This window comes from Klebsiella sp. DY2415 (assembly GCF_026314315.1).
Lineage (GTDB): Bacteria > Pseudomonadota > Gammaproteobacteria > Enterobacterales > Enterobacteriaceae > Klebsiella > Klebsiella ornithinolytica.
In genome coordinates this window covers 2,009,368-2,470,740 of record NZ_CP111115.1, presented here as the reverse complement: position 1 = coordinate 2,470,740, position 461,373 = coordinate 2,009,368, and the positions used below count along the sequence as shown (strand labels likewise).

Genomic DNA, 461,373 nt, shown 5'->3' with positions numbered 1-461,373 from the left:
GCGCCGTTGAAGGTCAGGTTCACTACTGGTGGGTAGGACTGGGCAACGTCATTGGTTCGACGATTCTGGCCTATTTCTGGGATGATTTATCCCCAGCGCTGGCCACCAGCTGGGATAAAGTCAATCTGCTGGCCACCTTCGGGCCTTTTGGCGGCCTGCTGGTGACCTATCTGCTACTATTTATCGCGCTGATGCTGGTCATTGCCTGGGAGAAACGCTTTTTCCGCCAGAAATCCGCCGCCATGGCCAATGTTAAGGAAACCGCATGAAAGCTATCGTTCCCGATTATCGTCTCGACATGGTAGGCGAACCCTGCCCCTATCCGGCCGTTGCCACTCTGGAAGCGATGCCTTCGCTTAAAAAAGGGGAGATTCTGGAAGTGGTCAGCGATTGCCCGCAGTCGATTAATAACATTCCGCAGGATGCCCGCAACTACGGTTATACGGTGCTGGACATTCAACAAGACGGGCCAACCATCCGCTATTTAATCCAGAAGTAATCCCTCCCGTCCAGGCCGGTGACGCGCTCCCGCCGCCGGCCTGATGCCATACAGATTACCAGCCTTTTACCGCGTCGCCTTTGTACAGCTCCGCTGCCGCAGCGGCGACTTCATCACTTTGATACGCTTTCACCAGGTTTTTCACCTTTGCACTGTCTTTGTTATCAATCCGGCTGGCGAAAATATTGACGTAGGGTGAATTTTTATCTTCGATGAAAAGCCCGTTACGGGTTGGCGAGAGCCCAACCTGACTGGAAAATGTCGTATTAATCACGGCAAGCGCAATTTGCCGATCGTCAAGCGCGCGAGTTAGCTGCGGCGCCTCAATCTCGACGATTTTCAGTTTCTTCGGGTTGTGCACAATATCTAACGACGTTGGCAGCAGACCCACCCCATCTTTAAGGGTAATCAGGCCCTGCTTCTGCAGCAAAAGCAGCGAACGTCCGAGGTTGGTCGGATCGTTTGGCACGGCTACCTGAGCACCTTCAGGTAGCTCATCAATGGCGTGTATTTTCTTCGAGTAGGCGGCGATCGGATAGACGAATGTTGTGCCTACCTCAACCAGCTTGTAGCCGCGCTCCTGGATCTGTTTATCCAGGTACGGTTTGTGCTGGAAAGCGTTGATATCCAGATCGCCGTTATTCAGCGCTTCATTGGGCAAAACGAAATCGTTAAAGGTGACGACTTCGACATCAAGGTTATATTTCTCTTTCGCCACCTTCTGCGCCACCGCCCATACCTGCTGATCGATCCCCGCGCTGATACCCACTTTGATATGATTCGGGTCCTGCCCGGCGGGGCCACAGGCGGCAAGCAGCGTGGTGCTGGCGACAAGCAGCGAAACAGCAAACTTCTTCAGCGTAAAAATCATAATCCCAGAGTCCTTTTTAAAATAGCCTGCCGCTTATAGCAGGAAAAGTAGCGCCTGAGACTATAGGAAATATCATTGGCGATATTAAAGACTGATTCACTATGATTTATAGCGATTGGCTATGAGCCTGTCTCATGGCTGAGTTTTCCTCGCGGAGCTGTCACGGAGGCGACGAAATTATAGTTTAACTCACTGGAAAAATTGGCTAATGAAGATTAAAATTTCAATCAGCTAACGGATGAAAGGGATTTTTCATGGCTGATGAGGTCAGTGAACCATGGCTGAACGCAAGCGTATTCGATGAGTCCGCCTGTTCCAGCATATTACTTGATGATTTTATTGCCAGCCGGAGGGCACGCATGAAAAATAAACACCGCTGGCAGAAATATACCCATCCCTTTGTCGTTGCTGTTCTCATTTATTGATGAAAACGTTGACGTTCGGGGACGTTACATTACCAGTGCTCCAGCGCCATCGGACCTGGGTTATCACCGCTTCAGGCACACAGGTCATTGAGTATGGACACCAAAATCTTTTCCGTTAATTTCCGGTATATCAATACGCTGATCGTGATTCTGACCACCTCAATTTTCATCGGTCTCATCACGCGTGAATACCGCGATCTGGAAAGATATATGGGCTACGTGGCGGAAAATGGACGATCCGCGCTCTCCCATGCGGAATATATCAACCAGAATATGGCGTTCCAGCTTTCCCGGGCTTTTTCAGTTTTGCCTGCCTCGCCAGGTGTGCAAAAGAATAAGCGTGACAAGGTGTGCGAACATCTTGAATCGGCCAACGGTGTTCAGGGGTTAAACCTTAGCAACCAGACATATCGTGGTTTAAACGGGACATTGCAAACCCGGAATGCGGACTGCCAGGTCTGGGCCGAGGATGTTCCTGCGCTTTCTGTTATTCAAAATGATCATCGGATATCGGTGTCAAAATATACCTTCTCCAGCTATCGCGGCTACATTTTCAATAATATCCGCTATTATATCGATCTGATCAATAATTATATTTATATTAATAAAATCATTGACGTTAATAAATACCAGTTTGATAACTGGTTAGTCCGTGATGATAACGTGATCGATATCACTCGCAGCGCCCATACTATCAGCATCGATCGTCGCGCATTGAACGATTTACTCCATGGTGAGAGCATCACTTCCCATATTTACCGGGACGGCTACACCAAGAAAAATATAATTAGTATGCTCACGCCAGTTTTTCAGAACGGTTTAATCAAAGGCATCATTGTCACCGATGTTAATATTGATGATTTGACCACTGCGTTTTACACTGCGGACCGCCCGGTACTCTGGCGCTTCCTGTCACTGTATGTCACGGATGAGTCAACCGCTGGTGATATTTATTTCCATCGTTCGATACTCAAATCTATTAACATCATTAAATACCAGGCGAACTTAACACCGTTATATAAGCTGAATGTTAAACTTGACCTTATCTATTTTATTATCAATAACTTATGGCTGGCATTCATCTATGCCCTCAGCACCTGGCTGCTTTGTCGCTACACGAAAAAGCAAATGGCACGTCATGCTGAACTGTCCAAAGATAATATTACGGATACCATGACCGGCCTTTATAACCGAAAAGTGTTGAACGACGCGCTAAGTCATAAAATAGACGCGGCATTGGCAAAGCATATTCCTGTTACGCTGGTGTCTATCGACAGCGATGGTCTGAAGAAAATCAATGACACCCTCGGACACCATATGGGCGATAAAGTCATTCAGTCATTAGGCCGCGCCATCGAGCTGTCGATTCGTAAAAGTGACTATGGCATCCGTGCTGGCGGCGATGAATTTCTATTAATTCTCTTCGATACCGACTACGCGAAAAGCTTAGACGTCATCGCCCGCATCAAAGAAAACCTGCGCCATACCGATAAAGACAAGCGGGTCTCCTTTTCGCATGGCAACTATCCATTAGAAGCTGGCGATTCTCTTGAAAGCGCGATCAACAAATCCGATCAGCTGTTGTACGTTCACAAAAGAAATAAACATGCCGTACCCGGTAAATAACCTGTGCCGTCTCTCAGGGATGTCGGTAACCGATGTCCGGGTTCTGGAGGTGAACAAAATCACAGCGCGCCCAGTTGTAGTTCACTTTGACGAGCTTGAGTTCTCCTGAAACCGTACCAAAGCGCCGCGCCTGATTCTGCTGGAAGTATCGTCGCAATTGTGCGGGCAGAAAACGGGCTTGGTAGCGCAATAGCGTACTGTGCCAGAAAGGCGCCGGAAGCGGCGTAGCAGCGTGCCGGGCAAGCAGTTCTTGTTTCCAGGGTGATGCCAGAACTTTCTGACAAAATGCGTGGCGCATCGCAACCGCCGCCTCATCCGGAATCCCGGCAAGCAATAGCTGGCCAGGCAGGGCAACCAAACGCAATTCTCTGACCGTTATACGTCGGGCCTGATAGTCAGCCCACATTTCACCTAATTGCGAAATCTTTTCGGGAAGGACCTCGTTTTCAGCGTATAGCGGGAGAGTCAACGGTAAAAAGGTAAAATGAAAACACGCTTCCGGCAACCTGTCCGCCAGTACGTCGTCGCGCACCAGATCGTTTAGTTTATTGAAAAGCTGCTGTATTTGAGCAGGCATTGTGGGCCGTATGCCCGTTGCAAGCGCCAGCTTTGTTGGGTCATAGTCCGGCGTCTCGCGAATGCTACCGATACCCTCGTTTTCCAGCCAGGTCGCCTGGGTCTTCTCGTTCGTTGATTGATAATCACTATCCAGGTGAATCACTTTCATCTTAAATTGTCATCATGCATAGGATGAAGCATTGGCGTACGCCGTTGCCGTGAATGAAAAAATCTGCTTTAACCGGGTTAACCCGGTTTACTTTATTTTATCTGAGTTGAAACAACGCCCCTCTGGCTCACAGTTTATCGACCTTCGCAACGGCTATCTGCCACGTTTGCCCACGCGATGCGAGAGTCTGCTGCTGGAATCGAATAGCTTTCTTTGCATCTCTATCGTGAACGCCCCGGATTCCTTAAACGCCCTCTCCCTCACGCAACGTCCCGCATCCTATGCCGGCCTGCTGGCTAAGTTTAGTCGACAGGATAATCGCCCGCCGCCCGGCCCACCGCCCGCAAGTTTGCCGGGGATCCTGTTCGGGCCAGGAGACTCTCGTGACGGACGTTCAAAACCGATCGCGGCTCTTACAGATGATTGTATCCACTGGATTTTTTCAATGCTTTTAAAGAGTTAAAGAATTGCTGTATAATGACGTGCACTTTAACTAAAAAATGAGTGCGACCATGATTGATTTAACTTTGCCATTAACCGACATTCACCGCCACCTTGACGGCAATATTCGTGCCCAAACCATTCTCGATCTTGGCCGCCAGTTCAATATCACCCTTCCGGCAACCTCACTCGACACGCTGATCCCCCATGTACAGGTCACCAGTAATGAACCCGATCTGGTCAGCTTCCTCGCCAAACTGGACTGGGGGGTAAAAGTTCTGGCCTCGCTGGAAGCCTGTCGTCGCGTGGCTTATGAAAACGTCGAGGATGCGGCACGCAATGGTCTCCACTACGTTGAGCTGCGTTTTTCCCCGCGCTATATGGCCATGACCCACCAGCTGCCGGTCGACGGCGTGGTTGAAGCCGTGATTGCCGGCGTACGCGAAGGCAGCCGCGATTTTAATGTCGAAACCCGTCTGATTGGTATTCTGAGCCGGACATTCGGTGAAGCGGCCTGCCAGCAAGAGCTGGACGCGCTGCTTGCCCACCGCGACGCGATCACCGCCCTGGATCTGGCGGGGGATGAGCTCGGTTTCCCGGGCAATCTGTTTATGGAACACTTTACCCTCGCTCGCGATGCCGGCTGGCGTATTACCGTGCACGCCGGCGAAGCGGCCGGTCCGGAAAGCATCTGGCAGGCTATACGAGAACTAGGAGCAGAGCGTATCGGACATGGCGTAAAAGCGGTCCAGGATCCGGCTCTGATGGATTATCTTGCGCAGCAGCGTATCGGTATTGAGTCCTGCCTGACCTCCAATATCCAGACCAGCACCGTGGCATCACTGGCAGAGCATCCGCTCAAAACGTTCCTTGAACACGGCGTTCTGGCATCCATTAATACCGACGACCCGGCGGTACAAGGTATCGACATCATTCACGAATACACCGTGGCCGCGCCGGCAGCCGGCCTGAGTCGCGATCAGATTCGCCAGGCGCAAATTAATGGTCTGGAACTGGCGTTTCTCAGCAACCAGGAAAAAGCGGCGCTGATTCAGCGCGTTCAGCAGGCCTGACCCTCAGCCCGGCGGCCTCGCTGCCGGGCAAAGACTCTAGATCAGACTCAGGGTGGCGCGATGTTTCGCCGACTCCAGACCGAGCTCAATCAACTCCATAATCTGAATCGCCTGGCTGGCTGGCACCGGATTTTCGCCGCTGCCATTCAGGGTGTCGCGAATGGCGGCATAGTAAGCCGGGTAGTTGCCCGGCAGAGTGAGCCAGTTTTCCGTCGTGCGAGCGTCCCCTTCAACCCGCGTCAGCACCCCGTCACGCATATCGTATCCCCAGTCTTCCTGCGGCAACCGCTCGCCATTTTTCAGCCGCTCCTCCTGCGGATCCAGCCCATATTTGACATAGCTTGCCCGGGATCCGTGAACGATATATCGCGCGGTTTCTGCTGCCGCCAGCAGCGTACCGTGCAACACGACCCGGCGCTGGGGATAAGCCAACACGGCGTGGAAATAGTCGGTAGCCTGGGCGCCCGGACGCAGCTGCGCCAAATCAACGGTCATACTGACCGGCAGGCCAAATAAATTGACGACCTGATCAAGAAGGTGCGGCCCCAGATCGTACCAGATTCCGCTTCCCGGGCCGCCCTGTTCGCGCCAGCGGTTACGCACCTCTGGACGATAGCGATCGAAGTGCGATTCGACGTAACCTACCTCGCCGAGCAGCCCTTCATGAATCAGCGATTTCAGCGTCAGAAAATCGCTATCCCAGCGGCGGTTATGAAAAACGGACAGCAGTCTGCCGCAGCGTCTGGCCACGGCCTCCAGCTCTCTCGCCTGTGACAGTGTCACGGTAAAAGGTTTATCCACGACCACATGCTTACCCGCTTCCAGCGCCGCTTTCGCCAGCGGGAAATGGGTATCGTTTGGCGTAGCGATGACGATCAAATCAATATCGGGGTTGCTCAGTAAGCCTGCGGGTTCAGCCACCACGTTCACCAGAGGCCAGTCGGCCTGGACTTTCTTTTCATCGCTACTGGACACCGCGGCCAGCGTCATTCCCGGCGTACCGCTGATTAACGGCGCATGGAAAGTTTTACTCGCATATCCGTAGCCAATCATCCCCACCCGGATAGTGTCACTCATCTTGCTGCCCTCTCATTCAAGGATTTTTGCCCTCTGATAACTATAAGCTTCAATTGATTTATTAGCTTTGCTTATGCTTCTCAAGCGTTCACCTTTACAGCAATGGTGATAATACTCTTCCGCCAGCCCTTGCGTTACTCTCCCCATTTAGTAACATTTACTCCTGTTTTAACTTTTAATTTCAGGATTATGGCAAACGTTTTTAACCGAATTGTAGAACTTATTGGTTGGGTTGTATTTGGCGTCTCAGCCCTGCTTTTGGTTATCGCTCACCACATTGATAACTACCAATCCCCGCCTCCAGCTAATGTTGTGCAAACGACCTCGCTGCCCCATTAGCCTGTCAGCCTCTGCTGACGCTAAACAGTGACCCACTTCGCAAGTGTGCAACCGGTTTCAGAAACCGGTTGCACAGCGATAAACGCATTCACTACACTCTCTTTATCATTCGATAAGGAGTTTTTCATGGCCGCATTTCCGCAACATTTTCTTTGGGGCGCCGCCACCGCAGCCTATCAGGTTGAAGGCGGTCACGATGCCGACGGTAAAGGCCCGTCAATCTGGGACATATACGCCCATCAGCCCGGCGCGACATTCGAGAACACCAATGGTGACGTCGCCGTCGATCACTATCATCGTTTTCGCGAAGACGTTGCCCTGATGGCCGAAATGGGCCTGCAAAGCTACCGTTTCTCTATCTCCTGGCCTCGCCTGCTGCCTCTCGGCCGTGGCGAAGTTAACGAAGCGGGCGTCCGGTTTTATAGCGATTTGATCGATGAGCTGCTGGCTCACAATATCGAGCCGATGATTACGCTCTATCATTGGGATCTGCCGCAGGCGCTGCAGGATGAAGGGGGCTGGGAAGCACGAAGCACCGCCGAAGCGTTCGCCGAGTATGCCCGCCTGTGTTACGCGCGCTACGGTTCCCGGGTGAAGCTGTGGGCAACCTTCAACGAAACCATTGTGTTCATCGGTCACGGCTATATTAACGGCTGTCATCCGCCGGCGGTACGCGATCCGGCGCGCGCTATCCAGGCCTGTCATCACGTTTTTATTGCTCACGCGCTGGCGGTTAAACAGTTTCGCCAAAGCGGTATCAAGGGCGAGATTGGGTTCGTTAATGTCCTGCAGCCGCATACGCCGCTCACCGACAGCGCAGAAGATCGCCAGGCCAGCGACATGGCGGACGCAATACATACGCACTGGCTATACGATCCGGTGTTAAAAGGCCATTACCCCGAGTCGCTTTTGCAGCAGACCCAGACCCTGTGGGGTGTTCCGCAGTTTGCTCCCGGCGATGACGCGCTGCTGCGTGACAACCGCTGCGATTTTATTGGACTCAACTATTATCGCCGTGAAACCGTCTCAGCCCGACCTCAGGAGGGACCCTGCGGCGGTGAACCGGGCGTCGAAGGTCTGTTTTACTTCGTGCGTAACCCGCAGAGCACCTATACCGAATGGGGCTGGGAGATTTGGCCGCAGGGGTTAACCGACGGCATAATGATGATCAAAGCACGCTATGGCGATATTCCCATTTACATCACCGAAAATGGTTTAGGCGCGAAAGATCCGATTATTGATGGCGAAGTCGTTGACGATCCGCGCATCGACTATCTTAGCAGCCATATTAATGCGCTGGAAAAAGCCCTTGAGGCGGGGGCCGATGTCCGCGGTTATTATCCGTGGTCGTTTATTGATCTGCTGAGCTGGCTGAACGGTTACCAAAAACAATACGGTTTTGTGTATGTCGATCATCAGCAAGGGCTCGCCCGTAAACGGAAAAAGAGCTTTTTTTGGTATCAAAACGTTATTGCCAGCCGGGGCAAACAGCGTTAATCTTCTCTCCCAGGCGCCGCCCGGCTCCTGATTTAGCACTAGAATATTCTTAAATTTCTTTTGACTACCCCAGGAATGAAATCATTTCTTGTCTTTAGTATTTACAACCTAAATAATTTCATCCGGCCCGTTAAGAAGGCACCGTTTGTTGAAAGTTGGTTTACCGACAGTTGTTAATATTCGACTTGTTTATTCCGATTATAAAATGGAACCGCAAATGACCGTTCAGGACTACTTATTAAAATTCCGTAAAATCAGTTCCCTTGAAAGCCTTGAAAAACTTTTTGACCATCTTAACTATTCCCTGACCGACACCACGGAAATCGTCAACATGTATCGCGCAGCCGATCACCGCCGGGCAGAGCTGGTTTCTGGCGGTAAATTGTTCGATGTCGGGCAGGTTCCGAAATCCGTCTGGCGTTACGTGCAATAAAAACTGTTCTCAGCCATGCCAGTTGCTTATACTCCCGCTCTTTATTTTGATTGAATCCGGGAGAAATCATGTCTTCTCACTCTGCAGAACGTATCGGCGGGTGGCTGCTGGCACCGCTCGCATGGCTACTGGTTGCTCTGCTTAGCACTTCGCTGTCGCTGTTGATCTTTGCTAATGCGTTGATGAGCTCCCGGACCTACGCCCTGCTGGCGGAAATGAGCGCCGGGCACCTCCTGCTTTGGGTGGGGTCGCTGCTGTTCGCCCTCGCCATGTGGTACTATACCCTGTGGCTGACCATTGCGTTTTTCAAACGGCGAAGCATCGTACCAAAGCACTATATTATCTGGCTGCTCATCTCTCTGCTGCTGGCGATAAAGGCCTTTGCTTTTTCACCCATTTCAGACGCGATGGCCTTACGCCAGCTGCTGTTTCCGCTTCTTGCCGCGGCGCTGTTGGTCCCCTATTTCAAACGTTCCGCACGGGTTAAGCGAACCTTCGTGAATTCGTAATAACCCCACAGTTAACCTGTTGTCGCCGGTATCGATTTATTCGATAATAGGCGGCTTTTTCTGTTTTCAGGTCGAGTTGATGGCTGATTATTTACTGCTCTTTATTGGTACTGTCCTTGTGAACAACTTCGTGCTGGTGAAGTTTCTTGGACTGTGCCCGTTTATGGGGGTTTCCAAAAAACTGGAAACCGCAATGGGGATGGGGCTGGCCACCACCTTTGTGATGACGCTGGCCTCAATTTGCGCCTGGCTGATTGATACCTGGATTCTTATCCCGCTTAACCTGATCTACCTGCGGACCCTGGCTTTTATCCTGGTTATCGCGGTAGTGGTGCAGTTCACCGAGATGGTGGTGCGTAAAACCAGCCCTGCCCTGTATCGACTGCTGGGTATTTTCTTACCGCTGATCACCACCAACTGTGCGGTGCTCGGCGTCGCGCTGCTGAATATTAACCTCGGGCATAACTTCTTGCAGTCCGCGCTCTACGGTTTTGCCGCCGCGGTCGGTTTCTCGCTGGTGATGGTGCTGTTCGCCGCTATTCGCGAACGGCTGGTGGTTGCAGATGTGCCTGCGCCGTTTCGTGGTAATGCCATTGCCCTGGTTACTGCGGGTTTAATGTCGCTGGCATTTATGGGCTTTAGTGGTTTGGTGAAGTTGTAATATGAGTGCAGTCTGGATAGCCGTGATCGCCATTAGCCTGTTGGGGCTCATTTTTGGCGTGATTCTGGGATACGCCTCCCGTCGGTTCGAAGTAGAAGATGATCCCGTTGTTGAAAAAGTCGATGAGCTTCTTCCGCAGAGTCAGTGTGGACAATGCGGCTACCCCGGCTGTCGTCCTTATGCCGAGGCCGTCGGCACTCAGGGTGAGAAAATCAACCGCTGCGCCCCTGGCGGCGAAGCGGTGATGCTAAAAATTGCCGCTCTGCTGAACGTCGACCCGCAGCCCATCGATGGCGATGAACAACAACTCGAGCCTGCACGCATGCTCGCGGTCATTGACGAAAATAACTGTATCGGCTGCACAAAGTGTATCCAGGCCTGCCCGGTTGATGCGATTGTCGGCGCAACTCGCGCAATGCACACCGTGATGAGCGATCTTTGTACCGGCTGTAATCTTTGCGTCGCGCCCTGCCCGACGCAATGTATTGAAATGGTTCCTGTCGCGACGACCACTGAAAACTGGAAGTGGGACCTGCACACTATTCCAGTACGCAATATTCCTGTGGAACAACATGTTTAAGCTATTTTCCGCGTTCAGAAAAGATAAAGTCTGGGACTTCAACGGCGGTATTCACCCGCCTGAAATGAAAAGCCAGTCTAACGGCACGCCGCTGCGCCAGATTTCCCTGCCGCAGCAGTTTGTGATCCCGTTAAAACAGCATATCGGCGCTGAGGGTGAGCTCTGCGTGCGGCCTGGCGATCGCGTACTGCGTGGTCAGCCGCTGACCCGCGGCTGGGGACGAATGTTGCCGGTTCATGCCCCGACCTCCGGTACCGTCAGCGCCATCGCGCCGCACTCGACCGCTCACCCTTCCGCCCTCGCCGAGATGAGCGTCATTATCGATGCCGACGGTGAAGACCGGTGGATTGAGCGCGACGGCTGGAGTGATTACGCAAACAAAACCCGTGAAGAGCTCATCGAGCGTATTCACCAGTTCGGCGTGGCCGGGCTGGGCGGCGCGGGATTCCCGACCGGCAGCAAATTACGCGGCGGCGGCGACAAAATTGAAACCCTGATTATTAACGCCGCTGAATGCGAACCCTATATTACCGCCGACGATCGCCTGATGCAGGATTGCGCAGCGCAAATTATCGCCGGCATCCGCATCCTGGCCCATATTTTACAGCCGCGCCAGGTGCTGATCGGTATTGAGGATAATAAACCGCAGGCCATCTCGATGATGCGGGCAGTCCTTGCCGATGCTCACGGTATCGAACTGCGGGTGATTCCCACCAAATACCCGTCCGGCGGCGCGAAGCAGCTGACGCAGATCCTCACCGGCAAACAGGTTCCCCACGGCGGGCGCTCGTCGGACATCGGCGTGCTGATGCAAAACGTCGGTACCGCCTATGCGGTTAAACGTGCGGTGATCGACGGTGAGCCGCTGACCGAGCGCGTTGTCACCCTCACCGGCGAGGCGGTTACCCGTCCTGGCAACGTGTGGGCGCGACTGGGAACGCCGGTTCGCCATCTGCTGGAAGATGCCGGCTTCTGCCCGAGCGCCGAACAGATGGTCATTATGGGCGGCCCGCTGATGGGGTTCACCCTGCCGTGGCTTGACGTTCCGGTGGTCAAAATCACCAACTGCCTGCTGGCGCCATCGGCAAGCGAAATGGGCGACCCCGAGGAAGAGAAAGGGTGTATTCGCTGCAGCGCCTGTGCGGACGCCTGTCCGGCCGATCTGCTGCCGCAGCAGCTGTACTGGTTCAGCAAAGGCCAGCAGCACGATAAAGCCACCGCCCATAACCTGGCCGACTGCATCGAATGCGGCGCCTGCGCCTGGGTCTGTCCGAGTAATATTCCGCTGGTACAATATTTCCGTCAGGAAAAGGCCGAGATTACGGCTATCCGTCAGGAAGAAAAGCGTGCAGCGGAGGCCAAAGCCCGCTTTGAGGCCCGCCAGGCTCGCCTGGAACGGGACAAAGCCGCACGCCTGGAGCGCCACAAACAGTCTGCTGTTCAACCGGCCGCGAAAGATCATGCGGCGATTAACGCGGCGCTGGCCCGGGTTCGCGAAAAACAACGCGATGCCGCCCAGCCGATCGTAGTCCAGGCCGGCGCGAAACCGGATAACAGTGAAGCGATCGCCGCCCGCGAAGCTCGTAAAGCCGAAGCCCGTGCCCGCAAACTGGCGCTGCAGGATCAGGATACGGGGCAACTTGCGACCGAGGCTCACGTTCAGCCCGCCGCCGAAGCCGTTGACCCGCGTAAAGCGGCCGTTGAAGCGGCTATCGCCCGCGCGAAGGCCCGCAAGGCTGAGCAGCAGGCCGCCGCACCGGCTGACCTTCAGCCCGCCGCCGAAGTCGTCGACCCGCGTAAAGCGGCCGTTGAAGCGGCTATCGCCCGCGCGAAGGCCCGCAAGGCTGAGCAGCAGGCCGCCGCACCGGCTGACCTTCAGCCCGCCGCCGAAGTCGTCGACCCGCGTAAAGCGGCCGTTGAAGCGGCTATCGCCCGCGCGAAGGCCCGCAAGGCTGAGCAGCAGGCCGCCGCACCGGCTGACGTTCAGCCTGCAACCGAAGCCGTCGACCCGCGCAAAGCCGCCGTTGAAGCGGCTATCGCCCGCGCGAAGGCCCGCAAGGCTGAGCAGCAGGCCGCCGCACCGGCTGACGTTCAGCCGGCAACCGAAGCCATCGACCCGCGCAAAGCGGCCGTTGAAGCGGCTATCGCCCGCGCGAAGGCCCGCAAGGCTGAGCAGCAGGCCGCCGCACCGGCTGACGTTCAGCCCGCCGCCGAAGCCGTCGACCCGCGGAAAGCGGCCGTTGAAGCGGCTATCGCCCGCGCGAAGGCCCGCAAAGCCGGGCAGCAAGAGATGACCCAGTCAGCCGCCAACGACGATCCGCGCAAAGCCGCGGTCGCCGAAGCAATCGCCCGCGTTCAGGCCAGGAAAGCATCCCGGCAGGCAGTTAACGAGGAATAAATGGTTTTCAGAATCGCAAGCTCTCCTTATACCCACAACCAGCGTCAGACCTCACGGATTATGCTGCTGGTTCTGCTCGCAGCCGTACCCGGTATCGCGGTTCAGACCTGGTTTTTTGGCTGGGGAACCGTGGTGCAGCTCGTCCTCGCCTCCCTCACGGCCTGGGCGACAGAAGCCGCCATCCTCAGGTTGCGGAAACAGAATATTGCCGCCACGCTTGCCGATAACTCCGCGCTGCTGACCGGTCTGCTGCTGGCCATTAGTATTCCGCCGCTGGCTCCCTGGTGGCTGGTCGTTTTGGGTACCGCCTTTGCCGTTATTATTGCCAAGCAGCTGTACGGGGGGCTGGGCCACAACCCGTTTAACCCGGCGATGATTGGCTATGTTGTGCTGCTGATCTCATTCCCGGTGCAGATGACTTCCTGGCTGCCGCCGCATGAAATTGCGGCCACCGTTCCGGGCTTCACCGAAGCCCTGCAGGTTATTTTTAGCGGTCACACCGCCAGCGGCAACGATATGAACGCCCTGCGGCTGGGGATCGATGGCATCAGCCAGGCTACGCCGCTGGATACGTTTAAAACGTCACTGCATGCCGGTCATGCGGTGAAGGAGATCCTGCAGTACCCGATCTACGGCGGCACGCTGGCCGGTCTTGGCTGGCAGTGGGTCAATATCGCCTATCTGGTCGGCGGTCTGTTTTTACTCTGGCAGAAGACTATTCGCTGGCATATCCCGCTGAGCTTCCTGCTTAGCCTGACCCTCTGCGCCACCCTGGGCTGGCTGTTTTCACCGCAGAGCTTCGCGGCCCCGCAGATTCATCTGCTTTCCGGCGCGACCATGCTCGGCGCATTCTTTATTTTAACGGATCCGGTTACCGCCTCCACCACCAACCGCGGCCGCCTGATATTCGGCGCCCTCGCGGGTCTGCTGGTGTGGCTCATCCGCAGCTTTGGCGGTTATCCTGACGGAGTGGCTTTTGCCGTGCTGCTGGCGAACATTACCGTTCCGTTAATCGACTACTACACGCGCCCGCGCGTCTATGGCCACCGCTGAGGACCGATGATGTTAAAAAGCATGCGCAAACACGGCATTACGCTGGCGCTCTTTGCCGCCGGCTCTACCGGGTTAACCGCGGCCATCAATGAGCTGACAAAATCGACGATTGCTGAACAGGCGGCGACCCAACAAAAAGCGCTGTTCAATCAGGTTTTGCCTGCGGACCGCTATAATAACGATTTGCTGCAGAGCTGCTATCTGGTCACCGCGCCACCGCTCGGTAAAGGTCAGCATAAGATCTGGATTGCCAAAAATAACGATGCTCCGGTCGGAGTGGTGATGGAAGCGACCGCCCCCGATGGTTACTCCGGTGCGATTCAGCTGCTGGTTGCCGCCGACTTCAAAGGCACCGTTCTTGGCACCCGCGTAACGGAGCATCATGAGACGCCCGGCCTTGGCGACAAAATTGAACTCCGTCTGTCGGACTGGATAACCCACTTTGCGGGCAAAGTCATTCACGGTTCCGGCGACAGCCACTTTGCCGTGAAAAAAGACGGCGGTGATTTCGATCAGTTCACCGGCGCCACTATTACCCCACGCGCGGTAGTCAACGCCGTTAAGCGTGCCGGCCTGTACGCGCAAACGCTGCCCGCACAGATTCCCGAACTCACGTCCTGTGGAGAGTAAGCCATGAGCGAAGTCAAAGACGTTATTGTTCAGGGGTTGTGGAAAAACAACTCCGCGCTGGTCCAACTGTTAGGCATGTGCCCCCTGCTCGCCGTGACCTCTACCGCCACCAATGCGTTAGGGCTGGGACTGGCGACAACCCTGGTGCTGACGCTGACCAACCTGACAATCTCCAGCCTGCGCCGCTGGACACCGGCTGAAATTCGTATACCGATTTATGTCATGATCATCGCTTCGGTCGTGAGCGTCGTACAGATGCTGATTAACGCCTATGCATTTGGTCTGTATCAGTCTCTGGGAATTTTTATTCCGCTGATTGTAACCAACTGCATCGTGGTCGGTCGTGCCGAAGCGTTCGCTGCCAAAAAAGGGCCGGCACTGTCGGCGCTGGATGGTTTCTCCATTGGTATGGGGGCGACCTGCGCGATGTTTGTGCTCGGTTCGCTGCGAGAAATCCTCGGCAACGGGACGCTGTTTGATGGGGCCGATAGCCTGCTGGGTAGCTGGGCGAAAGTGCTGCGTATCGAAGTATTCCACACCGATACGCCGTTCCTGCTGGCGATGCTGCCGCCGGGCGCCTTTATCGGTTTAGGGATGATGCTGGCGGTGAAATACCTGATTGACGAACGAACTAAGCAACGTAAAGCGAAAGCAGCTGAAGCGAATCAAGCCACGCCAGTTGATGCGCACAGGGAAAGTCTGGGATGAATAAGAGCAAACGTCTGGAAATACTGACCCGACTGCGGGATAACGACCCGCACCCCACAACGGAACTGAATTTCAGCTCCCCGTTCGAATTACTGATAGCCGTACTACTCTCGGCGCAGGCGACCGACGTCAGCGTGAATAAAGCCACGGCAAAGCTCTATCCGGTGGCCAATACGCCGGCAGCCATGCTGGCGCTGGGTGTTGATGGCGTCAAAGCGTATATCAAAACTATCGGGTTATTTAACAGCAAAGCTGAAAATGTGATTAAAACCTGCCGGATTCTGCTTGAGCAGCACAATGGCGAGGTTCCCGAGGACAGGGCGGCGCTGGAAGCCCTTCCCGGCGTGGGACGTAAAACCGCCAACGTGGTACTGAATACCGCGTTCGGCTGGCCGACGATTGCCGTGGATACGCATATTTTTCGCGTTTGCAATCGGACACAATTTGCCCCAGGGAAGAACGTTGAACAGGTGGAGGAAAAGCTGCTAAAGGTCGTTCCCGCCGAATTTAAAGTCGACTGCCACCACTGGCTTATTCTCCACGGCCGCTATACCTGTATTGCGCGCAAACCTCGCTGCGGCTCCTGCCTGATTGAAGATCTGTGCGAGTTTAAAGAAAAAGTCTACGCATAACATTCTGGCAGAACCATTACCCTGCTTGTGGTAATGGTTCTGTTCTTCCCGCCATTCCCTTAGCTTTAACGCCACTATTTCTGCGCTCTACAGGACAATTAACCGTCTATATAACGTTCATCCAGGTTAATCATTTTTTGTGGTGAAAAAATTTCTATACATTTGTGATCCAGATCATCCACGCAACTTAATGTTAAATTATTGTTGTCGCAATGATAAAGAAAGCCAGTATTTCCAATACCAGAGCACCACTTACCAGGACAATACCCCATCATTTTTTAGGATTATGGGCTATATCACTATGTTCAAGGCTTATCAGCAGAATATATCGCCATTATCCGATTCTCTTCCGGTCTCGACAGATAAAAATATCACCAATGTGTAAAAGGTGAAATTTAACTCTGTATAACATTTGAATGACTGGCGTATTATAACGCTTAAGATATATGTAACAGAGTATTACAAAACGCTTGCCTGAACGGCCAGGATAGTGAACATTACTTCCCGTTTTCCCTCCAGAATAACTATAAAGGCGGCGGTCTTATCAGATTGCGCCCCGAACACCCCCCGTTAATATGGGATGTAAAAAAAGAGGTATATGTGTCAACTGCAAACAATAAACCAGCAGAAAGCGTGAGTCTGAACGCTTTCAAACAACCGAAATCGTTCTATCTGATCTTCTCGATCGAATTATGGGAGCGTTTTGGTTATTACGGCCTGCAAGGGATCATGGCCGTTTACCTGGTCAAACAGCTGGGTATGTCAGAAGCGGATTCTATTACTCTCTTCTCCTCCTTCAGCGCGCTGGTTTATGGCCTCGTGGCTATCGGCGGCTGGCTGGGCGATAAAGTGCTCGGTACTAAGCGCGTGATTATGCTGGGGACTATCGTCCTCGCTATCGGCTACGCCCTGGTGGCGTATTCCGGACATGACGCGGCTATCGTTTATATGGGTATGGCGACCATCGCCGTCGGTAACGGCCTGTTTAAGGCTAACCCGTCTTCCCTGCTCTCGACCTGCTATGAGAAAGATGACCCGCGTCTTGATGGCGCATTTACGATGTACTACATGTCCATCAACATCGGTTCCTTCTTCTCGATGCTGGCTACCCCGTGGCTGGCGGCGAAATTCGGCTGGAGCATCGCCTTCTCTCTGAGCTTCGTCGGGATGCTGATTACCCTGGTGAACTTCATGTTCTGCAAAAAATGGGTAAAAAACTACGGTTCGAAGCCTGACTTTGCCCCGGTACACTTCGGTAAACTGCTGGCGACCATCGTCGGCGTGGTCGTGCTGGTGGTGATTGCGACCTGGCTGCTGCACAACCAGGGCATTGCCCGCATGGTGCTGGGCGTGGTGGCTCTGGGCATCGTGATTATTTTTGCTAAAGAAGCGATTGCGATGAAAGGTGCTGCGCGTCGTAAGATGATTGTGGCCTTCATTCTGATGGTTCAGGCGATCGTCTTCTTCGTCCTCTACAGCCAGATGCCGACGTCACTGAACTTCTTTGCTATCCGCAACGTTGAGCACGCCATTCTGGGCATTAGCTTCCAGCCTGAACAGTTCCAGGCGCTGAACCCGTTCTGGATTATGATCGGCAGCCCGATTCTGGCCGCTATCTATAACAAGATGGGCGACCGTCTGCCGATGCCGCACAAATTTGCGATTGGCATGGTGCTCTGCTCGCTGGCCTTCCTCGTCCTGCCGCTGGGCGCCAAATTTGCAACCGACGCCGGTATCGTCTCCGTTAACTGGCTGATTCTGAGCTACGCGCTGCAGAGTATCGGTGAGCTGATGATTTCCGGTCTGGGTCTGGCGATGGTGGCACAGCTGGTACCACAGCGCCTGATGGGCTTTATCATGGGCAGCTGGTTCCTGACTACCGCAGGTGCCGCTATCATCGCCGGTAAAGTCGCCAACCTGATGGCGGTACCGGAGAACGTGACCGACCCGCTGCAGTCTCTTGCCGTCTATGGCCATGTCTTCCTGCAGATTGGTATTGCTACCGCAGTTATCGCCGTGCTGATGTTTGCTATCGCGCCGAAACTGAACCGCATGACCCAGGATGACGACTCAGTGAGCAAAGCTCGCGATACGGCAACCGCTTAAGCGCTTCGGGAAAACCAATAAATTTAGGCCGCTAACGTTTTGTTAGCGGCTTTTTTTTTACCCCTGGGCTAACATACAGAAAACTGCAGCCACGAGGAGTTACTGATGAAACTGTTCTACAAACCCGGCGCCTGTTCCCTTGCATCACATATCGCCCTGCGCGAAAGCGGACTGGACTTCACCTTACAAGGCGTCGACCTGCAGAAGAAGCGCCTGGAAAACGGGGAGGATTATCTGCGGATCAACCCGAAGGGACAGGTTCCGGCGCTGCTACTTGACGACGAGATCCTGCTTACAGAAGGCGTCGCCATCATGCAATACATTGCCGATCGGGTGCCGGATCGCCAGCTGCTGGCGCCGGTGGGCACCATTGCGCGCTACCAGACACTGGAGTGGCTAAACTACGTCGCGACGGAGCTGCATAAAGGCTTTACGCCGCTATTCCGCCCGGACACGCCGGAAGATTACAAACCGATCGCGCGCGCTCAGCTGGAGAAGAAGCTGCATTACATTGATGAGTCACTGAAGGAGAAGCAGTGGCTGAGCGGGCATCGTTTCACCATCGCTGATGGCTACCTGTTTACCGTACTGCGCTGGGCGTGGGCCGTGAAGCTGGATATGACCGGTTACAGCAATATCGCGGCCTGGATGAAACACGTGGCCGCTCGTCCATCGGTGGCCGCGGCGCTGGCGGCGGAAGGAGTTTAATCCCCTGACATCCTCTGCCCGGCTGCGAGGCCGGGCAGTTCTTCGGTTACAGCTGCGTGGCGCTGAAGTAGTGCTCCGGCTGGGCAATACGATCCTGGGCGGCCACCACCTGCAGCTCGTACTCCTGCATATTTTTCGTGGCCAGCATAATTTCATACACTGCGGCGGTCACATGTTCCAGCGCATCGCGAAGCCGGGCCCCCTGCAGCAGTTTAACCAGCAGCAGTCCGCTGGTAACATCGCCGACGCCAACCGGCTGACGCAGACCAAAGTCCACCAGCGGGCGACTGATATGCCAGGCTTCATCAGCCGTCACCAGCAGCATTTCGAACCGGTCCATACTCAGCCCGGCGCGGGCAAGATGCTTAACCAGCACAATCTGCGGGCCCTGCGCAATCAGCTCGCGCGCGGCTAAGACGGCTTGCGCAACGTTCGCCACCGGATGACCGCAGAGGATTTCCAGCTCAATCAGGTTGGGGGCAATGATGTCGCTCGCCGGCAGCGCATGGCGGACGTGAAACTCCGCCACGCCGGGTGCGACGATGCAGCCTTTTTCAGGGTGTCCCATCACCGGGTCGCAGAAATATTTCGCCGCCGGATTGGCCGCTTTGACCTGACGCACGATACCGAGAATATGCTCTCCCTGTTCGGCGGAGCCCAGATAGCCACTCAGTACCGCATCACAGCGCTGCAGCTGATTAATATCAGCAATCCCCTGAACGATCTCGGTCAGATGCGCAGGCGGCATCACGCAACCGGTCCATTTCCCGTACTGCGTATGGTTGGAGAACTGAACGGTGTTAAGGGGCCAGACGTTTGCGCCAAGGCGGCGCATCGGAAACTCTGCGGCACTGTTGCCGGCGTGACCAAATACAACGTGGGACTGGATGGCGAGGATGTTCTTCATCTTGGATACCTGACAGCAAAAAATAAGGGGCGTGGTTTCCCACGCCCCTGCCTTTACGCAATTACTTCCAGCAGACCAGACAGTAATTTTTCTTACCGCGACGCAGTAAGGTGTAGCGACCAAACAGACGATCGCCGTCATTAAATACATATTCCGGGTCAGACTGTTTTTCACCGTTGATGGTGACGGCGTTGGAGGCGATTGTCTTACGCGCCTGGCCACGCGATGGCTGCAGCTCAGAATCCACCAGCGCCTGCATCAGGTCGGCGTCTTTTTCCAGTTCAATCATCGGCACGCCATCCTGCGCCAGCTGTTCGAAGTCGGCTTCGCTCAGGTCGCTCAGATTGCCGTTAAACAGGCTTTCGGTAATGCGTTTTGCCGCCACCAGCCCTTCTTCACCATGTACCAGACGAGTGACCTGTTCGGCCAGCACGTACTGCGCGCGCGGGGCCTTACCGCTGTTTTTATCTTCCTCTTCCAGCGCATTGATCTCGGCAATGTCCATAAAGGTGAAGAACTTCAGGAAGCGATAAACGTCAGCATCCGCGGTGTTGATCCAGAACTGGTAGAATTTGTACGGGCTGGTCTTTTTCGGATCCAGCCATACCGCGCCGCCTTCGGTCTTACCAAATTTGGTGCCATCGGCTTTGGTGATCAGCGGAACGGTCAGACCAAACACCTGGTTCTGGTGCAGACGACGGGTCAGGTCGATGCCGGAGGTGATATTGCCCCACTGATCGGAACCGCCAATCTGCAGCGCCACGCCATGCAGCTTGTTCAGACACGCGAAGTCGTAACCCTGCAGCAGGTTATAGGAGAACTCGGTAAATGAGATGCCCTGATCGTCGCGGTTCAGACGCTGCTTAACCGCTTCTTTGTTGATCATCTGGTTTACGGAGAAGTGCTTGCCGATATCACGCAGGAAGGTCAGCACGTTCATGCTGCCAAACCAGTCGTAGTTATTCGCGGCAATGGCCGAGTTGTCACCGCAATCAAAGTCGAGGAACGGCGCGACCTGTTTGCGAATTTTATCGACCCACTCCTGCACGGTATCTTCGGTGTTCAGTTTACGCTCGGCGGCTTTAAAGCTCGGGTCACCAATCAGACCGGTTGCTCCCCCCACCAGCGCCACAGGCTTATGGCCTGCCTGCTGAAAGCGTTTCAGGCATAACAATGGAACAAGATGCCCCAAATGCAAGCTGTCAGCGGTTGGATCGAAGCCGCAATAGAGCGCGATCGGGCCTTGCGCCAGTCGCTCTGCTAACGCTTCCTCGTCCGTCACCTGGGCTACCAGCCCCCGCTCTTGCAATTGTTTAATCAAGTTACTGCTTGCCATCAAATTCTCCATGTATAAACGACTGCACCTTTGCCGGTACACGACTTTTCGCCAGACGCGAAAAAAAACATCTATGCAAAATCATTCAAGCTGCCTCAAGGCGGCAAGTACGGAGACTTACGCAAGCAAACGACCGGAATAAGCCGGCACAGCCAACAAAGACGCAGCTTGAAAAATGAAGTCTATAGAATAAAGCGCCAGCCCATCCAGCACCAGCGCTTAACACAACAAATTTCAGGGATTACGGGGCCAGACGATCGATTTTCCATGCGCTGTTGTCGCGCTGGTATAAAAAACGATCGTGCAGACGGTGTTCACCGCCCTGCCAGAACTCCATCTGCTCAATATTCACGCGGAATCCGCCCCAGAAGCTCGGCAGCGGTACTTCGCCTTGCTGGAATTTCTGTTTCAGCTCCAGGAACTTACTTTCCAGGATGCCGCGGGCTGAGATGCGGGTTGACTGTTGCGAGACCCACGCGCCGATCTGGCTGTCGCGCGGGCGGCTGTGGAAATACTTCACCACTTCCAGCGTTGACAGGCGCTCCGCCTTGCCAGTCACCATCACCTGACGCTCCAGCATGTGCCACGGAAAAAGCAGACTCACGCGAGGATTGTTTTCGATCTGGTGGGCTTTGCGGCTTCCGAGGTTGGTATAAAACACCAGCCCTTTTTCGTCATAGTGCTTGAGCAGAACAATTCGCTGGTAAGGCTGACCGTTTTCGTCAACGGTCGCGACGACCATTGCCGTCGGGTCGGCCAGCCGGGCGTCGCAGGCTTGTCTGAGCCAACGCTCAAATAAAGTCAGCGGTTCAGCGGGAAGATCGCGGCGGCGAAGGCCGCCACGGGTATACTCTCGGCGCAGATGCGCGATTTGCTGCAATTCGTCGTTATCAGACATGGCAATTGAGAAAATAGTCATCGGGTGGCGTCATTGTGCGCCCCGGGGCGGAAATCTCAACGTTTGGGCGTCTGCAGCTGACAGTTTTCCAGCACAACGCGATCGCGCTTGTAAACGGTGGCGCTGTCGCCTTTCGACCAGAAGACATACACGCCGTCGGTGTAGCGCGCCCCTGATGCCGAAAGCCCCTGCGCCAGATTCAACTGCTGGTTGTCATAGATAAAGCTGGCAATCTGACGGGTATTGTTGATGTGCACGGTCAGCGGTTTCTGATCGCACTGATACTCCAGGGTATCCGTCTGCATCCGCTCCACAAACTGGTTATAGTAGCTACAGCCTGCGAGCATAAAGGGTACTACCGCGATAAGGATTTTTTTCATTCGTTTGCCTTCGACTTTCCCGGTCCAGGAGGGCAAATCGCCCCCCGTTAACTTCATCCAGTTTACCGGTTAATAAAAAATAGGTGTTTCAGTTAACTCTGATTCTGCGGTCGGTTTGCGGGGAAGATGGCCCCGAGCACAGTGGCTTCACAAGCGCCGGTGACCGACGGGAGATTACCGGGGAGGCCGGACATCGTCCGCCATGCCAGCCAGGCAAACGCCAGCGCTTCCATATCATCGCCGCTGATGCCAGCCGCATCGGTTGTGGAGACCTCCGTTCCCGGCAGCAGCGCTGCCAGCCGCGCCATCAGCAGCGGATTACACGCGCCGCCGCCGCACACCAGCAGACGTTCACAGCCGCCGCTCAGCAGCACCTGTTCCGCGATGGTCACCGCCGTCAGTTCTGCCAGCGTCGCCTGCACATCCTGCGGACGCAGCCCCTGGAAACGAGCCAGATGGCGCTCCAGCCAGCCGTAGTTGAAATATTCACGTCCGGTGCTTTTCGGCGCCGGGAGCGCAAACCACGGGTCGCTGAGCATATTTTGTAGCAGAGGTAGCAGCACCTTGCCTTCGCTGGCCCACTGCGCGTCTTTATCGTAGGGTTTACCACACTGACGCCAGATCCACGCATCCATCAGCATATTACCCGGCCCGGTATCATAGCCGCGGACCGGCACGCCCGGTGCCAACAGCGACAGGTTGGCAATCCCGCCGATATTGAGCACCATCCGCCGTTCTACGGGATGCGCCAACAGCGCATGGTGGAAAGCAGGAACCAGCGGTGCACCCTGACCGCCTAGCGCCATATCACGACGCCGAAAATCCCCTACCACCGTCACGCCGGTATGGGCCGCTATCTGGTTGTTATCCCCGATTTGCAGCGTATTCGGCGCTTCGCCAGTGGGTTCATGCCATACCGTTTGCCCATGACAACCGATAGCGACAATATCCGTCGGCTGCACATTCTCCTGGCGCATAAGGGCCAGCACGGCATCGGCAAATAAGCGCCCCAGACGCGTATCCAGCTGACCGAGCTGGGATAACGTCAGCGTTTGTCCCTGGCAGATAGCCAGAATATCCTCTTTTATTGCCACCGGAATGGGGTACGACAGACTGGCCTGCTGCGCCACTACGCTTTCGTTGATTGCCGCCAGAACCACATCAATGCCATCAAGGCTGGTTCCGGACATTACGCCGATAAAGTGACCTGATTTCATACGTCTTCCTTCATTCCATGACTCTCGTATACCTCACACTCCATCATAAAGAAGAGGGCAATGCTACGGCGCACTAACGTTTATTAACACTAAAGCGCGAAAGATTGCGCATTACGTAAAGAACTTATGTTTATGTTAAGTTGAAGAGGAACGGATTATTATTTTTTGTATAGTCCATGCCGGAGGTATGCCAGCCGACGATGAAATGCCATATAATTGAACGCATGGACGTTCAACAGAACACTATTCGGTGAAGGAGATTCATAAATGATTTTACGTGTTTTGGCTGTCTCGATGATTGGTTTATCGCTTGCAGGTTGCGTGAGCAGCAGCGGCCTCTCCGGAGACGTTTACTCCGCATCGGAAGCCAAACAGGTGCAAAGCGTCACCTACGGGACCATTGTTCATACCCGTGCAGTTCAGATCCAGAGCGGTGATGACAGCAATGCTATCGGTGCTATCGGTGGTGCGGTACTGGGGGGGTTCCTCGGTAATACCATCGGCGGCGGTACTGGCCGCTCTCTGGCAACCGCAGCAGGCGCAGTCGCCGGCGGCGTAGCCGGCCAGGGCGTACAGGGCGCAATGAACAAAACTCAGGGCGTTGAGCTGGAAATCCGTAAGGATGACGGCAATACCATCCTGGTCGTGCAGAAACAGGGTACCACGCCGTTCTCTGTCGGTCAGCGCGTGGCGATTGCCGGCAGCGGCAGCCAGGTTACCGTTTCCCCACGTTAAGTTTGAACCTCTCAGTGCGGTCTTTATGGCCGCCCTGCTTTTCCCTGTTGTTAATATAGCTACTCTCACCTGATAGTATGGTGCCCGGCATCGTTTTTAGAATCATCCAGTCATTTTCTAATAACCATTCAACATTTGCTTTCGCTCAACATTTATTATTTACCATATTGTATTATCGGTATGTCGCCCTGCCACAGCACCGCAGAATGGAAAAATATTTTTTGCAAGGATGTAATGCATGCTTATTAATAGAAAACGCTTAGTACTGCGAGTTTTTATCTATCTGAGTATCTGCGCTCTTATGATGGGGGCCATACATTTATTCTCCGCCTCAGCAATTAATCGTATACCTGCGTTTAATCCCTTACTCTTCCCCGTATTAACTATTTTATTATTAATACTCCACATCACAATTGCATGTTTTATGGTAATGAAATACTGGTGTGACAGAAAACGCTTGTACCTGATCGCTATCGCCTGCGCCTTCGCCGGTTCCTCTTCGTTGATGTTTGGGACACTCAGTAGCTATCCGGGCTGGTTCCTGTGTGACTCGGGACTTTATGCCAATGCAAACGATGCGCTGATCTTCTATACTTTCCGCAATATGATGATGATGGTACTGTTTATCACCGCGACCATTTTGTACGCCTTTCGTCATAGCGAGAAGCTCACCCGAAAAGCACATGTGCTTATTCTGACATTTTGCATTGGTTTCACAATAATTGTTATTACTCTGTCATGGTTGTATTCAAGTCATCATTCATTACTGACGGCAGCTTTAATTGACAATGACACGCTTATTCATTCCGAACTATGGCGAAATATCGTCGGCTGCCTGTTAGCCATTGGATGGTTAATAACACTGGTATTACTAATTTTCATCACTCAGCTGCGCAATATATTTTGGTTCAGCGGTTCCTTTTTTTGCAGTGCATATATCTTTACATTGCTTTTTCTGCTGCTTGCAAACGGCAGTTCAGAAAATGCGTGGTATCACGCTCGTTTCTTTGAAGTACTCAGTACGTTATTTATGTTCTTTATATTGTTGTACGATGTGTTTAGCCTTTATCGGGAATCCGAGGATAAATACGTGAACTCTTATCAAAACTCGATCCGTGATTCGCTGACCCGGTTGTACAATCGCAGCCACTTTTACGATACCCTCACCGCCCTGCTGCCGACGGTATCAGTCAGACAGCCGCTTTCCGTGGTCGTCTGCGACCTCGACTTTTTTAAACGCATTAACGATAACTACGGGCATATACAGGGTGATAGAGTCATCCAGTTTGCGGCGAATGTTTTACAGCAAAATATTCGTACGCAGGATACGGCTGCCCGAATCGGCGGCGAAGAGTTCGCTCTGCTGTTGGTCAATACGGGGCAGCAAGAGGCCCTGACAATAGCAGAACGTATCCGTCTTGCGATAAATGAACAGCAAGATGATCTTCCGGAAAGAATGACCATCAGCGCCGGGGTATTCACCACCACCGACGGAACGCTCAGTGCCGAGGAGTATGTGAAGCGAGCCGATGCCGCCATGTATGATGCCAAGAACAGTGGGCGCAATCAGGTGGTTGTCTGGCAGGAGTGAATAAATGGACAATCAAAAGCAATAAAAAAGGGCCTTGAATGCTCAGGGCCCTGAATAAATTAATCTTTTGCCTGAAGATCGAGGATATTTTGTTCCAGTTTACGGATTAAATTGAGCAGCGTAGCGACCTCTTCTGCCGACACACCAGACAGAATCTCATCTCGCGTCTTGCCGATCACTTCTTCCATTTCGTTGATCAGCGGCTCGGCTTTTTCCGTTAACCTGATTCGTTTCGCGCGCCGGTCGTTTGCACAAGTCTGGCGAGAAATAAGCCCTTTCTCTTCCAGCTGATCCAGCGTACGCACCAGTGAGGGTTGCTCGATACCAATAGCTTTCGCCAGTTGAATCTGCGACTGCTCAGGAGGCAGCTGATGAATATTGTGCAACGTGACCCAATGGGTCTGCGTTAACTCCAGAGGTTTCAGGCGATGGTCGATCAGCGCGCGCCAGACGCGCACTAAACGTGCCAGATCAGAACCCAGTGGCGATTCCAATTTCATCTCCTTATAATTAGCTTGCTAAGTTATTATACTGATTTTAGAATAGTGTGCAGCATTTGAATAATCAAAACAAATGAATTACCTGATACACCAAATTCAAAACAATGATTTACAATGTGTAATAGTAGCATGCTCTGAACATTCTCCCTGCAATGGCAAAGGATTTTTGCTTGTGAAACTGAGTCTTAACACTTCCGGATTGGCGCTCCAGGACCTGGTATTCGGTGCGTCAATTTACTTTCCCCCCTTGTTTAAAGCCGTATTGCTGGGATTTTTTATCTGGCTGGTTATTCACCGCCAGCTGCGAGACTGGATGTATGCCGGCGATATCTGGCATCCCTTGCTGATGGATCTGTCCCTGTTTGCACTTTCTGTGTGTCTGGCTCTGGTTTTACTGACTGCCTGGTAATGTTCACGACATGAAAAAACTCAAATACCTCTCGACCTTGTTGGTCGCCGCACTCGCTATCATTGCCGCCTGGCTGGTCTGGAACTATTACACGCAATCGCCGTGGACCCGGGATGGCAAAGTCCGCGCCGAACAGGTCAGCATTACGCCGCAGGTCTCTGGCAGCATCCTCCTGCTGAACGTACGCGATAACCAGCTGGTCAAAGCCGGCGACGTTCTGTTCAGGATCGATGACACCCCCTATCGTATTGCCGCTCTCAACGCCGAAGCGCAGCTCGCGAAAGCGCAAGCGGAAATGGCTAAAGCCAAAGCGGAGCAAACGAAAGCGGCCAGTGATGCCCGTCGTCGTCGTCATCTTTCGCAAGAGGCCATCTCCGCCGAAGATCTGGAAAGCGCCAATACCGCGCTGGACACCGCCACCACCAACCTTGAGGCCGCCAAAGCGGTGGTCGGCGTGGCGCAGGCCAGTCTGGAGCACGCGCAATGGCAGCTTGGCCAGACGGCCGTGAAATCGCCGGTAGATGGCTGGGTGACAAACTTAACGACCCGCGTGGGCGACTACGCCTCGGCAGGCCACCCGGTTTTCGCCCTTGTCGATAGCAATTCGTTTTATGTCATTGGTTATTTTGAAGAAACTAAGCTGCGCCATATTCGCGCTGGCGATAATGCGCAGATAGTGTTGTACAGCAGCAAACAAACGTTACAGGGTCACGTATCCAGTATCGGTCGCGCCATCGTCGACCAAAGCGTCGAAGGCGGGAACAACCTGGTTGCCAATATTAAACCGAATATCCCGTGGGTTCGTCTGGCCCAGCGCGTACCGGTGCGCATCGAACTCAACAGTTTGCCTGCGGATACGACGCTGGTTTCCGGGACCACCTGCACCGTCTCAATTGGCGAACCCTGATGAAACTGCAGGTCCCGTCATGGCGTGCTCTTCCCTGGGTTAAAGCCAGCCGTCCGCAATGGCGCTATGCCCTGCGTAACGGCATTGCGATGTGTCTCGCGCTGAGTATTGCCTACTGGCTGGATCTTGATGAGCCTTACTGGGCGATGACCTCTGCCGCCGTCGTCAGCTTCCCGACGGTGGGTGGCGTGATCAGTAAGAGCTTCGGGCGTATTGCCGGAAGCCTGCTCGGCGCCTGCGCCGCGCTACTGCTCGCCGGGCATACGCTAAACGACCCCTGGCTATTTTTATTCAGCATTTCGGCGTGGATTGCACTCTGCACCTGGGCCTGCGCGATGTATACCAACAACGTAGCCTACGCCTTCCAGCTCGCCGGCTATACCTGCGCCATTATCGCCTTTCCGGTTATCAACATTACCGACGCCAACGAGCTGTGGACTATCGCGCAGTCGCGAGTGTGCGAGGTTATCGTCGGTATCCTGTGCGGCGGGCTGATGATGATGATCATGCCCAGTACCTCGGATGGCACTGCGCTGCTGACGGCATTGAAAAATATGCATGCTCGTCTGCTTGAGCACGCCAGTCTGCTGTGGGTGCCGGAAACCACCGATGCCATTCGTACCGCCCACGAAAGCGTGATCGGGCAAATCCTGACCATGAACCTGCTGCGAATTCAGGCCTTCTGGAGTCATTACCGTTTTCGCCGTCAGAATCCGCTGCTGAACTATTTACTCCACCAGCAGCTGCGGCTGACCAGCGTAATCTCCAGCCTGCGCCGGATGTTAGTGAACTGGCCGGCCGCGCCGGCGCAGACCCGCGAAGTGCTGGAAACGCTGCTTACCGCGCTGGCTAATCCACGGGCCGATTTTTACGCTGTCGCACGGATAATCGCCCCGCTGGCGCCTCCCGCCGATGCCGACTATCGCCATCTCGCGTTCTGGAAGCGCCTGCGCTATTTCTGCCGCCTGTATCTGGACAGCAGTCGCTGGCTCCGCCGCGTGGAAAACGCCTCGGTAATCGCCGAATTTAATGTTCCTTCCGCCCCGGCGTTAGCGCGTCATACCGATCAGGCCGAAGCGTTGTGGAACGGTATCAGAACCTTCTGTGCGCTGGTTGCGGTGGGTGCCTGGGGTATCAGCACCCAATGGCAGTCCTGCGCCGCCGCGCTCACCCTGGCGGCGATTTGCTGCGTGCTTTATTCAGTCTCGCCTTCGCCGTTCAAATCGCTGAGCCTGCTGATGCGTACGCTGATATTGCTGTCGCTATTCAGCTTCGGGGTGAAGTTCGGTCTGATGGTGCAGATAACCGACCTGTGGCAGTTCCTGCTGTTCCTTTTCCCGCTGCTCACCACCATGCAACTGCTCAAACTGCAGATGCCAAAGCTGGCGGGTCTCTGGGGACAATTGATTGTGTTCATGGGGTCGTTTATTTCGGTGACCAACCCGCCGGTCTACGACTTTGCCTCGTTTCTCAACGACAATCTTGGAAAAATCATTGGCGTTGGCTTTGCCTGGCTTGCTTTTGCGGTGATCAGTCCCGGTTCCGATGCGCGCAAGAGCCGCCGGCACATAAAAGCGTTACGCCGTCACTTTGTCGACCAGCTGAGCCGCCGCCCTCAGCATAGCGAGCACGAGTTTGAATCGCTGGTCTACCATCACATCAGTCAGTTAAGTAACAGCCAGGATGCTCTCGCGCGCCGCTGGCTGCTGCGCTGGGGCGTGGTGCTGCTTAACTGTTCGCACGTGGTCTGGCAGCTTCGCGAGTGGGAAACCCGCTCTGACCCGCTCTCGCAGGTGCGGGATTTATGCATCAGTCTGCTCCGGGATGTCATGAGCGAGCGCGGCGTCCAGCAGCGTCCTCTGGCCTCAACCTTGCAGGAGCTACAGCGAATTTGCGATACCCTGAACCACCATCACCAGCCGGCGGCAAAAGAGCTGGCCGCCGTGATCTGGCGGCTGTATTGCGCCCTGTCTCAACTTGAGCAGGCACCTGAGGTCGGGACGATAACCGAAAGAGCTACTTAATCACCCCGCAGGCAAAACGTTCGCCGCCTCCGCCAAGGGGCTGCGGACTGTCGGACATATTGTCGCCACCCATGTGGACCATCAGGGCTTTTCCCCGTACCTCATCCAGCGTTTTAAGCCGCGGCGCCACCACCGGCCGGGTGGCTTTCCCGTCGCTGTTGACTACCAGTACCGGCAGGTCGCCCAGATGCCCGCGCCCCTCGGGCCCCTCATGTTTCCCGGTCTGTTGCGGGTCGTAATGTCCGCCGGCGGCACCGGCAGCGACGGCCTTACCCTCTTTTATCGCCGGCTGGCAGCTACCGTTAGCATGAATGTGAAAACCATGTCGACCCGGCGGTAGCGCTTTGAGATCTGGGGTAAATTCCAGCCCCTTTGCGGTCTCGCTGATTTTAACGCTGCCAATGGCCTGGCCCACGCTTTGGCGGGTAACAAGATTGAGATCCACGTTTTCGCTGGCCGCCTGCGCGCCCGCTGAGATCGCTAAAGTCAATATGGCGAGGATACATCGTTGCATAACACCTCCAGAATGGCTCTGTCCCTGATAAGTGTAAACCAGAGACGGCCATTGCGGAGGCGGTGGGAGGATTATGGTACGTCGTAGCCCAACGCGGCTTTGCGGATGCGGAACCACTGCTGACGAGACATATTCAGTTTTTCGGCCACCACGGCAGAGCGCACACGCTCAATTTTACCGGAGCCGATAATCGGCAACGGCTGCGACGGCAGACGCAGGATCCACGCATAAACCACCTGCTCAATGCTCTCAGCATTCAGCTCCTGAGCCACTTGCGCCAGCTCATCACGCAGCGGCTGGAAGCTTTCATCATTAAACAAGCGCCCGCCGCCGAGACAAGACCAGGCCATTGGCCGGATACGCAGCTGCTGCAGCTGATCCAGCGTACCATCCAGCAGCAGCGGCTGGTGTACCGGGGAGATTTCAACCTGGTTGGTGGCCAGCGTAAACGGCAGACGCGATTGCAGCAGCGTAAACTGCGCCGGCGTAAAGTTGGAGACGCCAAAGTGGCGAACTTTGCCGCTGTGATGCAGTGCGAGGAAGGCCTCCGCCACCTCATCCGCATTCATTAACGGATCCGGGCGGTGAATCAGCAGCAAATCAAGATGGTCGGTCGCCAGATTGCGCAAGGACTGCTCGGCACTTAAGACGATATGATCGCGGTCGGTGATATAGTGGCCGATGGTGTTTTCGGCGCGGGCTTTAGTGGCAATCCCACACTTGCTGACGATTTCCATGCGGCTACGCAGATGCGGAGCCTGCTTCAGCGCCTCGCCAAAGGCCGCTTCGCACTGATAATCACCGTAAATATCTGCGTGATCAACCGTAGTCACGCCCAGATCCAGGTGCTGCTCAATAAAGCTGACCCGCTCGTTCACGGACATATTCCAGTCCATCAAACGCCAGTAGCCCATCACAAAACGCGAGAATTCCGGCCCCTGTGGGGCCATAGCAATACGCTGAACCATAACAACGTCCTCAACAAAAAAGTGTGTTGAGTATACGCAATTTTGCCATTAAAACAGTGAAGGCTGCTGTGGTTCTTCCTCGGCCTGCGGTTTATTCGCGCGTAATTTGCGCAACAGACGCTGCCGGCACAGGCGCAGCACGTCTTGCTTCTGGACATCACTCATTGTTTGCCAGTGAAAACGCTCTTCGCGACTACGAAAGCAACCGCGACAAAATCCACGTTCGTCCGACTGACAAATTCCCCGGCATGGACTCTGTACCGGGAAAAACTCCAGCTGCTCTGCCACTCCACGCCTCCGGCGACTTCTCTGTGTCTTTTATTGAAGACGTTTCAACTCTGCTTCGCAACTTTTGTTGTTCAGCCTCTGCCCCAGGCGACTTTTTTTTGCTTGCATTAGACCAATCGGTCTATTACAGTGAGCGCCATGAACAAACATTGTGAATACGATACCCGCGAACATATTCTGCTGACCGGTGAACAGCTGTGCATGCACCGCGGTTTTACCGGAATGGGCCTGAGCGAGCTGCTGAAAATAGCGGAAGTGCCGAAAGGCTCTTTCTACCACTATTTTCGCTCTAAAGAAGCTTACGGCGTCGCGCTGCTTGAATATCACTATGCTGGCTATATCCGCCGCCTGGTTGACCATTTTGCTCACGGCGAAGGAACCTATCGCGACCGCCTGCTGGCTTATTACCAGCACACCCTGACGCAGTTTTGCCAGCAGGGTATTATCAGCGGTTGCCTGACGGTCAAGCTCTCCGCTGAAGTGTGCGATTTGTCTGAATCCATGCGTGAAGAGATGAACAAAGGCGCCAGCCAGATTATTACTTTACTGGGCGAAGCGCTGGAAAAGGGTCGCCAGGAAGGGAGCCTGACATTTGACGGCGATGCCTTTACCCTCTCCCAGGTGCTTTACTCCCTGTGGCTGGGAGCCAATTTGCAGGCCAAGATTACCCGCAGCGCAATGCCGCTGGAAAGCGCCCTTGCCCATGCCAAACAGATTATTGCAGCGCCTGGCGTTTAACAGGCGTTTTTATTTAACGAATTACAAGACGACCGGTCTACTCAGGAGTCATTATGTCCGAATCAAAACTGTTTTCTCCACTGAAAGTCGGTGCAATAACTGTACCTAACCGCGTATTTATGGCTCCGCTGACGCGTCTGCGCAGTATCGAACCCGGCGATATCCCGACGCCGTTAATGGCAGAGTACTATCGTCAACGTGCCAGCTCCGGACTGATCATCTCCGAAGCCACGCAGATTTCCGCCCAGGCGAAAGGCTACGCCGGCGCGCCTGGTCTGCACAGCCCGGAACAGATCGCGGCATGGCAGAAAATTACCGCCGGGGTTCACGCTGAACATGGCCGTATCGCCGTGCAGCTGTGGCATACCGGTCGTATTTCCCACAACTCCCTGCAGCCCGGCGGCGAAGCGCCGGTTGCGCCTTCTGCTATCAGCGCGGGCACCCGAACCTCCCTGCGCGATGAGCATGGCCACGCTATTCGCGTCGACACCTCCATGCCGCGTGCGCTGGAGCTCGATGAAATCCCGGGGATCGTCGATGATTTCCGTCAGGCGGTCGGCAATGCCCGCGATGCCGGCTTTGACCTTGTAGAGCTGCACTCTGCGCATGGCTACCTGCTGCATCAGTTCCTGTCTCCTTCTTCCAACCACCGTACCGATCAATACGGCGGCAGCGTTGAAAACCGCGCGCGTCTGGTACTGGAAGTTGTCGATGCCGTCAGCAAAGAGTGGAGCGCCGATCGTATCGGGATCCGCGTGTCGCCAATCGGCAGTTTCCAGAATGTCGATAATGGCCCGAACGAAGAAGCCGATGCGCTGTATCTGATTGAGGAACTCGCCAAACGCGGCATTGCCTATCTGCACATGTCCGAGCCGGACTGGGCCGGCGGCCAGCCGTACAGCGACGCATTCCGCCAAAAAGTACGCGATCGCTTCCCGGGTGCGATTATCGGCGCCGGCGCCTATACGGTAGAAAAAGCCAACGATCTGATCGGCAAAGGCTTAATTGATGCGGTCGCCTTCGGTCGTGACTATATCGCCAACCCCGATCTGGTCGCACGTCTGCAGCACAAGGCCGCGCTGAACCCGCAGCGCCCTGAAAGCTTCTACGGCGGCGGTGCGGAAGGCTATACCGACTACCCGACGTTATAATCCGGCCGGGTATGGCGACGTTTAGCCGCTATACTCGTATTCTGTCGCATCTGACTGCACGTCCTGGACGCACTCACGCCGTCGCGGATGCGATAAGAAAGATCGGCGTAAGGGCCGCCTGAAATGGCGGCCTTTTTACGATATAGTGCTCAGGGGTATGAAACGCCTTGTCCGTTTTGTTACGCTATTCAGACAATTGCACATACGGTCTCTGCTAAGGGGCTGTAAACAAGGAGTATAAAAACTATGCGCTTACTTCACACCATGCTGCGCGTTGGCGACCTGCAACGTTCTATCGAGTTTTACACCAACGTGCTGGGCATGAAGCTGCTGCGCACCAGCGAAAATACCGAGTACAAATACTCGCTGGCCTTCGTCGGCTACGGCGAGGAGAGCGATACGGCGGTTATCGAGCTGACTTACAACTGGGGCGTTGACAAATACGACCTCGGCAGCGCTTACGGTCATATCGCGCTGAGCGTGGATAACGCCGCCGAAGCCTGCGAGCGTATTCGCCAGAACGGCGGCAACGTCACCCGCGAAGCCGGTCCGGTGAAAGGCGGCACCACGGTGATCGCTTTCGTTGAAGATCCGGACGGTTACAAAATCGAGCTGATTGAAGAGAAAGATGCCGGCAAAGGTCTTGGCAACTAACCTGCTCCGGGCGCTTATCGGCGCCCGCGTTTTTCCCCTTCCTGCTGCAAGGCGCGGCAAAATTTGCCATAATGCGCGCTACTTTTTTCCAGTTAAGAGAATCAGATGTCCGAGAACGTTCAACTTAATGGTCTGTGCGACCGTTTTCGTGGTTTCTACCCCGTGGTAATTGATGTAGAAACCGCCGGGTTTAATGCTAAAACCGACGCCCTGCTTGAGATCGCCGCCATTACGTTGAAAATGGATGAGCAAGGCTGGTTAATGCCGGACGAGACATTGCATTTTCATGTTGAACCTTTCGAAGGCGCCAATCTGCAGCCTGAAGCGCTGGCCTTTAACGGCATCAATCCGAACGACCCCGAGCGCGGCGCGGTGCGCGAATACGACGCCCTGCACGCCATTTTTAAAATGGTCCGCAAGGGCATTAAGGAGCACGATTGTAATCGTGCCATCATGGTGGCGCACAACGCGACCTTCGATCTCACCTTTACGATGGCCGCCGCCGAACGCGCCGGACTCAAACGTAATCCGTTTCACCCGTTCGTGACGTTTGATACCGCGGCGCTGAGTGGACTGGCCCTCGGTCAGACGGTGCTGTCCAAAGCCTGCCTGGCCGCCGGTATGGCGTTTGATGGCACCAAGGCGCACTCTGCGCTGTACGATACCGAGCAGACGGCGCAGCTGTTTTGCGAAATCGTCAACCGCTGGAAACGTCTTGGCGGCTGGCCGTTACCGCTTGCCGGACAAGAGTAAGAGACAAAAAAAAGCGACTTCACAGGAAGTCGCTTTTTTACTGGCAGCAGACTTATTCAGCTTTCGGCTCGTCGGTCTTGTACTTTGCCGCCGTTTCTTTGATCAGCTGCTGCAGTTCGCCGCGCTGATACATTTCAATCACGATGTCGCAACCGCCAACCAGCTCGCCATCAACCCACAGCTGCGGGAAGGTCGGCCAGTTCGCATATTTCGGCAGTTCCGCGCGGATATCCGGGTTCTGCAGGATGTCAACGTAGGCAAAACGCTCGCCGCATGCAGACAGCGCCTGCACAGCCTGAGCGGAAAAACCGCAGCTTGGCAGTTTCGGAGACCCTTTCATGTACAGCAGGATCGGGTTTTCAGCGATTTGACGTTGGATTTTTTCTACAGTCGTGCTCATTGTCATGCTTCCTTAACTTCTATACGGCAGTAATTTGTCATTGTAGCGTCCTGAACGCAGGACAGATAATAACATTTTTTTCACTCATTATATTTTATCTTCTGTGGTCAGAAGTTGCCTTAAAAATATTACTTCACCAGCCAGCGCACCGTCCTGCTGCGCACTTTCCGTACAAGGCGGTCGATAACTGGCCTATTTTTTGCAATTGTTAATCAAACGACACTTTAGATAGAAAGTTGATTAAAAAACACACTGCAATTCACAACGTTACATCACAAATCCAGTTACTATTTATCTTTATCAATCATTTAAGACCATTTTGTGACCTGCCCACAGGCCCCTCTCCATGCCGTACCTCCTGGTTACGCCTATAATCCACCATCATCAAACAGGAGTGTCGTCCCGATACAGAGCGTTAACGGAAAAATTCACCACGTGAACGTCTCGCTTCCATCCCTCCCGCTCCTCGTTCCGGTTCGTTAAGGTTATGCGCCGGGATGGTGCTCCCTTCCCAATATCGATGCCAGGTTAAATCAGAGATCCGGACCTTTTTGCAGACTCCGGATAAATTCCTCCGTTGTCTGGTTATTCAGGGATTCATGAGGCTGTTCGCTGTTGGATTCCGTCAGCCAGCGCTCTGTGATTTCCCATCCGCATCTTCAGTGGATAGCCGCGGTTTGCCACGCTCCTGTCCAGGACCTTTATTTAGATAAAAAATAAACCTTAAGCACATAACTCCTGCTAATCGTATGAAAAATAACCTTGTCCAAAAATTAATCTTGTTATAGCTTTTGGTAAATTTAACCATAATTTTAAAAGGGATACAGATATGGCCTGGACTGGTTTTGGTGGAAGTTGGTCGAATGGCGTCCACAGTGGTGGAGATGACTCGGGTAGTATTGGTGGCAGTAGCGGAGGTATGCGTGCACCTTCACCGGCAGACATTGCTTCTCAATTCAATAGCTACGGTGGAACACAAATTACAGCTTCGCAGGTTTCTAATATACAAAGTGATGGTTCCGGGGGTTATACCGCCAGTATTCAGGGTGAAAATAACACCGTATCATCTGGAACTGGTAGTCGAACATCGAACACTGTTGGCGGATTCTCAGGTGTTTTAACTTCATCAGCAAAAGGAAACAATAGCAGTAGTTCAACCAGTCCTAATGATTCCATTGCCCCCCAAGGATGGAGTATTAAGCCAGGAGAGTGGAGCAAATTGCCTGATGTATTCGATACAACAATTGATCAATTCAAATATAAAGTGAATCTTGATCAATTTGGTAAAACAGTTGCGGTCACACAAACAGCCCCCCGCCCCTACACTAAAGCTGAAAACTTAAAAGTCGCAGTTGCGAAATCACAGAATAAAAAACCAGGTGATTTATATCCAGAGCTTGATTTTTCAAAAGGAGAGCCAGAGCGGCAGGCCAGGGCAAAAAAGAAGCTGAAACATCCTGGAAAACCCTGCCGCCAAATATTAGGCTCTTCGATATTAATGTTGAGGGCTTTAGATATGCGGTAAAATTAAACGAGCCAGGAACGGTAACCTCAATCACTAAAACATCTGATCGTCCCTACACCAAAGCTGAAAATCTTAAGGTCGCGGTAGCAAAAGCAAATAATAAGACACCAGGCGAAATGTTCCCTGAGCTTAATTTTTCAAAAACAGATCCACAGAGAAAGCAAATAGCCTCACGAAGCGCACAAGATTTGTTCAGCTCTTTTCCAACGAATGCTATAAGCATAGCTTCTGATTTTTATAAAGCATTAACGGAAAAATTTGGTGATAAATTATTAAATGAGGCTAAGGTATTAGAATCAGCAGCAAAGGGTAAAAAATTACGTAATGCATCAGAAGCGATGGCTGCATTCGAAAAGTATAAAGATAACCTTAACAAGAAGTTTAACAAAGTTGACAGAATCGCTATAGCAAAAGCACTTGAGTCTATCGATAAAGCTGCTATGGCTGCACAGTTGCAGAAATTCAGTAAAATGTTTGGTGTTGTTGGCGAAGCAATAGCATGGGGGGCATTTATTAACGGAGTAGTGAAAGGTTTTCGTACGGGATCCTGGAACGACGCTATCATTGGTGGTGAAAAAATAGCCGCCACCAAATTGGCATCTCTCTTAGTTGTTACTGCATATGCTGCCATAGCCACAACACCAATCGGTATTATTGGCTTTTCTGCAATTCTGGCTATAACAGCTGCATTAATTACAGATAAAGCGCTTCAAGATTTAAATAAATTCATCCTTAGCATTTAATTCAACAAGCAAGAGGCTAACTATCTCTTGCTTGTTTTATAAATAAACAAAATAATCCCCAATGGCAGCGACAGAATTAAACACAGTGTGAGAACTCCATTATTCCAATATTTGAGAGGGATATCCCCTTTCTTAATTTCACGAAAGAAATTCGCAACAAATGGAAAAAACACGCTACTTATTATGCAATATAGAGCTAAGAGTATAGCTTCATTTGTATTGAGTTCTGAACGAGAGAAGACAATTGCACAAACAAGCGTGTAGAAGCATAGGCATAAAAACAAATCAGAGAAGTACTTGCTCATCATTATCCTCCGTTAATAACAGCATTACATGTTATACCCCGAAAATATTAACATATGTACTTTACTTGTAGCCAGACTTATCAAAAGTTGCTTGTTCAAGAAATTCTGCCTTGCCATCGGTTTCACAAAAAGCTGTAAAACTCCGACAAGGCAGAGTTTCTATTTTTCATTTCGTGTCGACGCAAAATTGCATAATGCAAAGCATCAGGACGATGTTATGCAAAGTCAGCAACACAGCCCCAAAAGGTATCTCTGATTATTCCGATCATATCGCTAAGTCGTTGCCTTCCCGAATACTGTAGACGCATGCTGTTCACCTTTGGACAGCGTATCCACCAACGGTCCAGGAGCGGGCATGTTATACCGTAGCAGACGATACAGTAGAGATGCCACTGCCAGAGCAACGTTCACATGTTTTGAAAACTGCGGCGCCGCGGTCTTTGGTTGCTTTACGCCCCGGCCTTCGCCTTTACTGCCGCAGCGGCATCTTGCACTTGTCATTCCCTTACTTTCGCAAGCTGCACAGACTGCCGGCGCAATCTCTGTTACTTCTGTCCACTTCTCGCGGTCAGACGGGCGAACAGTGCGGGTGGTACGGTAATGTCCGCCATCCATCGTGCCTCCGGGCTTTTGCTTTGGCAGCCATGCAGGCTTGCCAGAATCAGGCAACCGGACGTACCGGTTAAATCAGCCGATTGTATGGCGTTCGTCATGCAGGCGATGCAATGGGTATGAATCCTTATGCAGGGGCGCAGTGTACGTATCTGGTAAACGGTGTGCTGGGGAACGATGCGCCAGGACGCAGAGAATCACCGAGAAAAAAGCGGAAAAAATGGTAAATACACCAAAACTGAACGCGTCCACGGTAGGCATGAGTCAGGTATCATGACAGCAAAATATCGTGATGACAGGGGCGGGAGTGGAACAGGATTGAGGTCGGGTAATGAATTTGGTTTGAATGATTTTGAATTGACCTTTATAATGCATTGATTAAAAAAGGAAAATTTTCATATACACTTTAGATACAAAAGAGTATTAACTTTCCGGGTTTTTATGCTTTAGAATCGTTGGGTTTTGTCATTCACCGTCAGGTATGGGTACATATCTGTCATTAATCAGGGGATTGCTCAGTGGCGCGGCTAAACAAAATCGCGATTTCGCTCTGTGCATTACTGTTTACATCTATCTCATTTACACCACTGGCGCATGCTTCAGGGCATACGCACACCTCCGCCACGCCAAAAGCGCACGCGGCGAAAGGCACAACAGAACGTAAGAAAAAAGCCACCGCTCAGAAAACGAAGTCCACAACCAAAACCGCCAGCAAGAAAGCCTCAACGGCCACCCGCACCAGACACCCCACTCGCACCACCGCATCCAGCCAGACGGCGCTGAACCGTCAGGCCGCCGGCAGCAAAAAATGTGTTTTGCGTAAAGGGTATAAAAAGCAGTGTGCGAAAACGATCGCGCCGGCCGCCGAACCGGCTCCGGTCATGGCCAGCGTGCAGAGCAAATGCGTCGTCCGCAAAGGCTATAAAAAACGTTGTAAAACAATCGCGGAAGAACCGCCGCTGACGCTGGCGGATGCGCACAAAGCCCGCGTGCAGAGAGCGCAAAGCACCGCGATGTCGAAGTTAATGGATCAGATTGGCAAACCGTATCGCTGGGGCGGAACCTCGCCGCGTACCGGTTTTGACTGCAGTGGGCTGGTCTACTACGCCTATAAGGATCTGGTAAAAATCCGCATTCCGCGCACCGCCAATGAGATGTATCACCTGCGCGATGCCCGTCCGGTCGATCGCGGCGAGCTGCAGAGCGGCGATCTGGTCTTCTTCCGCACCCGTGGGCGCGGCACCGCCGATCACGTCGGCGTTTACGTTGGCAACGGCAAGTTTATTCAGTCGCCGCGTACCGGCCGCGATATTCAGATCACCTCATTAAGCGAAGATTACTGGATTCGCCACTATGTCGGCGCACGCCGGGTGATGACCCCCAAAACCATTCGCTGAACCTGACCTGCCGCACCTGCGGCAGGTCAATTCCCCGGCTATAACGCCATGCTCATCTCATGCCAGGACATCCCGCCATGATCCGAGGCCGAAGGCCGCTCGTAGCGAAAGCCAAACCGCTCATACAGGGCCACGTGTCGGTCTTTGCACATCAGGTGAATGGCGCTCTTCTGCGCCTGTGCCATCTGCCGGATAAATCGCTCCATCAGGGCGGTCGAATACCCTTTTCCCTGGTGTTCAGGCGCAATGACTACAGACATAATCACTACATTCGGCGCGCGGGGATCGTGCCCGACCAGCTCCTTGAAGGCTTCATCCGACATAACGACTTCCCACGCGCACCCTGAGTTAATAAAGCCAATAACCTCTCCTTGCCGTTCCATGCAAAGAAATCCTTCCGGGTACTGCTGGATTCGGGTGGCAATCTTTTCACGGGTAGCCGCCTCATCCCCTTCATACGCGCTCGTTTCAATTTCAAAACAGCGTTCGACGTCGGCCAGGGTCGCCTGGCGATAGACTATGTTAGACAAAACAGACCTCTGCAAAATGGATTTTTCAGTAATCACTTTATATTTCAACAGCAACAGCGATCAACCGGCTCTGCTGAAATGCGCTGCCTTGCGCTCCGGCGAAGGCTTAACCAGGTACATTTGTTAAATATACCCTTTATCATTGCAAGGCTTTTAACTCCCTTCTGCAAGTGTTAGCATTCCGATCACAATAAAAACCTGTTGCACTCGCCCCGGCGAGGGACAGTACATGCTGTTGTGGATGGTCAAACATCCTTTGAATGTGAGCTAGAAAACAAGAAGTTATAAGGAGAGTAACAATGTCGTTTGAATTACCTGCATTACCGTATGCAAAAGACGCCCTGGCGCCGCACATTTCCGCAGAAACCCTGGAATACCACTACGGCAAACATCACCAGGCCTATGTCACCAACCTCAACAACCTGATCAAAGGCACCGCGTTTGAAGGTCAATCTTTAGAAGCGATCGTCCGCTCTTCTGAAGGCGGCATCTTTAACAATGCGGCCCAGGTCTGGAACCATACTTTCTACTGGAACTGCCTCGCACCGAATGCGGGCGGCGAGCCGGAAGGTGAGCTGGCAGCCGCCATCAATCAATCCTTCGGCAGCTTCGCAGAGTTCAAAGCGAAGTTTACCGACGCGGCAGCGAAGAACTTTGGTGCAGGCTGGACATGGCTGGTTAAAAATAGCGATGGCAGCCTGAGCATTGTCTCCACCAGCAACGCTGGCACGCCGCTGACCGGCGACGCCAAACCGCTGCTGACCGTGGATGTCTGGGAACATGCCTATTACATCGACTACCGCAACGCCCGTCCTGACTATCTGGCGCACTTCTGGGCGCTGGTAAACTGGAAGTTTGTGGCGGCCAACCTGGCGGCCTAAAACGCTAACGCAGAAGGGGAAACCCTTCTGCGAATACACCGACTACTGTCCGACCAACGCCTCTTCCGGCTGCGAACGCCCGCCGAACAGCACCAGCAGCAGCGCCACACCGGCAATTATCGCCCCCATCACCGGCACAAAGGCATAGCCCAGTCCGCCGGAAATCACCACGCCACCGGCTGCCGCCCCCAGCGCATTGCCGAGGTTAAAGGCCCCGATATTGACCGACGAAGAGAGCCCCGGCGCTTCATGAGCCACCCGCATCACCCGCATTTGCAGCGGTGGAACCACGGCGAAGGTCGCCGCCCCCCAGACCACCATACTGATTGCAGCCCCCAGCTGCGTCTGCGCCAGCAGCGGAATCGCCAGCATGATGACCATCAGCAGCAGCAGAAACCCTTTCAGCGTCCCGGAGACGGAACGGTCGGCGAATTTACCGCCGAGGTAGTTACCCAGCGAAAAGCCGACGCCAATCAACACCAGCATGGCGGTGACGAACAGCGGCGAGGCGTGCGTAATGGTGTGCAGCACCGGTGAAATATAGGTATAGAGGGTAAACATCGCGCCGGCCCCCAGCACGGTGGTCAGCAATGCGGAGAGCACCTGCGGACGAACCAGCACGGAGAGCTCCTGCTTTACGTTCGGACGCTCGCCAGCGCTGCCTTTGGGCAACGAAAACCACAGGCTGACCATCGCCACCAGCCCCAGACCTGCCGTCGCGAGGAACGACATACGCCAGCCGATGGTCTCGCCAAGCCATGTCGCCGCCGGAACGCCGCCAATGTTAGCGATGGTTAACCCCATGAACATGGTCGCCACCGCACTGGCCTGTTTGTGTTTTGGCACCACGCTCGCCGCCACCACCGAACCGAGGCCGAAGAAAGCGCCGTGGTTAAGGCTGGTGATAATGCGCGAAATCAGCAGCGTGGTGTAATCCGGCGCCATTGAGGAGAGGACGTTACCCAGCGTAAAGATCGCCATCAGAAAAATCAGCGCATTTCTGCGCGCGCGATGAGAGAGCAGCAAAGTCATCAGCGGCGCCCCGACCATCACGCCGATCGCATAAGCGCTGATCAGCATTCCCGCCGCCGGAATTGACACGTCGACGCCTTTGGCAATTACCGGCAGCAGCCCCATCGGGGAAAACTCCGTGGTGCCAATACCAAACGCGCCTATCGCCAGCGCTAACAAGGGAAAGTTGATTTTCATTCAATGACTCCAGCAGACCGTCATCGGCGACGGTATCTCATCAGAAGTCAAAAGCATGACATCAATCACAAAAAAACAAAAGTAAACGAAATGGCAAAAGATTTTTGCGAAATTGATAATAATGGCGGGATGTCGGGGGAGAGAGGCCTCTCCCCCGGATAAATCAGTGCAGCACCGCTGTCAGGCCGGCGGCCACGATGAGACCCAGGACAATAATCGTTGTCGTCAGCGAAAACTTTAAATCTGTATCCATCAATTTTTCCCCCCAGTTATCCCCACATGAAAAGTGAGCTTGCTCATTTTTGCACAATATAGCGCAAAAATCTTCCATGTTTTAGGGTGATGCACATTTTTGCTCTTCCCCTTTGCCGCAAGATCGGACAAAATCCCACGCTAATTTGAAAGCGTATCGGCCATTGACCCCTTCCTGTCGTTCTGTGTCGTTTTCCCGACGTGATGCAATGTTGAAAATTGTATTCAGGGTGTGTATAGGCAAACGTTTACGTATCGATAATCAGACGATCAGGTCAAGGTCTGGAGTGAGAAGTAATGGCAACAATTAAAGATGTAGCGAAGCGCGCAAACGTTTCCACTACAACAGTGTCACATGTAATTAACAAAACCCGTTTCGTGGCGGAAGAAACCCGCAACGCCGTGTGGGCGGCGATCAAAGAGCTGCACTACTCCCCCAGTGCCGTTGCTCGCAGCCTGAAGGTTAATCACACCAAATCGATTGGCCTGCTGGCCACCAGCAGCGAAGCGGCCTATTTCGCTGAGATTATTGAAGCCGTAGAAAAGAGCTGTTTCCAGAAAGGCTATACCCTGATTCTGGGCAATGCGTGGAACGATCTCGAAAAACAGCAGGCCTACCTGTCGATGATGGCGCAAAAGCGCGTCGACGGCCTGCTGGTTATGTGTTCTGAATATCCGGAATCGGTGCTCAGCATGCTGGAAGAGTACCGCCATATTCCGATGGTGGTAATGGACTGGGGTGAATCCAAAGCCGACTTCACCGATTCGGTCATCGATAACGCCTTCGAAGGCGGCTATATGGCCGGTCGCTATCTGGTGGAACGCGGCCACCGTGAAATCGGCGTGATCCCGGGTCCGCTGGAGCGTAATACCGGCGCCGGCCGCCTGGCGGGCTTTATGAAAGCCATGGAAGAAGCGCAGATCGCCGTTCCGGAAAGCTGGATTGTTCAGGGCGACTTCGAGCCTGAATCCGGCTACCGCGCCATGCAGCAGATCCTCAGCCAGCAGCATCGCCCGACAGCGGTCTTCTGCGGCGGCGACATCATGGCGATGGGCGCAATCTGTGCTGCGGATGAGATGGGACTGCGCGTGCCGCAGGACATTTCGCTGATCGGGTATGATAACGTGCGTAACGCCCGCTATTTTAGCCCGGCGCTGACCACCATCCACCAGCCGAAAGATTCGCTGGGGGAAGCGGCCTTCAATATGCTGATGGATCGTATCGTCAACAAGCGTGAAGAGTCGCAATCTATTGAGGTTCACCCGCGGCTGGTAGAGCGTCGCTCCGTCGTAGACGGCCCGTTCGTCGATTATCGTCGCTGATCGCCCGTGCGGCGCCGGTTACTCCGGCGCCCGCAGCCACTCCCGGTTCAACGTTTCGCTGTCCCCCAGATAATCCAGCAGCCACGACAGCGCCGGTGACGTGTCGCTCTGCTGCCAGGTCAGGCAGCACGCGGCGTCCGGGAACGGGTTTTCCAGCGCCAGCGCGGTCCATTCACCGCGGTCAATCCAGGGGCGGGCAAAATGGCTCGGCACCATCCCTACGCACAATCCCGCCGAGAGGCAGGTAGCTGATGATTCCCAGTCCGGCACCACTACCCTTTTCTGGTTGTCCAGTAACCAGGTCGTGCGTTTCGGTAACGAACGGGAAGTGTCCTCCCGGACCAGCGACGGCCAGTTGCGCAACACATCATCGCTCAGTGGCCCGTTCATCTGCGCCAGCGGGTGATGGCTGGCCACTACGCAATGCCAGCTCAGCATCCCCATATCGCGAAAGGCGTAGCGCCCCCCGACCGGAATCGAACGCGTTGCCCCGATAGCCAGTTCCACGCGCCCGTCGGCCAGCGCGTCCCAGACGCCGTTGAAGACCTCCTGAAAAACAATCAGCTCGACATCGGGAAAGTGACGATAAAAATCGACAATCATCTGACGCATACGGGCCGGTTTAACAATGTCGTCTACGGCTATCGACAGCTGGCCGCGCCAGCCGTTGGCTATCTGCTGACACTGCTGGCGAGTGATCTGCATTTTTTTGATAACAGATCGTCCTTCCTGTAAAAACCAGAGCCCGGCGGGGGTCAATTCGACATCGCGATGGCGGCGTTCAAAAAGCGGTACTGCCAGCCACTCCTCCAGCTGACGTACGGTATAACTGACCGCCGAAGGTACGCGGTGCAGCTCCTGAGCCGCTGCGCTAAAGCTGCCGTTGCGGGCGACAGCATCAACAACTTCGAGTGAGTATTCGGACCACATATTCTGCCTGCAAAAATTTTGAATGCATGTAGCAAATATTAGCGTTTCACAAGCCAGAATGCACTCCCTACACTCTGCGGCATCATACCTGCACCTATAAGAGAATGTTATGCAACAACCCGGGAAAGGATTTTTAGTGTGGCTGGCGGGACTCAGCGTGCTGGGTTTCCTCGCCACCGACATGTATCTGCCGGCCTTTTCGGCCATCCAGCAAGATCTCAATACGTCTGCGGCGTCGGTCAGCGCCAGTCTGAGCCTGTTCCTCGCCGGCTTCGCCATCGGACAGCTGTTCTGGGGCCCGCTCTCGGACCGCTACGGACGTAAACCGATTCTGCTGACCGGGCTGGCGATCTTCGCTATCAGCTGTCTGGGAATGCTGTGGGTGCGGGATGCCACCCTGATGCTGGTGCTGCGCTTTATTCAGGCGATCGGCGTCTGCGCGGCGGCGGTGACCTGGCAGGCGATGGTCACGGATTATTATCCAGCCCAGCGCACTAACCGTATTTTCGCCACCATCATGCCGCTGGTGGGTCTATCGCCGGCTCTGGCGCCGTTGCTCGGCAGCTGGCTGCTTGCCCATCTGGAATGGCAGGCCATTTTTGCCACCCTGTTTGCCATCGCCCTGCTGCTGATGGTGCCCGCCCTACGCCTGAAGCCGGTCGTCAGGCCGCAGGGTGATGTCCGCGAGAAGTTGACCTTTATGACGCTGCTGCGTTCGCGCGAATACAGCGGCAACGTGCTGATTTACGCCGCCTGCTCCGCCAGCTTTTTTGCCTGGTTGACCGGGTCGCCGTTTATTCTCCATGAGATGGGCTACAGCCCGACCGCTATCGGTCTTAGCTATGTTCCGCAGACAATCGCCTTTTTAGTCGGTGGCTATGGATGCCGCGCGGCGCTGCAGAAATGGCAGGGCCAACAGCTGCTGCCCTGGCTGCTGGTGATTTTCGCCGTCAGCGTGGCTGCAACCTGGATGGTTGGTCGGGTTGAAGATGTCTCAATCATTGCGGTGATGATTCCCTTCTGCGTGATGGCCGTTGTCAATGGCGGGATTTACCCGATTGTTGTCGCCCAGGCGCTGAAGCCGTTCCCGCAGGCGACCGGCCGTGCCGCCGCGCTGCAGAATACGCTGCAGCTTGGTCTGTGCTTCCTGACCAGTCTGCTGGTCTCCGCGCTGATTGCCACACCGCTGCTCACCACCACCAGCGTGATGCTGGTCTCGATCGTGCTGGCCGGGCTGGGTTATTTTATGCAGCGTCACAGCGCCTGCCTGACTACCGAATCGTCGCATGCATAAACGCGTTTCGGCGATGTTAAGGCTCAGTAATTAGCCTGCTAATATATTTTTATTGAAAGCCGGATTTCAGCGGCCTATACTGAACCGGCTTCACATAAATAAAATATTTTTTACGATTAACGGCAGCAGGATGCGTCCCGTTTCACCATGGAAGGCCTTTCGGCAAGGGTTATCGCCCTTCCTCTGTTCTACGTCGGATAGCAGCTTCACGGATATTCCGTGAGATTTCTCACAAAGCCAAAAAAGCGTCTACGCTGTTTTAAGGTTCTGATCACTTGGGCGTGATGGAGAAGCTATGAGTTCATCGTGTATAGAAGAAGTAAGCGTACCAAACGACGACTGGTACCGAATTGCAACCGAATTGCTCGGTCGCGCGGGCATTGAGGTCAATGGCCCCGCCCCCTCCGATCTGCGGATTAACAATCCGCTCTTTTTTAAACGCGTTTTACAGGAAGGCTCGCTGGGGTTAGGCGAAAGCTATATGGACGGCTGGTGGGATTGTGAACGGCTGGATATATTCTTCCATAAAGTACTGCGCGCCGGGCTGGAAAATCAGCTCCCGCATCATCTCAAAGATACGTTGCGCATCGCAGGTGCTCGCCTGTTTAATCTACAAAGTAAAAAGCGCTCCTGGATTGTCGGAAAAGAACATTACGACCTCGGCAACGATCTTTTCAGCCGTATGCTCGACCCCTATATGCAATATTCCTGCGCCTACTGGAAAGAGGCGCAATCGCTGGAAGAGGCGCAGGTGGCAAAATTAGATCTTATTTGTCGCAAGCTGCAGCTGGAACCGGGGATGCGGGTGCTGGACATTGGCTGCGGCTGGGGTGGTCTGGCTTACTATATGGCCAAAAATTATCACGTTAGCGTAGTCGGCGTGACCATTTCTGCCGAGCAGCAAAAAATGGCCCAGCAAAGATGCGAAGGGTTAGACGTCACCATTTTGCTGCAGGACTATCGCGATCTGCATGACCACTTTGATCGCATTGTTTCCGTCGGGATGTTTGAACACGTGGGACCTAAAAATTACGCCACCTATTTTGAAGTGGTGGATCGTAATTTGAAACCTGACGGCCGTTTTTTATTGCACACCATTGGCTCCAAAAAAACGGACCACAGCGTCGATCCGTGGATCAATAAATATATTTTCCCCAACGGTTGTCTGCCTTCGGTTCGTCATATCGCGCAAGCCAGCGAATCCCATTTTGTGATGGAAGACTGGCATAATATCGGCGCCGATTACGATACTACGCTGATGGCCTGGTACGAACGTTTCCTGGCCAGCTGGCCCGATATCGCCGATAACTATTCGGAACGGTTTAAACGTATGTTTAGTTATTATCTGAACGCCTGCGCGGGGGCTTTTCGCGCGCGCGATATTCAGCTCTGGCAGGTGGTCTTTTCTCGCGGTGTTGAAAACGGCCTTCGCGTCGCCCGCTAAAAATATCCCCCGTTAAAACGGGGGATATTCTTTTCTTTTATGCTTCATCCGGCGGCGGCGCCCGATCATTCATCGCTCAGGTGTTGTGCCGCTTCTTTGGCCGCCAGCACACGTTCCACGGTATCCACTACCGCCTGCGTTTGCGGGTCGATCTCAATATTCACCCGATCGCCGAGTTTTTTAATGCCAAGCGTGGTGCGCTGCAGCGTTTCCGGGATCAAATGCACGCAAAAACGCGTCGGGGTCACTTCTCCGACCGTCAGGCTGATCCCGTCAACGCCGATGAATCCTTTATAGAGGATATATTTCATCAGCGTCGGGTCCTGAACCTTAAACCAGATCTGGCGGTTATTTTCCGAGGTCAGGATCTTGACGATTTCCGCCGTGGTCATAATATGACCGGACATCAGATGACCGCCGATCTCATCGCTGAATTTTGCCGCTCGTTCCACGTTCACCACGTCCCCCACCTCTACCGCGCCGAGGTTGGTAATACGCAGCGTCTCTTTCATCAGGTCAAAACTGATACGCGGACCGTCAATTTCGGTGACTGTAAGGCAGCAACCATTGTGCGCCACCGATGCCCCGGTCTCGATGCCGGCAAGCATATGCTCAGGCAGCTCCACCACATGGGTGCGAAAATTGGGTTTTTCATCGATGGACACCACTTTAGCGGTCCCCTGCACAATGCCAGTAAACATGCTTTACTCCTGTAGACTTTCGTGACGGTATCATTACCGTTATACCTGTCGGGAACAATACCAGTTGGCAAAACAGGTTGCCAGCGCGCATCGTGCCCTACCATTTTTTCACTGGCTTAATGGCGCATCATCGCTACAATAGACTGGAAAACCCCTCAGCTCTTTCTTCTTGCTGCCAATTACGGCGGCTTTTTTAGTCTCAAAATAACAACAATATAAAGGTGTTCACGTGCAGAAGTATTTTATTGAAGCGCGTCAGTTATTAGCCCTGGCCATTCCTGTGATCCTGGCACAGGTCGCCCAGACCTCTATGGGCTTTGTCGATACCGTGATGGCGGGTGGCTATAGCGCCACCGATATGGCTGCCGTCGCGATTGGGACCTCTATCTGGCTCCCCGCAATTCTCTTTGGCCACGGTCTGCTGCTGGCGCTGACGCCGGTTATCGCCCAGCTAAACGGCTCCGGCCGCCGCGACCGCATTGCCCATCAGGTTCGTCAGGGGTTCTGGCTGGCGGGATTCGTTTCGCTGCTGGTTATGGTCGTGCTGTGGAACGCCGGGTACATCATCAGCTCGATGCACAATATCGACCCGGCCCTCGCTGAAAAAGCGGTAGGCTACCTGCGCGCGCTGCTGTGGGGCGCCCCCGGCTACCTCTTCTTCCAGGTCGCTCGTAACCAGTGCGAAGGCCTGGCGAAAACCAAACCGGGGATGGTGATGGGATTTATCGGCCTGCTGGTCAATATTCCCGTTAACTATATCTTTATCTACGGCCACTTTGGCATGCCTGAGCTGGGCGGCATCGGCTGCGGCGTGGCGACGGCATCCGTTTACTGGGTGATGTTCTTCTGCATGATCTCCTGGGTACGTCGCGCCCGTTCTATGCGCGATATCCGTAGCGATGAAGGCTTCAGCGGACCGGACTTGAACGTGCTTAAACGCCTGGTGCAGCTGGGACTGCCGATTGCGCTGGCGCTGTTTTTCGAAGTCACTCTGTTTGCGGTCGTTGCGCTGCTGGTTTCTCCATTGGGCATTGTGGACGTCGCGGGCCATCAGATAGCCCTGAACTTCAGTTCGCTGATGTTCGTTTTACCCCTTTCGCTGGCGGCAGCGGTCACCATCCGCGTCGGCTTCCGTCTTGGGCAGGGTTCCACCCTCGATGCGCAGGTTTCTGCCAGAACCGGGGTTGGCGTTGGCGTCTGCATGGCCGTGATCACGGCGATTTTCACCATCCTGATGCGTAAGCAGATTGCGCTGCTGTATAACGACAATCCGGAGGTGGTCCTGCTGGCTTCCCAGCTGATGCTGCTGGCCGCGATATATCAGATCTCCGACTCCGTCCAGGTGATTGGTAGCGGGATTCTGCGCGGCTATAAAGATACGCGTTCGATCTTCTTTATTACGTTTACCGCGTACTGGGTGCTGGGACTGCCGAGCGGCTACCTGCTGGCCTTAACAGATACGCTGGTTCCGCGTATGGGTCCCGCGGGTTTCTGGTGCGGATTTATTATCGGGCTCACCTCGGCAGCGGTGATGATGATGCTGCGGATGCGTTTCCTGCAGCGTCAGCCGTCCAGCGTGATTTTGCAACGCGCGGCGCGCTAACGCCCAGCGGCATCCTGTTCCCGGGGTGCCGCTTCTCACCGTCGTACGGATTCAGCGCGGGCCCAGCGCAGCTCTTAATGCGTCAACAAAGCATTTAATTTTCGTCGTCCGCCGACGTCCGGCCGGTACCAGAATATGCATGGGCCGCGCCGGTCCTGAGAATCCGGCTAAAACCTGTACCAGGCTCCCCCGCTCCACTTCGGTTTTCAACACATCTTCCGGCCCGAGGGTAATACCGTGCCCGGCGATAGCCGCATTCATCAGCGCCTTCCAGTCATTCGCGCGAAACCGCCCGGAGGGTTTGACCTCGAACATCTCCCCCTGTTTCTCAAATCGCCACCGGCAGGCGCTGCCCGCCGACCAATGTCCATAAACCAGACACGCATGATGTTGAAGATCGGTCGGCGTCTGCGGTTCGCCGTGACGCAAAATATAGTCCGGTGACGCGCAGGCAATCAGCCGGTATGGCAGCAGAGGCCACGCCACCATCGAGCTGTCGGCCAGCTCACCGATGCGCACGATCACCTCAAACTCCTCTTCAATCGGGTCGACAATGCGGTCGCTCAACGTCAGTTCAACCTGAACGTCAGGATAGCGGGCAAGATAGTCGGTAATAAAGGCCGCGAGCGCATGCGATCCAAACGTGACCGGCGCATTCACCCGGATGATGCCTGAAGGTGTCGCTTTCATCTCCTGTGCCACCGCGTCCGCCTCAGCGATCTCCGCCAGTACCACGCGGCAGCGTTCATAATAGCTACGCCCGATATCGGTGAGCGTCTGTCGCCGCGTGGTGCGGGCGATTAATGAAGTGCCGAGGTGTGCTTCAAGCGCCGCCACGTGTCGGGCGACCATCTGCGGCGAAAGTCGCAGCTGTCCGGCAGCGGCGGCAAACGACCCCGTTTCAGCCGCCTTCACGAAAACCCTGATACTGGTGAGCTGGTCCATGATTCACTCATTTGAGTTGTTTATCATTCCACTATCTTACGATTTATCTTCTGCGGGGATGGAATTAAATTTATCAACACTCTCAGATCATTCGTAAGGAGTTGAAAATGAAGATTGGCATTATCGGCGCCGGATTCGTTGGCCGGTCTGTCGCGAAGCTGGCGCTTGCCGCCGGTCACGACGTTATGTTGAGTAACTCACGAGGGCCCCAGACGCTTTTCAGCCTGGGGCCGATGATTGGCTGTCAGGTCGGCAGCGCAGAGGAAGCTGCCGAATTTGGCGAGGTGGTGGTCATTGCCGTGCCGCTCAGCGCCATCCATTCGCTGCCGGTCAGCGGAATTCAGGATAAACATGTCATTGATGCAGTGAATTACTATCCCGAGCGTGACGGCCCGATCGAGGCGCTGGAGTCAGGAGAAACCACCACCAGCGAATTGCTCGCCCAAATCCTGCCTGCCGCTACCGTCACCAAAGCGTTTAACGCGATTCCCATGACCCAGCTGGAAAGCGATGGACTGCCCGCGGGCGCGGAAAATCGTCGGGCGCTGCCGTTGGCAGGCGATAGTGAAAAAGGAAAAGCGATCGCCGCCGCGCTGTACGAGGCATTTGGCTTTGACACCGTAGACGCCGGACCACTGTCCGAGGGATGGCGTTTTGAACGCGGCCAGCCTGCCTATTGCGTACGAATGACCCGCCCGACGCTGCTCACGACGCTGTCCGATACACTGCGTCGCTAACCCCCCCCTCCGCTGACGCTGAATCCGTTAGCGGAGCATCCTGCTTTTCGCCCGCTCTATGCGTTGTACATTCCGTTACTCGCCGATACCAAACACTCACTGAAGCCAGAAAAAGAAAAACTTATAGTGATTTCAACAGCCCCGCAGTGGGGTTCACTGAAGAAATAATTTCGAGGATATCAGAATGAAAAAAGTATTAGCTCTGGTCGTTGCCGCTGCTATGGGTCTGTCTTCTGCTGCTTTCGCTGCTGATGCAGTAAGCACCACTCAGGCTCCGGCTGCTGCAACTCACAGCACCACTGCCAAAACCACTCATCATAAAAAACATCACAAAGCCGCTGCCAAACCGGCCGCTGAGCAGAAAGCCCAGGCCGCGAAAAAACATCACAAAGCCGCCGCCAAACCGGCCGCTGAACAGAAAGCCCAGGCCGCGAAAAAACACCACAAAGCTGCCGCCAAACCGGCCGCTGAGCAGAAAGCCCAGGCCGCTAAAAAACACCACAAAGCGGCAACCAAACCAGTAGCCCAGAAAGCCCAGGCCGCTAAAAAACACCACAAAGCGGCGGCTAAACCGGTAGCCCAGAAAGCTCAGGCGGCAAAAAAACATCACAAAACCACTAAGCATCAGGCCGCTAAACCGGCTGCCCAACCGGCTGCTTAATTTTTCCGCTAAGTTGAGTTAATCATAAACCGGCGCTGTTTCAGCGCCGGTTTTATTTCAGGAGGCCACTATGCTGCAGCGCTATCGTTTTGAGCTTATTCTGATCCTGTTAGTCCTCTGCGCACTTTTTACCCTTCGCCTTATTTTCAGGTAACCTCTCTTTTCCGGCCCCCGCGTCTGCGACGCCTCTTGCACCATTCGCCTGACGAATCACTCATTCTCTCCCGACAGCGTCGCCAGGCCTTACTTCGCGCCGCGTCAGGCACGACGCCGCAGCGAGACCAGGGCAACTGGATAAGAAATATCCTTTAGCATCAGTAAAATATGAGCAATATGCGCAAAACTTCCGCAATCGCGTGAGATCTGAAAGAAAAGTGACGTTTGCCTCTTGCCACAACCCCATCCGATCGCTAATATGCGTCCCCGTTGTCACCACAACATTGCGTTCATAGCTCAGTTGGTTAGAGCACCACCTTGACATGGTGGGGGTCGTTGGTTCGAGTCCAATTGAACGCACCATAATGCGTTTATAGCTCAGTTGGTTAGAGCACCACCTTGACATGGTGGGGGTCGTTGGTTCGAGTCCAATTAAACGCACCATAATGCGTCCGTAGCTCAGTTGGTTAGAGCACCACCTTGACATGGTGGGGGTCGGTGGTTCGAGTCCACTCGGACGCACCATTCTTTATTCCGCAGACATCAGCAACCGTCTGTAGGTTATCGAACGGTGTGAATTTCGCACATTTCTCGCTGTAACACGCTCATCTCTCCCTTGCGGTTATTCAGGCCATTCCTGAAACAGGACTGGGGCCAGTTTATCCTCTCAGCAGCCCCCCTTGACGAATATTCCCGCACGCACGCCGTCTCTGCGGCGTTATTGCACAGAGAAGCAATGAAGAGCCGGCTTTTACCGGGTCTCTTGCGTTGACTTATGCGGCAACCCAGGGCGCAAGCGGGTCGGAGTAGTGACGCCATTCGCCCGGCCCCTCCGCCATTTCTTCGTCCGTAAGCAGAGCCGAACCCAGCCTGGCGCGTAGTGCTGATTCATCCATATTCATTCCGATAAACACCAGTTCCTGCCGGGCATCGCCCACACCATCCATCCAGTTTGCCCGGATAAATTTCAGCGACTCATCATCCTGAGGCCAGCGTTCTCTGGGGACACTTGCCCACCACATTCCCCCCAGTTCCTGACGCGCCACGCCACCGGCCTGGGACCAGGCGCCGGCAAATTCCGGACGACTGGCCAACCAAAAATATCCTTTCGATCTAACCACTCCAGCCAGCTCATGTGCCATCACCTGGCAGAAACGGGCCGGATGGAAAGGCCGGCGGGCGCGAAAAACAAAGCTGCTAATCCCATACTCTTCTGTTTCCGGGGTATGTTCGCCGCGTAGTTCCTTCAGCCAGCCTGGCGCCTGTGCGGCATTATCAAAATCAAACAGCCGGGTATTCAGGACCTTATCCAGTGCTACCTGACCAAACTGCGAAACAACTATTTTTGCCCGTGGATTCAGAGAGCGCAAAATAGCCGTTAACTTTTCTTGTTGCCCGTCATCGATCAGATCGACTTTGTTCAGGACCAGCACATCGCAGAATTCAATCTGCTCAATGAGCAGGTCGACCACGCTGCGCTCATCGCCTTCGCCCAGTGATTCTCCGCGTGAGCGGAGGCTATCTGCAGAGTCATAATCACGCAAAAAATTGAAGGCATCCACGACGGTCACCATGGTATCAAGACGCGCCACGGTTGAAAGACTTTGCCCGTCATCGCCGGCAAAGGTAAAAGTTTCAGCAACCGGAAGCGGTTCAGAAATACCGGTAGACTCGATAACCAGCTGATCAAAGCGCCCTTCTTTCGCCAGGCGATTCACTTCCAGCAGGAGATCTTCCCGCAGCGTGCAGCAGATACAGCCGTTACTCATTTCAACCAGTTTTTCATCGGTACGTGAAAGTTCGGCGCCCCCTTCCCTGACCAGAGCGGCATCAATATTGACCTCCGACATATCATTGACGATAACCGCAACGCGCCTGCCCTCTCTGTTGTTCAGAATATGGTTGAGCAGGGTCGTTTTCCCGGCGCCCAGAAAACCGGACAGAACGGTCACCGGCAGACGCATGTCGCCCTGTCTTTCTACGCTGATGTCAGACATTGCCTTTTATCTCCTCGTACTTCATTTGTCATTGGTCCGCTGATTTCGGGCCACTCAGCGTGACCACAGCATTTTAATTGTTATGTTATAACATAACAATTAAAATGCCAACATCGACCTTTATAGCCACGTAGAGGAGAAATGTGCAGCAGCGATACGCAATGTTGGCTTAGCTGCAGGTGGGGAGCGTCGCCATTTATCGGGAGTGTTCCGCAGCGTTATTGGACAAATTGTCATGGCCCAGTCCGCCAATAAATGGCAGACGGATACGTAGCGGCGTGAAATCCAGGCCGACGTTCAGCCCCAGCAGATTGAGTTCAAATCCCTCTTCAGCTCCCAGCGTTACGCCGGCGATACCCAGCACCGACACCTGCAGCCCGCGCCCGGATGGCGGTAGGCCAATGGGATTCAGCAGCGAGCGAAAATCTTTCCCCACCGCGTTGGCCGGCATATCCAGTTTGAGCGCGGGCACCTCGCGGCCAATATGGGCCAGAAAGGTGTTACTGTTAGGGCCCGGCCAGGCGTGGTAGGTATCCGGCCAGGGGTAGGAGGCAATTGCCGCGACAATCTGCGGGATCATGGCCTCGGCCTCTGCTCCCCGATGCTCCACCAGTAAACGAGGTTTCGCGCCGAACCAGTAGCCATCCGGCGGGTTGCTATTACGGCGCACCTTCTCCCCGCCTCCCCAGCTAATCACTTCATAGCGGTTATATTCCGTTTCCCCGGCGCGTTTATAGATAATCCAGGGATGCACCGCCACCACGCCTTTCTAGCCCCAGGTGGGCGCAGCGTAGACCTGCACAATGGCCAGGCGGGCGTTTTGCTGGGGATCAGGCGCCAGGCCAGCTGAGTCACGACGGGCGGACCACCAGCCCTCCTGCGGACGTAGCTCCCGCTGATACATCGTCTGGGCCAGGCTGGCGCCAAGGGAGAGCAGGATGATGCAAAGCAGACTCAGACAAACGATTTTTATGATCATGGCGGCCTGTATTCAGTGAGGAGACATCTCTATGGGCGATTATTGTCCTGACGGGACCGGGCAGCAATATAAAACGCGCAGATCATCGTCAATCTGCACACACCGATGAGAAATTACATTAATGCATTACAAGAACGCGATATGGCGTACGATTTCACGCCCTTACAGTTTCGGGATTGGCCAGACGCTTCAGTAGTTCCTTGCCCGGCTCCCTGCCGCAGGTCGGCAATCATTTATCGTCTACCAAAGTCACTCAGGCCGAGAGCTGCGCGCGCTCCAAAAGCAGAGCACAGGCGAAACACCGCGGTATCAGTACACACAACGCCACTTGCGGTTCGCATTCCCTTCGCCCCTGGACTATACCTTAGGCATCTTTATTCCCTGAGGAACAACCCTTATGAGCAAAAAAATTCTGATGCTGGTTGGTGATTATGCCGAAGATTACGAAACCATGGTGCCGTTTCAGGCATTGCAGATGATTGGCCATCAGGTTGACGCGGTTTGCCCGGATAAGAGCAAAGGCGACTATATCATGACGGCGATCCATGATTTTGACGGTGCCCAGACCTATAGCGAGAAACCCGGGCACCGCTTTGTCCTCAACGCCGACTTTGCTGCCGTAAAAGAACAGGATTATGACGCCCTGCTGATCCCCGGTGGACGAGCGCCGGAGTATCTGCGCTTGAATGACGAGGTGCTCAAACTGGTTCAGGCGTTTGACGCGGCGCACAAACCCATTGCCGCCGTTTGCCACGGCCCGCAGCTTCTGGCCGCCGCCGGAATACTGAAAGGCCGCACCTGTAGCGCCTACCCGGCCTGCGCGCCGGAAGTACGGCTCAGCGGCGGGCATTATGCTGAGATCGGTATCGATCAGGCGCATGTTGACGGCAACCTGGTCACCGCCCCTGCCTGGCCCGCCCATCCGCAATGGCTGGCGAAATTTGCTGAAGTGTTGCAGCAGTAAACGTTGAATCCGCGACGAATAAAACGACCCCGGAGGACCGTCCAGCTGACGGTCCTTACTGCGGACTGTTTTCGGGGCCGCCAGCCACAAAACCGCAATCAACTCATGACCTGCCCGGCGATTATATTTTCAACAACCCGACAAATGACTATAATAAAGCATGACAAATGTCCTTATTCAGGAGGGAAGATGAAAACCTGGGTTCCTGCAGAGCAACCTGCCGATAATGCGCTGTGGCGCTATGCCGGGCTACCGGCGAATCGGGGTATGCAGTTGATTGAGCTGCTGAGTATGGGATTACCGGTCAGCGTTCTGGATAATATTCATGAGTGGACGGAAATGTCGAAAACCGACATTCTGCGCATCACCGGGATTAATGAGCGCAACGTTGCCCGGCGCAAGAGCGCGGGCGGCACGTTGACGCCAGGCGAAAGCGAACGTGTGGCGCGTTTTGTCAGGGTCCTGGATACCGCCGTCGACTATTTTGGCAGCAAGCAGGATGCCTACGACTGGCTGCAGTCGCCGGTCAGAGGACTGGGCAATGTCGCCCCCATCGATCTGATTGCTACCGAGAGCGGCGCGCTAGAAGTAACAGACCTGATTGGTCGCCTGGAACACGGCGTCTTTGCATGATTTTCTATCGTCTGGTTACCGGCCGTTACGCCAGCGAAGCCTGGACGGGAAGCGGGGCCAACCAGTACGGCGGGCGCTGGAATCACCAGGGACACCCGGCGGTCTATGTGTCCACTTCCATTGCCCTGGCGTCACTGGAGATCCTGGTTCACGTCAAAAATGAGGCAATCCTCAACCAGTATCAGCTGTATAGTATCGAGATACCGAACAGCGAAGTGGAATCCCTCGATAAACAGTGGTTACCGGATAACTGGCAAGAAAATCCGATGCCCGTTTCCACAATGGATCTGGGCACCGGCTGGCTACAGTCGGGCAGCGGTCTGGCGCTGATGCTTCCCTCCTGCATTATTCCCTATGAAAACAACGCCATTTTAAACCCGCTTCATCCCGCGTTCAGCGAGGCCCTGGCCTCCGTGCGTCAGTATCCCTTTACCTTTGATCCCCGCCTCGCACGCTCCACGCCCCTCTGAAGCCCTGGCAGCAATACCTTGCCATCAAGACTGAGTGAGGAGAAAACCTTTCGCCGCGCCTTGCCAGTCCGTGGTGATGGTTAAACCGTCGGTACGGTTCCACCATCAATGAGGTATTCTGCCCCGGTTATCGATGCCGCCCGGTCGGAGGCTAAAAACGCAATCAGATTGGCCACCTCTTCGGGTTGCGCCGGACGACCGAGTGGAATTCCGCCTAATGAGTCCATGATGATTTGTTTCCCTCGCGCATACTCAACCCCCTGCTGCTGCGCGAGCCGCTGCGCAAATCTGACCGCCGCCTCGGTTTCAATCCAGCCGGGGGCCACGCTCAGAACACGAACGCCCCTGGGGGAAACCTCTTTCGACAGGCTTTTACTGTAGGTGGAGAGCGCGGCTTTTGCCGCGGCGTAGGCCGTGGTTGACTCCGGCAGCGGCATCCTTCTTTGGATTGAAGAGACGTGGATAATCACCCCCTTCCCGCTGTTGAGCATGAGGGGAAGCAGTAAACGATCCAGCCTGAGGGCAGGGAAAAGGTTGAGATCCAGCTCCTGCTGCCACAGCTCATCGCTCAGCGCGGCAAACCCGCCTGCCGGGGAGGAAGAACCGCCCAGCATATGAACGATAATATCAACGCCGCCCAGCTGCTCCTGTACCTCCGCGGCCAGCAGAGCGCACCCGCTCGCCGTGGCGAGATCCGCCGTCACAAAGAGCGCATCAACAGGAGCGTCCGGCGGATGGCGAGCGCAGGTTAACACTCGCGCCCCCAGCTGGCGAAACAGCGCCACGGTTGCCGCCCCGGCCCCTTTGGTACCCGAGGTAATCAGAACGCGCTTTCCTTCCAGCGCCAGAAAATCACTCATCACCGATCTCCAGCTCATCGATCTGCCCTGCCGTCAGGCGAAATACATAGCTAAGGATGACCGGGCTGCCGGGGAAATTTCCGCTGACGTTGGCGCGCACCTTTACCCTGGCGCCCTGCGTTATCGTCTCAATAGGTTCGGCGACATACCGGTATTTTTGTCTGGCGGCAACCCGCCACTCGCGGATGGCCTGCCGTCCGCGATAGGTATTCCCTTCATCTTTCACCACCGCATCCGGGGTGAAGGCGCTGACAACGCGCTCCAGATCTTCAGCGGCAAAAAAGGCCTGTACTGCTGATGGCGTATCCATAGTGAATCTCCCGTGATTAAACGCTACGGCTTAACTTTAAGAATCCTTTATAATTTAAACAATCAGGACAAACCGGGATGCCATGATGAAGGAAATGGGATAATGTCGCGAATCACGCTGACGGATTTAGATGCCGTTCTGGCCATCGCCCGACGAGGGACCTTTCGCGCGGCGGCGATCGAGCTGGGGGTATCAACCACCGCATTGAGCCATATCATCGCCAGATTTGAAGCCGAAATGGGCGTACGTCTATTTAACCGGACCACCCGCAGCGTGGGGCTCACCGACGCCGGTCGCCTGTTTATCGATAACATCGGTCCGTCGCTGCAGGGCGTTCATCAGGCCCTTGAGGTTGTCCGCTCCCGCAGCGAAACCCCTTCTGGCGTCCTGCGCATCAATACGCCTCCGTTTGCCGCCCGGACGCTTCTCTCCCGGGTCGTGCTGGAGTTTTTGCGCCGCTATCCGCAAATGCAGGTGGATATCGTCACCGATGGCCGGCTGATCGACATCGTTGCGGAAGGCTTCGATATGGGAGTACGGGTCGCCAGCCTGATACCGGAGGATATGATCGCACTTTCCCTCGGCAAACCTCAGCGCTATGCCGTGGTGGCTTCTGCGCAGTATCTTTCGCACCATAAGCGGCCTGAAACCCCCGCAGATCTGCTCAATCATCCCTGCATCCGGGTGCGTCTGCCCGATGGTTCCCTCTATCGCTGGCATCTTGAGAAGCAAGGAGAAACGGTACAGGTCGATGTCCGCGGGCAGCTGACGCTGGATGAGGCGTCGCTGGCGCGGATTGCGGTGCTGGAAGATGCGGGAATAGGTTTCTTTCTTGAACAGGATGTCATCGAGGATATTGAGGCCGGCCGGCTCATTCGTTTACTGGACGACTGGACGCCCCCTTTTCCCGGCCTGTGTCTGTATTATCCCGGCAGACGTCACCCCTCCGCCGGGCTGGCCGCCTTTCTGGCGCTGGTGCGGGAATTTGCCCGATCCGCCGGCCGTTGAGCCCCCTGGCAAGCGCCGGAACCATGCTATCGCGGCGCCGGCAAATCTTCCCGCTGGCGCCAGGCCGCAAGTTCTTCATTCAGCCAGGCGATGAACAACGAGACTTCCGTTTTCTTTTCACTTTGCTGCGGGGTGACCAGCCAGTACGGCCAGGGATAAGGCGCAGAACAGGCGGTGACCTGGACCAGCTCTCCTCGATCGATCGCGCCCTGCACCAGGGAGCGCCGCTCCAGCGCAATGCCATTGCCGAGTCGCACGGCTTCCAGAACCAGATTCGAGTCGTTGATACAGAGTCCGCCGGCGACGATCTCACGCTCCAGCCCGGCCTTGAGGCACCAGGTTTTCCAGGATTCCATCGAAAATAGAATCTTACTCGCCGCCACCTCTTGCGGCGTTGCCGGCATCGCGCCGCCGTTGTAATGCGGCGCGGCCACCACAATCAGCTCATCGGCAAACATATAGCGGCTTTCCAGCCCTTCCCAGTCGCCTTTCCCCATGCGAATGGCGATATCCACCGCCTCCTGCTGCATGTTGGTGACCGTCAGACTGGCCAGCAGCCGCAACGTGATATGGGGATAGCTGGTGCGAAAGCGATCCAGGCGCGGCAATAGCCAGTGGCAGGCAAAAGACGGTACCGTGGCCAGGGTTAACGTCGTCGTCCGCGGCTTAACGTGGACCAGACGAGTGGCATCCGCGATATGTTCCAGCGCCTCGCGGACATGCATCGCATACAGTCGCCCCTCTTCGTTAATCTGCACTCCGCGTCCGTGACGCGTAAACAATCTCACGCCGAGCATCTCTTCCAGCACTTTAATTTGCTGACTGATTGCCGAATGGGTGACATGCAGCTCTTTCGCCGCCTGCGTCACGCTCCCAAGTCGGGCAACGGCCTCAAAGCTCCGTAAACTGGCGATCGGTGGGTAATCCGACATGAAGCAGCTCCTTATATTCCGGCTCCTGGAGGTCAACGTTACCCTGGTCCAGGAGGGTAAACCTCGGGCGACAGTACCGGTCAGTCATTCTGACATCTCAGGTAAGAAATGCGTAATATTCGTTATCGCCAATCTGGCGTAATGTCTCTCTGCAGCCAGGGGCAATGCGCACGGTGATATCCTTCCTGGCGCACCTTGATTGACCCGGCATTCTCCTTTCAGAGACAGGAAAACAGGAATCATGATGAAACTCATTGGCATGTTGGACTCCCCTTACGTGAGGCGCATCGCGGTATCTCTGGCGCTGTACGGTGTCGAATTTGAACACCTGCCGCTGTCGGTGTTTAGTGCCGTTGAACCCTTCGCAAAATTCAATCCGGTGGTCAAGGCGCCTACGCTGATTCTGGATAACGCCGTTCGGCTGATGGACTCCACGCTGATCCTTCATTACTTCGAATCTCAGGCAGATTTGCAGCGTAAATTGCTCCCCGCCGCCGGCCCTGCGCTGGCCGAAGATCTTCAGACGCTGGGATGGATTCTGGCTGCCAGCGAAAAAGCCGTACAACAGGTTTACGAACACCGCTTACGGCCGCCAGAGAAACAGTATCAACCGTGGATTGAACGCATCACCTGGCAGTTACTGTCTGCCTGCCGGGAATGGAACGCCGCGCTGGAACGCCGGGCGCTCAACACGCCGCTCGATCAGGTCTCGGTAACCAGCGCCGTGGTATGGACCTTTATTCAGGCGATGATCCCCGAGGTGGTGAAGGCCGATGACTTCCACTCAATTCGTGCCCACAGCGAAATAGCAGAAGCCCATCCGGCCTTGAAACAGTTTCCTTTTCCCTGAGCGATATAACAGCGGAAAACTTTTGCGGGGCACAGAGGCCCCTTTTTTATTGCCCGCCAGCTGACAGCCGGGAGCGACGTACAGACCGCATGCATCCAGCTGGCTGGCGCCGGGGTTTTCGACCACACTTAAACCCGACTCCCGCTGCTGAACCTAAGGCGCCGATCGCTTTTCCCGGTTGACCGTCCGGCAGGCGGGAAACGGCAATGGAAGAACGTTTATCACGGGTGATGATGCATGAAGAAAATTGCGATTATCGGCGCAGGCCCCACCGGGATTTATACTCTTTTTTCCCTGTTAAAATATCCGGAGCCGCTGGCGGTGACGGTCTATGAGCAGGCGAGTCAGGCCGGCGTCGGCATGCCATACAGCGACGAAGAAAACTCGCGCATGATGCTGGCCAATATCGCCAGTATTGAAATCCCACCGATCCTCTGTCCCTATATCGACTGGCTGAAACAGCAAAGCGAGGAGCACCTTGCCCGCTATGGCGTCAGCTATGATTCGCTGCATGTTCGCCAGTTTCTTCCGCGTATCCTGCTTGGCGAATATTTTCGCGACCAGTTTATCGGCCTGACAGCCAGAGCCAGACAACAGGGTTTCTCGCTGACGGTGCATGAATCCTGTGAGGTCACCGACCTGCAGGCCACGGCAGAAGGCGTCAGATTATGGGCACAAGGTGAGTCGGCGGCGGAACGTTTCGATCTTGCGGTCATCGCCACGGGCCACGTCTGGCCCGCTGACGAGGAGTCCACCCGTACCTTTTTCCCCAGTCCGTGGTCCGGCCTGATGGATGCCGAGATCCCGGCATGCAGGGTCGGTATCATGGGTACCTCGTTGAGCGGTATTGATGCCGCGATGGCCGTGGTGGTTCAGCACGGCGAGTTTGTCGAATCCGCCGCGCGATCGCTGCAGTTCAGGCTCAATCCGGCCAGCAAAGCGCTGAATATTGTCCTGATGTCGCGCTCCGGCATATTGCCGGAAGCGGATTTTTACTGCCCGATTCCCTATGAACCGCTTTCGGTGGTGACGCCTGACGCGCTGGAAAAGGCGATTGCCGCCGGTTCAGAGGGTTTACTTGACCGCGTTTTCCGGTTGATGGCAGAGGAGATCGAGCGCGCCGATCCGCAATGGAGTGCCGGTATCGCCCTCCCGACGCTGAACGCCGATAGCTTCAGCGACGCGTGGTTTCGTGAACGACACCAACATGACCCGTTTCACTGGGCGCAGGCCAATCTTATGGAAGTCGAGCGCAACAAGCGCGAGAAATACACCGTTCCGTGGCGCTATGTCATCCTCCGGCTGCATGAGGCCGTGCAGGAAATGGTCCCGCATCTGGATGCGCGGGATAGTCAGCGCTTTAGCGACGGGCTCGCCCGGGTGTTCATCGATAATTACGCCGCTATTCCGTCAGAGTCGATCCGCCGCCTGCTGGCGCTTCGCGAAGCCGGAGCGCTCCGCATTCTCGCCCTCGGCGAGGATTACCAGATGGCGATCGAAGAGGACAAAACGGTGATTGCCACGCGGGAAAGCCGGGCCACCTATGATGTCTTTATTGATGCACGCGGGCAAAGAGCGCTAAAAACAAAAGATCTGCCCTTCCCGACGTTACGGGAGCAGCTGCAGGCCACCGGCGATGAGATCCCGGACGTAGGGGACGACTACACGTTACAGGAGCCTGCGGAGGTACGAGGCCGCGTGGCGTTCGCGGCGCTGCCGTGGTTAATGCATGATCGGCCTTTTGTGCAGGGTATTACCGCCTGTGCCGAGATGGCTGAAGCCATGGCAGGCGCCATTTCCCGTCCGGCGTCCCGTCGCCGCAGGCGTTTGCCGCAGACCGATCTGTGACGATCAATCTTAGCGCTGCCCGGGATCCGGGTGAAAAGGATCTTTCTTATGGTCCTCGCTATCATCGCGTTTACGCGGTATTTCCCCCTGTTCGCGCGGGTCGTCTTTTGCCGGGCGACTCCCGCGCTTTGCGCCGTCATTTGCCATCAATCGTCTCATGTATACCTCCGGTCGCGACGTGGATGATTGCGGTGGCTGATAAGCCGGCGCAGGAAAAAGTCCTGTGCAGGTTCCTCAACCGGCCTTATAAAGCCTGGTTGCCAGGACAAGTTTTCACCAGTGAAAAGATTTGCGCCTGCTCCTTCGCTTCAGGCCAGGTCTGGTGTTCGGATGGCGGCGACGGGGTGTGGTAGCGGCCCTTTTCGGCAATGGGCGGCGATGAGCGGCCTGTGCAAAAGGGCCTCTCATCGCGATTAACAGGCGTCATCCACGCAGGCAGGCGAGATATTTTTGTGCGGAACGCTGTACCCTTTCATGCGCGTTGTTCAGCATATTTTGCCCGGCGAAGGCTCCGTACAGTCTGGCAAACCGCACGCCGGCCAGGCGCTGCATGATGTTTTCAATGACCGACGCGGGCAGCGGCAGCATATTCGGGTAGCTCCACATAAAAGAGACCGCATCCGCACCGGGAGTCACCTGCAGGATGTCGCCCACCAGCAGCGTGCCATCGCCCTCGCGCCAGTGTAGAACGGTTCCCCCGGCGAAGTGGCCGCCCAGTCGCAACAGCTGCACCGAGGGCCATAGCTCAAACGCATCGCCTTGCCACAGACGAATCGCCGGGCTATCGCGCACGATCCACTCACTGTCGCTGGCATGCAGATAGACTGGCGCGTCAAAGGCGGCCGCCCAATCCTGCATGGTGGTGTAGTAATGAGGATGGGAAATCGCGATGGCATCAATACCGCCAAGCGCAGCTATCAACGCCATCGTGGCGGCATCGAGATTGGCAATGCAATCCCACAGAATATTGCCCTGCGGCGTTCTGAGCAGAAACGCGCGTTGGTTGATAGCGAACCGGGGAACGGTTTTAAGGCTAAACAAGGTGTTGTCATGCTGTTGCCAGGCGTTGGTATGATGGCTGATGAGATCCTCGAAGGCTACCCACGCCTGTCCGCTGACCGGGACATACTGGCGTTCATCGTCACAAATCTTGCAGCGTAAGATGGGTGTACTTCTTTCGTCATACGACGTGCCGCACGTTTTACACAGCTTAATCATTATTCCCCTCCTGCACGATGGTAAAGCAGTCATGAGTATGGCAGATGCGCGGCGACGGCCGGTGATTCCAAAGATGACAGGAAAGCCACAGAGGGGAGAACAGGAATAAGAACGGGAGGACGAGTCAAAAACGGTACACTGAGATACAGGGCTTCCCTGCCCTGAAGAGAGAAATTACTCGAAGTAGACAGCCGGGTTCTCCGACAGCGATACAAAGGTTTTGGTGTTCTTATCCAGCGCGCCAATCGCCCCGCTTTCGATATCGTAAACCCAGCCGTGCAGGCGCAGCGCCTTATCACGCAGACCGACGGCAACCGACGGGTGAGTTTTGATGTTGTTCAGCTGTGCGATAACGTTTTCCCGCACCATCGCATTCACTTTATCGATTTCACTGTTCCAGGTGCCTTTTTCGACCACCGCTTTTGCGGCATCGGCATAGCGCAGCCAATGCGCCACTGCCGGCATCGGATCCAGACACTGGCAGGTCGCAACCGCAGTCATCGCGCCGCAGTTGGAATGGCCACAGATGACAATATCGGTGACGCCCAGGGCAACAACGGCATATTCAATAGTCGCGGACACGCCGCCCGGCTCTGGTCCGAATGAGGGCACGATATTCCCCGCGTTACGAATGACAAAGAGCTGTCCAGGTTCCTGCTGGGTCACCAGTTCCGGTACCAGGCGGCTGTCAGAACAGGAGATAAACAGCGCTTTGGGATTCTGGCTGGAGGCCAGGCTACGGAAGAGCTCTTTACGCTGCGGGAAGATCTCTTTCTGGAAGTTGAGGAAACCCTCAATGATATGTTGCATAGCAGTGTCTCTTTTCTCGGTATGAATTACGGTATGACAAAGATCACAGTTTGTCAGTGTATCACCGCAGCAGAGAATAGGAATCGTTATTCAAATGGAATCTATATGTTGCAGCCCCGATCGTTTCTGCGGGGCTGTGACAAAATACAAGGGATCTCACGCCTCAGACAGCGCAACGGTTGCGTTCAGTCGGTACGTGCACTACCTCCTGCTAGATGAAGAATTTTATTGCCTGTTGCATCGTCGTGCCTATTCCCCACAGCAGCGGTAGCCCCACAGCAAACCAGCTTAACGTTAGCAGCACAACGGAGGGACGGGCCTCCCATGTCAATTGCGCGTTGGCATTAATGGTATACATGCCCTTAGCCTGCTGCTGCTGTTCGGCGGTCATGGCATATTTTTCCGCAATCGGGCGCACAAGCTGGTTGCAGATGAAACCCATAACCAGTAATACCGTCAAGACCAGCAGCGTAATATCATAGATCCGTGCCGGGGCGATGCCCTGCGCCAGCTGATATTCTCGCAGGTAATTCACCAGCACCGGGCCGCTAATGCCGGCAGCGGACCAGGCGGTCAACAGACGACCGTGAATCGCTCCGACCATCTGAGAACCAAATACATCGGCCAGATAAGCCGGAATGGTGGCAAAGCCGCCGCCATACATCGAAATAATGATGCACAGCGCGCAGACGAAAAGCGCCACATAGCCACCGTGATTGGTCAGCGGCAACGTCCCGTAGAACAACGCCCCTAGCAAAAAAATTAAGGCAAAGGTGGTCTTTCTGCCGCACAGATCCGACACCGAAGCCCAGAAGAAACGCCCCAGAATATTAAACAAACTGAGCAGGCCGGTGAATCCGGCGGCCATCGTCGCAATCCGCTTCAGCTGTTCGCCACTTAATTCATTCCAGCTCAGGTCCTGCGAGAGTAGCTTTCCGGCAAAAATCTCCTGCAGCATGGGCGATGCCATACCCAAAATGCCGATACCGGCGGTGACATTCAACCACAACACCAGCCACAGCAGCCAGAACTGGGGCGTTCGCCACGCCACGCTGACATGCACCTGTATGGTGGAATGATTACGCATCACCTTTTGCGCTTTCTCCCCCGAGGGATGCCAGCCCATCGGCGGCAAACGGTAGCCAAACGTACCGCACAACATAAACAGCGAGTAGATCCCCGCCAGCGCCAGGATACTCTGCCAGACGCCGTTTCCTTGCGGGCCGGCAAAAAAGTTCATCAGCCAGTTTGCTAACGGCGCGCCGACCAGTGCCCCGCCGCCGAAGCCCATGATCGCCATGCCAGCAGCCATCCCGCGCTTGTCCGGGAACCAGCGCAGTAACGTAGAAACCGGCGATATGTAGCCCAGTCCCAGGCCAATACCACCAATCACTCCGGCTCCCAGCCAGAGTAGCCACAGTTGATGACTGTAAATGGCGAGAGCGGAGAGCAGCAACCCGCCGCACCAGCACAGCGTCGCGACGAGACTCACCAGTCGCGGACCGACTTTTTCCAGCCAGCTTCCCCAGAGTGCCGCGGCGCAGCCAAGGAAAACAAAAAACAAGGTATAGGTCCAACCCAGCAGCGAAATTTTCCAGTCACATTCTCGGGTAAATAGCTGCTGCCAGAATGACATCTCAGCCGGACACTGCAGGGGGTGTGTACCGCCAATTAACTGCGACATTGGCAACCAGAAGACGGAAAAACCGTAAGCCATGCCGATGCATAAATGCACGGCTAACGCCGCCGGTGGCACCAGCCAACGGTTAAATCCGGGGCGAGCAATGATGCGAGACTTAGCAAAAAATGGTGTTATCGGTGATACGGCTAAGGGAGGTGTATTCTCATTTAGTTGCGCCATAATCCTGTCCTTATCATGTTTGCTAACCGGCTACCTCAGCAGCCGAAGACAGGGTTACAAAGCAATAATGACGCCACCTGGTTAAAAAATAGACAAAAATGCAGACTGAAGCGAGCAAGCACTGCCTGCTGTTGGTCTCATAGCCAGAAGCGATAGCTTTACCGGCAGCAGTGAATGCGTCAAACCTCAAGCCTGAGTCAGGAAGAGATGATTTTGATAATTACCGCTCTCAGAGTGATAACCCGCCGCCGCTCCGCCATACGTTTAGCATAAGGGCTATCCTTGTCCGTTCAAGAATCAGATGCCAATCAGCTCGTACTTTTTAATTTTGCGATACAGCGTGGCAATGCCAATTCCCAGCTCATCCGCCGCCTGTTTCTTATTGCTGTAGCGAGTCAAAGCGTCGCGAATCATCTGTTTTTCCATCGCTTCCAGCGCCGTGCTCCCTTCTTCCTCTTTAACCTCCGCCATCTCGCCAGGCAGGCTGGCATCCCGCCCGGTGGTTTTACCGCTGCAGATTAAGTTTGGCGGAAGCAATGACGCATCAATCACCTCACCCGATGGCACAACGTTGACCAGGTACTCCATCAAATTGCTCAGCTCGCGGATATTGCCAGGCCAATGATAGCGCTTAAGCAAACCGATGACCTCGGGAGAGACGCCGGGATAGACCAGCTCAAGACGGCGGGTATGCAGCTGCAGGAAATGGTGAATGAGCAGCTCGATGTCATCCTGCCGCTCGCGTAGCGGCGGTAACCTTAACGGAATCACGTTAAGCCGGTAATAGAGGTCCTCACGAAATTTACCCTCGGCGATAAACTGCGCCAGGTTTTGGTTGGTGGCGGAAATAATGCGGATATCGACCGGAACCGGGTGACTGGCCCCTACCGGCTGGATCTCACGCGACTCAATTGCTCTCAGCAGCTTTGCCTGCAGCGTAAGGGGCATATCGCCAATCTCATCGAGAAACAGCGTACCGTGATTCGCCGCCTGTATCAGCCCGGGTTTACCGTTGGCCGACGCGCCGGTAAATGCCCCTTTTACGTAACCGAACAGCTCGCTCTCCAGCAGCTGTTCGGGGATAGCCGCACAGTTGATGGCAATAAACGGCTTTGCCTGTCGGTCGCTCAGCTTATGAATGGCGCGGGCGACAACCTCTTTTCCGGTCCCGCTTTCGCCAGCAACCATCACGCTGGACGGACCACGCGCTATGCGGCTTATCAGTTTTTTCAACTGACGCATCGGGCGACATTCGCCAATCAGCTGCTCAATCTGCGGCTCGTCCTGCGCCGCACTGAAATCCGTCGTGGCGTGCGATTGATGAAAAGCCATTAAGAATAGCCACTGATCCTGAACAGCATGCAGCTGCCCGATAATAAGTTCTTTCTTGTCATCAAAGGAGATCACATGCTGCATATGGCCGCGCACAAAATTATGCTCAAAGGTTAACGGACGAAAATTAATCGTTTTGCCGACCATATTTCCCTGATTTACACCAAGAATCTTTAATGCCGTCTGGTTGGCAAATTTTATCTTTTGATCGAGGCTGACCACCAGCACCCCCTGATCCATATTCTCAATCATGGTCAAAAATATTTTTTGAATATTATCGCTACTGCCCTGCCCCTCCAGCAGCCGCGAAACGAATATTGATGAGACATGGCGAACGTAATCGGAGAATTCGTGAAGATTATCTTTAATTCGCTCCTGCTGCTCGCGGGTTAACGCAATAAGGCTAATAACGCCCACACACTGTCCCTGATAAATAACAGGAGTGCCAAGAAACGCTTTTTCTTTGCAACTTTCCTTACTGGCACATCCTTTACAAAGAGGATCAAAACGAGAATGGGTAACAACTTTGTCTTTTTTTGTTTCTATTATGTAACGCAAAAGTCGCGAATCTTCATTCAACTTTTTTCCCAGCAATCTCCCGTACGCGCCTGTTCCGGCGACGCGACAGAGTGTGTTATCGACAATCTCGACCTCAAGCTGAAGCACGCTGGAGAGCATACGAGCAAACCGTTGAATTGTAGGTTGAATTTGCATCAATACGGATAAGGTGTTAGAGGAAATCATAATGAACCCTTACTCTCACTAACCGAAAACTATTTTTATTCTTTCCCGATGATACTACTCCAGGGTTGAACGGAATTGATGCAGATAAAATCCCCTTTTCACTCTTTGACGGAAATATGGAGGCGATATCACATTTTCATATCAATATGAGAATTCGCAGCGGTTTTTTATCAATTTGACGATGAAGCTGTCTTTTCTTCCCCGTTCTGCGGCCGCTGAATAAAAGAAACCGAATTGCAGCCGGCATAACGAAAATGAATCTTATTTACCTCACCCCCTCGCGCACCGATGTTTACGTGATCGTCATCGCATAATCACAGCCATTTATCTCTACGTCAGACTCTTTATCAGGAACTGGCACAGTTATTGTTAGTGAATATACAGCGCTGGCCGTCGCCACTTCACGCTCGCCGCTCCCGACCGCACAGCAATCATTAAGCTCGTCATTCACTACCAGGACCTAAAAATGAAAACTGTTAACGAACTGATTAAGGATATCAACCACCTCAACTCCAACCTTCACGATAAAGACTTCCTGCTGACGTGGGAACAGTCTCCGGATGAGCTGAAACAGGTGCTGGATGTTGCCGAAGCCTTAAAGACGCTGCGTGCAGAGAATATTGCCACCCAGGCCTTTAATAGCGGGCTGGGAATTTCCGTTTTTCGCGATAACTCAACCCGCACTCGTTTCTCCTATGCCTCAGCGCTGAATTTGTTAGGTCTCGCGCAGCAGGACCTTGATGAAGGCAAATCACAAATTGCCCACGGCGAAACCGTTCGCGAAACCGCCAACATGATCTCATTTTGTGCCGACGTTATCGGTATTCGCGACGACATGTATCTTGGCGCCGGCAATGCCTACATGCGCGAAGTCGGCGACGCGCTGGACGACGGATTCCAACAGGGCGTACTGCCGCAGCGCCCGGCCCTCATTAACCTGCAGTGCGATATCGACCACCCGACGCAGGCAATGGCCGATCTTGCCTGGCTGCGCGAACATTTTGGATCGCTGGAAAACCTGAAAGGTAAAAAAATCGCCATGACCTGGGCCTACTCGCCAAGTTACGGCAAACCTCTCTCGGTGCCTCAGGGAATTATCGGTCTGATGACCCGCTTTGGTATGGACGTCACTCTGGCACACCCGGAAGGCTACGATCTGATTCCGGACGTCATCGACGTGGCGAAAAACAACGCCGAAGCTTCTGGCGGCCGCTTCCGTCAGGTCACCGATATGGCAGAAGCGTTTAAGGATGCGGACATTGTATATCCGAAGTCCTGGGCACCTTATAAGGTGATGGAAAAACGCACCGAACTGCTGCGCGCTAACGATCATGATGGGTTAAAAGCGCTGGAGCAGGCCTGCCTGGCGCAAAACGCCAACCATAAAGACTGGCACTGTACTGAAGAGATGATGGCGCAGACTAAAAACGGCGAGGCGCTATATATGCACTGTCTGCCTGCCGACATCACCGGCGTCTCCTGCGACGAGGGGGAAGTCACCGAAGCGGTCTTCGAAAAATACCGTATCGCCACCTACAAAGAAGCCAGCTGGAAGCCATACATCATCGCCGCCATGATTTTGTGCCGCAAATACGCCAGACCTGGCCAGCTGCTGGAGCAATTGCTCAACGAAGCACAAAAACGCGTCAAGTAACCTATCAGGCTGGCCTGCAGGCCAGCATCACACTCTCCGCATGATGGATAAGGACAGAGTATGTCTGCTTTCTCACTGAAAATGGATATTGCCGAAAACCGTTTTTTTACCGGCGAAACATCCCCGCTGTTTTCGCGCCAGCAGGCGCAACAGGCACGACATTTTCATCAAAAAATCGTCGGATATAAACCGACGCCGCTGTATGCCCTCAAATCGCTGGCTGCTCTGTTCGGCGTAAGTACGATTCTGGTCAAAGACGAGTCGCAGCGTTTCGGTCTGAACGCATTCAAAATGCTGGGCGGCGCCTACGCTATCGCACAGCTGCTGTGCGAAAAATATCACCTGGATATCAACGCATTTTCCTTCGCAACCTTCAAATCCAGCATCAAAGAAAAGATGACCTTTGCCACCACCACCGACGGTAACCACGGACGCGGCGTGGCGTGGGCGGCACAGCAGCTGGGACAGAATGCCGTCATCTATATGCCCAAAGGTTCTGCCCAGGAGCGCGTTGATGCCATCCTGCGGCTTGGCGCCAGGTGTATCGTCACCGAGATGAACTATGACGATACCGTACGCTTCACGATGCAAACCGCCCGGCAAAACGGCTGGGAAGTGGTACAAGACACCGCCTGGGAAGGTTATACCAAAATCCCGACCTGGATTATGCAAGGTTACGCCACCCTCGCCGATGAAGCGGTAGAGCAGATGGCGGCAATGGGCATTGCTCGTCCGACCCACGTTTTCCTGCAGGCTGGCGTCGGCGCGATGGCCGGCGGCGTGCTCGGTTATCTGGTGGACGTCTTCGGCGCACGCGATCTGCATTCGGTTATCGTTGAGCCAGAGCTGGCGGATTGTCTCTACCGTTCAGGCGTCAAAGGTCAAATCGTCAACGTTGGCGGCAGCATGGCCACGATTATGGCAGGCCTGGCCTGCGGCGAACCCAATCCGCTGGGCTGGGACATTCTGCGCAACTGCGCCACCCAGTTTATCTCCTGTCAGGATGCCGTAGCCGCGCTCGGGATGCGCGTACTGGGTAATCCTCTCGGTACCGATCCGCGGGTGATTTCCGGAGAGTCTGGCGCTGTCGGTCTGGGCATTCTCTCCGCCGTACATTTCCATCCACAGCGCGAAGCGCTGATGAATAAGCTCGGACTGGATAGCCGCTCCGTGGTGCTGGTTATCAGTACTGAAGGCGATACCGATGTGGAGCACTACCGGGAAGTCGTCTGGGAAGGTAAATATCCGGCAGCCCAATAATTCCTCAGAACACTGACAAATTCATCCCGCTGAGCGGGAAACAAAAACTGGAGAACTGATTCATGGCCAAGCACATTCCCTTCAAACTTATTCTTGAAAAAGCAAACCACTACCAGCAGGACATGACCCGTTTTCTACGGGACATGGTGGCAATACCTAGCGAAAGCTGTGATGAAAAACGCGTTGTCCATCGCATTAAAGAAGAGATGGAAAAGGTCGGCTTCGACAAAGTGGTCATCGACCCGATGGGCAACGTTCTTGGTTATATCGGCCATGGCCCGCGCCTCGTCGCGATGGACGCACATATCGATACCGTCGGCATCGGCAACATCAAGAACTGGAATTTCGATCCCTATGAAGGCATGGAGACCGATGAGTTAATCGGCGGTCGTGGAACGTCTGACCAGGAGGGGGGAATGGCCTCCATGGTCTACGCCGGTAAAATTATCAAAGACCTCGGACTGGAAGATGAGTACACCCTGCTGGTCACCGGCACCGTTCAGGAAGAAGATTGCGATGGGCTGTGCTGGCAGTACATCATCGAGCAGTCAGGTATTCGCCCGGAGTTTGTTGTCAGCACCGAACCAACGGATTGTCAGATCTACCGCGGTCAGCGCGGGCGTATGGAAATTCGCGTTGATGTCCAGGGCATCAGTTGCCACGGTTCCGCGCCGGAACGCGGCGATAACGCGATTTTCAAAATGGGACCAATCCTCAATGAACTGCAGGAGCTCTCGCACAAACTGGGCAATGATGAGTTCCTGGGCAAAGGCACCCTGACCGTTTCCGAAATTTTCTTCACCTCGCCAAGCCGCTGCGCCGTTGCCGACAGCTGCGCCGTCTCCATCGACCGGCGCCTGACCTGGGGGGAAACCTGGGAAGGCGCTCTGGCTGAAATTCGCGCCCTGTCCGCCGTACAAAATGCCGGCGCGGTGGTGTCGATGTATAACTATGACCGTCCGTCCTGGACCGGGCTGGTCTACCCGACCGAGTGCTATTTCCCGACCTGGAAAGTGGAAGAAAACCACTTCACCGTCCGTGCGCTAAGCAATGCCTATGAAGGGCTGTTTGGTAAAGCGCCGGTCGTTGATAAATGGACCTTCTCGACCAACGGCGTCTCCATCATGGGCCGTCACGGCATTCCGGTCATCGGTTTTGGGCCAGGTAAAGAACCGGAAGCCCATGCGCCTAATGAGAAGACCTGGAAATCCCATCTGGTGACCTGTGCCGCGATGTATGCCGCCATTCCGCTTAGCTGGCTGGCCACTGAATAATCATTGACTGCAACCCCTCCCGTCGCTTCGCGACGGGAGTCTGGAGTGTTTATGCGCGTACTGATTAAAAATGGCATCGTCGTCAATGCCGACGGCCGGGCTAAACAGGATCTGCTCATTGAAAACGGTCTGGTCAGCCGCCTGGCCCCCCAGATAACGCCTGACCAACCTTGCGACACTATTGATGCCGAAGGTTGCTACGTGATGCCCGGCGGCATCGATGTTCATACCCACTTTAATATTGATACCGGACTCGCCCGCAGCTGTGATGATTTTTTTACCGGTACCCGCGCCGCCGCGTGTGGCGGTACAACAACCATCATCGATCATATGGGCTTTGGCCCTGCCGGCTGTCGGTTACGCCACCAGCTGGAGGCCTACCACGGATATGCCGCTTATAAAGCGGTGATTGACTACAGTTTTCATGGCGTTATCCAGCATATAAATCACGCGATTCTTGATGAGATCCCGATGATGGTCGAGGCGGGGATCAGTAGCTTTAAGCTCTACCTGACCTACCAGTACAAACTCAATGATGACGAGGTGCTGCAGGCGATGCGTCATCTACAGCGTGCCGGGGCATTAACGACCGTACATCCGGAAAATGATGCCGCTATAGCGCAAAAGCGCGCTGAGTTTCTTGCCGCCGGTAAGACCGCCCCGCGCTATCACGCTTTAAGTCGCCCGTTTGAGTGCGAAGCCGAAGCCATCGCGCGGATGATCAATCTGGCACAGCTTGCCGGCAACGCACCGCTATACATTGTGCATCTCTCCAATAGTCTGGGTCTGGACTATCTACGTCTCGCCCAGGCCCGCCATCAGCCGGTATGGGTAGAAACCTGCCCACAGTATCTGCTGCTCGACGAACGCTGCTATGAGCGTGAAGATGCCCTGCAGTTTCTGCTCAGTCCACCTCTGCGTAATGCCCGGCATAACGATGCCCTGTGGTGCGGCATCAGCGATGGCGCGATTGATGTTGTCGCCACCGATCACTGTGCTTTCTCCATGGCCCAACGCCAGCAGCTTTCCGGTGGCGATTTCAGCCGCTGTCCAAACGGTCTGCCGGGAGTCGAAAATCGTTTGCTGCTCCTGTTCTCCCACGGGGTGATGACCGGACGCATTTCGGCGGAACGTTTCGTGGCTCTCACCAGCGCGACGCCGGCAAAACTGTTCGGTCTGTGGCCGAAAAAAGGGCTGCTGGCACCCGGCGCCGATGGCGATGTGGCGATCATCGATCCGCGTCGGACTACCACCATTCGTCATGAAATGCTGCATGACAACGCTGACTATTCCCCGTGGGAGGGGTTTATCTGTCAGGGCGCTATTCGCCAGACCTTGTCTCACGGCAGAGTGATCTTCGATAACGGTCACTTTACCGGCACCGCAGGCCAGGGGCGTTTCCTGCGCCGCCATCCCTTTTCAATCGCTAACGCTCCCGTAAGCGGAAATGCACCCTAAAGTGAGGAATGAATGAGTAAGAAAATTGTTCTCGCCCTTGGCGGAAATGCCTTAGGGGACGACCTGGCCGGGCAAATGCAGGCCGTTAAACAAACCGCGCAGGCCATCGTTGACCTGATTGCGCAGGGACACCAGGTGGTGGTGACTCACGGAAATGGTCCGCAGGTGGGGATGATTAACCTCGCTTTTGAAGCCGCCGCTAAAACGGAAGCGCACACGCCCATGCTGCCAATGTCGGTCTGCGTCGCCCTGAGCCAGGGCTACATTGGCTACGACTTACAAAACGCACTCCGTGAAGCACTCCTTTCCCGAGGAATGACCGTGCCCGTGGCAACGCTGATTACCCAGGTCGAAGTGGACGCCAACGACCCCGCATTTAAACATCCAACCAAACCTATCGGCTCCTTTTTTAGCGAAGAAGACGCCAGGCAGCTGACCCGCCAGGGGTACACCATGAAAGAGGATGCCGGCCGCGGCTACCGCCGCGTTGTCGCATCGCCACAACCGGTGGATATCATCGAAAAAGAGACGGTGAAAGCGATGATGGAAGCGGGTCATGTGGTGATTACCGTAGGCGGCGGCGGTATCCCCGTCATTCGTGAAGGCCACCACCTGCGGGGTGCCAGCGCGGTGATTGATAAAGACTGGGCCAGCGCGAAACTGGCAGCGATGATTGACGCCGATATGCTGATTATCCTGACGGCGGTGGAGAAAGTCGCCATCAACTTCGGCAAAGCGGATGAGCAGTGGCTGGACAGGCTCACGCTCAGCGATGCCGAACGCTATATTCGCGAAGGCCATTTCGCGAAAGGTTCGATGTTACCGAAAGTCGAGGCTGCTGCCTCGTTCGCGCGTTCCCGTCCCGGACGTCAAGCACTGATTACGGTTCTGAGCAAGGCTCAAGAAGGAATTGAAGGCAAAACCGGAACCGTGATAGCGGGTTAAACAAGGTCTGAGAAAACCAGTAACCCTCGATACGCCCGGTGATGTTCCGGGCGATTTTTACAGGACCAGCCCACGGGATATCAGGCTCAGGCGACCGTTAACACCGCTTCTTTCGCCTTAACGCCTCGATGCATTAGCGTCATTAGCGCTTCAAGCACGCCACCGCCAATCGCCCTGGCCTTATCCGATACGCTGGTATAATCGGCGTCTGCGCCGCGCGGATCGATATCACCGATTTTGAAACCGCTGTTAACCACCAGGCCATCGTTTAATAACCCACGCACCATCCCGCCCAGCGGGGCCAGAATCTCCCGGTCACCGATGGTGGCGATCGTCTCCCCTTCGTTGACAATATCTCCCAGCCGCACCCGCCCCTGTAGCACGCCGGCCACCGGAGCGCGGATTACCCTCAGCGACGTGTGGCCCTGAATATTGCCCGGGATCCCGGTATTTGCCTGAGCGCAGCCGTGGTAAATCACCTGACCTAACCAGTGGCCCCGATGGGTTTCAATTACCGCGTGGCAATCTTTTCCGGCACAGAAACCGGGGCCAAGCGCGATCACCGCCGGTGCCAGCCCGCAATGAGTACCGAAGTTTTCCTTCGCCAGAATCGCATCCACCACGCAGGCGGGCCTCAGGTCGTGTAGGGAGTGGCACACTGGATCGACCAGAAGCGGGATGGCCCCATTTTCGACGATACGAATAGCCTCATGTACCGACGCTGCGCGCCGGGCGACAACGCCCTCTACCGTCACCTCACCGTCGAATATCGCCTGGGCAAAGGCCACGCTGCGGCGGATCGCCGTCGGTTTTTCAACCTCGAGCATGATCACCTTAAATCCGGCATGCCAGAGCCGCAGCGCCACCCCGGTAGCAATATCTCCGGCACCGCGAATCACGACCCGCAGATGCTGTGAGGGATGATCCACCGCCATCATCAGGCCACCAGCGGCCTGATTTTTCACCTGCAGGATCTCCGCCAGGACGCTGATAGCAATCTCGTTTGGCGTCTCTGCGCCAATGTTATAGCCCACCGGCGCATGCAGACGCGCAATGTGTTCTTCCGCAACCCCGTTTTCACGCAGTTGACGTAAAAAAACCTGAACCTTACGGCGGCTGGCCAACAGACCAAGCCAGGCCACTGGCTGGGTAATCAGCCGATCCAGCGCTTCGCGATCTTTATTGTTGGTGGCGATGAGAACAAAGTTGTCCGGGCGAATGTCCAGCTTTTCTAACGCGGAACCAAAGGTTTCGGCATGCAGCAGCTGGGTCGACGGAGGGAAAAAATCAGGATTGAGGCTCTCCCGATAGATATCGGCAACGGCGATTTCGAACCCCACCAGCGCCGCAATTTGCGCAATTGCGCGGTTGACGTGTCCGCCGCCAATCAGCACCAGGCGCGGCCGCAGGCCATGCACGCTGATATAAACCGACATCGCGCCTCCGCAGTCAGAGCCAACGGCATCGGCCCCGTTGCGCGCCATCCTGCCGTGAAACATTCGCGACGCCTTCTCACCCAGCGCCACCAGTGCCTCATCAATCACTTTTCGCTCCACCATCCCGCCGCCTATAGTTCCCGCAATGGTCCCGTCAGCGCGGATCAACATCTGCGCCGAGTGCCTGGGCGTTGAGCCTCTGCTGTCAACAATCTGCGCCAGCGCAAACGGGCGATTCTGTTCTTCGAGTCTTGCAGCTTCTGAGAAAATATTCATAACAACCTCGATGGCTATCCCTTTTCACCCCAGAGTGGATCTCACTCTCTCACTCGTCTGCGCGTGATTGCCGGACGCGCCTGAACGGATCCCGCCCAGATGGCATCAACATCGCCATCGGTCAGCAGGTCGGCTGTCAGCAAATTATCATTTTGAGAAAGCTGATTAAGTAACCAGATGCGCCGGACACCCGTCGGCGTATCTTTAAAGGCCCCTTCAGGATGCTGAATGAAACGATGCAGCATCGGCCAGCTCAGCCTGTCACCCGGTACGGCGGCGGTTATTCGGGAAAAAAAGGGCCAGCGATGAACCGTCCCAGGACCAATACATTGCCCAATCAACCCGCCTCCCGTCACGGCAATGACGCAGCGACTTGAATCAGGGATGCAAGGTTCATGCTCGTTTGGCGCTTTGAGTGCAAAACCGTGAGCGCCGTCGGCTTCTACCAGCACCACGTCGACGTCAGCCTGCGCCACCAGTCCATCGAGTTGCTCGCCGGTAAAACCCTTTACTTTTCCAGCCTGCGGCAGCCATGCGGAAAAACAGGCCAGCAGCGGCTGTTGCCAGACGACTGGCGACAGCCGCCGCGGATCGCGACAGATAACAACCGGCATCTGCGCCGGTAGATACATATGCGTGGTGGTGGTCAACAGGACCCGTCGTCCGGCCCGGACAAATAATTCAGCCAGCCACAACAACGTACTGGTTTTGCCGCCAGCGCCGACGGTGGAAATAAGTAACGGGCTGGCAGACGCACCCAAATCACAAAACAAGGCGTCATCTTGCGGTATATTTTCCATTAATCAGGTTCATTTCCATTATTTAAAGAGAGCTATGAAGCCGATCGACTGCATTATTACCGCCGCCGGGTTGTCCTCCCGAATGGGGCAATGGAAAATGATGTTACCCTGGCAAGAGGGAACAATACTTGATGCAAGTATTAAAAATGCCCTGCAATTTTGCTCACGTATTATTCTGGTGACGGGTTTTCACGCGCAGGAACTGCAGACACGGTATAGCAACAATCCCAGGATAACGCTGGCCCATAATGCGGATTATCAACATGGGTTGTTCTCATCCGTGATTTGCGGGGCCCGTGCCGTGACAAGCGAATACTGCTTTATCACCCACGGCGATCTGCCTTGTATCACGGCTGATGTGTTCCGCACCATGTGGCCGTTGCGCTATAACGGTTCGCTCCTTCCGCATTATCAAGGAATACCGGGCCATCCCATCCTCGTTGCCAGCCGCTATTTGCAACAGCGGCTGAACCGATCTGACGGTTCATCTGTCCGCAAAGCTCTGCTCAGCGGTCGGCATCAACGACTGGAACTGGAATATCCGGAAATTATTTTTGATATTGATACCCCTGCCGATTTTATTCGCCTGCAGAATAGCCCGCGTTTCTCGTCGCGATGCCATCGCACCTCATGAGGCGCGCTTATCGCGATAACGTAAATTATCATTGTGATAGATAAGCGTTGATTTTGAGAAATAAACACAGTTCATTTTGGTGAGTGATTTTAATTCGCATTAGCATAACGTGATGTATTTCATAAAGCGTCGTTAACTTTAGATCTCTCTCACAGATTCGCACCCGCTTAGCTTAATGGCTAAATAACTGGTGTGATTGTTGCTCCACCTCTCCCAATTCGTCGGAAAGATCGCTTTCCCGATAATATTCGTTCACCGATTAATCTAAGGAGAGGGTTATGGGAGATATCATGCGTCCCGTCCCGTTTGAGGCATTATTGACGCGTATCTTTGATGAATACCAAAACCATCGCTCGATATTTGGTATTCCTGAACAGCAATTTTACTCGCCGGCAAACCCAAATCGACTCACCGTGTTCGGCGAGAGTTGTGCAACCCCGGTTGGACCTGCCGCCGGACCGCATACCCAGCTGGCGCAAAATATTATCACCTCCTGGTTAACCGGCGGTCGGTTTATCGAACTGAAAACCGTGCAGATCCTCGATCGGCTTGAGCTGGAAAAACCGTGTATCGACGCCGAAGATGAATGTTTTAATACTGAATGGTCGACCGAATTTACCTTGAAAAAGGCTGCTGATGAGTACCTGAAAGCCTGGTTTATTCTGCACCTGCTGGAAGAGATTTTCCCGCTCACGCCGATGAAGGGCGGCAAATCATTTATTTTCAATATGAGCGTGGGTTATAACCTGGACGGTATCAAGCAGCCGCCGATGCAGCAGTTCATCAGCTGCATGATGAACGCCAGCAAGCAACCCGAATTTTCCCGCTATCGCGATATTCTCGACCGCTGGCTGCATGACGACAAGTTCCTTCTCCGCTTTCGGTTCGATGATATCCGTCCACGGCTCGACACGCTGGCACACCGGATCCCCGCCACCCTGGTACACGGCGTGACGCTGTCGACGATGCATGGCTGTCCGCCGGACGAAATTGAAGCCATTTGTCGCTATATGCTGGAAGAGAAAAACCTCAATACCTTCGTCAAACTCAACCCGACGCTTCTCGGCTATTCGCGGGTACGCGAAATTCTTGATACCTGCGGCTTCGGCTATATCGCCCTCAATGAAGAGTCCTTTGACCACGATCTGAAAATCGATCGGGCATTAGAAATGCTGGAACGCCTGATGCAACTGGCAAAAGAGAGACATCTCGGCTTCGGTGTGAAGCTCACCAATACCCTCGGCACCGTCAACAACAAAGGTGCGCTGCCGGGAGATGAGATGTATATGTCCGGTCGCGCGCTGTTCCCGCTGTCCATCAATGTTGCCGCTCTTCTTTCCCGCGCTTTTGACGGCAAGCTGCCAATCTCCTATTCCGGAGGCGCCAGCCAGCTCAATATTCGCGAAATTTTTGCAACAGGAATACATCCAATCACCATGGCGACGGACCTACTGAAACCGGGAGGCTACCTGCGGCTTAGCGAATGTATGCGCGAACTTGAGCAGTCTGACGGCTGGAAGATGACCCGGGTGGACGTCGCAAGATTGAATGCGCTGGCAGAAAAAGCCGTCAGCATGGCGTACACCCAGAAACACTGGAAACCCGATGACCGTATTGATGTCGGCGAGAAACTGCCCCTCACCGACTGCTACGTCGCCCCCTGCGTTACCGCCTGCGCCATTAAGCAGGATATCCCGGAATATATTCGTCTGATGGGCGAACAGCGTTATGCCGACGCGCTGGAGCTGATTTACCAGCGCAATGCCCTACCGGCCATTACCGGTCATATCTGCGATCATCAGTGTCAGTACAACTGTACTCGCCTGGACTACGACAGCGCGCTTAACATTCGTGAATTGAAAAAAATCGCCCTTGAGAAAGGCTGGGATGAATACCAGCAGCGCTGGCATAAACCCGCAGGTTCCGGCACCAGACATCCGGTAGCCGTGATTGGCGCAGGTCCGGCAGGACTGGCCGCCGGGTATTTTCTCGCCCGCGCCGGGCATCCGGTGACGCTTTTTGAGCGCGAAGCCAACGCTGGTGGCGTGGTACGCAATATCATCCCACAATTCCGTATTCCCGCAGAGCTGATCGAACATGATATTGATTTCGTGACCCGGCATGGGGTGAATCTGGTTTACGGCTGCGATCCGCATCTGAGCGTTGAAAAGCTGCAGCAGGAAGGATTTCACTACGTTCTGGTGGGAACCGGTACCGATAAGAACAGCGGCGTCCCGCTACGCGGTGATAACCTTAACGTACTAAAATCACTACAGTTTTTGCGGGAGTATAACCGCGGCGACAACCTGAAGCTGGGGAAACATGTGGCTATTATTGGTGCAGGCAATACCGCAATGGACTGCGCCCGCGCGGCCCTGCGCGTCCCCGGCGTGGAGAAGGCCACCATCGTTTATCGCCGTTCACAACAGGAGATGCCGGCGTGGCGTGAGGAGTATGAAGAAGCCGTTGCTGATGGCGTTCAGTTCCGTTTTCTGAACAACCCGGAAGAGTTTAACGCCGATGGCACCTTGACGCTGCGCGTTATGACTCTCGGCGAAGCCGATGAAAAGGGCCGCCGCCGCCCGGTACAAACCGCCGAGACCTGCACGCTGCAGGTCGATACCCTGATAACCGCCATCGGCGAGCAGCAGGATCACGATGCCCTCGCGGCGATGGGTATTCCGCTCAATGAACATGACTGGCCGGTTGTCGATCTCAATGGGGAAACCGGTAAGGCCAACGTCTTCCTGATCGGCGATGTGCAGCGCGGCCCCTCTTCCATTGTTTCCGCAATCGGCAATGCCCGCCGGGCCACGGATACGATTCTGGCCCGCGAGAATATCCTCAGTCACCATGGTGATAAACGCTGGAATAACGTCAATCCGGCGGAAGTCTACCGCCGTAAAGGAACCATTGCCGTGGCAAGGGTAAACAAAGACGATCGCGATGCATTCGTGGCCCAGGAGGCCTCCCGTTGCCTTGAGTGCAACTACATCTGCAGCAAGTGCGTGGATGTCTGTCCAAACCGCGCCAACGTCTCAATCGCCGTACCCGGGTTCCAGAATCGCTACCAGACCTTGCACCTTGACGCCTTCTGCAACGAATGCGGTAACTGCGCCCAGTTCTGCCCGTGGCAGGGCAAACCATACAAAGACAAAATCACCATCTTTAGCCTGGCCGAGGATTTCGGCAACAGCACCAACCCGGGTTTTCTTGTCGAAGCGAACCAGGTTCACGTACGACAAAACGATCGGATCTGGCTGCTGAATATCGACGAACGCGGTCAGCTTAACGACGTACCGCCACCTCTTACCGACATGTGCCGCATTATCAGCCATGTTCATCTCCACCATCGCTATCTGCTGGGAGGCGTCGAAGTATGAGTATCCTGATTCTAAAAAATGCGACTGTCGTGCAACTTTACCCGGCAAAAGTCGTGGAAAATGTCGATATCGTTATCGAAAATGAGACGATTATCGATGTTGGTGCGGACCAGTGTCGGCGCTATCCGCAGGCCAGCATCAAAGAGATGCGGGGCCGCCTGGTCATGCCTGGCAACGTATGTTCCCACAACCATTTCTATTCCGGCTTATCACGCGGTATCCAGGCCAACATCGCCCCCTGTCCGGACTTTATCTCGACGCTGAAAAACCTGTGGTGGCGGCTCGACCGGGCGCTGGATGAAGAGTCGCTGTACTACAGCGGACTCATCTGCTCGCTGGAGGCCATTCGCTGCGGCTGTACCGCGGTTATCGACCACCACGCCTCTCCGGATTATATTGCCGGGTCGCTTAGTCAACTGCGTCAGGCCTTTCTGAAGGTGGGGCTACGCGGAATGACCTGCTTCGAAACCACGGATCGCAACGGTGGCGTCAGAGAGTTACGGGCTGGCGTTGAGGAAAACATTCGCTTTGCTCGCGAAATAGATAGCGCAAAGGAAAAAGGCGATACCCCGTATCTGGTGGAGGCCCATATCGGCGCTCACGCGCCGTTCACTGTCCCGGATGAGGGCCTGAGTATGCTCTCCGAGGCCCTGAAGACAACCGGCCGCGGGCTGCATATTCACGCCGCGGAAGACCGCTACGATGTCTCCCATAGCCACCATCATTATGCAAAAGACCTGCTGGTCAGGCTGGCTGATTTCGATCTGCTCGACAGCAAAACGCTGATCGCCCACGGGCTGTATCTTTCGGTCAGGGATATTGAGCTGCTGAATGCGCATGACGGGTTCCTGGTACATAATGCCCGTTCTAACATGAACAATCATGTGGGCTATAACCAGCGTCTGGCGGCGTTCCGTAACCTGGCGCTCGGAACCGACGGTATAGGTTCTGATATGTTTGAGGAGCTTAAGTTTGCCTTCTTCAAGCACCGTGATGCCGGCGGGCCGCTGTGGCCGGATAGCTTTGCCCGTGCATTGAGCAATGGTAACGAACTGCTCAGTCGTAACTTTAATGCACAGTTTGGTCGTGTTGAAGCCGGTTACAAGGCCGACCTGACCATCAGCGATTACGCCTCGCCCACACCGTTTATCGCTGAAAATATTGCCGGCCACATTGCCTTCGGGATGGGGAGCAGCAACGTGCATAGCGTCATGGTCAACGGGGTCATGGTTTACGAGGACCGTCAGTTTACCTTTGACTGCGAACCGGTGTTTGCCGAAGCCAGAAAGGTTGCAGCGAAGATGTGGAAGCGAATGGATGCCCTGGCCTGACGCCTCTGGCAGGAAAAAGAACCCGGTCTCTGCACCGGGTTCTTTTTTTGCAGCAAATCTACAGCGTCAGCAGACTGGCGGTGGCGACGTTACGCTGTTTTTGCAACGCCGCCAGCGCCTCAGCGCTCATCACCCTGAGCGCAGCCGTCGGGCAAACATCAACGCAGGCGGGCCCCTGTTCACGCGCCACGCACAGATCGCACTTCACCACCACCGGCGGATGTGCCGCCGTGGCCACAATCGTTATTGCCCCAAAAGGACAGGCTACCACGCACCCCTGGCAGCCGATACAACGTGCGGCATCGGCTTCAACCCGCTCGGTTCCCATCGTTAACGCGCCAACCGGACAGGCAGACACGCAGGGCGCGTTTTCACATTGATGACACATCACCGGTACGCTGAGATTAGCGAGACGCATCACCTTCAGGCGCGGATGAAACTCCGCCCCTTCAGCTACATGCGACAGGGCGCAGGCGACTTCACAGGTCCGGCAGCCAATGCAGGCCTGTGGACTGGCGACGATAAAGCTGGTCATATCCCCTCCTTGTTCCTGAACAGATCCAGCATCTCGTGAGCCGCCTGGCGCCCGGCCACCATCGCTGTAACCACCAAATCGGCGCCATGCACCGCATCCCCGCCGGCAAAAATTTTGTCATTGTCGGTTTGCGTCGTGCCGCGACCTTTACCACCGGTACGAATCTGCCCCCAGCGATCAAGTTGGATCCCGTGCCCGCGTAACCAGGGCATATCATGTGCCTGGAAGCCAAACGCCATGATCAGCACATCGGCCGGGAGCTCAAACTCTGAGCCGACAAGCGGCTGCGGACGACGACGCCCGTCCGCGCCGGGTTCACCCATTTCGGTGCGGATCATCCCAACCGCGCTGACCTGGCCTTTGCGGTTACGCAGAATATACTGCGGCTGAACGTTGAACTGAAACGCCACCCCTTCTTCACGAGCGTTCACCACCTCTTTTTTCGAACCCGGCATGCTCAGTTCATCCCGCCGGTAGGCGCAGGTTACGCTGGCTGCGCCGCGACGGACCGCCGTACGCAGGCAGTCCATCGCCGTATCGCCGCCCCCGAGCACCACTACACGTTTACCTTTAATCTCGGTCAGCGGATATTCCGGACTCTCCTCAAGCCCCATCACTTCACGCGTGCTGGCAATCAAAAACGGCAGCGCCTGAATCACGCCCGCTGCGTCTTCCCCTTCCAGTCCCGCCGCCATCAGGCCGTAGGTACCCACGCCAAGAAAAACGGCGTCATAACCGGCAACCAGGTCGTTGAACGCCACATCGCGCCCCACTTCATGATTAAGGTGAAAAGTAATCCCCATCTCACTGAAGATCTCCCTTCTGACCCGCAGGATGCTTTTATCGAGCTTGAAGGGCGGTATACCAAAGGTGAGTAGGCCGCCGATTTCAGGATGCCTGTCGAACACTTCCACCTGTACCCCCGCGCGTGCCAGAATATCAGCGCAGCCCAGGCCTGCCGGACCGGCGCCAATGACCGCCACCCGCTCCTTACGCGGCACGACATGCCCCACGCTCGGTCGCCAGCCCATCGCCAGCGCACTGTCGGTGATATAACGCTCAAGGTTGCCAATGGTGACCGAGCCGCCTTCATTTTTCAGTGTGCAGGCCCCCTCGCATAGACGATCCTGCGGACAAACCCGGCCGCAAATTTCCGGCAAAGAGCTGCTTTGATGACACAGCTCCGCCGCTTCGATGACATTGCCCTTATTGACAAGGCGAATAAAATCCGGAATGTGGTTATGCAGCGGACAGGTCCAGTTGCACCAGGCTTTCTGGGCGCAATAGAGGCAGCGTTCACTTTCGTATTCCGCATCGCAGGCCGCAAGCCCGTGGTAGATTTCGGCAAAATGGGTCTTTCGCGTTTCGGCAGCGATCTTCTTCGCCCCGACGCGCGGTAATTTATCGAGGAACGCTTCGCGTCGCGTCCTCTGACGAGGCTGCACCGCCAGCCCCTGGGCCGCACGAATCTGTCGTTCGCGGCGCAGCCGGTTGATACCGGCCTCATCCATCAGCGTCAACGCCTGGGTCGGGCAGGCTGCCACGCAGGCCTGCTGACCCGAGGCATGTTCGCTGCACAAATCGCACTTCTGCGCCAGCTGCGGCGCATCCGCTGCCGCCGAGGTCATTTCGATGGCGCCAAACGGGCAGGCTATCACACAGTTTTTACAGCCGATGCACTGCGCCTGTTGGAGCTGAATACTGTCATTAGCCAAATAGAGCGCCTGCGTCGGGCATGAGGTTACGCAGGGCGCATCGTTACAGTGATGACAGGTAGCGGCACGACTCTCATTACGGTGGAAGACAATGTGGATGCGTGGAAGAAAATGACGACGCTGCTGCGGCCAGACATCCTGATGATGCGCAGTCACGCAGGCTATCTCACAGGCATGGCAGCCAATGCAGCTGGCGGCATCGGCAACGATAAATCTATTCATTTGCGTCCCTTTTATTATTATGAAAATGACAAGGGTCACGATGCAATAATCAGGCGCTTTTTATGTTCTGCCGCGTAGCAGGTTCATTTTTGAGAAGCGCCTCAAAGAAACACCCTTCCCAGCGCCGACCGGGGACCTCCAGTGAAATGCCGCGCAGAATCATGTGGCGATTCATAATGATTTCATTCCTATCATTATGAGAACCTTCTCTTCCTCATCCGTTGTTTAATCCTGACCTGTCGCGGCGTAAAAGGCGCGTTCTGTGACAGTCGACTCATTTCGACAACTTTCTGCCTCAAATTCAAAAAACTGGCACTCCCTAAGCATATTCCCCTCAGGTGTATTCAATCGTTACTCATCCTTCTCCCCAGTCGCGCCTTTCAGGAAGCACTGGCGGAAAATGTCGGATAATAAGGAGAACAAAGTTATGAGCGCCATTGATTCTCAGCCACCATCGGTCTCTGGCAGCCCCCATACAACAGATGAGGTGGATCGCGTCTTGTCGCCGGGGAAGCTGGTCGTTTTGGGTTTGCAACACGTTCTGGTTATGTATGCAGGTGCCGTCGCCGTGCCTTTAATGATAGGGGACCGGCTAGGATTAAGTAAGGATACGGTGGCGCTACTGATCAGCTCCGATCTGTTTTGCTGCGGCGTCGTGACGCTACTGCAATGTATCGGTATCGGTCGTTTTATGGGGATTCGTCTCCCGGTCATTATGTCAGTGACCTTTGCCGCCGTCACGCCGATGCTGGCCATTGGTATACACCCTGACATCGGACTGCTGGGGATTTTCGGTGCGACGATCGGCGCCGGAATCATCACCACCCTGCTCGCCCCTCTCATCGGACGGCTGATGCCACTATTTCCACCGCTGGTCACCGGCGTGGTGATCACCTCTATCGGTTTGAGCATTATGCAGGTCGGGATCGACTGGGCGGCCGGCGGGAAAGGCAATCCTGACTATGGTAATCCGGTTTATCTGTGCATCTCCTTCGCCGTACTTCTGTTTATCCTGCTGGTCACACGCTTCGCCAAAGGTTTTATGTCTAATGTCGCCGTCCTGTTAGGCATCGTCTTTGGCTTTGGCCTTTCCATGATGATGAATGAAGTCAACCTCAACGGCCTGTACGACGCCAAATGGTTCGCAATTGTCACTCCGATGGCGTTAGGGACGCCGGTCTTCGATCCGGTGTCGATTATCACGATGACCGCCGTGGTCATCATCGTTTTTATTGAGTCGATGGGGATGTTCCTGGCGCTGGGTGAAATTGTGGGCCGCAAGCTGACGCCGCAGGATATCGTTCGTGGTTTGCGCGTTGACGGTATCGGCACGGTGTTTGGCGGCGTTTTCAACAGCTTCCCCCACACTTCTTTTTCGCAAAACGTCGGGCTGGTCAGCGTCACAGGCGTTCACAGCCGCTGGGTCTGCGTGGCTTCCGGCGCTATTCTGATCATATTCGGGATGGTGCCGAAAATGGCGGTGCTGGTCGCCTCAATCCCGCAGTTTGTGCTGGGCGGCGCAGGGCTGGTCATGTTCGGCATGGTACTGGCGACGGGAATTCGCATTCTGGCGCGTATTAACTACTCCTCTAATCGTTACAACCTTTATATCGTCGCCATCAGCCTTGGCGTGGGTCTGACGCCAACGCTGTCGCATGATTTTTTCTCAAAATTCCCGACAGTACTGCAGCCGCTACTGCATAGCGGGATCATGCTGGCCACGTTCAGCGCCGTCACCCTCAATCTGTTCTTTAACGGTTACAACAAACACACGGGGCTGATTCCCGAGAACCCGGCGGTTAAGCGCCAGCCACGTACGATGCGCATGTGGTTACTGATGCGCAAAGTTAAACAGCAGCAACACGATGAATAACGAGAAAGACTACGGCGTCAATGCATAACTCTGACGCCGTCATCCCGCTACCGGGAGCATTCATTCCGCGAACTCAGGAGCACTTATCATGTTATTACGCCTGGTTTTCGCCACCGCGGTTCTCTGTTTGCTGAGCCTGCCAGCGGTGCAATATGCCATTAATTTGAGTTTCCATAGCCGCTTCGACTTTTGGTTATTCTTTTAATCGCGCTGTCTCCGCTTCGTTCTGACGAGGAAAATTATCATAATGAAAAAGGTGATTACCGTATGCCCGTATTGCGCAGCTGGCTGTAAGATCAGGCTGGTCGTTGAGGAGGAAAAAATCCTTCGTGCCGAAGCGGCAATGGGAAAAAACAACCAGGGAACCCTGTGCCTGAAAGGCTATTATGGCTGGGATTTCATTAACGATACCCAGATCCTCACCCCGCGCCTGAAAACCCCTATGATCCGCCGTCAGCGTGGCGGAAAACTGGAATCCGTCTCCTGGGAGGAGGCGCTCGACTACGTCGCGACCCGTCTCAGCGCCATTAAGGCGAAGTACGGTCCGGACGCCATTCAGACCACCGGTTCGTCCCGCGGGACGGGGAACGAAACTAACTATGTGATGCAAAAGTTCGCGCGCGCCGTTATTGGTACCAATAACGTCGACTGCTGCGCTCGCGTCTGACACGGCCCTTCGGTTGCAGGTCTGCACCAGTCGGTCGGTAATGGCGCCATGAGTAATGCCATCACGGAGATTGATAACACCGATCTCATCTTTATCTTCGGCTACAATCCGGCCGACTCACACCCTATTGTGGCGAATCACGTCATCAACGCCAAACGCAACGGGGCGAAGATTATCGTCTGCGATCCGCGCAAGATTGAAACCGCGCGCATTGCCGATATGCATATTGCCTTGAAAAACGGCTCCAACATCGCGCTGCTCAACGCCATCGGCCACGTCATTATCGAAGAGGATCTCTACGATAAATCCTTCGTCGCCAGCCGTTCTGAGGGCTTCGAGGAGTATCGTAAAATCGTCGAAGGCTATACGCCGGAGTCGGTGGAAGCCATCACCGGCGTCAGCGCGCAGGCGATCCGCGCCTGTGCCCGGATGTATGCCGGCGCGAAATCCGCCGCCATCCTGTGGGGCATGGGCGTGACCCAGTTCTATCAGGGCGTGGAGACCGTGCGCTCGCTGACCAGCCTGGCGATCCTCACCGGCAACCTCGGCAAGCCGAGCGTCGGCGTCAACCCGGTGCGCGGCCAGAACAACGTGCAGGGCGCCTGCGATATGGGGGCGCTGCCGGACACCTATCCAGGCTATCAATACGTGAAATTCCCGGAGAACCGCGAGAAGTTCGCCAGAGCCTGGGGCGTCGGGAGCCTGCCGGCGCATACCGGCTATCGCATCAGCGAGCTGCCGCACCGCGCGGCGCACGGTGAAGTACGGGCAGCGTACATTATGGGCGAAGATCCGCTGCAGACCGACGCCGAGCTCTCTGCCGTGCGTAAAGCGTTTGAAGAGCTGGAGCTGGTGATTGTCCAGGATATTTTCATGACCAAAACCGCCGCGGCGGCCGACGTTATCCTGCCGTCCACCTCGTGGGGCGAGCACGAAGGCGTCTATACCGCAGCGGACCGCGGCTTCCAGCGCTTCTTTAAGGCGGTAGAGCCGAAGTGGGACCTGAAAACCGACTGGCAGATCATCAGCGAAATCGCCACCCGAATGGGCTATCCGATGCACTATAACAACACCCAGGAGATCTGGGACGAGTTGCGGCATCTGTGCCCGAACTTTTACGGCGCCACCTACGAGAAAATGGGCGAGCTGGGCTACGTGATATGGCCGTGCCGCGATGAGTCCGACGCCGACCAGGGGACCTCTTATCTGTTTAAAGAGAAGTTCGCTACCCCGAACGGGCTGGCGCAGTTCTTCACCTGCGACTGGGTTGCGCCGATCGATAAGCTCACCGACGAGTATCCGATGGTGCTCTCCACCGTGCGGGAAGTAGGCCACTATTCGTGCCGCTCCATGACCGGCAACTGCGCGGCGCTGGTCACGCTGGCGGATGAGCCGGGCTATGCGCAAATCAATACCGCCGATGCCGCGCGACTGGGTATTGAGGATGAGGCGCTGGTGTGGGTGAACTCACGTAAAGGCCGCATTATCACCCGCGCGCAGGTCAGCGACCGGCCGAATAAAGGGGCGGTCTATATGACCTATCAGTGGTGGATTGGCGCCTGTAATGAGCTGGTAGCGGAGAACTTAAGCCCGATAACCAAAACGCCGGAGTACAAGTACTGTGCCGTGAACGTTGAGCGCATCGCCGACCAGCGCGCCGCCGAGCAGTATGTGATTGATGAGTACACCAGGCTGAAAGCCCGCCTGCGCGAAAGCGCAATGGGTTAACACTGTTCCCCGCTTGCGCTACGTTTATCGGGGAAAAGATCCGGCCGCTCTCGGGAGTCGTCAGGAGCGATTAGATCAGCGGGTCAGGTTATCAGACAGAAAAGAGAGCAACCCGGGCCAGGTGTCTACACCTTAGCCCGGGTTGTACGATCTATGACTTTAAAGCATGGTGAATAGAATCAAGAATCGGTTGATAGCCGGTACAGCGACAGATATTCCCCTCCAGCACATCTTTCAACTGTTCATCCGTCGGCTGCGGCACTTTAGTCAGCAGCGCCGTGGTACTCACCAGTACGCCAGGAGTACAAAAACCGCACTGCACGCCGCCTTTCTCGACAAATGCCTGCTGCAGTTTTTGCGTCAGCGGGTTATCGTTCAATCCTTCAAGCGTGGTGATTTCCGCCTCATCGCACTGCCCGGCCAGAACCAGACATGAACAGACGGCATGACCATCCATTAATACCGTACAGGCGCCGCACTCCCCGATGGAACAGCCCTCTTTAGTGGCACTCAGGTGCAAAGTGTCGCGCACCAGATCCAACAACCGCATATGACCTTCCACTTTCGCTTCCACCAGCTTGCCATTGACCTTCACTTTGATTGTGCTCATTGCGCTATCCTGTGCGGGGCGATATCACGCCCCGTTAATTAATGGTTATTTATCAAATTCTTGCTTCGCCTGCGCCATCATGTCGCGGAACATACTGATAAACACAGGCTGCTTATAGGCCGCGGACCAGCGTTTGCCTATGGCGGCATCGATCAGCTTTTCCAGAACCGCACAAGCGCTGTCAATCGATGCATGCTCTAACCGCTGGCCAATCAGGCAACGCTCGACATCAGGCAGGCGCTGCGGTTTGCTAAACAGCGCGCCATCCACCAGCCGGCAGTAGTCGACGCAGCCGTTGGTATCCAGCGCCAGCAGCGCGCTCAGACTTTGCCGGGTAATATTCAGCGCATTACGTCGCCCCAGTTGATGATAGAAACCTCTGGCCTCCGGTCTGGCCGGCGGCGGCAGGATCACCTGAGTCAGCAGCTCATCCGGCTGACGCTGGGTTTTATAGCCAGATAGCAGAAACTCACCCAGCGACATCCGCCGCGTGCCGCGCAGAGAATGCAGCACAATACTCGCATCGTAGAGTATCGCCGGTGGAATGGAGTCGCCACAGGGTGCGGCGTTAACGATATTGCCGCCAATGGTGGCGCGGTTACGAATCTGATGTGAGCCTACGGTGTGACAGGCCTGAACCAGTAGCGGATAACGCTCGCGCAGCAGCGGATGCTCGCTGATACGGTTAAAGGTCATCGCCGCGCCAATGACCATCTCATGACTATGGGGATCTTCTGTAATCCCGGTCAGTTCCTGAAGACGGGAAATATCCACCAGCTTCATTGCCCGGGTTTGCATGCGCCCTTGCACAATGACATCCGTCCCTCCCGCTATTGCGCTCACGCCTTCCTGAGCCAGCAGCGTCAGCGCCTGTTCCAGATTCTGTGGACGGGTTATCGTCACGTCGGTCAGCCGCAGCACCTGCTTTTTATTTTCAGGCTCAATCATCAACTCGCTCTGCCGGGCGGGCTTTTTCAGATTGAAACCGAGGATCACCTGCTCAAGGGTCAGCGGCAACTTATTAAAGCGTTTCCCCAGCGCGAAGCTGACCGCATTATTGATAGCTGCCGCCGCCAGTTCAGTCGCCGGCTCGCCGATTCCTTTCGCACCGTACGGTCCGGCAAGATCGGGATTCTCTACGCCGATAACCGTCATTCGTGGAATATCTTTAATGGTCGGCAGGAGGTAGCTGTCAAAGTTTTCTGACTTCACCTGGCCGTGCTCAATATTGAAATCTTCCAGCAGCGCATAGCCAAACCCCTGGGCGACGCCGCCGCAGACCTGGCCTTCAAACCCCACCGGATTGAGTATTCGCCCAACATCGTGCGCGGCGGTCACATGCAGGAGTTCAGTTTTCCCTGTACTGGTGTTCACCCGAACTTCAGCCACCTGGCAGCCATACACCCAGGTAAAGTACGGACTGCCGCAGCCTTTTTCCTCATCCCAGTGAATCGGCGGTGGGACGAACCAGCCATACTCGGTGAGACTGACGCTAGCCCATTTGGTTTTATTGACGGCGCTTTTAAAATCAATACGCCGGCTTTCGTCATGGCGATTGATTATCAACCCACCTGACCAGAGGGTATCGGCAAGCTCGCAGGTGCCAAGCGTGTCGCCGACGACGCTGAGAATGCGTCGTTTAATCTTCTCTGCCGCATCGAGAATCGCCCCGCCGCCCACCATCGTTCCGCGCGTGGCCGCCGTGGATCCGCCATCGCCAATTACCGAGGTTGGCGGTTCGCTAAAATGAATGTCTTCAAGCCCAATACCAAACGCTTCGGCGGCAATGAGCGACATGGTGGTCTGTAACCCCTGACCATTTTCTGATACTGATGTCGAAAGGTTAACGCTGCCGTCTTCGTTGACCTGAATCAGCGCCGTTGAGGTATCAACCCCTTCCGCACCGATAGAACAGCCGCGATAGCTCAGCGCCAGGCCAATACCGTAGCGCCAGACGCCTCCCTGTTGATTCAACACACGATAATGCTGGCGTTTCGCCATGAATTCTGCCGACGTGCTGGCCTTATTCAACACTTCAATTGCCGAAACGGTGTGGTTATCAAACACCTGGCCGGTAATCGAAGTATCGCCTTGTCGTAGCGCGTTTTTTTCACGCAGCTTCAGCGGTGGAATATCCAGGTATTCCGCAATCTCATCCATCAATGATTCATGGGCGTAGACGACCTGCGGCGAGCCAAAGCCACGCATCGCCGAGGTATAGCTGTTGTTGGTGTAGACCGCTTTCACATCAATATGGACATTAGGAATACGATAAGGACCCGCGGCCTGTACCGAAGACCGCCAGGTCACGAAGGGCGAAGAAGCGGCATAGCCGCCGCTGTCCGCGAGAATATCGACCTTCATCGCGACAATATGCCCGACCTCATCGAGCCCCACTTTATACTTCATTTTATAGGGGTGACGTTTGCAGCTCTCGATAATCGACTGTTCGCGGGTATAGGCGAATTTCACCGGGCGACCGGTTAAGTGGGTCAGTAAGGCCGAACGGCAGGCCAGATGGTCGATCACATCATCTTTACCGCCAAACGATCCCCCCATCACCGCCCGCTTAATATTAATTAAGCTCTGCGGACAGCCCATAAATTTGGCCACGAATCCGCGAACACGATGCGGATTCTGAATCGAACCGGAAATGATCAGGCTGCCGTCGGTGGGATCCAGCCAGCTGAGCACCACTTCCGGCTCGATATACGCATGCTCCTGAAAGCCCACTTCATACTCGCGCTCCAGCACATGGCGAGCCTCGGCGAACCCCTTATTAACATCGCCTTTAATCGTATGATGATGCGCGGCAATGTTGTCGCTGCGTTGCGGATGGATCAGCCGGGCACCGGGTGCCAGCGCCTGCTCAACATCGGTGAGCGGCGCATAGGGCGTATAGCGGACGTGTATTTTGTCAGCGGCCTCGCAGGCGGCCTCATAGGTGGTCGCCGCGATCACGGCAATCACGTCGCCGTGAAAGACCACCTCATCTTTGACGATCGGCAGGTAATCTTTCACGATAACCCCCACCGCTGGCGTACCAGGAATATCCTGCCAGGTGGCAATTTTCACCACGCCGTCGACCGCCAGCGCATCGCTCAAATCAAGGTGTTCAATTTTGCCCGCCGGGATATCCGCATAGCGGCAGACACCAAATAGCATACCTGGCAGGGTGATATCATCACCATAAATGGCCGTTCCTTTGACTTTCGCCAGGCCATCCACTCGTCCCGGCGACGCTGAACGTAAAGCGCACATAATATTCCCCTTATTATTGTCCGTTGATGGCAAACCAGACTTAGCCATTGCATGCAGTATCCGTTCACCCACGGGAAAAACCCGTCCGGGACAACAAATCCAATATCTGTGCCATAAGTCCGCCGGGATGTGGTGCAGGTTATTATTTGTGACTGGAAACGCAAAAAGAGGCACCGACGGGGAAAAATCAGCGCAGCAGAGGATGCGGAGAGCGTATCACCGCCCGAACGACGGTGATTTTATCAAAGTGAGAAGACGTAATTTATCAAATTAATAATTGCCAGCCGTCGCCCGGATGGCGCGGCTCAGCAGGAGGTCTGTCGCCGATGCGGCGGCGTTTAGCGGGGGTCAGACGGTATAAATGCGGATATCGTGCTCGCGGAACGTGTCGCGATACTCGCGACTGATGTTCTCCTCCACCACCAGCACATCGATATCGCCGCTTTGGGCGACGACAAAACGGGCCACCGCCGGAATTTTATCCGAAGTCAGGCCGACGATAATTTCACTGCACTGTTTAATCACCGCTTTTTTAAATTCGCAATCGGCATAGTCGAATCCGGTCAGACCGGATTCCGGCGCCATCGCGCAGCCGCCGATAAACCCCTGATCAAACAGCACGCCCTGCAGCTGAGCCACCGCCGAAGCGCCAACGCAGCCGCCCGACGCTCGCTGAACCTGCCCGCCAAGCATCACCACGTCATACAGCGGCTTTTTGAGTAGTTCTGCGGCTATCTCCGGCGAATTGGTCACCACCGTTAACGCCAGTTCGGCTGGTAGCGCCTCCGCCATCGCCAGATTGGTGGTACCGGTATCGATAAAGATGCAGCCGCCGGGCTTCACCAGCCTTGCGCATTTCTGCGCGATTCTGAGTTTTGTTGCTGCATTTTTGTCTTTCCGCTCGCTGTAATCCCCGGCTTCCGGCAGGTTCATTACCGCGCCGCCGTAGACCTTTTTACAGAACCCGTCTTTGCTAAGTTCATGCAGATCGCGGCGAATTGTATGCTCGGAGACGTTTAAGCGGCTGGCCAGCTCGCTACAGACCACCCGACCGTTTTCCTGGAGGATCTGACAAATCAGCGCTTGTCGTTGCTGAGGGAAAGCTGCATAATCGAGCACATTAACTCCTGAAGTTATCTTAACCGAGCACTAAGGAGCATGATCATGCATCCGCCCGGTTCTGTCAACCTACCCTGTAAAGAGGTAAAAATGAAAATTGCCCATATCGCGCTCTGGACCCGCCAGCTTGAACAACAGGCCCGTTTCTGGACCAGCTTCTTTAACGGCCAGATTAACGAAAAATATTGCAGCCGGACCAATCCCGGCTTTGAGTCTTATTTTGTGAAAATTGGCGAAGATATTGCCATTGAGCTGATGTGCAAACCGGGGCTGCAGGCGGTCACGCCGGACAATAACCACACTGGATGGGTTCATCTGGCTATCTCCGTCGGCGGCGCGCAGCAGGTCGATGCGCTGGCGAAGCGGGCAGAAACACAGGGGATTTTAGTCTCCCCGCCGCGCACGACCGGCGACGGCTATTATGAAGCGGTGATCAAAGACCCGGATGGCAATCTGATTGAAATCGTTGCATAGTCATCTCTGCAACCCATTCTGAGCAGGAACGCGCCGTGTCTACCTACCATGTCATCGATAAAGAGAGCTGGCATCGTCGAGATCATTTCGAGTTTTATCGCACTTTTGCCAACCCCAGCTTTAACCTCTGCGTGCCGGTAGAAGCACAGCGCTTGTATGAGTGCGCGAAGGATCGCCAGGTCTCCTTTTTCCAGCTGGCGCTCTACGCGCTGCTGCGGGCAGCCAACGCGGTACCTCAGCTCAAGCAGCGGATGCGAGGCGACGATATTATTGAATATGATGATATTGCGGTGATGACGCCCGTCATGACCGCCCAGGAAGGGTTTCGTCAGGTGTGGTGCAACAATGCCGCCGACTTCGCCGCCTTTAGCCGCGCGGCGACGCCGAATATTGAGGCGGCAAAAACCACCGATCCGGCGCCGCTGATTGTCGAGGGCGAGCACTTTTTCTGCGCCAGCTGTCTACCGTGGCTCCATTTTAGCGCCATCACCCAGGCCGAGTATTATACGGGCGCGGCGGTTCCGGCGCTCACCTGGGGCAAACTGAAAAACGGCGTCATTCCGGTCGCGGGTAAATTCAACCACGCTTTTGTCGATGGGCTGCACGCCAGCCGTTTTTTCGCCCAGGTTGAAGCGGGGTTTACCGAGCCGGATACCTTATGGCTGCCGCTGGTCTGAAGCCGCCACGACCCATTCCCCGTCCTCCTTACGAAACGGCTGTTTCTGCGCCTGGGTAAGGATCTCCAGCACCACTTCCGACGGACGACAAAGGCGTGTGCCCAACGGGGTGACCACGATGGGCCGGTTAATCAGGATCGGCTGCTGCAACATGCTCTCGATCAGTCGTTCGTCGCTAAGGGTTTCATCATCGAGCCCCAGCTGCGCGTAGGGTTCGACGTTTTTACGCAGCAGCGCGCGCACCGTTATCCCCATCGCCGCAATCAGACCCACTAACTCTTCCCGCGACGGCGGTGTGTCGAGATAGTAGATAATCGTCGGCTCAATACCGCTGTTGCGGATCATGGCCAGCGTATTGCGCGACGTGCCGCAATCCGGGTTGTGATAAATGATGGTGTTGCTCATATCAGGTTCTCACGACAGAGAAAAAGAGAGACGCAAAGCGAGTGCGGCCAGCGTCACCAGCAGTACCGGTAGGGTCATGATGATCCCGGTACGGAAATAGTAGCCCCAGGAGATGGCTCTGTTCTTTTGCGCCAGAACATGCAGCCAGAGCAGCGTCGCAAGGCTGCCGATGGGGGTGATTTTTGGCCCCAGATCGCAGCCAATGACGTTGGCGTAGATCATCGCCTCTTTAATCACCCCTGTTGCCGTGCTGCCATCAATGGATAGCGCTCCGACCAGCACCGTCGGCATATTATTCATGAGCGACGAGAGCACCGCCGTCAGCACCCCGGTGCCGAGCGTGGCCACCCACAGCCCGTTTTCCGCCAGCACATTCAGCACGCCGGAGAGCGCGTCGGTTAACCCGGCATTGCGCAGACCGTAAACAACCAGATACATCCCCAGCGAAAAGATGACGATTTGCCACGGCGCGCCGCGCAGCACGTTGCCCGTATGAATGACTCGCCCCTTTTTCGCCACCGCCAGCAGCACCGCCGCGCCGGCAGCGGCAATAGCGCTGACCGGGATCCCCAGCGGTTCCAGGATGAAAAAGCCGGCCAGCAGCGCCACCAGCACCACCCAACCGGTCAGGAACGTCGGGCGATCTTTAATCGCGCTGGCCGGTTCAGGCAACAGGGCCAGATCGTAGACCGCTGGAATATCGCGACGAAAGACCAGATGCAGCATCGCCAGGGTCGCGAGGATCGCCGCGATATCGACCGGAACCATAACAGCCGCATAACTGCTGAAGCCAAGATGGAAAAAGTCGGCCGAAACAATATTGACCAGATTCGACACCACCAGCGGCAGGCTGGCGGTATCGGCAACAAAACCGGCAGCCATCACAAAGGCCAGCGTCGCGCGCTGGCTGAAACCCAGCGCCGACAGCATCGCGATAACAATGGGGGTCAGAATCAGCGCCGCGCCATCGTTAGCAAACAGCGCAGCCACGACGGCGCCCAGCAGAATTATCCAGCTAAACAGTCTCCGCCCGCGCCCGTTCCCCCAGCGGGCAACGTGCAGTGCCGCCCAGGAGAAAAAGCCCGACTCGTCCAGCAGCAGACTGATAACAATCACCGCAATAAACGCCGCCGTGGCATTCCAGACAATATTCCAGACCACCGGAATATCGCTCAGATGAATAACGCCGAACGCCAGCGCCAGCGCCGCCCCCAGGCTCGCGCTCCAGCCGATACTGAGTCCCTTCGGCTGCCAGATAACCAGCAGCAACGTCAATAAAAAAATGGTCCCTGCGAGCAGCATTCCTCACCCCATCAAATATGTAATAACAGATATATTAAGCCGCCATCAGCAGGAAGACGGCGAAGCGTCAGCGACCCGGGCACGCACCTCATCACGCAGGCATCGCCATGCGCTGTCGATGATCTCTGCCGCCCAGGCCGGCATATGCGGCGACAAACGGTAGTGCACCCATTTCCCTTCCCGACGGTCAAGAACCAGCCCTCCCTCGCGAAGAATCGCCATATGACGGGAGATTTTGGGTTGTGATTCCGCTGTCAGCGCGCAAATATCGCAGACGCACAGTTCACCTTGCTCCCTGAGCAACATCACGATCGTCAGGCGCGTGGCGTCAGACAATATTTTAAAAACCTCTAGCGGATGCGGCATTTTCGATTCCTTAGCGTGACATTTACATATATGCTAAATCATATATATTAATTTTGAAACAACCGCTCTCAAAAAAAGGTGTTCCCCCATGGCTGATTTTCCTGCCCTGCAACATGAATTTTTTGATTTTGAACTTGCCAACAAGCTCCCGGATCGGGCGCCACCGCGCATCCTCATTCTCTACGGCTCGCTTCGCGAGCGCTCTTTCAGCCGCTTCGCCGCGGAAGAGGCCGGGCGACTGCTGACGGCCATGGGCGCCAGCGTCCAGACCTTCAATCCTTCCGGACTGCCGCTGCCCGATGATGCGCCGGAATCGCACCCTAAAGTGGTTGAGCTGCGTGAACGGGTGCGCTGGTGCGACGGGATGATCTGGAGTTCACCGGAGCGACATGGCGCGATGAGCGCGGTGATGAAAGCCCAGATTGACTGGATCCCCCTGAGCGAAGGTGCTGTCCGCCCTTCTCAGGGCAAAACGCTGGCGGTGATGCAGGTGTGCGGCGGTTCCCAGTCGTTCAACGCCGTCAATCAGATGCGGATCCTCGGGCGCTGGATGCGGATGTTTACTATCCCGAATCAATCGTCTGTCCCCAAAGCCTGGCAGGAGTTTGATGAACAGGGTCGCATGAAACCCTCGCCGTGGTACGACAGAATCGTCGACGTCAGCGAAGAGCTGTTCAAGATAACCCAGCTGCTGAAAGGCCATACCCCGCTGCTCGCCGGGCGATACAGCGAACGTAAAGAGAGCCATCAGGCCCTCTCAACGCGAGTCAATCAGGCCAAAATCTGACGGGCAATGAGCGAGGATGCCTCCCGGCGCTGACAGGATTTCAAATCCCAATCGGTTGATAGCCTTGCCACTCGGGTTTTGCCGCCTCGCCCGCAGCGTTGGGCGTCAGGTGTAGATACCAGTCGCCCACCTTGTCCAGCAGCAGACAATCATCGACGGCCTGCAGGTTGTCCTTATGCTGCTGCCAGGCGCCGCGCAGCAGCGTCTGCAGCGCTTTCGCCTTCGCCTCCCGCGCATCACTCGCCGCAAACAGTCCGAATTCATGTAGCTCCGCGAGGGTGTCGGATCGATAGCCGCCGGCGTTAACAAAGAACAGCTTCACCCCGTCGTGAGCAGGCGTTCTGGCCAAAGTCACCTCATAACCATCGGCCCAGCGGATCCTGCTATAGCCGTCAATATGGATTTTATCCGCATCGCCAAACCAGGCCTCGCGCAGCGCAGGCCACGCCTCTTCCGGGGTTCGCGCCACCACAAACTGAATGTCATGGACTTCAATATTCGATTTACCCGCATTGCCACCGACGTAGAACATAAACAGATGCATTGCCGATCCTCTGATGATCATTTTTCGATATATATCAAACTACATAACGCTTGTTGCAGCAAGTTTCCCCGACGCAGGCTGTCGGAAATGCAACAGCCTGCTATCACCGCAGCTGCATTTGCAGCAGCCCCTCCGGCAAATAGAAACGTAATCAATTGATTTTACTCATCTAAAAATTCTCCGCGAACTGGCACAGCCTTTGCTATTCACATATAACACATTGGAATTATAGGTTATTTAGTTATCTATTTTTTGCATATAGCCATTTAGTTAACCACGAGAAATCCGTATGTCAGAAAGTAAATCGCCTGTCAGCTACACCCGTCATTCGCCGAATGCCCATGTCATCAGCAGCGATGAAGAAGCCATCGCCATCGCCCACGAGATTGCCCAGCGGCTACAACCCGGAGCCGCAGAACGCGACCGTCACGGGACGGTGGCGCCCGAGATTGTCGATACCTTCTCCAACAGCGGCCTGTGGGGCATCACGGTGCCGCGCCAATGGGGCGGTGCCGAGGTCTCCGCCGCCGATCCGTCGCTCGGACAAATTCCGCAAAACCACTACTGCCTGCTCGAGGACATTCGTTTGCAGGGCAGCGCAGAGCAGCAGGCCTTCTTTTTTGGTCTGGTGTTACAGGGGTATCGTTTTGCCAACGCGCTCTCCGAGACCGGCGGCAAAACGGTGCTCGATATCCGCACCCGCCTGGAAACCCGCGGTGAAACGCTGTACATCAACGGACGTAAGGGCTATTGCACCGGATCGCTCTACGCCCACTGGATAGGCATTCTGGCGCTGGACGCCGACGATCGCGCGCAGCTGGCCTTCGTACCGCGCGACAGCGCTGGCTTGACGGTGCTCGATGACTGGGACTGCCTTGGACAGCGGAATACCGCCAGCGGCACGGTGCTGGCGGAGAATCTGGCGGTCGCGCCGTTCCATCTTTTCCCGACGTGGAAATCTTATGCCACGCCGACGCTCGCCGGCCCCTTCGCGCAGCTCACCACCGCCGCGATTGATGCCGGGATCGCCCGCGCGGCCCTCAACGACACGGTCACCTTTGTTCGCCAGTTCGCCCGACCGTGGATTGATGCCGGCGTCGAACGGGCCAGCGACGATCCGCTCACCATCTACCATATCGGACAGATTGATAGCCGACTGGCCGCCGCTGAGGCGCTGCTGGAGCAGGCAGGCAAGGTTCTCGACCGGTTTAAACATGATCTCAGCGAAGAGCATGTGGCGCAGGCTTCCATCGCCGTTGCCCGCGCCAAAGTGTTCACCACCGAGGTCGCCCTTGACGCCGCCAGCCGCCTGTTTGAACTCAGCGGTACCCGGGCGACCGGCAACTTTCACAACTTCGATCGCCACTGGCGCAATGCGCGCGTTCACACCCTGCACGACCCGGTACGCTGGAAATATCAGCTGCTCGGCAACTGGGTATTAAACGGCATTCGCCCACAGCGTCACGACTGGAACTAAGGTGGCCCCCGTGCTGGAGTTTTTTGCCGATATCGACTGGAGCGATGTGACCCAGGCGGGCATCGACACGTTAATCATGCTGGGCTGGTCGCTGGGCTTTACCGTACTGTTCGGCCTGCCGTTGGGGATTGTCCTCTACCTCACCGGCCAGCCGCAGCTGCTGCACGCCCCGCGGCTGTATCGCCTGCTGTCGCTTTGCGTCAACGTCCTGCGTTCGCTGCCGTTCATTATTTTGCTGATCGTCATGATCCCGGTCACCACCTTAATTACCGGCACCTCCCTGGGCGTACAGGGCACCATTCCGCCGCTGGTGGCGGGCTGCGCGCCTTTCTTCGCCCGGCTGGTGGAAAGCGCTTTGCGCGAGGTGGATCACGGTCTGGTGGAGGCCAGCTGGTCAATGGGCGGCAATACCGCGCAGCTGATCTGGCACACCCTGCTGCCCGAATCACGCGGCGGACTGCTTGCCGCCGTCACCGTTACCGCGATTTTGCTGGTGGATTACACCTCTATGGCCGGGGTTATCGGCGGCGGCGGGCTCGGCGATCTGGCGATTCGTTTTGGCTACCAGCGCTTTCAGACCGACGTGATGGTGGTCACCGTCCTGCTGCTGATTGCCCTGGTGCAGATTTTACAGATGAGCGGCGACCGCCTCGTGCGGTACATGAGCCGTAAATAACACATTCACGCTACTTTTCCAGGAAAAAACCATGAACAACATCGTGAAAAAAACCCTTATCGCTGCCGGGCTGCTGACCCTCTTCTCCGCCTCTGTCGCCGCCAATGAGACGCTGACCGTCGGCGCCACGCCGGTACCGCACGCGGAAATCCTTGAGTTTGTAAAGCCGGAGCTGGCCAAACAGGGCGTTGATTTGAAAATCAAAGTCTTTAACGACTTTATTCAGCCCAACCAACAGCTGGCGGAGAAAAACCTCGACGCCAACTACTATCAGTACCGTCCGTTCCTCGAGAACTACAACCAGACGCGACATACCCATCTGGTGCCGGTGGTAGGCGTCCATATTGAACCGTTTGGCGCCTACTCCAGCAAATACCACGACATCAAAGCGCTCCCGGATGGCGCAACCATCGCGGTGCCGAATGATCCGGTCAACACCGGGCGGGCGCTGGTCATGTTAAGCGATGCCGGCCTGCTGACCCTGAAAAATCCGAAGGATCCGCAATCGGCGACCCGGGATATTGTCGCCAACCCGCACCATTTTAAAATTCGCGAGCTGGAAGGCGCCATGCTGGCACGGGCGGTGAATCAGGTCGATCTGGCGTTTATTTTCGCCAACTATGCGCTGGAAGCAGGGATCGACACCGATAAAGCCCTGCTGGTGGAAAAAGGCAGCGATCTGTACGTCGAGTATCTGGTGGCCCGTCCCGATAACCTCAACGATCCGGGGATCCAGAAGCTGGCGAAAGCGCTGCACTCCGACGCGGTGCGCAATTTTATCCTGACCCGTTACAAAGGCAAAATCGTCCCGGGCTTCTGATCGCCGGAGCGTATCCGGCAGCGCTGATGCTGCCGGTTTTTCAAGGTTGATGGAGCAAACTACCGTGACTCACAATCCTCATGCCGTACCGCATATCCAGTTAAGCGGAATAAGCAAAGCCTACCCTAACGGCGTTCAGGCGCTGCAGAATATTGACCTGACGCTCTATCAGGGCGAGATTTTTGGCATTATCGGCCGCAGCGGCGCCGGGAAATCGACGCTGCTGCGCCTGTTTAATCGCCTGGAAAACGCCGACAGCGGCGAAATCACCATTCACGGTGAACAGACATTGCGCTATTCACGCAGTCAGATGCGCGACCTGCGCCGCCGGGTGGCGATGATCTTTCAACACTTCAACCTGATGTCGACCAAAACGGTGGCGCAAAACGTCGAGCTGCCGCTCAAGATGGCCGGCGTCCCGCGGGCCGAAAGACAGCGTCGGGTCGATGAGATGCTGGAACTGGTCGGCCTCGGCGCCCTGCGCGATAGCTGGCCGGCAAAGCTCTCCGGCGGGCAAAAGCAGCGCACCGGGATCGCTCGTGCGCTGGTGACCCAGCCGGAAATTCTGCTTTGCGACGAGGCAACCTCGGCGCTCGATCCGGAAAACACCCTCTCTGTGCTTAAGCTGTTGAAAGAGATTAACCAGCGCCTGGGTCTGACGATTATCCTCATTACCCATGAAATGGAGGTTATCCGCACGCTCTGCGATCGGGTGGCGGTGCTGGAGCGCGGGCACATTATCGAACAGGGCGAGGTGTGGCGAGTGTTTGGCAACCCGCAACACGAGGTGACGCGCAGCATGACCAGTACGCTGCATCACGGTCGTCCCGGCGAGAACCTGTCGTCGGTGGACGGCTCGCAGCTGGTGACCCTGCACTTCGACGGCAGCAGCGGCGGTGAACCGGATTTACACCACATCGCCGCTTTGCTCGGCGACGGGGCACGCCTGCTGTACGGCAACTGCGAGCAGATTCAGGGGCGGGTCATCGGGCAACTGCGCATCCGGCTGCCCCGGCCGCTGGATGAGCGCGCGCTGGGTCAGCACGGCTGGGTCGCGGACCGTCTGACTCTCGCTACGGACCTGTCGGTGGAAAATTCTACGTCTTAATCAAAATCTGGCATTTTATTGCCAGATTATTGCTAATGCTGATTCGCTATAAATCATATTTTTTCGTTGTTAGACAGGCCGTGGTGCGCCTCTTATCTTTCGTCATGAATTGTAAATTTCAACGCAATCATTTGATGAGGGAGCACTTTTGTCCACATTACTGCACGGATTAAAAACTAAACGGACGCGATTTTCACACGCTCTTGGAATCGCGTTAATCGGCGGCACGCTGGCATTTTCTTCTGTGGCCAGCGCGGACGATATTTTGCAGGAAGGCATCACGCCGGCCACCGATGCCAGCCAGATCCCGGCGGCAGCCAAACTGCGTAAAGACACCGTCGTCGCCGGGATTTCCGAGCCGCAGGGGATCTTTAACCCCTACTTCTTCGTTAACGGCTGGGACGAAAACGTCACCAACGTCATCTTTTCACGCCTGATTGACTGGGACAGCCACGGCAACCTGGTCCCTGGCCTGGCCGAAAGCTGGCAAGTGAGCGCCGACAACAAAGTGTATACCATCAAGCTGCGGCCGAATCTGACCTTCAGCGACGGCTCGCCGCTCACCGCGGAAGATGTCGCCTTTACTCTGACCGTGCTGCTGGATCCAAAGTATGACGGCGATACCGATATTACCCTCGCCAACATTGCCGGCGGCGCCGAGTATAAAGCCGGGAAAGCCGACAGCGTCAGCGGCCTGAAGGTCATCGACCCGCTGACCCTGCAGGTCACGACGACGCAGCCCGGGGCCACCACCCTTTCGCGGATCGGAGGGCCGGTGCTGTCGAAAGCCTGGTACGGCAAAGAGTATCAGCGCGGCAACCTCGACTATCTCCGCACCCTGCACGGAAAACCGCTGGGCAACGGTCCTTACGTCTATGACAAATATATTCCGGGCCAGGAGATTCGTTTCCACGCTAACAGCCACTTCTACCGCGGCACACCGCCGACGCCGCGCTTTATCTACCGCGTCACCAATCCGTCGACCAACTTCCAGCTGTTCCAGACCGGCGAAACCGACTACGACGCCTTTACCTCGCGCCCGGACGATATCGAACAGCTGAGAATGCTCGGCTTCGCCAATATCAACCTCTACGGCTCCAGCGATTACAGCCAGGTGGAGTTTAACGTCCGTCGTCCGGCGCTGAAGGATGTCAAAGTTCGTCAGGCGCTGATTTACGGCCTCGACCGCCAGAAGCTGATCGATGTGGTGTACCAGGGCTATGGCAAGGTGGCCGTTGAACCGATCGCCCCTATCTCCTGGGCCTACAATCCGCAGGGGGTTAACCCGTATCACTACGATCCGGCGCAGGCGAAAAAACTGCTCGATGAAGCGGGCTGGAAACCGGGTCCGGACGGCATCCGCGTGAAAGACGGCCAGCGTCTGGAGCTGACGCTGCTGGTCAGTAAGAAGGTGCTCAACGATGCGCTGATCCCGATTGCCAAAGAGAACTGGCAGCAGATCGGCGTCGTGCTCAAGCCGCAGGTGGTCGACTTCAACGCCCTGATGGCCCAGCGTAAAGCGGGCAACTATGACCTGGCCTCCTTCAGCACCAGCACGCTCAACGATCCGCACGATGGCGTATGGGATTTCTACAGCACTGAAGCCAAAGAGTCAGGCTATAACAATCCACAGGTCGATAAGCTGATTAACGCAGGCAACGCCGTGCTCGACGTCGAAAAACGTAAGCCGATTTACCACCAGCTGTATCAGGTGCTGGCGGAAGACCCGCCGGTCATTCTTCTCGGCTACCGCCAGATTCTCTCGGCCAGCAGCGCCAGGGTATCCGGTTTTAAACCGGATATTTATAACGGCCTGACCGGCAGCCTGCCGGATGTGAAAATCGCCAGGTAACCATCACAGCCGCCGGAATAACCCGGCGGCTGATGTGAGAATGTTATGAGAAATTTTATCCTGAGACGGCTGCTGCAAACGCTGCCGATGCTGCTACTGGCCTCATTGATTATTTTTATGCTGTTTGCCAAAACGCCCGGTGACTTTATCGACGGTAATATTACCCTCACTGCCGCTCGCGCCGCCGAACTCAAAGCCATCTATGGCCTCGACCAACCGCTGTTGACCCGCTATATGCACTGGCTCGGCCAGCTGCTGCGAGGCGATCTCGGTTTCTCGCTGCAGTACCAGATTCCGGTCAGCCAGCTGCTAAACCAGTACATCTGGAACTCGTTCCTGCTGGCAAGCATTGCGCTGGTTTTTTACTGGGGCATCGGCCTGACGGTGGGTATCGTCTCCGCCATGAAGCCAAACTCGCTGTTTGACCACCTGGTGAGCGTGGCGGTCTTTGCCGCGATGTCCTTTCCAACCTTTTTCCTCTGTCTGCTGCTGATTAAGTGGTTCGCCGTGGATCTGCACTGGCTGCCGGTTGGCGGAATGACCAACACCGGCAGCGATGACCGCGGCTGGGGCTATATCCTGCAGGTGGCCGCGCACCTGGTGCTGCCGGTTCTGGCGCTGGTGATGCTGCAGGCCGGCAGCCTGACGCGCTACTTCCGCGCCAGTATGCTTGACGTGGTCAGAATGGATTTTATTCGTACCGCCCGCGCCAAAGGGCTGCATGAACGGACGGTGATCTTCAAACACGCGCTGCGCAATGCGCTGCTGCCCATTATCACGCTGCTCGGCTTCGAGTTACCGGGACTGTTTTCCGGCGCCATCATCACGGAAAAGGTCTTTAACTGGCCTGGGGCCGGGCATATTCATATCGACTCGCTGGCCGCCCGCGATTATCCGGTACTGATGGGATTTACCCTGTTTCTGGCGGTGCTCACCATTCTGGGCAACCTGATAGCCGATGTTCTCTACGCGTGGGCCGACCCGCGAATTCGGCTGAGGTCATAATCATGTTTAGCACTCTGTTTTCAACGCCACGTCGCCTGCGCAAGGCGGAGATTCCGGCGCTCGCTATGATCACCCCGTCACCGTGGCGCCAGGCCTGGCGGTCGCTTAAACGCAACCGGCTGGCCATGTTTTGCCTGCTGCTGCTGGCGGTGATGGCCGCCTGGTGCGTGCTGGGGCCGCTGTGGTCGCCGTGGAAAGATGATGCCACCGATGTCCTGATGATTAACAAGCCGCCCGGCGCTGAGCACTGGCTGGGCACCGACTTTCTCGGCCGCGATGTCTACACCCGCCTGCTGATGGCCGGACGTATTTCGTTGATTATTGGCCTGCTCACCATGCTGCTGTCGGTGGCGCTGGGCTACCTGCTCGGCGCCGTCTCCGGCTATGCCGGCGGCCTGACCGATAAGCTGATCATGCGTCTGGCGGACCTGGTCATGACGATTCCCGGCCTGCCGCTGCTGATCGTCGCTGGCGCGATGTTATCCGAACTCGATTTTTCCCCGGATGCCCGGATCTATATGGTCGTGGTGATGCTCAGCCTGCTGGAGTGGCCAAAGCTGGCGCGGCTGGTGCGGGGTCAATGCCTGTCGCTGCGCGAACGTGATTTCATGCTGGCAACCCGGGTGCTGGGCCTCTCCGCGCGCCGTCGCCTGTTTGGCCATCTGCTGCCCAATACCATTCCGATTCTGGTGGTTATGGCCACCATGGCGGTGGCAAATGCCATTCTGAGCGAATCGGCGCTCAGCTACCTTGGACTGGGGGTGGTTCCCCCCACGCCCTCCTGGGGCAATATGATGGACGCCGCCAACAGCCTGATCGATTTCCAGCGTCGTCCGTGGCTATGGATGCCGCCGGGTATCGCCATTTTTATCACCGTCATTGCCATTAACGTGCTGGGCGACGGCCTGCGCGATGCGATGGATCCGAAAATGAAACAGAGGCTGAAATGAGCGCCCCGTTAATCACTTTCCGACAACTCTCGGTCTCCTTCGCCGCTGAAAAACAGCGTGTGCGGGCGGTACAGGAGGTGTCGTTCGCTATTCATGCCGGCCAGACCGTTGGGATCGTCGGCGAATCCGGCTGTGGAAAAAGCGTCACCGCCATGGCCTTAATGGGCCTACTGCCGCCCCAGGCCGCGCGTATTGATAGCGGCGAAATCCTCTTTGACGGGCAGGACCTGCTGCGTCTGAAAGCCAACCCTATGGCCGACCTGCGCGGCAACCAGCTGGCGATGATCTTTCAGGAACCGATGACCGCGCTGAACCCGGTGCTGACCATCGGCGAGCAGCTGTGCGAGCCGCTCATTCGCCACCGTGGCGAAACGCCCAAAGCCGCCTGGCTCCACGCCACCCGTTTGATAAGCGAAGTGGGGCTGGCGCGCGCGGATAGCCTGATGAACAGCTACCCGCACCAGCTTTCCGGCGGGATGCTACAGCGCGTGATGATTGCCATGGCGCTGAGCTGCCAACCGAAGCTGCTGATCGCCGATGAACCCACCACCGCGCTGGATGTCACCGTTCAGGCGCAAATCCTGCGCCTGCTGCGCGATCGGGCGCAGTCCAGGCGGATGGCGATGCTGCTGATCACCCACGATTTGGGCGTGATTGCGCAAATGGCGGAACAGGTGGTGGTGATGTACGCCGGCCGGGTGGTCGAGTCTGGCCCGACGGCCGAGATCTTACGCCACCCGCAGCATCCCTATACTCAGGGGCTGATCGCCTCGCGTCCGGTGCCCGGCGAACGACGCCGTCGCCTGTACTCAATTCCCGGCCAGGTGCCGGATCTGGCCGCCCTGCCGGCCGGCTGCGCCTTTGCCGACCGCTGCCAGCGGGCCAGCGCACTCTGCCGCCAGAGTCTCCCTCCGTTATTGGGAACAACGCGGCAGGCCGCCTGCTTTCACACCCTATCCGCGGGGCCGGTTGCATGAACACTGAAAGCCATGAATATGTCATTGAAGTCGAAGGATTAAAAAAGCACTTTCCGCTGCGCGAGGGGCTGTTTGGCCAGCAAACCGGGCAGCTACGGGCGGTGGACGGCGTCAGCTTTCGCATCCGCCAGGGGACCATTTTCGGCCTGGTGGGCGAATCCGGCAGCGGGAAAACGACCGTGGGGCGCACGCTACTGGGGCTATACGAGAAGAGCGCCGGTAGCGTGAAATACCGGGGCCGGGAGCTCTCCGCCCTCTCCTCGCAGGAGATGCAGGCGCTACGCCCTAAAATCCAGCTGGTGTTTCAGGATCCCTACAGTTCACTGAACCCGCGGATTCGCGTTGGCGAGGCGATTGGCGAAGCCATGCTGCAGCATAAACTGTGCAGCCGGGCGGAACTCTATGACAAGGTGATTGCGGTCATGCAGATCTGCGGCCTCGCGCCCCACCACTACAATCGCTTTCCACATGAGTTCTCGGGCGGTCAGCGCCAGCGTATCGGGATTGCCCGGGCGCTGATTCTCAACCCGGACTTTATCATTGCCGACGAGCCGATCTCGGCGCTGGATGTCTCTATCCAGGCGCAGATCATCAACCTGTTTTCCGATCTGCGCGACGATTTCGGCGTTACCTTTCTGTTTATCTCCCATGACCTTGGCGTGGTTGAGCATCTCTGCGATGACGTGGCGGTGATGTATCTCGGACAATTGGTGGAGACCGCCAGTCGCGATGCGCTGTTTGCCCAACCGCGCCACCCTTACACCCAGGCGCTGCTGGCGGCGGTACCGACGCTCGAGCCGCACGCCGAACCCGTCGCGGTTGTACAAGGCGAGATCCCCGATCCCGCGAATCCGCCGCCCGGCTGTCGTTTTTCTTCACGCTGCCCGAGCGCTAACGACCGCTGTCGCCGCGAAATCCCCGCGCTGCGTGAGATAGCCGCCGGCCACTTTGTGGCCTGCCATGAGGTGGTCGCCTCCTGCTAAAGCGCGAGGCCCTGCGACTGTCGGTCAACGTGGCCGGCACCTGAGCTGAGGCAAAAAAAAACCAGTCAGCAATGACGCTGGCTGGTTTTAACCTGGCGGAGCGGCGAACTCAATACGCCGCCTTCAGGGCGCTACTCTTCCAGCGCATAGGCAATAATATCATCGCCCACATCCGGGGAGTGGCTGGCGCCGCCGGCGGAGATCACCACATACTCCTTGCCCGTTTTCGGCGATTTGTAGATCAGCGGCGCGGCCACTGCGCCTACCGGCAGACGCGCGCGCCACAGCTCTTTACCGGTTGCGGAATCCAGCGCCCGCAGGTAGTTATCCTGGGTCCCGGCAAAGAAGATCAGCCCGGAAGCGGTCGAGGTCGGGCCGCCCAGCGTCGGCATACCCAGCGGGATATGCATGTGGGTTTTCAGACCCAGCGGACCGGTATCCTCGACGGAGCCCATCGGAACCTGCCACATCAGCTGACGAGTATTGAGATCGATGGCGCTCATCGTGCCGAACGGCGGCGTATTACACGGAATCCCCAGCGCGGATTGCAGAATATCGATCCGCACGCCGCCATATGGCCCGGCGATCTGCGGACGGACGGTGCCCATAAAGCCCGGGACTTCGTCGGTGGAGACCTTGTATTTCGCCATATCTTCCTGACGCACCAGAGACATTCTCAGCGGCATACGCATGTCGTTAACAAACAGCGTCCCGGTGCGTTCATCGATGGTGATGCCGCCCCAGTTCATGCCGCCCAACAGGCTCGGCCATTCGATATACGGCTTCTCTGACGGCGGCGTATACATCCCAAGGTAGGTGGACTCCTTGAAGTCAATGCGGCACATCAGCTGGTCAAACGGCGTCACGCCCCACATGGATTTCTCGGTTAACGGCTCAACGCCGAGCTGCGGCATCCCGGTCGAGAACGGCTGCGTGGTAGAAAGACGTTCGCCTTCTGCGCCTGCGTGCGCTACCGGCCGTTCCTCAACGCGCGTCACCGGTTTGCCCGTGCGACGATCGAGAACATAGATCTGACCGGTTTTGGTGGTCTGAATCAGGACCGGAACCTCTTCGCCCTGGTCATTTTTCATATGGAACAGCACCGGCTGAGACGGCAAATCATAGTCCCAGACATCATGGTGAACGGTCTGGAAGACCCATTTTGTTTCACCGGTGCTGGCATCCACCGCCACCACCGAAGAGCCGTACTTCTCTTTGGCCTCATTACGATCGCCGCCCCAGTAATCCGGCGGACCGTTGCCGGTCGGCAGATAAACCAGGTTCAGCTCTTTATCAAAGCCCGGAACCGTCCACACGTTCGGCGTTTCGAGTGTGTACACCCGCCCTTTTTGCGGATCGGTCACATTTTCCGGTTGCCCCACATCCCAGGCCCAAACCACGTTGCCGCTGCGCACATCGAAGGCGCGGACCACGCCGGAAGGTTCGCCGTGAATAATATCGCGAACCCAGCCGCCCAGTATCGCAATATGCCCCATGATCACCGGCGTCGAAGTCGGATGGTAGCGCTTGCTGTTTTCGGTGTTGTCCATCCCCTGCTTGAGATCGACGCTACCGTGGCGGCCGAAGTTATCGCACAGCTCGCCGGTTTTGGCGTTCAGCGCCAGCAGGCGCGCATCGACGGTAGAGACCAGAATCCGCTGCGGACACTGCTGCAGGTCCGGGCTGGCTTTCTCCTGCGCCGTCAGCGTCGTATCGTTTTGCACATCATAGTAGCCGACGCCGCGGCAGGTAACGTGCTCTGCGGTCTGCGCGTGTGGGTCAAAGCGCCAGCGCGCTTTCCCGGTATCCGCATCCAGGGCGGTGACCACGTTCAGCGGCGTACAGGAGTAGAGCGTATCGCCAATTTGCAGCGGCGTATTCTCATCCACCCCGATCCCCGGGCCGCTTACCCGGCGGCCGGTGTGGTAGGTCCACGCCACCTTCAGGTTTTTCACGTTCTCCGGGGTAATGTCATCGTATGGGGCAAAACGGGTACCTGAGGCATCGCGGGCGAAAAACTCCCAGTTGTCGCTTTGGGAAGCGAGGGTTGGCTTACTATCGGCGGCGGCTTTCACCACGCCATGATGAATGCCACCGTGGGGAGAAAACGCCGAGACCAGCGTCGCCAGCAGCGCGATGAAAATCGCCGAGGCGCTCCAGTTCGCATAGCGGACCGCGGTGCGTTTGACCGGCAGCGTTGTGGCCAGCCACAGGCCTAGCATCAGCAGCAGAGCCGGAACCACCAGACGAGGAATCAGTCCCCAGTAGCTGAGCTGCACTTCATAAAGCGCCCAGACAAGGGTCAGTAAGAAGGTCACTATGGTGAAAGGGAGGACGTATTGACTGCGGATAAGGTATCCGATGGCGATAAGCAGATAGGCCACTCCAGCCAACAGGTACCAGGCGCTACCGCCCAGAGTCAGGAGCTTACCGCCCCAGAAAGTGAAAAAGAGTCCAGTACAAAAACTGAGTAATACAAATATAACCCGGTAGACGGTGAAGAAGATCCTCCTGCCGCTACCTCGTTGTTCGTCCATATCTCATCCCATACGACTTTAGTCGTTATAACCAATATATTTATTTTTAACAGCATCCGATCCAAACAAATCGGATACAGACCGCATAACATCCTGGTTGGACGCTCATGAGCCGAGCGAAGAACGTAATAAAGTATATGGATTTGTAAAAGTTATGTAAAACAAACCAGCATTAAATGTTTAAAATTTTTTAATATATAAACGGAAGTTGCATCAGAAACGGTGATAAAGCGCGTGATAAATCACCAGAGGAGGATAAACGGGCGGGAGATGGCTGGCCAACAGCCCCCTGTGGGCCAGCACACCGGTAGGTGCAAATTAGTTTACGGGCCGGGACCCACTGATTTGCCGCAGAGCAGCCTTCATTTCCAGCTGCGCCAGCTCCTTCAAACCTTCGCGTTTGATAAACTGACTGCGATGTTTGCTTTTGACCTCTTCTATACTTTTTTTGATCTCCTGCGGCGGTAATTTATACCAGCCGCGACGATGTTTTTCGCCCCCGACTTCCAGCCACAGCGCAGCATAACTGGTTTGTACTTTCTCGCTTTTGACGTGAAAATCGGAGTCGATGGCATAGATCTCTTTAATATCGCTATGCTGTAAAAAACCATATAGCAGAGAGATAATTAAATTTTTCGGTCGGGTGCCGTGCAGCTCTTTAGTCAGCACTTTAATTTCATCATTGGCAATATCCTTCCCTCCCTGAATGCCGCCGATATAAGCCCGGCCATCCTCGGTGCAGGAAAAACAGATGCTGTAAATGCGTTTTCCATCCTGAAGCATTAATAGCATCAGTTCGCCCTCTTCCTGAAAAGGCGAAGCCAGCAATTTCACCGCAATGTGGCTACCGTTTTTCAGCGGAATTTCCGCCACGGTCAGCCCATACTCCACCACGTTATACAGCTGTGGCAGCGCGGCTGCGCTAAAGGTTTTCTCGATAAAAATCAAGGAGCCATAGGCAATATCCAGCTTGGCTCTTCTTGACATTTTTTTATTTAAATAGGCTTTGAACGGCTTATCCTGAAAACTGACCAGCCCCTGCGTTGCACCGGTTAATCTGGCGCAAACATATTTATCACAAAGCGCTTGATATTCCTTATACTTTCCCCCTGCGAGAGGTATTTCTCTGCATTTTCGTAAGACCTTTTTATATTTGAGTTTAATTTGACAAATCAATTTATTATTTTTTCGCCATTCTTTGATGGCAACTGTTGCTGTTTGAGCCATTGATCAAGATCCATAGAATCAACCATAATCGCGGCCATAATATCATAAATAGTTCAAGTCAACGCTTGATTAGTGAGTCGTTGTCCTTTCATTTAATAAATAGGTAGATAATCATTCTCACGCCTATAATTAAAGGCCGGGGGATGTCAACTCTTATTATTGGCAGTCTCTTCTGGCGTCAGATGAAAATATCACGCGGCGCCACGCTATTACCGCTCTGTGCGGTAACGGGGCGCCGAGGGTTCATCCTGGCATGGTTTTGCTCTATAATCTGACCCCAGTCAAAAGTGAACTAAAGTGGGTAACTCATGGAAATTGATCTCAACAATCTGGTCTTCAGCGGTCTGGAAGAAGCGCAAGAGCGCAATGCCGAACGCCTTGAAGACGCTGACAAAAAAGCCGAAGCGATCGTTGCCGATGATGATTGTGGCGACGCCTGCAAAATCTGATTCCTGAACCGGCTAACCACGCCGGTTTTTTTTATCCTCGCCCGTCAGTCAAGCCGTAAATGCCCCCTTCAGCGTGCCCAGCAACGCCTGCGCCGCCTTCGACAGCTGCAGATGACCGGCATGGATCACCCCGACACACTTCTCAATCGGCGGGTTATCCAGCGGCAGACATACGGCGCCCAGCGCCTGCATCTGTGACTGGCAGAGCGCCGGGACGGCGCTGCCGCCGAGGCCGCTGGCCACCATTCTGCCGACCGTCACCAGCTGGTGACTCTCCAGCGCAACATCCAGTTGACGACCGCTGCGCGCCAGCTCCTCTTCAAGCATCAGGCGGACCGCCGAAGGCCGCTGCAGCGTAATAAAATCCAGCGTCAACAGCTCGCGCCAGGAGAGACGATGTTTACCGGCCAGGGGCGATGATTTCGGCACAATCGCGATAAAACGGTCAACGCCCAGCGGCGTAAACAGCAGATTATTGGTTGGCGCCGGCTCAAAGGCGATCCCCATCTCCACCCGCCCTTCACGAACCATTTCTATCACCTGCTCGTTAATCACATCGTGAACGGTCACGTTAATTCCGGCATAGCGATCGCGAAAGGCTTTCAACACCTCGGGCAGGACGTTTGCCGCAAACGAGGGCATGGCCGCGATCGAGATTTTGCCACGCTGCAGGGTAAAGCTCTGGCGCATCGCCTCTTCGGCGTTATCCCAGTCGGCCAGCAGCTGACGAGCCATCGGTAAAAAGATCTCCCCCTCCTGAGTCAGCGTCACCCGGCGGGTGCTGCGTTGCAGCAATGCGCCGCCGAGCCCCTCCTCCAGTCCTTTGATGGTCAGACTGAGGGCCGGCTGCGAAATATTCAGCCGTTCGCTGGCGTGGGCAAAATTCAGAGTGTGAGCTACCGCTAAAAACGCGCGTAACTGTTTGACACTCATTCTCATTTTTCATCCCGTTAACTAATTGAAAAAATTTAGTTAACAACAAATTAATAAGAAAACCCAATGAGTAGGTCACAAATTCAAAATTAACAAATCAGTCTGCGCCGCCAATGATAGCCCCATCGCAAGCCAGCAGAGGTGAAACATGGCAGGACTGGATAAGCGCGTCGCCAGCTACGAAGCGGCGCTGGAAGGGTTAACGGATGGTATGACCGTGCTGGCCGGCGGTTTTGGCCTGTGCGGCATTCCCGAAAATTTGATTGCCGAAGTCAAACGCCGGAACGTACAGGGGCTGACGGTGGTATCAAATAACTGCGGCGTCGACGGTTTCGGTCTTGGCATCCTGCTGGAGACGCGCCAGGTACGCAAAGTGGTGGCCTCATATGTCGGCGAAAACGCCCTCTTTGCGCAGCAGGCGCTCAGCGGCGAACTGCAGGTGGAGCTGACCCCACAAGGCACGCTGGCGGAAAAAGTTCGCGCCGGCGGCGCAGGCATCCCCGGTTTTTACACCGCCACCGGCTACGGTACGCCGGTGGCGGAAGGAAAAGAGGTGCGCCAGTTTGCCGGTAAGCACTACATCCTCGAAGAGGCCATCACCGGCGACTTCGCTCTCATCAAAGGCTGGAAGGCGGACTGGTACGGCAACGTTATCTATCGCCATACGGCGCAAAACTTTAATCCGCTGATGGCCGCCGCCGGGCGCATTACGGTGGTCGAGGTTGAAGAGATCGTCCCGCCGGGGGAACTTCCGCCCTCTTCAATCCACACCCCCGGCATCTACGTCGACCGGCTGATCGTCGGCCAGTTCGAGAAACGCATTGAACAGCGCACGCTGCGCGCAGGGAGCCTCTGATTATGCTGACTCGCGAACAAATGGCTATCCGCGTCGCCCGGGAGCTGCGCGATGGCGACTACGTCAATCTCGGGATCGGCATCCCGACGCTGGTGGCCAACTACATCCCGGCAGGCGTTGACGTCATGCTGCAATCCGAAAACGGCCTGCTCGGTATGGGCGGTTTTCCGCACGAGGCGGAGCTCGACGCCGACATGATCAACGCCGGGAAACAGACGGTCACCGCCCGGACCGGCGCGGCGATCTTCGACTCCGCGCAGTCCTTCGCCATGATCCGCGGCGGTCATGTCGATCTGACCGTTCTCGGCGCCTTTGAAGTTGACGTTGAGGGCAATATCGCCTCGTGGATGATCCCGGGAAAAATGGTGAAAGGCATGGGCGGCGCAATGGATCTGGTGGCCGGGGCACAAAACATCATCGTGGTGATGACCCACGCCTCGAAAAGCGGCGAATCCAAACTCCTGCCACGCTGTACCTTGCCGCTGACCGGCGTCGGCTGTATTCGGCGGGTACTGACCGACCTCGCCCTGCTGGAGATACGCGACGGGGCCTTCGTCCTGCGCGAACACGCGCCGGGCGTCACCCTCGACGACATCAGGCGCAAAACCGCCGGACGCCTGATTGTCCCGGACGACGTCTGTGAAATGCGTTTCAACTGAGGAGGCAACATGAAAGAAGTGGTGATTGTCAGTGCGGTCAGAACGCCCATCGGCAGCTTTCGTGGCGTATTCTCAGCGCTTTCCGCCGTTGACCTCGGCGCCGAAGTCGTGCGCAGCCTGCTGGCCCGCTGCTCGCTGTCGGTAACGGAAGTCGACGAGCTTATTTTCGGCCAGGTTTTAACCGCCGGCTGCGGGCAGAATCCGGCGCGCCAGACGGCCTTACGCGCCGGTCTGCCGATCGACTGTCCGGCAGTGACGGTGAATCTGGTTTGCGGTTCCGGGCTGAAAGCCGTGCAGCAAGCGGTGCAGGCGATCCGCAGCGGCGACGCCCAGGTGGTCATCGCCGGGGGGCAGGAGAGCATGAGCAATGCCCCCTATCTGATTGACGGCGCCCGTGCCGGGCTACGCATCGGCCATAGCAGCATGCGGGACAGCATGATTCAGGACGGCCTGTGGGATGCTTTCAACGACTATCACATGGGCGTAACGGCAGAAAATCTCGCCGACCGCTATGCCATCGATCGCCAACAGCAGGACGCCTTTGCCGCCGGTTCACAGCAGAAAGCGGCGGCGGCGATCGACGCGGGCCGCTTTGAACAAGAGATCGTGCCGGTCGTCGTCAGACAGGGGAAGCAACCGCCGCAGACCATTACCCGCGACGAGCAGCCCCGCCCGGCCACCACTCCAGAGCAGCTGGCGCAGCTGCGCCCTGCGTTCCGCGTGGAAAACGGCACCGTCACCGCCGGGAACGCCTCTTCGCTTAACGACGGCGCGGCGGCGGTACTCCTGATGAGCGCTGACAAAGCCCGGGAGCGGGGACTGCCGGTACTGGGACGCATTGTCAGCAGCGCCGTGGCAGGCGTCGATCCGGCGATCATGGGCATTGGTCCCGTCAGCGCCTGCGAGATGGCGCTGGCCCGGGCCGGATGGCAGCTGGATGAGGTGGATTTAATTGAGGCTAACGAGGCGTTTGCCGTTCAGGCGCTGGCGGTTGGCCAGTCCCTGGGCTGGGAGAGCAGCAAGGTCAACGTCAACGGCGGCGCCATTGCCCTCGGCCACCCTATCGGCGCCTCCGGCTGCCGGATCCTCGTCACCCTGCTGCATGAAATGCAGCGCCGGAGCGTCAGTAAAGGGCTTGCCACCCTCTGCGTGGGCGGCGGACAGGGTATCGCCATGACGATCGCACGTTAACAGGAGTCACTATGTATAAACCAACGCTGGCGGTGCTCGGCGCCGGACTGATGGGTATCGGTATCGCCTGCCACTTTGCTCGCCACGGCCACCGGGTACGGCTTTACGACACCGACCCGACGCGTCTGGCGGAAGTCCCTGCCGTTGCCGCCGCTATTTTGCATGAACTGCAGGAGAGCGGACAATTTGACGCCGCCCACCAGCAGGCGGTTCTGGCGCGCTTAACCGGGACCACCAGCCTCAGCGATCTGGCGGAATCGACGCTGCTGATTGAGGCGATTCCCGAACGTTTGCCGCTCAAACATGCGCTGTACGCTCAGCTGGAAACGCTGATTGCCCACGATGCGATCATTGCCAGCAACACCAGCGGCCTGCCGCCGGATAGCCTCGCGGCGGGTATGATCCACCCGCAGCGGCTGTTAATCGCCCACTTCTGGCACCCGCCGCACTTTATTCCGCTTGTGGAAGTGGTGCCCGGCAGCGCCACGCGCCCGGATCTCCCCGCGCTGGTGAGCGACTTTTTCGCCACCGCGGCGCTGGAAGCGGTGGTGCTTCAACGTGCGGCGCCGGGGTTCGTCGGCAATCGCCTGCAGTTCGCTTTGCTGCGCGAGGCGCTGCATATCGTCCACAGCGGTATCGCCTCGCCGGAAGTGGTAGATCGGGTCATGCGCGCCTCCCTCGGCCGCCGCTACGCGATGGTCGGTCCGCTGGAGGCGGCCGATATGACCGGGCTGGCGACGGTGCAGGATATTTGTCAGCACCTGCTGCCGGAGCTGGCCGGCGGCGCACAAATGATGGAACTGGTGGCGGAAAAGGTCGCCAGGGGCGAGACCGGTGCGCGCAGCGGGCAAGGATTTTATCGCTGGGATAATGCCCGAATGGCGCGTATCCAGTCGCGTCGGGAGCACCTCCTGCGCTATGCCCTGAAACCGTAGCGTCTCGAACTGTAGCACACAATAACAATGAGAGTGAGGTGTCGTGATGAGTGTTTTGATTGCCCTGGCCGCGCTGGCATTACTGATGCTGGCGGCCTATCGAGGATATAGCGTTATCCTCTTTGCCCCTATCGCCGCCCTCGGCGCAGTACTGCTCACCGACCCTGGCGCAGTAGGACCGACCTTTACCGGTCTGTTTATGGAAAAAATGGTCGGGTTTGTAAAACTCTACTTCCCGGTGTTTCTGCTGGGCGCGGTGTTCGGCAAGCTTATTGAGCTGTCGGGCTTCTCGCGCGCCATCGTCGCCGCCGCCATTCAGATCCTCGGCCGACGTCACGCCATCCCGGTCATCGTCCTGGTTTGCGCCCTGCTAACCTATGGCGGCGTCTCGCTGTTTGTGGTGGCCTTCGCGGTCTACCCGTTTGCCGCCGAGCTGTTCCGCCAGAGCGCTATCCCCAAACGGCTGATTCCGGCCACCGTTGCGCTGGGGGCGTTTTCATTCACCATGGATGCCCTGCCCGGGACGCCGCAGATCCAGAACATTATTCCCACCAGTTTCTTTGGCACCAACGCCTGGGCAGCCCCCTGGCTTGGAACGATCGGATCGCTGTTTATCATCACCTTCGGTCTGCTCTGGCTGGAACGTCAACGCCGTAAAGCCCAGCACGCGGGAGAAGGTTACGGCACGGATTTACAAAACGAGCCGGACACGCCGGACAACATCAACCTTCCCCATCCGCTGATAGCCATTGCCCCGCTGCTGCTGGTTGGGATCCTGAACCTGCTGTTTACCCGCTGGATCCCGCGGTGGTACGGTACCACTCACGAGCTGGTTTTGCCGGGACTGGCGAAGCCGATCGTCACCGAAGTGGGCAAAATCACCGCGATCTGGGCCGTTGAAGCAGCGCTGCTGGCTGGCATTGTCGTGGTGCTGGTGTTCGGCTTTCGCAATATCCGCGGGCGTCTGGCGGAAGGCAGCCGCACCGCCGTTAGCGGCGCTATTCTCGCGGCGATGAATACGGCTTCGGAATATGGCTTTGGCGCCGTCATTGCCGCGCTGCCCGGTTTCCTGGTTTTGTCAAAAGCGCTGACGGCCATTCCCAACCCGCTGCTGAATGAAGCCATCAGCGTGACGGTGCTGGCGGGGATTACCGGTTCCGCATCGGGCGGGATGAGTATCGCCCTGGCGGCGATGTCGGAGACCTTTATCGCTGCCGCCCACGCCGCCGATATTCCGCTGGAGGTGCTGCATCGCGTGGCCTCGATGGCCAGCGGCGGTATGGATACGCTGCCGCATAATGGCGCGGTAATCACCCTGCTGGCGATTACCGGCCTCAGCCATCGTCAGGCCTACGGCGGCATTTTTGCCATTACCCTGATTAAAAGTCTGGCGGTTCTGTTTGTCATTGCCGTCTTCTATTTAACCGGCATTGTCTGATGCGACAATATTTCACCGGCATCATGAAGGAAAATAGCATGAATCTGAACGGAAAGGTGGCGCTGGTCACCGGCTCAACAAGCGGTATCGGTTTAGGGATCGCGAAGGTACTGGCAAAATCCGGCGCGCAGCTGATCCTTAACGGCTTTGGCGATAGCGCATCCGCGCGCGCGGAAGTGGCGCAAATCGGCAAAACCCCGGGCTATCACGATGCCGACCTGCGCGATGTGCAGCAAATTGAGGCGATGATGGCCTACGCCGAGGCACAATTTGGCGGCGTGGATATTGTGATTAATAACGCCGGGATCCAGCACGTGGCGCCGGTGGAGCATTTTGCCGTAGAGAAGTGGAACGATATTATAGCTATCAACCTCTCCAGCGTTTTTCACACCAGTCGTCTGGCGCTCCCCGGGATGCGGGTGCGTAACTGGGGGCGCATTATCAATATTGCCTCGGTTCACGGCCTGGTGGCCTCGAAGGATAAGTCGGCCTACGTCGCGGCCAAACACGGCGTGATCGGTCTGAGCAAAACGCTGGCGCTGGAGACCGCCAGAACCGGCGTGACCTGCAATGCGATTTGTCCCGGCTGGGTGTTAACCCCGCTGGTACAGCAGCAGATCGATAAACGCATCGCTGAAGGTAGCGATCCTGAGCAGGCCCGCGAACAGCTGCTGGCGGAAAAGCAGCCCTCCGGCGAGTTTGTCACCCCGGAACAGCTGGGTGAACTGGCGCTGTTTCTCTGTAGCGACGGCGCCGCCCAGGTGCGCGGCGCGGCATGGAACATGGACGGCGGCTGGGTCGCGCAATAACCGACAACCTGCTCAGGAGGCGCCCGTTCCTGCTGAGCAGGCGCCTCATTTTTCCGGCGGGATATTTTCCTGTCGTCGGTTTATTTTCGGCAAAAGACAATGAGTTCGGGCTATTTATTTAATAATGATGTATGGTTTCAGGCCATTAAATCAGGAAGGAAATCATATGTCAGATCGAAAAGATGCCAAAAGCCGCCGTAATTATCTTGTAAAATGCACCTGCCCTAATTGCTCCCAGGATTCAGAACACAGCTTCAGCCGAGTACAAAAAGGCGCCCAGCTCATTTGCCCCTACTGCCACAAACTCTTCCAGACAACAGCAAAAAATGCTGCTTAATCTCTAGATGCCAGACGCTGATTGTTCCACGAAATCCAACACTGATTAGATTATTCTTATCACCTTGAATGAATGGCACAATCGGTTGTTATTTTTTTGGCAAATAGAAAACCCGCACTCTGGCGGGTTTTAAATAAATCTATTCTGTCTGTTCCACGGGTAAATCTGTCTACTCAGGCTGCTGCCGTCTTCGTTATCGCAGACCCGCCCATGTTCAGCATACTTAGCCTACGATGGAAACGTTTGTCGCCGCCGGGCCTTTCGCGCCGCTGCCGACCACAAACTCAACCTTCTGCCCTTCAAACAGGGTGCGGAAGTCTTCGCTTTGAATCGCAGAAAAGTGGACGAAGATGTCCTTGCTGCCGTCGGCCGGCGTAATGAAGCCGAAGCCTTTATCTGCGTTAAACCATTTGACTAAACCAGTCATTTTATTCGACATTCGATATTCCTTTTTATGAGCCCTTAATCGGCAAACTGGTTTGCGCTACAGAATCAACTTAACACTTAATGGAGGGACTCAAGGAAGGAGGTATCAGCGATAACGCCTGGAAATGAGGACTGCTTTAGTGAACTGCTTTCTGTCTTACAAACCGACCTGGCTATTAAGGCACAGGGTATATTTATTAGCAAGGTTTATTTTAGCCGTCCGGAAGCCTGCTCCGGTAAAAAATTAAATCGATAGCTTTATTGTTCGATTAATGTATAGTTCGCCGGTACTTATTTTTACAAGGATTTTATTTGTTCCAAAAAATGACAGGCATTGTCAAAGCGTTTGATAATAAAACCGGCAAAGGCCTTATAATTCCCTCCGATGGTCGTAAAGACGTTCAGGTCCATATTTCTGCATTATCCCCTGGTGAATCAGAAACCATAATTCCAGGTATTCGCGTTGAATTTCGCCGGGTCAACGGCCTGCGCGGTCCGACGGCGGCTAACGTCTACCTCTCATAGCCACAACCCGACCGCTGATACGGCTCCGATAGCCCACCAGGGCGGCTAAAACATCTCCAGAAAACGTTTTACCGTTCGCGATCGTTCGAATCGCCGCCACGCAATCGCAACATCGGTCGTCACCGGCGTCCCCGATAACGGGCGATAGATGACGTCGGGATGGTGGATACAGGTCATCGACTGTGGCACCAGCGCGAAACCAAATCCGGCAGCCACCATGCTTAAGGAGGAGGAGAGTTGCGAAGATTGACTCGCCTGCTGCATATCGATACCGGCGCGCAAACAGCTATTAAAGACCTGCTCATACAGTCCCGGGGCCACCTCACGCGGAAACAGAATCGGCGCGGTCTCCTGCAGTTGTACCAGCGATAGCGCGTCCTCACCGGCAAGCGGGTGGTCACGGTGCAGGGCGATAACCATCGGCTCCACATCGATAATGCGCAGGTTAAACGCTTTGCTGCTTTCGCACGGCAGGCGCACAAAGGCGATATCCAGCTCCCCTTCCCCCAGCGCGCTCATCAGCGCCGCCATATTGCCTTCGACCTGGCGCAGGGCGACCGCCGGATAGCGGCGCTGAAACTGGCGCAGCAGCGCGAAAATCTGCGGATGAAAAGCATTAGAACTGGTGATACCTAACGCCAGCCTGCCGTTCATCCCGCGGGCGATACCTTTGGTCTTTTCCAGCGCCGCGTCGCTCAGAGCAAGGATCTGGCAGGCATCTTCATAAAACGATTCTCCCGCTTCCGTCAGCTCAATTCCCCGCGTCAGACGGCGCAGCAATGGCGTACCAATCTCCCTCTCAAGCCGCTGAATTTGCTGACTTAATGGCGGTTGAGAGATGCCAAGCTCCCTGGCGGCGCGGGTGAAATTTCGCGCCTCGGCCACGGCGACAAAATAGCGTAGATAACGAAGTTCCATATCAAAAACGTCTCAAACCAGCATGCTTTGTATATTGGAACTGAGAGCTGAATCGGGTCAACAATTATTTAATCTTTCTTATATTTGTTGAACGAGGAAGTCTCTGATGACCCATTCTTCTGCATGCACCTGCCAGCAAAGCCTGTGCGAAACCGTACGCGGTTTTTCTGCCCAGCAGCCTGATAACGTGCTCTATCAGACCTCTTTGATGAGCGCGCTCCTGAGCGGCGTCTATGAGGGCAATACCACCATCGCCGACCTGCTCACCCACGGCGATTTCGGTCTCGGAACCTTTAACGAACTCGATGGCGAACTGATCGCCTTCAGCAGCGAGGTCTACCAGCTGCGCGCCGACGGCAGCGCGCGCAAAGCCCGCGGGGACCAAAAAACACCGTTCGCGGTGATGACCTGGTTTCGACCGCAGCACCGCGTCAGCTTCGACCACCCGGTAAACCGCCAGCAGTTGCATGAGATCATCGACCGACAGATCCCCTCCGACAATCTGTTCTGCGCCCTGCATATCGACGGCCATTTTCGCCACGCCCATACCCGGACCGTACCCCGCCAGACTCCCCCCTACCGGGCGATGACCGATGTTCTGGACGACCAGCCGGTGTTCCGCTTCAACCAGCGCAAAGGGATACTGGTCGGTTTTCGCACCCCGCAGCATATGCAGGGGATTAACGTCGCCGGGTATCACGAACACTTCATCACCGACGATCGTCAGGGCGGCGGCCATCTTCTGGATTACCAGCTCGATAGCGGCGTGCTGACTTTCGGCGAGATCCACAAACTGCTGATTGACCTCCCGGCCGACAGCGCTTTTCTCCAGGCCGATTTGCATCCTGACAATCTCGACGCCGCCATTCGCGCGGTAGAAAACTAAGGAGCTTCATATGGACAATCAACGTCACGAACGCCAGTGGGCGCACGGCGCGGATATGATAGTCAGTCAGCTTGAGGCCCAGGGCGTCCGCCAGGTCTTCGGCATCCCCGGCGCGAAAATAGATAAAGTCTTCGATTCGCTGCTGGACTCCACCATCCGGATTATTCCCGTGCGCCACGAAGCTAATGCCGCCTTTATGGCCGCGGCAGTCGGTCGCCTGACCGGTAAAGCGGGCGTCGCGCTGGTCACCTCCGGCCCAGGCTGTTCGAATCTGATTACCGGGATGGCTACCGCGAACAGCGAGGGCGATCCGGTGGTGGCGCTGGGTGGCGCGGTTAAGCGGGCGGATAAGGCAAAACTGGTCCATCAAAGCATGGATACCGTGGCGATGTTCAGTCCGGTGACCAAATATGCCGTTGAAGTGACCGCCGCCGACGCGCTGGCGGAAGTTGTCTCCAACGCTTTCCGCGCCGCTGAGCAGGGGCGCCCCGGCAGCGCCTTTATCAGCCTGCCGCAGGATGTTGTCGATCAACCCACCCACGGCGCGATTCTCCCGGTCGGCAACGCCCCGCAAATGGGCGCGGCCCCTGACGAGGCGATCGAGAAGGTCGCGCAGATGATCGCCGCCGCCAGGAACCCGGTTTTCCTGCTCGGGCTGATGGCCAGCCAGCCGGAAAACAGCCGCGCCCTGCACCAGCTGCTGGAACAGAGTCATATTCCGGTCACCAGCACCTACCAGGCCGCCGGGGCGGTCAATCAGCAGCACTTTGCGCGCTTCGCCGGCCGGGTCGGACTGTTTAACAACCAGGCCGGCGACCGCCTGCTCCACCTCGCCGACCTGATCATCTGCATCGGCTACAGCCCGGTCGAGTATGAACCGGCGATGTGGAACCGCGGTAACGCGACGCTGGTACATATCGACGTGCTGCCGGCTTATGAAGAGCGTAACTACACCCCCGATATGGAGCTGGTGGGTGATATCGCCGCGACGCTGAACAAACTGACCCGACGCATCAGCCATAAGCTGGTGTTAACCCCGCAGGCGGCGGAGATCCTCACCGATCGCCAGCATCAGCGCGAGCTGCTCGACCGCCGCGGCGCGCAGCTGAATCAATTTGCCCTTCATCCGCTGCGCATCGTGCGGGCGATGCAGGATATCGTCAACAGCGATGTCACCCTCACCGTCGACATGGGCAGCTTCCATATCTGGATCGCCCGCTATCTGTACAGCTTCCGCGCCCGCCAGGTGATGATTTCCAACGGTCAGCAGACGATGGGCGTCGCGCTGCCGTGGGCAATCGGCGCCTGGCTGGTCAATCCGCAGCGCAAAGTGGTCTCGGTCTCCGGCGACGGCGGGTTCCTGCAATCCAGCATGGAGCTGGAGACCGCCGTCCGGCTGCAGGCCAATATCCTGCATATCATCTGGGTCGACAACGGTTACAACATGGTGGCGATTCAGGAACAGAAAAAATACCAGCGCCTCTCCGGCGTAGAGTTCGGTCCGGTTGATTTCAAAGCCTACGCCGAATCTTTCGGGGCCAAAGGCTTTTCGGTGGAGAGCGCCGACGCGCTGGAGCCGACATTACGTGCCGCCATGGACGTCGATGGCCCGGCGGTGGTCGCTATTCCGGTCGACTACCGCGATAACCCTCTGCTGATGGGGCAACTCCATCTCAGCCAAATACTGTGAGTCACTACAAAAAGGAAAGAAATATGCAAAAAGTCGCCCTTGTCACCGGCGCCGCTCAGGGCATCGGTAAAGCTATCGCGCTGCGCCTGGTTAAAGACGGATTTGCCGTGGCCATTGCCGATTACAACGATACCGCGGCGAAAGCCGTGGCCGCCGAGATCAACCAGCACGGCGGCCGGGCGCTGGCGCTTAAGGTAGACGTCGCGCGCCGTGAACAGGTTTTCGCCGCCGTCGAACAGGCGCGTACAGCGCTGGGCGGTTTCGACGTTATCGTCAACAATGCCGGCATCGCCCCGTCGGCGCCGATCGAAGCGATCGTCGAGGAGACCGTCGATAAGGTCTATAACATCAACGTCAAAGGCGTCATCTGGGGCATTCAGGCGGCCGTCGACGCCTTTAAAAAAGAGGGCCACGGCGGGAAAATCATCAACGCCTGTTCCCAGGCCGGGCACGTCGGCAATCCGGAGCTGGCGGTCTACAGTTCGAGTAAATTCGCCGTGCGCGGCCTGACCCAGACCGCCGCCCGCGACCTGGCGCCGCTGGGGATCACCGTTAACGGCTACTGTCCGGGGATCGTCAAAACCCCAATGTGGGCAGAGATCGATCGTCAGGTTTCGGAAGCGGCGGGTAAACCGCTGGGCTACGGTACGGCCGAGTTCGCGAAACGCATCACCCTGGGACGTTTATCCGAACCGGAAGACGTCGCGGCCTGCGTGTCGTATCTGGCGAGCCCGGACTCCGACTATATGACCGGCCAGTCGCTACTGATCGACGGCGGTATGGTTTTTAACTAATTCCATGATGCTCTGACATGGTTTGCCCCTGCCGCGAAACAGGGGCTTTTTTTATGTGCTGGTCGCTCGGGCGATAAACGCCCCCCGCGGCCCGGCGGGCAATGATTATCCCGGCCGATTAACGCGCGCTCGCCTGCGCCTGCGCCAGCTGGCGTTCAATGGCCTGACGTCGCGCATCGTTCGCCGGCAATATATCCAGCAGTTGTTGCAATGCCGCAACCGCCTGCGGGTAATCTTCGCTACGCAGCGCGCTCAGCGCCAGCAGTTCCAGTACCGGCAGATTGTGCGGCTGCCGCTGATGCAGTTCGCGCAGCAGCAGTTCTGCCATCCGCAGCTGGCCGCTATCGCCGGCCCGCACCAGTACGCTGGCGTAATCGAATGCGGCCAGCGGATCGCCCGCCGCCAGCTGATGGGCGCGGGCAAAGGCGCCGATCGCCGTCTCGCCATCGTTGAGCAACAGGGCAATACGTCCCAGCAGCTGCCAGCCAGCAAGATCGTCAGGCCGATCCTGTAACTGGCTGCGCAGCCCGAGCCTGAGTTGAGCCAGCTGATCCATCCGCAGCGGCGCCGCCGTTGGGTCTTGCACCTGCCGGAGCAGCGCAGGAGTCTGACGTTCCGCCTGCTGCCAGAGCAACACCTGGCCAATATCGCTGGTTTTAAGGAAGATCCCGCTACTCAACAGTACCAGCGCCGCCGCGCCGGGCAGCAGCACCCAACGGCTGAGCGGGCGGACTTTAGCCGGCGTGACGTCGGGAATATCGGCCAGCAGCGTACGCTGCAGTTCAACCACCATCGCTTCCCGGTCGGCAACGTTGTCCTCCTGCGCCAGCTCGTCGAGCCGCGTCTGGTACAGCGTCCGGTTCAGACTATCGCGATCCGCCGCCGCCTTCCCCTGCCACGGAAAATAGAGCAGCGCCAGCGCCCCGGCCAACATCAGGAGCGCCGGCAATAAAAACAGGGTCATCAATCCTCTCCTTTGTTCAGTAACGCCGCCAGCCGCTGACGCTCTTGTTCACTCAGCGCAGCGCTTGCGCCACCGCGACGTCGGGTTCGCGCCACCAGCAGCGCGACACCGGCGATAACAAACAGCCCCGGAACCAGCCACAACAGTAAGGTCCCGGCGGTCAACGGCGGTTCATAGCTGACGAAATGGCCGTAGCGCGCCACCATATAGGCGATGATTTGATCTTTGCTTTGTCCCTGCTGCATCAGCTCATAAACCTTCAGCCGCATATCGGCGGCGATCATCGCATTCGAGTCCGCAATACTGTTGTTCTGGCACTTCGGGCAGCGCAGCTGCGAAGTGATCTCGCGAAACGCCTGCTCCTGCGCTTCGTTTTTGAACTGCCAGGTATCGATGGCGGCCAGCGCCTGGCCGGCGAGCAGCAGCGCCATCAGCGCCAGTATCCAGCGCCTCATGCTGCCGGCTCCTGGGTATATTTCAGCCATAGCGGCTGGAGCTGTTCGCGCCACACCCGGGCGTTCAGATCGCCGGCGTGACGCCAGCGAATAATGCCCTGCCCATCAATCAGAAAGGTTTCCGGCGCGCCATATACGCCCAGATCAAGCCCCAGCATGCCGCTGCCGTCGAACAGACTCAGCGCATAGGGGTTGCCGAGACTGTCGAGCCAGTTCACCGCCTTCTGCCGGTCATCTTTGTAGTTCAGCCCGACGACGCGAACCCCCTGCCCGGACAGCGCATTCAGGAACTGATGTTCGGCGCGACAGGTCGGGCACCAGGTGGCCCAGACATTCAGCAGCAGCGGTTTCCCGTCGATCAGCGCCGCACGGCTGTAGGTTTTTCCCGGCGCCGTCAACGCCTCAAGGCGAAACTCAGGCAGCGGTTTGCCGATCAGCGCAGATTCGAGCATCGTCGGATCGTCGCCCTCGGCGTTACGCATCAATTGCCAGAACAGCGCCATCGCCAGCAGCAGAAACAGCGCCAGCGGAATAAAAAGCAGCCTGCGCTTCATTGTGCCTCCTGCCGTTGTTTACGCATCCGGTAGCGCGGGTCGAGCATGCAGCACAGGCCGCCAAGGGCCATCAGGCCGCCGCCGAACCAAATCCAGCGCACGAACGGTTTGTAGTACAGACGCACCGCCCAGCTGCCATCGTCCAGCTCTTCCCCCAACGCGGCATACAGATCGCGCGTCAAACCGCCGCCGATCGCCGCTTCGGTCATCATCATACGGCTGGCGCTGTAGTAACGTTTTTCCGCGTACAGCGTTGCCTCCGGGCGACCGTTGCGCGTCACCGTAATCACTCCTTCACCGCCGGTCCAGTTCGGGCCGACGATGTTGCGCACCCCGTCGAACACGAAATGGTAGCGATGAATATCGATGCTATCGCCGGTTTTCATCCGTACGTCGCGCTCAATACTGTAGTTCTGGCTGAAGGTAATCCCGATAACGGTGACCGCCACGCCAACGTGACCCAGCACCATTCCCCACTGGCTGCGCGAAATCACCCGCAGGCCGCGCCAGAAACCGTGCCGGTGGGTCGCCCGTTCATGGATTTCAATCAGGGCAAAGAGCAGTACCCAAATCGCCATCATCAGACCCAGAACCGCCATGGCGACAATCCGGTCCTGCAACAGCCACGGCAGCAGCAGAGAAAGTGACAATGTCACCAGCAGCGCAATCGCCAGCCGCTTAAGCTGCTTGCCCGGCTGGTCGCGTCGCCAGCGGATCAACGGTCCCAGACCCAGCAGCAGCGCAAACGGCGCCATCAGCGCGGTGAACAGCAGATTAAAAAAGGGTTCGCCGATCGAGATACTGCCAAGCCCCAGCTCTTTGTGCACCAGCGGTAGCAGCGTGCCGAGCAGAACCACCAGCATGGCGGCGATCAGCAAAATATTGTTCCCCAGCAGAAACGACTCTCGCGACCACAGCGCATGTTCGACTCGCGCCCGTACCTGCCCCCCCTTCAGGGCATACAGCAGCAGCGAACCGCCGATAGCCACCACCAGCAGCGCCAGAATAAACAGCCCGCGCGTCGGATCCGAGGCGAACGAATGGACCGACACCAGCACCCCGGAGCGCACCAGGAAGGTTCCCAGCAGGCACAGTGAAAAGGCGGCAATCGCCAGCAGCACGGTCCAGGCCCGGAAGCTCCCGCGTTGCTCGGTGACCGCCAGGGAGTGCAGCAGCGCCGTCCCCACCAGCCATGGCATAAACGAGGCGTTCTCCACCGGATCCCAGAACCACCAGCCACCCCATCCCAGCTCGTAGTAGGCCCAGGCAGAGCCCAGCACGATACCCAGAGTCAGGAATACCCATGCCGCCTGGGTCCACGGACGCGACCAGCGCGCCCAGGCGGTATCCAGCCGTCCGGCGAGCAGCGACGCAATCGCAAAGGCGAACGCCACCGAGAAGCCCACGTAGCCCATATACAGGATCGGCGGATGGAAAATCATGCCGATATCCTGCAGCAGCGGATTAAGGTCGCGACCATCAACCGGATAGAGCGGCAGCGTGCGGGCAAACGGATTCGAGGTGAACAGAATAAACAGCAGAAAGCCGAAGGCGATGGTCCCCATCACTGCCAGCACCCGCGCCACGGCGTCCTGCGGCATCCGCCGACTGAACAGCGCCACCGCGAAAGTCCAGACGCTCAGCAGGAGCACCCACAGCAGCAATGAGCCTTCATGGGCGCCCCAGGTCGCCGCGACCCGGTACCACATCGGCAGCGCGCTGTTCGAGTTATCCGCGACATAGCGCACGGTGAAATCATTGACCACGAAGGCATGGACCAGCACGAGAAAAGCGCCCGCGACGCAGAAAAAGAGCGCGCAGGCCAGAGGCCGCGCCAGCGCCATTAGCCGCGGGTCCTGCCGCGCCGCGCCCCATTGCGGATAAATGCCCAGCAGTAGCGCGAGGCCTGTCGCCAGGCACAGCAGATAGTGCCCCAGTTCCGGCATCATGGTTGTTCTCCTTTCTTCTCCGGCTGCAGCGCCTCTTTCACTTCCGGCGGCGTATAGTTCTCATCGTGCTTTGCCAGCACCTGCCGGGCGGTAATGTGCCGATCGCCATCGAGCACCCCCTGGGCTACCACTCCCTGCCCCTCGCGGAACAGATCCGGCAGAATGCCCCGATAGCTGACCTCCACCACACCGCGAGCGTCGTACAGTCGGAAACTGACGTCCAGGGTCTGCGGATCACGCTTGACGCTGCCGGGCTGTACATAGCCGCCGATCCGCAGACGCTGGCCGTGATGTGGCCGCTGATGAGTTTCCGTTTTGCCATACAGGATCTCCCCCGGCGTGTAGAAGAGATCGATATTGGCGCTGAGGGCATACAGCGTCAGGCCAATGGTCAACCCGAGGCCAACCAGCACCGCCAGCGCGATCCCGAGCCGGGTTTTACGACGCGTTTGCATCGGCGCCCTCCGCTTCTGCACGGCGGCGAGCGGCGGCGATACGCCGCTCCCGGGCCTGCTGACGACTCAGCTCGCGGAACAGCGTCCGTCGCTGCCACCAGGTATGCAGCGTCAGAACCCCGAAGATCAGCAGCGTCGCCGCCACCGCCAGCCAGACATAAAATGCGTAGCCGCCCATCGCCAGAAAGGCGGCGACAGATGAAAAGGCGGGGGTCATTTCTCCGCTCCTTTTGGGGCCGTGACCAGCGCCTGGACCCAGGGCCGGCGCCGCTCCTGTAACAGAATCAAATTGCGCAGGCGCATCAGGGTCAGCGTGGCCACCAGGCTCAGGAAGGCCAGAATACAGATTCGCAACGGCAGACGCATACTGGGGTCAATCGACTGTTGCATGTTGGTCGACCCTTGATGCAGCGTGTTCCACCAGATGACCGAATAGTGAATGACAGGCAGATTCACCACCCCCACCAGCACCAGAATACCGACCGCCCTGCCCGCCAGACGGCGATCGTCGAAGGCGTGCCAGAGGGCGATAATCCCGGCATAGAGAAACAGCAAAACCAGCTCCGACGTCAGGCGCGCGTCCCAGATCCACCACGTTCCCCACATCGGTTTCCCCCATGCCGCCCCGCTGACCAACGCGATGGCCGTGCAGGCGGCGCCCACCGGCGCCAGCGCCGCCACCGTCAGATCGGCCATTTTCATCTGCCAGACCAGCCCCACAAAGGCGGCGACGGCCATCGCCAGATAGACGCCCATCGACCACATGGCCGCCGGGACATGCAGATACATAATCCGATAGCTTTGCCCCTGCTGATAATCCGCCGGCGCGTAGACAAATCCCCACACCAGCCCCACCGCCAGCAGCAGTGCGCTCAAGGCCGTCAGCCAGGGAATACAGCGGCCGCACAGGCCGTACAGCCGTTCGGGTATCGCCAGTTGATGTAATGCTTTCCACATAACGTTTGCTCACACTACTGTTTTTATGACTGCGGCAGCGTCACCGCAGCGAATTATTGCACCGTCAGCCGTAATGCGGCGGCGGTGGCGAACGGACACAACGTGGCGCTGGCGGCTAAAAACGCCGCCAGAATCGCCAGATAGCCATCCACCGGCAGCCCCGCGGCGCCAGCCTGAATGGCGCCGCAGGCAAAAATAAGCAGCGGAACCGACAGCGGCAGCACCAGCAGACTCAGCAGAACCCCGCCGCGCCGCAGCCCTACCGTCAGGCCGACGCCAACCGCACCGAGAAAACTCAGGGTCGGCGTCCCCAGCAGCAGGGTCAGCGCCAGTACGCCGGCATCGTGGGGGGCCATCCCCAGCAGCAGCGCCGCCAGCGGGGATACCACCAGCAGCGGCAGACCGGTCATCGCCCAATGGGCGAGCACCTTGACCACAACCACCGCCACCAGCGGTGTCGGCAGCAGCAGCAGTTGCTCAAGCGAACCGTCCTGCCAGTCGTCGCGAAACAGGCGGTCCATCACCAGCAGCGCCGCCAGCAGCGCGGCAACCCAGACAATGCCGGGCGAGATCTGTACCAGCAGCTGCGGGTCGGCGCCGACGCCAAACGGAAACAGGGTGATCACCACCAGGAAAAACCACAGCGGATTGAGAATCTCTGCCCCGTTGCGCCATGCCAGGCGCATTTCGCGGGCAAACAGCGTCCACATCATGCGTTTTCCTCCCCCCCGGCGCCGAGCCTTAACGTGCGCAGAGCGCAGGCCAGCGGACGCAGGGGCTGATGAGTCGTAAGGATCGCGCTGCCACCCGCCAGAACATGCTGCTCCAGCCGACGACTTAAGGTCGCAATAGCCGACGCGTCGAGCGCGGTAAACGGCTCGTCAAGGATCCACAGCGTCGCCGACGTCAACCACAGACGGGTCAACGCCACCCGCCGCTGCTGTCCGGCGGAGAGCTGACTCAGCGGGACATCTTCATAACCCGCCAGCCCCATTTCGGCCAGCGCCGCTTCTCGCGTCTGCTGCCGGGTTTGCGGGAAGAAGAAATGCAAATTTTCGTCCGCGGTCAGCGCCGTTTTGACGCCGGGCTTATGCCCGAGCCACAGCAGCTGACGATGAAACGCTTCACGCACGCTCGCCAGCGGTTCGCCCTGCCAGCTCACCGTACCGCTTTCCGGACGCGTCAGGCCGCACAGCATCCGCAGCAGCGAGGTTTTCCCGGCGCCGTTATCGCCGGCCACCTGCAGGAGTTCGCCTGGCCCGACCGTCAGAGTCAGCGCCTGGAACAGCACCCGGTCATCAAAGATGCCGCTCAGTCCTTCGGCATGCAGCATGAATGTACTCTCCTTGGTTCAGACCGCCGTTAGCGTCGACAATCCGTTCGGGATGCGCCATCCGGGCGGCGCATCCACGACGGTTACTGACCGGAAACCGGCAGTTTCGAGATGTCGACATTACCTGTCGCCTTCTCATCGCGAACGATCGACTTGTCCTTACGCACTTTTGCCACATCGCTGGCGCTCACCGGCGAGGCGTGGTTCCCCCAGCTGGTGCGGATAAAGTTGACCACATCCGCCACCTGCTGGTCATCCAGACGCCAGCCGAACGAGGGCATGGTCAGATTAGACACCGCATTTTTCACCGCCGGCGTGGTGCTGCCGGTGAGGATGATGTGGATGAGCGACGTCGCATCTTCGGTCTGCACTACCGGGTTGCCCTTCAGCGACGGGAAGGCGCGCTTGTAACCCACGCCATCGGTACGGTGGCAGGCCGCGCAGTTATCCACGTACAGCGCCGCGCCGGGCTTGCTGTCATCGCCCTTCCACAGATCCTTCGCTACGCTGTCTTCAACCGGCGCCGGGGTCTGTTTTCCACCGCGCGGCGGCAGCGATTTCAGATAGCGGGCAATCGCGGTGATATCGTCGTCAGAGAGATACTGCAGGCTGTGTTCCACTACATCGCTCATTCCCCCGAAGACCACGGACTTATCGTTACGCCCGGTTTTCAGGAACTCCGCCAGTTCGGCTTCGCTCCAGGTGCCCAGACCGTCGCGATTTTCGCCGCGCAGGCTGGAAGCCACCCAGCCGTCAATCGGCGCATTGCTGCCTGCCAGATAGTCGTCACCCTCGCTTTCGCTAAGCGCTTTTTCCTGCATCGTCAGGCTACGCGGAGTGTGGCAGGCCCCGCAGTGACCGAGTCCCTCCACCAGATAGCGCCCGCGCTCCAGCACCGGGTCGACCTGCGGATTCGCGACAAAATCGGCCGGCGTCGGAGCGAAGATCCCGCGCCAGAACGCCAGCGGCCAGCGCATTGACAGCGGCCACGGAATATCGGTATCGTGATTCGCCTCGGCAACCGGCGCCACGCCATGCATAAAGTAGGCGTACATCGCCCGCATATCCGCTTCGCTCACCCGGGCGAATGACGGGTACGGCATCGCCGGATAGAGGGTTGAGCCATCCTTGCGAACCCCTTTGCGCACCGCGTCGTCGAACTCCTCGAAGGTATAGCCGCCGATGCCGTGGGCGCTGTCCGGGGTAATGTTGGTGGAGTAAATCGTGCCAATAGGCGTCTCCATCGCCAGGCCGCCGGCAAAAGGTTTCCCCTCTTTACCGTTGGTGTGACAGGCCACGCAGTCCCCGGCCCGCGCCAGATACTCGCCCTGCTGAATCAAATTGCTGTCCGCGGGAGCCTCTTCGGCAAACGCCGCACAGCTTAACGCACCGAGCACCAGTGCCGATAACCATTGCATTTTCATCATTTGCCTTCCTTTATGCCTGCACCAGTGGACCCGGGTTTTTCAGGTACCGTTCACGGATCGCTTTTGCTGACCAGTAGGCCAGCGCGGCCACCGTCCCCGTCGGGTTATATCCCAGGCCCTGCGGGAAGGCCGAAGCGCCGATAACGAAGACGTTATGCACGTCCCAGCTTTGCAGATAGCGGTTCACCGCGCTGGTTTTCGGATCTTCGCCCATTACCGCGCCGCCGTTCATATGGGTGGTCTGGTAGCTGGTGGTGTCAAAGTGGCTGTTGGCATTTTTCGGGCTGCCGAGCAGATATTTCGGCTTCATCGCTTTGGCGATCGGCGCCATCTTATCGAACATGAACTGCGCCATCTTGATGTCGTTTTCCTGCCAGTCAAAGGTCATTCGCAGCAGCGGCTGGCCGAAGACGTTTTTGTAGTTCGGGTCGAGATCGAGATAGTTCTGGCGGTAGGACTGGTGCGCGCCGTGGGCGTCCATCGACAGATGATGGGTGTAGGTATCGGCAACCGCCGATTTCCACTTGCTGCCCCATGCCGGCGTCCCCGGAGGAACCGGAAGTCCGGAGATGGGTTTGGTCCCGGCCTGGTTGACCCAGAACGGCGAGCCGCCGACAAAGCCGGCCTCGGCATGGTCGAAGTTATCGGCGTTAAAGTCATCCACCCCGACACCGTTACCACCGGCGCCGATAAACGGATTGGTAAAGGTATTCTTATCAAAAATAGCCTTGATGGTGGTCATATTCTGATAGGCGAAGTTGCGACCCACCACCCCTTCCCCGGTTTGCGGATCGTAGGGTTTGCCGATGCCGGAAAGCAGCATCAGGTGAACGTTGTGGAACTGGAAGGCGCCGATAATCACCAGATCTGCCGGCTGCTCCATTTCGCGCCCCTGTCCGTCGACGTAAGTCACGCCGGTGGCGCGCTGCTTATCGGCGGTCAGATTGACCTTCAGAACATTAGCGTTGGTGCGCAGCTCAAAGCGTTTTTCCTGGCGCAGCGCGGGCAGGATGTTGACGTTCGGCGAGGCTTTGGAATACATGTAGCAGGCGTAGCCGCTGCAGTAGCCGCAGAAGTTGCACGGCCCCATCTGCGCGCCGTAAGGGTTGGTGTAGGAGTCCGAGGTGTTCGCCGACGGCAGATTGTAGGGGTGGTAACCCACTTCCCGCGCCGCTTTCTCAAACAGCTGCGCCGACCAGGTGTTTTTCTGCGCCGGCAGCGGGAAGTCGTCCGAACGGTCCGGCGCAAAGGCGTTGCCGCCGCGCCCTTTGCCGACTACCTGTCCCTTCACCGACCAGGCGGTACCGGAGGTGCCAAAGACTTTCTCAGCCTTATCGAAGAAGGGCTCCAGCTCGTCGTAGGTGACGCCAAAATCCTGAATAATCATATCCTGCGGGATAAAGCTTTTGCCGTAGCGCTCTTCATAGTGGCTGCGCATGCGCAGTTCTATCGGATCCACGCGGAAATGGACCCCGGACCAGTGAAGTCCGGCGCCACCGACGCCGGTCCCCGGCAAAAAGGCCGCCAGCTGGCGATACGGTACCGCCTGCTGGCTGGTGTTATGACGAATAGTGACGGTGCTTTTCGACAGATCCTGGAATAACTTACGGCGAATATTGTAAGTCAGCTCGTCAACCACCTGCGGATAAGCACCGTCAGGCCAGGTATCGCGCATCGGGCCGCGCTCCAGGGCGACAACATTTAATCCGGCTTCGGTCAGCTCTTTGGCCATAATGGCGCCAACCCAGCCAAAGCCCACAATCGCGACGTCGGTTTTTTTCAGTACGGTGGTCATCGTTATGCCCTCTCCCCATTAATTGATACCGGCGGGAGGGGATAGCGTTCACCCCGTTCAACCCAGTCCATAAAGTCGGCGCGTGCGCCGGGGAAATTAATCAGCGTCCAGCCAACCATGCCTTTGTTGCCGCCATGAATCGGATCGCTGAAGAAACCTTCGCGGGTGTTTTGCAACAGATAAGAGAAGAACAGCGAAGACGGCAGCTGTTTAAAGGCGGCGCTGCCGGCTTCAAACTGACTTAAAGCGGCATCCTGTTGTTCCGGGGTCAGCCCGGCGAACGGCTGGTGATACTGGCCCTGGCACCATTCATCGGCGTCGGCAATCCCGAGGTTGTAGATCTGTTTGGGGACCAACGGCAGCTGATAACCCATCTCTTTTGGCACATCGGGGTTAAACGGCCCCTGCATATACCAGATGGAACCGGTGGCATACGGAGTATTCATCTGCCGATCGATAAACTCCGGTACGCCGGCTTCGCGTGCGCCAGGCCCCAGCTCATCGGCCGGAATGAGGCGCGCTACCGCGGCGTTGATGAATGCCCACTCGCGTTCGTTAAAAAACTGCGGTTTCCAGTCGCCGGTGGTCGCGGAAGCGGATCCGCCGGCAGTGGCACGCTCCGCCGCCTGCGCGGTGCTGGCGGCGGCAACCGCGCCGACGCTGCCGCTACCGATCACGACCGTGGGTATCAAAGCCATTGATTTTACTAAAAAATCACGCCTCGAATTATTGGTTTTTTCGCTCGACATTCTCACATTCCTGTCAATTAAATTACTGATTTTGTTGTTACAAGCCCAGCAAACGCTGCTTTGGAACCGATTCCAGAAAGGTACCGCTTTAGCGGACCTGCTGGCACGACGCCATTAAGTCGTACAAAAAATAAATCGCCGCTGGCGATGATGTTTATAGAGTTATCGTTTGGATATTAGTCGATTCTCATACACCGTCATGAAAAAAAGGAAAATATCCCTTTTCATTTGATAATCAGAACGCGTATGCAATATCCAGAGGGCAGAAATGGGGGTGGAATCAGCGCCGAAGTAGGTCTGACCATTTTCCCAAAAAAGAGTGATACGTATCACAAATGTTGCTTTTTTGTTTATGGTACATGGCTGTCTGGCAGCGTGCAAACGTAAGATTCCGTAAAAAGTAAACAATTTGAGCGGTTAAATTGCTTAATAACGGATATTAACTGTATTTCGCGCAATGCTTATTCGCTGAGAGACAATGCACAATGCCGCCGGCGATGAATTATTCGCCGCGACGGTGAATAGAGACAGAATATAGAATTACCGCAGTGAAATTGTTTCTTAACGGTATATTTTCATGACGCCAGTATTACGCTATTTATTTCGCGGACGGCGCTCACGCTATCGCCGTCCGCCAGAGACGTTCAGGCCTACGTTCGCGGGAAAATCCACAGATCATTGGCCGGGAAGGTCAGGTGACAATGCCCGTCGTCGCGCAGCGCTGGACCATAGGCGCGAATAGCGAAATCATCTCCCCGGGTACGGAACAGATACTCCCAGCGGTCGCCGAGATACATACTGGTTAACAGCGGTAGCTCCAGCATATTATCCTGGGGCGTCGCCCCAAGGCACAGACGCTCAACGCGGATCACCGCCGTCGCCTCCTGCCCGACGCTGACCCGTCCGTCCGCCATTCCCCACAGCGCCCAGCTCGCCCCTTCAATCCGCGCCCGACCGTCCATCACATCGGTAATCTTACCGTGCAGGCGGTTATTGCTGCCCATGAACTCGGCGGCAAACAGAGTCGCCGGATTGCCATACATCTCCTGCGGCGTCCCCTGCTGTTCAATCACGCCATTGTTGAGCAGCAGGATACGATCGGAAATCGCCATCGCTTCGTTCTGATCGTGCGTGACCATCAGCGCCGACAGCCCCAGCTTGATAATCAGCTCGCGCAGAAAAACCCGCGCCTCTTCGCGTAATTTGGCGTCAAGGTTCGACAGCGGTTCATCAAGCAGGATAACCGGCGGGTTGTAGACCAGCGCCCGACCAATCGCCACGCGCTGCTGCTGCCCTCCCGATAGCTGATGCGGATGGCGGTTTCCGAGGTGCCCCAGCCCCAGCTGATCGAGCACCGCCTGCACCCGCTGTTTCATTTCGCCAGAGGCGACTTTCCGCAGCCTGAGCGGGTAGGCAACGTTCTCGAATACCGTTTTGTGCGGCCACAGAGCGTAGGACTGAAACACCAGCCCAAGATTGCGCGCCTCGGCCGGAATTTCGCTGCGCGGATTGCCGTCATAGACCGTCTGCTTGCCGATAGCGATCCGCCCGCCGGTGGGCTTCTCCAGCCCGGCAACCGCACGCAGTAAGGTGGTTTTTCCGCTGCCAGAGGGTCCCAGCAGCGACACCACTTCTCCCCGCTTCAAGGTCATCGACACCCCTTTCAGCACCGGGTTGTCACCGTAGGTCAGATGCAGATTTTCTACTGATAATTCAATCATGTAATTTCACTCCAAAGCGCAGGGCGATACCTAACCCGACCACCACCAGCAGGATATTGATAAACGAAAGCGCGGCGACAATATCGATGGCTCCCGCCGCCCACAGCGAGACCAGCATCGAACCAATGGTCTCCGTTCCCGGCGAGAGCAGATAGACGCCGGTGGAATACTCACGCTCAAAGATCAGAAACATCAGCAGCCAGGAACCAATCAGGCCGTAGCGCGACAGCGGCACCGTAACGTGGCACGTGACCTGGCCCCGCGAGGCGCCGTTGCTCCGGGCGGCTTCCTCCAGCTCCGGCGCCACCTGGAGCAGGGTTGAGGAGATCAACCGCAGCCCGTAGGCCATCCACACAACGGTGTAGGCCAGCCAGACGCTGAAAATGGTATTGCGCAGCGCCCGCAACTGCACAATCAGATGTTCGCGTAGCCAGTCGGCCACCGGCAGCGCCGAGAGCCAGCCGTTTTTCAGCGACTGATCCAGCCACATCGGCAGGAATAAAAACACCCACAGGAACGCCAGTCCGGCCAGCAGGCCCGGCACCGCACGCGGAACCAGCACGCTGTAGTCGAGAAAGCGCGTGACATTATCCGCTTTGCGATGCATCGCAATCCCGACAAACAGGTAGCAGATCACCGCCAGCGCGCCGCCGAAAATACCGATGGCCATGGAGTTGACGATGGCCCGCAGCAGGTTCGGCTGCTGCCAGATATTACGGAAGGTCGCCAGCGAGAGTTCATCCCAGAGAGAAACCCCCACCCCCCAGTTGGAGATAAACGCCCGCAAGGCTACGCCAATCAGCGGCACGCCGATAGTCACGGTCAGCCAGAAGACCACCACCCCGCCGGCAACCCAGCGCCACTTGCCGAGCGGTAGCGCTCGCGCCTGCGACGCTTTGCCCTTCATGGTCACAAACCGATTGGCCGTGCGCATCAGGCGACGCTGCAGCATGACCAGCGGAATGGTGATGCAGATAAGGACGACCGCCACCGCCGCCATCAGATGATAGGAGGGCGTACCGAGTTTATTGGTGAGCTTATACAGGTAGGTGGCCAGCACCATGTTGCCTTCCGGGTCTCCCAGTACCAGCATCAGACCAAACACTTCAAGGCCGAGGAAAAACAGCAGCACGCAGGCATAGAGAATCGACGGACGTACCATCGGCAGGCTGACCGAGGTCATCACCTGCAGCGGAGATGCCCCTACCGTCCGCGCCGCCTCTTCGACATCCGAACCGACGCTACGCAGCGCGGAGGAGATATAGAGATAGGCATGCGGGACGTGAGTCAGCCCGGCAATCACCACAATGCTGAACATGGAATAGATATTCCACGGCACAACCCCCAGCAGCTGCTCTGCCCATTGCGAGAAAAACCCGACCGGTCCGGCGGCGACCACATAACCAAAAGCCAGTACCATCGGAGAAACAAAAATCGGCACCAGAATCAGCGGTTCAATAAACCGTCGCCCGGGCAAATCAGTACGCACCATTAAGAATGCGAGGATCCCGCCCAGCGGTATCGCAATCAGCACCAGCCCCACCGCCAGAATAAAACCGGACTTCAGCGCGAGATAAAAGTCGGGGTCGGTAAAAATAAATTCAAAGGCCCCGAGGCTGAATTCTTTGCTGCGGGCGAAAAACGGGGCGGAAAGAAAGCTCTGCACCACGATAAATAACAGCGGGATATAAATCACTAATGCCGTTATCACTACCACGATGCCACGCGGTAGCCCCTGCCACTTTCTGCGTATTACATTCATAGCTTATCCCTTTGGTCAGGCGCGGAGTACAAACCAGACGGGTGTTGAAAACCGGGAATACCCGGCGCGAAAAGGCGGCGCATCCGATGATGCGCCTCCGGCAGGTATTATTTTGCGGCGGCGGTACGCCATTGTTTGATAAATTCCAGACGTTTTTTCGGTTCCAGATATTCCAGTAACGTTTCATCGACCGGAATCGGCTTCAGGGCATTGCCCAACATTTTGGTCATGCCGTCGATATCGTTTTTACCTTCAATATCATTACGAATAGAAGGAATATCCGCCTGGTTGGCCAGAATACTCTGCCCCTTTTCCGACAGAACATAATCGAACCACAGTCTGGCGGCATTCGGGTGTTCGGATTCCTGAGTAATAAACGAGACCCGCGACAATACCAGCACATAATCTTTTGGATAGGAAATGCCTAATGAGGGATCGGTTTTCGCCCGCGCCTCGGCGTAGGAGCCGAGAATGTTATAGCCCAGCAGGTTTTCACCCGAGGAGACCCTCTCCATCATGGTGCCGGTTGAAGACTGCACGGTCAGACCGCCTTTTGCCATCCCGGCCAGATCGGCGAAATAGTTGGCGTCGGCTTTGCTGTCCTGTACCGCCAGCATGAAGCCCAGCCCCGATTTCTCGATATCGTAGGTGGTCACTTTGCCTTTGAATTTATCCGCCTGCGCGGTGACCAGTTTGGCCAGCGCGGTGTGCGAATCCGGGACATCACCCTGCGGAATCAAACGTTTGTTATAGATAAAGACCACCGGTTCGTAGGTGGTTCCATAGGCTTTTTGCTGCCAGACCGCCCATTTCGGCAGCTTGCTCAGTTCCGGAGAGGCGTACTTTTCGGCATAATCCGTCGCCAGTTTTAGCGCCGTATCCATCGATGAACTCCAGACCACATCGCCGCTCCCGCCGCCCGCCGCCTGCTCGCTGATATAGCGATTATAGAGTTCGGTACTGTTCATATCGTTATATTCAACTTTTATCCCGGGGTATTGCGCCTCAAACCCTTTAATTAACGGGCCTGCGGCTTTGGTATCCGTCGTCGAATAGATCACGACCTTGCCCTCTTTCACCCCGGCATCAACCACTTTTTGATAATCAGCCGGGTAACCCTGAGGTAATTCTGCCAGAACAGAACAGGAGAAGACTGTCGTCAGTGAAACCACTAAACCACCAATTTTCCTATGCATAAAACCAACCCTTAATTATCATTTATTAAACACAAATTTAACATATAGCGAGACATCAGGACGTTGCAATGACGGGGGGTGTTTTTTTCCGGCTTTTGTGACGCTGGCTTAATTTAAATAAACTGGCGCCCGCGGCGGTCAAAAAATCGGGGAATAAGGCGAAGAATATTTACCCCGCCCGCCACCGAATATTAAGAAACCTTAAGAATCAGCGGCGCTGTTGATTAAACGGGCGCCGTGCCTTTCCTGCAATAGAATGGCTGCAGGCCACAACTGACCTGCAGGAGGGCAATTTACCGCCACTGAATTGCGTTGCGGAAAATAATATGGGCGATAGGGCTAACAGGGGAAAATGGTGGCCGGGCAAATTCAGGCCGCGAGGAGACGGCCCGGTGATAATTCAACATGACTCTCGCGGCCAGACCCGGGGAAACAGCGGCGAGACCAGCGCCTCGCCATCTTTCAGCGTCAGCTCCGGGAACGGCGGCGAGGTGACTCCGCCGCGATCGGCGAAGGTGGCGTCATCCCCGACCCAGCGAGCGGAGAAAACCCGCCGCGCGCGCGCGGTCGCATTGCCCCGCGCGCCGTGCAGCGTCCGGTAATGAAAGGCGACGGCATCTCCCGGCTCCAGCGCCCAGCTAACAATATCGTAATCGTCCTGATGCGCATCAATATCCGGCAGCTCTTTAAAACGGCTGTGTGCGTAAAGCTTTGAGCCGTTAAAACGGGTTGGGCTGAACTCGTCGCCCCAGCGGTGGGAACCGCGGATGCAGCGCAGCGAGATCGCTTCCGCCACCGGGTCCAGCGGGATCCAGAAGCTGACGTTTTGCTGCCCTTCGACGCAATAATAGGGCTGATCGTGATGCCAGGGCGTCACCGTGCTGCCGCCGGGCGGCTTCACCAGCGTATGTTCATGGAAAAACGTAGCCGTCTTCGATTGCATCAGCGCTGCGGCGATTTCCGCCGCCGGCGAATGCAGGACAAAGCGTTCAAAGTCAGGGATCCGCGACCAGTTGCAATAATCCTGAAAGAACGGGGCGGAGCCATCTTTCGGCACAACCGTGCGGGCGTGGCCATACTCGCTGGGGTTGGCCATCAGCTCCGAGACGCCGGCGGCCAGGCTTTCAATCCACGGCCTGAACACCCCCTTCAGCAACACGACGCCATCCTGCTGATAGCTGTTGATGGTCTGCGAATCAATATGTGGGTCACGCTGATTTTGCATAGCTAACCTTCCTGTGTGGAGAGATGAGGCGGCTGAAGGTGCCCCTGGCAGGCCAGCGGTTTAGCCACCGCGAATGGAACCCACACAGATTATTTAATCCGCCATCGCGGGTAAATTATTATAAAACGAGTCGCTGAATAGAAAATTACGAGCCTTAACGGCAGCGTGAAATAAATAAGCCTGCAGTGACCGCAGGCTTATTTATTCAAAAATGTGCGGGGGTTAATTCAATACTGCGGCAATAGTCCATAAACAGTTGCGTGGGTCGGGTTGGTTCATTATTGGCAAGATGCGCCATAATTAATGTCGAAGCGGGCATCTCATCTTCAATATCTAACTGCACCAGTTTCTCGCCGTCATAGGTCATATCGCACAACGGCCGGGTGACTAATACCGAAAACCCCAGTCCCTGTCCCACCATACAGCGAACCATTTCGATCGAGGGTGAACTGTACGCCACTTCAGGGTGATAGCCCTTCTCTTTAAATATGGTGATGAAATAATTCTTGCTGGGCACCGCATCGAGCAAAATCATCGGTTCATGGCTGAGTTCCTGCAAGGTGACGCTATTTTTCTGCGCCAATGGATGGCTGGCCGGCAGCAGCGCATAGGGTTTATGCGGCGCATTCAGCATCTCTTTATTGACCGAATGACCTAATTCCAGATCGTAGACCAGCGCCAGATCGAAACGCCCGCGATGCAGGCCGTGCATTAACTCATGCTGTTCACCGTCATACAGCTGGAGGGTAATGTCGGGGTACATTTTTTTAAACCCGGCGACCAGCTTTGGCATGTACAGCGGCGCGACGGACTCAAAGCAGCCGACGGAAATCGTCCCGGAAACCAGCTCTTTATCGGCGCGGGAGTTTTGTTCAAACTCATAGGAGAGCCGCAGCAGCTCTTTTGCTTTCTCATAAAAACGCCTTCCGCAGGAGGTCAGCGAGACGCCCTGGGCATGATGGCGAATAAACAGCTGCTGCTCAAAAGTGCTTTCAAGGTTTTTAATGGCAATCGAGATCGACGGCTGGGCAATATGGAGCTGCCGGGAGGCTTCAGCGATACTCTCGGTCTCTACAACGGTGACGAAGTATTTAAGTTGTTTGAGCGTGAATCGCGTCATAGCCTCACCCTTTACGGAATATTGTCACAAGCGGAAACGGTATAGTTTCCTGATATGCAATCTGCAAGCATCGTGCCATTTCACCGGGATTCGCTTATTTCCTCGCTGAGCAAATGATTTATTTAGCGTCCCGGCGAAGTCAACATTATACCGACACCGCCGCATCCGCTTAATTGCACCAACCTGAATCAGGCTGCACCAAATTAATTCCTCGCGCGCCCCAATATGGCACAACTCGCGATTTAAACGCCCGTTCCGTTATCCCTTCCGCGCAATTGTTTTTTTAATGTTTAGTTCTTGTTTCGTACTCATTGCTTTAAATTTATTGGAATTAATCTACCTGTATAGTTTTTTTAAACTTAAAGGCCAAAAATTTACTAATTGCCTCGCAGCGAAAACTGCCAGCATAGTGTTATTGCAAGATAAACCCTGGCGATGCCCCATTTTTGATCATCGGTATCGCATTCATGTCCATTCATTATGGCGAGTGAAATAGCCCATGACGTTTAACTGGAACTACATGTTAAGTCTGCTCAGCGATGCAGATTTTTGGCAGGCCACCTGGACCGTCATTAAATTAAGTCTGCTGACCTGGGGTTGCAGTATTGTGCTGGGATTTGTTCTCGCCCTGGCCAAGCAGTCGCCGCGCAAACTGTTTAATCTTCCGGCGCGGCTCTATATCTGGCTGTTCCGCAGCCTGCCGCTGCTGGTACTGCTGATATTCGTCTATAACCTGCCCCAGGCGGTGCCGTCGTCAGCGCCAGTGCTCAACGATCCGTTCTGGGCCGGCCTGCTGGCGATGGTGCTGAGTGAGGCCGCCTACGTCGCCGAAATCCACCGGGGCGGCCTGCTTTCAATACCTAAAGGCCAGAGCGAAGCCGCCCGGGCGCTGGGACTGCGCTATGCCGGCACCCAATGGCGGGTGATTATTCCTCAGGCGCTGCGCGTCGCCCTCCCGGCGTTGGCCAACGAATATATTGCCGTCGTGAAACTCAGTTCGCTGGTGTCGGTCATCTCCCTGACCGAGATTTTAATGGTCGGCCAGCGTCTGTATTCGCAAAATTTCCTGGTGATGGAAACCATGGCGGCAGTGGCGTTCTACTACGTGCTGATCGTGACCGTTTTCGACTTCCTGCTCAAACGGCTGGAGAGCTATCTCGATGTCACCCGGCGGAAAGTCACCCGCCCCATCGACAGCGAGATGCAGCGGCTGGCGACGCAAACACGCCCGGTAATCGTGCGCAGCGCGGTCGATAATCCGCAGCCGGCGCTGCAGGCGTCAAAACTGCACAAAGCCTATAACAATGTGGAAGTGCTCGGGGCCGTCAGCCTGCAAATTCAGCCAGGTGAGGTGGTTTCAGTGATTGGCCCTTCCGGCTCCGGGAAAACCACGCTGATCCGCCTGCTCAACGGACTTGAGCAGATCGACAACGGCGAAATTCGGATCAACGGCCAGCCGTTTATTCACCTCGATCGCCAGGGCGTGCAGAAACCGCGTTTTATGGAGAATGCGCAGTACCGCCTCAACATCGGCATGGTCTTCCAGAGTTTTAACCTGTTCCCCCATCTGACGGTTCTCGGCAACCTGCTGCTGGCGCCGCGCTACCATCGGCTGGCCCCGGACGCCGAGTTGAAGCAGCAGGCCTGCGAATTACTGCATAAGGTCGGCATGCTGGAGCACGCGTGGAAATATCCGCACCAGCTCTCTGGCGGCCAGCAACAGCGCGTCGCCATTGCCCGGGCCCTGATGATGCGACCGCAAATCATGCTGTTCGATGAACCCACCTCGGCGCTTGACCCGGAAAAGGTCAATGAAGTGCTCCAGGTTATCGAATCGCTGGCCCATGAAGGCATCACCATGGTCATCGTGACCCACGAAATGAATTTTGCCTTCAAAGTCTCTGACCGGATTGTCTTTATGGAAAAAGGGCGCGTGGTGTGCGACGACACGCCGCAGGCGATGCGCGACGGTAACCACCCGCGCGTTGACGCCTTCCTGAAAGATGTCTCCCTGGCTTAACTCTCCGTTTGTGAAAGGAAAAATTATGATCGCGCAGTGGCAAATCGAACAGTTTCATCAGCAGGGTTTTCTGGTGGTCGAAGGGGTGCTATCGCCTGACGAAATCGCCGCCTTGCAGCAGGATTTTGACGGTTGGGTCGAAGAGAGCCGCCGCCACACCGAGGTGTGGGGCGAGACGCTCGACGGTCGCCCGCGTTTCGACCTTGAAGGGGATCACCGCGCCGATCACCCCTCGCTGCGCCGGGTCAGTTCGCCGACGGAGATTTCCGTCGCCTTCGAACATGCCGCCCTGCAATCGCGTATGGCGACCATCGCCGCCCAGCTGATCGGCGGTAGCGGCACCCGTTTTCATCACAGTAAAATCAACTCCAAGCTGCCGTTTACCGCGACGCAGGTGAAATGGCATCAGGATTTTCTGTTCACGCCGCACAGCAATGACGACATCATCACGGCCCTGCTGATGATCAGCGACGTCACGCCGGAAAACGGCCCGCTGAACGTGGTGCCGGGGAGCCATAAGGGGCCGCTGTGGTCCCACTGGCAGGAGGAGCGTTTTACCGGTTCGGTTGACGACGAGGTGGTATCCGCGCAGTGCCAGCAGCCCGCCGCCTGCTTTGGCCCCTCAGGCTCGGTGTGCTTTATGCATACCCGTCTGCTCCACGCCTCGAGCCCTAATGAGACCGAACTGCCGCGGACGCTGTTTATCAGCGTTTACGCCGCCGAGGACGCCCTGCCCTTTGGCGAAAACCCCTTACCAAGCCTGCACGCGGGCCAGCTGGTAGCCGGCGTGGAGAGCGGCCTGGTACGCAGCGCCGCCAACCAATTACGTTTGCCGCAGAAGCCGCGCGGTGCCTCATTCTTCGTTCAGCAGGCCGGCCACGATCTTGCCAGCATGTAATGTCATCCCTGGAGGTTTTTTATGAAACGATTTAATGCTCTGCTTCTTTGCACCGCCGGCGCCCTGACCTCGTTCAGCACTTTTGCGGCGTTCCTGCAGCCGGGGAAAATTACCGCCGGTTCGGATATGACCTTTTATCCTTATGAATATATGCAAAACAACCAACCGGCCGGTTTTGATATTGAGTTTCTCGCCGGTGTGGCTAAAACCATTGGCCGCGAGGCGGTGAATACCGATACCCGTTTTCCTAATCTGATCCCCGGTCTGCAGGGCGGGCGGTTCGATATTACCAACTCCTCGATGTATATCACCGCCGAACGCCTGAAGGTGATTGACATGGTGCCATACCTGAAAAGCGGCGAATCGATCCTGGCGCTTAAAGGCGCCAGCTATCAGCCTAAAACTCCGGAAGCGTTCTGCGGCCATAAAATCGGCTCGATGGGAGCCACCTCCTGGCTGGCGCAGCTGCAAAAACTGTCGGCGGACTACTGCGTGAAGAAAGGCCTGCCGCCCATTGCGCTGAGCGAGTACAGCACCGATCCGCAAACCACCCAGGCGCTGCTGTCGCGGGCGGTGGAGGCGCAGATTACCGATGCGGCGGTGGCGCGTGGCGTCGTTGAGAAACTGGGCGACCGGATCGTTATCTCTTCCGATACCTTAATTTACCCGGTGCTGAACGGCTTTGGCGTCAAAAAAGGCAACAGCGAAGTGAAAAGCGCCCTTGAGGAGGGGCTGAAGAAATTCAGCGCCACGCCGGAATACGCGGCGCTGCTGAAAAAATATCACTTCCAGCCGCCGACGGAAGACGACCTGAAAACCCTGATGCCGAAAGCGGAGTAAGGCGATGGCTTACTCTTTCGAAGAACAAACGCGGATCGATCTGGCGGCGACCTTTCGCATCATCGCGCATCTCGGCATGCACGAGGCCGTCGCCAACCACTTTAGCGCGGCCCTGTCGCCGGACGGCAAAAAGTTTCTGCTGAATCCGAAGTGGAAACACTTTTCGCGGATCCGCGCCAGCGACCTGCTGCTGCTGGATGCCGATGATGAAGCGACCGCGCAGCGACCGGACGTGGACGCCACCGCGTGGGCAATCCACGGCCAGATCCATCAGCGGCTGCCGCAGGCGCGGGCGGTGCTGCATCTGCACCCGATCTACACCACCAGCGTCGCCTGCCTGGCGAATCCGCAGATCCTGCCGGTCGATCAGAATAGCGCGCGCTATTTTAATCGCGTGGCGGTGGATACGCTGTATGGCGGGATGGCGGATACCGTCGCCGAAGGGGCGAGGCTGGCCGGGCTGCTGGCGGATAAACGCCGCCTGCTGATGGGCAACCACGGGGTACTGGTTACCGCCGCGACCATCGGCGAGGCGTTTGACGATATCTGGACGCTGGAGCGGGCCTGCCAGATTCTGGTCACCGCGTGGTCAACCGGCCAGCCGCTGAAGGTGTTGTCGGCTGAGGTGGCGGAGAAAACTGCCCAGGACTGGGAGAATATCGCCGATTTTTCCCGCCAGCACTTCGCCGAAATGAAGCAGCTGATGATTGATGCCGATCCTTCGCTGCTGGACTGAGCGATAACCCCTCTGTCCCGGGCCAGCGCCCGGGATGCCGCTATTCAGATTGGGCCAGGCGGGTAAAAACCGCCTGGAGCTCTTCGGGTTTTCGCCACCCCTGATGCAGGTCGCGCACCCGCCCGCGTGCGTCAATCACTATCGATGTCGGCGTCCCGATCACCTGATAACGATCCTGAGTAATATGAAGCTGATCGCGCAGCACCGGGTAGCTGATGCCATGCTTCGCCAGCAGCGGAGCGATATCCACCTGCTCCGGGTCGGTATTCACCCCCACCACCACCAGTTTATCCGGCCAGCGTTGGCTGAGCGCCTGCAGCGTATCCATTTCCGCGAGACAACCTCCGCAGCTGGCCGACCAGAAGTTGAGATACACCGCCTTCCCTTCCCAACGTTCCAGGCTGGCAGGTTTCCCTTGCAAATCAAAAGCCGCCAGCGCAGGTGCCGTCTCACCACGTGCCAGCTTCTCTTCTTTACAGCCGGCCAGGAGCAGAACCAGCAGCATCGCTATCATCACTTCAGGCATGCGCATGGGGATTCATCTCCTCACCGAGATATTTGCCGTGCTGGAGCCGAACGATACGGTCGGCGAATTTTCCCAGCGCCGGGTTGTGGGTCACCATCACGATAGTGCGCCCCTGACGATGCAGGTCGGTCAGCAGGTCCAGCACCCGCTGTTCATTCTCTTCATCCAGGTTACCGGTGGGCTCATCGGCAAAAATCACCGGGGGTTCATTCACCAGCGCCCGGGCAATACAGACTCGCTGCTGCTCCCCGCCGGAGAGCTGGCTGGGTAAATGGGTCATGCGATGTTCAAGGCCAACCTGCGCCAGCACAGCCCTGGCCGCCGCCTCATCGACGACGCTGTGGTAATGCTGCGCCAGCATGATGTTTTCCAGCGCCGTCAGAAAGGGAATCAGATGAAACTGCTGAAACACCAGGCCTATCTTCTGCGCGCGAACGCGCCGTCGCCCTTCTTCATCCAGCGCCGCGGCATCGGTTCCGTCGAGGATAACCTGCCCCTCGCTGGCGGTGTCCAGACAGGTCAGAATATTCATCAGCGTCGTTTTCCCGGAGCCTGAAGCCCCCATAATGGCGACGAATTCACCGCGGGCGATGCACAAATTAATGTCATCCAGCGCGGTAACCTCTCCGAAGCGCTTAGATAAATGACGGGTTTCAATCGCCATCTGACGTAAAGGCGTGACGGTCATGGCGTTATTCTCCTTTCAACACTTTTGCCGGTTCAACGCTCACCGCGCGGCGAACCGGAACAATGGCCGCCAGCAAGGCGACCAGTAAAGACAGCGCCAGGGTAATCGGCAGCACCGGCAGGCGCAGCGAAATAGTGGCATTAAACACGGTCAGCCCCAGCAGTTGGGCGAGCAGATAGCCGAGCAGCCAGCCGCAGACCACCGCTGCCAGAGTGATAATGCTGGTTTCGAGCAGCATCTGGCGGATAATATCGCCATTGCTGGCGCCCAGCGCTTTTTGCAGCGCAAACTCACGGGCGCGCTCGCCTACAATTGCCATCAGGGTGGTATTCACGCACAGCGACGACAGCGCCAGAATCACCAGAGAAACCAGCCCCATCAGCCCTTTGATTTTATCCAGTACCTGACCTTCGGTTGCCGAGACCTTACGGATCGGGCGGATCTCAAGAGCGGGATAGCGCTGCTGCAGCTGCCCGGCATAGTTTTCCACCTGGCCGAGATCGTTACTGACGCTCAGCAGGCCGTGGCTGATAATACCGGGCTTTTGCAGCCACGCCTGCGCCACGTTCAGGCTGACAATCAGCATGTTATCGGTCGCGTCACCGGCCTCGACGATCCCCTTGACCAGCAGTTTTTTGCGCCGCTGATGATCCACCAGCGTGACGCTATCGCCCACGTTTAGCGCCAGCCGCTGAGCCAGCTTAACGCCCACCATCGCATGGCGATCGTCAAAGCTGACGCCGATCCAGTTGCCGCTGACCTGCCAGTACGGCACCAGCTTTTGCAGCGACTCAAACCACACGCCGACGATCGCCACTTTTTCCAGCTCGGTACGCGCCGTGCCGTATAGCCAGGGGCTGGCGCCATGAATCAGTCCCTTCGGCGCATCGTCAAGAATCGCCTGCAGGGTCGGCTCCGGCATACGGGTGCCGTGCCCTGGGCCGATATAAAAATTTGCGCCGAAGGTCCGCAGCTCCTCGCTCATTTTGCTGTTGATGTCAAACCACACGGCGGAAAGCGCCGTCACGATGGTCGCACCAACCGCCAGCGCGGTGAACACGACGCTGACGCGCTGCAGACGCAGACGCAGCGCCCGCCAGACCAATAGCCACAGCATGTCGCGCTTAGCGGCCATACAGCACCTCCACGGGATAAAGTCGGGCGATACGACGCGCCGGGAACCAGGTGCCGATAAGCGCAATCAGCACTGCGATCACCAGCACACAGGGCACCACCACCCAGGCAAAGTCGAGCGGCGTGGCAAAGAGCATCAGGCCAATCATCTTCGCCAGCCCCCAGCCAGCGATGCAGCCCAGCCCCCCACCTGCCAGCCCACCCAGCGCTGCTTCGAGATAAAACAGCAGCAGAATTTGCCACTGTCGGGCGCCAAGCGCTTTCATCAGGCCGATCTCCCGGGCTCGCTCCATAATGGTACTGGTCATCAGCGAGGCAATACCCATTGCCGCAGCGGCCAATGCCGCCAGGGTAACGACCGCCATCAGCAGCTGAATTTTATCGATAACTACGCCCTCCGAGGCCGCAACCTGCCAGACCGGGCGCACTTCCGCACCGGAAATGGCCTCCTCCAGCTGGTGAGCGATAGAAGAGACGTATGCCGTGCAATACCACAGGTCATACTCTTCGGCGTTGAGAGCCTCGAGATTCTCACGCGCCCGGCGCGACAGCTCATTTTCGGGTACCGTCAGCGCCGATACGCGAATTGCCTGTACTTTTCCCGTCAGACCCAGCAGCTGCTGTACGATGCTAAGCGGCATCACCAGTTGGTTGTCTTCATCCCCCCCGCTGGAGAGAACGCCGCTGACCACCACATCCACGGTCTCGTTCGCCACCTGGAGCCTGAGATGGTCACCGGGTTGCCAGCCGTAATTACGCGCCAGCGCATGGCCGACTAATGTTTGCGGCGTCTTGCCTACAGGTTCCTGCGGCCAGTTGCCGGTAACCTGCCAGAACGGACTGACCGTGCGCTGCCCGGTCTCATAGCCCTCTTCATCCGGTATCGCGACCGGCTGACTGAAGAAGGTCCCGAGTATGCGGATATCGTGCCCGTCAACGGTCGCCTCGCCGCTGAGCATGGGAGCAAACCCAACGATATTATTTCGCCAGAAAATATCCTTAATATTCGCCAGCTCGGATTCATCAAGGAAATCATCGCTGGCCAGCGGGTTGCTTTGTTCGCTGAATAACGCAGGTAGCGCTGCCTGCCCTGCCGGTTCAATTAAGATATTGGCGCCGTAGGATTTCAGTTCCCGGGACATTTTGTCACCGATGTCGATAGAAATAGCCAGCAGCGCCGAGATCAGACTCGTGGCCAGGAAAACGGTTAACACCGCCAGCGCTTTGCGGCGCAGATTACGCCCCCATGACTGATAGATCATTCGCCACAGCATGGTTACTCCTCCTGCACCGTGCCGGGAACAAACGCCTCTGGCGCGTTGCGGAAACGGTTGTAGTTTGCTTCAGAGGCAAAAAACCAGGTTCTGCCTGCGTAGCTGTATTTATACTCTGCGGTCGTGTTGGTCAGGACCGTCCCGTCCACCGGGTCGGTCACGTTGATAGTCAGCACGGTAGAGAAATAATTGCCTCCGACGGCCAGCGCCGTACCGGGTATCGTCAGCTCACGTTCGTCGTTATGCCAGCCATCGATCGGTACCGGATTACAGCCGCCGGGTTTACCAATCGAAGGAATGAATATGTGTACCCCGCAGGCGACACAAATCACCTGATTACCTTCCATGACATATCCCTGATCGCCGCACAGCAGGCAGGCATCAAATACCACGCCAAAGCGTAATTTGTCGGGATAGCGGTTGATGACAAAGAAGCGAACCGCCTTTCCGTCGTCTGCCACCCAAACGAAACGGTGCAGTTTTCCGTCGCGAACCTGGGTAAGCGGAATATGGACCAGACCATCAGCGGCAAGGCTGACCGGCTGAGCTTCCGAGAGCCTCGGCGGTTGCGAGGCCACCAGATCCCACCACAGCTGGCCACCTGAAATCACCAGCGCACAGCAGATCGTCGTTAACCAGAGGCGGACAGCGCTGCGCCGCTCGGCCAACGCCAGTCGACGGGCAACCGGCGCCGTCGCCGCCTTCACCGCCCGGGCATAGCTACGGATAGCCGGGGTCCAGCACAGGCACAGCAGCAGGAGCACGGCGGCGGCAAGCCAGCTATACCAGGCGGCATTGTTGGTCACCCTGGCCACAAAACTCAGCAGCGGCTTCAGTAAGGGGATGATTTGCAGCTTCATCAACAGCAGCAGCAGATTGCCGAACAGCGGCAGCCACAGCAGGATCATCAGGAGAATTGTCAGCGGCCAGTACGGCCAGCTCATCCGCCGCAGCAGCAGAGCGCACAGCACCGCGGCCAGACACAGCAGCGCAACGGCCAGCGCCAGCGCGGTCAGGTTCAGCAGCAGGTCGGTATTCAGCACGTGGGTGGAGGTTAATCCGCCAAGATTGGGATCCAGAGCCCAGTGACGGGCGGCGCCAAATACGAGGATCCATTGCCACACGTAGCGCAAACGCGGCGTGGCCCACCAGAAGCTCAGTAAAAACAGCAGGGAAAGGAGGATTTCTCCGCTCACCAGCATCAGCTGTAGCGTCTGGCTCCCGCGAATAAACAGTCCGGCCAGTAGCCCACTGGCCAGCGCCGTGAGCAGCGTCCACGTGAGGGGGCGCAGTGAAGGAGGCTCGCCGCGGCCCCAGAGAACCGAGGAGAGCAGCGTTATGCAGAAAAAAACCTGCAGCGTGGTGACGAAAAAATAACTCATAACTTCGACCCGGTTCGGCGGATAATGTGCAATCCGCATGCGGTAATACACCGCAGGACGGCATGCTGGCCATCCTGCGCGACGAACGTTAGTTCAGGCCGACGTATTTGAATTCATAGCTGACATCAAACGGTTTCCACCAGCGGCCAACCCCGGTTTCGCTGTCGGTATGACGGTGCATCCCAGCTTTTGATGGCGGTTCAATGTGATACGTCACTTTATAATTGCCGACGCCCATCATTTTAATATTGGCGCCATAGTGTGGACCGTCGCTCGCGACCATCGGCATAAAAGTCCCTTCCTGCTTTTCACCGGTATCGCTATTGACCAGGGTATAGGCAATCGTCAGATAGGGAATCCATTCCCCGGCGCCAAAACCATTCTTTCCCCCTTCAACCGCATGAATATCGGCCTCCAGATGGATATCTGATTTCGCGGCCGGCAGACCCATTCCGCGCGGTTCCATATCAATCGGCTGAAGATAGACGGCGGCGATCTCCATCTCATTCATGGTGACCGGTTCACCGGCCGGATACTCTTTAAAAGCCAGCGCCGCGGGCGCGGTAAAAATAGCGGCCACGGTGGCAGCGATAATCAGGCTCTTTTTGATGGTCATTTGACAAATCCTCTCGTCTTAATTTGTTGAAGTATTATTTTTTATCTGTGCTGTGGGTAGGTGATTGCGACGGAGCGTAATCCACAGGGCGACCAGGGCAGCAATCAGTAAAATCACCTGTGGCGTCAGGGTTTCCAGATAGGGATAAATGCCCAGCCAGCTGATTTCGGGCACGCCGCCAACCAGCGTAGGCTGAAACAGTTTGCCTTCTATCAGTTCAAGGACACCTTTACCGGCAAAAACAAATGCCATCAGGTACATAAAACCGCCGGTGAAGATGAAGAAGGGTTTGAGCGGCAGACGCACCACCGAGTAGCGCATGATGAGCCACGCGGCCAGCAGCAGCACGCAGCCAATAACAAACCCGGCGCCGATGGCAAGATGCCCGGAAACACTCTGCGCGTCGCCCACCAGGGCGTAATAAAACAGGACCGTTTCGGCACCTTCCCGATAGACGGCAAGAAAGCTGGTCAGCCATAGCCCCACCAGCGAGCCGCGAGAGAGCGAATGCGTCAGCTTACCCTCCAGCCAGGCTTTCCAGCGGCGGGATTCAACCTTCGACAGCAGCCAATAGCTCATAAAGAACAGCATCACCACGGCGATCAGCATGGTAATCCCTTCCAGCAGCTCCCGACTGGCGCCGGAGCGGGTAAACACCAGTTGGAAAACGACCGCCGTCGCCACGCTGGCAACCAGCGCTACGACCACCGACTGACGAATCAGCGGCAGCTTGTCGTGATGGTCATTTTTCACCAGCCAGGCCACGATGGCCGCCACAATCAGCAGCGCCTCCAGCCCTTCACGGACAATAATCATCAGGCTGTATAGCAGCAGGCTCCACTGCGTCTCTTCCCCCTCGCCCAGCATCGCCACCGCCTGATGCAGATCGGCTCGTAGCGCAGCGGCTTCAGCCACCAGTTTGTCCTGCGGCTGCCCGGCCTTCATCAGGCTGACCAGACGGGTGAAGTGGGCCTCAAGACGGGTTTTAAATGCGGCATCGCGGGAGCCGATTTTGTTCTCCATCCCGCTGGCTTCAAAGCGATCGAAGTAGGTGTCCTGAATATCCAGAATGGCATCGGACGCCTCGCCGTGCTGGTAGCGCGTCAGCGCCGCCTCGATACTCTGGTTGATCCCCGTTGCAACGTTGGCCCAGTCAGCGGCCGGCGCGCCAGCGGCGAGCGGAGTGCTCCCTTCGTCTGCTGTCGGGGCATTCACCGGCTGGTCATCGCGGGTCGTCGGCAGCCCGGGCAATATGTCTTCGAGTTCCTGCAACAGCGTCGTCACCTGATAAGCCACGTCGTTCAGACGATCCGGCTGGGACGTCAGCGCAATCAGGGCGGTAAACTGCTGGTTAATGGCCGCCGCCTCTTTTGCCGAGCGGTTTTGCCGCACCGACATTTCCATCTCTGAGTTTTTAAACCCCTGATAGTGCGCCTGCTGCACCTGCTGACTGGCGAGGGGGTAATTTCCCGTCTGATAGGCGCTCACCGCCTGCGCCAGCAGATCGTCGATGGTGCGGAAGCTGTTCTGCCAGTGCAATGCGATATCGCCCCGGGTCAAAGCGGTATGCTGCTCTTCCGCCACCAGCCGATGACCGCCATCCAGCACAGGCTCAACGTCGCGCAGCGCTTTCTTAAGTCCGTCCACCCGAGCCTGAACCTCTTGCAGCGGCTTGCCGTCTGCAATCATGCGACGGATGTCACCGAAAGTGCTCTCCATTTCGTAGCTTTTGCGCGCCGAAAAATTGATGCGGATAGGGCCTTCGAGGTTTTCAAACACTTCGAAATAGGCGGCCTGCACTTCCCGACGCGCCTCGTTGTTTTTTTGCTGCTGGTAGAGCTCGATCGTTTTATCCAGCCGGTGCTCAATATCCTCGATCAGCGGCGCGTAGCGGGTTTGCGCCGTCGCGCAGGCGCAGAACAGGACGCTGAGCAAAGTGAGCAGCAGAAAAGAGCGAGGAGCTGACATGACGGGTTCCATTAACGGCAATGATAATAGTTATCATTGTCATTTTTCCTTGCAGTCCACATGACCCAGATCATGAAAATGTCAAATGGTGACAATTTATGTAAAAAGCTGCAAAGAACAACACGTTTTGTGTCGGCTGCGCGCGTCCGTTTTTGATGTCATCCCCGCCCGCAAGATAAAAAACGACGCCGGAAGTGGCGTCGCGGCGGGGAGGCAAACGGCTGAAGGTTACTGGGTTAATATCGCGGGATTATCCTGCAGATGGCGGAGAAAATTGGCGTAACCTTGCTCCCCCATCCAGAAATTGATGCTTTTCTCCACGCCGGTTGAGGTCAGGGTCGCGCCGCTGATGCCGTCAACGGTATAGGCGTCATGCTGGCCGGTATTGTCCTGAACAACCTGCAACGCGGGCCGCCCATGTTCATCGCGGATTTTTTTCCCTGCCCACTGCCTGCGCCACTGCGGGTCTTCCACCCTCGCCCCCAGCAGCGGCGTCTCATTCTGCTGGTAATAGATCAGGTCATTTACCGTACGGCCATCCGTGCGGAGAGCAACCAGCGCATACATCATTGATTTGGCGCCCTTACCGTAGACCGGCAGAATAATTTGCTGAATACGCTGGTCGGTATCACGGACCAGGTAAATATCCACCAGCGCGCAGCGACGCCGGATCTGCGCCGGGTCGCGGTTCGGTGGCAGGTCTGCACAGCGCTGGTGTTCTTCGCCAGTCTGCCCGGCAGGTACCAGCTCGCCGCGATCGAGATTCAGCTGGCGAGTCACGATGCGTGCCTCGAACAGCGCTCTCAACGTTTGCTCGTCGCGATGCCCGTTGTTCGCTAATCCGGCGACGTTGAGGACCGCAGCTTCCGTCTCTTCATTGACCGGCTCCGCAGCGTCATCCTTGAGCAATAAAAAATAAACAGCAACAATTGCAAAACATAAAACACAAACAACCATCAAAGATAGAACAATTATTTTACTCTTGCGCATACGCGTATTTTCCCCGTTGCGAAATGAATGTCTCTTTTTAGATTGCGATGATTTCCATCCTGCTGTCCACTCTCTTTTTTTGCTGTCGCGCGAGCCCGAGGAAGATGAAAAATAACAAAGACGGGGTTGGTTTATTTTATTAAAATGTCAAAATAACAACTCAAAGCGCCCACTTAAAATACAAAAAAAGAAATTAAAATTAATTAATCATATATTTCAACGCTGCGAAAATGTTAACCGCAAATAGATTTCCGCTGGTTGATGCGGCCAGCCTGTCACCGCGATGTGCTACGGATTGATTGCTTTCCACGCAATACTGCACAATCTCCCCTCAGTCCAATGTAAAAAACCGGCCGCCCGCTGGCTTTCATGAAGATTAATATTATAATCAGAGGGATAAAACAGAGCTACCTGCCAACGTCAACCCGGGATAAGAGACAAGCATGTCCAGACCTTCGACGCTGTACGTTCCACATGTTTTAAGCGCGGCGGATATCGCGCCGGAAGAGCGCTATCAGCAAATAGCACAAAACCTCAGCTGCTATGGGATCAAAGTGGTGAACAACCGCCATCCGGCAGACATTATTGCTAATCACAAAACCATCTCCGGGGTTTCTGGCGACTATTGTAGTGCGATGGGCTCAAGGAATGAGACGTTCTTCGATCCTCATCAGGTTGCAGAGTCCTCTGTTTATATCTCATTATTAGTCCACGGCCACCAGTTAATTAACGGCAGAAAAAAATCTGCCGCCGCGCAGGTGAATCCGGGAATGTTGATTGTTCACCAGCGTAATGATTATTACCATTATCAATGTGACGATGTTAAACAGCTGTATATCATTCCGCATAATGAGAAAGTCAAACCATTATTCAGCGGGAAACTCACTAGTCCCATTACTTCACTGGAAAACCATCCTTTAGCGCTATTTTTAAAATCGCATATGCAGCTCCTCGATCAACGGTCAGACCGTTTATCACCGCAAGAAACCGCCGCTATCGTCGATAGTTTGCATCAAATTTCACTGCTGGTGCTGACCGATGTGGCCAAGGAAAAAGGACTGCGTTCATGCGGAAAATTAAGCCATATCGTCAATAGCGCAAGAGCGTTTATTACGCTCAACTATCATCAACACCAGCTCTCTCCCGACCAGCTTTGTCGGACGCTGCGCTGCTCGCGAGCCAGCCTTGACCGGGCCTTCAACGAACAGGGAACCTCGGTAATGGCGGTGATCAAAGAGATCCGCCTGGAGGCCGCCCGACAGCTGTTGGAAAGCAATCCCCATCTGCCCGTCGAGCGCGTCTCCTGGCTATGCGGCTTCATCAGCCACCCGTTATTCAGCAAACACTTTCGCGAAAAATATCATCTCTCGCCGAAAGCCTGGCGCGATAACTATCCATATTAAAACCGCGTATTGACGTTAACGATGGCGGAATGATTTAAAATGTGTCGCCCTACGCTCTTTAATATAGCTGAGTAAACAATAGACGGATATTCCCAGCAGGGCGATGGCGACGATAATTAACAAGAGCGTGCTGATATTCATTCTGGTTTTCTCTTTCACATTGATTATCATTTTTATCATAGTGATTATCGCCGCCGCGAACAGCACCTGCGGCCTCAATCCTGTTCTCTGCCCCTCAATTCTCTCCTCGGCGCAAAGTATTGATCTTCTTCGCCCAGGAGCGCAGCATGGAAGCGCAAACTTAACAAAACAACAACACAATCAAATAGGTCACAGGAGCGTATCAGTGCAAACCGGATATCGTTTTCAGGCGACGGATCTGCATCAGTTCGTCAACACTCTCTTCATTCAGCTTGGCAGTTCTCCCACCGAAGCCTCCCTTGTCGCCGACCATCTGGTGGCCGCTAATCTCGCCGGCCACGACTCACACGGCGTGGGGATGATCCCGAGCTACGTGCGTTCTCATGCGCAGGGGCATCTGCAGCTTAACCGCCATGCCAGCGTGATGAAGGACGCCGGCGCGGTGGTGACGCTCGACGGCAACGCAGGCTTTGGTCAGGTGGTAGCCCATGAAGCGATGCAAAAAGGGATTGAGAAAGCCCGGCAACACGGTATGGCGGCTATCGCCCTGCGCAACGCGCATCATATCGGACGCATCGGCTACTGGGCCGAGCAGTGCGCGGCGGCAGGTTTTATTTCGATCCACTTCGTCAGCGTCGTAGGCGACCCGATGGTTGCCCCGTTTCGCGGCAAAGACAGCCGCTTTGGCACCAATCCGCTGTGCGTTATCTTCCCGCGAGAAGGTCAGCCTCCGCTGCTGCTCGACTACGCCACCAGCGCGATTGCCTTTGGCAAAACGCGCGTCGCCTGGCATAAAGGCGAAGCCGTTCCGCCCGGTTCACTGATTGACGCCCGAGGCGAACCGACCACCGACCCGGCGGTCATGCAGACGTCGCCGCTGGGTGCCCTGCTCACCTTTGCCCAACATAAAGGCTACGCCCTCGCCACGCTGTGCGAAATCCTCGGCGGCGCCGTTTCCGGCGGCCAGACCACCCACCAGCAGAGCCTACAGACCTGCGTTGATGCCATCTTCAACTGCATGACCACCATTATTCTCGACCCGAAAGCCTTCGACGCACCGGATATGCAGCGCGAGACGGAAGCCTTCATCGACTGGTGTAAACAGTCGCCTCACGATGCGCAGACGCCGATTCTGGTGCCGGGCGAATGGGAAGAAGCCAATCGTCAGGCGCGCCTGGCGCAGGGCATTCCACTGGATGCCGGAAGCTGGCAGGCCATCTGCGAAGCGGCGCTGGAAGCCGGATTCCCGGCGCAGGAACTGGCGCAGTTTCAGCCCAAAATGCGCTAGCCCCTGACAGAACGCCCTCCCCGGGCGTTCTGTTACGTCATCGTCATTAGTGACGACATCACGACGACACCTCCGCAGCACGAATTAATCCCCTTATATATCAACGCATTAATTTTGGCACAACTTCTGCATACCGCTCCTGCCTTCCGCTTGCATCGCGGCGAAAGGATTCCATGACGATGGCGGGCCGGGCCCGGCCTGACCATCGATCTTCATTCACTGTTAACAGGTCTGTTACTGATGAAAAAAATCACAAGCGTTTGCCCTTATTGCGGGGCGGGTTGCAAACTCAAGCTGGTTGTCGATAACAATAAAATTATCCGTGCGGAAGCCGCCGATGGGGTGACCAATCAGAATCAGCTGTGCCTCAAAGGGTATTACGGATGGGATTTTCTTAATGATACTCAGCTGCTTACCCCACGCCTGAAGCAGCCGATGATTCGCTACCAGAAAGGGGGGAAACTCACCCCGGTCAGCTGGGACGAGGCGATTCGCTATACGGCTAAAAAACTCCGGGAGATTAAAGAACAGTATGGCCCGCGCGCGATTATGACGACCGGTTCGTCTCGCGGTACCGGGAATGAAACCAACTATGTGATGCAGAAATTTGCCCGGGCGGTGTTAAACACCAACAACGTCGACTGCTGCGCCCGCGTGTGTCACGGTCCGTCGGTAGCGGGTCTGCAGGTGGCGCTGGGTAACGGCGCGATGAGCAACTCCATCAGCGATATTGAACACTCAAAATGTCTGCTGGTCTTTGGCTACAACTGCGCCGATTCCCACCCTATCGTCGCCCGTCGGGTGATTAAAGCGCGCGAAAACGGCGCGAAAATCATCGTCTGCGATCCGCGACGAATTGAAACCGCCCGCATTGCCGATCGCCACCTGCAGCTCAACAACGGCAGCAATATGGCGCTGGTCAACGCCTTCGGCCACGTTCTGCTGGAAGAAGATCTCTATAACCATGATTACGTCGAACGCTTTACCGAAGGGCTGGACGCCTACCGTGAGGCGGTGAAAGCCTACTCGCCTGAAGCGGTGGAAGCGGTCACCGGCGTCCCGGCGCAAGAGGTACGTCAGGCGGTGAGAATGTTTGCCGCCGCGCCGTCGGCCACGATTATGTGGGGCATGGGCGTTACGCAGTTCGGCCAGGCGGTCGACGTGGTGAAAGGCCTCGCCAGCCTGGCTCTGCTGACCGGTAATCTCGGCCGGGAACATGTCGGCGTCGGCCCGGTGCGCGGGCAGAATAACGTCCAGGGGGCCTGCGACATGGGCGTGCTGCCGAATCTGTTCCCCGGCTATCAGGAGGTGACCGATCCCAACGTCCGCGCCAAATTTGCCGAGGCCTGGGGGATCGACCCGGCCATAATGGATGACAAAGTCGGCACCCGTATTACCGAAGTTCCGCATAAAGCGCTGAGCGGGGAGATCAAAGCCTACTACATCATGGGGGAAGACCCGCTGCAGACCGAAGCCGATCTGGGGCTGGTGCGTAAGGGCATCGAGGCGCTGGATTTTGTCGTGGTGCAGGATATTTTCATGACCAAAACCGCCGAAATAGCCGACGTGCTGCTGCCTGCCACCTCCTGGGGCGAACACGGCGGCGTCTTCACCTGCGCCGATCGCGGTTTTCAGCGCTTCGAAAAAGCCATCCCGGCCCCGGGCAACGTAAAACGCGACTGGGAGATCATCAGCCTGCTGGCCAGCGAAATGGGCTACCCGATGCATTACGACGACAACCAGCAAATCTGGGACGAAATGCGCGAACTGTGCCCGCTGTTCTACGGCGTCACCTATGAAAAAATGGGCGATATGAACCACGTGCAGTGGCCGTGTCCGACGCTCGAACATCCCGGCACGCCTTGGCTGTATAAAGGAAACCGCTTTGATACCCCGTCGGGGAAAGGTCAGCTGTTTGCCGCGCCGTGGCGTGCGCCGGCGGAGACCCCGGATGCCGACTATCCGCTGGTGCTCTGTACCGTGCGCGAAGTCGGCCACTATTCGTGCCGCTCGATGACCGGCAACTGCGCGGCGTTGCAATCCCTTGCCGATGAGCCCGGTCGCGTGCAGATAAGCCGCGCCGACGCCGACCGGCTGGGGATCGCCGATCGGCAGCTGGTGTGGGTGAGCTCGCGTCGCGGAAAAGTGATTACCCGCGCGGATATCAGCGATCGTATTAACCACGGCGCCGTCTATATGACCTACCAGTGGTGGGTCGGTGCCTGCAATGAGCTGACTCAGGACAACCTCGACCCGGTCTCGAAAACGCCGGAAACCAAATATTGCGCGGTGAAGATAGAAGCCATCAAGGACCAGCTCTGGGCAGAGCAGTTTGCCTGGCGCGCCTACAGTGACATGAAAGCGCGCCTGAAGGCGGCAGTAAACGCCTGATTGTCGGGGGAGAGGTATCGCCTCTCCCTTTCACGGCGATCGCAACAGGTTCCGCCGTGGCGTCAGCCCGCCGGCAGCAGTTTTTCCACCAGCGCCGTCCACAGCGTCACGCCGTGTTCAATCAGATCGTCGTTAAAATCATAGCTGGCATTATGCAGCGGTTTCGACGGCGTTTCGCCATCGGTACCGATCCAGAAATAGGCGCCAGGGCAGGCCTCCAGCATGCAGGCAAAATCCTCCGACGCCATCGACGGCGCGATCTGCCCGCTCACCGCCGCCTCGCCCAGTACCGCCACCGCCGCCTCGCGCACCTTTAGCGCCTCCGCGCGATGGTTTTTGGTCACCGGATAGCCGGGATACCAGGCAATGCTCCCCTGCACGTCGGAGACCTGCGGCTGCGTACTGACATAGTGCGCAATCAGCCCTTTCACTCGTTCACGCACCCGGTTGCTCAGGCAGCGGAAGGTGCCGCGCAGCACCACTTTGTCCGGTAAAACGTTAATCGCTTCACCGCCGTTAATCTGGGTAATGCTGACGACCGCCGACTCTTGCGGCGACAGGCGACGCGAGGGGATCGTCTGCAGGGCCATAATCAGCTGCGCGGCGGCGACAATCGGATCGGCGCCGCTTTCCGGCATCGCCGCATGGCAGCTTTTGCCGGTCAGGGTGATTTCAAACGCATCCAGCGAGGCCATCATCGGCCCTTCGTTAACCGCCACGTGCCCCAGCGGCAGCCCGGGCCAGTTATGCAGCGCGTAGATACCGTCCATCGGGAAACGTTCAAATAGCCCCTCTTCCACCATCTTGCGCGCACCGCCGAGGTTCTCCTCGGCCGGTTGAAAAACAAAATGCACCGTCCCGCGAAAGCGGCGAGTCTGCGTCAGATGGGCGGCGGCGGCCAGCAACATAGCAGTATGACCATCGTGGCCGCAGGCGTGCATCACGCCCGGATTACGGGACTTGTAGCTGACGTCACCCAGTTCAGTAATCGGCAGCGCGTCCATATCGGCGCGCAGGCCGATAACCGGCCCGGGGCCGTTCTCCAGGGTGGCCACCACCCCGGTCCCTGCCAGCCCGCTATGCACCTGCAGGCCAAAAGATGTCAATAATTCAGCGACGCGACGCGAGGTTTTCTGTTCCTGGTAGCCCAGCTCCGGGCAGGCATGAAAATCACGACGCCAGCGGATGGCCTCGGCGATCGATGAAGGCGATACTGCCATGTGTTACTCCTTTCCTGCACAGCATCAACGCTGAACGAGTATGAAATCGGGATACATTTTATGCATGCGCCCGTCGCTGGCGGAATGCCCTCTTCGTTATATCCTTTCGCCAGCGCGCTGACAACACTCCCCGGAGGCCCGAACGGCGCGTTTTGCCGGGTGCCCGCACCCGCGTATCAATATTAGTAGTCATTTCAACGGTGACAGCGCGCATACGATTAATTAATATTCAGGGTCGTCGGCACTTTGCCGGATTATCCACCTGTTGACTTCCGTTATCGGGAATAAAATGTTTAACCCAGACCAGAATCGCCTTGCCCCCACGCTGGCGATGATTATGGCCGCGTCATTAGTGGGATTTATCACCGGTTATACGGTGCCTTTAATCAGCCTTGAACTTGCGCAGCAGCAGATAGACACGGTCTATGTCGGCCTGCTGGCCGCACTGCCGCCGGCGGGGATGATGCTCTCGTCGTTCCTCTCGCCCGCGCTGTGCCGTCGTTTTGAGATGGGCACCCTGCTCACGGCCAACCTGATCCTGCTGGCGCTCGCCACCATCGCCTCCTGTCTGACCGTCGATCTGCTGCCGCTGCTGCTGCCGCGCTTTCTGACCGGTATCGCCTCCGGGGTGATCATCGTGCTTGGCGAAAGCTGGATAACCGGCGGCGCGGCGGGTAAAAACCGCGCGACGCTGACCGGTATTTACGCCTCGGCATTCACCGGCTGCCAGCTGGCCGGGCCGCTGCTGATCTCTGCCGGCGCCGATTATCAAATCTGGGTGCTATTGGCCGTCGTCGGTCTGACCGCAGCCTGTCTGTTGATGCTGCGCCATCTGCCGAGCGGAAGTCGCGAAAGCCTCTCTGAACGCGCCAGCTGGCGTAGCCTGGGCGCGTTTTTACCGGTTCTGGCGTCCGGCGTCTTCTGCTTCGCCTTCTTCGACGCCAGCATTCTGGCGCTGCTGCCGCTCTACGGGATGGATAAAGGGCTGAACGAAGCGATGGCGGTCCTGCTGGTGACCATTGTGCTAACCGGCGATGCCTTCTTCCAGGCGCCGCTGGGCTGGGTGGCCGACAAATTTGGTATCCGCCGCGTGCATCTGAGCTGCGCGGCGGTGTTTTGCCTCGCCCTGGTGGCGCTGCCATTCCTGCTGGCGTCGCCTGTACAGCTCATTGTCGGGTGTCTGATCCTTGGCGCGGCGGCGGGGGCGCTATATACGCTCTCGCTGGTGCGCGCCGGTAAAACCTTCAGCGGGCAGAAGCTTATTATGATCAACGCGCTGCTGGGCTTTTTCTGGTCGGCGGGCAGCGTTGCCGGGCCGGTTGTCAGTAGCCTGCTGATCAGCGTCTCCGGTTATGATGGCCTGCTGATCGCCCTTCTGGCCTGTGGAGTGTTGTTCCTGCTGATTCAGTGCCTGGGGAAAACGGAGAAAGCGCTGCTGGCGAATGAACGCCAGGACCGCGATGACGACGATGCTCAGACTGAAACCGCCTGAGATGCGACGGCAAGCGCCATCAGCGGATGTTCCCTGATGGCGCGCCGTCGTACGGTATTATAGTACCTTGCTTAAAAAGGCCGCGGTGCGCGGATTGACCGGAGCGGTAAAAATCTGCTCTGGTCTCCCCTCTTCCTGAATAATGCCCTGATCGATAAAGATAACCCGGTCAGCCACTTCACGGGCAAAGCCCATCTCGTGCGTGACGATAACCATCGTCATCCCTTCGCTGGCGAGATTTTTCATCACTTCCAGCACGTCGCCCACCAGCTCGGGGTCCAGTGCAGAGGTCGGCTCATCAAACAGCATAATCGAAGGCTTCATCGCCAGCGCGCGGGCAATGGCCACCCGCTGTTGCTGGCCGCCGGAGAGACTGGAGGGCCAGGCGTCACGCTTATCGCTTAATCCAACCTTCGCCAACAGCTCCTCCGCCAGCAGCACCGCCTGCGAACGGCTCACGCCGTGCAGGTTGACTGGCGCCATGATCAGATTTTCCAGCACCGTCATATGGGGGAACAGATTAAAGCGCTGAAATACCATGCCAACGCTTTCCCGCATCTTGTTCAGATCGGTGCTGCGGTCGTGGGCGGCAAAGCCGTTGACTTCGACGATGCCTTCGCTGACGCTTTCCAGCGCATTCATACAGCGCAGGAACGTGCTTTTTCCGGAACCCGACGGCCCGATAATACAGACCACTTCCTGCGGTTTAATATCGCAGCTGATGCCCCGCAGTACGTGGCTGTCGCCGAAACGTTTGTGCAGATTATTAATGTGAATCACTTTTGCCAAACCTCTTTTCCAGACGGTTAACCAGCTGCGCCAGCAGGAAGGTAATGACCCAGTAGACCAGAGAAATGGTCAGGTAGGGTTCCCAGTAGGTGGCATAGGCGCCGGACACGGTACGCGCGGCATAGGCCAGATCGGCAAGACCAATCGCCGAAGCCAGCGAAGAGTCTTTGACGATGGCAATGGCATTGTTCCCCAGCGGCGGCAGGATCCGCCGAAAGGCCTGCGGCAGAATCACCTGGCGCATGGTTTTCCACCACGGCATCCCCAGCGCGCGTGAGGCTTCCATCTGCCCCTTATCAATCGACTGAATCCCGGCGCGGAAGATTTCCGAGACATAGGCCCCGGCATTAAGGGTAATGGCCACGATACAGGAGAGAAACGCGCCGTAGTTAGAACGCAGTTCGCGGGCGAAATCGGCGCTCATCAGCCCATGGCTGACCAGCAGACCGTCACGCGGGTTGATAAACAGCGGCACCAGCGCGAAGTGCACCACCATAATCTGCACAAACAGCGGGGTGCCGCGAAACGCGCTGACGTAAACGCGCACCGGATACTGCACCAGATAGCGCAGCACATATTTCCACGCGCCGTGTTCCGCTTTCGCCATACGCCCAAGGCCCAGCGTCAGGCCCCACAGAGTACCGAGGATCACGCAGATAATGGTACATTTAATGGTCATCAAGGCGCCGTCCATAAACAGCGGACCGTACTCCTCGATGATCTCCCAACGGAATCCCGTCATAGTGCTTCCCTAAAAAATACGGCTATCGCACGCGTCGATAGCCGTCATGAAAACCAAAAGATGAATTATTGCGCAGGCAGCGTCGGGACGTTGTCGTCAAACCAGGTTTTATAGATTTTGGCGTAGGTGCCGTCGGCGACGATTTTCTTCAGACCGGCGTTGATTTTCGCCTGCAGCTCAGCGTTGCCTTTGGCCACCGCAATACCGAAATACTGACGTTCAAACCTGGCGTCCGGCACCAGCCTGAACTGCTTCTCCGGGTGCTGTTTGATGTAGTATTTCACCACGCCCACATCGCCCACCGCCGCGCTGACGCCGTCTTCAAACAGCTCCTGCAGCATCAGCGGGGTATTATCAAAACGCTTAATAGAGGTGCTGTTTTTACCCAGCACATCAGAGACCACGATATCGCCGGTGCTGGAGTTCACCACGCCGACCTTCTCACTCTTCAGCGCTGCCAGGGAGGTCACTTTGGAGTCTGCCGGCACCACGATGGACTGTTCAGCCGGGAAGTAAGGAGCGGAAAAATCAACCATCTGTTTACGCTTATCGGTGATGGTTATCCCGGAGATAATGATGTCGCGGTCGCCGGAGCCGAGAGTGGCGAAGATCCCTTCCCACGGGGTATTCACCAGCTTGATATTAAAGTTTTCCGCTTTGGCGATCGCTTTGATGATATCGATATCAAAACCTTCCAGCTGCTTCTGGCTGTTTTCATATTCAAACGGGCGGTAGGTCCCGCCGGAACCGACAACGTACGTCTCCTGTGCCGCCTGCGCGCTCCCTGCCAGAGCCACCAACAGACAGCACGCCTTCATCCATTTTCCCATCATGACAACCTCTTTTTATGCATTAATTTTGCATAAAAATACACATCATCACGATTACTTGCAACAGGAAACCTTTCAGCCTGTGAATTATCGCGTACTTAGCTGCGTTTACCGCCGGATTTACCAATCGCTTTATGCAGTTCGTTAATGCGCTTCATTGATTTCATGGTCCGCTGCGGCGTGGTGGTCGCCACCGACAGCACCAGCATTTCGAGACAGACCAGCACCGTACCGTGCAGCGGTACCCGGCCGTTATCGCCGCCGCGCGGAACGTCGATCACCACCTGCGCCTCCTGGCTGAAGCGTGAGTCCACCGCCTGGGTTAACAAAATCGTCGGGATCCCCAGCCGCCGGGCTTCACGCAGCGCGGTCATCCCTTCGCGATGCGGCGATTTTTGTCCCATCATAATCATCACATCGCCGCGCTGCAGACCGATCAGCTGCTCGGCAAGGCTGAAGCCGGTGCGGTTGAGCACGCTGGACGGTAATCCGATACGGCTGAACAGCCTGCCGGTGTACTCCGCCAGAATCCCCGATGCCCCGATGCCGAAAATCGCCACCTGCCGCGCTTCGCTGAGTAGCGCTACCGCCTGGGCGACGGCGGCGCGATTGGTGGGGCGAGAGAGCACTTCACAGGCGCGTTGATGGCCCTCCAGCACAAAATCAATGCTCGAATTCACATCGCAGGAGAGCGCATTCACCGTTGACAGCATCTTCTCCGATGAGGTGATGGAGGGGCCGAACCAGCGCTCCATGGTCTGCTTCAGTTCGCGCAGTCCGGCAAAGCCCAGCGCCTGAATGGCCCGCACCACCGTGGCATCCGAAGTCTGAGTCGCCGCGGCGATCTCCATCGCCGTGCGCTCCAGCACCACTTCCCGGTTTTCGTTGATATAGCTGACGACCGCCAGCAGCCGCGGCGAGAGCTGGTGCGCCCGGGCGCGAAAGCGTTCGCCGAACAGGTCGACCCGCCCTTTCTCTCTTTTTACCGGGGTTTTCATTTCAGCTCCGCCGGCAGCGGCCGACCGGCAATGTGCGACTGCACCTGTGCCACCATCAGGGTCAGAGCGGCAAAGGAGTTGGAGATAACCTCCTCACGCGGCAGCAGGATATAGCGACCGGTGCGGCAGGCACGCATAAAGTCGCACCAGCCGGGCATCACCCCTTCCATCGCCTGCAGCTCCTCCTGCGGTTTACCGCCGGTATCCGAGCGCCAGGTAGCAAAAACAAAATCTGCATCCAGCTCCGGCAGCTGTTCGGCGCTGACGTCAATACGTTGGCCGTCAGGGATCTTGTCGATCAACGGCGGAAAACGAAACCCGGCGTCGCGCAGTACCCGTCCCAGCGCGTGGTAAGAGTGGTGAACGGTGACTTTGCCATTGTTGGCCTGAATAACCGACACCGTGATGTTGCGGGTATCCACCATCGCTTTGAGCTGGGCTATCTGCGTCTGATAGCGGCGCTCAAGAATGGCCAGCCGCGCTTCGCTGCCGGTGAGCTGCGCCAGCTTGCTGTAAATTCGCGGCGCGCTGCCCTGCAGATGGTCAATGCTGACCGTCGGTGCAATCTTCGCCAGCTGTTCCACAGAGACGTGGCGACTCGGTTCGGTAATAATCAGATCCGGCTTCGCCGCTGCAACGGCTTCGAGGTCAATATCCGCGGTGCCGATAAACTGAATCGCGCTGTTATCAAAATCGACCCCGGTCAGCTGGGCGCTGGAGCGCAGATAGTGGCTACCGTCGGGGCGGGTGCGCCCGTGGCTGGCCACCGGCGGCACGCCAAGCTCAATCAGCGGAATCGTGATATCCAGGTCGTGCATCGAGACGATACGCTGCGGATGCAGCGGCACCGTCACCACCCGCCCTAAATCATCAGTAAACGTTTGTGTTTGACGCTCGGCGGCGCCGGTCACGCCCGCCGCTAACAACAGCAAAGAAATAAGCCAACGCATAGCAACCCTTCTACATTACAGGGCGTCACGACGACGCCACAGCAGCAAGATAAAAAACGGACACCCCACCAGCGCAATAACAATTCCGGCCGGAATTTGCAGCGGCGCGAAGGCCAGACGGCCGAGAGTATCGGTAAACAGCACCAGCAGCGCGCCAATCAACGCGCTGCCGCACAGGAGCGACACCTGACCACCGCGCAGCAGAAAGCGTGCCATGTGCGGCGCCATCAGCCCCACAAAACCAAGGCTACCGACGCAGGAGACGCTGGCGGAGGTGAGCAGCACCGGCGCAAAAAAGCGCAGCAGGGTCAGCTGCTGCAGGCGTACGCCGAGTCCCACGGCGGTACGGTCGCCAAGCAGCGCCACATCCGCCGCCCGGGCGGTCAGAAACAGAATCAATGTCCCCGGCAACGCCCACAAAAAGGCCACCAGCAGCAGCGTCCAGGTTGCCGCATGCAGACTGCCGGCAAGCCAGATCATCGCCGTTTGCACATCGCGCACATCGGCGGTGGTCATAAAAATGCCGACCGCCGCCGCCAGCGTCCAGGAGACGCCGATACCGATCAGAATGAAGCGCGGCCGCGAGCAATCCCGGGCCAGAACCAGCACCAGCAGCGCCACCAGCGCCCCGCCGAGAATGCCCGCCAGCGGCCGCCAGACCAGCCCGACGGCGGGAAAGAACAGAATCAACGCCAGCACGACCACGCTGGCCCCTTCTTTGACGCCAATCAGCCCCGGATCCGCCAGTCCGTTTCGGGTGATGCTCTGCATCGCCGCCCCCGCCAGCCCGAGCATGGCGCCGCACAGCAGCGCCATCAGCAGCCTGGGAAGGCGAATATCAAACAGGATAAAGCGTGACTGGTCGCCAACATTTTCCGGGGCAAAGAGCGCACGCGCCAGGGTACCGGCAGGCAGCGGGAAGCTGCCGCGCGTCAGGCCAAAGCTTGCCAGAAGCAGAATGGCAATAATCAGCACCGCGGCGATGTTCAGCGCCGCAGGGCGCAGGAGCAGATGGCAGCTCCCCGCGCGAAGGGGCCGGAAACCGGCACGGCGCACCGCGTTTTTCATTTAAAAAACCTCGCCGCGATAAAGATAAATACCGGAGCGCCAACCAGCGCAGTCATCGCCCCGGTCGCCAGCTCCTGCGGCGCCACCAGGGTGCGGGCGGCGATATCCGCAAACAGCAGCACCAGCGCCCCGACCGGCGCCGCCAGCGGCAGCGCCAGACGAATATCTTCGCTGATCAGGCGACGAATAACGTGTGGCACCACCAGACCGACAAAACCGATCGGCCCGGCGACCGCCACTGCCGCACCGCACAGTAGCGCAATAGCACCCAGCCCCAGCAGTCGGGTCTGAAGAATGTTCACCCCCAGCCCCAGCGCCACCTTGTCGCCCAGCGCCAGAACGTTCAGGCGAGGCGCGATAAGCAGCGCGAGCAGGCCACCGGTCAGCGCCGGAAGCGTCGCCGATCGTAAAACTGGCCAGTTGAGTCCGGCAAGATCGCCTGCCAGCCACGTGCGCATCGCCAGCAGCGTTTGTTCATCCAGAATCAGGATCGCGGCGGTGACCGCCGAGGCAAAGGCGGAGAGCGCCACGCCACAGAGCGTGATGCGTAGCGGCGTCGCCCCGCCGCGCCCGGAGGTCGCCAGCAGCATGACGCCGCCAAACAGCAGCGCAGCGCCGCCGGCGGCAATCAGCGGGCGACCTGACGTCATTCCGCTCAGACCCAGCGCCGATGTTGCGACTACCGCCAGTGAGGCGCCGGCATTAAGCCCCAGAATATGCGGTTCCCCCAACGGGTTACGAATCACCGTCTGCAGCAGCACTCCGGCGACGCCCAGCGCCGCGCCGGTCAACAGCGCCGCGGCGAGGCGAACCAGACGCAGCTCGACAATAATCCGCTGGTCAAAATTACGTGGATCGTAGTGAAACAGCGCCTGGAGCACCGTCTCCGGCGCAATCCAGCGAGCCCCCAGTCCCAGCTGCACCACCGAACCGACAATCAGCAGCAGCGTCAGGAGCGCGAGCGCGCGTTTTGGCCGCGCCTGTCGGCGGCGGTGCAACAGCAGCGCGGAGGCGCTCATTGGGCTTCCTCCTGCCGCGCGCGAAAGGGCATAAAAAAGGGTTTACCGGTCTGCGGGTTGAGCGACATCTGGACCTCAACGTCAAACACGGTTTTGATCAGCTCCGGGGTACAGCTGGCGTTTTCGTCCACGATCCCGGCAATACGCCCTTTCTTGAGGAACACCAGGATATCGGCATAGTTCACCGCAAAGTTAAGGTCGTGCAGCACGGTGACCACCGTGCGTCCATGGTCACGGGTCAGGGTTTGCAGCAGTTCGAGGATATCGACCTGATAGCGCAAATCGAGCCAGGTGGTCGGCTCGTCCAGCAGAATCGTCGGCGTTTCCTGCGCCAGCGCCATCGCAATCCAGCAGCGCTGGCGCTGGCCACCGGAGAGGCTGTCTACCGGCAGATGGGCAAATTCGGCGGTGCCGGTCAACGCCATCGCCTCTTCTACCGCCCGCTCGTCGGCATCAGACCACTGGCGCATCAATCCCTGCCAGGGGTAGCGACCGCGGGAAACCAGCTCAAAGACCGTTAATCCTTCGGGAGTGAGCGGCGACTGAGGCAGAATCCCCAGCTGACGTGAAACCGCCCGGGTCGGCATAGTGTGAATCGTCTGACCATCCAGACGCACGCTGCCGCCAAGCGGTTTCAGCATGCGGGCAATCGTCGACAGCAAGGTAGATTTACCGGAGCCGTTAGCCCCGGCCAGTACCGTCATTTTACCGTGAGGGATCGTCAACTGAATATCATCGACAATCAGGGTCTGGCCGTATCCGGCCGACAAGGAATCCAGCACGATTCCCTGCTCTGCAGGCATCACCCGCTGTGGCATAACTCGCTCCTGCGCCGCAACGGCGTGGCATCAGCCAGCACGTTCTGCACTCAAACAAAAATAAATCTCATTCTCTTTTGATCATGCTGCGGATGAATGTAGTAGTCAATACTCTGTTTTATCGGACATAAATTGCCTGCACTACCAGGATTCCTGCATAAAGAAGTTTAAATTTTTTACATAAAAAACAAAAAATTAGATCAAAAAAAACGGGTAAGAAAAAGCGCCGCAATCACCGATCCTGCAACGGTTAATTTTTTATCTTACATAACATTTACTACTACATTCTCTCGTGATTGAATGATTCTCAATTACATATCTGAACGCAAATCATCGCGAGCAACAGGCAGATAATATTTTTAAGGGCAATGATTTAATTGGCTTTTTCTGTCTGCAAAGGACAGATTCGTTCACGAGAAACAGACAAATGACGCGATCAACGATCCCTTTCACAACGCTGAAAGGGCGAGCTCTTTTTTCACTGATATTTTTGGGTTCTTTTACCTCACCGGGATTAATTGCAGCAGAAAACAGCGCCAGCAAAGAGAAAACGGCTGGCGACGAAACCATGACGGTGGTCGCCGCGGGTGCTCAGAGCGACACCAACGGCTATCAGCCGGTTGCCAGCTCAACGGCGACCCTGACGTCGATGCCGCTGTTGGATATTCCGCAGGTGGTAAATACCGTCAGCGACAAGGTGCTGGAAGATCAGCACGCCACTACCCTTGACGAGGCGCTGTATAACGTCGCCAACGTCGTCCAGACCAACACCCTCGGCGGGACCCAGGATGCCTTTACCCGCCGCGGTTTTGGCGCCAACCGCGACGGCTCAATCATGACCAACGGTCTGCGTACCGTTTTGCCGCGCAGCTTTAATGCCGCCACCGAACGCGTAGAAGTACTGAAAGGCCCGGCCTCCACGCTGTACGGCATTCTTGACCCCGGCGGATTGATTAACGTCGTCACGAAACGCCCGGAGAGAACCTTCGGCGGATCGATTTCCGCCACCTCCAGCAGCTTTGGCGGCGGTACCGGCCAGTTTGACGTCACCGGCCCCATCGAAGGCACGCGGCTGGCCTACCGGATCATCGGCGAGTACCAACATGAGGATTACTGGCGCAACTTTGGTAAAGAGAAAAGCAGCTTTATCGCCCCTTCCCTGACCTGGTTTGGCGACAGGGCGACGGTGAACGTGTCGTACTCCCATCGCGACTACAATACTCCGTTCGATCGCGGTACCATCTTCGATCTTAATACCGGTCATGCGGTCAACGTCGATCGGAAAACGCGCTTTGACGAGCCGTTTAACGTGACCGATGGTTATTCCGATCTGGCGCAGCTGAACGCCGAATATCGCCTGAACGATGCCTGGACCGCCCGCTTTGACTACAGTTACAGCCAGGATCACTACAACGATAACCAGGCCCGGGTGACGGCCTACGATTCGGCCACCGGCGATCTGACCCGCCGCGTTGACGCCACCCACGGCTCAACGCAGAAGATGCACACAACTCGCGCCGATTTACAGGGCAACGTGGTCGTCGGCGGGTTTTATAACGAAGTCCTCACCGGCATCGCCTATGAGAATTACGATCTGCTGCGCACCGATATGATCCGCTGTAAGAATGTGAAAGGGTTTAATATTTATAACCCGGTCTACGGCACTGTCGGCACCTGCAGCACCGTTTCGGACTCCGATAGCGATCAGCGTATTCAGCAGGAGAGCTACGCCGCCTACGTTCAGGATGCGCTCTATCTGACCGACAAGTGGATTGCCGTCGCCGGGATGCGCTATCAGTATTACACCCAGTACGCCGGCAAAGGGCGTCCGTTCAACGTCAACACCGACAGCAGCGACCAGAAATGGACGCCGAAATTTGGTCTGGTGTATAAGCTCACGCCAACCGTGTCGCTGTTCGGTAACGTGGCGCAGTCGTTTATGCCGCAGTCATCGATCGCCAGCTACATCGGCAATCTGCCGCCCGAAGAGTCTACATCCTATGAAGTGGGCGCCAAGTTCGATCTGTTAAGCGGTATCACCGCCAACATCGCGCTGTTTGATATCCATAAACGCAACGTGCTGTACACCGAAGCCGTCGGCGATGAGACTGTCGCCAAGACCGCCGGGAAAGTGCGTTCACGCGGCGTCGAGGTGGATCTGGCCGGTTCGATTACCGATAACCTGAGCGTGATCGCCAGCTACGGCTATACCGACGCGAAAGTGCTCGACGATCCTGACTATGCCGGTAAGCCGCTGCCCAACGTCCCGAAACACACCGGTTCGTTGTTCCTCAGCTACGACATCCATAACGTCTACGACAGCAATACGCTGACCGTCGGCGGCGGCGGTCGCGCGGTGAGCAAACGCTCCGGCACCAACGGCGCGGACTATTATCTGCAGGGCTACGCGGTCGCCGATGTCTTCGCCGCCTATAAGATGAAGCTGCAATATCCGGTGACGCTGCAGGTTAACGTGAAGAACCTGTTTGATAAGACCTACTACACCTCATCCATCGCCACAAACAACCTGGGCAATCAGATTGGCGATCCGCGGGAAGTGCAGTTTACGGTGAAAATGGACTTCTGATCGCATCACCACGCCCGGACAGCGCCATCGCGGCCTGTCCGGGTCCATCCGTTGCTCCTGCGCCAGACTACCAGTCCTCCGCCTGCCCCAACATGCGTAAAATATCCTGTCGGTGCTGCAACAGCTGCGGGTTATCCCGATGCCGGGGAAAGGCCAGCGGTAGCGTAAATTCGCCAATGATACGCCCCGGCCGCGGCGACATCACCAGCACGCGTTCGCATAGCAGCAGCGCCTCTTCAATGTCATGGGTCACCAGCAGGCTGGTGTAGCCCTGCTGCTGCCAGAGCGTAATCAGCTCGCGCTGCATGCCGATGCGGGTCAGCGAGTCCAGTTTGCCGAGGGGCTCATCGAGCAGCAGTAAACGCGGCTCGTTGAGCAGCGCGCGCGCCAGCGCGGCCCGCTGGGCCATCCCGCCGGAAAGCTGCCGGGGCCACGCCTGGCTGAATCCCTGCAGACCGATACGCGTTATCAGCGCATCGGCCTGCGCTTCACGCCCTTTTTTGCCCTGCGCCTGCGGCCCCAACAGCACATTTTGCCGCACCGTCAGCCACGGATAGAGCGTCGGATCCTGAAACACCAGAATGCGGTCGGGCCCCGGACCGCCCATCGGCGCGTCATCTATCCGGATCTGCCCGCCCTGCATGGGTTCCAGTCCCGCCAGCAGCCGCAGCAGCGTCGACTTACCGCAGCCCGAAGGTCCCAGTAGCGCCACGCTCTCTCCCGGACGCAGCCGCAGACTGATATTTTCCAGCACCGGCACCGTTTCCCTGCCGAGGGAAAAGGCATGGTGCAAATGGTGAATCTCGATGCCAGCGCCAACCCGGGCGCTGTTCTGGGATGCCGCTGTCGCTACCATGTCATCCCTCCTCGCTGCCACTTCAGCAGCCGATCGCGCACCATAAACAGCCCGCTTATCAGGCCGGAACAGAGAAAGGCCATGACCAGCAGCGCGGCATACATATTGGGGTAAGCCGCCCAGCCCTGCGCCCACTGCAAATAAAAACCGATGCCCGATTTCACGCCAACCATTTCAGCGACGATCAGCACTGAGAACGATGCGCCCAGCCCCATGAACAAGCCGACAAACACATTCGGCAGCGAGGCGGGAATCGCCACCCGTAAAATCAGAAAACGCTGGCTGGCCCCCAGCGTGCGGGCGACGTCATACCAGGCTTTATCGATACTCATGACCCCGGACCAGGTCAGCACGGTGACCGGAAACCAGGTACTCAGCGCAATCAGAAACACGCTTGCCCCAAAGCTGGAGGGAAAAATAAACAGGCATAGCGGCAAGAGCGCCGTTGAGGGCACCGGGCCAAGCAGGCGCAGGACCGGATGCAGCCAGTAGCCGATACGCTGCGACCAGCCAATCGCCAGCCCGCTGATAAAACCGCAGGAGGTGCCGAGCAGCACCCCAAGCCCGAGCAGCCCCAGAGAGTGCAGCAGACTATCCAGCAGCCGCGGCCAGTCGTCGACCAGGACTTCGACCAGCGCCTGCGGCGGCGCAAAAAACGGCACCGGCAGGATCGCCGTTTTTGCCGTCAGCCACTGCCATAACGTAAACAGCAGCGGCAGCAGCGCCAGCCACTTTCCGGCCGCGAGCAGACGACCGCCCCGCTGATGCCAGTAGCGGCAACTTAGCGCCAGCGCCAGCAGTCCACCGGCGATGGCGAGCTGACTCATCGCCCACCCCGCGCTGTAGGGCCAGCGTCGCCCGACATCCGGCCACGCCAAAGTAAACATCCCGCCCGCCAGCCACAGCGCGGCGGCCAGCAGCCCTTCAGACCACAACGGATAGCGCCCCCCGGCGCGCGACAGCGCCCGATCAGGCGAATACGTTGGCATAAATACTCTCCGCAAACTGGTGAGGATTGGTCCCCGGTTTGATCACCTGTACCCGCTGCAGATCGCTCACGTACTGGGTCAATTCATTCACAAAGGCTTCTCCTACGGCGTGGTGTCCATGCCCCTGGCCATGAAGGATCCCCGAGACTTCGGCCTCATCGGTGTTTAATGCATGGGCCATGAACGATTGCGCCACGCTTTCGGGGTGAGCCGATGCATAGCTGTGCGCCTCGAGAATCGCCTGGGTCAGCGCGGCGGCAACCGGTTTGTGATCCCGGGCCAGCGCCCCGCTTACCCCCAGCACGCAGCAGCTCAGGTTGGCGTAATCGCCGCTCATATTGCTGGCGATCAGCTGATATTTCCCGCTTTGCAGCAGGCGGAAGCTGAAGGGCTCGCTGCCGCTGATGGCGGCAATCTCCTGCTTATCCAGCGCGATACTGAGCAGATCCGCCGGGTAAACTTTCCACTGCACGTCGCTTATCGGATCGATGCCATGGCGTTTGAGCAAAATAGCGAAGAAGTTTTTGTCCGGTCCGGCCATATCGGTGACGCCAATCGTCTGCCCTTTCAGACTCTCCAGGCCGCCAAACGGCGAATTTTTTGCCGTCAGCAGATTCAGACAGCCGCCGTGCGTTCCGGCCGTCAACTTGACGTCAAAACCCTGCTCCAGCGCCTTCAACCAGCGCAGCGCCATCCCGACACCGGCATCGGCCTTGCCGGTCGCGATGGCCTCCAACAGCACATCGGTCGAGTTGCCGAAGTTAACGAACTCAACCTCAAGGTTGTATTTGCTGAAAAACTTCTGCTGCTCAGCGACCGCCACCGGCGCGAGGCAAACCGCGCTCTTGTTGATGGCCAGCTTCAGCTTGTAGGGTTCCGCCAGCCGCAGCGCCAGGTTTTCACCGTTTCCGCCCTCCGCCGGCATCGTGGTCATCGTATGCGCCCACAGCGGCCAGGCGGCCGCTGCCAGCATGGTCCCACCGCTGAGCTGTAAAAAGCTGCGGCGTGAGAAAGCGGACTGATTCATGGTCTGTTCTCCTGAGCGGCCGGGACATCAGGCAGCGTAAATCGGGTATCAAAGGTCGGCGTGACATCCAGCTTCGCGCGAATCAGACCATTGGCCTGATAAAAGTCGGCGGTCGCCTGCTGCTGTTCAATGGTGCGCGAGTCCAGACGCTGCCACTGCGACTGGCGGTTAGCAAACTGCGCCCGGGCAATGTCCGGCGGGAAACGGATGATGTCACCAAGGGTTTTGCCATAGCTCTCGAGATTGGCGTAAGCCCAGCGCTCCGCCCCAGCCAGGCGGGTGAGATAATCCTGTAGCGCCGCGCGCTTAGCCGGATCCTTTAAGCTTTCATCCGTTGCCGCCAGAAACGTATTCCCCGGCAGCAGCCCTGTACCGCTCACCAGAATCTGACCTTCGGCGGTTTTCACCAGCTGGGTGGTATAGGGTTCCCAGGTCGCCCAGGCATCGACCGAGCCGTTGAGTAAAGCCACTTTGGCATCGACCGGGCCGAGAAATACCCACTGCACCTCTGTCGGTGAGATCCCCGCCTGCTGCAGGGCTTTCAGCGCCACGTAATGACCGATCGAACCTTTCCCGGTGGCGATCCGCTTACCTTTTAAATCCGCGGCGCGCTTTAGCGAACTTCCCGGAGGAACCAGCACGGCCGTGCCCGCCGGGTTGCTTTTATCGACGGCAATGGCCTTTACCGGCGCGCCGTTGGCGAGGGCAAATAACAGCGGCGCATCGCCAATAATCCCGGCGTCTACCGCGCCGGCGTTCAGCGCTTCCGCCAGCGGTGCGGCGGCCGGAAACTCAGCCCACTTGATCTCATAGCCAAGGTTTTGCAGCGCGTTGGCCGCTTCGAGTTGCGAGCGCATGCCCCCTTTCTGATCGGCAATTCGCAGAGTGATGCGCTCCTGCGCCGACGCCAAAGCGCTCAGCGCCAGCAGCGAGAGCCCCGCGGCCAATCTTGTTATTGTTCGTTCGTGCATAAACATTATCCTTATGATTGAAAAGCGTGTTGACCCGCCGCCTGCCACGCGCTGTCGCTCTGCGGCGTATGCACGCGCCCGCACAGCACGTTGCGATAGTGGCGTTCAAGAGGATGTTGTCGGCTAAGGCCATGATTGCCGGTAAGCTCCAGCGCCAGAGTCACGACCTGCACCGCGTTGTCGGTAATGGTGACCTTGGCCAGATTGGCCTCGGCGGCGGTCAATTCCAGTCCGACGGCCTGTTGCAGCAGACAGCGGTTCGTCAGCAGCCAGCCTTCTATCTGACCTGTTTTTTCCTGCACACGCGGTAGACGGGAGAGCGGGTGCCCGAGGTTAGCCGGCGCCCGCGTACTTAGCCAGCCCAGCAACCAGTCCCGCGCCGCGCGGGCCACGCCGTCATAGATCGCGGCTAACAGCGCGGTCTGTCGATTGGCGAAGAGACGGAAACGTTCGGCATCCGCGGCGGGAGGCGCAGATGCCGGCCAGATATCCACCGCATTTTGCCGGGGGATCGGTACATTTTTCAGTATCACTTCATGGCTGCCGGTCGCGCGCATTCCGGCATGGTCCCAGCTTTTAATAATGGTGACACCGTCACTTTCTCGCGGTACCAGCCAGGTGCCGACCTGCGGATCGAGATCGTCGCTTCGTGCCCAGATAGCCAGCCAGCTTAGCCCTTCAACGCCGGTGGTATAGAGTTTGTGCCCGTTAAGACGCCAGCCGTCGGCGGTACGTGTTGCAACCGTCTGCGGCAGCCCCCCGCGCGCCGGCGAGCCGAGTTCAGGTTCAACTCTCAGGCTGTTGATCAATCCCCCTCGCTCGACGGCATCGCGATAGACCTGCCGACGCAGCGGTTCCGCCCAGCCGTCGCTCTCCGCCAGACGCAGATGATGCAGATACTGCATACAGACGATCAGCGCCGTCGCCGGTTCCCCCCACGCAATGGCGGTAATCGCCTGCTGCAGCCGGGCCAAATCCGCCCCCGCCCCGCCATACTGCGCCGGCGTGGCAAGGCTCAGAAAACCGCTCTGATGCAGGAGCGCGAGATTGTGGTGGGGAAAATCGCCGCTGCGGTCAAGCTCTGCCGCCTGTTCGGCCATCTGCTGACGAATGTGGGTTAGCTGCCGCAACCAGTCGGCCTGCGGCCGCAGGGGCTGTTGAACGGAATGCGTCACGATGCGCGCTCCTGAATCGCGCGCTGAGCCGCTTTTTCGCGAGCAATCGGCAGCAGAGCCTTCCCGTATTCCCGCGCATCGTTTAATGGATCGAAGCCGCGAATCAGGAAGTTGCGCACCCCGAGGTCGTAATAATCCAGCAGCGCATCGGCAACCTGTTCCGCCGTTCCGACCAGCGCGGTGGAGTTATGGCCGCCGCCAACCAGTTTCGCAATACCGGTCCACAGACGTTTATCCACCACATTTCCCTGTTCTGCCGTGGCCCGCAGGCGCCGTGCCCCTTCGCTGTCTGGCTTCGCTTTGAAACCCTGGCCCGCCTGCGCCGCCCGTTCGGAAGCGACATGTAAAATATGCTCGGCCTTCTCCCAGGCCTGCGCTTCGCTGTCGGCAATAATCGGCCGGAATGAGACGCTAAAATCAATGTGGCGCTGATGCTTCGCGGCTTCGGCCCGCACCCGACGGATGGTCTCCGCCGTTTGCCCTAACGATTCGCCCCACAGGGCAAAAACATCAGCATGTTTACCGGCTACCGCAATGGCGGCCTCGGACGAGCCGCCGAAGTAGATCGGAATGTGCGGTTGTTGCAGCGGGCGGATAGCCGACCACGCCTGCTCGGCCTGATAAAAGTCATTGTCGATATCAACGGGCTGTTCCGCAGTCCAGACTTTTCGCACCGTATCCAGGAAAGCATCGGTACGCGCGTAGCGCTCGTCATGGTTGAGGTAGTCACCATCCCGACGCTGTTCGGCATCGTTGCCGCCGCTGATGATATGCACCGCCAGACGCCCGCCGAGCAGATGCTCCAGGGTAGCAAACTTACGTGCCGCCAGCGTCGGCGAGACGAATCCCGGGCGATGGGCCAGCAGAAAATTGATTTTCTCCGTCGATAACCCGGCCAGCGCGGTAACCAGAAAGCCATCCGGCTGATCGGACCAATGCCCCACCAGCAGGCGATCGAAGCCGGCCGCTTCGTGAGTTTGCGCAAAGCGCACGATATAGTCGCGGTCAAAAACCGGTCCTGCCGGGGCGATGGTTTCGGATGAGAGGCGATGGCCGATCATCCCGAGAAACTGAATGCTCATAACATAACTCCTTGCGTCGGGTAACGGTGGCCGCAGCGGCGGCGCCTGTCGTTACCCTATACATCGGCAGTTAATGAGCAAAATGCATTTTTATCATATCTTAATATGCAAAATTAGCATTTTGGTAATTTAATATACTATTCAGTCAGATAGAGTTAACTGCTGGACGATTTTCCCGGCAAAAAAAGTGAACGGCTGCTGTAGATTCGCCAGATTCTGTGCGCTCACCTGCCACAAGCAGACCGCCGGCTGGAAATCGGCTAACGTCAGGGCTGTCACCTCATCGCGCCACGGGCTGGCGGCCAGCGCCGCACGCGGCACCAGACCCAACCCTTGACCCTGAGCGACGAGGCCAATTTGCAGGTGAGCGCCCGCTGTTTCGACGTTCAGCTGAAGCCGCAGCCCCTGAGCCTGTAGTTCACGAATTAACCCTGCCCGCAGTCCGCAGCCGTCAGGGTTAAGCACCCATCCCTGAGACGCGCAGTCCCGCAGTTCAGCGGCCTGCAGGCGCAGGCTTTTCGCCGCAATCACCACAATATCCAGCGAACACAGCAACCGGCCGACATAGCCGTCGGCAAAGACCTGCTGTGCCGGCCCCATCGCCAGCATGCCATCCAGCTCGACGCTCTCGAGCCGCTTTTGCAGCAACCCGCTCCAGCCGCAGGTGACCTGCGGCTGGAGCTGCGGAAACTGCTGGCGTAGCGCCAGCAGCGCCGGCTGAAGCGCAATTTCCGCCACGCTCTGCGGTACGCCGAGGCGCAAAATACCGTGCGGTTCGGCCTGCGGATCCAGCAGCCCGTACAGCTTTTTTGTCTCCCGCTTGATGCTCAGGCATTGCTCATAAACCCGGTGCCCGGCAGCAGTTAGCGTCAACGGCCGGGTCTGGCGCTCCAACAGAGTCACCCCGAGAGTTTGCTCCAGACGCTGCAGCCGTCGGGTAATGGCCGACTGGGTAATTCCCAGATATTCCGCCGCCTGATTGAGGGAAGAAAACTGTACCGTCGCCAGCAGGGCGTCAATGTCGTCGATGCGCATAGAATCCTTAATGTGAATTTTGCATATTAATATATGCGTAAATTGCATTTAAATAATATTAACGCCTTTGTTAGCGTAATGACCAGTCCCTCTGACAGGAACCGTACATGACCGCACCACGACTGGAAAAACTACGCCATTTTATTCAAGAAGTTGATGCCCTTCATCGGCAGTTCACTGACGAATCGCCTCTGCTGGAGGCGGTGGCGCAGCGCCTGGCGCGGCTGGTCCGGCAGGATGACTGGCTGCCGGACGAGTACGCGTTGCCGCATCCCCACCACTATCAGCAATACCTGCTGCACGCCGATTCCGGACAACGCTTTTCGATCGTCAGCTTTGTCTGGGGGCCCGGGCAGGCCACGCCGATTCACGATCACCGCGTGTGGGGCGTCATCGGCATGCTACGCGGCGCGGAAGAGAATCAGCGCTATCGCCTCGATGCGACAGGCCTTCCGGTGGCCGACGGTATTGCCGGACGACTCTCCCCGGGCGAGGTCGAAAAAGTCTCCTCCCGCGATGGTGATATTCACCGCGTCAGTAACGCGTTGGCGGAGAGCGTGTCGATCAGTATCCATGTCTACGGCGGCAATATTGGCGCCGTTAAACGTGCCGTCTATACGCCGGAAGGTCTCATCAAACCCTTTATTTCCGGCTACTCCAATCGCCACTTACCCAATATCTGGGATTTCCCGAAGGATAATTAATATGCCCATCCACACTTATCGCCAGCCGGCACAAGTGCGCCAGTCGCTGCTCGACCACGCCGAACTGGCGCTGATTGACGTGCGTGAAGAAGCGGATTTTGCCACCGCTCACCCGCTGTTTGCGGCCAATCTTCCGCTGAGCAAGCTCGAGCTGGAGATCCACCGTCGGGTGCCGCGGCTGACGACGCCGCTCACCGTTTACGATAACGGCGAGGGGCTGGCCGCCCAGGCCGTCGATCGCCTGCGCGGCTGGGGATATCAAGATGTCGCGCTGCTGGAAGGCGGCCTGAAGGGTTGGCAGCGCAGCGGCGGCGCGTTCTTCCAGGACGTTAACTCCCCCAGCAAAGCGTTCGGCGAGCTGGTGGAGAGCCAACGGCAGACCCCCTCTCTGGACGCGGGAGAGCTGAAGGCGCTGATTGACAGCCGTCAGCCGGTGCTGATTGTCGACGCCCGACGGTTCGATGAGTATCAGACCATGAGTATTCCGGGCGGTATCAGCGTTCCCGGCGGTGAGCTGGCGCTGCGTATTGACGGACTGGTCGATTCGCCGCAGACCCCAATCGTCGTCAACTGTGCGGGACGCACCCGCAGCATTATCGGCGCCCAGTCGTTGATCAATGCCGGCGTGAGCAACCCGGTCTATGCCTTACGTAACGGCACCATCGGTTGGACGCTGGCCGGACTGGCCCTCGATCGCGACCAGCAGCGCCGCTATGCCGAGGAATCGCGGGCTTCGACAGAGCGTCTTCAGCAGGTCAGCCAGCTGGCGGAAAAAGCCGGAGTGGCGGTTATCGACCAGGCCACGCTCCGGCGCTGGCAGCAGCAGACCGACCGCACCACCTATCTTTTTGACGTCCGCAGTCCGGAGGAGTACGCCGCAGGTCACCTGCCGGGAAGCCTCAGCGCACCGGGCGGCCAGCTGGTCCAGGAGACCGATCACCACGCCAGCGTTCGCGGCGCACGTCTGGTCTTAGTGGATGATGATGGTATTCGCGCGGCGATAACCGCCTCGTGGCTGGCGCAAATGGGCTGGGAAACGGCAATCCTGCGCAGTCTGAGCGCGGCGAACTTTAGCGAACGCGGCGTACCGGCCGCCAGCCTGCCCGCGGCGCCTGCGGCAGAGGAGATCGACGCATCCCGGCTGGCGGCGCTGTTGCGCGAACCGGGAACGGTGGTTCTGGATTTCACCACCAGCGCCAACTATGTGGCGCGGCATATTCCCGGGGCATACTGGCTGATACGCTCGCGGCTGAAACAGGCGCTGGCGCTGATTCCCTCTGCCAGCCGTTACGTACTGACCTGTGGCAGCAGCCTGCTGGCACGCTACGCCGTCGACGAAGTGGCGGCGCTGACCGGCAAACCGGTGCAGGTATTAAGCGGAGGCACCGCCGGGTGGATCGCTTCAGGTCTGCCGCTGGAGCATGGCGCAACCCGTCTGATCAGCGCGCGTAGCGATCGCTATCGTCGCCCCTATGAAGGAACCGATAATTCCCGCGAAGCGATGCAGGCCTATCTGGAGTGGGAGTATGGCCTCGTGGCCCAGCTGGCAAACGACGGGACGCACGGGTTTACGGTACTGTAGCGCGGCAGCGCGATGCCGGGTGATATCAGGCCTCGCGCATAATCCACGAGTACTGGAACGTTTTCTCTGCCGGGAAGTGCGTACGCCGCCGGAACGACCCCAGCGACTGCGGCGTACAGTAGGTACAGCTGCCCAGCCATTCAATATGACTTTCCGGCACCCCGGCGCGGCGTAACAGCAGCTGGCCAAAAGCCCGCAGATCGAACCACATTGTGTCGTCGCCCGTCGCCCGCGCTTTTTCCGCCGCAGGCTCAGGGCCACGGCGGTGCAGAAACAGCCGTTCGCGGTGCTGTTTGACCAGCCCGGCCACCGGCGTCGCCAGCAGCGCCTGATAAAATGCCGCCGACACTTCATAGCAGCAGACCTGAATATGCGGCCCGATCGCTACCACTACCTCGTCCGGCGGTATGCCATGTCGGGCAAAGAGATCGAGGCTATTAGCAATAATGCCGGTCGCCGCACCGCGCCAGCCCGCATGTACGCTGCAGACAAAGCGCCCGTCGCGGGAAGCCATCAGCATCGGCAGACAATCGGCAGTCACCACTCCCACCTTTTGCCCACTTGATGCGGTAAAAACCGCGTCGGCATGCGGGCGGTCGGTAAGCGGCGCCGGCTGCTGAAAATGATGAACCACATTGCCGTGCACCAGCTTCACCGGGGCCATTTCGCTGTAAGGAAAGGCGGCCGTTTCGTGGACATCGAGAAAGGCGTAGCGAATGCCGGGAATATCGCTAAGTAACCGGGATTGAAAAGACATGGCGGCAGAGATGATCAATGGGTGATGATTTACCGTATGCCAAAGTCTGCCGTTGCGCAAGGTGGCGCGGTGCCGGGTCCTGAAACATAACCCGGCACCGTCATCAGGCTATTGATTGCCGTCTCTGGCGATTCATCAGCCAGAATACCGCCACGCCAGCCAGCAGAATCCCCGGCGCGGCGGCGGCCATTACCCCAACGGTACCGGCGCCCAGCGCCAGCATTTTTCCCGCCAGCAGCGGACCGCTCATCGCCCCCAGCCGCCCGACGGCCACCGCCGTCCCCACCCCGGTGGCGCGAATTTCCGTGCGGTAGAACAGCGGCGCCAGCGCGTACAGTACGCTTTGCCCGCCGGTGGCAAACAGCCCGGCCACAAAACCCGAGAGCAGCATCGCCGGAAAGGAGGAGGCGCAACCCAGCGCCAGCAGCGACGCCAGCATACCGCAATAGATCAGCAGCGACATCAGCAGCGGACTCAGTTTATCCAGCAATGCCCCCAGCAGCAGCGTGCCGCAGGCGGCTCCCAGCTGCAAAACAAACATGACGCCAGCCGCCTGACCGGCGCGAAATCCCTGACCTATCAGCAGCATGGGCAGCTAGTTGATCAGCATGTAGACCACCAGCAGCGTAAAGAAATAGCACAGCCACAGCAGCAGCGTGGCGCTGGCGTTTTCCGGCGCCAGCAGCGTCCGTAGCGGCGCACTCTGCATACCGGCGCGAAAGACGGCGGACTCAGGCAGCCAGCGCAGCAGCATCGGCACCAGCAGCAGCGGCACAACGCCGCCGACCCAAAACACCGTCTGCCAGGCGGAGGTTTCCCCCCAGAATCCCAGCACCGCTGCCAGCGCGGCGCCCACCGGCACCCCGCAGTACATCAAGCTGACGGCGGTACCGCGAAATCGCGGACCGGCCGCTTCGGAGGTCAATGCAATAAGATTCGGCAGCGCCGCCCCCAGCCCCACACCGGTCATCAGGCGTGCCAACAGCAGCATCGGAAAGCTCCCTGCCAGCGCGGTAGCGATGGAAAACAGGCCGAACAGCGTGACCGCAGCGATCAGCAGCCGTTTGCGGCCGTGGCGGTCAGCCAGGATTCCCCCCACCAGCGCGCCGGGAAGTAGCCCGAGGATACCGGCGCTGAAGATCCAGCCCATTTGCATATTATCGAGCGCGAAGGCGTGAGCCATCCCGGCGGCGGCGATCCCGGCCGCCTGAAGATCCAGCCCTTCCATCAGGGCAACCATAAAACAGAGCCCGATGGTTAACATCAGGCGTGAAGCCGATCCAGAGGTTGTCGTGGTCATAGGGTACCTGTGCGATAGCGAAAACGGTGCAGGTGAAGGACGGCTGATTCGTTGCCAGCCGCCGGTTTTTATTTCGCGCGGTTGAGCAGGTCCAGCGCCACATCGACGATCATATCTTCCTGGCCGCCCACCATCCGTCGCTTGCCCAGCTCGACGAGAATATCGACCGCGCTCAGACCGTAGCGCGCGGCCGCCACTTCGCTGTGGCGCAGAAAGCTGGAGTAAACCCCGGCATAGCCCAGCGCCAGGGTTTCGCGATCGACGCGTACCGGACGATCCTGTAGCGGCCGCACCCGTTCATCGGCCGCGTTCATCAGCGCATACAGATCGGTGCCGTGGTTCCAGCCAAGCTTGTCCGCCGCAGCAATAAAGACCTCCAGCGGCGCATTCCCCGCCCCGGCCCCCATGCCGGCAAGGCTGGCATCGATGCGGTCGCAGCCCTCTTCCACCGCGGCGATGGAGTTGGCGACGCCGAGGCTCAGGTTATGGTGCGCATGCATCCCGGTGGCGGTTTCCGGCTTGAGCACCGCCCTAAGGGCGCGGAAACGATCGCGAATATCGTGCATATTCATCGCCCCGCCGGAATCGACCACGTAAATGCAGGTCGCGCCGTAGGATTCCATCTTAAGCGCCTGCTGGGCCAGCTGTTCCGGGCTGATCATATGGCTCATCATCAGGAAGCCAACGGTGTCCATCCCCAGCTCGCGGGCAAAGGCGATATGCTGGGCGGAAACATCCGCTTCCGTGCAATGGGTTGCCACACGCACCACCCGCGCCCCGGCCTGATAGGCATTTTTCAGGTCGTGCAGAGTTCCGATACCAGGGAGCAGTAAAGTGGCGATTTTCGCCCGGCTGACCGACTCCGCCGCCGCTTCAATCCACTGCAGATCGCTGTAGGCGCCGAAGCCGTAATTGAAGCTCGAACCTTGCAGGCCGTCGCCGTGGGCCACCTCAATAGAATCCACTCCTGCGCTATCCAGCGCCTGGGCAATCTGGCGCACATTGTCGAGCGAGTATTGATGGCGAATCGCGTGCATCCCGTCGCGCAGGGTCACGTCTGAGATATAGATTTTTTTGCCGTTCATGCTGCTTCTCCCGCCGCGTCGTTCATTGACTGGGCCATTTTTTCCGCCGTCGCCAGCGCAGCCGAGGTCATAATATCGAGGTTACCCGCGTAGGCAGGCAGATAGTGCGCCGCCCCTTCAACCTCGAGGTAAACCGCCGTTTTCAGACCGGAGAAGCGGCCAATGCCCGGCAGGTTGACCGGCTTATCTTCGGGAATCACCTCAAACTGCACCTGCTGTTTCAGGCGATATCCCGGGACATAGGCCTGCACCGCGGCCGCCATCTCCGCAATCGACGCGGCAATTTCCTGCTGCGACGCCGCTTCGCTCAGGAGATATACAGTATCGCGCATCATCAGCGGCGGCTCCGCCGGGTTCAGTACGATAATCGCTTTACCTTTTGCCGCGCCGCCGACTTTCTCTATAGCCTGCGAGGTGGTTTCAGTGAATTCGTCGATGTTAGCGCGTGTTCCCGGACCGGCAGATTTACTGGCAATCGAGGCGACGATTTCCGCATAGTGCACTTTGGCCACCCGCGATACCGCCGCCACCATCGGGATGGTCGCCTGGCCGCCGCAGGTCACCATATTGACATTACCCTCGGCAAGATTGGCCTCAAGATTGACCACCGGCACGCAGTACGGGCCGATGGCCGCCGGCGTCAGGTCGATCATGCGGATCTCCGGTTTGGCTTCCCGCAACGCGGCGTCGTTTTTCACGTGCGCCCCGGCGCTGGTGGCGTCAAATACAATATCGATATCGGCAAACTCCGCCATCTGCATCAGGCCGCCGACGCCCTCATGAGTGGTGGCGACGCCCATGCGCCGGGCGCGAGCCAGACCGTCGGATTCAGGGTCGATACCGACCATCACCGCCATCTCCAGGTGTTGGCCATGGCGCAGAATTTTGATCATTAAATCGGTGCCGATATTACCGGAGCCGATAATGGCGACTTTGCGTTTACTCATCACTGCTTCCCTCTTCGGCGGCAAACGTTGCCGCTACTGAACCTAAACCATCAATGTGGGCGGCAAAGCGATCGCCGGCGTTAATCGCCACCATCGGGCCTAACGCCCCGGTCAGCACAATATCGCCCGCCCGCAGCGGCTCGCCGAGGCTGGCCATTTTGCGCGCCAGCCACACCGCCGCATTGAGCGGATGGCCAAGACATTCGCTGCCGTGCCCGCTGGACACCTCTTCCTCGTTACGGGTCATACGCATAGCGCAATTTTTCAGATCCAGTCCGGCCGGACGCCGCGCCGGACTGCCCAGGACATAAACGCCGCAGGAGGCGTTATCGGCGACCGTATCGACAAAACCAATCGACCAGTCGCGGATACGGCTGCCGACCACTTCCAGCGCGGGCAACACCCAGTCGATAGCGGCGTACAGCTCATCAAAGGTGGTATCGGCATGCGGCAGGTCGTGTTTAAGCACCAGGGCGATTTCGGCTTCCACTTTCGGCTGCAGCACCCGGGAGAACGGCACAGCGGCGTTATCGCCGTAGCACATGTCGGCAAACAGGGTGCCGAAGTCCGGCTGGTCAACGCCCAGCTGCTGCTGCACTTTAGGATGGGTCAGCCCCACCTTGCGCCCCACCACCCGCCGTCCGTTCGCCACGTGGTGCTGGACGTTAATCCGCTGGATGGCGTAGGCTGCCTCCGCATTATCGGTGCCGAGGAGATCGCGCAGCGGTTCAATGGCCCGCCCCTGGACTTCGGCATCGCGCAGTCGTTGCGCCAGCTGTTCGAGAGATAGCGTTGTCATCACGGCTCCTTATTTGCGCGCCAGAAAATCCAGCACCAGCTGGTTGAAATTGTCGGCATGTTCCCACTGCGCCCAATGGCCGCAGTCACGATAGATATGCAGTTCAGAACCGTTAATTCCGGCCAGCAGGCGCAGGCCGGCGTCCAGCGGGACAAAGCGGTCGTTGCGCCCCCAGACGATCAGGGTTTGGGCGCGGATTTCGCCGAGACGCGGGCTAAAATCCGGGAACTGCTTCGGGTTGGCTTCCAGACTTTTGACGAAATTATCCAGATGTTCCCGGCGCGACAGCATATTGTTGAGACGCGCGTCGAACAGGGCGTCGGTCAGATCGCGAGTATCGAAAACAAAGATGTTCATCATCTTTTTCAGGTTTTCGATGGTCGGTTCGCGATACAGGCCGTTCAGTAGCTTGATGCCTTCCGTCGGCATTGGCGTAAACAGACTCATGCCGCCGGTTCCGCCGCCCATCAGCACCAGCTTGCCCACCCGTTCCGGCCAGCTCAGGGTGAAGGCCACCGCACTGTGACCGCCCATGGAGTTGCCCAGCAGATGCACCTGGCTGATATCCAGCCGATCAATGACGCTTTTCAATACTCGGGCGTTCAGGTCGGAACGCGAGCCGCGATTGACAATCGAGTCGCTCTTCCCCCAGCCGGGGCAGTCCAGCAGAATCACCCGATAGCCCGCCTCAACCAGCGGATCGATATTGCGGCTAAAGTTGGCCCAGCCGGTGGCGCCGGGGCCGGAGCCGTGCAACAGGACCACGGTTTCATCTCCCTGGCCGCAGTCGTTAAAATGAATGCGTAGTGTTTCTCCGCCTTCTTCCACGTTGAGGAAACGGCTGGTGGCGGCTTCGGTTTGCGGTTGGTAGCTCATCATATTCTCCCGTTAATTCAGTTCTGCGCGGTGGCGCTCAGCGAGCCAAATCCGGCTATCCACTCGGGGATGGGTCGGTAATAGCGGCCTTCGCAGCGCCAGCTGCCAAATGCGGATAGCGCGGCAAAGGCGGCCACCCAGGTTTTAATTTCGTGCGTCGATTTGCCGGCCATTGCCGACAGCTCTTCGTTACTGACGGCATCCAGCTCCATCAGCCGTCCCTGCTCCAGCAGGCTCATAAAACGGTTGTCCCAGACGGGGTTGAGCGGATAGAGCGAGTTCTGGTCTTCGATAAACTGTTTCGCCGCGCTGATGACCCGCTGCTGGCGCAGTTCCCGCTCGACCGGCGGCAACTGTTTGCCGCTGCCCAGCAGCCGATCGCGCATATGGGCATCGGCCTTCGCCAGCTCCGGCACCGGAGGCTGATGCGACAGCCCGCCGGAGCCGAGGATTAATACTCGTTTGTTGAGGGTGGTCAGGAAGCGGCCGACGGCTTCGCCCAGCATGCGGGTGCGCTGAAAGCCCGGCAGCGGCGATGCGACACCGTTGATAAACACCGGCAGAACCGGCAGCGTATCCAGCCCGCCGAGCAGGAACTCCAGCGGTTGCGCAAAGCCGTGATCCACCTGCATGCAGTAAGAGACCGCCAGATCGATCCCCTCCTTCATCACCGCGTGGGCGCAGGCTTCCGCCAACGCCGTCGGCACCGGCAGGACGCCGCTGGCGCTGCTGAAATCACCGATAGAAGTCGCGCCGATGCCTAAACAGAACGGCGGCATCACATCGTAGAAAAAACCGTTGTAATGATCGGGGGCAAACAGCACCACCAGCTCCGGGGCGAAGGCGGCAATCCGCGCCCGGGCGTCGGCAATGGTGCCGTTAACCTCGTCCAGCACCGCCTGTGCCGGGTCAACATAGCCCACCAGCGGCGTATGCGAGAGACAATGAAGATACGCGTTCATATCAAGCCACCTGTTCAATCGTTGTTGTGGTCTGCACGGAGGCCAGCTGCATCTTGCTCGCCAGCGCGTCAAGCTTTTGACCCAGGGTTTGCGGGATTGCCACAGCGGCGACGAAGCGGTCCGGACGCACTACGGCAATCGCGGTATCGTGCTGCGCAAACCAGCTTTTCAGACGGTTTTGCGTATCGCCGACGCGGATAACGCCCGCAAAATTGTCCTGCTGGCGATGAATCTGTACCTCCGGCACGACCTGGATAAATCGCACGCCGACGGCGCGCCACTGGGCTATCTGCCCGGCATTCAGCCCCCATTGTGGGTTGCAGCCCCAGGCGAGAATGGCGACATTCGCGCCAATGACCTCATCAAGCAGCGTGACCGTACCGCTCTCCAGGGTGACTTTGGGCTGAATAAACATTTTCCCCACCGGCGAGTTTTTGCTTTCCCCCTCCAGCAGCAGGGCGCCGGCACGGTATTGCGGCATCGGCTTGAAACGCATCTCGAGGAAGTAGCGTTTGACCGGCGGCAGATAGTTGAGCAGCCACGAAATTCCGTCGCGCACCGCGCCATGCCAGCGTTTCGCCGGCGCCAGCACATTGCCGGCGGTGACCGAGAGATCGATCATCGCTTTAGCATGATCGCGCCGTTCCTGCTGGTAGCTGTCCAGCAGCGCCTCACCGGCTTTGCCGTTCACCACCAGCGCCAGTTTCCAGGCAAGGTTAAATGCATCGCGCATGCCGCTGTTGTACCCCTGCCCCTGCCAGACCGGCATGATGTGGGCGGCATCGCCCGCCAGCAGCACGCGATCGACGCGAAAGCGTTCGGCGATACGCGCGTTATGGGTATAGACGCGCTGGCGAATCAGCTCGACGTTGTCCGGATCCGGCAGCACCTTGCTCAATAGCTGGCGCATCTTGTGCGGCTCGCTGAGCTGGGCTTCGGTTTCGCCGGGCATCACCATAAATTCAAAACGCCTTACGCCGTGCGGCAACGCGGCGGAGACGTACGGACGCACCGGGTCGCAGCACAGATAGACGTGCGGCGTCGCCAGCGGATCATTGGCGATATCGATAACAATCCATTGATTCGGCGCGGTTTTACCTTCGAAGGGAATATTCAGCGTACGGCGAATAAAGCTGGCTCCGCCGTCGCAGGCGACCAGCCAGTCGGCCTGTAACGTTTCGCGTTCGCCCGCCGGTCCCTTCAGATGCAAGGTCACCGCATCCGAAGACTGGCTAAAGGCTTCAACTTCGCGAGAAAACAGGCAGCGCACATGGGGAAAACGCTGCAATCCTTCATACATGACGGCATCCACCTGCGGCTGAATAAACGCGTTACGCCGCGGCCAGCCAAACTCATCGGTCATCGGCTGGATATCGGCGAAACAGCGCCCTTTCGGCGTCAGAAAACGCATCGCGTGCCACGGCGTGGTATGCGGGAGAACATGGTCCACCAGCCCGATGCCCTGCATCGCGCGCAGCGATTCATCGTCGATGCCGATAGCCCGCGGGTAATCAATCAGCGCCTCGAGTTTTTCGACAACCAGTACGCTGACGCCCATCTGACCAAGGTAGTTGGCCATCATCAGGCCGACCGGGCCCGCGCCGGCGATCGCGACCTGGGCGGTATGCTGTACAGCGGGTTGAATATCCGGATTCGATGTTGTCATTTCAGAACCTCACGACTCAGACACCGTGCCTGCGTCGCAAACTGACGCCCGGCACTTTGTTAAATAGATGTAAATACATTTTTACAGTGAGGTCAGTATAGGGTTGGCCGGATGCGCTACAATCAAAACATCACCGGATGTGCACCAGGTGCACATCATTGTTTATCTGGATATTAATCGAGGAAATATGCGCGAAAGCAGGCAGGCAGATTACAAAACGGTCCGCGGATTGAGTCGGGGATTATTGTTACTTAATTTGTTAAATAAATTCGATGGCGGGGCCACGGTCGGCACGCTGGCTGAGTTTAGCGGCCTGCATCGCACCACCGTCAGACGACTGCTGGAGACCTTGCAGGAGGAGGGTTACGTTCGCCGCAGTCAATCCGATGACAGCTTTCGTTTAACCCTCAAAATCCGTCAGCTGAGTGAAGGATTTCGTGACGAACATTGGATTTCTGCCCTCGCCACCCCGCTACTGGGGGAGCTGTTGCGCGAAGTGCTGTGGCCGACGGATATCTCCACCCTGGATGTTGACGCCATGGTGGTCCGTGAAACCACGCACCGCTTCAGCCGCCTGTCGTTTCATCGCGCGATGGTCGGCCGTCGGCTCCCGCTGCTGCTGACCGCCTCGGGGCTCACCTGGCTGGCCTTCGCCCCGGATCATGAGCGCCAGGCGATGATCGAGATCCTCGCGGCGCGCCCGGAAGAGGAGTATCAGCTGGCGCGAGAGCCGGAAAAGCTGGCGGCAATACTTGAGCGCACACGACGTCAGGGCTACGGCGAAAACTTTCGCGGCTGGCAGCAGGAGGAGAAAATCGCCTCCATCGCCGTACCGATCCGCAGCCAGCAGCGGGTTATCGGCTGCCTGAACCTGGTTTATATGGCGAAGGCGATGAGTCTTGAGCAAGCGGCGCAGAAATATCTGGCACCGTTGCAAAAAGTCGCCGCGCAGATCGAGTCGCGAATGACCGAAGAAGCGGTTTTTTACGAGTAAACTTGTCCTGAATGGGTAGACCGGCCGGTAAGCATTGCTTCCGCTAACGCTATATATTTTAATATACGACGATTCTTCTCACCTAACCGAGTCCACTCATGTCAAAACGACCCCGTTTGTTACCGGGGCTGACGCTGGTCAGCGCCTGCCTGTTTGCCGGTCATGCTTTTGCCGACCGTACCGTCACCGACCAGCTTGGCCGCGAGGTGACGCTTCCTGACCACATTACCCGCGCCGTCGTTCTCCAGCATCAAACCCTAAACCTGCTGGTGCAGCTTAATGCCAGTGACGAGATTGTTGGCGTGATGAGCAGCTGGAAAAAGCAGCTTGGCCCTGCTTTCGCCCGCTTTATGCCGGGGATTGAACAACTGCCAACGCCGGGAGATTTAACCCAGGTCAATATCGAGAGCCTGCTGGCGCTGCATCCGCAGGTGGTGTTTGTCGCCAACTATGCGCCGCAGGCGATGATTCAACAGATTCAGAACGCCGGGATCCCGGTGGTGGCTATTTCGTTACGCCAGGATGCCGCGGGTGAAAAAAACAAAATGAACCCGTCGATGGCCGATGAAGAGCAGGCCTATAACGAAGGGTTAAAGCAGGGTATTCGCCTGATTGGTGCGGTGGTCGATCGCAAAGATCAGGCGGAAACGCTCATTCGCACCGCCTTCGCCGCGCGCAAAGAGGCCAACGCGCCGGTCGCCGATATCCCCGACAATCAGCGGGTGCGCGTCTATATGGCCAATCCAGACCTCAATACCTACGGCTCCGGCAAATACACCGGCCTGATGATGAAACATGCCGGCGCGCTGAACGTCGCGGCGGCCACGGTCAAGGGCGCGCGTCAGGTTTCACTGGAGCAGGTTTTACAGTGGAATCCGCAGGTGATCTTTGTCCAGGACCGCTATCCGCAGGTGGTCAAACAGATCGAATCCGACCCGCAGTGGCAAGGGATTGACGCGGTAAAAAATCACCGCGTCTGGCTGATGCCAGAGTATGCCAAAGCCTGGGGTTACCCGATGCCGGAAGCGCTGGCCCTCGGCGAGCTGTGGATGGCCAAAAAGCTTTATCCTTCCCGCTATAACGGCGTGGATGTTGATAGCAAAGCGCAGGAGTACTACCAGCGGTTTTATCGCGTGAAGTGGACGCCGGATGCTCAGTAATCGTCACCCGGCGCTGTTGCAAGGCGGGCTGGCGCTGGCAACCTTGCTGATTGCTGTCGCCTCGCTGTGCGCCGGCCAGTATCACCTGAGCCTCAGCGACGTATTCAGCCAGCTGGGACATCTGTCGCCCGCAGACGGCGTGGCCGGGCAAATTGTCTGGTCGGTGCGCCTGCCGCGCGTCATCATGGCGCTGCTGGCCGGCGGCGCGCTCGGACTGTGCGGCGCCACGCTGCAGGGCGTGTTCCAGAACCCGCTGGTGGACCCCCATATCATTGGCGTCACCTCCGGTTCCGCGTTTGGCGGCACGCTGGCCATCCTGCTGGGGCTGGACACCGTACTGATGATGACCTCCACCTTCGGTTTCGGCCTGCTGGCCTTAATGCTGGTGTACCTGATTGCCGCGCTGCAAGGGCGGGAAAACACGCTGGTGCTGATTCTTTCCGGGATTATTCTCAGCGGCTTTTTCGCCGCTCTCGTCAGCCTGATGCAATATCTGGCCGATACCGAAGAGACGCTGCCGAATATCGTCTTCTGGCTGCTGGGCAGCTTCGCCACCGCCAGCTGGCACAAAGTGGCGATCATGGCGCTGCCGATTCTCGTCAGCACCACGCTCCTGATCGCGCTGCGCTGGCGAATCAACCTGCTGGCGCTGGAGGAGAGAGACGCGCGCGGTCTCGGCGTCTCGGTCACCGCGCTGCGCCGCGGCGTGCTGCTATGCTGCGCGGTGCTGGTGGCCGCACAGGTGGCGGTCAGCGGCAGCATCGCCTGGGTGGGACTGGTGATCCCGCATCTGGCACGGCTGCTGGTCGGCGCCGACCACCGCCGTCTGCTGCCCACCGCCTTCTGGCTCGGCGGCGGATTAATGATCGTGGTCGACGATCTGGCCCGCTCGCTGACCCAGGCAGAGATACCCGTCGGGATCATTACCGCGTTGCTCGGCGCCCCGCTGTTTACCTGGCTACTGATCCACTCACGTCGTCGGGGGATGGTCTGATGAACATGTCGCTTCGGCTGGCGGAACTGCGCTACGGCCACCGTCAGCCGCTCTTCCGGCCGCTCAGCCTGCAGTGCCTGCCCGGTGAAATCTGGGCGGTGCTCGGTGCCAACGGGCGCGGGAAAAGCACCCTGCTCGACACCCTCACCGGCGTGCTGCCGCCGCTTGGCGGGAGTTTCCACAGTGAAGGCGGGATAGCGATTGTGCCGCAATCGTTCCGCCCGGCGTTCAACTGGCAAGTGCGGGAGGTGGTGTTGATGGGCCGCGCCCGGCAAGTCAGTCTGTTTGCCCAACCGGCCGTTGACGATGAACGCCGGGTTGAGGAGGCGTTACGCCAGCTGAGCATCGCCGACCTCGCGGGCCGCGCGTTTCGTTCGCTCTCCGGCGGCCAGCAGCAGCTGGTGCTGATTGCCCGCGCGCTGGTGGGTGCCAGCCAGAATATCCTTCTGGATGAGCCCTGCTCGGCGCTGGACCTGTCCAACCAGCAGGTGGTGCTGCAGCTCATCAGCGACCTGGCCCATCGCCAGTCGCGCACCGTGATCTTCACCACCCACGACCCCACCCATGCCCTGCAGGTCGCCAGCCATACGCTGCTGCTACTGCCGGACGGCGAGTGGCTGGCGGGACGCTCCGGGGAAGTGCTTAGCGAGCCGCATCTGCAGCGCGCCTACGGCCTGGCGGTGCGTAAAATTGATTACCCCGGCTCAGACTCACCGCTGCTGGCGCCGCAGTTTACGATTCGGCGTTAGCCGGTAAAAAACCCGCGGCCTGCAGATACTGCTGCCCTTCTGCGCCGAGGATAAAGCGGCACAGACGCTGCGCCCCGGCGCTCTCGTCGAGCGTCGTCAGCTGATAATCAGCCTGGATATTCCACGGCGCCGGAATCGTTACCGTCCGCAGATCGTCGGCCATCGTCATCTGGCTGGCGTAATGGGCATAGCCAATAAACAGGTCGGTTAACCCTTCGCGGATAAGCCAGGCTCCCGCCGTCTCGCCCGGCGGGACGCTGAGCGACTGCCGTCCCCCGACCAGCTGCTGCGCGCGGGCCATCATGGCGCTGCCGCAGCCAGGGAAGCGGGCTTCAATGCGCTCAAACAGCTGCCAGGTATAGTCGCCGGACGGGTCGCAGCCCGGCGTCGATGTCGCCAGACGCAGCTGCGGGTTAGTGAGGAGCGCCAGCCAGTCGGCGCGGTCATCGCAGGCGGCGCGACGGGCGGTCAGCATCAGCTGGTTGCGGGCGAACGAATAACATTCTCCCGCCCGCCCGGCCTGGCGCAGCGCCTGGGGATGCTGACGGTTGGCAGAGGCGAATACCGAACACGCCGCCCCGCCTTCAATACGCTCGCGCAGTAAACCTGCAGGACCAAAATGGGCCTCGACCCGAATACCGCTTTGCTGATGGAAACCTGCCAGCAGCGGGATAAAAGCCCCTTTCAGGCTCCCCGCCGCCAGCAGAACGACTGCGTTGGTCATCATGATGGCTCGCTAAATGCCCGGAAACAGAGCGATATATTAACCGGGCCGCCAGCGATTCAGTAGCGAATTTCCGCCAGTTCGCGCAGCTGTTCCGGGGTCGCTACCGGCAGGTTGAAGAAACGCAGATAGGCCGGGATCATTTCAAACAACATGTCGGTACCGCGCTGAACCGGACAGTCGCGCGCCTGGGCGGCCTGCAGCAGCGGCGTAAAGGCCTGGGTCATCACCACTTCCCCTACCCAGGTACCGGGCGTCAACCGCTGAGGATCGAGCGGCAGCGGGTCCCCCGCCTTCATCCCCAGCGGCGTGGCGTTCACCACCAGATCGTGCCCCTGCGGGTCACGCTGCATCAGGCTGATATCCAGCAGCGGATAGTGTTGCAGCAGACGGAGCGCCAGCGCATGCGCAGCATCGGCGTGGCTATCGTAGAGCGTCAGGGCGCGTACCCCCGCCGCTGCCAGCGAAGCCGCGATCGCCGACCCCACGCCGCCGCAGCCGACCACCAGCGCCCGTGCCCCCTCAGGCTGAAAGCCTTTACGCCGGATACCGAGCACGAAACCATCGCCATCGAACATATCGCCGCTCAGAGTGCCGTCGGCCTCGCGGCGAATGGCGTTGCAGGCGCCGGCAATGGTCGCCGTGGGGCTGAGGCGATGCACCAGCCCGCAGGTGGCAATCTTGTGCGGCATCGTGACCAGCGCACCGATAATATTGGTCAGCGTAAACAGCGCCGGAACCACCGTCGCCAGCGCCTCCGGCTTCACGCCCGTGGGCACCACTTTGACATCCACCTGCTGTCGGTCGAACCACGGGTTGTAGATCATCGGCGCCTTAAAACCACCGGTCGGATAACCCAGATGCGCGATCAGCTGCGTATTACCACTAATTATCATCCCCTGCTCCTTTACTGCGATAGCTCGATGCGTTTGACATCGCCCAGAATAAACAGATACGCCACGACGCCGAGCAGCGCCGCGCCGCCGATATAGATCAGCGCATAGAAGAAGCCGCCGAAGGCCGCGACGATAAAGCCAATCACCAGCGGCGTGAGGATCCCCGCGAAATTAGCGCAGAAGTTAAACAGGCCGCCGGTCAGGCCACCCAGCCCTTTCGGCGCGATATCGGAGATCAACGTCCAGCCCAGACCGACCATTCCCTGACCAAAGAAGGCGAATGACATCACCAGAATCACCGCCAGATCGCTGCTCAGCCAGTTGGCGGAAATAATGCTGCTGGCCATCAGCAGACCGGCAACGATCGGCAGCTTACGCGCGAGGTTGGCCGAGCCGGTGGCCTTCAGCAGTTTGTCGGAGATCCAGCCGCCGAACATCACGCCGCCGGCGGCGGCAAGGAACGGCAGAATGGCAAAGATCCCCACCTTCAACCACGGCATATGGCGCGCGGTGGCCAGATAGGTCGGGAACCAGGTGAGGAAAAACACCAGTACCGTATTCCCGGCAAACTGACCGATGCTGGCGCCGAGAATCTGCCGTTTCCCCAGCAGCTGACGCACCAGCGGCCAGCTGAAAGCCGTCTGCTGGTCGCTCGCCGTCACCAGACCGCCGCCGTTGACAATATGATCTCGCTCCTGCTGGCTGAGGCGTTTGTCTTCATGCGGTTCGCGGTAGCAGCGCCACCACACCAGCGCAAACAGCACCCCGACCGCGCCGACGCTGATAAACAGCGCTCGCCAGCCGAAACTGCCCATGATCCAGAACAGCAGCGGTGAGAAGCAGGCCAGCCCGAGGTACTCCCCGACGGTATAGACCGCCGTTGCCTTGGCCCTCTCCTGCTGCGGGAACCAGGCGCTGACCACCCGACTGTTCACCGGGAAACAGGGCGCCTCGCTGACCCCCAGCCCAAAGCGGCACAGCAACAGGGTTTTCAGCCCTATCGCCATGCCGTGAAACAACGTAAACAGCGACCACAGCGTCAGCGACAGGAAGTAAGTCACTTTATTGCCGAAACGGTCGAGGAACAGGCCGCCGGGAATTTGCGCCAGCGCGTAGGTCCAGGCGAAGGCGGAAAACACGATCCCCATGACCGCCGCATCAATCCCCAGTTCGGAAGTTAAACTGGGGGCCGCGATGCCCAACACCGTCCGATCGAGGTAGTTAATCATCGTGCCGATAGCCAGCAGCGTGAGGATCCCCATTCGCCGCCGGGAGCGCGGCACGGCGGTCGCGGCTTGCGCCGCTGCCGTGTGATTCTGGCTGTACGCGTTCATAGTCGTTTTCCTGTCATAGGGTGCAGATGAATGTTGTTATTGTATTGACGATGTTGTGCTCAACGAACCATTTGATACATCACTAGCTGTATTGCATTGCCGACAGGCGAACGGCGGCATTTGCCGCACCGTACAGGGCATAGCCATCGCGTCTTTCGGTCAATTCGAAGAAAAAGCGCCCTGCCGAGAACGGGCGGGTATAAAGGTGGAGGAACTCCCCGCCGCGCGGATCGCGGTCATAGAGAATGTGCAGACGTTGCAGCGTCGCGACATCCACCGCCTCGCCATAGCGCGCCAGCAGGTCATCATAGTAATTAGCCGGAATCGGCAGCGCCTGACGGGAGACCTGCGGCAGGGCGTCGAGGGTTTCCGGCAGGTGACGGCAGGCAAACGCCGCGTGCTGCAAGCCCGCCCCCTGATAGCAGGCCACCGACCGGGCAATCTGGGTGGCGCGGCTCTGGGAGATATTCAAGGCCAGGCGAATATTGCCCTGCGGGCTGTGAACCGCCAGGCTGCGCACCAGACCATACGGATCCGGCAGCGTCTGTTCATGTTCGAGGGTGAAACCAAAGACGGTGCGGAAAAAGATAATCCAGTTATCGCGACTTTCCGCCTCCATTCCCAGCGCCAGATGATCGATGCCGCGGTAGTCATCGCGCAGCGCCGGCGCGTCATGCAGATGAAAATCGCGGGCGTAGATATCGTCACCGGCTTCGATTAAATAGATCAGGCTGCCGTCGGGGGCGCAAATCGCCGGAATCGGGCTTTCATTTGGCCCGGCATCCCCTTGCCAGGTGGCGTAACCATAGGCGCGGGCGCGCTCAACAATCGCCGCGCTGCGGCTGACGCGCAGCGCCATTGCACACAGCGAGACCCCGTGGCGCTGGTGAAAATGGTCGGCCCAGCTGTGCGGCTGGGAGTTGACAATCGCTCTTGCCCCGCCGTTACGCCACAGCGCCACCTGTTTCGAACGGTGGCTGCCTTCCTGACAGAACCCCAGCTGCGACAGGCGCTGGCCGAGAGCCTGCGCTTCCGCTGGGCTGGCGGCAAATTCGATAAATTCCAGGCCGAGATAGTCCGGCACTGTCGCAGCGTGAAACAGCGACGCATCGCTGTCCTCCAGCCGCCGGCGGGTCTGCTCTTCCAGCCATTGCAGCGAGCGGTAGCCATCTTTCGCCGTTGCGCCGTTCGGCGACGCGCGGAAGCCATCATTGAAAATTTCCAGCGACCACGGGCCGCGGTAGCCGCAGCGGGTCAGATCGCAGGCAAAGTCTACCAGCGGCAGCTCACCCTGCCCCGGGAAACAGCGGAAATGGCGACTCCATTCGAGGACATCCATCTTCATCAGCGGCGCATCCGCCAACTGCAGGAAGGTGATTTTGTCCACCGGAACTTCAGGCAACCGTTGCAGATTGTCGCCGCGGGCCAGAATATGAAAGCTGTCCAGAACGATCCCCAATGCCGGGCTGTTCACGCTTTTCACCCGTTCCCAGGCCTGATACCAGCGGTTGACGTGCGTTCCCCAGGCCAGTGCTTCGTAGCCGATGACGATCTTTTCCTGCTCCGCCAGCGCCGCCAGCGCGGCGAGATCCGCCACCTGCAGCGCAACATCTGCGGAACAGTCCGGCTGCACATTGCTGCACAGGAGCAGTGTGTCGCAGCCCAGCTCATGCATCAGGGCGAATTTGCGCTTCGCCCGCGCCATATTCGCCGCAAACTGGCTGCGGCTGGCACCTTCAAAATCGCGAAAGGGTTGAAAAAGCGTGATTTTTAGCCCTAAATCAGCCGCCAGATTGCGAATATCCGCCGGCGTGCCGGTATAATAAAGCAGATCGTTTTCAAAGATTTCGACGCCTTGATAACCCGCAGCCGCTATAGCATGGAGCTTTTCGGGCAAGGTGCCGGAAATCGAAACGGTAGCAATAGAGCGCAGCATAGGTCCTCGTGTCATCAACAGACGTGAGTCCTGAATATGTATCATTTGGTTCATTTGCGCCATACACGGTTGCTAATTTGTGATCATTATGTGTATTTTTTGTCTCTCAGAAAAAAGGAGTGGTTATGTCTGTCGTGGCTCATGATGAAGCACAGTCCCTGAAGGAGCGGATTTTCACCGCCGCGATCGTCGTCTTTGCCGAACACGGGCTGTCCGGGGCGCGCATGGAACAAATTGCCACCGAGGCGCAGACAACTAAACGCATGGTGGTTTACTACTTTAAGACGAAGGAGCAGCTGTACCAGGAGGTACTGCAGCATGTCTACGCGCGCATTCGCGAGACTGAACAGCAGCTCGGACTGGAACAGCTTCCGCCGGTCGAAGCGCTGGTTCAGCTGGTGCGCTGGAGCGTGCGTTATCACGCCACCCATGCGAACTTTATGCGGGTGATTTGTATGGAGAATATGCAGCGCGGGAAGTGGTTACAGTCGTCAGGGCAGCTTAAGCCGCTGAATCGAACCGCCCTGTCGATTCTGGAGGATATTCTGCAGCGCGGGCAGCAGCAGGGAATTTTTCAGGAGGGTCTGCAGGCGCGGGATGTCCATCGCCTGATCAGCAGCTTTAGCTTTTATCAGGTGTCGAACTTTTACACCTTCAACAGTCTCTTCCTCGACGACCCTTTGCCGGCTATCGACGATGAAGAGATGGTCGCCCACCACTGCGATATCGCGGTGAAAGCGGTCGTGCGTTTCGTGATTTCCTGAGCCTGCGCGATCCGCGCGCCGGGAAGGTTAATCGTGTCCGGATAAGGCGTGGATCACCTTCGCCATCGCTTCTTTGGTCAGTTCAGAACGGGCGATTTTCGGGTTAGCCAGCGAGGTCCGTACCACCCCGGCGATCACGATATGTTTTGGCTCCTGGCCGAGATCGCGCATTTCAAGCACCACTTTCCCTACCACCCGGCACATTTCCTGGTACAACTCGTCGTCTTTGGCTTTATTTCCCATTCTTGTCGACTCACAAATTATCATTATCAATCAAATTATTATTGATATGTTTTCGTGATAAATCAAACCAGCGCACTTTTTTTGCGCCAGTGCGCTGTTTCCAGCGGCTAACCGCGAGCAAATCCGCGAAATAACGGCGTTGATTTTTGTCGGCTGGTGAAAAAATGTGTTGCGGAGAAGATTTAGATTAGTTTGAGTTTTGTTACATTTTTATGGGAAAGAATGAAACGTCGTTTTCATTTTCTTTTTTTGTTCCAGCGTCGTATAATGCCCACCGATTCTTTCTTGAATGGTTTCAGCACATTGGACTGCACAACTAAACGCATAAAATACTGCCTCTTTTCATGGGCTGAACCGCCAGCACACTTTCTTCTGCACGCTCTTTTGTTGTCACCTATTCTTAGAGCGTGGCATAGCAACTTTCGCAATACAGGTTTGACTCCACGGCCGTGCGCCCACGGAGCGAGATTTCCATATCCTTCACAACTTAAAGACTAAAACTTTCATGAAAAAGACCAAAATTGTTTGCACCATCGGTCCGAAAACCGAATCCGAAGAGATGCTGTCCAAAATGCTGGACGCGGGCATGAACGTCATGCGTCTGAACTTCTCTCACGGTGACTATGCTGAACACGGTCAACGCATCAAGAACCTGCGTAACGTGCTGAGCAAAACCGGTAAGACCGCGGCTATCCTGCTGGACACCAAAGGCCCGGAAATTCGCACCATCAAGCTGGAAGGCGGCAATGACGTCTCCCTGAAAGCCGGTCAGACTTTCACCTTCACTACCGATAAATCCGTCGTCGGCAACAACGAAATCGTCGCCGTGACCTATGAAGGTTTCACTACCGACCTGTCCGTCGGCAACACCGTTCTGGTCGACGATGGTCTGATCGGCATGGAAGTGACTGCCATTGAAGGTAAGAACGTCATCTGTAAAGTGCTGAACAACGGCGACCTGGGCGAAAACAAAGGCGTTAACCTGCCGGGTGTTTCTATTGCCCTGCCGGCGCTGGCGGAGAAAGATAAGCAGGACCTGATCTTCGGTTGCGAGCAAGGCGTTGATTTTGTTGCTGCTTCCTTTATCCGTAAGCGTTCTGACGTCGTCGAAATCCGCGAGCATCTGAAAGCGCACGGCGGCGAAAACATCCAGATCATCTCCAAAATTGAAAACCAGGAAGGCTTGAACAACTTCGACGAGATCCTCGAAGCGTCTGACGGCATCATGGTTGCTCGTGGCGACATGGGCGTTGAAATCCCGGTTGAAGAAGTTATCTTCGCCCAGAAAATGATCATCGAAAAATGTATCCGCGCGCGTAAAGTGGTTATCACCGCCACCCAGATGCTGGATTCCATGATCAAAAACCCGCGTCCGACCCGCGCAGAAGCCGGTGACGTTGCGAACGCCATCCTCGACGGTACCGATGCGGTTATGCTGTCTGGCGAATCCGCCAAAGGGAAATACCCGCTGGAAGCGGTCACCATCATGGCTACCATCTGCGAACGTACCGACCGCGTGATGACCAGCCGTCTGGAATTCAACAACGACAACCGTAAACTGCGCATCACCGAAGCCGTGTGCCGTGGTGCGGTAGAAACGGCAGAAAAACTGGAAGCTCCGCTGATTGTTGTCGCGACCCAGGGCGGTAAATCTGCGCGCGCCGTGCGTAAATACTTCCCGGACGCCACCATTCTGGCGCTGACCACCAACGAAACCACTGCTCGTCAGCTGGTGCTGACCAAAGGCGTGGTGCCGCAGCTGGTTGACCAGCTCTCCTCTACCGATGATTTCTACATCCTGGGTAAAGAACTGGCGCTGCAGAGCGGCCTGGCGCGTAAAGGCGACGTGGTTGTTATGGTCTCTGGTGCGCTGGTCCCGAGCGGAACCACCAATACAGCCTCCGTACACGTGCTGTAATAATTTACAGGTTAATTCGTTTTTTAAAGGCGCCTCTTCGAGGCGCTTTTTTTTTATTCAATCACTAGCTACTCTTAATAAAAATGCAAATCGGAATTTACTATTTAATAAGAGATTATCTAAGATGAATCCGATGGAAGCGTGCTGTTTTCACAAAGATTTTTAAACTAATCTGCCAAATTCGATGTTTCTTTGAGCGAACGATCAAAAATAAGCGTATTACCGTAAAAAAATATTCTCATCCCAAAAAAGTTTGTGTAATACTTGTAACGCTACATGGAGATTAACTCAATCTAGAGGGTATTAATAATGAATCGTACTAAACTGGTACTGGGCGCGGTAATCCTGGGTTCTACTCTGCTGGCTGGTTGCTCCAGCAATGCTAAAATCGATCAGCTGTCTTCTGACGTTCAGACTCTGAACGCTAAAGTTGACCAGCTGAGCAACGACGTGAACGCAATGCGTTCTGACGTCCAGGCTGCTAAAGACGACGCAGCACGCGCTAACCAGCGTCTGGACAACCAGGCTACTAAATACCGTAAGTAATAGTACCTGTGTAATAAAAATGGCGCACATTGTGCGCCATTTTTTTTGTCCTCTCTCCCCTTCGGCCTCGCGCTACTGCACTCTTTTCGCTTCGTCCATCGCGCCATTCTGCACAGACATCGTCGATAGCGCTGCGCCGCTCGCCGCCTCATTGCCCGTGGAGACGACCACCGGATAGCCCGCACGTCGGGACAGCGCTTTCTTAAGCTGCGCATCGTCTACGGTCTTATCTCCGGCAAACTGATGGAAGGCCGCTGGCAGCGTGTGCGGGATCGTACGGGTGTCGCCCGCTTCATCCTGCGTCAGAGGCCGATGCACTTCGACATAGCGTTTACCGTCCGGCTCAATCGCAAATTTCACCGGCTGGTTGATAACGCGAACCGGCGTCCCCGTTTTTACCTGACTAAACAGCGCCTGGATGTCCGCGGCGTTCATGCGCATACAGCCCGAGCTGACCCGCAGGCCAACGCTATCCGGCGCGCTGGTACCGTGGATAAGGTACTCGCCGTTGCCGTACGCCAGACGCAGCGCATAGCGCCCTAACGGGTTGTTCGGCCCGGCCGGCACCACGGGCGGCAGCTTGATGCCCTTCTCCAGCGAACGCGCGCGGATGCCCGCTGTCGGCGTCCAGGTCGGATTGGGGATCTTCTGCCCGACGCGCGTGGTCATCTCCGGCGTCTCCAGCCCTTGCTGACCAATACCCAGCGGATAAACCTGAACCTGGTTCTCTCCCGGCGGGAAGTAGTACAGCCGCAGTTCCGCCAGGTTCACAACGATACCTTCCCGGGGCACATCCGGCAGCAGCATCTGTGAAGGAATTAATACCTGAGTCCCGGGTTTCGGCTCCACCGGTGCGAGGGTGTCGTTAGCTTCGAGAATCAGCATCGCCGCCGTGTCGAAATGGCGGGCAATCGCCTGCAGATTGCGATCCCCTTCCTGTACCGTCCACCATTGATTCTGGCCAATGAGCCGACTGTTCGCCGGGGGAAGTGGGTAATCTACCGCCCAGGCGCCGTGTGAGACGCTAAGGGCTGTCAGAAGCGCTACGGTGATAAGAGATGCGCGTTTCATACTGAGATTCCTTCTTTCGCTGATAAAACGCCAGGATCTGCCGTCGGGCCGGCATCATCTCCGGCCTGACGTAACAGAATGAAATCTACCTGTTTATTCTAGCTAAGATTTGCGGCTTTCGCGCGAATTGCGCGAATCATGGCTTCCAGGCCCTGAGATCGCGAAGGGGTAAGATGCTGGGTCAGCGCCATTTTTTCAAACCACGGCCGTACGTCAAAGTCGGTGATATCCTTGGCCGTCATCTGGTCGTAGAGGATAAAGACCACGGCAATCAGCCCTTTGACAATCGCCGCATCGCTATCGCCGCGCAGCGACAGCCCTCCGTTTTCGCCTTGTTCTACCACGATCCACACCTGGCTCTGGCAGCCCTGAATGATGTTTTGCGCGGTATGCTCTTCGGCGCTCAGCGGCGCCAGCCGCTGGCCGAGTTCGATAATATAGAGGTACTTCTCTTCCCAGTTCGCGCAACGACTAAAGTTGCGCAGCAGTTTGTCTTTATCCGGTAATGCCGCCATGATTGCTTCCTTTAGCCCAATAGCGTGTGGATGCGCTGCAGTCCTGCGACCAGGCGATCCACCTCTTCCGTGGTATTGTACATCGCCAACGAAGCCCGACACATGGCCGGTACGTTGTAAAACGCCATTAGCGGCATCGCGCAATGGTGGCCGGTGCGGATGGCAATACCGTAATTATCCAGGAAGCTGCCCACGTCGTAGGCATGATGTGCGCCAAGGTTAAAGGCAATCACCCCCAGGCGCTCGTCAGGGCCATAGAGGGTCAAATCCGGCACCGCCTTCAGCGCCTGCAAAGCGTAGCGCATGAGCGTCTGTTCATATTCGCCAATGTGCGCCAGCCCCAGCGCGCTGACATACTCCAGCGCGGCGCCGAAGCCGATAATCCCGCCGGTATTGGGCGTGCCCGCCTCGAAGCGCCACGGCGCTTTCGCCCAGGTCGTCCCTTCGGTCAGACTGACGGTGGCAATCATCGACCCGCCCCCTTCCCACGGCGGCATCTCCTGCAGCAGCGCCTCTTTGACATACAGAATGCCAATCCCGGTCGGGCCGTACAGCTTGTGGCCGGAGAAAACATAAAAATCGCAGTCCAGCGCCTGCACATCCACCGCGTGGTGCATCACCGCCTGCGCCCCGTCCACCAGCACTTTCGCTCCATGCTGGCGGGCGAGCGGAATCAAGGCCGCCAGCGGGTTCTCCGTCCCCAGCACGTTGGAGACCTGGGTAATGGCCAGCAGGCGGGTCCGCTCATCAAACAGCGCCGGAATGGCATCCAGCTGCAGGGTGCCGTCCGGAGTGAGCGGGATAACCCGCAGCTCGGCGCCCACCCGGGCACAGAGCATCTGCCAGGGGACGATGTTCGCGTGGTGCTCCATGGCGCTGATGATGATGTTATCGCCGGCGCCGACGTTGGCATTCCCCCAGCTATTGGCCACCAGATTGATCCCTTCGGTGGTCCCCCGGACGAAGACCAGCTCTTCCGCTGAGCGGGCATTCAGGAACCTCGCCGCCTGCTGACGTACCTGTTCCATCCGCGCCGTCGCCTCTGCGCTCAGCGTATGGATACCGCGATGGACGGCGGCATAGCCGTGGCGATAAAACTCCGCCTCGGCGCGAATCACCGCCTCTGGTTTTTGCGCGCTGGCGGCGCTGTCGAGATAGACCAGCGGCTGACCGTTGACCTCCCGGCTAAGCAACGGAAAATCCGCGCGTATCCGTTCAACAGAAAATGTCATGCTTTTTCTCCCGGTAGACGTTGGCCAATACGCGCCAGAATCTGCGCCCTGAGCGTCTCATCGCCAATCGCCTCCGTCAGCTCGGCGGCGAAAGCGTACAGGATCATATGCTGCGCCGCCCGGTAGGGAATGCCGCGAGAACGAAGATAGAACAGCTGTTCGTTGTCGATGCGCCCGATGGTGGCGCCGTGGCTACACTTGACGTCGTCGGCATAAATTTCCAGCTGCGGCCTGGTGTCCACTTCAGCCAGGCGCCCCAGCAGCAAATTATTGTTGGTCATCTGACCGTCGGTTTTAATCGCGTGCTTCGCGACATTAATCAGACCGTTAAACACCGCCCGCCCTTTATCGCTGACGATGGTCTTATGCAGCTGGCGGCTATTACAGTAGCCAACGCGATGATCGAGCCAGGTTCGGCTGTCGCAGACCTCATTGTTGACCGGCATCGCCAGGGAGTTGATCCGTAGGGTGCTGTTCTCCCCCAGCAGCTGGGTACTGGTGCGGTGATGCAATACCGCGCCGCCAAGCAGGAAGCTACTGCTGAAGGCCGAAGCGTCGCGGCCCAGCGCGAGATCGTTGTGGGCAAAGTGGTTGCTCTGCGCATTTTCGAACGCCAGTTTGATATGCTGCAGATGGGCATTATCCGCCACCGACATCGTCAGACGCGCGCCGGTAAAGTGGCGCTGTTCATCCAGGCTCAGATAGTGCTCGATAATCGTCGCCTCGGCGCCGCTCTCCAGCTCAAGATGATGGCGATAGTGCGCGGTGTTCAGGTCGTCGCCCGTTCCTCCACGCGTCACATGCATCAGCAGCAGCGGCTTAGCGGGCCGCTGATGGCGTTTTACGCGGATTCGCGTCACCGTCTGAGCAAGGCTCTCCGTGAGATGCAGGAACACTTCCGGCTGCACCGCGTCAGGCAATCCCTGACGATCGTCCGCCACGCTGACGTCGTAGCCGCTGCCGGCCAGGTTGTCGCTTAACGTCTCGCTGAACTGCCCGTCGATGAACACCAGCCGCCAGGCATCCACCGACAGCGCCCGTTGATCGCGCTCTGTTGCCGTTAAGGTACCCGGCGGAAGCGCGACAAATGTGCCTTTGTTCAGTGTATCCAGCGGCGTATATTTCCAGTCTTCATGTTTGCGCGTCGGCAAACCGAGGCGCAGGACCTGCTGGAGATGCCGGCGGGCTTCAGGCGTTCGCCGTTCCCCCAGCGCCTCAAACAGATGATGCCACTGCTGCAGCGCGTTACTGCTGTTCGGTAAGCCAGCCATAGCCCTGCTCCTCCAGTTGTTTGACCAGGGTAAAATCGCCGGATTTGACGATTCTCCCCTGATAGAGCACGTGGACGTAATCAGGCTTGATATAGTCGAGAATACGCTGATAGTGGGTGACGATAATAAATGCGCGCTTGCCGTCGCGCAGCGCGTTGACGCCGTCAGAGACGATCTTCAGGGCGTCAATATCCAGCCCGGAATCCGATTCATCAAGAATGCACAGGTCCGGCTCCAGCACGGCCATTTGCAGGATATCGTTGCGCTTCTTTTCACCGCCGGAGAAGCCCACGTTCACCGAACGGGTCAGCAAATCCTCCGGCATCTTCAGCAGCTTAATTTTCTCTTCCATCAGATCCTGGAAATCGAAACGGTCTAACTCTTCCTGGCCGCGATAGTCGCGCACCGAATTCAGCGCGGTCTGCAGGAAGAACTGGTTGCTGACGCCGGGAATCTCTACCGGGTACTGGAAGGCCATAAAAATGCCTTCACCGGCGCGGTCTTCCGGCGCCAGGCTGAGCAAATCTTTGCCTTTGAACTCCACGCTACCGCCGACGACCTCATAGTCCTCGCGCCCGGCAAGCGTTGCAGAAAGCGTGCTTTTGCCGGAGCCGTTCGGCCCCATAATGGCGTGCACTTCGCCAGGGCGGATTTCCAGATTCAATCCGCGCAGGATCTCTTTGTCTTCAACGGCGACCTGCAAGTTTTTGATACTTAACATCTCATTTCCCTTAATTCGTAAAGCCTGGCGCTTAGCCGACGCTGTGTTCCAGACTGATAGCCAGCAGTTTTTGCGCTTCGACGGCAAACTCCAGCGGCAGCTCCGAGAAGACATCTTTACAGAAGCCGTTGACGATCATCGAGATGGCATTGTCTTCGCTGATGCCGCGCTGCAGGCAGTAGAACAACTGGTCTTCGCCGATCCGCGAAGTGGTGGCTTCGTGCTCCAGCTGCGCGCTGTCGTTGCGACACTCCACGTACGGGAAAGTGTGCGCCCCGCAGTCCGGCCCAATCAGCATCGAGTCACATTGGGTGAAGTTACGCGCGTTAGTAGCCGTCGGCATAATTTTGACCAGCCCACGGTAGCTGTTCTGGCTTTTCCCGGCGGAGATCCCTTTCGAGATAATCGTCGAGCGGGTGTTTTTGCCGATGTGGATCATCTTGGTGCCGGTGTCTGCCTGCTGGTGCCCGCTGGTCAGCGCCACGGAGAAAAATTCGCCGATGGAGTTATCGCCGCGCAGAATGCAGCTCGGATACTTCCAGGTGATGGCGGACCCCGTTTCTGACTGCGTCCATGACATCTTGCTGTTTTCACCTTCGCACAGCGCGCGTTTGGTGACGAAATTCAAAATCCCGCCGGTGTTGTTATCTCCGGGGAACCAGTTCTGCACCGTGGAATATTTCACTTCGGCATCTTTGTGAATAATCACCTCGACCACCGCCGCATGCAGCTGATAGCTGTCGCGCACCGGGGCAGAACACCCTTCGATATAGCTGACATAGCTGCCTTCATCGGCCACCAGAATGGTACGTTCGAACTGGCCGGTTTTTTCCGCATTAATGCGGAAATAGGTCGACAGCTCCATCGGGCAGCGCACTCCTTTTGGCACGTAGATAAAGGTGCCGTCAGAAGCTACCGCCGCGTTGAGGGCGGCAAAAAAGTTGTCATTCCCCGGCACCACGGTGCCAAGATATTGCTTCACCAGCTCCGGGTGGTCGTGGATCGCTTCACCAAACGAACAGAAAATAATCCCCTGCTCCGCCAGTTTTTCCCGGTAGGTTGTCGCTACCGAGACGGAGTCGAAAATCGCATCAACCGCGACTTCACGCCCTTCGCGTACCGGCACGCCCAGCAGGTTAAAGGCCTCTTCGACTTCCTGAGTCAGATAGGCGCCGGGGCCGGTTTGCTGCACCGCACCAGGCTCAGAAGCGCAGGTGTCGTCGCAGTTACCGCAGGACGGCGCCGAGTAATAGCTGTAATCCTGGTAGTTGAGCTTTTCATAATGCGCTTTCAACCAGTGCGGCTCCTCCATCTCCAGCCAGGCGTGATATGCCTTTAGCCGGAATTCGAGCATCCACTCGGGCTCGTTGCGGCGGGCGGAAATGGCGCGCACCACCTCTTCGTTGATGCCTTTCGCCAGCTCATCGGTCTTTAAGCGGGTAAAAAAGCCTTCTTTATAATTGAGCGGCCCGTCGGACCAGGTTTTGACATCGTCAGTTGCTTCAGTATTACGAGACATAGTTACTCCGCCTGAACCCCAAAGCTTTCGCCGCAGCCACATTCGTGCTGTGCTTTCGGGTTATGAAACTTAAAGATTTCATTTAATCCTTCCCGAACATAATCCAGCTCCGTCCCATCGATAAACGGCATAGCCTGCAGCGGTGCCCAGAGTTTCGCCCCGTCGCGCTCAAACAGCAGGTCGTCTTCTGCCGGCTCGGCAATCAGCTCGAGTACGTAACCAAACCCGGCGCAGCCGCTGGTTTTGATCCCCAGACGCAACCCCTGCTTATCGGGCTGTTGACTCACCAGATCGCGAATATGGGCGGCTGCCGCTGGGGTCATCATCAGACCCCGCCAGCTAAATTCATCGGGATTGAAGGTTCCTGTATCTAATTCCATCGCTCTACCTCATTGGTTAGCGCCATAAGGGCATACGACCATGTTAATGATAACGATTATCACTTCAACCCAGCCGGAGAAGGGATATTCCCCTTGCGAACCCTTTTATCTCGCTTTTTATAAGCATAGACCCTCCCCCGCAGGTTATCAGGTGACTATTTTGTAATTTAATATATTGATAAATAATAAGTTATTTAGTGTTTTGCAGAGGTATGGCGGGCAATGGGAAAGGTGCATCGGAAATACCTATTTTTGAAATCGAAAAGAGTCCATTCAGCATCCGTAGCACTTACTGTCAAATCAATAGCTTGTTATTTGTACCGGACGACGACAAGGCGCTATCGGATCTACCCCTTTAGCATTATCTATAACCATCCTTCTGGATGGCTATTTGTTATCCGGTAAAGCGAAGCGGTTATCATGTTAAATTCGGACAAAAACCAGGAATAAAGGTTTTTTCTCTACTGGTAAATTGATGTACAATTCCCGCCTAAATTTCCTACAGTTTTCGGCCCTGTGTCGGAGGCACTGCTTACCTGGAGTTTGTCCGTACAGGATGATAGATATCAGTATTATGTCGATGTGCATGGTGGTACTGCTGGTGATGAGCGTACTGCTGAACTAAGCCAGCCACAAACCCTGCCTGCCACGCCGGAGCTTCACATTCGTTATGAAATGAGGAGTTTTGGAGGATTCGCCCGCCGTGGGATTGTTCGTCAATGACCTTGCCTCTAAGATTCCAGCCACATTCCAACGAGGTAACGAAGATGAAAGGAACAATCATTGCTCTGTTAGCCACCGCGTCAATTGTCGCGGCCAGCGCATTTGCGGCAGATAAAAATGACGGCCCTGCTCCCGCCGGTAATAATGCCGGACAGCCGGTGATGGACATGCCGCAAGGGCGTGGTCCTATGCCTATGCCTATGCCTCTGCCGCCATTCCCGCCGAGAAAACCGGTATTATTCTCTGCAACGGTTGCCACCGATAACCCGGTTGAGACCATTAATAAACTGACCGCGCTGATCCCGACAGGTAGCGCGAAACATTATGAAGTGCGCGTGGAAGTCGTTCCCGCTCCCGATATGCCCTGAGTTATCCTGGGGTCATATACCGGTAGCCTTGAGCGGCTGATGTCAGCCTCATAAAAAAAGCTGCCAGTGAACGTGGCAGCTTTTATTTTGCGTCTTCTTTAGTGCTCAATATCTATATCCTCACCACCGACGGCAATGAGGATGCGGGTATGATGACGGTATATTAACTCTTAATCTTTCTGTAGATAAACAGTACCACTAATGCACCAATTACCGCCACGACAAAGCTGCCAAAATTAAAGCCGTCGACCTTGCCGAAGCCAAAGAACGTACTGATCCAACCACCTACAACCGCACCAATGACACCCAGAACGATAGTGACGATAAACCCGCCGCCGTCTTTGCCTGGCATAATCCACTTAGCCAAAATACCGGCAATAAGACCAAAAATGATCCAGGAAATGATACCCATAGTTAACTCCGTCCTCTTGGTTACACATAAGTATTTCGTACTTAAAATAGTAGCATAAGTAGCGTGAACAATTCATGAATTATATTTTTAGCGCCGATAGCTTGCTGTATAAGCCGCGATGGTCTACATATCATGATGTCGATGCTAATGCGCAAAGGAGTTAACAATGGGCTATTACGTTATTAAAAAATCCGAGAAAAGCGTTTCCCAGCCATGGTATTTCCTGCTAAAAGCGGATAACCATGAAACCATCGCCACCAGTGAAATGTATTCCTCGAAGGAGGCGGCGAAAAAAGGAATTGCCTCGGTGCAGAAGAATGGTCCCAGCGAAACGATTAAGGATGAAACACAATAAAATCTGCTGAATATAAGGGGGGAAATATATTCCCCCTTATATTTAGACAAGTAGCTATCTCAGACTACCGCCGTGGTCAGGCGCGAAGAGCAGCACAGCCGCCCCTGTTCATCGAAGATTTCAATCTGCCACACCTGATGGCGCGATCCGACATGCAGCGCTTTACAGACGCCTCTGACCCGGCCACCGCGCACCGAGCGAATGTGGTTGGCATTGACCTCCAGCCCTACCACCTTTTGCTCGCCTTCACTGCACAAATAGCCGGCAACCGAGCCCAGCGTTTCCGCCAGTACCACCGATGCTCCACCATGTAGCAGACCAAACGGCTGGTGCGTGCGGCTATCCACCGGCATGGTCGCTTCGATGGTCTCATCGGTGAAGCTATCAAAATGAATATCCAGCAGCCCGACCATATTGCCTTCGCCCATGCAGTTAAGCTGTTCCAGCGTTGTCTGACGTTTCCAAATCATCCAATAATCTCCAGCAGCGCCTGCAGCGGATGACGAACACCGCTGCCTTCAATGCGCTTCACCTGACTGCGACAGGAATATCCGGTCACCAGGCACCGGTTGCGCGGTAAACGCTGGATCGCCTGTTGCCAGGAAAGCGCGTAGATATCCAGCGAGTTGGCGTGGTTTTTTACCTCATGACCGTAGGTTCCGGCCATCCCACAACAGCCCACGCTGACGTTTTCCAGTTTCGCGCCAAAGCGCGCAAAAATCTCGGCCCACTGCTTCGGCGCCGCGGGCAGCGCCGTGACTTCCGTACAGTGACCAAACAGATACCACGCTTCGCCGCCATTCTCCTGCTCGCGAGCTTCCGGCAACGCCTGTGGCAGCCACTCGTGCACCAGCATCACGCGGAAATCGCCGCGTTTGTCCCCCAGAACCTGGTTGTACTCATCGCGATAGCACAGCACCAGCGCCGGATCGACGCCAACCATCGGCATCCCCAGCTGCGCCACACGGTTGAGAAAATCTGCGGTTTTCTGCGCCGTACGCGCAAAGCGCGTGAGAAACCCTTTGATATGCTGCGCCTTGCCGTTTGGCGAGAACGGCAGCAGTACCGGCTGGTAGCCCACTTTTTCAACCAGGCGCACAAAATCGGCCACCACCTGCGCGTCGTAATAGCTGGTGAACGGATCCTGCACCACCAGCACCATTTTGGCTTTCTGCTCAGCGCTGAGCGTTTCCAGCTGCTCCAGCGTCATGTTTGCCGAGCGATGTCCCACCATCCTCTGCTTCAGCGACGGCGTCGAGAGCAGCGGCAGATCCACCATCCCGATGTGCTTCTCTGACAGCTTGCGCATCCACGGCTGGTTAATAAAGAAGTTAAACGTCTTCGGCGCCTGAGCCATCAGCGGCGCATAGGATTCCACCGTTGCCACCAGATGATCGCGAACCGGCCGTAAATAGCGGCTGTGGTAAAGCTGCAGGAAGCGCGAGCGGAATTCCGGCACATCGATTTTAATCGGGCATTGCGTAGAGCACGCTTTACAGGCCAGACAGCCGGACATCGCCTCTTTGACCTCATGGGAGAAGTCATATTCCCCCTTGCGCGCGTGCCAGCTGTTGCGGGTCCTCGCCACCAGCGTACGCAGGCTGGCGCGTTTTTCCGGCAGATCTTTTTCCAGCTGATTGGGATCGATGCCGCGATCCGCCAGCAGGCGCAGCCACTCGCGCACCAGCGTTGCGCGCCCTTTCGGCGAGTGGATACGATGATTGCTGACCTTCATCGACGGGCACATCGGGCTTTTAACATCAAAGTTAAAGCACAGGCCGTTACCGTTACACTCCATCGCGCCACGCCATGCGCTGCGCACCGCAATCGGAATCTGCCGATCCCAGGTGCCGCGCTTCACGGCATCCACTTTCATCATCGGCGCATCTACGCCTTCCGGCGGACAGATTTTCCCCGGATTAAGACGGTTGTGCGGATCGAACGCCGCTTTGACTTTTCGCAGCTCGCCATAAAGTTCTTCGCCAAAGAATGCCGGACTGTACTCGGCGCGGAAGCCTTTGCCGTGTTCCCCCCACAGCAGGCCGCCATATTTGGCGGTCAGCGCCACGACCTCGTCGGAAATTTGTTTCATCAGCACTTCTTGCTGCGGATCGCACATATCCAGCGCCGGACGCACGTGCAGAACGCCGGCGTCTACGTGGCCAAACATGCCGTAGCTCAGGCCGTGGCTGTCGAGCAGCGCACGAAACTCAACGATGTAATCGGCCAGATGTTCCGGCGGCACGCAGGTATCTTCCGCAAAGGGAATCGGCTTGGCGGCACCTTTGGCATTCCCCAGCAGCCCCACCGCTTTTTTACGCATCGCGTAGATGCGCTCAACGCCGTCCAGTTCGTTACAGACCTGCCAACCGATGACGCCCGCTTCGCTGGCGGCAATCAGCTCATCAAGGCGCTGACACAGCGTGGTCACCTGGTTGTCGATAAGCGCCGCGTCATCGCCGGCAAATTCGACGATATTCAGCCCCAGCATCTCTTTATCCGGGACATCGGTAATCAGCTCACTGACCGAATGCCAGACGATATCTTCGCGCGCCAGGTTAAGGACTTTTGAATCGACGGTTTCCACCGACAGCGCTTTCGCCTCGACCATAAACGGCGCGTTGCGCAGCGCGGAATCAAACGAATCGTATTTGATATTCACCAGACGGCGAACTTTCGGCAGACGGGTAATATCGAGACGCGCTTCGGTGATAAAGGCCAGCGTCCCTTCCGAACCGGTGAGAATACGGGTCAGATCGAACTCGCTCATGTCATCATTAAAGACGTGGCGCAGATCATATCCGGTCAGGAAGCGGTTAAGTTTTGGAAATTTATCGATAATGAGCTGACGTTGCGCTTTGCAACGCTGATATACCGTTCGGTAAATCCGCCCAATCGCCGACTGTTCCCGGCTCAGTGTCTCCGCCAGAGCGACGGGCATCGCCTGGGTATCGAGAATATCGCCGCCCATCAGCACCGAACGAACGCCGAGAACATGGTCTGAAGTTTTGCCATAAACCAATGACCCCTGGCCGGAGGCATCGGTATTGATCATCCCGCCCAGAGTGGCGCGGTTGCTGGTGGAAAGCTCCGGGGCAAAAAAGTAACCGTACGGCTTAAGATACTGGTTCAGCTGATCTTTAATTACGCCTGCTTCGACACGAACCCATCCCTCTTCCGGGTTGATTTCGAGTATGCGGTTCATATGGCGGGACATATCGACGATGATTCCCGCATTCAGCGACTGGCCGTTGGTGCCGGTGCCGCCCCCGCGCGGGGTAAAGACCAGCGATTTGAAGCGATCTTCGGCGGCAAGCCGCGCCAGCAGGACGACATCGGCCGTCGAGCGGGGAAATAAAATGGCATCCGGCAACAGTTGATAAACGCTGTTATCTGTCGCCATCGTTAGCCTGTCGGCATAGCTAGTGGCGGTATCGCCGGTAAATCCTTGTTGCTCCAGTACCTGCAAAAAAGTCAATACCAGTTGAACGACGCCTGGTGCTTGAGAAATTTGTGGGATCATAATGCTTGACCCTGCCTGACTATGTTGTGTTGTAGTGATGTCATCCTTCAGACTGCCTCTTGTTGGCGCATTTGCTGCCGAATCCTTGCGTGAAGCTGACCCTTGCGGGCAATGTAAACCACGTCCACCACGGCGGGCAAAAATAGCCTGAGAGCCGGGAGTCTGTCGCCGACTCGATGCGTCCGGATGATTTTGTCTATGGATAACTAAACGATTGCGTGGCGCAGTCAACTTTTTATCACATTTTTTTCATATGCGCCCACGAGATTTATGTGCAAAATCAGGCCCGTGAAATTATTGATATTATTATCAGTATATGGATTTACGCGGCGTCAGCATTTTGACGCGACTGGAAAGGTAAAATTTCTCTATGATTAACGATCGCCAACCCCGGGATATACCGCAAATACTGCTGTCGGTACTGTTCTTATCCCTGATAATTATCTCCTGCCTGTGGGTGGTGCAACCCTTTATTCTGTCCTTCGCCTGGGCTGGCACCGTCGTCATCGCCACCTGGCCCGTTCTGCTGCGCCTGCAGCGTTTGCTGTTCGGTAAACGCGCCCTCGCCGTGCTGGTCATGACCGTGCTGCTGTTTTTACTGTTCGTCATCCCGATTGCGCTGCTGGTGAATAGCCTGGTAGATAACAGCATTCCGCTGATAAAACTTATCTCCACCGGGAATGTCACGCTGCCGGATTTCGCCTGGCTCAATAGCGTTCCGCTGATTGGCGACAAGCTCTACGCGGCCTGGCACGGTCTGCTGGATATGGGCGGTGCGGCCATTATGGCCAAAATCCGTCCCTATATCGGCACCACCACGACCTGGTTCGTCGGTCAGGCGGCGCATATCGGCAAACTGCTGGTCTATTGCGGGCTGATGCTGTTGTTCAGCGCCCTGCTGTACTGGCAGGGTGAGAAAGTCGCCTATGGATTCCGTTACTTCGCAACGCGTCTGGCGGCAAAACGCGGCGATGCGGCGGTCCTGCTGGCCGGTCAGGCCATTCGCGCCGTGGCGCTGGGCGTGGTGGTGACTGCGCTGGTTCAGGCGGTGCTCGGAGGGATTGGTCTGGCGATTAGCGGCGTCCCTTACGCCGCGCTGCTGACCGTGGTCATGATCTTCACCTGTCTGGTACAGCTGGGGCCATTGCTTGTCTTGATCCCCTCGATTATCTGGCTCTACTGGAGCGGAGATACCACCTGGGGCACGGTGCTGCTGGTATGGAGCTGCGTGGTGGGGACCATGGATAACGTTATCCGCCCGGTGCTGATTCGTATGGGCGCCGACCTGCCGATGATCCTGATTCTCTCCGGCGTTATCGGCGGTTTGATCGCCTTCGGAATGATTGGCCTGTTTATCGGTCCGGTGCTGCTCGCCGTCTCCTGGCGCCTGTTTGATGCCTGGCTGCAGGAGGTGCCGCCGCCGCCGAAAGATCCCGATCAGGTACTGGCGGAACTTGAAGCGTTAAACGTCAGTAATATCAACAGCGAAAAGTAAAAAATTAAGGCGGGGAAACCCGCCTTAATCATAAGAAAAACTGATAAAAATAATACCGTTCTCCGCCACTATTCCCTCTCTCATGTTACGCAATCGACATATTCTTCACAGCTGTTTAACTATTGAGATGAATCCGATCGACGCCAAAAAAGGCTGTGTCTACTATTAGGGCACGGTTATAGATCAACACCTTGATTTATAAGCATGGAAATCCCCTGAGTGAAACAACGAATTGCTGTGTGTAGTCTTTGCCCATCTCCCACGATGGGCTTTTTTTTTACCTGGTTCCGCTAGCTGCCCGCTATTTTTTCTTGTTTGCCCATACGGCTGTCAATAGCGGTCGCCAGACGCTGAAAATAAAAAAATCCCCGCCATTGCTGACGGGGATTGGGGGAATGTAAAGCGAGGGCTTACTTATTCAGTTCAGCCAGACCAAGCCAGGTCTGCACCACGGTATCCGGGTTCAGAGACAGACTATCAATCCCTTCTTCCATCAGCCATGCGGCAAAATCTTCGTGGTCAGAAGGCCCCTGGCCGCAAATACCGACGTATTTGCCCTGCTTCTTCGCCGCGCGAATCGCCATCGACAGCAGCGCTTTCACCGCGTCATTACGTTCATCAAACAGCTCAGAAACCACGCCGGAGTCACGATCGAGGCCAAGCGTCAGCTGAGTCATATCGTTTGAACCGATAGAGAAGCCGTCAAAGTACTCGAGGAACTGTTCGGCCAGCAGCGCATTCGATGGAATTTCACACATCATAATGATTTTCAGACCGTTTTCGCCACGCTTGAGTCCCTGGCGCGCCAGCTCTTCTACCACCGCTTTCGCCTGGGCGACGGTGCGGACAAACGGCACCATGATTTCGACGTTGCTCAGCCCCATCTCGTTGCGCACGCGCTTCACCGCTTCGCACTCCAGCGCGAAGCAATCGCGGAAGCTGTCTGAGACGTAGCGACCGGCACCGCGGAAGCCGAGCATCGGGTTCTCCTCTTCCGGCTCATAACGCTCGCCGCCCACCAGGTTGGCGTATTCGTTAGATTTGAAGTCGGACAGACGCACGATTACCCGCTTCGGATAGAACGCCGCGCCGAGAGTCGCAATCCCTTCGGTCAGACGACCGACGTAAAACTCTCTCGGGGAATCGTAACCTTTCATCAACTCGCGGATTTCGTTCTGCAGCGCCGGCTCCTGGTCGTCAAACTCCAGCAGCGCGCGCGGGTGAACGCCAATCATACGGTTGATGATGAACTCCAGACGCGCCAGACCAACGCCTTCGTTCGGCAGACAAGCGAAATCAAATGCGCGATCCGGGTTACCGACGTTCATCATGATTTTCAGCGGCAGATCGGGCATTTCCCCCACGCTTGAGCTCTTAATGCTGAAATCCAGCAGCTCGGCGTAGACGTAGCCGGTATCGCCTTCGGCACAGGAGACGGTTACATTCTGGTTTTCCTGAATGCGATCGGTCGCGTCACCGCAGCCAACGACCGCCGGAATCCCCAGCTCGCGGGCAATAATCGCCGCGTGGCAGGTACGACCGCCGCGGTTGGTGACGATCGCCGAGGCTTTCTTCATGATCGGTTCCCAGTCCGGGTCGGTCATGTCGGTCACCAGGACATCGCCCGGCTCAATCCGGTTCATTTCACTGATATCGTGAATCACTTTTACCGGGCCAGCACCGATGCGATGACCGATAGCGCGGCCTTCAGCCACAATCTGTCCTTGCGCATGCAGGGTATAGCGTTCCATCACCTGGCCGCGCGAGCGGACGGTCTCTGGACGGGCCTGGACGATGAACAGCTCACCGGTGTGGCCATCTTTCGCCCATTCGATATCCATCGGACGGCCGTAGTGCTTCTCAATCTGTACCGCCTGCTTCGCCAGCTCCTGCACTTCCTCGTTGGTTAACGAGAAAATATCGCGCTGCGCCTGCGGAACGTCTTCGATACGCACCTGCTTGCCGTGTTCCTGGGTCGGGGCATAAATCATGCGGATCTTCTTCGACCCCATGGTGCGACGCACGATGGCCGGACGACCCGCCGCCAGCGTCGGTTTATGCACATAGAACTCATCCGGGTTAACCGCGCCCTGCACCACCATTTCCCCGAGGCCCCAGGCGGAGGTAATAAATACCACCTGGTCAAAGCCGGACTCGGTATCAATGGAGAACATGACGCCGGATGAGGCAAGGTCGGAACGCACCATCCTTTGTACCCCGGCGGATAGCGCCACGCCGCGGTGGTCATAACCCTGATGCACGCGATAGGAGATCGCGCGATCGTTAAACAGCGAAGCAAACACGTGCTTCACCGCGACGAGCACGGCATCGAAGCCCTGCACGTTGAGGAATGTCTCTTGCTGCCCGGCGAAGGAGGCATCCGGCATATCTTCCGCCGTGGCGGAGGAACGGACGGCAAAGGAGGCCTCGGCATTATCCGCGGACAGCTGTGTATAGGCATCACGAATGGCGTCTTCCAGTTCGCTCTGGAACGGCGTATCAATGATCCACTGACGGATCTGAGCGCCCGCTTTCGCTAATGCGGAAACGTCGTCAATGTCGGTTTCATCCAGCAGTTCATAAATGCGCTGGTTTACACCGCTTTGGTCCAGGAACTGATTGAAGGCATCAGCGGTGGTGGCAAAGCCGTTCGGTACGGAAACACCCATACCGGACAGATTCGTAATCATTTCACCAAGGGAGGCATTTTTGCCCCCAACTCTGTCTACATCATTCATGCCGAGTTGGTTATACCAAAGCACCAGCGGTGACGAGCCATTGTTGGACATCGAGACAATCCTTTTGTGATTTAATACCAGTGATAAAAAACTCACGATCAACTACGGGATTTATCCTGACATATTTATGCGGCTGAAAAAAACGGTGAATCGTTCAAGCAAATTATTTTTCATTTTTTAGGATACTTTTCCCGATATAGCTAACCCAATGATTCTGCTGAAATCTGCTGCAATAAGATACAAAACGCCGGCAAAATCGAAAACTGAACCGACCTTTTCATTAAAAATAAAAATACTGTTTCATTTTAAAAGTGAGACAAAGCCTAAAGGGATATGCTTAAATTTAATTTCTGCTTTCAGATAATTAAACTCATTATACCGGATGGTCAAAATGGAAAGTGCTGTAGATCGCCACGTATTTTATATTTCTGACGGTACCGCCATTACGGCCGAAGTACTGGGGCATGCGGTGATGTCGCAATTCCCGGTCGCGATCAGCAGTTTTACGCTGCCGTTCGTCGAAAATATCAGCCGCGCGCGGGCAGTAAAGGAACAAATTGACGCCATCTATCAGCAGACCGGCATCCGCCCGCTGGTGTTCTACTCCATCGTTATCCCTGAAATTCGCGATATTATTTTGCAAAGTGAGGGGTTTTGTCAGGATATCGTGCAGGCTCTGGTGGCTCCGCTTCAGCAGGAACTGCGGCTCGACCCGACGCCCATCGCGCACCGCACCCACGGCCTGACGCCGGGTAACCTCAACAAATACGATGCACGTATTGCGGCGATTGATTACACCCTCGCCCATGACGACGGGATCTCGCTGCGTAATCTCGATCAGGCACAGGTCATTTTGCTGGGCGTCTCGCGCTGCGGCAAAACCCCGACCAGTCTTTACCTGGCGATGCAGTACGGTATCCGCGCGGCAAACTACCCGTTTATCGCCGACGATATGGACAACCTGATCCTCCCGGCTTCGCTTAAACCCTTACAACATAAGCTGTTCGGTTTAACCATTAATCCGGAACGGCTGGCCGCGATCCGCGAAGAACGCCGTGAAAACAGCCGCTATGCATCGATGCGCCAGTGTCGCATGGAGGTGACCGAGGTGGAGGCCCTGTATCGCAAGAATAAAATTCCGTGCCTGAATAGCACCAATTATTCTGTTGAAGAAATTGCGACTAAAATCATGGACATCATGGGGCTGAATCGAAGAATGTACTAACGAACTAGTGCATTGGAGAAAATTTGTTTATGCTATCGCCCGTGGCCTATACAGGATCATGACCTGCCCTTGCAATAAGCAGAGATTGGTTTATCGTGATGCGCATCACTTCCCGGCATTTTCGCCGCGGAAGAAACAGATTTTTTGAGACTCCAATGAATAAAACAGACGAATTGCGTACCGCGCGCATTGAAAGCCTGGTGACGCCCGCGGAACTGGCGCAGCGGCATCCCGTGTCTGCCGACGTTGCGGCGCACGTTGCCGCTTCCCGCCGCCGGATTGAAAAGATCCTCAACGGTGAAGATCGCCGCCTGCTGGTGATTATCGGACCGTGCTCCATTCATGATACCGACGCGGCGATGGACTACGCGCGCCGCCTGCAGGGGATGCGTGAACGCTACCAGCCGCAGCTGGAAATCGTCATGCGTACCTACTTTGAAAAACCGCGTACCGTTGTTGGCTGGAAAGGGTTAATTTCGGATCCTGACCTTAACGGCAGCTATCGGGTGAATCACGGTCTTGAGCTGGCACGTCGGCTGCTGCTGCAGGTCAACGAGCTGGGGGTCCCCACCGCCACCGAATTTCTCGATATGGTGACCGGACAGTTTATTGCCGACCTGATAAGCTGGGGCGCTATCGGCGCGCGTACCACCGAAAGCCAGATCCACCGGGAAATGGCCTCCGCGCTCTCCTGCCCGGTCGGCTTCAAAAACGGTACCGATGGTAATACCCGTATTGCCGTCGATGCCATCCGTGCCTCCCGCGCCAGCCATATGTTCCTGTCGCCGGATAAACAGGGGCAGATGACCATCTATCAGACCAGCGGCAACCCGTACGGCCATATCATCATGCGCGGCGGTAAACAGCCGAATTATCATGCTGAAGATATCGCCGCCGCCTGCGATGCGCTGCGTGAATTTGATCTGCCGGAACAGCTGGTGGTTGATTTCAGCCACGGCAACTGCCAGAAGCAGCACCGTCGTCAGCTGGAGGTGTGTGCCGATATCTGCCAGCAGATTCGCGCCGGCTCCACTTCGATTGCCGGCATCATGGCCGAAAGCTTCCTGCAGGAAGGCACGCAGAAGGTGGTTGCCGGGCAGCCGCTGACGCGGGGCCAGTCCATTACCGATCCTTGCCTGAGCTGGGAAGACAGCGAACGTTTGCTGGCCGAACTGGCCGCGGCAACCGCAACCCGCCTGTAGTTCCTGCCCCCGCCACGCCGTGGTGGGGGAGATTCTTTCCGCGCAGTCTGGCGCAGCCTCCCCCCAAAAAACAGGGTTTTCGCAAATAACGCTTGCCGTGAAAATTAACATTATTGATAATGATTATCATTGTTTCTTTTATTTTTATTTGGTGCTATGACGCGTATGGATAACACTGCCACAGCAGAAAAAACAAAAGACAATGCCCCTTACCCCATTCCCACGGACCGTAAGATCAACAGCCGCACCTTACTCGGCGCTGAAGGCCGGGTGGTGATTGAGCATGGTGGCCAGCGCTATTTACTGCGCCAGACCCATGCGGGGAAACTGATTCTGACTAAATAGACCTTCTCCGCCCGCGAGCACAGAGAAGGTCCGGGGTAACATCAGCTGGAGCAACTCACTTCCAGACGCCTTCCCCAGTCGGGCGGACGATTGATATACTCATCGTCCCGGTCTGCAAACGGCTGGCTTAATACCTCATGCAGACGGGCCAGTTCGCTCATATCCCCTTGCTCCGCCTGCTCAATGGCCCGCTGTGCCAGCCAGTTTCGTAACACCAGCGCCGGGTTGACGCTCTGCATCTGTTGCTGGCGTTGCGCATCGTCGATCGGCTCATCGCGCAGGCGCGCGCGATAGCCTGCAAACCAGCTATCGAAGGCCGCGCGATCGATGAACTCATCGCGCAGCGGCGATGCCGCGCTGTGTTGTTCACTCACGCTCAGCATCCGGAAAGTCCGGGTGTAATCGCTGCCTTCCCGTGTCATCAGCGCGAACAGCCCATCCAGCAGGTCGTTATCACCTTTCTGCTGGGTGAACAGACCCAGCTTATCGCGCATCCGGCGGCCGTATACCGTCAGCAAAGCATGCTGGTAGTCATCCAGCGCGGCATTAAGCGCATCCACCGCAATAAACGGCGACAGCGACTGCGCGAGACGTTGTAAATTCCACAGGCCAACCGCCGGCTGGTTTTCAAAGCTGTAGCGGCCCTGATAATCGGAGTGGTTGCAGATAAAATCGGGTTTGAAGTCGTCCAGGAAGCCGTAGGGGCCGTAGTCCATCGTCAGCCCAAGAATCGACATGTTATCGGTGTTCATCACCCCATGGGCGAAGCCAACCGTCTGCCAGCTGGCGATCAGCGTCGCCGTCCGCGTGACAACGTCACGGAACCATAGAACATATTTATCAGCGTCATCAACCAGCTCCGGCCAATGATGACGAATCACGTAGTCGGCCAGCTGCTGTACCTTTTCCGGCTCACGGCGATAATAAAAATGTTCGAAATGGCCAAAGCGCACGTGGCTTTCGGCCAGACGCATCAACATCGCGCCGCTTTCCAGCGTTTCGCGTTGCACGGGGGTATCGCTGGTGACCATGGCGAGCGCGCGCGTCGTCGGGATCCCCAGCGCATGCATGGCCTCCGAGGCCAGACTTTCGCGGATCGTGGAACGTAGCACCGCCCGCCCGTCGCCCATTCGCGAATAGGGCGTCAGTCCGGCGCCTTTAAGATGCCAGTCGAGACGACGGCCGTCCGACAGCTGCTGTTCAGCAAGCAAAATCCCCCGGCCATCGCCAAGCTGGCCGGCCCAGGCGCCAAACTGATGGCCGCTGTAGACCTGCGCCAGCGGCGACATGCCCGGCAGCAGCGTTTCGCCTCCCCACACGCCGGCGCCCTGCGCCGGATGAAACAGCGCCTCGGGAATGCCCAGGGTTTGCGCCAGCGGCGCATTGTGCCAGATAAGTCGGGCATTTTTCAGCGGAGTGGGCGCTAAAGGGGTATAGAAATCCGGCAGTTCATCACGCCAGTGGGTAGTAAAAGACAGGGTCATGGTTCCTCCTCTCTCCAGTGTAGTGCCTTCAACAAGGTATTAACACGGGAGAAACGCAGGGTTATCGACATAAAAAAAGGGAAGCCAGTGCTTCCCCTTCGCCACGACGTCCGTCGCTATATCCTGCGGGCTTGCCAGAACTTCTTATTCCAGTAGACGTTATCCAGGGAGGAACGCGTCACGCCCTGGCTGGTCGATGCATGGATAAACTGATTGTCGGTATCGTAGATGCCCACATGCAGACCGCTGTCGCCGGACCCGGTTTTGAAAAAGACCAGATCCCCCGGCAACAACTCACTTTTGTCAATTTTAGTGCCAATCTCTGCCTGATCGCGAGTTTCACGCGGCAGCTGCAGGGCAAACTTATCGCGGAAGGTCATGAGGACAAATCCGGAACAATCGACCCCGCGCGGAGACATACCGCCATAGCGATACGGCGCGCCCCGCCAGTTGCGCAGCTGTTCGTTCAGGTTCGCGATAACGGTAATGGAATCTGCAAGCCGCGGATTCGGCGGCGGCGCCCGGTGGCTGCTGCAGCCAGCCAGAAATAGCGCCGTCAATAAAATGAACCACAAACGCATCTCAGACGATTCCTCTGTTCCTTATCAATTCGTCAGGATAATTTAGCTGGTTTATCAATGCACTGGCAAGGTTGCTTCGTGCTACTGTGACGCAACGAGCATAAAATGACCGGCAACCGCGATGCGCTGAAAAGGAATCGCATAGGCCGCGGTTAAGTTTTCTTCGGTTAACACTGCCGATGTCTCACCGCAGGCAATGGCCTGCCCCCGGCAGATAAGCCAGGATTGATGGGCGTGTCGCAGGGTATGGTTAAGATCGTGACTGCTCATCACTACCGCCACGCCCGCCTCGCACAGTTCACCCAGAACGCGATCTAGCGCCGCCTGCTGCGCCACGTCCAGACTGTTCATCGGTTCATCCAGCACCAGCAGCTGCCCCGCCGGATTCGCCAGCGGATGAACCTGCAGAATGACCGCCGCCAGGCGTACGCGCTGCCACTCGCCGCCAGAAATATGATTCACCTGGCGCCCGAGCTTATCGCTCAGGCCCAGCTTATCGGCAACGCTGGCGAGCAGTTCGCTTTGCCCGCCATTTTGCAGATGCAACGACAGATAGTGCCATACCGGCATGGCAAAAGGCGGCATCTGGTGCTGGCTCAGGTAGGCCCGGTGACGCGCCAGCTCCTGTGCCGACCACTGGCCCAGTTTACGTTCGTTAAGAATAACGTCTCCGGGCCCCGCAGTCAGACCGGCCATTCGCATCAGCAGCGTGCTTTTGCCTGCGCCGTTTGGCCCTACCAGATGGACCATTTCACCCGGACGCACCTGGGCGCTAAACGGCGCCAGACGCCCCGCTTCTTTGACATTCCGCAGCTGCATCAGAAACGGCATTATTTCGCTAACGCCCCTTTAATGGCGGCAACCAGCAGCGGATCGTCCGGGGTCATATCCGGCGAGAAGCGCTGGATAACCTGGCCATCTTTGCCCAGCAGGAATTTTTCGAAATTCCACAAAATGTCGCCGACGTTTGCCGGCGCACGGCCTTTGCTTGCCATACGCTCGTAGAAACCGCTGCCTTCTGGCGCCACGGCCTGCGGCGCGGCCTCAACCAGTTTCTGGTACAGCGGATGACGATGTTCACCGTTGACGTCTACCTTGCTGAACAGCGGGAAAGTGACGCCATAGGTCGTACTACAAAACGTCTTAATCTCCTCTTCGCTCCCTGGCTCCTGGCCCAGGAACTGGTTGCAAGGGAAGCCAAGCACGGTAAACCCATCGTGCCCGAGCTCTTTTTGCAATGTCTCCAGCTGCTCATACTGCGGCGTGAGACCACATTTTGAGGCCACGTTCACAATCAGCAGAACGCGACCCGCATAGTCCGCCAGCGTCGTTTTTTGACCATCAATCGTGGTGACTTCAGTATTCAGAATATCGTGTTGCATAGCCTTCCCTCCGTCCATAAAACGGGTTTCTGATTTAAGGTGATCCCTATCTACTGTAGCGGATTCACGGGCGCTCATTGTACGTCTAATCGGCGGCCAGGAATACCGCACCGTACGCGCCGCTAACATGAATTCCTCTCAATATGGTCAGCAGACAATTCAGTGTACAGTGTTAAATGGATGTAATAGCCTTTTGTTATGGACTAATTTGAGAGAGTTTTTATAGATGAAAAAGTTGTTAAGCTCAGTGTTAATCGCCACATCGGTAGTATTGTTATCGGCCTGCTCTCCTGACGATAACAACAAAGTTAAGGTGGCGATTAACACCGGACCGGATGAAGCCATCTGGAAAGTGGTTGAGCAGGTGGCGAAGGATAAATACAACCTCGACGTTGAGGTTATCTCTTTCAATGACTACGTACTGCCAAATGAAGCGTTAAATAATAAAGACGTCGATGCTAACGCCTTCCAGACGCTGCCCTATCTCGAGGCGCAGTCCAAAGAGCGCGGCTACAAATTTGCCATCGTTGGCAAAACGTTCGTCTTCCCGATTGCCGCTTATTCACGCAAAATTAAACATATCAACGAGCTGCCGGACGGCGCAACGGTATCTATCTCTAACGAAACCACGACCTTAGGCCGCAGCCTGCTCCTGCTGCAGGCGCAGGGCTTAATCAAACTGAAAGAGGGCGTGGGCTATCTGCCGACGTCGCTGGATATTATCGACAACCCGAAACATTTGAAAATTGTTGAAGTCGATACGCCGCAGCTGACCCGTACTCTCGACGATCCGAACGTCGCGCTGTCGATTATTAACACCAACTTCTCCGCGCAGGCAGGTCTTTCCGCGGCCCGCGATGGTTTATTTATGGAAGGACCGGACTCTCCGTATGTGAATGCCATCGTTTCACGTGAAGAGAATAAAGACAGTAAAAAGATTCAGCAGTTGAAAGAGGCCTTCCAGACCAAAGAAGTCGCCGATAAAGCCATGGAAGTATACAAAGGCGATGCGATCAAAGGCTGGTAAGCCCCAGCGTCCCGCCCCTGGCGCAGCGATCATGGCTGCGCCAGCCCACCGCTTATTGCGAATGCACGGATTTCAGCAGTAGCCAGATGAAGACCGGCGCGCCCAGCGTCGCGGTGACCACGCCGATCGGTAATTCCGCCGCCGACAGCGCCAGGCGGGCAATGATATCGGCGCCGAGCAGCGCACTGGCGCCGGCAAGCACGCAGGCCGGAAGCAGCACCCGATGATCGCTCAAGCCGCACAGGCGAAGAATATGCGGTATCACCAGCCCAATAAATCCAATTGCCCCAGCCAGCGCCACGCTCACGCCAACCAGCCAGCCTGTCGCCACCACCAGCAGCCTGCGCCATAGCCAGAGAGGCAGCCCCAGCTGACGAGCGGACACCTCTCCCAGCGCCAGGAGATTCAGCGGCTGTGATTGCAGACACGCCCAGATAAGTACCGGCAACAGCGCCAGCATCAGCCACAGCTGCTGCCAGTCCACGCCGCCAAACCCGCCCATCATCCAGTACATGAGTTGACGCAAGTCGAAAGAGGTGGAGAAATAGACCGCCCAGGTCATCAACGCGCTACAGATAATGCCGAGCGCGACGCCCGCCAGCAGCAGACGGCTGGTTGACAGATGCCGCCGGGCAAAACGCAGCAGAATAAAAGTAATCACCAGCGCACCGGCAATCGCGCACAGCCCCAGCGCCCATCCCGGCAGATAGCCTTTGCCCAGCAACACCGCAGCAATTAACCCCACGCCAGCGCCGTTAGAAACGCCCAGCAGCCCCGGTTCCGCCAGCGGGTTTTCGAATAATGCCTGCATGATCGCCCCGGAGAGTGCCAGCGCGGCGCCCACCAGCAGAACGGCCAACGTCCGCGGCAGACGAATCTGCCAGATAAACAGCTGCCCTTTGGCGCTGAACCACTCCTGCGGACCAATCCACTGGTCTCCGGCGCAGAGACTGACGGTCAACATGGCGAGGAGCAGCAGCAGGAGTGCAATAAGCCAGCGCCGGCTGCGGCGCTGTTGAGTTTGGACAAAGGTCAGCATAATTTCCGTCATGCCAGAAAGAGATGCCGTTGATTTTACGGTGGCGATAGAGGTGAGAAAAGCAAAACCTCCCGCAGGGGAAGAGATAACCTGATGATCCAATGGCCACAACGGCGGGACATCGGCCCCGCCGCGCTGAGCAGAAAGGTCTCTTACACCAGCACCTGAAACAGCAGAGCGAAGAGAATAATGTTAGCAATCACGATAGCCCAGCCGTTATAGAGCATGTACTTGAGATGGGTCGACTGCGCCAGCCCCATCTGCCCGAACATATCCGAAGAGGGGAACGGGCCAAACCAGTCCACCTGCGATGAAGCCAGCAGAACCGCAGTGGTTCCCTGCGGCGGGACGCCGGCAGCCATCAGCATCGGGCCAAAAATCTTGTGGGTAAAGGTCATCTGCGCCACCGCCGCGCCGGGAACATGGCCAATGATATTGAAGGCGAAAATACAAAAGCACAGCCAGGCCGGGGAGATCCCTTCCAGCAGCGGCTGGGTGTAGTCCAGCAGCCCCTGATAGGCATGGAGCCCATCCATCAGTTCAAGAATCGGGTTATAGAGCCAGTAGAGGATAAACATCCACACCAGACGGCCGCAGCCGTGATACAGCGCCTGCAAAATCTGCGTGGGCCGTAGGCCGCCGACCAGTCCGGTGATCAACGCCACCAGCAGCATCACAATAATCGCGAAGCTAAAGCCGGCTTTTATCACTACCCCAACCACCGCCATCACGATAATCGTTGCCGCAAACGCCAGCGCGCTGAGCTTTTTGCGCCTTGAAACGGCGGCACTGGCTTGCTCCTGCGTTTTTTCAGACAGGTCGACCTCATACCGCAGCTTCCCTTCGGTCATCTTCTGAATCCGCCCCGCCATCACCCAGCCGGCCAGCAAAGTCACCGCACTCATTGGCAACCCGACATACAGCAAATAGTCCGGATAGCTGAGGCCGCCAAGCTTGAGAATCGTCACGGTACTCGGCGTAAACGGCCCGGTAAAAAGCCCGATGGAGCCGGCGGTCATCATCAGCGCGGCCACCGTCGGCGGCGTCAGTCTGACCGCCGCGGCAACCGGAATAATTACCGCCACGATGATCGCATTTCCCCCGGCCATGGTCCCCAGGGCGCCGCAGATGAGAATCGACGAAATGACAATACCCAGTTTAACCCGGGTCTGACTCGACAGCCCGATACGATGAACCACAAATTTCACCAGCTCCACTGCGGCGCCGGTACGAGTCGCCACTTCTCCGACACCGGCACCGAGCATAATGATTAACCCGACGGTGGCAATAAAAGAGCCGGTCGATTTTGCCAGCATTGTTCCCATTTCAGGCAAGCTGGTCGAGGTCATAATCATCGCAATAATAATGGATGAGATCACCGCCAGCACAATATCTACCCCGACGAGCGAAAGGATGGCGAGGGCGACAAGCGGTGTAAAACTCAGCAAGCCGAGTTCGTCTGCGGGGTGTCCATGGCACCAAAATGCCGTCGCTAAAAACAGCCCTAATAACAGGCCAATAATAATATTTTTTCTGGTGATATTCTGTCTGGCTAGTGGGTTGCCAGAGAGCGTTGAGTCACTCATATAACTCCTTGATGCCAATAAAACCGGCCGCTATTGGGACGCGGTGTATTCGGGCCTGCTCAGAAAATATCCCCCTCGTTATAATGTGTTGGCTTGGTTGCCTGAGGGTGTATGTAGGGACAACAGGTATTGTTCTGAGAATCGGATTATCCGCCGGAAGGCGGCGCAGTCAGCGCGATAAGTAAACAGCTCGCTGATTGCGGATTAAATTTATGTTAACTTAATGTTATTGGAAAATGACTTTTTATCTGGCCTCTATAACCCTGAGTTAACTCCTCATGAAACTGCGTCACCTGGAAATCTTCCACGCCGTGATGACTTGCGGCACGCTTTCCCGAGCAGCGGAATCGCTCAATATCTCTCAACCCGCCGCCAGCAAAGCGCTAAAAAACGCCGAGCAGAAGCTCGGTTTTAAACTTTTTCAGCGGGTACGCGGTAAACTGCTGCCCAGTAGCGAAGCGCTGATGCTGTTTGAAAAAGCTCAGAATATTTATCAGGATCTGGATAACCTCCGCCTGCTCGCCGATAACCTGGCCCGCGACCCCCGGGCCAAAATGAGCCTCGGTTGTCTGCCGAGCCTTGGGTTGAGTCTGGTCCCGGAACTGGTCACCGATTTCTATCAACAAAATGCCAATCTGGTGATGACACTCACCACCGAACACACTGAGACATTGGTCAAAAAACTGGATCTGCGCGAGATCGATCTGGCCCTGACGCTGCAGCCCGTCCAGCAAGGGGAGATCACCAGCACCGCTATCGCTGAGGTCCCGCTGGTATACATTGACCGCGACTATCGCCAGGGAGAAGTGGCGATTGAGGAGATTGACCAGCAGCGGTGGATCTCGCCAGGACCACACTCCCTCTCCGCGGCCATTGCGACCCGCCGCGATTTTTCGACCACCCGCCTGAACGTGCAGACCTACTACATGGCCACCGAATTTGTGAAACGCGGCATGGGATGCAGCATTACCGATATTTTTTCCGCCCGGCATAACCTGGCGCCGGCGATGATTCATCCGATCGCGCCGCCGATGATGATCACCCTGTGTTTACTGCGTCGGGCAGACGTTTCACTCAGCCCGATCAGCCAGAAGTTTGTCGATTTTCTCTGTACCCGGCTCCGCCAGCAGCTGCAGGAGATTAACCTGGAGTTATACCCTGAAAATAAAAAGTCAATTGCGCCGCAGAGGCAAATGCTTTGACATAAAGCCCATGCATTTATCAGCGGTGGGTTTATCAGGTTATGAAAAAGCGCATTGTCATTATCGGCGGCGGTGTTATCGGGCTGGCAACAGCTTATGAGTTAATCAAGAGCGGTCATCAGGTCCAGTTGCTGGAACGTCAGGCGAAGCCAGGTCTGGCAACCAGCTTTGCCAACGGCGGGCAGCTTAGCTACCGGTATGTGGCCCCCCTGGCCGATCGTGGCGTTCCCCTGCAGGGGATGAAATGGATGGGTAAAGCCGACTCGCCTCTCAATATGCGTTTGAAAATGTCGGCGGATCAATGGCGCTGGCTGCTGCAGTTTCTCCGCGCCTGTAATAGCCAGACGAATAAGCTCAACGGCGATCATATATTGCGCTTGTCGCTGCTCAGCCGTCAGGTGATGCAGGAGTGGCTGACGGCGGATAATCTGCACGACTTTCACTGGCGGCGTTCCGGGAAATTGATCGTTCATCGCCGGACATATGATTTTAATAAAGCCGCCAAAGGTATCAGCCCGCAATATCAGCAAGCGTTGAATGCCGACGAGTGTATTCAACTTGAACCGGCGCTGAAATATATACACCCTTCGCTGCAGGGCGGTATTTATTCGCCCGGCGATGAGACCGCCGACTGTCAAAAATTCTGCCAGGCGCTGCTGGAGAAGCTGCATGCCAGCGCCAGCTTTACTCTGACCAGCGATTGTGAGGTGCTGCGCCTGAATAAAAAAGGCGCCCGCATTGATTCTGTCGATACCCGTCAGGGAACGATGGTCGGCGATGAGTACATCGTGGCGGCAGGAAACGGCAGCGGTCCCCTGCTGGCCGGTACCGGTATTCGCGTGCCGCTGTGCGCTCTGAAAGGCTACAGCCTGACGCTCCCCTACCCCACAAAGCCCGGGATTGCGCCTGATATCAGCGTAACGGATTATGGCCATAAAGTGGTCTACGCCCGGCTGGGCGATCGGCTGCGCATTGCCGCCATGGTCGATATTGGCTACGACGGCGATGAACTGCGCCCCGAGCGTATCCAGGCGCTAAAAAAGATCGTCACCCGCAGCTTCCCTGAGTTGCAGGGCGTTGAGGATGCAGAGGCCTGGTGCGGTATGCGCCCTTCAACCCCCGCGGGTCCCCCTCTGCTTGGTCGTGCCGGGTATCAGAACCTGTGGATGAACCTCGGTCAGGGTAGCCTCGGCTTTACTCTGGCCGCCGGCAGCGCGGTGGTGCTCGGCGCGCTACTCAACGGCGCAAGTCCCGCCATTTCTTTAGAAGGTCTGACATGGGAACACTCAGCATGAAAATAGAACGTCATCATTCGCAGCCCCGCCTTTCCGCCAGCGTCGGGTACGGCGATCTGATCTTTTTATCAGGGCAAACCCCGGCAAGCAGCGATGACGATATCCGCCAGCAAACCCGGGAGGTTTTAGCAAAAATTGACGCACTGCTGGCCGAAGCCGGCAGTGATAATCGTCATATTCTGTCTGCTCAGGTGTGGCTGAAGACGATGGCACGTGATTTTGCCGGGTTTAACGAGGTCTGGGTCGCCTGGATACCGGAAGGTCACAGTCCGGCACGCGCGGCCGTCCAGGCGGAAATGGCACGCCCTGATATCCTCGTCGAGGTGATGGTTACTGCCGTAAGAAGTTGATTTACGCCACAAAAGAAAAAGGCCGCATCAGCGGCCTTTTTAGTTAGTTCAGATTATTTGTCTCTGGGCGAAGCGTTTTCGACACGGCTTTTAAGTTTCTGACCGGGTCTGAAGGTCACCACACGCCGGGCTGTAATGGGAATATCTTCCCCCGTTTTCGGGTTACGACCCGGGCGTTGGTTTTTATCCCGCAAATCGAAGTTGCCGAACCCGGAGAGTTTTACCTGTTCTCCGTTTTCCAGAGCACGACGCACCTCTTCGAAAAACAACTCTACCAGCTCTTTGGCATCCCGCTTGCTAAGCCCAAGCTTATCAAACAGATATTCTGACATTTCAGCTTTTGTAAGCGCCATAGGTTCAATCCCTCAATGATGCCTGGAATCGCTCTTTTAATGCCTCTACACATCTGGCAACGGTAGCGGCAATCTCCTCTTCTTCGAGTGTACGGCTGGTATCCTGCAGGATGAGGCTAATCGCAAGGCTCTTACTGCCTTCCGCCACCCCTTTACCACGGTACACGTCAAATAAGTTTACGCCAACTACCTGATTTACGCCAACTTTCTTACACTCTGTCAAAACATCGGCTGCAGGTACGTTTTCCGCGACGACAACGGCGATATCACGACGGTTCGCCGGGAAACGAGAAATCTCGCGCGCCTGAGGCACCACGCGGTCTGCAAGCTTGTTCCACTCCAGCTCGAACGCTAAAGTCCGGCCGTTCAGATCCAGTTTACGTTCCAGTTCAGGATGAACAACCCCAATGAAACCAATACGTTCACCTTTCAGATAAATCGCGGCTGACTGCCCCGGATGCAGTGCGCTGTTCGCTTCTGCGCGGAATTCGATATCCGCTAATTTGCCGGTCAGGTCGAGAATGGACTCCAGATCGCCTTTCAGATCGTAGAAATCAACGGTCTCTTTTGCCAGATTCCAGTGCTCTTCGTAGCGGTTGCCGCAAATCACACCGGCCAGCATCACGTCCTGACGAATGCCCAGCGGAGCCTGGGTATCCGGAACAAAACGCAAACCGCTTTCAAAAATGCGGACGCGGCTTTGCTGACGGTTCTGGTTGTACACCACCGTACCCAGCAGACCGGTCAGCAGCGACAGACGCATCGCCGACATTTCGCTGGAGATAGGGCTCGGCAGAATCAGGGCTTCTTCACCCGGGTGAATCAGCTGCTGCACTTTCGGGTCAACAAAGCTGTAGGTGATGACTTCCTGGTAGCCCTTGTCGTTAAGCAGCGTTTTTACACGTTTCAGCGACAGATTAGCTTCGCGGTGGGTGCCCATAATCAGCCCCGCCTGCACCGGCCGATCCGGAATATTGTTATACCCGTAAACGCGGGCCACCTCTTCGACCAGGTCCTCTTCGATGGCAATATCGAAGCGCCAGCTCGGTGCAACGGCCTGCCACTCACCATCGCCGACGGTCACCTCACAGCCCAGGCGAGTCAGAATATCGCTCACCTGCGCATCATCAATATGATGGCCAATCAGACGATCCAGTTTGCTACGACGCAGGGTAATGGTCGCCGCCTTCGGCAACGCAGCTTCGTTGGTCGCATCGATAACCGGGCCCGCTTCGCCGCCGCAGATATCGATCAGCAGGCGGGTTGCACGTTCCATCGCTTTATACTGCAGCGCTGAATCCACGCCGCGCTCATAGCGATGAGACGCATCGGTGTGCAGACCGTGGCGACGCGCGCGGCCAGTGATCGACAGTGGGCTGAAGAATGCGCATTCCAGCAGCACGTTCTGCGTTTCGTCATTGACGCCAGAGTGTTCACCGCCAAAGATGCCGCCCATAGCCAGCGCTTTGTGATGGTCGGCAATAACCAGGGTATCGGTATCCAGTTTGGCTTCGGTCCCGTCCAGCAGAACCAGTTTCTCACCCTCTTTCGCCATTCGGACCACGATCCCACCGTCAATGCGGTCGCAATCGAACGCATGCATCGGTTGACCCAGCTCGAGCAGCACGTAGTTGGTGACGTCAACGACCGCATCGATGGAGCGAATCCCGCAGCGACGCAGCTTCTCTTTCATCCACAGCGGGGTTGGCGCTTTAACATTGATACCCTTCACCACGCGGCCCAGGTAGCGAGGACAGGCCTCCGGCGCTTCAACGGTGACAGGCAGAGTATCGGTAATGGTGGCGGCAACGGGGGTAATCTCCGGTGCGTTCAGCGGTTCTTTATTCAGAACGGCCACGTCGCGGGCGACGCCGATGATACCTAAGCAGTCCGCACGGTTCGGCGTGACGCTGATTTCGATCGTGTTATCGTCCAGCTGCAGATATTCACGGATATCGGTGCCAATCGGCGCATCCGCCGGCAGTTCGATAATTCCGCTATGATCGTCGGACACGCCCAGCTCAGAAAACGAGCACAGCATCCCTTCGGAAGGTTCACCGCGCAGCTTCGCGGCCTTAATTTTGAAGTCGCCCGGCAGCACGGCGCCGATGGTTGCTACGGCAACCTTTAGCCCCTGACGGCAGTTTGGCGCCCCGCAGACGATGTCCAGCAGACGTTCGCCGCCGACGTTAACTTTCGTGACGCGCAGTTTGTCGGCATTCGGGTGCTGACCGCACTCAACCACTTCACCGACAACAACGCCGTTGAAGCTACCGGCTACCGGCTCAACGCCGTCCACTTCGAGGCCCGCCATGGTGATCTGGTTAGCCAGCGCTTCGCTGTCGATCGCCGGGTTAACCCACTCGCGTAACCACAGTTCACTGAATTTCATTATTCTGTCCTGCCCTTATTTAAACTGTTTGAGGAAACGCAAATCGTTTTCGAAGAACGCGCGTAAATCGGTCACGCCGTAGCGCAGCATCGTCAGACGCTCCATCCCCATGCCGAAGGCGAAGCCGGAATAGATTTCCGGATCGATGCCAACGTTGCGCAGAACGTTCGGATGCACCATGCCGCAGCCGAGGACCTCCAGCCACTTGCCGTTTTTACCCATAACGTCAACTTCCGCGGAAGGTTCGGTAAACGGGAAGTAGGACGGACGGAAACGAATCTGCAGGTCTTCCTCGAAGAAGTTATTCAGGAAGTCATGCAGCGTCCCTTTCAGGTTGGTGAAGTTGATATTGGTATCAACAATCAGACCTTCCATCTGGTGGAACATCGGCGTATGGGTCTGGTCGTAGTCGTTACGGTAAACGCGGCCCGGCGCAATAATGCGGATCGGCGGCTGCTGGTTTTCCATAGTACGAATTTGCACGCCGGAGGTTTGGGTACGCAGCAGACGCGTCGCATCAAACCAGAAGGTATCGTGATCGGCACGGGCCGGGTGGTGGCCCGGAATGTTCAGCGCATCAAAGTTGTGGTAGTCATCTTCAATTTCCGGACCGGTCGCGACGGTGAAGCCAAGCTCACCGAAGAAGTGCTCAATACGGTCGATGGTGCGCGTCACCGGATGCAGCCCGCCGTTCTCGATCCGACGACCGGGCAGAGAGACATCGATAGTCTCTGCGGCCAGACGCGCATTCAGCGCTGCGCCTTCCAGATCCGCTTTACGCGCGTTAAGCGCCTGCTGAACCTGCTCTTTTGCTTCGTTGATGACCGCACCAGCCGCCGGACGCTCTTCTGGCGGCAGTTCACGCAGGGTTGTCATCTGAAGGGTCAGATGCCCTTTCTTCCCCAGGTATTCCACGCGGACGTTGTCCAGCGCGGCAACATCTGATGCCTCATTAATGGCTGCCTTCGCACTGGCAACCAGCTCTGCGAGATGTGACATGGTTTTCCTCATTATGTCGGTGCAGACACCGGTTATGATCATTATTTTATTCTGACTATTTCGAGTCACAGGCGGCGTCGGGCCGCATGGCACTTAGCACAGAAAAATCGCTGTCGCCGGATGCGCACTCAGCCCGCGCACCTGCAGCTTGAAATAGAATGAACACGTTCATATACGAAAAAAGCCTCCACAGTGGGAGGCTTTCTGGCGCTGTTTTCCGTTTCTTCTTTCACGCGCTAGCCTCCTGAGTTCAGGTGCTAAAGTAAAAAAAGAAGCGGAAAATAGCAGCATTCATGCTTGCATTACCTTGTCTGGTACGAAACGTAAGACCTGTATTGAAAAGCTTACGGCAATAAAAGTCAATGTATTGATGGTGTTGAAACGAAAAGAGGGAGACAAGCTCCCTCTTTCAACTGGCTTATGCCAGAGCTGCTTTCGCTTTTTCGACCAGCGCGGTGAACGCTAATTTGTCGAATACGGCGATGTCAGCCAGGATCTTACGGTCGATTTCAACAGAGGCTTTTTTCAGGCCGTTGATGAATTTGCTGTAAGAAATACCGTTCTGACGTGCTGCTGCGTTGATACGCGCAATCCACAGTTGACGGAACTGACGCTTTTTCTGACGACGGTCACGATAAGCGTACTGACCAGCTTTGATAACAGCCTGGAAGGCAACGCGGTATACGCGAGAACGCGCACCGTAGTAGCCTTTAGCTTGTTTCAAAATTTTCTTGTGACGTGCACGGGCAACTACACCACGTTTTACGCGAGCCATATGTGCTCTCCTGTATCTATTCTAATTAAAAAGTTTAAAAGGGTTAACGACTTATGCGTACGGCAGGCACGCGATTACCAGGCCCAGATCGCCTTTGGAAACCATGGCTTTCGGACGCAGGTGACGTTTACGCTTGGTAGCTTTTTTAGTCAGAATGTGACGCAGGTTAGCGTGCTTGTGCTTAAAACCACCTTTACCGGTTTTTTTGAAGCGCTTAGCAGCACCGCGTACGGTCTTAATTTTTGGCATTTTAATAACTTCCACTTCGCATTGTTAATAAACGAAACATAGGCGAACAACGCCTGCGAAGCCTGATGGCTCCACAGGAGTTGCTACTTGAAGGCCTTACTGTTTCTTCTTAGGAGCGAGCACCATGATCATCTGGCGGCCTTCGATCTTCGACGGGAAGGATTCGACCACTGCCAGTTCACTCAGATCGTCACGGACGCGGTTAAGCACTTCCATACCGATCTGCTGGTGAGCCATCTCACGACCGCGGAAACGCAGCGTGATCTTAGCTTTATCACCCTCTTCCAGAAAGCGAACCAGGCTGCGGAGTTTTACCTGGTAGTCGCCATCATCGGTGCCAGGACGGAATTTGATTTCCTTAACCTGGATAACTTTTTGCTTTTTCTTCTGTTCCTTAGAAGACTTGCTCTTTTCATAGAGGAATTTGCCGTAATCCATAATACGACAAACCGGCGGCTCGGCGTTAGGGCTGATTTCGACTAAGTCTACTCCGGCTTCTTCAGCTTTTTCCAGAGCTTCTCTCAGACTCACAATACCAAGCTGCTCGCCTTCCAGACCTGTTAAGCGAACTTCTTGCGCGCGAATTTCGCCATTAATACGATTCGGACGCGCCGTTTGAACTCGTTTTCCGCCTTTAATACCTTATTCCTCCAGTTGTTGAAGACTGCGGCTGCGAATCTCTTGTTGCAGCTTTTCGATCACTTCATTTACGTCCATGCTGCCGAGGTCTTTACCACGACGGGTACGCACGGCCACTTTGCCGGCTTCGACTTCTTTGTCGCCACAGACCAACATATACGGGACACGACGTAAAGTGTGCTCGCGGATTTTAAAGCCAATCTTCTCATTTCTCAAGTCCGCTTTTACCCGAATGCCCGCATTTTGTAGTTTACGAGTCAATTCGTTAACGTATTCAGACTGAGAATCGGTAATATTCATCACCACGACCTGCACCGGCGCAAGCCAGGTTGGGAAGAAGCCGGCAAACTCTTCGGTCAGGATGCCAATGAAGCGCTCCATAGACCCCAGAATTGCGCGGTGAATCATTACCGGTACCTGACGCTCGTTATTTTCGCCCACATAAGAAGCGCTTAAACGCTGCGGCAGAGAGAAGTCCAGCTGTACCGTTCCGCACTGCCATGCACGATCGAGGCAGTCATACAGAGTAAATTCAATTTTCGGACCGTAGAACGCGCCTTCACCCAGTTGATATTCAAACGGGATATTGTTTTCTTCCAGCGCGACCGCCAGATCCGCCTCAGCACGATCCCAGGTCTCGTCGCTTCCGATACGTTTTTCCGGACGAGTTGAGAGTTTGACGACGATTTTCTCGAAGCCAAAGGTGCTGTACATATCGTAGACCATACGAATACAGGCGTTCACTTCCTCACGGACCTGCTCTTCTGTACAGAAGATGTGCGCATCATCCTGAGTAAAGCCACGTACGCGCATCAGACCATGCAGCGCGCCCGAAGGCTCGTTACGATGGCAGCTACCGAACTCCGCCATACGCAGCGGCAGATCGCGGTACGATTTCAGACCCTGATTAAAGATCTGCACGTGACCCGGACAGTTCATCGGCTTGATGCAGTATTCACGGTTCTCAGAAGAGGTGGTGAACATCGCATCTTTGTAGTTGTCCCAGTGCCCGGTTTTTTCCCACAGCACGCGGTCCATCATGAACGGACCTTTTACTTCCTGGTACTGGTACTCTTTCAGCTTGGAGCGAACGAACACTTCCAGCTCGCGGAAGATTGTCCAGCCGTCGTTATGCCAGAAGACCATACCCGGCGCCTCTTCCTGCATATGATACAGGTCGAGCTGCTTGCCAATCTTGCGGTGATCACGCTTGGACGCTTCTTCCAGACGCAGCAGATGCGCGTTAAGCGCTTTTTTATCTGCCCATGCGGTACCGTAAATACGCTGCAACATCTTGTTGTTGCTGTCGCCGCGCCAGTACGCGCCTGCGGTTTTCATCAGTTTAAAGTGATGACAAAAACGCATATTCGGCACGTGCGGTCCACGGCACATGTCGACGTACTCTTCATGATGATACAAGCCAGGCTTGTCATCATGGGCGATATTTTCATCAAGAATGGAAACTTTATAAGTCTCGCCACGCTTCACAAAGGTTTCACGCGCTTCGTGCCAGCTGACTTTCTTCTTGATGACGTCATAATTCTTCTCGGCGAGCTCATGCATACGTTTTTCGAGCGCGTCGATATCTTCCTGGGTCAGCGTATGATCGAGGTCGACGTCATAATAGAAGCCGTTATCGATAACCGGGCCGATAGCCATCTTGGTGTTTGGCCACAGCTGCTTAATCGCATGACCGAGCAGATGCGCGCAGGAGTGACGAATGATTTCCAGGCCGTCTTCATCTTTTGCAGTAATGATGGAGAGGGTTGCATCGTTTTCGATGAGGTCGCTGGCATCGACCAGCTCACCATTCACTCGTCCCGCGATCGTGGCTTTCGCCAGGCCTGGACCGATATCCAGAGCAACATCCAGCGGGCTAACGGCGTGGTCAAAATGGCGTTGGCTGCCATCAGGAAGCGTAATTACAGGCATTTTATGTCCTTATTTGCAGTGGTGCCCCACACGAAAGAGCACATACAAAACAATATAATAATAATTATCAACAAGTTATAGCTCAGTTCCCGCTTCACTCTGCGAAATATGAGGACGATCGTTTACCGAGTCGTTCCCACCTGCAGCCGCCTGCTGATAACACCGACCCTTAGTTTACACATCATTAGTGCGTGTTAAAAGTCAGAACAAGATAAATGGTGGCGGTTATGGATAAAACAAGGGGGACAGAATCATATGCTGGATATTCAGCCACAGGAACAACGTGGCGGGACGGCGGACGAAAAAAGAAAAACAGCTCGTGCCACAATAGGTAATGGCAAGAAATAGCAAAGTGGAAGAATCAGTGTTGACCACCATTCAGGAAATAAACCGGTACATCTCTACCCGGCTTTATATTCCCTGAAACGTCATCATATTATCTACAGATGAAAATCAGGACCACTCGCCGGCAACAAGAGTATGGACATTAAATGCATCATCCATAGAGTGACCGGTTGATTGTGAACCGGGAGCAATATTCGATCCGGCTTCAACATCGGTCGCTTTCGCAATACCAACCTGCGTATGGTCGGTGTTGCCTGGCTGCGGGACCGGGTTCGCGGCGAATACGCCAAAAGACAGGGTGCACAGCATCACAGCCGCAGTTGCGATTTTGCTATTTTTCATGATGGTGATTCTCTTATTTACTGAAGGTTGTCCGGCAAAGATCTCATCTTCGTCGATAGTCAACAGTATAGATCCCGATCACACTTTTGTCCGACTAAATATTTAGCTATTTGTGTCAAATTATCTACAGAGTTGTCAGGAAAAAATGAATTATGAGGAAATTGTGGAGTTATTTTCTTTTTATAAAAAATAAAACGAATGACCAAAAATAATAATGCCGATGGTTGCTAATTTTAAAACAATCAGGCCGGTTTCCCGGCCTGAAATACATTACATCTTATAACCCAGAGACAGCGTCGTGCGGCGATCGGTATGATTCGGCGCCGATGACGGCGGCTCGGAGTTCCAGGTCAGGTTGTAGGCAACCCGCAGTGCAAAATGCGCATTGATGGCGACATTCAACGCACTTTCCGAGTTCAGCGTAGTGTCCTGGGCACCGAACACCGACACCCCCTGGGTGAACTTGGTGTTATCGGTCATCTGCCAGGCCCAGGTACCGGAAGCATAGCCCAGCGGCTGAGTATCATTATCGCCATCGGTATACTCGTCATAGCGCACGCCCGGACCAAATTCAAAGCGCAGGCTGTGAACCGGACCGTTCAGGATCTGACGACCATAACCCGCGGTTAAAACGTCGCGTTGTTGATAGCCATTATAGCGATCGGTCAACCAGCTGGCCTGGCCAAACACGTAGTTGCTGTCGGTCAGGTTGTAGCGACTACGGCCACCAACCGCGTATTTTTCGGAGGAGCGCTGATCGTTGGATGACGTGTTGCTGGCATTACCCCACAGCGACCATGCCGTCGTATCGCCGTACCAGGTCAACGTAGAATCCGCGGTCATTGAAGAACTTTTCGTATTTCCGGACTGCGCCAGATAACCGGCGTTAACCGCACCTTCGAAAGGTTTTTTGGCAGTGGAAGGGTCATCCATAACAGTAAAAACGGAATCATCGGCCAATGCGTGCGCAGACGCAAAGAGCCCCCCCGCCAGCAATGCCGCTGCGGGTACTGTCTTCAAAAGCTTCATTTAATTTAGAGTCCGTACAACAAAAAGAGAGACCCAGCTGGTCCCGGAAACTTTCGCAAGGATCGCTATACGCGTCATCCTTCAGGCTACTTCTTTGTTGGCGTCACTAAGACATCCCCCACACAGCATGAACTGTGCTTTCGTGGGATGGCTTCCCTCGCCGCCTCGACGCATCTTGAATGATTTTTGTATCTTGCAGGTCCAATGAAAGGCAAAGAATTATAAAAAAGCACGATTAACATAGCAATCAATTACTATTTCATTTTTTGAATAAGACAGCTCTTAGAACAATCTTTATTTCATAAAGATAAAAATAAAAAGCGCTTTACAAATCGCGACCGGCAATGGCTTCCCCTTCCCGCTAAGAAGTGCCATGCTTAAAAACAGAACAGCTTAACCCGTATCATGGAGGAAATTAGATGACCAAAATCTATACGCTAACGCTGGCTCCCTCACTCGATAGCGCAACGCTGACCCCGCAAATGTACCCCGAAGGAAAACTCCGCTGCAGCGCACCGATTTTCGAACCCGGCGGCGGCGGTATCAACGTCGCACGTGCCATCACCTTTCTCGGTGGTGAAGCAACGGCCATTTACCCGGCCGGTGGCGCCACTGGCGAACATCTTACGGCGCTGCTCACCGCAGAACAGGTCCCGGTTGAGCCTGTCGAGGCGCAAGACTGGACGCGACAAAATCTGCATGTCCACGTAGGCGCCAGCGGCGAACAATATCGCTTCGTGATGCCTGGTGCCGCCTTAACGGAAGAGGAGTTCCGTCGCCTCGAAGAAAAGGTTCTGGCGATCGAGACCGGCTCACTGCTGGTCGTAAGCGGCAGCCTGCCGCCTGGCATCGGCGTTGACAACCTGACTCAGTTAGTCAAAAGCGCACAGCGTCACGGACTTCGCTGCATCATTGATAGTTCGGGCGAGGCGCTGGCCGCCGCTCTTGATGTCGGGAATATTGAGCTCGTCAAGCCTAACCAAAAAGAGCTGAGTGCTCTGGTGGGGCGCGATCTGAGCCAGCCGGATGACGTTCGACGCGCGGCGGAGGAGCTGATTCGTTCGGGTAAGGTCCGCCGGGTTGTGGTCTCACTCGGCCCGCAGGGTGCGCTGGGCGTTGATGCCAGCGGCAGTGTACAGGTCGTGCCGCCGCCGATGAAAAGCCAAAGTACCGTTGGCGCCGGCGACAGCATGGTCGGCGCAATGACCCTGCGCCTGGCGGAAGATGCCAGTCTGGAGGATATGGTCCGCTTCGGCGTCGCCGCCGGTAGCGCCGCCACCATTAACCAGGGTACCCGTCTGTGCTCGTTGGAAAACACGCACAAAATCTACACTTACCTGTGTGGTCGCTAGTTCTCCTTCCCTCTGCTGGCGCAGAGGGAGTCGCCAAATCATCATCATGGTCTATGCTGAAAATTCCATGGATTACAACAGGGTGAAAAATGAGCACAGAAATTGTTACCCGCGTCGTCACGGTTAACTTTCAGGAAGAGACGCTGACCGAAATTAACGAGCTAAGTAATCATCTCACCCGCGCAGGATTTACTCTTGTGCTGAATGATGAAAACGGCAAGGTCCATGAACTGGGTACGAATACCTTTGGCCTGATTTCCGCGCAAAGCGCCGACGAGGTCAAAGCGCTTAGCGCCGGATTGGCGGAAACGGCGCTGGGTCGCCCCGTCGACGTTACCGTCACCACATTTGCTGAGTGGTTGAAAGCTCAATAAGTGCGATTCGTGCAACGGAGCGCGCCAGTTGTGCGTCAGTTCGAATTTTACACCGGGGTTATGGGCTAACCTTATGAAATGGTGGAAAACAAGGGGAGAGACAGCATGTGGCAAGCTATCAGCACGTTGTTAAGCGACTGGCATTCCGAAGCAGCTGAAATCGAACTCCGCAACGAACTGCCCGGCGGTGAAATTCATGCGGCTTGGCATTTACGTTTCGGCGGTCGGGACTACTTTGTTAAATGTGATGAGCGTGAACTTCTGCCTATCTTTACCGCTGAAGCAGACCAGCTTGAGCTGCTGTCACGGAGTAAAACCGTTAGCGTTCCGCAGGTTTATGCGGTTGGCAGCGATCGCGACTACAGTTTCCTGGTAATGGAATATCTGCCCCCTCGCCCGCTGGACGCGCACAACGCCTTCTTACTCGGTCAGCATATTGCACATCTGCATCAGTGGAGCGATCAGCCGCAGTTTGGTCTGGATTTTGATAACGACCTTTCCACCACGCCGCAGCCCAACGCCTGGCAGCGCCGCTGGTCGACTTTCTTTGCCGAACAGCGTATCGGCTGGCAGCTGGAGCTGGCTGCCGAAAAAGGGCTCAGCTTCGGCGATATCGACAGCATCGTCGATAATGTGCAGCAGCGCCTGAGCAATCACCAGCCTCAACCGTCATTGCTGCATGGTGATTTGTGGTCGGGGAACTGCGCGCTAGGCCCGAACGGCCCCTATATCTTCGATCCCGCCTGTTACTGGGGAGACCGAGAGTGCGATCTGGCGATGCTGCCGCTGCACCCTGAACAGCCGCCGCAGATCTACGATGGCTACCAGTCGATATCGCCGCTGCCCTCTGGTTTCCTTGATCGTCAGCCGGTTTATCAGCTCTACACGTTGTTAAACCGGGCGATCTTGTTCGGCGGGCAGCATCTGGTGACGGCGCAGAAAGCGCTGGATGCGGTCTTAATGGAAAAGGCCCCATAAGGGGCCTGATGACAACACGGTTAGCTAATCTCTACGCCTTTCAGACGGAATTTGATCGTCATGGTGACGCCAGTTCCCGGCTTGCCCGCTTCGTAGCGCCATTTGCGCAGCGCATTTTTCACATCGCGTTCAAACATATTGGCGGGCTGCGCGGAGAGAATCTCGACGTTATCCACTCGCCCATCCGGCGTGACATCAAACTTGACGCGTACAGAACCTTCGATACGCAGCGCCTGGGCACGTGTCGGATACGCCGGCTGGTTGCGGCTTATCGCCCGCGGGCCGCTCGGCGCGGTCAGGGTCGGTTTTGCCGTTGCCGGTGCGGAGTTCGGCTGCGTACGTGCTGGCGCCGTATTGGTCGTTTCGAACGGTGAAGCCACGCGCGTTTCCGCCGGTTTCACATCCCGCTTCGGTTGCTCAACCTTCTTCTCCGGCTTCGGTTTAGGCTTAGGCTTCGGTTTGGGTTCGGGCTTGTGAATCACCACCGGCGCTTCTTTTGGTGGCTCCGGCTCCGGCACCACTTCCGGTTCAGGCTCCGGTTCAACAACGGGTTCCACTACCGGCTGTGCCGCCTGAGGCGGTTCGAGATCTGCCGGCGCAACCATCGTAATTTCGATCGGTTGCGAGGGAGAGGGCCGTTCAATAACCTGATGTACCGAGGTATAAAGCAACCCCGCCACAACGGCACCGTGGATAGCCACGGACAGCAGCGTCGGCCACGGGAAGCGGCGAGGTAAATCAAGGGTCATTGCGCTCATAGTCGTTTCTGTTGAAAAATGATGCCCCGATTTTAAATGCAAATAGCAATCATATTCAATAAGCCTTGTTATCTTGCATCAAAATTTGCCCCGTTTTGTGGGAAAAAACGTCTGAAGCATGGCATTTTAAGTCGGTACGCATCTTTACATTGCAGTCAACGGCGGATTCACTTAACGTGATTCGCCTGTTTATTGATAAGGAGCCTTGCCGTGCTTTACGTTATCTACGCTGAAGACATTGCCGATTCTCTGGAAAAGCGCTTGTCGGTACGTCCCGCCCACCTGGCACGTTTGCAGCTATTACAAGATGAAGGTCGCCTGTTGACCGCCGGGCCAATGCCTGCCGTCGACAGTAATGAGCCTGGCGCCGCCGGGTTTACTGGCTCAACGGTCATTGCGGAGTTCGAATCGCTGGAAGTCGCCAAAGCATGGGCAAATGATGACCCTTACATCGCGGCTGGCGTGTACCAGAACGTCTCCGTGAAGCCTTATAAGAAAGTATTCTGAGACCGTCCGACGCTAAAATAACAGAGGCACCGTAAACGGTGCCTTTTATATCAGTACTCAGTGAAGACAAACAGCAGGGAACCACGTTGTCGTTTCACCAGTTCCTTCCTGATGGAGAGGATGCGCATGTTGCGGCGCGATTGGGCTTCCAGCCAGCGGGACTTGCGGCGACTCACCTGTCTTAGCATGCGCCAGCGCCCTACTTCCGTTCTACTACGCTTCATTGCTACTACTCTACAAGTGAAAAACAGACCACATTATAAACCCATGAATCTGGCTGACCAACGCTTTCGCTGCGTTTTTATTTGCCAGATGGATGTTGATGCGTAAACTCATGACATAGAGTTATTCAAAAGGATTTTTCATCTATGACAACCTTTTACACGGTGGTGAACTGGCTGGTCATCCTCGGTTACTGGTTACTCATCGCCGGTGTAACATTACGCATTCTGATGAAACGGCGCGCCGTACCTTCAGCAATGGCGTGGTTGCTGATTATCTATATTCTTCCGCTGGTGGGGATTATCGCCTATCTCTCATTTGGCGAGCTGCATCTGGGTAAACGTCGTGCGGAACGGGCTCGGGCGATGTGGCCCTCCACCGCCAAATGGCTTAACGATCTCAAAGCCTGCAAACATATTTTTGCCGAGGATAACAGCCCGGTTGCCGAGTCGCTGTTTAAGCTCTGCGAACGGCGTCAGGGGATCGCCGGCGTTAAGGGCAATCAGCTTCAGCTGCTGACCGAGTCTGATGACGTGATGCAGGCGCTGATGCGCGATATCCAGCTGGCGCGGCACAATATTGAGATGGTGTTTTACATCTGGCAACCGGGCGGCATGGCCGATAAGGTCGCGGAATCCTTAATGGCGGCGGCGCGACGCGGCGTTCACTGCCGCCTGATGCTCGATTCCGCCGGCAGCGTCGCCTTTTTCCGCAGCCCGTGGGCAGCCATGATGCGGAACGCCGGCATCGAGGTGGTCGAAGCGCTGAAGGTCAACCTGATGCGTGTTTTTCTGCGCCGTATGGATCTGCGCCAGCACCGCAAAATGGTGATGATTGATAACTATATTGCCTATACCGGCAGTATGAACATGGTCGACCCGCGCTTCTTTAAACAGGATTCCGGCGTCGGGCAGTGGATTGATCTGATGGCGCGTATGGAAGGCCCGGTCGCCACGGCGATGGGCATCGTCTACTCCTGCGACTGGGAGATTGAAACCGGCAAACGTATTTTACCGCCGCCGCCGGACCTCAATATTATGCCCTTTGAAGAAGCCAGCGGACACACGATTCATACCATTGCCTCTGGCCCCGGATTCCCGGAAGATCTGATTCATCAGGCGCTCCTCACCGCCGCCTATTCCGCCAAAGAACATCTGATCATGACCACCCCGTACTTCGTGCCCAGCGACGATCTGCTGCATGCGATCTGCACCGCGGCGCAACGCGGGGTCGACGTCAGCATTATCCTGCCGCGCAAGAATGATTCGCTGCTGGTTGGCTGGGCCAGTCGGGCCTTCTTTACCGAGCTGCTGGCGGCCGGGGTTAAAATTTATCAGTTTGAAGGCGGCCTGCTGCATACCAAAAGCGTACTGGTCGACGGCGAGCTCAGCCTGGTCGGTACCGTGAATCTCGATATGCGCAGCCTGTGGCTGAATTTCGAAATCACGCTGGTCATTGACGACGTCGGATTCGGCGGCGATCTAGCGGCCGTTCAGGACGATTATATTTCCCGTTCGCGCCTGCTGGACGCCCGGCTGTGGTTAAAACGACCGCTCTGGCAGCGGATCACCGAGCGACTGTTTTACTTCTTCAGTCCGTTGCTGTAAAACGTGCCAATCAGATGTTTAACGGGTAGCAATCATGGATATGGATTTAAACAATCGCCTGACCGAAGACGAAACGCTTGAACAAGCTTATGACATCTTCCTGGAGCTGGCTGTCGACAACCTCGATCCGGCGGATGTCATTCTGTTTAACCTGCAGTTTGAAGAACGCGGCGGCGCCGAGCTGTTTGACCCTGCGCCGGACTGGGAAGAGCATGTCGATTATGACCTCAACCCGGACTTTTTCGCCGAAGTCGTGATTGGTCTTGCCGATACCGATGGCGGCGAAATTAACGATATCTTTGCGCGCATTCTGCTGTGCCGCGAAAAAGACCATAAGCTGTGCCATATTCTGTGGCGTGAATAAGCGTCCCCCATACTGAACCACAAAAAAACGGCAGACGGTCACCACACCGCCTGCCGTTTTATTTTTGTTTCCTGACTATTCCGCTAATTCACTGCCGCAGGCGTTGCAAAAACGCGCATTTTTATCATGAGCGGCGTGCTGACAGTTTGGACACGCGCGCGCGCGGCGATGTTGTAATGCGCTGGTCATATGCGTGGTGATAAGTCCGGTCGGAATGGCGATAATGGAATAACCGATTAAGATCAGAACCGAGGCCAGAATTCTGCCGATCGGCGTATGCGGCGTAATATCGCCATACCCGACCGTCGTAATGGTCACAATCGCCCAGTAGACCGACGCATTTAAGGTGGTAAACCCATATTGCGGCCCTTCAATCAGGTACATCAGCGATCCAAAGATAACCATCACGATGGCAATAAAGGAATAAAAGAGGATCAGCTGATGGCGGGCGCTGACGATAGCCGCCCAGAAAATATTCAATGACGGCATAAAGCGCAGCAGTTTAAGAATACGCAGGCAGCGAATCGCCCGCATCGCCCGCCACGCAAAGACATAATTAAGCCCCATCTCCGGCCACATCCACATCACATAGAGCGGCAGGATGGTGGCTAAATCTATCACCCCCCAAAAGCTGAAAATATAGCTGAGGGGTTTCGGCCAGCTGATAATACGCAGGAAATATTCGAGGGTAAAAACAGCGGTGACAAACAGCTCCAGCCAGACAAAAACATGCCATTCATCAAACGTCAGGTGATATTGCGTGCCAAGACCGGACTCAATAAAAATCACCAGCACGCTCAAGAGCGCAAAAATACCGCACAGACCTTCAAATCGTCGTCCGGAACGACGGGTTTGATCGAAGAGTAGATGATACAGCCGCTGGCGAGCGGCGTGAAAATGAACAGCCACGTTTAACCTCGCAAAAAAAAAGGGCTGACCTACGTCAGCCCCAGAGATTATAACGGGTCTACCTTCAGGCAGGAAACCGCATGTCGGAAACTCCCCTCCAGCACCGGCCGCGTTTTCGCACATTCTGGCCCGGCGATGGGACAACGCGTACGGAAAACGCACCCCGACGGCGGGTTAATCGGCGACGGCAGCTCCCCTTCCAGCAGCTGTATGGTTTTGTTCTTTTCCAGATCCGGGTCTGGAATCGGCACCGCGGACATCAGCGCTTTGGTATAGGGGTGCAGCGGATTATGGTACACCTCATCATAAGTGCCCAGCTCCACCGCATGGCCCAGATACATCACCAGAACGCGATCGGAAATATGCTTCACCACCGCCAGATCGTGAGCGATAAAGATCAGCGACAGCCCCATTTCGCGCTGCAGCTGCTGCAGCAGGTTAACGACCTGCGCCTGAATCGATACGTCCAGCGCCGAGACCGGCTCATCGCAGATGATCAGCTTCGGCTCAAGGATCAGCGCACGGGCGATACCGATACGCTGGCACTGGCCGCCGGAAAACTCGTGCGGATAGCGGTTAATCAGGTTCGGCAGCAGACCCACTTTCATCATCATCGCTTTCACGCGGTCACGCACTTCCTGACGCGACATTTTTGGATGATAGGTGCGCAGTGGCTCGGCAATAATTTCGCCGATAGTCATACGCGGATTGAGCGAAGCCAGCGGATCCTGGAAAATCATCTGGATATCGCTGCGAACATCGCGCCACTCTTCCTGCTTCATGCCTAACAGATCTTTGCCAAGCCAGGCGACTTTGCCGTCGGTCGCCTTCACCAGACCAATAATCGCCCGGGCAAAAGTCGATTTGCCGCAGCCGGATTCCCCGACCACGCCCAGCGTTTCGCCCTCGTAGAGACGCAGCGTGACGCCATCCACCGCTTTCAGCGTTTTGGCCGGCTGCCAGAACCACTGCTTGCCATCTTTAATATCAAAGTGGACTTTCAGATCGGCAATTTCGAGCAGGACTTTTCTTTGTTCCGTAACGGCGTTCATAGCAGATCCCCTACCGGTTGAAAGCAGGCGCGCAGGCGGCCCGGTGCAAACTCCTCCAGAGGTGGAGCACTATGACAAATCTCCATCGCGTGCGGGCAACGCGGCTGGAACGGGCAGCCTTTCGGCAGACGCAGCAGGTTTGGCGGATTACCCGGGATGGTCAACAGCGACTCGCCCTCGGCGTCCAGACGCGGAACCGCGTTCAGCAAGCCTATCGAGTACGGATGCGAAGGATGATAAAAGACATCCCGCGCCATGCCGTATTCCATGGTTCGCCCGGCATACATCACCAGCACTTTGTCGCAGATCCCGGCGACGACCCCAAGATCGTGGGTAATCATAATGATCGCCGTATTGAACTCGCGCTTAAGCTCATTCAACAGGGTCATGATTTGCGCCTGAACCGTGACATCCAGTGCGGTTGTCGGCTCATCGGCAATCAGCAGTTTAGGCCGGCACAGCAGCGCCATCGCAATCATCACGCGCTGGCGCATCCCGCCGGAGAATTCGTGAGGATACATTTTCATGCGCTTACGCGCTTCCGGCATTTTAACCGCATCCAGCATCTTCACCGACTCTTCAAAGGCTTCGGCTTTTCCCAGACCTTTATGCAGCATCAGGACTTCCATCAGCTGTTCACCCACCCGCATATACGGGTTCAGGGAGGTCATCGGGTCCTGGAATATCATTGAAATTTGTTCGGCGCGAAGCTTATTCAGATCGCGCTCCGGCAGATTGAGAATCTGGCGGCCGTTAAACAGAGCCGACCCGCCAATCTGACCGTTGGAGGCCAACAGGCCCATCAAAGCAAACGCGGTTTGCGACTTACCGGAACCCGATTCGCCGACGATACCCAGCGTTTCCCCGGCACGCAGGTTAAAATTGAGGTCGTTCACCGCCGTGACATCGCCATCCGGCGTTTTGAACGTGACGCGGAGATCTTTGACATCCAGCAGCAGGCCGGATTGTTGCTGTGCCTGCGGCGCTTTTGCCGTTTCAATTGTGCTCATGACGGCGCTCCTTAGCGATCTTTCGGGTCGAGGGCATCACGCAGGCCATCGCCGATAAAGTTAAAACAGAACAGCGTAATCACCAGGAACCCCGCTGGAAACAGCAGCAGCCACGGCGACACTTCCATAGAGTTCGCGCCATCGCTGAGCAGTGCACCCCAGCTGCTCAGGGGTTCCTGAGTCCCCAGGCCAAGGAAGCTTAAGAAGGATTCAAACAGGATCATGCTCGGCACCAGCAGAGAGGCGTACACCACCACCACGCCCAGTACGTTAGGCACGATATGCCGAACCACAATACTGAATGTTGAGACGCCGCCGACCTGCGCCGCTTCGATAAACTCTTTGCGCTTCAGGCTCAGCGTCTGGCCGCGAACAATACGCGCCATATCCAGCCAGGAGACCATACCGATGGCAACGAAAATCAGCAGGATGTTCTGGCCAAAGAAGGTGACGAGCAGGATAACGAAGAACATGAACGGGAAGGAGTTGAGGATCTCCAGCAGACGCATCATCACGGAGTCGACTTTGCCGCCCAGGTAGCCGGAAAGTGAACCGTAGAGTGTCCCAAGAACCACCGCCACCAGCGCCGCAGCCACCCCGACCATCAGCGAGATACGCCCGCCGATAGCGACACGCACCAGCAGGTCGCGGCCGGAAGAGTCAGTACCAAAATAGTGGCCGGACGTCATGTCCGGCGCACTGGACATCATGCCCCAGTCGGTATCGAAGTAGGAGAACTGCGAAACCATCGGTGCAATAGTCACGAACAGCGCGATAATCACCAGCACAATCAGGCTGGCAACTGCGGCACGGTTATGCATAAAGCGACGGCGGGCGTCCTGCCATAAACTACGTCCTTCGACTTCCAGCTTTTCACTGAAATTTTCCAACGCCTCGTTGCTTTTCTTACTTAACATCATGGCGAACTCCAGCCTCAATAGCGAATCTTCGGATCGATAACGGCGTACAGCACGTCAACAATCGCGTTAAACAGAATAGTCAGCGCACCGACCAGAATGGTCAGGCTCAGCACCAGCGAATAGTCGCGGTTAAGCGCGCCATTCACAAACAGCTGACCGATACCCGGAAGACCGTAGATCGTTTCGATAACCATTGAGCCGGTGATGATCCCCACGAATGCTGGCCCCATATAAGAAAGAACCGGCAGCAGCGCGGGTTTCAGCGCATGACGTAAAATGATGCGCCGCATCGGCAGCCCTTTGGCTCGCGCGGTGCGGATAAAGTTAGAATGCAGGACCTCAATCATTGAACCGCGGGTAATACGCGCGATACTGGCGATATAGGCTAACGATAAGGCCACCATCGGCAGAATCATAAATTTCAGCGCCCCGCCGTTCCAGCCGCCGCCGGGCAGCCAGTGCAGCGTGATGGCGAATATCATCACCAGCAGCGGCGCAACCACGAAACTGGGTATCACCACGCCGGTCATTGCCACCCCCATGACCGCATAATCCCATTTCGTATTCTGCTTCAGGGCCGCAATAACCCCTGCCGTCACGCCGAGAACTACCGCCAACAGGAAGGCGGCCAGCCCTAATTTAGCGGAGACCGGGAAGCTCGACGCCACCAGATCGTTTACCGAATAGTCTTTATATTTAAAAGAGGGACCGAAATCACCGTGCGCCAGCTGCTTCAGATAATTGAAGTACTGGGTCATGATGGGGTCGTTTAAATGGTATTTGGCTTCAATATTCGCCATCACTTCTGGCGGCAGCGTGCGTTCACCGGTAAATGGACTTCCCGGCGCAAGACGCATCATGAAGAAAGAGATCGTAATAAGAATAAATAGCGTCGGAATCGCTTCCAGACAGCGACGAAAAATAAATTTTAACATTGCCCGTACCTTCTGGCCTGTGCCTATCGAGTGCGATGAATTCAGACACGGTGGGGCAAGCGTCGCCTGCCCCACGTATTGCCATTAATGTTTGATAATATAAAGGTTTTTAACGTAGATATTATCTAACGGGTCTTTACCGGTATAGCCACCCACCCACGGTTTAACCAGACGGGCGTTGACGTAATAGAAGACCGGCACGATCACAGAATCTTTATCGAGCTGCTGTTCTGCTTGCGCATACAGATCGGCACGCTTCGCGTCATCATTCGTTTGTAATGTTTCGGCGATGATTTTATCGAAAGCCGGGCTCTTATAATGAGAGGTGTTATTTGAGCTGTCGCTCAGCATGGTATTCAGGAATGAGGTCGGTTCGTTGTAATCCGCACACCAGCCGGCACGCGCCACGTCGAAGGTCCCCTGATGACGATTATCGAGGAAGGTTTTCCATTCCTGATTTTCCAGCTTGACGTTAGCACCCAGGTTTTTCTTCCAGATGGACGCCACGGCAATAGCCAGTTTTTTATGCAGATCGGAAGTGTTATACAGTAAATTAAAGGTCAGCGGTTTATCGGCGGTATATCCGGCTTCCGCCAGCAGTTTTTTCGCTTCTTCGTTACGCTTGTCCTGAGACCAGGTAAACCACTCTGGTTTGACAACCTTCATGCCATCGGTATACGGCGGTGTATAGCTATAGGCCGGCAGGTCGCCCTGATTCTTCACTTTATTAACGATAATATCGCGATCCAGCGCCATTTTCAGCGCGGTACGAACGCGGGCGTCGGTAAACGGTGCTTTCTGGTTATTAATTTCGTAGTAATAGGTGCAGAGATACGGGTCAACATGGACTTCTTGCGGGATCTCTTTTTTCAGCTTCTGGAACAGTTCAATCGGCATGTTGTTATAGGTCATGTCGATTTCGCCGCTGCGGTAGCGGTTAACGTCGGTCACTTCGGAAGAAATCGGCAGGTAGGTCACCTGATTAATGACGGTCTTCGCGTTATCCCAGTATTGCGGATTACGCTCAAGCACAATACGTTCGTTAACGACCCAGTCTTTCAGCTTATAAGCGCCGTTGGTCACGATATTGGCAGGCTGGGTCCATTTCTCGCCGTATTTTTCGATAGCGGCTTTTGGCACCGGAGAAACGGATGGGTGAACGAGGAGTTTATAGAAATAAGGAACCGGTTCGCTCAGCGTCACTTCGAAGGTTTTATCATCAATCGCTTTGACGCCCAGATCGGTGATCGGCTTTTTGCCCGCGATAATGTCATCAACGTTCAGCAGGTGGCCATATTGCAGGTAGCTTGCGTAAGGTGAAGCGGTTTTGGGATCCGCCAGACGCTGCCAGCTATAAACAAAATCTTGCGCGGTAACCGGCGTGCCATCGGACCATTTGGCATCTTTGCGCAGATGGAAGGTCCAGACTTTAAAATCTTTATTATCCCAGGATTCTGCGGCCCCAGGGATCGGATGGCCTTGAATATCGCCAATCACTAACCCTTCAAACAAATCGCGGTTAATGTTGGATTCCGGAACGCCTTCAATTTTATGCGGGTCCAGGGATTGCACTTCTGCGCCGTTATTACGTACCAGCGATTGTTTATCCGCCAGCTGCACCCCTGCAGGTACATCCGCTGCCATGGCAACATTCGCGGTAATTAGCGCAGACAAAATCCCCGCGGCTACCAGACTTTTTTTGGTGATGATGGTCATTGTGTTGTTACTCCATTCATTATAATTACTGGCTATTTAACCAGCCTGTTTTTTTCCCCTTACGGGATTCTGTACAGTGCAGGAGTTTATGCTGCTGTCAGACGTTACTGCTTGCTATCACCGACTTATTTATTACGGCCGCTCAAACGGCGACCTTGGCGTCGATTCTTTTATCCCCTGTTGCGGGGCGTTTTCAGCCGTAATGAGTTATTTAATAATAATTCTCATTTACGTGTATTATTCAGTTAGCGATCACGGCGGAAAGTACCAAAAGGCCATCTCATCCGCCAATGCAATTTGCAAATATGTTACCGGATTCTCTTTTATGGTTTTCTCTGCGCCGCTATCTTGCCCTGTCTTTCGGCGTGAAAATCATTAAAGAATTTAGTTTTCATACAGATACTGTCAACAGCCCGTTATGGGTGTCTTAGAACCACGCGAAGATGCATTTTTGTACGAAAATTTAACAATCGGTTATTATTTAGCACATTCATCTGCCCCGGTTATGAAATTACTAATATCATTTCAATTATGCGACGGCAAGCACCAGAGAATGATGTGAAGAAAATAACAGTGGCGGAGGGGGGATAAAAAGAGAGGAGACGTTCGATAATTTGCACAACAATTTGATAAATAAGAACATTTAAAGGTATTACAGAAAACTATCTTGTACCGCCTTTTCCGCTTTATGGATATGTTTTGCTAATAATGAAGCAAACGCGGAGCGCTGGGCTCCGCATCGCGCAAGCGCGTTTAACTCACCAGGCCGGGAAACAGCGCTTTTATTCCGGTGACGATAAACTCAATCCCCAGCGCCATCAGCAACAGCCCCATAATACGCGTGATGACGTTGATGCCGGTCTGCCCTAACAGGCGCACCAGCCATGGCGCCATGCGGAAAATCCCCCAGCAGCATAAGGCAAACAGGGCAATGGCAAGGGAGAACCCTAAAAGGTAGGTTACCGTGTGGTAGCGCGTTCCCCAGACGATAGTCGAGCTGATTGCGCCCGGCCCTGCCATCAGCGGCAGCGCCAACGGCACGACGCCAATACTTTCACGAATTGCGGTTTCCGATTTTTCCTGCTTGTTTTGTTTGTCCTCGCCGAGTTTGCCGCTGATCATCGACATCGCAATCGTCACGACCAGGATCCCGCCGGCAATACGGAATGAATCAATAGAGATGCCGAAAATTTGCAAAATCGAGTCACCGAGAAACAGCGACGTCAGCAGAATGATGGCGACCGAAAGATTCGCCGTCAGGTTGGTCTTATTGCGGATCACCGCCGTCTGATAACTGGTCATACCAATGAAGACCGGGATGATGCCTACCGGGTTAACCAGCGCAAATAACCCGATGAAAAACTTGAAGTAGGTTGAAAAATCAAACAACGGTAGAGTCACAGTGCGCTCCGCAGCATCATTAAAAATGGCTGTTGACAGTTAGCCACATAAAATATTCGCGCAGAAGATACGCTTTTTAGCAGCATAATTCATCTCAAATATACGTATAGCGGCGACAAAATGGCATGTTATATATTTGTTTCCCCCGGTTACTTATTCACTTAGTTTGCATACCAATTATTACACTTGATTTGACCGGTCAAAAAACAGACTGCTGAAAGGTGTCAGCTTCGCGCAAACTTGATCTAAATCACGTAAATTATACTCAGAAGTGAGTAACCTTGTTGACACCAAAAGAGTGCAGCATAGCGGTACCTGAGAATCAAAAAGATCAAGCTTCTTTAGTAAATCAATGAAGCCAGCGGCGCCAGAAACGGCACCTTAACATTTAGATGCAAGCTGTTAACAGCCTGTCTATACTGTCGAATCGAGCTACTGATTTACTAAAAAAGTTTAACATTATCAGGAGAGCATTATGGCTGTTACTAATGTCGCTGAACTTAACGCACTCGTAGAGCGCGTAAAAAAAGCCCAGCGTGAATATGCCAGTTTCACTCAAGAACAAGTTGATAAGATCTTCCGTGCCGCCGCTTTGGCCGCCGCAGATGCTCGAATCCCTCTCGCAAAAATGGCCGTAGCCGAATCTGGCATGGGCATTGTCGAAGACAAGGTTATCAAAAACCACTTCGCTTCCGAATATATCTATAACGCATATAAAGATGAAAAGACCTGCGGTGTTCTCTCTGAAGACGACACTTTCGGGACTATCACCATCGCCGAACCTATCGGTATTATCTGCGGTATCGTTCCGACGACTAACCCGACTTCCACAGCAATCTTCAAATCACTGATCAGCCTGAAGACGCGTAACGCGATCATCTTCTCTCCACATCCGCGTGCGAAAGATGCGACCAACAAAGCGGCAGATATCGTGCTGCAGGCCGCTATCGCTGCAGGCGCACCGAAAGATCTGATCGGTTGGATCGACCAGCCTTCCGTTGAGCTGTCTAACGCGCTGATGCATCACCCTGACATTAACCTGATCCTCGCGACCGGCGGTCCAGGCATGGTTAAAGCAGCCTATAGCTCCGGTAAACCGGCTATCGGCGTGGGTGCAGGTAACACTCCGGTTGTTATTGATGAAACTGCAGACGTTAAGCGCGCGGTCGCTTCCGTACTGATGTCTAAAACCTTTGATAATGGCGTTATCTGTGCGTCTGAGCAGTCAGTCGTTGTTGTTGACTCTGTCTATGACGCCGTTCGCGAGCGTTTCGCCAGCCACGGCGGCTATCTGCTGCAGGGCAAAGAGCTGAAAGCCGTTCAGGACATCATCCTGAAAAATGGCGCACTGAACGCGGCAATCGTAGGTCAGCCGGCATACAAAATTGCTGAACTGGCAGGCTTCACCGTTCCGGCTACCACCAAGATTCTGATTGGTGAAGTGACCGACGTTGATGAAAGCGAGCCGTTTGCTCACGAAAAACTGTCTCCGACGCTGGCGATGTACCGCGCGAAGAACTTCGAAGATGCTGTTGATAAAGCTGAAAAACTGGTTGCGATGGGCGGTATCGGTCATACCTCTTGCCTGTACACCGACCAGGACAACCAGCCGGCTCGCGTTGCCTACTTCGGCCAGATGATGAAAACCGCACGTATCCTGATTAACACCCCGGCTTCTCAGGGTGGTATCGGTGACCTGTACAACTTTAAACTCGCGCCTTCCCTGACTCTGGGTTGTGGTTCCTGGGGTGGTAACTCCATCTCTGAAAACGTTGGTCCGAAACACCTGATCAACAAGAAAACCGTTGCTAAGCGAGCTGAAAACATGTTGTGGCACAAACTTCCGAAATCTATCTACTTCCGTCGTGGCTCACTGCCAATCGCACTGGATGAAGTGATTACTGATGGTCACAAACGCGCGCTGATTGTGACTGACCGCTTCCTGTTCAACAACGGTTATGCAGACCAGATCACCTCCGTGCTGAAGGCATCCGGCGTTGAGACTGAAGTCTTCTTCGAAGTTGAAGCTGACCCGACCCTGAGCGTAGTACGTAAAGGTGCGGATCTGGCTAACTCCTTCAAGCCGGACGTTATCATCGCCCTGGGCGGTGGTTCCCCGATGGATGCCGCGAAAATCATGTGGGTAATGTACGAACATCCGGAAACCCACTTCGAAGACCTGGCGCTGCGCTTTATGGACATCCGTAAACGTATCTACAAGTTCCCGAAAATGGGCGTGAAAGCGAAGATGATCGCCGTCACCACCACTTCCGGTACCGGTTCTGAAGTTACGCCATTCGCCGTTGTTACCGACGATGCAACGGGTCAGAAATATCCGCTGGCTGACTACGCGCTGACTCCGGACGTCGCGATTGTTGATGCTAACCTCGTGATGGATATGCCGAAGTCCCTGTGTGCTTTCGGTGGTCTTGACGCCGTGACTCACGCCCTGGAAGCCTATGTTTCCGTACTGGCATCTGAGTTCTCCGACGGCCAGGCTCTGCAGGCGCTGAAACTGCTGAAAGAGTACCTGCCAGCGTCCTACCACGAAGGTTCTAAGAACCCGGTAGCACGTGAACGTGTGCACAGTGCAGCAACTATCGCCGGTATCGCGTTTGCTAACGCCTTCCTCGGCGTATGTCACTCCATGGCGCACAAACTGGGTTCTCAGTTCCACATTCCGCACGGCCTGGCTAACGCCCTGCTGATTTGTAACGTGATTCGTTACAACGCGAATGACAACCCGACCAAACAGACTGCATTCAGCCAGTACGACCGTCCGCAGGCACGCCGCCGCTACGCTGAAATCGCGGACCACCTGGGTCTGAGCGCACCGGGCGACCGTACCGCAGCGAAAATTGAAAAACTGCTGGCATGGCTGGAAAGCCTGAAGGCTGAACTGGGTATTCCTAAGTCTATCCGTGAAGCCGGCGTACAGGAAGCTGACTTCCTGGCCCACGTTGACAAGCTGTCTGAAGATGCATTCGATGACCAGTGCACCGGCGCTAACCCGCGCTATCCGCTGATTGCCGAGCTGAAACAGATTCTGCTGGATACCTTCTACGGTAACGAGTTCAGCGAAGGTGAAACTGCCGCGAAGAAAGAGACCGCAGCAGCGCCAAAAGCCGATAAAAAAGCGAAGAAATCTGCTTAATCGACTCTGATAACGCTGGTAAAAGCCCCATCTCCGGATGGGGCTTTTTTTTATCTCATTCCGGTAGAGCATGACCGGATAAGCGATCGCAAACGCTTTTTCCTGACGCGCATTGCGACCTGGATATCTACGCTAACGCTGTTGGCGGTTTGTTTTCGGCGGCACGGCAGCCTGGTCAGGCTCATTACGCCCTCATGCCGTTGATACCAGGTCAGGAGAAGCCCGTCGCGGAGAATCGTCAGCAGCAGGCGTGCCAGGCATAACCCGTTCCGGGGAAAGGTCAGGACATCGGTTCACAGTAAAGAGACGCAGCAGGCGCCATACAGGCGCCTGGGTGGGGAATGATGTGGACGATTAGCAGGGGCGATGTTTACTCTGCACCCGGGTCAGCGAGCCTTCACTTAACGCCTCTTTATAATGTTTACGGCAAACGGAAACATAGCGCTCATTCCCGCCAATCACGACCTGCTCGCCTTCATTATATGGCCGACCTTCCTGATCGAGACGCAGCACCATGCTCGCTTTACGTCCGCAGAAGCAGATCGTTTTTAATTCAACCAGCTTATCGGACCACGCTAATAAATACTGACTGCCAATAAACAACTCGCCACGGAAATCCGTACGCAGGCCGTAACACAACACCGGAATATCCAGCCGATCGACGACCTCAGACAATTCATGTACCTGCTCGCGGGTCAGAAACTGACTCTCATCCACCAGGACACAATGAACAGGCTGTTGCGCATGCTCGGCCGCAATATCGCTAAAGAGCGAGCTCTGAGGGTTAAACAGGCGGGCTGGCGAGGAGAGACCAATTCTTGAACTGACCTTACCTGAACCAAAGCGGTCATCAATCTCGGCGGTATAAACCAGGGCACGCATGCCTCGCTCTTGGTAATTGTATGACGACTGTAACAAAGCGGTCGACTTACCTGCATTCATTGCAGAATAGTAGAAATAAAGTTGAGCCATCGGCTGCATCACCCCAATCAGTGTGTTTTATCGCGGCAAAATTGTAGCATATTTTCCCGTGCTATCCCCCCTTTCAGCATGGGTATAGCGGCATACGCTATGTCCGTCCCCCCTGCTGATAGATTACGCTTTTTTAATTGAATGCAGGTGCCGGCAATTTGTACAGCCCCCCTGGCTGGCGCCCGGCGATTGTCCTTTTGTGCGAATCGTAGCATGAGCCAACCCGCTATAACGTTTTTTGCTCACCAGATTATATTAAAGATTGCCGTTACTAATACGCTAATACTCAAGAGGGATATTTATCCCTGCAAAGTATAATTTTACTCCCGGCCAGCAGAGAAAAGCATACTATCTCAGGGTTTTAGCGCAGGATTCGGGTCAGGCTATAAGCAAAAAAGATGTGAAGTCGCACGTAGAATTTAACTTAAATTAATTAATTGCTGCGACAAATAACAAGTAATTTTGAATTCCTTACATTCTCCCCTATTGCACATCCGATTATATCGCTCTATTATTAGTCCAACAAACCACCCCACAATATAAGTTTGAGATTACTACAATGAGCGAAGCACTTAAAATTTTGAACAACATCCGTACTCTTCGTGCGCAGGCAAGAGAATGCACCCTTGAAACGCTAGAAGAAATGCTGGAAAAATTAGAAGTTGTCGTTAACGAACGTCGCGAAGAAGAAAGCGCTGCAGCTGCAGAAATTGAAGAGCGTACTCGTAAACTGCAACAATACCGTGAAATGCTGATTGCAGATGGTATTGACCCGAACGAACTGCTGAGCACCATGGCGGCAGTCAAAGCGGGTACTAAAGCTAAACGCGCTGCGCGTCCGGCTAAATACAGCTACGTTGATGAAAACGGCGAAACCAAAACCTGGACAGGTCAAGGTCGCACCCCGGCAGTGATCAAAAAAGCCATGGACGAGCAGGGTAAAACCCTGGACGATTTCCTGCTGTAATCGAGCATCTGTATTTGAAAAATCCCGCTTCGGCGGGATTTTTTTTATCTGCCGCCCGGCGATATAAAAAAACCGGGAAACGAAATTCGCTCCCGGTTTATCATTAAGCAGAAAACGATTACTTAGCTACTGCTTTTTCCAGCCAGGCTTTAAAATCTGCGCCGAGGGATTTATGGCGCACGCCATATTCCACAAACGCTTGCATATAGCCCAGTTTATTACCGCAGTCGTGGCTCTTACCTTTCATATGATAGGCTTCAACGGTCTCTTTCTCGATCAGCATGTCGATCGCATCGGTCAGCTGGATTTCATCCCCGGCTCCCGGAGGTGTTTTTGCCAGCAGCGGCCAAATGTCTGCGCTCAGCACGTAGCGACCGACGACAGCAAGGTTAGACGGCGCCACATCGGCTTTCGGCTTCTCAACCACACCCACCATCGGGACGCTTTCGCCCGGCTGCAGGGATTCGCCTTTGCAGTCGACAACGCCATAGGCGGTAACATCAGCAACAGGCTCAACCATAATCTGGCTGGATCCTGTTTCATCAAAACGGGCGATCATTTCGGCCAGGTTATCACGGGAAAGATCCGACTCAAATTCATCCAGAATAACGTCTGGCAGAATAACCGCGACCGGCTCGTCACCCACCACCGGATGCGCGCACAGTACCGCATGACCCAGACCTTTAGCCAGCCCCTGACGGACCTGCATAATGGTGACATGCGGCGGACAAATAGACTGAACCTCTTCCAGAAGCTGACGTTTAACACGTTTTTCCAGCATCGCTTCCAGTTCAAAACTGGTATCGAAATGGTTTTCGATAGAGTTTTTAGACGAATGGGTCACCAGAACAATTTCAGTAATTCCGGCTGCGATGCATTCGTTAACAACGTACTGAATTAAAGGCTTATCTACCAGTGGCAGCATTTCTTTCGGAATAGCCTTGGTGGCGGGTAGCATCCTGGTACCTAATCCCGCAACCGGGATAACAGCTTTTCTTACTTTAGAATTAAGGGCAGCCATTGAAATCTCCTGGACTGTTCGTTTTTTAAACTTTTCGTTAATAATAACGTGTCGAGTATATCAGTCCACTCAGGCAAACCTGGTCTGAAAAGGTTTGTGTTCCCTCGAATTAGGACTTTACTTATAAAACGCAATGATAGTACCACCGCAAAAGATTACCCGGTAATCCTACCAGCTTAAAAAAACCGGTAATTGTTCATTCCGCAGACAACATCAGTCGCAAACGCCCTCCGGCCCCCCAAATTTGGCACTGCCATGATGCGCAGCGCTGGCTAATTTGGTTGAGATAAGCGTTACCCAATGTCCCTAACGGAACGCCATTGCTAATCTGAATTTGATGTTCTCCGGTATTGAGTGTGCCATTCAGACCTGCGGATACCAATATCAAATTTTTCAGACCGCTATGGTAATAACCCACCAGCAATGGAAACTGCCCAGGTAAATTGGCCTGACGGAGTAATTGGTTAACCTGTTTTAACAGGCTCCCCATTTCCGGCAGGCGCTGCCCCTGATGGGCCAGCTGCTCCTGAAGCAATCCATTAAACAAAGCCCGCAGCAACAGCGCCGCAAGCACCCCATTATCTCCTGCTCGTGTGACATCCAGACAATAGAATGCCAGATCATTTTCCGATAATGGCGCAATATCGAGCACCAGACCGGGTTTATCCGCCGACACCAGCTGACGATAATGGATACGGCACTTCGAAATTTCTTGCTGTACGGGAGGCTGAAGCTCCTGCAGTAGCCTTGACGCTGCGGTAGGGTCGCTAACCAGCGCATCCCAGTCCTCAAACAACCGCTCTTCTTCCTCAACCCGCGAGTTGAACATATTGGGATACAGACAGGCATACACCGTTTCCCGCAGGCGGTTGAAATCTTTTACCGGCTTTAGCAACACATCCTGGACGCCAAGGCGCAACGCTTTGGCAATGTCGGCCATATTTTCCGTTGCCGAAATCATCAGAATCGGCAGTTTTTCGCCCCGGTTGCGCAGCTGCTCCACCAGCTCAAGACCATTCATTCGCGGCATAGAGATGTCGCAAATCATCAGGTCGGGTTTGGACTCGGCCATTTTCTGGAGTGCTTCCACGCCATCCCCCGCCTGAACCGTTGTCGCGCCCAGTGAGGTTAGCCAGGAGTGCAAGAGTGAGCGGAAAACGGCTTCGTCTTCAACTATCAGAATCAGTTTTCCCGCCAATGGCTGCGTCATGATCTCTCCTCTGGCTGACGATAGTTAAATAGTGGCATGCAATTCACACTATCGCCTGTCAGAATTTACTTAAGTCCTGGTTAAATGGCGTCACACCGCGGTGCGCACCAAGGGTAGTAGCTCATCCATCTTCTTTTCAACCGCCTGATGTCCGGCGGCAATCGCCTCCCCGGCACGATGAAAATCAAGCGTGGATATTTGTGGGCAAAAAGGCTGTAGCAGAATATCGGGAGGATCGCCCGCCATACGATTGCGTTTCAGGCGATTTTCCAGCACCTGAATAGAGGTCGACATAATCTCCATCGCCGTTGGCGTCGCCGCGCGGCGGGAGGTCATTCCGCTCAGACGCGCGCGAATCCTCGCATGCCAGGAAAAATCTTTGTCTTCTTCAGGCTGAGGTTTTTCAATTGACCACAAATCCTGCTGCATCAGGTGCGCATCGTGCTGTAAGTCGACGGCAATCACGATATCCGCCCCCAGCGCGCGCGCCAGGGAAACCGGAACGGGGTTGACCACCGCGCCATCGACTAGCCAGTAGCCATTATGCATAACCGGTGACATCAGGCCCGGCATGCTGCAGGAGGCGCGCACGGCCTGGTGCAAATCGCCCTCGGTAAACCACAGTTCGCGCCCGGTGCTTAAATTAGTCGCCACCGCAGCAAAGCGACGGTCGCAGCGCTCAATATCGGAGACGGGCAATACCTGTCGAAAGCGGTTGAATACGCGCTCACCGCGCAGCAGTCCACCGCGACGCCAGGAAAGATCCATCAATCGCAGCACGTCCCAGTTGCTAAAAGAGGAGACCCATTTCTCAAGGACCGGAAGCCGGTTGCAGGCAAAGGCGGCCCCCACCAGCGCACCGATTGAACATCCTGCGACGATATCAATTTCAATGCCCGCGCGCTGTAGCGCTTTAATCGTCCCGATATGCGACCATCCGCGGGCAGCTCCCGCCCCTAACGCCAGACCAATTTTAAGCTTTCTCATTATGACCGGTATACTTCCTTCCACTCCGAGCATGGCATCATTGCCACAGCTCAGTTAACATAAAACACTTTGGCGCCGATGCGCCGTGATTCTTTTTCCATGGAGGCCGATTTGTCGCCATTATGCCCTTGTGGCAGCGCTCTGGAGTATAGCTCATGTTGTCAGCGATATCTGAGCGGCTCGCTGCCCGCACCGGATCCCTCACAGCTGATGCGATCCCGCTACAGCGCGTTTGTCATGAAGGATGCCGATTACCTGATCGCCACCTGGCACCCTTCCTGCCAGCCGCAGCACTTCCGGGACGATCTGGAAAAGGGGTTCGCTAAAACACAATGGCAAGGCTTAACCGTATTTGCTACCGATGAAGGCCGTCACCCCGACGAGGGTTTCGTCAGTTTCATCGCGCGATATCACGACGATAACCGCCCCGGCGCGATTATTGAACGTTCCAGATTCTTAAAAGAAAATGGACGGTGGTATTATATCGACGGCACACGACCGCTGATTGGTCGTAACGACCCCTGCCCTTGCGGTTCAGGTAAAAAATTTAAAAAATGCTGCGGCCAGTAAAGCTGGCGCCGGCAATAGCAAACACTACAGGATTTTCCTCGCGATGCATTCATTACAACGTAAAGTACTACGCACCATTTGCCCTGACCAGAAAGGACTCATCGCGCGTATCACGAATATTTGTTACAAGCACGAGCTGAATATCGTGCAGAACAACGAGTTTGTCGATCACCGTACCGGTCGCTTCTTTATGCGTACCGAACTGGAAGGTATTTTTAATGATGCCATTCTGCTCGCCGACCTTGATAGCGCGCTGCCGGAAGGCTCTATACGCGAACTGACGCCCGCCGGCCGCCGTCGCGTGGTGATCCTGGTCACCAAAGAAGCGCACTGTCTGGGCGATCTGCTGATGAAAGCCAACTATGGCGGCCTGGATGTTGAGATTGCGGCCGTCATCGGCAATCATGAAACCCTGCGCTCGCTGGTCGAACGTTTTGATATCCCGTTCCAGCTGGTCAGTCACGAAGGGCTGACGCGCGAAGAACACGACAAGCTAATGGGCGATGCCATTGAATCCTACGCGCCGGATTATGTGGTGCTGGCGAAGTATATGCGCGTTCTGACGCCGGAATTCGTTTCCCGCTTCCCGAACCAGATTATCAACATTCATCACTCCTTCCTGCCAGCCTTTATTGGCGCCCGTCCTTATCATCAGGCCTATGAGCGCGGCGTGAAGATCATCGGCGCTACCGCCCACTACGTTAATGACAACCTGGATGAAGGCCCGATCATTATGCAGGATGTTATTCATGTCAATCACACCTATACGGCGGAAGATATGATGCGAGCGGGCCGCGATGTGGAAAAGAATGTGCTGAGCCGCGCGCTGTATCAGGTTCTGGCCCAGCGCGTGTTTGTTTACGGCAACCGAACGATTATTCTTTAATCGATAATGAAATGAACTGGTTAGCATTGCGTCTTTACGCGTAAATTTCAGGCAACCAGTTTAATTTTATCAACGGAAAGCTTTACAGGGGCGCATCATTTGATATGATGCGCCCCGCTTCCCCAGAAGGAAGCAGGCCAGTATTAAGCATTGCCCCGTGGTGGGGTTCCCGAGCGGCCAAAGGGAGCAGACTGTAAATCTGCCGTCATCGACTTCGAAGGTTCGAATCCTTCCCCCACCACCATTATTCACCACAGCAACGTGGTAACCCCGGTAGGCCTTAGCGAGGTTTGCACTTATCGGGAAGGGTGAGAACCTTCGACCGAGGTTCGACTCGAGCAAAAGCGAGAGAACGTTGCCGCAGGCAACGGCCCGAAGAGTGAGGCGCGAAGCGACGAATAATCCTTCCCCCACCACCATTATTCACCACAGCAATGTGGTAACCCCGGTAGGCCTTTGCGAGGTTTGCACTTATCGGGAAGGGTGAGAACCTTCGACCGAGGTTCGACTCGAGCGAAAGCGAGAGAACGTTGCCGCAGGCAACGGCCCGAAGAGTGAGGCGCGAAGCGATGAATAATCCTTCAACCACCCTCAAAAGTATTACGCTCAAGTAGTTCATACCCCTGGCGGGGTTCCCGAGCGGCCAAAGGGAGCAGACTGTAAATCTGCCGTCATCGACTTCGAAGGTTCGAATCCTTCCCCCGCCACCATCGCTTTCCTGCGACTTATTCATTATATCCATCTCGTTTGCACCATATTCTGCCCGTGCAGGGAAGGATGAGAAGCTTCGACCAGGTTCGATTCGAGCGCAGCGAGAAAGCGTTGCCGCAGGCAACGACCCGAAGGGTGAGGCGCGAAGCGACGAATAATCCTTCCCCCGCCACCATCGCTTTCCTGCGACTTATTCATTATATCCATCTCGTTTGCACCATATTCTGCCCGTGCAGGGAAGGATGAGAAGCTTCGACCAGGTTCGATTCGAGCGCAGCGAGAAAGCGTTGCCGCAGGCAACGACCCGAAGGGTGAGGCGCGAAGCGACGAATAATCCTTCCCCCGCCACCATCGCTTTCCTGCGACTTATTCATTATATCCATCTCGTTTGCACCATATTCTGCCCGTGCAGGGAAGGATGAGAAGCTTCGACCAGGGTTCGATTCGAGCGCAGCGAGAAAGCGTTGCCGCAGGCAACGACCCGAAGGGTGAGGCGCGAAGCGACGAATAATCCTTCCCCCGCCACCATCACTTTCCTGCGACTTCTTCGTTATACCCATCTCGTTTGCACTATATTCTGCCCGTATGGGAATTAGCTCCGCATCAAGCGAAACGGTTAACTCATTGATGCTGCTATGCAGGTGACGTTACATCGGCGGCAGACGGCGGGTTACCGGCGAGCTTTTTACTATCGAAGTATTACACTGGGCATGCTCGGCCAGACCATCCAGCAGGGTATCAAGCTGCGCAATATCCCGCACCACCAGGCGCATCACAAAGCAATCCTCGCCCGTGACATTGTCACATTCAATGCATTCTGGCATTGCCTGGATATATTTATCGACCTTCTGCAGCAAGCCCGGTAGCGGTCTGACGCGAACCAGCGCCTGTAGGGTATAACCGAGCGCCGCAAGGTTAACCCGGGCGCCGTATCCCTGAATCACCCCGCGCTCCTCCAGTCGCTTCACCCGCTCTGCGGTACTGGGTGACGTCAATCCCACCCGCGCGCTCAACACCTTGAGCGATATACGCGCATCTTCTGCCAGACAGGCCAGAATGGCGCGATCGATATTATCAATTAAGTGTTCCATTCGTTTTACCTGATAAATAAAAGCAATACTCGTCTTTTACCTTAGATCATGCATGTCAACCTGTCAGCAGATTAACGACAATATCGGCATCATCACGGAGGTAGAAAAATGGCACATACAGTAACGGGCGTCTGGCAAATGAGTCTGGCGATGATCATTTCGGGTTCGATCGGCGCCTTCGTTTTACTCTCCGGCTTGCCGGTTATCGATGTGGTCTTCTGGCGTTGCCTGATTGGCGCCCTGACCTTACTGGGGTTTATCTCTTTCAGCCGACAGCCGTTCAGCCAACTCACGCGGCTAACGCTACTGCTGGCGATCCTCGGTGGCATCGCGCTGGTCATTAACTGGCTGCTGCTGTTTGCCGCTTACGCCCGAATTTCGATTGGCATGGCTACCGTGGTGTATAACACTCAGCCGTTTATGCTGGTACTGATGGGAATGCTGACAGGCGAGCGGGTGACGCTGATTAAATGGGGCTGGCTAACGTTGGCTTTTTTCGGCGTGGTCGTCCTGCTCTCCAGCGAGCTGATGCAGGCTCATGGTAGCCAGCTGGCTACGGGTATTGCGCTGGCCCTTGGCGCCGCCTTTTTCTACGCCTTGACTGCGATGATCGCCCGCAAGCTGCGTCCGCTTCCGCCTCAGCATATAGCCTTTATTCAGGTTATCGTCGGGACAATCATGCTGCTACCGCTGGTTCACGCCCCCGATTTCACCGCCGCGTTCCCCTGGCATTACCTGCTGATTCTGGGCATTGTGCATACCGGCATTATGTACCAGTTGCTCTATAGCGCGATTCAGAAACTGCCGACGCCCATAACCGGTACGCTCTCCTTTATCTATCCGCTTGTGGCGATGGTTGTCGATTATCTGCTCTTCCATCATGCGCTGACGCCGGTGCAGTTGGTCGGAGGCCTGCTGATTCTGTTTGCGGCGGCGGGAAATAATCTCGGCTGGGGCGACAGGCTGGCGTCTGGCCACAAAAAACCCCGCCAGAGCGGGGTATAATTCTGCCGGACCGGGCGATCAGCGGCGGGCGCGGACTATCTGATATCTGCGCGTCAGGTATTCTACCGGCACGCTCCAGATATGTACCAGACGGGAGAACGGGAACAGCAGGAACAGCGTCATCCCCAGCACCAGGTGCATACGGAAAATAAAGGCGACGCCGTCCAGGTATGCGGACGCCCCGCCGTGGAACGTCACCACGGACTGTGCCCAGTTCACCAGCTTCATCATTTCGCTGCCATCCATATGCCGGGCGGAGAACGGAATAGTCAGCAGGCCCAGCGCACACTGGAGAATCAGCACGGAGAGCACCAGAATATCGGCACCGGTCGTGGTTGCCCGTACGCGCGGGCTGAACAGACGACGTTTCAGCAACAGCACGCCCCCCACCAGACACATCACGCCGGAGGCGCCGCCGGCAAACATCGCCATTTTCTGCTTCACTTCCAGCGGCAGCCACGCTTCATACATCCAGTGCGGCGTCAGCATCCCAAGGAAGTGTCCGGCGAAAATCCCCAGAATCCCGATGTGGAACAGGTTAGACGCCAGATTCATCCCTTTGCGATCCAGCATCTGACTGGAGGCGGCGCGCCAGGTGTACTGTCCGTAATCGTAGCGCAGCCAGCTCCCAATCAGGAACACCGCTCCGGCAATGTAGGGATAGATGTCAAAGAAGAACATATTCAGGAAGTGCATTATTGCTGTCCTCCGTTAGAGATATTCAAATATTGCGGGGCCACGGCTCCGGCAAAACGACGCTGGTGAGCGGCGATATCGGACTCACCGCAGCCTTGATCGGCAAAGAATTTCACCTGTTCTTCTTCCCAGACGGCATCCAGCGCCTGCGGCGTATCGTCACGCGCTTCATCAGCGATTTTTTCCGCAACTTTCGCTTCATCTAGCGCACTGTTTGCCAGCTTCAGCAGCTGTTCAAACAGAACGGCATAGCGGCTTTCACGCTGCTGCAGACGCGCGCAAAGCAGCGCCAGAATCGGCGCGATATCCTGCAGACCGCCAATGGCTTCGCTCTCCGGCAGCTGCGCGAGATATTCCAGATACAGCGGCAGATGATCGGGCAGCTCGCGGCTGTCGAGCACCAGACCGTGCTGCTCATACTGGTTCAGCAGATCGACCATCGCCTGCCCGCGGTCACGAGATTCGCCGTGCACGTGCTCAAACAGCAGCAGCGAGGTTGCGCGCCCCCGGTCAAACAGTTCGCTGTAGGCGGCCTGGGCATCCAGCAGATCCTGCGCGGTTAAATCACGCAGGAAGACGCCCAGGGCCTGGGCATCCGCTTTTTCCAGTTTCTCTGACGTAGCCAGAACGTCGAAGAGTTCATTTTGATGCTGCCATAAGTCCGCATCCGGGTACTCAAGCAGACGTGAAACAACCACGAGTTCGATCATGCGTGCGGCTCCGTTTTGCTGGTCACATCCACGGCATCGATGCGGCGGCTGTTGAACAGGTTGAAGGACGAATCAGACCCGTGACAGCCGTCACCGAAGCTAAAGCCACAGCCGTTTTTCTCCGGGAAGGCTTCGCGCGCCAGCTCACGATGGCTGCTCGGCACCACGAAACGGTCTTCGTAGTTGGCAATCGCCAGATAGCGGTACATCTCCTGCGCCTGCGCTTCGGTCAGCCCGACCTCTTCCAGCGCCCGCGTATCGATAACCCCATCGACGGTTTCCGTACGTTTGAAGTGACGCATCGCCAGCATGCGTTTCAGCGCCAGCAGCACCGGCTGGGTATCGCCTGCGGTCAGCAGGTTGGCCAGATACTGGACCGGGATACGCAGGCTTTCGACATCCGGCAGGATGCCGTTGCTGCCCAGTTCCCCCGCATCGGCGGCGGACTGGATCGGCGACAGAGGCGGCACATACCAGACCATCGGCAGCGTGCGATATTCCGGGTGCAGCGGCAGAGCCAGCTTCCAGTCCATCGCCATTTTATAGACCGGCGATTTTTGCGCCGCATCAATGACGCTCAGCGGAATGCCGTCTTTCTGCGCCTGCTCAATCACTTTCGGATCGTGCGGATCGAGGAACACGTCCAGCTGACGCTGGTACAGGTCTTTCTCGTTCTCGGTGCTGGCCGCCTGCTCAATCGCATCCGCGTCGTACAGCAGCACGCCAAGGTAACGAATACGCCCGACGCACGTCTCAGAGCAGACCGTCGGCTGACCCGCTTCAATACGCGGGTAGCAGAAGATACATTTCTCGGATTTGCCGCTCTTCCAGTTGAAGTAGATCTTCTTGTACGGGCAGCCGGTAATACACATCCGCCAGCCGCGGCATTTGTCCTGATCGATCAGCACAATGCCGTCTTCTTCACGTTTGTAGATAGCGCCGCTCGGGCACGTTGCCACGCACGCCGGGTTGAGGCAGTGCTCGCACAGGCGCGGCAGATACATCATGAAGGTGTTTTCGAACTGGCCGTACATCGCTTTCTGCATGTTCTCGAAGTTTTTGTCTTTCGACAGCTTCTCGAACTCACCGCCCAGATCGTCTTCCCAGTTCGGGCCTTTCTCGATCTTGTCCATCCGCTGACCGGTAATCAGCGAGCGCGGACGCGCGATGGGCTGCGCTTTGCTGTCTGCCGGCGCGTTGTGCAGCGTCTGGTAGTCAAAATCAAACGGCTCGTAGTAATCGTCCAGACCCGGCAGATGCGGGTTAGCAAAGATTTTACCCAGCAGCAGCGCTTTGTTACCCATGCGCGGCACCAGCTTGCCGTTGATCTTACGGATCCAGCCGCCCTTCCATTTTTCCTGATCTTCCCAGTTGGTCGGGAAGCCGGTACCGGGCTTGGTTTCAACGTTGTTGAACCACGCGTACTCGGTTCCTTCACGGCTGGTCCAGACGTTTTTGCAGGTCACTGAGCAGGTATGACAGCCGATGCATTTATCGAGATTCAGCACCATGCCGACTTGTGAACGAATTTTCATTTTACGCTCTCCTGTACCTGGTCATTGCCTTCGCCATCCAGCCAGTTAATGTTCTTCATCTTACGGACTACTACGAACTCATCGCGGTTAGAACCGACGGTGCCATAGTAGTTAAAGCCATATGCCAGGTGCGCATAGCCACCGATCATATGGGTCGGTTTCGGCGTAATACGCGTCACCGAGTTATGAATACCGCCGCGCTGCCCGGTAATTTCTGACCCCGGCAGGTTTACGATACGTTCCTGCGCGTGGTACATCATGGTCATCCCGGCCGGCACACGCTGGCTCACTACCGCTCGTGCGGTCAGCGCGCCGTTGTTGTTGAAAACTTCAATCCAGTCGTTGTCTTCAACCCCAATCTCTTTGGCATCTTCTTCGCTCATCCAGACGACCGGCCCACCGCGACCTAAAGTCAGCATCAGCAGGTTGTCGCTGTAGGTGGAGTGAATGCCCCATTTCTGGTGCGGCGTGAGGAAGTTCAGCGCCTTCTCCGGGTTGCCGTTGGACTTCTCTCCCATCACCGATTTCACCGAGCGGGTGTCGATCGGCGGACGGTACACCAGCAGGCTTTCACCGAAGTCGCGCATCCACTGATGATCCTGATAGAGGGACTGGCGACCAGAAAGCGTACGCCACGGAATCAGCTCATGAACGTTGGTATAACCGGCGTTGTAGGAGACATGCTCGTCTTCCAGGCCAGACCAGGTCGGGCTGGAGATAATCTTGCGCGGCTGCGCCTGAATATCACGGAAGCGGATCTTCTCGTCTTCTTTGTTGAGCGCCAGGTGAGTATGGTCGCGACCGGTAAATTCGCTCAGCGCCGCCCAGGCTTTCACCGCCACCTGGCCATTGGTTTCCGGCGCCAGCGTGAGGATCATTTCTGCCGCGTCAATCGCCGTATCCAGCATCGGCTGGCCTTTTGCCGGGCCGTCCGCCTTGGTGTAGTTGAGCTTACGCAGCAGGTCCATTTCGCTCTGGGTGTTCCAGGCGATACCTTTGCCCCCGTTACCGATTTTCTCCATCAGCGGACCGATAGAGGTGAAGCGTTCATAGGTTGCCGGGTAGTCGCGCTCAACCGGAATGATATGCGGCGCGGTTTTACCGGGAATCAGGTCGCACTCGCCTTTTTTCCAGTCCTTGACGTCCAGCGGCTGCGCCAGTTCGGCGGCGGAGTCGTGCTGAATAGGCAGCGTAACCACGTCGGTTTCTTTACCCAGATGACCGACGCAGACTTCGGAGAATTTCCTCGCGATGCCTTTGTAGATTTCCCAATCGCTTTTCGATTCCCAGGCCGGGTCGACGGCGGCAGACAGCGGGTGAATAAACGGATGCATATCCGAGGTATTCATGTCGTCTTTTTCGTACCAGGTGGCGGTCGGCAGCACGATGTCAGAATAGAGACAGGTGCTCGACAGACGGAAGTCCAGCGTCACCACCAGATCCAGTTTGCCGTCGAGGCCGTTATCTCGCCACTCCACCTCTTCCGGCTTCACGCCGCCCTGCTTGCCCAGATCCAGCCCCTGAATACCGTGCTCGGTACCCAGCAGGTACTTCAGCATGTACTCGTGGCCTTTACCGGAGGAGCCCAGCAGGTTGGAACGCCAGATAAACAGGTTGCGCGGATGGTTTTTGCCGTTTTCCGGCTGCTCCGCCGCAAAGCGAATCGAGCCTTCTTTCAGGGATTTAACGGTGTAATCCACCGCGCTCATGCCAGCTTTTTTCGCCGCATCGGCAATGCGCAGCGGGTTGGTGCCCAGCTGAGGCGCCGACGGTAACCAGCCCATGCGTTCCGCGCGTACGTTGAAGTCCAGCATGTGGCCGCTGTAGCGCGACTTGTCCGCCAGCGGCGACAGCAGCTCCTGCGCGGTGACGGTTTCATAACGCCACTGGCTGGAGTGGTTATAGAAGTAAGAGGTGCTGTTCATGTGACGCGCCGGACGCTGCCAGTCGAGTGCAAACGCCAGCGGCTGCCAGCCGGTCTGCGGACGCAGTTTTTCCTGGCCCACGTAGTGCGCCCAACCGCCGCCGCTCTGGCCGACGCAGCCGCAGAAGACCAGCATGTTGATCAGACCACGATAATTCATATCGAGGTGGTACCAGTGGTTCAGACCGGCACCGACAATGATCATCGAACGACCGTGGGTCTTATCGGCGTTATCGGCAAATTCACGCGCGGTACGAATGATGTGCGCGCGGGAGACGCCGGTAATTTTTTCAGCCCACGCCGGGGTATACGCTTTAAGATCGTCGTAGCTGGTTGCGCAGTTTTCATCGTTGAGGCCGCGATCCAGACCGTAGTTGGCCATGGTCAGATCGTAGACGGTAGTCACCAGCGCGGTGGTGCCATCCGCCAGCTGCAGGCGTTTCACCGGCAGCTTGTGCAGCAGAATGTTTTCCAGTTCAACGCTGGCGAAGTGTTCGGTGCCGTCACCGCCGAAGTACGGGAAGCCAACCTGCGCCACATCGTCGTGGCTGCCGAGCAGGCTCAGGCGCAGTTCAACCTCTTCGCCGGTGGTACCATTACGCTGCTCAAGGTTCCATTTCCCTTTTTCACCCCAGCGATAGCCGATAGAGCCGTTCGGCGCCATCATTTCACCTTTTTCATCAAAGGCGACGGTTTTCCATTCCGGATGTTCTTCCTGGCCCAGACCATCCACCAGGTCGGCCGCGCGCAGCATGCGGCCCGCGGCGTAATAGCCGTCTCGCTCTTCCAGCATCACCAACATCGGCATATCGCTGTAACGGCGAACGTAGTCGGTGAAATACTGGCTCGGTTTATCGAGGTGGAATTCGCGGAGCATGACGTGGCCCATCGCCAGCGCCATCGCCGCATCGGTGCCCTGCTTCGGCGCCAGCCACAGGTCGCACAGCTTGGCGATCTCGGCGTAGTCCGGAGTAATCGCCACGGTCTTGGTGCCTTTATAGCGAACTTCGGTGAAGAAGTGCGCGTCCGGCGTACGGGTCTGCGGTACGTTGGAGCCCCAGGCGATAATGTAGCTGGAGTTATACCAGTCGGCTGATTCAGGGACGTCGGTCTGCTCGCCCCAGGTCTGCGGGGAGGCCGGCGGCAGATCGCAGTACCAGTCATAGAAGCTGAGACAGGTGCCGCCAATCAGCGACAGATAGCGCGCGCCGGAGGCATAGGAGACCATCGACATCGCCGGGATTGGCGAGAAGCCGGCCACGCGGTCCGGGCCGTAGGTTTTGACGGTGTAGACGTTAGAAGCCGCGATCAGCTCATTCACTTCCTGCCAGGAGGAACGAACGAAACCGCCGCGCCCACGCGCCTGTTTGAAGCTTTTGGCTTTATCGGCGTCTTCAATAATGGATGCCCAGGCATGCACCGGATCTGAATGCTGCGCTTTCGCTTCGCGCCACATTTTCATCAGCCGTTTGCGCATCAGCGGATACTTCAGACGGTTGGCGCTGTAGAGATACCAGGAGTAGCTGGCGCCACGCGGGCAGCCGCGAGGCTCGTGGTTTGGCATATCCGGGCGAGTACGCGGATAGTCGGTCTGCTGGGTTTCCCAGGTGACGAGACCGTTTTTAACGTAAATCTTCCAGCTGCATGAGCCGGTGCAGTTTACCCCGTGAGTGGAGCGCACAATTTTGTCATGCTGCCAGCGCTGGCGGTATCCATCCTCCCAGTCCCGGTTGGTTTTTAGAAGCTGGCCATGCCCATCGGCAAAGGTTTCACCCTTCTGTTTGAAGTAGCGAAACCGGTCCAGGAATTTACTCATCGGGTTTCTCCTGTTTGGAGCCTGACGGCTCTCTGATAAATCGACATTGCTGGATTTGCAGCGAAGGTAACGCTATGAAAGAGGGAGAGAATTGATAACGATCAATGCGATAGGGCTTATAAATAGCCCCTCAAGCGACAAATACCTCCGAAGTGGTAGCATTTTCTATTTTTTATCTTTATGTTTTTTAAGGAATTTAATGAAAAATGAGCGATTGTTGTACGCCTGTGGCGTGCGCCAGGGTATTAAGGGGTAGATACCCCTGTCGGCGGGTTGAATTCAGTCCTGACGACATAAAAAAGGGGCGCAATATACATTGCGCCCCGTGAGCAAACAGAGATGGCTTAAGACTTCTGCTTACGACCGTAAACCGCCCAGGTAATCAGAACGCAAGCAACATAGAAGACGAAAAAGATCTTCATGGCGCCAGCCGGAGAACCGGTTAGTTCCAGAGAAATACCAAACGCTTTCGGGATAAAGAACCCGCCGATAGCGCCGATGGCAGAGATAAAGCCCAGCGCTGCCGCCGTATCCGTTGCGGCTTCACGCATCGCCTGCTCTTCATTACCGCCCTGCGCTTTTACGCGTTCCATCGTCATTTTACGGAAGATAACCGAAATCATCTGGAAGGTAGACGCGCTGCCCAGACCGGCGGTCAGGAACAGCACCATAAATACGCCGAAGAAGGCAATGAAGCTGCCGCCGACGCCATTCGTTGGCAGCGTCAGGAACAGCAGGCCGCTGAAGATAGCCATCACCACAAAGTTCACCAGCGTGACGCGGGTACCGCCCAGACGGTCAGAGATAGCCCCGCCCATCGAACGCGCCAGCGCGCCGATAAACGGCCCGAAGAAGGCAAAGTGCAGAATCTGAACATCCGGGAACTGGGTTTTCGACAGCATCGCAAAGCCCGCCGAGAAGCCGATGAATGAGCCAAAAGTGGCCAGATAGAGCAGCGCCATAACCCACAGATGGGCGCGCTTCAGTACCGGCAGCTGCTCGCTCAACGATGCCTTCGACGCCGACAGATCGTTCATAAAGAACCACGCCGCCAGGGTGAAGATAATCAGGAACGGCACCCAGATCCACGCCGCGTTTTCCAGATACAGCATGGAACCGTCCGGCTGCTCGCTGCCCGTACCGCCAAAGACGGCGAAAATAGACAGTGAAACCACCAGCGGGGCAACCAGCTGCATCACGCTGACGCCCATATTGCCAAGGCCGCCGTTAAGACCGAGGGCGCCGCCCTGCTTCTGTTTCGGGAAGAAGAAGCTGATGTTGGCCATGCTGGAAGCAAAGTTCGCCCCGGCAAAACCGCAAAGCAGAGAGATGATCACAAAGACGCTGAACGGCGTAGAGGTATCCTGCACCGCGAAGCCCAGCCACACGCAGGGGACGATCATGATCCCGGTACTGAAGGCGGTCCAGCGACGGCCACCAAACAGCGGAACCATAAAGGCATAGGGAACACGCAATAACGCCCCGGAGAGCGCCGGCAGCGCGGTCAACATAAACAGCTGGTCGGTCGAGAACTGGAAGCCGACCTTATTCAGATTGACCGCCACCGCGCTGAACAACATCCAGACGCAAAACGCCAGCAGCAGACAGGGAACGGAGATCCACAAATTCCGGCTTGCAACGCGGTGGCCGCGCTGCTGCCAGAACTCGGGATCTTCAGGACGCCAGTCGGTGATGACTGAAGTACTGGCCTTCTCCGGTAGGGAAGATTGACTCATAAATACCTCTGATTATTCATATATCCTGCCGCTACCTTAGGGGTTACAGAGGGCGGTAAGTTGATATAAATCAAAGGAAAAGTGGTCATTAAATTGCTTAAAAAAAGCCCATCACCCGAAGTGAGTAGCCATTTTCGCTAAAAAAAGTGTGGTTTTTCACATGGCTGCCGGGTTTAAGCCATCGTCTCCCGCAAACCTACCCACCACCGACAATTAAGGGGTAATCCCTTATGGGTATGGGTATACTCCATGGGATATCCGAGAATAGACGCCACTCCCGGATGGTTTGCCGGTCAGGAGCCACGCACGCTATGTTAAAACGTCTTTTTACCCCGCTTACGTTAGTGAATCAACTGGCGTTAATCGTGCTGCTATCGACAGCGATTGGCGTCGCAGGAATCGGTATCTCTGCCCGTCTGGTACACGGCGTACAGGGCAGCGCACACGCGATCAATAAAGCCGGTTCGCTGAGAATGCAAAGCTATCGTCTGCTGGCGGCAATCCCGCTCACCGAGGGCGATAGCAAGCTGCTCGACGACATGAACGCCACCGTCTTCAGCGAAGAGCTGCAGAATGCCGCCCTCAGAGACGGCCAGGATAGCCAGCTTAAAGCGCTACAGCAGTACTGGCAGCTGGAACTGGCGCCGGGGATGAAACATGCGCAGAATCAGGCTACCGTCGCCACGGATGTCGCCAGCTTTGTCGACCGGATAGACCACCTGGTCACCTCTTTTGATCACACCACCGAGCAGCGCATCCGCTACGTCGTCTGGCTGCAGCGGGTGATGGCTATCGGCATGGCGCTGCTGTTTCTGTTCACTATCGTCTGGCTGCGGGCCCGTCTGCTGCGCCCGTGGAAACAGCTGCTGGCCATGGCCCGGGCGGTCAGCCATCGTGATTTTACCCAACGCGTCCATATCAGCGGCCGCAATGAGATGGCCAGCCTCGGTATGGCGCTTAACAACATGTCAAAAGAGCTGGCGGAAAGCTATTCGGTACTCGAACGACGAGTACAGGAAAAAACCGCCGGCCTGGAGCAGAAAAATGAAATCCTCGCCTTTCTGTGGCAGGCCAACCGTCGTCTGCACTCCAGCGCCCCGCTTTGTGAACGTATTTCACCGGTGCTCAACGGCCTGCAGGGGCTGACGCTGCTGCGTGATATTGAGGTGCGGGTGTACGACTTCGAAGATGAGGACAATCATCAGGAGTTCGCCTGTCACTCAGACTTAGAGTGCGATGACAAAGGCTGCTATTTATGTCCGCGCGATCTGCCGCCGCTGCCGGATGCCGGCACCACGCTGAAATGGCGGCTGTCCGATGCCCACAACCAGTACGGGATCCTGCTGGCGACGTTGCCCGTAGGCCGTCACCTGAGTCACGATCAGCAGCAGCTGGTCGATACGTTAGTCGAGCAGCTAACCTCCACGCTGGCGCTCGACAGGCACCAGGAGCATCAGCAGCAGCTGATCGTGATGGAGGAGCGCTCCACCATCGCCCGCGAGCTGCATGACTCCATCGCCCAATCGCTCTCCTGTATGAAAATGCAGGTCAGCTGTTTACAAATGCAGGGCGAAAACCTGCCGGAAGAGAGCCGCCAGCTGCTGGGCCAGATTCGCAATGAGCTGAATACGTCGTGGGCACAGCTGCGTGAACTGCTGACGACCTTCCGCCTGCAATTAACCGAACCAGGACTGCGCCCGGCGCTGGAGTCCAGCTGCCAGGAGTATAGCGCCCATTTTGGCTTTACCGTCCAGCTTGATTACCAGCTACCGCCGCGCTTTGTCCCGTCTCATCAGGCTATTCACGTCCTGCAAATCGCTCGTGAGGCGCTGAGCAATGCGCTGAAGCACGCGCAGGCGACCGAAGTGACCGTGACCGTTTCGCTACGGGACAACCAGGTACGGCTGGTGGTTGCAGACAACGGCCGCGGCGTGCCCGATCAGGCGGAACGAAGCAACCATTACGGCTTAATTATCATGCGGGATCGCGCCCAGAGTTTGCGCGGAGACTGTCAGGTTCGTCGCCGGGAAAACGGCGGTACCGAAGTGGTCGTCACTTTTATCCCGGAAAAATCGTTTTCAATCCAATAAGGAGAACCCTATGAGTCAACAGGAACGGGCCACCATCCTTCTCATTGACGATCATCCGATGCTGCGCACCGGCGTCAAACAGCTGGTCAGTATGGCCAGCGATATTCAGGTTATTGGCGAGGCCAGCAACGGTGAACAAGGTATCGCCCTCGCGGAGACGCTGGACCCCGATCTGATCCTGCTGGATCTCAACATGCCCGGCATGAACGGTCTGGAAACCCTCGATAAGCTGCGTGAAAAGTCGCTCTCCGGCCGAATCGTGGTATTCAGCGTCTCTAACCACGAAGAAGATGTGGTCACCGCCCTCAAACGCGGCGCTGACGGCTACCTGCTGAAAGACATGGAGCCAGAAGATCTCTTAAAAGCGTTGCAGCAGGCCGCGGCAGGCGAGATGGTCCTCAGCGAAGCGCTCACGCCGGTGCTGGCTGCCAGCCTGCGCGCCAACCGCGCCACCTCAGACCGCGATATCAGCCAGCTGACGCCGCGCGAGCGGGATATTCTCAAGCTCATCGCCCAGGGGCTGCCGAACAAAATGATCGCCCGTCGTCTGGAGATAACCGAGAGTACCGTGAAGGTGCACGTTAAGCATATGCTGAAGAAAATGAAGCTGAAATCACGTGTTGAAGCGGCGGTATGGGTACACCAGGAGCGGATTTTCTAAGGAGCATCCCGCCAGATGACGCCGTCGGCCGAGAATTTGACCAGCGGCTCGGTCAGCGCCAGCGCGATCTCATTGGATGAAACGCGCTGACCCGTTTTGTCTTCCACGACCACCGACAGATGCCACAGATTGGTCGCTCCCGGCTCGCTGTTCCAGGCCGGAAGAATCACGCTCCAGCCGTCCGGGCTGCGGGTATCCACGGGAGACGTTAAGCTCAGCGACTGCGTATCGCCTTGCCATTTCAGCGACTTTATCCCATGCAGGCTACGAATTTGCAGCTTCAGCTGAACCGTCTCCCCCGGCTGTAAATCCCACGGCGGCGTCGCCAGGTAGACCGACAGCGATTTACGCTGACGATACTCGACCACCGGTAAATGATCGCGCTCCGGGCTGTCGTAACGACTGCCGCGCAAGGAGCGGCTGACCGCCACCTCATCGGCCGCCAGCTGCTGTTTAAGCGGCACGCCAAAACGGTAGTTCAGATTCAGTCCGACGTTGTTTTGACTGAGCCCGCTTTCGCCCTGCTTATGTTTTGCGGTCATAGTCACTAACGGCACGGGGGTATAGTTCAGCCCCACCGACACCGCCACCGGGTTACGGTAGCCGGTACCGGAATGGAACAGGTCGACGCTATCGCCAAAGTACTGCTCGACGCTGACGCTGGTATTAATATGCTGATAGAACGGTAGCCGCGCCTGGGCGGTGACATCGTAGCCGCTTGCCATCCGCTGTTCCTGGGTCAGGCTTTCGCCCTGCTGCCAGCTCCCGACGGGATGGTAATAGTTGGCCGACAGGCGCAAATATTCGCCCCAGGCTTCGGCACCAAGGCTGCCTCGCGCCATGTTTTCACCCAGCACTTTGTCGTAGAACGAGTTATAGCCCAGCAGCCAGTCGCCCGTTCGCCAGCGCTGTCCCAGACCGATGTTCCCCACCAGATCGTTTTCCCGCCGGGTGACGGAATACTGATTCCAGGTCAGGTAATCGCCGTTATCCTGCAGCGGGATAAACCAGCTGCCCTGACTGCCGGTGAAGTTGCCTTCTTTATCCACCCGCAGATCGACATTGGCATTGCCCCACGGCGAGAGCCAGTTTTCCAGCTGATGACTCAGCTCATTGCCAAGCTTGCCGATGGCCATCATTCGCGCCTGTTCGCCGGTCGTCAGGCCATTATCGCTCATGCTGGCCTCACCAAACTTTTTCGCGACTTCGGCAAAATGGCGGGCGTCGTCATCCACCTGCGGCGCAATCCCCAGATCCGGCAGCGCCGCCTGTTTTTCACTGAACGCCGTATTTCCCTGCAGGGCACGAGCAGGAACGCCTGCCAGCAGCAGGAGTATTGAAAGGAGTGGGGTCACGCGGTACGACACAGGCATTAAATCGGTTACATTGGCTCACGTAGGATAATGACAGTCTTTAAGTTTACCGTTTTTTTCCCTCTCCCGTAGCCCCAAAGGCAATTCCAGGAATAACCCGAACCTCATGCCCGTATCTGCTCCTCTGCCAGCAGCGCTTTGAGCTCGGGAATACAAGAGCCGCAGTTGGTACCGCATTTCAGCACCTTGCCCAGTTCGCCGACCGTGCGGCAACCGCTGGCGATGGCCTCACCAATCGCGCGTTCACCAATACTCATGCAGCTGCAGACAATCCGCCCCGCAGGGGCTGTCTCGCCGCTTTTTCTCCCGCCGAGCAGCGCGTGCCGCTGCTCGGGCGTCTGCGGCGGAGAGTGAAACGCATCGGCGATCCACCCGGCATCGATTTGCGGCTCGCCAGGATTGCTCCACCAGCCCAACATCAGCCTTCCCTCATGCCAGGCCAGCAGGCTCCATACTGCCCCGGCCTGCGCGGTTTGTATCTGCCACTCCTGCTGACGACACCAGTCGGTTAGCCATCCCTGCGGAGGGTGTTCTCCGGCTAAAGAGAGATGGTTTACCGCCAGCGCGGCCCGCCGACGCCAGTGGACCGCGACCGGCAGCGGAACCGGCTGGCGACAAAATAGTTCACCGTGCCAGGCGGGACGCCAGGGTGCAATCGCCACCGCCACCTGTTTGCTTTCCGGCTGTCCGGACCAGGGATCCGTTACCGCCGACAGCAGGTCGTTGACCCGCCCCCGTCGGGCAAACTGATTATTCCAGTGCATCGGCACAAACAGCGAGCCGGGACGCTGCCCGCGGCTGACCACCGTTTTGGCCACCATCACTCCATTGCGCGACCAGATTCGCGCCAGTTCTCCCTCGCGCAGCTGCAGGCGTCGGGCATCCGCTGGCGCGATCTCCACGATCGGTTCGGCAATATGCTGCATCAGGCGCGGCACGCTGCCGGTACGGGTCATAGTGTGCCACTGATCGCGAATGCGGCCGCTATTGAGGATCAGCGGATAAAAGGCGTCGGTCGCGGCACGCGTGGCCTGGGGCGTCACCGGCACCATGCGCAATTTGCCATCGCCGTGCCAGCCCTGCTGTAAATCAAGACCGCTGCCGCTGCGGCTGACCGGCCAGCGAACCGGCGCCAGGTTGTCCCACGCCTCACGGCTGAGATCCGCCAGCCCACCGATATCGAACGCCCGTTGGCCGTTATTTTCAAACCCCGAAAGCGCGGCATGCTCGCTAAAGACTTCGTGCGGATGGCGCCAGGCAAAGGCGGCGCCAAAGCCGAGCTGTTCGGCCATGCGCGCGATTATCCACCAGTCGGCTTTGGCTTCCCCCGGCGGCGGCAGAAAGCTGCGCTGACGGGAAATACGGCGTTCCGAGTTGGTGACGGTGCCATTTTTTTCTCCCCACGCCAGCGCCGGGAAACGGATATGGGCAAACGCTGCCGTATCCGTCCGGGCGCTCACTTCGGAAACGATCACCAGCGGACAGCCGGCCAGCGCCTGGCTGACGGCAAGGCTGTCCGGCAGCGACACCACCGGATTGGTGCCCATAATCCACACCGCTTTCACCTCACCGCGGCCAATGGCGGCAAACAGGTCCACCGCCGTCAGTCCCGGCGTCTGCGCCAGCCGTTCGCTGCCCCAAAAGCGCGACAGCCGGTGCAGATCCTGCGGCTCAAAATTCATATGGGCAGCCAGCATCGTCGCCAGGCCGCCCACCTCGCGGCCGCCCATCGCATTTGGCTGTCCGGTCAGCGAAAACGGCCCGCAGCCCGAACGCCCGTACTTCCCGCTGGCGAGGTGGACGTTAATAATGGCATTACACTTGTCGCTACCGCTGGCCGACTGATTGATCCCCATGGTGTAGAGCGTTATCGCCCGCGGCGCAGCGATGAAATCACGATAGAACCCGGCGACCTGCTCCATGTCCAGCCCGCAGAATTCGGCCACCTGTGCCGAGTCCCAGGCTGCAGCGGCGGCCAGCGCCTGCGCCTGGTCGCGAAAATCGCCCGTCAGCGCACCGGCCTCGGCAATGGCGCTCAGTAAACCGACAAACAGTCCGCCATCGCTGCCGGGCGCAACCGCCAGGTGGCTATCGGCGATATCGCAGGTGGCGGTTCGACGCGGATCAATCACCACCACTTTCATCCGCGGATTATCACGTTTCGCCTGAACCAGCCGCTGATAGAGCACCGGATGCGCCCAGGCGGCGTTCGAACCCACCAGCACCACCAGATCGCTGTTTTCCACGTCCTCATAGCTGCACGGCACCACGTCGGCGCCAAAGGCGCGCTTATATCCGGTCACCGCCGAGGACATACAGAGCCGGGAATTGGTATCGATATTGGCGGCGCCGATAAATCCCTTCATCAGTTTATTCGCCGCGTAGTAGTCCTCGGTGAGCAGCTGTCCGGAGGCGTAAAACGCCACCGCCTGCGGCCCGTGTTGCTCAATGATTTGCCGCAGCCGGCTACCGGCAACCGTCAGCGCCCGTGACCAGCTGACAGGTTCCCCCTCCAGCTCAGGCCTCAGCAATCGCCCCTCCAGGCCAGTGGTTTCGCCGAGCGCCGCGCCCTTTACGCACAGGCGTCCCAGGTTTGCCGGATGGTGCTCATCGCCGCGCACGCTGACCTGGCCATTTTCCTCCCTTCGTGCCAGCACGCCGCAGCCCACGCCGCAATAGGGACAGGTGGTGCGGATTTCATCCATCAGGAGGCCTCCGCACGCGCCAGCAGAAGCTGGTTCCCGACCCACACCGTGCCGTTTTCGATCTTCACCGGCCAGGCGCGGACCATCGGTTCACCGCCATCGCAGGGACGCCCGTCGCGCAGCCGGATACGATGTTTATACAGCGGCGAAATGACCATCGGCTCCCCGCCGGCATCGCCCAGCATACCGCGCGACAGCACGTTGGCGTCGCTACCGGGCTCCAGGTTGTCGAGGGCATAAACCTGTTCGCCAAAACGAAACAGCGCAATCTGCCGTTCGCCCAGCCGCGCGCCGATCCCGGCCTGGGCGGGAATCGCCGCCAGTTCGCAAATGGCCTGCCATGGCCGGGTCGACACCTCACCTTCGCGGCGTACCGGCGCGATGACCGGCTGAGGCTGACCGCGCAACATTTGCCGCTGCACGGCCTCATCCGGCCGATCGCTGTTAACATAGGAACGGAACAGCGCCAGCCGCTGCGGATCGTTCAGAGTGGTCTGCCATTCACACTGGTAGCTCGCCACCACCCGCGCCATCTCCTGCTCCAGCTCTTCGCCAATCCCGAGGCTGTCTTCCAGGATCACCTCGCGCAGGTAGTCGATTCCGCCTTCGAGGTTATCCATCCAGGTGCTGGTTCGCTGCAGCCGGTCGGCAGTGCGAATATAGAACATCAGCAGCCGATCAACCGTGCGGATCAGCGTCGCGCCGTCGAGGTCGCTGGCAAACAGATCGCCATGTCGCGGCTTCATCCCGCCGTTGCCGCAGACGTAAAGATTCCAGCCTTTTTCCGTGGCAATCACCCCGATATCTTTCCCCTGCGCCTCGGCGCATTCGCGAGTACAACCGGAGACCGCCATTTTGATCTTGTGCGGCGCACGCAATCCTTTGTAACGATGTTCAAGGGTGACCGCCAGCGCCGTCGAGTCCTGAACGCCGTAGCGACACCAGGTCGAGCCGACGCAGGATTTCACCGTTCGCAGCGACTTGCCGTAGGCGTGACCGGTTTCAAAGCCGGCCTCCGCCAGCTCGCGCCAGATAGCCGGCAGCTCTTCGAGCCGGGCGCCAAACAGATCGATACGCTGGCCACCGGTAATTTTGCTGTACAGCTGGTAGCGTTTGGCAATTTGTCCGATGGCAATCAGTCCGTCCGGCGTCACTTCGCCTGCCGCCATACGCGGGACCACTGAATAGGTGCCATCTTTCTGAATATTGGCGAAGTAGCGGTCATTGGTATCCTGCAGCGGTAAATGCGCCGGTTTCAGCAGATACTCATTCCAGCAGGAGGCCAGAACTGAAGCCACCAGCGGCTTACAGATTTCGCAGCCGTGTCCCTGACCGTAACGACTAATCAGCTGATCAAAGGTGTGGATATGATTCACGCGCACGAGGTGATAGATCTCCTGACGCGACCACGGAAAGTGTTCGCAGATATCTTTTTTCACTTCCACGCCCTGCGCCGAGAGCTGATATTCCATCACCTGCTTGACCAGCGCGCTGCATCCACCGCAACCGGTCGCCGCCCGGGTACAGCTTTTTATCGCCGGGATATCGCTGGCGCCCGCGCTGACCGCCCGGCAGATATCACCTTTAGTGACGTTGTGGCACGAGCAGATCTGCGCGCTGTCCGGCAGCGCCGCTACCCCCAGCGCTTTTGGCGCGCTCCCCTCCTGCACCGGCAGAATCAGGCTTTCCGGGCGCGCGGGCAGCGCCATCGCGTTCAACATCATTTGCAGCAGCGTGGCGTAATCGCTGGCATCGCCCACCAGCACGCCGCCCAGCAGCGTTTTGTTCTGCTGGCAGACGACAATTTTCTTGTAGATTTGCCCCGGACCATCCGTCCACTGGTAGCTCTGGCTACCGGGCGTGCGTCCCTGGGCGTCGCCGAAAGAGGCTACATCGATGCCCAGCAGTTTCAGTTTGGTGCTCATATCGGCGCCGCTGAAGCTCGCCTCTTCTCCAGCCAACATTGCCGCCGCCGTTCTCGCCATCTGGTAGCCCGGCGCCACCAGGCCATAGATTTTGTCCTGCCACAGGGCACATTCGCCAATCGCCAGCACCTGCGGATCGGAGGTGCGGCACTGATTGTCGATGACGATCCCGCCGCGTTCTCCTACCATCAGTCCGCTGCCGCGCGCCAGCGTATCCTGAGGACGAATCCCGGCGGAAAAGACCACCATGTCGGTAGCCAGCGATCCGCCATCGGCAAAGTTCAGCACCAGGCCATTGTCACCGCGCGCAATACTCTGAGTCGTCTTGCTGGTATGGACACCGACGCCAATATCATTGATTTTCTCCCGCAGCATCGCGGCGCCCGGGCTATCCAGCTGGACCGCCATCAGATTCGGCGCAAACTCCACCACGTGGGTTTCCAGCCCCAGCTGTCTGAGCGCGTTGGCGGCCTCCAGCCCCAGCAGCCCGCCGCCAATCACCACCCCGCGTTTTGCGCTGCTGGCGCAGGCGGCAATACGGTCGAGGTCGTCGAGGGTGCGGTAGACGAAACAGCCCTCCAGATCGTGGCCCGGCACCGGCGGAACGAATGGATATGAGCCGGTCGCCAGCACCAGTTTATCCCAGTGGGTTTCATGGCCGCAGGTATCGCGTACCACCCGCGCTTCACGGTCAATGGCCGTAATCGTCTCGGACAGCCGCAGTTCAATTCCGTGCCGGGCGAAGAAATCGCCGTCCACCAGCGACAGCGATTCCGCGCTACGACCGGCAAAATATTCTGATAAATGCACCCGGTCGTAGGCGGCGTAACGCTCTTCGCCAAACACCACGATCCGAAACTGTTGATGCAGGTTACGGCTGACGCATTGCTCGAGAAAATGGTGGCCGACCATGCCGTGTCCGACCAGCACCAAAACAGGTTTTGTCATAGAAAATTCACCTGCAGCGCGCGGCTGCGTTGAAGAAGGATCAAAAAGCCAGTCTGGCTGCGCGGGGGTAGCCAGCAGCGCGGTGAGCGGCGCGGCATTTGCGCAGTCGCCCAGCAGCAAAACAGCCTGTAGTTTGCCGTCGCGGACCAGCAGACGGCGGTAGTGGCGGGCCAGCGGGTCCCAGCTGGTCCAGATCTCATCGTGGTCGCTGGCCTGCGGATCGCCGGCGCTGAACAGCGCGATGCCGGTGACTTTCAGGCGGGTACCGCTATCCTGCCAGTGAAAATCCGCCTCCGGCGTGCCGCATAGCCGCCCGGCCAGCACCTCAGCCTGGCGCAGACAGGGCGCCACCAGTCCCCAGGTCTGGCCGTCAATTTCGCAACATTCGCCAAGAGCGCTAACCCCCGGCAGCGCGGTCGCCAGCTGACGGTCCACGATAATGCCGCGCCGACAGGCCAGGCCGCTTCGCTGCGCCAGCTGAATGTTGGGGCGCACGCCGGTCGCCAGCACTACGCGACTGGCGGCAAACGCCCGGCCATCCTCCAGCACAACCTCATGCTCGCGAATCGCGGCAATCCCGCAGCCGGTGACGCACTGGATCCCTCGCTCCTCCAGCTGTTGCTGTAGCTGCTGACCGGCAAAGGCATCGGTTTGCTGTTCCATCAGCCGGTCGCCGCGATGCAGCAAAGTGACATTGTCACCATGACGTCGTAACGCAGCCGCAGCCTCGACGCCGAGCACCCCACCGCCGATCACGACCGCCGGGCCGCCGGTTGCCAGAATGGCGGCCACATCGGCAAAGGTGCGAAATGCGTAGACGTGCGGCAGCGCCACACCGGGCAGCGGCGGGATGAACGCCTGTGAACCGGTGGCGAAAATCAGCTCATCCCAGGAGAGCTCGCCGCGGGTGGTGCGCAGCGTTCGCGTCGTTATCTCCACCGCCAGCACCGATTCATCGTTGCGTACCGTCACGCCGTGCTGGTGATACCACTCCTCTGGCAGCAGCCGCGTTTGCGCCAGCGTTTTTTCCCCACCCAGTACCGGTGACAGCTGGATACGGTTATAGGCCTGCCAGGGTTCATCCCCGATAATCACTATCTGAAATTTGTCGCCCCCCCGCGCCACCAGCGTCTCCGCCAGCCGGGTGGCCGCCATACCATTGCCGATAATCACCAGTCGCCGCTTCATCGCCGCCCCTTACGCCGCCTTCGGCTGTTTTTCGTAGAGGAAATGGAGAATCTGCTGACGCAGGTGGTGATAACGGCTGTCATCCGCCAGCTGAACACGATTACGCGGCCGGGGCAGGTCGATAGCGAGAATCTCGCCCACCGTCGCCGCCGGGCCGTTGGTCATCATCATGACGCGGTCAGAGAGCAGCACCGCCTCATCAACATCATGGGTAATCATCACGATGGTGGTGTTCAGCGCCTGCTGAATCTGCATCACCGCATCCTGCAAATGGGCGCGGGTCAAGGCATCGAGCGCGCCAAACGGTTCATCCAGCAGCAGCACCTTCGGCTTCATCGCCAGCGCTCTGGCAATCCCTACCCGCTGCTTCATGCCGCCGGAGATCTCCCCCGGACGCTTGTGCAGCGCATGACCCATTTGCACCCGCTCAAGGTTGTGTTCGATCCACGCCTTGCGCTCGGCTTTGCTCATGGTGCGGCGAAAAACCTGGTCGACCGCCAGCGCCACGTTGTCAAAGCAGGTCAGCCACGGCAGCAGGGAGTGGTTCTGGAAGACTACCGCGCGCTCGGGACCCGGCCCGGCGATTTCGCGGTTATCACACAGCAGTCCGCCTTCCGTGGGTAAGGTAATGCCGGCAATCAGGTTCAGCAGCGTGGATTTACCGCATCCTGAGTGGCCAATCAGGCTCACGGTCTCCCCTTCATAAATGTCGAAAGAGACGTTTTGCAGGGCCAGAAATTCGCCGCTGGCGGTATGGAAGCGCTGGCTGACGGCCTGCACCTGAATTAATGGTTTCATAGCGATTCTCCTATTTTTCTTGCCAGCTGAAGCGACGAGCGATCAACATCAGCCCCTGCTCCAGCAGCAGGCCGACGACGCCGATAATGACGATGGCGATGATGATGTTTTCCACGTTGAGATTGTTCCATTCATTCCAGATCCAGAAGCCGATCCCCAGGCCGCCGGTCAGCATTTCAGCAGCGACGATCACCAGCCAGGCAATGCCAATAGAGAGACGCACGCCGGTCAGCACCGCGGGCAGCACGGCCGGGAAGAGAATGCGCCGCATCACCGTCCACTCCGACAGCTGTAAAACGCGAGCCACGTTGAGATAATCCTGCGGAATGCGGCGTACCCCTTCGGCAGTGTTAATCACCATTGGCCAGATAGAGCAGATAAAAATGGTCCAGCTCGATGCCGGCTCCGCCTTCTGGAACAGCAGCAGGCCAATAGGCAGCCACGCCAGCGGACTGACCGGGCGCAGCAGCGCAATCAGCGGATTAAACATGCGGGCAAAGAACAGCGAGCGGCCAATCAAAAAGCCCAGCGGGATCCCCACCAGCGCCGCCAGCCCAAAGCCCACCGCCACCCGCTGCAGTGACGCCAACACGTTCCAGCCGATGCCCATGTCGTTCGGCCCGTCCTGATAGAAAGGATCGGCAAACAGGGTCAGCGCGGAATCGAGCGTACTCAGCGGCGTCGGAAAGCCCTTGCCGTTGATCGCCGCCAGCTGCCAGCAGAGCAACAGCAGCCCCAGCCCGAGCAGGGGTGGCAGGAGCCGCTGTACGGTTTCACGTAGCCAGCGCCTGACGGGCGGCGTCGGACGTCGGACCTGTACCGGTGGCAGGACAATCACTTCGCCCGGCGTTTTTTCTGTGGCAATAACAGGTTGCGTACTGTGCGCGTGTTTCATTTCATGCCCCCTTACGTTGAATCGCGAAGCCGCGGGCGTAACCTTCCGGATCGGCCCCCGTCCAGACCGTACCGTCTATTAATGTGCTGCTGCGCATGAGCGCAGCCGGCGTAGAGATGCCGCCCACCGCCTGCGCCGCCTCTTTCCAGACGTCAATGCGGTTGATGCGCCCGGCCACCGCCTGATAATCCGGGGCCGTTTTTAGTAATCCCCAGCGGCGGAACTGGGTTAAAAACCACATTCCGTCCGACAGCCAGGGAAAACTCACCTCTCCCTGGTCGTAAAAGCGAATCGGGTGTGCGTCCTGCCAGCGCTGTCCCAGCCCGTTGTCGTACTCCCCGAGCATCCGTCCGGTGAGATACTGCTCTTTGGTATTCAGCCAGGCGCGTTTTGCCAGAATGCGCGCCGTCTCTCGTTTGTTCTCTTCCGAGGCGTCAATCCAGCGCGCCGCATCCAGCACCGCCGCGACCAGCGCGCGGGCGGTGTTCGGATTGCGTTCGACCCATTCGCTGCGGGTGCCGAGAATTTTTTCCGGGTGTTCCGGCCAGATGGCCTGCGAAGTGGCTGCGGTAAAACCGATACGGTCGTTGATCGCCCGCGCGTTCCACGGTTCGCCGACGCAAAAACCAACCATGTTGCCGATACGCATGTTCATCACCATTTGCGGCGGCGGCACCACCACGGTGCGTACGTCCGTAAACGGGTCGATGCCACCGCTGGCCAGCCAGTAATAGAGCCACATCGCGTGCGTCCCGGTGGGAAAGGTGTGGGCAAAGGTGTAGCTGCCCGGCGCGCGCTGGCCGATCAGCCGTTTCACCCCCCCGAGGTCGGTCACCCCTTTCTCCCGCAGGTCGCTGGAGAGCGTAATCGCCTGGCCATTGCGGTTGAGGGTCATCAGGTTTGCCATTGCGTGCGGCTTGCCGGCGATCCCCAGTTCGAGGCCATACAGCAGGCCGTAGAGAATGTGTGCCGCATCGAGTTCACCGGCGATCAGTTTGTCGCGCACCGCCGCCCAGCTGGCTTCTTTGGTCGGTACCAGGGTAATGCCATATTTTTTATCGAACCCTTTCAGCGACGCGATCGCGATCGGCGCGCAGTCCGTCAGCGGAATAAATCCGACTCGTACGGTAGATTGCTCCGGCTTATCGGATCCTGCCGCCCATGCGCTCTGCATCACGCCGGGCAACAACATCGCCCCGCCCAGCGCGGCGCCTGCCTGTAAAAAATGCCGTCGTGAAATCGAAAATTTATCGCCCATACCCGCTCCAGAACACGCAAAAAAAAAGCGCCCGACAGTGCTGATGCACTGCAGGACGCCTTTATCCATGGACACACAAACCGCCGTTGGCCTGTTGCCCAAAATTGTTTACTGAACGATTTAACGCATTAACCGTTGTCTGCAGGATATTGCAAAACAGATGCCAATGTTCACAGAGGCGGTGTCAGGCCGTTTTCCGCTGTGCGCCGGGCGGCTTCCCGCCGCTCATTGCACCGCTGACAGGCAGCCGCTGCCCAACCATCGTGCATCTACTCCTTTGGGGTTATGGACCACAACGCCTTTACCGTCAGCAGCGCGCGGGCGATTTCCACCATCCTCTGATTCTTATCCATAGCCATTTTCCGCAACGCCTGCCAGGCCTGCTCTTCCTGCATTCCCTGATGAACCATCAGCACGCTTTTCGCTTTTTCAATCAGCTTGCGCTCTTCGAGCGTATCTTTTAGCGAGGCCAGTTGCCCGGAGAGCTGCTGGAGCTCAAGGGCCTGCTGGCGAACCAGCGGCAGCAGCTGTTTATCGAGACGGCGCGCGATGCCGTCATCACCCTCTTCCTCCGGCCAGCTGGCGGGCGGCGCTTCGCCGCTGAGCAGGTTATCGGCAACGCTCAGCAGGTCGTCAATCAGCCGCTCTTCCAGACCTCGCATCTGCTCCAGACGCTGCGTCTGGGCGCAAAACCAACGCAGCGCCGTCTCCCCCTCATCTGCCGGGGGCTGTCGGGTACAGGCGATCCGCCGCAGCTGCTCAATTTCCAGACTGGCCTGGCACTGGGTCATAAACAGCGCAGTCTGCGGCGCCTCCGCCAGCGCCTGGAAGCTGTCAAAACAGGGCTGCTGACCATCGATTCTGTCCACCAGCAGCTGGCGGAGCTCATCGCTAAACTGGCCGCGGGCAAAGCCGGATGCCCCCAGCGCGCGCTCCTGCCCCACCAGCTCTTTCCCCTGCATAAAGCTGTAGAGCGCCACCATGCGCCCGGCAATTTGCGGGTCGTCAATGCTGTCGTTGAGCTGCGGGACAATATTTAATAAGTGGCGGATAATGCGACTAAACTGGTTTGTCGCCTCTTCGGCGATGATAGCGCGGCCGCGCACGGCGTGGCGCAGCGTCAGCAACTGCTCCAGGTACCAGAGCGCGCTGGCAATCCGCCAGCATAGCGCGCCGCTGGCGCACTCCCGCACCGCTTCCAGCGCCTCGCGAAAGGCGATAAGCTGCTCATCCACCAGTGCCGAGCCCGCCCGGCACTCCGCGGCATAGAGCCGTCCAGCGGAGCAGAGCCAAAGGTTGGACGCACCGCGTTCGCACTGTAGCATGTGTACCAGCGCGCTTATCCGGCTTGCCAGCGTACCCTGCTGCGCCAGCTGGCGTAGCTGCTCTTTTTGCAGCTGCCGCGCGCGGTGAAACCACCTGTTGGCCTCAGGCGAGATGCCAGCCGTATTATTCATACCCCCTCCCGGGTCAACGCTTTATACTTTAACCACAAGCAATAACCGTGCCTTATACCAAGGAGTCCTTATGCAAAGTATTGTGATTATCGCCAACGGTGCTGCCTACGGTAGCGAATCGCTGTTTAATAGCCTGCGTCTGGCGATTGCCCTGCGCGAACAGCAGTCTGAACTCGATCTGAAACTGTTTTTAATGTCTGACGCGGTGACGGCAGGCCTGCGCGGACAAAAGCCGGCGGAAGGCTATAACATTCAGCAAATGCTGGAGATCCTCACCGCCCAGAATGTCCCGGTGAAATTGTGCAAAACCTGCGCCGACGGCCGCGGGATCACCGCGCTGCCGCTGATTGACGGCGTGGAGATTGGCACTCTGGTGGAGCTGGCGCAGTGGACGCTGGCGGCCGATAAAATCCTGACCTTCTGAAAAGAGGGCCTCTGGCGGGATTTAATATCACCGAGGCAGCGTTTGTTAATCAAAAAACTAAGTCAGCTGAATGCTTTCAGGCACAACATCATTTTTGTTTAATCTTTATCCCTTTTTTTGATCAAAATCAGCATTCGTCTGCTCCCCATTTGGTGTTATGCCATGAGTAAAGTGTGAACAATATCACGCGCGGGATTGAGCAGGCAGGATGCTGTAGACAGACAACAACGGGGTAGATAAATGGCGATGGTTAAAGCAAGTTTGATGTTGTTTGGCGGTGATACGCTGGTGGTTCGTTGTTCTGAACGCTGCCATATTCACCTGATGAGCGCGAAGGCTGCCGGCGACAGCCATACGGATATTCTGAGCGTCCAGGATCGCGACAGCGCCTATCTGACCGTGCCGTATAACGGCACCTGGAACGTACTGATCGATAGCCACAGCCAGTCACTGGAGCACTCCATTAGCTACGTTCCCGCCTGATATCACCTGCCCGGGATAGCCCGGGCATTTTTCAGGCCAGCCCCGGCTGGCTGTTTTTTCCCAGCAGCGTCCGTACCGTCCCGACCAGATCGTCAAGACAATCATCGTGCATACCGAGTTTGCGTAGCTCCTGATCCAGAGAGAACAGGTACTGGGCATTGGTGCCGAGCGGCCCGCTGGCTTTAGCGATCAGCGGCGCAATGACCTGGGCGCGGGTATCCGGTTCGAACAGCGGATGACGAGGATCCATAATAAACACCAGCGCGTTCACCGTCCGCCCGTCATCGAGCTCCAGCTTACACCAGGTCGGCAGATAGCACCCGGTGATCATCTCCCGCTTCCACAGCAGCGTCAGCTCCTCTTCCAGCGTCTCATCAGGGAGTCGATAGGCCACGCCGGTGGTACGCCCGCCCTCTTTCAGCGCCAGCATGCGCCCCGGCTGGCAGGCGCTGCCGCGCCCGGCGGTCAGCCGCAGGCAGAAGGCGCGGTGCCAGCCCGGAAGCGTACCGGTACAGGTTTCGCGATACTCAAGAGCCGGGTTCCACATCAGCGAACCGTAGCCAAAAATCCATACTGAGCCAGCATCCGGACGACAGGCCAGCGTTGCCGCCAGGGAAGCGGCCCGTTGCTCTGCCGACCAGAGAAGCGATTCCTCAATAGCACCAAACGCCGTCTTACAATCCGCATTGATTAAGAAATCACGAGTTAACACTTTCTACTACCTCCGCCACTGCCCGCTTCCCGGCGATTATCTGATGGCATCCGTGAAATATTGCCGAATTATTATCCAGCTTTCATCGACAATAAGCAATGAACGACACGCTGGCAAGGCGCGGAGCAGCAGATGAGGCAGCAGGAACGATTATTTTTTCTTATGCCACTTATCATCGTCTCCTTTTTGATAGTCATTCTTGACCGCCGCCCAGGCGACCTTATGCGCCGTCTCTTCACGGCTGGCGTCGTCCCGCCGGTCCGCCTGGTGCTTATACTGCTCCCAGGCGCTATTAAACGCTTCTTTATAGATCTCCTGGGCATGCGCCGGCAACACGTGCCGGACGCTATCGGGTAGCGCTTGTTTACTGCGATAAGGCATATGCACCTCCGGATGGTGGTAAAAAGATAAGTCTGGGACGCTAATTCCGGGTTTTCAAGGCGGGATATAATCCAGAAGCATTTTTAGTAATTGTCTGAATAATAAATACAAAATCGCAATAATGATAAGTTATGACAATCTCAAGGCATTAGTTACCAATAGCCGTAAATTTAAGTAAAAAAACAATTCAGATAGCAAAATGTCTGTTATTTTATCTACTTACGGTATCTATAATTATAACACCTGCATAAATGGAGATGGTTCATGACGCATGTACATGAGGCGGTGAAAACCCGCCACAAGGAGACATCGCTTGTTTTCCCGATTCTGGCGCTGGCGGTGCTTATCTTCTTCGGAAGTAGTCAGTCACTGCCAGCGGTCATTGGCATTAACATTCTGGCCTTAGTGGGTATTCTGTGTAGCGCATTCAGCGTTGTACGCCACGCGGACGTTCTCGCCCACCGCCTCGGCGAGCCGTACGGTTCGTTAATTTTAAGTCTTTCCGTGGTGATTCTTGAAGTCAGCCTGATTTCTGCATTAATGGCCACCGGCGACGCAGCCCCGACGCTGATGCGCGATACGCTCTATTCAATCATTATGATTGTCACCGGCGGCCTGGTCGGCTTTGCCCTGCTGCTGGGCGGACGTAAATTCGCCACCCAGTACATGAATTTGTTTGGTATTAAGCAGTATCTCATCGCCCTGTTTCCGCTGGCGATTATTGTGCTGGTCTTTCCGATGGCGCTACCGGGCGCGAATTTCAGCACCGGGCAGGCGCTGCTGGTTGCGCTGATTTCCGCCGCCATGTACGGCGTATTTCTGTTGATTCAGACCAAAACGCACCAGAGCCTGTTTATTTATGAGCATGAAGACGACGGCGACGACGACGACCCGCATCACGGCAAACCGTCCGCCCACAGCAGCGCCTGGCACACCGCGTGGCTGTTAATTCACCTGGTCGCGGTTATCGCGGTCACTAAGATGAATGCGAACCCGCTGGAGACGCTGCTGACCAGCATGAACGCGCCGGTGGCCTTTACCGGTTTCCTGGTCGCGCTGCTGATTCTCTCGCCGGAAGGACTCGGTGCATTGAAAGCGGTACTCAACAATCAGGTGCAGCGCGCGATGAACCTGTTCTTCGGTTCGGTGCTGGCGACGATTTCGCTGACCGTGCCGGTGGTCACCTTAATCGCCTTCTTAACCGGCAATGAGCTGCAATTCGGGCTTGGCGCACCGGAAATGATTGTGATGGTCGCCTCGCTGCTGTTGTGCCAGATCTCCTTCTCTACCGGACGCACCAATGTGCTGAACGGCGCCGCGCACCTGGCGCTCTTCGCCGCTTATCTAATGACCATTTTTGCCTGACCGCTCTTCCCCGGCGTCGACCGGGGAGAGTTCTGCGCCGTTACTGGCGCAAAAAAAAGCCTGCCGGTTTTACAACGGGCAGGCTTTTCGCGTTCAGGAGCGATGAATTAGTTGCTGGTATCCAGCTCTTCAAAGTTCTTCACCAGATCGTCAATTGCTTTGATCTGCTTCAGGAATGGCTCCAGTTTAGCCAGCGGCAGCGCGGACGGGCCGTCGCATTTCGCATGTTCCGGGTCCGGATGCGCTTCGAGGAACAGGCCTGCCAGGCCCGTTGCCATACCGGCACGCGCCAGCTCGGTCACCTGAGCACGACGACCGCTGGACGCGGCGCCAAACGGGTCGCGGCACTGCAGCGCGTGGGTCACGTCGAAGATAACCGGCGAGTTGTTAGATACTTTCTTCATCACCCCAAAGCCCAGCATGTCGACAACCAGGTTGTCATAGCCGAAGTTCGCCCCGCGATCGCAGAGGATAACTTTGTCGTTGCCGCCTTCGATAAACTTGTCGACGATGTTACCCATCTGGCCCGGGCTGACAAACTGCGGTTTCTTCACGTTGATCACCGCGCCGGTTTTTGCCATCGCTTCGACCAGGTCGGTCTGGCGCGCCAGGAATGCCGGCAGCTGGATAACGTCAACCACGTCGGCAACCGGCTGCGCCTGGCTTGCTTCATGAACGTCGGTGATGATTTTCACGCCGAAGGTCTGCTTCAGCTCCTGGAAAATTTTCATCCCTTCTTCCAGACCCGGACCACGATAGGAGTGAATGGAAGAACGGTTGGCTTTATCAAAAGAGGCTTTGAACACGTAAGGAATGCCCAGCTTCTGCGTGACGGTCACATAGTGTTCGCAGATGCGCATCGCGAGATCGCGGGATTCCAGCACGTTCATCCCACCAAACAGGACGAAAGGCAGGTCGTTTGCTACGTTGATATCACCAATGCTAACCACTTTTTGTTTCATAAGATCGCCTTATCAGGGTGTAACCGGATTCATTCCAGATTAGTGAAGAGTAATTTGTTTATGCGAAATGGTGTTAATTTGCGCGCGGATCATTTCGCTGATCGGGTCCTCCGGACACTGTTCGACGAAATAGTTCAGGTCCAGCAGCGCAACATGATCGCACTCAAGCTGGGCGTAGATCAGCCCGCGATCGCGGATCTCATACGGATCCTCCGGATTAAACTGCAGCAGCGCTTCGCTGGCGCGCAGGGCCAGCTCCATCTGCCGCTCTTCCATCAGCGCCGATTTTAAGGTGTCGAGCAGCTTGTGGATCACTTCGGCGTTATCCGCCTCGTCGAGATCCTCGTTGAACAGCTCGGCAACCGGGCTAATATTGCCCTTCAGCCAGACTTCCAGCGTGTGTTCGTTGAGCGTTTCACCGTTGAACGGGTTAATCAGCCACATCTCTTCGCTGGTTTCCGGGTCGGCGCGCAGCAGCAGCTGCGTCGGGAAGATAACCGGGACCAGCGGCAGCGACAGGCGCTGAGCAATCCACAGGACGATAGCGCCTAATGACGCCGCGCTCCCCTGACGATTAATCAGGACTTTGTCGATCCACAAAGCATCAGACAGCCGGTAAACGCCGTGGGAATCGCGAAAGCCCCACTCATGGTAGAACAGCTCCAGCAGCCGCTCCAGCTGACGCTCCTGATCCCAGGAAGAGGCAATTTCCTCCTGCGCCAGACCCAGCAGCCGCTCCAGTTCATCCTGCACATAGTGCGTCGGAAAATCGTCGCGGATTAATTCAGAAATGAGGACCATGCCATCGCACAATGGCGCTTTATTAAATTCGAAATCAGCTAATGACCTCATGACTTACCCCAGTAACGGTGTTCTTGTAATGGCGAGTTGTATGATGATGAACAACACCACCAAAGCCAGCAGAAAGGCAATAAACCGGCTCTGCTGGCTGCGCGGGCGACGACGGCCCAGCGCGATAAAACCCAATGCGATGTAAATAATAACGCCAAACAGCTTTTCAGTCAGCCATGAGCCGTCTTCAGTGAAAGGCAGATAGTGCGTTATGGCCATTAATCCTGCGCCGCTCAGAAATAACAGCGTGTCGCTGCAGTGCGGCGCAATGCGCACCCAGCGCTGGTTCAGCCGGGCATTGCCGCTGTAGGTCCACCAGTAGCGTAAGGTAAATAAACTGACGGAAACCACCACACACGCTATATGCAGATACAGCACCGCGCTAAACAGATTCATATGCCCGCTTTCTCCATGCCGGAAAATCGCCCTGTCGTCAGGCGATCGTTATCGCCGTAGTCACGGCAGGTCGTCACATCGTGGTAACCCGCTTCCCGGAACAGCGCCCGTACCGCGTCCCCCTGCTTCCAGCCGTGTTCCAGCAGCATCACGCCATCGGAGGTCAGGAAACGGCGTCCTTCCCGGATGATATGCGCGAGGTCGGCAAGGCCGTTATCGGCAGCAACCAGCGCCGTTTTTGGCTCAAAACGAACATCGCCCTGCTCAAGATGCGGATCGGTTTCGTCGATATAGGGCGGGTTGCTGACAATCATGGTGAACCGCTGCCCGGCCAGCGCGCTGAACCAGTGGCTTTGCAGGACGCTAACGTTCGTGATGGCAAGGCGCTCGGCGTTACGCGCGGCTAATGCCGCCGCATCGGGCATGAAATCCACCGCCGTGACCTGGCAGTCCGGGCGTTCACTGGCCAACGCCAGGGCGATCGCGCCGGTGCCGGTACCTAAATCCAGAATCCGGCACGGCGTGGCCGGCAGCCGCGCCAGCGCCTGCTCGACGAGGCATTCGGTATCCGGGCGCGGAATGAGCGTTGCGGGGGAAACCAGCAGCGGCAGCGACCAGAACTCACGCTCGCCCACCAGATGGGCCACCGGCTCGCCGCGCTGGCGGCGGCTCAGCAGCGTCTCCAGCTGCGCCTGCTGTTCCAGCGTCAGCACCGTCTCACCGAAGGCGAGGAGCCAGGTCCGCGCCCTGCCGGTGACGTGCCCTAACAGGATCTCGGCGTCGCGTCGCGGGCTTTCACTCGCGCTCAGTCGGGCAATCGCCTGCGCCAGCCACTGTTGAAAGGTCATCATTCCTGCTCGGAAAGCGCTGCCAGCTGATCGGCCTGATATTCCTGAACAATCGGCTCAATCAGCATATCCAGTTTCCCTTCCATCGCTTCGTCCAGACGGTAGAGGGTCAGGTTGATGCGGTGGTCGGTCACGCGGCCCTGCGGGAAGTTATAGGTGCGGTTGCGATCGCTGCGATCGCCGCTGCCCAGCAGGTTACGACGGGTTGACGCTTCCGCCTGCTGACGCTTAGCGATTTCCGCCGCGCGAATACGCGCGCCGAGCACCGACAGCGCTTTGGCTTTGTTTTTGTGCTGCGAACGCTCGTCCTGGCACTCCACCACTATCCCGGTCGGTAAGTGGGTAATACGGATCGCCGAATCGGTGGTGTTAACGTGCTGACCGCCGGCCCCGGAGGAGCGGAAAGTATCAATACGCAAATCGCCCGGGTTGATATCCGGCATTTCGGCTTCCGGCAGCTCCGGCATCACCGCCACGGTACAGGCGGAGGTGTGAATACGCCCCTGGGATTCGGTGGCCGGCACGCGCTGTACGCGATGACCGCCGGACTCAAATTTCAGACGACCATACACGCCATCGCCGCTGATTTTGGCAATCACCTCTTTATAACCGCCATGTTCGCCTTCGTTGGCGCTCATGATCTCCACGCGCCAGCGGCGGGATTCGGCGTAACGGCTGTACATACGGAACAGATCGCCGGCAAACAGCGCCGCTTCATCACCGCCGGTACCGGCGCGGACTTCGACAAAGGCGTTGCGTTCATCATCCGGATCCTTCGGCAGCAGCAGCACCTGCAGCTGTTGCTCCATCTCCTCGCTTTTCGCTTTCGCGTCGCGCAGTTCTTCCTGCGCCATTTCGCGCATTTCCGCATCGTCGAGCATCATCTGTGCAGTTTCGATATCGTCCTGCACCTGGCGCCATTCGGTATAGCAGCGCGCCACGTCGCTCAGCTGCGCATATTCCCGCGACAGCGCGCGGAATCGATCCTGATCGGCGATGGTCGCAGCATCACCCAGCAGCGCCTGAACTTCCTCATGGCGTTCGTACAGAGCTTCCAGTTTGGCAACAATAGAAGGCTTCATAGGCGTGAATTCACCCTGTCCTGAAAAAAGAGAAATGTGCGCTATTCCAGCCCGAGGCTGTTGCGCAGAATATGCAGGCGTTCATCATCCCCGTCACGGGCTGCCTGCTGAAGAGATTTGGTTGGTGCGTGGATCAGGCGATTGGTCAGTTTACGCGCCAGATCCTGCATGATTTCCTGCGCATCGCCGCCCTGCTCCAGCGCAGCCAGCGCTTTCGCCGTCAGCTCCTCACGGACCTGCTCGGACTGGGAACGATATTCGCGGATAGTCTCGCTGGCGCTCTGGGCACGCAGCCAGGCCATAAATTCGCTGGTTTCCTGCTCGACGATCGTTTCCGCCTGTACCGCCGCGGCTTTACGCTGCGCCAGGTTATGCTGAATGATGTTTTGCAGGTCGTCCACGCTGTACAGATAGGCGTTCGCCAGCTTACCCACTTCGGGTTCGACATCGCGAGGCACCGCGATATCAACCAGCAGCATCGGCTGATTACGCCGCGCCTTCAGCGCACGCTCCACCATCCCCTTGCCGATAATCGGCAGCGGGCTGGCGGTCGAACTAATAATAATGTCGGCCTCTTTCAGCCGCTCGTCGATATCGCTCAGGGCGATAACCTCGGCACCGACCTCCTCGGCCAGAGCCTGCGCGCGCTCGCGGGTACGGTTAGCAATCACCATGTTGTGCACGTTGTGTTCACGCAGATGACGCGCCACCAGTTCGATGGTTTCCCCGGCGCCGACCAGCAGCACCGTCACGCTTGAAAGGGATTCGAAGATTTGTCGCGCCAGGGTACAGGCGGCGAAAGCCACTGAAACCGCGCTGGCGCCGATATCGGTTTCGGTCCGCACGCGTTTTGCCACCGAGAACGACTTCTGGAACATCCGCTCCAGTTCGCTGACGTTGAGGTGACCGCGGCTGGAATCGGCGAAGGCTTTTTTGACCTGCCCCAGAATCTGCGGTTCGCCGAGCACCAGCGAATCGAGGCCGCTGGCGACGCGCATCAGGTGGCTGACCGCATCATTATCCTGGTGCCAGTACAGGCTTTTACGCAGGTCTTCTTCATTAAGATGGTGGTAATCACACAGCCAGCGGATGAGCGCTTCCTGCAGATTATCCTGTTCTTCAACGCTGAGATACAGCTCCGTGCGGTTACAGGTCGACAGCACCACACCGCCCTGCACCATTGGCTGAGCCAGCAAGCTCTCCAGCGCCTTATCGAGCGTGTCCGGCGAAAACGTTACGCGTTCTCGCAGCGCGACCGGGGCTGTTTTGTGATTAATGCCAAGAGCTAAAAGGGTCATTGTGAGGGAGTAGTACCAGCGTTGCTAAGGTTAGTCTGAGCGCATCATACAGGATGCGCGGAATCAATAAAAGAGACGCTCCCCTTTTGGAGTAATAGGCATCGGGCTTAAAAGCCATTAACGGTAATTTTTTGATTTCAGACAATTTGAACGTAGACGCTATCGCCGGGCAACGCTAGCATTAAGGGTTATAATTGTAACCCGCTACACAAATCGTGTGCGTACCACCCCGTCGCCGGATTTCACTGTAGACATCAAGGATTTGTCATCATTATGAATCGACTGCTCCGCCTGTTACCGCTGGCAAGCCTGGTCCTGACCGCCTGTACACTCACCGCCCCGAAAGGCCCTGGCAAAAGCCCTGACTCTCCTCAGTGGCGTCAGCACCAGCAGGATGTCCGCAATCTGAGCCAGTACCAGACCCGCGGCGCCTTCGCTTACCTCTCCGATGAACAAAAAGTTTACGCCCGCTTCTTCTGGCAGCAAACCGGCCAGGATCGCTATCGCCTGCTGCTGACCAACCCGTTAGGCAGCACCGAACTGTCGCTGACCGCCCAGCCGGGCAGCGTGACGCTGATCGATAACAAGGGCCAGACCTATACGGCGACCGATGCCGAAGAGATGATTGGCCGCCTGACCGGGATGCCGATTCCGCTAAACAGCCTGCGCCAGTGGATCGTCGGCCTGCCGGGCGATGCCACCGACTACTCGCTTGACGATAAATACCGCCTGAGCGAACTGAACTATACCCAGAACGGCAAAACCTGGCACGTCACCTACGGCGGCTATACCAGCGATACCCAGCCATCGCTGCCGGCCAACATGGAGCTGAATAACGGCAGTCAGCGTATCAAGCTGAAAATGGATAACTGGATTGTGAAATGATGACCCGCTGGCCCTCTCCTGCAAAGCTGAACCTGTTTTTGTACATCACTGGACAGCGCGCCGATGGTTATCACACCCTGCAGACGCTGTTTCAGTTCCTTGACTATGGCGATACCTTAACGATCGAACCGCGTCATGACGGCGCGCTGCGCCTGCTGACGCCGGTTGCCGGCGTAGCCGATGAAGAGAATCTGATTATTCGCGCCGCAAGGCTGCTGATGCAGGCGGCGACGGCATCCGGACAGCTTCCTCCCGGTAGCGGCGCCGATATCAGCATCGACAAGCGTCTGCCGATGGGCGGCGGTCTGGGCGGCGGCTCGTCCAACGCCGCGACGGTACTGGTGGCGCTGAATCATCTGTGGGGCTGTGGTTTGTCGGAAGAGCAACTGGCGACGCTGGGGCTGAGTCTTGGCGCCGATGTGCCGGTATTCGTGCGCGGCCACGCCGCCTTTGCCGAGGGCATTGGTGAGATCCTGACGCCGGTCGAACCGCCAGAAAAGTGGTACCTGGTCGCTCATCCCGGAGTCAGTATTCCGACGCCGACCATTTTCCGCGACCCCGAGCTACCACGAAACACCCCGGTAAGGTCAATAAGTACGTTACTAAAATGTGAATTTCGCAATGATTGCGAGGTTATCGCAAGAAAACGTTTTCGCGAGGTTGATGCGGCGCTTTCCTGGCTGTTAGAATATGCGCCGTCGCGCCTGACAGGCACAGGAGCCTGTGTCTTTGCTGAATTTGACACCGAATCTGCCGCTCGTCAGGTGCTGGAGCAAGCCCCGGAATGGCTACAAGGCTTTGTAGCGCGAGGAGTTAATATCTCCCCGCTCAAGCTAGCCCTACCCAGGTAGTTCTGCTTTTTTGCACGAATTACCTTAGTACGCCGGGCAAATTGAGTAACGGTGACAACGTCACCCTGTTCCAGACGTTGCATCGTTCTCTTTAAATACACCGCCTGGATAGAAGAGTGCCGCCCGCACGGTTTCTGGCGCTTTTCATCCACCACTGGACGCATGCCTGAGGTTCTTCTCGTGCCTGATATGAAGCTTTTTGCTGGTAACGCCACCCCGGAACTAGCACAACGTATTGCCAACCGCCTGTACACTTCTCTTGGCGACGCCGCTGTAGGTCGTTTTAGCGACGGCGAAGTCAGCGTACAAATCAATGAAAACGTACGCGGTGGTGATATTTTCATCATCCAGTCCACTTGTGCTCCCACCAACGACAACCTGATGGAACTGGTTGTTATGGTTGATGCTCTGCGTCGCGCTTCGGCGGGTCGTATCACCGCTGTTATCCCTTATTTCGGCTATGCTCGTCAGGACCGTCGTGTGCGTTCTGCGCGTGTGCCGATTACCGCGAAAGTGGTTGCCGATTTCCTGTCCAGCGTTGGCGTTGACCGCGTACTGACCGTTGACCTGCATGCAGAACAGATCCAGGGCTTCTTCGACGTTCCGGTTGATAACGTATTCGGCAGCCCTATTCTGCTGGAAGATATGCTGCAGCTGAACCTGGATAACCCGATCGTGGTTTCTCCGGACATCGGCGGCGTGGTGCGTGCTCGCGCTATCGCCAAACTGCTGAACGATACCGATATGGCTATCATCGACAAACGCCGTCCGCGCGCTAACGTTTCTCAGGTGATGCACATCATCGGTGACGTTGCCGGCCGCGACTGCGTGATGGTTGACGATATGATCGATACCGGCGGCACGCTGTGTAAAGCAGCTGAAGCGCTGAAAGAGCGTGGTGCGAAACGCGTATTTGCCTACGCCACTCACCCGATCTTCTCCGGCAATGCTATCCAGAACATTAAAAACTCTGTGATTGATGAATTCGTCGTCTGCGATACTATTCCGCTGGCGCCGGAAATCAAAGCGCTGGAAAAAGTGCGTACGCTGACGCTGTCTGGCATGCTGGCAGAAGCGATTCGTCGTATCAGCAACGAAGAATCTATCTCTGCTATGTTCGAACATTAATCGAGCCCGGCCAAAAAACCCGCTGCGGCGGGTTTTTTTGTCTCTTAAACCAATTTGTATGACCATTGCCTCCTTCACCTGCCATTTAGTTGACAGATGATGCGCTCATGGATGAAACATTATTGTGAACAGATTATTTTCCTCACATGTGATGCCTTTCCGCGCCCTCATCGATGCTTGCTGGAAAGAAAAATACACGCTAGCCCGTTTCACCCGCGATCTGATCGCCGGGATCACGGTCGGGATTATTGCCATTCCTCTGGCAATGGCGTTGGCTATTGGCAGCGGTGTCGCGCCGCAGTATGGACTTTATACTGCCGCCGTCGCCGGGATTATTATCGCCCTCACCGGCGGCTCGCGCTTTAGCGTATCCGGGCCAACCGCCGCCTTTGTGGTGATCCTCTATCCGGTGTCACAGCAGTTTGGCCTGGCCGGACTGCTGGTGGCGACGTTGATGTCCGGGGTCTTTTTAATTCTTTTCGGCCTCGCCCGCTTTGGCCGGTTAATTGAATATATTCCGCTATCCGTTACCCTCGGGTTTACCTCCGGTATTGGTATCACTATCGGTACCATGCAGATAAAAGATTTTCTTGGTCTGCAGATGGCGCACGTTCCCGAGCACTATCTGCAGAAAGTCGCCGCCCTGGTGATGGCGCTGCCGACGGCTAATCCTGGCGATGCGGCGATTGGCGTTGTCACCCTTGGCACGCTGATCCTGTGGCCGCGTCTGGGGATCCGCCTGCCCGGCCACCTGCCTGCGCTGCTGGCGGGCTGTGCGGTGATGGCAATCGTCAATCTGATGGGGGGCCACGTCGCGACTATCGGCTCTCAGTTCCACTATATTCTGGCTGACGGTAGCCAGGGTAACGGGATCCCGCAGCTGCTGCCGCAGCTGGTGCTGCCGTGGGATATGCCTGGCTCCGATTTTACGCTCAGCTGGGCGTCACTACAGGCGCTGCTGCCGGCGGCCTTCTCGATGGCGATGCTCGGCGCGATTGAATCACTGCTGTGTGCGGTGGTCCTCGACGGGATGACCGGCACGAAGCACAAAGCCAACAGCGAACTGATAGGCCAGGGTCTCGGCAATATCATCGCCCCTTTCTTTGGCGGTATTACTGCCACCGCCGCCATTGCCCGTTCAGCGGCTAACGTCCGCGCCGGCGCAACATCGCCGGTATCCGCCGTGATTCATGCGCTGCTGGTCATTATGGCGCTGCTGGTGCTGGCGCCGCTGCTCTCCTGGCTTCCGCTGTCTGCGATGGCGGCGCTGCTGCTGATGGTAGCGTGGAATATGAGCGAAGCGCACAAGGTGGTGAATTTGCTGCGCTACGCGCCGAAGGACGACATCGTGGTGATGCTGATGTGCATGTCGCTGACCGTACTGTTTGATATGGTCATCGCTATCAGCGTCGGTATCGTGCTGGCCTCGCTGCTGTTTATGCGCCGCATTGCGCGCATGACCCATCTGGCGCCGGTCAATGTTGATGTGCCCGACGACGTGCTGGTCCTGCGGGTTATCGGCCCCCTCTTCTTTGCCGCTGCCGAAGGGCTGTTTAACGATCTGGAGACGCGGATTGCCGGTAAGCGGATCGTGGTCCTGAAGTGGGATGCGGTGCCGGTACTGGATGCCGGCGGACTGGATGCCTTCCAGCGTTTCGTCAACAAACTGCCGGAAGGCTGTGAACTGCGCGTCTCGAATCTCGAGTTTCAGCCGCTGCGCACCCTGGCACGGGCGGGCGTTCAGCCGATTCCAGGGCGCCTGAGCTTCTATCCCGACCGTGCTGCCGCTCTGGCAGACATTTAACTACCGTGACGCGGGCGAGCTCGCCTGCGTCATCATCACGCCAATCGCCTGCTGGAGCCAGCCGAGCACCTCAGGCGTCATCCAGGTCCCTTTCATCAGATGCGGTTCGCGCTCCATCGCCAGGCGGAATTTCTGCTGGGTGTGAGGATGGGTTCCGGCATAGGACTGAAACAACGCCAGCCACTGCCTGGCCAGCGCCTGCCCCGCTGGAGAAGCCGGGTCGCAATGCTCGCGACAGGCCTCGTGCAGCGCCGTCACCAGCGCAGGCCACTCCATCAGTCGATCAAAATAGTGCGCGCGAGTGAAAGCCAGCTCATCAGCATTCAGATAACGCGCCCAGATAGCCAGCTTACTCTCGGCAAAAGCGCGGGTAATGTAGTCCACAACATCCACGGTGATTCCGGTTTGCTCGCGCATTTGCGGTTCAGCGACGTGCATTTCATTCAGGCGGGTGAGAAACTCCGGCCGCCCGGCCGTATCCAGCTCCAGGCGCGCCATCCAGCGGGTCGCCAGCGCCATGGCCCGCGGATCGTCCGCCGGACACGCCTCGGCAAGCAACTGGCGAACTTCCGTCACCAGCGCCAGCCAGATCTGGTTGCGCTGCTGATCCTGCTCCGCAAACGGCAGCGCCTGTAATTCCTGGGGACTAAACCAACGATCGTACATTTTCATTAACTCCAGCGTCTGTAGCCAGGACTCCAGGTCAGGCTCGTTACCGCATGCCAGCTCATCGCGCAGCTGAACCAGCCGTTCGCGCAGCGTGGAGACCGCGCGCAGCTGTTTATCCAGCGTCGAGATCTGCTGTACCAGCAGGTCCGACAGGGAAAACGAGTCCTGGTCAAGGTAGTCCTTGATAGTAGCGAGCTCCAGCCCGGTCTGCGTCAGCGCCTTAATCATATGCAGACGCTGAACCGCCGCCAGGTTATAGAGCCGGTAACCCGCCGTGCTTCTGGCCGACGGCATCAGCAGCCCCGTTTGTTCATAGTGATGTAGCGTGCGGACGGTCATTCCGGCGCGTCTCGCCAGTTCACCCACCTGAATTAACATAACTGCTCCTGTTGTTCGACCATAGCGCCACTCTGCCGCCTGACGTTACGTCAGGGTCAAGTGTTAAAGAGAGGGTATTTTATCGTGAAGGCGTAACCCGGGCAGCAAATGCGTTGTTCTGAAGAAAAGAGGCGACGCGAAAATAAAACAGCCAGCTACCGGGCGGGCAGCTGGCTGCAGATGAACAGTTTATGTAAGCGCACCCGCCGCGAGACGGCCGGGGCGAGGAACCGGTTTAGCTATGGCGGTGCTGATCGCGACGGCAGCGTTTATCGTAATGGCGGACCCACCAGTATCTGTCGCTAACCTGTTCATGCCCGCCAACGCGCGCCCCTGCGAGCCAGAGAACGGCGCCGACAAAAATACTTAATATCGCGCCATGAGCGAAGAACTGCGGTAGGTCAAGCTGCGGAAGCTGGTTTAAAATAGAGTAACCAACGCCAACAACCATGACGACCAATCCTAAACCCATCAGTACATTACCGAGTAACGAAGCGTTTCTGCGTTTCATATGTCACCTCCGGAACCTTGGGCTACCTGGGAATATCCCCAAAACTTATAGGTCTAGTATAGACAATGGGGATAAGGTTGATTGCGTCGGTGATCACATTAGTTAATATCAAATCAACAAAAACTTACAAATAACTTACTGAACAACATCAAATTCTAATGGTTCATAAGGGTAATTATCTCTTTCCCCGCCGTTGTGGCGGCAGAATTTTGTCAACCGCCTCGGCAAACAGTACACTACGCGCCAGAGAACGACCCAAGCAGGATAGAAAAGTGACGATAAAACTGATTGTCGGCCTGGCAAACCCCGGCGCAGAATACGCGGCGACCCGGCACAATGCTGGCGCCTGGTACGTAGATTTACTGGCTGACCGCCATCGCGCCCCGCTGCGCGAAGAGAGCAAATTCTTCGGCTACACTTCGCGGATTAACCTTGCCGGCGAAGATGTCCGCCTGTTGGTCCCGACCACCTTTATGAACCTCAGCGGCAAAGCCGTGGCGGCCATTGCCACCTTCTACCGCATTAATCCGGATGAGATTCTGGTGGCGCACGATGAGCTGGATCTGCCGCCCGGGGTGGCAAAATTTAAGCTCGGCGGCGGCCACGGCGGCCACAACGGTCTGAAAGATATCATCAGCAAGCTGGGCAATAACCCCAACTTTCATCGCTTACGTGTCGGAATCGGCCATCCGGGCGATAAAAACAAAGTTGTCGGCTTTGTGCTGGGTAAACCGCCGGCGAGCGAACAGAAACTGATTGATGAAGCCGTGGACGAAGCGGCGCGTTGCACCGAGGTGTGGCTGAAAGAAGGTCTCACCAAAGCGACCAACCGTTTACACGCTTTTAAAGCGCAATAACCGGTCGACGTGCGGAATTTTTGCCGCGCACCGTGTATAATAGGCAAAGCTATTTACTTTTCTGCAATCTGTTCAGTGTAACGGGTTGATTATCCAAAGATTAAGGTGATTTAAATCATGGGATTCAAATGCGGTATCGTCGGTTTGCCCAACGTCGGCAAATCCACCCTGTTCAATGCGCTCACCAAAGCGGGTATTGAAGCGGCCAACTTCCCCTTCTGTACCATTGAGCCGAACACCGGTGTCGTGCCGATGCCCGATCCGCGTCTGGACAAGCTGGCTGAAATCGTCAAACCACAGCGCATTCTGCCGACCACCATGGAATTCGTCGACATCGCGGGCCTGGTGAAAGGCGCGTCCAAAGGCGAAGGTCTGGGTAACCAGTTCCTGACCAACATCCGTGAAACCGAAGCTATCGGTCACGTGGTGCGCTGCTTCGAGAACGACAACATCATCCACGTGAATAACAAAGTGGATCCGGCAGACGACATCGATGTGATCAACACCGAGCTGGCGCTTTCCGACCTCGATACCTGCGAACGCGCGATTCACCGCGTACAGAAGAAAGCTAAAGGCGGCGATAAAGACGCGAAAGCCGAGCTGGCGGCGCTGGAAAAATGCCTGCCGCAGCTGGAAAACGCCGGCATGCTGCGCGCGCTGAAAAACCTGACCGAAGAAGACAAGGCCGCTATCAAATACCTGAGCTTCCTGACGCTGAAGCCAACCATGTACATCGCTAACGTCAATGAAGACGGTTTTGAGAACAACCCGTACCTCGATAAAGTTCGTGAGATCGCCGCAGCTGAAGGCTCCGTAGTGGTCGCCGTGTGCGCTGCTGTCGAGTCTGATATCGCTGAACTGGACGATGCCGACCGCGATGAGTTCATGGCCGAGCTGGGTCTTGAAGAGCCGGGCCTGAACCGCGTGATCCGTGCCGGTTACGAGCTGCTGAACCTGCAGACCTACTTTACCGCGGGCGTCAAAGAAGTTCGCGCGTGGACTATCCCTGTGGGCGCGACCGCTCCGCAGGCGGCAGGTAAAATCCACACCGACTTCGAAAAAGGCTTTATCCGCGCCCAGACCATCGCCTATGAAGACTTTATCACTTACAAAGGTGAGCAAGGGGCAAAAGAAGCCGGCAAGATGCGCGCCGAAGGGAAAGACTACATCGTTAAAGATGGCGACGTCATGAACTTCCTGTTCAACGTCTAATCGTTTTTATTTTCTCGTGAGGTTTCACTGAATCTCATGGAAACCATAAAAACCCATAAAATCCACGCCATTGCGTGGATTTTTTTATTTTCATCGCACCGGCACATTACATGAAAGCGCGGCAGAAATATGAGCATACGCGCAAGCCAGTCGTGGTGGGAGCCAACCCGATTCAAGCCAGCGTTGACTGAGATAATCCGGCTCTGTCGTCTGGAAAGCGTCACCACGCCGCAGGTGCCCCCCCCCGATCCTGCCCTGCCGCTGGAGCGGAGGCCCGGAATACGGGAGCATATCGGTGACTATCAACACAGGCATCAGTTAAACAAAGGGGTAGCCCCGAACAGGGGCCACCCCGGCTATGGCCGGTCCGGAACTATCTCCGGATGAAATTAGTAAGTGTGAAAATATTGCTGAATGAGCTGCGGATTTTTAGTTTGGGTCAGTGCCGTCATCAGCAAAATTCGCGCTTTTGCCGGGTTAAGCGAATCGGACACCAGTCCAGGCTGGCCGTCATCAACCGGAACAACACCGCTCCCCGTACGTGAGGCGCGAACAACCACGATACCGGCTTTTTCCGCCTTTTTGATTCCCGCAGCACTGCGTACAGAGACCGACCCCGCGCCGGTGCCTGCATAAATAATACCGTCTACATGATGCGCAATCGCCGCGTCGTACATATATTCAGGGTCGTCCTGATAGCCGTAGATAATGACCACTTTTGGCAATGCGTTAAGGTTACGCACATCAAATACCGAGCGTACAGTGTGAATTTTATCAACACGGGTTTCAAACTGCGGTTTACCGCTCACCATCACCCCGAGATACCCCTCTTCCGGCGCTTTGAAGGTATCCAGTGTCGTGGCATTGGTTTTGGTGACAAAACGGGCGGCGCCGATGCGATCGTTAAGAACCACCATCACTCCACGTCCTTTCGCCTCCGGGTCAGCCGCTACAGTCACCGCTTCCAGCAGATTCATCGGGCCATCCGCGCTGATTGCCGTTGCCGGACGCATCGCGGCCGTAAACACCACCGGCTTGTTGCTTTTTACGGTCAGGTTAAGGAAGTAAGGCGTCTCATCAAGGGTGTCCGTTCCGTGGGTAATCACGACCCCATCCACATCATCGCGGGCCAACAGCTCGTTGACGCGTTTTGATAGCTTGAGGATTATCTCGCTGGTCATATTTTCACTGCCAATGTTTGCCAGCTGCTCTCCATCAACGCGAGCCACTTTACTCATCTCAGGCACGGCATTAATCAACGTCTGTACGCCAATTGCGCCGGCTTTATATCCTGTAGTCTGAGTATTACTCGCCGCCGAGCCGGCGATGGTACCGCCAGTAGCAAGGATTACAATATGCGGCAGATGCGTCTCACTTAACGCGAAAGTACTTATTGTCAGCAATGCCATTGCCAGTAATGCGCTAAATTTCATATTTACTCATCCCAAAAAGATAAAATTAAAATTCACCAGGTACTATTGCAAAAGGCTTGCCAGGAGGAATTTTCTTTTTATCTGCAGATATGATTAACTTTCAGGCAAAAAAAGGAATTTTAATCATTTTGCGCACGCTGCTGGTGCAGCGATGAACGAAAAGCGGGCATAAAAACTCACCATCCGGCCCAATTCACTTATCTCATCAAGCAGCGCTTACCTTTACCAGCAGGTTAGCTGCGGCAGCTAAGATTTCAGCGGCAGAACGGTTGTTTTCAGTAAAAACCAAACGAAATAAAAATGCTCGCTCCTGCTTCTTTGCAGATGGTGTGTATATTACCCACGGACAATCACGCATCTTTATCCACACTTAGCGCCAGCGCGCGGGTATCCTCCAGCACCTGTAACCGACTGTTCAGCGCCTCGTTGATAGATCGGTACGCCTTACTGCCCAGCGCCAGGCGAAACGGCGGCGCTTCCCCACTCGCGGCATCGATGATGACAGCGACGGTTTTTGACGCATCGCCGTTAATAGCGAGAGTTCCCTGCGCCAGACCGCGACGCACTTCGCCGGCGGGCGTGTTGTCATAACAAGCCATCGGCGAAGCCGTATCCAGTCCGCCCGCAAAATTCGTCGCCGTCGGGCCGGGCTCGGCAATCATAAAATCGATGCCAAAAGGCGCCACTTCCTGGGCGACGGATTCAATAAATCCTTCAATCCCCCATTTGGTAGCGTGATAAAGGCTGAAATTCGGCCAGGCAATCTGCCCGCCTTCTGACGATATCTGCACAATACGTCCGCCTCCCTGCCGACGCAGAGCGGGTAACGCGGCCCGAATAAGCTGAATCGGGCCGATGAGATTGGTGGCAATCTGCCGGTCAATCTGGGCATCGCTCACCTCCTCCGCCGCGCCGAAGAGCCCGTATCCCGCATTACTGACCAGCACATCGATACGCCCGGCGAAGTCGAATGCCTGCTGCACCGTCCGGAGTACAGCGTCAGTATCCGTAACGTCCAGCAGCAGGATATGAAGCCGCCCATTGTATTGCGCCTGCAGATCATCCAGCGCGCCGGATTTGCGTAGGGTAGCAATCACTTTGTCGCCCCGCGCCAGCAGGCGCTCCGTCATCAGGCGTCCGAGACCGGTTGAAGTACCGGTAATTAACCAGGTTTTGCTGCTCATCGTTATCCTCCAGAAAAGTCTTTAACTCGCCGATACAGGATATGGCATGATGATTAGCACGATAAGACTCAACAAATGGCATGAAGAGGTGAAATGAAATCACCAGTTAAAACCCCGACGCTTTCCGATCTGAAAGCCTTTATCGCCGTAGCGGAACAGCGTAGTTTTCGTCGTGCAGCCGATTTTTCCGGCGTGACTCGTTCCACGTTAAGCCATGCCATTCGCGGGCTGGAATCGCGTCTGGGCGTCCGTCTGTTACATCGCACCACCCGCAGCGTGGCGCTGACCGAGGCCGGAGAGGCGCTGCTGCGGCGCATTTCACCGCACCTCAACGGGCTGGAACAAGCGCTGGAAGAGATCGCCGATACCCAAGGACAGGCCGTGGGCACGCTGCGTATCAATGGCGGAGAGGAAGCTATTCACCTGCTGCTGCAGACAATTGTGCCGGACTATATGACACGGTATCCCGGCGTGTCGCTGGATCTGGTGGTAGATGGCCGGCTGGTAGATATTGTCGCCGAAGGTTTTGATGCGGGGATCCGTCTGGCGGAAGACGTCCCTGCGGATATGGTGGCCGTGCGTTTTGGCGAAGATGTGCGGTTTCTGGCGGTGGCGTCGCCGTCGTACCTGCGCCAGCATCCTGCTCCCGCGAGCCCGGACGATCTGGCCCATCATCAGTGCATTCGCCAGCGTTTACCCAGCGGTAAACGCTACCGCTGGGAGTTTTCCCGCCACGGTCAAAGCATCCTGCTGGATGTGCCCGGAACGCTGACGCTAAACAGTTCGCCGCTGATGGTAGACGCCGCGATCAACGGTCTGGGGATCGCGTATGTCCCGGATGTACACGCCCGCGCAGCGCTGGCGGATGGCCGACTGGTCACCGTACTTGAGCCATGGTGCCCGCCGATTCCGGGTTTGTGCCTCTGGTTTCCGGCCAACCGACATATGCCCGCCAGCCTGCGCGCACTGATCGATCTCATTAAAGAGCGGAACCGATTTTCATTGCCGCGAGGGCAAGCGGGCGGTGACCTTGATTTCAAAACGGAAGCCATATAGCCAGCTCACGCCGACGCCCGTCAGCGTCGGCCAGGGGGCATCTCCCCAGTATTCCGGCAACACCTTCCAGAGCGTGTCGAGAGTCGATTGCGCATCGACCAGATAGATGGTGACATCAACCACATCGGCAAACGTACAATCTGCGGCCGCCAGCACCGCATTAAGGTTATCGAACGCCCGGCGGATCTCCTGCTCCAGCCCGGGTTCCGCTGAACCATCTTCCCGACTTCCTACCTGACCGGAAACAAACAGAAAATCGCCGGATTTAACCGCCGGAGAGTAACGGTTTTGCTCATACAGCGCCTGCTGCCCGGCGGGGAATACGATATCTTCTGGCTTTCTCATCTTTTATCCTGCTCTGACCTGTAAGGGTTCAGGGATGATAAGCGCCAGCATCTGCTGGCGCTATGCCCGCAGACTGGCATGAGCCGGTGAATATTTTTCACCTGGAGAGGGTAACGGTGGCTCATTGCGGAATGGCAACAAAACCCATGTCGGGCAGACAGGAGAAGTTGAAACCGCTCATCTGACCGCAACAACGCCGGGCAGTGGCAGGACGTTAACCCGCAACGGCGGAGCGAACAGATCGGGAACACATGCCGCGACAGCATAGTAGGGGCACGCAATGCCTTCAGCGTAGAAACTATCACCTGGCCTCAGCACCGCCAGCGCCTCACGCATACCAGAATTCCGGTCCCGACCCGTATCAGGGCCAGAGACCATCGCTGGCGCGATGCCCCCCTGCACTTTTTTGTCCGCAATAAAAGAGTACCGCAACGAAATCCTGACTTAGCACAAGCATAGCCAGCTTCTTATTCATCCCCCCATGACACAATACGCTCTCTTTTTACATCCGGCATTTGCCTCCCCGCAATCCGCCCAACGGATAAGGTAATCGAAAGATAGCGAGCTATTTCTTTTCTCTTCCTGACGTCTATTTTGGTGAAAACGCAATTCAAACCTTGCGTCGGCTGAACCATAAAAAGGTGGCGATTGTGACCGACAGCTTTATGGTGAGCTCCGGTAAAACACGCGACCTGATTAATGAAATGCCGCAGGCCTGCGTCTCTATTTTTAGCGAGGTGAAACCCGACCCGAGCGTGGAGATCCTGCACGCCGGCGCCGCACAGTTTAAAAGTTTTAAACCGCAGGTCATTATCGCGCTGGGCGGCGGCTCCGCTCTTGATGCCGCTAAAGGGATCAAGGTTACGCTGGAAGAGTTCCTCCCCGGCCACGCCATAGAACTTATCGCCATTCCGACCACCAGCGGTTCCGGTTCCGAAGTCACCTCCTACGCCATCATCTCCGATCCGCAAAACGGCCGAAAATATCCGCTGATTGCCGATGAACTGATCCCGGACTGCGCCATCCTTGACCCAAACCTGGTTCTCTCGGTTCCTCGTCAGGTCGCGGTGGATACCGGCATGGACGTCCTGACCCACGCCATTGAGGCGCTGGTTTCGACGGGGGCCAATGATTTTAGCGACGCGCTCGCCGAGAAAGCCATTGCGCTGGTCTGGCAACACCTGCCCGACGTTTTTAGCGATGAGAATAATATTGCGGCGCGGGGCCATATGCACAACGCCTCCTGCATGGCCGGCATGGCGTTTAATTCGGCGGGGCTGGGATTAGTGCACGGTATGGCGCACGCTATCGGCGGGATGTTGCATATCCCACACGGCAAAATTAACGCCATGCTGCTGCCGTTGATTATTGAGCACAATGCCCGCCACGCCCCGCACGCGCGGATGAGATACCTGAAATGCGCCGCCATTATGGGCATCCAGGCCGCCACGCCGGAGCAAACTCTGCGCGCGCTAATCGGCAGCATTCGCGATATGAATCACCATTTTGGTATTCCCGCCACACTGCAGGCGCTGGGAAAAGACCGGACGGCTGTGGAATCCCTGCGTCAGGCGCTGATCGCGGCGACCTTAGGGGATGGCTGCACGCAAACCAATCCCTGCCAGCCCCGCGCCGCTGATGTAGACCGCTTGCTGACCGCCATCGCCGGCTAAATCTGGACAAGATTGTCCTGCGCCCGGCGGACCGTCAAAAAAGTCCTGCGCAACAGCAAAAAGGCCAACGCGGGACTGAATATGCTTGTATCGCTCCTTTCATCACTTTCAGGTTGTTGACGCTATGAATGACACCCAGCAGCAAGCCGAATTAATCACCCGGGAAATTCTTCAGGAACTCAAGGCCCGTGGCCCCGGGGCGGCGGCCGGTGCCCCACTCGCCGCACAGACGTTGCGTATCCCCGTTGGCATCTCTAACCGCCACGTTCATCTGAGCCGGGAAGATATGGACATTCTGTTTGGCTATGGCACCACCCTCACCCGCATGAAGGCGGTCAAACAGCCGGGCCAGTATGCCGCCGAAGAGACGGTGACTCTGCGCGGGCCAAAGGGGGAGCTGACCAGAGTACGCGTCCTTGGCCCGCTGCGCAGCGCCACCCAGGTTGAAATCTCCGTCTTCGACAGCTTTATCCTCGGCGTCAAAGCCCCCCTAAGAATGTCCGGCGATCTACAGGACTCGCCGGGGATCGAGATTATTGGCCCGCGCGGACGGGTCAGCAAAACGGATGGCGCTATTGTCGCCTGGCGCCATATTCATATTTCGCCCGCCGACGCCGAGCGCCACGCCCTGCGCGACGGGATGGAGATTGACGTGCGTATCGACGGCTATCGCGGCGGCATTCTCAGCCACGTGGTGGTCCGGGTGAGCGCGGATGCGGTGCTGGAAATGCATGTTGATGTTGAGGAGGCCAACGGCTTTGGCTTGCGTAACGGCGACTGCGTCCAGCGCGCGTTTGCGGAACGCCACCATGACTGACAGCACAGCAACCAGGCGGCTGAACGCATTGGCGGAGCTGGTCAGCCTGGGCGGATGCCGCGCCTGGGCAGGCGCGCTGAAAGTGGGTGTCGATCCGGGCACGGCCAATATCGCCGTGGTTGTGCTGGATGAAAACGATAACCCCGTCGCCGGCATCAGCCATCCTTCACGGGCGGTGAAAGACGGCGTGGTGGTGGATTTCCTGACCGCCAGCCGGGTGGTGAGCGGGCTGAAAACAGCGCTCGAAGAGCGCCTCGGATGCCCCCTCACCCGCGCGGCGACGGCCATCCCGCCGGGAATCACCGCCGGGAACACCAAAGTGATCGTCAATATGGTGGAGGCCGCCGGACTGGAGGTGACCGACGTGGTTGATGAACCGGTAGCCGCCGCGCTGGCCTTAAACATTCGCCACGGCGCGGTGGTTGATGTGGGCGGCGGGACAACCGGGATCAGCATTCTGCGCGACGGCAACGTGATTTTCAGCGCCGATGAGCCGACCGGAGGCAACCATATGACCCTGGTACTCGCGGGCGCCCTGGGCATGCCTTTTGCCGAAGCGGAAGCGTTGAAAAAGTGTCCGGAGGAGGAGGAACAGATCTTTACCGTGGTCCGTCCGGTGGCTGAAAAGATGGCTCATCTGGTCGCCGGCTGGCTGGCGGGCTATCCGGTCGACGACATTTACCTGGTCGGAGGCGCCAGCAGCTTCCGCCAGTTTGCCGACGTTTTTCGCCACGCCACCGGCAAACGGGTCATTCAGGCGCAGCAGCCGCTGCTGGTGACGCCGCTTGGCATCGCCATGCGCAGCCGCTGAGGAGAACCACAATGGATGCACAGCAACTCTCATACCGGCTCGACAGCCTCATTGCAGACCTGCTGGCTCAACGCCGGCGGCGCCTGCAAGACCACGGCAAGGTTATGCGCGTGGTATTAAGCGGCGAGGATCTCGCCACGCTCCCGACGACGCTGGATTGTCTGACGGCGCTGAACCGGCGCGGCTATCTCCTGGTGATGACCTTTTCCCATAGCGCCATCCAGGCGTCGTTGCACTCCACCTGCATGGAGGCTCTGGCGCATCGCGATGTTGAGGCGCTGTGCGACGACCGGGATCCCTGCCCGACAGAAGAGACGTTCAGCGGCCTGTATCTGCCCTCGCTGTCCACCAACAGCCTGAGCAAAATCGCTTTAGGTATTCGCGATAACCGGGTGTGTCGCTGGGTTTTTCACGCCCTGAGTCTGGCCAGGCCTATCATCGTCACGCTCAATACCGAATGCCGGGATGACGCCGCCAGCCAGCTCCCCCCGGCATTGCGGGCACGGCTGGCCGGTTACGTCGCCACTCTCGGGGAGTATGGCATCACGATTATCGGCCGCCCCACGGCGAACCCGGCACAGAGGCCGACGGCGCCCGGCGGTAAGCCGCTGATCACGCTCAGCGATGTGCGCCAGCATCCCGCGGGCGCGGTCCTGTCCGTTGGACACCGGACGCTCATCACTCCCGCCGCACGCGATGAAATTCGCGACCGCGGTATTGTCATGGTGCAGAGCCACCAGGAGGAAATATGTATCTGGCAAAAGTAACCGGGGCACTGGTGTCGACGACCAAACATGCTTCGCTCAATGGCGCAAAGCTGCTGATTGTCGCCCGCCTGGATGAACACTATCAGCCCACCGGCACGGCGCAGGTCGCCGTCGATTTTGTCGGCGCCGGAAACGGGGAAACGGTCATCGTCACCACCGGTAGCTCCGCGCGGATGACCACCAGCAAAGAGCACTCGGTGATTGATGCTGCCGTAGTCGGCATTGTTGACTCGCTCGATCTTAACGGCCAGTAAGCGCCACGGAGGAAAAACATGCACACCCCCCCGAACGCCGAACTGGATCGCCGTATCAACGCGGCCATTTCGCGTCAGTTAGCGCCGTCTCCGGCCTCGCTGACGCTGACGGACGCGGCATTACTGGCGCACTGTGCCATCGATGCCGCGAACAACGCGAATGTGCCCATTGTTTTTAGCCTGGTGGATACCCACGGCCTGCAGCGCTACTTCTTTAGTCAGGATAACGCCCTGCTCATCAGCCATACGCTGGCCACGCAAAAAGCATGGACCGCCGTGGCGCTCAGGATGCCGACCCACCGACTCGCGGCCGACGTATTGCCTGGCGCCAGCCTGTACGGCTTGTCGCATACGCAAGGTCTTTGCTGCTTTGGCGGTGGGCTGCCCTGCTGGTCGGCCGGCGTGCTGCTCGGCGGTATCGGCATCAGCGGCGGGAGCGTCGAGGAAGATATCGCGATTGCCACGCAGACTCTGGCGCGCTTCAGCCGCGAGCGATTTTTGCTCACACCATTCAATGAATCTCTCTAAAAAACGGATACAGACAGGGGTCATCATGTCGTCAGCATCACTGGTTCTGGTTATTAACTGTGGTTCATCTTCTCTCAAGTTCTCCGTCATCCCGCGCAATCAGGAGACCCCGGTGCTCTCCGGGCTGGCCGAAAAGCTGGGGCTACACCAGGCCTGCATTACCTTTAACGATGCGCAAGGGAAGACGACCAGCGGGTTGCCTGACGGTGCCAGCCATACCTGCGCGCTGGAGGCGCTGTTCGCCCGGCTCGCAGAGCAGGGGCTGCTGCCGCAGGTCTGCGCCATCGGTCATCGGGTGGCGCACGGCGGGAATGATTTCAAACATTCGGTGCGGCTCACGGCGTCGGTCATCGAGCGTATCCGTGAACTGTCGGCGCTGGCGCCGCTGCACAATCCCGCCAACCTGATTGGCATTGAAGCCGCCATGGCGCTGTTACCCGCGCTGCCGCAGGTGGCGGTGTTTGATACCGCCTTTCATCAGACGCTACCGCCGGAAGCCTATACCTATGCCATCCCGCTGGAGTATTTACACCAGCATCAGGTCAGACGCTATGGCTTCCACGGCACCTCCCATCGCTTTATCGCCGCCGAAGCCGTCGCGCGCCTGGGTCTCAACCCCGCTAACCACGGCCTGCTTATTGCCCATCTCGGCAATGGCTCGTCAGTCTGCGCGGTGAAAAACGGGCAGAGTGTCGACACTTCGATGGGCATGACGCCGCTTGAAGGGCTGGTGATGGGAACGCGCTGCGGCGATCTGGATTTTGGCGCCGCGGCCTATATTGCCCGCTGCACCGGACAGACTATCGAATCACTTTACAAGATGGTCAATAACGAGGCGGGATTGTTCGGTCTGTCGGGTCTTTCCAGCGATTGCCGCACGTTACAAGAGGCGCGCGACAACGGCGATCCCCGGGCCACCCTCGCGATTGATGTCATGGTTCACCGGCTTGCCCGCCACCTTGGCGCCCATCTCGCTTCGCTGCATCGCTTTGACGCGCTGATCTTTACCGGCGGCATCGGGGAAAACTCGGCGCTGATCCGCGAGCTGACCGCCGAACGGCTGGCGATATTTGGCGTGCAGCTTGACGCCGCGCGCAATGCGCAAATGTTTGCCGGCCGGCAGGGCATTATCTCGCGCCCCGGCTCACCGATTGTGGCGGTCATTCCCACCAATGAGGAGCGGATGATTGCCGAGGATGCGGCCGCGCTTGCCCCCTTGCTGGAAGGCGCGGCCTGAGCGCGTCCTGAAAGTAGTCATACGGGGAGGATTTTATTGTCCAGCTGAAAACGGGAAAACAAGAAAGTCTCTCTGCCGGGCAAAACATTTTGTCTCTGACGCAATAACATCGTAGTGCATGAATTTATTAAGTCTATGAACTCAACCTTTATCGGTTAATTCATAACTTGCTTTTACTCTCACCTGGAAATATTGAGGTCGTTATGCAACAAGAAGCATTAGGTATGGTTGAAACAAAAGGTCTGGTTTCCGCAATTGAAGCCGCAGATACCATGGTTAAATCCGCTAACGTCACCCTGGTCGGTTATGAAAAAATTGGTTCCGGGTTGGTTACCGTCATGGTGCGCGGCGACGTCGGCGCAGTCAAAGCGGCAACGGACGCAGGCTCAGCAGCGGCAGGTAAAGTCGGTGAACTGGTCTCCGTACATGTGATTCCGCGCCCACATATTGAAGTGGAAAAAATCCTGCCGAAAGCTGTCAGTTAATAAAGCCAGAGGATACCGACCATGAGAGATAATCTTGTTGAGCAGATTATATCTGAAGTAATGCACAAACAGACTGATGATCGCGCAAATAATAAAACGCCGGCCAGCTTTATCGGTTGCGGTTTAACTGAATTTGTCGGAACGGCCCTCGGGCATACCATTGGATTAGTTATTGCCAATGTTGATCATCAATTACATGAAGTCATGAATATCGACAAGAAATATCGCTCCATCGGTATTCTTGGCGCCCGGACCGGGGCCGGTCCGCATATATTTGCCGCGGATGAGGCCATTAAAGCCACCAACAGTGAAATTCTCTCTATTGAGCTGGCTCGCGATACCGAGGGCGGCGGTGGGCATGGTTGCCTGATCATTTTCGGCGCCTCCGATGTCTCCGATGTTCGTCGCGCGGTTGAAGTCGCGTTGGGCGAAATTCAACGCACCATGGGCGATGTTTATGGCTCGCCGGCCGGTCATCTGGAGTTCCAGTACACCGCCCGCGCCAGCAGCGCGCTCAATAAAGCCTTCGGTGCCCCGCTGGGTAAATCTTTCGGCATGACCTGCGCTTCACCGGCGGCGATTGGCGTGGTAGTCGCCGACGCCGCAGCCAAAGCCGCCGTCATCGAGCCGGTGGGTTACGCCAGCCCGGCGCACGGCACCAGCTTCAGTAACGAAGTGATCTTCACGTTTGCCGGTGATTCCGGCGCGGTACGCCAGGCGGTCATCGCCGCCAGAGACGTCGGGAAACAGCTGCTGGCTACGCTCGATCCGGCGCCGATCAAATCGACCACGACGCCGTACATTTGATGGTGGCACCCACGAGCGAAGCGAAGTAAGGAAGATACAGCATGAACGATCTTGATATTACTCAGGCCGTCTCCCGCGTGCTGAGTAAATATACCAAAACGACGGCACCAGCGCCCGAACAGCCTGCGCCGGCAGCCGCCACACCGCTCGATCGCGGCAGCATCGACGCGATTGTGGCCAGCGTACTGGCAAGCCAGGCCGGAGCCGCTCCCGCAGCGCCTGTCGACGGGAGCGCCGGTGACGGTGTTTTTGCCACCATGGATGCCGCGATTACCGCGGCACAGCAGGCGTACATCCAGTATCGCCACTGCTCAATGCAGGATCGCGCCCGCTTTGTTGACGGCATTCGCCAGTTTTTCCTGCAGGAAGAGATTTTGCACGCGCTCTCGACCATGGCGGTGGAAGAGACCGGAATGGGAAATTATGCCGACAAGATGGTGAAAAACCGCGTTGCCGCGCAAAAAACCCCAGGAGTTGAAGATCTCATCACCGCCGCAATCAGCGGAGATGGCGGCCTGACGCTGACCGAATACTCCGCCTATGGCGTCATTGGTTCGATCACCCCTACCACCAATCCGACCGAGACCATTATCAACAATACTCTCGGTATGCTGGCCGCCGGCAACGCCGTGGTCTTTAGCCCGCATCCGCGTTCGCGCCAGGTGTCGTTGTACTGCGTCACGCTAATCAATCAACAGCTGGCCCGACTTGGCGCCCCCGCCAGTCTGGTGGTCACGGTCGCCAGCCCGTCGATTGACAACACCAATGCCTTAATCGGCGACGCGCGTATCAATATGCTGGTCGCCACCGGCGGGCCGGCGATAGTGAAAACCGTGATGTCGTCCGGTAAGAAAGCGATTGGCGCCGGCGCGGGCAATCCTCCCGTTGTGGTTGATGAAACCGCCAATATCGAGAAAGCCGCCCGCGATATCATCAACGGCTGCAGCTTCGATAACAACCTCCCCTGCGTGGCGGAAAAAGAGGTCATTGTCGTCAATGAAGTGGCGGACTATCTCATCCACTGCATGAAAAAAAGCGGCGCCTGGCTGCTGTGCGACAAACAACATATTCAGCAGTTACAGGCGCTGGTGCTGAATGAAAAAGGAAACGGCCCGAGTACCGCATTGGTGGGGAAAGATGCGCGCTACATTCTGCAGCAAATCGGTATCAGCGTGCCGGAGGAGATCAAAGTTATCCTGATTGAAACCGAACGTGACCATCCATTCGTGCTGCACGAACTTATGATGCCGGTTTTGCCGGTGGTCAGAGTGGAGAACGTCGATGAAGCGATCGATCTGGCGGTGAAAGTTGAACATGGTCATCGTCACACGGCCATGATGCACTCTACCAACGTTGAAAAACTGACCAAAATGGCGCGGCTGATCCAGACCACTATTTTTGTCAAAAATGGCCCGTCATATGCCGGGTTGGGCGTTGGCGGCGAAGGACATGCGACATTTACCATTGCCGGTCCGACCGGTGAAGGCCTGACCTCAGCACGCTCCTACGCCAGGCACCGTCGCTGCGTGATGGTTGAAGCGCTCAATATTCGTTGACTGAAGCAGGATGGCTGACTCGATCATGAAAAAACGCATTATCAACGCGCCGACGCCGGAAACGCTCGCCATGCTGAAAAGGCGGATGCCTTCGGAATCTCGCAACCGGCTGGAAAGTATCCGCATCGACGCTATCGGGTTGATTATGTTGCCGGTACCGGATCTGTACTTTTACGCCGATCTGGCAAGTAAAAGCGCACATGTTGCGGTATCGGAGATCTTTGGCAGCTGTCCGCAGCATATCACGACGCTGGCGCTGTTCGGCGAGATCGCCGCAGTGAATGAAGCCATGCGTATTATTGAGGATGATGACAGTACGTTCTGAGAGTTCGCTTATGAAAAGAATTTTGCTTCTGGCAGGCGATTTCTCTGAAGACTATGAAGTCATGGTGCCATGGCAGGCATTAAGCATGTTAGGTTTCAGAGTGGATGTGGTGTGCCCCGGGAAACGCTGTGGGGAATATATAAAGACCGCGATTCATGATTTTGAGGGCGATCAAACCTATAGCGAAAAACCGGGCCATCTGTTCCGCTTAACCGCCTCTTTTGATGAAGTCAGGATACAGGAATATTGTGGAATATATCTTGCCGGCGGCCGCGCTCCGGAATATTTACGTCTCAACCGGATGGTATTAAATATCATCCACTGCGCCAATAATATTGCGCTACCGATTGCCGCTATATGTCATGGACCACAAATTCTGGTTGCTGCCGGCATATTAAAAGGCAAAACGCTGACGGGATATTTCACCTTAAAGCCTGAAGTTGAAATGGCTGGCGGCATCTGGGTGAGCGCCGCAGACCACGAGGCGGTACATGACGGCAATCTTGTCACCGCGACGACCTGGATGGCGCACCCGGAAATATTACGTCAATTTATTAGTTTAATCGGCAGCAACACTATTAGCTAGCGTACCCGGCCCTACCGTCAGGTAAAAAAACTCAGGTGTGGAAAAACCCCACGCTTATATCATTTCGGGAGTTATTGTATGTTAGAGAAAGGCTTTACTCATCCGACCGATCGTGTAGTAAGACTCAAAAATATGATTCTGCATGCTAAACCGTATGTAGAATCTGAACGTGCGGTGCTGGCAACCGAGGCATATAAAGAAAATGAGCAGCTTCCCGCTATTATGCGGCGGGCAAAAGTCGTTGAGAAAATATTTAACGAACTGCCGGTCACTATTCGCCCTGACGAGTTAATCGTCGGCGCCGTCACGATTAATCCACGTTCGACAGAAATTTGTCCTGAATTCTCTTATGACTGGGTCGAAAAAGAGTTCGACACCATGGCGCACCGCGTTGCCGACCCGTTCATCATTGAGAAAAAAACCGCCGATGAGCTCCACCAGGCCTTTAAATACTGGCCGGGTAAAACCACCAGTTCGCTCGCCGCCTCCTATATGTCCGAAGGGACAAAAGAGAGCATGGGCAACGGCGTTTTCACCGTCGGCAACTACTTCTTCGGCGGTGTCGGACACGTCAGCGTCGACTATGGCAAGGTACTGAAAATCGGCTTTCGCGGGATCATCGATGAAGTCACCCGCGCGCTGGAGAAACTCGATCGCAGCACCCCCGATTACATCAAAAAAGAGCAGTTCTACAACGCCGTTATTCTGAGCTATCAGGCGGCAATCAATTTCGCCCATCGCTACGCGCAGGAAGCCTCGCGCCTTGCCCGTGAAGAACGCGACCCAACCCGTCAGCACGAGCTGGAACAGATTGCCAGCAACTGTACCCGCGTGCCGGAATATGGCGCGACAACCTTCTGGGAAGCCTGCCAGACCTTCTGGTTTATTCAGAGCATGCTGCAGATTGAATCCAGCGGCCACTCAATTTCTCCCGGCCGTTTCGATCAGTACATGTATCCGTATCTGGCGGCAGATACCGCCATCAGCAGCGAATTTGCCCAGGAGCTGGTGGACTGCTGCTGGATCAAGCTAAACGATATCAACAAAACCCGCGATGAGGTTTCTGCCCAGGCCTTCGCCGGCTACGCCGTGTTCCAGAACCTGTGCGTCGGCGGTCAGACGGAAGACGGCCGTGATGCCACCAACCCGTTAACCTACATGTGCATGGAAGCCACGGCCCACGTGCGTTTGCCGCAGCCCTCTTTCTCGATTCGCGTCTGGCAAGGCACGCCGGATGAGTTTCTCTATCGCGCCTGCGAGCTGGTCCGTCTGGGACTTGGCGTACCGGCCATGTACAACGATGAAGTGATTATCCCGGCGCTGCAAAACCGCGGCGTCTCGCTGCATGATGCCCGCGACTATTGCATCATTGGCTGCGTGGAGCCGCAGGCGCCACATCGCACCGAAGGCTGGCACGACGCGGCGTTCTTCAACGTCGCGAAGGTCCTGGAGATTACCCTTAACAACGGCCGCTCAGGAAACAAACAGCTTGGCCCGATGACCGGTGAGATGACCCAGTACACCGGCATGGATGACTTCTATGCGGCCTTCAAAAAACAGATGGCGCACTTTGTGCACCAGCTGGTCGAAGCGTGCAACAGCGTCGACATCGCCCACGGCGAACGCTGCCCTCTGCCGTTCCTGTCCGCTCTGGTCGATGACTGCATTGGCCGTGGTAAATCCCTGCAGGAAGGCGGCGCGATTTACAACTTTACCGGCCCGCAGGCGTTCGGCATTGCCGATACCGGCGACTCCGTCTACGCCATCCAAAAACAGGTGTTTGAGGATCGCCGCCTGACGCTCCAGGAACTGAAGGGCGCGCTGGATGCCAACTTCGGCTACCCGGTCGGCGGCACCGCGCATAGCGCGGCGGCAAAATCCTCTCTCGGCGAGCAGGATATTTACGAAGTGGTCAAACGCATTATCGACCGGCACGGCTCGCTGAACCCGGCAGAGATAAAAAACGAAGTCTATCGTCAGCTCGCCAGCGCCAGTCCGGCCCCATCGGCAGGCAATCCGCGTTATGAAGAGATTCGCCATATTCTGGAAAATACGCCGTGTTTCGGTAACGACATCGACGACGTGGATCTTGTCGCCCGTCAATGCGCGCTGATCTACTGTCAGGAAGTGGAGAAGTACACCAACCCACGCGGCGGACGTTTCCAGGCCGGTATCTATCCGGTGTCGGCGAACGTGCTGTTTGGTAAAGATGTGAGCGCCCTGCCGGACGGTCGCCTGGCGAAAGAGCCGCTTGCCGACGGCGTATCGCCGCGCCAGGGGAAAGATACCCTCGGCCCGACCGCCGCAGCCAACTCGGTAGCCAAACTGGATCACTTTATCGCCTCGAACGGAACGCTCTACAACCAGAAATTCCTGCCCTCCTCGCTGGCGGGGGAAAAGGGTCTGCGAAACTTTGGCGGTCTGGTGCGTAACTACTTCGATAAGAAAGGGATGCACGTACAGTTTAACGTTATCGATCGCAACACGTTGCTGGAGGCGCAGAAAAATCCGCAGCAGCATCAGGACCTGGTGGTTCGCGTTGCGGGCTATAGCGCGCAGTTCGTGGTACTGGCGAAAGAAGTCCAGGATGACATCATCAGCCGCACCGAACAGCAATTCTGATTTTGCCTGACCTGCCAGGGCCATACGGCAACGTATGGCCCTTTATCAGACCCGATTTTAGCGGCTGACTTGCTGTTGCCTGGTGGTCGCTTTGTTGACGAGTGATGTTATGAACAGAGTCGAATACGATACCGAAGGCGTGTTATTCAATATTCAACGCTACTCCCTGCATGATGGCCCCGGCATCCGCACGATCCCCTTTTTTAAAGGCTGTCCGCTGGCCTGTAAGTGGTGCAGCAACCCGGAATCACAGCGCCCGCAGCCCGAGTTAATCTATAAAAAAAGCGACTGTATCCGCTGCGGAAAATGCGTGGAGGTCTGTCCGCAGCGGGCGCTCTCTCCGGGCAATCCGTTCTTTATCGACCGCGAACGCTGTATTCAGTGCGGCCAATGCACCGCGGTTTGCCCGACTCAGGCGCTGGAAATGAAAGGCAAACGCATGACCGTCAGCGAGGTGATCCGTGAGCTGCAGAAAGAGGAGAACTTATTTCGGCGCTCCGGCGGCGGAATTACCCTCTCAGGCGGTGAACCGCTGGCGCAGCCGGTGTTTGCTCGCGAGCTCCTGAAAGCCTGTAAGGCCAAAGGCTGGCACACGGCGATGGAAACGACGGGAATGACCAGCAAAGCGGTGATTGAGGACGTCTTTCCGTGGGTCGATCTGGCATTAACGGATATTAAGGCCGTGAACCCAACTATTCATCAACTTAATACGGGTGTTGATAACCGTACGATTCTGGAAAACCTGATTCGGATCTCCTTTATCACTCACGTTATTGTGCGCATCCCGGTGATTCCCGGCGTTAACGACAGCCCGGAGGAGATTCGCAGCATTGCTGAATTTGCCCGCCTGATGTCTGGAGTGGACACGATTCATCTACTGCCTTATCACACCTTTGGCGAAAATAAATATACCCTGCTGGGCCGTATTTATCCCATGGGCGATGCCGGTTCGCACTCCGAAGACAAAATGGCCAGCCTGAAAAAAATCGTTGAATCGATGGGATTTCATTGCCATATCGGCGGCTAATCCTGACAACACAAAAAAAAGATTTCGCGCTCTTATCCCTTGTACCCCAATCGTTAAGAGATGGCATAGCGCATCGCTTAATACAGGAAAAAAACTATGAGTGACTCTCGTGAATCAGTAACCGGACAGTGTATTGCAGAATTTCTTGGTACCGGATTGTTTATGTTTTTCGGCACCAGCGTGCTGTGTGCGGCAAAACTGGCCGGCGCCAGCTTCGGTCTTTGGGAAACCTGCATTGTGTGGGGGCTGGGTATTGCGCTGGCGGTCTACCTGACGGCAGGGATCTCCGGCGCTCATCTTAACCCGGCGGTCACCATCGCCTTATGGATGTTCGCCCGCTTTGAGGCGAAGAAAGTGGCGCCTTATATCCTGGCGCAAATGGCCGGCGCATTTTGCGGTGCCGCTCTGACCTATCTGCTGTACCACAATCTGTTCGCCGACTATGAACAGGCCCACCAGATGGTGCGCGGCAGCCAGGACAGCCTGTATCTGGCCAGCATCTTTTCGACCTATCCGGCGGCAAGCATCAGCGTCTGGCTCGCGGCGCTGGTGGAAATTGTCATTACTTCGATGCTGATTGGCTTGATTATGGCGCTGACCGACGATGGCAACGGGGTGCCAAAAGGGCCGCTTGCGCCGCTGCTGATCGGCCTGCTGGTGGCAGTCATCGGCGCGGCGACCGCCCCGCTAACCGGATTTGCCATGAACCCGGCTCGCGATTTTGGTCCAAAACTGTTTACGTTTCTGAACGGCTGGGGCTCCGTCGCCATGACCGGTGGCAGAGAGATTCCCTACTTCCTCGTACCTTTGATTGCGCCGGTCATCGGTGGAATCCTGGGCGCGGCGATCTACCGCTACGGTATCGGGCGCCATCTCCCCGCCGCCAAAGCCGCCGCGGAGACGGTGAGTCATCCGCTATCCTGATTGACCCGACGCGCCCGCACTCCGCCAGCGCAACACATTGTGGCGGAGTGCTCCACAAACGCCCCTTTTCTGCTCGTGTCACCTGCACCTCCTCCCCCAGGCACCTCATCCGATTCTTAGCCGCGCATCCGGGCAGAGCCCGGTTGCTCATCTCTCGCTCGCGTCATCTCCTGGCGCGCAGCAACAAAAAAGCCACCTGCAGGTTAATGCCGATCGTTTAAGGATCAGCTGACCGATCCGGCAGAGGGGTAAGTATCCGCCATTTCAAAGAGATGGCCGGTTTTTTATGCGGCGCTGTCAGGTTTTCAACACGTCTGCAGGCGAGGCAGCCCTCAAGGTCGCGGTTAAGCCAGAGGTTTCGTATTTTCGCGCCAGCCACCGTTTACCGGTATCGTCCTGGCCTGCGATAAAGCAAAAAAATGCGGGTCACCTTGACGTGACCCGCATTAACCCGCAGGTGGCTTAACTGAAATGACAGCGGCTAGCGCCGGGTGTTCTTCGCCCGGGTCCGTGCCGTTTTTTTCTCCTCCTGAGTAGCCTGAACCGCCGACTCATTCTGAGGTTCAGCCTCTGCGCCCACCGGCTGAACCAGCGCCGGGTCAGGTTCCGCCGCCAGCGACGCCGGCAACTCAACGCCCGGGCTCTCCTCAAAAGCCAGGCAGGAGGCGGACTGTGCGGGAGACGTAATATTGACCACCGCTATCGTCGCGTCAGGAACTTCCGCGGCGGCAGGGAGGCATTCGGCGGCAGGCGCTGTCGGTTCAGGAGGCGTGCCGCACGTTTGTGATGAGGCAATCAGGCTATCAATCCCGGTTGCGGTACGCGCAATGACTTTCCAGGCGTAGACCTGCCCGACCCGGCTAGCGGCGGCAACCCCGGCGGAGACGGCGGCGTTCATGGCGCCAACCTCACCGGTTAATTTGATGGTCACCAGCCCGCTGCCCTTGGTCAGCTCATAGCCAACCAGTTCGACATTCGCCGATTTTATTGCGGCATCAGCGGCCTCTACCGCCACCGTTAAGCCAACGGTTTCAATTAAGCCTAAGCTCTGCCCGGACATATCTCTCTCCTGTTATTTTTCATGCAAGGGGGTACACACCGACGCGCACAGCTGACCGGCGGCATCGTCACGCAACCGCGGCGCCTTATCAGTGCGTTCCCAGGGGAAGACTTCCCGACCAAAATGGCCGTAGCAGGCCGTCTGGCGATAGCGCGGCGCCAGCAAATCAAGCTGGCGGATAATGCCATAAACGCTGAGGTCAAAATGACGGTCGACCAGCTGCGTCAGCTGGTTCGCCGACAGACGGGAAGTCCCAAAAGTATTGATGGCGACCGAAACCGGTCGGGAAAGACCGATGGCCCAGGCCAGCTGGACTTCGCATCGCGTCGCCAGCCCGGCGGCAACGATATTTTTTGCCACATAGCGCGCGGCATAGGCCGCCGAACGATCGACCTTCGACGGATCTTTACCGGAAAACGCCCCGCCGCCGTGGCGCGCTGCGCCGCCATAGGTATCGACAATGATTTTGCGCCCGGTCAGGCCGCAATCCGCAGCGGGCCCACCGTTGATAAACGGCCCCGCTGGATTAATCAGCAGCCGGGTAGCGGGGGTCAGCCAGCGTGCCGGAATAACCGGTTTAATCATCTCTTCCATCACCGCTTCCCGCAGCGTCGCCAGCGGAAGGTCGGCACGATGCTGCGTGGAGACCACGATGGTGTCAGCATAATGGATCCGTCCGCCGCCATAACGCAGCGTCACCTGGCTCTTGGCATCCGGTAATAGCCCATCCAGCTGGCGCGTTTTACGCAGCTGCGCCTGGCGCGCCATCAGCCGATGGGCGTAGAGAACAGGAGCAGGCATGAGCTGCGGCGTTTCATCGCACGCATAGCCGAAGGTTATTCCCTGATCGCCGGCCCCCAGCGAGGCCGGATCGCGAGCGCGGATCCCGTTAGCAATATCGTCAGATTGCCGGCCCAGCATGCTGATAACCGCACAGGTTGCGCCATCAAAGCCTTTCGATGAATGGTCGTAGCCGACAGATTTCACCGTCGCCCGCACAATCTGCTCAAGATCGATACAGGCATCGGTCGATATCTCCCCGGCCACAATCACCGCCCCGGTTTTGACCAGGCACTCGCAGGCCACTTTGGCCCACGGATCTTTGAGTAAACAGGCATCGAGAATGGCGTCAGAAATCTGGTCCGCCATCTTATCCGGATGCCCTTCGGCAACGGATTCAGAAGTAAAGAGGTATTCATCCACGGCAGCGCCACTGTATAAAGAATCGTGTCCCATCTTAGCGGCGCGCGGCGCGGCGACGAGTAAACAATCTTGCCGGGATAGCGGACTTTCTTGCGCTTACGCTGGGGCAAGCGCAAAAAAGACCGGGTGACAATCAGCCCGCCTCGGGCGAGGCGATACGGCGATAATCGGATGGCGCAATGCCGGTCTCTTTCTTGAAGATCCGACAAAAATAGTTCGCATCCTGCCAGGAGAGTTCCAGCGCAATAGTATTCACTTTGAGATCGCTGTAGTGCAGAAGAGATTTGGCGATATTGATTTTTCGGCTGGTAATGTAACTGGAGAACCCGCTGCCGGTACTCTTTTTAAACGCCCGACTCAGATAGCACGGACTGACGAAGGACTCCGCGGCAATATCATCCAGCGTCATGTTGTTAAGCATGTTTTTTTCAATATGGAAACGGGCTCTGGCGACAAAATCCATGCTGCCGCTGGCGCTTTTAAACAGCTGCTCAAAGATCGCGTGGCTGAGATTGAATAACCCTACCATCACCGGCCAGTAGCGGCCGGTGCCCAGACCGTGCTGATGAATGCTATGGATCAGATCGCTATTTTTTTGCCGACACGGGATATATTTATCGCCGAGCCCGGCAAGATGCTGCTGGAGCAATTCCAGGACATCGGTCAGCCTTTTCGCCCCATCGTTATCAGACATGTGTTGCGCGCAGGCCGCATCAAGAATACCGAACAACCAGGTGTGCCAGCCGGGATAATCACAGTTGCCCATCAGATCGCTTATCGTCTGCCGCTGCTCCCGCGTCGCGACAGCCCCCTGTTCATCCACCAGCAAGGTTTTGCGGATCGTATCGCTGAGAATACTCTGCTTAACCGGTTTTAGCAGATAGTCATCCACTTTCAGGCTCAGCATATGGCGCACAATGTCAAAGTCGTCGTTTGCCGTCGTGACGATCACTTTGGTTTGCGTGTTTTTCTGCTTGAGATACTCAATAACCTGATTGCCATTGGGCAGCGGAATGTTGATATCCACCAGCATCATATCGATTTGATTCAGTTCATCGATAAGCTGAATAGCCTTTTTCCCCGTCGACGCCTCATGAATGACAGAATTCTCCACGCAGCGAGAGACGATCCGCTTGAGCGATTCCGACTCAATATACTCATCTTCGACAATAACAATGTTATACATTCTCACACTCCAGACTCAGCTGGCGCCATCGGGAACCGGAGTTTTACCGTGGTGCCGAGCATCGGCTTATGGGGACTGGCAATCTGCAAACCATAGCTTTCACCAAATAACAGCTGCAGGCGATTGTTGATATTATTAATGCCGATCCCGCCTTTCTGTCGATTCTGGTTGCCAGAGAGAATATGTTCAATATCCTCGGGTGAAATGCCATCTCCGTTATCGGCTATCTCGATAATGACATCTTTACCATCATCGGTAGCCCGGAGAATGATGTGGCTTTTGGTTTCACGCGGCTCGACAACATAATTAAAAAAGTTCTCCACCAGCGGCTGAAGAATTAAAAAAGGACAAACCGTTTCATTATATTTTTCAGGAATATCGCAAACATAGTCAAAACGTTCATTCATTCTGACTTTTTGAATGGCCATATAGCAATTGACATAATTCATTTCGCGGCCAAGGGTAATCAGACCATTATTATTTTTGCGCAGTAAATAGCGCATCATATCGGAAAAGTCATGCACCATCGTTTCCGTACGGCTGGCATCTTCGAGAAACGCCAGCCGACCGATCGTATTCAGCACATTAAACAAAAAGTGGGGGTTAATCTGGTAAGACAGCGCCTTGAACTCGGCCTCATGTAATGAACGTTCGATCTCCACGCGTTTACGCAGTTCGCTGGTTAGCTCCTGCTCTTTTTGCCGCAGCTCACGCTGGATGTTGTTGGCATGGGCCTGCTCGACCAGATAAGAGGCAACGTGCAGCAGCGTGTAGGCCGTCGATTCAAAGCGATCGTAGGGCATCCGCGGCGTATTTTCATGCAGATTGATAAGCCAGGGATTCTCTTGCCACAGATGATTATTGTCGAGGATATAGGGGATCGTTTGCTCTTTCTCCGCCTCGACCTTGACCTGCCCTGAAATAAACGCGCCGAGGTAATGACCATTAATCATAATGGGTACCGCAAATTCGACAAAACCGCAGTAGCAGCGATAGACCACCGGTTCGCCGGCGAGCATTGCCGCCCGCCCTCCGGCGCTGTCGCTGTCATAGCAGTGGCGGGCCAGGGTGGCATTCATTCTTGATCGGGCGCAAAAATCGGAGAAACCGCTCGCCTGGGTGACCGGAATACCGTCCTGGTCGACCACCACCAGCGCAATCATCATCGATTGACTAAAATTGTCCTGCAGCGTTTGCAAACGGTCAACATCAAGAAATTCGTGTAATTTGTATTTATTTTTCATGATATCCACCACCTCAAGTCAAATGCCGTTAAACCATACCCTATTTAGCATTTTAAAATGATGAAACCGCTCACAAACAAAAAATGAGTTGTATGAGAATTGTTAATGCGGTGATTACGTTGCTTCTGTTTTTATTATATTAATTAACATTCATCGGCATGCGATAATATAATCCGGGCACAACGATGGCCAAATAAAAGAGAGGCACTCACTAACTGGCTACTGTTCAGACGATTAAATTGAACAGCGCTATGAAATTGTTCTTTTGCGAATATCCGCTATTGATGACCGTAAAATCCCATGCCGCGGCGTGGGATTTTACGGGATGCCCGTTTCAGAAAAAGCCGCGCAACGCCAGCCGTCGGGAAAGTCTATCCTTTGGCAAAATTGGCCTGGATACGCTGCTGCAGATAGGCCTCTGCGGTAATCGGCGGGTATTTCGCCTGCGGCCCGAGGATCTCGACATCTTTATTGGCCTGACAGAAAAACGCCAGGCTATAGCGCGGTCCCTGATACTCATGGGCAAGCGGGCTTCTCACGCGGTGGAAGTTCGAGGGGAGCTGGTCGTCGCTCCAGCGCATCAGCATATCGCCGATATTACAGGTGATCACCTCCTCGCGAGGCTCAATGCTGGTCCACTGCTGGCTCTCGCGGTCCTTACCCGGACACACCTGCAGCCCGCCCTGCCCCGGACGCTGGAACAACAGCGTCAGGCAGTCAAAATCCGTATGGGCGCCGGCGCGCCACATCCCCTGCTGCGCCCGCTCGCTGGCGTAGTAGTGCAGCATACGCAATGTGCTCTGGTAGGTCTCACGATCCGGATCGTGAGCGGTGGTGAAAAACGACTCCGCAAATCCCAGCTTAAGGGCAAAGCATGACAGCAGCTTCATCCCCAGCTGCCAGCACCGGGATTCAAACTCCAGCATCGTCTTTCTGAACGCCGGGAGCTGCTGGTCGCTGGGCCACAGCCCCGCCATCAGCGGACGGGTAATCTGGTACGACTCTTTTTGATCCGGGGTCTTCGTCGATGGCCGGACCTGCGCCTTGCTTTCCCAACCGGCATTGCGGGCCAGCGGATACTGCCCTTTCACCTCATCGGGCAGGGCGAAAAACGCCTCGGTCATGCTGAATGCCTGGCGAATTTCCGCCAGAGGAATACCGTGATGACTGACCTGAAAGAAGCCAATCTCCACTGCCGCCTCCCATAGCCGATCGGCAATCTCACTTTTCCTCTCCTCAAAATTTGAGAGATCGATACAGCGCACTTCGCGGGTAAACGTCTCTTCCCCCGGCGCGCCCATCAGCGCCTCTTTCTCCAGTTCCTGTAATGCATAGCCCTGATTTTGAACAGATTGCGTCATTATGATTGTCCTGTATTGGGTTTAAACAGCCGCCCGCTGTTGTAGGGTTCGTACCGCCGCCAGCGCGTCGCGACGCATGGCGTCAAGATCCACGCCGGGGATCACATCCTCCTCAACGATCGGCCGGCCATTGAGCAGCAGCGATTTCAGGGAGGCCCGACCGCCGCAGGCCACCGGGCCAATCGCGATATCGTGCAGCCCGAAGTAGCGCGGATCGTCGAGGCGATAAATCGCTAAATCCGCCTGCATCCCGACGCTGATGGTGCCGCACTGCGGCAAGCCGAGGATGTGTGCGCCGCCCGCGCTTCCCCAGCGCACCACATCCTCCACCGTGGCGGCGTCAGCACCGCCCTCAAAGGTGCCGCCAGCGTAGCGCGGCTGCGCCAGCATGCCCTTACGCGCTCGTTGCAACAGCCATGCAGCATGGGCTTCGCTTTGCATATCCGCCGCTTCATTGGAGGCGGCGCCGTCCACGCCCAGCGATACCGGCACCCCGGCCTTTTCCAGCGCCAGCAAATCCGCGATCCCGCTTCCCAACCGCCCGTTGCTTTGCGGACAATGGGCGATGCCGGTGCCGGTTTGCCCAAGTAGCGCGATCTCTTCCGGCAGCAGCTTCACCAGATGAGCAAACCACACGTCATTTCCCAGCCAGTCGTGTTCGGCGCAGAACTGGACCGGCGTCATCGCGAACTTCTCCCGCGCGGCATCCAGATAATCCACGGTTTCCGACAAATGGCTGTGCAGCCGAATGCCCAGGTGACGAGCCAGTTTGGCCATCTCCCGCAGCTGAGCGCCCGGTGCAGAATGCAGCACGGTGGTGGGCGCCATCACTACCCTCCGCAGGGAACCGGCGTCAGGGCGGTGATAGCGTTTGACTAGCCGTTCAATATCCGCCATATAGCCATCGAAGGTTTCAGGACGCAGCGCGACCGGCAGATCCTGCTCAACGGCCCGCCCCTGGGTTGCGCCTCCGCGACACAGAACAATGCGCATGCCCAGCGCCTCGCCTTCGCTAAATACAATCTCCGAGGTATCGAAGGGCATATCGGGCCAGTATAAATAGTTGTGATCCGCGACGGTGGCGCATCCCGATCGCAGCAGCTCCACCAGCCCGACGCGTACCGCCAGACGGAAAGTGTGCTCATCGAACGCGGCGCGAAACCGGTACGGCGTGGCGCTCAGCCATGCCGTCAGGCTCTGATTCAGCCCCTGAGGCTCGCCCTTTAACAGCGACTGGAACAGATGGTGATGCGTATTCACCCATGCCGGATAGACCACGCAGTCCCGGGCATCGATCTGTCGCTCCTCCGGCAGCGCCGCCAGCGAACCGATGGCGGCGATAACGCCATCGTGGATACGGATATCCGGCCCGGCCAGCCGCGCGGCATCCCCCGGGAGACCGCTGAGAATGGCATGCGCGTTTTTAATCACTAATGACATAGCGTCACTCCTCAGGGTTTAATCTGCATAGTCTGCACAAACTCGGTGGTATAGGCCTGCTTCCAGTCGGTAGCGGTATCCAGCAGGTTGGCGCTGACCATAAAATCACGGGTCTTCCGCCAGCGCGTTTCCGTCATCGTCCCCCAGCCCTCGCTGGCGGCGTCGCCGCCATCAATCAGATGATGCTGGCGGATTTGCGTGACGGCCCAGGCCAGCAGATCGTCGGTCATTTTGGGGTTATCTTTTTTAATCAACGCATTTCCCGGGGCCGGGTTGTTCAGGTAGCTCACCCAGCCTTCCATCGACGCGCGGACAAACTTTGCCAGCGCCGCGTTACGGTCGGCGATGGTTTCCGGACGGGCAATCAGAATGCCGCCGTAGGGGGGATAGCCGTGTTCGGAAAACAGGAAGAAGTTTGATTTCACCCCCGCCTTTTGCACCTGGAAAACCTCGGAACTGACGTAGGCTTGCTGGGCGACGTTGTCATCCGCGACAAAGGGTTGAATATTGAAGGTATAGGGTCGGGCCTGGGCATCATTCAGTTGATACTGCCCCTTCAGCCACGGCCACCACGTTGCCTGACCGGAGCTGGAGACCAGAATGGTTTTCCCTTTCAGTCCCTCCAGTGAAGCGACATCGGTATGGGTCAGCAGTCCCTGGGGATCATACTGAAAGGGAGCAGCAATGGCTTTGGCCTGGAATCCCCGCTGAATGCCTTCCAGCAGCTGCAGATCGTAGCCGATAATAACGTCCGCCCGTTTTGATAGCAGCAGCTGCATGCCGTTAACCTGGGGGCCTCCGGAGCGAATGTCGACCTCCAGGCCATATTTTTTGTAGATCCCCGTCGCCTGCGCCTGATAATAGCCGCCCTGCTCCGCCTGGGCGTACCAGGAGGTCAGCAAAACAATTTTCTCCTCGGCCTCAACGGCCAGAGACATACCGCTCAGGGCCACCAGACCCAGCACACGGTAGCCCCAGGGAGTGCGTGAACGTATTTTCATTGCCCCTCTCCTCATAACGCCGGGAAAGAGGACGAGCGGACAACGGCTCAGCCTCCCACCCCGGTCAACGTTGAACCGCGAAATGGTTACTGAGCAATGTCCCGTACGGATAAATCGTACTGACCGCTTCTACTCATATTCCGTTATACAAAAACGATGCCAGGTACGATCGGCATCCGTCATCTCACGACGCCCCCGCAGGAATGCGCTGTTCCAGCGACCCGCTTATGCAACCTTTGATTCATCAACACACAAAGCGCACCATAATGGTGCATTAGTGGATTGTTTTAGTGCCGGGTATCAAATCTGACTGAAGAGAATTTCCAGCTGCTTGAGCATCATGGAGGCAGCCAGCGACAGCTGCCGGGCGGGGGATACGCACAGCGCCAGCGTGAAGGGTTTAAGCTGCGGATCGGTCAACGGAATAAACGCCAGCTGGCCGGACTGAATCTCATCCAGAATATCAAGACGACACAAAATGCCGATTCCCATCTGCTCTTTTATCAGGGTTCTTATCATATGAATGTTATTAGAAACAGCCACTTCCCTAACCTCATTGCCGCTGATATTCACCAGCGCTTCCACCGGCTCGCTGATCATCAGCGGCGCGGAAGGAATGATAAACGGGTACTCGATGCACTGATTAAATCGTACGGTGCTGCGGCTTTCCAACGGGTGGCCTTTGGGCACCACGATCCCGATATTCATTTCGGCAAAGGCCCGGACCTGCAGTTCGCGGGAACTTTGGGGGTTGAGCATGATACCAAAATCCGCCTCGCCCGAGATCAGCGCCTGCTGGATGTTGATATTGTTCATGGTGGTTAATGTAAACGAAATGTTGGGGTAATGGTTATGCACCTCCTTCAGCATCGCCGAAAAGAAATGCCGGTTAATGGCATCGATAGTGGCGATGCGCACATGCCCGCGCCGCAGCCCGCGCAGGTCATCCAGCTGCTCGCACACCCGGGTAAAGTCCTTTTTCCAGTTATTTGCCGCGTGCAGGAGCAGCTCCCCGGCGGCCGTCAGGCGCAGTCCCGTCGGATGGCGCTCGAATAGCGGCATCGCCAGCTCATTTTCGACGCGCAAAATCTGACGATCGATGGAAGACGCCGAGACATGCAGCGCCTCTGACGCTTTACGAAACGACCCCTGACGGGCCACTTCGGTGAAATACAGCAGAAAACGGGAGAATGCAAACATGGTCTGGGTGCTCTCTTTTTTGCAACGGGTTGTGCGAATCAAAGCTCTGGACGCAACAGTTTTATCACAATACCGTAGCATTCATAGCGGAGAAACAATCGTTTCACCAATTAACTCACCTGGCGGACAGCCTACGGCGCAGGGCATTTTCTCCCTTCGCTGACTCAGGCCGCCCTGCAGACAGCTTAATATGGGATGGTAAACGTTAATGAAAGACGGCGATCTGATTCCTGTATCGGTCAAGGAAATAAGCCTGAACGGGCAGAGTAATCTGTCATTAAAATTTATTCCCGAAGGCGGGAAAATATTACCCGGCTATTCTGCGGGAGCCCATATCGATATTATGATTCCGGGCGTCGGCCCGCGGCAATATTCCCTCTGCGGGATGCCTGACCACCGCCAGAGTTATGAAGTCTGCGTCAAGCTCGGAGATATCTCCTCCGGCGGCTCCCGCTATTTGCATCATGCGCTTAAGCCCGGCGACCGACTCACCATCTCCCGTCCACGCAACCATTTTCCACTGCCGGCAGCCGGACGTTACCTGCTGCTGGCCGGCGGCATCGGTATCACTCCTCTGCTGGCGATGGCTGAAGAGATAGCACGGCAACATATTGATTTTGAAATACATTATTATGTCTCCACCGCCCGTCACGTGGCCTTTGCCGCGCGGCTGGAGCGGCTCTCTGCGACGGGAAAGATCGTTATCCATTGCAGCGACGAGGGGGACTCTTTGCGCCGGGAGATCCCCGCCTGTTTAACCGCGCCTGACGTCGATACGGCGGTCATTGCCTGCGGCCCGGACGGCTTTATTCAGCGGCTACAGGATATGATGCCAATATATGGCTGGCAGGCCTCGCAATTCTCATTTGAACGTTTTACCTCCGGCGGGCTGAATCATGATGCGGAGAATAAAGGTTTTTATATTGAGCTGGCGTCAACCGGCCAGCGCCTGCAGGTTGCGCCGGAACAAACCATCGCCGAGGTATTATTGCACGCCAACGTCGAGGTCATGCTCTCCTGCGAGCAGGGGATCTGCGGCTCCTGTATTACCGACGTTATCGACGGCATTCCTGAGCACCGGGATAGCGTCCTGACGGCGGAAGAAAAAGCCGGGAACCGTCAGATTACCCTGTGCTGCTCGCGGGCGAAAACGCCGGTTCTGGTTCTCGACCTGTGAGGAGAGCGACGATGCACATTCCCTCCCCCCACACGCCGCTTGCCGGCGTCAGCAACGCCCGTCTCCCGGCATGGGCGCTACCTGCGGGTTGGCCAACGGAGCATAACGGCACGCCGCTGACCGCGGACCTGACCTTTGCCGACGGGCAGATCGCGACGATAGCGCCATCCGGCCAGGCGAATCACGGCTTATGGGATCTCGGTGGAGCGCTGACGCTGCCCGGCCTTGTTGAACCCCATGCCCATCTGGATAAGACCTATACCATTGAACGCTGCCGTCCGTCGGAACCCGGTCTGCTGGCCGCTATTCGCGCCATGCACGAGGATCGCCGGCACTGGACCGCACAGGATCTCCAGCGCCGTGCGTCCGCCGCACTGGCCCGGGCGGCGGCCAATGGCGTCACTCATCTGCGCACCCATATTGACTGGTTCACCGCCGCCGCGCCTGACGCCTGGCAGGAGATCGCCCGCCTGGACCATCCCGGCATCAGCGTCGAGCGGGTGGCTCTGGTGCCGCTGGGACTGTTTGCCGATCCGGCCGCCGCGGAGGCCATCGCGCAGACGGTGGCCGAAGGCGGCGAGGGCTGCTTGCTCGGCGGGTTTGTCCACTCCTCTAACTGGGATCCCGCGGCGATGGAAAACCTGCTGCGCAGCGCGACGCGCTGGCGGTTGGATCTGGATCTGCATATCGATGAGGAGCTCAGCGACAATCCGCGGGGGTTGGCCTGGCTGGCGGAGTACCTCTCCCGCCACGCTTTTCCGGGACGCCTCTGCTGCAGCCACGGCTGCGCCCTGGCCTGCGGCAGCGAAGAGCAGGCGGAGAAGATCCTGCGCCAGCTGGCGGCCCACTCCGTCACCCTTATCGCCCTGCCGATGACCAACCTGCTGCTACAGGATGCGGTTACTGGCCGCACGCCGCGCCAGCGGGGATCACGTTGCTTCAGGAGGCCCGCTGCGCCGGCGTTGCCACCCTCCTCGGCTGCGACAATGTGCAGGACGCTTTCTGCCCGGCGGGGAGCTATGACCCGCTGGATACCCTGGCCTGCGGCCTGTTCAGCGCCCAGCTCAGCGACGTTTTCGACCATCAGTCGCAGTTGATTTGCGATCGGGCGGCGTTAACCGGTGCGCCGGCAGACGCTGCGCCTTTCGCCGTCGGCAACGCGGCCAGCGTGGTGATTTTCCCGGGTAGCGACAGGTTTACCTGGCCTTTAAACAGTGCAGCTCGTCTGGTGATTAACCGCGGCAGGTTAACCCACCAGCGGGTGTGGCGACAGGAGATGACGTATGAGTCTTGAAGCAGGCGCGGGCGCTCCGCTGGCGCGGTATGCCGCCTGGCGCAGAGCCGGCGAGTTTATTTTTCTCTCCGGCATTATTCCGGTCAATCCGCTGAACGGCACCATCGTCAACGGCTTTCAGGATGTGCCGGAGGAGGTGCGGGAGCTGCTGGGGCAAACGGGCGAGTTTTCGACGGATGCCAAACAGGGCCCGATTCTGGCCCAGAGCTGGTACGTGCTGGAAAGCATCCGCCGGACCGTGGAGTCCGCGGGCGGGCAGATGAGCGACGTCATCAAGCTGGTGCAGTACTTTCGCAACCTCGACCATTTTCCCTATTACAGCCGGGTAAGAAAGCTGTTTTACCCCGACCAGCCGCCGGTGTCGACCGTGGTACAGGTCAGCGAAATGCTGCCCGACGCCACGGTGCTGATTGAAGTCGAAGCGACGGTCTGGTTACCCCAATAATTCTCGACCCAGAGGCACAGCGATGATCAACGGTTATATTCCTGCAGAGCGCTTTCTCCCTTTTCTGAGCTGGACGGCGATTGCCGCCCTGCCGGACAAAAGCAATACGGTTATCGTGCTCCCCACCGGAGCCATCGAGCAACACGGTCCGCATCTGCCCTGTTCCGTGGACAGCGTGATCTCTTCCGGCGTGGCGGGACATGCCCTCGCCCGGCTGCCGGCGGATATCCCGGCCTACGCCATCCCGCCGATTACCTACGGAAAGTCCGACGAGCATCTGCATTTTCCCGGTACCCTGACCCTGAGCGGCGACACGCTGCTGCATACCCTCCTTGAGATAGCCGAATCCCTGTATCGCGCCGGCTTTCGCAAGCTACTGATGATCAACGGTCACGGCGGACAGCCGCAGGTGCTGCAGATGGCCTCCCGGGAAATGCGCCTGCGTCATGGCGATATGATCATCATCGCGCACGACGTGTTCAACGTCCCCAATAGCGAAAAGCAGTTTCTCAGCCCTCAGGAACAAAAAATGGCGATGCACGCGGGCCATAGCGAGACGGCGCTAATGCTGGCCCTTGCGCCGGAGTGCGTTCATATGGAGCGCGCCGTCGCCAACTTTCCGCCGCCGTTCCCCTGCCCGACCCTGTCAAAAGGCCGCCCCGCGGCGGCCTGGGCTTCCTTCGATTTTGGCCCCAGCGGCGTTATCGGCGACCCGACCCCGGCGACTCTGGAGCAGGGCCAGGGGTTACTCGAATCCCTGGCCGTCAGCTGGGCGCAGGCGATTAGCGAAATCCACCGCATGGAGTGGGTCGTACGTCACGAAGCGAGCTGGGGAAAACACCACTGGAACGGCTTTGTGCAGTCCGCCCCCTCCTCTTCCGTTGCTGAGTAAAAGGAACTCTGATGAAAAATATGCGTACTCCGGCTTACACGATGCTGGCCCTTACGGCCATCGCCGCCTCTGCATCCTGCCTCGCGGCGGAAAAATTTACTTTCCTGACCAACTGGTATGCCCAGGCGGAACACGGTGGTTTCTATCAGGCCCAGGCCAAGGGGCTGTATAAAAACGCCGGCCTCGATGTCGAGATTAAAATGGGCGGCCCGCAGATCAACGTCATGCAACTGATGGCGGCGGGTCAGGCGGACTGCACCCTCGGCGATAACGGCCAGGCGCTGGAGACCTGGCAGGCCGGCGTGCACGCCGTCACCGTCGCCACCGTTTTCCAGCATTCGCCGACGGTATTTATCACCCATGATAAGGTGAATAACCCGGCAGAATTAAAAGATAAAACCTTCTTGCTCGCTACCGAAGCCTATACCTCTTTCTGGCCGTGGGCGAAGAGCGAACTGGGGCTGGGCAACACCAAAGTGCGCCCCTATACCTTCAACGTTCAGCCGTTCCTGGCGGATAAAAATCTGGTGCAGCAGGGCTACGTAACCTCCGAGCCGTTCTCCGTCGCCAAAGGGGGGCAGCCGTTCTACGTCTATCCGCTCAGCGACTGGGGCTACCCTCCCTACGGCAACTCGATTATCTGTATGGCCGACACCATCAAGAAGCGCCCGGCGGCCGTAGCGGCATTCGTCAAAGCCTCGATGGAAGGCTGGAAAAGCTATCTTCAGGATCCCATTGCCGGTAATCAACTGATTAGCAAAGCGAACCCGCAAATGGGCGCCGAGCAGATCGCCTTTGGCATAGCCCAGATGAAGAAATATCAGTTGGTCACCGGCGGCGATGCGATGACCGACGGCATCGGTATCATCACCCAACCGCGGCTGAAAAAAACCTGGGACATGCTGGTGAAAAACAAGCTGATCGACGCCAGCAAAGTACCTTTTGAGCAGACCTATACCCTGGATATGGTCAAAGATGCCGGAGTCATGCCATGAATACCGCCCCTAAACTCACCGTCATGAGCGACAGTCGCTTCGCCCAGGCGCCCGCGACGCCGGCCATCGAAGTACTCTCGGCGGAAAAAATTTACAGCAACGGCACCCGGGCGCTGCTGCCCGTCAATCTGACCATCAATCAGGGCGAGTTTGTGACCCTGCTCGGTCCCTCCGGCTGCGGGAAGAGCACCTTGTTGAAGATGGTCGCCGGTCTGGTGGAACCCAGCGACGGTAAGCTGATGCTGTGGCGTCGCGACAGCCGGGAAAAAGCCCAGCTTCCCCTCTCTTTCGTCTTCCAGGAAGCCACGTTGATGCCCTGGAGCAGCGTCCATAGCAATGTCCGGCTGCCCCTGGATCTTGCCGGCGTCCCACGAGCAGAAGCCAACACCCGGGTGAGCGAAGCCCTTGAGCTGGTGGGGCTGGGCAAGTTCGCCAACGTCCTGCCGCGCGAACTCTCCGGCGGCATGCAGATGCGCGTCTCCATCGCCCGTGGTCTGGTGACGCGGCCAAAACTGCTGCTGATGGATGAACCCTTCGGCGCGCTGGATGAAATTACGCGCAATAAGCTCGATAGCGATCTGCTGCGTCTCTGGCAAGAGCAAAACCTGACGGTGGTGTTCGTCACCCATTCGATCCATGAAGCGGTATTCCTCTCTCAGCGGGTGATTATGATGGCGGCCCGCCCCGGCCGGGTGGTCGAAGATATCGCCATCCGGGAGCCGTTCCCACGCAGCGAGGAGTTCCGCGTCAGCCCGACATTTTCCCACTATGCCCGGCAGTTGCAGGACAGCCTCTTACAGGCAAGCCAATCCGGTATGGAGCCATAATATGAAAGCCGCTAAATCAACACCGTGGATTAATCATCCCCGCTTTCTCAAAATTCTCTACCCGACCCTCGTCGCGGTCCTGGTGATTATGCTGTGGCAGGGGGCGGTCAGCTATTTCCGCATCCCGCAATTTCTGGTGCCTTCCCCGCTCGTGATGGTGGAAAGCCTGTGGACGCATCTGACGCCGCTGCTGCTGTCGCTGCTGTTCACGCTGAAGATCACCCTGATCTCGTTTCTCCTGTCGATCGTCATCGGCACCGCCATTGCGTTTATCCTGGTGCAGAACCGTTTTGTGGAAACCGCGCTGTTTCCGTACATCGTCTTCTTGCAGGTAACGCCGATTGTCGCTATCGCGCCGCTGATCATTATCTGGGTGAAGGACGCCACCCTCTCGCTGGTAGTGTGCTCCACCCTGATGGCGGTGTTTCCGATTATCTCCAATACCACCCAGGGATTGCGCAGCGTGTCGCCCGGCCTGCTGAGCTATTTCAGGCTCAACCATGCCAGCCGCTTGCAAACCCTGGTGCGACTGCGCATTCCCTCCGCGCTGCCCTATTTCTTCGGCGCCCTGCGTATTTCCAGCGGCCTGTCGCTGATCGGCGCCGTGGTGGCGGAGTTTGTCGCCGGGACCGGAGGCACCAATACCGGCCTTGCCTATCAGATCCTGCAGGCGGGTTACCAGCTGGACATCCCGCTGATGTTTGCCGCTCTGCTGTTAATTTCCCTCGCCGGTATCGCGCTGTTTGGCGTGATGTCGTGGGTATCGCGCCGGGCGCTCAGCGCATGGCATGAAAGCGAAGCGGTGCAATCTCATTAACGTATTGATGATTAACAGGTAGAAACATGATGACTCGTGAGCAACGTCAACAGGCGGTCGCGCTGATCCAGCAGGCATTACCGGAACTGGAGTGGACCTTACAGCCAGCGAAGATCAAACGTCTTTCCCGCGATTTCCACTGGTTCAGCCCGGTGCTCAACCAGCAGCTGGAAGGAAAGCAGGCGGACGCGGTGGTCCGTCCGCGCGACCTGGAAGAGCTGCGGCAGCTGGTTGCCGCCTGCGTAGCGCAGCAGCTGCCGCTGACCCTGCGCGGTAGCGCCACCGGTAATTATGGCCAGCTGGTGCCCCTTGAGGGCGGAGTGCTGGTCGATATGACCGCCCTGAACCGGATCTGCGAACTCAAGAACGGCACGGTGCGCGCCCAGGCTGGCATTCGCCTGGCGGAGATTGAAGCCGCCACTCACCCGACCGGATGGGAGCTGCGCTGCATGCCGTCAACCTTCCGTCTGGCCAGCTTAGGCGGCCTCTACTGCGGTGGCTTTGGCGGCATCGGCTCCATTAACTACGGCCCCCTGGCTGCCCCCGGCAACGTGCTCAGCGTCAAAGTGATGACCGTTGAAGCGTCCCCCCGGGTGTTGACTATTCCGGCTCCGCAGGCGCTGCTGCTACACCACGCCTACGGCAGCAACGGCATTATTCTTGAAGTCGAACTGGCGCTGGCCCCCGTCCATCGCTGGATCGAACGCCTGGATGTGTTTGACGACTTCGCCGACGCTCTGAATTATGCCAACGAGTGCCTCCGTTCTCCCGGTTTCGTCAAGCGCCAGCTGGCGCTGCTTGCCGCGCCAATCCCCGACTATTTTAGCCACCTTAACGGCCATTATCGGGCCGGGCAACACGCGGTCATCAGCGTTATCGCCGAGGAGAGCGAAGGACTCTGTACCGGTCTGATGCTGAAGCATCGGGGAGAAAATGCCATCCGCCAGAGTAGCGATGAGGCCCGGGAGAGCCATACCTCATTAATGGAATATTGCTGGAACCACACCACGCTACATGCGCTCAAAGTCGACAATACGCTGACTTACTTACAAACGGCGTTTAATTATCAGCACTTCCCGAAGCAAATTTTGCAGATGGAACAGCGCTTCGCCGGGGAAGTTATATCGCATATTGAATTCCTCCGCGATAATGATGGCAATATTACCGCCAGCGGCCTGCAACTGGTGCGTTATTCAACAGAAGAGCGACTCAATGAGATTATGCAGATATTTCGCGATAACGATATCAAGATTAATAACCCGCATGTTTTTCAGGTTGAAGATGGCAAGCAGGGAATTATTCGCCCGGATGTCGTGGCCGTTAAACAATATATCGACCCCGATGGTTTGCTAAACCCGGGCAAGCTGCGCGGCTGGGCACTGCGCGACCAGTTAGTCTTAGACAGCAACCCGTTGTCATTAACCGATAAATAAAATTCAGGCCATCTACCTGGCGCCCTACAAAATAAAAGCACAAGGTGATTATCCGCCATATTCGTGGCCGGTATTTTTCTTTCCGAAATTGCAGTGATATTTAACAGGGTGATGTCAATGAAACGCAAAACCATATACCGTGGAGCGACGCTGGGCGCCTTGCTCATTTCCCAGGGGGTATTTATCCATGCCAGCCATGCCGCTATTCCATTAACCCACGACTGTGAATCCGGTATCGCCGGTTCACTCACCGAATTCTTTACCTGCGGTAGCGTCAGCGGCAGCCTGCGCACATTATATTATTCAACCCATAACGCCTATTTTGTTTCAGGGCTATCGCAGGACACGGTCAGCTACGGCGGCAGCGTAAAATATGCCACGGCGGAATATTATGGCGTCAGCCTCGGCGTCAGCGGCATTCTCCAGCGCGGGATTTCCCATAACGATGACCATCTGGTTAACGAACTCGGCCCCAATCAAACCGGCGTCGGCGAAGCCTGGCTCAGCTGGCATTATGACCAGTTCAGGATCACCGCCGGCGACCAGCGGATTAATATTCCTTTCATCGGCGACTATGACTGGCGCATTACGCCAATACTTTTCCGGGCGATTGATGCCAGCTATGGCGATAGCGACAATTTCCTGCATGCCACGAAAATCACTCGCTATAAACCCTGGGGCGACGACCAGTTTCTGGATACCACCGCCTATACCGACATTGAGCAAAGTACCAACGGGATGTGGGGCGTCGGCGGCGGGCGATCCATACCGTTTGGCGATCGCAAAGTTAACGCCCAGATGTGGTACGAAAACTATGACGACTATACGCGGATCGTCTATGCCGACAGTTTTCTCTCGTGGAACGAATATGCCACGGCGCCCAAAATTGGCCTCCAGTTCATTCGCGGCCTGAGCGAAGGTAAAGCGCTGGCCGGCGAAGTGAACAGCACCAGCTATGGCGCGCAGTTCAGTATGAAGCTGCTCCCGTCTCTGGCGTGGACGCTGAATTATAACCACATCGCCGCCAACGGTAATGCTTATGGCAACGGCGCCCTGGTGACGCCGTACGCACACAATACCTCTTCCGGACCCTACTTCGCTCAGCCCTTCTTTACCAGTACCCAGGACCTGGGCAGCGGCAACGCCTACTCCACCGATCTGAACTGGGCCGCCACGGAGCAGGTTTCTCTCGGCAGCCGCTACTCGTTTATGGATTTAACCCCGACGGCAGGCGCTTCCAGCAGCCACCAGTCTGAATACCTGATCTACGGCACCTATCGTTTCGGAGGGCTGCTGAACGGGCTGAGTCTGACGGACTTTGCCGGCGTACAGACCAACTCCACCTCGGATAAAAATTTCTGGCAAAATCGTCTGGCCCTCCAGTATGACTTTTAACTGCCTGACGGCAGGCCCCCTCCCTGTGCGCCAGCGGGGTTAACGCCCGGGCATCAATGGACAATGGTCGCTTTGATGCCCTTTTTCTTCTTCCAGAGCCGCGCCTGAATGTGCCGGCAGCCTGCCCTCGTCCTTACGAAGTAACCCCCACCTTGCCTGTTGACTTATTTTGTTAAAGGTTTACTTTTTAGGACATGAAGAAAATACTGATTATCGTCCCCGATGGCGGCATGTTGTTTGAGTCCGCCGGTATTGCCGACATTCTGATGCAGGCAAACCGGCTGCATGCCGACGGCGCTCTGGCGCCGCGTTATCGTGTCGCCGTCGCCACCACCCAGCCCCACCAGGTGATCCACGGTCAGTCCGGGCTGAATCTGCTTGCCGACCACCGCCTTCACGAAGTGGATCCGCGCGAGCCGCTCGATACCATCATCATCACCGGCAGAGGGCAAAACGAGCAGGAAGGTACCGCCGTTGTCGACTGGCTGCGTCTTGCCGCGCCCCACGCCCGGCGCATCGCCTCCGTATGCGGCGGCGCGATGTTGCTGGCGCAAAGCGGTCTGCTGAACGGCCGGCGGGCCACCACCCACTGGAAGCTGCTGGACGCCATGCAGTCGGCCTTCCCGGCGGTGCGGGTGGAAGGCGGGCCGCTGTATATTCAGGACGGTCCGATCTGGACCTCCGGCGGCGTCAGCTCCGGTTTCGACCTGACGCTGGCCCTGGTGGAAGAAGATTACGGCTTTAGCCTCGCCCGCGATATCGCCCAGGATATGGTGATGTACCTGCGTCGCCCCGGCGGCCAGCTGCAGTTTAGCCGCTATAACCTGCGGCAAATCAACAGCCCTGGGCCGATTGGCGATCTGCTTAAGTGGATGCTCGACAACCTCACCGGCAACCTGTGCGTGGAGAACCTGGCGGAAAAGGTCGCCATGAGCCCGCGCAATTTCACCCGCGTGTTTACCCGCGAAACCGGGGTCTCTCCGGCGCGCTACGTCGCCGAAGCGCGCCTTGCCGCCGCCAGAGAGCGGCTCGAGCAGAGTTACGACACGCTGGAACGCGTTGCTGAGCAAACGGGATTTGGTAGCGCTATCAACCTGCGGCGGGTCTTTGAAAAGCAGCTGCATCTGACGCCGGGAGAATATCGTCAGCGCTTTCACTGCCGAAAAATGGCGTAAAGTGATCGTTATTCGTCATTTACGCCGAAATGCCGGAAACCTAAAGTACCACCAGAGACAACAAATAAGGAGTTGATCATGGTTAAGGTCGGTATTAATGGTTTCGGCAGAATCGGGCGTAACGTCCTGCGCGCGGCGCTGGGCAATCCGGATATTCAGATTGTGGCAATCAACGATCTGACTGACAGCAAAACGCTGGCCCACCTGTTGAAATATGACTCGCTGCTGGGCACCCTGCCGGTGGCCGTGGAGGCGGCCGACGGAGAGCTTAGCGTCGATGGCCAACCCGTCATCGTCTATAGCGAACGTGACCCGGCGCGTATTCCGTGGCGAGATGCGGGGGTGGACATCGTCATCGAAGCCACCGGGTTCTTTACCGAACGTGAAAAAGCGGCGGTTCACATTCACAGCGGCGGGGCGAAACGGGTGATTATCTCGGCGCCCGGCAAGAATGACGATTTAACCATCGTGATGGGGGTTAACCACGCGCTTTACGATCCGCAGCAGCATTCGGTCGTCAGCAACGGCAGCTGCACCACCAACGGCCTTGCCCCGGCCGCTCAGGTTCTGCATCAGCATTTCGGGATCAAGCATGGCCTGATGAATACCACCCACGCCTACACCAACAGCCAGGCGCTACATGACCAGCCGGAAAAAGATCTGCGCGGCGCCCGGGCGGCAGCGTTATCCATCGTTCCCTACTCCAGCGGCGCGGCCAAAGCGTTGGGTAAAGTGATTCCGGCACTCGATGGTCGTCTGACCGGCTACTCGCTGCGCGTTCCGGTGCCGGTGGTGTCGATTGTCGATCTTACCGTCACGCTGGAGCGCGACGTGACGGCAGAAGAGGTGAATGAGGCATTCCGCCAGGCCGCTGCCGCTGGCCCCTTGCAGGGTATTCTCGGCTACAGCGACGAGCCGCTGGTCTCCAGCGACTATCAGGGCGACCCGCGTTCTTCCATTATTGATGGCCTGTCGACGCTGGTGATTGGCGGGAATATGGTCAAGATCCTCGCGTGGTATGACAACGAATGGGGCTTCTCAAATCGTCTGGTCGATTTGGCGCAGTTTATGGCCCGACGCGAGCAGTAACAACGTTGGCTGCGGCGACCCGGCGAGTCCGGGCCGCTTCAGCCGGCAACCCCGAGTCGTGCCGCAGCAATCGCCAGCGGGCGGAAAATTCGCTATTATCCGCCCCCACCCTTTTCAGGCACCTGCTCATGTCCACCATCGTCGATACGTTTATTGCGCCCCCCTGCCACGAAGCCATCGACATCCTGTATCAGGACGAGCACCTGCTGCTGATCAATAAGCCCAGCGGGCTGCTCAGCCTGTCGGGGAAAAATCCGCAGAATCTCGACTCGGTGCACCATCGGCTGGAGCAGCAATTTCCCGGCTGTACCCTCGTTCACCGTCTCGATTTTGGTACGTCCGGGCTGATGGTGGTGGCAAAGAATAAAACCATTAATGCGGCGCTAAGCCATCAGTTCAGCCAACGTTCGGTGACTAAGGTATACAGCGCCCTGCTGTGCGGGCATCTGCGTGAGGATGAAGGCGCAATCGATGCCGCCATTGCCAAAGATCCGGCCCGCTTTCCGCGCATGGCCATTTGCGCCATCACCGGCAAGCCCGCCCGTTCCCGCTACCGGGTGACAGAACGCCTTACCCGTGAAGGCGCAGAGGGTAGCCTGCTGCCGCTGAGCCGGGTACAGCTATTCCCGGAAACCGGACGCACCCACCAGCTGCGTATCCATTGTCAACTGCTGGGGCACCCGATCCTGGGCTGCGATCTCTACGGTGGTCTGACGTGGCCGGGCAGCGCACACGCGCCGCGGCTCATGTTGCATGCCAGCGAACTGCATTTTGTTCACCCTGTCAGCGGCGACCCCGTCACCGCGCGCAATGACAGTCCGTTCTGAATCTCCCGATGCCGGACGGTCGCCGCGGCGCTTCAAAACCGGCTTCATTATTATGTAGCAAGCTAATAAAAATGAATCATATTCATGACGATAGCTTTTAAGCTGAACCCCCATCGGTTACGGGCGTGGAGCCACAGGCTAATTACATGAATATTCAAGTAATTAGCCGTATCAGCTCTCTTCGCAACTGCACATAACCTCTCTGTTTCCTCGTCCCTTTCACGCCCTGCCTCTCTGCACCTGGTCAGCAACCGCGCTTTTTTTGCCTCACCGTGAGTGCGAATCTACCGAGATCCGCCGACTGAACATGCCAGCCCTGGCGTATTATTCCCAGGCGATCTGGCTCTCATTATGATTCCAATATGTCGATTAAGTAACAATTCCGTATCATTTATTGAACATTAAATTGACGTTATCCCTGTCTGTTTCCTATACGTTTAGCCGACCTGTTGACCAATACTAATAATCACAATGTGGAGCTTTTGATGAACAATAGTCCTTCAATGGAACAGACCCGCTCCGAGGTACTGGTCCCGCCCTCCTCGGAGGCGAGACCTTTGGATGCCCGTCAGCAATCCGTCATCAATAAATTATTTCGTCGCTTAATCGTTTTTCTTTTTATTCTGTTCGTATTCTCCTACCTCGACCGCATCAACATTGGCTTTGCCGGCCTGACCATGGGCAAAGATCTGGGGCTCACCAGCACCATGTTCGGCCTGGCCACCACCCTGTTTTACGTGATGTACGTGATCTGCGGCATCCCCAGCAACATCATGCTCAGTATCGTCGGCGCCCGCCGCTGGATCGCTATTTTGATGGTGGTCTGGGGAATAGCCTCCACCGCCACCATGTTCGCCACCGGCCCGAACAGTCTTTACGCGCTGAGAATGCTGGTGGGGATTGCCGAAGCCGGCTTCCTGCCGGGGCTGTTGCTGTACTTAACCTTCTGGTTCCCGGCGCAATACCGCGCCCGCGCCAATGCCCTGTTTATGATTGCGATGCCCGTCACCATGGCGCTTGGCTCGCTGGCTTCCGGGTATATTCTGAATCTCGACGGCGTGCTGAATCTGAAAGGCTGGCAGTGGCTCTTTTTGCTGGAAGGGTTTCCGTCGGTGCTGCTCGGACTGGTCGTGTGGTTCTGGCTTGATGACAGCCCGGATAAAGCCAAATGGCTGACTGCCGATGATAAAGCCTGTTTAAAAGAGATGCTGGATGCCGACCGCGCGGCGGTACAGCAATCGCGACTCAGCGAAGCCAGCCTGCCGCTGTCTCAGCGCAGCATGCTGCGGGAGCTGTTTACCCCGGTTATCATGCTCTACACGCTGGCCTATTTCTGCCTGACCAATACCCTGAGCGCCCTCAGCGTCTGGACGCCGCTGATTTTGCGCAGCTTCAACGAGCAGAGCAGTAATATCACCATCGGGATCCTGAGTGCGATTCCGCAAATCTGTACCATCGTCGGGATGATCTGGTGGAGTAAGCGTTCCGACCGCCTGAAGGAGCGTAAGCTGCATACGCTGCTGCCCTATCTGTTCGCGGCGGCGGGCTGGATGCTCACCGCCTCCAGCAGCAACCCGCTGCTGCAGTTCACCGGGATCGTAATGGCTTCTGCCGGCGCCTTTGCCGCGATGGTCATTTTCTGGACTACCCCTGACCAGTCCATTTCTCTGCGTGCGCGGGCGCTGGGGATTGCGGTCATCAATGCGACCGGCATGACCGGCGCGGCGCTGGGGCCGCTGTTGATGGGTTGGCTGAAAGACGTCACGGGGAATTTCAACGCCGGTATCTTTATGGTCGCCGGGTTCCTCGTGCTGGGCGCGGCGGTGATTGCCTTGATTCCGATGAAAACGGCGGTGAAACAACGCGCTTTGTAAGCGCTGACCGTCTGATTTTCCCGCCAATAAGGTATCAGGGGGCGGTAATCTGCCGCCTCCTGATATTCTCCCCACCGGGCCTCGCCCTCCCCCGCGATTGCAGCACGGCCTACACGCAGAGCACTTTTATCGCCAGCCCGCCCCGGGAGGTTTCGCGGTATTTATCATTCATATCCTTGCCGGTTTCGTACATCGTTTCGATAACCTTATCCAACGAAACATGTGGCTCGGAGGTGCGGCGCAGCGCCATACGTGCCGCATTGACGGCCTTAACCGCATTAATCGCATTCCGCTCAATACAGGGAATTTGCACCTGGCCGGCAACCGGGTCACAGGTGAGGCCGAGGTTATGCTCCATGGCGATTTCCGCCGCAATGCAGACCTGCGCCGGGCTGCCGCCAAGCAGTTCGGTCAACCCCGCCGCCGCCATCGAGCAGGCGACGCCAATCTCCCCCTGACAGCCAACTTCAGCCCCCGAAATCGACGCATTCATTTTATACAGCGCGCCAATCGCCCCCGCCGCCAGCAGATAGCGCGCCAGCGAGCCGGCGTTAACCGGACGGCGAAATTTATCGTAATAGGCCAGCACGGCGGGAATAATTCCGCAGGCGCCGTTGGTGGGCGCGGTCACCACTCGCCCGCCCGCGGCATTCTCTTCGCTGACCGCCAGGGCGAACATATTGATCCAGTCAATGACGTTCATCGGGTCGCTGGAGAGGCTATCGCTGGAAACCAGCCGACGCCTTAACGCCGCCGCGCGACGCGGGACATTCAGCGGACCGGGCAACACCCCTTCGGTATTCATCCCGCGCTCGATACCATCGCGCATCACCGCGTGGATATGCATAAAACCCGCGTCAATCTCCGCCTTACTGCGCAGCGCCAGCTCGTTTTGCAGCATCAGTCCGGAGACCGACAGGCCGTTGCGTTCGCAAAGCCGCAGCAGTTCGCTGGCGGAGCGAAAATCATAGGGCACCGGGACGTCGGCATCCTGCGTTCCCCCGCAGGCCCCCTCTTCGACGATAAAACCGCCGCCGACCGAATAGTAGGTCTGGCTCGCCCACGCCTGCGCGCCACTCCAGGCGGTAATACGCATCCCGTTTTCGTGATACGGAAGGGTTTGCGCGTGGAACACGATGTCGTCCGCCATCTGAAAGTCTACGCTCTGCACGCCGTTAGCGACCGGCAGACGCCCGCTGTGCATCACCTGCTGAATAAATGCCGGCATGGCGTCAATATCAACATTTTGCGGGCTGTTTCCCGCCAGTCCCATAACAATCGCGACATCGGTCGCATGACCTTTACCGGTCAGCGACAGAGAACCATAGAGGTCGACCACGATACGCGTGATATGCGCGATATCGCCCATGTTCACCAGTTGGTCGATAAAACGTTTTCCGGCATTCATCGGCCCTACGGTGTGCGAACTGGAAGGACCAATACCGGGTTTAAAAATATCGAATGCGCTAATCATATCCCCATCCTCGGGTTGCCGTTGCGTGGAGAGCAGGAGCCACCGGTGTTGGGCGGCAGGGCAAAAACAGGCTTGCCCCGCCGCCGCTGCCTCAGAGGTCGCGTACCGCGATGGCCTCAATTTCCAGCTTTACATCCTTTGGCAGGCGGGCAACCTGCACGCAGCTGCGCGTCGGGTAGGTCGCCTGATGCTCATCAAAGAAGTGCTGATAGACCTGATTGATAGTGGCAAAGTCATTAAGGTCGGTAATAAAGACGGTGGTCTTCACGATACTGCCCACCTCCAGCCCCGCCGCCGTCACGATCGCCTTAACGTTTTCCAGGCTTTGACGCGCCTGATCGGCCACGTTGTCGGCAATCTTTCCCGTCTGTGGGCAGACCGGAATCTGTCCCGAGGTCATGACCTGATAGCCGAGGTCGACGCCCTGAATATAGGGGCCAATGGCCGCCGGCGCGTGTGGGGTTGCAATGATCTTTCTCATCGTTCCTCCGGCGCTACAGCGCCTGGGTAAAGGTGCGTGAAATGACATCCTGCTGCTGTTCGCGAGTCAGCGCATTGAAGCGCACGGCATAGCCGGAGACGCGAATCGTCAGGTTCGGGTAGTTTTCCGGGTGTTCGATGGCATCGAGCAACATATCCCGGTTCATCACGTTGACGTTCAGGTGCTGTCCGCCTTCAACGTGTGCTTCGTGGTGGAAGTAGCCGTCCAGCAGCCCCACCAGGTTGGTTTTGCGCGTGGTCTCCTCTTTGCCCAGCGCGGCGGGAACAATAGAGAAGGTGTAGGAGATACCGTCTTTGGCATAGGTGAACGGCAGCTTAGCGACAGAGGTTAATGACGCCACCGCCCCTTTGCGATCGCGACCGTGCATCGGGTTCGCCCCCGGCGCGAACGGCGTACCGGCCCGGCGACCGTCCGGGGTATTGCCCGTTTTCTGCCCATAGACCACGTTGGAGGTGATGGTCAGAATCGACTGGGTTGGTACAGCGTTGCGGTAGGTCGGCAGCACTTTAATCTTCTTCATAAAGCGTTCGACCAGATCGCAGGCGATACTGTCGACCCGCTGATCGTTGTTGCCATACTGCGGGTAGTCGCCTTCGATGACAAAATCAACCGCCAGCCCGGTATGGTCGCGGACCGGTTTCACCTTCGCGTACTTGATCGCCGACAACGAATCGGTCGCCACCGACAGCCCGGCGATGCCGCAGGCCATGGTGCGATACACGTCGCGGTCATGCAGCGCCATCAGCGAAGCTTCATAACTGTACTTGTCGTGCATATAGTGGATGATGTTGAGCGCGCTGATGTACTGCACCGCCAGCCAGTCCATAAAGTGATCGAGGCTGTCCATCACCGTGTCATAGTCGAGCACCTCATCCATCAGCGGCGCCGTTTTCGGCCCGACCTGAATTTTCAGCTTCTCATCCACGCCGCCGTTAATCGCGTACAGCAGGGTTTTCGCCAGATTGGCGCGCGCGCCGAAGAACTGCATCTGCTTGCCGATAATCATCGGACTGACGCAGCAGGCAATGGCGTAGTCGTCGCTGTTAAAATCGACCCGCATTAAGTCATCGTTTTCATACTGCAATGAGGAGGTGACGATGGAGACCTGGGCCGCATATTTCTTGAAGGCGATCGGCAACGCTTCGGACCAGAGAACGGTAAGGTTTGGTTCCGGGGCCGGCCCCATGGTATGCAGCGTATGCAGATAGCGATAGGCGTTTTTGGTCACCAGCGTCCGCCCGTCGAGCCCCATGCCACCGATCACTTCGGTCGCCCAGATAGGGTCGCCGGAAAAGAGCGTGTCGAACTCCGGCGTACGCAGGAAACGCACCATGCGGATCTTCATAATGAAGTGGTCGATCAGCTCCTGAGCCTGCTGCTCGGTTAAGCGCCCGGTGTTGAAATCGCGCTCAATGTAGATATCGAGGAAAGTGGCGGTGCGGCCCAGCGACATGGCGCCGCCGTTTTGCGATTTGACCGCCGCCAGATAGGCAAAATAGACCCACTGTACCGCTTCCTGAGCATTACGCGCCGGGCGGGAGATATCGCAACCGTACTTCGCCGCCATCTCCTGCATTTGCAGCAGCGCGCGGCGGTGTTCCGCCAGCTCTTCGCGCAGGCGAATCGTCGCTTCCAGATTCTGCCCGTACTCCAGGTTGGACTGCAGATCGGCAAACTGCAGCTCGCGTTCGCGCACCAGATAACGGATACCGTACAACGCCACGCGGCGATAGTCGCCGATAATGCGTCCGCGGCCGTAGCCATCCGGTAGCCCGGTCAGTACGCCAGATTTACGACAGCGCAGCATATCCGGTGAATAGGCATCGAACACTCCCTGATTGTGCGTTTTACGCAAGTCGGTAAACAGATATTCAAAGTGCGGATCCATTTCACGACCGTAGGCCTCGAAAGAACTTTTGATCATGTTGATACCGCCGAACGGATGCAGCGCGCGCTTCAGCGGTTGCTCCGTTTGCAGTCCAACGATCTTTTCCAGTTCCTGTTCAATATAGCCGGCATCATGCGCGGTAATCGAAGTGGCAATATTCGTATCGAAATCGACCGGGGCGTGAGTCGCATTTTCAATATGTATTCCCGCCATCACTTTTTGCCACAGTGCGGTGGTTGCCGGCGTGGCCTCGGCAAGAAAGGATTCGTCCCCTTCATAAGGCGTATAGTTGTGCTGAATAAAATCACGGACATTAATTTCTGCTTGCCAGTCCGTCCCTTTAAAACCTTGCCACGCTTCGGCATACAGCATATCGCTGGTATCGATATCTACCTTCATGAAAAATAGTCTCTCTACAGAACAAAAAATAAATTATGCAAATTCCACTTGTGCGCTAATTTTTCCTAAGTGAATCGCATCGAGGGCAATCATTTTCTCTTCATTAGTCGGAATAACCGCGCAAATAACCCGAGCGGAATCGGTGGAAATAATTCTTTCGCCGTGGGAATTGGGCAGACTATTCATATCAGGATCCAGGGTAACCCCCAGTACCGCCAGATGTTCAATCACCAGGTGACGAATTAACAACGAGTTCTCACCGATGCCGCCGGTAAAAATAATCCCGTCGAGACGATGCAGCGACGCGGCATGACCGGCAATATGGCGGGCAATCCGATGGACAAAGGTTTTAATCGCCAGCCGGGCGCGGTCATGACCGGCGTGCCAGGCCTTCTCCAGCACCCGCAGATCGGAAGAGAGGCCGGAAATGCCAAGCAGCCCGGACTCCTTGTTCACCACCCGCTCAAGATCGCTGAGGGTCTGGTTGGTTTCGCGGGCGACCCATGCCATGGCGCCGAAGTCGACATCGCCACAGCGGGTGCCCATCATGAGCCCTTCCAGCGGCGTCATCCCCATTGAGGTATCCACGCTCTGTCCGTTGCGCACGGCGCAGATAGAGGCCCCGTTGCCCAGATGGGCGATAACCAGTCCGCAATCCGCTTCCGGCAGCGCCAGCAAGCTCTGCGCCCGCTGAGAAACATAGCGATGCGAGGTGCCGTGAAAACCGTAGCGGCGCACGCCGAGCTCCTCAAAATACTTCCACGGCAGCCCATAGAGATAGGCCTCTGGCGCCAGCGTCTGGTGGAAGCTGGTATCAAACACCGCCACCTGCCTGACCCCCGGGAAGAGCTGTTGCGCGGAGGCAATGCCGCTGAGGTTAGCGTAATTATGCAACGGCGCTAACGGCGACACCCGACGGATATTGTCAATAACCTCCTCGGTAATTACCACGGACTCCGTAAATATATTTCCGCCGTGGGCAATACGGTGGCCAATTAAGGCCACGCTGTCGATTAACGACCGTTTTTCCAGTTCAAAGGCAATGGCCTTTAATGCCCCCTCGTAGCTACGGTGAGCCAGCTTAACTGGCTCTCCATCGTTAATGGATAAAAAAGCGTTTTCAGAATTAATCCCGTCGGCAATTCCCGCCATTAAAACATCACAGCTGCTTGCATCAAGGACTGAAAATTTAATTGAAGACGATCCACAGTTAATGACCAGTACTACCGGGAATTCATTCATTTCATCACTCCGCTCATCCTGAGCTTAATTAAAACAGTTTGTAGACGATATTCAGAATGGTCAGTAAACCCACCGCGGTGACGAACAGGTTATCCAACCGGCCACGATATTTCGCCAGCGACGGCGCTTTACGGATGGCATACATCGGTAACAGACACAGCAGTGAGGCAATAATTGGCGCGCCCATCGCTTCAATCAGGTCGAGGATATTGGGGTTGGCATAAGCCACCACCCAGGTGGAACCCATAATGAAGACCATGCTGATGGTGTTGAGCTTGCGGGTAGAGACTTTGGTTTTATCACCTTTATAGCCGAACTTGAGAACCAGTCCATTCAACCCTTCAAGGGTACCGAGATAGTGGCCGAAGAACGATTTGAAGATGGCGACCAGGGCGATAATCGATGCGCCGTACTCCAGTACCGTTGCAAAGGTCGATTTGCTGCCGGACATGGAGGCAAAGTGGTTTGCCAGGTAAGAGAGCACCGGAATGTTCTGCGCTTTCGCATCCGCCATGTTTTCCGGCGACAGCGTGAACAGGCAGCTGAAGGCGAAGAACATCACCACCGCGACCATCAACATACTGGCACGGGAGATAATCTGCGAACATTTGCGCTCGGTAAAATCGCGGCCGTAATCCTTTTCATACTCTTCCCGCTTCGAGACCACAAACGAGGAGACAATCGGCGAAAAGTTAAAGGAGAAAACCATGATAGAAATCCCCAGCCACACGGTCACGAGGATGCCATCGTGCCCGGTTAAGGCGATATCGCTGAGGTTCACCTGATCGATAACCGCAGAGTTCCAGTAGGGAATCAGCGACAGCGAAATCAGCACCAGGCTGGCGATGAACGGAAAGACCAGGAAGCTCATCACTTTGACCATCAGATCCTTCCCGAACCAGATGACAAACGCCATCAGCAGCAGCAGGAACAGCGCGACAAAACCGCGGTTCAGCGCCGGCATCTGCAGCTGGTTTTCCCAGAAGGTCATGAAGGTGTTGGTAATGGTGACGCCGTAAATCCACAGCAGCGGGCAAATGGCGAAGAAGTAGAGGAGCGTGATGACCACGCCACCCGTTTTCCCGAAATGCTCTTCCACCGTCTCAGTGATGTTACCGGAGGCATTCGAACCGGACAGACAGAGCCGGGCCAGCGCCCGGTGGCAATAAAAGGCGATGGGGTAAGCTAAAACCAGCATCAAAAGAATCGGGATTAAACCACCAAACCCGGCGCGAATGGGGAAAAAGAGCACCCCGGCGCCGATGGCAGTACCAAATAATCCCAGGGTCCACGTGGTGTCCGATTTACGCCAGGATGACTGTCTTGTCTCGCTGGATACAATGCTATCAGTAGTACTCATATCCTGTCCTCAACATAAGATTAAGCGTCAACTAAACCAGTAATTTGCGAAACGCGAGAAAGATCGATATTGCCACCAGAAATAATGCTGACGGTTTTCCGGTTCTGAATATAGCTATCTAACTTCCCGCTTAATAATGCGGCGCAGGCTAACGCCCCGGCGCCCTCGGTAATAACTTTATTGCGCTGAATTAATGCGATCATGCTATTGCGAATTTCATCCTCACTGACCAGAACAATATCATCGACGAGTTCGCGAACGATTTCGTAAGTGAGATTTCCCGGGCGTGAAACATCGCAGCCATCGGCCAGAGTAGCGGTCGTTCGGTGACTGGTAATAGCGCCAGCATAATAAGACGCGGCCATACCGTGGACATTTTCTGATTGCACGCCAATAATTCGAATGGTCGGGTTAATAGATTTAATCGCTACCGCGATGCCGGCAATCAGACCACCGCCGCCGATTGGCACAATGACATTATCGACATCATAAAGATCTTCCATGATTTCCAGGCCAATGGTCCCCTGCCCGGCAATAACTTTGGCATCGTCATATGGAGGAATAAATATGCGACCTTCCATTTCGACAATTTCGCTGACTTTAGCAATAGTGTCATTGAAGTTATCGCCGTGCAGAATCACTTCCGCCGAATAATCGCAGGTGGCGGCGACCTTGGATTTCGGCGCCCCTTTCGGCATCACCACTTTGCCGTCGATTCCCAGCATGGCGCAGGAGAGCGAGACCCCCTGTGCATGATTGCCGGCAGAACATGCCACCACGCCCTTACGCTTTTCAGCTTCGCTTAGTGAACTGAGTTTGTTAAAGGCGCCGCGGATTTTAAACGACCCGGTGCGTTGCATATTCTCAAACTTGAGGAATATTTCACCTTTACAGCGCTCGCTAAAATAATTAGAGCGCGGCATACCTGTTTTATAAATCTTACCTGCCAGTCTTTTCTTTGCTTCGAGGATATCGTCAATGGCAACCGGGAGATCGTATGTAATGTGCATTATAGCCTCTTAACTGGATATCAAATAATAGTCCCGTCATGTTTCAAAGCGTATCTTTCCCGGCAGGATTATTTCCCCACCGACGCTACGGTTTGAATTATTCAGGGTATAGTTAGCCGGTACCAACGGCTGATAATCAGCGCGATGATATGAATTTATAACCAAGAATAAATCTGTTTAACTACTCAACTTCGATTAATTGTCTTTTTCTGCAACCACCAGATGCTGAATATTCTTTTGCTAATTCCACCAATACCGAGGCGGCATTTTTAATGCGATAATTCTTTGACCAAATTGCCGCATAGCGGGCAACTGGTAATGCTTCGGTAATCGGGATGGTAATAAACTGGTTGGATCCAAAGGGCGTTGTCATATCGCAAGGAATAACGGTCAGGAAATCAGCATTGAGAACAAGATTATAAATTGTGACGACGGAGTCGGTTTTAACGATGTTTTCACTGTTGATGCCGCTGCGCTGTAGCGTGGTGAGGAGTTCACTGTAGTAACCCATGTTGGTTTGCGGCAACACCCACTGTTCGTTCTGCAACGACGCCAGCGTGGTGGTGCCGATGCATGTTCGTGACTTGCTGGCCACCAGCACAAACTCCGACTCAAACAGCGGTTCCACGTGCAGATCGTGGAGCTTCATTTCATCACTCAGCGTGCCAATGGCGAAGTCGAGACGCCCGTCGCGAATGGCCGGCAGGAACGAGGAGAGCTGCGCTTCGTACATCGATACCTGGGCTTTAGGAAACACCTTCTTGAACTTGTGAATCATGTCAGACATAAAGGTGAAGCCAATCAGCGAAGGAAAACCGAACGAGACATCGACGACCGTGTTACAGGTCATGCTGTGCATTTCATTGACCATATTCTTCATTTCACGGGTAATCGATTCCGACCAGGACAGCAGTACCTGACCGGTATTGGTCAAGGTGACGCCGGTATTTTTACGGACCACCAGTTCGGTGCCAAAATAGGCTTCAATGTCATTAATGATCTTACTCACTGCCGGTTGAGTTAATCCTAATTCTTTTGCTGCCGAGCCGATCGAACCGCTTCTGATAACTTCCTGGAAAACGACCAGGTGCTGTGTTTTTGGCAGAGGAATGGTATTCATAGCAACCTGCTTTAATTATCTTTTCGACGCGGTGAAGTGTACCAAATGGCGATCGCAGGGTTATGTGAGACCACTCACAAACACCTCTGACAGCTATTTTCCCCACCGTTTAATATGTAAATAAAACCAACAATATCAATGTAATACAAATTAAAAGTCGATTTTTTGCATGACTTTTGTCAAAAAAAGATGCGGGGATAACAATATTTTATGGGGATAACAAAGGCTATTTTTTGAGCTATTTTAAGGGGGGTTAAACATGATATTTCAACCTTCACCGTGCAATTATTCAGCGATATTGTTATTCAACTGTTAGTTGAAACAATAAAATATAATGAGAAATCAGGTTTTTCTTTTATTAAAAATCGTATGGGGTCACACTTTTCCGCCCCGGTTGTTTGTAAAAGTATGTTTTATTCATTATTGCGCAAAATACCAGATACAATACATTATCATTTCCCATACAATTTTAACTCTGCATTTTTCACAATTTTCAGCACGTAATTTCTTGATTAAAATCAAATGTAACTTTTCATACGACAAAAACTTTACCATCCAGACGTTTGTGCCATACATCACAAATTCTGAAATCAATATTCTGCGTCTCCCCCTTTCCGCGCGCAAAACGGCAGCAGAATCGTCGTTTTCGCCACGCCTGCAGAACAAAAACGCGCTCTGCGCGGCCGGATCAGATAAAAACTGCGTTTTGGGCGGGACAGAGTTGAACAGATTCCAACTATGCAATTGCGAATAACGTATTTGCCCTCCCCATGGCCGCTCTGTAATTTGTATTTTATTCGTGCCGCCGTAAAAGCCATAAATTCTCAATATATTCAGAGTGCTACAATTCCCGATGATCAGATTAGAAAACATCAATAAGACCTACCCCGGCAGCGCGCATGCGGCAATACGCGGCCTGAACCTGATAATTAATGACGGTGAATTCTGCACGTTTGTCGGTCCCAGCGGATGCGGCAAAACCACAATCCTGCGCATGATTAATCAGCTCGATAAACCGGACTCCGGCAGCGTCTATGTCCAGGGCGTTAACATCGCGCAGGTCGATATCATTCAGGTGCGGCGCAAAATTGGCTTTGTCATGCAAAGCGCCGCGCTGTTTCCCCATCGCACGGTGGCGCAAAATATCGCCACCGTCCCTCGTCTGCTGGGCTGGCGTAAAGCGCAGATTCGCACCCGTATCGATGAACTGGTGGACTTAATGTCACTGGACCGTCACCTGCTGACGCGCTACCCGCACCAGCTCTCCGGCGGGCAGCAGGGACGCGTCGCGATTGCCCGGGCGTTAGCCGCCGATCCGCCGATTCTGCTGATGGACGAACCCTTCGCCGCCATTGACCCGGTAGTCCGCGAGCGTCTGCAGGATGAGCTATTGCTTATTCAGCAGCGCCTGCATAAAACCATCGTGCTGGTAACACATGACATTAATGAGGCCATCCGGCTGGGAGATAAGATCGCCATCTTCCAGGAAGGGGGCGTGCTGGCGCAGTGTGATACGCCGGACCGGCTTCTCGCCCACCCGGCGAGCGAGTTTGTCCAACGCTTTATCGGTCCCGAACCTAACCTGAAACGGCTGGGGATGATTCAGGTCGGCCAGCTACCGCGACATGATGTCACGCTGGTTGACGAAGGTTTATCCCCGATAGCCACCGCGCATCCGACGGTCGCCAGCCCGCTGCGGCTGGTGCTGGATAAAGAACAACGTCCCGTTCACTGGTTCGACCCGGATAAACGCGTCACGCTGCCGATTGTTCAGCCGCTGCAGGCCCTGAATACGCTGCGTTTTGCCTACAGCGCGCTGTTGGATGCGCCGGGGGGCGTGCTGGTGCACGTGGACAGCAATGGCCAGTATCAGGGCACCATTTCTCATGCCCTGCTCCAGCATGTGCTGGATGGCCACGTGGAAATTCGCCGCTATGATTGACTGGCAGTGGATGGTTGACAATAAAATCCTGATTGGCGACCTGCTGTGGCAGCATACGCAGCTGGTCTGCATCTCGCTGTTTTTTGGTACGCTGTTAACGGGCGCGCTGCTGGTCGTAACGCTACGCTGGCCCGCCACCGCTCAGCCGTTGATTTATCTTTGCGGGGTCATCTTTACTATCCCGTCGCTGGCGTTATTTATTCTGTTACTGCCCTTTACCGGCCTGTCGCTGACGACCTCGGTCATCGGGTTAACCATCTATTCACTGTTGATCCTGCTGCGTAACGTTATCGCCGGAATCGAAAAGCTGCCTGCCGCCGTGCTGGAGTCGGCGCGCGCGCTCGGCTACACACGCCGATACCGGTTTATGGATATTGAGTTACCTCTGCTGGCGCCCTCTCTGTTTGCCGGTCTGCGGATTGCCTCCGTGACGCTGGTGGGGCTGGTGACCGTCACCGCGCTGATTGGCCAGGGCGGTCTGGGGCAATTGCTGCTGGCGGGCTTTAATCAGGATTTTCTCACTCCGATTGTTGTCAGCCTGGCATTAAGCCTCGTGCTGTCGTTTTTACTGGATTCGCTGATTGCCCACATCGGCTATTGGCTAACGCCCTGGGCACGCTAATGGATATATTACTGGCTACCGTCCACTGGTTTTCACAACCCGAACACTGGTTCGGCGATGCGGGTATTTTACTGCGCCTGCGCGAGCATATTTATTATGTGCTGATCAGCATCGCTATCGCATCGGCAATCGCTTTGCCGCTGGGCATTGCCCTCGGCTACTGGCGGAAAGGCGCCTTCCTTATTATTAATCTGTTTAATATTGGCCGCGCTATTCCCTCATTAGGGCTTATTTTGCTGTGCATTATTTTATTTGGTTTTAATGATCTGCCGGTGTTTGCCGCGCTGGTGGCCATGTCGATCCCCCCCGTGCTGACCAATACCTGGGTCGGGATTTATCATGCCGATCGCCCGCTTTGCGACGCCGCTACCGCGCTGGGAATGACGCCATGGCAAAGCCTGTGGCAACTGCGTATTCCGCTGGCGGCGCCGCTGATTATCGCCGGGCTGCGCACGGCGCTGGTCCAGCTGATCGCCACCGCCGTGGTCGCCGCCTACGCCGGCCTGGGTGGGCTGGGGCGTTTCCTGATTGACGGTCTTGGCCAGCGCGATATTCCACAGGTTATTGCCGGGTCGCTGGTGGTCTCGCTACTGGCTATCGGCAGTGAACTGCTGTTCAGCTGTTGTAGCCGCAGATGGCGTCATACCGCCATCGCACCAGAGTATTAAACAACGACCACAACCATAAATCACCTGCATATAAAGAGGCACTATGAAGCATATTTTGGGGTTCCCTGTTAACGCCCGACGGTTCCGTTTATCTCTCCTCGCCGCCGGATTATTCAGTTTGAGTTTTAGCGTACTGGCAGAAAGCGTGACTATCGGCGGAGCCAATTTTACCGAGAGCTCTATTCTCGCCAATATTTACGCCAGCGCACTGAAGAAAAAGAATATTGAGGTCAAAACCCGGCTTAATCTCGGCAACCGCGAGATTATTCTGCCGGCGCTAAAGAGCGGCGAGATCGATATTGTGCCGGAATATCTTGGCGCCCTGCTTAACTATTATGACGGGAAAACCCAGGCGACTCGCCAGAGCGACGTGAGCGCAGAACTGGCGAAAGTACTGCCCACCGATTTTACACTGCTTGACCCTTCGCCGGCCACGTCGATTACCGCCTGGGCGGTACGCGCGGAGACGGCGAAAAAATACCAGTTGACGAAACTCTCCGATCTTCAACCCATCGCCCATCAACTGACTATCGGCGGGCCGCCGGAGCTGGCGGTGCGCGCGCTGGGGTTACCGGGGCTCAAGCGCGTCTACGGCCTTGAGTTTAAAGCGGTGAAATCGCTGGATATGGGCGGGCCGCTGACCCGTCTGGCGCTAAATTCCGGCAAAATCGACGTCGCTACGGTGGTCTCTACCCAGGGCAATCTGGCGAAAGAGGATTGGGTGGTCTTAGCCGACGATAAGCATGAACAGCCCAGCCAGAACGTCGTGCCGCTGGTGCGCAAGGCCAGCCTGTCGCCGAACGTCAGCAGCGTGCTCAATGCGGTCTCCGCCAGACTCGACAATGCCTCGCTGATTGCGCTGAACCAGCAGGTGGATCTTCAGCATAAAGACCCGGCGGCCGTGGCCGAACAATGGGTTAATGCCAACCTGACGACCCCTTAATCATCCGGCCAGGGAGTGGCCATCAGTTGAATGAGTGCGACGATGTCTAAAAACCCGATGATTCTGAATCTGTTCTTCTTCAATCCCCAGGGAGATTATCGCTTCTCCTGGCGCCACCCGCAGGCGCCGGGAAAAGAAATTTTTACCCTCAGTTATTATGCCGAACTGGCCAGGAAAGCCGAGGCGGCCACGCTCGATGCTATTTTTATTGCCGATCATATCGCTATCTGGGATACGGTGCCCAGCGGTCTGACCCACTACGCCAACGCCCGGCTGGAACCCATTACCCTGCTCGCCGCGCTGGCGGCCGTCACCGAGCATATTGGCCTGATGGGGACGGCATCGACGTCGTATAACGAGCCCTACAACCTTGCACGCTACTTTGCCTCACTCGATTTTCTGAGCAACGGCCGGGCAAGCTGGAATATCGTCACCTCGTGGCTGGAGGAAGAGGCGGCAAACTTCGGCCTCCGACAGCTGCCCCAACACGGCAACCGCTATCAGCGCGCCGGTGAATTTATTGACGTAGTCACCCGGCTTTGGGACTCCTGGGAAGAGGATGCCGTCCTGTACGACAAGGCGAGCGGCCTGTTTGCCGACAAACAGAAAGTCCATCACCTCGACCATCACGGCGAATTCTTTAACGTTCGCGGACCGCTGAACGTGCCGCGTCCGCCGCAGGGCCATCCGCTGCTGGTACAGGCCGGATCGTCGGAGGCAGGGAAAGCGCTGGCGGCCACCTGGTCAGATATGCACTTCGTGTTTATTAAATCCATTGAAGAGGGGCTGCGCTATCGCCAGGAGATGAACCAGCGGCTGCTGGCGAACGGACGCGACCCGGCACACTTTAAAATCATCGCCGGCGTGCTGCCGGTGGTGGTGAACTCCAGTGATGAAAAAGAGCAGCGCCAGCAGCTAAACAACCGGTTGATGAGCGATCGGATGGCTATCGACCTGCTCTCTTCCTACCTGCGTATGGACCTCTCGACCTGTGCTGTCGACCAGCCGCTGCCGCCGCTGCCGGATGAAGAGACGTTTGACGGCATTCGCACCGCGCTGCGGCTGATCCGCGACTACGACCCGGCGCTGACCATACTGGAACTGGGCCGTTTACTGCTGCAAAGCTCCGATAGCTGGCTGCTGATTGGCAGCGCAGAAGAGGTCGCCAACGAGCTTACCGCGATCTGGCGCGCCGGCGCGGCCGATGGGTTTAACTTGATGTTCCCGCTCTTGCCGGGCGATTTCGATCGTTTTGTCGAGCAGGTGGTGCCGATCCTTCAACGCAGCGGCGCCATGAAAAAGCGCTATCTGCCGGGTACCCTGCGGGAAAAACTGGGCTTACCGCAGGTAGATAACCGCTTTACCCGATAGCAGGCGGCAACGCATGCGACGCCTTACCCGGAGGAGGTCAGCCCTTCTCCGGTCTTTCAGAGTTGCGTCACGCCCTGTTGTCGCGCCTCTTCGCGCCACGCCAGCAATCGAGAATAGGGTTCCCGGGTCAGCGGGCTGAAACCGCAGATAAACTGCGCCTCGCAGCGCTCCCGATATCGCGCATCGCTGACCAGCTGCCGCAGCGCCGATCGCAAACCGGCGAGGGTTTGCGCTGACGTTTGTGGCCCGGTAATCAGCGGTAGCCCTGGCGCCGACGGCGTTTGGCCGATAACGCACAAGCCCTCCAGTACGGCAGGCTCGTGACGCGCCAGCAGCGCCCAGCTAACGCAGTCGATGGCGGCCATATCGCCCGTCCCCTGCTGTAAGCCGAGCAGCGACTGCCGGTGGCTGCCGCTGAAATTAACCCCGGCAAAAAAACGCCCCTCGCGGGCGAGCGGAGCCACCATTTTCAGTAACACGTTGTAACCTGACTGCGAATCGGGCGAATTGCAGATAGCCCGCCGCCCACGGAAATCGGCGAGCGACCGCGCGTTATCCGCCGCACGGGCCACCAGCAGGCTGCGATAATCAATGCCTTCACAGCCGGGCGCCGAATAGTGAAAACAGCCCACCGTCTGAACCTCCGGCAACAGAGTCACCAGCGGGTAGCCGCAGGTCTGGCTCAGCAGCAGGTCCGGCTGACGCCAGTGCGAAAGTAGGTCCGCCGGCGGCGGCGTTGGCGAACTCACGGCAATGCCTCGGGCGAGCAGCAGTTCCCGCACCGCAGCTTCTAACGCCTGGTTCTCAGGCGGACGCACCGCATACATCGGCAAATTCACGTTATGACTCATCGCGCTCACCTGTCTGCTCTCCTGCCCGGGAGGCTTTTCCGATACCCGGATGGGCGTTAACCGCCACCGCGTGGAAGAAAAAGGCGCGCAGCCACTCGCCATAGCCGCGCACCACGAACCCGTGGTTACGCTGCTGGTAGCGATCTCGCTCCAGCAGATAGATTTTTCTCAGCCCGTACCACGGTACGCCGGGCAGGTCATGATGCACGGAGTGGTAGTTCAGATTCAGAAACAGCACCCGCCACAACAGCCCGGCCTCATTGATGACCGAGCGCGCCAGCGGATCGTCAGCGGCCCGATGTTCGAGGAAGGAGCGAATTTTGGTCAGCGCCAGCGCCGGATAGCTGATGACCACCACGAAATAGAGCGGTGAAAAATCACAGCGCGCCATCCACGTCAGGAGCGCGGCCAGCAATCCGCCGTGCACCAGCCACATTAGCATCGCTTTCCCCTGCCGATAGCGAAAGGCGTTCGCCGCGCTGACCAGCGTCTGCACAATATCCAGCAGCGGGGCCAGCAACAGTCGGCCGAAAAACGTATTGCGCAGATGTATCACTTTACGCTGCCAGGGCGAGAAACGGCGCCAGCTTTCGGCACTAAAATAGTAGGATTCGGGGTCATCCACCGGCAGCGTCAGCCGGTCGTTATTGTGGTGCGCCAGATGCGAGTCGCGATAAAGCCCGTAGGGATACCACACCGCCAGCGGTAGCGTACCCAGCAGCTGATTACACCACCGCCAGGGCGTCGGATGGCCGTGGATCAGCTCATGCTGCAACGACATATACCAGGCGGTAAACCAGATGAGCAGCACGGTCGCCGGGAAAAGCCCCAGCGTCTGCCAGTAGGCGAGGGTTATAAACCAGCCGCTGTAGACCACAATAATTAATATCCAGGTGGGTAATTCACTGCGCCACAGCCAGCGGCGGGAAAGCTGGCGAATCAGATCGCGCTGCTGCTGATGCAGATACTTCGACGAGTGCTGTGTCATCACTACCGGTACTCTCTCCGCGTTACTTTTTGCCTCCAGAAGATGTGAGAAAATGCGGAAAATAACAAAGAATTTAAATCACTTAGCTTTGCCAGAAAATGGTGATGCGCGCACTTTTCTGTCCGGCGGGACAGCGCGCCCTGCCCCCAGGCGACGGCCGCGCCGCCCGCCGATCCGGAACCCGGTATTGCGCGGCGCGCGGCGGATAAAAACGGCTATCGTCTCTTGACATAACAGTATAATGTTAACGCCCGGATCACGTCCGAACCGCGGCTGAATGCGCTAGCGCGTTGGGATAATGAGATCGGACCTGAGCTCCGTGTGAACGCGCGTGAACCGAGCAATTGACAGCATCGCCCGGTGGTCGCCTGAAACGGCTCGCGGAGTATAAGACCTGAAGATCAACATTCTTTGACTCGCCTGATGCGGTCATTTTACAGGAGTATGCCATGCCATCGTTAAACGTCGCCTTTATCAAAGCCAACTGGCACAGTGACATCGTCAGCCAGGCGCAGACCGGTTTTCAGCAGGAGCTGGAACGTCAGCAGGTTGATTATTCGCTCGACAGCTGGGATGTCCCTGGCGCATTTGAAATGCCGCTTCTGGCCCAGAAGCTGGCAAAAAGCGGACGCTATGATGCCATCGTGTGCGCCGCGCTGGTGGTCGATGGCGGTATCTATCGCCATGACTTTGTCGCCCAGGCCGTGGTCAGCGGTCTGATGCAGGCCCAGCTGGCTACCGAAGTCCCGATGTTCTCGGTATCTCTGACGCCGCACAACTTCCAGCCTGCCGACGAGTTCATCGATTTTTACAGTCAGCATTTCATCAAAAAAGGTCAGGAAGCCGCCAGAGCGGTACTGCAGATCCACAACTTGCCGCTGGCGAAAGCGTGAATCAACGCCTTTAACCGCGTGGTCCGCTCGCGATGAGTCCCCGCCGGCGGTCCTTTCGCGGGCTCATCCGCGACGCGCGGCCCGACCGTTGCTGTACTGACCCGCGGCGGGCCTACTTCATCAAGGCCTGAAACTGCGGATTAAACTCATCGAAGATCGGCAGTGCGGCAGCGCCGAGGGCGGCGGTGTCGGTGCCCGTCATCCCCATTTTCACCCGCATGGCCGGGAGATAGCGCCCGCGCACCGACTGATACAGCGGCGGCAGACGGGCCAGCACTTTCTCCAGTAGCGGCGCGGGCATCATGCCGCCGACCACCACCGTTTCCGCATCGAAAACGCACTCCAGCAAATTAATGGCCTGGCGCAGCGAGGGTAACGCCGTCTCCACCCACCGATCGAACAGCGACGCCTCCACCGCCAGCAGATCCTCGGGCAGCGCCCGGTAGGGGTCGAGGCCGCAAAACTCATAGGCCGCCTGCAGGGAAACGTAGCGCTCAAGGCAACCCTGGTTGCCGCAGTAGCAGGCGCGTCCTCCCGGTTGCACCACGATATGCCCGACCTCTCCGGCGTTATGGGCGTGGCCGGTATAAATATGACCGTCGGTGAAGATCCCGGCGCCAAGCCCGGTGCCGATATACAGATAAACAAACGAATTCAGCTGGCGCGCCACCCCGTGGAAGCGCTCGCCGATAGCCGCCACCGTCGCGTCATTTTCGAGGGTGACCGGCAGACCGCTTATCCGCCCCAGCTCCGACGCCACATCCACCCCTTCCCAGCCGTTGAGGGTGGTCGGCCCGGTCGATGAAATGCCCTCCACGCCAAACGGCCCCGGCATCACCACGCCAATGCCCAGCACCCGGCTCCAGTCGAGCCCGGGTAGCGCTTTGATCTCCTGCACCACCTCGGCAATGCGGGCAAAGGTGGCACCAGGTTGGGGCTTTTGCACCAGAATGAGCCGGCGGAAATGGATCTCGCCGGTGAGATCCACCAGCACGATGATCAAGGTTTGATGGTCGAGATGGATCCCGATGGACCACGCGCTGGCGGGGTTGAGACTCACCGGCACCGCCGGCTGGCCACGCCCTGCGGCGCGGCGCGGTTCATGGCTGGTGAGCAGCGCCATCTGCTGTAGCTCGGCGACAATATTGGAGACCGTTTGCGGCGTCAGCGCGGTCATTCGCGCCAGCTCCGCCCGGGTCAGGGTACCGTGCAGACGCACGGCCTCAATCACCACCCGCCGGTTGTGTACTCGCGCATGTTCAAGGTTCGTTCCCGAAGTTTTCATTCCGTCCCTTCCTGGTCGCATCATGCTGCAATTTTAGCCAGCGTCACAATTCGCGCAACGACATTCTCCGCCCGCCTTTCGGGTGGCATAAGCTTTGCTACGCTTATGCTAAGGGCCACGAATGACGTTTGGGCCGTATTGTCGCCCCGATTAAATCAATCAAATTGATTTAATAAATCATATCCCTCTTTTCAGTACCGCGGAGAGCAACATGAACGACTACAGTGCATTTCGGGTTAAAGCCGGTCTGCTGGCTATGCTGGTCATCAGCGGGAGTGCGGCGGCGGCAGCCACCCAGGTTAACGCCCTGTTTATGACCCAGGCGGCGTACAGCGAAAATGACATTCGTGCCATGACCGCCGACTTCGAAAAACAAAACCCGGATATCAAAATCAACCTTGAGTTCGTCCCCTACGAAGCGTTGCATGACAAAATCGTGGCCGCACGCGGGGCCGGCGGCAACGGCTACGACGTGGTGCTCTTCGATGCCATCTGGCCTGCCGAATTTAGCCACTTCGATCTCCTGCAGGATATCTCGGCACGTATTCCCGCCGCCGAACGGGAGAAGGTCTTCCCCGGCGCCATGAATACCGTGGTTTACAAAGGCAAAACGCTGGGCATGCCGTGGATCCTCGACACCAAGTATCTTTACTACAACAAAGCGATGCTGGACAAAGCCGGGATCAAGCAGCTGCCGACCACCTGGCAACAGGTAATGGATGACGCCAAAATCATCAAGGATAAAGGTATCGTTAAATACCCGCTGGTGTGGAGCTGGTCGCAGGCAGAAGCGCTGGTGTGCGACTACACCACCCTCGTCTCCGGGTTTGGCGGGCAGTTTTATCAGAACGGTAAACTGGATTTCTCCACTCCGGCGTCGTTGAAAGCGGTCACGCTGATGAAGAAATCGCTGGATGACGGGTTGAGCAATCCGGCCTCCCGCGAATATCTCGAAGAGGATGTGCGCAAGGCCTTCTCCAACGGCGACGCGGCATTCGCCCTGAACTGGACCTATATGTACAACATGGCCAACGACCCGAAACAAAGTAAGGTCGCGGGCGATGTCGGCATTATGCCGGCGCCCGGTGATACGCCGGACAAACCCGGCGCGGTGAACGGGTCAATGGGGCTGGGCATTGCCAAAGCCAGCCAGTATCCGGAACAGGCGTGGCAGTATATCCATTATCTGACCTCCCAACCGGTGCAGGATAAGTATGCGAAGCTGAGCCTGCCGGTATGGAAATCCTCCTACCAGGACCCGGCCGTGGCGAAAGGTCAGGAGAGCCTGATCGCCGCAGCGGATAAATCGCTGAACGTGATGCTGTCGCGTCCGGAAACCGCGGACTACTCGCGCCTCTCCAACGCGTTACAGCAGCAGCTTCAGGCCGTCCTGCAGGACAAGGCCGCCCCGGATGCCGCGATGCAAGCCGTCGACAAAAGCGCGGCGCGCCTGCGTTAAGGACATTTGATGCTGAGTTTGCAACAACGCGAGCGGCGTCAGGCATGGGTGCTTCTGGCACCCATGCTCATCGTGATGTTTCTGCTGACGGCCTGGCCGCTGGCGCGCACGCTATGGCTGAGCTTTACCGATACCGCGCTGGTGGGCAATGGCGATGCGACCAATTACCTCTGGCTGGATAACTATCTGTATGCGTTAACCGATCCGGATTTTCGCGCCGCCTTCGCCCGCACGCTCTATTTCACCGTGGTCTCCGTCGCTATTGAAGGGGTTATCGGCGTGCTGGTGGCGCTGTTGCTCAATCAGAAATTTGTCGGACGCAATATCCTGCGGGTGTTGGTCATTTTGCCCTGGGCGCTGCCGACTATCGTTAACGCGATGATGTGGCGGCTCAACTTCAACCCGGACTACGGCAGTATTAACGCCTTGCTCAGTCAATGGGGCATTATCGACGGTTACCGCAGCTGGCTGGGGTCGCCGGACTCGGCGCTCAACGCGGTGATGCTGGCGGATATCTGGAAAAACTATCCGCTGGTCACCCTGCTGGTGCTGGCCGCGCTGCAATCCATTCCGGAGGATTTATACGAAGCAGCCCGCCTTGACGGCGCCTCGTCATGGCGGCGTTTTCGCGCCATTACTTTCCCGGCGATCGTCGCCCCGCTCGGCGTGGCCCTGGTCCTGCGCACCATCGACGCGTTTAAAGTCTTCGATATCATCTACGTGATGACCCGCGGCGGGCCGCTGGACAGTACCCGCACGCTGAGTTTCTTCGTCTACCAGGAGTCCTTTAGCTATCTGCGGGCGGGCAGCGGCGCGGCGTACGCCATCCTGATGACCCTGATGTGCGCCCTGCTGATCGTCCTGTATCTGTTTATGCTGCTTCGTCAGCGTCGCCGGAGCACTGATTATGAAGCGTAAACTGCGTATTCTGCTGCGCTACCTGGCGGCCCTGCTGGTCGCGCTGTCGATACTTGCCCCGATGACGTGGCTCTTTTTGATGAGCGTCAGCGCCACGGCCGATCTGACCCGGGTACCGCTGGAGTGGCTGCCGCGCCAGTGGGACTTCAGCCGCTACGCCCGTCTGCTGTCACTGCAGCCCGGCGAGCCCGGCGCGCTGTTTCTCCCCGCTCTGCGCAACAGCCTGCTGGTTGCCGCGGGGGCGACGCTGGTGTCGCTGCTGCTGGCGGTGCCCGCTGCCTTCAGCTTCTCGCGCTACCCCGGACGCGACGGCTGGCTGTACGCCGGACTCGGCATCTATATGGTGCCGCCGGTGGCCTTCGTGCTGCCGCTCTATTTTATTCTCGAACATTTCGGGCTGCTGAATACCCGCAGCGGGCTAGTGCTGGTCTACTGTTCGCTGATTATGCCGTTTCTCACCTGGATGGTGAAAAATCAGTTCGACGCGCTGCCGCAGGATATTGAGCAGGCCGCCCGACTCGACGGTCTGCGGGTCTGGCAGGTACTGCTGCGCATCACCCTTCCCCTGGCAAAACCGATGCTGGGGGCGTCGGCGCTGTTCGGCTGGCTGCTGGCCTGGGACGAGTTTTTCTATGCGCTGCTGTTTACCAGCAACATTACCGCCCAGACGCTGCCGGTCACCATTGCCGGATTCACCGCCGGGCGCGCCACCGACGATGGACTGGTGGCGGCGGTCGGTATCCTCGCCTCGGTCCCGCCGCTGTTTATCGCCATCTGGTTACAAAAAACGTTGGTCAGCGGTCTCACTCACGGTGGAAGTAAAGGATAACTATGCAAACGCTCACCGCGCCTGTGCTCTATATCGCAGGTAATTACAATATTGACTTAATTATGGGGACCCTCGCGCACTGGCCGCTCCCCGGCACCGAGGTGATGCTGGAACACAGCGCGCTGCGCCCCGGCGGCTCCGCGGGCAACTGCGCACTGGCGGCGGCGGCCATGCAGATCCCCCACTGCACCGTCGGCTGCCAGGGAGACGACGCCTTTACCGCCTGGCTGGCGGCGCAGTTCCCCGGCAGCGCCGAACGCTGGCCGCAGTATCCCTGCGAGACCTCGCTGACGGTGGCGGTGACGCATCCCGACAAAGAACGCTCGTTTCTCAGCAACTATGGACATATCACCCGCCTGTCCGCCGACGACATTCTGACCCAGCTCCCGACCCGGGCGACGCCCGGCGATATTGTGCTGCTCTGCGGCACCTTCTTATGCACCGCGCTGTTGCCGGACTATCCGCGTCTGCTGACGACCCTGCGCGACCGCGGTTTTCAGGTGGCGGTCGATACCGGCTGGCCGCCGCACAGCTGGGACAGCGCGCTGCGTGAGGCGACCCACCGCTGGCTGGGCGATTGCGACTGGCTGCTGCTCAATGAGGTTGAAACGCTCGGCCTTGCAGATATGGACGTACTCCCGGCGGCGGCCCGCACGCTGGCGGCGCGTCTCAGCGGCCGGGGCGGCTGCATTGTCAAATGCGGCGCCGATGGCGCCTGGTGGTGGACGGCAGACCAGGGGCATCACGCGCCGGCGAAACCGGTCGAGGTCATCGACACTATCGGCGCCGGAGACAGTTTTAATGCCGGGTTTCTTGCCGGTTTGTTAAACGGCCAGTCGGCCTCACAGGCGTTACGTTGGGGCAACGCCGTGGCCGCATACGCGATCGGTTCATCCCCGCGTCGCTATCCCGACTGGCGAACCTTGCAACACCATATCGAGGAGGTCGACTATGGCCAGCGTTGAACTGGTAAACGTCGCCAAGCAGTACGGTAAACAGACGGTGCTGCATCCGCTGGATCTGACCATTCCGGACGGCAGCTTTACGGTGCTGGTCGGGCCATCCGGCTGCGGAAAGTCAACGCTGCTGCGCCTGCTGGCCGGGCTGGAAAGCCTGTCGGCGGGAACGATATTGATGAACAGCCGCCCAATCAACGATCTCGATCCCGCGGACCGCGATGTCGCCATGGTTTTTCAGAGCTACGCGCTCTACCCCCATCTGACGGTGGCGGAAAACCTCGCCTTTCATATGCAGGTCAAAAAAGTCGACAAGACGACACAGAAAAACAAGGTTCAGCACATCGCCAGCATGCTGGGTATCGATAAGCTGCTCGGCCGCTATCCGCGAGCGCTCTCCGGCGGCCAGCGTCAGCGCGTGGCCATGGGCCGGGCGATGGTACGCAACCCGCAGGTTTTTCTGTTCGATGAGCCGCTCTCCAACCTCGATGCCCAGCTGCGCATGGAGCTGCGGGCCGAGATCAAATCCCTGCACCAGCGCTTCAACACCACCATGATTTACGTCACCCACGATCAGGTTGAAGCCATGACGCTTGCCGACCAGATCGTGGTGATGCGCGATGGCGTGATCGTGCAGCAGGGAGCGCCGCTGGAGATTTACGATCGCCCCTGCAACACCTTCGTGGCGCGCTTTATCGGCTCCCCGCCGATGAATCTGCTGGAGGGGCAGATTCAGCAGCGCGATGGCCAGCCCGGCGTGCAGTGCGGCGAACTGTGGCTGGCTCTACCTGAACGCTGGTATCCGGCGGCGGCACGGCAGGGTCAGGCGCCGGTGATTGTCGGTCTGCGTCCGCAGGATATTCAGCCGGCTGACGAAGGGCTGCCGGGGGTCGTCAATATTGTCGAGATCACCGGCGAGTCCACGCTGCTGCATCTCGACTGGCAGGGCTTCCCAATCCATGTCCAGGTCGCCGGGCGTCTCGAAGCGACTATCCGTCAGCCCTTATCGCTGGCGGTACGGCGCGAGAAAATCCATCTTTTCGACGCCGCCTGCGGCGAACGGCTGGTATCCGCACGCTGAACCTCGCGGGCGGGTCAGGTCGCCCCCGCCCGCATGTCGCGCAAACAGCAGCCATAGCGTAGCCCGGCGATGCAGCTTACGCTGGCGCTCACGATCAGCGTTCCACCCAGCGATTGCCCCCATCCCACCGCCGCCAGCCCGAGGCCAATCAGCACATAATAGGCCAGGCCGAAGATAGCCCCGGCGGTTCCCCGACAGTGGCCATAAGCGCCCAGCGCCGTGCCGAGTAGTAGCGGGATCGCCATGGCGTAGGCGCAGGTGATCCCCATCATCGGCAGCAGGAACAGCAGCGTATCCGCCAGGCAGAACACCGCTACGCTGCTGATCAGCTGTATCAGACAGGCGAGCAGCAATATTCCCGCTTCCGCAACGGCTTTGCGGAGCAGCCAACGATTGAACAGCGCCCCGGCCAACGACCCGACGGCCAAGGCGATGCCGCTGTAGCCAAAAGACACGCTCCCCTGACGCAGCTGCGCGAAAATAAACGGCGCCAGGCTGTAATAGCTGAACAGACTGACGTTGAAGGCCGCCACCAGCAGGACCGCCAGCGCCAGCGACTTATCCGTCGCCATCCGGCGTAACAGCGGTAAAAACGCGGTGTTAACATGCTGCGGCGGACGAGTTTCCGGCAGCAGCCAGCAGCACAGCAGCAGCAAAACCGCGGCCAGCAGCGCGAGGGCCGTCAACACACCGTGCATTCCCCAGCCGGCAACGATGGCGCCGCCGAGGTAGACGCCTGCCGCCGGGCTGACCGCCAGCACGAGGCCCATCATCGAGAAGAGAGCGGCAAGCTGGCGGCCGTTAAAGCGGTCGCGAAGGATAGTCTGGCTCACCACAGACCCCGTTGCCGCACCGAACGCCGACAGTATCCGGGCGACCAGCAGTAAAGTGAAATCACGCGCCGCCAGCGCCAGCACGCAGCCCAGGGCATAGGTCGCGAGACCCGCCAGTAGCGCCGGACGCCGGCCATAGCGGTCGCTGAATCGGCCCCAGTACAGAACGCCGACGGCGAAGCCGATAAAGTAAACCGACAGAGTCTGCGCCGCCTCTGCCGCGCTGATGGAAAAATAGCGGCTGATATCGGTCAGCGCCGGACTGTAAATCGTCTCCACGATCTGCGGGAACATCAATAATGCGGTGACCAGCACCATGGCCGAACGCCCGAACATCATCACCTCCTGAACCATTAAGAGGCGCTATTGTAGGCGGACCATAAATCGCACATTATAAACATAATGACTTTTTATATCGGAAATCAGACATCATGGCGTGGCTCGAGGCGAATGCGCTATTTAATCCGGACGATCTGCATAACAGGGTGATTGGCGTCTGCTCGGCGCTGGGCCAGCATGATTCCGGCAGCCACCTGCACCGGATGGGACAGCTGCTGTTTACCCGTCAGGGCTGCGTACGCCTGACCCTCAACAACGGCGCGCTGCTGTGCCTGCTGCCGCCCACCCGGGCGGCCTGGATACCGGCCGGTATAGACCATCGTGCGGAGATGAAAAGCATTGTCGACTATCGCTCGATCTGGTTTCATCCGACCCACTATCCTGCTCTCCCACGTCATCCGGCGATCCTTAACGTCGGCCCGCTGCTGCGCGAACTGCTGGAGCGAATCGCCGCCAGCCCGTGGGATAGTGACTGGCAGAACGGCATCGGCTGGCACCTCGCCGCGCTTTGCGAGGCGGAAATGTGCAGCGCGGCGCAGGAGCCGATGATGCTCGCCCTGCCTCAGGATAAGCGTCTGGCGCTGCTCGCCGGCGACGCCCTGCCGCCGCCGCTGCAGCAGCTGGCGGTCCGCTGCGGAGCCAGCGAAAAGACCATCAGCCGGATTTTCCGTCGCGATACCGGGATGACTTATCAGCAGTGGCGCCAGCAGTGGCGCCTGATGAAAGCGGTGGAGCTGCTGGCCACCGGGGCGCGTATTACCGATACCGCGCAGGCGCTGGATTTCGCCAGCGACAGCGCCTTTATCTACTTTTTCCGCACCATGACCGGCATGACGCCGGGACGCTATTTCTTACCGCAGACCACGCGTTAACGATCGCCGCCCGGCGCATAGGGCGGCAAGGTCAGGAACGTGTTTTGCAGTCCTTCCGACCACGCCTTGCGAATGGTGTTGAAGTACGGGTCGCTTTCGGTGATGCGATGCTGGCCGGCGCTGCTCAAACTGCCGCTGCGGTACAGCAGCGTGTCCAGCGGCAGGCCCACGGAGAGATTACTGCGCAAGGTGGAGTCAATCGAGATCAGCGCACAGCACATCGCCTGCTCCAGCGGTGTCTCCCGGCTGAGCACCCGGTCGATAATCGGCTTGCCGTATTTGCTCTCGCCAATCTGGAAATAAGGGGTGTCGTACGAGGCTTCAATAAAATTGCCTTCCGGGTAGATATGGAAAAGGCGATGCGTTTCCCCGGCAATCTGCCCGCCCAGCAGCAGATTACAGTTGAAATTGGTGTTGCCACAGTGCTGCTGATTGCTGCTGTCGCGCTGAATCACCTCCTGCAGCGTTTTGCCGATCAGCATCGCCGCATCATACAGCGAACTCACCTGCATCAAATTAGGCTCCTGCTGAGTCGCAATCCGCGTACTCAGCAGGCTTATGACGCTCTGGGTGGTGGCCAGATTGCCGGCGGACTGTAGCACCATGACGCGTTCACCGTCCTCGGCGAAGACATGGAGCTTTTTAAAGGTCGCAATATGATCCACTCCCGCGTTGGTACGGGAATCTGAGGCGAAAACCAGTCCATCCGCTAAACACATGGCCACACAGTAGGTCATCGTTAATTGTTCCTGCTTTTATTGCTGCTGTGCCTGTTGCGAATGCTCGCGCACTTCAGCGTTGGTTAGCATTATTTCCCCGCCGCCGCCCAGCCGGGTACCGCGCACCGGGCAGGCGTCAAGATAGTCCAGCCCGGTCGCCAGCCGCAGATGCTGGTTGAGGTGACGGGTATTATTGGTGATATCAAAAGATTGCCAGCGTCCGTTGAGCCACACCTCTGCCCATGCGTGCATCGCGACATGCTGGGCATTATCGCTGTAAACGTAGCCGCTGACGTAGCGCGCCGGAATCTCCAGCGCGCGACAACAGGCGAGGAAGACGTGCGTGTGATCCTGGCAGACGCCTTTTGCCCTGGCAAAGGCATCCGCGGCAGAGTCCTGTACCTGCGTGGCTCCCGGTGAGTATGGCATTCTCAGCAGCAGGTCCGCCATCAGTTGATTCAGGCTCTCCTCCGGCTCGTCGTGGCGATACAGGCGCCGGGCAAACTCGCGGATCCGATCGTCGGCACGGGTCAACGGCGTACAGCGTAAATAGACCAGCGGAGAGAGCAGCTCCTCTTCCGCCACATCGCTCTGTTCGCTGTCCTCGGCAATATCCACGATCCCGCTGGCGCGGATGGCAATCTCTTTGTGAGGATTGTCGAGCGTTAACACATGCAGGACATTTCCCCACGCGTCGGTGGTCGTCACCGCCGCGCCTTCCGGCAAGGTCAGCGTCCAGGCGGTAATGGTTTGCCGCCCGGTGCTGCGCGGCGTCAGGCGCAGATACTGGGTCGAAAACTTCACTTCTTCATCGTAGCCGTAGCGGGTCAGGTGATCGATGACCAGTTTCATAGCGCCTCCAGATAAGTTTGTCTGATGCTGTCGGACAGAGCATTAATACGCGCCAGCAGTCCGTTGAGGTAACTTTGTAAATCGGCGCCCGCCAGATCGTCGCGGGTGCTGAAGCGCAGATCGACATTCAGCTGATGCGCCAGGCGCAGCGGCAGGTGCGAGCGGTCGTTGGCGATATGTTCCAGCTGACCAATCAGATCGGAGATACAGGCCCGCAGGGATCGCGGCACGTCGTTGCGCAAAATCAGTAGCTCCATCACCGTCTCCCGGGTGACCGGCTGGCGAAAGATACTGTTGTAGGCTTCCCGGGCGCTGACCGCGTTAAGCAGAGTATCCAGCCGGTAGTATTCACGCACCGGATCCGGATCGCTGCTCAGCTGCTGATCCTTGATCAGCAGCAGTTGCGTGGTGGCGTAGGCCCGTTCAATCAAGGTGCCGATACCGATAAAACTCAGCGCGTCATTGCGCAGCAGCGTACCCAGCACCGCGCCGCGAAACAGGTGCACCCGCTCCTTTACCCACTCGAAAAAACCATCGGTGCCCAGTTCGCTAATCCCTCGCTGGCGGAGCTGGCGCAGTTCAATGCGCGTCGCGTTGATGCACTCCCACACCTCGGCGGACAGGCTGCCGCGAACCGCGTGCGCGTTGTTCCAGGCCATCTCCACGCAGCTGTAAATGCTGCAGGGGTTGTTGCCGTCGAGGGCGAAGAAGTTGAGCAAATTGCTCATGGTGAAGCGCGCATGTCGCGCCTGAAACAGTTCATGGGTTAAGGACAAATTCAGCGGCAGGGCCAGGTCCCGCGACTGCTGGCTGTGACGCGGGATCATCGACAGCTTCCACGTCACATCGAGCACCCGGGCATAGCTTTCCGCGCGCTCCAGGTAGCGCGCCATCCAGAATAGTTCACTCGCAGTCCGACTCAGCATGATTCACCATCCTCCATCACCCAGGTATCTTTGGTGCCCCCGCCCTGCGATGAGTTCACCACCAGCGAGCCTTCGGTAAGCGCCACCCGCGTCAGACCGCCTGGCACCAGACGAATCTCCTGGCCGGAGAGGACAAAAGGACGCAAATCGATATGCCTCGGCGACAGCCCCCCTTCCACGAAGGTCGGACAGGTTGACAGCGCCAGGGTCTCCTGTCCGATATAGTTAGCCGGATTGGCCAACAGACGCTGGCGAAACATCTCCCGCTCTTCTTTGGTTGAACGCGGCCCCACCAGCATGCCGTATCCCCCGGCGCCATGAACTTCCTTGACCACCATCCTCTCGAGATTGCCCAGCACGTACTGCAGATCCTCCGGCTTACGACACTGCCAGGTGGGAATGTTGTTCAGAATCGGCTGCTCGCCAAGATAGAACCGGATCATCTCCGGCACAAAGGGGTAGATCGACTTATCGTCCGCCACACCGGTGCCAATCGCATTAGCCAGCACCACGCCGCCCGCGCGATATACCGACAGCAGGCCGGGCACGCCGAGCATTGAGTCGGCGCGAAACGCCAGCGGGTCGAGATAGGCATCATCAACACGCCGGTAAATCACGTCCACCCGCCGCGGCCCTTCGGTGGTGCGCATATAGACCGCGCCCGATTTAATAAACAGATCGGCGCTTTCTACCAGCTCAACCCCCATCTGCTGGGCGAGGAAACTGTGTTCGAAATAGGCGCTGTTAAAACGCCCGGGCGTCATCACGACCACACAGGGATCGTCCACCGGGGAGCTTTCACGCAGGGTTTGCAGCAGGTAGCCCGGATAGCGCTCGACCGGCGCAATATGGTGATTTTCAAACATCTCCGGGTAGAGACGCATCATCATTTTGCGGTTTTCCAGCATATACGAGACCCCAGAAGGGGTCCGCAGGTTATCCTCCAGCACGTAATACTGGCCGTCGCTGTTGCGCACCATATCGACGCCGGTAATGTGGGCATAGGTATTATTGGGCAGATTTATCCCCTGCATGCAGGGCTGATATTGCTCATTGGCCAGTACCTGCTCCGCCGGAATAAGGCCCGCGCGCAGGATATTTTGCTCGTGGTAGATATCGTACAAAAAGGCGTTCAGCGCTTTGACCCGCTGACGAATACCGCGATCGATCTTTTTCCACTCTCCGCCGGGAATGATGCGCGGGACGCTATCAAACGGAATCAAACGCTCGGTACCTTCATCTTCCCCATACACATTAAAAGTGATGCCGATGCGGTGAAAAAGCAGCTCCGCCTGCTCTTTCTTTTGCCGGATAGAGAATTGATCGGTGTTGTGAAACCATTGCCACCAGGCGTTATAGTGGTGACGCTGCTGTCCCTGCGCGGTAAGCATCTCATCATAATAATGCCCGTCAGGAAGCGTTATTTTTATCATGGCCGTCTCCTCCGGTTATACTCACGTTGGGGTAACCCCGCAAAGAGATAAGCATTTATTATGCCAGGTAGCAGACGGCATGAGACGAGTGCAATTCCCCGCAGCGCGCCGCTTTATTGTGCAAAAAACCATCACCCCGATAGCCGATGCCACGCCGGTTGTGCACCACCATGAGGCAAATATCGTGCGCCTGCGCCATCAGGGTTAGCCCCCGTTCAGCCAGCGCGCGTAATGCTCCGGCCATTCGACGGTCGGCGTACCGGGACGGCCCATGGCAAAACCATGTCCGCCGCGGGCATAGCGATAGAGGCTGACCGGTATCTGATGCTGCCGACAGGCGGCGGCCATGATCAGGGTGTTATGCGGATCGGACACCGAATCGTCCTCCGCCTGGGCCAGAAAGCAGGGCGGCGTCTGTGCATTGACGTAGGTCTGGACCGACCAGGCGCGGTCAACCGCCTCTGAGGCATGGGCTCCTGCCAGCATCCGGTGCGTCGCGGTATGGCTATAGGGCGGCATCAGCGAAATAATCGGATAAATCAGCGCGGCTTTATCGGCACGAGCCGGGCGATCATCGAGGGCATCCTGCGGCGAATAAGCGGCAAAATCGGCCCGGCAGGCCGCCATACCCAGCAAATGCCCGCCGGCGGAAAACCCCAGCAGGCTGACCTGTTCTTCCCGCGCGCGAATCAGCCGCAGCGCCCGCTGGGCGTCCTGCAACGGCGCCAGCGCGCCGGCGCCCCACCCTTCGCCGGGCAAGCGGTAGCTCAGGATATAGGCGGTATAACCGCGTGCGGTCAGCCAGCGCGCGGCAGGCCAGGCTTCTTTCGCCATTTCGATGCGCCGGTAGCCGCCTCCGGCGGCAATCAGTACACCATGACCGCGGGATAGCGCCGGTCGCCACACCGTCAGCTGCGGCCGGGCAATATGAGTGAGCGCGCCGCGCGCAGAGAGCCGCGGCGCCCCGGATGGCCCGCCGCCGCCCGGCGGTTCGCCAGGCCATAAGCAGAGCGCCTCATCCCGGCGATCGCTGGCCCCGGCGCGTGTCGCAGCCCACAGCGACACGGCGCTTAACAGTAGAAAATGACGTCGATTCACCCGCAGTTCTCCTCAGACTTTAATCGACCGATAACAGCACACCGCCGCTCTCCCCCGGTCTTTTATTCTCGTTTCTCTGCCCGGACGGGCAGGTAAATTGTCTGTTTTCACGCAAAATGTTACCTGCAACACCCCGGATGGCGGATATTCGTCTAAGGTTTTCTGATGGTCAAATGCAGTGGCAAGACCGTCTGAAATGATAAGGAGAATTCCCCATGACGAGATCGGTTTCACGTCGTCCCGCAACGTTGCCTTACGCTTTATCTCTGGCGCTCGGAGGCGCGATTTTCGCTTTATCGACGCTGGCCGCCCAGGCCGTGGAAACCAAACCCGTGCCGCCATCCCCGGATGTGATGCTCGGCCCGCTGTTTAATGATGTACAAAATGCCAGACTCTTCCCCGACCAGAAAACCTTTGCCGATGCCATCCCCAATAGCGATCCGCTGATGATCCTGGCCGACTATCGCATGCAAAAAAACCAGACCAGCTTCGACCTGCGCCATTTCGTCGAGCTGAACTTCACCCTGCCGAAAGACAATGACCGCTACGTTCCGCCGAAGGGTCAGACGCTGCGTCAGCATATCGACGGCCTGTGGCCAGTGCTCACCCGCAGCACCGTTGAAGTCGAAAAGTGGGACTCTTTGCTGCCGCTGCCTAAACCCTACGTGGTGCCCGGCGGCCGCTTCCGGGAAGTGTATTACTGGGATAGCTACTTCACCATGCTGGGCCTGGCCGAGAGCGGACACTGGGATAACGTTGAGGATATGGTGACCAACTTCGCGGCGGAGATCGATGCCTGGGGCCACATCCCCAACGGTAATCGTAGCTACTATTTAAGCCGCTCACAGCCGCCGTTTTTCTCATTTATGGTGGAGCTCCTCGCGACCCATGATGGCGATCGGGTGCTGAAAACCTGGCTGCCGCAGATGGAAAAAGAGTACCAGTACTGGATGCAAGGCGCCGATGCGCTGGAGCCGGGAAAAGCCAACCAGCGGGTGGTGCGTATGGAGGATGGCGCGCTGCTGAACCGCTACTGGGATGATAACGATACGCCGCGTCCGGAATCGTGGCTCGATGATGTCACCACCGCGAAGAACAACCCGAATCGTCCGGCGACCGAGATCTATCGCGACCTGCGTTCTGCCGCCGCCTCGGGCTGGGATTTCAGCTCACGCTGGATGGATGACCCGAAAAAACTGGGCACCATCCGCACCACCAGCATCGTGCCGGTCGATCTCAACGCGCTGATGTTCCACATGGAGAAAACCCTCGCGCGCGCCAGCAAGGCCGCGGGCGACAGCGCCAAAGCGGCGCAGTACGATGCCCTGGCCAACGACCGCCAGAAGGCGCTGGAGAAATATCTGTGGAATGATAAAGCGGGCTGGTACGCCGATTATGACCTCAAGACTCATAAAGTACGTAATCAGCTCACCGCCGCGGCCCTGTTCCCACTGTACGTCAACGCCGCTTCCCGCGAGCGCGCGGCGAAGGTTGCTGCGGCGGCAGAATCGCAGCTACTGAAACCCGGTGGCTTAACCACGACTAACGTGAACAGCGGTCAGCAGTGGGATGCACCGAACGGCTGGGCGCCGCTGCAGTGGGTTGCCGCCCAGGGGCTACAAAACTACGGTCAGCAGAAAATAGCGATGGAGGTGAGCTGGCGTTTCCTCAGCAATGTCCAGCATACCTACGACAGTCAACAAAAGCTGGTCGAAAAGTATGATGTCAGCTCGACGGGCACCGGCGGTGGCGGCGGTGAATATCCGCTGCAGGACGGTTTCGGCTGGACCAACGGCGTCACGCTGAAAATGCTGGATCTGATCTGTCCGCAAGAGAAACCGTGCGATTCACTGCCGGCCTCGCGCCCGGTCGAGAATGTGGAAAAACCCGTTGCCGCCGTCAGCACCCAGCCGGCCGCCAACGATGCTGTCGCCGAACCCGCTAAAAAATCGGCGCCGTAAACTTCGTACGCGGCGGGCTCACCGCCGCGTTTTTTATCCAGACTCTCCTGCGTTCCTCCACTCCGGCCCTTGTTCTCATTCCTACCCTTACGGGGTAGTTCGTACACAAATCCAGCTCTCCTTGATCTCAAGCAATTCCAGCATCGTTATATATGTAAATATATAGCGATTTTTTCATCTTATTGTTTCAGGAAAGAAACTTATGCCTCTATCCCGCCGCACCTTTATCCAGGCGCTAAGCCTGCTCCTGTGTCTCCCCACCCTGGAGGGGACGGCGGCTACGCCGCTGGCTTTGCACGTAGGTGAACGCCCCGCTCCCGCTCATATTCGTCGGATTATCAGCGCCGGGGCACCTGCCGACATGTTGCTGCTTGCGGCAGCGCCGGAAAAGCTGCTGGGATTTTCCTCTTTTGATTTTTCTCAGTTCCCGGATGCCCCCGTCCCGGCGGACATCGCCCGACTTCCCAGACTGGGGAGACTTGCCGGACACGCCAGCACGCTATCGCTGGAGACGCTGCTCGCGCTTGAACCCGATCTGGTGGTGGACTGCGGCAATGTAGACGACAGCTGGGTCTCTCAGGCACAACGGGTCAGCGAACGTAGCAAGATTCCGTGGGTACTGATCGGCGGAAACCTGGCCTCATCAGCCCAGCAGCTGCTTACGATTGGCGATATCGTTGGGACCGAAGCCCGTACGCGGCGGCAGGCGGCGCTGGCGCAGAGATTCATCGCCGACGCTCAGGCCTTTTCAAGCGGTTCCAGAGCACGGACGCGCTTTTATGCCGCCCGCGGGGCGAAGGGACTGGAGACAGGGTTAGCGGGATCGCTGCATACCGAGGCGGCAGAGCTGCTGGGGCTGGAAAACGTTGCCCGCGTCGCCGGACGCAGCGGGCTCACCCAGGTCTCTCTGGAAAATCTGCTGGCCTGGCAACCGGATATCATCCTGACCCAAAATGTGACGACGCGAAACTACATTCTGCAGGATCCTGCATGGAAGGGAGTCAGCGCCGTTGCGAAACGGCAGGTGCTACTGCTTGATGGTTTGCCGTTTGGCTGGCTGGATGCGCCACCGGGCATTAACCGTCTTGCCGGGATGCGCCGGCTTCATGCCTGGCTCGACCCACGGATCCAGACTTCGCTGCAGGATGATTTAACTCGCTATAGCTCGCTCTTCTGGCATGCAGCGTTAACGCCTGCCCGCTATGCTACATTGATGCATTCAGCATGAAACTATCTACGCTAAGTCTCATACTGCTGCTGGCTGCGCTACTGACTATCTCCGGCGCCTTGTTGACTGGCCCGTGGAATCTCACCGTCGGGCGTTTGTTCGAGCTCTTATTCACTCCCCATAGCGCGTCGCTTCCTCCCCAGGCAACTATCGTCTTCTGGCAAATCCGCCTGCCGCGAATTATCGCCGCCCTTGCCATCGGCGCGTCGCTCTCCGCTGCGGGAGCGGCCTATCAGGGCATGTTTCGTAACCCCCTGGTCTCGCCGGATATTCTGGGCGTGGCCGCCGGAGCCGGTCTGGGCGCCTGTCTCGCCATCTGGCTGGGCTTGTCGATATTCTATATCCAGCTGTTGGCCTTTTGCGGTGGTCTGCTGGTCGTTCTGAGTACCGGCATACTGGCCCGCGCCATCACGCGCCACGATCCGGCGCTGACGTTGGTATTGGTAGGCATTGCGCTCGGCACGCTATGCGGGGCGGGCATTTCACTGATTAAAACCCTGGCCGATCCTTATACTCAGCTTCCCTCTATTACGTTCTGGCTGTTGGGCGGCTTAGCGGATATTACCCTGCGCGATCTGGCCTTTGCCGCTCCGCTGATGATTATCGGCTGCCTGCCTCTATGGCTGCTACGCTGGCGCCTTAACCTGCTGACGCTGTCCGATGATGAAGCTCGTTCTCTGGGCATTGATGTCGCACGCTTACGGTTGATTGTGGTGGTCTGCGCGACTCTGGCCACCGCCAGCGCGGTAGCCATTGCCGGTATTATTGGCTGGATTGGACTGATTGTTCCGCATACCGGACGCCTGCTGACCGGCAGTAATCACCAGCGTTTGCTGCCGGTGGCAATGGGGATCGGCGCAATCTTGCTGCTCTTCACCGATACCCTGGCTCGCGGGCTGAGTGCAACCGAGATCCCGCTGGGAATTCTGACCTCATTTGTCGGCGCGCCGTTCTTTCTGGCGCTGCTGCTGCGAGGAAACCGCCCATGACACGGCTTACGATTCAGCATGCCAGCGTGGGTTACCCGGGACGCCCGGTTCTTCGCGAAGTGTCATTTTCTCTGACGTCTGGCTCGGTATGCTGTCTGCTGGGCGCCAATGGCAGCGGCAAAACCACGCTGATGCGCAGTATTCTCGGGCTCCTTCCCCTGCTCTCTGGTCAGATTCTGATAGACAGCATCGCCATCGCACAAATGACCCCTCGTGACCGTGCGCGCGCCGTCGCCTGGGTGCCACAGGCCCACGACGGAGCCTTCGCTTTTAGCGTGCTGGAGATGGTCCTGATGGGACGAAGCCCCTACATCGGCACCTTTTCCCAACCAATCAAGAGCGAACACCATATCGCCTTAGCCCAGCTGGAGACGCTCGGCATTGCCCATCTCGCAACCAGGAACTGGGCCACGCTGAGCGGTGGCGAACGCCAGTTGGCGCTTATCGCCCGCGCACTGGCGCAGCGGCCGCGGCTGTTGCTGTTGGATGAACCCGCCTCAAGCCTCGACTTTGGCCATCAGATTCGCCTGCTCGACACGCTACGTGAACTTCGCCAAAACGGCATGACCCTGCTGATGGCAACCCATCATCCGCTGCACGCTCTCGCCGTTGCCGACACGGTTATCCGGGTTGAAGCGGATGGGCTTGTCAGCCACGGACCACCGTCAACCCAGCTTCAGCCAGATAACCTCGCCGGGCTCTATGGCGTTACCCCCGCCCAGATTCGTCACCACCTTGGCAACCCTCACTTTCAGGAATGATTATGCTTATTGATGATATTGATTTTGCAGAACTATACCGACAACAGCTCAGATTTGCCGGTCGCACGGAAAAATCCCCTGCCCACTGGGACGCCCGGGCGGAGAAAATGTCCATCAGTTGCAGCGATCCAGCGGACAGCTACCTTGTACAGCTGCTGGCAAAAATCGATCTCACCGGCGCAGAGACCTTATTCGATATGGGCTGCGGGCCGGGAACCGTGTCGCTGGCGCTGGCTGATAAACTTCACGCCGTGCACGGCGTCGATTACAGCCCGAAGATGCTCGACGTTGCCGCAAGGCGTGCCTCGCAAATGGGCATCACCCATGCTCACTGGCACTGCCGCGCGTGGGAATCATCGTGGCACGATATTCCCCGCTGCGACATTGCCGTCGCCTCCCGCTCAACGCTAGTTGGCGATATGCAGGAAGCGATGACTAAACTCCACCAACAGGCTCGACTACGCGTCTATACCACACATCTCGTCAGCCCGACATTTATGTCGCCGGCCATCCAACGCGCGCTGGGTCGCGCGGTTATCGAACTGCCAAATTACATTTACGCGCTGAACATCCTCTATCAGATGGGGATTCAGGCGCGGGTCGATTTTATCCGTGGCCGCAACTGTCAGCGCGATAACAGCACCTACGAACGCTTCGAAGAAAATGTTAAGTGGACGCTCGGCGTACTCAGTGATGAAGAGCGAGCACGGCTTCACCATTGGTACCAACAGCAGGCCCCGCAGGCCATCGCGCCCGCTACCCGTGACTGGGCGCTGATCTCCTGGGATTGCGGAGAAAGAGCATGATCTACATACCTCAGGCGCTAACCGATGCATGGTTGATGGAAGATATTCAAGGCGGAGACCTGACGACCCGCGCGCTGGGAACGGGAAACCAGGCGGGAATAATGGAGTTTCGCCATCGTCAGGGCGGCTGCGTGAGCGGCATTGCGCCGGCGGAGCAGATGCTGCGAAGCCTCGGGTTAACGGTCACCGCACGGTTGGAAGATGGCGCCCAGGCAAGGCCAGGCGAGGTGCTGCTGCGCGCGACCGGTCGCGCATGTGCGCTGCAACAGGGCTGGAAAGCCGTGCAAAATGTGCTGGAGTGGAGCTGCGGCGTATCGGCCTACGTTACGCAGATGCTGGCCCTGCTGCATACCCGACTTCCCAACGCGCATATTGCCTGTACCCGCAAGGCCATCCCCGGCACGCGGCTGCTAGGCACCCAGGCGATCGTCGCCGCAGGCGGCTTAATCCATCGAGCTGGCAGCGCCGAAACGCTGCTGCTGTTCGCGAACCATCGTCGCTTCCTTACCGACGACGGCGACTGGGCCCACGCCATAGATCTGCTGCGTCGACACTCACCCGAAAAAAAAGTGGCCGTGGAAGCCGATACGCCGGAAGAAGCGCTGGCTGCGCTGCGAGTACAACCCGACATTTTGCAACTTGATAAATTTACGCCTCAGCAGGCCCGCGAGGTCTCAGATCAAGCCCGCCATATCGCCCCGCTTTGCACGCTGGCACTGACCGGCGGAATGACCCTCGCCAGCCTTTGTCAGTACCTCGATTGTGGAATTGAATTGTTTATTACTTCGGCGCCGTGGTATGCGCCACCGGCTGATATTCAGGTTCGACTGAGGCCAGACAATTCAAAATAAAAATAACCAAAACAGGAATAATAAAAATGAGAGTCAGGAAACGTTATCTTTGCACATTGATAAGTTTGAGCTTAAGTCAGGTCGCGTGGGGGGATCGGCCGGAAGAATCGATGACCGTATGGTCCAGTTCCGTATCCGCTGCGACAACGAATATCCTCGGGACAGACACCATCCAGAGTCTGGATAAGCAGGATGTGGCGCACGCGTTGTCCGTCATGCCCGGTGTTGTTTTACAAAAATCAGGTGGGCGGAATGAACTCCAGGTCAAAGTTCGCGGGTTTGACGGTCGCCAGGTCCCGGTATTTTTCGACGGCGTGCCAATCTATGTCCCCTACGACGGTAATCTCGACCTCGGGCGTTTTCTCACATCGGACATCGGGTCAGTGGAAGTGTCGAAGGGTTACTCCTCGCTGCTGCAGGGGCCAAACCAGATGGGCGGCGCCATCAATATTACCACGCCGCGCCCGAGCAAACCGCTGGAGGCCAGTATCGGTTATCGCCAGGGCTGGAGCCGTAGCGAGGATAGCGCCTATGATACGCATGCTTCTCTCGGGGCAAGCAACGAACTGGGCTATATCCAGCTCAGCGGTAGCCGCCTGAAACGGGATTTCCTTGCTCTGCCCCACGGGACAACGAATCCTCTCGCGGGTGAAGATGGCAAGATGACCAACTCGGCGAGCAATGATAAGCGCGGGATCTTCAAACTCGGTTTTACCCCTCGGGGAAACGATGAATATGCTTTTACCTGGATCAAGCAGGATGGCGAAAAGCAGAATCCACCTTATGCCGGGAACAGCTCGCAAAAATCACGCTACTGGCAGTGGCCAGAGTACGATAAAGAAAGCTATTACTATCAAGGGACAACTCACCTCGGCGACCGCTTCACGCTGAAAAGTCGCCTGTATCGCGATACCTTCAAAAACACCCTGATGATGTATAACTCGCTGGCCGATCTGCACAGCAAAAACGGCAACTATAGCCACTATAGCGATTACAGCACTGGCGCAGGTTTACAGCTTTCAGCAGACGTACGTCATCGCGACCAGCTCTCTTTCGGCGTGAACTGGAAAGATGATGTCCACAGAGAAAAAAGCAGCACCGACGGCCCTTACGATCGCTATCAAGATCGGACCTGGTCTCTCGCCAGTGAATATCAATGGGAAGCCGCAGATAATCTCGATATCGTCGCCGGTATGAGTTATGACTGGCGCAACAGTCTCGAAGGAATGAAACACGAGAAGAACGGCAGCGTGACCCGCTACGACGAAAACAGGCAGAACGCATTCAACTGGGAAACGATGGCCCGCTATCATTTCGCCAACGAAGATACGCTGGCCCTGTCCTGGTCCGACCGTACCCGTTTCCCGACGCTCAAAGAGCGCTACACGACCTCAAAACCCGCGAAAGACCAGATTGCCCTTGTGAATCCTTACCTGAAACCAGAGCGGGCCCGCAGCATCGACCTGACCTGGAATGGCCATATCACCGACGGTTGGGCCTATGAGATAAGCACGTACTATAACCGCGTCAGTGACGCCATTTTGTCGATTAATATCGATGCTGATACGGTCCAGAACCAGAACAGCGACCGGGTCGACTATACCGGTCTGGATCTTGGGATCAAAGGGTCGCCGTTTGAAATGCTCGATGTCGGTCTGAGCTATGGCCTGATTCATGCCGATAGCAAAAGGCAAGAGGCGGGCAAAGTCACCGACCTGCCAAACCAGACGCTCAGCGCCTGGTTGACACTAAAACCGATTGCGCCGCTGCAGCTCACCCTCTCTGAAGAAGCGCGCTCCTCTAGCTACAGCAACAGCAATGGTTCGCAAAAAGCGCCAGGGTTTGCCATCACCCACCTGCGCGCCGATTACGCAATAGGCCACGGCTTTAGCGTCAATGCATCGGTCAATAACCTCTTCGATACGCGCTATTACTACAGCGAAGGTTTTATCGAAGAAGGTCGTAATTTCTGGGCCGGCGTGGAATACAAATTCTGATTCATTTCTCCACTCGGTGGAAAAATGAAGGAGATCCTTATGATCGTAGATTTTAAAGTGATACTGCATACAATCCTCGGCAATCAACGTCGGACGGACGGGTCAGTGCACAAAGTGCCGTTAAGCGGCAGCGTGTATTTCAATACGCATGGACTGGAAGCCGAGAACGGCATCCGGGAACATTTTCAGGATCCCGATTGCGCGCTCATGCATTATGCCCGGGAACATTACGATTTCTGGCGTGAGCGATATCCCGCGCAGGCCGGGCAGCGCCTCTGCGCCGGCCTGTTTGGGGAAAATTTGTCCACTTATGGCATGACGGAAGCTAACGTATGTCCGGGCGATGTCTTTCGTCTTGGCGCTGCCGAAGTACAGGTCTCCTGGGGGCGCGTTGCCTGTCAAACGATGGCGACCCGTTTGCAGGATCCTGATGCTCCAGAACTGATGCATCAACAGTCGCGCAACGGCTGGTTTTATCGGGTGATAGCGCCTGGCGAAGCCCGCTGCGGCGATACATTCCGACTGCTCGACCGACCTGCCGTAGACTGGCCACTCAGCCGGGTGCAGGCGATCATCTTCAGTGATGGAGGGACGGAAGAGGAGCTGCAGGCTCTTTCTGCGATGCCGTTCCTTGCCACCCCCTGGAGAGCCATTGCCATGATGCGCTTAGACAGTCGCCGCTGATCCCCTCCACCCTCAACCACTGGCTACCAAATCAGGTAGCCAGTTCAGGTTTCCATCGCCGCTTAATCCGCTGTTTATCACCGTCCTGTCAAATAAACATTAAGTTTTTCATGGGTTTTCATTTTCATATTTACCAATCCCGCCTTGATAATCAAAAACAGAACGATAATAATTCGCATTACTTTTTTACGAGAGATGACACTTTCGTTTTTTATGCGTGGTGGCGTACAGGAGTACCAGGCTACGTCAACTCAGGATTATGTCATGACCGCTCGCGTCATTTTCAAACGCCCGGCGCTGCTGTACGCGCTGGCCACCGTCTTCCCGTTTGCCAGCCTGGCGGAAGAGACGGTTATCGTCACCGCACAACCCATCGACTCAGCCATCTCGCCAACGCAGGGCTATAGTGCCAAAACCTCCGCTGGCGCGACGAAAACCGATCAGCCGTTGATTACCACCGCGCAATCGGTCTCCGTCATCACCCGTCAACAGATGAATGATCAGGGAGCCAATACCATCAGCCAGGCGCTGGAATACACCCCGGGGGTTTACTCCAGCTTCGGCGGCGGCGCGACCCGCTTTGATACGGTATCGCTACGCGGCTACCACGGCGGTGATGTTGATAACCTGTTTCTCGACGGCATGCGCTTGATGAGCGACGGCGGCAGCCACAACGTCCTGCAAATCGATCCCTGGTTTGTTGAACGGGTTGACGTCATCCGGGGCCCCTCTTCGGCGCTGTACGGTCAGAGCGTGCCGGGCGGGGTGGTGAATCTGACCTCGAAACGCCCGCAGTTTACCTCGGAAGGCCATTTCCGCCTCAGCGGCGGGACGCAGAACACCAAAGGGGCCGCCTTCGATTATACCGATGCCCTCAACGATCAATGGGCTTACCGGATTATCGGCATGACGCGCACCAGCGATACCCAGTACGATAATACCCGCGAAGAGCGCTACGCCATTTCACCTTCCCTGCTCTGGCAGCCGGATACCGACACCTCGCTGCTGCTGCGCGCCTACCTGCAAAAAGATCCGTCGGGCGGCTATCACGGCTCGCTGCCGCTGGACGGCACCCGCTATGCTCACAACGGACGTAAGCTCTCCACCAGCACCAACGAAGGCGATCCGTCAGACGGGTATCAGCGCCGCGAGCAGATCTACAGCTACGAGTTCACTCATCAGTTCGATGACGTCTGGTCCGCCTACTCCGCCGGAAGCTATACCCACACCAACGTATCGCTGGATCAGGTGTATCAGGTCGGCTGGATTAATGACAGCGATAGTCTGGCGCGCGGTTACAGCGGCTCGCGCGGCTCGCTGGATGCCTGGTCAACCGACAACCGCCTGCGCGCCGATTTCACCACCGGCGAACTGGCCCATACGCTGATCCTCGGCGGGGAATATCACCGTTTCCGCAACGATCTGTGGACCGGCGCCGGCAGCGCGTCGCCTCTCGATCCGTTCAGCGGCTATACCGCGCAGACCGGACATACCGTGACCTACAGCGATAACAACAACCGCCGCTACTACCAGACCGGGCTCTATCTGCAGGACGAAATGGTCTGGGCGCGCTGGCATCTGGATGTCTCCGGCCGTTACGATCGCATTGTTTCGCAACAGGTCAGCGATACCTTCGGCACCTCCAGCCGCCGCTCCGATGACCATATCAGCGGCCGGGCATCGCTGCTGTATGCGCTGGAAAACGGCCTCTCGCCGTATCTGAGCTACAGCCAGGCGATTACCCCAGCGATGCTGCCGGGCGCCGATGGCACCCTGCTGAAACCGACCACGGCAGAACAGCTGGAGGCGGGCCTGAAGTTCCAGCCGCCGGGCTCCGCCGATATGTACAGCATCGCTATCTACGATTTAACGCAAAAAGATGTGGCGACGCGCGATCCAAACATCGCCACCGCGACCTTTATTCCCGCAGGAAAAGTTCACTCTCAGGGCGTGGAGCTGGAGATGCACAACCAGATTACGCCTGAGCTGAGCACCCTCGCCTCCTACACCTGGAACCGCCTGCGCTTCCAGGACACTAAAGATGGGACTAACGACAACACGCCGCAGCTGACGCCGGATCAGATGGCCTCTTTCTGGGCGCGCTATCAGTTCCCGGCAGGGATCAGCGCCGGGGCCGGCGTACGCTATATCGGGAAACAGTGGGCGGATGATGCGAATACCGAGCGCCTGCCGTCGGTCACCTTACTGGATGCGATGGTGCGCGCCGATCTCGGCGTCTGGTCGCCGTCGTTGAAAGGAGCTTTTGTGCAGGTTAATGCCAATAACCTCAGCGACCGGGAGTATCTCTCCGGCTGCTACGGAACCGGCAACTGCTACTGGGGAGCCGAACGCAGCGTGACCGCCACCGTCGGCTACGACTTCTAAGGATTGTCTGAAAAACGTTCCGCTCGCGCCGGGCTCTGCGAATGACACCCGATGTGTCACCGTGAAGCGCAGCGCGAGCGGAAGCGGCTACATGGCGTCCAGCGCCTGCTGCAGCTTCCAGATATAGCGCGGAGCCTGCGGAGCCGGATGTTTTTTCACCACGTGCTCAAAGAACTCATCGGCATCCATATCGTTAATCTCGTCAATCGCATCCTGACGATTCGAGGAGAAGGTGCGCAGGAGCGCCCCGGCGCCGTTGGCGTAGGAGACCACCACCGCATAGCGCATCACCTGCGGATCTTTAATCCCGGCAAGCGGGCCATTCTCAAGGATACTCAGATAGGCCGCGCCCATCGAAATATTACGTTCGGGGTTTTTCAGCTCGCTGACCGACGGCTCGCCGCGCCAGCCCATGCGCCGGTAGACATCGCGCCCGGATGTGGAAGGCTTCAGCTGCATCAGGCCTACTGCACCGGATTTGCTGATAACCGTCGGGTTGCCGCCGGATTCAATGGCGATAATCGCCGTCACCAGCTGCGGATCAACGCCCCACGCCGCGCCGGCTTTTTCACTGATCGGCATCCACTGCATCGCCCGCTTAACCGGAACTTCAGCGTTCCACGGCGGGTTACGATAATCCTGTTTTGAGCTACAACCGGCCAACAATACAACGATAAAAACAAACCATCTCAATTTCACACATCTATCCTTATTGGCTGAAGTTTGCCGCCTGGAGATGACAATAATCGCTCCAGGCGGCATGATAACCCTTTCATTCTTAGCAAGGAATTGTCATGTCTCAGTTTTATCTGGTCGCCCCTTCAGGTTACTGCCTCAACCAGGAGGCAGCGTACCGCGGCGTTCAACGTCTGCAGGAAGCCGGGCATCAGGTCCTGCACCAGGAGGTCATCCCTCGCCGCCAGCAGCGGTTTGCCGGAACTGAGCATCAGCGCCTGAACGACATCAACCAGCTGGCTACCCTCGAAGGCGCTAATCGTATCGTGCTGGCGGTACGCGGCGGCTACGGCGCCAGCCGCCTGCTGGCGCACATCGACTGGCAGGCCCTCGTTGCACGCCAGCGGCAGAACCCGCTAATCATTTGCGGACACAGCGATTTTACAGCGATTCAGATGGGCCTGCTGGCAAAGGGTAGCATAATCACCTTCAGCGGTCCGATGCTGGCCGGTAACTTTGGCGCCGAAGCGATGGATCCGTTTACTGAACGCCACTTCTGGCAAGCGCTGCGCAGCCCGGAATTTACCCTCGAGTGGCAGGGCGAAGGCCCGGATTGTCGGGCCCAGGGAACCCTGTGGGGCGGCAATCTGGCGATGATAACCTCGCTGATTGGCACGCCGTGGCTACCGCAAATCGCCAACGGTATTCTGGTGCTGGAAGATATTAATGAACATCCGTTCCGCGTCGAACGAATGCTGTTGCAGCTGCTCAATAGTGGTATCCTCGCGAATCAGCGCGCCATTGTCCTCGGCAGCTTTACCGGTGCCCGGCCTAACGATTACGACGCGGGCTATGATTTACCGCAGGTCTGTGACTATCTTCGCACCCAGCTCGATGTTCCGCTCATCAGCGGCCTGGACTTCGGCCACGAGCAGCAGACCGTGACTCTGCCCCTCGGCGCGGAGGCGCTGCTGGTGAACAACGCAGCCACCACCACCTTAACGCTCAGCGGACATCCGGTACTGACAGAATAAAAACTTCTGTTACACATTTTCGGATACTCTGCAGGTTGTTAAAATGATGTCACTTTCATAAAACCTTCACGCCAGTAAGGAGTACGTCAACTTTGGACGCCGGTGCGGTCATTAGTCTGTTTATTCTGGGTTCTGTATTAGTAACCTGTAGCATTTTATTGAGTTCCTTTTCCTCGCGCCTTGGCATCCCGATTCTGGTTATTTTCCTTGCCATCGGTATGCTGGCCGGCGTCGATGGTATCGGCGGCATCCCTTTTGACAACTACCCTTTCGCCTACATGGTGAGTAACCTGGCGCTGGCGGTGATCCTGCTGGACGGCGGCATGCGCACCCAGGCGAGCTCATTTCGCGTCGCGCTCTGGCCCGCCCTCTCGCTGGCGACCGTGGGCGTGCTGATCACCTCCTGTCTGACCGGGATGATGGCCGCGTGGCTGTTCCATCTCGATCTGATCGAGGGGATGTTGATCGGCGCGATTGTCGGCTCCACCGACGCCGCGGCGGTCTTCTCGTTGCTCGGCGGCAAAGGACTGAACGAACGCGTGGGCTCCACCCTGGAGATTGAATCCGGTAGCAATGATCCGATGGCGGTGTTCCTGACCATTACCCTTATCGAGATGATTCAGCAGCATGAAACCGGCCTGAGCTGGATGTTTGCCGTGCATATCGTGCAGCAGTTCGGCCTCGGTATTGCGATTGGTCTCGGCGGCGGTTATCTGCTGTTGCAGATGATTAACCGCATCGTGCTCCCAACGGGACTCTATCCGCTGCTGGCGCTGAGCGGCGGAATTATGATTTTTGCCGTCACCACGTCGCTGGACGGCAGCGGTATTCTGGCGGTGTATCTGTGCGGCTTCCTGCTCGGCAACCGGCCGATTCGCAACCGCCACGGGATCCTGCAGAACTTTGACGGACTGGCATGGCTGGCGCAAATCGCCATGTTCCTCGTGCTCGGTCTGCTGCTCACGCCGTCGGATCTGTGGCCTATCGCCATCCCGGCGCTGCTGCTGTCGATGTGGATGATTTTCGTCGCCCGCCCGCTGTCGGTCTTTGCCGGCCTGCTGCCGTTTCGCGGCTTTAACCTGCGCGAGCGGGTGTTTATCAGCTGGGTTGGCCTGCGCGGCGCGGTGCCAATTATTCTCGCCGTCTTCCCGATGATGGCCGGTCTTGATAACGCCCGCCTGTTCTTTAACGTCGCCTTCTTCGTGGTGCTGGTCTCGCTGCTGCTGCAGGGAACGTCCCTCTCCTGGGCGGCGAAAAAAGCCAAAGTGGTGGTTCCGCCGGTGGGCTGGCCTATTTCCCGCGTCGGGCTGGATATTCACCCGGAAAACCCCTGGGAGCAGTTTGTGTACCAGCTGAGCGCCGATAAATGGTGCGTCGGCGCGGCGCTGCGCGATCTGCATATGCCGCCGGAAACCCGCATTGCCGCCCTGTTCCGCGACAATGTTCTGCTGCACCCGACCGGCAGCACCCGCCTGCTCGAAGGCGATATTCTCTGCGTGATCGGCCGCGAGCACGATCTGCCGGCGCTGGGTAAAATGTTCAGCCAGTCGCCGCCGGTGGCGCTCGACCAGCGCTTCTTCGGCGACTTTATTCTCGACGCCAGCGCAAAATTCGCCGATGTGGCGCAAATTTACGGTCTTGACGGCGGGGAAGAGTTTCGCGAACGCCAGCAGTCGCTGGGGGACGTGATTCAGGACCTGCTCGGGGCCGCGCCGGTCGTCGGTGACCAGGTGGAGTTCGCCGGGATGCTGTGGACGGTGGCGGAGAAAGAGGAAGACCACGTGCTGAAGGTCGGGGTACGCGTGGCGGAAGACGAGGCGGAATGAACCGCCTCATCATCCTGGTTAAGATATTAATCTTGCATGCTTTTGCTCATTACAGAGCCGCATAAAGCCCCCCGATATCATCTCCGCAAACGCGCGACCGTGGCCTTCAAGGCCACGGTCGCTGCGGGAAAGCCCCCTCCCCGATGCCCGCCTACCTTTTACCTGAACGTTTTCACAGCAGGCATCCTCATGTCGACGTACATCAGGCGGTACGCCATTTCCGGGTTAACGGTTTTTCGATTTCCACAATCAGGAACATCACAAATCCGATGACAAAAGTGATTACCCAATAGCGGAACGGCAGCGCGGTGGTACCAAACAACATTTGCATAAACGGCGCGTAGATAATCAGCAGCTGCAACGCCAGCAGGACGGCGCTGACGATCCAGATGCCTCTGTTTGCCAGTAGCCCTTTACTCAGAGAAAATCCGTCGGCGACGCGGCAGTTGAGCATATAGAACCACTGAGCGGTCACCAGCGTTTGCAGCAGGACGGTACGAATAAACTCTGGCGAATAGCCGCGTGGCTGGAGCCAGGCTTCCAGCACAAAGGCGCTCACGGCGATCATCGAACCAACAAAAATCACCCGCCAGATAGCGAAACCGTCCATAACATGCAGCTTAGGATCGCGCGGCGGGCGCTTCATAATGTTCTGCTCGCCGGCCTCAAACGCCAGGCCAAACGACAGCGTGGCCGAGGTCGCCATGTTCATCCACAGGATCAGCACCGGGGTCAGCGGAATTAAGTTCCCCGCCAGCAGGGCAATAATAATGAGCAGCCCCTGCGCCAGGTTGGTCGGCATAATAAAGAGAATGGTTTTCTTCAGGTTATCGTACACCCGCCGCCCTTCCCTGACCGCGCTGGCGATGGTGGCGAAGTTGTCATCAGTCAGCACCATATCGGCCGCCTCTTTGGTCACTTCGGTTCCCTTGATGCCCATCGCGATGCCAACGTCGGCCTGCTTCAGCGCCGGGGCATCGTTCACCCCGTCGCCGGTCATCCCCACCACCTCTTTTTTACTCTGCAGCGCCTGCACCAGACGGAATTTATCTTCCGGGCTGGTACGGGCGAAAATATCAAATTTCTGCGCGGCTTCGCTGAGCTGCAGGTCGTCCATCACCTCCAGTTCACGCCCGGTGATGGCATTGCCGGCATTGCCAATGCCCAGCATTTTGCCGATACTCATCGCGGTTTGCGGGTGATCGCCGGTGATCATTTTCACGCGAATGCCCGCCTGCAGGCAGTCGCCAATCGCCGTAATCGCTTCCGGACGCGGCGGATCCATCATTCCGGCAATACCGAGGAGGATAACCCCCTGCTGCAGATCCTGATGGGTCAGCTCGCTTTGCCCGCTGGCCGCCGGTTTCCACGCCGCCGCGACCATGCGCAACCCTTCCCGCGCGTACTCTTCAATTTTTGCTTCCCAGTAAGGCTGATTCAGCGGCTGCAGGCCGTCCTCGGTCTGCTGCTGCTGGCAAAGCCGGAACAGTACATCCGGGGCACCGGTGATTAAGATCATCTCTTCATTACCGATCCGATAGAGCGTCGACATATATTTATATTGCGAATCAAAAGGGATCTTGCTGCGCAATTCGGTTGCCACCACCGGCAGCGCGACTTTCGCCGCCAGCACTTTCAGCGCCCCTTCCGTTGGACCGCCGGTAATTTTCCATAACCCGCTTTCATCCTTAATAAGCTGGCTGTCATTACATAAATCAATGGTCCTCAAATAGCGCTCAAGCAGCGTACCGGGCGCCACCACAACCGGCCCGGCCCCATCTACCGGGTGAATATTCCCGATCGGTTCATAGCTATCGCCTTCAACCCGATAGACGGTATCCGCCGTAATGACGGCTTTTACCGTCATCTCGTTCATGGTCAGCGTCCCGGTTTTATCCGAGCAGATCACCGTCATCGCCCCGAGGGTCTCAACCGTCGGCAGCTTGCGGATAATCGCCTTCTGCCGCGCCATGGTCTGCACGCCCAAAGAGAGAATGATCGAGATGATCGCCGGCAAACCTTCCGGCACCGAGGCCACCGCAAGACTTATCAGCGAGAGCATCAGCTCTGAAACCGGCATATCGCGGAACAGCAGGCTGAAGACGAACAGCGCGGCCATCATCACCAGAATGATAATAAAGATGGCTTTGCCGAGCTTATCCATCTGTACCAGCAGCGGCGTACGGTGCTTTTCAATATCCGCCATCATCTGGTTGATATGGCCCAGTTCGGTATCTCCGCCGGTCGCCACCACCAGGCCTTTACCGCCGCCGGAACTGACCGTGGTCCCCGAAAACAGCAGGTTCGTGCGATCGCCGAGAGGAAGATCGCCGCTCAGCGCCTCGGTGTTTTTTTCCACGACCGTCGACTCGCCGGTAAGAATCGCCTCTTCCACCCGCAGATTGTGGGCTTCAATAACCCGCAGGTCGGCAGGGATTCGGTCGCCCGCACGGATCACCACAATATCACCCGGCACCAGCGCGGTGGTCGCCACCGTTTCATGGTTCCCCTGGCGGATCACCACCGCTTCGCTGGAAAGCATATTGCGAATGCTCTGCAGCGATTTTTCCGCGTTACTTTCCTGGATATGGCCAATCAGGGCATTAATCACCGCGACGCCCAGAATCACCAGGGTATCGACCCAGTGCCCCATCACCGCAGTCAGCAGCGCGGCCGCCAGCAGGACGTAAATCAGGACATCGTTGAAATGGGCCAGGAAACGGAGCCATGCGGGCTTGCCCGGCTTTTGGGGGAGCGCATTCTCACCGTACTGCTGGAGCCGCGAGGCGGCTTCTGCGCTGCTAATACCTTCGGAGGAACTGTTGGTGCTGGTCAGGGTTTCATCGACGGAGAGCTTGTAGAACGGGCCAGCCGGTTTGTCTGTACTCATGGTTATCTCCTCACTCCTGTAACGGAAATCAGAACAGCATCAGGCCGCCCCTAACGCACAACGAAAACCGGAACGTGAGCATAACGAACGATGCTTGCCGCCTCGGAACCCAGCAAATGGGTCTGAATATTGGGGTTACGCGAGCCAATAATCACCACATCTGCCTGCAGTTCGTCGGCCAGTTTGATCACTTCATCACGAATATTGCCGCTGCGGACATGAATATGGATGTCGCTTTCCGGCAGACTGGACTTTTTGGCCAGCTCAGCAAGTTTTTCCTCTGAGTTTTTAACCAGATAGTCTTCCATTTTTCGCGCATCAGAAATAAATCCGCGCGTCAGCTGTGGGGAAAACAGCGGGTTTACGTGCACTAAATGAATTTGCCCGGAAGCGCTTTGCGCGAGAAACTGAGCATGGGATAACGCTTTGTCGGCGAGGCCGATTTCAAAGACATCAACCGGGACCAGGATATTTTTATACATACAGACAATCCTTTTATTACCAATAGAATAGTTGGCGATTAACGCCTGACGTGTCGTATTGAGGAAAGAATCTCAGAAACAAAAGCTGGCACAGAAGTCGCTATAATTAAACGTAGCACAGGACGGTTAACATTATTCAACCACCAATTATTATATTGAAAAATATCACAGAGCCCGCCCCCCTCAGACAAAACGGCTGGAAACCACGCTAAAACGTCGACATAAGGAAAATTTTTACTCTTTTTAACATTTCCGCCTTTCTACGACTATGCTCATAATCAGGAGCTATAGCACTTCCAAAAACCACTCCATAATTAGGCATATGAGAATTTACTTACTATATATCCAGTACTAAAGGAGGAGCGATGTTTGGCTATAGTCTGGTTCGTCTGAGCCTGTTTATCGCCCTGGCAATCATTGCCTGTACGGCGACAGGTTTATTCACTTATGTCGTTGTCTCCGCGTTGGCTGAATAATCATGGCGCTTGTAACAAACATGTAAAATAAATCTATTCACTCTGAGGGGAATACAGTGAAGCGTTATTTTTCTCTCATTCCTGTTGTTATTTTAATAACAACAGCTTGCGATCAGAAAGCACCTCAGGTCACGCCGCTGCCGCGGATGGTTAAAGCGGTGGAGGTGACCGCCGTCGGTGATTCACAGCAACGTATTTTTCCTGCACGCATCGAATCCGGGGATTCGACGGATCTGTCTTTTAAACGCGGTGGCCAGGTTGAATCGCTCGACGTTCGTCAGGGTGCGAACATTACGCAAGGACAGGTCCTCGCCCGCCTTAACGCCCGTGAAGCCCAACAGCGCGTCAATGAACGACAAACTGCCGCCACGCTCGCGCAGCGGCAGTTCGATCGCTTCCAGACCCTGGCCGGCCGCCAGGCTATTTCGAAAGCCGAAATGGACATCCAGCGCGCCAGCCGCGACTCGGCAAATGCGGCGCTGAAAATTGCCCGCGAAGAACTCGACCAGATGACGCTCAACGCGCCGTTCAGCGGGGTAGCGGCCAGCGTGCCGGTTCGCAATCACCAGGTGGTCGCCGCCGGCCAGACCATTGTGACCCTGACGCGTACCGATCTCCTCGATGTGGTCTTCAGTATTCCGGAAAACCTGTTTAGCGCCTTTGATATTCGCAACGCGCAGTACCGCCCGATAGTGAAAATCAACGCCCTGCCAGACCGCCAGTTCACCGCCCAGTACAAAGAGCATTCCGGCAGCAGCGACAATAGCACGCTCACCTGGCAGGTGATTTTGACGATGCCGCGCCCGGCTGATTTCCCTGCGGTGGGCGGCGTCAGCGGCACCGTGACGGTGAATCTGGCAAATCTGCCCGCTAACGCCGGTCGTGAAGCGCTGGTGGTGCCGGTTGAGGCGGTGTTCAATCCCGATAATCATCCGCGCAACGAGCCGCACGTGTGGGTGATTAAAGGCGATGGCGAGCAGCTGCATCTTGAGGATCGCAAAGTGAGCGTCGGGCAGGTGACAACCCAGGGGGTGGTTATTACCGACGGTCTCAGCGCCGGCGAGCGCGTTGTGGCGGCTGGCGTCAGCGAACTGCATGCCCAACAGCCGGTTCGAATCTGGACGCGTGAACGAGGCCTGTAATGGATATCTCTCGCCAGTTTATTAATAATCCCGTGCGCGTCTGGCTCACTATTCTGCTGCTGGGCATTGGCGGTATTTTCGCCCTGCTCAATATCGGCCGTCTGGAAGATCCGGCCTTTACCATTAAAACGGCGGTGGTCATTACCCACTACCCTGGCGCATCGGCGCAACAGGTCGAGGAAGAGGTCACCCTGCCGCTGGAAAACGCCCTGCAACAGCTGCCCTACCTGGATAACGTCAGCTCTATTTCGTCCAACGGGCTGTCGCAGATTACGGTGAATATCGCCTCGAATTACCACTCCAACGAGCTGCCGCAAATCTGGGACGAGCTGCGGCGCCGGGTGGGCGATGCGGCCCGCCTCTTTCCGCCGGGCGTGGTTTCCCCCTTCGTGAACGATGATTTCGGCGACGTGTTTGGCTTCTTCTTTGCCATTTCCGGCGACAGTTTTACCAATCCTGAGCTGGTCCGCTATGCCGAGCAGCTGCGCCGGGAGCTGGTGCTGGTGCCCGGCGTCGGCAAGGTAGCCATCGGCGGAGCGATCCCGCAGCAAATTAACATTGATATCTCGCTGCCTAAAATGGCGGCCCGCGGCATCACGCTTAACCAGCTTTCCGCTCTTCTCAGCCGCCTGAACGTCGTTTCCAGCGCCGGAGAGATAACATCCGGCAGCGAGTCCATTCGCCTGCATCCGACCGGGGAGTTTGAGAATATCGACGAACTGGGCGACCTGCCGATCAACCCGCACGGTACGGGAGCGGCGACCCGGCTGCGGGATATTGCCACCCTCTCGCGCGGGCTGAGCGAATCCCCGTCCAGCATCTACCACGCCAACGGCCGCCAGGCGGTGACGATGGGCGTCTCGTTCATTCCCGGCGTCAACGTCATCGATGTTGGCCATGCGCTGGAGGCAAAGCTGGAACAAATGTCGGCGGAAAAACCCGCCGGGATTCACCTCGATCTGTTCTACGATCAGGCGGCTGAAGTTGGCCACTCGGTTAACGGCTTTATCACTAATTTTTTAATGGCGCTGGCCATTGTTGTCGGCGTGCTGCTGATCTTTATGGGCGTGCGCAGCGGCATTATTATCGCGTTCTCGTTGGCCCTCAACGTGCTGGGCACGCTGCTGATTATGTATCTGTGGGGTATTGAGCTACAGCGGATCTCGCTGGGGGCGCTCATTATCGCCCTTAGCATGCTGGTCGATAATGCCATCGTGATTGTCGAAGGGGTGCTGATTGCCCGTCAGCAGGGGTCAACGCTGCTGACCGCCATCAACTACGTTATCCGCCGTTCCGCCCTGCCCCTGCTGGGGGCAACGGTGATTGCGATCCTCGCCTTCGCGCCCATCGGCCTGTCGCAGGACTCGACGGGGGAGTATTGTAAATCGCTGTTCCAGGTGCTGTTAATCTCCCTGATGCTCAGCTGGTTCTCGGCGCTCACCATTACCCCGGTGCTGATCAAATGGTGGCTGTTTAAAGGCGCCGCCTCCCCGCCGCCGGCCGCTGAGGCCGATCCTTACCGCGGACGCTTTTACCGCAGCTATCAGCGGATCCTCAACGCTCTGTTGCGGCAAAAAACCGTCACCCTCGTGGTGATGGCCGCGCTACTGGCCGGTGCAGTCTGGGGATTTGGCTCGGTGCGGCAGAACTTTTTTCCGTCATCCAATACGCCGATCTTCTTTGTTGATCTGTGGCTGCCCTACGGCACCGACATTGCCTCCACGGAAAAAATGGCCAGCGATATCGAAACCGCGATTAACGGCCAGCCCGGCGTCGTCACCACCGTGGCGACCGTCGGTCAGGGCAGCATGCGCTTTATCCTCACCTATAGCGGCCAGCGCCAGTACAGCAACTATGCGCAGATCATGGTGCGCATGGACGACCAGCGTAGTATTGACGCCCTCACTCGCCACGTGGATGCCTATATTGCGCGCCACTATCCGCAGGTGAATGCCAGCAGCAAGCGGGTGATGTTTGGTCCATCCGGCGACAGCGCCATCGAGGTGCGAATTAAAGGCCCCGATCCCGACAGATTACGGCTGATAGCCAGCCAGGTAAGCACTATCCTCACGGCGGATCCGGCCGTCGGTAGCGTGCGCAACGACTGGCAAAACCGTAGTAAAACGATCCGCCCGCAGTATTCCCCGACCCTGGGGCGCGAGCTGGGGGTGGATAAGCAAGATATCGACAGTGCGCTGCAGATGAATTTCAGCGGTAGCCGCGCCGGGTTGTACCGCGAAGGCGCCGATCTGCTGCCGGTGGTGGTGCGCCCGCCGGCCGCCGAACGTCAGGATGCCAACCATCTGAAAAACGTGCTGGTGTGGAGCCAAAGCCGTCAGCAGTACATTCCGCTGAGCAACGTGGTCAGCGGCTTTAACCTCGAATGGGAAGACCCGTTAATTCTGCGCCGCGACCGCAGTCGCGTGCTCACGGTGATGACCGACCCCGACCCGCTGAGCAATCAAACCCCGGGCGATATTCTGGCGCGGGTCCAGCCGCAGATTAACGCGCTCAGCCTGCCGCACGGCTACAGCATTGAGTGGGGAGGCGACGCGGAGAACTCCAGCGAAGCGCAGCAGGGGCTGTTCACCACCCTGCCATTGGGCTATCTGGTGATGTTCGTCATCACCGTCCTGATGTTTAGCTCGCTGAAAAATGCGGTCGCCATCTGGCTGACCGTGCCGCTGGCGCTGATTGGCGTGACGCCGGGCTTTTTAATTACCGGCATCCCCTTCGGCTTTATGGCGCTTATCGGTTTACTCAGCCTGAGCGGCATGCTTATCCGTAACGGCATCGTGCTGGTCGAAGAGATTGAACAACAAAAACAGGAAAAACCGCAGCACGAGGCGATTATCTATGCGGCAACCTCGCGCTTACGCCCTATACTGCTCACGGCCTTCACCACCGTGCTCGGGCTGGCGCCGCTGCTGCTGGACGTCTTCTTCCAGAGTATGGCGGTGGTTATCATGTTCGGGCTGGGTTTTGCGACCATTCTGACGCTACTGGTTCTTCCGGTTATTTACGCCTGTTTCCACCCTAAGGATATGCAGCAACCACAATGAACACCACCGGGTTAAATATTATTAAAACGCTGGGATGCATGACGGCGGTAACATTCTTTACCATCTATAACACCTGGGATCGGTATGATTACGATTACCACTGGATCCTCGGCTTTCTGACGTTTATCTCGACCATCGCCACGCCGCTGTTTTTTGTGGTGGCCGGCTATCTCGATGCCCAGTCCCGGCATAGTACGAGCTGGCAGATGGGGAAAATTAAAAGCGTGGTGATCGTCTTTCTTTTCTGGATGACGATTTACTATCTCTGGGAACCTTACCAGCGCGGCTATCTTATCCAGCCGTGGTTTGTCTTCGCCTTTATTGTGATCTATACCTTCCACCCGCTGATCGAGTGGCTAAGCCAGCGCAGAAGGATCTTCTTTGGCGTGGTGTTTGTATTGCTGCTTTTCTCCTATGGTTACGACCTGCTGGCAGCCCTCTATCCCAACGTGCATGCGCTGACGCTGGCGCCGCAGTATCGCCTGTGGACCTGGCTGTTGTTCTATCTAACCGGTCAGCTGTTTAGCGACCCGCTGGTGGTGCGCTGGCTTAATCGCGATAAGGTGGTCAAAGCCGCGATGTTTGCGATACCCTTTATTTATCTTTTCACCTGGTTTTACGAGCGCCATTTCTTTTTCGCTCTGTTCAAGGCCGACAGAAATGCATTCATTCTCACCGGTTCGCAAATTTATATTCTGGTGGTCGCGCTGGTTATTGCGGCCAACGGCGTCCGTTTCCGAAAAAACAGCGAGTTTAAAGAGAGTATTCTGGCGGCAATCAGCAAAACGATGACCGGGGTTTATATCCTCCATTACTCCATTTTTCATCTCCTGAGCACCCTTATCCCAATCGGTTCGCTTAGCACAAAATTAATGCTGATTGCCCTGACGTTTATCGTCTCGGTATTGATTTCAATGCTGGCGTTATCCAACTCCGTCGCTAAAAAAGTGATCACCCTTTAAATCACCGGCGCCCGGCCTGACGCCGGGTTTAAAAACCATAGCGCAGCCAGGCAAACAGGACGTTACCGTTATTGTAGGTGCCAGGAATATAGGTGAACTGTACGCTAAGTCGCCGATAGCTCGCGGAAAACAAGGGAAGAATAATCGGTAAGGGCACGTAATTGGCGAAATCATCGCGGGCGGTGATCCCGGCGGTCACGCCAAGGCCAAGGCGGAAATCCTGGCGGCTATCCAGATACCAGCCCTTCTCCCAGCCGTAGCCAACGATCGGCTGCCACTTGTTATGCGAATCCTTAAACATCATGGCGTACAGCGAGCTCCAGTCGCCGTCATCGTGATAGCGAGAGAGACCGAAGCCGCCGCCCCAGGGCATCTCGTTGTAGTTATCCGTTTTCTCTTTATCGTAGGTTAAACGGTTGTGCCAGCTAAGAAACGGCAGATACAGGTCATAATTTTGCGGCTGATTCCAGGTTTGCGAAACATCGTTTTTGAGCCAGTTCCACCAGCCGCTGATGCGCTGTTCGCCGTAAACATGGTCTTCAGCCTGTACCGCAGTGGCGAAAATCACCAGGGTTGCCCACACTATCAGCCGACAATGTTGCATAGATTTTTCCTTAAAAAATCACCGGTAACGATTTCGTCCGGGAAGAATAAACACCCTTTGCAAATATCACCGCCGCCATTTTTGCGGCTAACAGGCGTCCCTTAAGACAGGTATATCGTTGCCGGCCGGGAAATAACAGAATGTCCTCTGCATTATAATCCCGATTCAGGGGAAGGCGGGAAAGCGCCGCGAATATGTTGCTGAATACGGTCCATCATAAACGGGAAGAACGGGTTGGCGGTGACGCGCATCAGCGTATCCAGCCCTACGCTGAGGGTTGAAGTCTCTCCGCGTAGCGAAATGGTGCCGATACTAATACCGTAACGGTTCTTCTCCGTCGGCTCGCGACCGTACAGGGAGTCGTTCATCGGGAATGGCACCGCGACGTGCGAGAGCGAATACATATCCTGCGGCCATGCAATGTTCAGCCGCGTCACCTGCTCTTCTTGCGCGCCTGCTGGCGTGGTACGTGCGACGGTCTCGTAGGTGGTAGGCGAAGCATTAGTAATCACCGTTGTGCGATAGCGGCGCGGCGCTGGCGGCAATAGCGTACTGAGCGCAGAGTAGACCGCAGGCCGAAACAGCGCGCGTAAATTCGCCGCCTGGTTGATATCAAAAATCACCAGCTCACTGCCGTTTTCCGGCAAATAGCGATACAGCGAATCCACCACGGCCCGGGTACTGACCGTGGAGTCCATCACCGACTGAAAAGTCAGCACCGGAGCAAGCGCAGCAAGCCGCTGGCTGCGGGAATCCTGGACAATTTTCGCCTGCAGCGCCTGGGTTAACAACCACGACTGTCGGGCCGCCTTCACCGGAAATGAGTTGTATTTATAAGGATTAAACTCGGGCACCACGTTCAGCCATGCCGCCCGGGCAAAAGCAGGAAACACCGCCGGTAATCCCGTCAGTCCGGCAAAGCGGGCAAACGCGGTCACCCCAATCATCGGCGACAGCAGGACTATCTGCTGCGGCGGAGGCAAGGCCTTATCATCCAGCGCGTCGAGCGCATATTTCAGCGCCAGCGCGCCGCCGTTGGAATAGCCGATAACATGCAGCGGGACGTTCGCCCCGGCCAGTCGGGTCGCTTCGCGTACCGCCAGTCGCGTGGTCGCCATCCACTGCTGCCAGTCAACGGCGGTCAGCGAACCCGGCGCTGTACCGTGCCCCGGCAGCCTCGGTACCACGGCAACGAACCCCTCCTGCTGGTAGGCTTTTGCCAGATAGCGCACGCTGTACGGCGAGTCCGTCAAGCCATGAAGCAACACCGCGGCGCCGCGCGGCGTTCCCTCCGGCAGTAGCACAAAGGAGCGATTCCAGTCAGGCTGAAACTGTTGCGGGTAGACCTGACTTTGGGCATAAAAACGATTAAGCGGCGTTTTTTGATCGTCAGGAAGCGTATCGATCAGCTCAAGTTTCATCTCGCGAAAAATCGCCTCTTCTCGCCCCAGATAGCCAGCGAAGGTTGTGCGGTCTATCTCTGCTGCCGACATTTCATCGGCAGACCAGGTATGCCACGGATGCAGTGCAGGCCCTCGCTGCGTTTCGTAAATACGCCCGGCAATAAAAACGGTAATAACGATAAGCAGGCCAATCGCTATTTTTTTCCCCAGCGAGGCCATTTTTAAACCAGCGTTAATCAGGGGGCGGGTAAATCTCATCATTGGCATATCGCTGTCCGTGTTGTGTTCTGTACATAACGACCGTTGGCTCGCCGGGGCATTGTAGTCATGTGATGGACGTTGTTTCCAGAAGTAGTCGGTTGCTGATTTTTATTGTCTGCGCTTATGACGACCGTCGATGACCGCGCCACCATCGGGAGGGGCGGTATTGATATTGCCAAATCTGTCGGACACGCTGGAAGGCCCCGTCCCGTCGAACACCGTATCTCCGGGTTTGCAGTGCGTCATGTTATCCGACCGCCCGGGCTATCCGTGCTTATGGCGATGCCAGCCTGCGCTAAGCAGATCGTAGCAGGCAACAACATCGAATCAAGGCGCCAGGTGGCTATCAAGCGGCACGTTGTATTGCGGGCAGGCCTGCGGCGGTCGGGCCGGGGCGTGCAGGATGAGGATGAGCAGCGGGCCCGCGCCGCCAACGCACGGCTGACGCGGGTATTTCCCCGGCTTACGACGGCGTCGGTTTTCCTGACGAGCGTAAGCGGAAAACCAGAATCCCAGTAACTTACTGAAATTCTGGCTCATAAGAGCGGCGAATGGCGCCGTTCAGGCACGTTACCCGGTCACCACCGGAACGCGGGGCGCCAGCGCGCACATCAGCTCATAGCCGACGGTGCCGCAGACGCTGGCGACATCGTCAATTTTGATCTCTTTGCCCCACAGCTCCACCGGCGCACCGATCCCGGCCTGCGGGCAAGGCGTTAAATCGACCGCCAGCATATCCATCGAAACCCGGCCCACCGTGCGGGTCCGAACACCGTCAACCAGCACCGGCGTACCGTCCGGCGCCACGCGCGGATAGCCGTCGGCGTAACCGCAGGCCACAATCCCTATGCGCTGTTCGCCGGATGCCCGATACAGGCCGCCGTAGCCCACCGCCTCTCCCGCCCTCAGGTTCTGCACGGCGATGATTTCGCTGCTGAGCGTCATTACCGGCTTGAGGCCGCTATTGGCGATATCCTGCCATTGGCCGGAAGGCGATGCGCCATACAGCACAATACCCGGCCTCACCCAGTCAAAATGGGCTTCAGGATGCCACAGCGTCGCCGCTGAGTTAGCGAGCGAGCGCCGGCAGTCCAGTCCTTCCGCCGCCTGCTCGATACGGCGCATCGGCTCAATGATGCCCTGCGGATTTTCCGCATCGGCAAAATGCGACATTAGCGTCATTTCGCTGACGTTGTTCAGCGCCCGCAGCTGCTGCCAGACGGTATGAATGCGATCCGGCATAAAGCCGAGGCGATTCATCCCGCTGTTGACCTTGACGTAGATATCCAGCGGCGCGTGGAGTTTTGCCTGCTGAAGCGCCTTAATCTGCCAGTTACTGTGCACGCTGGTGGTCAGGCGATACTTATCGAAAAGCGCCAGCTCATCGGCGTGGAAGAAACCCTCCAGCATCAAAATTGGCCCTTTCCAGCCGTGCTCACGCAGCAGGATCGCCTCTTCAAGGTTGAGCATCGCGAAGCCATCAGCGCCGCTCAGCGCGCTCCAGACGCGCGACAGGCCATGACCATAGGCGTTGGCTTTCACCACCGCCCACAGGCGCGAGGCGGGGGCCGCACGCCGGACAATCTGCAAATTCTGCCGCAAGGCCGGCAAATCAATGCTGGCCAATACAGGACGGGACATGAAGACTCCTTAGTTATGAACGCCGTGCAGATGCTGAGCGCGTGCCGGAGTAAAGCCGGGGCTATAGCGCGCGACGGCCAGATCATCATACGGAATGGCCGGTGTACGGCCTGAGATCAAATCACTGAGCAACTGCCCGGAACCGCAGGCCATGGTCCAGCCCAGCGTGCCGTGCCCGGTGTTCAGCCACAAATTCTTATACGCTGTACGGCCCACCACCGGCGTACCGTCCGGGGTCATCGGGCGCAGCCCGGTCCAGAAGGTGGCCTGTTCGACGTGGCCGCCGCGCGGGAACAGATCGCGGACCACCATCTCCAGGGTTTCCCGGCGTGGCTTCAGCAGATCTTTATTAAAGCCGACGATTTCCGCCATCCCCCCCACGCGGATGCGCTGGTCAAAGCGGGTAATGGCGATTTTGTAGGTTTCATCAAGAATAGTCGAAACCGGCGCGCCGTCCTCTTCGGCAATCGGAATGGTCAGCGAATAGCCCTTCAGCGGATAGACCGGAATGTCCACCAGCCCTTTCAGCATCGCGGTAGAGTAAGAACCAAAGGCCATCACATAGGCATCGCCTTTGATGATTTCCGCGCCGCATTTCACGCCGGCAATCTGTTCGCCTTCATACAGCAGCGCGTCCACCGGCGTATTAAAGCGGAAGGTGACGCCCGCCTGCGCCGCCATCGCCGCCAGGCGCGTGGTAAACAGCTGGCAATCGCCGGTTTCATCGTTGGGCAGACGCAGACCGCCGGTCAGCTTATGGCTGACCTCGGCCAGCGCGGGCTCCACTTCCAGCAGACGCTTCGCTTCCAGAAGCTGGTACGGAACGCCGGCATCTTCCAGCACGGCGATGTCGCGGGTGGCGTTTTCATACTGTTTTTCAGTACGGAACAGCTGCAATGTGCCGCCCTGACGGCCCTCATACTGGATTCCGGTGCTTTCACGCAGCGCTTTCAGGCAGTCGCGGCTGTATTCCGCCAGACGCACCATCCGCCCTTTGTTCTCCATATAATGGCGAGTATCGCAGTTGCGCAGCATTTGCCACATCCACTTCAACTGGAACTGAGTCCCGTCAAGACCGATAGCCAGCGGCGCGTGGCGCTGGAACATCCATTTGATGGCCTTCAGCGGCACGCCTGGCGCCGCCCACGGCGCAGCATAGCCCGGGGAAATCTGCCCGGCGTTAGCGGCACTGGTCTCTTCCGCCGCCCCGGGTTGACGGTCGATAACCGTCACTTCGTGACCCGCCTGGCTTAAATACCATGCACTCGCAACCCCAACTACCCCACTTCCCAGTATGACGACTCGCATAGCGACTCCGTAATAGTTAAAGAACAATCATCTGATTACAAATTGATAACTCAGCTGAAAATATTATTCAACATACGCTTTATTTATGGTGACTTAACTCACAGCAAACCGCACCAGCACTGCCCCTATAGATTTACTATCTCCTGCTGCGCTTCATTTTTACTCAGAATAATATTCTGCATCATTGGGTAAATAAGGCCTTTAAGATTGCGAAATCGCGAAGAAAAGAAATTGTCGGGAGGCGCAGTTTGTCATCCCCTGTTCTATGCTTGATGAGAGGCTTTCCGTACAGAGAGAGCCACCTACAACGAGGGCGCGCTAATGGCTACGATTGATTCCATGAACAGGGACACCACTCGTTTAAGCGATGGACCCGACTGGACTTTTGAACTGCTGGAAACCTACCTTGCCGAGGTTGACCGGGTAGCGAAGCTGTACCGTCTCGACACCTATCCACACCAGATCGAAGTCATTACTTCCGAGCAGATGATGGATGCCTACTCCAGCGTCGGCATGCCCATCAACTACCCGCACTGGTCGTTCGGTAAAAAGTTTATCGAAACCGAGCAGGCGTATAAGCACGGTCAGCAGGGGCTGGCCTATGAGATTGTGATTAACTCCAATCCCTGCATCGCCTACCTGATGGAGGAGAACACGATCACCATGCAGGCGCTGGTCATGGCGCATGCCTGCTACGGTCACAACTCTTTTTTCAAAAACAACTATCTGTTCCGCAGCTGGACCGACGCCAGCTCGATCATTGATTATCTGATTTTCGCCCGGAAATACATTACCGACTGCGAAGAGCGCTACGGCGTTGATGAGGTTGAGAAGCTCCTCGATTCCTGTCATGCCCTGATGAACTACGGCGTCGATCGCTACAAACGCCCGCAAAAAATCTCGTTGCAGGAGGAGAAAGCGCGGCAGAAAAGCCGGGAAGAGTATCTGCAAAGCCAGGTGAATATGCTATGGCGCACCCTGCCGAAGCGGGAAGAAGAGAAGACCATTGAGTCGGCCCGCCGCTACCCTTCAGAGCCGCAGGAGAACCTGCTGTACTTTATGGAGAAGAACGCGCCGCTGCTGGAACCGTGGCAGCGCGAAATCCTGCGGATCGTGCGCAAGGTCAGCCAGTATTTTTATCCGCAGAAGCAGACCCAGGTGATGAACGAAGGGTGGGCCACCTTCTGGCATTACACGATCCTCAATCACCTTTATGACGAAGGGAAAGTGACGGAGCGCTTTATGCTGGAGTTTCTGCACAGCCACACCAACGTGGTATTCCAGCCGCCCTATAACAGCCAGTGGTATAACGGGATTAACCCGTACGCCCTGGGCTTCGCCATGTTCCAGGACATTAAGCGTATTTGCCAGTCGCCGACCGAAGAAGACCGCTACTGGTTCCCGGATATCGCCGGCTCTGACTGGCTGGAAACGCTGCATTTCGCGATGCGTGATTTCAAAGACGAGAGTTTTATCAGTCAGTTCCTGTCACCGAAGGTCATGCGCGATTTCCGCTTCTTTACGGTGCTGGATGACGATCATAACAACTACCTGGAGATTTCCGCTATCCATAACGAGGAGGGGTATCGGGAGATCCGCTCGAAGCTGTCCGCCCAATACAACCTCAGCAACCTTGAGCCGAATATTCAGGTGTGGAGCGTCGATCTACGCGGTGACCGCTCGTTGACGCTGCGCTATGTGCCGCACAACCGCGTCCCGCTGGATAAAGGGCGTCGCGAAGTGCTCAAGCACGTCCATCGTCTGTGGGGGTTTGATATCCTGCTGGAACAACAAAATGCCGATGGCAGTATCGAGCTGCTGGAGCGCAGCCCGCCGCGCCAGAACGCGCTGTAAAACGATAAAAAAATGCCCGACAGTCCACTTGCCGGGCATTTTTTATAACCTCAACATACCTTAACGCATGCCGATGACTAAATCACCCGACATGGTTTTCTGCATCCGGTGCCAGATCTCGCCGCTGTCGTGGCCGTAGCGACGGACAATCTCGTAAACCTTCTCGTGCAGCCCCTCTTCGCACACTTTCGCCAGCTGATGATAGAAGCCCAGCGCCAGGCTGCGCGCTTCCGGGTTGGCGAAATAGTGACGACCGATGCGGGTGTACAGCCCTTTCATTCCGTTGAGGATCAGGCCGTAAATCGGGTTCCCGGAGGCGAACGCCAGGCCGCGGAAAATGTTGTAATCCAGCTCGGCAAACGCGTCGGCGTGATCTTCGACTTCCCGCGCGCTGGCAAGTACTTCCAGCGCATTGTCGGGATGCTGGCGGAACGCGGTGCGGATGAAGATGGTCGAGATATTGGTACGTACCGACAGCAGGTTATCGATCAGCTGCGGAACGCTGTCATGATCAAGACGCGCCAGAGTTTCGAGAATATTCAGCCCGGAGGTTTCCCAGAAATTATTCACCTTCGTCGGCTTGCCGTGCTGAATCGTCAACCAACCATCGCGGGCCAGACGTTGCAACACTTCGCGTAAGGTGGTGCGGGTTACACCAATGAGTTCAGAAAGTTCACGTTCGGCGGGGAGGATGGTGCCTGGGGGAAAACGATTATTCCAGATACTCTCGATGATGTACTCTTCCGCGAAACCCGCAGGGCTTTGCGCCTTAATGACCATAATTAGATTTCCATTACACAGCGTTGCATATTCCACTCATCATACCAGAGCCGCTATAGAGCAGATAGCGTCAGGAAGTAATTAAAAGGGGATCGGCGTTTCATTTTCAACTTTTCGTTCTCTCCGTCATTGCGCGAACGCGGGGCGAAGTAAGTTGCTTCCCGTTTTGCTCAACTGGTAATCTTGTGAATAGTTACACGTAAAATTATGTCATTAATTTGACGGGAAGGAAGTCTGTCGTGGAAATGTCTTATGGCCGCGCTCTGTGGCGCAATTTTCTTGGCCAGTCCCCTGACTGGTATAAACTCACTCTCATCATTGTTTTAATCGTTAACCCTCTGGTTTTTCACCTCAATCCGTTTATTGCCGGCTGGATGCTGGTGGTGGAATTTATCTTTACCCTCGCCATGGCGCTCAAGTGTTATCCGCTCCTGCCGGGAGGCCTGCTGGCGATTGAGGCGGTGATGATCGGCATGACCAGCCCGGAACATGTCCGTGAAGAGATTGCCAGCAATCTGGAAGTGCTCCTGCTGCTGATGTTCATGGTGGCGGGGATCTATTTTATGAAGCAGCTGCTGCTGTTTATCTTTACCCGCCTGCTGCTGGGGATTCGCAGTAAGATGCTGCTGTCGCTCTCTTTTTGTCTCGCCGCGGCCTTCCTCTCCGCCTTCCTCGATGCGCTGACCGTTGTGGCCGTGGTGATCAGCGTCGCCGTTGGCTTCTACGGCATTTATCACCGCGTCGCCTCCGCGCGCCCGGATGATAACGATATCCTCGACGATAGCCACATCGACCAGCATTATCGTGAAGTGCTGGAACAGTTCCGCGGCTTTCTGCGCAGCCTGATGATGCATGCGGGCGTCGGGACGGCGCTGGGCGGCGTGATGACCATGGTGGGCGAGCCGCAAAACCTGATTATTGCCAAGGCGGCGGGCTGGCACTTCGGCGAGTTCTTTTTGCGGATGGCGCCGGTGACGCTACCGGTCATGATCTGCGGCCTGCTGACCTGCCTGCTGCTGGAGAAAACCAAACGGTTCGGCTACGGCGAGCCGTTGCCGCCAGCCGTACGTAAAGTGTTACAAGAGTTCGACGATCGCAGCCGCCAGCAGCGCAGCCGTCAGGATCGCCTGCGGCTGATTGCTCAGGGGATTATCGGCATCTGGCTGGTGACCGCGCTGGCGATGCACCTCGCTGAAGTCGGGCTGATTGGCCTGTCGGTGATTATTCTGGCCACCACCTTTTCCGGCGTCACCGATGAACACGCCATTGGTAAAGCCTTTACCGAAGCGCTGCCGTTCACGGCCCTGCTGACCGTATTTTTCGCCGTGGTTGCGGTGATCATCGACCAGCACCTGTTTACGCCGGTGATTCAGTTTGTCCTCCAGGCCTCACCGCACGCCCAGCTGTCGTTGTTCTATCTGTTTAACGGGTTGCTGTCGTCGATTTCCGACAACGTCTTCGTCGGCACGGTGTATATCAACGAAGCCCGCACGGCGCTGCACAACGGCGTTATCAGCCTGCCGCAGTTTGAACTGCTGGCGGTGGCGATCAATACCGGCACCAACCTGCCTTCCGTCGCCACGCCTAACGGCCAGGCAGCGTTTCTTTTCCTGCTGACCTCCGCGCTGGCGCCGCTGATTCGCCTTTCCTATGGCCGCATGGTGTGGATGGCGCTGCCCTACACCATCGTCATGACCCTGGTGGGGCTGCTGTGCGTTGAATTCACATTGATGCCTGTTACCCAGTGGATGCTCGATCATCAGTGGATCGTAACGCCGCTGCTCCCCTGAATACGAAAGCGACCTTCCGCCGCCGATCGGCGGAAGGTCAAAATTCTTTTACGTAATATTTTCGGGCTTGCTGCTGGCGTCGGTTCGGTTTTCGTTTACACTGCCATGATTTAGCATGTTCCAGGGAAATGACTATGTTGCGATATTTAAACCAGTGCTCGAGGGGACGCGGAGCCTGGCTCCTGATGGCGTTAACCGCTTTTATCCTTGAATTAGTCGCACTGTGGTTCCAGCACGTGATGTTGCTGCAACCCTGTGTGATGTGTATTTATGAACGTTGTGCATTATTAGGCATTATGGGCGCCGGTATTGTCGGAGCCATCGCGCCAAAAACGCCGTTACGCTATGTGGCGCTGGTCATCTGGCTATACAGCGCGCTGCGCGGTCTGCAGCTGGCGTGGGAACACACCATGATTCAGCTGCACCCTTCCCCGTTCCAGACCTGCGATTTCGCCGCCCGTTTTCCGACGTGGCTCCCGCTGGATAAATGGATCCCGCAGATGTTCGTCGCCAGCGGCGACTGCTCCGTTCGTCAGTGGGAGTTTCTGACACTGGAGATGCCGCAGTGGCTGGTGGGGATCTTCGCCGCCTATCTGATCGTGGCGCTGCTGGTGCTGATTGCCCAGCCTTTCAAACCGAAAAAACGCGATCTCTTCGGCCGCTAAGTTCGTGGTAGTAAAAACGCTCCTTCAGGGGCGTTTTTTTGCCTGTCGATTGACGATGCCACCTTAAAAGATGCATATTAAATGCATCTTTTAAGTATCCACTAAGGAGCCGACGATGTCACACCTGCGTATTCCTGCTCACTGGAAAGTTAAACGCTCCACGCCATTTTTCACCAAACAGAACGTCCCCGCCGCCCTGCTCAGCCACCACAATACCGCCGCCGGCGTTTTCGGCCAGCTGTGCGTGATGGAAGGAACCGTCACCTATTATGGCTTTGCTGACGAACAGGCAAGCGAACCGGAAGTCAAAGTGGTGATTAACGCCGGCCAGTTTGCCACCAGCCCGCCGCAGTACTGGCACCGCATCGAGATGAGCGATGATGCCCAGTTCAATATCAACTTCTGGGTTGAAGAAGAGAGCCATGGCGAAAACGGCCTGTTTCACGCTAAGAAAGCCTGACCCCGCCGCTCAGAGAGCCTGAAACACAAAACCCGCCTCGCGGCGGGTTTTAGCAAACGTTAGCAAGCGGTAACGCTTTACTGCGCCCAGTCGGGCTTATTGAGGATATGATCCTGCCAGTCGCGCACCGTCTCTTCTTTAACCGCAATATGGCGTACGGAGATGCGTTCGCCATGCATCGCCGCTTTCGAGCCGCTGAGCAGCGGGTGCCAGTGCGGCAGAGGCTTCCCTTCCGCCAGCAGGCGATAGGCGCAGGTCGGCGGCAGCCATTCGAACGTTGGCAGATTATCGCGGGTCAGCTTGATGCAGTCCGGCTCATACTCGAAACGTCGCTCATAGTTCCGGCACTGGCAGGTTTTAATATTTAACTGACGACAGGCGACGTTGGTGAAATAGATCTCATCCGTATCCTCATCCATCAGCTTATGCAGGCAGCACTGTCCGCAGCCGTCGCACAGTGATTCCCACTCCGCGTCGGTCATTTCATCAAGTGTTTTTTGCTGCCAGAAAAGTTGTTCGCTCATAGGGGATGTCCGTCATTGCCATTCAGGGTGCACCTTATAACCAGTCTGGCACGCTGATGCAAGTTTTGCCGCCCGCAAAGGCGGCAAAAGGACGTTACAGTACGCGGGTGGAGAGCGTCAGACCATTAAAGCCGACTTCCAGCTCATCGCCGCTACTCAGCGGCCCGACGCCTTCTGGCGTGCCGGTCAGGATGATATCGCCGGCTTTGAGCGTAAAGAAACGCGACATATAGGCAATCAGCGGAACGATTTTATGGATCATATCGGCCGTCGTTCCCTGCTGGCGAACATCGCCGTTCACTTTCAGGCTCAGCGGCGTATTTTGCGGGTCGCTATGAAATTCTGCCGCCGGAATAAAACCGGAAACCGGGCAAGAATTATCAAAGCCCTTGGCTTTTTCCCACGGCTGGCCGGCTTTTTTCATCTTACCCTGCAGATCGCGCAGGGTAAGATCCAGCGCCACGCCGTAGCCCGCAATCGCTTTTAGCACGTGCTCTTCCGTCGCCTGACGCAGCGTGCTGCCAATCAGCACCGCCAGTTCAACTTCGTGATGCACCGAACCCAATCCTTCGGGGAGCACCAACGGCTGGCGGATATCGCATAGCGCCGTCTCAGGTTTAATAAACAGCACCGGTTCTTCCGGCATTGCACTGCCCATTTCCTTAATGTGGTTTGCATAATTGCTGCCCACGCAAACGACTTTACTTACCGGATAATCCAGTAATGCTCCCTGCCAGTTATGATGTTGGTACATTATTTCCCCTCGGTGGGTTAATCAGATTTATTCCCCTGTTCCGCCAGGTGTTTCTTAAGTAGATTCTCAGTCGGAGGAGGAAGTTGGAGATAATAGCCCTGATCAATCAGCGACTGTTTGACTTTTTCCAGATCGGCACCGGCAAGCTTTTTCCGTCCGTCGAGCGGTAAAAGCATGGTCATCTGCGGCGTGCCGAAGCTTGCCATCAGTTCGACAGGAACGCGTGAGAAATCGTCCCTTTTTTCGACATATAAATAGGTTTGCTCACGTTTAGTACTTCGATAGATCACACAAAACATAGTTTTACTCGGAATTAGACCCGTGGTCACTTGCCTCAATATATGAGTGACTATAACATGCCTTTTAGTCTTCGGAATATCACCGCACTTCGGCGGGTGATAAACAGCAAATTGAGTAAGGCCAGGATGTCAAATACGCCAATCGAACTTAAGGGCAGTAGCTTCACCTTATCTGTCGTTCATTTGCACGACGCAAATCCCGAGGTTATTCGTCAGGCGTTAGAAGACAAGATCGCCCAGGCTCCCGCTTTTTTACGTCACGCTCCGGTCGTTGTGAATATCAGCAATGTCGAAAACGACGTTGACTGGCGCCCTATGCATGAAGCCATTGCGAGCACCGGTTTACGGATTATGGGCGTGAGTGGTTGCAAAATCCCGCGGCTGAAAACGGAAATCGACCGCACCGGGATTCCTTTACTGACGGAAGGGAAAGAGAAAATCCCCCGCCAGGCGACGCCAGAGCCGGTCGCGCCGCCGCCAGTTGTTAATCCGATCACAAAAACGCGTTTAATTGATCTGCCGGTACGTTCCGGTCAGCGCATTTATGCACCAAACTGTGATCTGATTGTTACAAATCATGTGAGTGCCGGTGCGGAACTTATTGCCGATGGTAACATCCATGTTTATGGCATGATGCGGGGACGCGCACTCGCGGGCGCAGGCGGCGACAGAGAAGCGCAAATATTTTGTTCACACCTCACGGCGGAACTGGTTTCCATCGCAGGGGAATACTGGCTGAGTGATAATATCCCGGCCGAATTTTATGGCAAAGCGGCCCGCCTGCGTCTGGGTGATACCGCTTTGACTATTCAACCGTTGAGTTAGTCCCTTTTTAACAAGGAATTTCTATGGCACGCATTATTGTTGTGACTTCGGGTAAAGGGGGCGTTGGCAAGACCACCTCCAGCGCGGCCATCGCTACCGGTTTGGCCCAGAAGGGAAAGAAAACTGTCGTTATCGACTTTGATATCGGTCTGCGTAACCTCGACCTGATTATGGGCTGCGAGCGTCGGGTCGTTTATGACTTCGTCAACGTGATTCAGGGCGATGCCACGCTGAATCAGGCGTTAATCAAAGATAAACGCACCGACAATCTCTATATCCTCCCCGCCTCCCAGACGCGTGATAAAGATGCGCTGACCCGCGAAGGTGTAGATAAAGTTCTCGAAGAACTGAAAAAGATGAATTTCGATTTTGTGGTCTGCGACTCCCCTGCAGGCATCGAAACCGGTGCGCTGATGGCGCTCTATTTTGCCGATGAAGCCATCATCACCACCAACCCGGAAGTCTCCTCCGTTCGTGACTCCGACCGTATCCTCGGTATCCTCGCCTCCAAATCCCGCCGCGCGGAAAATGGCGATGAGCCGATCAAAGAACACCTGCTGCTGACCCGCTACAACCCAGGTCGTGTCAACAAAGGCGACATGCTGAGCATGGAAGATGTTCTGGAAATCCTGCGTATCAATCTGGTAGGCGTAATCCCGGAAGATCAGTCCGTGCTGCGGGCATCAAACCAGGGTGAGCCGGTTATCCTGGATGACGCGTCAGACGCAGGCAAGGCCTATGCCGATACGGTTGAACGTCTGCTCGGAGAAGAACGTCCTTTCCGCTTCATTGAAGAAGAGAAGAAAGGTTTCCTCAAACGCCTGTTCGGAGGATAAATTATGGCATTACTCGACTTTTTTCTCTCGCGGAAAAAGAACACGGCCAACATTGCGAAAGAGCGCCTGCAAATCATCGTCGCGGAGCGTCGTCGCGGCGACGCTGAACCGCATTATCTGCCGCAGTTACGCAAAGATATTCTGGAAGTGATTTGTAAGTATGTACAGATCGACCCGGAAATGGTCAGCGTTCAGCTGGAACAACGGGATGGCGATATTTCGATTCTGGAGTTGAACGTGACTTTGCCAGAAACGGAAGAGTCGAAGTCCTGAGCCAAATAAACCCGACAGCCTTGCGCTATCGGGTTGGTCGACTTAGTGGCCCGGAGAGTCTGTCCGGGCTTTTTGCTGTGGCTTAGCGCGGGTATTCGCTTAACAACGCCTGTAGACGATCGGCCATCAGCTCGCTTCGCCAGCCGGAAATCAGCTCAGGTCGCCCGTTTCCGCTTTTCAACTGCCAGTGCCAGTTCAGCAGCTGATTAATCTGTCGTCTTGACGCCAGCAGCTCAGCGCTCAGCCCCTTCTCGGTACTCACTTCCTGCACCAGCGCTTTAATCTCTTTAAAGACTTTGCGGTAGCCCGGCATATCGATCAGGTTTTGCAGCGGCTCCGGCAGCGCCTCTTCAGGCAACTCCTGGGCTTTCGCCACCAGACTGATCAGCGTCTTACCGTGAAAACGAATTTCGCTGCCGGACAGGCCGAGGCTATCAAGTTCACCGAGACTCCCCGGCATATAGCGCGCCACGTTCCACAGATGCTCTTCACGAACGACAAAATTGACCGCCATATCGCGATCGCGCGCCTTACGTAAACGCCACTCCGCCAGCAGCTGCAGACAGCCCAGTTGACGGGTGCGCAGCTGCCAGGCGTTGCCGATATCACGCCACGCCTGCGCCGGGTCCTGCACTTCCTGACGGCGTTGCTGCATCAGACGGCACTCGTCCAGCGCGGCATCCAGCCAGCCAGCGGCCTCGGTTTCCGCCATCAGCTTGCTGGCGATCGGCAGAAGATACCAGACATCTGCCGCCGCATAGTCGCACTGACGCTGGGTCAGCGGACGAGCCAGCCAGTCGGTGCGCGACTCGCTCTTATCCAGCGCAATGCCGGTATACTCTTCCACCATTGACGCAAATCCCCAGGACATCGGGCGCCCGCAAAAAGCGGCCAGAATCTGAGTATCAATCAACGGCTGCGGCATCAGGTTAAAGGTGTTGAGGAACACTTCCAGATCTTCACTGCCAGCGTGCAGGTACTTGGTGACGTCTTTGTTCAGCAGCAGCTCACGCATCGGCGCCCAGTCGGTTATCTCCAGCGGGTCAATCAGCGAAACCTGTTCCCCGTCAAACAGCTGCAGCAGGCCCAGCTGCGGATAGTAGGTGCGGGTGCGGACAAATTCTGTATCCAGCGCAATCGCGGGTGCCGCGTTTGCCGCTTCACAGATGGCGCGAAGACCATCGTCGGTGGTGATCATCTGATAGTTCAAATCATGCTCTCTTAACTTGCGCCCATAAAAAACGCCGGCTTAGCCGGCGTCTGGCGACTCTCGTATACCTTAGGCTTTATTGTCTACTTTAGCGCGGGCTTCGTCACGCAGTTCTCGCCGTAAAATTTTTCCAACATTGGATTTCGGCAGTTCATCACGGAATTCAACCAGTTTCGGTACTTTGTATCCGGTCAGCTGGCGGCGGCAGAAGGTGATCAGCGCCTCTTCGGTCAGCGACGCGTCTTTCTTGACGACGAAAATCTTCACCGCTTCACCGCTGCTGCCAGACGGTACGCCAACGGCAGCTACCTCCTGAACGCCAGAATGCTGCATCACCACATCTTCGATTTCGTTCGGATAGACGTTAAACCCGGAGACCAGAATCATATCTTTTTTGCGATCGACGATGCGCAAAAAGCCTTCATCGTCCATCACCGCAATATCGCCGGTATGCAGCCAGCCGTTTTTGATGATTTCAGCGGTCGCATCGGGGCGCTGCCAGTAGCCCAGCATCACCTGCGGGCCTTTCACGCACAGCTCGCCCGGTTGGCCCGGCGCGACCTCATTATCGTCATCGTCCACCAGCTTCGCTTCGGTCGACGGAACCGGCAGCCCGATACTGCCACTGTGGTAGTCAATATCGTGTGGGTTCACGCTGACCAGCGGCGCGCACTCCGTCAGGCCATAGCCCTCCAGCAGATACTGACCGGTGAGCTTAACCCACCGCTCGGCCACCACCTGCTGCACCGGCATTCCGCCGCCGGCGGAAAGATGCAGAGAAGAGAAATCGAGCTGCTGAAACTCTTTGTTGTTAAGCAAGGCGTTGAACAGCGTATTGACCCCGGTCATTGCGGTGAACGGGTATTTTGCCAGCTCTTTGACCAGCCCCGGGATATCACGCGGGTTGGTAATCAGCAGGTTCTGGCCGCCGAGCTCAATGAACAGCAGGCAGTTCATGGTCAGCGCAAAAATGTGGTACAGCGGCAGCGCCGTCACGACAAACTCTTTCCCACGATGTAGCAGCGGCCCGTAGGTCGCATTCACCTGCTCGAGGTTAGCCAGCATATTGCGGTGGGTGAGCATTGCCCCTTTCGCCACGCCGGTAGTGCCACCGGTGTACTGCAGGAAAGCCAGATCGGCACAGACAATGTCGGGTTTAACGTACTGCATGCGATAACCGGCATGCAGCGCGCTGCGGAAAGAGATCGCATCGGGGAGGTGATACTTCGGCACCAGACGCTTGATGTACTTCACCACGAAATTCACCAGGGTGCCTTTCGCTGTCGAGAGCTGATCGCCCATCCGGGTCAGGATCACATGTTTAACCTGAGTTTTCTCGACCACTTTCTCCAGGGTATGGGCAAAGTTGGAGACGATCACAATCGCCGCCGCCCCGCTGTCATTCAGCTGATGTTCAAGCTCACGCGGCGTATACAGCGGATTGACGTTCACCACAATCATCCCCGCGCGCAGAATACCGAAGAGCGCAATGGGGTATTGCAACAGGTTAGGCATCATCAGCGCGACGCGATCGCCCTTTTGCAGCCCCAGTCCCTGCTGAAGATAAGCGGCGAACGCCCGGCTGCGCTCCTCCAGCTTACGGTAGGTCATCACCTCGCCCATGTTGATAAACGCCGGTTGGTCGGCGTAGCGCGTGGCGGCATGTTCAAATAATTCAACCAGGGATTGGTAGCGGTCAGGATTTATCTCCGCCGGAACATCGGCGGGATAGCGGTTTAGCCAAACCTTTTTCACTGCATCACCTCTGAAATAGTTATTCGTCGTCATCACAGCCCCTGATCAACAAACATTCTGTTAACATTATATTAACTCAGCGTACCAGTTTATTAATTAGGCGTTTTACAGGTTGCGAAGCGCGTCACTATTTATTTTTCTTATTAGTCCAAAAATAAAGAAACAGCGGACAAGCCGCTGTTTCTTTTAGCTTACAAAAACCACAAAATCATTCAGTTACAACATTTCTGACTTCCGCAGGGCCCGGATTGTACCAGCCCCAGCCGCCATAACCGTAAGCCCAGGGGCGCGGACCGATCATCCACGGATCGATGGGCTGCGGCGGCATCACCACCTGCTGCACCACGTTCCAGCGCTTATAGCCGGTCGCATTCATCAGCATAAATTTGTACGGTGTGCCGCCGACTTTTCCGTCAACGACGCCGGTAATCGGGCCAACGACGGTCACCAGCTGGCCGCGGAAATCAACCGGATCAAGGAAGCCGTTCACATCGGCGAAGATGCGCCCGCGTGATGCTTCGTTCAGCTCAGGCCGGGCACCGCTGTCCAGCGGAACCGTGGCAATTTCCAGACGGGTTTTACCCTGTTGATTCTGGACGTTGACGACTTTACCGCCAAAACGGGCTTCCTGACCAACGTAGAGCTGTGGCGCGGCCATGACCCGGACTAAATCTTGCTGTGGCGTCGGGCTGGAGCCTTTAATCACGTCCGGCACCGACACGCATCCACTTAACGCGACGGCAACGGCGCCCGCTAATAACCAACGTACTGCTTTGTTTTGACCCGCCATGATGCGACTCCTTCTCTCAGTCTTATACCTACTGAGATTCATCCTCGGCCAGGAAGTTTCTTCCACGCCACGTCGTTACGCAAATAAACCGGTTCGGCTTTGTCTACAGCAACGGTTTTCCCGGCAGCGAGCAGGTAGCAGGCCAGCGGCAGCATATCTTCCGCCGCCGGTAGCGTCATATCACCGTCGGTTAAGACCAGCGAAGTCTCCTTCGCCAGATCGGGCCAGGCCTGCCAGCCGGTCCCTACCGTCGCCCAGCTACCGTCAAGCTGTTGCAGACGTTCGCGAACGGCATCAGGTTTCAGCACCGCTTCGCTCTCTTCGCCGTGCCAGACGCCCTGCTCATCGCGCTGATATTCAGCCCAGTACACTTCACCCATTCGGGCATCGATGGCCGCCAGAACGCGGGTGGCCCCGGTTTTACGCCATGCGCCCTGCGCCATGGTCGCCAGGGTCGATACGCCAATCATCGGCAGTTCAGCCCCCAGCGCCAGCCCCTGAGCAATGCCTATACCAATGCGCACGCCGGTAAAGCTGCCTGGCCCGCGGCCAAAGGCCAGAGCGTCCAGCTCGGTCAGTGAGACATTGCTTTCATTCAGGACATCCTGCACCAGCGGCAGAATACGTTGGGTATGTTCACGGGGACAAATTTCGAAATGAGCACAAAGGGTGCCATCATTCCACAGCGCCGCGGAGCAGGCCTCCGTGGCGGTATCGATAGCCAAAATTCGCATGAGTTGTCGCGCTCTCGCTCTAGCAGATTGACAAAATGGCGCGCAGCTTACCACATTTTGCGACAGATTACCTCGCCGGCGGCACGGCGAGGAAACGCACCGCCCGGCGGATATCGCGGGTTCGCGGCGCTGGCGGCAGGCTGGCGAGGAAGACGGCGCCATAGGGGCGCATCACCAGTCGGTTGTCGCAAATGACCAGCACCCCGCGATCGTCGATATCGCGGATCAGACGCCCGACCCCTTGTTTCAGCGTAATGACCGCATCCGGCAGCTGGACTTCGTCAAACGGATCGCCGCCGCGCAGGCGACAGTCTTCCATTCGCGCTTTCAGCAGCGGATCGTCCGGTGAGGTAAACGGCAGCTTATCGATAATCACCAGCGATAGCGCATCGCCGCGCACATCCACCCCTTCCCAAAAGCTGCTGGTCGCCACCAGCAGAGCGTTGCCGGCGCTGACAAACTGCTGCAACAGCTGCCCTTTACTGGTTTCCCCCTGTAACAAAACCGGTAACGTCATGGTGGCGCGGAACTGCTCCGCCAGATCGCGCATCATCGCGTGCGAGGTGCACAGCATAAAGCAGCGGCCGTCGTTAGCTTCAATCAACGGCTTGAGCATCGCGGCGAGATGTCGCGCGGCACCGGGCTGATTTGGCAGAGGAAGGTTGCGCGGCACGCAGAGCAGCGTCTGATGCGCGTAATCAAACGGGCTGGGCAGCAGCAGCGATTCCGCCTCTTCGATGCCAAGCCGCGCGGTGAAATGACGAAGATCGTCATTAACCGACAGCGTCGCGGAGGTAAAAATCCAGCTCCCCGCTTTCTGCGCCATCACCTCTTTAAATTTTTCGGCCACGGTCAACGGCGTCAACGCCAGGGTAAAGTGGCGGGAAGTACATTCGTACCAGTAGCTGAAGCCCGGCTGGTTGATCTCTTTCAGTCGCTTGAGCCGCGCACGATAGATCGTCGCGCGTTCAAAGGCGGCATCCAGCAGCGCCGAACGACCCAGAGACAGTTTTGCCACGTCATAGCACAGCTCCAGTGCGTCATCGAGCAGCAGCAGCGCCCGCTGAATGTTGCTGTCCGCCAGCAGGTCGCGCAAATTGCCGCGATAGCCGGGCTCGCCGAGCTGCAGGCGGAAATCCTGCGCGCTCTGGGCCAGCCGGTCGGCGCACTTTTGCAGCTGCTGGGTATCTTTCAGCTCGGTGCGGTAGGCAATGGTGATATCTTTCGCCAGATCCAGCAGCTGACGACTGGAGAGCGACTGGCCAAAATACTGGCTGGCGATATCCGGAAGCTGATGAGCTTCATCGAAGATCATCACCTCCGCTTCGGGGATGAGCTCGGCGAAACCGCTCTCCTTCACCACCATATCGGCAAGGAAAAGGTGGTGGTTAACCACCACCACATCGGCATCCATCGCCTTTTTACGCGCTTTAACGACGAAGCAATCTTTGTACAGCGGGCAGTCGCTGCCGAGACAGTTGTCATTGGTACTGGTCACCAGCGGCCAGGCCTGAGAGTCTTCGGCGACGCTGACGCAGGTGCTGATATCGCCATCTATGGTTTGATTAGACCAGGATCGCAGCAAAATGACGTCGCTCAGGGTTTGCACCGGCAGATCGCCGCCGGCCAGAGTCTGCTGCTCAAGACGCTCAAGGCACAGGTAATTTGACCGCCCCTTCAGCAGCGCCAGCCTGCCGGTGAAGTTCAACGCTTTTGCCACCGTTGGCAGGTCGCGACTGTAGAGCTGATCCTGCAGCGCTTTCGAACCGGTGGAGATGATCACCTTTTTGTTGGCCCGCAGTGCCGGCGCCAGATAGGCATAGGTCTTCCCGGTCCCGGTCCCGGCTTCAACCACCAGCGGCCGCGCCTCTTTTATGGCGTGGGCCACCGCCACCGCCATCTGGCGCTGCGGTTCGCGCGGTTTAAATCCCGGAATGGCGCTGGCCAGCTGGCCGTCTGCTGCAAAATCGTCGATCACATTGCCCCCTGGTTATTTGGACAGTGATTATGTCAGGGAGGGCGTCGTTTCACCAGCCCGGGTAGTGACGTGGGCAGAACATTATGGCAGTCTTGCCGCTGTCTGATGGAATAAAACCGAAGGAAATGAAAATGACAATTACGCGTATCGATGCGGAAGCCCGCTGGTCTGATGTCGTCATCCACAACCAGACCCTTTACTACACCGGCGTACCGGCCAACCTTGACGCGGACGCCTGTGAGCAAACCGCGAACACCCTGGCGCAGATTGACGCGGTGCTGGAAAAACAGGGCAGCAACAAGTCACGTATTCTTGATGCCACCATTTTCCTGGCGGACAAAAGCGATTTTGCCGCCATGAATAAAGCCTGGGACGCCTGGGTGGTTGCCGGTCACGCCCCGGTACGCTGCACCGTTCAGGCCGCGTTAATGAAGCCTGAATACAAAGTCGAAATTAAAATTATCGCCGCGGTGTAATTACTCGTCTTCGTCTTCATCTTCAAAGCGCGCTACGATCCGGTCGCCGGTATGCGTGGCGCGCAGTTCGCTCGCCACCAGCGCAATGGCTTCACCGCTACTCATCCCGTTAGCCATCAGCTCCTGAATACGTTCTACCGCTTTTTGCTGCTGCTCGTGGCTCAGCGAAGGTAAACCTGCAAACATGACTCACTCCTGCTACATTGTGTGGCGTAATTATTTCATGCCGCCCGCCTGATTTTCCAGAGGACGGTGACGATTAGGATCGAGGAAGATGTTGTCCCCCGCTATTATTACCCTGCCATGGCACCCGGATGCTGCCGAGCGTTACTTTACTCCTTTAAGCACAACCCCGTGGGCGATGCTGCTGCATTCTGGTTTTGCTGACCATCCGCATAACCGTTTTGACATTATCGTCGCCGATCCGCTCACGACGCTGCTGACCCGCGGTGAAATAACCGCGGTGGATGACGGTCAGACGCAGAGCAGCTCAACGGCCGATCCCCTGACGCTGCTGCAGACGCAGCTGGATCGCTGCGGATTAAAGCCACAGGCGCATCCTCATCTGCCGTTCCTCGGCGGCGCGCTGGGGTTATTCGGCTATGATTTAGGACGCCGTTTTGAATCTCTGCCCGCGCACGCCGTCGCGGATATCGCGCTGCCGGATATGGCCGTCGGTATTTATGACTGGGCGCTGATTGTCGATCACCAGCGCCGCGAAGTGTCGCTGCTCAGCTATGGCGATCCGCACGCCCGCCTGCGTTGGCTGGAGGCGCAGTCCGCCGCGCCAACGACCCCGTTTGCGCTGACGTCCGCCTGGCGCTCCAATATGAGCCGCGAACAGTACGGAGAAAAATTTCGTCAGATTCAGACCTGGCTGCACAGCGGCGACTGCTATCAGGTCAACCTGGCTCAGCGCTTTCAGGCCAGCTATCGCGGCGATGAGTGGCAGGCATTTTGCCAGTTGAACCGCGTCAATCGCGCGCCGTTCAGCGCCTTTATTCGTCTGCAGGACGGCGCCGTACTCAGCCTTTCGCCGGAACGCTTTATCCAGCTTCGCCAGGGCGAAATTCAGACCCGCCCGATTAAGGGTACGCTGCCGCGTCTGGCCGATCCGCAGCAGGACGCCCGTCAGGCGGAGAAGCTGGCCAGCTCGCCTAAAGATCGGGCGGAGAATTTGATGATTGTCGATCTGATGCGTAATGACATCGGTCGGGTTGCCGAAGCCGGTAGCGTACGGGTTCCGGAGCTGTTTGTGGTTGAGCCGTTCCCGGCGGTGCACCACCTGGTGAGCACCATTACCGCCCGGTTGCCGACTCATCTGCATGCCAGCGACCTGCTGCGTGCGGCCTTCCCCGGCGGGTCGATTACCGGCGCGCCCAAAGTGCGGGCGATGCAGATCATCGATGAGCTCGAACCGCAGCGCCGCAATGCGTGGTGCGGCAGTATCGGCTATCTGAGCCTGTGTGGCAATATGGATACCAGTATTACTATTCGTACGCTGACGGCCTGGCAAGGTCAACTGTACTGTTCCGCCGGCGGCGGCATCGTGGCGGACAGCGAAGAAGCGGCCGAATATCAGGAAACGTTTGATAAAGTTAATCGTATTTTGCAACAACTGGAGAGCTAGAACATGGCGGATGGCGCCCTTGAGCTGGACGACTTTCTTTCGCGTTTTCAATTACTGCGCCCGCAGCCCTCGCGCAATGCGCTGAATCAGCGCCAGGCTGCGGTGCTGGTGCCTATCGTTCGTCGTCCGCAGCCGGGACTGCTGTTAACCCAACGCTCGCCGCGGCTACGTAAACACGCCGGTCAGGTTGCCTTCCCCGGCGGCGCCGTGGATGCCACCGATGCCACGCTGATTGCCGCCGCGCTGCGCGAAGCGCAGGAAGAGGTCGCCATTCCCCCCGGGTCGGTCGAGATTATCGGCGTGCTGCCGCCGGTAGACAGCGTGACCGGTTACCAGGTCACGCCGGTGGTCGGCATCATTCCGCCGAATCTCCACTATCACGCCAGTCAGGATGAGGTCGCTGCGGTGTTCGAGATGCCGCTCGCTGAAGCGCTGCGTCTGGGACGCTACCACCCGCTGGATATTCACCGCCGCGGTAACTCGCATCGCGTCTGGCTGTCGTGGTATCAGCACTATTTCGTCTGGGGAATGACCGCCGGTATTATTCGCGAACTGGCGCTGCAAATCGGGACTAAACCTTAGTTTTCTTCATCATGCCTGACGCGGCTGAAATTCCGGCCGCCTCCCTCGCTTCGGACCCGTCGCTATCCCCGTCGTCGGGGTATCTGTTTCGGGTATATACTCAAAATGAGAATGCGCTCTCACCATTAGTAAATTCACCGTTATCCATTAGTTTAATTCATGTGAATAGTTAAGCTGATGATGCGGTTCCCTCTTACACTATGCGCAGTTATCACATCGTTACCGCCGCTGCGGTAACCCTGTCAGGAGTATTATCGTGATTAGTATATTCGACATGTTCAAGGTGGGGATTGGTCCCTCATCTTCCCATACTGTAGGCCCGATGAAGGCCGGTAAACAGTTCGTCGATGACCTGGTCGAAAAGGGATTGCTTAATGAAGTGACCCGCGTGGCAGTCGATGTCTACGGCTCACTTTCATTAACCGGCAAAGGCCACCATACGGATATCGCCATCATTATGGGACTGGCGGGTAATCAGCCCGATACGGTCGATATTGACGCGATACCGGCATTTATCCGCGACGTTGAAACCCGCGGACGTCTGCTGCTGGCACAAGGGCAGCAAGAAGTTGACTTCCCGGCGGATGACGGCATGCGCTTTCGTAGCGACAACCTGCCGCTGCACGAGAACGGCATGACGATTCATGCCTGGGCGGGCGACAAAGAGATCTACAGCAAAACGTACTACTCTATTGGCGGCGGTTTTATCGTCGACGAAGAGCACTTCGGTAAAGAAAGTGCCAACGAACTGTGCGTGCCTTACCCGTACAAATCGGCGCAGGAGATGCTGGCCTATTGCAAGGAGACCGGGCTGTCGCTCTCCGGCATGGTGATGCAAAACGAGCTGGCTCTCCACAGCAAAAAAGAGATTGAAGACTATTTTGCTCACGTCTGGCAGACCATGCGCGCCTGTATCGATCGCGGGATGAATACCGAAGGCGTGCTGCCTGGCCCGCTGCGAGTTCCTCGTCGCGCCTCTGCGCTGCGTCGTCTGCTGGTAGCCAGCGATAAGCTGTCAAACGACCCGATGAACGTCGTTGACTGGGTGAATATGTTCGCCCTGGCCGTAAACGAAGAGAACGCTGCCGGCGGACGCGTGGTGACGGCCCCCACAAACGGCGCCTGCGGAATCGTACCGGCGGTACTCGCCTACTACGATCACTTTATCGAATCGGTCAGCCCGGATATTTATATTCGCTACTTTATGGCCTCCGGCGCCGTTGGCACCCTGTACAAGATGAACGCCTCTATTTCTGGCGCGGAAGTCGGCTGTCAGGGTGAAGTTGGCGTGGCCTGCTCCATGGCGGCAGCCGGTCTTGCCGAACTTCTTGGCGCCAGCCCGGAACAGGTTTGTGTCGCGGCAGAAATCGGGATGGAGCATAACCTGGGCCTCACCTGCGACCCGGTTGCCGGCCAGGTACAGGTTCCGTGCATCGAACGTAACGCGATTGCATCCGTGAAGGCGATCAACGCCGCGCGTATGGCCATGCGTCGCACCAGCGAACCGCGCGTCTCTCTCGATAAAGTTATTGAGACCATGTATGAGACCGGTAAAGACATGAACGCCAAGTATCGCGAAACCTCTCGCGGTGGTCTGGCAATCAAAGTTCAGTGTGACTAAACTCTCCCCATCAAATGCGCCCTTCCGGGCGCATTTTTCTCGGTTATTTATTTACACCCACTACACTTGCTGAATGGCGGTTGTTATTCTACTCCACACAAAGAGTCGACAGGGTGTCGCGCATGCAAAATGCACAAAAGGTCATTTCGACATACCGTCGTAAGCGGATTGTCATTTGTTTGATTGTTGCGCTCCTGACGTTGACGACCACGTTGGCGATCCGATTTATTTCGCAGCGTAGTTTAAATCAGCAGCGTGTCCAGATGACCACCAATAAAATGGTGGTGGCGATGGATAAAATTTTACGCCCGTTATCGGAACAACACCTTTCGCTGCTTCAGCTGGTGGGGAAACCCTGCGAGGATGTGCGTCTGCCGCTGCGCAAACTGGCGGCCTCGCTACAGACCGTGCGTTCGATCGTGCTGGTTAAGTCGAATATTCTCTACTGCTCTAGCATCTTTGGCGATCGCAACGTCTCTATTCATCAGCTGCAACCCGACCTGCCAGTCCAGCGGGAGCTGCTGGCTTTTTCAACCGATAACACGCTGCTGGTCGGTTCGCCCATCTTAATTCAATGGTATCCCTCGGCGTTCAATAGCGCCGACGGCGTGATGATGATCATCAATATTGAGCTGCTGGGAGAGTTAATTCTCAACGCAAAATCATCGTTGATTACCGGTATTGGACTGAGCGTCGGCCCCCGCAACTTTATCAGCGGGACCGGGGTGGTTGATCATCCGGTGCTTCCCGGCGAGTCTGTGATATACCGTCAACATTCGACCCAGTTCCCGTTTGCCATCAACGTCAGCGGTCCCGGCGCTTCCGCTATCGCCCTCCACGAACTGCCGGGCGAACTGCCGCTGGCGCTGATCCTGAGTCTACTGATGACCGGAATAGCCTGGCTGGCTACCGCGGGCAGGATGAGTTTTTCCCGGGAAATCAGCCTCGGCATCGCCGCCCGCGAATTCAAGCTGTGGTGCCAACCGTTGAAGGATCTGCATTCGGGAAAATGTACCGGCGTCGAGATTTTACTCCGCTGGAACAATCCGCGACGGGGAAACATATCGCCGGATGTGTTCATTCCTATCGCCGAAGGCTACAACCTGATCATTCCCCTCACCCGCTATGTCATTGCAGAAACCGCACGCCAGCTTTCGCTATTCCCCCACGATAAACATTTTCACATTTCGATTAATGTCGCCGCTCGCCATTTTGCCGAGGGTGAACTGCTGCGCGATCTGCATAAACTCTGGTTCAGCGCCTACCCGGTGCAGCAGCTGGTGGTTGAACTCACCGAGCGGGACGTGCTTCAGGACGGCGATCACCACATGGCGGAACATCTGCATTTCAGAGGCGTGCACCTGGCTATCGATGACTTTGGCACCGGCAACAGCTCGCTCTCCTGGCTGGAAAAACTGCGGCCTGACGTGCTGAAAATTGATAAATCCTTTACCAGCGCTATCGGTATCGACAGCGTGAATGCGACGGTAACGGATATCATTATTGCGCTGGCGCACCGGCTGAATATTGTGACGGTGGCAGAAGGTGTGGAGACCCGGCAGCAGGACGAATATTTGCGGCGCCACGGCGTTGATATCCTGCAGGGATTTTACTATGCCAGGCCGATGCCGGTTGAAGACTTTCCGCAGTGGCTGGCGGCCCGACGTCAGGTCGAGGCGATGGCAGATAATAAAACCGGCCGGCCTCCAGCGGAGACCGGCCGATCAGTTTGACGACACCGGAGGATTATTCTTCTTCCTGGCTGTCATGCACCGTTTTGACTACGCGCACCAGATCGACACGATAGTCGTTCGCTTCGAGGACGGTAAACTGCAGCGGCGCCCGCTCAACAATATCGCCGGTACGCGGTATATGGCCGTTCACGGCAATGACCAGTCCGGCTACCGTCGCAATATCCTCATCTTCATCGACGATGTCATCGAGCCCGACCGCCTGCTGTAAGGCATGCAGATCGGTTGATCCTTTAATCAGCCAACCGTCGCCATCCGCGACGATTTCCGGCGTCTCATCGGCATCAGGGAACTCCCCGGCGATGGCTTCAAGGACATCCAGCGGCGTCACCAGCCCCTGCACCACGCCAAACTCGTTGGTCACGATGACGAAGCTTCCGCGAGCGCGACGCAGCACCCCCAGCAGATTGATAGGATCCAGCGTTTCCGGGACCACAATCGCCGGCGAAGCCGAGGCTAATGCGGCGACGTTCTCACCGGCCTCCAGCGCCACCAGCATCTCTTTGGCCCGTACGATACCAATGATTTCATCCAGTTCGCCCCGGCATACCGGGAACAGACTGTGCGGCGAAGAGAGCAGCTGACGGCGAATTTCTTCTTCGCTTTGTTCCGCATTCACCCAGCTGATTTCACCGCGCGGCGTCATGATGCTGCGCAATGAACGCTGTGCCAGGGTCAGGACGCCGTTAATCATATAGCGCTCTTCTTCCGCAAACGCCCCTTCCGGCACCGGAACCGGCGCCGGGCTCTCGCCATCGTGGCTCACGGCGTGCTGTTTGCGCCCGCCCATCATGCGCAGGATAGCGTCAGCCGTGCGTGCGCGTAACGGCAGCGTCGACTGGTGACGAATAAAGTTGCGTCGTGCCACCTGGTTGAAGAACTCAATGGTGATCGAGAAGCCGATAGCGGCGTACAGGTACCCTTTCGGAATATGGAAACCGAAGCCTTCAGCCACCAGGCTCAGGCCGATCATCAGCAGGAAGCTCAGACAGAGCACCACGACCGTCGGATGCTGGTTCACGAAACGGGTCAGCGGCTTAGAGGCCAGCAGCATCACCATCATCGCAATGACCACCGCGGCCATCATCACCGGCAGATGGTTGACCATCCCGACGGCGGTAATGACTGCATCCAGCGAGAAGACCGCATCCAGCACGACGATTTGTAACACCACCACCCAGAAACTGGCATAACCTTTACCATGACCGGCATCGTGCTGGCGGTTCTCCAGCCGTTCATGCAGTTCCGTCGTCGCTTTAAACAGCAGGAATATCCCCCCGAGCAGCATGATGAGATCGCGCCCGGAAAAAGAGAAATCCGCAATGCTGAACAGCGGTTTGGTTAAGGTCACCATCCACGAGATGACTGACAGCAGCCCCAGACGCATAAACAGCGCCAGCGACAGACCGATCAGCCGCGCTTTGTCACGCTGTTTCGGCGGCAGTTTATCCGCGAGGATAGCGATAAAGACCAGGTTGTCGATACCGAGGACGATTTCAAGGACGACCAGCGTCAATAAACCGACCCAGATAGAGGGATCCATTAAGAATTCCATGAGTTGCTCCAGTTCACGACAGACGGAGTCATCGCGATGTCACGCACGGCAGAGACAATCGTTGCTGGTAAAAAAGCGTAGCAGGTAGCGGTGGCAGAAAAATGCCAGAAGGTGAAAAGACGTCGATGAGGGTCCATACAGCGGGCTATGCCCTATACTCCTGAGTAATTAAACGGAAGCTAAACATAGCAAAAAATGGAGGAAGATTGGAAAAAATTTTACCAGTCTTTGCAATAGGTAAGCCTATTTTTTGCGCTGCGAAATTATTAATCGCAGATGCGTGATTAACGGATCTTCATCACATTAATTATTTTTTCACTATCTAAAATAATTCGCGGTAGTAATTATTTTAGATCTTACACCCTCACTGAATCGATTTTGTTCGCAAGAGTGATTCAGGATGTATCACCACAGATGATGCATTCACGATAATAAAGGAGGTAGCAAGTGACGATTGCTATTGTAATAGGCACACATGGTTGGGCTGCAGAACAACTGCTGAAAACCGCAGAAATGCTGTTGGGCGAGCAGGAAAACGTTGGCTGGATCGATTTCGTTCCCGGTGAAAATGCCGAAACGTTAATTGAGAAATACAACGCACAGCTGGCAAAGCTGGACACAACTAAGGGCGTGTTATTTCTCGTCGATACGTGGGGAGGTAGTCCATTTAATGCCGCCAGCCGCATTGTCGTCGATAAAGAACATTACGAAGTGATTGCTGGCGTCAACATTCCGATGCTGGTCGAAACGCTGATGGCGCGCGACGACGATCCGTCGTTCGACGAGCTGGTGGCTCTGGCGGTAGAAACCGGTCGTGAAGGCGTGAAGGCGCTGAAAGCGAAAGCGGTGGAAAAAGTCGCTCCGGCGCCGGTTAAGGCAGCAGCCAAAGCGGCAGCCCCGGCAAAACCAATGGGTCCGAACGACTACATGGTCATCGGCCTGGCGCGTATTGATGACCGTCTCATTCATGGTCAGGTGGCCACCCGCTGGACCAAAGAAACCAACGTTACCCGTATTATTGTCGTGAGTGATGAAGTGGCGGCGGATACCGTGCGCAAAACGTTACTGACTCAGGTTGCTCCTCCGGGCGTGACGGCCCACGTTGTCGACGTTGCGAAGATGATTCGCGTCTACAACAACCCGAAATACGCAGGCGATCGCGTCATGCTGCTGTTTACCAACCCTACCGACGTCGAACGTGTCGTTGAAGGCGGCGTGAAAATCACCACCGTCAATATTGGTGGTATGGCTTTCCGTCAGGGTAAAACGCAGGTGAACAACGCCGTTTCGGTCGATGAAAAAGATATTGAAGCATTTAAAAAGCTAAATGCCCGCGGTATCGAGCTGGAAGTCCGCAAAGTTTCCACCGACCAGAAACTGAAAATGATGGACCTGATTGGCAAGGTAACGAAATAACCTTGCGGGTCGCGCCCCAGTTTTCAACTTAAGACTTAATCAACAGGAGAAGTACAATGGAGATTACCCTTCTTCAGATTGTGCTGGTGTTCATCGTCGCGTGTATTGCGGGTATGGAGTCGGTACTTGATGAATTTCAGTTCCACCGTCCTCTGGTCGCGTGTACGTTGATCGGTGCCGTTCTCGGCGATATGAAAACCGGTATCATCATCGGTGGTACCCTGGAAATGATCGCCCTGGGCTGGATGAACATCGGTGCGGCGGTTGCGCCGGATGCCGCGCTGGCATCCATCATTTCTACCGTTCTGGTTATTGCCGGTCATCAGGGTATCGGCGCCGGTATCGCACTGGCTATCCCGCTGGCGGCAGCAGGCCAGGTTCTGACCATCATCGTTCGTACCATTACCGTAGCCTTCCAGCACGCGGCGGATAAAGCGGCGGAAAATGGCAACCTGACGGCGATTTCGTGGCTCCACGTCTCTTCGTTGTTCCTGCAGGCTATGCGTATCGCTATCCCGGCGGTCATCGTGGCTATCTCCGTCGGAACCAGCGAAGTTCAGGGCATGCTGAATGCGATTCCTGAAGTGGTCACCAGCGGTCTGAACATCGCCGGCGGCATGATCGTGGTCGTTGGTTACGCGATGGTCATCAACATGATGCGCGCAGGCTACCTGATGCCGTTCTTCTACCTTGGCTTCGTCACCGCTGCGTTCACTAACTTCAACCTGGTTGCGCTGGGGGTGATTGGCGCGGTAATGGCTATCCTCTACATCCAGCTGAGCCCGAAATACAACCGCGTAGCGGGTGCGCCAGCGCAGGCTGCTGGTAATAACGATCTCGATAACGAACTGGACTAACAGGTGAGCGAAATGGTTGATATGACTAAAAATACCACCGAGAAAAAACTCACTCCGAGTGACATTCGTGGCGTGTTCATTCGTTCTAACCTGTTCCAGGGGTCATGGAACTTCGAACGTATGCAGGCGCTGGGCTTCTGCTTCTCTATGGTACCGGCTATTCGTCGCCTGTATCCGGAGAACAACGATGCGCGTAAGCAGGCAATTAAGCGTCACCTGGAGTTCTTTAACACTCACCCGTACGTCGCAGCGCCCGTTCTGGGCGTAACGCTGGCGATGGAAGAGCAGCGTGCAAACGGTGCCGAGATCGATGATGGTGCCATCAACGGTATCAAAGTCGGTCTGATGGGGCCGCTGGCTGGCGTCGGCGACCCGATCTTCTGGGGTACCGTGCGTCCGGTATTTGCGGCATTGGGCGCCGGTATCGCGATGAGCGGCAGCCTGTTAGGCCCGCTGTTGTTCTTTATTCTGTTCAACGCCGTCCGTCTGCTGACCCGTTACTACGGCGTGGCATACGGTTACAGCAAAGGTGTCGATATCGTTAAGGATATGGGCGGCGGCTTCCTGCAGAAACTGACCGAGGGGGCGTCAATTCTCGGCCTGTTTGTCATGGGGGCGTTGGTTAACAAGTGGACGCATGTGAACATTCCGCTGGTGGTGTCAAAAATCACCGGTTCAGATGGTCAGGTTCACGTAACGACCGTACAGACTATCCTTGACCAGCTGATGCCGGGCCTGGTGCCTCTGCTGCTGACTTTCGCCTGTATGTGGCTGCTGCGTAAGAAAGTTAACGCCCTGTGGATTATCGTCGGCTTCTTCGTCATCGGTATCGTCGGCTACGCTATCGGCCTGCTGGGCCTGTAATAATCCTGTTGTCCGCCGGGGGCTTGCCCCCGGCTTTTTTTTCACTGGAGGATAGATGACAATCACGGATCTGGTGCTGATTCTGTTTATTGTTGTTCTGCTGGCGTTTGCCATTTATGACCAGTTTATTATGCCCCGTCGCAACGGCCCGTTACTCCTGGCCATCCCCCTGCTCCGCCGCAGTCGCGTTGACGGGATCATCTTCGTCGGCCTGATCGCCATTCTGATTTATAACAATATCATCAGTCACGGTGCGCTAATCACCACATGGTTATTATCTGCGCTGGCGTTAATGGGGTTGTTTCTGTTCTGGATCCGGACGCCGAAAATCATCTTCAAACCAACTGGTTTTTTCTTCGCCAATATCTGGATTGAATATAAGCGAATTAAAGCGATGAATTTATCGGAAGATGGCGTACTGGTGATGCAATTAGAACAGCGGCGCCTGCTTATTCGTGTACGAAACATCGACGATCTGGAAAAGATATACAAACTTCTCGTTTCAACTCAGTAAGTTACTAATATAGCCAACGCTATATTTCAGCGATTTCTGGCAGATGGATATATAGCCATGGCTATATTCCGTCTGCGCACTTTACTTATATTTATTAACGAATTATTTACCCATAAATTCAAATGAAAATCGTTATCATTTGGTTATCGAAATAAATAAATCCTGTTATTGTTTTATATTCTAAAAATATGTTAAGGTTGCGCCCGTCGTTGGGGAGTAGCCGGTTTCCTGCCTGCCAGGAAATGTGCGTGTCAACATACTCGTTGCAAAACGTGGCACGTACGGGTTGAAGAAGGTGTTCAATCAGGCGAGACCATAGACACATCACCGCTGTACGCATACCTGAATCGCGGGCTGCGTATATCTACTGGGGGCTGTGATGTGTCATATGGATTTTCCCCGGTCAGGACGCAATCATGAACATCTCCGCTACGATTCTTCTTGCCTTTGGCATGTCCATGGACGCCTTCGCGGCCTCTATCGGTAAAGGCGCCACCTTACACAAACCTAAGTTCTCCGAAGCGCTGCGCACCGGGTTAATTTTCGGCGCCATCGAAACGCTCACCCCGCTTGTCGGCTGGGGGATGGGGATGCTCGCCAGCCAGTTCGTGCTGGAGTGGAATCACTGGATCGCGTTCGTGCTGCTGGTCTTTCTCGGCGGACGTATGGTCATCGAAGGTTTTCGTACAACCGAAGATGAGGCGTGTGAAGCGCCTCGTCGCCATGGTTTCTGGCTGCTGGTCACCACCGCCTTCGCCACCAGTCTCGATGCGATGGCCGTCGGCGTCGGCCTGGCATTCCTGCAGGTAAATATTATCGCCACCGCGCTGGCTATCGGCTGCGCAACGCTGGTGATGTCGACGCTGGGGATAATGGTCGGACGGTTTATCGGCCCGCTGCTGGGCAAACGAGCCGAAATTCTTGGTGGTATTGTCCTGATGGGTATCGGCGCCCAGATTCTCTGGAGCCATTTCGCCGGTTAGTTCTCAGGCCTCACGCTGCCAGCAGTGAATCATAAAATCGGTCTGGCAGCGGAAAGTCGCCTGCGCGCGCAGCGTTTCACGCACCGCTGGCTTCGCCCGCCACGCGAATGGCGTCATCTGCAGCAGCGCTTCAGCCTCGGCCCCGGTCAGCTGCATCGGATAGGCCAGCTGCTGCTGCTGGCTTAATGTAAAACCGGCCATCTGTTCATGATTTTGCTCATGCAGACGCACCTCATCGTAAATCAACCCTTTCAGCTCCAGCAAATGACGCGGCCCCGGCGTGGCGGTAATGACCCAGCCGCCGGGTCTGACCACCCGCGCCAGCTCCTGCGCATTACAAGGGGCATAAATTCGCACCACCGCATCCAGGCTGGCGTCGTCGAACGGCAGACGCTGGCTCGATGCGACGCAAAAGTTAACCTGCGGATAGCGTCTGGCCGCCGCGCGAATGGCCGACTTTGAGACGTCCAGCCCCCAACAATGAGCGGCGATGGCGGCAAACGCATGGGTGTAATACCCTTCCCCGCAGCCGATATCAAGCAGGCGCTCAGGGGCAGCGACGGACAGAAAGTCGCTAATGGCATCACGCAGAGGTTGATAGTGGCCCGCGTCGAGAAACGCCCGCCGCGCCTGCATCATCTCCGCGCTATCGCCCGGATCGCGAGACCGCTTAAACTGCACCGGCAGTAAATTGACATACCCCTCTTTCGCCAGATCGAACTGGTGCCGCTGCGGGCAGATATAGCTATTATCGCGGCGGGAAAGCGGCGCGTGGCAAAGTGGGCAACTGTATGACATGACAACTCCGGTGTCGCTGAAAGGGCGAAAGTGTAGCGCTATTCGCCCTTTCAGACCACTGTTACAACGCCGGCGGATCGGCATCCCCGCTATGCATCACAATCAGATTTTCCGAACCTTGTGGCATACCGTCCGGCATCACATTTTCCAGCCGCAGCACATCTCCCATGATCTGGCTAAAGACCGGTGCAGAAACCGCCCCACCATAATAGGCGCCATTGCTGGGGTCGTTAATCACCACCACCAGCGCAAACTGCGGACGACTGGCGGGCGCCACGCCTGCGGTATACGCCACATATTTATCGATATATTTACCGTCAGGACCGATTTTTTTCGCGGTCCCGGTTTTCACCGCAATGCGATAATCGCGCACCGCCGCTTTGGTTCCGCCGCCGCCCGGCAACGCCACGCTCTCCATCATATGCTCCACTTCATGCACTATCGGTTCTGGCATAACCCGCGTGCCGATAACCGGCGGGTCGATACGGGTAATCGAGAGCGGTCGTTCGATACCGAAGCCGCCGATCGTGGCATAAACGTGCGCCAGCTGCAGCGGAGTCACCATCAGACCATATCCGAAGGCAAAGGTCGCGCGGTCCAGCTGGCCCCAATAGCGCCGTTGCGGCATCAGTCCGGCGCTTTCACCGGTCAGCCCCAGCCCGGTCGGGTCGCCAAAACCGAACGCTTTATAGGTATCGATCAGGTGTTGAACCGGCATGGCCAGCGACAGATGCGAAACGCCGGTATCGCTGGATTTTTGCAAAATGCCGGTCAATGACAGTTCGGGATAATAGCCAACGTCACGAATGCGGTGACCATCAAGCACAAAGGGATGGGTATCCACTACGCTGTCCGGCTGCACAATCCCCTGCTGTAAAGCCGTCATCACTACCAGCGGTTTTACCGTCGAGCCCGGCTCAAAGGTGTCACTGATGGCGCGGTTGCGAAAATCATCGAGCCTGGCGTTGTCACGATTATTGGGATTGAAGTCCGGATAGCTGGCCATCGCCAGTATCTCGCCGGTATCAATCTTAATCAGTACCGCCGCCCCTGATTCCGCCTTATTCCAGTTCACGGCGTTATCCAGCGCATCTTCAGTCACCGTCTGCAGACGTTCGTCGATACTCAGCTGAATATTATGCGCAGGCACCGCCGGCATCTCGGTGATATTTTCAATCACGTGGCCATGACGATCTTTACGCACCAGCCGGCGCCCCGGCTTTCCGGTAAGCTGGACATTAAAGCTTTTCTCAATCCCCTCAATGCCCTGGTTATCGATATTAGTAAACCCCAACAGGTTAGCCGCCACGTGCCCCGCGGGATAGAAGCGGCGCGACTCATCGCGCAGGTTGATCCCTGGCAGGTGCAGTTTGTCGATCCATTCGGCCTGCTCCGGGTTAACCTGACGGGCCAGATAGATGAACCGCATATGCGGATGGCTCTCAACGCGTTTGGCCAGTTCGCTCAGATTGAGGTGCAGCGCCTCCGCCATCGCCTGCCAGCGCGGGCCATAGCCGACGCCGCCCTTTTGCATAATGGTTTGCGGGTCGGCCCAGATAGCGCTCACCGGCACGCTGACCGCCAGCGGGCGGTTCTCGCGGTCGCTGATGGTTCCACGCTGTACATCGATGGGTTCTTCGCGCAACGAACGCATATCTTCTTGTTTCACCAGGTTATCTGGAGAAACGATTTGCAGCCAGGCTACCCGCCCCAACAGTATTCCGAGACACCCGAGAATTGCCACGCACAACAGCCCAAAACGAAGAGGGGTGAAATGAGCAACTGACTTATTTTTGTACTTTAGCACCGTAGCTCCAGCATTATATTGCAACCCTCTGATTTAACAGAAAATCGGCACAACAGGATGCGAAACTATGCGAATAAGGATGTTGTTTTGCAACAAAGCGCGACGGAGGGGGAAAAATGGAAATGTTTTGCAATAAAGACTAAAAAGCCCCGCAGAGGCGAGGCTTTTCTTACAAGATGAGTGGTCTTGAATCAGATAGCAGTAACGTTAACTGCTGCCGGACCTTTCTGGCCGTCCTGAATTTCGAACTCAACGTTCTGGCCTTCAGCCAGAGTTTTGAAGCCATTACCCTGGATAGCGGAGAAGTGTACGAACACATCTTTGCTGCCATCAGCCGGAGTAATGAAACCAAAACCTTTAGACTCGTTGAACCACTTAACTTGACCTTTAATCTTTGCCATTTGCAAAATTCCTTAGACTGTTTTCTTCGCCCACAGGCGCTTACATAGATAAAACTGACACATTACTGCATGAGGCACTAATATAAGGTTCGGCAGAGAAGCGGTATTCAACGACAACGTGTTTACTCAGGACTTCTTTACTGAAAATGCCACACATAAACAGAACTGTACCTCGTTTAACCCGAAAGGTGTTATCACATACAACGTAAATAATGGCAAGCCATTTTTAAACGTGTCTCGATCCTTCGCACAAATTATAAGGTAATCATTTGATCGCCTGCACATTTATGCGTCTTTGCCGCCCAGGGTTGCCCTCGCTGCTACCGTAGGATTCGCAATATAGCCAACCCCATGATTGCAACTTTTTTACCATAGCTCAACAACTTCGGTTCGTCCAGGTACCTGGCTATTCAAACACCACATTTTCAGCAAGCACCGTCAGGAGCGGTGCATAATGATGCGTATAAAAGGTCATATCTATAGTTGAAATTTCGCTTAAATTCTGCGGAGGTAAAGATATAAAATCGTCACCCGCTCACGTTATAAATATTATTTATAATACAATTTAAACATGAAGCATTAATGACGATATTTTTTCATCAGACAATTAAAACAGATTGTTATTATTTAATTTGATTAACTAAAAAATCAATGGCGTCAATAGCCAGAATTGGGAGCGGGAACACACTCAGGGCGCGAGGAAGTGTAACAAAACGATCGGGAAGGATAAGAAAAAGTTATAGCCTCTCCGTGATCCAGGTGCACACCGACGCGGTGCACACCTGTCAGTCAGTTACCGTTCGGCGACGAGACGGATAAAGTCGTCATCGTCTTTCTCTCCCGCCGAAGTCTTAGTAACCTCTTCTTTCTCAGGCTCATTGGCTTCACAGAGACGGCGCAGCAGCGCATTTTGCCGCTTTTGCTGGTCCAGTAACGCCTGCAGCAGTTCAATCTGCTGATTGGTGCGCGAACTTGCGCGATTAACAAAAAACCATAACAACAAACCGACAAGCAGCAGCACAACGGACAGTGCCAGCGATGCCAGATTTAAGATCCCAGGATTCAGTAACTCACTCATTTCACCACCTCAAAGAGAAGGCGTCCATTCTACCACTCGCGCAGCAGAAGGAAATCGGTCGTCATAAAAATGTCTTACCAGGGGATAAACTTGTTGATTGTGCAGATGCCGCTGAAAAACTGTACATCTTGATCGCACATTACGTTAAGCATCTGAGTCCACAGCAACAAACAGCCCGCTATGATGACTATCAGCAAAACCCAGCGTACTTTTTTCACTCCATTCTCCGCATCAGTATCAGATGTTTCCAGGATAACATGAGCATCTTAAACCGTGGCTAACTGTAATACGAAAGACAAGTTTAGGAATCATAGACTTGTTTCAATACGTGTAGCTGTCAAAATAGGCGCAGGGATAATGTAAACCATGAGGCAACAATGCGATTAATCATTCGTTCCATTGTAGTACTGGCTATCGTATGGATTGGGATATTATTGAGCGGCTATGGCATTCTTATTGGCAGCAATGAGAATGCTGCGGGACTGGGGCTTCAGTGTAAATATCTGACCGCTCGCGGCACCAGTACCGCACAATACGTTCATTCTGATAGCGGTATTATCGGTGTTACCGACTGCCCGATTTTACGCAAAAGCGAAACCGTTATCGACAAAGGTTAATGCGTAAAAGCGACAGCGGGAAACGTATTCCCGCTGTCGCTTAACTGACCAGGCTGCCCTTCGGATCAGAATGGATAGTCGTTATAGCCCATCTGTTCAGAAATCTTACGCGCCGCCGTGTGCAGCATCTCCACGTATTCACTCAGACGCTCTTCCGAGAAACGCAGAGTCGGGAAAGAGATACTCAGACCTGCAATCACCACGCCAAAGCGGTCGAAAACCGGTACGCCGATGCAGCGCAGTCCCTCTTCCTGTTCTTCATTATCTTCACCGTAGCCCTGCTGACGAACCTGATCCAGGACGCCAAGCAGCGCTTCCGTACTGGTAATGGTCCGCTCGGTGCTGCGTTTGTATTCGACGCCTTCAAGAATTTGCTCAACTTCAGCGCGATCGCGCCACGCCAGCAGCACTTTGCCGATAGCGGTACTGTACAACGGGTTGCGGCGACCGATTCGTGAGTACATCCGCAGGTTGTACATCGAGTCGATTTTGTGGATATAGACGATGCTATCTTCATCCAGCGCCCCCAGGTGGATCGTCTCTTTCGTCAGCCGCGAAAGTTCACGCATCTGGATATCGGCACTGCGGACCAGATCGACATTCTGTAGCGCACGCGCGCCCAGTTCGAACAGCTTGAGCGTCAGGGAGTATTTCTCGGATTCACCTTCCTGCGCCACATAGCCCAGCGATTTCATGGTTTGCAAAAAGCGATAAACGGTGCTTTTTGACATCATGACGCGCTGGGACAGTTCGGTTATGCCAATTTCACGCTCTTCACCAAGCGCCTGCAGAATGCCAAAAACCTTCAATACCGAAGAGACAGAATCTGGCTGCTTATCCAAATCTGCAACTGCCATTTATCACCTCATCGTAACTGTTTTATAAAAATCAGAACCGGTTTTTATTATAAATTCGCATCGCGCCCCCCGCAATCGTTCTTCTGCTCATTCGTTACAAATCTGCGACATACAGCCGAATAATCAATGCTAAAATCATTACTCAGAGAATAATTACCCTAAAGACATACATTCAACATGGATAAAAACATTTCCGATGGCCTGCCTTTGCCGCAGCGCTACGGCGCAATTCTGACCATCGTTTTAGGGTTAGCCATGGCGGTGCTCGACGGCGCAATCGCTAACGTGGCCCTGCCGACTATTGCCACCGATTTAAACGCCTCGCCGGCGGCGTCAATCTGGATTGTCAACGCCTACCAGATAGCTATCGTGATTGCCCTTCTGCCGCTCTCTTTTCTCGGCGATATGTTTGGCTATCGGCGTATCTATAAAATCGGCCTTGCGCTGTTTACTCTGACCTCGCTCGCCTGCGCACTTTCCCATAGTCTGGAGATGCTGACCCTTGCCCGCGTCGCGCAGGGCCTTGGCGGCGCCGCCCTGATGAGCGTCAATACGGCGCTGATCCGGCTTATTTTCCCGCAGCGTTTTCTCGGACGCGGGATGGGGATTAACTCCTTCGTGGTGGCGGTTTCATCGGCCGCTGGCCCCACTATTGCGGCAGCGATTCTCTCGGTGGCCTCCTGGCAATGGCTGTTTTTTATTAATATTCCGCTCGGGATTGTTTCGCTTATCCTCGCCATGCGTTACCTGCCGGCGAACGTTGGCCGGAGCAAAATCACCCGTTTCGATCTTCCCAGCGCCATAATGAATGCGCTGACGTTTGGCCTGTTGATCACCGCTCTCGGCGGTTTTGCCCAGGGTCAGTCGGGACGACTCGTGCTTGCAGAAGTGGCCGCGATGCTGGTTATCGGTTTCTTCTTTGTGCGCCGCCAGCTGCAGATGCCGGTACCGCTGTTGCCGATTGACCTGCTGCGCATCCCGCTGTTTTCCCTGTCTATCTGTACCTCTGTTTGCTCGTTCTGCGCGCAAATGCTGGCGCTGGTTTCCCTGCCCTTCTTCCTGCAGTCGGTGATGGGCCGTAGCGAAGTCGAAACCGGCTTACTGCTGACGCCGTGGCCTCTGGCTACCATGGTGATGGCGCCGCTGGCGGGTTATATGATTGAGAAAGTGCACGCGGGATTACTGGGGGCAATCGGTCTGCTGGTGATGGCCTGCGGCCTGTTTGGCCTCGCGCTGTTGCCCTCCTCGCCTTCCGATCTGGATATTATCTGGCGCATGGCGCTGTGCGGCGCCGGTTTTGGCCTGTTCCAGTCGCCGAACAACCATACCATTGTCTCTTCCGCACCGGCCCAGCGCAGCGGCGGCGCCAGCGGAATGCTGGGGACCGCGCGACTGCTCGGTCAAAGTACCGGTGCGGCACTGGTTGCCCTGCTACTTAACCTGCAGGGCAACAGCGGCACCCACAGCGCACTGCTGCTGGCCGGTGGGCTGGCGGTGATTGCCGCAACCGTCAGCGGGCTTCGCGTAACCCAGCCCCGTCCGGGACAATAGCCGCTCTCCTCAGGCTTCAGCCCAAAAAAAATCCGCAGCCCGGGGGGCCGCGGATTTTTTTAGCTATTCTGCAACAACGTTACTTCAGGTATTCGCCACTGCGCAGCGCTTCAATACGCTTATCCAGCGGCGGGTGAGTCATGAACAGTTCGCTCATTGACTTCGCCTTACCGTTAATGCAGAACGCCATCATGCTGCTGGCTTCCTGCGGTTCATAGCTGGTTTTCAGGCGCTGCAGCGCGGCAATCATTTTCTCACGCCCAACCAGTCTGGCAGACCCGGCATCGGCGTGGAATTCACGATAGCGCGAGAACCACATGGTAATAATGCTGGCCAGAATACCGAACACCAGTTCCAGCACGGTCGCTACGGCAAAGTAAATCAGCGGGTTACCGTTGCTGCTTTCACTGTCATCCCGGTTTCCGCCCAGAAAGCCGGCGGCAATCTGCGCGATAACACGCGAGATAAAGATAACGAAGGTGTTCACCACCCCCTGAATCAGCGTCATAGTGACCATGTCACCGTTGGCGATGTGGCTGATTTCGTGGGCGATGACCGCTTCGGCTTCGTCACGACTCATGTTTTGCAGCAGCCCGGTGCTCACGGCGACCAGAGAAGCATCGCGGCGGGCGCCGGTGGCAAACGCGTTGATATCCGGCGCATGGTAGATGGCGACCTGCGGCATGCCAATACCCGCCTGCTGCGCCTGCTGTGCGACGGTGTTCATCAGCCAGCGTTCTGTTTCATTGCGCGGCTGCTCAATCACTTCCCCACCCACGGATTTCAGTGCCATCCATTTCGACATCATCAGCGAAACGATCGATCCACCAAAACCAAAAAGCAGCGCCATGATCAGTAACCCGGTCATGCTGCTTGACTGAATTCCCGTCAGGCTTAACACCAGCCCGAATACCACCATCACCGCCAGGTTGGTCAACAGGAACAGCGCGATTCGCATCATAATTTTCTTTTAACCTCGATTTAACAAAACGCACTATGCGATTACCCATATCGTATGGGTAGAACGCCAATTTTCAACGATCAGGCCCCGCTAAGTCACGAGAAAAACACAACTTTACATTTTGTCACAGCGAACTGACATCTGCGTAAGTTGTTGACATTTTGTATGTCTAAGAGAGGCCGGTCGGGGGGATGACGGAAAGAAAAACGGGCACAATCATTGTGCCCGTTGGGTGCTTATTTGCTGACCGGCGGTTCTACCGCGGGCATCTCTTTCTCAAGATGCGCAAGGTCTACCGCAATGTGGACCGTCTCATCAAGATACGGATCCGGCTCCTGGTAGTCCTTCGGCAGATCGTCCAGTTTCTTCAGCGGCGGTTTACCTTCGCGCTTCAGACGATCGTTAATCCGTGCCAGGCGAGTCGCATCGTCTTCTTCGTTCTCTTTTTCACGCTGAGCGTAGTTGAGAGAAACGATATAACGCTTATCTTTCATTGCGTTATAGCGAGCGATGTCCTTCATGATGTACTGGAACTCGGGATCTTTGGCGATGCGCTCATTATGCAGCTTCAGCAGCTGCGGATCGAACGGTTTCAAATCACCGGATTTCACGTAGGTCGCCGCATTGACGCTATCCCACGGCAGCGCGTTATCTTCATACTGCTCACCGGTTTCACGATCTTCGCTACCGGTCGGCATCATGATATCCGGCGTGACGCCTTTACGTTGGGTACTGCCGCCGTTAATGCGGTAGAACTTCTGAATGGTGTACTGTACAGAGCCCAGCGCCGGCCAGTCAGGGCGCAGCATCTGATCGTAAATCCGGTTCAGCGAGCGATACTGCTGAACGGTGCCTTTACCAAAGGTCGGCTCGCCAACAATTAAGCCGCGACCGTAATCCTGCATGGCGGCAGCGAAGATTTCAGAGGCCGAAGCACTGAAACGATCGACCAACACCACCAGCGGGCCTTTATAGTACACCACGCCATCGGTATCGCTGTCTTCACGCACTTTGCCGTTGTTGTCACGGACCTGAACCACTGGGCCAGACGGGATAAACAGACCGGAGAGTGAAACGGCTTCGGTCAGCGCCCCGCCGCCATTGCTGCGCAGGTCGATAACAATGCTGCTGACGTTCTGTTTCTCCAGCTTCTGGAGCTGCACCTTGACGTCGTCCGTCAGGCCAACGTAGAAGCCCGGGATATCCAGCACGCCGACTTTCTCTTTGCCGACGGTTTTCACCGACATCTTCACCGCGCGGTCTTCGAGACGAATACGCTCTCGGGTTAGCGTGACGATGCGGGTTTTCGCGCCCTTACCAGCAGGCAGAACTTCGAGGCGCACTTTGCTGCCCTTCGGCCCTTTAATCAGCGCAACAACGTCATCCAGACGCCAGCCGATAACGTCAACCATGCCTTTACCGGACTGGCCGACGCCGACGATACGATCGCCGACGGCGATCGATTTGCTCTTCGCCGCCGGACCACCGGCTACCAGCGAATTGATGACCGTATAGTCGTCATCCATCTGCAGTACCGCGCCGATGCCCTCTAACGACAGGCTCATTTCGGTATTGAACTGTTCGGTATTGCGCGGGGACAGATAGTTGGTGTGCGGGTCAATCTCGCGAGCAAAAGCAGTCATCACCATCGAGAACACATCTTCGCTGTTGGACTGCGCCAGGCGACGAATGGCGAACTTGTAGCGACGCGTTAAGGTATCGCGAATTTCTTTGTCATCTTTGCCAGTAAGCTTGAGGCTCAGCTGGTCAAACTTAACCTTGGCATCCCACAGCGCGTTGAGCTCGGCTTCGTCTTTCGGCCAGGGGGCTTTGCTGCGGTCAAGGTTGAAGTTGTCGTTGCCGGTAAAGTCCATCGGACGTTCCAGCACCTTCAATGCATACTGATAGCGCTCAAAACGACGCTTCTGCGCCAGGTTATACAGGTCGTAAAAAACGTCCAGCTTTCCGGTACGCAGCTCATCGCCGATTTGATTCTTCTTCGCCGAGAACTGAGCGATATCGCTGGCCAACAGCACATTGTGGCTGTAGTCCAGCAGATTCAGATAGCGGTCGAAAATTTTTGCCGAGAAGGCGTTGTCGAGATCAAATTGCCGGTAGTGAGAACGGGTAAAGCGCGAGGTAACGCGCTCACTCACCGTCGCGTGCTGCGGCTCTTCTTTCAGCACGGGAATTTGATCGACTCGAGTAATATCGTCCACGGCGAACGCATGGCCTGCTATTGCTAGCAGGCCCGCAAGCGCGGTGAGCTTAAAGAATGTGTTCATGCCTGGCCCGGCCTCCGTTTCAGAACACCAGGTGTTCTGCGCGTACAATCATTGACATACCAGAAGTCAGCTGTACACGAACGCCATCTTTGGTGATTTCCAGAACGGTGGCGTCCATTGCGTTGTTGCCTGCTTTCACCTTCAGAGCCTGGCCAACGCTTAACGCGGTCAGATCTGATACAGGGGTATGACGCTCTTCACGCGGTGCTTTTGCAACGGCTGGACGCGGCTTACGCTGTTCGGTGCCTTCTTTGCGACGAACCTGAGGACGTGGCTTACGCTCACGACGAGCACCGTCTTCCTGCTGACCCGCAGCGGCGGCGGCTTCGCGCTTTTTAGCCTGCTGGCTTGCGCGCTGCGCCTGAACGCGAGCTTTTGCTTCTTCGAGCTGCTGACGAGCGTGAGCAACATGCTGCTCTTCCAGTTCGCCGCACGGGTTGCCGTCAAGGTCAACGCGAACTGCGCCTGGCTTAACGCCGTACAGATAGCGCCAGCTCGAAGTATAAAGACGTAAAGCGGCACGAAGTTGGGTTTTGCTGAGATTCATCTCCCCCCCAACACGCTCCACGAGATCCTGAAAAATACCGACTTTCAGGGGGCGAGCTTCACCTTCAGCGCTGAAGCACTGAGGGAAACGTTCGGCCAGAAACGCGATAACTTCTTTACTGCTATTCAACTTAGGTTGATTTTCCATGAAATTTCCTGATTACAACGGACGTAGCCAACAAGCCGCAGGCATGAACAGGCGTCATTATAATGACGCCATCGCTAAATGCTACGTTATCCGTTGATTATCCTGCGACGTGGGCGAATATTTTTTGATAGTCAGTCGCAGAAATGAGTTTTTCCAGATGCGCGACCAGTTCAGCCAGCCCCTGCTCATCCTCAGCGGTGAAGCGGGAGAAGGCGGTGCTGTCGATATCCAGAACGCCAATAATCTGATTGTTCACCTGCAGCGGAAAGACGATTTCCGAATTGCTGGCGGCATCACACGCGATATGTCCATCGAAGGCATGAACATCTTCCACCCGCTGAACGCGATTTTGCGCAACGGCCGCACCGCATACGCCTCGCCCAACCGGAATCCGTACGCAGGCCAGTTTGCCCTGGAATGGTCCTAAAACCAGCGTGTCCCCTTCAAGCAGATAGAAACCTGCCCAGTTAACCTCGGTCAGGCGCTCAAACAGCAGCGCGCTGGTATTAGAGATCATCGCCAAAAAACTGGTTTCACCTGCCATTAAAGCCTGAAAATCACGGTTCAAATCCGCGTAAAATTCTGTTTTGTTCATTATCTGGTCACTTAGTTGTCTTACTGCGAAACACGCATTGCCTAATAAAATAAGCATTAAATGCGTTCAGGCTCAAGATGAATTCAATCCTGGGTTAAGATAGTGAGATACATTCATTCCTGTACGTAATAAATGCCACTAAAAACACAACCGATAACACCGGCAAAAAAGATGGTCGTGCATGCGGTCAGCCGTCCGCTCCCTCAGGCACATTATCACCGCTGCCCGCAGTGTGACGTTCTTTTTCGTTTGCCGGTGCTTAAGCGTTATCAAAGTGCCTGGTGCCCGCGCTGCAATGCGAAAGTGCGTGATGGCCGCGACTGGTCTCTTTCGCGACTGGGTAGTATGGCCATTACCATGATGCTCCTGATGCCCTTTGCGTGGACCGAACCCTTACTGCGTCTGCATCTGCTCGGCGTACGTATCGATGCGAACGTAATCCAGGGGATCTGGCAAATGACCGGTCAGGGCGATCCGCTTACTGCCGCGATGGTGCTGTTTTGTGCGATTGGCGCACCGGCGCTGCTGGTCATCTCGATCGCCTATCTCTGGCTGGGGAACGTTCTGGGGATGAATTTACGCCCGGTGCTGCTGATGCTGGAAAAACTCAAAGAGTGGGTGATGCTGGATATCTATCTGGTCGGTATCGGCGTGGCCTCCATCAAAGTACAGGATTATGCCTTCCTGCAGCCGGGCGTCGGGCTTGTGGCCTTTATCTCGCTCACCCTGCTCAGCATTCTGACGATCATTCATATGAACGTTGAAGAGCTATGGGAGCGATTTTATCCCCAGCGTCCAGCGTTTCGGGCCGACCCGGCGCTACAGGTTTGCACCGGCTGTCATTACACCGGCTTTCGCGATGCCCGCGGACGCTGCCGACGCTGCCATACGCCGCTCCACCATCGACGGCCGCAGAGTCTGCAGCGAAGCTGGGCCGGGCTGATTGCGTCGGTGGTGTTCCTGCTTCCCGCAAACCTGCTGCCGATCTCCATTATTTACGTCAACGGCGCACGACAGGATGATACGATTCTGTCGGGGATTATGTCGTTGGCCAATAGCAATGTGGCGATTGCCGGCGTGGTGTTTATCGCCAGTATTCTGGTGCCATTTACCAAAGTTATTGTCTTGTTTACGCTATTAGTGAGCATACAATTCAAGTGCGAACAGGGGCTGCGTACCCGCATCATCCTGCTGCGGCTGATTACCTGGATCGGCCGTTGGTCAATGTTGGATCTTTTTGTTATCTCATTAACCATGTCACTGATTAATCGCGACCAACTCCTCGCTTTCACGATGGGGCCTGCTGCGGTATATTTCGGCGCCGCGGTAATATTAACTATCCTTGCTGTTGAATGGCTGGACAGCCGCTTACTTTGGGACGCACATGAGTCAGGAAACGCCCGCTTCACCGACTGAAGCCAGAATTAAAACTAAACGTCGCATCTCGCCATTCTGGCTGCTGCCGGTAATAGCCCTGCTGATCGCCAGCTGGCTGATCTGGACCAGCTATAACGACCGCGGGACGACCATCACCATCGACTTCCAGTCGGCCAACGGGATTGTCCCGGGGCGCACGCCTATCCGCTATCAAGGGGTCGAGGTGGGCACCGTCGAGAATATCTCGCTGAGCAAAGACCTGAGCAAAATCGAAGTCTCTGCCAGTGTGAAGGGCGATATGAAAGACGCTCTGCGCAAAGATACCCAGTTCTGGCTGGTTACTCCGAAAGCCTCGCTGGCCGGCGTATCCGGTCTTGATGCGCTGGTTGGCGGTAACTACATCGGCATGATGCCGGGTAAAGGGGAGCCGCAGGACCATTTCGTCGCTCTCGATACCCAGCCGAAATACCATATCAACAACGGCGAGCTGATGATTCATCTGCAGGCGCCGGACCTCGGTTCGCTCACCAGCGGATCGCTGGTCTACTTCCGCAAAATTCCGGTGGGTCGGGTGTACGATTTTGCGCTCAATGATAACAATCAGGGCGTCACTATCGATGTGCTGATTGAACGCCGCTTTACAAACCTGGTGAAAAAAGGCAGCCGCTTCTGGAATGTGTCAGGCGTTAAGGCCGATGTCGGCCTCGGCGGCGCGAAAGTCCAGCTGGAAAGCCTCTCCGCGCTGGTCAATGGCGCTATTGCCTTTGACTCCCCTGCCGATTCTCAGGCCGCGCAACAAAACGATGAGTTTGGTCTGTACGAAGATTTGGCTCATAGCCAGCGCGGGGTTCTGGTCACGCTGGAGCTGCCTGACGGCGAAGGCCTGAAAGCCGGCTCCACCCCGCTGATGTACCAGGGGCTGGAAGTCGGGCAGCTGACCAAACTCAACCTCAATCCCGGCAGTAAAGTGACCGGTGAGATGACGGTTGACCCAAGCGTGGTCACCCTGCTCAGAGATAAGACGCTTATTCAGATGAAAAAGCCGAAAATCTCGCTGGATAACCCCAGCCTCAGCGCCCTGTTGACCGGGAATACGTTCGAACTGGTGCCCGGAGAGGGGGAGACGCGAAATCACTTTGTGGTGCTTCCGGCTGACAAATCCCTGCTCGATGAACCGGATGTGGCGACGGTGACGCTCACGGCAGCGGAGAGTTACGGCATTGATGCCGGGCAGCCGCTGGTGCTGCACGGCGTGAAAGTGGGTCAGGTTCTGGAGCGCAAGCTGACCGCTAAAGGCGTCACGTTCCAGGTGGCCATTACCCCTGAGTATCGCGACCTGGTGCGCGGCGACAGCAAATTTGTCGTTAACAGCCGTCTTGACGTGGAAGTGGGTTTTGATGGCATCAAAGTGCTGGGCGCCAGCGCCAGCGAGTGGGTCGAAGGCGGTATTCGTATTATCCCTGGCGAGAAAGGGGCAATACAGGCCAGCTATCCGCTGTATGCCAATATGGAGAAGGCGGAAGAAAACAGCCTCAGCGAAGTGCCCACCACCACTCTGAGCCTGACGGCAGAGACCCTGCCGGATGTTCAGGAAGGCTCGGTGGTGCTGTATCGTAAGTTTGCCGTCGGCGAGATCATTTCGGTTAAACCCCGCCGCAACGCATTTGATATCGATCTGCATATTAAGCCGGAATATCGCAATCTGTTGACCAACAATAGCGTCTTCTGGGCCGAGGGCGGCGCCAAAGTCCAGCTCGATGGCAATGGTCTGACCGTGCAGGCATCACCGCTGTCACGGGCATTGAAAGGCGCAATCAGCTTTGACGATCTCAGCGGCGGCAGCGCCGGCGCGCGAATTGGCAACAAACGCATTCTCTATGCTTCTGAAACCGCTGCCCGGGCAGTCGGTGGCCAGATTACGCTGCATGCCTTTGATGCCGGTAAAATTTCCGAAGGGATGCCGATTCGCTACCTGGGCATTAATATCGGCCAGATCCAGTCCCTGAATCTGATTACCGCGAAAAACGAAGTCCAGGCGAAAGCCGTGCTTTACCCGGAGTACGTCGAGACCTTCGCCCGCAGCGGGACCCGTTTCTCGGTGATCACCCCGCAGATTTCTGCGGCGGGCGTCGAACACCTGGATACCATTTTCCAGCCCTACATCAACGTTGAACCCGGCCGCGGCACGCCACGCCGTGATTTCGAAATTCAGGAAACGACAATTAGCGACTCCCGCTACATTGACGGTCTGAGCATCGTTGTCGAAGTGCCGGAAGCCGGTTCGCTGGATATCGGAACGCCGGTACTGTTCCGCGGCCTGGAAGTCGGTACGGTGACCGGCTTGACGCTGGGCTCGATGTCGGATCGCGTGATGGTCAAATTGCGTATCAGCAAACGCTATCAGTATCTGGTGCGTAACAATTCGGTCTTCTGGCTCTCTTCCGGCTATAACCTCGACTTTGGCCTGATTGGCGGCGTCGTGAAAACCGGGACCTTTAACCAGTTCATTCGCGGCGGTATCTCCTTTGCCACGCCGCCGGGCACGCCGCTGGCGCCGAAGGCACAGGATGGTAAACACTTCCTGCTGCTGGAAAGCGAACCGAAAGAGTGGCGGGAATGGGGCACGGCCCTGCCACAGTAAGCAAAACGCTCCGGTGTCCCCCGCCGGAGCGTTTATGATAAACTGCGCACCCTTTTTTCTTGTGGTGCGCACCAGTGGCTCAAAACGCAGTCTATTTTCCTGACCAATTCCTCGCTCAAATGCGTGACGCGATGCCCACGCATCTCTCTTTCGATGCCTTTATCGCGGCCTGCCAGCGCCCGTTACGCCGCAGCCTGCGCGTGAATACGCTGAAAATTTCCGTCGCAGACTTTCTGCAGCAGGTGGCGCCCTATGGCTGGCAGCTGACGCCGATCCCGTGGTGCGAAGAGGGCTTTTGGATCGAACGCGATGATGAGGACTCCCTGCCGCTGGGCAGCACCGCCGAACATCTCAGCGGCCTGTTTTACATCCAGGAAGCCAGTTCTATGCTGCCGGTTGCGGCGCTGTTTGCCGATGGCGACATGCCGCAGCGGGTCATGGATGTGGCCGCCGCCCCTGGTTCCAAAACCACACAGATTGCTGCGCGCATGGGAAATAAGGGCGGGATTCTCGCCAACGAGTTTTCCGCCAGTCGGGTTAAAGTCCTGCATGCCAATATCAGCCGCTGCGGCATCAGCAACGTCGCCTTGACCCACTTCGATGGTCGGGTGTTTGGCGCCGCGCTGCCGGAACGCTTTGACGCCATCCTGCTGGATGCCCCCTGCTCCGGCGAGGGGGTGGTGCGCAAAGATCCCGATGCGTTGAAAAACTGGTCGCCTGAGAGTAATCAGCAGATCGCCGAAACTCAGCGGGAGCTCATCGACAGCGCATTTCACGCGCTGCGCCCCGGCGGCACGCTGGTGTACTCGACCTGCACCCTGAACCGGGAAGAGAACGAAGAGGTCGTGCAGTGGCTGTTAGCCCGCTATCCGCAGGCGGTCGAGGTGCTACCGCTCGGCACGCTGTTCCCGCAGGCTACGGAAGCCTTAACCGCTGAGGGATTTCTCCACGTCTTTCCGCAGATTTTTGACTGCGAAGGTTTTTTTGTTGCCCGCCTCAAGAAAACCGCAGCGATCGAGGCGCTACCGGCGCCGGGTTACAAAGTCGGAAAATTTCCTTTTACGCCGCTTAAAAGCCGGGAATCCGCAGCGATTTCCGCCGCCGCTGCCGCCGTCGGACTACACTGGGATGACCATCATACGCTCTGGCAGCGTGATAAAGAGATTTGGCTGTTCCCGCAAGCGCTGGAATCATTTATCGGCCAGGTCCGTTTTTCGCGGATTGGCATTCGCCTGGCGGAAACCCATAACAAAGGCTTTCGCTGGCAGCACGAAGCGGTCATTGCGCTCGCCGTCCCGGATGCTCCTTTTGAACTGACGCAGGATGAAGCGGAAGAGTGGTATCGTGGCCGCGACGTCTACCCTGAAACGACGCCGCAGCAGGATGAAGTCATCGTCACGTTCCAGGGGGCAACGCTGGGCCTGGCGAAAAAAGTCGGCTCCCGTTTGAAAAACAGCTACCCGCGTGAGCTGGTTCGCGACGGTAAACTATTTGCCGGTAAGGCGTGATCGACTGCAAAAAAACCGCATTTTTTTACTGGCGGTTTGTCCCCCGTTGTCTACGCTGAAAAATGACGGCCTAACTGGTCGTACCACAACTCAGCAGACCAACGGGGTGAATTTATGAGTAAAACCAGCATTCGAATCGGCGCGTTTGAGATAGATGACGCCGAGCTGCACGGTGAACAGCAGGGAGAGCGAACGTTAAGCATTCCTTGCAAATCCGATCCGGACTTATGCATGCAGCTGGATGGCTGGGATGCGGAAACCAGCGTCCCTGCCATTCTTGATGGTCAACATTCCGTCCTCTACCGTAAGCACTACGATCAACAATCCGATGCCTGGATCATGCGCGTTGCCTGATTCAAAAAGAACCCGTCGCCTGAGACGGGTTATTTATTCCCCCCGTTTATGAGCTACCCTATACTGATTAACAAACCCAAACATGAGGCCAGGATGTTCGCCTTAGTTTTGTTTATTTGTTACCTGGACGGTGGTTGCGAAGATATTGTCGTCGACGTTTACGATAACGAACGACGGTGCCTTGTGGCGATGAACGATCAGCGGATACGCCAGGGCGGCTGTTTTCCGGTTGAAGATTTTATTGATGGTTTCTGGCAGCCTGCCAGCGAATACAGCGATTTTTAAGCGGCTTACTGCAGCTGCACCAGGGTGAGTGCACCGCCGAATACCGCCCCCGTATCAATATAATGTTGATTATCGCTATCATAACGTTGCTTCAACGGCGTGTGGCCAAACCAGAAGTGGTCCGCTCCGCCTATCGCGCCATGTCGACCGGCCAGATGGTCCATCAGGCGCTGTCTGCTCCAGAGCACCTGTTGTTCATCCACCGGCTGCTGCCAACGATAGGTCGCCGCCGGGTAGTCGGCATGGGCCACAATATGGCGCAGCGATCCGGCGCTGAGCTCCACAATCAGCGGCAGCTGGCGACAGCGATCCAGGCGTTCGTCAATCTGCAGCCGCTCGCCGCGCGTGCTCTCCTGATACCAGTGGCCTCCGTTCATGACCCATAGCGTCAACGCCCCGCTCTCTTGCGCATCCAGCGCCATCTGTTCATGGTTACCTCGCACCGCACAGAACCAGCGGCAGTCGAGAAGCGCGAGACATTTCGCGCTTTGCGGCCCGCGATCGATCAAATCGCCCACGGAGATGAGAAGATCCTGGTATGGGTCGAATTTTATCTGCCGGAGATGGCTCATCAATACGGCAAAGCAGCCGTGGAGATCGCCAACCAGCCAGATATTGCGCCAGGCCGAACCCTCAATACGCTGATACATATTTTGCCCCCCTGATACAATTATAGTTAATTCTCTCTTCACCACCCCAAAGATACCCACCTCAATCAAATATAAACGAAACAGAAATATAGTCCGCCAGGATATTAATCTCGCCTCACCAAGCCCTTAAAATAGAGGCTAAATAACAACGAGGTATTTTATCGTGACGGACAATAGCCTGCACTCAGCCTTCGCACAACAGCCCCGCACAAATCTTATTGCCGATCTGGTGATGGGCAGACTTATTCCCGCTCCGATTTGGCAAAAGCGTAATTACCGGCTGAAATTTTTATTGCGTACGGCCTTATTTTATACGCCCACTCGCGCAATGCTGGATAATCTTTCCGTGCGTCCTGACTTTAATCAGTTGCTTGCCGCACAGGTTACCCTGCCGGGTAAAGTTCACCGCCAGTATCTGACGCGTGGGTTAAACGCCAGCCAACGCGCCCAGGCGATTATCAGCCACTATCAGTTCATCGACTCACTGTCAGGCACGCAGCTGGCTGCTGCCATGACCGCCGCTAAAGAGACGATCCTGCTGGAATTGCAGGGTAAAGATGAAGCCCGCTTCACTCTCTCGGCCTCCTCCGCGGGTAAAGCCGAGCGCGAAGGCGAAACCACATTGTGGTTGCGCGATGGTAACCAGACGCTGCTGGCCAGCGCCACCTTCAGCGTCGTGCGCCAGCAGGAGCAATGGCAGCTGGTTATCGGCGGGCTGCAGGGGCCGCGACGTAACGTGCCGCATGAAGTGATTAAACTCGCTACCCGCGCCTGCCATGGTCTGTTTCCTAAACGCCTGCTGATCGAGTTTATCTGGGCGTTGGCCGCCAGAAGCCACATTCAGGCCATTTATGGCGTAAGCGATAATGGCCACGTTTTCCGCGCGCTGCGCTATCGTCTCAGCAAGGGGCGCCATTTCCACGCCAGCTATGATGAGTTCTGGCAGTCTATTGATGGCGTAGCCGATGGCGCCTGGCGCTGGCGCTTGCCGCGACAGATGGAAAGGAAATCGCTGGATGCCATCGCCAGTAAAAAGCGGGCGGAATACCGCCGCCGCTTCCAGCTGCTGGACGACCTGATCGCGCAGGTCGCGCAGCTGACTCCCCAGCCCTGACGGATTAACGCCTGTCCATATCAAACAAACGCCGTTTTTAAATCACGGCGTTTGCATCTTATCCTGTGGTTTCGTTACTATCATCTCTTCATCGTTTCCTTTCTGGTAGCCAGTGAAGTTATGAGTAAAAGTGAAATTGCCCTTCTGGTTATCGTGATAATAATTCTGCTCGGTGCGCTTTGGTTTATTTTCAGCGGTGAGATTTGGACCCTGGTCTGCTACCTTGAATCCCAGCTGTATCCGTCAATCGTCGCGCCTGAATAATACGTTGTTTTTATTACTCCATCTTCATCCCGGCAGCCCTTCATTTCCTGGCAACGCGCGGCCAAATAGATCGCACTAAAATAATATGCCCGCGTATCTTCAGGGCATGGATATCCCGCGGCGATGAGGACCTTGTCTGCGGGCGCGCGGCGCGCCATCGCCCTGACCTTGACCCGCAGTATCCGGCTCAGATTTTCTGTAAAGAGAATGTTAAGGCGTTTTTTGTTGTGGTATAAGGGAAAAAGACCGTAACGGGAAATGAGGGATGATTTCCGGTCTTTTTATGTAACGAGTTGATAAGCTTCAGATAAAAAGAGACCGAACACGATTCCTGTAT

The 461,373-nt window shown here is 56.6% G+C and carries 427 protein-coding genes, 5 tRNA genes, 6 other RNA genes, 8 pseudogenes and 1 other annotated feature (1 of these 447 only partly in view); of the genes and pseudogenes, 224 read left to right on the top strand and 222 right to left on the bottom strand.

Going from position 1 to position 461,373, the window contains the following annotated elements; all coding sequences use genetic code 11:
• Both yedE and yedF read left to right on the top strand, forming a co-directional pair.
• Nucleotides 1-269 carry the final stretch of a selenium metabolism membrane protein YedE/FdhT gene (yedE, locus tag OQV00_RS11550; protein WP_004862613.1) on the top strand. Its footprint begins 943 nt before the window's first position, so 269 of the gene's 1,212 nt are visible here — the last part of the coding sequence; its start codon lies off the left edge, out of view; the stop codon is at nt 267-269.
• Complete coding sequence (yedF, locus tag OQV00_RS11545; RefSeq protein ID WP_004862615.1) at nt 266-499, top strand: sulfurtransferase-like selenium metabolism protein YedF; 234 nt, start codon at nt 266-268, stop codon at nt 497-499. The genes yedE and yedF overlap by 4 nt, the downstream gene beginning before the upstream one ends.
• 55 nt (nt 500-554) lie before the next feature.
• Here the strand turns inward: yedF and metQ are convergent, their stop codons facing one another.
• The gene (gene metQ, locus OQV00_RS11540; protein WP_015584210.1) at nt 555-1,370 is read right to left on the bottom strand and encodes a methionine ABC transporter substrate-binding lipoprotein MetQ; all 816 of its coding nucleotides are present in this window, start codon (nt 1,368-1,370) and stop codon (nt 555-557) included.
• 254 nt (nt 1,371-1,624) lie between these two features.
• Here metQ and OQV00_RS11535 point away from each other — a divergent pair, with 254 nt between their 5' ends.
• A complete protein-coding gene (locus tag OQV00_RS11535; protein WP_004862622.1) occupies nt 1,625-1,795 on the top strand; it encodes a hypothetical protein in 171 nt (56 codons plus the stop codon).
• Between the two features lie 93 nt (nt 1,796-1,888).
• Entirely contained in the window at nt 1,889-3,421 is a 1,533-nt protein-coding gene (dgcJ, locus tag OQV00_RS11530) for a diguanylate cyclase DgcJ (protein WP_163980645.1), read from the top strand.
• A gap of 13 nt (nt 3,422-3,434) precedes the next feature.
• Here dgcJ and OQV00_RS11525 read toward each other — a convergent pair whose 3' ends face one another.
• Nucleotides 3,435-4,148 carry a hypothetical protein gene (locus OQV00_RS11525; protein ID WP_163980646.1) on the bottom strand — a complete coding sequence of 238 codons (714 nt, stop codon included), beginning with the start codon at nt 4,146-4,148 and terminating at the stop codon, nt 3,435-3,437.
• Nucleotides 4,149-4,179: 31 nt separating this feature from the next.
• Here OQV00_RS11525 and OQV00_RS11520 point away from each other — a divergent pair, with 31 nt between their 5' ends.
• Both OQV00_RS11520 and add read left to right on the top strand, forming a co-directional pair.
• Nucleotides 4,180-4,611, top strand: coding sequence for a hypothetical protein (locus OQV00_RS11520; protein ID WP_163980647.1), 432 nt, complete (start codon nt 4,180-4,182; stop codon nt 4,609-4,611).
• Between the two features lie 49 nt (nt 4,612-4,660).
• On the top strand, nt 4,661-5,662 hold the full coding sequence (gene add / locus OQV00_RS11515; RefSeq protein WP_015584208.1) for an adenosine deaminase: 1,002 nt from the start codon (nt 4,661-4,663) through the stop codon (nt 5,660-5,662).
• Between the two features lie 36 nt (nt 5,663-5,698).
• Here the strand turns inward: add and OQV00_RS11510 are convergent, their stop codons facing one another.
• Nucleotides 5,699-6,739: an oxidoreductase gene (locus OQV00_RS11510; protein WP_004862635.1), complete on the bottom strand. Its 1,041-nt coding sequence runs from the start codon at nt 6,737-6,739 to the stop codon at nt 5,699-5,701.
• Between the two features lie 189 nt (nt 6,740-6,928).
• Here OQV00_RS11510 and blr point away from each other — a divergent pair, with 189 nt between their 5' ends.
• From blr to gstA, 13 genes are all read left to right on the top strand, one after another.
• Nucleotides 6,929-7,078 (top strand): division septum protein Blr, encoded by a 150-nt coding sequence (gene blr / locus OQV00_RS11505; protein ID WP_071824612.1) that lies wholly within the window; start codon nt 6,929-6,931, stop codon nt 7,076-7,078.
• Nucleotides 7,079-7,204: 126 nt separating this feature from the next.
• A complete protein-coding gene (locus OQV00_RS11500) occupies nt 7,205-8,575 on the top strand; it encodes a GH1 family beta-glucosidase (protein WP_032717535.1) in 1,371 nt (456 codons plus the stop codon).
• Between the two features lie 217 nt (nt 8,576-8,792).
• Complete coding sequence (gene ydgT / locus OQV00_RS11495) at nt 8,793-9,008, top strand: transcription modulator YdgT (RefSeq protein ID WP_004862642.1); 216 nt, start codon at nt 8,793-8,795, stop codon at nt 9,006-9,008.
• Between the two features lie 68 nt (nt 9,009-9,076).
• On the top strand, nt 9,077-9,517 hold the full coding sequence (locus OQV00_RS11490) for a DUF2569 domain-containing protein (RefSeq protein WP_004862645.1): 441 nt from the start codon (nt 9,077-9,079) through the stop codon (nt 9,515-9,517).
• Between the two features lie 79 nt (nt 9,518-9,596).
• On the top strand, nt 9,597-10,178 hold the full coding sequence (gene rsxA, locus OQV00_RS11485) for an electron transport complex subunit RsxA (protein ID WP_004862649.1): 582 nt from the start codon (nt 9,597-9,599) through the stop codon (nt 10,176-10,178).
• 1 nt (nt 10,179) lies between these two features.
• On the top strand, nt 10,180-10,758 hold the full coding sequence (gene rsxB / locus OQV00_RS11480; RefSeq protein WP_015584207.1) for an electron transport complex subunit RsxB: 579 nt from the start codon (nt 10,180-10,182) through the stop codon (nt 10,756-10,758).
• The gene (gene rsxC, locus OQV00_RS11475; RefSeq protein WP_134936424.1) at nt 10,751-13,156 is read left to right on the top strand and encodes an electron transport complex subunit RsxC; all 2,406 of its coding nucleotides are present in this window, start codon (nt 10,751-10,753) and stop codon (nt 13,154-13,156) included. Before rsxB ends, rsxC begins: the two co-directional genes overlap by 8 nt.
• Nucleotides 13,157-14,209, top strand: coding sequence for an electron transport complex subunit RsxD (gene rsxD, locus OQV00_RS11470; RefSeq protein WP_266280356.1), 1,053 nt, complete (start codon nt 13,157-13,159; stop codon nt 14,207-14,209).
• 9 nt (nt 14,210-14,218) lie between these two features.
• Entirely contained in the window at nt 14,219-14,839 is a 621-nt protein-coding gene (gene rsxG / locus OQV00_RS11465) for an electron transport complex subunit RsxG (RefSeq protein ID WP_015584205.1), read from the top strand.
• Nucleotides 14,840-14,842: 3 nt separating this feature from the next.
• On the top strand, nt 14,843-15,547 hold the full coding sequence (locus OQV00_RS11460) for an electron transport complex subunit E (protein WP_048025228.1): 705 nt from the start codon (nt 14,843-14,845) through the stop codon (nt 15,545-15,547).
• Entirely contained in the window at nt 15,544-16,179 is a 636-nt protein-coding gene (gene nth, locus OQV00_RS11455) for an endonuclease III (protein WP_004862665.1), read from the top strand. Before OQV00_RS11460 ends, nth begins: the two co-directional genes overlap by 4 nt.
• Nucleotides 16,180-16,779: 600 nt before the next feature.
• A complete protein-coding gene (dtpA, locus tag OQV00_RS11450) occupies nt 16,780-18,285 on the top strand; it encodes a dipeptide/tripeptide permease DtpA (protein ID WP_004862668.1) in 1,506 nt (501 codons plus the stop codon).
• A 105-nt stretch (nt 18,286-18,390) separates the two neighbouring features.
• Entirely contained in the window at nt 18,391-18,993 is a 603-nt protein-coding gene (gstA, locus tag OQV00_RS11445; RefSeq protein ID WP_065906604.1) for a glutathione transferase GstA, read from the top strand.
• Nucleotides 18,994-19,039: 46 nt separating this feature from the next.
• Here gstA and pdxY read toward each other — a convergent pair whose 3' ends face one another.
• The 5 genes from pdxY to anmK form a co-directional block, all read right to left on the bottom strand.
• The gene (pdxY, locus tag OQV00_RS11440) at nt 19,040-19,900 is read right to left on the bottom strand and encodes a pyridoxal kinase PdxY (RefSeq protein ID WP_044349041.1); all 861 of its coding nucleotides are present in this window, start codon (nt 19,898-19,900) and stop codon (nt 19,040-19,042) included.
• A gap of 61 nt (nt 19,901-19,961) precedes the next feature.
• Nucleotides 19,962-21,236 carry a tyrosine--tRNA ligase gene (tyrS, locus tag OQV00_RS11435; protein WP_004862674.1) on the bottom strand — a complete coding sequence of 425 codons (1,275 nt, stop codon included), beginning with the start codon at nt 21,234-21,236 and terminating at the stop codon, nt 19,962-19,964.
• Nucleotides 21,237-21,477: 241 nt separating this feature from the next.
• Nucleotides 21,478-22,134, bottom strand: a complete 657-nt coding sequence (pdxH, locus tag OQV00_RS11430) for a pyridoxamine 5'-phosphate oxidase (RefSeq protein WP_015584201.1) — start codon at nt 22,132-22,134, stop codon at nt 21,478-21,480.
• Between the two features lie 56 nt (nt 22,135-22,190).
• Nucleotides 22,191-22,514, bottom strand: coding sequence for a C-type lysozyme inhibitor (gene mliC, locus OQV00_RS11425; protein ID WP_015584200.1), 324 nt, complete (start codon nt 22,512-22,514; stop codon nt 22,191-22,193).
• Between the two features lie 92 nt (nt 22,515-22,606).
• The gene (anmK, locus tag OQV00_RS11420) at nt 22,607-23,731 is read right to left on the bottom strand and encodes an anhydro-N-acetylmuramic acid kinase (protein WP_032699676.1); all 1,125 of its coding nucleotides are present in this window, start codon (nt 23,729-23,731) and stop codon (nt 22,607-22,609) included.
• A gap of 267 nt (nt 23,732-23,998) precedes the next feature.
• Here anmK and slyB point away from each other — a divergent pair, with 267 nt between their 5' ends.
• Entirely contained in the window at nt 23,999-24,466 is a 468-nt protein-coding gene (gene slyB / locus OQV00_RS11415) for an outer membrane lipoprotein SlyB (protein ID WP_004862684.1), read from the top strand.
• Between the two features lie 238 nt (nt 24,467-24,704).
• Nucleotides 24,705-26,057 (top strand): sensor domain-containing diguanylate cyclase, encoded by a 1,353-nt coding sequence (locus OQV00_RS11410; protein WP_266280355.1) that lies wholly within the window; start codon nt 24,705-24,707, stop codon nt 26,055-26,057.
• A 59-nt stretch (nt 26,058-26,116) separates the two neighbouring features.
• On the opposite strand, the gene slyA is transcribed toward OQV00_RS11410, so the two are convergent.
• Nucleotides 26,117-26,557, bottom strand: coding sequence for a transcriptional regulator SlyA (slyA, locus tag OQV00_RS11405; RefSeq protein WP_032687399.1), 441 nt, complete (start codon nt 26,555-26,557; stop codon nt 26,117-26,119).
• 172 nt (nt 26,558-26,729) lie between these two features.
• Here slyA and OQV00_RS11400 point away from each other — a divergent pair, with 172 nt between their 5' ends.
• From OQV00_RS11400 to OQV00_RS11390, 3 genes are read left to right on the top strand one after another with little or no spacing between them, the layout of a single operon-like run.
• Nucleotides 26,730-26,966 (top strand): DUF1656 domain-containing protein, encoded by a 237-nt coding sequence (locus OQV00_RS11400; RefSeq protein ID WP_004862692.1) that lies wholly within the window; start codon nt 26,730-26,732, stop codon nt 26,964-26,966.
• A 10-nt stretch (nt 26,967-26,976) separates the two neighbouring features.
• Nucleotides 26,977-27,873 carry an efflux RND transporter periplasmic adaptor subunit gene (locus tag OQV00_RS11395; RefSeq protein ID WP_266280354.1) on the top strand — a complete coding sequence of 299 codons (897 nt, stop codon included), beginning with the start codon at nt 26,977-26,979 and terminating at the stop codon, nt 27,871-27,873.
• Nucleotides 27,873-29,897 (top strand): FUSC family protein, encoded by a 2,025-nt coding sequence (locus OQV00_RS11390; RefSeq protein WP_004862698.1) that lies wholly within the window; start codon nt 27,873-27,875, stop codon nt 29,895-29,897. Before OQV00_RS11395 ends, OQV00_RS11390 begins: the two co-directional genes overlap by 1 nt.
• Here OQV00_RS11390 and sodC read toward each other — a convergent pair.
• The 3 genes from sodC to OQV00_RS11375 all read right to left on the bottom strand — a co-directional run bounded on the left by sodC (nt 29,890) and on the right by OQV00_RS11375 (nt 31,667).
• Nucleotides 29,890-30,411: a superoxide dismutase [Cu-Zn] SodC gene (gene sodC, locus OQV00_RS11385; RefSeq protein WP_266280353.1), complete on the bottom strand. Its 522-nt coding sequence runs from the start codon at nt 30,409-30,411 to the stop codon at nt 29,890-29,892. The two genes, OQV00_RS11390 and sodC, sit on opposite strands and share 8 nt — an antisense overlap.
• 71 nt (nt 30,412-30,482) lie before the next feature.
• Nucleotides 30,483-31,379, bottom strand: a complete 897-nt coding sequence (locus OQV00_RS11380; RefSeq protein WP_004862703.1) for an aldo/keto reductase — start codon at nt 31,377-31,379, stop codon at nt 30,483-30,485.
• A gap of 48 nt (nt 31,380-31,427) precedes the next feature.
• Nucleotides 31,428-31,667 (bottom strand): DUF1289 domain-containing protein, encoded by a 240-nt coding sequence (locus OQV00_RS11375; protein WP_004862706.1) that lies wholly within the window; start codon nt 31,665-31,667, stop codon nt 31,428-31,430.
• A 138-nt stretch (nt 31,668-31,805) separates the two neighbouring features.
• On the opposite strand from OQV00_RS11375, the gene OQV00_RS11370 reads away from it, so the two are divergent.
• The 4 genes from OQV00_RS11370 (at nt 31,806) to rnt (ending at nt 34,963) form a co-directional block, all read left to right on the top strand.
• Nucleotides 31,806-32,405, top strand: a complete 600-nt coding sequence (locus OQV00_RS11370; RefSeq protein WP_004862709.1) for a TetR/AcrR family transcriptional regulator — start codon at nt 31,806-31,808, stop codon at nt 32,403-32,405.
• 53 nt (nt 32,406-32,458) lie between these two features.
• Complete coding sequence (gene nemA / locus OQV00_RS11365) at nt 32,459-33,556, top strand: alkene reductase (RefSeq protein WP_004862710.1); 1,098 nt, start codon at nt 32,459-32,461, stop codon at nt 33,554-33,556.
• Between the two features lie 246 nt (nt 33,557-33,802).
• The gene (gene gloA / locus OQV00_RS11360) at nt 33,803-34,210 is read left to right on the top strand and encodes a lactoylglutathione lyase (RefSeq protein ID WP_004862713.1); all 408 of its coding nucleotides are present in this window, start codon (nt 33,803-33,805) and stop codon (nt 34,208-34,210) included.
• 105 nt (nt 34,211-34,315) lie between these two features.
• Nucleotides 34,316-34,963: a ribonuclease T gene (rnt, locus tag OQV00_RS11355; protein ID WP_004862716.1), complete on the top strand. Its 648-nt coding sequence runs from the start codon at nt 34,316-34,318 to the stop codon at nt 34,961-34,963.
• A gap of 52 nt (nt 34,964-35,015) precedes the next feature.
• Here rnt and grxD read toward each other — a convergent pair whose 3' ends face one another.
• Complete coding sequence (grxD, locus tag OQV00_RS11350) at nt 35,016-35,363, bottom strand: monothiol glutaredoxin 4 (protein ID WP_004862717.1); 348 nt, start codon at nt 35,361-35,363, stop codon at nt 35,016-35,018.
• Nucleotides 35,364-36,192: 829 nt separating this feature from the next.
• Here grxD and OQV00_RS27080 point away from each other — a divergent pair.
• Both OQV00_RS27080 and OQV00_RS11340 read left to right on the top strand, forming a co-directional pair.
• Complete coding sequence (locus tag OQV00_RS27080) at nt 36,193-36,888, top strand: hypothetical protein (RefSeq protein ID WP_140392657.1); 696 nt, start codon at nt 36,193-36,195, stop codon at nt 36,886-36,888.
• 116 nt (nt 36,889-37,004) lie between these two features.
• A complete protein-coding gene (locus OQV00_RS11340) occupies nt 37,005-37,631 on the top strand; it encodes a colicin-like pore-forming protein (RefSeq protein WP_086816402.1) in 627 nt (208 codons plus the stop codon).
• 578 nt (nt 37,632-38,209) lie between these two features.
• Here OQV00_RS11340 and OQV00_RS11335 read toward each other — a convergent pair.
• Nucleotides 38,210-38,479: pseudogene (locus tag OQV00_RS11335) on the bottom strand (antitermination protein Q); the annotation flags it as partial.
• 141 nt (nt 38,480-38,620) lie between these two features.
• On the opposite strand from OQV00_RS11335, the pseudogene OQV00_RS11330 reads away from it, so the two are divergent.
• A pseudogene (locus OQV00_RS11330) lies at nt 38,621-38,803 on the top strand (recombinase RecT); the annotation flags it as partial.
• Between the two features lie 263 nt (nt 38,804-39,066).
• Complete coding sequence (locus OQV00_RS11325) at nt 39,067-39,945, top strand: C40 family peptidase (RefSeq protein WP_004862720.1); 879 nt, start codon at nt 39,067-39,069, stop codon at nt 39,943-39,945.
• A 38-nt stretch (nt 39,946-39,983) separates the two neighbouring features.
• On the opposite strand, the gene OQV00_RS11320 is transcribed toward OQV00_RS11325, so the two are convergent.
• A complete protein-coding gene (locus OQV00_RS11320; protein ID WP_004862725.1) occupies nt 39,984-40,475 on the bottom strand; it encodes a GNAT family N-acetyltransferase in 492 nt (163 codons plus the stop codon).
• Between the two features lie 299 nt (nt 40,476-40,774).
• Between OQV00_RS11320 and sodB the strand changes: the two genes are divergently transcribed.
• A complete protein-coding gene (sodB, locus tag OQV00_RS11315; protein ID WP_004862730.1) occupies nt 40,775-41,356 on the top strand; it encodes a superoxide dismutase [Fe] in 582 nt (193 codons plus the stop codon).
• A 42-nt stretch (nt 41,357-41,398) separates the two neighbouring features.
• Here the strand turns inward: sodB and OQV00_RS11310 are convergent, their stop codons facing one another.
• Nucleotides 41,399-42,565 carry an MFS transporter gene (locus tag OQV00_RS11310; RefSeq protein ID WP_097358214.1) on the bottom strand — a complete coding sequence of 389 codons (1,167 nt, stop codon included), beginning with the start codon at nt 42,563-42,565 and terminating at the stop codon, nt 41,399-41,401.
• A gap of 163 nt (nt 42,566-42,728) precedes the next feature.
• Nucleotides 42,729-42,818, bottom strand: a complete 90-nt coding sequence (gene cydH, locus OQV00_RS11305) for a cytochrome bd-I oxidase subunit CydH (RefSeq protein ID WP_004862736.1) — start codon at nt 42,816-42,818, stop codon at nt 42,729-42,731.
• A 296-nt stretch (nt 42,819-43,114) separates the two neighbouring features.
• Between cydH and purR the strand changes: the two genes are divergently transcribed.
• Nucleotides 43,115-44,140 carry an HTH-type transcriptional repressor PurR gene (gene purR / locus OQV00_RS11300; protein WP_004862740.1) on the top strand — a complete coding sequence of 342 codons (1,026 nt, stop codon included), beginning with the start codon at nt 43,115-43,117 and terminating at the stop codon, nt 44,138-44,140.
• 18 nt (nt 44,141-44,158) lie between these two features.
• Here purR and punR read toward each other — a convergent pair whose 3' ends face one another.
• Complete coding sequence (gene punR, locus OQV00_RS11295) at nt 44,159-45,070, bottom strand: DNA-binding transcriptional activator PunR (RefSeq protein WP_004862743.1); 912 nt, start codon at nt 45,068-45,070, stop codon at nt 44,159-44,161.
• A 109-nt stretch (nt 45,071-45,179) separates the two neighbouring features.
• Here punR and punC point away from each other — a divergent pair, with 109 nt between their 5' ends.
• Together punC and cfa are read left to right on the top strand one after the other, a co-directional pair.
• Nucleotides 45,180-46,364: a purine nucleoside transporter PunC gene (punC, locus tag OQV00_RS11290; protein WP_004862745.1), complete on the top strand. Its 1,185-nt coding sequence runs from the start codon at nt 45,180-45,182 to the stop codon at nt 46,362-46,364.
• A 295-nt stretch (nt 46,365-46,659) separates the two neighbouring features.
• A complete protein-coding gene (gene cfa / locus OQV00_RS11285) occupies nt 46,660-47,808 on the top strand; it encodes a cyclopropane fatty acyl phospholipid synthase (protein ID WP_004862748.1) in 1,149 nt (382 codons plus the stop codon).
• A gap of 65 nt (nt 47,809-47,873) precedes the next feature.
• Here the strand turns inward: cfa and OQV00_RS11280 are convergent, their stop codons facing one another.
• The gene (locus tag OQV00_RS11280; RefSeq protein ID WP_004862750.1) at nt 47,874-48,509 is read right to left on the bottom strand and encodes a riboflavin synthase; all 636 of its coding nucleotides are present in this window, start codon (nt 48,507-48,509) and stop codon (nt 47,874-47,876) included.
• A 229-nt stretch (nt 48,510-48,738) separates the two neighbouring features.
• Between OQV00_RS11280 and mdtK the strand changes: the two genes are divergently transcribed.
• The gene (mdtK, locus tag OQV00_RS11275; protein WP_004862752.1) at nt 48,739-50,112 is read left to right on the top strand and encodes an MdtK family multidrug efflux MATE transporter; all 1,374 of its coding nucleotides are present in this window, start codon (nt 48,739-48,741) and stop codon (nt 50,110-50,112) included.
• Between the two features lie 51 nt (nt 50,113-50,163).
• Here the strand turns inward: mdtK and OQV00_RS11270 are convergent, their stop codons facing one another.
• A complete protein-coding gene (locus OQV00_RS11270) occupies nt 50,164-51,057 on the bottom strand; it encodes a LysR family transcriptional regulator (protein ID WP_015584194.1) in 894 nt (297 codons plus the stop codon).
• 107 nt (nt 51,058-51,164) lie between these two features.
• On the opposite strand from OQV00_RS11270, the gene OQV00_RS11265 reads away from it, so the two are divergent.
• The 6 genes from OQV00_RS11265 to OQV00_RS11245 all read left to right on the top strand — a co-directional run bounded on the left by OQV00_RS11265 (nt 51,165) and on the right by OQV00_RS11245 (nt 53,136).
• On the top strand, nt 51,165-51,794 hold the full coding sequence (locus OQV00_RS11265; RefSeq protein ID WP_075808481.1) for an NADPH-dependent F420 reductase: 630 nt from the start codon (nt 51,165-51,167) through the stop codon (nt 51,792-51,794).
• Nucleotides 51,795-51,978: 184 nt separating this feature from the next.
• A complete protein-coding gene (asr, locus tag OQV00_RS11260) occupies nt 51,979-52,455 on the top strand; it encodes an acid resistance repetitive basic protein Asr (protein ID WP_071887178.1) in 477 nt (158 codons plus the stop codon).
• A 70-nt stretch (nt 52,456-52,525) separates the two neighbouring features.
• Nucleotides 52,526-52,609: a small membrane protein YdgU gene (gene ydgU, locus OQV00_RS27240; RefSeq protein WP_099130681.1), complete on the top strand. Its 84-nt coding sequence runs from the start codon at nt 52,526-52,528 to the stop codon at nt 52,607-52,609.
• Between the two features lie 288 nt (nt 52,610-52,897).
• Nucleotides 52,898-52,974 (top strand) — tRNA-Val (locus tag OQV00_RS11255).
• A 4-nt stretch (nt 52,975-52,978) separates the two neighbouring features.
• A tRNA-Val gene (locus tag OQV00_RS11250) sits at nt 52,979-53,055 on the top strand.
• A 4-nt stretch (nt 53,056-53,059) separates the two neighbouring features.
• Nucleotides 53,060-53,136: transfer RNA gene (locus tag OQV00_RS11245), tRNA-Val, on the top strand.
• A 248-nt stretch (nt 53,137-53,384) separates the two neighbouring features.
• On the opposite strand, the gene zigA is transcribed toward OQV00_RS11245, so the two are convergent.
• Complete coding sequence (gene zigA, locus OQV00_RS11240; RefSeq protein WP_069475891.1) at nt 53,385-54,608, bottom strand: zinc metallochaperone GTPase ZigA; 1,224 nt, start codon at nt 54,606-54,608, stop codon at nt 53,385-53,387.
• A gap of 196 nt (nt 54,609-54,804) precedes the next feature.
• Nucleotides 54,805-55,587, bottom strand: a pseudogene (locus OQV00_RS11235) (DUF3750 domain-containing protein).
• Nucleotides 55,588-55,984: 397 nt separating this feature from the next.
• Here OQV00_RS11235 and OQV00_RS11230 point away from each other — a divergent pair.
• From OQV00_RS11230 to OQV00_RS11220, 3 genes are all read left to right on the top strand, one after another.
• Nucleotides 55,985-56,551, top strand: coding sequence for a DJ-1/PfpI family protein (locus tag OQV00_RS11230; RefSeq protein WP_015584190.1), 567 nt, complete (start codon nt 55,985-55,987; stop codon nt 56,549-56,551).
• A gap of 189 nt (nt 56,552-56,740) precedes the next feature.
• Nucleotides 56,741-57,184 (top strand): type II RES/Xre toxin-antitoxin system antitoxin, encoded by a 444-nt coding sequence (parS, locus tag OQV00_RS11225; RefSeq protein ID WP_032716402.1) that lies wholly within the window; start codon nt 56,741-56,743, stop codon nt 57,182-57,184.
• Entirely contained in the window at nt 57,181-57,654 is a 474-nt protein-coding gene (locus OQV00_RS11220) for an RES family NAD+ phosphorylase (protein ID WP_004862779.1), read from the top strand. The genes parS and OQV00_RS11220 overlap by 4 nt, the downstream gene beginning before the upstream one ends.
• An 80-nt stretch (nt 57,655-57,734) precedes the next feature.
• On the opposite strand, the gene OQV00_RS11215 is transcribed toward OQV00_RS11220, so the two are convergent.
• Together OQV00_RS11215 and OQV00_RS11210 are read right to left on the bottom strand one after the other, a co-directional pair.
• Complete coding sequence (locus OQV00_RS11215) at nt 57,735-58,514, bottom strand: SDR family oxidoreductase (RefSeq protein ID WP_004862782.1); 780 nt, start codon at nt 58,512-58,514, stop codon at nt 57,735-57,737.
• A complete protein-coding gene (locus OQV00_RS11210; protein WP_004862785.1) occupies nt 58,507-58,824 on the bottom strand; it encodes a nuclear transport factor 2 family protein in 318 nt (105 codons plus the stop codon). The genes OQV00_RS11215 and OQV00_RS11210 overlap by 8 nt, the downstream gene beginning before the upstream one ends.
• A gap of 102 nt (nt 58,825-58,926) precedes the next feature.
• Between OQV00_RS11210 and OQV00_RS11205 the strand changes: the two genes are divergently transcribed.
• Nucleotides 58,927-59,832: a LysR family transcriptional regulator gene (locus tag OQV00_RS11205; protein WP_044349852.1), complete on the top strand. Its 906-nt coding sequence runs from the start codon at nt 58,927-58,929 to the stop codon at nt 59,830-59,832.
• 26 nt (nt 59,833-59,858) lie between these two features.
• Here the strand turns inward: OQV00_RS11205 and gcvA are convergent, their stop codons facing one another.
• Nucleotides 59,859-60,764: a transcriptional regulator GcvA gene (gcvA, locus tag OQV00_RS11200; RefSeq protein ID WP_015584186.1), complete on the bottom strand. Its 906-nt coding sequence runs from the start codon at nt 60,762-60,764 to the stop codon at nt 59,859-59,861.
• 241 nt (nt 60,765-61,005) lie between these two features.
• Between gcvA and OQV00_RS11195 the strand changes: the two genes are divergently transcribed.
• Nucleotides 61,006-61,614: a glutathione S-transferase family protein gene (locus tag OQV00_RS11195; protein WP_069475887.1), complete on the top strand. Its 609-nt coding sequence runs from the start codon at nt 61,006-61,008 to the stop codon at nt 61,612-61,614.
• A 237-nt stretch (nt 61,615-61,851) separates the two neighbouring features.
• On the top strand, nt 61,852-63,462 hold the full coding sequence (locus OQV00_RS11190; RefSeq protein WP_086816309.1) for an FAD-NAD(P)-binding protein: 1,611 nt from the start codon (nt 61,852-61,854) through the stop codon (nt 63,460-63,462).
• Nucleotides 63,463-63,471: 9 nt separating this feature from the next.
• Here the strand turns inward: OQV00_RS11190 and OQV00_RS11185 are convergent, their stop codons facing one another.
• The 5 genes from OQV00_RS11185 to OQV00_RS11165 all read right to left on the bottom strand — a co-directional run bounded on the left by OQV00_RS11185 (nt 63,472) and on the right by OQV00_RS11165 (nt 69,427).
• Nucleotides 63,472-63,621: a hypothetical protein gene (locus OQV00_RS11185; RefSeq protein ID WP_266280347.1), complete on the bottom strand. Its 150-nt coding sequence runs from the start codon at nt 63,619-63,621 to the stop codon at nt 63,472-63,474.
• A 264-nt stretch (nt 63,622-63,885) separates the two neighbouring features.
• Nucleotides 63,886-64,680, bottom strand: a complete 795-nt coding sequence (locus OQV00_RS11180; protein ID WP_004862807.1) for an MBL fold metallo-hydrolase — start codon at nt 64,678-64,680, stop codon at nt 63,886-63,888.
• Between the two features lie 174 nt (nt 64,681-64,854).
• Nucleotides 64,855-65,490 carry a carbonic anhydrase gene (locus tag OQV00_RS11175; RefSeq protein WP_004862810.1) on the bottom strand — a complete coding sequence of 212 codons (636 nt, stop codon included), beginning with the start codon at nt 65,488-65,490 and terminating at the stop codon, nt 64,855-64,857.
• Between the two features lie 211 nt (nt 65,491-65,701).
• Nucleotides 65,702-67,351 carry an OFA family MFS transporter gene (locus tag OQV00_RS11170; RefSeq protein ID WP_266280346.1) on the bottom strand — a complete coding sequence of 550 codons (1,650 nt, stop codon included), beginning with the start codon at nt 67,349-67,351 and terminating at the stop codon, nt 65,702-65,704.
• Between the two features lie 297 nt (nt 67,352-67,648).
• Nucleotides 67,649-69,427 (bottom strand): sigma-54 interaction domain-containing protein, encoded by a 1,779-nt coding sequence (locus OQV00_RS11165; protein ID WP_015584180.1) that lies wholly within the window; start codon nt 69,425-69,427, stop codon nt 67,649-67,651.
• 466 nt (nt 69,428-69,893) lie between these two features.
• Here OQV00_RS11165 and ygeW point away from each other — a divergent pair, with 466 nt between their 5' ends.
• The 5 genes from ygeW (at nt 69,894) to arcC (ending at nt 76,018) form a co-directional block, all read left to right on the top strand.
• Nucleotides 69,894-71,081, top strand: a complete 1,188-nt coding sequence (ygeW, locus tag OQV00_RS11160) for a knotted carbamoyltransferase YgeW (protein ID WP_004862818.1) — start codon at nt 69,894-69,896, stop codon at nt 71,079-71,081.
• A 60-nt stretch (nt 71,082-71,141) separates the two neighbouring features.
• Entirely contained in the window at nt 71,142-72,341 is a 1,200-nt protein-coding gene (dpaL, locus tag OQV00_RS11155) for a diaminopropionate ammonia-lyase (RefSeq protein WP_004862823.1), read from the top strand.
• 62 nt (nt 72,342-72,403) lie between these two features.
• Nucleotides 72,404-73,615, top strand: coding sequence for a YgeY family selenium metabolism-linked hydrolase (locus OQV00_RS11150; RefSeq protein WP_097358255.1), 1,212 nt, complete (start codon nt 72,404-72,406; stop codon nt 73,613-73,615).
• Between the two features lie 51 nt (nt 73,616-73,666).
• The gene (gene hydA, locus OQV00_RS11145) at nt 73,667-75,073 is read left to right on the top strand and encodes a dihydropyrimidinase (protein ID WP_004862828.1); all 1,407 of its coding nucleotides are present in this window, start codon (nt 73,667-73,669) and stop codon (nt 75,071-75,073) included.
• A gap of 12 nt (nt 75,074-75,085) precedes the next feature.
• Nucleotides 75,086-76,018, top strand: a complete 933-nt coding sequence (arcC, locus tag OQV00_RS11140; RefSeq protein WP_004862832.1) for a carbamate kinase — start codon at nt 75,086-75,088, stop codon at nt 76,016-76,018.
• Nucleotides 76,019-76,104: 86 nt separating this feature from the next.
• On the opposite strand, the gene yqeB is transcribed toward arcC, so the two are convergent.
• On the bottom strand, nt 76,105-77,730 hold the full coding sequence (gene yqeB, locus OQV00_RS11135; protein ID WP_044349858.1) for a selenium-dependent molybdenum cofactor biosynthesis protein YqeB: 1,626 nt from the start codon (nt 77,728-77,730) through the stop codon (nt 76,105-76,107).
• 41 nt (nt 77,731-77,771) lie between these two features.
• Entirely contained in the window at nt 77,772-78,530 is a 759-nt protein-coding gene (gene yqeC, locus OQV00_RS11130) for a selenium cofactor biosynthesis protein YqeC (RefSeq protein ID WP_004862837.1), read from the bottom strand.
• A gap of 34 nt (nt 78,531-78,564) precedes the next feature.
• On the opposite strand from yqeC, the gene OQV00_RS11125 reads away from it, so the two are divergent.
• The 3 genes from OQV00_RS11125 to ssnA all read left to right on the top strand — a co-directional run bounded on the left by OQV00_RS11125 (nt 78,565) and on the right by ssnA (nt 83,878).
• Entirely contained in the window at nt 78,565-79,164 is a 600-nt protein-coding gene (locus OQV00_RS11125) for an NTP transferase domain-containing protein (protein WP_004862839.1), read from the top strand.
• A 278-nt stretch (nt 79,165-79,442) separates the two neighbouring features.
• Complete coding sequence (ygfK, locus tag OQV00_RS11120; protein WP_266280341.1) at nt 79,443-82,547, top strand: putative selenate reductase subunit YgfK; 3,105 nt, start codon at nt 79,443-79,445, stop codon at nt 82,545-82,547.
• Nucleotides 82,544-83,878 (top strand): putative aminohydrolase SsnA, encoded by a 1,335-nt coding sequence (ssnA, locus tag OQV00_RS11115; RefSeq protein ID WP_266280339.1) that lies wholly within the window; start codon nt 82,544-82,546, stop codon nt 83,876-83,878. The genes ygfK and ssnA overlap by 4 nt, the downstream gene beginning before the upstream one ends.
• 58 nt (nt 83,879-83,936) lie before the next feature.
• Here the strand turns inward: ssnA and OQV00_RS11110 are convergent, their stop codons facing one another.
• Nucleotides 83,937-84,413 (bottom strand): 4Fe-4S dicluster domain-containing protein, encoded by a 477-nt coding sequence (locus OQV00_RS11110; protein ID WP_004862847.1) that lies wholly within the window; start codon nt 84,411-84,413, stop codon nt 83,937-83,939.
• Nucleotides 84,410-86,350 (bottom strand): formate-dependent uric acid utilization protein YgfT, encoded by a 1,941-nt coding sequence (ygfT, locus tag OQV00_RS11105; protein WP_266280337.1) that lies wholly within the window; start codon nt 86,348-86,350, stop codon nt 84,410-84,412. Before ygfT ends, OQV00_RS11110 begins: the two co-directional genes overlap by 4 nt.
• 427 nt (nt 86,351-86,777) lie before the next feature.
• Between ygfT and OQV00_RS11100 the strand changes: the two genes are divergently transcribed.
• Nucleotides 86,778-88,223, top strand: coding sequence for a nucleobase:cation symporter-2 family protein (locus tag OQV00_RS11100; protein WP_004862857.1), 1,446 nt, complete (start codon nt 86,778-86,780; stop codon nt 88,221-88,223).
• A gap of 247 nt (nt 88,224-88,470) precedes the next feature.
• On the top strand, nt 88,471-90,618 hold the full coding sequence (gene fdhF, locus OQV00_RS11095; protein WP_266280335.1) for a formate dehydrogenase subunit alpha: 2,148 nt from the start codon (nt 88,471-88,473) through the stop codon (nt 90,616-90,618).
• 151 nt (nt 90,619-90,769) lie between these two features.
• Here the strand turns inward: fdhF (OQV00_RS11095) and OQV00_RS11090 are convergent, their stop codons facing one another.
• The 3 genes from OQV00_RS11090 to OQV00_RS11080 form a co-directional block, all read right to left on the bottom strand.
• Complete coding sequence (locus OQV00_RS11090) at nt 90,770-91,228, bottom strand: (2Fe-2S)-binding protein (RefSeq protein WP_004862868.1); 459 nt, start codon at nt 91,226-91,228, stop codon at nt 90,770-90,772.
• 45 nt (nt 91,229-91,273) lie between these two features.
• Nucleotides 91,274-94,489, bottom strand: a complete 3,216-nt coding sequence (locus OQV00_RS11085; protein WP_004862870.1) for a molybdopterin cofactor-binding domain-containing protein — start codon at nt 94,487-94,489, stop codon at nt 91,274-91,276.
• A 348-nt stretch (nt 94,490-94,837) separates the two neighbouring features.
• Nucleotides 94,838-95,608: a DeoR/GlpR family DNA-binding transcription regulator gene (locus OQV00_RS11080; RefSeq protein WP_004862872.1), complete on the bottom strand. Its 771-nt coding sequence runs from the start codon at nt 95,606-95,608 to the stop codon at nt 94,838-94,840.
• Nucleotides 95,609-95,698: 90 nt separating this feature from the next.
• Here OQV00_RS11080 and OQV00_RS11075 point away from each other — a divergent pair, with 90 nt between their 5' ends.
• Nucleotides 95,699-96,082, top strand: coding sequence for a VOC family protein (locus OQV00_RS11075; protein WP_015584171.1), 384 nt, complete (start codon nt 95,699-95,701; stop codon nt 96,080-96,082).
• Nucleotides 96,083-96,117: 35 nt separating this feature from the next.
• Nucleotides 96,118-96,759: a CatA-like O-acetyltransferase, family 1 gene (locus OQV00_RS11070; RefSeq protein WP_015584170.1), complete on the top strand. Its 642-nt coding sequence runs from the start codon at nt 96,118-96,120 to the stop codon at nt 96,757-96,759.
• Here the strand turns inward: OQV00_RS11070 and arsC are convergent.
• From arsC to OQV00_RS11055, 3 genes are read right to left on the bottom strand one after another with little or no spacing between them, the layout of a single operon-like run.
• Entirely contained in the window at nt 96,739-97,164 is a 426-nt protein-coding gene (gene arsC / locus OQV00_RS11065; RefSeq protein WP_015584169.1) for a glutaredoxin-dependent arsenate reductase, read from the bottom strand. The two genes, OQV00_RS11070 and arsC, sit on opposite strands and share 21 nt — an antisense overlap.
• Nucleotides 97,165-97,173: 9 nt before the next feature.
• The gene (locus tag OQV00_RS11060) at nt 97,174-98,466 is read right to left on the bottom strand and encodes an arsenic transporter (protein WP_015584168.1); all 1,293 of its coding nucleotides are present in this window, start codon (nt 98,464-98,466) and stop codon (nt 97,174-97,176) included.
• 45 nt (nt 98,467-98,511) lie between these two features.
• Complete coding sequence (locus OQV00_RS11055; RefSeq protein ID WP_004862888.1) at nt 98,512-98,832, bottom strand: metalloregulator ArsR/SmtB family transcription factor; 321 nt, start codon at nt 98,830-98,832, stop codon at nt 98,512-98,514.
• A gap of 88 nt (nt 98,833-98,920) precedes the next feature.
• On the opposite strand from OQV00_RS11055, the gene arsH reads away from it, so the two are divergent.
• On the top strand, nt 98,921-99,619 hold the full coding sequence (arsH, locus tag OQV00_RS11050) for an arsenical resistance protein ArsH (RefSeq protein ID WP_015584167.1): 699 nt from the start codon (nt 98,921-98,923) through the stop codon (nt 99,617-99,619).
• Nucleotides 99,620-99,659: 40 nt separating this feature from the next.
• Here the strand turns inward: arsH and OQV00_RS11045 are convergent, their stop codons facing one another.
• Nucleotides 99,660-100,163: a DUF1543 domain-containing protein gene (locus tag OQV00_RS11045; RefSeq protein ID WP_015584166.1), complete on the bottom strand. Its 504-nt coding sequence runs from the start codon at nt 100,161-100,163 to the stop codon at nt 99,660-99,662.
• Nucleotides 100,164-100,452: 289 nt separating this feature from the next.
• Here OQV00_RS11045 and OQV00_RS11040 point away from each other — a divergent pair, with 289 nt between their 5' ends.
• The 9 genes from OQV00_RS11040 to OQV00_RS11000 all read left to right on the top strand — a co-directional run bounded on the left by OQV00_RS11040 (nt 100,453) and on the right by OQV00_RS11000 (nt 110,011).
• On the top strand, nt 100,453-101,640 hold the full coding sequence (locus tag OQV00_RS11040) for an SfnB family sulfur acquisition oxidoreductase (RefSeq protein WP_266280330.1): 1,188 nt from the start codon (nt 100,453-100,455) through the stop codon (nt 101,638-101,640).
• A gap of 10 nt (nt 101,641-101,650) precedes the next feature.
• Nucleotides 101,651-102,316, top strand: coding sequence for a methionine ABC transporter permease (locus tag OQV00_RS11035; RefSeq protein WP_015584164.1), 666 nt, complete (start codon nt 101,651-101,653; stop codon nt 102,314-102,316).
• Nucleotides 102,317-102,359: 43 nt separating this feature from the next.
• Entirely contained in the window at nt 102,360-103,136 is a 777-nt protein-coding gene (locus OQV00_RS11030) for a MetQ/NlpA family ABC transporter substrate-binding protein (RefSeq protein ID WP_032717762.1), read from the top strand.
• Nucleotides 103,137-103,185: 49 nt separating this feature from the next.
• The gene (locus OQV00_RS11025; RefSeq protein WP_266280328.1) at nt 103,186-104,244 is read left to right on the top strand and encodes a methionine ABC transporter ATP-binding protein; all 1,059 of its coding nucleotides are present in this window, start codon (nt 103,186-103,188) and stop codon (nt 104,242-104,244) included.
• A 148-nt stretch (nt 104,245-104,392) separates the two neighbouring features.
• Entirely contained in the window at nt 104,393-106,096 is a 1,704-nt protein-coding gene (locus tag OQV00_RS11020; RefSeq protein WP_266280326.1) for an ABC transporter substrate-binding protein, read from the top strand.
• A 45-nt stretch (nt 106,097-106,141) separates the two neighbouring features.
• Nucleotides 106,142-107,101 (top strand): ABC transporter permease, encoded by a 960-nt coding sequence (locus tag OQV00_RS11015; protein WP_266280324.1) that lies wholly within the window; start codon nt 106,142-106,144, stop codon nt 107,099-107,101.
• Nucleotides 107,102-107,103: 2 nt separating this feature from the next.
• Nucleotides 107,104-108,051: an oligopeptide ABC transporter permease gene (gene opp4C, locus OQV00_RS11010; protein WP_032717691.1), complete on the top strand. Its 948-nt coding sequence runs from the start codon at nt 107,104-107,106 to the stop codon at nt 108,049-108,051.
• On the top strand, nt 108,048-109,028 hold the full coding sequence (locus OQV00_RS11005) for an ABC transporter ATP-binding protein (protein WP_004862919.1): 981 nt from the start codon (nt 108,048-108,050) through the stop codon (nt 109,026-109,028). The genes opp4C and OQV00_RS11005 overlap by 4 nt, the downstream gene beginning before the upstream one ends.
• Complete coding sequence (locus tag OQV00_RS11000) at nt 109,025-110,011, top strand: ABC transporter ATP-binding protein (protein WP_004862923.1); 987 nt, start codon at nt 109,025-109,027, stop codon at nt 110,009-110,011. The genes OQV00_RS11005 and OQV00_RS11000 overlap by 4 nt, the downstream gene beginning before the upstream one ends.
• 131 nt (nt 110,012-110,142) lie before the next feature.
• Here the strand turns inward: OQV00_RS11000 and OQV00_RS10995 are convergent, their stop codons facing one another.
• Entirely contained in the window at nt 110,143-112,548 is a 2,406-nt protein-coding gene (locus OQV00_RS10995) for a membrane-bound PQQ-dependent dehydrogenase, glucose/quinate/shikimate family (RefSeq protein ID WP_044023519.1), read from the bottom strand.
• A gap of 318 nt (nt 112,549-112,866) precedes the next feature.
• The gene (locus tag OQV00_RS10990; RefSeq protein ID WP_004862932.1) at nt 112,867-113,775 is read right to left on the bottom strand and encodes a DUF535 family protein; all 909 of its coding nucleotides are present in this window, start codon (nt 113,773-113,775) and stop codon (nt 112,867-112,869) included.
• 308 nt (nt 113,776-114,083) lie between these two features.
• Between OQV00_RS10990 and OQV00_RS10985 the strand changes: the two genes are divergently transcribed.
• Nucleotides 114,084-114,224 carry a hypothetical protein gene (locus tag OQV00_RS10985; RefSeq protein WP_266280321.1) on the top strand — a complete coding sequence of 47 codons (141 nt, stop codon included), beginning with the start codon at nt 114,084-114,086 and terminating at the stop codon, nt 114,222-114,224.
• A 48-nt stretch (nt 114,225-114,272) separates the two neighbouring features.
• On the opposite strand, the gene OQV00_RS10980 is transcribed toward OQV00_RS10985, so the two are convergent.
• Complete coding sequence (locus OQV00_RS10980) at nt 114,273-115,163, bottom strand: LysR family transcriptional regulator (protein ID WP_004862938.1); 891 nt, start codon at nt 115,161-115,163, stop codon at nt 114,273-114,275.
• Nucleotides 115,164-115,305: 142 nt separating this feature from the next.
• Between OQV00_RS10980 and OQV00_RS10975 the strand changes: the two genes are divergently transcribed.
• From OQV00_RS10975 to OQV00_RS10945, 7 genes are all read left to right on the top strand, one after another.
• Nucleotides 115,306-116,013, top strand: a complete 708-nt coding sequence (locus OQV00_RS10975; protein ID WP_004862943.1) for a CoA transferase subunit A — start codon at nt 115,306-115,308, stop codon at nt 116,011-116,013.
• Nucleotides 116,014-116,015: 2 nt separating this feature from the next.
• Nucleotides 116,016-116,672 (top strand): CoA transferase subunit B, encoded by a 657-nt coding sequence (locus OQV00_RS10970; protein WP_004862947.1) that lies wholly within the window; start codon nt 116,016-116,018, stop codon nt 116,670-116,672.
• 9 nt (nt 116,673-116,681) lie between these two features.
• Complete coding sequence (locus tag OQV00_RS10965; protein WP_015584155.1) at nt 116,682-117,863, top strand: acetyl-CoA C-acetyltransferase; 1,182 nt, start codon at nt 116,682-116,684, stop codon at nt 117,861-117,863.
• A gap of 11 nt (nt 117,864-117,874) precedes the next feature.
• Nucleotides 117,875-118,798, top strand: coding sequence for a 3-hydroxyacyl-CoA dehydrogenase family protein (locus tag OQV00_RS10960; protein ID WP_183114601.1), 924 nt, complete (start codon nt 117,875-117,877; stop codon nt 118,796-118,798).
• Nucleotides 118,799-118,841: 43 nt separating this feature from the next.
• Nucleotides 118,842-120,236 carry a GntP family permease gene (locus tag OQV00_RS10955; RefSeq protein ID WP_196770148.1) on the top strand — a complete coding sequence of 465 codons (1,395 nt, stop codon included), beginning with the start codon at nt 118,842-118,844 and terminating at the stop codon, nt 120,234-120,236.
• Between the two features lie 38 nt (nt 120,237-120,274).
• Nucleotides 120,275-121,045, top strand: coding sequence for a 3-hydroxybutyrate dehydrogenase (locus OQV00_RS10950; protein ID WP_266280318.1), 771 nt, complete (start codon nt 120,275-120,277; stop codon nt 121,043-121,045).
• Between the two features lie 166 nt (nt 121,046-121,211).
• Nucleotides 121,212-121,382 (top strand): YnfU family zinc-binding protein, encoded by a 171-nt coding sequence (locus tag OQV00_RS10945; RefSeq protein WP_213084092.1) that lies wholly within the window; start codon nt 121,212-121,214, stop codon nt 121,380-121,382.
• A gap of 223 nt (nt 121,383-121,605) precedes the next feature.
• Here the strand turns inward: OQV00_RS10945 and cspE (OQV00_RS10940) are convergent, their stop codons facing one another.
• Nucleotides 121,606-121,821: a transcription antiterminator/RNA stability regulator CspE gene (gene cspE / locus OQV00_RS10940; protein WP_004862963.1), complete on the bottom strand. Its 216-nt coding sequence runs from the start codon at nt 121,819-121,821 to the stop codon at nt 121,606-121,608.
• Between the two features lie 299 nt (nt 121,822-122,120).
• Here cspE (OQV00_RS10940) and cspF point away from each other — a divergent pair, with 299 nt between their 5' ends.
• Nucleotides 122,121-122,333, top strand: coding sequence for a cold shock-like protein CspF (cspF, locus tag OQV00_RS10935; protein ID WP_004862967.1), 213 nt, complete (start codon nt 122,121-122,123; stop codon nt 122,331-122,333).
• 45 nt (nt 122,334-122,378) lie between these two features.
• On the opposite strand, the gene OQV00_RS10930 is transcribed toward cspF, so the two are convergent.
• Entirely contained in the window at nt 122,379-123,251 is an 873-nt protein-coding gene (locus OQV00_RS10930) for a LysR family transcriptional regulator (protein WP_099144334.1), read from the bottom strand.
• 106 nt (nt 123,252-123,357) lie between these two features.
• On the opposite strand from OQV00_RS10930, the gene budA reads away from it, so the two are divergent.
• From budA to OQV00_RS10915, 3 genes are read left to right on the top strand one after another with little or no spacing between them, the layout of a single operon-like run.
• Nucleotides 123,358-124,137, top strand: a complete 780-nt coding sequence (budA, locus tag OQV00_RS10925; protein WP_004862971.1) for an acetolactate decarboxylase — start codon at nt 123,358-123,360, stop codon at nt 124,135-124,137.
• A gap of 10 nt (nt 124,138-124,147) precedes the next feature.
• A complete protein-coding gene (gene alsS / locus OQV00_RS10920; protein WP_015584151.1) occupies nt 124,148-125,827 on the top strand; it encodes an acetolactate synthase AlsS in 1,680 nt (559 codons plus the stop codon).
• Between the two features lie 23 nt (nt 125,828-125,850).
• Complete coding sequence (locus tag OQV00_RS10915) at nt 125,851-126,621, top strand: (S)-acetoin forming diacetyl reductase (protein ID WP_266280315.1); 771 nt, start codon at nt 125,851-125,853, stop codon at nt 126,619-126,621.
• 118 nt (nt 126,622-126,739) lie between these two features.
• On the opposite strand, the gene ccmI is transcribed toward OQV00_RS10915, so the two are convergent.
• The 17 genes from ccmI to OQV00_RS10830 all read right to left on the bottom strand — a co-directional run bounded on the left by ccmI (nt 126,740) and on the right by OQV00_RS10830 (nt 144,283).
• Nucleotides 126,740-127,585 (bottom strand): c-type cytochrome biogenesis protein CcmI, encoded by an 846-nt coding sequence (ccmI, locus tag OQV00_RS10910; RefSeq protein ID WP_015584150.1) that lies wholly within the window; start codon nt 127,583-127,585, stop codon nt 126,740-126,742.
• Nucleotides 127,585-128,028, bottom strand: a complete 444-nt coding sequence (locus OQV00_RS10905; RefSeq protein WP_160873517.1) for a cytochrome c-type biogenesis protein — start codon at nt 128,026-128,028, stop codon at nt 127,585-127,587. Before OQV00_RS10905 ends, ccmI begins: the two co-directional genes overlap by 1 nt.
• An 8-nt stretch (nt 128,029-128,036) precedes the next feature.
• Nucleotides 128,037-128,594, bottom strand: a complete 558-nt coding sequence (locus OQV00_RS10900; protein WP_004862986.1) for a DsbE family thiol:disulfide interchange protein — start codon at nt 128,592-128,594, stop codon at nt 128,037-128,039.
• Nucleotides 128,591-130,543 (bottom strand): heme lyase CcmF/NrfE family subunit, encoded by a 1,953-nt coding sequence (locus OQV00_RS10895; RefSeq protein ID WP_048024845.1) that lies wholly within the window; start codon nt 130,541-130,543, stop codon nt 128,591-128,593. The genes OQV00_RS10900 and OQV00_RS10895 overlap by 4 nt, the downstream gene beginning before the upstream one ends.
• Complete coding sequence (gene ccmE, locus OQV00_RS10890) at nt 130,540-130,998, bottom strand: cytochrome c maturation protein CcmE (protein WP_004862993.1); 459 nt, start codon at nt 130,996-130,998, stop codon at nt 130,540-130,542. Before ccmE ends, OQV00_RS10895 begins: the two co-directional genes overlap by 4 nt.
• Nucleotides 130,982-131,215 carry a heme exporter protein CcmD gene (gene ccmD, locus OQV00_RS10885; RefSeq protein WP_004862998.1) on the bottom strand — a complete coding sequence of 78 codons (234 nt, stop codon included), beginning with the start codon at nt 131,213-131,215 and terminating at the stop codon, nt 130,982-130,984. The genes ccmE and ccmD overlap by 17 nt, the downstream gene beginning before the upstream one ends.
• Nucleotides 131,212-131,955, bottom strand: coding sequence for a heme ABC transporter permease (locus OQV00_RS10880; RefSeq protein WP_004863001.1), 744 nt, complete (start codon nt 131,953-131,955; stop codon nt 131,212-131,214). Before OQV00_RS10880 ends, ccmD begins: the two co-directional genes overlap by 4 nt.
• 53 nt (nt 131,956-132,008) lie before the next feature.
• Entirely contained in the window at nt 132,009-132,668 is a 660-nt protein-coding gene (gene ccmB / locus OQV00_RS10875; protein WP_015584147.1) for a heme exporter protein CcmB, read from the bottom strand.
• Nucleotides 132,665-133,288 (bottom strand): cytochrome c biogenesis heme-transporting ATPase CcmA, encoded by a 624-nt coding sequence (ccmA, locus tag OQV00_RS10870; protein WP_004863006.1) that lies wholly within the window; start codon nt 133,286-133,288, stop codon nt 132,665-132,667. Before ccmA ends, ccmB begins: the two co-directional genes overlap by 4 nt.
• 83 nt (nt 133,289-133,371) lie before the next feature.
• A complete protein-coding gene (locus tag OQV00_RS10865; protein ID WP_266280311.1) occupies nt 133,372-134,715 on the bottom strand; it encodes a c-type cytochrome in 1,344 nt (447 codons plus the stop codon).
• A 10-nt stretch (nt 134,716-134,725) separates the two neighbouring features.
• Nucleotides 134,726-136,510 carry a GMC family oxidoreductase gene (locus OQV00_RS10860; RefSeq protein ID WP_004863011.1) on the bottom strand — a complete coding sequence of 595 codons (1,785 nt, stop codon included), beginning with the start codon at nt 136,508-136,510 and terminating at the stop codon, nt 134,726-134,728.
• Nucleotides 136,511-136,512: 2 nt separating this feature from the next.
• Entirely contained in the window at nt 136,513-137,259 is a 747-nt protein-coding gene (locus OQV00_RS10855) for a gluconate 2-dehydrogenase subunit 3 family protein (protein ID WP_004863012.1), read from the bottom strand.
• Between the two features lie 650 nt (nt 137,260-137,909).
• Nucleotides 137,910-138,980 (bottom strand): ABC transporter ATP-binding protein, encoded by a 1,071-nt coding sequence (locus OQV00_RS10850; RefSeq protein WP_004863014.1) that lies wholly within the window; start codon nt 138,978-138,980, stop codon nt 137,910-137,912.
• Nucleotides 138,973-140,742 carry an ABC transporter permease gene (locus tag OQV00_RS10845; protein ID WP_118859895.1) on the bottom strand — a complete coding sequence of 590 codons (1,770 nt, stop codon included), beginning with the start codon at nt 140,740-140,742 and terminating at the stop codon, nt 138,973-138,975. Before OQV00_RS10845 ends, OQV00_RS10850 begins: the two co-directional genes overlap by 8 nt.
• 107 nt (nt 140,743-140,849) lie before the next feature.
• Nucleotides 140,850-141,938 carry an ABC transporter substrate-binding protein gene (locus tag OQV00_RS10840; protein ID WP_004863020.1) on the bottom strand — a complete coding sequence of 363 codons (1,089 nt, stop codon included), beginning with the start codon at nt 141,936-141,938 and terminating at the stop codon, nt 140,850-140,852.
• 400 nt (nt 141,939-142,338) lie between these two features.
• Nucleotides 142,339-143,163 (bottom strand): phytanoyl-CoA dioxygenase family protein, encoded by an 825-nt coding sequence (locus OQV00_RS10835; RefSeq protein ID WP_162661092.1) that lies wholly within the window; start codon nt 143,161-143,163, stop codon nt 142,339-142,341.
• Nucleotides 143,164-143,368: 205 nt separating this feature from the next.
• Nucleotides 143,369-144,283, bottom strand: a complete 915-nt coding sequence (locus OQV00_RS10830; protein WP_004863024.1) for a LysR family transcriptional regulator — start codon at nt 144,281-144,283, stop codon at nt 143,369-143,371.
• 499 nt (nt 144,284-144,782) lie between these two features.
• On the opposite strand from OQV00_RS10830, the gene OQV00_RS10825 reads away from it, so the two are divergent.
• From OQV00_RS10825 to OQV00_RS10810, 4 genes are read left to right on the top strand one after another with little or no spacing between them, the layout of a single operon-like run.
• Nucleotides 144,783-146,303, top strand: coding sequence for an amino acid ABC transporter permease/ATP-binding protein (locus OQV00_RS10825; RefSeq protein WP_004863028.1), 1,521 nt, complete (start codon nt 144,783-144,785; stop codon nt 146,301-146,303).
• Nucleotides 146,304-146,328: 25 nt separating this feature from the next.
• Nucleotides 146,329-147,201: a phytanoyl-CoA dioxygenase family protein gene (locus OQV00_RS10820; RefSeq protein WP_054829335.1), complete on the top strand. Its 873-nt coding sequence runs from the start codon at nt 146,329-146,331 to the stop codon at nt 147,199-147,201.
• Between the two features lie 21 nt (nt 147,202-147,222).
• Nucleotides 147,223-148,041 carry a transporter substrate-binding domain-containing protein gene (locus OQV00_RS10815; RefSeq protein ID WP_015584142.1) on the top strand — a complete coding sequence of 273 codons (819 nt, stop codon included), beginning with the start codon at nt 147,223-147,225 and terminating at the stop codon, nt 148,039-148,041.
• A 4-nt stretch (nt 148,042-148,045) separates the two neighbouring features.
• A complete protein-coding gene (locus OQV00_RS10810; protein WP_032717710.1) occupies nt 148,046-148,777 on the top strand; it encodes a class II aldolase and adducin N-terminal domain-containing protein in 732 nt (243 codons plus the stop codon).
• 40 nt (nt 148,778-148,817) lie between these two features.
• Here the strand turns inward: OQV00_RS10810 and OQV00_RS10805 are convergent, their stop codons facing one another.
• The 8 genes from OQV00_RS10805 to nqrC all read right to left on the bottom strand — a co-directional run bounded on the left by OQV00_RS10805 (nt 148,818) and on the right by nqrC (nt 157,355).
• Nucleotides 148,818-149,309 (bottom strand): TlpA family protein disulfide reductase, encoded by a 492-nt coding sequence (locus OQV00_RS10805; protein ID WP_048024842.1) that lies wholly within the window; start codon nt 149,307-149,309, stop codon nt 148,818-148,820.
• Nucleotides 149,296-149,991 carry an ABC transporter ATP-binding protein gene (locus OQV00_RS10800; RefSeq protein ID WP_004863043.1) on the bottom strand — a complete coding sequence of 232 codons (696 nt, stop codon included), beginning with the start codon at nt 149,989-149,991 and terminating at the stop codon, nt 149,296-149,298. Before OQV00_RS10800 ends, OQV00_RS10805 begins: the two co-directional genes overlap by 14 nt.
• Nucleotides 149,992-149,995: 4 nt before the next feature.
• A complete protein-coding gene (locus OQV00_RS10795; RefSeq protein ID WP_032717712.1) occupies nt 149,996-151,126 on the bottom strand; it encodes an ABC transporter permease in 1,131 nt (376 codons plus the stop codon).
• Nucleotides 151,116-152,399: an ABC transporter permease gene (locus OQV00_RS10790; protein ID WP_004863048.1), complete on the bottom strand. Its 1,284-nt coding sequence runs from the start codon at nt 152,397-152,399 to the stop codon at nt 151,116-151,118. Before OQV00_RS10790 ends, OQV00_RS10795 begins: the two co-directional genes overlap by 11 nt.
• A gap of 2 nt (nt 152,400-152,401) precedes the next feature.
• A complete protein-coding gene (locus tag OQV00_RS10785; protein WP_069476549.1) occupies nt 152,402-153,781 on the bottom strand; it encodes a Fe-S-containing protein in 1,380 nt (459 codons plus the stop codon).
• An 88-nt stretch (nt 153,782-153,869) separates the two neighbouring features.
• The gene (locus tag OQV00_RS10780) at nt 153,870-154,397 is read right to left on the bottom strand and encodes an iron transporter (RefSeq protein ID WP_004863053.1); all 528 of its coding nucleotides are present in this window, start codon (nt 154,395-154,397) and stop codon (nt 153,870-153,872) included.
• A gap of 18 nt (nt 154,398-154,415) precedes the next feature.
• Complete coding sequence (locus OQV00_RS10775; RefSeq protein ID WP_249086072.1) at nt 154,416-156,365, bottom strand: FTR1 family iron permease; 1,950 nt, start codon at nt 156,363-156,365, stop codon at nt 154,416-154,418.
• 228 nt (nt 156,366-156,593) lie between these two features.
• On the bottom strand, nt 156,594-157,355 hold the full coding sequence (gene nqrC, locus OQV00_RS10770; RefSeq protein ID WP_015584136.1) for an NADH:ubiquinone reductase (Na(+)-transporting) subunit C: 762 nt from the start codon (nt 157,353-157,355) through the stop codon (nt 156,594-156,596).
• A gap of 443 nt (nt 157,356-157,798) precedes the next feature.
• Here nqrC and OQV00_RS10765 point away from each other — a divergent pair, with 443 nt between their 5' ends.
• On the top strand, nt 157,799-158,758 hold the full coding sequence (locus OQV00_RS10765) for a helix-turn-helix domain-containing protein (RefSeq protein ID WP_266280300.1): 960 nt from the start codon (nt 157,799-157,801) through the stop codon (nt 158,756-158,758).
• 15 nt (nt 158,759-158,773) lie between these two features.
• On the opposite strand, the gene OQV00_RS10760 is transcribed toward OQV00_RS10765, so the two are convergent.
• On the bottom strand, nt 158,774-158,893 hold the full coding sequence (locus OQV00_RS10760; RefSeq protein ID WP_099144820.1) for a small membrane protein: 120 nt from the start codon (nt 158,891-158,893) through the stop codon (nt 158,774-158,776).
• Nucleotides 158,894-159,104: 211 nt separating this feature from the next.
• On the opposite strand from OQV00_RS10760, the gene OQV00_RS10755 reads away from it, so the two are divergent.
• Complete coding sequence (locus OQV00_RS10755; protein WP_004863067.1) at nt 159,105-160,187, top strand: malate/lactate/ureidoglycolate dehydrogenase; 1,083 nt, start codon at nt 159,105-159,107, stop codon at nt 160,185-160,187.
• Between the two features lie 240 nt (nt 160,188-160,427).
• Nucleotides 160,428-162,578 carry a formate dehydrogenase subunit alpha gene (fdhF, locus tag OQV00_RS10750; protein ID WP_004863070.1) on the top strand — a complete coding sequence of 717 codons (2,151 nt, stop codon included), beginning with the start codon at nt 160,428-160,430 and terminating at the stop codon, nt 162,576-162,578.
• A gap of 62 nt (nt 162,579-162,640) precedes the next feature.
• Here the strand turns inward: fdhF (OQV00_RS10750) and OQV00_RS10745 are convergent, their stop codons facing one another.
• Nucleotides 162,641-163,798, bottom strand: coding sequence for a M20 aminoacylase family protein (locus OQV00_RS10745; RefSeq protein ID WP_064359793.1), 1,158 nt, complete (start codon nt 163,796-163,798; stop codon nt 162,641-162,643).
• A gap of 289 nt (nt 163,799-164,087) precedes the next feature.
• On the opposite strand from OQV00_RS10745, the gene OQV00_RS10740 reads away from it, so the two are divergent.
• Nucleotides 164,088-165,290, top strand: coding sequence for an MFS transporter (locus OQV00_RS10740; RefSeq protein ID WP_004863077.1), 1,203 nt, complete (start codon nt 164,088-164,090; stop codon nt 165,288-165,290).
• Nucleotides 165,291-165,347: 57 nt separating this feature from the next.
• On the opposite strand, the gene OQV00_RS10735 is transcribed toward OQV00_RS10740, so the two are convergent.
• The 8 genes from OQV00_RS10735 to OQV00_RS10700 all read right to left on the bottom strand — a co-directional run bounded on the left by OQV00_RS10735 (nt 165,348) and on the right by OQV00_RS10700 (nt 172,504).
• Entirely contained in the window at nt 165,348-166,070 is a 723-nt protein-coding gene (locus tag OQV00_RS10735; protein WP_004863080.1) for an amino acid ABC transporter ATP-binding protein, read from the bottom strand.
• Entirely contained in the window at nt 166,057-166,821 is a 765-nt protein-coding gene (locus OQV00_RS10730) for an amino acid ABC transporter permease (protein WP_004863083.1), read from the bottom strand. Before OQV00_RS10730 ends, OQV00_RS10735 begins: the two co-directional genes overlap by 14 nt.
• Before the next feature lie 65 nt (nt 166,822-166,886).
• A complete protein-coding gene (locus OQV00_RS10725) occupies nt 166,887-167,654 on the bottom strand; it encodes a basic amino acid ABC transporter substrate-binding protein (protein WP_004863087.1) in 768 nt (255 codons plus the stop codon).
• A 95-nt stretch (nt 167,655-167,749) separates the two neighbouring features.
• Entirely contained in the window at nt 167,750-168,649 is a 900-nt protein-coding gene (locus OQV00_RS10720; RefSeq protein WP_004863091.1) for a MurR/RpiR family transcriptional regulator, read from the bottom strand.
• Nucleotides 168,646-169,599 (bottom strand): iron-siderophore ABC transporter substrate-binding protein, encoded by a 954-nt coding sequence (locus OQV00_RS10715; protein WP_004863094.1) that lies wholly within the window; start codon nt 169,597-169,599, stop codon nt 168,646-168,648. Before OQV00_RS10715 ends, OQV00_RS10720 begins: the two co-directional genes overlap by 4 nt.
• 15 nt (nt 169,600-169,614) lie before the next feature.
• Entirely contained in the window at nt 169,615-170,667 is a 1,053-nt protein-coding gene (locus tag OQV00_RS10710; RefSeq protein ID WP_004863097.1) for a FecCD family ABC transporter permease, read from the bottom strand.
• Nucleotides 170,664-171,686, bottom strand: a complete 1,023-nt coding sequence (locus tag OQV00_RS10705) for a FecCD family ABC transporter permease (protein ID WP_075808454.1) — start codon at nt 171,684-171,686, stop codon at nt 170,664-170,666. Before OQV00_RS10705 ends, OQV00_RS10710 begins: the two co-directional genes overlap by 4 nt.
• Nucleotides 171,683-172,504, bottom strand: coding sequence for an ABC transporter ATP-binding protein (locus OQV00_RS10700; protein WP_004863104.1), 822 nt, complete (start codon nt 172,502-172,504; stop codon nt 171,683-171,685). The genes OQV00_RS10705 and OQV00_RS10700 overlap by 4 nt, the downstream gene beginning before the upstream one ends.
• A 517-nt stretch (nt 172,505-173,021) precedes the next feature.
• Between OQV00_RS10700 and OQV00_RS10695 the strand changes: the two genes are divergently transcribed.
• Nucleotides 173,022-175,091: a TonB-dependent siderophore receptor gene (locus OQV00_RS10695; protein WP_086817543.1), complete on the top strand. Its 2,070-nt coding sequence runs from the start codon at nt 173,022-173,024 to the stop codon at nt 175,089-175,091.
• Between the two features lie 67 nt (nt 175,092-175,158).
• Here OQV00_RS10695 and OQV00_RS10690 read toward each other — a convergent pair whose 3' ends face one another.
• The 7 genes and pseudogenes from OQV00_RS10690 to OQV00_RS10660 form a co-directional block, all read right to left on the bottom strand.
• A complete protein-coding gene (locus tag OQV00_RS10690) occupies nt 175,159-175,947 on the bottom strand; it encodes an ABC transporter ATP-binding protein (protein WP_064356970.1) in 789 nt (262 codons plus the stop codon).
• Nucleotides 175,941-176,936: an ABC transporter permease gene (locus OQV00_RS10685; RefSeq protein WP_088911839.1), complete on the bottom strand. Its 996-nt coding sequence runs from the start codon at nt 176,934-176,936 to the stop codon at nt 175,941-175,943. Before OQV00_RS10685 ends, OQV00_RS10690 begins: the two co-directional genes overlap by 7 nt.
• The gene (locus tag OQV00_RS10680) at nt 176,917-177,963 is read right to left on the bottom strand and encodes an ABC transporter substrate-binding protein (RefSeq protein WP_266280296.1); all 1,047 of its coding nucleotides are present in this window, start codon (nt 177,961-177,963) and stop codon (nt 176,917-176,919) included. Before OQV00_RS10680 ends, OQV00_RS10685 begins: the two co-directional genes overlap by 20 nt.
• The gene (locus OQV00_RS10675) at nt 177,960-178,934 is read right to left on the bottom strand and encodes an ABC transporter substrate-binding protein (RefSeq protein WP_048024829.1); all 975 of its coding nucleotides are present in this window, start codon (nt 178,932-178,934) and stop codon (nt 177,960-177,962) included. Before OQV00_RS10675 ends, OQV00_RS10680 begins: the two co-directional genes overlap by 4 nt.
• A gap of 11 nt (nt 178,935-178,945) precedes the next feature.
• Nucleotides 178,946-180,034: an acyl-CoA dehydrogenase family protein gene (locus tag OQV00_RS10670; RefSeq protein WP_266280637.1), complete on the bottom strand. Its 1,089-nt coding sequence runs from the start codon at nt 180,032-180,034 to the stop codon at nt 178,946-178,948.
• Between the two features lie 70 nt (nt 180,035-180,104).
• Nucleotides 180,105-181,191 (bottom strand): annotated as a pseudogene (locus tag OQV00_RS10665) (LLM class flavin-dependent oxidoreductase); the annotation flags it as partial.
• Nucleotides 181,192-181,332: 141 nt separating this feature from the next.
• Nucleotides 181,333-182,226 carry a LysR family transcriptional regulator gene (locus OQV00_RS10660; RefSeq protein WP_004863127.1) on the bottom strand — a complete coding sequence of 298 codons (894 nt, stop codon included), beginning with the start codon at nt 182,224-182,226 and terminating at the stop codon, nt 181,333-181,335.
• Between the two features lie 107 nt (nt 182,227-182,333).
• Here OQV00_RS10660 and OQV00_RS10655 point away from each other — a divergent pair, with 107 nt between their 5' ends.
• Nucleotides 182,334-182,930 (top strand): cysteine dioxygenase family protein, encoded by a 597-nt coding sequence (locus tag OQV00_RS10655; protein ID WP_004863130.1) that lies wholly within the window; start codon nt 182,334-182,336, stop codon nt 182,928-182,930.
• A 1-nt stretch (nt 182,931) separates the two neighbouring features.
• Nucleotides 182,932-184,512 carry a rhodanese homology domain-containing protein gene (locus OQV00_RS10650; RefSeq protein WP_266280294.1) on the top strand — a complete coding sequence of 527 codons (1,581 nt, stop codon included), beginning with the start codon at nt 182,932-182,934 and terminating at the stop codon, nt 184,510-184,512.
• A 25-nt stretch (nt 184,513-184,537) separates the two neighbouring features.
• Here OQV00_RS10650 and OQV00_RS10645 read toward each other — a convergent pair whose 3' ends face one another.
• The 8 genes and pseudogenes from OQV00_RS10645 to OQV00_RS10610 form a co-directional block, all read right to left on the bottom strand.
• A complete protein-coding gene (locus OQV00_RS10645; RefSeq protein ID WP_128318811.1) occupies nt 184,538-185,269 on the bottom strand; it encodes a purine nucleoside phosphorylase YfiH/LACC1 family protein in 732 nt (243 codons plus the stop codon).
• 103 nt (nt 185,270-185,372) lie between these two features.
• A pseudogene (mhpT, locus tag OQV00_RS10640) lies at nt 185,373-186,569 on the bottom strand (3-(3-hydroxy-phenyl)propionate transporter MhpT).
• 68 nt (nt 186,570-186,637) lie between these two features.
• A complete protein-coding gene (gene mhpE, locus OQV00_RS10635) occupies nt 186,638-187,654 on the bottom strand; it encodes a 4-hydroxy-2-oxovalerate aldolase (RefSeq protein WP_015584126.1) in 1,017 nt (338 codons plus the stop codon).
• Complete coding sequence (gene mhpF / locus OQV00_RS10630; protein ID WP_004863147.1) at nt 187,651-188,601, bottom strand: acetaldehyde dehydrogenase; 951 nt, start codon at nt 188,599-188,601, stop codon at nt 187,651-187,653. Before mhpF ends, mhpE begins: the two co-directional genes overlap by 4 nt.
• Nucleotides 188,594-189,400 (bottom strand): 2-keto-4-pentenoate hydratase, encoded by an 807-nt coding sequence (gene mhpD / locus OQV00_RS10625; protein WP_004863149.1) that lies wholly within the window; start codon nt 189,398-189,400, stop codon nt 188,594-188,596. The genes mhpF and mhpD overlap by 8 nt, the downstream gene beginning before the upstream one ends.
• Nucleotides 189,401-189,409: 9 nt before the next feature.
• On the bottom strand, nt 189,410-190,276 hold the full coding sequence (gene mhpC / locus OQV00_RS10620; protein WP_015584125.1) for a 2-hydroxy-6-oxonona-2,4-dienedioate hydrolase: 867 nt from the start codon (nt 190,274-190,276) through the stop codon (nt 189,410-189,412).
• Between the two features lie 17 nt (nt 190,277-190,293).
• A complete protein-coding gene (mhpB, locus tag OQV00_RS10615; protein WP_004863155.1) occupies nt 190,294-191,238 on the bottom strand; it encodes a 2,3-dihydroxyphenylpropionate/2,3-dihydroxicinnamic acid 1,2-dioxygenase in 945 nt (314 codons plus the stop codon).
• Between the two features lies 1 nt (nt 191,239).
• On the bottom strand, nt 191,240-192,904 hold the full coding sequence (locus tag OQV00_RS10610; protein ID WP_004863158.1) for a bifunctional 3-(3-hydroxy-phenyl)propionate/3-hydroxycinnamic acid hydroxylase: 1,665 nt from the start codon (nt 192,902-192,904) through the stop codon (nt 191,240-191,242).
• A 187-nt stretch (nt 192,905-193,091) separates the two neighbouring features.
• Here OQV00_RS10610 and OQV00_RS10605 point away from each other — a divergent pair, with 187 nt between their 5' ends.
• The 4 genes from OQV00_RS10605 (at nt 193,092) to OQV00_RS10590 (ending at nt 196,801) form a co-directional block, all read left to right on the top strand.
• Complete coding sequence (locus OQV00_RS10605) at nt 193,092-193,898, top strand: DNA-binding transcriptional regulator (RefSeq protein WP_004863162.1); 807 nt, start codon at nt 193,092-193,094, stop codon at nt 193,896-193,898.
• A gap of 98 nt (nt 193,899-193,996) precedes the next feature.
• On the top strand, nt 193,997-195,058 hold the full coding sequence (locus OQV00_RS10600; RefSeq protein WP_004863165.1) for an ABC transporter substrate-binding protein: 1,062 nt from the start codon (nt 193,997-193,999) through the stop codon (nt 195,056-195,058).
• Entirely contained in the window at nt 195,048-196,052 is a 1,005-nt protein-coding gene (locus OQV00_RS10595; RefSeq protein ID WP_004863169.1) for a FecCD family ABC transporter permease, read from the top strand. Before OQV00_RS10600 ends, OQV00_RS10595 begins: the two co-directional genes overlap by 11 nt.
• Nucleotides 196,052-196,801 carry an ABC transporter ATP-binding protein gene (locus tag OQV00_RS10590; RefSeq protein ID WP_004863172.1) on the top strand — a complete coding sequence of 250 codons (750 nt, stop codon included), beginning with the start codon at nt 196,052-196,054 and terminating at the stop codon, nt 196,799-196,801. The genes OQV00_RS10595 and OQV00_RS10590 overlap by 1 nt, the downstream gene beginning before the upstream one ends.
• On the opposite strand, the gene OQV00_RS10585 is transcribed toward OQV00_RS10590, so the two are convergent.
• From OQV00_RS10585 to OQV00_RS10570, 4 genes are all read right to left on the bottom strand, one after another.
• Complete coding sequence (locus OQV00_RS10585; protein WP_015584119.1) at nt 196,785-197,525, bottom strand: substrate-binding domain-containing protein; 741 nt, start codon at nt 197,523-197,525, stop codon at nt 196,785-196,787. The two genes, OQV00_RS10590 and OQV00_RS10585, sit on opposite strands and share 17 nt — an antisense overlap.
• 59 nt (nt 197,526-197,584) lie before the next feature.
• Complete coding sequence (locus tag OQV00_RS10580) at nt 197,585-198,421, bottom strand: shikimate dehydrogenase family protein (RefSeq protein WP_004863178.1); 837 nt, start codon at nt 198,419-198,421, stop codon at nt 197,585-197,587.
• Nucleotides 198,422-198,432: 11 nt separating this feature from the next.
• Nucleotides 198,433-199,755 carry an MFS transporter gene (locus OQV00_RS10575; protein WP_266280290.1) on the bottom strand — a complete coding sequence of 441 codons (1,323 nt, stop codon included), beginning with the start codon at nt 199,753-199,755 and terminating at the stop codon, nt 198,433-198,435.
• A gap of 82 nt (nt 199,756-199,837) precedes the next feature.
• Entirely contained in the window at nt 199,838-201,691 is a 1,854-nt protein-coding gene (locus OQV00_RS10570) for a bifunctional sugar phosphate isomerase/epimerase/4-hydroxyphenylpyruvate dioxygenase family protein (RefSeq protein WP_032717733.1), read from the bottom strand.
• Between the two features lie 125 nt (nt 201,692-201,816).
• On the opposite strand from OQV00_RS10570, the gene OQV00_RS10565 reads away from it, so the two are divergent.
• A complete protein-coding gene (locus OQV00_RS10565; RefSeq protein WP_004863188.1) occupies nt 201,817-202,455 on the top strand; it encodes a TetR/AcrR family transcriptional regulator in 639 nt (212 codons plus the stop codon).
• Nucleotides 202,456-202,482: 27 nt separating this feature from the next.
• On the opposite strand, the gene fumD is transcribed toward OQV00_RS10565, so the two are convergent.
• Nucleotides 202,483-202,698: a fumarate hydratase FumD gene (gene fumD / locus OQV00_RS10560; RefSeq protein ID WP_015584115.1), complete on the bottom strand. Its 216-nt coding sequence runs from the start codon at nt 202,696-202,698 to the stop codon at nt 202,483-202,485.
• 222 nt (nt 202,699-202,920) lie between these two features.
• On the opposite strand from fumD, the gene ynhH reads away from it, so the two are divergent.
• The 3 genes from ynhH (at nt 202,921) to lpp (ending at nt 205,162) form a co-directional block, all read left to right on the top strand.
• The gene (gene ynhH, locus OQV00_RS27235; RefSeq protein ID WP_418338559.1) at nt 202,921-203,196 is read left to right on the top strand and encodes a protein YnhH; all 276 of its coding nucleotides are present in this window, start codon (nt 202,921-202,923) and stop codon (nt 203,194-203,196) included.
• Between the two features lie 7 nt (nt 203,197-203,203).
• The gene (gene pykF, locus OQV00_RS10555; RefSeq protein WP_015584114.1) at nt 203,204-204,616 is read left to right on the top strand and encodes a pyruvate kinase PykF; all 1,413 of its coding nucleotides are present in this window, start codon (nt 203,204-203,206) and stop codon (nt 204,614-204,616) included.
• Nucleotides 204,617-204,925: 309 nt separating this feature from the next.
• Nucleotides 204,926-205,162: a murein lipoprotein Lpp gene (gene lpp, locus OQV00_RS10550; protein ID WP_001082307.1), complete on the top strand. Its 237-nt coding sequence runs from the start codon at nt 204,926-204,928 to the stop codon at nt 205,160-205,162.
• 72 nt (nt 205,163-205,234) lie between these two features.
• Here the strand turns inward: lpp and ldtE are convergent, their stop codons facing one another.
• The 7 genes from ldtE to sufA form a co-directional block, all read right to left on the bottom strand.
• A complete protein-coding gene (gene ldtE, locus OQV00_RS10545) occupies nt 205,235-206,233 on the bottom strand; it encodes a L,D-transpeptidase LdtE (protein WP_004863269.1) in 999 nt (332 codons plus the stop codon).
• Between the two features lie 98 nt (nt 206,234-206,331).
• The gene (sufE, locus tag OQV00_RS10540; protein WP_004863272.1) at nt 206,332-206,748 is read right to left on the bottom strand and encodes a cysteine desulfuration protein SufE; all 417 of its coding nucleotides are present in this window, start codon (nt 206,746-206,748) and stop codon (nt 206,332-206,334) included.
• Between the two features lie 11 nt (nt 206,749-206,759).
• A complete protein-coding gene (gene sufS / locus OQV00_RS10535; RefSeq protein ID WP_015584113.1) occupies nt 206,760-207,980 on the bottom strand; it encodes a cysteine desulfurase SufS in 1,221 nt (406 codons plus the stop codon).
• Nucleotides 207,977-209,251: a Fe-S cluster assembly protein SufD gene (gene sufD / locus OQV00_RS10530; protein WP_004863278.1), complete on the bottom strand. Its 1,275-nt coding sequence runs from the start codon at nt 209,249-209,251 to the stop codon at nt 207,977-207,979. The genes sufS and sufD overlap by 4 nt, the downstream gene beginning before the upstream one ends.
• Nucleotides 209,226-209,972, bottom strand: coding sequence for a Fe-S cluster assembly ATPase SufC (gene sufC, locus OQV00_RS10525; RefSeq protein ID WP_004863281.1), 747 nt, complete (start codon nt 209,970-209,972; stop codon nt 209,226-209,228). The genes sufD and sufC overlap by 26 nt, the downstream gene beginning before the upstream one ends.
• A gap of 31 nt (nt 209,973-210,003) precedes the next feature.
• A complete protein-coding gene (gene sufB, locus OQV00_RS10520; RefSeq protein ID WP_015584111.1) occupies nt 210,004-211,491 on the bottom strand; it encodes a Fe-S cluster assembly protein SufB in 1,488 nt (495 codons plus the stop codon).
• A 2-nt stretch (nt 211,492-211,493) separates the two neighbouring features.
• Complete coding sequence (sufA, locus tag OQV00_RS10515) at nt 211,494-211,871, bottom strand: Fe-S cluster assembly scaffold SufA (protein WP_004863289.1); 378 nt, start codon at nt 211,869-211,871, stop codon at nt 211,494-211,496.
• 767 nt (nt 211,872-212,638) lie between these two features.
• Here sufA and OQV00_RS10510 point away from each other — a divergent pair.
• Complete coding sequence (locus OQV00_RS10510; protein ID WP_183114595.1) at nt 212,639-212,962, top strand: hypothetical protein; 324 nt, start codon at nt 212,639-212,641, stop codon at nt 212,960-212,962.
• A 163-nt stretch (nt 212,963-213,125) separates the two neighbouring features.
• On the opposite strand, the gene OQV00_RS10505 is transcribed toward OQV00_RS10510, so the two are convergent.
• Nucleotides 213,126-213,374, bottom strand: coding sequence for a GlsB/YeaQ/YmgE family stress response membrane protein (locus OQV00_RS10505; RefSeq protein ID WP_004863295.1), 249 nt, complete (start codon nt 213,372-213,374; stop codon nt 213,126-213,128).
• Between the two features lie 166 nt (nt 213,375-213,540).
• On the opposite strand from OQV00_RS10505, the gene OQV00_RS10500 reads away from it, so the two are divergent.
• Nucleotides 213,541-213,729: a YegP family protein gene (locus tag OQV00_RS10500; protein WP_004863298.1), complete on the top strand. Its 189-nt coding sequence runs from the start codon at nt 213,541-213,543 to the stop codon at nt 213,727-213,729.
• Nucleotides 213,730-213,788: 59 nt separating this feature from the next.
• Here OQV00_RS10500 and menI read toward each other — a convergent pair whose 3' ends face one another.
• Together menI and ydiJ are read right to left on the bottom strand one after the other, a co-directional pair.
• Nucleotides 213,789-214,199, bottom strand: a complete 411-nt coding sequence (gene menI, locus OQV00_RS10495) for a 1,4-dihydroxy-2-naphthoyl-CoA hydrolase (RefSeq protein ID WP_071359550.1) — start codon at nt 214,197-214,199, stop codon at nt 213,789-213,791.
• Nucleotides 214,196-217,252, bottom strand: coding sequence for a D-2-hydroxyglutarate dehydrogenase YdiJ (gene ydiJ / locus OQV00_RS10490; protein ID WP_004863306.1), 3,057 nt, complete (start codon nt 217,250-217,252; stop codon nt 214,196-214,198). The genes menI and ydiJ overlap by 4 nt, the downstream gene beginning before the upstream one ends.
• Nucleotides 217,253-217,622: 370 nt before the next feature.
• On the opposite strand from ydiJ, the gene ydiK reads away from it, so the two are divergent.
• Together ydiK and rprA are read left to right on the top strand one after the other, a co-directional pair.
• Nucleotides 217,623-218,747 (top strand): AI-2E family transporter YdiK, encoded by a 1,125-nt coding sequence (ydiK, locus tag OQV00_RS10485; protein WP_044350647.1) that lies wholly within the window; start codon nt 217,623-217,625, stop codon nt 218,745-218,747.
• 172 nt (nt 218,748-218,919) lie between these two features.
• Nucleotides 218,920-219,027, top strand: an RNA gene (gene rprA, locus OQV00_RS10480) — antisense sRNA RprA.
• 130 nt (nt 219,028-219,157) lie between these two features.
• Here rprA and ppsA read toward each other — a convergent pair.
• Complete coding sequence (ppsA, locus tag OQV00_RS10475; RefSeq protein WP_004863315.1) at nt 219,158-221,536, bottom strand: phosphoenolpyruvate synthase; 2,379 nt, start codon at nt 221,534-221,536, stop codon at nt 219,158-219,160.
• A 340-nt stretch (nt 221,537-221,876) separates the two neighbouring features.
• On the opposite strand from ppsA, the gene ppsR reads away from it, so the two are divergent.
• The 3 genes from ppsR to hemP all read left to right on the top strand — a co-directional run bounded on the left by ppsR (nt 221,877) and on the right by hemP (nt 224,257).
• Complete coding sequence (ppsR, locus tag OQV00_RS10470) at nt 221,877-222,710, top strand: posphoenolpyruvate synthetase regulatory kinase/phosphorylase PpsR (protein ID WP_004863318.1); 834 nt, start codon at nt 221,877-221,879, stop codon at nt 222,708-222,710.
• A gap of 155 nt (nt 222,711-222,865) precedes the next feature.
• A complete protein-coding gene (gene aroH / locus OQV00_RS10465; RefSeq protein ID WP_004863320.1) occupies nt 222,866-223,912 on the top strand; it encodes a 3-deoxy-7-phosphoheptulonate synthase AroH in 1,047 nt (348 codons plus the stop codon).
• Between the two features lie 165 nt (nt 223,913-224,077).
• Nucleotides 224,078-224,257: a hemin uptake protein HemP gene (gene hemP, locus OQV00_RS10460; protein ID WP_046852335.1), complete on the top strand. Its 180-nt coding sequence runs from the start codon at nt 224,078-224,080 to the stop codon at nt 224,255-224,257.
• 41 nt (nt 224,258-224,298) lie between these two features.
• On the opposite strand, the gene selO is transcribed toward hemP, so the two are convergent.
• The 4 genes from selO to OQV00_RS10440 form a co-directional block, all read right to left on the bottom strand.
• Nucleotides 224,299-225,741 (bottom strand): protein adenylyltransferase SelO, encoded by a 1,443-nt coding sequence (gene selO, locus OQV00_RS10455; protein WP_266280285.1) that lies wholly within the window; start codon nt 225,739-225,741, stop codon nt 224,299-224,301.
• A gap of 116 nt (nt 225,742-225,857) precedes the next feature.
• Entirely contained in the window at nt 225,858-226,322 is a 465-nt protein-coding gene (locus OQV00_RS10450) for an NlpC/P60 family protein (RefSeq protein ID WP_004863328.1), read from the bottom strand.
• An 81-nt stretch (nt 226,323-226,403) separates the two neighbouring features.
• Nucleotides 226,404-227,153: a vitamin B12 ABC transporter ATP-binding protein BtuD gene (btuD, locus tag OQV00_RS10445; protein ID WP_004863331.1), complete on the bottom strand. Its 750-nt coding sequence runs from the start codon at nt 227,151-227,153 to the stop codon at nt 226,404-226,406.
• Nucleotides 227,153-227,704 (bottom strand): glutathione peroxidase, encoded by a 552-nt coding sequence (locus OQV00_RS10440; RefSeq protein ID WP_032717750.1) that lies wholly within the window; start codon nt 227,702-227,704, stop codon nt 227,153-227,155. Before OQV00_RS10440 ends, btuD begins: the two co-directional genes overlap by 1 nt.
• A gap of 226 nt (nt 227,705-227,930) precedes the next feature.
• Between OQV00_RS10440 and OQV00_RS10435 the strand changes: the two genes are divergently transcribed.
• Nucleotides 227,931-228,731, top strand: coding sequence for a MetQ/NlpA family ABC transporter substrate-binding protein (locus OQV00_RS10435; protein ID WP_004863338.1), 801 nt, complete (start codon nt 227,931-227,933; stop codon nt 228,729-228,731).
• 52 nt (nt 228,732-228,783) lie between these two features.
• Here the strand turns inward: OQV00_RS10435 and btuC are convergent, their stop codons facing one another.
• Nucleotides 228,784-229,770, bottom strand: coding sequence for a vitamin B12 ABC transporter permease BtuC (gene btuC, locus OQV00_RS10430; RefSeq protein ID WP_015584105.1), 987 nt, complete (start codon nt 229,768-229,770; stop codon nt 228,784-228,786).
• Between the two features lie 152 nt (nt 229,771-229,922).
• Nucleotides 229,923-231,356, bottom strand: coding sequence for a gluconate:proton symporter (locus OQV00_RS10425; RefSeq protein ID WP_004863342.1), 1,434 nt, complete (start codon nt 231,354-231,356; stop codon nt 229,923-229,925).
• Nucleotides 231,357-231,634: 278 nt separating this feature from the next.
• Between OQV00_RS10425 and admX the strand changes: the two genes are divergently transcribed.
• The 3 genes from admX to OQV00_RS10410 are packed head-to-tail and all read left to right on the top strand — an operon-like array spanning nt 231,635 to nt 234,203.
• Nucleotides 231,635-232,558 carry an HTH-type transcriptional regulator AdmX gene (admX, locus tag OQV00_RS10420; protein WP_004863346.1) on the top strand — a complete coding sequence of 308 codons (924 nt, stop codon included), beginning with the start codon at nt 231,635-231,637 and terminating at the stop codon, nt 232,556-232,558.
• A gap of 41 nt (nt 232,559-232,599) precedes the next feature.
• Nucleotides 232,600-233,853, top strand: a complete 1,254-nt coding sequence (locus OQV00_RS10415) for a D-amino acid dehydrogenase (protein WP_069475857.1) — start codon at nt 232,600-232,602, stop codon at nt 233,851-233,853.
• On the top strand, nt 233,850-234,203 hold the full coding sequence (locus OQV00_RS10410) for a RidA family protein (protein WP_088911832.1): 354 nt from the start codon (nt 233,850-233,852) through the stop codon (nt 234,201-234,203). Before OQV00_RS10415 ends, OQV00_RS10410 begins: the two co-directional genes overlap by 4 nt.
• A 53-nt stretch (nt 234,204-234,256) precedes the next feature.
• Here OQV00_RS10410 and ihfA read toward each other — a convergent pair whose 3' ends face one another.
• From ihfA to OQV00_RS10360, 10 genes are all read right to left on the bottom strand, one after another.
• Nucleotides 234,257-234,556: an integration host factor subunit alpha gene (ihfA, locus tag OQV00_RS10405; RefSeq protein ID WP_004102960.1), complete on the bottom strand. Its 300-nt coding sequence runs from the start codon at nt 234,554-234,556 to the stop codon at nt 234,257-234,259.
• 4 nt (nt 234,557-234,560) lie between these two features.
• On the bottom strand, nt 234,561-236,948 hold the full coding sequence (gene pheT / locus OQV00_RS10400) for a phenylalanine--tRNA ligase subunit beta (protein WP_004863353.1): 2,388 nt from the start codon (nt 236,946-236,948) through the stop codon (nt 234,561-234,563).
• 15 nt (nt 236,949-236,963) lie between these two features.
• On the bottom strand, nt 236,964-237,947 hold the full coding sequence (gene pheS / locus OQV00_RS10395; RefSeq protein WP_004863355.1) for a phenylalanine--tRNA ligase subunit alpha: 984 nt from the start codon (nt 237,945-237,947) through the stop codon (nt 236,964-236,966).
• A 174-nt stretch (nt 237,948-238,121) separates the two neighbouring features.
• Nucleotides 238,122-238,247, bottom strand: a sequence feature (Phe leader region).
• Nucleotides 238,198-238,242, bottom strand: a complete 45-nt coding sequence (gene pheM, locus OQV00_RS10390; protein ID WP_001386830.1) for a pheST operon leader peptide PheM — start codon at nt 238,240-238,242, stop codon at nt 238,198-238,200. Its footprint overlaps the feature before it by 45 nt.
• 118 nt (nt 238,248-238,365) lie before the next feature.
• Nucleotides 238,366-238,722 (bottom strand): 50S ribosomal protein L20, encoded by a 357-nt coding sequence (rplT, locus tag OQV00_RS10385; RefSeq protein WP_004102963.1) that lies wholly within the window; start codon nt 238,720-238,722, stop codon nt 238,366-238,368.
• 51 nt (nt 238,723-238,773) lie between these two features.
• Nucleotides 238,774-238,971, bottom strand: a complete 198-nt coding sequence (gene rpmI / locus OQV00_RS10380; protein ID WP_001124225.1) for a 50S ribosomal protein L35 — start codon at nt 238,969-238,971, stop codon at nt 238,774-238,776.
• Nucleotides 238,972-239,067: 96 nt separating this feature from the next.
• Nucleotides 239,068-239,610, bottom strand: coding sequence for a translation initiation factor IF-3 (gene infC, locus OQV00_RS10375; RefSeq protein ID WP_049267827.1), 543 nt, complete (start codon nt 239,608-239,610; stop codon nt 239,068-239,070).
• A gap of 3 nt (nt 239,611-239,613) precedes the next feature.
• Entirely contained in the window at nt 239,614-241,542 is a 1,929-nt protein-coding gene (gene thrS, locus OQV00_RS10370) for a threonine--tRNA ligase (RefSeq protein WP_015584103.1), read from the bottom strand.
• Nucleotides 241,543-241,995: 453 nt separating this feature from the next.
• Entirely contained in the window at nt 241,996-242,229 is a 234-nt protein-coding gene (locus OQV00_RS10365) for a YdgH/BhsA/McbA family protein (RefSeq protein ID WP_004863364.1), read from the bottom strand.
• A 270-nt stretch (nt 242,230-242,499) separates the two neighbouring features.
• The gene (locus tag OQV00_RS10360; RefSeq protein ID WP_004863367.1) at nt 242,500-243,258 is read right to left on the bottom strand and encodes a DUF481 domain-containing protein; all 759 of its coding nucleotides are present in this window, start codon (nt 243,256-243,258) and stop codon (nt 242,500-242,502) included.
• Nucleotides 243,259-243,677: 419 nt separating this feature from the next.
• Between OQV00_RS10360 and pfkB the strand changes: the two genes are divergently transcribed.
• The 3 genes from pfkB (at nt 243,678) to OQV00_RS10345 (ending at nt 245,962) form a co-directional block, all read left to right on the top strand.
• Nucleotides 243,678-244,610: a 6-phosphofructokinase II gene (pfkB, locus tag OQV00_RS10355; protein ID WP_004863368.1), complete on the top strand. Its 933-nt coding sequence runs from the start codon at nt 243,678-243,680 to the stop codon at nt 244,608-244,610.
• 89 nt (nt 244,611-244,699) lie between these two features.
• Nucleotides 244,700-244,984: a type V toxin-antitoxin system endoribonuclease antitoxin GhoS gene (gene ghoS / locus OQV00_RS10350; protein ID WP_004863372.1), complete on the top strand. Its 285-nt coding sequence runs from the start codon at nt 244,700-244,702 to the stop codon at nt 244,982-244,984.
• 105 nt (nt 244,985-245,089) lie between these two features.
• Nucleotides 245,090-245,962 carry a fructosamine kinase family protein gene (locus OQV00_RS10345; protein ID WP_004863375.1) on the top strand — a complete coding sequence of 291 codons (873 nt, stop codon included), beginning with the start codon at nt 245,090-245,092 and terminating at the stop codon, nt 245,960-245,962.
• 20 nt (nt 245,963-245,982) lie between these two features.
• Here OQV00_RS10345 and tonB read toward each other — a convergent pair whose 3' ends face one another.
• On the bottom strand, nt 245,983-246,720 hold the full coding sequence (tonB, locus tag OQV00_RS10340) for a TonB system transport protein TonB (RefSeq protein ID WP_004863377.1): 738 nt from the start codon (nt 246,718-246,720) through the stop codon (nt 245,983-245,985).
• Between the two features lie 210 nt (nt 246,721-246,930).
• Between tonB and OQV00_RS10335 the strand changes: the two genes are divergently transcribed.
• Nucleotides 246,931-247,227 (top strand): YciI family protein, encoded by a 297-nt coding sequence (locus OQV00_RS10335; protein WP_004863379.1) that lies wholly within the window; start codon nt 246,931-246,933, stop codon nt 247,225-247,227.
• Nucleotides 247,228-247,277: 50 nt separating this feature from the next.
• Here OQV00_RS10335 and OQV00_RS10330 read toward each other — a convergent pair whose 3' ends face one another.
• On the bottom strand, nt 247,278-247,451 hold the full coding sequence (locus OQV00_RS10330) for a YciY family protein (protein ID WP_004863385.1): 174 nt from the start codon (nt 247,449-247,451) through the stop codon (nt 247,278-247,280).
• Nucleotides 247,452-247,595: 144 nt separating this feature from the next.
• Here OQV00_RS10330 and cls point away from each other — a divergent pair, with 144 nt between their 5' ends.
• The gene (gene cls / locus OQV00_RS10325; protein WP_004863387.1) at nt 247,596-249,056 is read left to right on the top strand and encodes a cardiolipin synthase; all 1,461 of its coding nucleotides are present in this window, start codon (nt 247,596-247,598) and stop codon (nt 249,054-249,056) included.
• A 34-nt stretch (nt 249,057-249,090) separates the two neighbouring features.
• Entirely contained in the window at nt 249,091-249,420 is a 330-nt protein-coding gene (locus OQV00_RS10320) for an HI1450 family dsDNA-mimic protein (protein ID WP_004863389.1), read from the top strand.
• Between the two features lie 75 nt (nt 249,421-249,495).
• Here the strand turns inward: OQV00_RS10320 and OQV00_RS10315 are convergent, their stop codons facing one another.
• From OQV00_RS10315 to OQV00_RS10285, 7 genes are all read right to left on the bottom strand, one after another.
• Nucleotides 249,496-250,329: an ion transporter gene (locus tag OQV00_RS10315; RefSeq protein ID WP_004863394.1), complete on the bottom strand. Its 834-nt coding sequence runs from the start codon at nt 250,327-250,329 to the stop codon at nt 249,496-249,498.
• Between the two features lie 47 nt (nt 250,330-250,376).
• Entirely contained in the window at nt 250,377-251,381 is a 1,005-nt protein-coding gene (gene oppF, locus OQV00_RS10310; RefSeq protein ID WP_004863396.1) for a murein tripeptide/oligopeptide ABC transporter ATP-binding protein OppF, read from the bottom strand.
• The gene (oppD, locus tag OQV00_RS10305; RefSeq protein WP_004863400.1) at nt 251,378-252,391 is read right to left on the bottom strand and encodes an ABC transporter ATP-binding protein; all 1,014 of its coding nucleotides are present in this window, start codon (nt 252,389-252,391) and stop codon (nt 251,378-251,380) included. Before oppD ends, oppF begins: the two co-directional genes overlap by 4 nt.
• A gap of 11 nt (nt 252,392-252,402) precedes the next feature.
• Entirely contained in the window at nt 252,403-253,311 is a 909-nt protein-coding gene (gene oppC, locus OQV00_RS10300; RefSeq protein ID WP_015584100.1) for an oligopeptide ABC transporter permease OppC, read from the bottom strand.
• Nucleotides 253,312-253,325: 14 nt separating this feature from the next.
• Nucleotides 253,326-254,246 (bottom strand): oligopeptide ABC transporter permease OppB, encoded by a 921-nt coding sequence (gene oppB, locus OQV00_RS10295; protein ID WP_004863406.1) that lies wholly within the window; start codon nt 254,244-254,246, stop codon nt 253,326-253,328.
• A gap of 84 nt (nt 254,247-254,330) precedes the next feature.
• The gene (gene oppA, locus OQV00_RS10290) at nt 254,331-255,962 is read right to left on the bottom strand and encodes an oligopeptide ABC transporter substrate-binding protein OppA (protein WP_004863408.1); all 1,632 of its coding nucleotides are present in this window, start codon (nt 255,960-255,962) and stop codon (nt 254,331-254,333) included.
• 753 nt (nt 255,963-256,715) lie between these two features.
• Nucleotides 256,716-257,363: a YchE family NAAT transporter gene (locus tag OQV00_RS10285; protein WP_266280279.1), complete on the bottom strand. Its 648-nt coding sequence runs from the start codon at nt 257,361-257,363 to the stop codon at nt 256,716-256,718.
• A gap of 475 nt (nt 257,364-257,838) precedes the next feature.
• On the opposite strand from OQV00_RS10285, the gene adhE reads away from it, so the two are divergent.
• Nucleotides 257,839-260,517 (top strand): bifunctional acetaldehyde-CoA/alcohol dehydrogenase, encoded by a 2,679-nt coding sequence (gene adhE / locus OQV00_RS10280; RefSeq protein ID WP_004863415.1) that lies wholly within the window; start codon nt 257,839-257,841, stop codon nt 260,515-260,517.
• Nucleotides 260,518-260,871: 354 nt separating this feature from the next.
• Here adhE and tdk read toward each other — a convergent pair whose 3' ends face one another.
• Nucleotides 260,872-261,489, bottom strand: a complete 618-nt coding sequence (tdk, locus tag OQV00_RS10275) for a thymidine kinase (RefSeq protein WP_266280277.1) — start codon at nt 261,487-261,489, stop codon at nt 260,872-260,874.
• 559 nt (nt 261,490-262,048) lie between these two features.
• Here tdk and hns point away from each other — a divergent pair.
• On the top strand, nt 262,049-262,456 hold the full coding sequence (hns, locus tag OQV00_RS10270) for a histone-like nucleoid-structuring protein H-NS (RefSeq protein WP_004863421.1): 408 nt from the start codon (nt 262,049-262,051) through the stop codon (nt 262,454-262,456).
• A gap of 118 nt (nt 262,457-262,574) precedes the next feature.
• On the opposite strand, the gene galU is transcribed toward hns, so the two are convergent.
• The 3 genes from galU to rssA all read right to left on the bottom strand — a co-directional run bounded on the left by galU (nt 262,575) and on the right by rssA (nt 265,674).
• A complete protein-coding gene (galU, locus tag OQV00_RS10265) occupies nt 262,575-263,477 on the bottom strand; it encodes a UTP--glucose-1-phosphate uridylyltransferase GalU (protein ID WP_004863423.1) in 903 nt (300 codons plus the stop codon).
• Between the two features lie 196 nt (nt 263,478-263,673).
• Nucleotides 263,674-264,687: a two-component system response regulator RssB gene (gene rssB, locus OQV00_RS10260; protein ID WP_004863426.1), complete on the bottom strand. Its 1,014-nt coding sequence runs from the start codon at nt 264,685-264,687 to the stop codon at nt 263,674-263,676.
• A gap of 90 nt (nt 264,688-264,777) precedes the next feature.
• Complete coding sequence (rssA, locus tag OQV00_RS10255) at nt 264,778-265,674, bottom strand: patatin-like phospholipase RssA (protein ID WP_004863428.1); 897 nt, start codon at nt 265,672-265,674, stop codon at nt 264,778-264,780.
• A 111-nt stretch (nt 265,675-265,785) separates the two neighbouring features.
• On the opposite strand from rssA, the gene OQV00_RS10250 reads away from it, so the two are divergent.
• The 9 genes from OQV00_RS10250 to OQV00_RS10210 all read left to right on the top strand — a co-directional run bounded on the left by OQV00_RS10250 (nt 265,786) and on the right by OQV00_RS10210 (nt 268,369).
• A complete protein-coding gene (locus OQV00_RS10250) occupies nt 265,786-266,244 on the top strand; it encodes a YchJ family protein (protein WP_032716493.1) in 459 nt (152 codons plus the stop codon).
• Between the two features lie 43 nt (nt 266,245-266,287).
• Nucleotides 266,288-267,130 carry a formyltetrahydrofolate deformylase gene (gene purU, locus OQV00_RS10245; RefSeq protein ID WP_266280275.1) on the top strand — a complete coding sequence of 281 codons (843 nt, stop codon included), beginning with the start codon at nt 266,288-266,290 and terminating at the stop codon, nt 267,128-267,130.
• Between the two features lie 159 nt (nt 267,131-267,289).
• A tRNA-Tyr gene (locus OQV00_RS10240) sits at nt 267,290-267,374 on the top strand.
• A 43-nt stretch (nt 267,375-267,417) separates the two neighbouring features.
• Nucleotides 267,418-267,549, top strand: a non-coding RNA gene (locus OQV00_RS10235) — RtT sRNA.
• 43 nt (nt 267,550-267,592) lie between these two features.
• Nucleotides 267,593-267,724, top strand: a non-coding RNA gene (locus OQV00_RS10230) — RtT sRNA.
• A gap of 31 nt (nt 267,725-267,755) precedes the next feature.
• Nucleotides 267,756-267,840 (top strand) — tRNA-Tyr (locus OQV00_RS10225).
• Between the two features lie 46 nt (nt 267,841-267,886).
• A non-coding RNA gene (locus OQV00_RS10220) (RtT sRNA) lies at nt 267,887-268,016 on the top strand.
• A 46-nt stretch (nt 268,017-268,062) separates the two neighbouring features.
• A non-coding RNA gene (locus OQV00_RS10215) (RtT sRNA) lies at nt 268,063-268,192 on the top strand.
• A gap of 46 nt (nt 268,193-268,238) precedes the next feature.
• Nucleotides 268,239-268,369, top strand: a non-coding RNA gene (locus OQV00_RS10210) — RtT sRNA.
• Between the two features lie 119 nt (nt 268,370-268,488).
• On the opposite strand, the gene OQV00_RS10205 is transcribed toward OQV00_RS10210, so the two are convergent.
• Nucleotides 268,489-268,932, bottom strand: coding sequence for an Lrp/AsnC family transcriptional regulator (locus tag OQV00_RS10205; protein ID WP_266280273.1), 444 nt, complete (start codon nt 268,930-268,932; stop codon nt 268,489-268,491).
• A gap of 108 nt (nt 268,933-269,040) precedes the next feature.
• On the opposite strand from OQV00_RS10205, the gene OQV00_RS10200 reads away from it, so the two are divergent.
• A complete protein-coding gene (locus OQV00_RS10200) occupies nt 269,041-269,937 on the top strand; it encodes a DMT family transporter (protein WP_004863441.1) in 897 nt (298 codons plus the stop codon).
• A gap of 18 nt (nt 269,938-269,955) precedes the next feature.
• Here the strand turns inward: OQV00_RS10200 and narI are convergent, their stop codons facing one another.
• From narI to OQV00_RS10175, 5 genes are all read right to left on the bottom strand, one after another.
• Nucleotides 269,956-270,633 (bottom strand): respiratory nitrate reductase subunit gamma, encoded by a 678-nt coding sequence (narI, locus tag OQV00_RS10195; RefSeq protein ID WP_266280270.1) that lies wholly within the window; start codon nt 270,631-270,633, stop codon nt 269,956-269,958.
• Nucleotides 270,633-271,343, bottom strand: coding sequence for a nitrate reductase molybdenum cofactor assembly chaperone (gene narJ, locus OQV00_RS10190; RefSeq protein WP_004863449.1), 711 nt, complete (start codon nt 271,341-271,343; stop codon nt 270,633-270,635). The genes narI and narJ overlap by 1 nt, the downstream gene beginning before the upstream one ends.
• A complete protein-coding gene (narH, locus tag OQV00_RS10185) occupies nt 271,340-272,878 on the bottom strand; it encodes a nitrate reductase subunit beta (protein WP_015584094.1) in 1,539 nt (512 codons plus the stop codon). The genes narJ and narH overlap by 4 nt, the downstream gene beginning before the upstream one ends.
• Nucleotides 272,875-276,618, bottom strand: a complete 3,744-nt coding sequence (locus OQV00_RS10180) for a nitrate reductase subunit alpha (protein ID WP_032717155.1) — start codon at nt 276,616-276,618, stop codon at nt 272,875-272,877. Before OQV00_RS10180 ends, narH begins: the two co-directional genes overlap by 4 nt.
• Before the next feature lie 344 nt (nt 276,619-276,962).
• The gene (locus tag OQV00_RS10175; RefSeq protein ID WP_004863461.1) at nt 276,963-278,354 is read right to left on the bottom strand and encodes a NarK family nitrate/nitrite MFS transporter; all 1,392 of its coding nucleotides are present in this window, start codon (nt 278,352-278,354) and stop codon (nt 276,963-276,965) included.
• Nucleotides 278,355-278,665: 311 nt separating this feature from the next.
• Between OQV00_RS10175 and narX the strand changes: the two genes are divergently transcribed.
• Nucleotides 278,666-280,444: a nitrate/nitrite two-component system sensor histidine kinase NarX gene (narX, locus tag OQV00_RS10170; RefSeq protein ID WP_234580297.1), complete on the top strand. Its 1,779-nt coding sequence runs from the start codon at nt 278,666-278,668 to the stop codon at nt 280,442-280,444.
• A 10-nt stretch (nt 280,445-280,454) separates the two neighbouring features.
• A complete protein-coding gene (gene narL / locus OQV00_RS10165) occupies nt 280,455-281,105 on the top strand; it encodes a two-component system response regulator NarL (RefSeq protein ID WP_004863467.1) in 651 nt (216 codons plus the stop codon).
• Here the strand turns inward: narL and OQV00_RS10160 are convergent.
• From OQV00_RS10160 to nasR, 7 genes are all read right to left on the bottom strand, one after another.
• Nucleotides 281,102-282,478 (bottom strand): YchO/YchP family invasin, encoded by a 1,377-nt coding sequence (locus OQV00_RS10160; protein WP_266280264.1) that lies wholly within the window; start codon nt 282,476-282,478, stop codon nt 281,102-281,104. The two genes, narL and OQV00_RS10160, sit on opposite strands and share 4 nt — an antisense overlap.
• Before the next feature lie 104 nt (nt 282,479-282,582).
• On the bottom strand, nt 282,583-285,183 hold the full coding sequence (locus tag OQV00_RS10155; RefSeq protein WP_088402111.1) for a nitrate reductase: 2,601 nt from the start codon (nt 285,181-285,183) through the stop codon (nt 282,583-282,585).
• Complete coding sequence (gene nirB / locus OQV00_RS10150; protein WP_182952392.1) at nt 285,183-289,244, bottom strand: nitrite reductase large subunit NirB; 4,062 nt, start codon at nt 289,242-289,244, stop codon at nt 285,183-285,185. Before nirB ends, OQV00_RS10155 begins: the two co-directional genes overlap by 1 nt.
• A gap of 9 nt (nt 289,245-289,253) precedes the next feature.
• Nucleotides 289,254-290,042 carry an ABC transporter ATP-binding protein gene (locus OQV00_RS10145; RefSeq protein ID WP_004863483.1) on the bottom strand — a complete coding sequence of 263 codons (789 nt, stop codon included), beginning with the start codon at nt 290,040-290,042 and terminating at the stop codon, nt 289,254-289,256.
• A gap of 10 nt (nt 290,043-290,052) precedes the next feature.
• Nucleotides 290,053-290,937 carry a nitrate ABC transporter permease gene (ntrB, locus tag OQV00_RS10140; protein ID WP_004863487.1) on the bottom strand — a complete coding sequence of 295 codons (885 nt, stop codon included), beginning with the start codon at nt 290,935-290,937 and terminating at the stop codon, nt 290,053-290,055.
• A 1-nt stretch (nt 290,938) separates the two neighbouring features.
• Nucleotides 290,939-292,195 (bottom strand): ABC transporter substrate-binding protein, encoded by a 1,257-nt coding sequence (locus OQV00_RS10135; protein WP_032717152.1) that lies wholly within the window; start codon nt 292,193-292,195, stop codon nt 290,939-290,941.
• 269 nt (nt 292,196-292,464) lie between these two features.
• On the bottom strand, nt 292,465-293,652 hold the full coding sequence (gene nasR, locus OQV00_RS10130; protein WP_266280261.1) for a nitrate regulatory protein NasR: 1,188 nt from the start codon (nt 293,650-293,652) through the stop codon (nt 292,465-292,467).
• A 70-nt stretch (nt 293,653-293,722) separates the two neighbouring features.
• Here nasR and OQV00_RS10125 point away from each other — a divergent pair, with 70 nt between their 5' ends.
• Both OQV00_RS10125 and OQV00_RS10120 read left to right on the top strand, forming a co-directional pair.
• Nucleotides 293,723-294,076 carry a DsrE/DsrF/TusD sulfur relay family protein gene (locus tag OQV00_RS10125; protein ID WP_004863493.1) on the top strand — a complete coding sequence of 118 codons (354 nt, stop codon included), beginning with the start codon at nt 293,723-293,725 and terminating at the stop codon, nt 294,074-294,076.
• Between the two features lie 240 nt (nt 294,077-294,316).
• Complete coding sequence (locus OQV00_RS10120) at nt 294,317-294,559, top strand: DUF1883 domain-containing protein (protein ID WP_266280259.1); 243 nt, start codon at nt 294,317-294,319, stop codon at nt 294,557-294,559.
• 31 nt (nt 294,560-294,590) lie between these two features.
• On the opposite strand, the gene OQV00_RS10115 is transcribed toward OQV00_RS10120, so the two are convergent.
• Together OQV00_RS10115 and chaB are read right to left on the bottom strand one after the other, a co-directional pair.
• Nucleotides 294,591-295,271 carry a gamma-glutamylcyclotransferase gene (locus OQV00_RS10115; RefSeq protein ID WP_065906663.1) on the bottom strand — a complete coding sequence of 227 codons (681 nt, stop codon included), beginning with the start codon at nt 295,269-295,271 and terminating at the stop codon, nt 294,591-294,593.
• 150 nt (nt 295,272-295,421) lie between these two features.
• Nucleotides 295,422-295,652: a putative cation transport regulator ChaB gene (chaB, locus tag OQV00_RS10110; RefSeq protein WP_004863508.1), complete on the bottom strand. Its 231-nt coding sequence runs from the start codon at nt 295,650-295,652 to the stop codon at nt 295,422-295,424.
• Between the two features lie 264 nt (nt 295,653-295,916).
• Between chaB and chaA the strand changes: the two genes are divergently transcribed.
• Nucleotides 295,917-297,017: a sodium-potassium/proton antiporter ChaA gene (gene chaA / locus OQV00_RS10105; RefSeq protein WP_004863510.1), complete on the top strand. Its 1,101-nt coding sequence runs from the start codon at nt 295,917-295,919 to the stop codon at nt 297,015-297,017.
• A gap of 107 nt (nt 297,018-297,124) precedes the next feature.
• Here chaA and kdsA read toward each other — a convergent pair whose 3' ends face one another.
• The 6 genes from kdsA to hemA are packed head-to-tail and all read right to left on the bottom strand — an operon-like array spanning nt 297,125 to nt 302,455.
• Nucleotides 297,125-297,979, bottom strand: a complete 855-nt coding sequence (gene kdsA / locus OQV00_RS10100; RefSeq protein WP_004863512.1) for a 3-deoxy-8-phosphooctulonate synthase — start codon at nt 297,977-297,979, stop codon at nt 297,125-297,127.
• Between the two features lie 39 nt (nt 297,980-298,018).
• Nucleotides 298,019-298,831, bottom strand: a complete 813-nt coding sequence (sirB1, locus tag OQV00_RS10095) for an invasion regulator SirB1 (protein ID WP_004863515.1) — start codon at nt 298,829-298,831, stop codon at nt 298,019-298,021.
• Nucleotides 298,832-298,834: 3 nt separating this feature from the next.
• Nucleotides 298,835-299,227 carry an invasion regulator SirB2 gene (gene sirB2, locus OQV00_RS10090; RefSeq protein ID WP_004863518.1) on the bottom strand — a complete coding sequence of 131 codons (393 nt, stop codon included), beginning with the start codon at nt 299,225-299,227 and terminating at the stop codon, nt 298,835-298,837.
• Entirely contained in the window at nt 299,224-300,075 is an 852-nt protein-coding gene (gene prmC / locus OQV00_RS10085) for a peptide chain release factor N(5)-glutamine methyltransferase (RefSeq protein WP_015584088.1), read from the bottom strand. The genes sirB2 and prmC overlap by 4 nt, the downstream gene beginning before the upstream one ends.
• Entirely contained in the window at nt 300,075-301,157 is a 1,083-nt protein-coding gene (gene prfA, locus OQV00_RS10080; protein WP_004863527.1) for a peptide chain release factor 1, read from the bottom strand. The genes prmC and prfA overlap by 1 nt, the downstream gene beginning before the upstream one ends.
• A 41-nt stretch (nt 301,158-301,198) precedes the next feature.
• Nucleotides 301,199-302,455, bottom strand: coding sequence for a glutamyl-tRNA reductase (gene hemA, locus OQV00_RS10075; protein ID WP_054829258.1), 1,257 nt, complete (start codon nt 302,453-302,455; stop codon nt 301,199-301,201).
• Nucleotides 302,456-302,728: 273 nt separating this feature from the next.
• Between hemA and lolB the strand changes: the two genes are divergently transcribed.
• From lolB to dauA, 4 genes are all read left to right on the top strand, one after another.
• Entirely contained in the window at nt 302,729-303,340 is a 612-nt protein-coding gene (gene lolB / locus OQV00_RS10070) for a lipoprotein insertase outer membrane protein LolB (protein WP_004863531.1), read from the top strand.
• Nucleotides 303,340-304,191 carry a 4-(cytidine 5'-diphospho)-2-C-methyl-D-erythritol kinase gene (gene ispE, locus OQV00_RS10065; RefSeq protein WP_162098182.1) on the top strand — a complete coding sequence of 284 codons (852 nt, stop codon included), beginning with the start codon at nt 303,340-303,342 and terminating at the stop codon, nt 304,189-304,191. Before lolB ends, ispE begins: the two co-directional genes overlap by 1 nt.
• A 180-nt stretch (nt 304,192-304,371) precedes the next feature.
• A complete protein-coding gene (gene prs, locus OQV00_RS10060; protein WP_004863536.1) occupies nt 304,372-305,319 on the top strand; it encodes a ribose-phosphate diphosphokinase in 948 nt (315 codons plus the stop codon).
• A gap of 124 nt (nt 305,320-305,443) precedes the next feature.
• Complete coding sequence (gene dauA / locus OQV00_RS10055; protein ID WP_015584087.1) at nt 305,444-307,123, top strand: C4-dicarboxylic acid transporter DauA; 1,680 nt, start codon at nt 305,444-305,446, stop codon at nt 307,121-307,123.
• Here the strand turns inward: dauA and OQV00_RS10050 are convergent, their stop codons facing one another.
• Entirely contained in the window at nt 307,124-308,170 is a 1,047-nt protein-coding gene (locus OQV00_RS10050) for a MerR family transcriptional regulator (RefSeq protein WP_048024779.1), read from the bottom strand. It abuts the gene before it with no gap.
• 235 nt (nt 308,171-308,405) lie between these two features.
• A complete protein-coding gene (gene ychH, locus OQV00_RS10045) occupies nt 308,406-308,681 on the bottom strand; it encodes a stress-induced protein YchH (RefSeq protein ID WP_004121828.1) in 276 nt (91 codons plus the stop codon).
• Nucleotides 308,682-308,953: 272 nt separating this feature from the next.
• Here ychH and pth point away from each other — a divergent pair, with 272 nt between their 5' ends.
• On the top strand, nt 308,954-309,538 hold the full coding sequence (gene pth, locus OQV00_RS10040) for an aminoacyl-tRNA hydrolase (RefSeq protein WP_004863551.1): 585 nt from the start codon (nt 308,954-308,956) through the stop codon (nt 309,536-309,538).
• A 117-nt stretch (nt 309,539-309,655) separates the two neighbouring features.
• The gene (gene ychF / locus OQV00_RS10035; RefSeq protein ID WP_004863554.1) at nt 309,656-310,750 is read left to right on the top strand and encodes a redox-regulated ATPase YchF; all 1,095 of its coding nucleotides are present in this window, start codon (nt 309,656-309,658) and stop codon (nt 310,748-310,750) included.
• Between the two features lie 389 nt (nt 310,751-311,139).
• Here the strand turns inward: ychF and fraE are convergent, their stop codons facing one another.
• Nucleotides 311,140-312,183: a fructose-asparagine asparaginase gene (gene fraE, locus OQV00_RS10030; RefSeq protein WP_004863557.1), complete on the bottom strand. Its 1,044-nt coding sequence runs from the start codon at nt 312,181-312,183 to the stop codon at nt 311,140-311,142.
• Between the two features lie 350 nt (nt 312,184-312,533).
• Complete coding sequence (locus OQV00_RS10025) at nt 312,534-313,367, bottom strand: SDR family oxidoreductase (RefSeq protein ID WP_260595705.1); 834 nt, start codon at nt 313,365-313,367, stop codon at nt 312,534-312,536.
• 93 nt (nt 313,368-313,460) lie between these two features.
• Between OQV00_RS10025 and OQV00_RS10020 the strand changes: the two genes are divergently transcribed.
• Entirely contained in the window at nt 313,461-314,423 is a 963-nt protein-coding gene (locus OQV00_RS10020) for a LysR family transcriptional regulator (RefSeq protein WP_004863566.1), read from the top strand.
• Here the strand turns inward: OQV00_RS10020 and OQV00_RS10015 are convergent.
• Nucleotides 314,367-314,768 carry a RidA family protein gene (locus OQV00_RS10015; protein WP_064356951.1) on the bottom strand — a complete coding sequence of 134 codons (402 nt, stop codon included), beginning with the start codon at nt 314,766-314,768 and terminating at the stop codon, nt 314,367-314,369. The two genes, OQV00_RS10020 and OQV00_RS10015, sit on opposite strands and share 57 nt — an antisense overlap.
• A gap of 557 nt (nt 314,769-315,325) precedes the next feature.
• On the opposite strand from OQV00_RS10015, the gene OQV00_RS10010 reads away from it, so the two are divergent.
• The 15 genes from OQV00_RS10010 (at nt 315,326) to OQV00_RS09940 (ending at nt 329,187) form a co-directional block, all read left to right on the top strand.
• Complete coding sequence (locus OQV00_RS10010) at nt 315,326-316,441, top strand: 1-propanol dehydrogenase PduQ (protein ID WP_064358972.1); 1,116 nt, start codon at nt 315,326-315,328, stop codon at nt 316,439-316,441.
• Nucleotides 316,442-316,565: 124 nt separating this feature from the next.
• A complete protein-coding gene (gene pduL, locus OQV00_RS10005) occupies nt 316,566-317,258 on the top strand; it encodes a phosphate propanoyltransferase (RefSeq protein WP_266280252.1) in 693 nt (230 codons plus the stop codon).
• Nucleotides 317,251-318,069 carry an ethanolamine utilization protein EutJ gene (eutJ, locus tag OQV00_RS10000; RefSeq protein WP_004863579.1) on the top strand — a complete coding sequence of 273 codons (819 nt, stop codon included), beginning with the start codon at nt 317,251-317,253 and terminating at the stop codon, nt 318,067-318,069. Before pduL ends, eutJ begins: the two co-directional genes overlap by 8 nt.
• A gap of 11 nt (nt 318,070-318,080) precedes the next feature.
• Nucleotides 318,081-318,836: a hypothetical protein gene (locus OQV00_RS09995; RefSeq protein WP_097357740.1), complete on the top strand. Its 756-nt coding sequence runs from the start codon at nt 318,081-318,083 to the stop codon at nt 318,834-318,836.
• Nucleotides 318,818-319,090, top strand: a complete 273-nt coding sequence (locus OQV00_RS09990; RefSeq protein WP_004863583.1) for a EutN/CcmL family microcompartment protein — start codon at nt 318,818-318,820, stop codon at nt 319,088-319,090. The genes OQV00_RS09995 and OQV00_RS09990 overlap by 19 nt, the downstream gene beginning before the upstream one ends.
• Nucleotides 319,091-319,108: 18 nt before the next feature.
• Entirely contained in the window at nt 319,109-319,618 is a 510-nt protein-coding gene (locus tag OQV00_RS09985; protein WP_200382637.1) for a GlcG/HbpS family heme-binding protein, read from the top strand.
• A gap of 25 nt (nt 319,619-319,643) precedes the next feature.
• Entirely contained in the window at nt 319,644-320,855 is a 1,212-nt protein-coding gene (gene tdcD / locus OQV00_RS09980; RefSeq protein WP_004863591.1) for a propionate kinase, read from the top strand.
• A gap of 203 nt (nt 320,856-321,058) precedes the next feature.
• The gene (gene grpH / locus OQV00_RS09975) at nt 321,059-321,340 is read left to right on the top strand and encodes a propanediol utilization system shell hexameric protein GrpH (protein ID WP_004863596.1); all 282 of its coding nucleotides are present in this window, start codon (nt 321,059-321,061) and stop codon (nt 321,338-321,340) included.
• Between the two features lie 21 nt (nt 321,341-321,361).
• Entirely contained in the window at nt 321,362-322,147 is a 786-nt protein-coding gene (pduB, locus tag OQV00_RS09970; protein WP_015584072.1) for a propanediol utilization microcompartment protein PduB, read from the top strand.
• Nucleotides 322,148-322,188: 41 nt separating this feature from the next.
• On the top strand, nt 322,189-323,703 hold the full coding sequence (locus OQV00_RS09965; protein WP_015584071.1) for an aldehyde dehydrogenase family protein: 1,515 nt from the start codon (nt 322,189-322,191) through the stop codon (nt 323,701-323,703).
• Nucleotides 323,704-323,728: 25 nt separating this feature from the next.
• Nucleotides 323,729-324,028: a hypothetical protein gene (locus tag OQV00_RS09960; protein WP_004863604.1), complete on the top strand. Its 300-nt coding sequence runs from the start codon at nt 323,729-323,731 to the stop codon at nt 324,026-324,028.
• A 10-nt stretch (nt 324,029-324,038) separates the two neighbouring features.
• Nucleotides 324,039-324,614 (top strand): DJ-1/PfpI family protein, encoded by a 576-nt coding sequence (locus OQV00_RS09955; protein ID WP_004863606.1) that lies wholly within the window; start codon nt 324,039-324,041, stop codon nt 324,612-324,614.
• A 78-nt stretch (nt 324,615-324,692) separates the two neighbouring features.
• Complete coding sequence (gene grpM, locus OQV00_RS09950; RefSeq protein WP_266280249.1) at nt 324,693-327,236, top strand: glycyl radical diol dehydratase GrpM; 2,544 nt, start codon at nt 324,693-324,695, stop codon at nt 327,234-327,236.
• Nucleotides 327,237-327,345: 109 nt separating this feature from the next.
• Nucleotides 327,346-328,263 (top strand): glycyl-radical enzyme activating protein, encoded by a 918-nt coding sequence (locus OQV00_RS09945; protein ID WP_004863616.1) that lies wholly within the window; start codon nt 327,346-327,348, stop codon nt 328,261-328,263.
• Nucleotides 328,264-328,359: 96 nt separating this feature from the next.
• Complete coding sequence (locus OQV00_RS09940) at nt 328,360-329,187, top strand: MIP/aquaporin family protein (protein ID WP_266280247.1); 828 nt, start codon at nt 328,360-328,362, stop codon at nt 329,185-329,187.
• A 793-nt stretch (nt 329,188-329,980) separates the two neighbouring features.
• Here OQV00_RS09940 and OQV00_RS27230 read toward each other — a convergent pair.
• From OQV00_RS27230 to OQV00_RS09900, 8 genes and pseudogenes are all read right to left on the bottom strand, one after another.
• Nucleotides 329,981-330,247 (bottom strand): annotated as a pseudogene (locus OQV00_RS27230) (BMC domain-containing protein); the annotation flags it as partial.
• A gap of 12 nt (nt 330,248-330,259) precedes the next feature.
• Complete coding sequence (metK, locus tag OQV00_RS09930) at nt 330,260-331,483, bottom strand: methionine adenosyltransferase (RefSeq protein ID WP_099144284.1); 1,224 nt, start codon at nt 331,481-331,483, stop codon at nt 330,260-330,262.
• 100 nt (nt 331,484-331,583) lie between these two features.
• Complete coding sequence (locus OQV00_RS09925) at nt 331,584-332,636, bottom strand: response regulator (protein WP_004863625.1); 1,053 nt, start codon at nt 332,634-332,636, stop codon at nt 331,584-331,586.
• Between the two features lie 2 nt (nt 332,637-332,638).
• Complete coding sequence (locus OQV00_RS09920) at nt 332,639-333,880, bottom strand: sensor histidine kinase (protein WP_004863628.1); 1,242 nt, start codon at nt 333,878-333,880, stop codon at nt 332,639-332,641.
• Between the two features lie 371 nt (nt 333,881-334,251).
• A complete protein-coding gene (locus tag OQV00_RS09915; protein ID WP_004863630.1) occupies nt 334,252-335,241 on the bottom strand; it encodes an isopenicillin N synthase family dioxygenase in 990 nt (329 codons plus the stop codon).
• A 21-nt stretch (nt 335,242-335,262) separates the two neighbouring features.
• Nucleotides 335,263-336,681, bottom strand: coding sequence for an amidohydrolase family protein (locus OQV00_RS09910; RefSeq protein WP_064358978.1), 1,419 nt, complete (start codon nt 336,679-336,681; stop codon nt 335,263-335,265).
• A gap of 11 nt (nt 336,682-336,692) precedes the next feature.
• Nucleotides 336,693-337,682, bottom strand: coding sequence for an ABC transporter substrate-binding protein (locus OQV00_RS09905; RefSeq protein WP_015584064.1), 990 nt, complete (start codon nt 337,680-337,682; stop codon nt 336,693-336,695).
• 300 nt (nt 337,683-337,982) lie between these two features.
• On the bottom strand, nt 337,983-338,882 hold the full coding sequence (locus OQV00_RS09900; protein WP_004863639.1) for a LysR family transcriptional regulator: 900 nt from the start codon (nt 338,880-338,882) through the stop codon (nt 337,983-337,985).
• A 208-nt stretch (nt 338,883-339,090) separates the two neighbouring features.
• Here OQV00_RS09900 and OQV00_RS09895 point away from each other — a divergent pair, with 208 nt between their 5' ends.
• From OQV00_RS09895 to hpaX, 13 genes and pseudogenes are all read left to right on the top strand, one after another.
• Nucleotides 339,091-340,059, top strand: coding sequence for a PDR/VanB family oxidoreductase (locus OQV00_RS09895; protein WP_032717140.1), 969 nt, complete (start codon nt 339,091-339,093; stop codon nt 340,057-340,059).
• Between the two features lie 11 nt (nt 340,060-340,070).
• Nucleotides 340,071-341,353: pseudogene (locus OQV00_RS09890) on the top strand (amidohydrolase family protein).
• On the top strand, nt 341,343-341,798 hold the full coding sequence (locus OQV00_RS09885) for a RidA family protein (RefSeq protein ID WP_004863650.1): 456 nt from the start codon (nt 341,343-341,345) through the stop codon (nt 341,796-341,798). Before OQV00_RS09890 ends, OQV00_RS09885 begins: the two are co-directional and overlap by 11 nt.
• Before the next feature lie 22 nt (nt 341,799-341,820).
• Nucleotides 341,821-342,690 carry a creatininase family protein gene (locus OQV00_RS09880; RefSeq protein ID WP_004863652.1) on the top strand — a complete coding sequence of 290 codons (870 nt, stop codon included), beginning with the start codon at nt 341,821-341,823 and terminating at the stop codon, nt 342,688-342,690.
• 11 nt (nt 342,691-342,701) lie between these two features.
• On the top strand, nt 342,702-343,685 hold the full coding sequence (locus tag OQV00_RS09875; RefSeq protein ID WP_004863655.1) for an ABC transporter substrate-binding protein: 984 nt from the start codon (nt 342,702-342,704) through the stop codon (nt 343,683-343,685).
• Nucleotides 343,682-344,512 carry an ABC transporter ATP-binding protein gene (locus OQV00_RS09870; RefSeq protein ID WP_004863658.1) on the top strand — a complete coding sequence of 277 codons (831 nt, stop codon included), beginning with the start codon at nt 343,682-343,684 and terminating at the stop codon, nt 344,510-344,512. Before OQV00_RS09875 ends, OQV00_RS09870 begins: the two co-directional genes overlap by 4 nt.
• Before the next feature lies 1 nt (nt 344,513).
• On the top strand, nt 344,514-345,329 hold the full coding sequence (locus tag OQV00_RS09865) for an ABC transporter permease (RefSeq protein ID WP_004863661.1): 816 nt from the start codon (nt 344,514-344,516) through the stop codon (nt 345,327-345,329).
• A gap of 26 nt (nt 345,330-345,355) precedes the next feature.
• On the top strand, nt 345,356-346,762 hold the full coding sequence (locus OQV00_RS09860; RefSeq protein ID WP_266280243.1) for an FAD-binding oxidoreductase: 1,407 nt from the start codon (nt 345,356-345,358) through the stop codon (nt 346,760-346,762).
• A 117-nt stretch (nt 346,763-346,879) separates the two neighbouring features.
• The gene (locus OQV00_RS09855) at nt 346,880-348,157 is read left to right on the top strand and encodes a hypothetical protein (RefSeq protein WP_004863666.1); all 1,278 of its coding nucleotides are present in this window, start codon (nt 346,880-346,882) and stop codon (nt 348,155-348,157) included.
• 194 nt (nt 348,158-348,351) lie between these two features.
• Nucleotides 348,352-349,332, top strand: coding sequence for a GlxA family transcriptional regulator (locus tag OQV00_RS09850; protein WP_004863669.1), 981 nt, complete (start codon nt 348,352-348,354; stop codon nt 349,330-349,332).
• A 78-nt stretch (nt 349,333-349,410) separates the two neighbouring features.
• Nucleotides 349,411-350,421, top strand: coding sequence for a type I glyceraldehyde-3-phosphate dehydrogenase (gene gap, locus OQV00_RS09845; protein WP_064358981.1), 1,011 nt, complete (start codon nt 349,411-349,413; stop codon nt 350,419-350,421).
• Nucleotides 350,422-350,549: 128 nt separating this feature from the next.
• Nucleotides 350,550-351,248 (top strand): RluA family pseudouridine synthase, encoded by a 699-nt coding sequence (locus OQV00_RS09840; RefSeq protein WP_099844000.1) that lies wholly within the window; start codon nt 350,550-350,552, stop codon nt 351,246-351,248.
• Between the two features lie 503 nt (nt 351,249-351,751).
• Nucleotides 351,752-353,122 (top strand): 4-hydroxyphenylacetate permease, encoded by a 1,371-nt coding sequence (gene hpaX, locus OQV00_RS09835; protein ID WP_032717131.1) that lies wholly within the window; start codon nt 351,752-351,754, stop codon nt 353,120-353,122.
• A gap of 109 nt (nt 353,123-353,231) precedes the next feature.
• Here hpaX and tdcG read toward each other — a convergent pair whose 3' ends face one another.
• From tdcG to tdcA, 7 genes are all read right to left on the bottom strand, one after another.
• Nucleotides 353,232-354,596 carry an L-serine ammonia-lyase gene (tdcG, locus tag OQV00_RS09830; protein ID WP_004863680.1) on the bottom strand — a complete coding sequence of 455 codons (1,365 nt, stop codon included), beginning with the start codon at nt 354,594-354,596 and terminating at the stop codon, nt 353,232-353,234.
• Nucleotides 354,597-354,687: 91 nt separating this feature from the next.
• Nucleotides 354,688-355,077 (bottom strand): enamine/imine deaminase, encoded by a 390-nt coding sequence (locus OQV00_RS09825; protein ID WP_004863682.1) that lies wholly within the window; start codon nt 355,075-355,077, stop codon nt 354,688-354,690.
• A 13-nt stretch (nt 355,078-355,090) separates the two neighbouring features.
• Entirely contained in the window at nt 355,091-357,385 is a 2,295-nt protein-coding gene (gene pflB / locus OQV00_RS09820) for a formate C-acetyltransferase (RefSeq protein ID WP_004863684.1), read from the bottom strand.
• 33 nt (nt 357,386-357,418) lie between these two features.
• Nucleotides 357,419-358,627, bottom strand: coding sequence for a propionate kinase (tdcD, locus tag OQV00_RS09815; RefSeq protein WP_048025105.1), 1,209 nt, complete (start codon nt 358,625-358,627; stop codon nt 357,419-357,421).
• A 28-nt stretch (nt 358,628-358,655) separates the two neighbouring features.
• The gene (gene tdcC / locus OQV00_RS09810) at nt 358,656-359,987 is read right to left on the bottom strand and encodes a threonine/serine transporter TdcC (protein ID WP_015584057.1); all 1,332 of its coding nucleotides are present in this window, start codon (nt 359,985-359,987) and stop codon (nt 358,656-358,658) included.
• A gap of 20 nt (nt 359,988-360,007) precedes the next feature.
• Nucleotides 360,008-360,997: a bifunctional threonine ammonia-lyase/L-serine ammonia-lyase TdcB gene (gene tdcB, locus OQV00_RS09805; RefSeq protein ID WP_004863707.1), complete on the bottom strand. Its 990-nt coding sequence runs from the start codon at nt 360,995-360,997 to the stop codon at nt 360,008-360,010.
• Between the two features lie 181 nt (nt 360,998-361,178).
• Nucleotides 361,179-362,117 (bottom strand): transcriptional regulator TdcA, encoded by a 939-nt coding sequence (gene tdcA / locus OQV00_RS09800; protein ID WP_004863710.1) that lies wholly within the window; start codon nt 362,115-362,117, stop codon nt 361,179-361,181.
• Between the two features lie 853 nt (nt 362,118-362,970).
• Between tdcA and OQV00_RS09795 the strand changes: the two genes are divergently transcribed.
• The 5 genes from OQV00_RS09795 to OQV00_RS09775 are packed head-to-tail and all read left to right on the top strand — an operon-like array spanning nt 362,971 to nt 367,663.
• Nucleotides 362,971-364,059, top strand: a complete 1,089-nt coding sequence (locus tag OQV00_RS09795; RefSeq protein ID WP_015584056.1) for an ABC transporter ATP-binding protein — start codon at nt 362,971-362,973, stop codon at nt 364,057-364,059.
• Nucleotides 364,052-364,681, top strand: coding sequence for an ABC transporter permease (locus OQV00_RS09790; RefSeq protein ID WP_015584055.1), 630 nt, complete (start codon nt 364,052-364,054; stop codon nt 364,679-364,681). Before OQV00_RS09795 ends, OQV00_RS09790 begins: the two co-directional genes overlap by 8 nt.
• Nucleotides 364,681-365,349: an ABC transporter permease gene (locus OQV00_RS09785; protein WP_004863718.1), complete on the top strand. Its 669-nt coding sequence runs from the start codon at nt 364,681-364,683 to the stop codon at nt 365,347-365,349. The genes OQV00_RS09790 and OQV00_RS09785 overlap by 1 nt, the downstream gene beginning before the upstream one ends.
• A 43-nt stretch (nt 365,350-365,392) precedes the next feature.
• Complete coding sequence (locus tag OQV00_RS09780; protein ID WP_064356941.1) at nt 365,393-366,292, top strand: ABC transporter substrate-binding protein; 900 nt, start codon at nt 365,393-365,395, stop codon at nt 366,290-366,292.
• A gap of 42 nt (nt 366,293-366,334) precedes the next feature.
• A complete protein-coding gene (locus tag OQV00_RS09775) occupies nt 366,335-367,663 on the top strand; it encodes an LLM class flavin-dependent oxidoreductase (RefSeq protein WP_004863724.1) in 1,329 nt (442 codons plus the stop codon).
• A gap of 56 nt (nt 367,664-367,719) precedes the next feature.
• On the opposite strand, the gene OQV00_RS09770 is transcribed toward OQV00_RS09775, so the two are convergent.
• Nucleotides 367,720-368,514 carry a phosphate/phosphite/phosphonate ABC transporter substrate-binding protein gene (locus OQV00_RS09770; protein ID WP_015584052.1) on the bottom strand — a complete coding sequence of 265 codons (795 nt, stop codon included), beginning with the start codon at nt 368,512-368,514 and terminating at the stop codon, nt 367,720-367,722.
• Entirely contained in the window at nt 368,504-369,502 is a 999-nt protein-coding gene (locus OQV00_RS09765; protein WP_104896806.1) for a fatty acid desaturase, read from the bottom strand. The genes OQV00_RS09770 and OQV00_RS09765 overlap by 11 nt, the downstream gene beginning before the upstream one ends.
• 449 nt (nt 369,503-369,951) lie before the next feature.
• Between OQV00_RS09765 and OQV00_RS09760 the strand changes: the two genes are divergently transcribed.
• Nucleotides 369,952-370,395, top strand: coding sequence for a 6,7-dimethyl-8-ribityllumazine synthase (locus OQV00_RS09760; RefSeq protein WP_015584050.1), 444 nt, complete (start codon nt 369,952-369,954; stop codon nt 370,393-370,395).
• 112 nt (nt 370,396-370,507) lie between these two features.
• Here the strand turns inward: OQV00_RS09760 and OQV00_RS09755 are convergent, their stop codons facing one another.
• The gene (locus OQV00_RS09755) at nt 370,508-371,680 is read right to left on the bottom strand and encodes an ROK family transcriptional regulator (RefSeq protein ID WP_004863733.1); all 1,173 of its coding nucleotides are present in this window, start codon (nt 371,678-371,680) and stop codon (nt 370,508-370,510) included.
• Between the two features lie 211 nt (nt 371,681-371,891).
• Here OQV00_RS09755 and OQV00_RS09750 point away from each other — a divergent pair, with 211 nt between their 5' ends.
• From OQV00_RS09750 to OQV00_RS09730, 5 genes are read left to right on the top strand one after another with little or no spacing between them, the layout of a single operon-like run.
• Nucleotides 371,892-373,139, top strand: coding sequence for an extracellular solute-binding protein (locus OQV00_RS09750; RefSeq protein WP_163980300.1), 1,248 nt, complete (start codon nt 371,892-371,894; stop codon nt 373,137-373,139).
• A gap of 9 nt (nt 373,140-373,148) precedes the next feature.
• Nucleotides 373,149-374,057: a carbohydrate ABC transporter permease gene (locus OQV00_RS09745; RefSeq protein WP_004863739.1), complete on the top strand. Its 909-nt coding sequence runs from the start codon at nt 373,149-373,151 to the stop codon at nt 374,055-374,057.
• Nucleotides 374,047-374,886, top strand: a complete 840-nt coding sequence (locus tag OQV00_RS09740) for a carbohydrate ABC transporter permease (protein WP_004863742.1) — start codon at nt 374,047-374,049, stop codon at nt 374,884-374,886. Before OQV00_RS09745 ends, OQV00_RS09740 begins: the two co-directional genes overlap by 11 nt.
• Nucleotides 374,887-374,888: 2 nt before the next feature.
• Entirely contained in the window at nt 374,889-375,851 is a 963-nt protein-coding gene (locus OQV00_RS09735) for a carbohydrate kinase family protein (RefSeq protein WP_065906698.1), read from the top strand.
• The gene (locus OQV00_RS09730) at nt 375,838-376,923 is read left to right on the top strand and encodes an ABC transporter ATP-binding protein (RefSeq protein WP_097357735.1); all 1,086 of its coding nucleotides are present in this window, start codon (nt 375,838-375,840) and stop codon (nt 376,921-376,923) included. Before OQV00_RS09735 ends, OQV00_RS09730 begins: the two co-directional genes overlap by 14 nt.
• A gap of 14 nt (nt 376,924-376,937) precedes the next feature.
• Here OQV00_RS09730 and OQV00_RS09725 read toward each other — a convergent pair whose 3' ends face one another.
• Nucleotides 376,938-378,092: a Bcr/CflA family efflux MFS transporter gene (locus tag OQV00_RS09725; protein WP_097357734.1), complete on the bottom strand. Its 1,155-nt coding sequence runs from the start codon at nt 378,090-378,092 to the stop codon at nt 376,938-376,940.
• 95 nt (nt 378,093-378,187) lie between these two features.
• Between OQV00_RS09725 and OQV00_RS09720 the strand changes: the two genes are divergently transcribed.
• A complete protein-coding gene (locus OQV00_RS09720; protein ID WP_015584045.1) occupies nt 378,188-378,967 on the top strand; it encodes an AraC family transcriptional regulator in 780 nt (259 codons plus the stop codon).
• On the opposite strand, the gene OQV00_RS09715 is transcribed toward OQV00_RS09720, so the two are convergent.
• Genes OQV00_RS09715 through OQV00_RS09700 form a run of 4 tightly spaced genes read right to left on the bottom strand, consistent with a single transcriptional unit; the run spans nt 378,964 to nt 382,897 of the window.
• Complete coding sequence (locus tag OQV00_RS09715) at nt 378,964-379,704, bottom strand: proteasome-type protease (RefSeq protein WP_004863757.1); 741 nt, start codon at nt 379,702-379,704, stop codon at nt 378,964-378,966. The two genes, OQV00_RS09720 and OQV00_RS09715, sit on opposite strands and share 4 nt — an antisense overlap.
• 18 nt (nt 379,705-379,722) lie before the next feature.
• Nucleotides 379,723-380,538 carry a transglutaminase family protein gene (locus OQV00_RS09710; RefSeq protein ID WP_004863760.1) on the bottom strand — a complete coding sequence of 272 codons (816 nt, stop codon included), beginning with the start codon at nt 380,536-380,538 and terminating at the stop codon, nt 379,723-379,725.
• Complete coding sequence (locus OQV00_RS09705; RefSeq protein ID WP_004863763.1) at nt 380,535-381,464, bottom strand: alpha-E domain-containing protein; 930 nt, start codon at nt 381,462-381,464, stop codon at nt 380,535-380,537. Before OQV00_RS09705 ends, OQV00_RS09710 begins: the two co-directional genes overlap by 4 nt.
• Nucleotides 381,458-382,897, bottom strand: coding sequence for a circularly permuted type 2 ATP-grasp protein (locus OQV00_RS09700; RefSeq protein WP_004863765.1), 1,440 nt, complete (start codon nt 382,895-382,897; stop codon nt 381,458-381,460). The genes OQV00_RS09705 and OQV00_RS09700 overlap by 7 nt, the downstream gene beginning before the upstream one ends.
• A gap of 79 nt (nt 382,898-382,976) precedes the next feature.
• On the opposite strand from OQV00_RS09700, the gene OQV00_RS09695 reads away from it, so the two are divergent.
• A complete protein-coding gene (locus OQV00_RS09695; RefSeq protein WP_255265535.1) occupies nt 382,977-383,105 on the top strand; it encodes a hypothetical protein in 129 nt (42 codons plus the stop codon).
• Here OQV00_RS09695 and OQV00_RS09690 read toward each other — a convergent pair.
• Entirely contained in the window at nt 383,102-383,995 is an 894-nt protein-coding gene (locus OQV00_RS09690; RefSeq protein ID WP_004863771.1) for an alpha/beta hydrolase, read from the bottom strand. The two genes, OQV00_RS09695 and OQV00_RS09690, sit on opposite strands and share 4 nt — an antisense overlap.
• 215 nt (nt 383,996-384,210) lie before the next feature.
• Between OQV00_RS09690 and OQV00_RS09685 the strand changes: the two genes are divergently transcribed.
• The 9 genes from OQV00_RS09685 to OQV00_RS09645 all read left to right on the top strand — a co-directional run bounded on the left by OQV00_RS09685 (nt 384,211) and on the right by OQV00_RS09645 (nt 395,657).
• Nucleotides 384,211-385,956: an alpha,alpha-trehalase gene (locus OQV00_RS09685; protein ID WP_032717120.1), complete on the top strand. Its 1,746-nt coding sequence runs from the start codon at nt 384,211-384,213 to the stop codon at nt 385,954-385,956.
• A gap of 202 nt (nt 385,957-386,158) precedes the next feature.
• Nucleotides 386,159-387,184: an ABC transporter substrate-binding protein gene (locus tag OQV00_RS09680; RefSeq protein ID WP_015584043.1), complete on the top strand. Its 1,026-nt coding sequence runs from the start codon at nt 386,159-386,161 to the stop codon at nt 387,182-387,184.
• Nucleotides 387,181-388,173, top strand: coding sequence for a FecCD family ABC transporter permease (locus OQV00_RS09675; protein WP_163980298.1), 993 nt, complete (start codon nt 387,181-387,183; stop codon nt 388,171-388,173). Before OQV00_RS09680 ends, OQV00_RS09675 begins: the two co-directional genes overlap by 4 nt.
• Nucleotides 388,170-388,934, top strand: a complete 765-nt coding sequence (locus OQV00_RS09670; RefSeq protein ID WP_004863782.1) for an ABC transporter ATP-binding protein — start codon at nt 388,170-388,172, stop codon at nt 388,932-388,934. The genes OQV00_RS09675 and OQV00_RS09670 overlap by 4 nt, the downstream gene beginning before the upstream one ends.
• A gap of 2 nt (nt 388,935-388,936) precedes the next feature.
• A complete protein-coding gene (locus tag OQV00_RS09665) occupies nt 388,937-389,740 on the top strand; it encodes a class I SAM-dependent methyltransferase (protein ID WP_015584041.1) in 804 nt (267 codons plus the stop codon).
• Complete coding sequence (gene modD, locus OQV00_RS09660) at nt 389,737-390,591, top strand: ModD protein (RefSeq protein WP_266280233.1); 855 nt, start codon at nt 389,737-389,739, stop codon at nt 390,589-390,591. Before OQV00_RS09665 ends, modD begins: the two co-directional genes overlap by 4 nt.
• A 26-nt stretch (nt 390,592-390,617) precedes the next feature.
• Complete coding sequence (locus OQV00_RS09655; RefSeq protein WP_163980295.1) at nt 390,618-392,588, top strand: TonB-dependent receptor plug domain-containing protein; 1,971 nt, start codon at nt 390,618-390,620, stop codon at nt 392,586-392,588.
• Nucleotides 392,589-392,627: 39 nt separating this feature from the next.
• Nucleotides 392,628-393,272: an MOSC domain-containing protein gene (locus OQV00_RS09650; RefSeq protein ID WP_032717117.1), complete on the top strand. Its 645-nt coding sequence runs from the start codon at nt 392,628-392,630 to the stop codon at nt 393,270-393,272.
• A 264-nt stretch (nt 393,273-393,536) separates the two neighbouring features.
• Nucleotides 393,537-395,657 (top strand): TonB-dependent siderophore receptor, encoded by a 2,121-nt coding sequence (locus tag OQV00_RS09645; protein ID WP_064356931.1) that lies wholly within the window; start codon nt 393,537-393,539, stop codon nt 395,655-395,657.
• A gap of 87 nt (nt 395,658-395,744) precedes the next feature.
• On the opposite strand, the gene emtA is transcribed toward OQV00_RS09645, so the two are convergent.
• Nucleotides 395,745-396,356: a membrane-bound lytic murein transglycosylase EmtA gene (gene emtA, locus OQV00_RS09640; RefSeq protein WP_015584038.1), complete on the bottom strand. Its 612-nt coding sequence runs from the start codon at nt 396,354-396,356 to the stop codon at nt 395,745-395,747.
• A 95-nt stretch (nt 396,357-396,451) separates the two neighbouring features.
• On the opposite strand from emtA, the gene ldcA reads away from it, so the two are divergent.
• Both ldcA and OQV00_RS09630 read left to right on the top strand, forming a co-directional pair.
• Nucleotides 396,452-397,366, top strand: a complete 915-nt coding sequence (ldcA, locus tag OQV00_RS09635) for a muramoyltetrapeptide carboxypeptidase (RefSeq protein WP_004863802.1) — start codon at nt 396,452-396,454, stop codon at nt 397,364-397,366.
• 92 nt (nt 397,367-397,458) lie between these two features.
• A pseudogene (locus OQV00_RS09630) lies at nt 397,459-399,126 on the top strand (potassium/proton antiporter); the annotation flags it as partial.
• Nucleotides 399,127-399,394: 268 nt separating this feature from the next.
• Here the strand turns inward: OQV00_RS09630 and OQV00_RS09625 are convergent.
• Both OQV00_RS09625 and OQV00_RS09620 read right to left on the bottom strand, forming a co-directional pair.
• The gene (locus OQV00_RS09625; RefSeq protein WP_064356928.1) at nt 399,395-402,082 is read right to left on the bottom strand and encodes a cation-transporting P-type ATPase; all 2,688 of its coding nucleotides are present in this window, start codon (nt 402,080-402,082) and stop codon (nt 399,395-399,397) included.
• A 50-nt stretch (nt 402,083-402,132) separates the two neighbouring features.
• The gene (locus tag OQV00_RS09620) at nt 402,133-402,564 is read right to left on the bottom strand and encodes a universal stress protein (protein ID WP_004863814.1); all 432 of its coding nucleotides are present in this window, start codon (nt 402,562-402,564) and stop codon (nt 402,133-402,135) included.
• Between the two features lie 532 nt (nt 402,565-403,096).
• Between OQV00_RS09620 and OQV00_RS09615 the strand changes: the two genes are divergently transcribed.
• The 3 genes from OQV00_RS09615 to OQV00_RS09605 are packed head-to-tail and all read left to right on the top strand — an operon-like array spanning nt 403,097 to nt 408,206.
• Nucleotides 403,097-404,182 (top strand): efflux RND transporter periplasmic adaptor subunit, encoded by a 1,086-nt coding sequence (locus OQV00_RS09615; protein ID WP_015584034.1) that lies wholly within the window; start codon nt 403,097-403,099, stop codon nt 404,180-404,182.
• Nucleotides 404,182-407,244, top strand: coding sequence for an efflux RND transporter permease subunit (locus OQV00_RS09610; protein WP_065906708.1), 3,063 nt, complete (start codon nt 404,182-404,184; stop codon nt 407,242-407,244). The genes OQV00_RS09615 and OQV00_RS09610 overlap by 1 nt, the downstream gene beginning before the upstream one ends.
• A 38-nt stretch (nt 407,245-407,282) precedes the next feature.
• On the top strand, nt 407,283-408,206 hold the full coding sequence (locus OQV00_RS09605) for an acyltransferase (RefSeq protein WP_162098183.1): 924 nt from the start codon (nt 407,283-407,285) through the stop codon (nt 408,204-408,206).
• Nucleotides 408,207-408,234: 28 nt separating this feature from the next.
• Here OQV00_RS09605 and pagP read toward each other — a convergent pair whose 3' ends face one another.
• The 5 genes from pagP to OQV00_RS09580 all read right to left on the bottom strand — a co-directional run bounded on the left by pagP (nt 408,235) and on the right by OQV00_RS09580 (nt 413,423).
• Nucleotides 408,235-408,810 (bottom strand): lipid IV(A) palmitoyltransferase PagP, encoded by a 576-nt coding sequence (pagP, locus tag OQV00_RS09600; protein ID WP_004863830.1) that lies wholly within the window; start codon nt 408,808-408,810, stop codon nt 408,235-408,237.
• Between the two features lie 152 nt (nt 408,811-408,962).
• Entirely contained in the window at nt 408,963-410,480 is a 1,518-nt protein-coding gene (locus OQV00_RS09595) for an alpha/beta hydrolase (protein ID WP_143722539.1), read from the bottom strand.
• 321 nt (nt 410,481-410,801) lie between these two features.
• Nucleotides 410,802-411,014 (bottom strand): hypothetical protein, encoded by a 213-nt coding sequence (locus OQV00_RS09590; protein ID WP_015584029.1) that lies wholly within the window; start codon nt 411,012-411,014, stop codon nt 410,802-410,804.
• A 30-nt stretch (nt 411,015-411,044) separates the two neighbouring features.
• Nucleotides 411,045-412,115, bottom strand: coding sequence for a catabolic alanine racemase DadX (dadX, locus tag OQV00_RS09585; protein WP_004863837.1), 1,071 nt, complete (start codon nt 412,113-412,115; stop codon nt 411,045-411,047).
• Between the two features lie 9 nt (nt 412,116-412,124).
• Nucleotides 412,125-413,423 (bottom strand): D-amino acid dehydrogenase, encoded by a 1,299-nt coding sequence (locus tag OQV00_RS09580; protein ID WP_004863841.1) that lies wholly within the window; start codon nt 413,421-413,423, stop codon nt 412,125-412,127.
• 321 nt (nt 413,424-413,744) lie between these two features.
• Between OQV00_RS09580 and OQV00_RS09575 the strand changes: the two genes are divergently transcribed.
• A complete protein-coding gene (locus OQV00_RS09575; RefSeq protein WP_004863842.1) occupies nt 413,745-415,277 on the top strand; it encodes a SpoVR family protein in 1,533 nt (510 codons plus the stop codon).
• 60 nt (nt 415,278-415,337) lie between these two features.
• Here OQV00_RS09575 and fadR read toward each other — a convergent pair whose 3' ends face one another.
• Nucleotides 415,338-416,057 carry a fatty acid metabolism transcriptional regulator FadR gene (fadR, locus tag OQV00_RS09570; RefSeq protein ID WP_004863845.1) on the bottom strand — a complete coding sequence of 240 codons (720 nt, stop codon included), beginning with the start codon at nt 416,055-416,057 and terminating at the stop codon, nt 415,338-415,340.
• Nucleotides 416,058-416,296: 239 nt separating this feature from the next.
• Here fadR and nhaB point away from each other — a divergent pair, with 239 nt between their 5' ends.
• From nhaB to OQV00_RS09555, 3 genes are all read left to right on the top strand, one after another.
• Nucleotides 416,297-417,847 (top strand): sodium/proton antiporter NhaB, encoded by a 1,551-nt coding sequence (nhaB, locus tag OQV00_RS09565; protein WP_004863846.1) that lies wholly within the window; start codon nt 416,297-416,299, stop codon nt 417,845-417,847.
• A 134-nt stretch (nt 417,848-417,981) separates the two neighbouring features.
• Nucleotides 417,982-418,512, top strand: a complete 531-nt coding sequence (gene dsbB / locus OQV00_RS09560) for a disulfide bond formation protein DsbB (protein ID WP_004863849.1) — start codon at nt 417,982-417,984, stop codon at nt 418,510-418,512.
• A 115-nt stretch (nt 418,513-418,627) separates the two neighbouring features.
• Complete coding sequence (locus OQV00_RS09555) at nt 418,628-418,972, top strand: TehB family protein (RefSeq protein WP_004863851.1); 345 nt, start codon at nt 418,628-418,630, stop codon at nt 418,970-418,972.
• Nucleotides 418,973-419,049: 77 nt separating this feature from the next.
• Here OQV00_RS09555 and OQV00_RS09550 read toward each other — a convergent pair whose 3' ends face one another.
• The 3 genes from OQV00_RS09550 to OQV00_RS09540 form a co-directional block, all read right to left on the bottom strand.
• Nucleotides 419,050-419,496: a YcgN family cysteine cluster protein gene (locus OQV00_RS09550; RefSeq protein WP_004863857.1), complete on the bottom strand. Its 447-nt coding sequence runs from the start codon at nt 419,494-419,496 to the stop codon at nt 419,050-419,052.
• Between the two features lie 94 nt (nt 419,497-419,590).
• Nucleotides 419,591-420,250: a fumarylacetoacetate hydrolase family protein gene (locus OQV00_RS09545; protein ID WP_004863860.1), complete on the bottom strand. Its 660-nt coding sequence runs from the start codon at nt 420,248-420,250 to the stop codon at nt 419,591-419,593.
• 17 nt (nt 420,251-420,267) lie between these two features.
• Nucleotides 420,268-420,549: a YcgL domain-containing protein gene (locus OQV00_RS09540; RefSeq protein ID WP_004863862.1), complete on the bottom strand. Its 282-nt coding sequence runs from the start codon at nt 420,547-420,549 to the stop codon at nt 420,268-420,270.
• 126 nt (nt 420,550-420,675) lie between these two features.
• Between OQV00_RS09540 and minC the strand changes: the two genes are divergently transcribed.
• Genes minC through minE form a run of 3 tightly spaced genes read left to right on the top strand, consistent with a single transcriptional unit; the run spans nt 420,676 to nt 422,483 of the window.
• Nucleotides 420,676-421,374: a septum site-determining protein MinC gene (minC, locus tag OQV00_RS09535; RefSeq protein WP_004863864.1), complete on the top strand. Its 699-nt coding sequence runs from the start codon at nt 420,676-420,678 to the stop codon at nt 421,372-421,374.
• Between the two features lie 23 nt (nt 421,375-421,397).
• Nucleotides 421,398-422,210, top strand: a complete 813-nt coding sequence (gene minD / locus OQV00_RS09530) for a septum site-determining protein MinD (RefSeq protein WP_004863866.1) — start codon at nt 421,398-421,400, stop codon at nt 422,208-422,210.
• 3 nt (nt 422,211-422,213) lie between these two features.
• Entirely contained in the window at nt 422,214-422,483 is a 270-nt protein-coding gene (gene minE / locus OQV00_RS09525; RefSeq protein ID WP_002910902.1) for a cell division topological specificity factor MinE, read from the top strand.
• 82 nt (nt 422,484-422,565) lie between these two features.
• On the opposite strand, the gene rnd is transcribed toward minE, so the two are convergent.
• From rnd to OQV00_RS09500, 5 genes are all read right to left on the bottom strand, one after another.
• Nucleotides 422,566-423,681: a ribonuclease D gene (gene rnd, locus OQV00_RS09520; RefSeq protein ID WP_004863868.1), complete on the bottom strand. Its 1,116-nt coding sequence runs from the start codon at nt 423,679-423,681 to the stop codon at nt 422,566-422,568.
• Nucleotides 423,682-423,762: 81 nt separating this feature from the next.
• Entirely contained in the window at nt 423,763-425,448 is a 1,686-nt protein-coding gene (fadD, locus tag OQV00_RS09515) for a long-chain-fatty-acid--CoA ligase FadD (protein WP_086816208.1), read from the bottom strand.
• Between the two features lie 208 nt (nt 425,449-425,656).
• Entirely contained in the window at nt 425,657-426,238 is a 582-nt protein-coding gene (locus OQV00_RS09510) for a Slp family lipoprotein (RefSeq protein WP_032724646.1), read from the bottom strand.
• Between the two features lie 38 nt (nt 426,239-426,276).
• The gene (gene tsaB, locus OQV00_RS09505) at nt 426,277-426,972 is read right to left on the bottom strand and encodes a tRNA (adenosine(37)-N6)-threonylcarbamoyltransferase complex dimerization subunit type 1 TsaB (RefSeq protein WP_004863876.1); all 696 of its coding nucleotides are present in this window, start codon (nt 426,970-426,972) and stop codon (nt 426,277-426,279) included.
• 67 nt (nt 426,973-427,039) lie between these two features.
• Complete coding sequence (locus tag OQV00_RS09500) at nt 427,040-428,950, bottom strand: ATP-dependent DNA helicase (RefSeq protein ID WP_004863879.1); 1,911 nt, start codon at nt 428,948-428,950, stop codon at nt 427,040-427,042.
• Nucleotides 428,951-429,081: 131 nt separating this feature from the next.
• Here OQV00_RS09500 and OQV00_RS09495 point away from each other — a divergent pair, with 131 nt between their 5' ends.
• Nucleotides 429,082-429,426 carry a RidA family protein gene (locus OQV00_RS09495; RefSeq protein ID WP_004863882.1) on the top strand — a complete coding sequence of 115 codons (345 nt, stop codon included), beginning with the start codon at nt 429,082-429,084 and terminating at the stop codon, nt 429,424-429,426.
• On the opposite strand, the gene OQV00_RS09490 is transcribed toward OQV00_RS09495, so the two are convergent.
• Complete coding sequence (locus OQV00_RS09490) at nt 429,427-429,612, bottom strand: YoaH family protein (RefSeq protein WP_004863886.1); 186 nt, start codon at nt 429,610-429,612, stop codon at nt 429,427-429,429. It abuts the gene before it with no gap.
• A gap of 88 nt (nt 429,613-429,700) precedes the next feature.
• Here OQV00_RS09490 and pabB point away from each other — a divergent pair, with 88 nt between their 5' ends.
• The 4 genes from pabB (at nt 429,701) to OQV00_RS09470 (ending at nt 434,992) form a co-directional block, all read left to right on the top strand.
• Nucleotides 429,701-431,056, top strand: coding sequence for an aminodeoxychorismate synthase component 1 (gene pabB, locus OQV00_RS09485; protein ID WP_048024002.1), 1,356 nt, complete (start codon nt 429,701-429,703; stop codon nt 431,054-431,056).
• Nucleotides 431,057-431,059: 3 nt separating this feature from the next.
• The gene (locus tag OQV00_RS09480; RefSeq protein ID WP_048024000.1) at nt 431,060-431,638 is read left to right on the top strand and encodes a CoA pyrophosphatase; all 579 of its coding nucleotides are present in this window, start codon (nt 431,060-431,062) and stop codon (nt 431,636-431,638) included.
• 256 nt (nt 431,639-431,894) lie between these two features.
• The gene (gene sdaA, locus OQV00_RS09475) at nt 431,895-433,259 is read left to right on the top strand and encodes an L-serine ammonia-lyase (RefSeq protein ID WP_266280227.1); all 1,365 of its coding nucleotides are present in this window, start codon (nt 431,895-431,897) and stop codon (nt 433,257-433,259) included.
• A gap of 122 nt (nt 433,260-433,381) precedes the next feature.
• Nucleotides 433,382-434,992: an EAL domain-containing protein gene (locus OQV00_RS09470; protein ID WP_064367733.1), complete on the top strand. Its 1,611-nt coding sequence runs from the start codon at nt 433,382-433,384 to the stop codon at nt 434,990-434,992.
• Between the two features lie 13 nt (nt 434,993-435,005).
• Here the strand turns inward: OQV00_RS09470 and yoaE are convergent, their stop codons facing one another.
• Nucleotides 435,006-436,565 carry a CNNM family cation transport protein YoaE gene (yoaE, locus tag OQV00_RS09465; RefSeq protein ID WP_004863902.1) on the bottom strand — a complete coding sequence of 520 codons (1,560 nt, stop codon included), beginning with the start codon at nt 436,563-436,565 and terminating at the stop codon, nt 435,006-435,008.
• Between the two features lie 447 nt (nt 436,566-437,012).
• On the opposite strand from yoaE, the gene manX reads away from it, so the two are divergent.
• From manX to mntP, 5 genes are all read left to right on the top strand, one after another.
• A complete protein-coding gene (gene manX / locus OQV00_RS09460; protein WP_004863905.1) occupies nt 437,013-437,981 on the top strand; it encodes a PTS mannose transporter subunit IIAB in 969 nt (322 codons plus the stop codon).
• A 56-nt stretch (nt 437,982-438,037) separates the two neighbouring features.
• Nucleotides 438,038-438,838, top strand: a complete 801-nt coding sequence (locus tag OQV00_RS09455) for a PTS mannose/fructose/sorbose transporter subunit IIC (RefSeq protein ID WP_004863908.1) — start codon at nt 438,038-438,040, stop codon at nt 438,836-438,838.
• Nucleotides 438,839-438,850: 12 nt separating this feature from the next.
• Nucleotides 438,851-439,702, top strand: coding sequence for a PTS mannose transporter subunit IID (locus OQV00_RS09450; protein WP_004863911.1), 852 nt, complete (start codon nt 438,851-438,853; stop codon nt 439,700-439,702).
• Between the two features lie 55 nt (nt 439,703-439,757).
• A complete protein-coding gene (locus OQV00_RS09445) occupies nt 439,758-440,216 on the top strand; it encodes a DUF986 family protein (protein WP_004863915.1) in 459 nt (152 codons plus the stop codon).
• Between the two features lie 416 nt (nt 440,217-440,632).
• Nucleotides 440,633-441,199 carry a manganese efflux pump MntP gene (gene mntP, locus OQV00_RS09440; protein ID WP_004863916.1) on the top strand — a complete coding sequence of 189 codons (567 nt, stop codon included), beginning with the start codon at nt 440,633-440,635 and terminating at the stop codon, nt 441,197-441,199.
• A 3-nt stretch (nt 441,200-441,202) separates the two neighbouring features.
• Here mntP and rlmA read toward each other — a convergent pair whose 3' ends face one another.
• From rlmA to mgrB, 6 genes are all read right to left on the bottom strand, one after another.
• Complete coding sequence (rlmA, locus tag OQV00_RS09435; RefSeq protein WP_032717106.1) at nt 441,203-441,997, bottom strand: 23S rRNA (guanine(745)-N(1))-methyltransferase; 795 nt, start codon at nt 441,995-441,997, stop codon at nt 441,203-441,205.
• A gap of 61 nt (nt 441,998-442,058) precedes the next feature.
• Nucleotides 442,059-443,804 carry a peptidoglycan glycosyltransferase FtsI gene (gene ftsI / locus OQV00_RS09430; RefSeq protein ID WP_266280224.1) on the bottom strand — a complete coding sequence of 582 codons (1,746 nt, stop codon included), beginning with the start codon at nt 443,802-443,804 and terminating at the stop codon, nt 442,059-442,061.
• 191 nt (nt 443,805-443,995) lie between these two features.
• Nucleotides 443,996-444,205, bottom strand: a complete 210-nt coding sequence (cspE, locus tag OQV00_RS09425) for a transcription antiterminator/RNA stability regulator CspE (RefSeq protein ID WP_001062678.1) — start codon at nt 444,203-444,205, stop codon at nt 443,996-443,998.
• A 40-nt stretch (nt 444,206-444,245) separates the two neighbouring features.
• The gene (locus OQV00_RS09420) at nt 444,246-444,362 is read right to left on the bottom strand and encodes a DUF2627 domain-containing protein (protein WP_049267871.1); all 117 of its coding nucleotides are present in this window, start codon (nt 444,360-444,362) and stop codon (nt 444,246-444,248) included.
• 636 nt (nt 444,363-444,998) lie between these two features.
• On the bottom strand, nt 444,999-445,283 hold the full coding sequence (locus OQV00_RS09415) for a YebO family protein (RefSeq protein ID WP_004863926.1): 285 nt from the start codon (nt 445,281-445,283) through the stop codon (nt 444,999-445,001).
• 74 nt (nt 445,284-445,357) lie between these two features.
• Nucleotides 445,358-445,501 carry a PhoP/PhoQ regulatory lipoprotein MgrB gene (gene mgrB / locus OQV00_RS09410; RefSeq protein ID WP_015584020.1) on the bottom strand — a complete coding sequence of 48 codons (144 nt, stop codon included), beginning with the start codon at nt 445,499-445,501 and terminating at the stop codon, nt 445,358-445,360.
• Nucleotides 445,502-445,660: 159 nt separating this feature from the next.
• Here mgrB and OQV00_RS09405 point away from each other — a divergent pair, with 159 nt between their 5' ends.
• Complete coding sequence (locus OQV00_RS09405) at nt 445,661-445,900, top strand: YobH family protein (RefSeq protein ID WP_004863927.1); 240 nt, start codon at nt 445,661-445,663, stop codon at nt 445,898-445,900.
• A gap of 65 nt (nt 445,901-445,965) precedes the next feature.
• Here the strand turns inward: OQV00_RS09405 and kdgR are convergent, their stop codons facing one another.
• Complete coding sequence (gene kdgR / locus OQV00_RS09400; protein WP_004863930.1) at nt 445,966-446,757, bottom strand: DNA-binding transcriptional regulator KdgR; 792 nt, start codon at nt 446,755-446,757, stop codon at nt 445,966-445,968.
• 177 nt (nt 446,758-446,934) lie between these two features.
• On the opposite strand from kdgR, the gene OQV00_RS09395 reads away from it, so the two are divergent.
• On the top strand, nt 446,935-448,308 hold the full coding sequence (locus tag OQV00_RS09395) for an MFS transporter (protein WP_004863932.1): 1,374 nt from the start codon (nt 446,935-446,937) through the stop codon (nt 448,306-448,308).
• A 79-nt stretch (nt 448,309-448,387) separates the two neighbouring features.
• Here the strand turns inward: OQV00_RS09395 and htpX are convergent, their stop codons facing one another.
• The 4 genes from htpX to OQV00_RS09375 all read right to left on the bottom strand — a co-directional run bounded on the left by htpX (nt 448,388) and on the right by OQV00_RS09375 (nt 452,843).
• Nucleotides 448,388-449,269 carry a protease HtpX gene (gene htpX / locus OQV00_RS09390; RefSeq protein ID WP_004863936.1) on the bottom strand — a complete coding sequence of 294 codons (882 nt, stop codon included), beginning with the start codon at nt 449,267-449,269 and terminating at the stop codon, nt 448,388-448,390.
• 236 nt (nt 449,270-449,505) lie between these two features.
• Nucleotides 449,506-451,554, bottom strand: coding sequence for a carboxy terminal-processing peptidase (prc, locus tag OQV00_RS09385; protein WP_004863939.1), 2,049 nt, complete (start codon nt 451,552-451,554; stop codon nt 449,506-449,508).
• Nucleotides 451,555-451,573: 19 nt separating this feature from the next.
• Complete coding sequence (gene proQ / locus OQV00_RS09380; protein ID WP_004863942.1) at nt 451,574-452,248, bottom strand: RNA chaperone ProQ; 675 nt, start codon at nt 452,246-452,248, stop codon at nt 451,574-451,576.
• 97 nt (nt 452,249-452,345) lie between these two features.
• A complete protein-coding gene (locus OQV00_RS09375) occupies nt 452,346-452,843 on the bottom strand; it encodes a GAF domain-containing protein (RefSeq protein ID WP_015584018.1) in 498 nt (165 codons plus the stop codon).
• 132 nt (nt 452,844-452,975) lie between these two features.
• Between OQV00_RS09375 and yebS the strand changes: the two genes are divergently transcribed.
• The 5 genes from yebS to OQV00_RS09350 all read left to right on the top strand — a co-directional run bounded on the left by yebS (nt 452,976) and on the right by OQV00_RS09350 (nt 459,008).
• Nucleotides 452,976-454,259 (top strand): membrane integrity lipid transport subunit YebS, encoded by a 1,284-nt coding sequence (gene yebS, locus OQV00_RS09370; RefSeq protein WP_015584017.1) that lies wholly within the window; start codon nt 452,976-452,978, stop codon nt 454,257-454,259.
• The gene (locus OQV00_RS09365) at nt 454,228-456,861 is read left to right on the top strand and encodes a PqiB family protein (protein ID WP_266280222.1); all 2,634 of its coding nucleotides are present in this window, start codon (nt 454,228-454,230) and stop codon (nt 456,859-456,861) included. Before yebS ends, OQV00_RS09365 begins: the two co-directional genes overlap by 32 nt.
• Before the next feature lie 74 nt (nt 456,862-456,935).
• On the top strand, nt 456,936-458,369 hold the full coding sequence (gene rsmF, locus OQV00_RS09360; RefSeq protein WP_088402078.1) for a 16S rRNA (cytosine(1407)-C(5))-methyltransferase RsmF: 1,434 nt from the start codon (nt 456,936-456,938) through the stop codon (nt 458,367-458,369).
• A 114-nt stretch (nt 458,370-458,483) separates the two neighbouring features.
• Nucleotides 458,484-458,723, top strand: a complete 240-nt coding sequence (locus OQV00_RS09355) for a YebV family protein (protein WP_004863958.1) — start codon at nt 458,484-458,486, stop codon at nt 458,721-458,723.
• A gap of 93 nt (nt 458,724-458,816) precedes the next feature.
• Nucleotides 458,817-459,008, top strand: coding sequence for a YdfD/YebW family protein (locus OQV00_RS09350; RefSeq protein WP_004863962.1), 192 nt, complete (start codon nt 458,817-458,819; stop codon nt 459,006-459,008).
• 5 nt (nt 459,009-459,013) lie between these two features.
• Here the strand turns inward: OQV00_RS09350 and pphA are convergent, their stop codons facing one another.
• Nucleotides 459,014-459,658, bottom strand: coding sequence for a protein-serine/threonine phosphatase (gene pphA, locus OQV00_RS09345; protein ID WP_004863967.1), 645 nt, complete (start codon nt 459,656-459,658; stop codon nt 459,014-459,016).
• A 142-nt stretch (nt 459,659-459,800) separates the two neighbouring features.
• Here pphA and OQV00_RS09340 point away from each other — a divergent pair, with 142 nt between their 5' ends.
• Nucleotides 459,801-460,772, top strand: a complete 972-nt coding sequence (locus OQV00_RS09340; protein WP_172412537.1) for a VirK/YbjX family protein — start codon at nt 459,801-459,803, stop codon at nt 460,770-460,772.
• Between the two features lie 120 nt (nt 460,773-460,892).
• Entirely contained in the window at nt 460,893-461,036 is a 144-nt protein-coding gene (locus OQV00_RS09335; protein WP_054828791.1) for an Ecr family regulatory small membrane protein, read from the top strand.
• Nucleotides 461,037-461,373 lie beyond the last annotated feature (337 nt).

Bases quoted from the DNA above. Each gene is read 5' to 3' on its own strand.
- yedF (WP_004862615.1), top strand. From the start codon at position 266: ATGAAAGCTATCGTTCCCGATTATCGTCTCGACATGGTAGGCGAACCC.
- metQ (WP_015584210.1), bottom strand. From the start codon at position 1,370: ATGATTTTTACGCTGAAGAAGTTTGCTGTTTCGCTGCTTGTCGCCAGC.
- OQV00_RS11535 (WP_004862622.1), top strand. From the start codon at position 1,625: ATGGCTGATGAGGTCAGTGAACCATGGCTGAACGCAAGCGTATTCGAT.
- dgcJ (WP_163980645.1), top strand. From the start codon at position 1,889: ATGGACACCAAAATCTTTTCCGTTAATTTCCGGTATATCAATACGCTG.
- OQV00_RS11525 (WP_163980646.1), bottom strand. From the start codon at position 4,148: ATGAAAGTGATTCACCTGGATAGTGATTATCAATCAACGAACGAGAAG.
- add (WP_015584208.1), top strand. From the start codon at position 4,661: ATGATTGATTTAACTTTGCCATTAACCGACATTCACCGCCACCTTGAC.
- OQV00_RS11510 (WP_004862635.1), bottom strand. From the start codon at position 6,739: ATGAGTGACACTATCCGGGTGGGGATGATTGGCTACGGATATGCGAGT.
- blr (WP_071824612.1), top strand. From the start codon at position 6,929: ATGGCAAACGTTTTTAACCGAATTGTAGAACTTATTGGTTGGGTTGTA.
- OQV00_RS11500 (WP_032717535.1), top strand. From the start codon at position 7,205: ATGGCCGCATTTCCGCAACATTTTCTTTGGGGCGCCGCCACCGCAGCC.
- ydgT (WP_004862642.1), top strand. From the start codon at position 8,793: ATGACCGTTCAGGACTACTTATTAAAATTCCGTAAAATCAGTTCCCTT.
- OQV00_RS11490 (WP_004862645.1), top strand. From the start codon at position 9,077: ATGTCTTCTCACTCTGCAGAACGTATCGGCGGGTGGCTGCTGGCACCG.
- rsxA (WP_004862649.1), top strand. From the start codon at position 9,597: ATGGCTGATTATTTACTGCTCTTTATTGGTACTGTCCTTGTGAACAAC.
- rsxB (WP_015584207.1), top strand. From the start codon at position 10,180: ATGAGTGCAGTCTGGATAGCCGTGATCGCCATTAGCCTGTTGGGGCTC.
- rsxC (WP_134936424.1), top strand. From the start codon at position 10,751: ATGTTTAAGCTATTTTCCGCGTTCAGAAAAGATAAAGTCTGGGACTTC.
- rsxD (WP_266280356.1), top strand. From the start codon at position 13,157: ATGGTTTTCAGAATCGCAAGCTCTCCTTATACCCACAACCAGCGTCAG.
- rsxG (WP_015584205.1), top strand. From the start codon at position 14,219: ATGTTAAAAAGCATGCGCAAACACGGCATTACGCTGGCGCTCTTTGCC.
- OQV00_RS11460 (WP_048025228.1), top strand. From the start codon at position 14,843: ATGAGCGAAGTCAAAGACGTTATTGTTCAGGGGTTGTGGAAAAACAAC.
- nth (WP_004862665.1), top strand. From the start codon at position 15,544: ATGAATAAGAGCAAACGTCTGGAAATACTGACCCGACTGCGGGATAAC.
- gstA (WP_065906604.1), top strand. From the start codon at position 18,391: ATGAAACTGTTCTACAAACCCGGCGCCTGTTCCCTTGCATCACATATC.
- pdxY (WP_044349041.1), bottom strand. From the start codon at position 19,900: ATGAAGAACATCCTCGCCATCCAGTCCCACGTTGTATTTGGTCACGCC.
- tyrS (WP_004862674.1), bottom strand. From the start codon at position 21,236: ATGGCAAGCAGTAACTTGATTAAACAATTGCAAGAGCGGGGGCTGGTA.
- pdxH (WP_015584201.1), bottom strand. From the start codon at position 22,134: ATGTCTGATAACGACGAATTGCAGCAAATCGCGCATCTGCGCCGAGAG.
- mliC (WP_015584200.1), bottom strand. From the start codon at position 22,514: ATGAAAAAAATCCTTATCGCGGTAGTACCCTTTATGCTCGCAGGCTGT.
- anmK (WP_032699676.1), bottom strand. From the start codon at position 23,731: ATGAAATCAGGTCACTTTATCGGCGTAATGTCCGGAACCAGCCTTGAT.
- slyB (WP_004862684.1), top strand. From the start codon at position 23,999: ATGATTTTACGTGTTTTGGCTGTCTCGATGATTGGTTTATCGCTTGCA.
- OQV00_RS11410 (WP_266280355.1), top strand. From the start codon at position 24,705: ATGCTTATTAATAGAAAACGCTTAGTACTGCGAGTTTTTATCTATCTG.
- slyA (WP_032687399.1), bottom strand. From the start codon at position 26,557: ATGAAATTGGAATCGCCACTGGGTTCTGATCTGGCACGTTTAGTGCGC.
- OQV00_RS11395 (WP_266280354.1), top strand. From the start codon at position 26,977: ATGAAAAAACTCAAATACCTCTCGACCTTGTTGGTCGCCGCACTCGCT.
- OQV00_RS11390 (WP_004862698.1), top strand. From the start codon at position 27,873: ATGAAACTGCAGGTCCCGTCATGGCGTGCTCTTCCCTGGGTTAAAGCC.
- sodC (WP_266280353.1), bottom strand. From the start codon at position 30,411: ATGCAACGATGTATCCTCGCCATATTGACTTTAGCGATCTCAGCGGGC.
- OQV00_RS11380 (WP_004862703.1), bottom strand. From the start codon at position 31,379: ATGGTTCAGCGTATTGCTATGGCCCCACAGGGGCCGGAATTCTCGCGT.
- OQV00_RS11370 (WP_004862709.1), top strand. From the start codon at position 31,806: ATGAACAAACATTGTGAATACGATACCCGCGAACATATTCTGCTGACC.
- nemA (WP_004862710.1), top strand. From the start codon at position 32,459: ATGTCCGAATCAAAACTGTTTTCTCCACTGAAAGTCGGTGCAATAACT.
- gloA (WP_004862713.1), top strand. From the start codon at position 33,803: ATGCGCTTACTTCACACCATGCTGCGCGTTGGCGACCTGCAACGTTCT.
- rnt (WP_004862716.1), top strand. From the start codon at position 34,316: ATGTCCGAGAACGTTCAACTTAATGGTCTGTGCGACCGTTTTCGTGGT.
- grxD (WP_004862717.1), bottom strand. From the start codon at position 35,363: ATGAGCACGACTGTAGAAAAAATCCAACGTCAAATCGCTGAAAACCCG.
- OQV00_RS27080 (WP_140392657.1), top strand. From the start codon at position 36,193: ATGGCCTGGACTGGTTTTGGTGGAAGTTGGTCGAATGGCGTCCACAGT.
- OQV00_RS11340 (WP_086816402.1), top strand. From the start codon at position 37,005: ATGTTCCCTGAGCTTAATTTTTCAAAAACAGATCCACAGAGAAAGCAA.
- sodB (WP_004862730.1), top strand. From the start codon at position 40,775: ATGTCGTTTGAATTACCTGCATTACCGTATGCAAAAGACGCCCTGGCG.
- OQV00_RS11310 (WP_097358214.1), bottom strand. From the start codon at position 42,565: ATGAAAATCAACTTTCCCTTGTTAGCGCTGGCGATAGGCGCGTTTGGT.
- cydH (WP_004862736.1), bottom strand. From the start codon at position 42,818: ATGGATACAGATTTAAAGTTTTCGCTGACGACAACGATTATTGTCCTG.
- purR (WP_004862740.1), top strand. From the start codon at position 43,115: ATGGCAACAATTAAAGATGTAGCGAAGCGCGCAAACGTTTCCACTACA.
- punR (WP_004862743.1), bottom strand. From the start codon at position 45,070: ATGTGGTCCGAATACTCACTCGAAGTTGTTGATGCTGTCGCCCGCAAC.
- punC (WP_004862745.1), top strand. From the start codon at position 45,180: ATGCAACAACCCGGGAAAGGATTTTTAGTGTGGCTGGCGGGACTCAGC.
- cfa (WP_004862748.1), top strand. From the start codon at position 46,660: ATGAGTTCATCGTGTATAGAAGAAGTAAGCGTACCAAACGACGACTGG.
- OQV00_RS11280 (WP_004862750.1), bottom strand. From the start codon at position 48,509: ATGTTTACTGGCATTGTGCAGGGGACCGCTAAAGTGGTGTCCATCGAT.
- OQV00_RS11270 (WP_015584194.1), bottom strand. From the start codon at position 51,057: ATGGACCAGCTCACCAGTATCAGGGTTTTCGTGAAGGCGGCTGAAACG.
- OQV00_RS11265 (WP_075808481.1), top strand. From the start codon at position 51,165: ATGAAGATTGGCATTATCGGCGCCGGATTCGTTGGCCGGTCTGTCGCG.
- asr (WP_071887178.1), top strand. From the start codon at position 51,979: ATGAAAAAAGTATTAGCTCTGGTCGTTGCCGCTGCTATGGGTCTGTCT.
- ydgU (WP_099130681.1), top strand. From the start codon at position 52,526: ATGCTGCAGCGCTATCGTTTTGAGCTTATTCTGATCCTGTTAGTCCTC.
- zigA (WP_069475891.1), bottom strand. From the start codon at position 54,608: ATGTCTGACATCAGCGTAGAAAGACAGGGCGACATGCGTCTGCCGGTG.
- OQV00_RS11230 (WP_015584190.1), top strand. From the start codon at position 55,985: ATGAGCAAAAAAATTCTGATGCTGGTTGGTGATTATGCCGAAGATTAC.
- parS (WP_032716402.1), top strand. From the start codon at position 56,741: ATGAAAACCTGGGTTCCTGCAGAGCAACCTGCCGATAATGCGCTGTGG.
- OQV00_RS11220 (WP_004862779.1), top strand. From the start codon at position 57,181: ATGATTTTCTATCGTCTGGTTACCGGCCGTTACGCCAGCGAAGCCTGG.
- OQV00_RS11215 (WP_004862782.1), bottom strand. From the start codon at position 58,514: ATGAGTGATTTTCTGGCGCTGGAAGGAAAGCGCGTTCTGATTACCTCG.
- OQV00_RS11210 (WP_004862785.1), bottom strand. From the start codon at position 58,824: ATGGATACGCCATCAGCAGTACAGGCCTTTTTTGCCGCTGAAGATCTG.
- OQV00_RS11205 (WP_044349852.1), top strand. From the start codon at position 58,927: ATGTCGCGAATCACGCTGACGGATTTAGATGCCGTTCTGGCCATCGCC.
- gcvA (WP_015584186.1), bottom strand. From the start codon at position 60,764: ATGTCGGATTACCCACCGATCGCCAGTTTACGGAGCTTTGAGGCCGTT.
- OQV00_RS11195 (WP_069475887.1), top strand. From the start codon at position 61,006: ATGATGAAACTCATTGGCATGTTGGACTCCCCTTACGTGAGGCGCATC.
- OQV00_RS11190 (WP_086816309.1), top strand. From the start codon at position 61,852: ATGAAGAAAATTGCGATTATCGGCGCAGGCCCCACCGGGATTTATACT.
- OQV00_RS11185 (WP_266280347.1), bottom strand. From the start codon at position 63,621: ATGAGACGATTGATGGCAAATGACGGCGCAAAGCGCGGGAGTCGCCCG.
- OQV00_RS11180 (WP_004862807.1), bottom strand. From the start codon at position 64,680: ATGATTAAGCTGTGTAAAACGTGCGGCACGTCGTATGACGAAAGAAGT.
- OQV00_RS11175 (WP_004862810.1), bottom strand. From the start codon at position 65,490: ATGCAACATATCATTGAGGGTTTCCTCAACTTCCAGAAAGAGATCTTC.
- OQV00_RS11170 (WP_266280346.1), bottom strand. From the start codon at position 67,351: ATGGCGCAACTAAATGAGAATACACCTCCCTTAGCCGTATCACCGATA.
- OQV00_RS11165 (WP_015584180.1), bottom strand. From the start codon at position 69,427: ATGATTTCCTCTAACACCTTATCCGTATTGATGCAAATTCAACCTACA.
- ygeW (WP_004862818.1), top strand. From the start codon at position 69,894: ATGAAAACTGTTAACGAACTGATTAAGGATATCAACCACCTCAACTCC.
- dpaL (WP_004862823.1), top strand. From the start codon at position 71,142: ATGTCTGCTTTCTCACTGAAAATGGATATTGCCGAAAACCGTTTTTTT.
- OQV00_RS11150 (WP_097358255.1), top strand. From the start codon at position 72,404: ATGGCCAAGCACATTCCCTTCAAACTTATTCTTGAAAAAGCAAACCAC.
- hydA (WP_004862828.1), top strand. From the start codon at position 73,667: ATGCGCGTACTGATTAAAAATGGCATCGTCGTCAATGCCGACGGCCGG.
- arcC (WP_004862832.1), top strand. From the start codon at position 75,086: ATGAGTAAGAAAATTGTTCTCGCCCTTGGCGGAAATGCCTTAGGGGAC.
- yqeB (WP_044349858.1), bottom strand. From the start codon at position 77,730: ATGAATATTTTCTCAGAAGCTGCAAGACTCGAAGAACAGAATCGCCCG.
- yqeC (WP_004862837.1), bottom strand. From the start codon at position 78,530: ATGGAAAATATACCGCAAGATGACGCCTTGTTTTGTGATTTGGGTGCG.
- OQV00_RS11125 (WP_004862839.1), top strand. From the start codon at position 78,565: ATGAAGCCGATCGACTGCATTATTACCGCCGCCGGGTTGTCCTCCCGA.
- ygfK (WP_266280341.1), top strand. From the start codon at position 79,443: ATGGGAGATATCATGCGTCCCGTCCCGTTTGAGGCATTATTGACGCGT.
- ssnA (WP_266280339.1), top strand. From the start codon at position 82,544: ATGAGTATCCTGATTCTAAAAAATGCGACTGTCGTGCAACTTTACCCG.
- OQV00_RS11110 (WP_004862847.1), bottom strand. From the start codon at position 84,413: ATGACCAGCTTTATCGTCGCCAGTCCACAGGCCTGCATTGGCTGCCGG.
- ygfT (WP_266280337.1), bottom strand. From the start codon at position 86,350: ATGAATAGATTTATCGTTGCCGATGCCGCCAGCTGCATTGGCTGCCAT.
- OQV00_RS11100 (WP_004862857.1), top strand. From the start codon at position 86,778: ATGAGCGCCATTGATTCTCAGCCACCATCGGTCTCTGGCAGCCCCCAT.
- OQV00_RS11090 (WP_004862868.1), bottom strand. From the start codon at position 91,228: ATGAGCACAATCAAAGTGAAGGTCAATGGCAAGCTGGTGGAAGCGAAA.
- OQV00_RS11085 (WP_004862870.1), bottom strand. From the start codon at position 94,489: ATGTGCGCTTTACGTTCAGCGTCGCCGGGACGAGTGGATGGCCTGGCG.
- OQV00_RS11075 (WP_015584171.1), top strand. From the start codon at position 95,699: ATGAAAATTGCCCATATCGCGCTCTGGACCCGCCAGCTTGAACAACAG.
- arsC (WP_015584169.1), bottom strand. From the start codon at position 97,164: ATGAGCAACACCATCATTTATCACAACCCGGATTGCGGCACGTCGCGC.
- OQV00_RS11060 (WP_015584168.1), bottom strand. From the start codon at position 98,466: ATGCTGCTCGCAGGGACCATTTTTTTATTGACGTTGCTGCTGGTTATC.
- OQV00_RS11055 (WP_004862888.1), bottom strand. From the start codon at position 98,832: ATGCCGCATCCGCTAGAGGTTTTTAAAATATTGTCTGACGCCACGCGC.
- arsH (WP_015584167.1), top strand. From the start codon at position 98,921: ATGGCTGATTTTCCTGCCCTGCAACATGAATTTTTTGATTTTGAACTT.
- OQV00_RS11045 (WP_015584166.1), bottom strand. From the start codon at position 100,163: ATGCATCTGTTTATGTTCTACGTCGGTGGCAATGCGGGTAAATCGAAT.
- OQV00_RS11040 (WP_266280330.1), top strand. From the start codon at position 100,453: ATGTCAGAAAGTAAATCGCCTGTCAGCTACACCCGTCATTCGCCGAAT.
- OQV00_RS11025 (WP_266280328.1), top strand. From the start codon at position 103,186: ATGGAGCAAACTACCGTGACTCACAATCCTCATGCCGTACCGCATATC.
- OQV00_RS11015 (WP_266280324.1), top strand. From the start codon at position 106,142: ATGAGAAATTTTATCCTGAGACGGCTGCTGCAAACGCTGCCGATGCTG.
- opp4C (WP_032717691.1), top strand. From the start codon at position 107,104: ATGTTTAGCACTCTGTTTTCAACGCCACGTCGCCTGCGCAAGGCGGAG.
- OQV00_RS11005 (WP_004862919.1), top strand. From the start codon at position 108,048: ATGAGCGCCCCGTTAATCACTTTCCGACAACTCTCGGTCTCCTTCGCC.
- OQV00_RS11000 (WP_004862923.1), top strand. From the start codon at position 109,025: ATGAACACTGAAAGCCATGAATATGTCATTGAAGTCGAAGGATTAAAA.
- OQV00_RS10995 (WP_044023519.1), bottom strand. From the start codon at position 112,548: ATGGACGAACAACGAGGTAGCGGCAGGAGGATCTTCTTCACCGTCTAC.
- OQV00_RS10990 (WP_004862932.1), bottom strand. From the start codon at position 113,775: ATGGCTCAAACAGCAACAGTTGCCATCAAAGAATGGCGAAAAAATAAT.
- OQV00_RS10985 (WP_266280321.1), top strand. From the start codon at position 114,084: ATGGAAATTGATCTCAACAATCTGGTCTTCAGCGGTCTGGAAGAAGCG.
- OQV00_RS10980 (WP_004862938.1), bottom strand. From the start codon at position 115,163: ATGAGAATGAGTGTCAAACAGTTACGCGCGTTTTTAGCGGTAGCTCAC.
- OQV00_RS10975 (WP_004862943.1), top strand. From the start codon at position 115,306: ATGGCAGGACTGGATAAGCGCGTCGCCAGCTACGAAGCGGCGCTGGAA.
- OQV00_RS10970 (WP_004862947.1), top strand. From the start codon at position 116,016: ATGCTGACTCGCGAACAAATGGCTATCCGCGTCGCCCGGGAGCTGCGC.
- OQV00_RS10965 (WP_015584155.1), top strand. From the start codon at position 116,682: ATGAAAGAAGTGGTGATTGTCAGTGCGGTCAGAACGCCCATCGGCAGC.
- OQV00_RS10960 (WP_183114601.1), top strand. From the start codon at position 117,875: ATGTATAAACCAACGCTGGCGGTGCTCGGCGCCGGACTGATGGGTATC.
- OQV00_RS10950 (WP_266280318.1), top strand. From the start codon at position 120,275: ATGAATCTGAACGGAAAGGTGGCGCTGGTCACCGGCTCAACAAGCGGT.
- OQV00_RS10945 (WP_213084092.1), top strand. From the start codon at position 121,212: ATGTCAGATCGAAAAGATGCCAAAAGCCGCCGTAATTATCTTGTAAAA.
- cspE (WP_004862963.1), bottom strand. From the start codon at position 121,821: ATGTCGAATAAAATGACTGGTTTAGTCAAATGGTTTAACGCAGATAAA.
- OQV00_RS10930 (WP_099144334.1), bottom strand. From the start codon at position 123,251: ATGGAACTTCGTTATCTACGCTATTTTGTCGCCGTGGCCGAGGCGCGA.
- budA (WP_004862971.1), top strand. From the start codon at position 123,358: ATGACCCATTCTTCTGCATGCACCTGCCAGCAAAGCCTGTGCGAAACC.
- alsS (WP_015584151.1), top strand. From the start codon at position 124,148: ATGGACAATCAACGTCACGAACGCCAGTGGGCGCACGGCGCGGATATG.
- OQV00_RS10915 (WP_266280315.1), top strand. From the start codon at position 125,851: ATGCAAAAAGTCGCCCTTGTCACCGGCGCCGCTCAGGGCATCGGTAAA.
- ccmI (WP_015584150.1), bottom strand. From the start codon at position 127,585: ATGACCCTGTTTTTATTGCCGGCGCTCCTGATGTTGGCCGGGGCGCTG.
- OQV00_RS10900 (WP_004862986.1), bottom strand. From the start codon at position 128,594: ATGAAGCGCAGGCTGCTTTTTATTCCGCTGGCGCTGTTTCTGCTGCTG.
- OQV00_RS10895 (WP_048024845.1), bottom strand. From the start codon at position 130,543: ATGATGCCGGAACTGGGGCACTATCTGCTGTGCCTGGCGACAGGCCTC.
- ccmE (WP_004862993.1), bottom strand. From the start codon at position 130,998: ATGCAAACGCGTCGTAAAACCCGGCTCGGGATCGCGCTGGCGGTGCTG.
- ccmD (WP_004862998.1), bottom strand. From the start codon at position 131,215: ATGACCCCCGCCTTTTCATCTGTCGCCGCCTTTCTGGCGATGGGCGGC.
- OQV00_RS10880 (WP_004863001.1), bottom strand. From the start codon at position 131,955: ATGTGGAAAGCATTACATCAACTGGCGATACCCGAACGGCTGTACGGC.
- ccmB (WP_015584147.1), bottom strand. From the start codon at position 132,668: ATGATGTGGACGCTGTTTGCCCGCGAAATGCGCCTGGCATGGCGCAAC.
- ccmA (WP_004863006.1), bottom strand. From the start codon at position 133,288: ATGCTGCATGCCGAAGGACTGAGCGGCATCTTTGATGACCGGGTGCTG.
- OQV00_RS10865 (WP_266280311.1), bottom strand. From the start codon at position 134,715: ATGATGAAAATGCAATGGTTATCGGCACTGGTGCTCGGTGCGTTAAGC.
- OQV00_RS10860 (WP_004863011.1), bottom strand. From the start codon at position 136,510: ATGACCACCGTACTGAAAAAAACCGACGTCGCGATTGTGGGCTTTGGC.
- OQV00_RS10855 (WP_004863012.1), bottom strand. From the start codon at position 137,259: ATGTCGAGCGAAAAAACCAATAATTCGAGGCGTGATTTTTTAGTAAAA.
- OQV00_RS10850 (WP_004863014.1), bottom strand. From the start codon at position 138,980: ATGATTGAATTATCAGTAGAAAATCTGCATCTGACCTACGGTGACAAC.
- OQV00_RS10845 (WP_118859895.1), bottom strand. From the start codon at position 140,742: ATGAATGTAATACGCAGAAAGTGGCAGGGGCTACCGCGTGGCATCGTG.
- OQV00_RS10840 (WP_004863020.1), bottom strand. From the start codon at position 141,938: ATGCATAGGAAAATTGGTGGTTTAGTGGTTTCACTGACGACAGTCTTC.
- OQV00_RS10835 (WP_162661092.1), bottom strand. From the start codon at position 143,163: ATGCAAAATCAGCGTGACCCACATATTGATTCGCAGACCATCAACAGC.
- OQV00_RS10830 (WP_004863024.1), bottom strand. From the start codon at position 144,283: ATGACGCGATTCACGCTCAAACAACTTAAATACTTCGTCACCGTTGTA.
- OQV00_RS10825 (WP_004863028.1), top strand. From the start codon at position 144,783: ATGACGTTTAACTGGAACTACATGTTAAGTCTGCTCAGCGATGCAGAT.
- OQV00_RS10820 (WP_054829335.1), top strand. From the start codon at position 146,329: ATGATCGCGCAGTGGCAAATCGAACAGTTTCATCAGCAGGGTTTTCTG.
- OQV00_RS10815 (WP_015584142.1), top strand. From the start codon at position 147,223: ATGAAACGATTTAATGCTCTGCTTCTTTGCACCGCCGGCGCCCTGACC.
- OQV00_RS10810 (WP_032717710.1), top strand. From the start codon at position 148,046: ATGGCTTACTCTTTCGAAGAACAAACGCGGATCGATCTGGCGGCGACC.
- OQV00_RS10805 (WP_048024842.1), bottom strand. From the start codon at position 149,309: ATGCGCATGCCTGAAGTGATGATAGCGATGCTGCTGGTTCTGCTCCTG.
- OQV00_RS10800 (WP_004863043.1), bottom strand. From the start codon at position 149,991: ATGACCGTCACGCCTTTACGTCAGATGGCGATTGAAACCCGTCATTTA.
- OQV00_RS10795 (WP_032717712.1), bottom strand. From the start codon at position 151,126: ATGGCCGCTAAGCGCGACATGCTGTGGCTATTGGTCTGGCGGGCGCTG.
- OQV00_RS10790 (WP_004863048.1), bottom strand. From the start codon at position 152,399: ATGCTGTGGCGAATGATCTATCAGTCATGGGGGCGTAATCTGCGCCGC.
- OQV00_RS10785 (WP_069476549.1), bottom strand. From the start codon at position 153,781: ATGAGTTATTTTTTCGTCACCACGCTGCAGGTTTTTTTCTGCATAACG.
- OQV00_RS10780 (WP_004863053.1), bottom strand. From the start codon at position 154,397: ATGACCATCAAAAAGAGCCTGATTATCGCTGCCACCGTGGCCGCTATT.
- OQV00_RS10775 (WP_249086072.1), bottom strand. From the start codon at position 156,365: ATGTCAGCTCCTCGCTCTTTTCTGCTGCTCACTTTGCTCAGCGTCCTG.
- nqrC (WP_015584136.1), bottom strand. From the start codon at position 157,355: ATGCGCAAGAGTAAAATAATTGTTCTATCTTTGATGGTTGTTTGTGTT.
- OQV00_RS10765 (WP_266280300.1), top strand. From the start codon at position 157,799: ATGTCCAGACCTTCGACGCTGTACGTTCCACATGTTTTAAGCGCGGCG.
- fdhF (WP_004863070.1), top strand. From the start codon at position 160,428: ATGAAAAAAATCACAAGCGTTTGCCCTTATTGCGGGGCGGGTTGCAAA.
- OQV00_RS10745 (WP_064359793.1), bottom strand. From the start codon at position 163,798: ATGGCAGTATCGCCTTCATCGATCGCCGAGGCCATCCGCTGGCGTCGT.
- OQV00_RS10740 (WP_004863077.1), top strand. From the start codon at position 164,088: ATGTTTAACCCAGACCAGAATCGCCTTGCCCCCACGCTGGCGATGATT.
- OQV00_RS10730 (WP_004863083.1), bottom strand. From the start codon at position 166,821: ATGACGGGATTCCGTTGGGAGATCATCGAGGAGTACGGTCCGCTGTTT.
- OQV00_RS10725 (WP_004863087.1), bottom strand. From the start codon at position 167,654: ATGATGGGAAAATGGATGAAGGCGTGCTGTCTGTTGGTGGCTCTGGCA.
- OQV00_RS10720 (WP_004863091.1), bottom strand. From the start codon at position 168,649: ATGAAAACCCCGGTAAAAAGAGAGAAAGGGCGGGTCGACCTGTTCGGC.
- OQV00_RS10715 (WP_004863094.1), bottom strand. From the start codon at position 169,599: ATGCGTTGGCTTATTTCTTTGCTGTTGTTAGCGGCGGGCGTGACCGGC.
- OQV00_RS10710 (WP_004863097.1), bottom strand. From the start codon at position 170,667: ATGAAAAACGCGGTGCGCCGTGCCGGTTTCCGGCCCCTTCGCGCGGGG.
- OQV00_RS10705 (WP_075808454.1), bottom strand. From the start codon at position 171,686: ATGAGCGCCTCCGCGCTGCTGTTGCACCGCCGCCGACAGGCGCGGCCA.
- OQV00_RS10700 (WP_004863104.1), bottom strand. From the start codon at position 172,504: ATGCCACAGCGGGTGATGCCTGCAGAGCAGGGAATCGTGCTGGATTCC.
- OQV00_RS10690 (WP_064356970.1), bottom strand. From the start codon at position 175,947: ATGGTAGCGACAGCGGCATCCCAGAACAGCGCCCGGGTTGGCGCTGGC.
- OQV00_RS10685 (WP_088911839.1), bottom strand. From the start codon at position 176,936: ATGCCAACGTATTCGCCTGATCGGGCGCTGTCGCGCGCCGGGGGGCGC.
- OQV00_RS10680 (WP_266280296.1), bottom strand. From the start codon at position 177,963: ATGAATCAGTCCGCTTTCTCACGCCGCAGCTTTTTACAGCTCAGCGGT.
- OQV00_RS10675 (WP_048024829.1), bottom strand. From the start codon at position 178,934: ATGCACGAACGAACAATAACAAGATTGGCCGCGGGGCTCTCGCTGCTG.
- OQV00_RS10670 (WP_266280637.1), bottom strand. From the start codon at position 180,034: ATGGCCGAACAGGCGGCAGAGCTTGACCGCAGCGGCGATTTTCCCCAC.
- OQV00_RS10660 (WP_004863127.1), bottom strand. From the start codon at position 182,226: ATGCGCATCGACGACATTGACGCCCTGCTGGCGACGGTACAGTTTTCT.
- OQV00_RS10655 (WP_004863130.1), top strand. From the start codon at position 182,334: ATGACCGCACCACGACTGGAAAAACTACGCCATTTTATTCAAGAAGTT.
- OQV00_RS10650 (WP_266280294.1), top strand. From the start codon at position 182,932: ATGCCCATCCACACTTATCGCCAGCCGGCACAAGTGCGCCAGTCGCTG.
- OQV00_RS10645 (WP_128318811.1), bottom strand. From the start codon at position 185,269: ATGTCTTTTCAATCCCGGTTACTTAGCGATATTCCCGGCATTCGCTAC.
- mhpE (WP_015584126.1), bottom strand. From the start codon at position 187,654: ATGAACGGCAAAAAAATCTATATCTCAGACGTGACCCTGCGCGACGGG.
- mhpF (WP_004863147.1), bottom strand. From the start codon at position 188,601: ATGAGTAAACGCAAAGTCGCCATTATCGGCTCCGGTAATATCGGCACC.
- mhpD (WP_004863149.1), bottom strand. From the start codon at position 189,400: ATGACAACGCTATCTCTCGAACAGCTGGCGCAACGACTGCGCGATGCC.
- mhpC (WP_015584125.1), bottom strand. From the start codon at position 190,276: ATGAGCTACCAACCGCAAACCGAAGCCGCCACCAGCCGTTTCCTCAAC.
- mhpB (WP_004863155.1), bottom strand. From the start codon at position 191,238: ATGAACGCGTATCTTCATTGTCTCTCGCATACGCCGCTGGTGGGCTAT.
- OQV00_RS10610 (WP_004863158.1), bottom strand. From the start codon at position 192,904: ATGACAACATCGAATCCGGATATTCAACCCGCTGTACAGCATACCGCC.
- OQV00_RS10605 (WP_004863162.1), top strand. From the start codon at position 193,092: ATGCGCGAAAGCAGGCAGGCAGATTACAAAACGGTCCGCGGATTGAGT.
- OQV00_RS10600 (WP_004863165.1), top strand. From the start codon at position 193,997: ATGTCAAAACGACCCCGTTTGTTACCGGGGCTGACGCTGGTCAGCGCC.
- OQV00_RS10595 (WP_004863169.1), top strand. From the start codon at position 195,048: ATGCTCAGTAATCGTCACCCGGCGCTGTTGCAAGGCGGGCTGGCGCTG.
- OQV00_RS10590 (WP_004863172.1), top strand. From the start codon at position 196,052: ATGAACATGTCGCTTCGGCTGGCGGAACTGCGCTACGGCCACCGTCAG.
- OQV00_RS10585 (WP_015584119.1), bottom strand. From the start codon at position 197,525: ATGACCAACGCAGTCGTTCTGCTGGCGGCGGGGAGCCTGAAAGGGGCT.
- OQV00_RS10580 (WP_004863178.1), bottom strand. From the start codon at position 198,421: ATGATAATTAGTGGTAATACGCAGCTGATCGCGCATCTGGGTTATCCG.
- OQV00_RS10575 (WP_266280290.1), bottom strand. From the start codon at position 199,755: ATGAACGCGTACAGCCAGAATCACACGGCAGCGGCGCAAGCCGCGACC.
- OQV00_RS10570 (WP_032717733.1), bottom strand. From the start codon at position 201,691: ATGCTGCGCTCTATTGCTACCGTTTCGATTTCCGGCACCTTGCCCGAA.
- OQV00_RS10565 (WP_004863188.1), top strand. From the start codon at position 201,817: ATGTCTGTCGTGGCTCATGATGAAGCACAGTCCCTGAAGGAGCGGATT.
- fumD (WP_015584115.1), bottom strand. From the start codon at position 202,698: ATGGGAAATAAAGCCAAAGACGACGAGTTGTACCAGGAAATGTGCCGG.
- ynhH (WP_418338559.1), top strand. From the start codon at position 202,921: ATGAAACGTCGTTTTCATTTTCTTTTTTTGTTCCAGCGTCGTATAATG.
- pykF (WP_015584114.1), top strand. From the start codon at position 203,204: ATGAAAAAGACCAAAATTGTTTGCACCATCGGTCCGAAAACCGAATCC.
- lpp (WP_001082307.1), top strand. From the start codon at position 204,926: ATGAATCGTACTAAACTGGTACTGGGCGCGGTAATCCTGGGTTCTACT.
- ldtE (WP_004863269.1), bottom strand. From the start codon at position 206,233: ATGAAACGCGCATCTCTTATCACCGTAGCGCTTCTGACAGCCCTTAGC.
- sufE (WP_004863272.1), bottom strand. From the start codon at position 206,748: ATGGCGGCATTACCGGATAAAGACAAACTGCTGCGCAACTTTAGTCGT.
- sufS (WP_015584113.1), bottom strand. From the start codon at position 207,980: ATGACATTTTCTGTTGAACGGATACGCGCGGATTTTCCGTTGCTTAGC.
- sufD (WP_004863278.1), bottom strand. From the start codon at position 209,251: ATGGCTGGCTTACCGAACAGCAGTAACGCGCTGCAGCAGTGGCATCAT.
- sufC (WP_004863281.1), bottom strand. From the start codon at position 209,972: ATGTTAAGTATCAAAAACTTGCAGGTCGCCGTTGAAGACAAAGAGATC.
- sufB (WP_015584111.1), bottom strand. From the start codon at position 211,491: ATGTCTCGTAATACTGAAGCAACTGACGATGTCAAAACCTGGTCCGAC.
- sufA (WP_004863289.1), bottom strand. From the start codon at position 211,871: ATGGAATTAGATACAGGAACCTTCAATCCCGATGAATTTAGCTGGCGG.
- OQV00_RS10510 (WP_183114595.1), top strand. From the start codon at position 212,639: ATGAAAGGAACAATCATTGCTCTGTTAGCCACCGCGTCAATTGTCGCG.
- OQV00_RS10505 (WP_004863295.1), bottom strand. From the start codon at position 213,374: ATGGGTATCATTTCCTGGATCATTTTTGGTCTTATTGCCGGTATTTTG.
- OQV00_RS10500 (WP_004863298.1), top strand. From the start codon at position 213,541: ATGGGCTATTACGTTATTAAAAAATCCGAGAAAAGCGTTTCCCAGCCA.
- menI (WP_071359550.1), bottom strand. From the start codon at position 214,199: ATGATTTGGAAACGTCAGACAACGCTGGAACAGCTTAACTGCATGGGC.
- ydiJ (WP_004863306.1), bottom strand. From the start codon at position 217,252: ATGATCCCACAAATTTCTCAAGCACCAGGCGTCGTTCAACTGGTATTG.
- ydiK (WP_044350647.1), top strand. From the start codon at position 217,623: ATGATTAACGATCGCCAACCCCGGGATATACCGCAAATACTGCTGTCG.
- ppsA (WP_004863315.1), bottom strand. From the start codon at position 221,536: ATGTCCAACAATGGCTCGTCACCGCTGGTGCTTTGGTATAACCAACTC.
- ppsR (WP_004863318.1), top strand. From the start codon at position 221,877: ATGGAAAGTGCTGTAGATCGCCACGTATTTTATATTTCTGACGGTACC.
- aroH (WP_004863320.1), top strand. From the start codon at position 222,866: ATGAATAAAACAGACGAATTGCGTACCGCGCGCATTGAAAGCCTGGTG.
- hemP (WP_046852335.1), top strand. From the start codon at position 224,078: ATGGATAACACTGCCACAGCAGAAAAAACAAAAGACAATGCCCCTTAC.
- selO (WP_266280285.1), bottom strand. From the start codon at position 225,741: ATGACCCTGTCTTTTACTACCCACTGGCGTGATGAACTGCCGGATTTC.
- OQV00_RS10450 (WP_004863328.1), bottom strand. From the start codon at position 226,322: ATGCGTTTGTGGTTCATTTTATTGACGGCGCTATTTCTGGCTGGCTGC.
- btuD (WP_004863331.1), bottom strand. From the start codon at position 227,153: ATGCCGTTTCTGATGCAGCTGCGGAATGTCAAAGAAGCGGGGCGTCTG.
- OQV00_RS10440 (WP_032717750.1), bottom strand. From the start codon at position 227,704: ATGCAACACGATATTCTGAATACTGAAGTCACCACGATTGATGGTCAA.
- OQV00_RS10435 (WP_004863338.1), top strand. From the start codon at position 227,931: ATGAAAAAGTTGTTAAGCTCAGTGTTAATCGCCACATCGGTAGTATTG.
- btuC (WP_015584105.1), bottom strand. From the start codon at position 229,770: ATGCTGACCTTTGTCCAAACTCAACAGCGCCGCAGCCGGCGCTGGCTT.
- OQV00_RS10425 (WP_004863342.1), bottom strand. From the start codon at position 231,356: ATGAGTGACTCAACGCTCTCTGGCAACCCACTAGCCAGACAGAATATC.
- admX (WP_004863346.1), top strand. From the start codon at position 231,635: ATGAAACTGCGTCACCTGGAAATCTTCCACGCCGTGATGACTTGCGGC.
- OQV00_RS10415 (WP_069475857.1), top strand. From the start codon at position 232,600: ATGAAAAAGCGCATTGTCATTATCGGCGGCGGTGTTATCGGGCTGGCA.
- OQV00_RS10410 (WP_088911832.1), top strand. From the start codon at position 233,850: ATGAAAATAGAACGTCATCATTCGCAGCCCCGCCTTTCCGCCAGCGTC.
- ihfA (WP_004102960.1), bottom strand. From the start codon at position 234,556: ATGGCGCTTACAAAAGCTGAAATGTCAGAATATCTGTTTGATAAGCTT.
- pheT (WP_004863353.1), bottom strand. From the start codon at position 236,948: ATGAAATTCAGTGAACTGTGGTTACGCGAGTGGGTTAACCCGGCGATC.
- pheS (WP_004863355.1), bottom strand. From the start codon at position 237,947: ATGTCACATCTCGCAGAGCTGGTTGCCAGTGCGAAGGCAGCCATTAAT.
- rplT (WP_004102963.1), bottom strand. From the start codon at position 238,722: ATGGCTCGCGTAAAACGTGGTGTAGTTGCCCGTGCACGTCACAAGAAA.
- rpmI (WP_001124225.1), bottom strand. From the start codon at position 238,971: ATGCCAAAAATTAAGACCGTACGCGGTGCTGCTAAGCGCTTCAAAAAA.
- thrS (WP_015584103.1), bottom strand. From the start codon at position 241,542: ATGCCTGTAATTACGCTTCCTGATGGCAGCCAACGCCATTTTGACCAC.
- OQV00_RS10365 (WP_004863364.1), bottom strand. From the start codon at position 242,229: ATGAAAAATAGCAAAATCGCAACTGCGGCTGTGATGCTGTGCACCCTG.
- OQV00_RS10360 (WP_004863367.1), bottom strand. From the start codon at position 243,258: ATGAAGCTTTTGAAGACAGTACCCGCAGCGGCATTGCTGGCGGGGGGG.
- pfkB (WP_004863368.1), top strand. From the start codon at position 243,678: ATGACCAAAATCTATACGCTAACGCTGGCTCCCTCACTCGATAGCGCA.
- ghoS (WP_004863372.1), top strand. From the start codon at position 244,700: ATGAGCACAGAAATTGTTACCCGCGTCGTCACGGTTAACTTTCAGGAA.
- OQV00_RS10345 (WP_004863375.1), top strand. From the start codon at position 245,090: ATGTGGCAAGCTATCAGCACGTTGTTAAGCGACTGGCATTCCGAAGCA.
- tonB (WP_004863377.1), bottom strand. From the start codon at position 246,720: ATGAGCGCAATGACCCTTGATTTACCTCGCCGCTTCCCGTGGCCGACG.
- OQV00_RS10330 (WP_004863385.1), bottom strand. From the start codon at position 247,451: ATGAAGCGTAGTAGAACGGAAGTAGGGCGCTGGCGCATGCTAAGACAG.
- cls (WP_004863387.1), top strand. From the start codon at position 247,596: ATGACAACCTTTTACACGGTGGTGAACTGGCTGGTCATCCTCGGTTAC.
- OQV00_RS10320 (WP_004863389.1), top strand. From the start codon at position 249,091: ATGGATATGGATTTAAACAATCGCCTGACCGAAGACGAAACGCTTGAA.
- oppF (WP_004863396.1), bottom strand. From the start codon at position 251,381: ATGAACGCCGTTACGGAACAAAGAAAAGTCCTGCTCGAAATTGCCGAT.
- oppD (WP_004863400.1), bottom strand. From the start codon at position 252,391: ATGAGCACAATTGAAACGGCAAAAGCGCCGCAGGCACAGCAACAATCC.
- oppC (WP_015584100.1), bottom strand. From the start codon at position 253,311: ATGATGTTAAGTAAGAAAAGCAACGAGGCGTTGGAAAATTTCAGTGAA.
- oppB (WP_004863406.1), bottom strand. From the start codon at position 254,246: ATGTTAAAATTTATTTTTCGTCGCTGTCTGGAAGCGATTCCGACGCTA.
- oppA (WP_004863408.1), bottom strand. From the start codon at position 255,962: ATGACCATCATCACCAAAAAAAGTCTGGTAGCCGCGGGGATTTTGTCT.
- adhE (WP_004863415.1), top strand. From the start codon at position 257,839: ATGGCTGTTACTAATGTCGCTGAACTTAACGCACTCGTAGAGCGCGTA.
- tdk (WP_266280277.1), bottom strand. From the start codon at position 261,489: ATGGCTCAACTTTATTTCTACTATTCTGCAATGAATGCAGGTAAGTCG.
- hns (WP_004863421.1), top strand. From the start codon at position 262,049: ATGAGCGAAGCACTTAAAATTTTGAACAACATCCGTACTCTTCGTGCG.
- galU (WP_004863423.1), bottom strand. From the start codon at position 263,477: ATGGCTGCCCTTAATTCTAAAGTAAGAAAAGCTGTTATCCCGGTTGCG.
- rssB (WP_004863426.1), bottom strand. From the start codon at position 264,687: ATGACGCAGCCATTGGCGGGAAAACTGATTCTGATAGTTGAAGACGAA.
- rssA (WP_004863428.1), bottom strand. From the start codon at position 265,674: ATGAGAAAGCTTAAAATTGGTCTGGCGTTAGGGGCGGGAGCTGCCCGC.
- purU (WP_266280275.1), top strand. From the start codon at position 266,288: ATGCATTCATTACAACGTAAAGTACTACGCACCATTTGCCCTGACCAG.
- OQV00_RS10205 (WP_266280273.1), bottom strand. From the start codon at position 268,932: ATGGAACACTTAATTGATAATATCGATCGCGCCATTCTGGCCTGTCTG.
- OQV00_RS10200 (WP_004863441.1), top strand. From the start codon at position 269,041: ATGGCACATACAGTAACGGGCGTCTGGCAAATGAGTCTGGCGATGATC.
- narI (WP_266280270.1), bottom strand. From the start codon at position 270,633: ATGCACTTCCTGAATATGTTCTTCTTTGACATCTATCCCTACATTGCC.
- narJ (WP_004863449.1), bottom strand. From the start codon at position 271,343: ATGATCGAACTCGTGGTTGTTTCACGTCTGCTTGAGTACCCGGATGCG.
- narH (WP_015584094.1), bottom strand. From the start codon at position 272,878: ATGAAAATTCGTTCACAAGTCGGCATGGTGCTGAATCTCGATAAATGC.
- OQV00_RS10180 (WP_032717155.1), bottom strand. From the start codon at position 276,618: ATGAGTAAATTCCTGGACCGGTTTCGCTACTTCAAACAGAAGGGTGAA.
- OQV00_RS10175 (WP_004863461.1), bottom strand. From the start codon at position 278,354: ATGAGTCAATCTTCCCTACCGGAGAAGGCCAGTACTTCAGTCATCACC.
- narX (WP_234580297.1), top strand. From the start codon at position 278,666: ATGTTAAAACGTCTTTTTACCCCGCTTACGTTAGTGAATCAACTGGCG.
- narL (WP_004863467.1), top strand. From the start codon at position 280,455: ATGAGTCAACAGGAACGGGCCACCATCCTTCTCATTGACGATCATCCG.
- OQV00_RS10160 (WP_266280264.1), bottom strand. From the start codon at position 282,478: ATGCCTGTGTCGTACCGCGTGACCCCACTCCTTTCAATACTCCTGCTG.
- OQV00_RS10155 (WP_088402111.1), bottom strand. From the start codon at position 285,183: ATGGATGAAATCCGCACCACCTGTCCCTATTGCGGCGTGGGCTGCGGC.
- nirB (WP_182952392.1), bottom strand. From the start codon at position 289,244: ATGAAGCGGCGACTGGTGATTATCGGCAATGGTATGGCGGCCACCCGG.
- OQV00_RS10145 (WP_004863483.1), bottom strand. From the start codon at position 290,042: ATGAAACCATTAATTCAGGTGCAGGCCGTCAGCCAGCGCTTCCATACC.
- ntrB (WP_004863487.1), bottom strand. From the start codon at position 290,937: ATGAAACACGCGCACAGTACGCAACCTGTTATTGCCACAGAAAAAACG.
- OQV00_RS10135 (WP_032717152.1), bottom strand. From the start codon at position 292,195: ATGGGCGATAAATTTTCGATTTCACGACGGCATTTTTTACAGGCAGGC.
- nasR (WP_266280261.1), bottom strand. From the start codon at position 293,652: ATGAATAATACGGCTGGCATCTCGCCTGAGGCCAACAGGTGGTTTCAC.
- OQV00_RS10125 (WP_004863493.1), top strand. From the start codon at position 293,723: ATGCAAAGTATTGTGATTATCGCCAACGGTGCTGCCTACGGTAGCGAA.
- OQV00_RS10120 (WP_266280259.1), top strand. From the start codon at position 294,317: ATGGCGATGGTTAAAGCAAGTTTGATGTTGTTTGGCGGTGATACGCTG.
- chaB (WP_004863508.1), bottom strand. From the start codon at position 295,652: ATGCCTTATCGCAGTAAACAAGCGCTACCCGATAGCGTCCGGCACGTG.
- chaA (WP_004863510.1), top strand. From the start codon at position 295,917: ATGACGCATGTACATGAGGCGGTGAAAACCCGCCACAAGGAGACATCG.
- kdsA (WP_004863512.1), bottom strand. From the start codon at position 297,979: ATGAAACAAAAAGTGGTTAGCATTGGTGATATCAACGTAGCAAACGAC.
- sirB1 (WP_004863515.1), bottom strand. From the start codon at position 298,831: ATGAGGTCATTAGCTGATTTCGAATTTAATAAAGCGCCATTGTGCGAT.
- sirB2 (WP_004863518.1), bottom strand. From the start codon at position 299,227: ATGAATCTGTTTAGCGCGGTGCTGTATCTGCATATAGCGTGTGTGGTG.
- prmC (WP_015584088.1), bottom strand. From the start codon at position 300,075: ATGACCTTTCAACAGTGGCTGGCGCAGGCGATTGCCCGACTGAGCGCG.
- prfA (WP_004863527.1), bottom strand. From the start codon at position 301,157: ATGAAGCCTTCTATTGTTGCCAAACTGGAAGCTCTGTACGAACGCCAT.
- hemA (WP_054829258.1), bottom strand. From the start codon at position 302,455: ATGACCCTTTTAGCTCTTGGCATTAATCACAAAACAGCCCCGGTCGCG.
- lolB (WP_004863531.1), top strand. From the start codon at position 302,729: ATGAATCGACTGCTCCGCCTGTTACCGCTGGCAAGCCTGGTCCTGACC.
- ispE (WP_162098182.1), top strand. From the start codon at position 303,340: ATGACCCGCTGGCCCTCTCCTGCAAAGCTGAACCTGTTTTTGTACATC.
- OQV00_RS10050 (WP_048024779.1), bottom strand. From the start codon at position 308,170: ATGTTAATTCAGGTGGGTGAACTGGCGAGACGCGCCGGAATGACCGTC.
- ychH (WP_004121828.1), bottom strand. From the start codon at position 308,681: ATGAAACGCAGAAACGCTTCGTTACTCGGTAATGTACTGATGGGTTTA.
- ychF (WP_004863554.1), top strand. From the start codon at position 309,656: ATGGGATTCAAATGCGGTATCGTCGGTTTGCCCAACGTCGGCAAATCC.
- fraE (WP_004863557.1), bottom strand. From the start codon at position 312,183: ATGAAATTTAGCGCATTACTGGCAATGGCATTGCTGACAATAAGTACT.
- OQV00_RS10025 (WP_260595705.1), bottom strand. From the start codon at position 313,367: ATGAGCAGCAAAACCTGGTTAATTACCGGTACTTCAACCGGTCTCGGA.
- OQV00_RS10020 (WP_004863566.1), top strand. From the start codon at position 313,461: ATGAAATCACCAGTTAAAACCCCGACGCTTTCCGATCTGAAAGCCTTT.
- OQV00_RS10015 (WP_064356951.1), bottom strand. From the start codon at position 314,768: ATGAGAAAGCCAGAAGATATCGTATTCCCCGCCGGGCAGCAGGCGCTG.
- pduL (WP_266280252.1), top strand. From the start codon at position 316,566: ATGAATGACACCCAGCAGCAAGCCGAATTAATCACCCGGGAAATTCTT.
- eutJ (WP_004863579.1), top strand. From the start codon at position 317,251: ATGACTGACAGCACAGCAACCAGGCGGCTGAACGCATTGGCGGAGCTG.
- OQV00_RS09995 (WP_097357740.1), top strand. From the start codon at position 318,081: ATGGATGCACAGCAACTCTCATACCGGCTCGACAGCCTCATTGCAGAC.
- OQV00_RS09990 (WP_004863583.1), top strand. From the start codon at position 318,818: ATGTATCTGGCAAAAGTAACCGGGGCACTGGTGTCGACGACCAAACAT.
- OQV00_RS09985 (WP_200382637.1), top strand. From the start codon at position 319,109: ATGCACACCCCCCCGAACGCCGAACTGGATCGCCGTATCAACGCGGCC.
- tdcD (WP_004863591.1), top strand. From the start codon at position 319,644: ATGTCGTCAGCATCACTGGTTCTGGTTATTAACTGTGGTTCATCTTCT.
- grpH (WP_004863596.1), top strand. From the start codon at position 321,059: ATGCAACAAGAAGCATTAGGTATGGTTGAAACAAAAGGTCTGGTTTCC.
- pduB (WP_015584072.1), top strand. From the start codon at position 321,362: ATGAGAGATAATCTTGTTGAGCAGATTATATCTGAAGTAATGCACAAA.
- OQV00_RS09965 (WP_015584071.1), top strand. From the start codon at position 322,189: ATGAACGATCTTGATATTACTCAGGCCGTCTCCCGCGTGCTGAGTAAA.
- OQV00_RS09960 (WP_004863604.1), top strand. From the start codon at position 323,729: ATGAAAAAACGCATTATCAACGCGCCGACGCCGGAAACGCTCGCCATG.
- OQV00_RS09955 (WP_004863606.1), top strand. From the start codon at position 324,039: ATGAAAAGAATTTTGCTTCTGGCAGGCGATTTCTCTGAAGACTATGAA.
- grpM (WP_266280249.1), top strand. From the start codon at position 324,693: ATGTTAGAGAAAGGCTTTACTCATCCGACCGATCGTGTAGTAAGACTC.
- OQV00_RS09945 (WP_004863616.1), top strand. From the start codon at position 327,346: ATGAACAGAGTCGAATACGATACCGAAGGCGTGTTATTCAATATTCAA.
- OQV00_RS09940 (WP_266280247.1), top strand. From the start codon at position 328,360: ATGAGTGACTCTCGTGAATCAGTAACCGGACAGTGTATTGCAGAATTT.
- metK (WP_099144284.1), bottom strand. From the start codon at position 331,483: ATGGGACACGATTCTTTATACAGTGGCGCTGCCGTGGATGAATACCTC.
- OQV00_RS09925 (WP_004863625.1), bottom strand. From the start codon at position 332,636: ATGTATAACATTGTTATTGTCGAAGATGAGTATATTGAGTCGGAATCG.
- OQV00_RS09920 (WP_004863628.1), bottom strand. From the start codon at position 333,880: ATGAAAAATAAATACAAATTACACGAATTTCTTGATGTTGACCGTTTG.
- OQV00_RS09915 (WP_004863630.1), bottom strand. From the start codon at position 335,241: ATGACGCAATCTGTTCAAAATCAGGGCTATGCATTACAGGAACTGGAG.
- OQV00_RS09910 (WP_064358978.1), bottom strand. From the start codon at position 336,681: ATGTCATTAGTGATTAAAAACGCGCATGCCATTCTCAGCGGTCTCCCG.
- OQV00_RS09905 (WP_015584064.1), bottom strand. From the start codon at position 337,682: ATGAAAATACGTTCACGCACTCCCTGGGGCTACCGTGTGCTGGGTCTG.
- OQV00_RS09900 (WP_004863639.1), bottom strand. From the start codon at position 338,882: ATGTTTGCATTCTCCCGTTTTCTGCTGTATTTCACCGAAGTGGCCCGT.
- OQV00_RS09895 (WP_032717140.1), top strand. From the start codon at position 339,091: ATGAAAGACGGCGATCTGATTCCTGTATCGGTCAAGGAAATAAGCCTG.
- OQV00_RS09885 (WP_004863650.1), top strand. From the start codon at position 341,343: ATGAGTCTTGAAGCAGGCGCGGGCGCTCCGCTGGCGCGGTATGCCGCC.
- OQV00_RS09880 (WP_004863652.1), top strand. From the start codon at position 341,821: ATGATCAACGGTTATATTCCTGCAGAGCGCTTTCTCCCTTTTCTGAGC.
- OQV00_RS09875 (WP_004863655.1), top strand. From the start codon at position 342,702: ATGAAAAATATGCGTACTCCGGCTTACACGATGCTGGCCCTTACGGCC.
- OQV00_RS09870 (WP_004863658.1), top strand. From the start codon at position 343,682: ATGAATACCGCCCCTAAACTCACCGTCATGAGCGACAGTCGCTTCGCC.
- OQV00_RS09865 (WP_004863661.1), top strand. From the start codon at position 344,514: ATGAAAGCCGCTAAATCAACACCGTGGATTAATCATCCCCGCTTTCTC.
- OQV00_RS09860 (WP_266280243.1), top strand. From the start codon at position 345,356: ATGATGACTCGTGAGCAACGTCAACAGGCGGTCGCGCTGATCCAGCAG.
- OQV00_RS09855 (WP_004863666.1), top strand. From the start codon at position 346,880: ATGAAACGCAAAACCATATACCGTGGAGCGACGCTGGGCGCCTTGCTC.
- OQV00_RS09850 (WP_004863669.1), top strand. From the start codon at position 348,352: ATGAAGAAAATACTGATTATCGTCCCCGATGGCGGCATGTTGTTTGAG.
- gap (WP_064358981.1), top strand. From the start codon at position 349,411: ATGGTTAAGGTCGGTATTAATGGTTTCGGCAGAATCGGGCGTAACGTC.
- OQV00_RS09840 (WP_099844000.1), top strand. From the start codon at position 350,550: ATGTCCACCATCGTCGATACGTTTATTGCGCCCCCCTGCCACGAAGCC.
- hpaX (WP_032717131.1), top strand. From the start codon at position 351,752: ATGGAACAGACCCGCTCCGAGGTACTGGTCCCGCCCTCCTCGGAGGCG.
- tdcG (WP_004863680.1), bottom strand. From the start codon at position 354,596: ATGATTAGCGCATTCGATATTTTTAAACCCGGTATTGGTCCTTCCAGT.
- OQV00_RS09825 (WP_004863682.1), bottom strand. From the start codon at position 355,077: ATGAGAAAGATCATTGCAACCCCACACGCGCCGGCGGCCATTGGCCCC.
- pflB (WP_004863684.1), bottom strand. From the start codon at position 357,385: ATGAAGGTAGATATCGATACCAGCGATATGCTGTATGCCGAAGCGTGG.
- tdcD (WP_048025105.1), bottom strand. From the start codon at position 358,627: ATGAATGAATTCCCGGTAGTACTGGTCATTAACTGTGGATCGTCTTCA.
- tdcC (WP_015584057.1), bottom strand. From the start codon at position 359,987: ATGAGTACTACTGATAGCATTGTATCCAGCGAGACAAGACAGTCATCC.
- tdcB (WP_004863707.1), bottom strand. From the start codon at position 360,997: ATGCACATTACATACGATCTCCCGGTTGCCATTGACGATATCCTCGAA.
- tdcA (WP_004863710.1), bottom strand. From the start codon at position 362,117: ATGAATACCATTCCTCTGCCAAAAACACAGCACCTGGTCGTTTTCCAG.
- OQV00_RS09795 (WP_015584056.1), top strand. From the start codon at position 362,971: ATGATCAGATTAGAAAACATCAATAAGACCTACCCCGGCAGCGCGCAT.
- OQV00_RS09790 (WP_015584055.1), top strand. From the start codon at position 364,052: ATGATTGACTGGCAGTGGATGGTTGACAATAAAATCCTGATTGGCGAC.
- OQV00_RS09785 (WP_004863718.1), top strand. From the start codon at position 364,681: ATGGATATATTACTGGCTACCGTCCACTGGTTTTCACAACCCGAACAC.
- OQV00_RS09780 (WP_064356941.1), top strand. From the start codon at position 365,393: ATGAAGCATATTTTGGGGTTCCCTGTTAACGCCCGACGGTTCCGTTTA.
- OQV00_RS09775 (WP_004863724.1), top strand. From the start codon at position 366,335: ATGTCTAAAAACCCGATGATTCTGAATCTGTTCTTCTTCAATCCCCAG.
- OQV00_RS09770 (WP_015584052.1), bottom strand. From the start codon at position 368,514: ATGAGTCATAACGTGAATTTGCCGATGTATGCGGTGCGTCCGCCTGAG.
- OQV00_RS09765 (WP_104896806.1), bottom strand. From the start codon at position 369,502: ATGACACAGCACTCGTCGAAGTATCTGCATCAGCAGCAGCGCGATCTG.
- OQV00_RS09760 (WP_015584050.1), top strand. From the start codon at position 369,952: ATGCCATCGTTAAACGTCGCCTTTATCAAAGCCAACTGGCACAGTGAC.
- OQV00_RS09755 (WP_004863733.1), bottom strand. From the start codon at position 371,680: ATGAAAACTTCGGGAACGAACCTTGAACATGCGCGAGTACACAACCGG.
- OQV00_RS09750 (WP_163980300.1), top strand. From the start codon at position 371,892: ATGAACGACTACAGTGCATTTCGGGTTAAAGCCGGTCTGCTGGCTATG.
- OQV00_RS09745 (WP_004863739.1), top strand. From the start codon at position 373,149: ATGCTGAGTTTGCAACAACGCGAGCGGCGTCAGGCATGGGTGCTTCTG.
- OQV00_RS09740 (WP_004863742.1), top strand. From the start codon at position 374,047: ATGAAGCGTAAACTGCGTATTCTGCTGCGCTACCTGGCGGCCCTGCTG.
- OQV00_RS09735 (WP_065906698.1), top strand. From the start codon at position 374,889: ATGCAAACGCTCACCGCGCCTGTGCTCTATATCGCAGGTAATTACAAT.
- OQV00_RS09730 (WP_097357735.1), top strand. From the start codon at position 375,838: ATGGCCAGCGTTGAACTGGTAAACGTCGCCAAGCAGTACGGTAAACAG.
- OQV00_RS09725 (WP_097357734.1), bottom strand. From the start codon at position 378,092: ATGTTCGGGCGTTCGGCCATGGTGCTGGTCACCGCATTATTGATGTTC.
- OQV00_RS09720 (WP_015584045.1), top strand. From the start codon at position 378,188: ATGGCGTGGCTCGAGGCGAATGCGCTATTTAATCCGGACGATCTGCAT.
- OQV00_RS09715 (WP_004863757.1), bottom strand. From the start codon at position 379,704: ATGACCTACTGTGTGGCCATGTGTTTAGCGGATGGACTGGTTTTCGCC.
- OQV00_RS09710 (WP_004863760.1), bottom strand. From the start codon at position 380,538: ATGAAACTGGTCATCGATCACCTGACCCGCTACGGCTACGATGAAGAA.
- OQV00_RS09705 (WP_004863763.1), bottom strand. From the start codon at position 381,464: ATGCTGAGTCGGACTGCGAGTGAACTATTCTGGATGGCGCGCTACCTG.
- OQV00_RS09700 (WP_004863765.1), bottom strand. From the start codon at position 382,897: ATGATAAAAATAACGCTTCCTGACGGGCATTATTATGATGAGATGCTT.
- OQV00_RS09695 (WP_255265535.1), top strand. From the start codon at position 382,977: ATGAGACGAGTGCAATTCCCCGCAGCGCGCCGCTTTATTGTGCAAAAA.
- OQV00_RS09685 (WP_032717120.1), top strand. From the start codon at position 384,211: ATGACGAGATCGGTTTCACGTCGTCCCGCAACGTTGCCTTACGCTTTA.
- OQV00_RS09680 (WP_015584043.1), top strand. From the start codon at position 386,159: ATGCCTCTATCCCGCCGCACCTTTATCCAGGCGCTAAGCCTGCTCCTG.
- OQV00_RS09675 (WP_163980298.1), top strand. From the start codon at position 387,181: ATGAAACTATCTACGCTAAGTCTCATACTGCTGCTGGCTGCGCTACTG.
- OQV00_RS09670 (WP_004863782.1), top strand. From the start codon at position 388,170: ATGACACGGCTTACGATTCAGCATGCCAGCGTGGGTTACCCGGGACGC.
- OQV00_RS09665 (WP_015584041.1), top strand. From the start codon at position 388,937: ATGCTTATTGATGATATTGATTTTGCAGAACTATACCGACAACAGCTC.
- modD (WP_266280233.1), top strand. From the start codon at position 389,737: ATGATCTACATACCTCAGGCGCTAACCGATGCATGGTTGATGGAAGAT.
- OQV00_RS09655 (WP_163980295.1), top strand. From the start codon at position 390,618: ATGAGAGTCAGGAAACGTTATCTTTGCACATTGATAAGTTTGAGCTTA.
- OQV00_RS09650 (WP_032717117.1), top strand. From the start codon at position 392,628: ATGATCGTAGATTTTAAAGTGATACTGCATACAATCCTCGGCAATCAA.
- OQV00_RS09645 (WP_064356931.1), top strand. From the start codon at position 393,537: ATGACCGCTCGCGTCATTTTCAAACGCCCGGCGCTGCTGTACGCGCTG.
- ldcA (WP_004863802.1), top strand. From the start codon at position 396,452: ATGTCTCAGTTTTATCTGGTCGCCCCTTCAGGTTACTGCCTCAACCAG.
- OQV00_RS09625 (WP_064356928.1), bottom strand. From the start codon at position 402,082: ATGAGTACAGACAAACCGGCTGGCCCGTTCTACAAGCTCTCCGTCGAT.
- OQV00_RS09620 (WP_004863814.1), bottom strand. From the start codon at position 402,564: ATGTATAAAAATATCCTGGTCCCGGTTGATGTCTTTGAAATCGGCCTC.
- OQV00_RS09610 (WP_065906708.1), top strand. From the start codon at position 404,182: ATGGATATCTCTCGCCAGTTTATTAATAATCCCGTGCGCGTCTGGCTC.
- OQV00_RS09605 (WP_162098183.1), top strand. From the start codon at position 407,283: ATGACGGCGGTAACATTCTTTACCATCTATAACACCTGGGATCGGTAT.
- pagP (WP_004863830.1), bottom strand. From the start codon at position 408,810: ATGCAACATTGTCGGCTGATAGTGTGGGCAACCCTGGTGATTTTCGCC.
- OQV00_RS09595 (WP_143722539.1), bottom strand. From the start codon at position 410,480: ATGCCAATGATGAGATTTACCCGCCCCCTGATTAACGCTGGTTTAAAA.
- OQV00_RS09590 (WP_015584029.1), bottom strand. From the start codon at position 411,014: ATGAGCCAGAATTTCAGTAAGTTACTGGGATTCTGGTTTTCCGCTTAC.
- dadX (WP_004863837.1), bottom strand. From the start codon at position 412,115: ATGTCCCGTCCTGTATTGGCCAGCATTGATTTGCCGGCCTTGCGGCAG.
- OQV00_RS09580 (WP_004863841.1), bottom strand. From the start codon at position 413,423: ATGCGAGTCGTCATACTGGGAAGTGGGGTAGTTGGGGTTGCGAGTGCA.
- OQV00_RS09575 (WP_004863842.1), top strand. From the start codon at position 413,745: ATGGCTACGATTGATTCCATGAACAGGGACACCACTCGTTTAAGCGAT.
- fadR (WP_004863845.1), bottom strand. From the start codon at position 416,057: ATGGTCATTAAGGCGCAAAGCCCTGCGGGTTTCGCGGAAGAGTACATC.
- dsbB (WP_004863849.1), top strand. From the start codon at position 417,982: ATGTTGCGATATTTAAACCAGTGCTCGAGGGGACGCGGAGCCTGGCTC.
- OQV00_RS09555 (WP_004863851.1), top strand. From the start codon at position 418,628: ATGTCACACCTGCGTATTCCTGCTCACTGGAAAGTTAAACGCTCCACG.
- OQV00_RS09550 (WP_004863857.1), bottom strand. From the start codon at position 419,496: ATGAGCGAACAACTTTTCTGGCAGCAAAAAACACTTGATGAAATGACC.
- OQV00_RS09545 (WP_004863860.1), bottom strand. From the start codon at position 420,250: ATGTACCAACATCATAACTGGCAGGGAGCATTACTGGATTATCCGGTA.
- OQV00_RS09540 (WP_004863862.1), bottom strand. From the start codon at position 420,549: ATGTTTTGTGTGATCTATCGAAGTACTAAACGTGAGCAAACCTATTTA.
- minC (WP_004863864.1), top strand. From the start codon at position 420,676: ATGTCAAATACGCCAATCGAACTTAAGGGCAGTAGCTTCACCTTATCT.
- minD (WP_004863866.1), top strand. From the start codon at position 421,398: ATGGCACGCATTATTGTTGTGACTTCGGGTAAAGGGGGCGTTGGCAAG.
- minE (WP_002910902.1), top strand. From the start codon at position 422,214: ATGGCATTACTCGACTTTTTTCTCTCGCGGAAAAAGAACACGGCCAAC.
- rnd (WP_004863868.1), bottom strand. From the start codon at position 423,681: ATGATCACCACCGACGATGGTCTTCGCGCCATCTGTGAAGCGGCAAAC.
- OQV00_RS09510 (WP_032724646.1), bottom strand. From the start codon at position 426,238: ATGGCGGGTCAAAACAAAGCAGTACGTTGGTTATTAGCGGGCGCCGTT.
- tsaB (WP_004863876.1), bottom strand. From the start codon at position 426,972: ATGCGAATTTTGGCTATCGATACCGCCACGGAGGCCTGCTCCGCGGCG.
- OQV00_RS09495 (WP_004863882.1), top strand. From the start codon at position 429,082: ATGACAATTACGCGTATCGATGCGGAAGCCCGCTGGTCTGATGTCGTC.
- OQV00_RS09490 (WP_004863886.1), bottom strand. From the start codon at position 429,612: ATGTTTGCAGGTTTACCTTCGCTGAGCCACGAGCAGCAGCAAAAAGCG.
- pabB (WP_048024002.1), top strand. From the start codon at position 429,701: ATGTTGTCCCCCGCTATTATTACCCTGCCATGGCACCCGGATGCTGCC.
- OQV00_RS09480 (WP_048024000.1), top strand. From the start codon at position 431,060: ATGGCGGATGGCGCCCTTGAGCTGGACGACTTTCTTTCGCGTTTTCAA.
- OQV00_RS09470 (WP_064367733.1), top strand. From the start codon at position 433,382: ATGCAAAATGCACAAAAGGTCATTTCGACATACCGTCGTAAGCGGATT.
- yoaE (WP_004863902.1), bottom strand. From the start codon at position 436,565: ATGGAATTCTTAATGGATCCCTCTATCTGGGTCGGTTTATTGACGCTG.
- OQV00_RS09455 (WP_004863908.1), top strand. From the start codon at position 438,038: ATGGAGATTACCCTTCTTCAGATTGTGCTGGTGTTCATCGTCGCGTGT.
- OQV00_RS09450 (WP_004863911.1), top strand. From the start codon at position 438,851: ATGGTTGATATGACTAAAAATACCACCGAGAAAAAACTCACTCCGAGT.
- OQV00_RS09445 (WP_004863915.1), top strand. From the start codon at position 439,758: ATGACAATCACGGATCTGGTGCTGATTCTGTTTATTGTTGTTCTGCTG.
- mntP (WP_004863916.1), top strand. From the start codon at position 440,633: ATGAACATCTCCGCTACGATTCTTCTTGCCTTTGGCATGTCCATGGAC.
- rlmA (WP_032717106.1), bottom strand. From the start codon at position 441,997: ATGTCATACAGTTGCCCACTTTGCCACGCGCCGCTTTCCCGCCGCGAT.
- cspE (WP_001062678.1), bottom strand. From the start codon at position 444,205: ATGGCAAAGATTAAAGGTCAAGTTAAGTGGTTCAACGAGTCTAAAGGT.
- OQV00_RS09420 (WP_049267871.1), bottom strand. From the start codon at position 444,362: ATGTGTGGCATTTTCAGTAAAGAAGTCCTGAGTAAACACGTTGTCGTT.
- OQV00_RS09415 (WP_004863926.1), bottom strand. From the start codon at position 445,283: ATGAGTGAGTTACTGAATCCTGGGATCTTAAATCTGGCATCGCTGGCA.
- OQV00_RS09405 (WP_004863927.1), top strand. From the start codon at position 445,661: ATGCGATTAATCATTCGTTCCATTGTAGTACTGGCTATCGTATGGATT.
- kdgR (WP_004863930.1), bottom strand. From the start codon at position 446,757: ATGGCAGTTGCAGATTTGGATAAGCAGCCAGATTCTGTCTCTTCGGTA.
- OQV00_RS09395 (WP_004863932.1), top strand. From the start codon at position 446,935: ATGGATAAAAACATTTCCGATGGCCTGCCTTTGCCGCAGCGCTACGGC.
- htpX (WP_004863936.1), bottom strand. From the start codon at position 449,269: ATGATGCGAATCGCGCTGTTCCTGTTGACCAACCTGGCGGTGATGGTG.
- prc (WP_004863939.1), bottom strand. From the start codon at position 451,554: ATGAACACATTCTTTAAGCTCACCGCGCTTGCGGGCCTGCTAGCAATA.
- proQ (WP_004863942.1), bottom strand. From the start codon at position 452,248: ATGGAAAATCAACCTAAGTTGAATAGCAGTAAAGAAGTTATCGCGTTT.
- OQV00_RS09375 (WP_015584018.1), bottom strand. From the start codon at position 452,843: ATGAACAAAACAGAATTTTACGCGGATTTGAACCGTGATTTTCAGGCT.
- yebS (WP_015584017.1), top strand. From the start codon at position 452,976: ATGCCACTAAAAACACAACCGATAACACCGGCAAAAAAGATGGTCGTG.
- OQV00_RS09365 (WP_266280222.1), top strand. From the start codon at position 454,228: ATGAGTCAGGAAACGCCCGCTTCACCGACTGAAGCCAGAATTAAAACT.
- OQV00_RS09355 (WP_004863958.1), top strand. From the start codon at position 458,484: ATGAGTAAAACCAGCATTCGAATCGGCGCGTTTGAGATAGATGACGCC.
- OQV00_RS09350 (WP_004863962.1), top strand. From the start codon at position 458,817: ATGTTCGCCTTAGTTTTGTTTATTTGTTACCTGGACGGTGGTTGCGAA.
- pphA (WP_004863967.1), bottom strand. From the start codon at position 459,658: ATGTATCAGCGTATTGAGGGTTCGGCCTGGCGCAATATCTGGCTGGTT.
- OQV00_RS09335 (WP_054828791.1), top strand. From the start codon at position 460,893: ATGAGTAAAAGTGAAATTGCCCTTCTGGTTATCGTGATAATAATTCTG.